Annotated in this window: 418 protein-coding genes, 5 pseudogenes and 1 riboswitch; of the genes and pseudogenes, 197 read left to right on the plus strand and 226 right to left on the minus strand. The window is 65.5% G+C overall.

Annotated elements, in window-relative coordinates; genetic code table 11:
- Positions 1-162: 162 nt before the first annotated feature.
- The 8 genes from ACODS0_RS05045 to ACODS0_RS05080 all read right to left on the minus strand — a co-directional run bounded on the left by ACODS0_RS05045 (position 163) and on the right by ACODS0_RS05080 (position 8,026).
- On the minus strand, positions 163-1,029 hold the full coding sequence (locus ACODS0_RS05045) for a ProQ/FINO family protein (protein WP_431151539.1): 867 nt from the start codon (positions 1,027-1,029) through the stop codon (positions 163-165).
- A 93-nt stretch (positions 1,030-1,122) separates the two neighbouring features.
- Positions 1,123-1,737, minus strand: coding sequence for an excalibur calcium-binding domain-containing protein (locus ACODS0_RS05050; protein ID WP_488833278.1), 615 nt, complete (start codon positions 1,735-1,737; stop codon positions 1,123-1,125).
- A 53-nt stretch (positions 1,738-1,790) separates the two neighbouring features.
- Positions 1,791-3,041, minus strand: coding sequence for a glycolate oxidase subunit GlcF (gene glcF / locus ACODS0_RS05055; protein ID WP_488833280.1), 1,251 nt, complete (start codon positions 3,039-3,041; stop codon positions 1,791-1,793).
- A 42-nt stretch (positions 3,042-3,083) separates the two neighbouring features.
- Positions 3,084-3,884: a YoaK family protein gene (locus ACODS0_RS05060; RefSeq protein ID WP_488833282.1), complete on the minus strand. Its 801-nt coding sequence runs from the start codon at positions 3,882-3,884 to the stop codon at positions 3,084-3,086.
- Positions 3,885-3,931: 47 nt separating this feature from the next.
- On the minus strand, positions 3,932-5,068 hold the full coding sequence (gene glcE, locus ACODS0_RS05065) for a glycolate oxidase subunit GlcE (protein ID WP_228897706.1): 1,137 nt from the start codon (positions 5,066-5,068) through the stop codon (positions 3,932-3,934).
- Positions 5,069-5,329: 261 nt separating this feature from the next.
- Positions 5,330-6,868, minus strand: a complete 1,539-nt coding sequence (gene amt / locus ACODS0_RS05070; protein WP_121421929.1) for an ammonium transporter — start codon at positions 6,866-6,868, stop codon at positions 5,330-5,332.
- A 41-nt stretch (positions 6,869-6,909) separates the two neighbouring features.
- Positions 6,910-7,248: a P-II family nitrogen regulator gene (gene glnK, locus ACODS0_RS05075; protein ID WP_010466918.1), complete on the minus strand. Its 339-nt coding sequence runs from the start codon at positions 7,246-7,248 to the stop codon at positions 6,910-6,912.
- A 46-nt stretch (positions 7,249-7,294) separates the two neighbouring features.
- Positions 7,295-8,026 carry a TorF family putative porin gene (locus ACODS0_RS05080; RefSeq protein ID WP_121421928.1) on the minus strand — a complete coding sequence of 244 codons (732 nt, stop codon included), beginning with the start codon at positions 8,024-8,026 and terminating at the stop codon, positions 7,295-7,297.
- 224 nt (positions 8,027-8,250) lie between these two features.
- Between ACODS0_RS05080 and ACODS0_RS05085 the strand changes: the two genes are divergently transcribed.
- Both ACODS0_RS05085 and ACODS0_RS05090 read left to right on the plus strand, forming a co-directional pair.
- Complete coding sequence (locus ACODS0_RS05085; protein ID WP_488833286.1) at positions 8,251-9,795, plus strand: YifB family Mg chelatase-like AAA ATPase; 1,545 nt, start codon at positions 8,251-8,253, stop codon at positions 9,793-9,795.
- A gap of 166 nt (positions 9,796-9,961) precedes the next feature.
- Positions 9,962-10,468: a MarR family winged helix-turn-helix transcriptional regulator gene (locus ACODS0_RS05090; RefSeq protein ID WP_121421926.1), complete on the plus strand. Its 507-nt coding sequence runs from the start codon at positions 9,962-9,964 to the stop codon at positions 10,466-10,468.
- A 77-nt stretch (positions 10,469-10,545) separates the two neighbouring features.
- Here the strand turns inward: ACODS0_RS05090 and ACODS0_RS05095 are convergent, their stop codons facing one another.
- The 3 genes from ACODS0_RS05095 to ACODS0_RS05105 are packed head-to-tail and all read right to left on the minus strand — an operon-like array spanning position 10,546 to position 14,639.
- Positions 10,546-12,138: an acyl CoA:acetate/3-ketoacid CoA transferase gene (locus ACODS0_RS05095; RefSeq protein WP_488833288.1), complete on the minus strand. Its 1,593-nt coding sequence runs from the start codon at positions 12,136-12,138 to the stop codon at positions 10,546-10,548.
- 30 nt (positions 12,139-12,168) lie between these two features.
- Positions 12,169-13,422, minus strand: a complete 1,254-nt coding sequence (locus ACODS0_RS05100) for a thiolase family protein (protein ID WP_488833290.1) — start codon at positions 13,420-13,422, stop codon at positions 12,169-12,171.
- A 2-nt stretch (positions 13,423-13,424) separates the two neighbouring features.
- Positions 13,425-14,639 (minus strand): thiolase family protein, encoded by a 1,215-nt coding sequence (locus tag ACODS0_RS05105; RefSeq protein WP_488833292.1) that lies wholly within the window; start codon positions 14,637-14,639, stop codon positions 13,425-13,427.
- 159 nt (positions 14,640-14,798) lie between these two features.
- Between ACODS0_RS05105 and ACODS0_RS05110 the strand changes: the two genes are divergently transcribed.
- The 7 genes from ACODS0_RS05110 (at position 14,799) to ACODS0_RS05140 (ending at position 25,165) form a co-directional block, all read left to right on the plus strand.
- Complete coding sequence (locus tag ACODS0_RS05110) at positions 14,799-15,584, plus strand: crotonase/enoyl-CoA hydratase family protein (protein ID WP_055399790.1); 786 nt, start codon at positions 14,799-14,801, stop codon at positions 15,582-15,584.
- Positions 15,585-15,628: 44 nt separating this feature from the next.
- Complete coding sequence (locus ACODS0_RS05115; RefSeq protein ID WP_488833295.1) at positions 15,629-17,497, plus strand: feruloyl-CoA synthase; 1,869 nt, start codon at positions 15,629-15,631, stop codon at positions 17,495-17,497.
- A 37-nt stretch (positions 17,498-17,534) separates the two neighbouring features.
- On the plus strand, positions 17,535-18,299 hold the full coding sequence (locus ACODS0_RS05120) for an SDR family NAD(P)-dependent oxidoreductase (protein ID WP_055399781.1): 765 nt from the start codon (positions 17,535-17,537) through the stop codon (positions 18,297-18,299).
- 208 nt (positions 18,300-18,507) lie between these two features.
- Positions 18,508-19,497 (plus strand): Bug family tripartite tricarboxylate transporter substrate binding protein, encoded by a 990-nt coding sequence (locus ACODS0_RS05125; protein ID WP_055399779.1) that lies wholly within the window; start codon positions 18,508-18,510, stop codon positions 19,495-19,497.
- A 290-nt stretch (positions 19,498-19,787) separates the two neighbouring features.
- Entirely contained in the window at positions 19,788-21,488 is a 1,701-nt protein-coding gene (locus tag ACODS0_RS05130; RefSeq protein ID WP_488833298.1) for an acyl-CoA dehydrogenase family protein, read from the plus strand.
- A 124-nt stretch (positions 21,489-21,612) separates the two neighbouring features.
- The gene (locus ACODS0_RS05135) at positions 21,613-23,346 is read left to right on the plus strand and encodes a tannase/feruloyl esterase family alpha/beta hydrolase (protein ID WP_488833300.1); all 1,734 of its coding nucleotides are present in this window, start codon (positions 21,613-21,615) and stop codon (positions 23,344-23,346) included.
- Between the two features lie 73 nt (positions 23,347-23,419).
- Positions 23,420-25,165 carry a tannase/feruloyl esterase family alpha/beta hydrolase gene (locus tag ACODS0_RS05140; protein WP_488833303.1) on the plus strand — a complete coding sequence of 582 codons (1,746 nt, stop codon included), beginning with the start codon at positions 23,420-23,422 and terminating at the stop codon, positions 25,163-25,165.
- A gap of 54 nt (positions 25,166-25,219) precedes the next feature.
- On the opposite strand, the gene ACODS0_RS05145 is transcribed toward ACODS0_RS05140, so the two are convergent.
- Complete coding sequence (locus ACODS0_RS05145; RefSeq protein WP_488833306.1) at positions 25,220-25,669, minus strand: carboxymuconolactone decarboxylase family protein; 450 nt, start codon at positions 25,667-25,669, stop codon at positions 25,220-25,222.
- Positions 25,670-25,990: 321 nt separating this feature from the next.
- Between ACODS0_RS05145 and ACODS0_RS05150 the strand changes: the two genes are divergently transcribed.
- The gene (locus ACODS0_RS05150; RefSeq protein WP_488833308.1) at positions 25,991-28,129 is read left to right on the plus strand and encodes an ATP-dependent nuclease; all 2,139 of its coding nucleotides are present in this window, start codon (positions 25,991-25,993) and stop codon (positions 28,127-28,129) included.
- 782 nt (positions 28,130-28,911) lie between these two features.
- Here ACODS0_RS05150 and pobA read toward each other — a convergent pair.
- On the minus strand, positions 28,912-30,084 hold the full coding sequence (pobA, locus tag ACODS0_RS05155; protein WP_488833310.1) for a 4-hydroxybenzoate 3-monooxygenase: 1,173 nt from the start codon (positions 30,082-30,084) through the stop codon (positions 28,912-28,914).
- A gap of 103 nt (positions 30,085-30,187) precedes the next feature.
- On the opposite strand from pobA, the gene ACODS0_RS05160 reads away from it, so the two are divergent.
- From ACODS0_RS05160 to ACODS0_RS05170, 3 genes are all read left to right on the plus strand, one after another.
- The gene (locus ACODS0_RS05160; RefSeq protein ID WP_488833312.1) at positions 30,188-31,069 is read left to right on the plus strand and encodes a helix-turn-helix domain-containing protein; all 882 of its coding nucleotides are present in this window, start codon (positions 30,188-30,190) and stop codon (positions 31,067-31,069) included.
- A 93-nt stretch (positions 31,070-31,162) separates the two neighbouring features.
- Positions 31,163-31,540: a VOC family protein gene (locus tag ACODS0_RS05165; protein ID WP_488833314.1), complete on the plus strand. Its 378-nt coding sequence runs from the start codon at positions 31,163-31,165 to the stop codon at positions 31,538-31,540.
- A 15-nt stretch (positions 31,541-31,555) separates the two neighbouring features.
- The gene (locus ACODS0_RS05170; RefSeq protein ID WP_488833317.1) at positions 31,556-31,984 is read left to right on the plus strand and encodes a VOC family protein; all 429 of its coding nucleotides are present in this window, start codon (positions 31,556-31,558) and stop codon (positions 31,982-31,984) included.
- Positions 31,985-31,992: 8 nt separating this feature from the next.
- Here ACODS0_RS05170 and ACODS0_RS05175 read toward each other — a convergent pair whose 3' ends face one another.
- The gene (locus ACODS0_RS05175; protein ID WP_488833319.1) at positions 31,993-32,442 is read right to left on the minus strand and encodes an Lrp/AsnC family transcriptional regulator; all 450 of its coding nucleotides are present in this window, start codon (positions 32,440-32,442) and stop codon (positions 31,993-31,995) included.
- Positions 32,443-32,543: 101 nt separating this feature from the next.
- Between ACODS0_RS05175 and ACODS0_RS05180 the strand changes: the two genes are divergently transcribed.
- Entirely contained in the window at positions 32,544-33,164 is a 621-nt protein-coding gene (locus tag ACODS0_RS05180) for a LysE family translocator (RefSeq protein WP_488833322.1), read from the plus strand.
- A 102-nt stretch (positions 33,165-33,266) separates the two neighbouring features.
- On the plus strand, positions 33,267-33,809 hold the full coding sequence (locus ACODS0_RS05185) for an EVE domain-containing protein (RefSeq protein WP_488833326.1): 543 nt from the start codon (positions 33,267-33,269) through the stop codon (positions 33,807-33,809).
- 509 nt (positions 33,810-34,318) lie between these two features.
- On the opposite strand, the gene ACODS0_RS05190 is transcribed toward ACODS0_RS05185, so the two are convergent.
- From ACODS0_RS05190 to ACODS0_RS05240, 11 genes are all read right to left on the minus strand, one after another.
- Positions 34,319-38,074 (minus strand): molybdopterin cofactor-binding domain-containing protein, encoded by a 3,756-nt coding sequence (locus tag ACODS0_RS05190; RefSeq protein ID WP_488833328.1) that lies wholly within the window; start codon positions 38,072-38,074, stop codon positions 34,319-34,321.
- Positions 38,071-38,577, minus strand: coding sequence for a (2Fe-2S)-binding protein (locus ACODS0_RS05195; RefSeq protein ID WP_487261622.1), 507 nt, complete (start codon positions 38,575-38,577; stop codon positions 38,071-38,073). Before ACODS0_RS05195 ends, ACODS0_RS05190 begins: the two co-directional genes overlap by 4 nt.
- A gap of 17 nt (positions 38,578-38,594) precedes the next feature.
- Positions 38,595-39,770, minus strand: a complete 1,176-nt coding sequence (locus ACODS0_RS05200) for an ABC transporter substrate-binding protein (protein WP_176887866.1) — start codon at positions 39,768-39,770, stop codon at positions 38,595-38,597.
- Positions 39,771-39,901: 131 nt separating this feature from the next.
- Complete coding sequence (locus ACODS0_RS05205) at positions 39,902-40,645, minus strand: ABC transporter ATP-binding protein (RefSeq protein ID WP_488833892.1); 744 nt, start codon at positions 40,643-40,645, stop codon at positions 39,902-39,904.
- A gap of 2 nt (positions 40,646-40,647) precedes the next feature.
- Positions 40,648-41,433, minus strand: coding sequence for an ABC transporter ATP-binding protein (locus tag ACODS0_RS05210; protein ID WP_176887865.1), 786 nt, complete (start codon positions 41,431-41,433; stop codon positions 40,648-40,650).
- Positions 41,430-43,337 carry an ABC transporter permease gene (locus ACODS0_RS05215; RefSeq protein WP_487261620.1) on the minus strand — a complete coding sequence of 636 codons (1,908 nt, stop codon included), beginning with the start codon at positions 43,335-43,337 and terminating at the stop codon, positions 41,430-41,432. Before ACODS0_RS05215 ends, ACODS0_RS05210 begins: the two co-directional genes overlap by 4 nt.
- Positions 43,338-43,452: 115 nt before the next feature.
- Positions 43,453-44,661, minus strand: a complete 1,209-nt coding sequence (locus ACODS0_RS05220) for an ABC transporter substrate-binding protein (protein WP_055398805.1) — start codon at positions 44,659-44,661, stop codon at positions 43,453-43,455.
- Between the two features lie 73 nt (positions 44,662-44,734).
- Positions 44,735-45,319 (minus strand): amino acid synthesis family protein, encoded by a 585-nt coding sequence (locus ACODS0_RS05225; RefSeq protein ID WP_274106096.1) that lies wholly within the window; start codon positions 45,317-45,319, stop codon positions 44,735-44,737.
- A gap of 35 nt (positions 45,320-45,354) precedes the next feature.
- The gene (locus tag ACODS0_RS05230; RefSeq protein WP_121507904.1) at positions 45,355-45,996 is read right to left on the minus strand and encodes an amino acid synthesis family protein; all 642 of its coding nucleotides are present in this window, start codon (positions 45,994-45,996) and stop codon (positions 45,355-45,357) included.
- 21 nt (positions 45,997-46,017) lie between these two features.
- Entirely contained in the window at positions 46,018-46,938 is a 921-nt protein-coding gene (locus tag ACODS0_RS05235; RefSeq protein ID WP_488833337.1) for a UPF0280 family protein, read from the minus strand.
- A 12-nt stretch (positions 46,939-46,950) separates the two neighbouring features.
- Entirely contained in the window at positions 46,951-48,570 is a 1,620-nt protein-coding gene (locus ACODS0_RS05240; protein WP_488833338.1) for a 6-hydroxynicotinate reductase, read from the minus strand.
- Between the two features lie 175 nt (positions 48,571-48,745).
- On the opposite strand from ACODS0_RS05240, the gene fdxA reads away from it, so the two are divergent.
- The 4 genes from fdxA (at position 48,746) to ACODS0_RS05260 (ending at position 51,956) form a co-directional block, all read left to right on the plus strand.
- Entirely contained in the window at positions 48,746-49,075 is a 330-nt protein-coding gene (gene fdxA, locus ACODS0_RS05245; protein WP_488833341.1) for a ferredoxin FdxA, read from the plus strand.
- A 76-nt stretch (positions 49,076-49,151) separates the two neighbouring features.
- A complete protein-coding gene (locus ACODS0_RS05250) occupies positions 49,152-49,928 on the plus strand; it encodes a ferredoxin--NADP reductase (RefSeq protein ID WP_055398734.1) in 777 nt (258 codons plus the stop codon).
- 52 nt (positions 49,929-49,980) lie between these two features.
- Positions 49,981-50,700, plus strand: coding sequence for a TetR/AcrR family transcriptional regulator (locus tag ACODS0_RS05255; protein WP_121421900.1), 720 nt, complete (start codon positions 49,981-49,983; stop codon positions 50,698-50,700).
- Between the two features lie 68 nt (positions 50,701-50,768).
- On the plus strand, positions 50,769-51,956 hold the full coding sequence (locus tag ACODS0_RS05260) for an amidohydrolase family protein (protein ID WP_488833345.1): 1,188 nt from the start codon (positions 50,769-50,771) through the stop codon (positions 51,954-51,956).
- Between the two features lie 65 nt (positions 51,957-52,021).
- On the opposite strand, the gene ACODS0_RS05265 is transcribed toward ACODS0_RS05260, so the two are convergent.
- A complete protein-coding gene (locus ACODS0_RS05265; RefSeq protein WP_488833346.1) occupies positions 52,022-52,831 on the minus strand; it encodes an outer membrane lipoprotein in 810 nt (269 codons plus the stop codon).
- Positions 52,832-52,948: 117 nt separating this feature from the next.
- A complete protein-coding gene (locus tag ACODS0_RS05270) occupies positions 52,949-53,875 on the minus strand; it encodes a YihY/virulence factor BrkB family protein (protein WP_121421897.1) in 927 nt (308 codons plus the stop codon).
- A gap of 191 nt (positions 53,876-54,066) precedes the next feature.
- On the opposite strand from ACODS0_RS05270, the gene ACODS0_RS05275 reads away from it, so the two are divergent.
- Positions 54,067-55,212 (plus strand): serine hydrolase domain-containing protein, encoded by a 1,146-nt coding sequence (locus ACODS0_RS05275; protein WP_488833349.1) that lies wholly within the window; start codon positions 54,067-54,069, stop codon positions 55,210-55,212.
- Positions 55,213-55,379: 167 nt separating this feature from the next.
- Positions 55,380-55,976 carry a shikimate kinase gene (locus ACODS0_RS05280; protein ID WP_121421895.1) on the plus strand — a complete coding sequence of 199 codons (597 nt, stop codon included), beginning with the start codon at positions 55,380-55,382 and terminating at the stop codon, positions 55,974-55,976.
- 90 nt (positions 55,977-56,066) lie between these two features.
- Here the strand turns inward: ACODS0_RS05280 and ACODS0_RS05285 are convergent, their stop codons facing one another.
- The 13 genes from ACODS0_RS05285 to urtA all read right to left on the minus strand — a co-directional run bounded on the left by ACODS0_RS05285 (position 56,067) and on the right by urtA (position 71,653).
- Positions 56,067-56,567: a hypothetical protein gene (locus tag ACODS0_RS05285; protein ID WP_488833351.1), complete on the minus strand. Its 501-nt coding sequence runs from the start codon at positions 56,565-56,567 to the stop codon at positions 56,067-56,069.
- Between the two features lie 17 nt (positions 56,568-56,584).
- Entirely contained in the window at positions 56,585-57,652 is a 1,068-nt protein-coding gene (locus ACODS0_RS05290; protein ID WP_488833353.1) for a hypothetical protein, read from the minus strand.
- 505 nt (positions 57,653-58,157) lie between these two features.
- Positions 58,158-60,896, minus strand: a complete 2,739-nt coding sequence (metH, locus tag ACODS0_RS05295) for a methionine synthase (RefSeq protein ID WP_488833355.1) — start codon at positions 60,894-60,896, stop codon at positions 58,158-58,160.
- A gap of 33 nt (positions 60,897-60,929) precedes the next feature.
- A riboswitch (S-adenosyl-L-homocysteine riboswitch) is annotated at positions 60,930-61,038 on the minus strand.
- Between the two features lie 29 nt (positions 61,039-61,067).
- Positions 61,068-62,774 carry an IPTL-CTERM sorting domain-containing protein gene (locus ACODS0_RS05300; RefSeq protein WP_488833357.1) on the minus strand — a complete coding sequence of 569 codons (1,707 nt, stop codon included), beginning with the start codon at positions 62,772-62,774 and terminating at the stop codon, positions 61,068-61,070.
- A 123-nt stretch (positions 62,775-62,897) separates the two neighbouring features.
- Positions 62,898-63,641: a hypothetical protein gene (locus tag ACODS0_RS05305; protein ID WP_488833359.1), complete on the minus strand. Its 744-nt coding sequence runs from the start codon at positions 63,639-63,641 to the stop codon at positions 62,898-62,900.
- 89 nt (positions 63,642-63,730) lie between these two features.
- Positions 63,731-64,771, minus strand: a complete 1,041-nt coding sequence (locus tag ACODS0_RS05310) for an aliphatic amidase (protein ID WP_487255828.1) — start codon at positions 64,769-64,771, stop codon at positions 63,731-63,733.
- A gap of 15 nt (positions 64,772-64,786) precedes the next feature.
- Positions 64,787-65,131 carry an FmdB family zinc ribbon protein gene (locus ACODS0_RS05315; RefSeq protein WP_057228095.1) on the minus strand — a complete coding sequence of 115 codons (345 nt, stop codon included), beginning with the start codon at positions 65,129-65,131 and terminating at the stop codon, positions 64,787-64,789.
- A 33-nt stretch (positions 65,132-65,164) separates the two neighbouring features.
- On the minus strand, positions 65,165-66,391 hold the full coding sequence (gene fmdA / locus ACODS0_RS05320; protein ID WP_121507917.1) for a formamidase: 1,227 nt from the start codon (positions 66,389-66,391) through the stop codon (positions 65,165-65,167).
- Positions 66,392-66,574: 183 nt separating this feature from the next.
- Positions 66,575-67,264, minus strand: a complete 690-nt coding sequence (gene urtE, locus ACODS0_RS05325; protein ID WP_057228091.1) for an urea ABC transporter ATP-binding subunit UrtE — start codon at positions 67,262-67,264, stop codon at positions 66,575-66,577.
- 28 nt (positions 67,265-67,292) lie between these two features.
- Positions 67,293-68,036, minus strand: a complete 744-nt coding sequence (urtD, locus tag ACODS0_RS05330) for an urea ABC transporter ATP-binding protein UrtD (protein ID WP_121507918.1) — start codon at positions 68,034-68,036, stop codon at positions 67,293-67,295.
- A gap of 19 nt (positions 68,037-68,055) precedes the next feature.
- A complete protein-coding gene (gene urtC / locus ACODS0_RS05335; RefSeq protein WP_488833365.1) occupies positions 68,056-69,267 on the minus strand; it encodes an urea ABC transporter permease subunit UrtC in 1,212 nt (403 codons plus the stop codon).
- 46 nt (positions 69,268-69,313) lie between these two features.
- Positions 69,314-70,228, minus strand: a complete 915-nt coding sequence (gene urtB / locus ACODS0_RS05340) for an urea ABC transporter permease subunit UrtB (RefSeq protein WP_218301304.1) — start codon at positions 70,226-70,228, stop codon at positions 69,314-69,316.
- Positions 70,229-70,387: 159 nt separating this feature from the next.
- Positions 70,388-71,653 carry an urea ABC transporter substrate-binding protein gene (gene urtA / locus ACODS0_RS05345; protein ID WP_121421885.1) on the minus strand — a complete coding sequence of 422 codons (1,266 nt, stop codon included), beginning with the start codon at positions 71,651-71,653 and terminating at the stop codon, positions 70,388-70,390.
- 233 nt (positions 71,654-71,886) lie between these two features.
- Here urtA and ACODS0_RS05350 point away from each other — a divergent pair, with 233 nt between their 5' ends.
- Both ACODS0_RS05350 and ACODS0_RS05355 read left to right on the plus strand, forming a co-directional pair.
- Complete coding sequence (locus ACODS0_RS05350) at positions 71,887-75,327, plus strand: hybrid sensor histidine kinase/response regulator (protein ID WP_488833367.1); 3,441 nt, start codon at positions 71,887-71,889, stop codon at positions 75,325-75,327.
- Positions 75,324-76,235 carry a response regulator transcription factor gene (locus ACODS0_RS05355; protein WP_121507922.1) on the plus strand — a complete coding sequence of 304 codons (912 nt, stop codon included), beginning with the start codon at positions 75,324-75,326 and terminating at the stop codon, positions 76,233-76,235. Before ACODS0_RS05350 ends, ACODS0_RS05355 begins: the two co-directional genes overlap by 4 nt.
- 209 nt (positions 76,236-76,444) lie before the next feature.
- Here ACODS0_RS05355 and ACODS0_RS05360 read toward each other — a convergent pair whose 3' ends face one another.
- On the minus strand, positions 76,445-76,906 hold the full coding sequence (locus ACODS0_RS05360) for a PACE efflux transporter (RefSeq protein WP_199727052.1): 462 nt from the start codon (positions 76,904-76,906) through the stop codon (positions 76,445-76,447).
- A 72-nt stretch (positions 76,907-76,978) separates the two neighbouring features.
- Between ACODS0_RS05360 and ACODS0_RS05365 the strand changes: the two genes are divergently transcribed.
- Positions 76,979-77,914, plus strand: coding sequence for a LysR family transcriptional regulator (locus ACODS0_RS05365; protein ID WP_121421883.1), 936 nt, complete (start codon positions 76,979-76,981; stop codon positions 77,912-77,914).
- A 220-nt stretch (positions 77,915-78,134) separates the two neighbouring features.
- Positions 78,135-80,297, plus strand: coding sequence for a TonB-dependent siderophore receptor (locus ACODS0_RS05370; RefSeq protein ID WP_488833371.1), 2,163 nt, complete (start codon positions 78,135-78,137; stop codon positions 80,295-80,297).
- 49 nt (positions 80,298-80,346) lie between these two features.
- Here the strand turns inward: ACODS0_RS05370 and ACODS0_RS05375 are convergent, their stop codons facing one another.
- A complete protein-coding gene (locus ACODS0_RS05375) occupies positions 80,347-81,159 on the minus strand; it encodes an MBL fold metallo-hydrolase (RefSeq protein ID WP_488833373.1) in 813 nt (270 codons plus the stop codon).
- Between the two features lie 114 nt (positions 81,160-81,273).
- Between ACODS0_RS05375 and ACODS0_RS05380 the strand changes: the two genes are divergently transcribed.
- From ACODS0_RS05380 to ACODS0_RS05405, 6 genes are all read left to right on the plus strand, one after another.
- Complete coding sequence (locus tag ACODS0_RS05380) at positions 81,274-82,263, plus strand: GlxA family transcriptional regulator (RefSeq protein ID WP_488833374.1); 990 nt, start codon at positions 81,274-81,276, stop codon at positions 82,261-82,263.
- A 127-nt stretch (positions 82,264-82,390) separates the two neighbouring features.
- Positions 82,391-82,795 carry a GFA family protein gene (locus ACODS0_RS05385; RefSeq protein WP_121507926.1) on the plus strand — a complete coding sequence of 135 codons (405 nt, stop codon included), beginning with the start codon at positions 82,391-82,393 and terminating at the stop codon, positions 82,793-82,795.
- Positions 82,796-82,848: 53 nt separating this feature from the next.
- On the plus strand, positions 82,849-83,736 hold the full coding sequence (locus ACODS0_RS05390; RefSeq protein WP_487261599.1) for a PPK2 family polyphosphate kinase: 888 nt from the start codon (positions 82,849-82,851) through the stop codon (positions 83,734-83,736).
- A 194-nt stretch (positions 83,737-83,930) separates the two neighbouring features.
- Complete coding sequence (locus ACODS0_RS05395; RefSeq protein WP_055398770.1) at positions 83,931-85,238, plus strand: Glu/Leu/Phe/Val family dehydrogenase; 1,308 nt, start codon at positions 83,931-83,933, stop codon at positions 85,236-85,238.
- A gap of 378 nt (positions 85,239-85,616) precedes the next feature.
- On the plus strand, positions 85,617-87,272 hold the full coding sequence (locus ACODS0_RS05400) for a class I adenylate-forming enzyme family protein (protein WP_488833378.1): 1,656 nt from the start codon (positions 85,617-85,619) through the stop codon (positions 87,270-87,272).
- Positions 87,269-88,645: an MFS transporter gene (locus ACODS0_RS05405; RefSeq protein ID WP_488833379.1), complete on the plus strand. Its 1,377-nt coding sequence runs from the start codon at positions 87,269-87,271 to the stop codon at positions 88,643-88,645. The genes ACODS0_RS05400 and ACODS0_RS05405 overlap by 4 nt, the downstream gene beginning before the upstream one ends.
- 54 nt (positions 88,646-88,699) lie before the next feature.
- Here the strand turns inward: ACODS0_RS05405 and ACODS0_RS05410 are convergent, their stop codons facing one another.
- Complete coding sequence (locus tag ACODS0_RS05410) at positions 88,700-89,119, minus strand: BLUF domain-containing protein (RefSeq protein WP_055398776.1); 420 nt, start codon at positions 89,117-89,119, stop codon at positions 88,700-88,702.
- A 223-nt stretch (positions 89,120-89,342) separates the two neighbouring features.
- Here ACODS0_RS05410 and ACODS0_RS05415 point away from each other — a divergent pair, with 223 nt between their 5' ends.
- Positions 89,343-90,431 carry a sensor domain-containing diguanylate cyclase gene (locus tag ACODS0_RS05415; protein ID WP_218301314.1) on the plus strand — a complete coding sequence of 363 codons (1,089 nt, stop codon included), beginning with the start codon at positions 89,343-89,345 and terminating at the stop codon, positions 90,429-90,431.
- 15 nt (positions 90,432-90,446) lie between these two features.
- Here ACODS0_RS05415 and ACODS0_RS05420 read toward each other — a convergent pair whose 3' ends face one another.
- Positions 90,447-91,271, minus strand: coding sequence for an EAL domain-containing protein (locus ACODS0_RS05420; protein ID WP_218301315.1), 825 nt, complete (start codon positions 91,269-91,271; stop codon positions 90,447-90,449).
- A 118-nt stretch (positions 91,272-91,389) separates the two neighbouring features.
- Complete coding sequence (locus tag ACODS0_RS05425; protein ID WP_488833384.1) at positions 91,390-92,532, minus strand: hypothetical protein; 1,143 nt, start codon at positions 92,530-92,532, stop codon at positions 91,390-91,392.
- 208 nt (positions 92,533-92,740) lie between these two features.
- Between ACODS0_RS05425 and ACODS0_RS05430 the strand changes: the two genes are divergently transcribed.
- Together ACODS0_RS05430 and ACODS0_RS05435 are read left to right on the plus strand one after the other, a co-directional pair.
- A complete protein-coding gene (locus ACODS0_RS05430; protein ID WP_488833388.1) occupies positions 92,741-93,418 on the plus strand; it encodes a hypothetical protein in 678 nt (225 codons plus the stop codon).
- A gap of 149 nt (positions 93,419-93,567) precedes the next feature.
- Positions 93,568-93,999, plus strand: a complete 432-nt coding sequence (locus ACODS0_RS05435; RefSeq protein ID WP_147433787.1) for a hypothetical protein — start codon at positions 93,568-93,570, stop codon at positions 93,997-93,999.
- Positions 94,000-94,029: 30 nt separating this feature from the next.
- Here the strand turns inward: ACODS0_RS05435 and ACODS0_RS05440 are convergent, their stop codons facing one another.
- Positions 94,030-95,424 (minus strand): SH3 domain-containing protein, encoded by a 1,395-nt coding sequence (locus ACODS0_RS05440; protein ID WP_488833391.1) that lies wholly within the window; start codon positions 95,422-95,424, stop codon positions 94,030-94,032.
- Between the two features lie 105 nt (positions 95,425-95,529).
- Positions 95,530-97,170, minus strand: coding sequence for an argininosuccinate lyase (locus ACODS0_RS05445; protein WP_488833392.1), 1,641 nt, complete (start codon positions 97,168-97,170; stop codon positions 95,530-95,532).
- Between the two features lie 176 nt (positions 97,171-97,346).
- On the opposite strand from ACODS0_RS05445, the gene ACODS0_RS05450 reads away from it, so the two are divergent.
- Positions 97,347-98,339 carry a LysR family transcriptional regulator gene (locus ACODS0_RS05450; protein WP_488833393.1) on the plus strand — a complete coding sequence of 331 codons (993 nt, stop codon included), beginning with the start codon at positions 97,347-97,349 and terminating at the stop codon, positions 98,337-98,339.
- 153 nt (positions 98,340-98,492) lie between these two features.
- The gene (locus tag ACODS0_RS05455) at positions 98,493-98,804 is read left to right on the plus strand and encodes a hypothetical protein (RefSeq protein WP_176887834.1); all 312 of its coding nucleotides are present in this window, start codon (positions 98,493-98,495) and stop codon (positions 98,802-98,804) included.
- Positions 98,805-98,868: 64 nt separating this feature from the next.
- Here ACODS0_RS05455 and trhP read toward each other — a convergent pair whose 3' ends face one another.
- On the minus strand, positions 98,869-100,308 hold the full coding sequence (trhP, locus tag ACODS0_RS05460) for a prephenate-dependent tRNA uridine(34) hydroxylase TrhP (protein WP_488833396.1): 1,440 nt from the start codon (positions 100,306-100,308) through the stop codon (positions 98,869-98,871).
- Between the two features lie 36 nt (positions 100,309-100,344).
- The gene (gene ttcA / locus ACODS0_RS05465) at positions 100,345-101,238 is read right to left on the minus strand and encodes a tRNA 2-thiocytidine(32) synthetase TtcA (protein ID WP_409860674.1); all 894 of its coding nucleotides are present in this window, start codon (positions 101,236-101,238) and stop codon (positions 100,345-100,347) included.
- Between the two features lie 346 nt (positions 101,239-101,584).
- Here ttcA and ACODS0_RS05470 point away from each other — a divergent pair, with 346 nt between their 5' ends.
- The 3 genes from ACODS0_RS05470 to ACODS0_RS05480 are packed head-to-tail and all read left to right on the plus strand — an operon-like array spanning position 101,585 to position 103,689.
- A complete protein-coding gene (locus ACODS0_RS05470; protein WP_409860668.1) occupies positions 101,585-101,752 on the plus strand; it encodes a hypothetical protein in 168 nt (55 codons plus the stop codon).
- Between the two features lie 50 nt (positions 101,753-101,802).
- A complete protein-coding gene (locus ACODS0_RS05475; protein ID WP_488833399.1) occupies positions 101,803-102,717 on the plus strand; it encodes a hypothetical protein in 915 nt (304 codons plus the stop codon).
- Positions 102,718-102,759: 42 nt separating this feature from the next.
- The gene (locus ACODS0_RS05480; RefSeq protein ID WP_488833401.1) at positions 102,760-103,689 is read left to right on the plus strand and encodes a helix-turn-helix transcriptional regulator; all 930 of its coding nucleotides are present in this window, start codon (positions 102,760-102,762) and stop codon (positions 103,687-103,689) included.
- Here ACODS0_RS05480 and ACODS0_RS05485 read toward each other — a convergent pair.
- Genes ACODS0_RS05485 through ACODS0_RS05495 form a run of 3 tightly spaced genes read right to left on the minus strand, consistent with a single transcriptional unit; the run spans position 103,664 to position 105,725 of the window.
- A complete protein-coding gene (locus ACODS0_RS05485) occupies positions 103,664-104,749 on the minus strand; it encodes a homocysteine S-methyltransferase family protein (protein ID WP_488833404.1) in 1,086 nt (361 codons plus the stop codon). The two genes, ACODS0_RS05480 and ACODS0_RS05485, sit on opposite strands and share 26 nt — an antisense overlap.
- 50 nt (positions 104,750-104,799) lie before the next feature.
- Positions 104,800-105,270: a GNAT family N-acetyltransferase gene (locus tag ACODS0_RS05490; RefSeq protein WP_488833406.1), complete on the minus strand. Its 471-nt coding sequence runs from the start codon at positions 105,268-105,270 to the stop codon at positions 104,800-104,802.
- On the minus strand, positions 105,264-105,725 hold the full coding sequence (locus ACODS0_RS05495; RefSeq protein ID WP_488833407.1) for a rhodanese-like domain-containing protein: 462 nt from the start codon (positions 105,723-105,725) through the stop codon (positions 105,264-105,266). Before ACODS0_RS05495 ends, ACODS0_RS05490 begins: the two co-directional genes overlap by 7 nt.
- A 108-nt stretch (positions 105,726-105,833) precedes the next feature.
- Between ACODS0_RS05495 and pdxR (ACODS0_RS05500) the strand changes: the two genes are divergently transcribed.
- A complete protein-coding gene (gene pdxR, locus ACODS0_RS05500; protein ID WP_488833409.1) occupies positions 105,834-107,264 on the plus strand; it encodes a MocR-like pyridoxine biosynthesis transcription factor PdxR in 1,431 nt (476 codons plus the stop codon).
- 173 nt (positions 107,265-107,437) lie between these two features.
- Positions 107,438-109,309: a DNA helicase RecQ gene (gene recQ / locus ACODS0_RS05505; RefSeq protein WP_121507943.1), complete on the plus strand. Its 1,872-nt coding sequence runs from the start codon at positions 107,438-107,440 to the stop codon at positions 109,307-109,309.
- 73 nt (positions 109,310-109,382) lie between these two features.
- On the opposite strand, the gene ipdC is transcribed toward recQ, so the two are convergent.
- The 6 genes from ipdC to ACODS0_RS05535 all read right to left on the minus strand — a co-directional run bounded on the left by ipdC (position 109,383) and on the right by ACODS0_RS05535 (position 117,245).
- Positions 109,383-111,041: an indolepyruvate/phenylpyruvate decarboxylase gene (ipdC, locus tag ACODS0_RS05510; RefSeq protein ID WP_488833411.1), complete on the minus strand. Its 1,659-nt coding sequence runs from the start codon at positions 111,039-111,041 to the stop codon at positions 109,383-109,385.
- Positions 111,042-111,229: 188 nt separating this feature from the next.
- Positions 111,230-111,877 (minus strand): anaerobic ribonucleoside-triphosphate reductase activating protein, encoded by a 648-nt coding sequence (locus ACODS0_RS05515; protein ID WP_488833894.1) that lies wholly within the window; start codon positions 111,875-111,877, stop codon positions 111,230-111,232.
- Positions 111,878-111,914: 37 nt separating this feature from the next.
- Positions 111,915-112,127, minus strand: a complete 213-nt coding sequence (gene nrdD, locus ACODS0_RS05520; RefSeq protein ID WP_488833412.1) for an anaerobic ribonucleoside-triphosphate reductase — start codon at positions 112,125-112,127, stop codon at positions 111,915-111,917.
- Positions 112,128-112,225: 98 nt separating this feature from the next.
- Positions 112,226-114,244, minus strand: coding sequence for a ribonucleoside triphosphate reductase (locus tag ACODS0_RS05525; RefSeq protein WP_488833414.1), 2,019 nt, complete (start codon positions 114,242-114,244; stop codon positions 112,226-112,228).
- A 218-nt stretch (positions 114,245-114,462) separates the two neighbouring features.
- Positions 114,463-114,891, minus strand: coding sequence for a hemerythrin domain-containing protein (locus ACODS0_RS05530; RefSeq protein ID WP_488833415.1), 429 nt, complete (start codon positions 114,889-114,891; stop codon positions 114,463-114,465).
- 71 nt (positions 114,892-114,962) lie between these two features.
- Positions 114,963-117,245, minus strand: a complete 2,283-nt coding sequence (locus ACODS0_RS05535; protein ID WP_488833417.1) for a nitric-oxide reductase large subunit — start codon at positions 117,243-117,245, stop codon at positions 114,963-114,965.
- Positions 117,246-117,483: 238 nt separating this feature from the next.
- On the opposite strand from ACODS0_RS05535, the gene norR reads away from it, so the two are divergent.
- The 5 genes from norR (at position 117,484) to ACODS0_RS05560 (ending at position 123,668) form a co-directional block, all read left to right on the plus strand.
- Positions 117,484-119,049, plus strand: a complete 1,566-nt coding sequence (norR, locus tag ACODS0_RS05540; RefSeq protein ID WP_488833418.1) for a nitric oxide reductase transcriptional regulator NorR — start codon at positions 117,484-117,486, stop codon at positions 119,047-119,049.
- 228 nt (positions 119,050-119,277) lie between these two features.
- Positions 119,278-120,477 carry a threonine ammonia-lyase gene (locus ACODS0_RS05545; protein WP_121507949.1) on the plus strand — a complete coding sequence of 400 codons (1,200 nt, stop codon included), beginning with the start codon at positions 119,278-119,280 and terminating at the stop codon, positions 120,475-120,477.
- A 76-nt stretch (positions 120,478-120,553) separates the two neighbouring features.
- Positions 120,554-120,700 carry a hypothetical protein gene (locus tag ACODS0_RS05550; protein ID WP_199727054.1) on the plus strand — a complete coding sequence of 49 codons (147 nt, stop codon included), beginning with the start codon at positions 120,554-120,556 and terminating at the stop codon, positions 120,698-120,700.
- 91 nt (positions 120,701-120,791) lie between these two features.
- Complete coding sequence (gene queC, locus ACODS0_RS05555) at positions 120,792-121,502, plus strand: 7-cyano-7-deazaguanine synthase QueC (RefSeq protein ID WP_218301331.1); 711 nt, start codon at positions 120,792-120,794, stop codon at positions 121,500-121,502.
- Between the two features lie 294 nt (positions 121,503-121,796).
- Entirely contained in the window at positions 121,797-123,668 is a 1,872-nt protein-coding gene (locus ACODS0_RS05560) for a phosphoenolpyruvate carboxykinase (GTP) (RefSeq protein WP_488833421.1), read from the plus strand.
- Positions 123,669-123,851: 183 nt separating this feature from the next.
- Here the strand turns inward: ACODS0_RS05560 and ACODS0_RS05565 are convergent, their stop codons facing one another.
- Complete coding sequence (locus tag ACODS0_RS05565; protein WP_055397233.1) at positions 123,852-124,292, minus strand: hypothetical protein; 441 nt, start codon at positions 124,290-124,292, stop codon at positions 123,852-123,854.
- 126 nt (positions 124,293-124,418) lie between these two features.
- Between ACODS0_RS05565 and ACODS0_RS05570 the strand changes: the two genes are divergently transcribed.
- The 3 genes from ACODS0_RS05570 (at position 124,419) to ACODS0_RS05580 (ending at position 126,792) form a co-directional block, all read left to right on the plus strand.
- Positions 124,419-125,378 (plus strand): LysR family transcriptional regulator, encoded by a 960-nt coding sequence (locus ACODS0_RS05570; RefSeq protein WP_055397236.1) that lies wholly within the window; start codon positions 124,419-124,421, stop codon positions 125,376-125,378.
- Between the two features lie 34 nt (positions 125,379-125,412).
- Positions 125,413-126,258 (plus strand): metallophosphoesterase, encoded by an 846-nt coding sequence (locus ACODS0_RS05575; protein WP_488833427.1) that lies wholly within the window; start codon positions 125,413-125,415, stop codon positions 126,256-126,258.
- Between the two features lie 111 nt (positions 126,259-126,369).
- Positions 126,370-126,792: a universal stress protein gene (locus ACODS0_RS05580; protein ID WP_055397239.1), complete on the plus strand. Its 423-nt coding sequence runs from the start codon at positions 126,370-126,372 to the stop codon at positions 126,790-126,792.
- A gap of 460 nt (positions 126,793-127,252) precedes the next feature.
- Here ACODS0_RS05580 and ACODS0_RS05585 read toward each other — a convergent pair whose 3' ends face one another.
- From ACODS0_RS05585 to ACODS0_RS05670, 18 genes are all read right to left on the minus strand, one after another.
- Entirely contained in the window at positions 127,253-127,498 is a 246-nt protein-coding gene (locus tag ACODS0_RS05585; RefSeq protein ID WP_012436242.1) for a DUF2274 domain-containing protein, read from the minus strand.
- Positions 127,495-128,766 carry a TraB/TrbI/VirB10 family type IV secretion system protein gene (locus tag ACODS0_RS05590; RefSeq protein ID WP_012436241.1) on the minus strand — a complete coding sequence of 424 codons (1,272 nt, stop codon included), beginning with the start codon at positions 128,764-128,766 and terminating at the stop codon, positions 127,495-127,497. Before ACODS0_RS05590 ends, ACODS0_RS05585 begins: the two co-directional genes overlap by 4 nt.
- A 2-nt stretch (positions 128,767-128,768) precedes the next feature.
- Positions 128,769-129,764: a P-type conjugative transfer protein TrbG gene (gene trbG, locus ACODS0_RS05595; protein ID WP_012436240.1), complete on the minus strand. Its 996-nt coding sequence runs from the start codon at positions 129,762-129,764 to the stop codon at positions 128,769-128,771.
- Entirely contained in the window at positions 129,761-130,465 is a 705-nt protein-coding gene (gene trbF, locus ACODS0_RS05600) for a conjugal transfer protein TrbF (protein ID WP_012436239.1), read from the minus strand. The genes trbG and trbF overlap by 4 nt, the downstream gene beginning before the upstream one ends.
- A gap of 18 nt (positions 130,466-130,483) precedes the next feature.
- Entirely contained in the window at positions 130,484-131,836 is a 1,353-nt protein-coding gene (trbL, locus tag ACODS0_RS05605) for a P-type conjugative transfer protein TrbL (protein ID WP_012436238.1), read from the minus strand.
- Between the two features lie 12 nt (positions 131,837-131,848).
- The gene (trbJ, locus tag ACODS0_RS05610) at positions 131,849-132,604 is read right to left on the minus strand and encodes a P-type conjugative transfer protein TrbJ (RefSeq protein WP_012436237.1); all 756 of its coding nucleotides are present in this window, start codon (positions 132,602-132,604) and stop codon (positions 131,849-131,851) included.
- A complete protein-coding gene (gene trbE / locus ACODS0_RS05615) occupies positions 132,601-135,078 on the minus strand; it encodes a conjugal transfer protein TrbE (protein WP_012436236.1) in 2,478 nt (825 codons plus the stop codon). The genes trbJ and trbE overlap by 4 nt, the downstream gene beginning before the upstream one ends.
- Before the next feature lie 19 nt (positions 135,079-135,097).
- Entirely contained in the window at positions 135,098-135,382 is a 285-nt protein-coding gene (locus ACODS0_RS05620) for a VirB3 family type IV secretion system protein (RefSeq protein WP_012436235.1), read from the minus strand.
- Entirely contained in the window at positions 135,379-135,771 is a 393-nt protein-coding gene (locus tag ACODS0_RS05625; RefSeq protein ID WP_012436234.1) for a TrbC/VirB2 family type IV secretion system protein, read from the minus strand. Before ACODS0_RS05625 ends, ACODS0_RS05620 begins: the two co-directional genes overlap by 4 nt.
- A complete protein-coding gene (gene trbB / locus ACODS0_RS05630; protein ID WP_012436233.1) occupies positions 135,768-136,805 on the minus strand; it encodes a P-type conjugative transfer ATPase TrbB in 1,038 nt (345 codons plus the stop codon). Before trbB ends, ACODS0_RS05625 begins: the two co-directional genes overlap by 4 nt.
- Entirely contained in the window at positions 136,802-137,266 is a 465-nt protein-coding gene (locus ACODS0_RS05635) for a CopG family transcriptional regulator (RefSeq protein WP_012436232.1), read from the minus strand. Before ACODS0_RS05635 ends, trbB begins: the two co-directional genes overlap by 4 nt.
- Complete coding sequence (locus ACODS0_RS05640) at positions 137,263-139,281, minus strand: conjugal transfer protein TraG (protein WP_012436231.1); 2,019 nt, start codon at positions 139,279-139,281, stop codon at positions 137,263-137,265. The genes ACODS0_RS05635 and ACODS0_RS05640 overlap by 4 nt, the downstream gene beginning before the upstream one ends.
- 217 nt (positions 139,282-139,498) lie before the next feature.
- Entirely contained in the window at positions 139,499-139,729 is a 231-nt protein-coding gene (locus ACODS0_RS05645; RefSeq protein WP_012436230.1) for an EexN family lipoprotein, read from the minus strand.
- Between the two features lie 25 nt (positions 139,730-139,754).
- Positions 139,755-140,669, minus strand: coding sequence for a LysR family transcriptional regulator (locus ACODS0_RS05650; RefSeq protein WP_488833443.1), 915 nt, complete (start codon positions 140,667-140,669; stop codon positions 139,755-139,757).
- Between the two features lie 17 nt (positions 140,670-140,686).
- Positions 140,687-141,619 carry an electron transfer flavoprotein subunit alpha/FixB family protein gene (locus tag ACODS0_RS05655; protein WP_012436228.1) on the minus strand — a complete coding sequence of 311 codons (933 nt, stop codon included), beginning with the start codon at positions 141,617-141,619 and terminating at the stop codon, positions 140,687-140,689.
- Positions 141,620-142,369, minus strand: a complete 750-nt coding sequence (locus tag ACODS0_RS05660) for an electron transfer flavoprotein subunit beta/FixA family protein (protein WP_012436227.1) — start codon at positions 142,367-142,369, stop codon at positions 141,620-141,622.
- Between the two features lie 24 nt (positions 142,370-142,393).
- The gene (locus tag ACODS0_RS05665) at positions 142,394-144,175 is read right to left on the minus strand and encodes an acyl-CoA dehydrogenase (protein ID WP_012436226.1); all 1,782 of its coding nucleotides are present in this window, start codon (positions 144,173-144,175) and stop codon (positions 142,394-142,396) included.
- Positions 144,176-144,199: 24 nt separating this feature from the next.
- Positions 144,200-145,567, minus strand: a complete 1,368-nt coding sequence (locus tag ACODS0_RS05670) for an MFS transporter (protein ID WP_012436225.1) — start codon at positions 145,565-145,567, stop codon at positions 144,200-144,202.
- Between the two features lie 267 nt (positions 145,568-145,834).
- On the opposite strand from ACODS0_RS05670, the gene ACODS0_RS05675 reads away from it, so the two are divergent.
- Entirely contained in the window at positions 145,835-146,113 is a 279-nt protein-coding gene (locus ACODS0_RS05675) for a transposase (RefSeq protein WP_012436224.1), read from the plus strand.
- Positions 146,114-146,301: 188 nt separating this feature from the next.
- On the opposite strand, the gene ACODS0_RS05680 is transcribed toward ACODS0_RS05675, so the two are convergent.
- On the minus strand, positions 146,302-147,351 hold the full coding sequence (locus ACODS0_RS05680; protein WP_012436223.1) for an MBL fold metallo-hydrolase: 1,050 nt from the start codon (positions 147,349-147,351) through the stop codon (positions 146,302-146,304).
- 347 nt (positions 147,352-147,698) lie between these two features.
- Positions 147,699-148,727, minus strand: coding sequence for an AraC family transcriptional regulator (locus tag ACODS0_RS05685; RefSeq protein ID WP_012436221.1), 1,029 nt, complete (start codon positions 148,725-148,727; stop codon positions 147,699-147,701).
- A 194-nt stretch (positions 148,728-148,921) separates the two neighbouring features.
- On the opposite strand from ACODS0_RS05685, the gene ACODS0_RS05690 reads away from it, so the two are divergent.
- The 8 genes from ACODS0_RS05690 to ACODS0_RS05725 are packed head-to-tail and all read left to right on the plus strand — an operon-like array spanning position 148,922 to position 156,460.
- Positions 148,922-150,067 (plus strand): acyl-CoA dehydrogenase family protein, encoded by a 1,146-nt coding sequence (locus ACODS0_RS05690; RefSeq protein ID WP_012436220.1) that lies wholly within the window; start codon positions 148,922-148,924, stop codon positions 150,065-150,067.
- A gap of 2 nt (positions 150,068-150,069) precedes the next feature.
- Positions 150,070-151,119: a CaiB/BaiF CoA transferase family protein gene (locus tag ACODS0_RS05695; protein WP_012436219.1), complete on the plus strand. Its 1,050-nt coding sequence runs from the start codon at positions 150,070-150,072 to the stop codon at positions 151,117-151,119.
- 11 nt (positions 151,120-151,130) lie between these two features.
- Complete coding sequence (locus ACODS0_RS05700; protein ID WP_012436218.1) at positions 151,131-152,807, plus strand: long-chain fatty acid--CoA ligase; 1,677 nt, start codon at positions 151,131-151,133, stop codon at positions 152,805-152,807.
- A gap of 28 nt (positions 152,808-152,835) precedes the next feature.
- Positions 152,836-154,017 carry a thiolase family protein gene (locus tag ACODS0_RS05705; protein WP_012436217.1) on the plus strand — a complete coding sequence of 394 codons (1,182 nt, stop codon included), beginning with the start codon at positions 152,836-152,838 and terminating at the stop codon, positions 154,015-154,017.
- Positions 154,018-154,028: 11 nt separating this feature from the next.
- On the plus strand, positions 154,029-154,814 hold the full coding sequence (locus tag ACODS0_RS05710) for an enoyl-CoA hydratase/isomerase family protein (RefSeq protein ID WP_012436216.1): 786 nt from the start codon (positions 154,029-154,031) through the stop codon (positions 154,812-154,814).
- Between the two features lie 34 nt (positions 154,815-154,848).
- A complete protein-coding gene (locus ACODS0_RS05715; RefSeq protein ID WP_012436215.1) occupies positions 154,849-155,631 on the plus strand; it encodes an SDR family NAD(P)-dependent oxidoreductase in 783 nt (260 codons plus the stop codon).
- A 33-nt stretch (positions 155,632-155,664) separates the two neighbouring features.
- Positions 155,665-156,036, plus strand: a complete 372-nt coding sequence (locus ACODS0_RS05720; RefSeq protein WP_230965136.1) for an enoyl-CoA hydratase/isomerase family protein — start codon at positions 155,665-155,667, stop codon at positions 156,034-156,036.
- On the plus strand, positions 156,026-156,460 hold the full coding sequence (locus ACODS0_RS05725; RefSeq protein ID WP_230965135.1) for an enoyl-CoA hydratase/isomerase family protein: 435 nt from the start codon (positions 156,026-156,028) through the stop codon (positions 156,458-156,460). Before ACODS0_RS05720 ends, ACODS0_RS05725 begins: the two co-directional genes overlap by 11 nt.
- A 47-nt stretch (positions 156,461-156,507) precedes the next feature.
- Here the strand turns inward: ACODS0_RS05725 and ACODS0_RS05730 are convergent, their stop codons facing one another.
- The 9 genes from ACODS0_RS05730 to ACODS0_RS05770 all read right to left on the minus strand — a co-directional run bounded on the left by ACODS0_RS05730 (position 156,508) and on the right by ACODS0_RS05770 (position 163,871).
- The gene (locus ACODS0_RS05730; protein ID WP_012436214.1) at positions 156,508-158,490 is read right to left on the minus strand and encodes a relaxase/mobilization nuclease domain-containing protein; all 1,983 of its coding nucleotides are present in this window, start codon (positions 158,488-158,490) and stop codon (positions 156,508-156,510) included.
- A gap of 436 nt (positions 158,491-158,926) precedes the next feature.
- A complete protein-coding gene (locus tag ACODS0_RS05735) occupies positions 158,927-159,514 on the minus strand; it encodes a S26 family signal peptidase (RefSeq protein ID WP_012436213.1) in 588 nt (195 codons plus the stop codon).
- Positions 159,511-160,044 carry a DUF2840 domain-containing protein gene (locus ACODS0_RS05740; RefSeq protein ID WP_012436212.1) on the minus strand — a complete coding sequence of 178 codons (534 nt, stop codon included), beginning with the start codon at positions 160,042-160,044 and terminating at the stop codon, positions 159,511-159,513. Before ACODS0_RS05740 ends, ACODS0_RS05735 begins: the two co-directional genes overlap by 4 nt.
- Positions 160,041-160,304, minus strand: a complete 264-nt coding sequence (locus ACODS0_RS05745; RefSeq protein WP_012436211.1) for a hypothetical protein — start codon at positions 160,302-160,304, stop codon at positions 160,041-160,043. The genes ACODS0_RS05740 and ACODS0_RS05745 overlap by 4 nt, the downstream gene beginning before the upstream one ends.
- Complete coding sequence (gene parA, locus ACODS0_RS05750; protein WP_012436210.1) at positions 160,301-160,939, minus strand: ParA family partition ATPase; 639 nt, start codon at positions 160,937-160,939, stop codon at positions 160,301-160,303. The genes ACODS0_RS05745 and parA overlap by 4 nt, the downstream gene beginning before the upstream one ends.
- 253 nt (positions 160,940-161,192) lie before the next feature.
- Positions 161,193-162,041 (minus strand): replication initiator protein A, encoded by an 849-nt coding sequence (locus ACODS0_RS05755; protein WP_012436209.1) that lies wholly within the window; start codon positions 162,039-162,041, stop codon positions 161,193-161,195.
- Between the two features lie 26 nt (positions 162,042-162,067).
- Positions 162,068-162,349: a helix-turn-helix transcriptional regulator gene (locus ACODS0_RS05760; RefSeq protein ID WP_012436208.1), complete on the minus strand. Its 282-nt coding sequence runs from the start codon at positions 162,347-162,349 to the stop codon at positions 162,068-162,070.
- A gap of 83 nt (positions 162,350-162,432) precedes the next feature.
- Positions 162,433-163,182, minus strand: a complete 750-nt coding sequence (locus tag ACODS0_RS05765) for a DUF2285 domain-containing protein (protein ID WP_012436207.1) — start codon at positions 163,180-163,182, stop codon at positions 162,433-162,435.
- Between the two features lie 341 nt (positions 163,183-163,523).
- Positions 163,524-163,871 (minus strand): DUF2958 domain-containing protein, encoded by a 348-nt coding sequence (locus ACODS0_RS05770; RefSeq protein ID WP_012436206.1) that lies wholly within the window; start codon positions 163,869-163,871, stop codon positions 163,524-163,526.
- A 223-nt stretch (positions 163,872-164,094) separates the two neighbouring features.
- Between ACODS0_RS05770 and ACODS0_RS05775 the strand changes: the two genes are divergently transcribed.
- Positions 164,095-164,388, plus strand: a complete 294-nt coding sequence (locus ACODS0_RS05775) for a helix-turn-helix domain-containing protein (protein ID WP_012436205.1) — start codon at positions 164,095-164,097, stop codon at positions 164,386-164,388.
- A 365-nt stretch (positions 164,389-164,753) separates the two neighbouring features.
- Here ACODS0_RS05775 and ACODS0_RS05780 read toward each other — a convergent pair whose 3' ends face one another.
- From ACODS0_RS05780 to ACODS0_RS05800, 5 genes are all read right to left on the minus strand, one after another.
- Positions 164,754-165,068 carry a DUF736 domain-containing protein gene (locus ACODS0_RS05780; protein WP_003056203.1) on the minus strand — a complete coding sequence of 105 codons (315 nt, stop codon included), beginning with the start codon at positions 165,066-165,068 and terminating at the stop codon, positions 164,754-164,756.
- Positions 165,069-165,855: 787 nt separating this feature from the next.
- Positions 165,856-166,317, minus strand: a complete 462-nt coding sequence (locus tag ACODS0_RS05785; RefSeq protein WP_012436204.1) for a DUF6367 family protein — start codon at positions 166,315-166,317, stop codon at positions 165,856-165,858.
- Positions 166,318-166,533: 216 nt separating this feature from the next.
- Positions 166,534-166,743 carry a hypothetical protein gene (locus ACODS0_RS05790; RefSeq protein WP_012436203.1) on the minus strand — a complete coding sequence of 70 codons (210 nt, stop codon included), beginning with the start codon at positions 166,741-166,743 and terminating at the stop codon, positions 166,534-166,536.
- A 62-nt stretch (positions 166,744-166,805) separates the two neighbouring features.
- Entirely contained in the window at positions 166,806-168,845 is a 2,040-nt protein-coding gene (locus ACODS0_RS05795) for a ParB/RepB/Spo0J family partition protein (protein ID WP_012436202.1), read from the minus strand.
- 65 nt (positions 168,846-168,910) lie between these two features.
- A complete protein-coding gene (locus ACODS0_RS05800) occupies positions 168,911-169,735 on the minus strand; it encodes a DUF932 domain-containing protein (RefSeq protein ID WP_012436201.1) in 825 nt (274 codons plus the stop codon).
- Positions 169,736-170,301: 566 nt separating this feature from the next.
- Here ACODS0_RS05800 and ACODS0_RS05805 point away from each other — a divergent pair.
- Both ACODS0_RS05805 and ACODS0_RS05810 read left to right on the plus strand, forming a co-directional pair.
- The gene (locus tag ACODS0_RS05805; RefSeq protein ID WP_049799789.1) at positions 170,302-170,523 is read left to right on the plus strand and encodes a hypothetical protein; all 222 of its coding nucleotides are present in this window, start codon (positions 170,302-170,304) and stop codon (positions 170,521-170,523) included.
- 147 nt (positions 170,524-170,670) lie between these two features.
- Positions 170,671-170,970, plus strand: coding sequence for a hypothetical protein (locus ACODS0_RS05810; RefSeq protein ID WP_003056213.1), 300 nt, complete (start codon positions 170,671-170,673; stop codon positions 170,968-170,970).
- A gap of 142 nt (positions 170,971-171,112) precedes the next feature.
- Here ACODS0_RS05810 and ACODS0_RS05815 read toward each other — a convergent pair whose 3' ends face one another.
- From ACODS0_RS05815 to mblB, 5 genes are all read right to left on the minus strand, one after another.
- Positions 171,113-171,391, minus strand: coding sequence for a hypothetical protein (locus ACODS0_RS05815; protein WP_003056215.1), 279 nt, complete (start codon positions 171,389-171,391; stop codon positions 171,113-171,115).
- Between the two features lie 63 nt (positions 171,392-171,454).
- Positions 171,455-171,805 carry a DUF2958 domain-containing protein gene (locus ACODS0_RS05820; RefSeq protein WP_003056217.1) on the minus strand — a complete coding sequence of 117 codons (351 nt, stop codon included), beginning with the start codon at positions 171,803-171,805 and terminating at the stop codon, positions 171,455-171,457.
- Between the two features lie 376 nt (positions 171,806-172,181).
- The gene (locus tag ACODS0_RS05825) at positions 172,182-173,252 is read right to left on the minus strand and encodes a ComEC/Rec2 family competence protein (RefSeq protein ID WP_003056219.1); all 1,071 of its coding nucleotides are present in this window, start codon (positions 173,250-173,252) and stop codon (positions 172,182-172,184) included.
- Positions 173,253-173,297: 45 nt separating this feature from the next.
- Positions 173,298-175,553, minus strand: coding sequence for an anti-phage 6A-MBL system cap2_3 protein (gene cap2-3, locus ACODS0_RS05830; RefSeq protein WP_003056220.1), 2,256 nt, complete (start codon positions 175,551-175,553; stop codon positions 173,298-173,300).
- Positions 175,550-176,743 carry an anti-phage 6A-MBL system MBL-fold protein gene (mblB, locus tag ACODS0_RS05835; RefSeq protein WP_012436200.1) on the minus strand — a complete coding sequence of 398 codons (1,194 nt, stop codon included), beginning with the start codon at positions 176,741-176,743 and terminating at the stop codon, positions 175,550-175,552. The genes cap2-3 and mblB overlap by 4 nt, the downstream gene beginning before the upstream one ends.
- Positions 176,744-176,832: 89 nt before the next feature.
- On the opposite strand from mblB, the gene ACODS0_RS05840 reads away from it, so the two are divergent.
- Both ACODS0_RS05840 and ACODS0_RS05845 read left to right on the plus strand, forming a co-directional pair.
- Positions 176,833-177,735: a WYL domain-containing transcriptional regulator gene (locus tag ACODS0_RS05840; RefSeq protein ID WP_012204593.1), complete on the plus strand. Its 903-nt coding sequence runs from the start codon at positions 176,833-176,835 to the stop codon at positions 177,733-177,735.
- 6 nt (positions 177,736-177,741) lie between these two features.
- Positions 177,742-178,530: a hypothetical protein gene (locus tag ACODS0_RS05845; RefSeq protein ID WP_003056223.1), complete on the plus strand. Its 789-nt coding sequence runs from the start codon at positions 177,742-177,744 to the stop codon at positions 178,528-178,530.
- Positions 178,531-178,575: 45 nt separating this feature from the next.
- On the opposite strand, the gene ACODS0_RS05850 is transcribed toward ACODS0_RS05845, so the two are convergent.
- Together ACODS0_RS05850 and ACODS0_RS05855 are read right to left on the minus strand one after the other, a co-directional pair.
- A complete protein-coding gene (locus ACODS0_RS05850) occupies positions 178,576-179,712 on the minus strand; it encodes a PDDEXK nuclease domain-containing protein (protein ID WP_012436199.1) in 1,137 nt (378 codons plus the stop codon).
- A complete protein-coding gene (locus ACODS0_RS05855; RefSeq protein ID WP_003056225.1) occupies positions 179,709-180,908 on the minus strand; it encodes a tyrosine-type recombinase/integrase in 1,200 nt (399 codons plus the stop codon). The genes ACODS0_RS05850 and ACODS0_RS05855 overlap by 4 nt, the downstream gene beginning before the upstream one ends.
- Positions 180,909-181,083: 175 nt before the next feature.
- Between ACODS0_RS05855 and ACODS0_RS05860 the strand changes: the two genes are divergently transcribed.
- Together ACODS0_RS05860 and ACODS0_RS05865 are read left to right on the plus strand one after the other, a co-directional pair.
- Positions 181,084-181,539: a fasciclin domain-containing protein gene (locus ACODS0_RS05860; protein WP_488833477.1), complete on the plus strand. Its 456-nt coding sequence runs from the start codon at positions 181,084-181,086 to the stop codon at positions 181,537-181,539.
- 57 nt (positions 181,540-181,596) lie between these two features.
- Positions 181,597-182,535 carry a fasciclin domain-containing protein gene (locus tag ACODS0_RS05865; protein ID WP_488833480.1) on the plus strand — a complete coding sequence of 313 codons (939 nt, stop codon included), beginning with the start codon at positions 181,597-181,599 and terminating at the stop codon, positions 182,533-182,535.
- 97 nt (positions 182,536-182,632) lie between these two features.
- Here ACODS0_RS05865 and ACODS0_RS05870 read toward each other — a convergent pair whose 3' ends face one another.
- The gene (locus tag ACODS0_RS05870; RefSeq protein WP_055397245.1) at positions 182,633-183,247 is read right to left on the minus strand and encodes a TetR/AcrR family transcriptional regulator; all 615 of its coding nucleotides are present in this window, start codon (positions 183,245-183,247) and stop codon (positions 182,633-182,635) included.
- 84 nt (positions 183,248-183,331) lie between these two features.
- On the minus strand, positions 183,332-184,252 hold the full coding sequence (locus tag ACODS0_RS05875; protein WP_055397292.1) for a LysR family transcriptional regulator ArgP: 921 nt from the start codon (positions 184,250-184,252) through the stop codon (positions 183,332-183,334).
- Positions 184,253-184,428: 176 nt separating this feature from the next.
- Here ACODS0_RS05875 and ACODS0_RS05880 point away from each other — a divergent pair, with 176 nt between their 5' ends.
- Positions 184,429-185,772, plus strand: a complete 1,344-nt coding sequence (locus tag ACODS0_RS05880; RefSeq protein WP_426305919.1) for a D-amino acid dehydrogenase — start codon at positions 184,429-184,431, stop codon at positions 185,770-185,772.
- Positions 185,773-185,839: 67 nt separating this feature from the next.
- Here the strand turns inward: ACODS0_RS05880 and ACODS0_RS05885 are convergent, their stop codons facing one another.
- Positions 185,840-186,544: an SDR family oxidoreductase gene (locus ACODS0_RS05885; RefSeq protein ID WP_488833484.1), complete on the minus strand. Its 705-nt coding sequence runs from the start codon at positions 186,542-186,544 to the stop codon at positions 185,840-185,842.
- 113 nt (positions 186,545-186,657) lie between these two features.
- On the opposite strand from ACODS0_RS05885, the gene ACODS0_RS05890 reads away from it, so the two are divergent.
- A complete protein-coding gene (locus tag ACODS0_RS05890; protein ID WP_488833486.1) occupies positions 186,658-187,557 on the plus strand; it encodes a LysR substrate-binding domain-containing protein in 900 nt (299 codons plus the stop codon).
- Positions 187,558-187,597: 40 nt separating this feature from the next.
- On the opposite strand, the gene ACODS0_RS05895 is transcribed toward ACODS0_RS05890, so the two are convergent.
- Positions 187,598-188,290, minus strand: coding sequence for a hypothetical protein (locus ACODS0_RS05895; RefSeq protein ID WP_436129549.1), 693 nt, complete (start codon positions 188,288-188,290; stop codon positions 187,598-187,600).
- An 88-nt stretch (positions 188,291-188,378) separates the two neighbouring features.
- Here ACODS0_RS05895 and ACODS0_RS05900 point away from each other — a divergent pair, with 88 nt between their 5' ends.
- Both ACODS0_RS05900 and ACODS0_RS05905 read left to right on the plus strand, forming a co-directional pair.
- The gene (locus ACODS0_RS05900) at positions 188,379-189,038 is read left to right on the plus strand and encodes a TetR/AcrR family transcriptional regulator (RefSeq protein ID WP_488833489.1); all 660 of its coding nucleotides are present in this window, start codon (positions 188,379-188,381) and stop codon (positions 189,036-189,038) included.
- On the plus strand, positions 189,035-189,610 hold the full coding sequence (locus ACODS0_RS05905) for a flavodoxin family protein (protein ID WP_121421841.1): 576 nt from the start codon (positions 189,035-189,037) through the stop codon (positions 189,608-189,610). The genes ACODS0_RS05900 and ACODS0_RS05905 overlap by 4 nt, the downstream gene beginning before the upstream one ends.
- Positions 189,611-189,614: 4 nt before the next feature.
- Here the strand turns inward: ACODS0_RS05905 and ACODS0_RS05910 are convergent, their stop codons facing one another.
- Both ACODS0_RS05910 and ACODS0_RS05915 read right to left on the minus strand, forming a co-directional pair.
- A complete protein-coding gene (locus tag ACODS0_RS05910; RefSeq protein WP_055397259.1) occupies positions 189,615-190,373 on the minus strand; it encodes a YdcF family protein in 759 nt (252 codons plus the stop codon).
- A gap of 113 nt (positions 190,374-190,486) precedes the next feature.
- The gene (locus ACODS0_RS05915; RefSeq protein WP_431151468.1) at positions 190,487-191,275 is read right to left on the minus strand and encodes an alpha/beta fold hydrolase; all 789 of its coding nucleotides are present in this window, start codon (positions 191,273-191,275) and stop codon (positions 190,487-190,489) included.
- Between the two features lie 94 nt (positions 191,276-191,369).
- Here ACODS0_RS05915 and ACODS0_RS05920 point away from each other — a divergent pair, with 94 nt between their 5' ends.
- Together ACODS0_RS05920 and ACODS0_RS05925 are read left to right on the plus strand one after the other, a co-directional pair.
- Positions 191,370-191,891, plus strand: coding sequence for a flavin reductase family protein (locus ACODS0_RS05920; RefSeq protein ID WP_055397294.1), 522 nt, complete (start codon positions 191,370-191,372; stop codon positions 191,889-191,891).
- A complete protein-coding gene (locus tag ACODS0_RS05925) occupies positions 191,888-192,478 on the plus strand; it encodes an MOSC domain-containing protein (protein ID WP_488833494.1) in 591 nt (196 codons plus the stop codon). The genes ACODS0_RS05920 and ACODS0_RS05925 overlap by 4 nt, the downstream gene beginning before the upstream one ends.
- Positions 192,479-192,565: 87 nt before the next feature.
- Here ACODS0_RS05925 and minE read toward each other — a convergent pair whose 3' ends face one another.
- From minE to ACODS0_RS05950, 5 genes are all read right to left on the minus strand, one after another.
- Positions 192,566-192,832, minus strand: a complete 267-nt coding sequence (gene minE / locus ACODS0_RS05930; protein WP_010465263.1) for a cell division topological specificity factor MinE — start codon at positions 192,830-192,832, stop codon at positions 192,566-192,568.
- A gap of 3 nt (positions 192,833-192,835) precedes the next feature.
- Positions 192,836-193,654 carry a septum site-determining protein MinD gene (minD, locus tag ACODS0_RS05935; protein WP_055397265.1) on the minus strand — a complete coding sequence of 273 codons (819 nt, stop codon included), beginning with the start codon at positions 193,652-193,654 and terminating at the stop codon, positions 192,836-192,838.
- A 44-nt stretch (positions 193,655-193,698) separates the two neighbouring features.
- Positions 193,699-194,460 (minus strand): septum site-determining protein MinC, encoded by a 762-nt coding sequence (gene minC / locus ACODS0_RS05940; protein WP_488833497.1) that lies wholly within the window; start codon positions 194,458-194,460, stop codon positions 193,699-193,701.
- A 208-nt stretch (positions 194,461-194,668) separates the two neighbouring features.
- Positions 194,669-194,971 (minus strand): proteophosphoglycan ppg4, encoded by a 303-nt coding sequence (locus tag ACODS0_RS05945; RefSeq protein WP_488833499.1) that lies wholly within the window; start codon positions 194,969-194,971, stop codon positions 194,669-194,671.
- Positions 194,972-195,178: 207 nt separating this feature from the next.
- On the minus strand, positions 195,179-196,012 hold the full coding sequence (locus ACODS0_RS05950; RefSeq protein WP_488833501.1) for a hypothetical protein: 834 nt from the start codon (positions 196,010-196,012) through the stop codon (positions 195,179-195,181).
- Between the two features lie 242 nt (positions 196,013-196,254).
- On the opposite strand from ACODS0_RS05950, the gene ACODS0_RS05955 reads away from it, so the two are divergent.
- The 5 genes and pseudogenes from ACODS0_RS05955 to ACODS0_RS05975 all read left to right on the plus strand — a co-directional run.
- Positions 196,255-197,196 (plus strand): DMT family transporter, encoded by a 942-nt coding sequence (locus ACODS0_RS05955; protein ID WP_488833503.1) that lies wholly within the window; start codon positions 196,255-196,257, stop codon positions 197,194-197,196.
- A gap of 231 nt (positions 197,197-197,427) precedes the next feature.
- Positions 197,428-198,918, plus strand: coding sequence for a hypothetical protein (locus tag ACODS0_RS05960; RefSeq protein ID WP_488833505.1), 1,491 nt, complete (start codon positions 197,428-197,430; stop codon positions 198,916-198,918).
- A gap of 396 nt (positions 198,919-199,314) precedes the next feature.
- Positions 199,315-199,682: pseudogene (locus ACODS0_RS05965) on the plus strand (EamA family transporter); the annotation flags it as partial.
- A 189-nt stretch (positions 199,683-199,871) separates the two neighbouring features.
- Complete coding sequence (locus tag ACODS0_RS05970; protein WP_488833507.1) at positions 199,872-201,329, plus strand: hypothetical protein; 1,458 nt, start codon at positions 199,872-199,874, stop codon at positions 201,327-201,329.
- Between the two features lie 290 nt (positions 201,330-201,619).
- Positions 201,620-202,011, plus strand: a pseudogene (locus ACODS0_RS05975) (EamA family transporter); the annotation flags it as partial.
- 33 nt (positions 202,012-202,044) lie between these two features.
- Here ACODS0_RS05975 and ACODS0_RS05980 read toward each other — a convergent pair.
- A complete protein-coding gene (locus ACODS0_RS05980) occupies positions 202,045-202,611 on the minus strand; it encodes a hypothetical protein (protein WP_488833511.1) in 567 nt (188 codons plus the stop codon).
- Between the two features lie 55 nt (positions 202,612-202,666).
- Positions 202,667-203,812, minus strand: a complete 1,146-nt coding sequence (locus tag ACODS0_RS05985) for an MFS transporter (RefSeq protein ID WP_488833514.1) — start codon at positions 203,810-203,812, stop codon at positions 202,667-202,669.
- A 66-nt stretch (positions 203,813-203,878) separates the two neighbouring features.
- On the opposite strand from ACODS0_RS05985, the gene ACODS0_RS05990 reads away from it, so the two are divergent.
- Positions 203,879-204,826 (plus strand): LysR substrate-binding domain-containing protein, encoded by a 948-nt coding sequence (locus ACODS0_RS05990; protein WP_488833517.1) that lies wholly within the window; start codon positions 203,879-203,881, stop codon positions 204,824-204,826.
- Between the two features lie 48 nt (positions 204,827-204,874).
- Here ACODS0_RS05990 and ACODS0_RS05995 read toward each other — a convergent pair whose 3' ends face one another.
- Together ACODS0_RS05995 and pssA are read right to left on the minus strand one after the other, a co-directional pair.
- Positions 204,875-205,717 (minus strand): PhzF family phenazine biosynthesis protein, encoded by an 843-nt coding sequence (locus tag ACODS0_RS05995; RefSeq protein WP_488833519.1) that lies wholly within the window; start codon positions 205,715-205,717, stop codon positions 204,875-204,877.
- Between the two features lie 52 nt (positions 205,718-205,769).
- Positions 205,770-206,396: a CDP-diacylglycerol--serine O-phosphatidyltransferase gene (pssA, locus tag ACODS0_RS06000; protein ID WP_055397283.1), complete on the minus strand. Its 627-nt coding sequence runs from the start codon at positions 206,394-206,396 to the stop codon at positions 205,770-205,772.
- 258 nt (positions 206,397-206,654) lie between these two features.
- Here pssA and ACODS0_RS06005 point away from each other — a divergent pair, with 258 nt between their 5' ends.
- Both ACODS0_RS06005 and ACODS0_RS06010 read left to right on the plus strand, forming a co-directional pair.
- Positions 206,655-208,607, plus strand: a complete 1,953-nt coding sequence (locus ACODS0_RS06005; RefSeq protein ID WP_488833523.1) for an acyl-CoA synthetase — start codon at positions 206,655-206,657, stop codon at positions 208,605-208,607.
- Between the two features lie 90 nt (positions 208,608-208,697).
- Positions 208,698-209,693 (plus strand): Bug family tripartite tricarboxylate transporter substrate binding protein, encoded by a 996-nt coding sequence (locus ACODS0_RS06010; RefSeq protein WP_108498225.1) that lies wholly within the window; start codon positions 208,698-208,700, stop codon positions 209,691-209,693.
- Between the two features lie 212 nt (positions 209,694-209,905).
- Here ACODS0_RS06010 and ACODS0_RS06015 read toward each other — a convergent pair whose 3' ends face one another.
- Complete coding sequence (locus ACODS0_RS06015; protein WP_488833527.1) at positions 209,906-211,981, minus strand: acetoacetate--CoA ligase; 2,076 nt, start codon at positions 211,979-211,981, stop codon at positions 209,906-209,908.
- Positions 211,982-212,295: 314 nt separating this feature from the next.
- Between ACODS0_RS06015 and ACODS0_RS06020 the strand changes: the two genes are divergently transcribed.
- From ACODS0_RS06020 to ACODS0_RS06030, 3 genes are all read left to right on the plus strand, one after another.
- Complete coding sequence (locus tag ACODS0_RS06020; RefSeq protein WP_488833530.1) at positions 212,296-214,680, plus strand: LamG-like jellyroll fold domain-containing protein; 2,385 nt, start codon at positions 212,296-212,298, stop codon at positions 214,678-214,680.
- A 111-nt stretch (positions 214,681-214,791) separates the two neighbouring features.
- Positions 214,792-215,403: a TetR/AcrR family transcriptional regulator gene (locus ACODS0_RS06025; RefSeq protein WP_228896975.1), complete on the plus strand. Its 612-nt coding sequence runs from the start codon at positions 214,792-214,794 to the stop codon at positions 215,401-215,403.
- A 236-nt stretch (positions 215,404-215,639) separates the two neighbouring features.
- Positions 215,640-216,539 (plus strand): alpha/beta fold hydrolase, encoded by a 900-nt coding sequence (locus ACODS0_RS06030; protein WP_488833534.1) that lies wholly within the window; start codon positions 215,640-215,642, stop codon positions 216,537-216,539.
- Between the two features lie 169 nt (positions 216,540-216,708).
- Here the strand turns inward: ACODS0_RS06030 and metC are convergent, their stop codons facing one another.
- Positions 216,709-217,863 (minus strand): cystathionine beta-lyase, encoded by a 1,155-nt coding sequence (gene metC, locus ACODS0_RS06035; protein WP_488833536.1) that lies wholly within the window; start codon positions 217,861-217,863, stop codon positions 216,709-216,711.
- Between the two features lie 59 nt (positions 217,864-217,922).
- Here metC and ACODS0_RS06040 point away from each other — a divergent pair, with 59 nt between their 5' ends.
- The 3 genes from ACODS0_RS06040 (at position 217,923) to ubiM (ending at position 220,751) form a co-directional block, all read left to right on the plus strand.
- The gene (locus ACODS0_RS06040) at positions 217,923-218,726 is read left to right on the plus strand and encodes an AraC family transcriptional regulator (protein ID WP_121421827.1); all 804 of its coding nucleotides are present in this window, start codon (positions 217,923-217,925) and stop codon (positions 218,724-218,726) included.
- Positions 218,727-218,858: 132 nt separating this feature from the next.
- The gene (locus tag ACODS0_RS06045; protein WP_487255876.1) at positions 218,859-219,275 is read left to right on the plus strand and encodes a hypothetical protein; all 417 of its coding nucleotides are present in this window, start codon (positions 218,859-218,861) and stop codon (positions 219,273-219,275) included.
- 192 nt (positions 219,276-219,467) lie between these two features.
- A complete protein-coding gene (gene ubiM, locus ACODS0_RS06050; RefSeq protein WP_488833541.1) occupies positions 219,468-220,751 on the plus strand; it encodes a 5-demethoxyubiquinol-8 5-hydroxylase UbiM in 1,284 nt (427 codons plus the stop codon).
- Positions 220,752-220,852: 101 nt separating this feature from the next.
- Here ubiM and ACODS0_RS06055 read toward each other — a convergent pair whose 3' ends face one another.
- On the minus strand, positions 220,853-221,818 hold the full coding sequence (locus ACODS0_RS06055) for a class I SAM-dependent methyltransferase (protein WP_488833543.1): 966 nt from the start codon (positions 221,816-221,818) through the stop codon (positions 220,853-220,855).
- Between the two features lie 346 nt (positions 221,819-222,164).
- Between ACODS0_RS06055 and ACODS0_RS06060 the strand changes: the two genes are divergently transcribed.
- Positions 222,165-222,500, plus strand: coding sequence for a DMT family transporter (locus tag ACODS0_RS06060; RefSeq protein WP_121421825.1), 336 nt, complete (start codon positions 222,165-222,167; stop codon positions 222,498-222,500).
- On the opposite strand, the gene ACODS0_RS06065 is transcribed toward ACODS0_RS06060, so the two are convergent.
- Positions 222,494-223,249, minus strand: a complete 756-nt coding sequence (locus ACODS0_RS06065) for a zf-TFIIB domain-containing protein (RefSeq protein ID WP_121508887.1) — start codon at positions 223,247-223,249, stop codon at positions 222,494-222,496. The two genes, ACODS0_RS06060 and ACODS0_RS06065, sit on opposite strands and share 7 nt — an antisense overlap.
- Before the next feature lie 151 nt (positions 223,250-223,400).
- Between ACODS0_RS06065 and ACODS0_RS06070 the strand changes: the two genes are divergently transcribed.
- The 3 genes from ACODS0_RS06070 to ACODS0_RS06080 all read left to right on the plus strand — a co-directional run bounded on the left by ACODS0_RS06070 (position 223,401) and on the right by ACODS0_RS06080 (position 227,269).
- Positions 223,401-224,690 carry a solute carrier family 23 protein gene (locus ACODS0_RS06070; protein WP_055396189.1) on the plus strand — a complete coding sequence of 430 codons (1,290 nt, stop codon included), beginning with the start codon at positions 223,401-223,403 and terminating at the stop codon, positions 224,688-224,690.
- 142 nt (positions 224,691-224,832) lie between these two features.
- Positions 224,833-226,374, plus strand: a complete 1,542-nt coding sequence (gene scpC / locus ACODS0_RS06075) for a succinyl-CoA:acetate CoA-transferase ScpC (protein WP_488833547.1) — start codon at positions 224,833-224,835, stop codon at positions 226,372-226,374.
- 157 nt (positions 226,375-226,531) lie between these two features.
- Positions 226,532-227,269, plus strand: a complete 738-nt coding sequence (locus ACODS0_RS06080) for an ABC transporter substrate-binding protein (protein WP_488833550.1) — start codon at positions 226,532-226,534, stop codon at positions 227,267-227,269.
- A gap of 91 nt (positions 227,270-227,360) precedes the next feature.
- On the opposite strand, the gene ACODS0_RS06085 is transcribed toward ACODS0_RS06080, so the two are convergent.
- The 16 genes from ACODS0_RS06085 to ACODS0_RS06160 all read right to left on the minus strand — a co-directional run bounded on the left by ACODS0_RS06085 (position 227,361) and on the right by ACODS0_RS06160 (position 237,825).
- Positions 227,361-227,687: a phage protein Gp27 family protein gene (locus tag ACODS0_RS06085; RefSeq protein WP_488833552.1), complete on the minus strand. Its 327-nt coding sequence runs from the start codon at positions 227,685-227,687 to the stop codon at positions 227,361-227,363.
- A 259-nt stretch (positions 227,688-227,946) separates the two neighbouring features.
- Positions 227,947-228,138, minus strand: coding sequence for a hypothetical protein (locus ACODS0_RS06090; protein ID WP_488833553.1), 192 nt, complete (start codon positions 228,136-228,138; stop codon positions 227,947-227,949).
- Positions 228,139-228,141: 3 nt separating this feature from the next.
- Positions 228,142-228,687: a phage virion morphogenesis protein gene (locus ACODS0_RS06095; protein ID WP_488833555.1), complete on the minus strand. Its 546-nt coding sequence runs from the start codon at positions 228,685-228,687 to the stop codon at positions 228,142-228,144.
- Positions 228,688-228,793: 106 nt separating this feature from the next.
- Positions 228,794-229,996: a phage minor head protein gene (locus tag ACODS0_RS06100; RefSeq protein ID WP_488833557.1), complete on the minus strand. Its 1,203-nt coding sequence runs from the start codon at positions 229,994-229,996 to the stop codon at positions 228,794-228,796.
- Complete coding sequence (locus ACODS0_RS06105) at positions 229,989-231,566, minus strand: DUF935 domain-containing protein (RefSeq protein ID WP_488833559.1); 1,578 nt, start codon at positions 231,564-231,566, stop codon at positions 229,989-229,991. Before ACODS0_RS06105 ends, ACODS0_RS06100 begins: the two co-directional genes overlap by 8 nt.
- On the minus strand, positions 231,559-232,986 hold the full coding sequence (locus tag ACODS0_RS06110; protein ID WP_488833561.1) for a phage terminase large subunit family protein: 1,428 nt from the start codon (positions 232,984-232,986) through the stop codon (positions 231,559-231,561). Before ACODS0_RS06110 ends, ACODS0_RS06105 begins: the two co-directional genes overlap by 8 nt.
- Positions 232,986-233,528 carry a phage protein Gp27 family protein gene (locus ACODS0_RS06115; RefSeq protein ID WP_488833564.1) on the minus strand — a complete coding sequence of 181 codons (543 nt, stop codon included), beginning with the start codon at positions 233,526-233,528 and terminating at the stop codon, positions 232,986-232,988. The genes ACODS0_RS06110 and ACODS0_RS06115 overlap by 1 nt, the downstream gene beginning before the upstream one ends.
- A 3-nt stretch (positions 233,529-233,531) precedes the next feature.
- Positions 233,532-233,855 (minus strand): hypothetical protein, encoded by a 324-nt coding sequence (locus ACODS0_RS06120; RefSeq protein WP_488833566.1) that lies wholly within the window; start codon positions 233,853-233,855, stop codon positions 233,532-233,534.
- A complete protein-coding gene (locus ACODS0_RS06125) occupies positions 233,852-234,205 on the minus strand; it encodes a hypothetical protein (RefSeq protein WP_488833568.1) in 354 nt (117 codons plus the stop codon). Before ACODS0_RS06125 ends, ACODS0_RS06120 begins: the two co-directional genes overlap by 4 nt.
- A complete protein-coding gene (locus ACODS0_RS06130) occupies positions 234,202-234,738 on the minus strand; it encodes a hypothetical protein (protein WP_488833571.1) in 537 nt (178 codons plus the stop codon). Before ACODS0_RS06130 ends, ACODS0_RS06125 begins: the two co-directional genes overlap by 4 nt.
- Positions 234,735-235,358 carry a transglycosylase SLT domain-containing protein gene (locus ACODS0_RS06135; protein WP_488833573.1) on the minus strand — a complete coding sequence of 208 codons (624 nt, stop codon included), beginning with the start codon at positions 235,356-235,358 and terminating at the stop codon, positions 234,735-234,737. Before ACODS0_RS06135 ends, ACODS0_RS06130 begins: the two co-directional genes overlap by 4 nt.
- Positions 235,358-235,726, minus strand: a complete 369-nt coding sequence (locus ACODS0_RS06140) for a putative holin (protein WP_488833575.1) — start codon at positions 235,724-235,726, stop codon at positions 235,358-235,360. The genes ACODS0_RS06135 and ACODS0_RS06140 overlap by 1 nt, the downstream gene beginning before the upstream one ends.
- A 77-nt stretch (positions 235,727-235,803) precedes the next feature.
- On the minus strand, positions 235,804-236,250 hold the full coding sequence (locus tag ACODS0_RS06145; protein ID WP_488833577.1) for a DUF4124 domain-containing protein: 447 nt from the start codon (positions 236,248-236,250) through the stop codon (positions 235,804-235,806).
- Entirely contained in the window at positions 236,250-236,789 is a 540-nt protein-coding gene (locus tag ACODS0_RS06150) for a DUF4124 domain-containing protein (RefSeq protein WP_488833580.1), read from the minus strand. The genes ACODS0_RS06145 and ACODS0_RS06150 overlap by 1 nt, the downstream gene beginning before the upstream one ends.
- Positions 236,789-237,151 (minus strand): hypothetical protein, encoded by a 363-nt coding sequence (locus tag ACODS0_RS06155; RefSeq protein ID WP_488833581.1) that lies wholly within the window; start codon positions 237,149-237,151, stop codon positions 236,789-236,791. The genes ACODS0_RS06150 and ACODS0_RS06155 overlap by 1 nt, the downstream gene beginning before the upstream one ends.
- Before the next feature lie 32 nt (positions 237,152-237,183).
- Positions 237,184-237,825 carry a hypothetical protein gene (locus ACODS0_RS06160; protein WP_488833584.1) on the minus strand — a complete coding sequence of 214 codons (642 nt, stop codon included), beginning with the start codon at positions 237,823-237,825 and terminating at the stop codon, positions 237,184-237,186.
- A gap of 49 nt (positions 237,826-237,874) precedes the next feature.
- Here ACODS0_RS06160 and ACODS0_RS06165 point away from each other — a divergent pair, with 49 nt between their 5' ends.
- On the plus strand, positions 237,875-238,075 hold the full coding sequence (locus ACODS0_RS06165) for a helix-turn-helix domain-containing protein (RefSeq protein ID WP_488833587.1): 201 nt from the start codon (positions 237,875-237,877) through the stop codon (positions 238,073-238,075).
- Between the two features lie 218 nt (positions 238,076-238,293).
- Here ACODS0_RS06165 and ACODS0_RS06170 read toward each other — a convergent pair whose 3' ends face one another.
- Positions 238,294-238,572: a hypothetical protein gene (locus ACODS0_RS06170; protein ID WP_488833589.1), complete on the minus strand. Its 279-nt coding sequence runs from the start codon at positions 238,570-238,572 to the stop codon at positions 238,294-238,296.
- Positions 238,573-238,686: 114 nt separating this feature from the next.
- Between ACODS0_RS06170 and ACODS0_RS06175 the strand changes: the two genes are divergently transcribed.
- The 39 genes from ACODS0_RS06175 to ACODS0_RS06365 all read left to right on the plus strand — a co-directional run bounded on the left by ACODS0_RS06175 (position 238,687) and on the right by ACODS0_RS06365 (position 268,894).
- A complete protein-coding gene (locus ACODS0_RS06175; RefSeq protein WP_488833590.1) occupies positions 238,687-239,157 on the plus strand; it encodes a hypothetical protein in 471 nt (156 codons plus the stop codon).
- 2 nt (positions 239,158-239,159) lie between these two features.
- Positions 239,160-239,453 (plus strand): hypothetical protein, encoded by a 294-nt coding sequence (locus ACODS0_RS06180; protein WP_488833592.1) that lies wholly within the window; start codon positions 239,160-239,162, stop codon positions 239,451-239,453.
- Entirely contained in the window at positions 239,450-239,764 is a 315-nt protein-coding gene (locus tag ACODS0_RS06185; protein WP_488833593.1) for an IclR family transcriptional regulator, read from the plus strand. The genes ACODS0_RS06180 and ACODS0_RS06185 overlap by 4 nt, the downstream gene beginning before the upstream one ends.
- Before the next feature lie 9 nt (positions 239,765-239,773).
- A complete protein-coding gene (locus tag ACODS0_RS06190) occupies positions 239,774-240,772 on the plus strand; it encodes a hypothetical protein (RefSeq protein ID WP_488833595.1) in 999 nt (332 codons plus the stop codon).
- A gap of 15 nt (positions 240,773-240,787) precedes the next feature.
- Positions 240,788-242,572, plus strand: a complete 1,785-nt coding sequence (locus tag ACODS0_RS06195; RefSeq protein ID WP_488833596.1) for a transposase family protein — start codon at positions 240,788-240,790, stop codon at positions 242,570-242,572.
- Positions 242,569-243,792 carry an ExeA family protein gene (locus tag ACODS0_RS06200; protein ID WP_488833598.1) on the plus strand — a complete coding sequence of 408 codons (1,224 nt, stop codon included), beginning with the start codon at positions 242,569-242,571 and terminating at the stop codon, positions 243,790-243,792. The genes ACODS0_RS06195 and ACODS0_RS06200 overlap by 4 nt, the downstream gene beginning before the upstream one ends.
- A gap of 3 nt (positions 243,793-243,795) precedes the next feature.
- On the plus strand, positions 243,796-243,954 hold the full coding sequence (locus ACODS0_RS06205) for a hypothetical protein (protein ID WP_488833599.1): 159 nt from the start codon (positions 243,796-243,798) through the stop codon (positions 243,952-243,954).
- Positions 243,951-244,166, plus strand: a complete 216-nt coding sequence (locus ACODS0_RS06210; protein ID WP_488833601.1) for a hypothetical protein — start codon at positions 243,951-243,953, stop codon at positions 244,164-244,166. The genes ACODS0_RS06205 and ACODS0_RS06210 overlap by 4 nt, the downstream gene beginning before the upstream one ends.
- Positions 244,163-244,765 carry a hypothetical protein gene (locus ACODS0_RS06215; protein ID WP_488833603.1) on the plus strand — a complete coding sequence of 201 codons (603 nt, stop codon included), beginning with the start codon at positions 244,163-244,165 and terminating at the stop codon, positions 244,763-244,765. The genes ACODS0_RS06210 and ACODS0_RS06215 overlap by 4 nt, the downstream gene beginning before the upstream one ends.
- Positions 244,762-245,172, plus strand: a complete 411-nt coding sequence (locus tag ACODS0_RS06220; RefSeq protein ID WP_488833606.1) for a hypothetical protein — start codon at positions 244,762-244,764, stop codon at positions 245,170-245,172. The genes ACODS0_RS06215 and ACODS0_RS06220 overlap by 4 nt, the downstream gene beginning before the upstream one ends.
- 12 nt (positions 245,173-245,184) lie before the next feature.
- Complete coding sequence (locus tag ACODS0_RS06225; protein ID WP_488833609.1) at positions 245,185-245,427, plus strand: hypothetical protein; 243 nt, start codon at positions 245,185-245,187, stop codon at positions 245,425-245,427.
- A gap of 11 nt (positions 245,428-245,438) precedes the next feature.
- The gene (locus ACODS0_RS06230; protein ID WP_488833611.1) at positions 245,439-245,966 is read left to right on the plus strand and encodes a host-nuclease inhibitor Gam family protein; all 528 of its coding nucleotides are present in this window, start codon (positions 245,439-245,441) and stop codon (positions 245,964-245,966) included.
- Positions 245,967-245,968: 2 nt separating this feature from the next.
- Positions 245,969-246,178 (plus strand): hypothetical protein, encoded by a 210-nt coding sequence (locus tag ACODS0_RS06235; RefSeq protein WP_488833613.1) that lies wholly within the window; start codon positions 245,969-245,971, stop codon positions 246,176-246,178.
- Positions 246,175-246,561: a DUF2528 family protein gene (locus tag ACODS0_RS06240; RefSeq protein ID WP_488833617.1), complete on the plus strand. Its 387-nt coding sequence runs from the start codon at positions 246,175-246,177 to the stop codon at positions 246,559-246,561. Before ACODS0_RS06235 ends, ACODS0_RS06240 begins: the two co-directional genes overlap by 4 nt.
- Positions 246,558-246,755 carry a hypothetical protein gene (locus tag ACODS0_RS06245; protein ID WP_488833619.1) on the plus strand — a complete coding sequence of 66 codons (198 nt, stop codon included), beginning with the start codon at positions 246,558-246,560 and terminating at the stop codon, positions 246,753-246,755. The genes ACODS0_RS06240 and ACODS0_RS06245 overlap by 4 nt, the downstream gene beginning before the upstream one ends.
- Before the next feature lie 220 nt (positions 246,756-246,975).
- Positions 246,976-247,869: a recombination-associated protein RdgC gene (locus tag ACODS0_RS06250; RefSeq protein ID WP_488833621.1), complete on the plus strand. Its 894-nt coding sequence runs from the start codon at positions 246,976-246,978 to the stop codon at positions 247,867-247,869.
- 137 nt (positions 247,870-248,006) lie between these two features.
- Positions 248,007-248,396 (plus strand): hypothetical protein, encoded by a 390-nt coding sequence (locus ACODS0_RS06255; RefSeq protein WP_488833623.1) that lies wholly within the window; start codon positions 248,007-248,009, stop codon positions 248,394-248,396.
- Positions 248,393-248,659: a hypothetical protein gene (locus tag ACODS0_RS06260; protein WP_488833626.1), complete on the plus strand. Its 267-nt coding sequence runs from the start codon at positions 248,393-248,395 to the stop codon at positions 248,657-248,659. The genes ACODS0_RS06255 and ACODS0_RS06260 overlap by 4 nt, the downstream gene beginning before the upstream one ends.
- Positions 248,656-248,943 (plus strand): hypothetical protein, encoded by a 288-nt coding sequence (locus ACODS0_RS06265; RefSeq protein ID WP_488833628.1) that lies wholly within the window; start codon positions 248,656-248,658, stop codon positions 248,941-248,943. Before ACODS0_RS06260 ends, ACODS0_RS06265 begins: the two co-directional genes overlap by 4 nt.
- Positions 248,940-249,377 carry a phage protein GemA/Gp16 family protein gene (locus ACODS0_RS06270; protein WP_488833629.1) on the plus strand — a complete coding sequence of 146 codons (438 nt, stop codon included), beginning with the start codon at positions 248,940-248,942 and terminating at the stop codon, positions 249,375-249,377. Before ACODS0_RS06265 ends, ACODS0_RS06270 begins: the two co-directional genes overlap by 4 nt.
- 3 nt (positions 249,378-249,380) lie before the next feature.
- On the plus strand, positions 249,381-249,806 hold the full coding sequence (locus ACODS0_RS06275) for a helix-turn-helix domain-containing protein (RefSeq protein WP_488833631.1): 426 nt from the start codon (positions 249,381-249,383) through the stop codon (positions 249,804-249,806).
- Between the two features lie 123 nt (positions 249,807-249,929).
- A complete protein-coding gene (locus ACODS0_RS06280; protein WP_488833633.1) occupies positions 249,930-250,985 on the plus strand; it encodes a hypothetical protein in 1,056 nt (351 codons plus the stop codon).
- A gap of 64 nt (positions 250,986-251,049) precedes the next feature.
- Positions 251,050-252,015, plus strand: coding sequence for a hypothetical protein (locus ACODS0_RS06285; protein WP_488833635.1), 966 nt, complete (start codon positions 251,050-251,052; stop codon positions 252,013-252,015).
- A gap of 102 nt (positions 252,016-252,117) precedes the next feature.
- The gene (locus tag ACODS0_RS06290) at positions 252,118-252,576 is read left to right on the plus strand and encodes a hypothetical protein (protein ID WP_488833637.1); all 459 of its coding nucleotides are present in this window, start codon (positions 252,118-252,120) and stop codon (positions 252,574-252,576) included.
- A gap of 42 nt (positions 252,577-252,618) precedes the next feature.
- Positions 252,619-252,993 carry a capsid cement protein gene (locus tag ACODS0_RS06295; protein ID WP_488833639.1) on the plus strand — a complete coding sequence of 125 codons (375 nt, stop codon included), beginning with the start codon at positions 252,619-252,621 and terminating at the stop codon, positions 252,991-252,993.
- 21 nt (positions 252,994-253,014) lie between these two features.
- Complete coding sequence (locus tag ACODS0_RS06300) at positions 253,015-253,509, plus strand: gp436 family protein (protein ID WP_488833641.1); 495 nt, start codon at positions 253,015-253,017, stop codon at positions 253,507-253,509.
- Positions 253,506-253,982: a phage tail terminator protein gene (locus ACODS0_RS06305; RefSeq protein WP_488833642.1), complete on the plus strand. Its 477-nt coding sequence runs from the start codon at positions 253,506-253,508 to the stop codon at positions 253,980-253,982. Before ACODS0_RS06300 ends, ACODS0_RS06305 begins: the two co-directional genes overlap by 4 nt.
- An 8-nt stretch (positions 253,983-253,990) precedes the next feature.
- Positions 253,991-254,743: a phage tail tube protein gene (locus tag ACODS0_RS06310; protein WP_488833644.1), complete on the plus strand. Its 753-nt coding sequence runs from the start codon at positions 253,991-253,993 to the stop codon at positions 254,741-254,743.
- 74 nt (positions 254,744-254,817) lie between these two features.
- Positions 254,818-258,342, plus strand: a complete 3,525-nt coding sequence (locus tag ACODS0_RS06315) for a tape measure protein (RefSeq protein ID WP_488833646.1) — start codon at positions 254,818-254,820, stop codon at positions 258,340-258,342.
- 5 nt (positions 258,343-258,347) lie between these two features.
- The gene (locus ACODS0_RS06320) at positions 258,348-258,749 is read left to right on the plus strand and encodes a hypothetical protein (protein ID WP_488833648.1); all 402 of its coding nucleotides are present in this window, start codon (positions 258,348-258,350) and stop codon (positions 258,747-258,749) included.
- A 2-nt stretch (positions 258,750-258,751) separates the two neighbouring features.
- The gene (locus ACODS0_RS06325) at positions 258,752-262,378 is read left to right on the plus strand and encodes a hypothetical protein (protein ID WP_488833649.1); all 3,627 of its coding nucleotides are present in this window, start codon (positions 258,752-258,754) and stop codon (positions 262,376-262,378) included.
- A gap of 15 nt (positions 262,379-262,393) precedes the next feature.
- On the plus strand, positions 262,394-263,557 hold the full coding sequence (locus ACODS0_RS06330) for a hypothetical protein (RefSeq protein WP_488833651.1): 1,164 nt from the start codon (positions 262,394-262,396) through the stop codon (positions 263,555-263,557).
- A gap of 3 nt (positions 263,558-263,560) precedes the next feature.
- Complete coding sequence (locus ACODS0_RS06335) at positions 263,561-264,307, plus strand: hypothetical protein (RefSeq protein ID WP_488833653.1); 747 nt, start codon at positions 263,561-263,563, stop codon at positions 264,305-264,307.
- Between the two features lie 11 nt (positions 264,308-264,318).
- Positions 264,319-264,690 (plus strand): hypothetical protein, encoded by a 372-nt coding sequence (locus ACODS0_RS06340; RefSeq protein ID WP_488833656.1) that lies wholly within the window; start codon positions 264,319-264,321, stop codon positions 264,688-264,690.
- A gap of 2 nt (positions 264,691-264,692) precedes the next feature.
- Positions 264,693-266,531 (plus strand): hypothetical protein, encoded by a 1,839-nt coding sequence (locus ACODS0_RS06345; protein ID WP_488833657.1) that lies wholly within the window; start codon positions 264,693-264,695, stop codon positions 266,529-266,531.
- Entirely contained in the window at positions 266,524-266,745 is a 222-nt protein-coding gene (locus ACODS0_RS06350) for a hypothetical protein (RefSeq protein WP_488833659.1), read from the plus strand. Before ACODS0_RS06345 ends, ACODS0_RS06350 begins: the two co-directional genes overlap by 8 nt.
- 39 nt (positions 266,746-266,784) lie before the next feature.
- Positions 266,785-267,321, plus strand: a complete 537-nt coding sequence (locus tag ACODS0_RS06355) for an ABC transporter substrate-binding protein (RefSeq protein ID WP_488833661.1) — start codon at positions 266,785-266,787, stop codon at positions 267,319-267,321.
- 231 nt (positions 267,322-267,552) lie between these two features.
- Positions 267,553-268,332 carry a hypothetical protein gene (locus ACODS0_RS06360; RefSeq protein WP_488833663.1) on the plus strand — a complete coding sequence of 260 codons (780 nt, stop codon included), beginning with the start codon at positions 267,553-267,555 and terminating at the stop codon, positions 268,330-268,332.
- Positions 268,333-268,471: 139 nt separating this feature from the next.
- Positions 268,472-268,894 (plus strand): hotdog fold thioesterase, encoded by a 423-nt coding sequence (locus ACODS0_RS06365; RefSeq protein ID WP_055396185.1) that lies wholly within the window; start codon positions 268,472-268,474, stop codon positions 268,892-268,894.
- Between the two features lie 197 nt (positions 268,895-269,091).
- Here the strand turns inward: ACODS0_RS06365 and ACODS0_RS06370 are convergent, their stop codons facing one another.
- Together ACODS0_RS06370 and ACODS0_RS06375 are read right to left on the minus strand one after the other, a co-directional pair.
- Positions 269,092-269,661: a cob(I)yrinic acid a,c-diamide adenosyltransferase gene (locus ACODS0_RS06370; protein WP_488833666.1), complete on the minus strand. Its 570-nt coding sequence runs from the start codon at positions 269,659-269,661 to the stop codon at positions 269,092-269,094.
- Between the two features lie 238 nt (positions 269,662-269,899).
- Entirely contained in the window at positions 269,900-270,340 is a 441-nt protein-coding gene (locus ACODS0_RS06375) for a hypothetical protein (RefSeq protein WP_121421820.1), read from the minus strand.
- 345 nt (positions 270,341-270,685) lie between these two features.
- Here ACODS0_RS06375 and ACODS0_RS06380 point away from each other — a divergent pair, with 345 nt between their 5' ends.
- Complete coding sequence (locus tag ACODS0_RS06380) at positions 270,686-271,048, plus strand: PLC family EF-hand domain-containing protein (RefSeq protein WP_055396178.1); 363 nt, start codon at positions 270,686-270,688, stop codon at positions 271,046-271,048.
- A gap of 132 nt (positions 271,049-271,180) precedes the next feature.
- Here the strand turns inward: ACODS0_RS06380 and ACODS0_RS06385 are convergent, their stop codons facing one another.
- The 10 genes from ACODS0_RS06385 to ACODS0_RS06430 all read right to left on the minus strand — a co-directional run bounded on the left by ACODS0_RS06385 (position 271,181) and on the right by ACODS0_RS06430 (position 279,621).
- A complete protein-coding gene (locus ACODS0_RS06385) occupies positions 271,181-271,984 on the minus strand; it encodes an amino acid ABC transporter ATP-binding protein (protein WP_426305886.1) in 804 nt (267 codons plus the stop codon).
- Positions 271,968-272,621: an amino acid ABC transporter permease gene (locus ACODS0_RS06390; protein ID WP_487261554.1), complete on the minus strand. Its 654-nt coding sequence runs from the start codon at positions 272,619-272,621 to the stop codon at positions 271,968-271,970. The genes ACODS0_RS06385 and ACODS0_RS06390 overlap by 17 nt, the downstream gene beginning before the upstream one ends.
- Positions 272,622-272,624: 3 nt before the next feature.
- Positions 272,625-273,299: an amino acid ABC transporter permease gene (locus ACODS0_RS06395; RefSeq protein WP_487255882.1), complete on the minus strand. Its 675-nt coding sequence runs from the start codon at positions 273,297-273,299 to the stop codon at positions 272,625-272,627.
- A 72-nt stretch (positions 273,300-273,371) separates the two neighbouring features.
- Positions 273,372-274,193 carry a transporter substrate-binding domain-containing protein gene (locus tag ACODS0_RS06400; RefSeq protein WP_488833673.1) on the minus strand — a complete coding sequence of 274 codons (822 nt, stop codon included), beginning with the start codon at positions 274,191-274,193 and terminating at the stop codon, positions 273,372-273,374.
- Positions 274,190-274,987, minus strand: coding sequence for a GntR family transcriptional regulator (locus ACODS0_RS06405; protein ID WP_228896988.1), 798 nt, complete (start codon positions 274,985-274,987; stop codon positions 274,190-274,192). The genes ACODS0_RS06400 and ACODS0_RS06405 overlap by 4 nt, the downstream gene beginning before the upstream one ends.
- A gap of 214 nt (positions 274,988-275,201) precedes the next feature.
- On the minus strand, positions 275,202-275,615 hold the full coding sequence (locus ACODS0_RS06410; RefSeq protein ID WP_242421937.1) for a DUF2752 domain-containing protein: 414 nt from the start codon (positions 275,613-275,615) through the stop codon (positions 275,202-275,204).
- 22 nt (positions 275,616-275,637) lie between these two features.
- Positions 275,638-276,210 carry a hypothetical protein gene (locus tag ACODS0_RS06415; RefSeq protein ID WP_488833677.1) on the minus strand — a complete coding sequence of 191 codons (573 nt, stop codon included), beginning with the start codon at positions 276,208-276,210 and terminating at the stop codon, positions 275,638-275,640.
- A 100-nt stretch (positions 276,211-276,310) separates the two neighbouring features.
- The gene (locus tag ACODS0_RS06420) at positions 276,311-277,834 is read right to left on the minus strand and encodes a carboxylesterase/lipase family protein (protein ID WP_488833679.1); all 1,524 of its coding nucleotides are present in this window, start codon (positions 277,832-277,834) and stop codon (positions 276,311-276,313) included.
- A complete protein-coding gene (locus ACODS0_RS06425) occupies positions 277,831-278,838 on the minus strand; it encodes a Bug family tripartite tricarboxylate transporter substrate binding protein (protein WP_488833681.1) in 1,008 nt (335 codons plus the stop codon). The genes ACODS0_RS06420 and ACODS0_RS06425 overlap by 4 nt, the downstream gene beginning before the upstream one ends.
- A gap of 96 nt (positions 278,839-278,934) precedes the next feature.
- Positions 278,935-279,621, minus strand: coding sequence for a TetR/AcrR family transcriptional regulator (locus ACODS0_RS06430; RefSeq protein WP_488833683.1), 687 nt, complete (start codon positions 279,619-279,621; stop codon positions 278,935-278,937).
- A 170-nt stretch (positions 279,622-279,791) separates the two neighbouring features.
- Between ACODS0_RS06430 and ACODS0_RS06435 the strand changes: the two genes are divergently transcribed.
- The 4 genes from ACODS0_RS06435 (at position 279,792) to ACODS0_RS06450 (ending at position 284,136) form a co-directional block, all read left to right on the plus strand.
- The gene (locus ACODS0_RS06435; protein ID WP_488833685.1) at positions 279,792-281,216 is read left to right on the plus strand and encodes an FAD-binding oxidoreductase; all 1,425 of its coding nucleotides are present in this window, start codon (positions 279,792-279,794) and stop codon (positions 281,214-281,216) included.
- Positions 281,217-281,956: 740 nt separating this feature from the next.
- Positions 281,957-282,616, plus strand: a complete 660-nt coding sequence (locus ACODS0_RS06440) for a class I SAM-dependent methyltransferase (protein ID WP_055396210.1) — start codon at positions 281,957-281,959, stop codon at positions 282,614-282,616.
- A 184-nt stretch (positions 282,617-282,800) separates the two neighbouring features.
- Positions 282,801-283,358 carry a GNAT family N-acetyltransferase gene (locus tag ACODS0_RS06445; RefSeq protein WP_488833688.1) on the plus strand — a complete coding sequence of 186 codons (558 nt, stop codon included), beginning with the start codon at positions 282,801-282,803 and terminating at the stop codon, positions 283,356-283,358.
- A gap of 28 nt (positions 283,359-283,386) precedes the next feature.
- Positions 283,387-284,136: a hypothetical protein gene (locus ACODS0_RS06450; protein WP_488833691.1), complete on the plus strand. Its 750-nt coding sequence runs from the start codon at positions 283,387-283,389 to the stop codon at positions 284,134-284,136.
- 185 nt (positions 284,137-284,321) lie between these two features.
- Here the strand turns inward: ACODS0_RS06450 and ACODS0_RS06455 are convergent, their stop codons facing one another.
- Together ACODS0_RS06455 and ACODS0_RS06460 are read right to left on the minus strand one after the other, a co-directional pair.
- A complete protein-coding gene (locus ACODS0_RS06455; protein ID WP_055396150.1) occupies positions 284,322-284,666 on the minus strand; it encodes an antibiotic biosynthesis monooxygenase family protein in 345 nt (114 codons plus the stop codon).
- The gene (locus ACODS0_RS06460; protein ID WP_010465174.1) at positions 284,663-285,007 is read right to left on the minus strand and encodes an NIPSNAP family protein; all 345 of its coding nucleotides are present in this window, start codon (positions 285,005-285,007) and stop codon (positions 284,663-284,665) included. Before ACODS0_RS06460 ends, ACODS0_RS06455 begins: the two co-directional genes overlap by 4 nt.
- Positions 285,008-285,085: 78 nt before the next feature.
- Between ACODS0_RS06460 and ACODS0_RS06465 the strand changes: the two genes are divergently transcribed.
- The 4 genes from ACODS0_RS06465 (at position 285,086) to ACODS0_RS06480 (ending at position 290,577) form a co-directional block, all read left to right on the plus strand.
- Positions 285,086-285,811 (plus strand): ArsR/SmtB family transcription factor, encoded by a 726-nt coding sequence (locus ACODS0_RS06465; RefSeq protein ID WP_488833694.1) that lies wholly within the window; start codon positions 285,086-285,088, stop codon positions 285,809-285,811.
- The gene (locus ACODS0_RS06470; RefSeq protein ID WP_488833696.1) at positions 285,811-286,134 is read left to right on the plus strand and encodes a YnfA family protein; all 324 of its coding nucleotides are present in this window, start codon (positions 285,811-285,813) and stop codon (positions 286,132-286,134) included. Before ACODS0_RS06465 ends, ACODS0_RS06470 begins: the two co-directional genes overlap by 1 nt.
- Positions 286,135-286,273: 139 nt before the next feature.
- Positions 286,274-288,391 carry a hypothetical protein gene (locus tag ACODS0_RS06475; protein ID WP_488833698.1) on the plus strand — a complete coding sequence of 706 codons (2,118 nt, stop codon included), beginning with the start codon at positions 286,274-286,276 and terminating at the stop codon, positions 288,389-288,391.
- Positions 288,392-288,456: 65 nt separating this feature from the next.
- Positions 288,457-290,577 carry a hypothetical protein gene (locus tag ACODS0_RS06480; protein WP_488833700.1) on the plus strand — a complete coding sequence of 707 codons (2,121 nt, stop codon included), beginning with the start codon at positions 288,457-288,459 and terminating at the stop codon, positions 290,575-290,577.
- 52 nt (positions 290,578-290,629) lie between these two features.
- Here ACODS0_RS06480 and ACODS0_RS06485 read toward each other — a convergent pair whose 3' ends face one another.
- The 3 genes from ACODS0_RS06485 to ACODS0_RS06495 all read right to left on the minus strand — a co-directional run bounded on the left by ACODS0_RS06485 (position 290,630) and on the right by ACODS0_RS06495 (position 293,433).
- Entirely contained in the window at positions 290,630-292,216 is a 1,587-nt protein-coding gene (locus ACODS0_RS06485; protein ID WP_488833701.1) for an ABC transporter substrate-binding protein, read from the minus strand.
- Between the two features lie 169 nt (positions 292,217-292,385).
- A complete protein-coding gene (locus tag ACODS0_RS06490; RefSeq protein ID WP_488833703.1) occupies positions 292,386-292,916 on the minus strand; it encodes a BON domain-containing protein in 531 nt (176 codons plus the stop codon).
- Positions 292,917-292,950: 34 nt separating this feature from the next.
- On the minus strand, positions 292,951-293,433 hold the full coding sequence (locus tag ACODS0_RS06495; RefSeq protein WP_176887722.1) for a GNAT family N-acetyltransferase: 483 nt from the start codon (positions 293,431-293,433) through the stop codon (positions 292,951-292,953).
- A 236-nt stretch (positions 293,434-293,669) separates the two neighbouring features.
- Here ACODS0_RS06495 and ACODS0_RS06500 point away from each other — a divergent pair, with 236 nt between their 5' ends.
- The 5 genes from ACODS0_RS06500 to ACODS0_RS06520 all read left to right on the plus strand — a co-directional run bounded on the left by ACODS0_RS06500 (position 293,670) and on the right by ACODS0_RS06520 (position 302,328).
- Positions 293,670-294,734: a ligase-associated DNA damage response exonuclease gene (locus tag ACODS0_RS06500; RefSeq protein WP_488833704.1), complete on the plus strand. Its 1,065-nt coding sequence runs from the start codon at positions 293,670-293,672 to the stop codon at positions 294,732-294,734.
- The gene (locus ACODS0_RS06505; protein ID WP_488833706.1) at positions 294,731-296,428 is read left to right on the plus strand and encodes an ATP-dependent DNA ligase; all 1,698 of its coding nucleotides are present in this window, start codon (positions 294,731-294,733) and stop codon (positions 296,426-296,428) included. Before ACODS0_RS06500 ends, ACODS0_RS06505 begins: the two co-directional genes overlap by 4 nt.
- Positions 296,425-299,139: a ligase-associated DNA damage response DEXH box helicase gene (locus tag ACODS0_RS06510; RefSeq protein WP_488833708.1), complete on the plus strand. Its 2,715-nt coding sequence runs from the start codon at positions 296,425-296,427 to the stop codon at positions 299,137-299,139. The genes ACODS0_RS06505 and ACODS0_RS06510 overlap by 4 nt, the downstream gene beginning before the upstream one ends.
- Positions 299,140-299,144: 5 nt before the next feature.
- On the plus strand, positions 299,145-299,849 hold the full coding sequence (pdeM, locus tag ACODS0_RS06515; protein WP_488833710.1) for a ligase-associated DNA damage response endonuclease PdeM: 705 nt from the start codon (positions 299,145-299,147) through the stop codon (positions 299,847-299,849).
- A 244-nt stretch (positions 299,850-300,093) separates the two neighbouring features.
- On the plus strand, positions 300,094-302,328 hold the full coding sequence (locus ACODS0_RS06520; protein WP_055395789.1) for an NADP-dependent isocitrate dehydrogenase: 2,235 nt from the start codon (positions 300,094-300,096) through the stop codon (positions 302,326-302,328).
- Between the two features lie 193 nt (positions 302,329-302,521).
- Here ACODS0_RS06520 and ACODS0_RS06525 read toward each other — a convergent pair whose 3' ends face one another.
- On the minus strand, positions 302,522-303,817 hold the full coding sequence (locus ACODS0_RS06525; RefSeq protein ID WP_488833712.1) for a hypothetical protein: 1,296 nt from the start codon (positions 303,815-303,817) through the stop codon (positions 302,522-302,524).
- A gap of 260 nt (positions 303,818-304,077) precedes the next feature.
- Here ACODS0_RS06525 and ACODS0_RS06530 point away from each other — a divergent pair, with 260 nt between their 5' ends.
- On the plus strand, positions 304,078-305,037 hold the full coding sequence (locus ACODS0_RS06530; RefSeq protein WP_488833714.1) for a LysR family transcriptional regulator: 960 nt from the start codon (positions 304,078-304,080) through the stop codon (positions 305,035-305,037).
- Positions 305,038-305,108: 71 nt separating this feature from the next.
- Here ACODS0_RS06530 and ggt read toward each other — a convergent pair whose 3' ends face one another.
- Positions 305,109-306,986 carry a gamma-glutamyltransferase gene (ggt, locus tag ACODS0_RS06535; protein ID WP_121421796.1) on the minus strand — a complete coding sequence of 626 codons (1,878 nt, stop codon included), beginning with the start codon at positions 306,984-306,986 and terminating at the stop codon, positions 305,109-305,111.
- A gap of 235 nt (positions 306,987-307,221) precedes the next feature.
- On the opposite strand from ggt, the gene ACODS0_RS06540 reads away from it, so the two are divergent.
- Positions 307,222-307,683 (plus strand): Lrp/AsnC family transcriptional regulator, encoded by a 462-nt coding sequence (locus ACODS0_RS06540; RefSeq protein WP_055395804.1) that lies wholly within the window; start codon positions 307,222-307,224, stop codon positions 307,681-307,683.
- Between the two features lie 36 nt (positions 307,684-307,719).
- Here the strand turns inward: ACODS0_RS06540 and ACODS0_RS06545 are convergent, their stop codons facing one another.
- From ACODS0_RS06545 to ACODS0_RS06555, 3 genes are all read right to left on the minus strand, one after another.
- A complete protein-coding gene (locus tag ACODS0_RS06545) occupies positions 307,720-308,232 on the minus strand; it encodes a DUF1993 domain-containing protein (RefSeq protein WP_055395783.1) in 513 nt (170 codons plus the stop codon).
- Positions 308,233-308,333: 101 nt separating this feature from the next.
- Positions 308,334-308,573 carry a hypothetical protein gene (locus ACODS0_RS06550; RefSeq protein WP_055395781.1) on the minus strand — a complete coding sequence of 80 codons (240 nt, stop codon included), beginning with the start codon at positions 308,571-308,573 and terminating at the stop codon, positions 308,334-308,336.
- 62 nt (positions 308,574-308,635) lie between these two features.
- Positions 308,636-309,904, minus strand: a complete 1,269-nt coding sequence (locus ACODS0_RS06555; protein ID WP_487261535.1) for an MFS transporter — start codon at positions 309,902-309,904, stop codon at positions 308,636-308,638.
- Positions 309,905-309,969: 65 nt separating this feature from the next.
- Here ACODS0_RS06555 and ACODS0_RS06560 point away from each other — a divergent pair, with 65 nt between their 5' ends.
- The 3 genes from ACODS0_RS06560 (at position 309,970) to ACODS0_RS06570 (ending at position 313,457) form a co-directional block, all read left to right on the plus strand.
- Positions 309,970-310,959, plus strand: a complete 990-nt coding sequence (locus ACODS0_RS06560; RefSeq protein WP_488833719.1) for an AraC family transcriptional regulator — start codon at positions 309,970-309,972, stop codon at positions 310,957-310,959.
- A gap of 171 nt (positions 310,960-311,130) precedes the next feature.
- Complete coding sequence (locus ACODS0_RS06565) at positions 311,131-312,450, plus strand: hypothetical protein (RefSeq protein ID WP_488833721.1); 1,320 nt, start codon at positions 311,131-311,133, stop codon at positions 312,448-312,450.
- Between the two features lie 368 nt (positions 312,451-312,818).
- Positions 312,819-313,457 (plus strand): flavin reductase family protein, encoded by a 639-nt coding sequence (locus tag ACODS0_RS06570; RefSeq protein ID WP_488833724.1) that lies wholly within the window; start codon positions 312,819-312,821, stop codon positions 313,455-313,457.
- A gap of 13 nt (positions 313,458-313,470) precedes the next feature.
- Here the strand turns inward: ACODS0_RS06570 and ACODS0_RS06575 are convergent, their stop codons facing one another.
- Positions 313,471-313,875, minus strand: a complete 405-nt coding sequence (locus tag ACODS0_RS06575; RefSeq protein WP_488833726.1) for a tautomerase family protein — start codon at positions 313,873-313,875, stop codon at positions 313,471-313,473.
- 167 nt (positions 313,876-314,042) lie between these two features.
- Here ACODS0_RS06575 and ACODS0_RS06580 point away from each other — a divergent pair, with 167 nt between their 5' ends.
- The gene (locus tag ACODS0_RS06580) at positions 314,043-314,984 is read left to right on the plus strand and encodes a LysR substrate-binding domain-containing protein (RefSeq protein WP_487255906.1); all 942 of its coding nucleotides are present in this window, start codon (positions 314,043-314,045) and stop codon (positions 314,982-314,984) included.
- A gap of 57 nt (positions 314,985-315,041) precedes the next feature.
- On the opposite strand, the gene ACODS0_RS06585 is transcribed toward ACODS0_RS06580, so the two are convergent.
- From ACODS0_RS06585 to mnmG, 14 genes are all read right to left on the minus strand, one after another.
- Positions 315,042-316,205, minus strand: coding sequence for an alpha/beta fold hydrolase (locus ACODS0_RS06585; protein ID WP_488833730.1), 1,164 nt, complete (start codon positions 316,203-316,205; stop codon positions 315,042-315,044).
- 142 nt (positions 316,206-316,347) lie between these two features.
- Positions 316,348-317,310, minus strand: a complete 963-nt coding sequence (locus tag ACODS0_RS06590; protein ID WP_121508009.1) for a hypothetical protein — start codon at positions 317,308-317,310, stop codon at positions 316,348-316,350.
- A gap of 192 nt (positions 317,311-317,502) precedes the next feature.
- A complete protein-coding gene (gene lpoB / locus ACODS0_RS06595; RefSeq protein WP_218135467.1) occupies positions 317,503-318,120 on the minus strand; it encodes a penicillin-binding protein activator LpoB in 618 nt (205 codons plus the stop codon).
- 42 nt (positions 318,121-318,162) lie between these two features.
- Entirely contained in the window at positions 318,163-318,576 is a 414-nt protein-coding gene (locus ACODS0_RS06600; protein WP_488833733.1) for a YcfL family putative periplasmic lipoprotein, read from the minus strand.
- Between the two features lie 35 nt (positions 318,577-318,611).
- The gene (locus ACODS0_RS06605; RefSeq protein ID WP_055395761.1) at positions 318,612-320,138 is read right to left on the minus strand and encodes a COG3014 family protein; all 1,527 of its coding nucleotides are present in this window, start codon (positions 320,136-320,138) and stop codon (positions 318,612-318,614) included.
- A gap of 327 nt (positions 320,139-320,465) precedes the next feature.
- Positions 320,466-321,209, minus strand: a complete 744-nt coding sequence (locus tag ACODS0_RS06610) for a class I SAM-dependent methyltransferase (protein WP_488833736.1) — start codon at positions 321,207-321,209, stop codon at positions 320,466-320,468.
- 6 nt (positions 321,210-321,215) lie between these two features.
- Complete coding sequence (locus ACODS0_RS06615; RefSeq protein WP_488833739.1) at positions 321,216-322,571, minus strand: hypothetical protein; 1,356 nt, start codon at positions 322,569-322,571, stop codon at positions 321,216-321,218.
- Positions 322,572-322,808: 237 nt separating this feature from the next.
- Positions 322,809-323,726, minus strand: a complete 918-nt coding sequence (locus ACODS0_RS06620) for a ParB/RepB/Spo0J family partition protein (protein ID WP_010465109.1) — start codon at positions 323,724-323,726, stop codon at positions 322,809-322,811.
- 38 nt (positions 323,727-323,764) lie between these two features.
- Positions 323,765-324,061: a cupin domain-containing protein gene (locus ACODS0_RS06625; protein WP_488833741.1), complete on the minus strand. Its 297-nt coding sequence runs from the start codon at positions 324,059-324,061 to the stop codon at positions 323,765-323,767.
- A 70-nt stretch (positions 324,062-324,131) separates the two neighbouring features.
- Positions 324,132-324,674, minus strand: a complete 543-nt coding sequence (locus ACODS0_RS06630; RefSeq protein ID WP_431151414.1) for an RBBP9/YdeN family alpha/beta hydrolase — start codon at positions 324,672-324,674, stop codon at positions 324,132-324,134.
- Positions 324,675-324,708: 34 nt separating this feature from the next.
- A complete protein-coding gene (locus ACODS0_RS06635; protein ID WP_121421778.1) occupies positions 324,709-325,521 on the minus strand; it encodes a ParA family protein in 813 nt (270 codons plus the stop codon).
- A gap of 42 nt (positions 325,522-325,563) precedes the next feature.
- A complete protein-coding gene (locus tag ACODS0_RS06640) occupies positions 325,564-326,178 on the minus strand; it encodes a LysE family transporter (RefSeq protein WP_488833745.1) in 615 nt (204 codons plus the stop codon).
- Between the two features lie 108 nt (positions 326,179-326,286).
- Entirely contained in the window at positions 326,287-326,964 is a 678-nt protein-coding gene (gene rsmG / locus ACODS0_RS06645) for a 16S rRNA (guanine(527)-N(7))-methyltransferase RsmG (protein ID WP_488833747.1), read from the minus strand.
- Complete coding sequence (gene mnmG / locus ACODS0_RS06650; protein WP_488833749.1) at positions 326,961-328,940, minus strand: tRNA uridine-5-carboxymethylaminomethyl(34) synthesis enzyme MnmG; 1,980 nt, start codon at positions 328,938-328,940, stop codon at positions 326,961-326,963. Before mnmG ends, rsmG begins: the two co-directional genes overlap by 4 nt.
- Before the next feature lie 150 nt (positions 328,941-329,090).
- Between mnmG and ACODS0_RS06655 the strand changes: the two genes are divergently transcribed.
- The 4 genes from ACODS0_RS06655 to ACODS0_RS06670 all read left to right on the plus strand — a co-directional run bounded on the left by ACODS0_RS06655 (position 329,091) and on the right by ACODS0_RS06670 (position 331,351).
- Positions 329,091-329,690 (plus strand): Crp/Fnr family transcriptional regulator, encoded by a 600-nt coding sequence (locus tag ACODS0_RS06655; protein ID WP_488833751.1) that lies wholly within the window; start codon positions 329,091-329,093, stop codon positions 329,688-329,690.
- Between the two features lie 53 nt (positions 329,691-329,743).
- A complete protein-coding gene (locus ACODS0_RS06660; RefSeq protein WP_488833753.1) occupies positions 329,744-330,271 on the plus strand; it encodes an anthrone oxygenase family protein in 528 nt (175 codons plus the stop codon).
- A gap of 110 nt (positions 330,272-330,381) precedes the next feature.
- Entirely contained in the window at positions 330,382-330,993 is a 612-nt protein-coding gene (locus ACODS0_RS06665; protein ID WP_218301391.1) for an NADPH-dependent FMN reductase, read from the plus strand.
- A gap of 79 nt (positions 330,994-331,072) precedes the next feature.
- Positions 331,073-331,351: a YkgJ family cysteine cluster protein gene (locus ACODS0_RS06670; protein ID WP_488833755.1), complete on the plus strand. Its 279-nt coding sequence runs from the start codon at positions 331,073-331,075 to the stop codon at positions 331,349-331,351.
- Between the two features lie 32 nt (positions 331,352-331,383).
- Here the strand turns inward: ACODS0_RS06670 and ACODS0_RS06675 are convergent, their stop codons facing one another.
- From ACODS0_RS06675 to ACODS0_RS06720, 10 genes are all read right to left on the minus strand, one after another.
- Complete coding sequence (locus tag ACODS0_RS06675; RefSeq protein ID WP_488833757.1) at positions 331,384-331,752, minus strand: VOC family protein; 369 nt, start codon at positions 331,750-331,752, stop codon at positions 331,384-331,386.
- 187 nt (positions 331,753-331,939) lie between these two features.
- Positions 331,940-332,347, minus strand: a complete 408-nt coding sequence (locus tag ACODS0_RS06680) for a VOC family protein (RefSeq protein WP_488833759.1) — start codon at positions 332,345-332,347, stop codon at positions 331,940-331,942.
- 139 nt (positions 332,348-332,486) lie between these two features.
- A complete protein-coding gene (locus ACODS0_RS06685; protein WP_488833761.1) occupies positions 332,487-332,861 on the minus strand; it encodes a DUF4087 domain-containing protein in 375 nt (124 codons plus the stop codon).
- Between the two features lie 348 nt (positions 332,862-333,209).
- Entirely contained in the window at positions 333,210-334,430 is a 1,221-nt protein-coding gene (locus tag ACODS0_RS06690) for an FAD-dependent oxidoreductase (protein WP_488833763.1), read from the minus strand.
- Entirely contained in the window at positions 334,427-335,374 is a 948-nt protein-coding gene (locus ACODS0_RS06695) for an ornithine cyclodeaminase family protein (protein WP_488833765.1), read from the minus strand. Before ACODS0_RS06695 ends, ACODS0_RS06690 begins: the two co-directional genes overlap by 4 nt.
- A 64-nt stretch (positions 335,375-335,438) precedes the next feature.
- On the minus strand, positions 335,439-336,326 hold the full coding sequence (locus ACODS0_RS06700; protein ID WP_488833767.1) for an amino acid ABC transporter substrate-binding protein: 888 nt from the start codon (positions 336,324-336,326) through the stop codon (positions 335,439-335,441).
- A gap of 107 nt (positions 336,327-336,433) precedes the next feature.
- On the minus strand, positions 336,434-337,840 hold the full coding sequence (locus ACODS0_RS06705; RefSeq protein ID WP_488833768.1) for an amidase: 1,407 nt from the start codon (positions 337,838-337,840) through the stop codon (positions 336,434-336,436).
- A gap of 17 nt (positions 337,841-337,857) precedes the next feature.
- Entirely contained in the window at positions 337,858-338,544 is a 687-nt protein-coding gene (locus ACODS0_RS06710) for an amino acid ABC transporter permease (protein ID WP_488833770.1), read from the minus strand.
- Complete coding sequence (locus ACODS0_RS06715; RefSeq protein ID WP_488833772.1) at positions 338,541-339,200, minus strand: amino acid ABC transporter permease; 660 nt, start codon at positions 339,198-339,200, stop codon at positions 338,541-338,543. Before ACODS0_RS06715 ends, ACODS0_RS06710 begins: the two co-directional genes overlap by 4 nt.
- Positions 339,201-339,202: 2 nt before the next feature.
- Entirely contained in the window at positions 339,203-339,991 is a 789-nt protein-coding gene (locus tag ACODS0_RS06720; RefSeq protein WP_057227878.1) for an amino acid ABC transporter ATP-binding protein, read from the minus strand.
- A gap of 153 nt (positions 339,992-340,144) precedes the next feature.
- Between ACODS0_RS06720 and ACODS0_RS06725 the strand changes: the two genes are divergently transcribed.
- Positions 340,145-341,290 carry a GlxA family transcriptional regulator gene (locus tag ACODS0_RS06725; protein WP_488833774.1) on the plus strand — a complete coding sequence of 382 codons (1,146 nt, stop codon included), beginning with the start codon at positions 340,145-340,147 and terminating at the stop codon, positions 341,288-341,290.
- Here ACODS0_RS06725 and ACODS0_RS06730 read toward each other — a convergent pair.
- Both ACODS0_RS06730 and ACODS0_RS06735 read right to left on the minus strand, forming a co-directional pair.
- The gene (locus tag ACODS0_RS06730) at positions 341,266-342,888 is read right to left on the minus strand and encodes a methyl-accepting chemotaxis protein (RefSeq protein WP_488833776.1); all 1,623 of its coding nucleotides are present in this window, start codon (positions 342,886-342,888) and stop codon (positions 341,266-341,268) included. The genes ACODS0_RS06725 and ACODS0_RS06730 overlap by 25 nt on opposite strands.
- A 133-nt stretch (positions 342,889-343,021) precedes the next feature.
- Positions 343,022-343,897: an ABC transporter substrate-binding protein gene (locus ACODS0_RS06735; RefSeq protein ID WP_431151397.1), complete on the minus strand. Its 876-nt coding sequence runs from the start codon at positions 343,895-343,897 to the stop codon at positions 343,022-343,024.
- 385 nt (positions 343,898-344,282) lie between these two features.
- Here ACODS0_RS06735 and ACODS0_RS06740 point away from each other — a divergent pair, with 385 nt between their 5' ends.
- From ACODS0_RS06740 to ACODS0_RS06765, 6 genes are all read left to right on the plus strand, one after another.
- Entirely contained in the window at positions 344,283-345,197 is a 915-nt protein-coding gene (locus ACODS0_RS06740) for an RNA polymerase sigma-70 factor (protein ID WP_488833779.1), read from the plus strand.
- A 146-nt stretch (positions 345,198-345,343) separates the two neighbouring features.
- Positions 345,344-345,808 carry a carboxymuconolactone decarboxylase family protein gene (locus ACODS0_RS06745; RefSeq protein WP_488833782.1) on the plus strand — a complete coding sequence of 155 codons (465 nt, stop codon included), beginning with the start codon at positions 345,344-345,346 and terminating at the stop codon, positions 345,806-345,808.
- A 181-nt stretch (positions 345,809-345,989) separates the two neighbouring features.
- On the plus strand, positions 345,990-347,609 hold the full coding sequence (locus ACODS0_RS06750) for a tail fiber domain-containing protein (RefSeq protein ID WP_488833785.1): 1,620 nt from the start codon (positions 345,990-345,992) through the stop codon (positions 347,607-347,609).
- A 29-nt stretch (positions 347,610-347,638) separates the two neighbouring features.
- On the plus strand, positions 347,639-349,339 hold the full coding sequence (locus ACODS0_RS06755; RefSeq protein ID WP_488833787.1) for a tail fiber domain-containing protein: 1,701 nt from the start codon (positions 347,639-347,641) through the stop codon (positions 349,337-349,339).
- Positions 349,336-350,061: an Ig domain-containing protein gene (locus ACODS0_RS06760; RefSeq protein WP_488833789.1), complete on the plus strand. Its 726-nt coding sequence runs from the start codon at positions 349,336-349,338 to the stop codon at positions 350,059-350,061. The genes ACODS0_RS06755 and ACODS0_RS06760 overlap by 4 nt, the downstream gene beginning before the upstream one ends.
- Positions 350,062-350,250: 189 nt before the next feature.
- Positions 350,251-351,021: a class II aldolase/adducin family protein gene (locus tag ACODS0_RS06765; RefSeq protein ID WP_426305838.1), complete on the plus strand. Its 771-nt coding sequence runs from the start codon at positions 350,251-350,253 to the stop codon at positions 351,019-351,021.
- Positions 351,022-351,443: 422 nt separating this feature from the next.
- Here ACODS0_RS06765 and ACODS0_RS06770 read toward each other — a convergent pair whose 3' ends face one another.
- Together ACODS0_RS06770 and ACODS0_RS06775 are read right to left on the minus strand one after the other, a co-directional pair.
- Positions 351,444-351,872, minus strand: coding sequence for a hypothetical protein (locus ACODS0_RS06770; protein ID WP_147433278.1), 429 nt, complete (start codon positions 351,870-351,872; stop codon positions 351,444-351,446).
- A 4-nt stretch (positions 351,873-351,876) separates the two neighbouring features.
- Positions 351,877-354,774 (minus strand): hypothetical protein, encoded by a 2,898-nt coding sequence (locus ACODS0_RS06775; protein WP_488833791.1) that lies wholly within the window; start codon positions 354,772-354,774, stop codon positions 351,877-351,879.
- A 355-nt stretch (positions 354,775-355,129) separates the two neighbouring features.
- On the opposite strand from ACODS0_RS06775, the gene gstA reads away from it, so the two are divergent.
- Entirely contained in the window at positions 355,130-355,738 is a 609-nt protein-coding gene (gstA, locus tag ACODS0_RS06780) for a glutathione transferase GstA (RefSeq protein WP_488833793.1), read from the plus strand.
- A gap of 165 nt (positions 355,739-355,903) precedes the next feature.
- On the opposite strand, the gene ACODS0_RS06785 is transcribed toward gstA, so the two are convergent.
- Positions 355,904-357,130, minus strand: coding sequence for a YbfB/YjiJ family MFS transporter (locus ACODS0_RS06785; RefSeq protein WP_488833795.1), 1,227 nt, complete (start codon positions 357,128-357,130; stop codon positions 355,904-355,906).
- A gap of 170 nt (positions 357,131-357,300) precedes the next feature.
- On the opposite strand from ACODS0_RS06785, the gene ACODS0_RS06790 reads away from it, so the two are divergent.
- Positions 357,301-358,404, plus strand: coding sequence for an alkene reductase (locus ACODS0_RS06790; protein ID WP_488833798.1), 1,104 nt, complete (start codon positions 357,301-357,303; stop codon positions 358,402-358,404).
- 108 nt (positions 358,405-358,512) lie between these two features.
- Here ACODS0_RS06790 and ACODS0_RS06795 read toward each other — a convergent pair whose 3' ends face one another.
- The 4 genes and pseudogenes from ACODS0_RS06795 to ACODS0_RS06810 all read right to left on the minus strand — a co-directional run bounded on the left by ACODS0_RS06795 (position 358,513) and on the right by ACODS0_RS06810 (position 363,646).
- A complete protein-coding gene (locus ACODS0_RS06795) occupies positions 358,513-359,100 on the minus strand; it encodes a hemerythrin domain-containing protein (protein WP_488833800.1) in 588 nt (195 codons plus the stop codon).
- Between the two features lie 169 nt (positions 359,101-359,269).
- Positions 359,270-359,647 carry a CZB domain-containing protein gene (locus ACODS0_RS06800; RefSeq protein WP_228897296.1) on the minus strand — a complete coding sequence of 126 codons (378 nt, stop codon included), beginning with the start codon at positions 359,645-359,647 and terminating at the stop codon, positions 359,270-359,272.
- A 54-nt stretch (positions 359,648-359,701) separates the two neighbouring features.
- Positions 359,702-361,264, minus strand: a pseudogene (locus ACODS0_RS06805) (methyl-accepting chemotaxis protein); the annotation flags it as partial.
- 120 nt (positions 361,265-361,384) lie between these two features.
- A complete protein-coding gene (locus tag ACODS0_RS06810) occupies positions 361,385-363,646 on the minus strand; it encodes a heavy metal translocating P-type ATPase (protein WP_488833802.1) in 2,262 nt (753 codons plus the stop codon).
- Positions 363,647-363,815: 169 nt separating this feature from the next.
- On the opposite strand from ACODS0_RS06810, the gene ACODS0_RS06815 reads away from it, so the two are divergent.
- On the plus strand, positions 363,816-364,019 hold the full coding sequence (locus ACODS0_RS06815) for a heavy-metal-associated domain-containing protein (protein ID WP_121421756.1): 204 nt from the start codon (positions 363,816-363,818) through the stop codon (positions 364,017-364,019).
- 36 nt (positions 364,020-364,055) lie between these two features.
- Positions 364,056-364,574 carry a Cu(I)-responsive transcriptional regulator gene (gene cueR / locus ACODS0_RS06820; RefSeq protein WP_488833804.1) on the plus strand — a complete coding sequence of 173 codons (519 nt, stop codon included), beginning with the start codon at positions 364,056-364,058 and terminating at the stop codon, positions 364,572-364,574.
- A gap of 66 nt (positions 364,575-364,640) precedes the next feature.
- On the opposite strand, the gene ACODS0_RS06825 is transcribed toward cueR, so the two are convergent.
- A complete protein-coding gene (locus ACODS0_RS06825; RefSeq protein WP_488833806.1) occupies positions 364,641-365,480 on the minus strand; it encodes a TetR/AcrR family transcriptional regulator in 840 nt (279 codons plus the stop codon).
- 156 nt (positions 365,481-365,636) lie between these two features.
- On the opposite strand from ACODS0_RS06825, the gene ACODS0_RS06830 reads away from it, so the two are divergent.
- The 9 genes from ACODS0_RS06830 (at position 365,637) to ACODS0_RS06870 (ending at position 376,288) form a co-directional block, all read left to right on the plus strand.
- Positions 365,637-366,500: an ABC transporter ATP-binding protein gene (locus tag ACODS0_RS06830; RefSeq protein ID WP_488833808.1), complete on the plus strand. Its 864-nt coding sequence runs from the start codon at positions 365,637-365,639 to the stop codon at positions 366,498-366,500.
- The gene (locus ACODS0_RS06835) at positions 366,497-367,378 is read left to right on the plus strand and encodes a branched-chain amino acid ABC transporter permease (RefSeq protein WP_462386536.1); all 882 of its coding nucleotides are present in this window, start codon (positions 366,497-366,499) and stop codon (positions 367,376-367,378) included. Before ACODS0_RS06830 ends, ACODS0_RS06835 begins: the two co-directional genes overlap by 4 nt.
- A 176-nt stretch (positions 367,379-367,554) precedes the next feature.
- Positions 367,555-368,592 carry a branched-chain amino acid ABC transporter permease gene (locus ACODS0_RS06840; RefSeq protein ID WP_488833810.1) on the plus strand — a complete coding sequence of 346 codons (1,038 nt, stop codon included), beginning with the start codon at positions 367,555-367,557 and terminating at the stop codon, positions 368,590-368,592.
- Between the two features lie 17 nt (positions 368,593-368,609).
- Positions 368,610-369,791, plus strand: a complete 1,182-nt coding sequence (locus tag ACODS0_RS06845; RefSeq protein ID WP_488833812.1) for an ABC transporter substrate-binding protein — start codon at positions 368,610-368,612, stop codon at positions 369,789-369,791.
- 13 nt (positions 369,792-369,804) lie between these two features.
- Positions 369,805-370,623: an ABC transporter ATP-binding protein gene (locus tag ACODS0_RS06850; protein ID WP_488833814.1), complete on the plus strand. Its 819-nt coding sequence runs from the start codon at positions 369,805-369,807 to the stop codon at positions 370,621-370,623.
- Positions 370,620-372,422 carry an AMP-dependent synthetase/ligase gene (locus tag ACODS0_RS06855; protein WP_488833817.1) on the plus strand — a complete coding sequence of 601 codons (1,803 nt, stop codon included), beginning with the start codon at positions 370,620-370,622 and terminating at the stop codon, positions 372,420-372,422. Before ACODS0_RS06850 ends, ACODS0_RS06855 begins: the two co-directional genes overlap by 4 nt.
- 86 nt (positions 372,423-372,508) lie before the next feature.
- A complete protein-coding gene (locus ACODS0_RS06860) occupies positions 372,509-373,306 on the plus strand; it encodes an enoyl-CoA hydratase/isomerase family protein (protein ID WP_488833818.1) in 798 nt (265 codons plus the stop codon).
- A gap of 181 nt (positions 373,307-373,487) precedes the next feature.
- A complete protein-coding gene (locus ACODS0_RS06865) occupies positions 373,488-374,222 on the plus strand; it encodes a gamma-glutamylcyclotransferase (RefSeq protein WP_488833820.1) in 735 nt (244 codons plus the stop codon).
- Between the two features lie 200 nt (positions 374,223-374,422).
- Positions 374,423-376,288: a beta-galactosidase gene (locus ACODS0_RS06870; protein WP_488833822.1), complete on the plus strand. Its 1,866-nt coding sequence runs from the start codon at positions 374,423-374,425 to the stop codon at positions 376,286-376,288.
- 22 nt (positions 376,289-376,310) lie between these two features.
- Here the strand turns inward: ACODS0_RS06870 and ACODS0_RS06875 are convergent, their stop codons facing one another.
- Both ACODS0_RS06875 and ACODS0_RS06880 read right to left on the minus strand, forming a co-directional pair.
- Positions 376,311-377,348, minus strand: coding sequence for an acyltransferase family protein (locus tag ACODS0_RS06875; protein WP_488833824.1), 1,038 nt, complete (start codon positions 377,346-377,348; stop codon positions 376,311-376,313).
- 69 nt (positions 377,349-377,417) lie between these two features.
- On the minus strand, positions 377,418-378,482 hold the full coding sequence (locus ACODS0_RS06880) for a recombination-associated protein RdgC (RefSeq protein WP_488833826.1): 1,065 nt from the start codon (positions 378,480-378,482) through the stop codon (positions 377,418-377,420).
- A 417-nt stretch (positions 378,483-378,899) separates the two neighbouring features.
- Between ACODS0_RS06880 and ACODS0_RS06885 the strand changes: the two genes are divergently transcribed.
- A complete protein-coding gene (locus ACODS0_RS06885) occupies positions 378,900-379,496 on the plus strand; it encodes a Spy/CpxP family protein refolding chaperone (protein WP_488833827.1) in 597 nt (198 codons plus the stop codon).
- Positions 379,497-380,506: 1,010 nt separating this feature from the next.
- On the opposite strand, the gene ACODS0_RS06890 is transcribed toward ACODS0_RS06885, so the two are convergent.
- A complete protein-coding gene (locus ACODS0_RS06890; protein ID WP_488833829.1) occupies positions 380,507-385,393 on the minus strand; it encodes an EAL domain-containing protein in 4,887 nt (1,628 codons plus the stop codon).
- A gap of 333 nt (positions 385,394-385,726) precedes the next feature.
- Between ACODS0_RS06890 and ACODS0_RS06895 the strand changes: the two genes are divergently transcribed.
- On the plus strand, positions 385,727-386,170 hold the full coding sequence (locus tag ACODS0_RS06895) for a MerR family DNA-binding transcriptional regulator (protein WP_488833831.1): 444 nt from the start codon (positions 385,727-385,729) through the stop codon (positions 386,168-386,170).
- Positions 386,167-386,625, plus strand: a complete 459-nt coding sequence (locus ACODS0_RS06900) for a PaaI family thioesterase (protein ID WP_176887660.1) — start codon at positions 386,167-386,169, stop codon at positions 386,623-386,625. Before ACODS0_RS06895 ends, ACODS0_RS06900 begins: the two co-directional genes overlap by 4 nt.
- A 29-nt stretch (positions 386,626-386,654) precedes the next feature.
- On the opposite strand, the gene ACODS0_RS06905 is transcribed toward ACODS0_RS06900, so the two are convergent.
- The 3 genes from ACODS0_RS06905 to leuA form a co-directional block, all read right to left on the minus strand.
- Positions 386,655-387,755, minus strand: coding sequence for a 3-deoxy-7-phosphoheptulonate synthase (locus ACODS0_RS06905; RefSeq protein ID WP_488833832.1), 1,101 nt, complete (start codon positions 387,753-387,755; stop codon positions 386,655-386,657).
- A 167-nt stretch (positions 387,756-387,922) separates the two neighbouring features.
- Positions 387,923-388,429, minus strand: coding sequence for a C40 family peptidase (locus ACODS0_RS06910; RefSeq protein ID WP_176887658.1), 507 nt, complete (start codon positions 388,427-388,429; stop codon positions 387,923-387,925).
- Positions 388,430-388,561: 132 nt separating this feature from the next.
- Positions 388,562-390,241 (minus strand): 2-isopropylmalate synthase, encoded by a 1,680-nt coding sequence (leuA, locus tag ACODS0_RS06915; RefSeq protein WP_488833834.1) that lies wholly within the window; start codon positions 390,239-390,241, stop codon positions 388,562-388,564.
- A 412-nt stretch (positions 390,242-390,653) separates the two neighbouring features.
- Here leuA and ACODS0_RS06920 point away from each other — a divergent pair, with 412 nt between their 5' ends.
- Entirely contained in the window at positions 390,654-391,016 is a 363-nt protein-coding gene (locus tag ACODS0_RS06920) for a YciI family protein (protein ID WP_055393669.1), read from the plus strand.
- Positions 391,017-391,035: 19 nt separating this feature from the next.
- Here ACODS0_RS06920 and ACODS0_RS06925 read toward each other — a convergent pair whose 3' ends face one another.
- From ACODS0_RS06925 to ACODS0_RS06940, 4 genes are all read right to left on the minus strand, one after another.
- Positions 391,036-392,961, minus strand: a complete 1,926-nt coding sequence (locus ACODS0_RS06925; RefSeq protein ID WP_488833836.1) for a putative bifunctional diguanylate cyclase/phosphodiesterase — start codon at positions 392,959-392,961, stop codon at positions 391,036-391,038.
- The gene (locus ACODS0_RS06930) at positions 392,958-393,503 is read right to left on the minus strand and encodes a YfiR family protein (RefSeq protein WP_218300712.1); all 546 of its coding nucleotides are present in this window, start codon (positions 393,501-393,503) and stop codon (positions 392,958-392,960) included. Before ACODS0_RS06930 ends, ACODS0_RS06925 begins: the two co-directional genes overlap by 4 nt.
- A gap of 3 nt (positions 393,504-393,506) precedes the next feature.
- Entirely contained in the window at positions 393,507-395,531 is a 2,025-nt protein-coding gene (locus ACODS0_RS06935) for a TonB-dependent receptor plug domain-containing protein (RefSeq protein ID WP_488833837.1), read from the minus strand.
- 190 nt (positions 395,532-395,721) lie between these two features.
- Positions 395,722-398,529: a WG repeat-containing protein gene (locus ACODS0_RS06940; protein ID WP_488833840.1), complete on the minus strand. Its 2,808-nt coding sequence runs from the start codon at positions 398,527-398,529 to the stop codon at positions 395,722-395,724.
- A 236-nt stretch (positions 398,530-398,765) separates the two neighbouring features.
- On the opposite strand from ACODS0_RS06940, the gene ACODS0_RS06945 reads away from it, so the two are divergent.
- From ACODS0_RS06945 to ACODS0_RS06960, 4 genes are all read left to right on the plus strand, one after another.
- On the plus strand, positions 398,766-399,179 hold the full coding sequence (locus ACODS0_RS06945) for a YciI family protein (protein WP_121508052.1): 414 nt from the start codon (positions 398,766-398,768) through the stop codon (positions 399,177-399,179).
- Between the two features lie 24 nt (positions 399,180-399,203).
- Positions 399,204-399,740, plus strand: coding sequence for an SRPBCC family protein (locus ACODS0_RS06950; RefSeq protein WP_436129466.1), 537 nt, complete (start codon positions 399,204-399,206; stop codon positions 399,738-399,740).
- Positions 399,741-399,811: 71 nt separating this feature from the next.
- Entirely contained in the window at positions 399,812-400,219 is a 408-nt protein-coding gene (locus ACODS0_RS06955) for a VOC family protein (RefSeq protein ID WP_121421735.1), read from the plus strand.
- Positions 400,220-400,265: 46 nt separating this feature from the next.
- Positions 400,266-401,564 (plus strand): RNA polymerase sigma factor, encoded by a 1,299-nt coding sequence (locus tag ACODS0_RS06960; RefSeq protein WP_488833844.1) that lies wholly within the window; start codon positions 400,266-400,268, stop codon positions 401,562-401,564.
- A 54-nt stretch (positions 401,565-401,618) separates the two neighbouring features.
- On the opposite strand, the gene ACODS0_RS06965 is transcribed toward ACODS0_RS06960, so the two are convergent.
- From ACODS0_RS06965 to ACODS0_RS06980, 4 genes are all read right to left on the minus strand, one after another.
- On the minus strand, positions 401,619-402,089 hold the full coding sequence (locus ACODS0_RS06965; protein WP_255424244.1) for a ribonuclease HI family protein: 471 nt from the start codon (positions 402,087-402,089) through the stop codon (positions 401,619-401,621).
- A 3-nt stretch (positions 402,090-402,092) separates the two neighbouring features.
- The gene (locus tag ACODS0_RS06970; protein ID WP_010464995.1) at positions 402,093-402,350 is read right to left on the minus strand and encodes a DUF3297 family protein; all 258 of its coding nucleotides are present in this window, start codon (positions 402,348-402,350) and stop codon (positions 402,093-402,095) included.
- Between the two features lie 103 nt (positions 402,351-402,453).
- The gene (locus ACODS0_RS06975; RefSeq protein WP_121421732.1) at positions 402,454-403,035 is read right to left on the minus strand and encodes an NnrU family protein; all 582 of its coding nucleotides are present in this window, start codon (positions 403,033-403,035) and stop codon (positions 402,454-402,456) included.
- A gap of 177 nt (positions 403,036-403,212) precedes the next feature.
- A complete protein-coding gene (locus ACODS0_RS06980; protein ID WP_121421731.1) occupies positions 403,213-403,824 on the minus strand; it encodes a 3'-5' exonuclease in 612 nt (203 codons plus the stop codon).
- Between the two features lie 124 nt (positions 403,825-403,948).
- Between ACODS0_RS06980 and ACODS0_RS06985 the strand changes: the two genes are divergently transcribed.
- Positions 403,949-404,242: a M28 family peptidase gene (locus ACODS0_RS06985; protein WP_199731287.1), complete on the plus strand. Its 294-nt coding sequence runs from the start codon at positions 403,949-403,951 to the stop codon at positions 404,240-404,242.
- Between the two features lie 357 nt (positions 404,243-404,599).
- Positions 404,600-404,884 (plus strand): hypothetical protein, encoded by a 285-nt coding sequence (locus ACODS0_RS06990; protein ID WP_488833851.1) that lies wholly within the window; start codon positions 404,600-404,602, stop codon positions 404,882-404,884.
- Between the two features lie 30 nt (positions 404,885-404,914).
- Here the strand turns inward: ACODS0_RS06990 and ACODS0_RS06995 are convergent, their stop codons facing one another.
- The 5 genes from ACODS0_RS06995 to dinG all read right to left on the minus strand — a co-directional run bounded on the left by ACODS0_RS06995 (position 404,915) and on the right by dinG (position 410,303).
- Positions 404,915-406,186, minus strand: a complete 1,272-nt coding sequence (locus tag ACODS0_RS06995; protein WP_488833853.1) for an extracellular catalytic domain type 1 short-chain-length polyhydroxyalkanoate depolymerase — start codon at positions 406,184-406,186, stop codon at positions 404,915-404,917.
- A 59-nt stretch (positions 406,187-406,245) separates the two neighbouring features.
- Positions 406,246-406,671, minus strand: coding sequence for a CopG family transcriptional regulator (locus tag ACODS0_RS07000; protein WP_228897069.1), 426 nt, complete (start codon positions 406,669-406,671; stop codon positions 406,246-406,248).
- Between the two features lie 297 nt (positions 406,672-406,968).
- Positions 406,969-407,472: a pyridoxamine 5'-phosphate oxidase family protein gene (locus ACODS0_RS07005; protein WP_121421727.1), complete on the minus strand. Its 504-nt coding sequence runs from the start codon at positions 407,470-407,472 to the stop codon at positions 406,969-406,971.
- Positions 407,473-407,718: 246 nt separating this feature from the next.
- Positions 407,719-408,078: a zinc ribbon domain-containing protein YjdM gene (locus tag ACODS0_RS07010; RefSeq protein ID WP_488833855.1), complete on the minus strand. Its 360-nt coding sequence runs from the start codon at positions 408,076-408,078 to the stop codon at positions 407,719-407,721.
- A gap of 62 nt (positions 408,079-408,140) precedes the next feature.
- Positions 408,141-410,303 carry an ATP-dependent DNA helicase DinG gene (gene dinG, locus ACODS0_RS07015; protein WP_488833857.1) on the minus strand — a complete coding sequence of 721 codons (2,163 nt, stop codon included), beginning with the start codon at positions 410,301-410,303 and terminating at the stop codon, positions 408,141-408,143.
- A 228-nt stretch (positions 410,304-410,531) separates the two neighbouring features.
- Here dinG and ACODS0_RS07020 point away from each other — a divergent pair, with 228 nt between their 5' ends.
- Positions 410,532-411,902 (plus strand): hypothetical protein, encoded by a 1,371-nt coding sequence (locus ACODS0_RS07020; RefSeq protein ID WP_488833858.1) that lies wholly within the window; start codon positions 410,532-410,534, stop codon positions 411,900-411,902.
- A gap of 105 nt (positions 411,903-412,007) precedes the next feature.
- Positions 412,008-412,307, plus strand: coding sequence for a hypothetical protein (locus ACODS0_RS07025; RefSeq protein ID WP_488833860.1), 300 nt, complete (start codon positions 412,008-412,010; stop codon positions 412,305-412,307).
- A 64-nt stretch (positions 412,308-412,371) separates the two neighbouring features.
- On the opposite strand, the gene ACODS0_RS07030 is transcribed toward ACODS0_RS07025, so the two are convergent.
- Positions 412,372-413,061, minus strand: a complete 690-nt coding sequence (locus ACODS0_RS07030) for an HAD family hydrolase (RefSeq protein ID WP_488833862.1) — start codon at positions 413,059-413,061, stop codon at positions 412,372-412,374.
- Positions 413,062-413,110: 49 nt separating this feature from the next.
- On the opposite strand from ACODS0_RS07030, the gene ACODS0_RS07035 reads away from it, so the two are divergent.
- Entirely contained in the window at positions 413,111-414,190 is a 1,080-nt protein-coding gene (locus tag ACODS0_RS07035) for an ankyrin repeat domain-containing protein (RefSeq protein WP_488833864.1), read from the plus strand.
- A 15-nt stretch (positions 414,191-414,205) separates the two neighbouring features.
- Here the strand turns inward: ACODS0_RS07035 and ACODS0_RS07040 are convergent, their stop codons facing one another.
- The 3 genes and pseudogenes from ACODS0_RS07040 to ACODS0_RS07050 form a co-directional block, all read right to left on the minus strand.
- Complete coding sequence (locus tag ACODS0_RS07040; RefSeq protein ID WP_488833899.1) at positions 414,206-416,086, minus strand: B12-binding domain-containing radical SAM protein; 1,881 nt, start codon at positions 416,084-416,086, stop codon at positions 414,206-414,208.
- Positions 416,087-416,216: 130 nt separating this feature from the next.
- Complete coding sequence (locus ACODS0_RS07045; RefSeq protein WP_488833865.1) at positions 416,217-416,795, minus strand: gamma carbonic anhydrase family protein; 579 nt, start codon at positions 416,793-416,795, stop codon at positions 416,217-416,219.
- A gap of 210 nt (positions 416,796-417,005) precedes the next feature.
- Positions 417,006-417,620, minus strand: a pseudogene (locus ACODS0_RS07050) (TetR/AcrR family transcriptional regulator); the annotation flags it as partial.
- Between the two features lie 152 nt (positions 417,621-417,772).
- On the opposite strand from ACODS0_RS07050, the gene ACODS0_RS07055 reads away from it, so the two are divergent.
- Complete coding sequence (locus tag ACODS0_RS07055) at positions 417,773-418,882, plus strand: MBL fold metallo-hydrolase (RefSeq protein WP_055401195.1); 1,110 nt, start codon at positions 417,773-417,775, stop codon at positions 418,880-418,882.
- A gap of 1 nt (position 418,883) precedes the next feature.
- On the opposite strand, the gene pdxR (ACODS0_RS07060) is transcribed toward ACODS0_RS07055, so the two are convergent.
- Positions 418,884-420,344, minus strand: a complete 1,461-nt coding sequence (gene pdxR / locus ACODS0_RS07060; protein ID WP_055401197.1) for a MocR-like pyridoxine biosynthesis transcription factor PdxR — start codon at positions 420,342-420,344, stop codon at positions 418,884-418,886.
- A 108-nt stretch (positions 420,345-420,452) separates the two neighbouring features.
- On the opposite strand from pdxR (ACODS0_RS07060), the gene ACODS0_RS07065 reads away from it, so the two are divergent.
- Both ACODS0_RS07065 and ACODS0_RS07070 read left to right on the plus strand, forming a co-directional pair.
- On the plus strand, positions 420,453-420,932 hold the full coding sequence (locus ACODS0_RS07065; protein ID WP_218300732.1) for an OsmC family protein: 480 nt from the start codon (positions 420,453-420,455) through the stop codon (positions 420,930-420,932).
- Between the two features lies 1 nt (position 420,933).
- On the plus strand, positions 420,934-421,560 hold the full coding sequence (locus ACODS0_RS07070) for an FMN-binding negative transcriptional regulator (RefSeq protein ID WP_142149742.1): 627 nt from the start codon (positions 420,934-420,936) through the stop codon (positions 421,558-421,560).
- Positions 421,561-421,739: 179 nt separating this feature from the next.
- On the opposite strand, the gene ACODS0_RS07075 is transcribed toward ACODS0_RS07070, so the two are convergent.
- The 3 genes from ACODS0_RS07075 to ACODS0_RS07085 form a co-directional block, all read right to left on the minus strand.
- Positions 421,740-423,131, minus strand: a complete 1,392-nt coding sequence (locus tag ACODS0_RS07075; RefSeq protein WP_488833870.1) for a homoserine dehydrogenase — start codon at positions 423,129-423,131, stop codon at positions 421,740-421,742.
- A gap of 126 nt (positions 423,132-423,257) precedes the next feature.
- Positions 423,258-423,404 (minus strand): hypothetical protein, encoded by a 147-nt coding sequence (locus ACODS0_RS07080; RefSeq protein WP_158603283.1) that lies wholly within the window; start codon positions 423,402-423,404, stop codon positions 423,258-423,260.
- A gap of 71 nt (positions 423,405-423,475) precedes the next feature.
- Complete coding sequence (locus tag ACODS0_RS07085; RefSeq protein ID WP_121421715.1) at positions 423,476-423,721, minus strand: ATP-binding protein; 246 nt, start codon at positions 423,719-423,721, stop codon at positions 423,476-423,478.
- A 70-nt stretch (positions 423,722-423,791) separates the two neighbouring features.
- On the opposite strand from ACODS0_RS07085, the gene ACODS0_RS07090 reads away from it, so the two are divergent.
- Positions 423,792-424,094, plus strand: coding sequence for an acylphosphatase (locus ACODS0_RS07090; protein WP_228897081.1), 303 nt, complete (start codon positions 423,792-423,794; stop codon positions 424,092-424,094).
- Positions 424,095-424,105: 11 nt separating this feature from the next.
- Here ACODS0_RS07090 and ACODS0_RS07095 read toward each other — a convergent pair whose 3' ends face one another.
- The 3 genes from ACODS0_RS07095 to ACODS0_RS07105 form a co-directional block, all read right to left on the minus strand.
- Entirely contained in the window at positions 424,106-424,903 is a 798-nt protein-coding gene (locus tag ACODS0_RS07095; protein WP_488833874.1) for a DUF72 domain-containing protein, read from the minus strand.
- Between the two features lie 76 nt (positions 424,904-424,979).
- A complete protein-coding gene (locus ACODS0_RS07100) occupies positions 424,980-426,293 on the minus strand; it encodes an ATP-binding protein (RefSeq protein ID WP_488833875.1) in 1,314 nt (437 codons plus the stop codon).
- A complete protein-coding gene (locus tag ACODS0_RS07105) occupies positions 426,290-427,063 on the minus strand; it encodes a response regulator (RefSeq protein WP_488833877.1) in 774 nt (257 codons plus the stop codon). The genes ACODS0_RS07100 and ACODS0_RS07105 overlap by 4 nt, the downstream gene beginning before the upstream one ends.
- A gap of 178 nt (positions 427,064-427,241) precedes the next feature.
- On the opposite strand from ACODS0_RS07105, the gene ACODS0_RS07110 reads away from it, so the two are divergent.
- The 4 genes from ACODS0_RS07110 (at position 427,242) to ACODS0_RS07125 (ending at position 430,498) form a co-directional block, all read left to right on the plus strand.
- Positions 427,242-427,769 carry a DUF2147 domain-containing protein gene (locus ACODS0_RS07110; RefSeq protein WP_218300738.1) on the plus strand — a complete coding sequence of 176 codons (528 nt, stop codon included), beginning with the start codon at positions 427,242-427,244 and terminating at the stop codon, positions 427,767-427,769.
- 2 nt (positions 427,770-427,771) lie between these two features.
- Positions 427,772-428,485 (plus strand): cytochrome c biogenesis CcdA family protein, encoded by a 714-nt coding sequence (locus tag ACODS0_RS07115; RefSeq protein ID WP_255577809.1) that lies wholly within the window; start codon positions 427,772-427,774, stop codon positions 428,483-428,485.
- Between the two features lie 25 nt (positions 428,486-428,510).
- Positions 428,511-429,092, plus strand: coding sequence for a thioredoxin family protein (locus ACODS0_RS07120; RefSeq protein ID WP_488833881.1), 582 nt, complete (start codon positions 428,511-428,513; stop codon positions 429,090-429,092).
- 83 nt (positions 429,093-429,175) lie between these two features.
- Positions 429,176-430,498 (plus strand): serine hydrolase domain-containing protein, encoded by a 1,323-nt coding sequence (locus ACODS0_RS07125; protein ID WP_488833883.1) that lies wholly within the window; start codon positions 429,176-429,178, stop codon positions 430,496-430,498.
- Positions 430,499-430,553: 55 nt separating this feature from the next.
- On the opposite strand, the gene ACODS0_RS07130 is transcribed toward ACODS0_RS07125, so the two are convergent.
- The 3 genes and pseudogenes from ACODS0_RS07130 to ACODS0_RS07140 all read right to left on the minus strand — a co-directional run bounded on the left by ACODS0_RS07130 (position 430,554) and on the right by ACODS0_RS07140 (position 432,199).
- Positions 430,554-430,991: an OsmC family protein gene (locus ACODS0_RS07130; protein ID WP_055401254.1), complete on the minus strand. Its 438-nt coding sequence runs from the start codon at positions 430,989-430,991 to the stop codon at positions 430,554-430,556.
- A 296-nt stretch (positions 430,992-431,287) separates the two neighbouring features.
- Positions 431,288-431,374 (minus strand): annotated as a pseudogene (locus ACODS0_RS07135) (4Fe-4S binding protein); the annotation flags it as partial.
- 411 nt (positions 431,375-431,785) lie between these two features.
- On the minus strand, positions 431,786-432,199 hold the full coding sequence (locus tag ACODS0_RS07140; protein WP_488833886.1) for a YkgJ family cysteine cluster protein: 414 nt from the start codon (positions 432,197-432,199) through the stop codon (positions 431,786-431,788).
- Positions 432,200-432,314: 115 nt separating this feature from the next.
- Between ACODS0_RS07140 and hsdR the strand changes: the two genes are divergently transcribed.
- From hsdR to ACODS0_RS07155, 3 genes are all read left to right on the plus strand, one after another.
- Positions 432,315-434,783, plus strand: coding sequence for an EcoAI/FtnUII family type I restriction enzme subunit R (gene hsdR, locus ACODS0_RS07145; RefSeq protein ID WP_488833887.1), 2,469 nt, complete (start codon positions 432,315-432,317; stop codon positions 434,781-434,783).
- A 100-nt stretch (positions 434,784-434,883) separates the two neighbouring features.
- Positions 434,884-436,365, plus strand: coding sequence for a type I restriction-modification system subunit M (locus ACODS0_RS07150; RefSeq protein ID WP_488833889.1), 1,482 nt, complete (start codon positions 434,884-434,886; stop codon positions 436,363-436,365).
- An 11-nt stretch (positions 436,366-436,376) separates the two neighbouring features.
- Positions 436,377-437,885 carry a restriction endonuclease subunit S gene (locus tag ACODS0_RS07155; protein WP_488833890.1) on the plus strand — a complete coding sequence of 503 codons (1,509 nt, stop codon included), beginning with the start codon at positions 436,377-436,379 and terminating at the stop codon, positions 437,883-437,885.
- Positions 437,886-437,902 lie beyond the last annotated feature (17 nt).

The following is a 437,902-nucleotide window of genomic DNA, read 5'->3' on the forward strand; positions in this document are numbered from 1 at the left end:
GGATAGCCGGGCTATCCACTGCGCACCGCGCCTGGCAACCCATCCCGGCAAGGCACTTGCGCGGCCCCGAAAAGACCGCAAACACGTTCTAGACGCTTACGGCAACCCATGAACCGGGTCGCGGGGAGATTCTAGGCCCCCTCGGCCCGGGCCGCGCTGGCCTTAGCTGCTTTGGCCCTCAGGCGCCGCAGCCACGGTGGCCTGGGCCCGCGCGGCGGCCAAGCGGCGCGCGCGTTCGACCTGCTGGGCCGCAGTGCGAGGCACCATGCCGTACATGTCGGCAAAGGCCTCCAGCGTCTGGCCGCTGGCTTCAAAGGCGCGCAGCAGGGCTTCGTCCTTGGCATTGCGGGCTGCCCATTCGGCAAAGGCTTCTTCGAGGATGGCGTTGGCGGCCTCGTCGCGGCTTTGCACCAGCTCGGTATACGCCTCGCGCGTGAGGCCCGAGGCCTCGAACGCGGCAATCATGCGGTTGCGCAGCTTGGGCAGCAGGTCTTCGGTGGCGCGGGCCTTCTTGCGGCGGTAGACCTCCAGCAGCGCGTGGTGCACATGCTCGGGCGCCATGTCTTCCACAGGCTGGCCTTGCAGGTCATGGCGCTTGTCGCCCGCCGCCACGCTTTGCAGATACCGTGTGGAGCGGGTGTGGATGCCCAGCGCCACCTTGAGCGCTTCACGCTCGAACAGCTCGGGGTGGGCGGCCAGCAGGTCCTGGAAGATGCCGCGCTTGAGCGGGCGGAACACGGCGCCAAACAGATGGGGATAGAGCCCCGCCAGTTGTTCCAGCGCGGGGTGAACACGCTGGGGCGCACGCGGGCCCGGGGCGCCTGCTGGCACGGTGGCGCCCTCTGCTCCCTCCGCGCTCCGGGGCGCCTGGCGCCCGTCAGCATTGCGGCGGTTGCGGCCACCACGGCGCGAGCCCCCTGTACGCTGGGGGGGAGCCCCAGCCTCCGTGGGCGCGGCTGCCACAGGCGCTGCCAAGGGTTCGACAGGGGCTGTGTGGGGTTGTTCTTGTGCGGACACGGAGTCGGTCATGGCGGTGCAGTTCCGGGGCAAAAATGGGGGCGACAAAACCCTCGATCATGCCAGCGTTGGGGATACGGGTGCCAAACAGCCTTGGCTGGCGGGCTACTTTGCCAGCGGATGGGTGCACCACTGTTGCTCGCAAGGAACTCCATCGCCGTTCCCGTCCATCTTTGCACCGGGGCAGTTCTGCAGGAAGAACTTGGCCTCCGAACACGAAGTCATTTGCGAACAGTGTTGGCGGCCGTCACAGCGGTACAGCGATGTCAACGGCTGCGCCGGGACGACGGGGGCACGCTGCTGCCGCGCTTCCAGAGACTCTGCCTCAGCCTCCGCCCGCGCAGCAGTGGCCCGCTGTGTGCGCCGGTCAAAGTGCCAGTAGGCGGCCGCCAAAATCGCGCAGGCAATCACGAAGACAACGACGCGGGTGGGCAGCCCCTTGGGCTCCGAGCGCGCCGCCCCTGCACGACGGCGCGCAGTCGCAGGAGCGGTAGAGGGCACCGCTGAGACAGCGCGGTCACGGCGCACCATGACCGCCTGCTTCTTGCCATCTTTGTTCAGCGTGATTTCGAAACTCAGCGTCTCGCTCAACTGGGGTCGCAGACCGTCGCGCGGGAACCCGGAGATGTGCACGAACACGTCCTGGCCGGCAGGAACGGGCGTGATGAAGCCAAAACCACGGTCGTCATTCCACTGCGTGAGTTTCCCCTCGAATCGCATGGCCTCCCCCTTCTAAAAATGCAGGGTGCCATCGTAGCGGCTGGACAACAAAGTCACTGCCCGCGCAGCGCCTCGTCCAGCACCTCCACCCAGTGCCGCACGGGTGTGCCCGTGCCACTTTGCAGGTGCGTGATGCAGCCGATATTGGCCGACAGGATCATGTCCGGAGGCTGGTCGCCAAAGGCTTCGCCGAGCACGCCGAGCTTGCGGTCGCGCAGCTGGTACGACAGCTCGGGGTTGAGCACGGAATAGGTGCCCGCCGAGCCGCAGCACAGGTGGGCATCGTTGCGCGCCGCGCGCAGCTTGAAGCCCAGCTGGTTCAGGTGCATCTCCACCCCGCCCCGCAGCTTCTGGCCGTGCTGCAGCGTGCAGGGCGGGTGGTAGGCGAACAGCGTGTCGGGCTTTTGCACGCGACCGGCGAGCTTATGCGCCAGCTCGGGCAACAGGTCAGGCAGCAGCTCCGACAGGTCGCGCGTGAGGGCGCTGATGCGCTCGGCCTTGGCCGCGTACATCGTGTCGTCTTTGAGGATGTGGCCGTATTCCTTGACCGTCACGCCACAGCCGGATGCGTTCATGACGATGGACTCCACCCCCTGCTCCACCAGCGGCCACCAGGCGTCGATGTTGGCGCGCATCTCGGCCTTGCCGCCTTCCTGGTCGTTGAGGTGGAACTTGACGGCGCCGCAGCAGCCGGCCTTGGGTGCGATCACGGTCTGGATGCCCACGGCGTCCAGCACGCGGGCGGTGGCGGTGTTGATGTTGGGCATCATGGCCGGTTGCACGCAGCCCGCCAGCATGAGCACCTTGCGGGCATGCTCGCGTGTGGGCCAGGCGCCGGCATTTTGGGGCGCGGGCACCTTGGCCTTGAGGGATGCGGGCAGCAGGCCGCGCACCAGTTGCCCGGCCTTCATGGCAGGGGCAAACAGGGGCGAGGGCAACCCCTCCTTCAGCGCCCATCGCAGGGCTTTTTCGCCCACGGGGCGAGGCACTTTTTCATCAACGATCTTGCGGCCGATGTCCACCAGGTGGCCGTATTGCACGCCGCTCGGGCAGGTACTTTCGCAGTTGCGGCAGGTCAGGCACCGGTCCAGGTGCATCTGGGTCTTGCGCGTGGGGGTCTCGCCTTCGAGCACCTGCTTGATGAGGTAGATACGACCGCGCGGACCATCCAGCTCGTCGCCCAGCAGCTGGTAGGTGGGGCAGGTGGCGGTGCAAAAGCCGCAGTGCACGCATTTGCGCAGGATGGATTCGGCCTCCAAGCCATCGGCGCGGGCGCGGTATTCAGGGGAGAGCTGGGTTTGCATGGTGCATGCCTGGGCGAAGAGACAAAAAAGATCAGGGCCGATTCAGCGCGGCGCGGTCGGTGGGTCCAAGGGCGCTTCCAGCGCCAGCGGCTTGCGCAAGGGGTTGCGCAGCCTTGCGCGGTCGGCCCACAGCGGGGGCAGCGACAGGGCCAGCAGCACCAGCGCCAGCGGCACCACAAACACAAAGCCCACATGCTTGAAGCCCGCCGCGCCTGCAATACCGCCCACCAAAAACATGGCGACGAGCCCGGCAAACAGCCGCAGCCGGGCCTGGTTGGAGCGCACTTGTGATTCGGGCGCGGTACCGGTGCGGTTCCAGTAGAGCATCTTGCCCATCTCGATGCCCAGGTCGGTCACCACGCCCGTCATGTGGGTGGTGCGGATCTGCGACGACGACATCTTGGTCACCGTGGCGTTCTGCAGGCCCATGATGAAGGAGAGCAGCAACACCGCCAGCGGCACGGCAAACGGTGTGGGCCAGGTGAGCGTGATGGCCCCCACCAGGCCGAACAGCAGCATGAGCACGGACTCCAGCACCAGCGGCAGCGCAAAGGTGCTGCGCAGCTTGCGCTGGCGCGCCCAGTTGATCATGATGGCCGTGGTGCCTGCGCCCGACATGAAGGCCCACAGCGCACCGATGGCACCCAGCACGATCTTCATCTGGCCCAGTACCAGGTTGTCGGCCAGCGAGGACAAAAAGCCGGTCATGTGCGAGGTGTACAGGTGCACCACCAGAAAGCCCCCTGCATTGACGGCCCCCGCATTGAACGCCAGCAGCAGGCCCAGCACCCGGTTGCTGGCGACCGTGCGGCGGTTTCCGGTGAGGTGGCGAAGGCGTCGCATGGCCAAGGTGACGGTGAAAACGGTGGTGGTGATGGAACTGACCCCGCCTACCAGGCCCGCGCCATGCGGCCGGGGTTGAAGATGCCAGCCGGGTCAAAGCTGTGTTTGAGCCGGGCGTGGATGTGTTCCAGCGCCTTGGACTGAAGGTCAAATGTGCCACTGGCGCTTGTCCCACCTGCGCTAGCAGCTACAAAAATAGAAGCATTTCCACCCACAGCCCGAGCGGCTTCGCGCAGGGCGTCGCCTGCGGATTCGGGCGCTTGCACCCAGCGCAGCGCGCCATGCCACTCGACCAGCGGCTGCGCGCCGCCCGGCAAGCTCAGCACCGGGGCCGTGGCGGGCACGGACAGGCGCCACAGGGCGTGGCCGGGCTGTGCAGCACGTGCGGTGAACCAGGGCAGGGTCTGCTCGCGGCAGGCCGTCCAGTCGGCGGCCACCGTGGCGTTGTCCATGCGCGTGCCACCCATCGTTTTGCAGGCGGCCTCGACCGCCGCCACGGCGCCGCGCAGGCGCACATAGAGCGTGCCCACGCCACCGTCTTGCACCCAGCAGCTGGCGTTCAGGGGCAGCGGCTGGCCGCCCCAGGCGTGCAGCTTGCGCAATGCGTCGGCCTGGTTGATGTCGTCAAACCGCAGCGTGGCCTCGCCGGGCGCCACGGGCAGCACCTTGAGGCTGACCTCGGTCAGCAAACCCAGCGTGCCCCAGGCACCGGCCATGAGGCGGGACACGTCATACCCCGCCACGTTTTTCATGACCTGGCCGCCAAAAGTCAGCAGCTCGGCTTTGCCGTTGAGCAGGGTCACGCCCAGAAGATAGTCGCGCACAGCCCCTACGCTGGCGCGGGCGGGGCCTGAGAGGCCTGCCGCGACCATGCCGCCCACGGTGGCGGCATCCGAGGAGGCCTTGGCGAAATGCGGGGGCTCAAAAGGCAGGCATTGGCCTTGTTCGGCCAGCGCGGCCTCCAACTCGGCCAACGGGGTGCCCGCCCGCACGGTGACAACCAGCTCGCTCGGCTCGTAGCTCACGATGCCGCGCAGCACCCGCGTGTCGAGCACTTCACCATGCAGTGCCAGGCCATGAAAATCCTTGGTGCCCCCGCCTCGGATGCGCAAGGGAGTCTGGTCGGCGGCGGCGGTGCGCACACGTTCGGTGATCTGGGCAAGGGCGAGGTCCATGCCTTGCATCGTAGCGGCAGCCATGTCCGGTGCTACACCCGCAGTGCGTGAATTTTTTGAACAGGGCGCGTGCAAAGGACTCGGTCCTGCGGACAAGTTGTCTGGGGGAACATGCCTTGGCTACCCTGCCAAAGCCAACAGCGAGCCCCCCACCGGTACGAAAAAAACCCGCCGTTGCCGGCGGGCTCAACAACCAGAGGAGTGACTCGCTTGTTCTTGTTGCGACGCTGCGGTGCCACCAGACACCGCAGCGCGTGGGGTGCAGGCAGATCAGCGGTTGTACGCCGTCTCGCCGTGCGAAGTGATGTCCAGGCCTTCGCGTTCGTCTTCTTCCGTGACACGCAGGCCCACCGTGAGGTCAACGATCTTGTAGGCGACGAAGGAGACCACACCCGACCACACGATGGTCAGCAGCACAGCCTTGGCTTGTGTCCAGACTTGCGCGGCGATGGAGTAGTCGGCCGATGTCACCATCGTTGCCGTCACCCAGTCGGCCACATAGCCAGGGCCACCCAGGCCAGGGGCGTTGAACACGCCGGTCAGCAGGGCACCCACGATACCGCCGATGCCGTGCACGCCGAACACGTCGAGCGAGTCGTCCGCGCCCAGCAGCTTCTTGAGACCGTTGACACCCCACAGGCAGGCAAAACCGCCCACCAGGCCGATCACCAGGGCGCCGCCGATACCGACGTTGCCAGCGGCAGGCGTGATGGCCACGAGGCCGGCCACGGCACCCGAAGCTGCACCCAGCATCGAAGCCTTGCCACGCATCAGCGCTTCGCCGATGCACCATGCCAGCACGGCAGCGGCGGTGGCCACCAGCGTGTTGATGAAGGCCAGGGCGGCAAAGCCGTTGGCTTCCAGGGCAGAGCCGGCGTTGAAACCGAACCAGCCCACCCACAGCAGCGAGGCACCGACCATGGTCAGCGTCAGGCTGTGAGGCGCCATGGCTTCCTTGCCGTAACCGATGCGCTTGCCCACCATGAACGCGCCCACCAGGCCCGCCACAGCGGCGTTGATGTGCACCACGGTACCGCCAGCGAAGTCCAGAGCACCCCACTGCCAGATCTGGCCAGCCTTGCCGGTCATGGCGTCGGCCACTTCCTTGGAGGCGTAGGCGTCAGGGCCCATCCAGAACCACACCATGTGGGCAATGGGCAGGTAGCTGAAGGTGAACCACAGAACCATGAACATCATGACGGCGCTGAACTTGATGCGCTCTGCGAACGCACCGACGATCAGGGCGCAGGTGATGCCGGCGAACGTGGCCTGGAAGGCGGCGAACACCACTTCAGGAATCACGACACCCTTGCTGAACGTGGCCGCGTTGGCAAACGTGCCTGCGGCGTTGTCCCAGATGCCTTTCATGAACAGGCGGTCGAAGCCACCGATGAACGCGCCGCCTTCGGTGAAGGCCAGGCTGTAGCCGTAGATGAACCACAGCACCACGATCATCGAGAACGTGACCATCACCTGCATGAGCACGGACAGCATGTTCTTGCTGCGCACCAGGCCACCGTAGAACAGCGCCAGGCCGGGCAAGACCATCAGGATCACGAGGATGGTGGAGGTCATCATCCAGGCGGTGTCACCCTTGTTGGGGACAGGAGCGGGTGCCTCGGCGGCAGCTGCGGGAGCGGCGGCCGCTGCCGCTGCGGGGGCTGCGGCAGCAGCAGGAGCCGGGGCTTCTGCGGCAGCAGCGGGCGCGGCAGCAGCCGGCTCGGAGGCGGCGGGCGCCTGTGCCAGGGACAAGTTGCCCATGGTCAGCAGACCCAGCCCCAGAATGAAGGAAGCAAGCAGTTTTTTCATGGCGTTTCGTTTCTCTTCTTGGATGTAGTACGGCCGCGCCCTTACAGCGCTTCCTTGCCGGTTTCGCCAGTGCGGATGCGCACCACCTGCTCCAGGTGGGTCACGAAGATCTTGCCGTCGCCGATCTTGCCGGTGCGGGCGGCGCTCTCGATGGACTCGATCACGCGGTCCACGAGGTCGTCCGCCACAGCGGCTTCGATCTTGACCTTGGGCAGGAAGTCAACCACGTATTCCGCGCCGCGGTATAGCTCGGTGTGGCCCTTCTGGCGGCCAAAGCCCTTGACCTCAGTGACCGTGATGCCTTGCACGCCGATGTCCGAAAGCGCTTCACGCACCTCGTCCAGCTTGAAGGGCTTGATGATGGCTGTCACCATTTTCATTTTGGTTCCTCCGACATGGGCGCAGCAAGCGCCCATTGAGACTTGCTTACAGGGTTTTGGTGAGCGTGACGATCACGCGCGACTTGTTGACGTGGCCGAAGAAGGCCTTCTTGTTGGCGCCGACCACGGCCGCGCCCAGCGACAGGCCACCGCCGAAGTCGTAGGCACCGCCCACGCTGTAGTCCATGTAGTTGGGCACGCCCAGGTCCTTGATGTCGCTGGCAAAGCGCGTGAAGCCGACCGAGGCCTTCACCGTCACGCTGGGGGCAACTTCCTGCGCAAACGCGAAGTTCAGGTAGCCGGTGTTGCGGCCCTTCAGGCCCGAGCCAGCCTTGGCGCCGGCAAAGCCGAAGTAGTCCTTGGAGATGGTGTGCGAATACTTGGCAGTGAAGGGGCCCATGGTGGCCGCGCCATACAGCTCGGTGGTGTTGCCGTTGCTGTTGCCAGGGTAGATGTAGGTCAGGGCGCCCACGTCCAGGTCAGCGCCGCCAGCCTTGAACTTGTAGCCGCCGTACAGGTCGGATTCGAGCGAGTTGTTGGCAAGCCAGTCCACGCTGGAGTTCCAGTTACCCACGTACCAGCCGGTGTCGCCGAAGGCGTAGTCAAAACCGCCTTGCAGTGCAGGCTTGACCGCTTTGGACTTGGAAACGTCCTGGTCCTGGCCACGGAACTTGTAGTTGGTGGTCAGGCTGACATTGCCGGTGAGCTGGGCACTGGCCAGCATGGGAAGGGTTGCAACAAGGGCAACGCCCAGGGTCTTGATGATGGCGCGGGTCATGTTTCCTCCGGTTGGACAAAGTAGGGACAAGCGTTTTAAGCACGGACCGTGCCACGCCAGTGCAACCATTGCATCGCCTTCACATCGCCGTTGCGTTGCGTTACACCGATCCCCAAGTACAGTGACGGTGTGCGCGCGGACCATGTTGCACCTTGTTGGTGCACTACACAACAGGGCCGCGCTAAAAAACCATAAAACGCACCCATCTGGGGAGAAACCGCTTCATGAGTCTTGCTTTGGTGCAAAGCCGCGCCCTTCTGGGGCTGCAGGCGCCTTCTGTCACCGTCGAAGTGCATCTGGCCAATGGTTTGCCCAGCTTCACGCTGGTGGGCCTGGCCGAGGTGGAGGTCAAGGAGGCCCGCGAACGGGTGCGCTCGGCGCTGCAGAACGCGGGGCTGGAGTTCCCGCATAACAAGCGCATCACGGTAAACCTGGCACCAGCCGATCTGCCCAAGGACTCAGGGCGCTTCGATCTGCCGATTGCACTGGGCATCCTGGCCGCCAGCGGGCAGGTGGACGCAAGCCGTCTGGCGGGCTATGAGTTTGCGGGCGAGCTGTCGCTGTCGGGCGAACTGCGCCCCGTGCGCGGCGCGCTGGCCACCAGCCTGGCGCTGCAGACCCAGCAGATCACCGCGCAACTGGTGCTGCCCCCCGGCAGCGCTGAAGAGGCCGCCCTGGTGCCCGCCGCGCGGGTGGTGCGCGCACGGCATCTTCTGGATGTGGTGCGCGCCTTCCTGCCGCCGGGCAGCGTGGCTGCGGGCGATGCCGACGTGGCCAACGACGGCTGGACCCGCCTGCAGGCCACCCCCATGGCGGCGAGCACAGCAGGCCCCGACATGTGCGACGTGAAAGGCCAGGCCAGCGCCAAACGCGCGCTCGAGATTGCTGCCGCTGGCGGGCACAGCGTGCTCATGGCCGGGCCGCCGGGGTCGGGCAAGTCGATGCTGGCGCTGCGGTTTGCGGGGCTGCTGCCCGCGATGACCGTGGACGAGGCGCTGGAGAGCGCCGCCATTGCCAGCCTAGCCGGGCGCTTTCGCACCGACCAGTGGGGCCACAGGCCCACAGCCGCGCCACACCACACCGCCAGCGCAGTGGCCCTGGTGGGCGGCGGATCACCCCCCAGGCCCGGCGAAATTTCGTTGGCGCACAACGGAATCTTGTTTCTGGACGAACTGCCCGAGTTTCCGCGTGCTGCCCTGGAGGCCCTGCGCGAACCGCTGGAGACAGGACACATCACCATCTCCAGAGCGGCGCAGCGTGCGGATTTCCCTGCCCGGTTCCAGATGATCGCGGCCATGAACCCCTGCCCATGCGGCTACCTGGGCTCCACCCAGCGCGCGTGCCGCTGCACGCCCGACCAGGTGAACCGCTACCAGGCCAAGCTCAGCGGCCCGCTGCTGGACCGCATTGACCTGCATGTGGAGGTGCCCGCCCTGCCCGCCGACCAGCTGGTGCAGGCACCCGCGGGCGAAGCCAGCGAGGCGATCCGCGAACGCGTGGCGCAGGCCCGCGCCGTGGCACTGACGCGGCAAGGCAAGACCAACCAGGCGCTGCAGGGCCAGGAGATCGACACCCACCTGCACCTGCAGGATGCCGCCGCCAAATTCCTCAACACCGCCGCCGCCCGCCTGGGCTGGTCGGCCCGCAGCACGCACCGTGCGCTGAAGGTGGCGCGCACCATTGCCGACTTGGCGGGTGCACCCTCGACCGAAGTGGGCCATGTGGCCGAGGCCGTGCAATACCGGCGCGTGCTGCGCAGCCCCGTCTGAGAGCCACAGGCGCCAATGCTGCACCGTGTGTGTCGCCTGCCACACATCAATTACTATAATTTTTATAGCAATATATATCCGTCAAATAAGCGCTAGCGGCTGATTTGAATCAAATTTCCGCGCAACCTGCTGCCAACCCCCGCCCACCCCCCGCCACAATCACCCCATGTCCAGCGTTCGCCCCACCAAAAAGACCACCGCCTCCATGGTTCCAGCCAACCCGGCGCCCGCACCCGAATCGGTGGATACCGGCTTTCTGCGCACCCTGGTGGGCTACAACGCGCGGCGCGCATCGCTGGCCGTGATCGAGGTGTTCATGGAGCGCATGGCGGTGTACCGCCTCAAGGTGGTGGATTTTTCGGTGCTGTCGCTGGTGGCGCACAACCCGGGCGTGACCTCGCGCCAGCTGTGCGTGACGCTGGGCGTGTTGCCGCCCAACCTGGTGGGCCTGGTGGCTGCGCTGGAGCGGCGCGGCCTGATCGAGCGCCGCCCCCACCCCAGCGACGGCCGCGCCATGGGCCTGCACCTGACGCCCGCCGGTGTGGAGCTGACGGCCCAGGCCGAGCAGACCGCCGCGCAGCTGGAGGTGGACGCCACCGCAGGCCTCACGGCCGCCGAGCGCAAGACGCTGATCCGCCTGCTGCAAAAGGTCTACGCCCGCGACGGGGCCTGACAAAAAAAGGGGCGCTGCAGCCAGCGCCCCTTGGTCTTTGGTTTTGTGCCCGGCTTCGGGCCGCTCCTGCGCCCCGTTTATTGGCCTGCGGCCGCCGGTGCCACCGCGTCAGACTTCGCGGCCATGGCCGCAGCCAGTCCGCCCCACTTTTCGTGGAACAGGCCCGCATCCATGGTCTTCACATTGCGCATGATCGGCTTGAAGCCCATGTGCGCCAGCACGTCGCGCTCCAGGTCAATGCCGGGCGCAATCTCGGTCAGCTCCAGCCCTTCGGTGGTCAGGTGGAACACGGCGCGTTCGGTCACGAAGAGCACGTTCTGCTCCCGCTGGGCAGCATCCAGCCCGTTGAAGGTGATCTGCTCGACCTTCTCGATGAACTTGCGCGAGCGGCCCTCCTTCACGATGGTGAGCTGGCCGTCGGCCACCTTCACCTCCAGGCCCCCCGCCGTGAAGGTGCCGCAGAACACCAGGTTCTTGGTCGACCGCGTGATGTTCACAAAGCCGCCACAGCCCACGGGCCGACCGTTGAACTTGCTCACGTTCACGTTGCCGTGGTTGTCGGCCTGCGCCAGGCCCAGGAAGCTCGCGTCCAGCCCGCCGCCGTCGTAAAAGTCGAACTGCAGTGACTGCTCAATGATCGCGTCGGCGTTGTAGGCCGTGCCAAAGTCGCCCAGCTGCGCCGGAATGCCGCCGGTGATGCCGCTTTCCACGCTCAGCGTGAACTGGTCCGCCACGCCCTCTTCCGCCGCCACCGACGGCACACCGGCCGGAATACCGATGCCCAGGTTGGTGATGGCACCCGGCTTCAGCTCCAGCGCGGTGCGGCGTGCGATGACCTTGCGTTCGTCCAGTGCCATGGGCGCCAGCGAGTTCACCGGCACGCGCACATCGCCACACAGCGCGGCGTTGAACTGCGTGGTGATGGTCTGCATGTGGTTCTCGGGCTGGCTGACCACCACGTAGTCCACCGACACGCCCGGCACCTTGACCGACTTGGGGTGCAGGCTGCCCGCCTTCACGATGCGCTCCACCTGCGCGATCACGATGCCGCCGCAGGCCTTGGCCGCGTGGGCGATGTTGATCTGCTCCAGCAGCACACCTTCCTTGTCCAGCGTGATGTTGCCGTTCTCATCGGCCAGCGTGCCGCGGATGATGGCCACATCGACCTTGGGTGAGGGGTAGAACAGCCACTCCTCGCCGTTGAATTCGACGAGCTTGACCAGGTCTTCGGTGGACTTGCTGTTGAGCTTGCCGCCTTCGATGCGCGGGTCCACAAAGGTGCCCAGTCCCACCTTGGTGAGCAGCCCCGGGCTGCGGCTGGCAATGTGGCGCGTGAGGTGCGACAGGCTGCCCTGCGGGAAGTTGTAGGCCTCCACCTCGCCATCAAACACCATCTTCATCATCTCAGCGCCGGTCTGGCCAAAGTGGCCGGCCACCGTGCGCTTGATCATGCCGGGGTGGGCAAAGTGCACCATGCCTGCGTCCTTGCTGTTGCCAATGGCACCGCAGGCCCAGGTGGTCACGTTGCGCGGGTGGCCGGTCTCCAGAAAGTTCTTTTCCACGCCCTTGAGCACTTCCTCGGGCAGGCTGGAGACGGCCAAGCCGCCCAGGAAGATGGTGGCGTTGTCGGGGATGAGTGCCCCGGCCTGGGCTGCGGTGATGATTTTCATGGTGTGCTTTGCAAAATGTGGGTTCAGGGTTCAGGCGTCGGGGTTCTCGATCAGCAGAGCAATGCCCTGACCGCCGCCCACGCAGGCGCTGGAGATGCCGTAGCGCAGCCCACGGCGGCGCAGTTCGCGCGCCAGCGTCACGGTCAGGCGCACGCCGGTGGCGGCCAGCGGGTGGCCCAGGGCAATCGCACCGCCGTTCACGTTGAGCTTGTTCAGGTCGAGCCCCAGCTCGCGCCCCACGGCCAGGGTCTGTGCGCCCTGGGCTTCGTTGATTTCGAACAGGCCGATGTCATCCAGCGTGAGGCCGGTGCGTGCCAGCAGCGCGCGAATGGCCGGGGCCGGGCCGATGCCCATGTACTCGGGCGCCACACCCACAGCGGCCACACCGCGCAGGCGCGCCAGGGGCTTGAGGCCACGCTGCTGCACATAGGCATCGCTGGCCACCACGGCGCCCACGGCGCCGTCCACCAGGGCCGAGCTGTTGCCGGCCGTTTGCACGCCACCGGGGTAGACCGTGCGCAGCGCGGCCAGGGCTTCAACCGGCGAGGGGCGCGGATGGGTGTCGCGGTCCAGCTGGGCCACCTTGCGAGGCAGCGTGATGCCGCGCGTGGCGTAGCCTTCCAGTTCAAACTTTTCGCTGGTCACTGGCACGATCTCGCCCGCCAGAAAGCCATCCTCCTGCGCCTTGAGCGCGCGGGCAAAGGACTGCGAGGCGTAGGCGTCCACGTCCTCGCGGGTGATGTCGTATTTTTTGGCCAGATTCTCGGCTGTCTCGATCATCGTGACGGGGCCGGCGGTGTCGATCAGCGCCTCCATCAGGAAGTCCTTGAACTCCACGGGCGCGCCCAGCTTGAAGCCAGTGCGGTGTGTGTAGGCCGCAATCGGGTTGCGCGTCATGGACTCGGTGCCCACCACCAGCGCCACGTCGGTGTAGCCCAGCGCGATCTGGTCGGCAGCTTGGCGGAACAGCTCAAAGCCCGTGCCGCAGATGCGTTGCACCAGGATGGCGGGCACGGCCTGCGGCACGCCTGCATACAGGCCAATGTGGCGCGGCAGCACAAAGGCGTCGAAATCGGCCTGCGCCATGGAGCCGGTGATGACCGAGCCCACATCGGCTGCGGGCACGCCGCTGCGCTCCAGCACGGCGCGCGCCACCTTGATACCCATGTCGGTGGGCGACACATGGCCCAGCGGGCCGCAGTAATCGACCATGGGCGTTCGCACGCCGTCCACCAGCCAGGCGTTCAGGGGCGCGGAGAAAGAGCTTGTCGAAGTGGTAGTCATGGTCAGGCCTTGGAAGTGGTTTTGCTGTCGGTCACCCGCAGCACGGTGGCATAGCCGGTGTCGCCCGCAGCGCAGCCGGTGAACAGGCCCACGCCGCCGCCGCGCAGCACCAGCTCTTCGATCAGCTCGATGATGGCGCGCATGCCGGTGGGTGCCTGGGGGTGGCCCCAGATGATGGAGCTGCCGTAGTTGTTCATGCGCTCCCAGGCAAAGCCGGTGTCGCGCGCCAGGGCGATGTCGTTCACGGCAAAGGGGTTGTGCGTCTTGATGGCCGCCACATCGCTGATGGAAAGGCCCGCGTTCTTGAGCGCGTTGAACGCGGCAGGCGACGGTGCCATGGGCATGTAACCCGCCTCCACGCGCGCCATGCCAAAGCCCAGGATCTCGACCTCGATGCCGGGGTCGGTCGCCACGGCACGGGCCCGTTCGCGCGTGGTGACGATGGCGCCCGCGTTGCCGTCGGCCGGATGCGTCTGGCCGCCGAAGGTCACCGTGCCACCCTCTTTGACGGGCTTGAGCTTGGCCAGGCCTTCGGCGGTGGTCGGGAAGATGCCTTCATCGGTGCTCAGCGTGCCGGTCTGCTTGCGGAACTTGGAGTCGGTGACGGGCACATCGGCCATGTAGCGCTTTTGGAAGGCGCGGTCGTCGGCCAGCGCCTCCTGGTACTGGTGGTAGCGGTGCAGCTTGAGCGCGTGCTGCTCTTCGGTGCTGATGCCATAGCGCGCGGCCACGTTCTCGCCCGTCTGCAGCATGGGGTTCTTGGCATACGGGTCGTGGCCCATGTTGTCGGGTACCCAGTGCTCGGTAATGCCGTAGCCGCCGGTGCCGCTGGAGTCGGGGTAGTACACCACCGGCCCGTTGGACTGGCGGTCGGCCATCACCAGCAGCGCGCTGGTGGCCGTGCCGCACGCCACTTCTTGCGCGGCCATCTGCAGCGCGCGCACACTGGTGGCGCAGGCCTGCTGCACCGTGGGCCCGGCCACACGGTCGATACCCATCATGCCGGTAACCCAGGGCAGGCCGTAGAAGCTGCCCTTTTGCGGGTTGGTGATGCCGAGGATCGCCAGGTCCACCGCGGCCAGGTCGTACCCGCGCGCGGTGAGCGCCTGCTTGCCCACCGCAGCGGCCAGCGGCAGCGCGTTGAGGTTGGCCAGCGTGCCCTGCCACTTGGCAAACGGGGACGACCAGTAGATACCGTAGGGGATGAAGGCGTTCATGACAGGGTCCTTGCTTGGATTGCGCACCAATTTTAGTTATTTATCATAACCATATGAGTCACTTGAAAAGCTAGGGAAACCCCCTAGCAAAGAGCGGCCTTGCGGCCTTGTTTTAGTTATTTTTGATAACCATAATTTCCCTAACTCACTCACACCACCATGACCAAGAACTCCGACATCTCCCTTGAAATCCGTGGCGAACGCGAGGAAATCGCGGTCATCCGCCTCACCCGCCCCGCCAAGCGCAATGCCTTGAACGACGGCCTGATCCTGGCGCTGCGCGACGTGATGGACAACCTGCCCGCAAGCGTGGGCGCCGCCGTGATCGATGGCGATGGCGAACACTTCTGCTCGGGCCTCGACCTCTCGGAGCTGAAAGAGCGCGACGCGGGCCAGGGCCTGCACCACTCGCGCATGTGGCATGCAGCGCTGGACCGCGTGCAGTTCGGCCCCGTGCCCGTGGTGGCCGCGCTGCACGGTGCGGTGGTGGGCGGCGGGCTGGAGCTGGCCAGCGCCTGCCACATCCGCGTGGCCGATGAATCCACCTTCTACGCACTGCCCGAAGGCTCGCGCGGCATCTTTGTGGGCGGCGGCGGTGCGGTGCGCATCCCGCGCCTGATCGGCACGGCCCGCATGACCGACATGATGATGACCGGCCGCGTCTACAACGCCGTGGACGGCGAGCGTGTGGGTTTTGCCCAATACCTCGTGCCCACCGGCACCGCATTCGATAAGGCCTTTGAGCTGGCCCAGCGCATTGCGCAGAACGCACCGCTGACCAACTACGCACTCATGCACGCGCTGCCCCGCATTGCCGAGCAGCCGTCCGACCAGGGCCTGATGACCGAAGCCATGATGGCCGCCATTGCCCAGAGCGCGCCCGAAGCCAAGGCCCGCGTGCGCGCCTTCCTCGACGGCAAGGCAGCCAAGGTCCAGAAGGCCTGAAGATGCGAGCCCCCGCCCGCGCCAGTGAGTTCTTGAAAGCACCCATGATGGCAATCGCCCCCACCCCCCGCTACCGGCCGCTGCGCTTTGGCGTGACCGAGGTCACCACCCGCCAGGGCGACAACGGCGTGGTCTATGTGCGCGCCACGCAAGACCTGCAGCCCCACCCCGTGCGCCTGACCGACCGCCTGGCGCACTGGGCGCAGACGACGCCCGACCGCACCTGGATGGCGCAGCGTGTGAAGAACGCCGACGGCAGCCTGGGCGACTGGCGGCACATCAGCTACCGCAAGGCATGGGACAGTGCGTGCCGCATTGCACAGGCGCTGCTGGACCGCAACCTGAGCGCCGACCGCCCCGTGGTCATGCTCAGCGAAAACGACCTGGAGCACGCCCTGCTGTCGCTGGGCTGCCTGGTGGCGGGCGTGCCGCAATGCACCGTGTCGGCCGCCTACTCCACTGTGAGCAAGGACTACGACAAGCTGCGCCACGCCATCGACACCCTCACGCCCGGCCTGGTGTTTGCGAGCAGCGGCGAGCGCTTTGCCGCCGCCATCAACGCCACGGTGGGCGCCGACGTAGAGGTGGCGCTGATCGAGGGCACCCTGCCCGGCCGCAGTACCACCCCATTCAGCGCGCTGCTGGCCACCGAGGCGACACCCGCCGTGGACGCCGCGCACGCCGCCATCACGGGCGACAGCATCGCCAAATTCATGTTCACCTCGGGCTCCACCAAGGCGCCCAAGGCCGTGATCATCACGCACGGCATGTGGGCCGCCAACCTGCAGCAGATGAACCAGTCCATGCCCGTGCTGGCCGAGGAAGACCTGGTGCTGGTGGACTGGCTGCCGTGGAACCACACCTTCGGCGGCAACCACAACTTCGGCATCGTCATCTACAACGGCGGCACGCTGTACCTGGACGAAGGCCGCCCCACGCCCGCGGGCATGGCCGAGACCATCCGCAACCTGCGCGAGATCGCGCCCACGGTGTACTTCAACGTGCCCACGGGCTTTGAGGTGCTGGCGCACACCATGAAGACCGACGCGCAGCTGCGCAAGAACCTGCTCAGCCGCGTGAAAATGTTCTTCTTTGCCGCTGCCGCACTCTCGCAACCCATCTGGGATGCCCTCTTTGAAGTGGCCGAGCAGGAGGTGGGCGAGCGCATCGTGATGAACACCGGCCTGGGCATGACCGAGGGCTGCCCCTTCTGCGTGGCCGTGAACAGCCCCAACGTGCAGGCGGGCGACATCGGTGTGCCCACGCCGGGGCTGGAGTTGAAGCTGGTGCCGATTGATGGCAAGGTCGAGGTGCGTTATCGCGGCCCCAACATCACGCAGGGCTACTGGCGCAACGCCGAGGCCACGCAAGAGGCGTTCGACGAAGAAGGTTTCTACTGCTCCGGCGACGCCGTGAAGTGGATCGACGAGGCCGACCACAACAAGGGCCTGAAGTTTGACGGCCGCATTGCCGAGGACTTCAAGCTCAGCACCGGCACCTTCGTGAGCGTGGGCCCCATGCGCGCCAAGATCATCGCGGCCTGCGCACCCTATGTGCAGGACGCCGTCATCACCGGCATCAACCTCAAGGAAGTGGGCGCGCTGCTGATCCCCACGCCCCATATCCGCACATTGGCGGGGCTGCCCAGCGACGCCAGCCTGCCACAGGTGCTGGAGAGCGCGCCCGTGCAGCAGCACTTTCAGCAGGTGATCAACCAGCTGGCCGCACAAGCCACTGGCAGTGCCACGCGTGTGGCCCGCATGCACCTGATGGCCGAGCCGCCCTCGCTCGACAAGGGCGAGATCACCGACAAGGGCTCCATCAACCAGCGCGCCGTGCTCAAACACCGCGCCAACCTGGTGGAAGCCATGCACGAAGGCAAGTTGCCATTCACCCTCGTGCCCCAGAAATGAATTGACCTGAACTGAACGACTACCCAAGGACACCACCATGCAGATTCAAGGACAAGCCGCCCTCGTGACCGGCGGCGCATCGGGCCTCGGTGAAGCCACCGCACGCGCACTGGCCGCCCAGGGCGCCAAGGTCGCGGTGCTGGACCGCAATGCCGAACTGGCTGAAAAAGTCGCCGCAGACATTGGTGGCGTAGCCTGCCCCTGCGACATCACCGACGCCGCCAGCGTGCAGGCCGCCATCGACAAGGCCGCCGCCGCCCACGGCCCCGCGCGCATTCTCATGAATGTTGCAGGCATCGGCAGCGCCAAACGCGTGGTGCAGCGCGATGGCAGTGCCGCGCCGCTGGAAGACTTTGTGCGCGTGGTCAACATCAACCTGATCGGCACCTACAACGTGAGCCGTCTGTTTGCCGCCGCCTGCAGCAAGCTCGACGTGCTGGACAACGGCGAGCGCGGCGTGATGATGTTCACCGCCTCCGTCGCCGCCTTTGACGGCCAGGTGGGCCAGCAGGCCTACAGCGCCTCCAAGGCGGGCCTGGCGGGCATGACGCTGCCCATGGCGCGCGACCTGGCACAGCACGCGATCCGCGTGTGCACCGTGGCGCCCGGCCTGTTTGCCACGCCGCTGATGAAGGAGCTGCCCGAGGCCGTGCAGCAATCGCTTGCCGCCAGCATCCCTTTCCCGCCACGCCTGGGCAAGCCCGAGGAGTTTGCCGAGCTGGCCTGCCACATCGTGACCAACGGCCATCTCAACGGCGAAGTCATCCGCCTCGATGGCGCACTGCGCATGGCGCCGAGATGAGAAGCCCCCCTGAGTCGCTTCGCGCCATCCCCCCCTGGGGGACGCCACCCGTGGCCTGGCAAAGCCAGTTCCACGGTGGCGCTGGCTTATGCAGCGCCCGTTTGGAGCGCCTCAGGAAATGCGTCGCCATTTGCCAGATAACGAGAGGGCGTGAAAAGCCCCGTTCAAATTTTTTGAGTTTTACCCCGTCATACCAGGAGACAACACCATGACCATCACCCGCCGACAACTCGTCCAGGCCTTTGGCGCCAGCGCCGCGCTGGGCGCCCTGCATCCCTTTGCTGCCCACGCCCAGGTAGACCAGGTGAAGGTGTACTTCGGCTTCCCCGCTGGCAGCTCGGGCGACACCGTGGCCCGCCGCGTGGCAGAAAAATGGGGCGGCAGCGCCTTCAGCAAGAACGCGGGTGTGGTGGAAAACAAGCCCGGCGCGGGCGGCCGCATTGCGCTGGAGACGCTGAAGGCAGCACCCGCCGACGGCTCGGTGCTGGCGCTGGCGCAGGTCTCGGCCATTGCCAACTACCCGCACATCTACAGCAAGATGAACTACACCGACAAGGACTTCGCGCCCGTGTCGATTGCCGCCGTGATGCACCACGGCCTGGCCGTGGGCCCCATGGTGCCCGCCAGCGTGAAGAACGTGAAGGACTTCCTGGCCTGGGCCAAGGCCAACCCCAAGGACGCCAGCTACGGCTCGCCCGGCGCGGGCTCCACACCGCACTTCCTGGGTGCGCTGCTGGGCATCAACAGCGGCGTGGACCTGCGCCACGTGCCCTACCGTGGCTCCATCCCGGGCGTGACGGACGTGGTGGGCGGCCAGGTGGCTGCCATGGTCACGCCGCACGGTGACTTCATCGCCAACTACAAGGCGGGCAAGCTGCGCATCCTGGCCACCTCGGGCCCCAAGCGCTCGCAGTACGTTCCTGATGTGCCCACGTTCGCCGAGCAGGGCTTCCCCGAGCTGACCACCGAAGAATGGTTTGGCTTCTACGCCCCCGCCGCCACGCCCAAGCCCGTGATTGCCGCCGCCAACGCTGCCATCAACGCCGCCCTGAAGGAAAAGTCGGTCATCGACAGCCTGGCCATCGTGGGTCTGATGCCCCACGGCTCCACGCCTGAGGAACAAGCGCGCTGGCAGAAGGCCGAGTACGACACCTGGGGTCCGCTGATCAAGAAGATTGGTTTCACCGCAGATTCTTGATTCCCCCCTGAGGCGCTGACGCGCCTTCCCCCCTGAGGGGGGACGCCACCCGTGGCCTGGCAAAGCCAGTTCCACGGTGGCGCTGGCCTCGGCCGCGACAGTGTTTGCGGCTTGGGTCACTACACAGGGCACTGCGCCATCACTGCAGCGACCCACCTCACACGTTCGGGCTGAGCCTGTCGAAGCCAGCGCGCAAGCAGCCACCAGGCTTGTGCAGACGAAATTCAGAAGAAAACGGCCTCCAGCGCTTATCCATCAAGCGCCAATAGCTATCAAATAGTGAGCATTTAATGCGAGCACGCCAAGCCCTTGCCGACATCCAGCATCTGCTGACCCACGTGTTGCAGGCGCCCAGCCGCTGGCAGGCGCTGGCGCCGTTTGCCGACACCGATGGCGAGCTGGCTGCGCAGGTGTTGGACGAGGCCGCCAAGTTTGTGGACAGCGCCATCGCCCCGTTGCAGCGCACGGGCGATGAGGAAGGCTGCCGGTTTGACGCAGGCAAAGTGCACACGCCCGCAGGATTTCGCGATGCCTACCAGGCCTTTTGGCAGGCGGGCTGGCCGTCGCTGTCGTGCGCGCCCGAGGACGGCGGCCAGGGCCTGCCTGCGGTGCTCGAATGTGTGCTGTTTGAATGGCTGGCCGGTGCCAACCACGGTTGGACCATGGCGCCCGGCCTGCTGCATGGCGCGTACGAATGCATCAAGCACCACGCCAGCGATGCCCTGAAGGCCCAGCACCTGGAAAAGGTCGCCACCGGCGAATGGCTGGCCACCATGTGCCTGACCGAAGCCCACGCGGGCAGCGACCTGGGCCTGGTACGCACACGCGCCGTGCTGCAGCCCGACGGCAGCGCGCGGGTGAACGGCAGCAAGATTTTTATCTCGGGCGGTGAACACGACCTCACCGACAACATCGTGCACCTGGTGCTGGCACGTTTGCCCGATGCACCGGCGGGCCCCAAGGGGTTGTCGCTGTTCCTGGTGCCCAAGGTCTTGCCGGACGGAAAGCGCAACGCCGTGGTGTGCGAGCGCATCGAAGAAAAGATGGGCCTGCACGGCAGCCCCACCTGCGTGATGCGCTTTGACGACGCCACCGGCTGGCTGGTGGGCGAGCCGAACAAGGGCCTGAACGCCATGTTCGTGATGATGAACGCCGCGCGCCTGCATGTGGGCCTGCAAGGTATTGGCCTGCTGGAGGCCGCGTGGCAAAAGGCCAGCGCCTATGCGGCAGAGCGCCGCCAGATGCGCGCGCCCGGCGCCAAAGACACCAGCCTCATCCAGGACCACCCCGCCATCCGCCGCACGCTGCAAACCCAGCGCGCCTGGATCGACGGCGGCCGTGTGCTGGCCTACCACACGGCACTGCAGCTCGATGTGGCCAAACACAGCACCGACGCGGGCGAGCGCGCCGCCGCCCAGCGCTGGTGTGCACTGGTCACGCCCGTGCTCAAGGCCGCGCTCACAGAACAGGGCTTCCACGGCGCCAGCGCCTGCCTGCAGGTGTTTGGCGGCCACGGCTATGTGCGCGAATGGGGCATCGAGCAGATCGTGCGCGATGCGCGCGTGGCGATGATCTACGAGGGCACCAACGAGATCCAGGCGATTGACCTGCTGGTGCGCAAGGTGCTGGCCGATGGCGGCCAGGGCCTGGCAACGCTGCTGACCACACTGCCCGGCACAGCGCCCAGCCCTGCGGCCAGCGCACGCCGCCATGCGCTGGTGGAGATCACACAGACGCTGGCGATTGCCGCCCAGTCCGACGCCGAACTGCCCTACTGGGTGGCCGACGACTACCTGCGCGCCGTGGCGCTGGTGCTGCTGGACTGGGCCTGGTGCCAGATCGGCGCGGCCAGCCACGGCGAGCGCTGGAACGCCCCTGCCCAGGCACTCACCCAGTGGGTGCTGCCCGAATTCGACATGCGCGCCGCCATCCTGCGCCAACGCATTGCACAGTCTCTGGAAATCAAAAACAAATTGGCCGCCAGCGCTTGATGGACAAGCGCTAACAGCTACAACATTAGTAGCAATCGCTGGTAGGGCTGCACCAACTCCTGCAGTGCATTGAGGCCGCGCTGCGGGTTTCCCTGGGCCTCAGATAACAAACGGAGACAACAGCATGACCATTACGAAAAGAAGAATGCGCATCCACCCCCTCGCCCTGTCGGCCCTGCCGGCAGCCCTGCTGATCGGGTGCGGAGGGGGATCGTCAGATGCAGGGCTGCCGCAGCTGGCAGCCGCCAACCCGGGCAGCTTGAAATCGTGCAGCGACCTGGCCGCACGCATCAACTTTCCCAACACCACCATCACGGCGGCCAGCCCCGTAGCGGCAGGTACGCTGACCGTGGCGGGCACCCCCGTGGCAGCGCACTGCCAGATCACCGGCACCATGCACTCGCGCGTCAGCGCTGTGGATGGCAAGAACTACGCCATCGGTTTCGAGATGCGCCTGCCCAACGCCTGGAACGGCCGCTTCTACTACCAGGCCAACGGCGGGCTGGACGGCAGCGTGGTGCCCGCCACCGGCAGCTACAGCTCGGGCGTGCAGGTGACCAGCGCCTTGCTCCAAGGCTTTGCGGTCATCAGTTCGGATGCCGGCCACACCGGCGCACAGAACAACACCTTCGGTTTCGATCCGCAAGCCCGCCTGGACTACGGCTACCAGGCGCCCCAGAAGCTCACACCCATGGCCAAGAACGCCATCGAGTTGGCCTATGGCCGCGCGCCAGACCGCTCGTACTTCGGCGGCTGCTCCAACGGCGGGCGCCACACCATGGTGGCCATGTCGCGGCTGGCCAATGAATACGACGGCTTCCTCGCGGGCGACCCAGGCTTCAACCTGCCCAAGGCAGCAGTCAGCCAGGTGTGGGGCGCCAAGAAGTACGCGGCCCTGGCCACGCCCGGCGCCATGACCACCGCGCCCGCCTGGCTGGGCGGCTTTCCGGTGCCCGACATCGGCACCGCATTCAACCCCGCCGAGCGCACGCTGGTATCGAACCGCATCCTGGCCAAGTGCGATGCGCTGGACGGCGTGACCGACGGCATCGTGGGCGATGTGGCGGCCTGCCAGACCCAGTTCAAGCTGAACGACGACGTGCCCACCTGCACCGGCGCGCGCGATGGCAGTTGCCTCACTGCCGAACAAAAGACGATGGTGGCCGAGATCCACACCGGGGCCAAGACATCGGCAGGCGCCGCCATCTACAGCACCTTCCCGCTGGACCCCGGCATCGCCAACCAGGACTGGGCGACCTGGGAGTTCGTGATCGGCCAGGTGCTGGACCCATTGTCCTCGGGCACCGTGTTCAGCACGCCCCCCGTGCAGCAGACGCTGGCCACGGCCAACATTGACCAGTTGGCCGCCTCCATCTTTGCCACCAACGCCACGTTCACCGAATCGTCCATGTCGTTCATGACGCCGCCCAACCCCACCGACCTGGCCAAGCTGAAAGGCCGTGGCGCCAAGGTCATGGTGTTCCACGGCACGGGCGATGCCGTGTTCTCATACGACGACACCGTGAACTGGTACAAGGGCGTGGCCGCTGCCAACCAGGGCGATGCGAGCAACTTTGCGCGCCTGTTCCCCGTGCCCGCCATGGGCCACTGCGGCAGCGGCATCACCACCGACCAGTTCGACATGCTGACCCCGCTGGTCAACTGGGTCGAAAAGGGCCAGGCCCCCGACAAGGTGATCGCCCAGGCGCGCGGCGCTGGCAATGCCGCCGGTGCCAACCTGGAGCTGCCCGCCAGCTGGTCTGCCAACCGCACCCGCCCGCTGTGCGCCTACCCCAAGGTGGCGCGCTACAACGGCACGGGTGATATCGAAAACGCCAGCAGCTTCAGCTGCAAGTAGTGCCCCGGCCCTGGCCACTGCGGCCAGGGCCTTTTTTGACTGCGCCCTTCCCCCGCCCACCTGGAGACATCGCATGCCTCACCTCCTCCCGCGCTCCCTCCCCCTGTCGGCACTGGCCACGGCCCTTGGCACCGCCACGCTGCTGGCGGGCTGCGCCAGCGTGCCGCGCACCACGCCCCCACCGCAACTCGGCGCCGCCACACCCGCCACGCTGAAAAACTGCACCACGCTGGCCCAGAGCCTTGCGCTGCCCGACACGCGCATCACCTCGGCAGAGATGGTGGCCGAGGGCCCGATCACCCTGCAGGGCAACACCACACAGGCGCCCGCGCACTGCCTGGTCAAGGGCAAGATGAAAGAGCGCACCGGCCCCGTGGATGGCGCCAGCTACGCCATCGGCTTTGAGATCCGCCTGCCCGTCCACTGGAACGGCCGCTTTCTGCACCAGGCCAACGGCGGGCTGGACGGCAGCGTGGTGACCGCGCTCGGCGCGGTGAGCGGCGCTGCGCCCGTGGCCCCCGGCCTGGTGCAAGGCTTTGCGGTGCTCAGCTCCGACGCGGGCCACGGCGCGCCCACGCCCTTCTTCGGGCTGGACCCGCAGGCCCGCCGCGACTACGGCTACCAGGCCGTGGGCACCCTCACGCCCATGGCCAAGGACCTGATCAAAAACGCCTACGGCAAAGGCCCCGACCGCTCGTACATCGCCGGCTGCTCCAACGGCGGGCGCCACGCCATGGTGGCCGCATCGCGCTATGCCGACCAGTACGACGGCATCCTGGCGGGCAACCCCGGCTTCAGCCTGCCCAAGGCTGCCACGGCCCAGCTGTGGAAGGCCCAGCAGTACGCCAAGGTGGCCACCAAGGACGCCAACGGCCAGCCCGACCTGACCAAGGCCGTGAGCCCCGCCGAATTCCAGCTCATCGGCCGCAAGATCGTGGAGCGCTGCGACGCGCTGGACGGCGCCACCGACGGCCAGGTGAACGACGTGCAAGCCTGCCAGGCCGCCTTCAACCTGCAGCGCGACGTGCCCACCTGCACTGCGGCCAACAATGCTCGGGATGGATCTTGCATCTCTGCTGAGCAAAAGAACGTGCTGGCCAGCATCTTTGCCGGGCCCCAAAACGGCAAGGGCGAAGCCCTGTACACCGGCACCTGGTTCGACCCCGGCGTGGCGGGTAGCAATTTTGCGTTCTGGCACTTCAACGCCCCCACCACGCGCGACGCGGGCGCCGTGGCCTTCCTGTTCACCACACCGCCCTCCACCCTGGACGCCTTCAAGGCCACCACCGGCCTGCAGTACGCGCTGAACTACAGCCTGGAGACGGACTACCCCAAGATGTTCGCCACCACGCCTGTTTACACCGAGTCATCCTGGTCGTACATGACGCCGCCCAACGCGGCCGACCTGGGCGCCCTGCGCAACCGGGGCGCCAAGATGATGGTCTACCACGGCGTGGCCGACGGCGTGTTCTCGCCCATCGACACCGCGAACTGGATGGACCGCGTGCAGGCAACCCAAGGCGGCAAGGCCGACGACTTTGCCCGCCTGTACCTGGTGCCCGGCATGAACCACTGCTCCGGCGGCCCCGCCACCGACCAGTTCGACATGCTGGCCCCGCTGGTGGCGTGGGTGGAACAGGGCAAGGCGCCCGACAGCGTGACGGCGAACGCGCGCGGTGCGGGGGCGAAGGTGGTTAACAACGAGCTGCCTGCCAGCTGGTCTGCCAACCGCACCCGGCCGCTGTGTGCGTACCCGAAGGTGGCGCGTTACAACGGGACGGGGGATGTGGAGAGTGCGAGCAGTTTTAGCTGTAAGTGATCAGCGCTTGAAATGTGGGAAGCCCGGCGCAAGCCGGGCTTCCCTTTTTTCTTTTTACGCCTTGGCGCGAGGCTTCATGCGAAAGCTGACGCCCATGCGGTTGATCGCATTCATGGCGGCAATTGTGAGCGTCAGGTCCACCAGGTCCTTCTCGCCAAACACGGCCAGCGCGGCCGCATAGGCCTCATCAGAGGCATGGGTCTCGCTCACGCGGGTCACCTCCTCGGCCCACGCCAGCGCGGCGCGCTCCTGCTCGGAGAACAGGTACGCCGCCTCATGCCACACAGGGACCAGCACCACCTTCTCCACCGACATGCCTTCCGCCAACAGGTCACGCGTGTGGATGTCGATGCAGTGCGCGCACGCGTTGATCTGCGACACGCGCAGGAAGACCAGGTGCGTCAGCAAGCTGGGCAGGCCTGTGCCCTGGGTGACAAAGTGGTGCAGCGTCCCGATGGCCTTGGCACCCTCGGGCGATACATTGAACCAGACAGCGCGATTCATACAGCAGTTCCTTTACGTTGAATGTTGGGCGGAGGGCGATATTGGCCTCCTGCTACCAAGACGTTTAGCGTGAGGGCGCTGTGACAGAGGCTGGAGAAATGGCAGCGGACATCGCCGTGGTCACCAGGATGAAATAAGGCAATGTGCCCAACACCGTGACGGCCAAGGCAGACGGAGCAGGCGCCAATGCGGTCAACACCGGGGCTGCTCGCGAGCTTGTCAGCCAACCGCACTCTGTGCCGTACGTTCACACCGAGGTGGACACGTGTTGGCCCAGCGCAGCTGTGCTAAAAGCAACGCAAAAGAATACATGGAGAAAACATGAAGCTTGAGCGCATCTCAATCAGCAACTTCAAGGGCATACGCGCTCAGAGCTTTGAGCCCAGTAAGTTCAGCTGCTTGGTGGGTGAAAACAACGCCGGCAAATCCACGGTGATGCAGGCAATCGTCTATGCACTCAATAGACCACCGCAGCTGCCTACATCCCACTTCTACGACTCAGCCTCTCCTGTCACTTTTGAACTCCGATTCTCGGGCGTGAATGGTGCTCACATCGCGCGCCTTGCTGAAGAAGCACGACAGAAAATCGCGGCCTTGGTGATCGAGGGCACTTTCTGCTTGCGAGTGCAGTACGCGCCTGGCGATAAGGTCGCGGTGACAGTTCTAAGGCGCGTGCCGTTGGAAGCTCGATATCAAAGCGACGCAATCGACGAAGCCTTTACCGGGAAGAGGGGACAGGGTGCTATCGAACAGGTGATTGCAGATTTCTTCCCGGAGTTCAGGGCTGCGCAGGTGGAACCCTTGAAGACGATCAGTACTGCCAAAACGTTCATTAGCGCGCAGATTGAAGCCCTACCTAACGATCAGTTCACTCTTGCGTACGCGCCACTTCCTACAGGCATCGCATCATCGATAGCGCCCCTGCTGCCAGAACCCATCTACATCCCAGCGGTCAAGAACTTAAACGATGACTTGAAGACCACTCAGACCACATCGTTCGGGCGCCTTCTCGGGCTTCTGCTTGAGGACATGACAACTGACCTCGCAGACATCAATCAATCTCTGCAAAATCTCAATGCACTTTTCAACCGCGTCAAAGAGGCTGAAGAAGAGTTCGACAACAGACACGAAAAGGTAAGGCAGCTTGAGGGCGAGGTTGAAGGCCTGCTTGGAGAGAACTTTCCGAACGTAAAAGTGCAGTTGCACATCCCGCCGCCTGAGTTGAAGACAATCCTAAATACCGCCCAAATCTTCGTCGATGACGGCTCACATGACCTGATAGAAAATAAGGGAGATGGCATCAAACGTTCATTGACATTCGCCCTACTACAGGCTTACGTCAAACGTTTAGAGCGGGCCACACAAGCGCTCGCCGAGCAAGGTATAGCAACTCGCCCCCTCCTGTTTCTGTTCGAAGAACCCGAGCTCTACTTGCATCCTCGCTCTCAGCGCGTGCTTTTCGGTACCCTGGCTCGTATCTCCAACACGCATCAGGTCGTGGTGACGACCCACTCGCCAATGTTCTTCGAGCCTGGGGTCACCGCCTCATTCGTGCGCGTTGCAAAGCGGCCTGACTTCCCAAAGCCCGCAGCTACCCTATACCCAGTCAACTTCGAGCTCAACGCTGTGGACGCCGAGACATTTCGGCTCGCTCGCTTCGAACACGCTGATGCCGCGTTCTTCAGCCAAAGCGTTGTGCTCTTCGAGGGCGAATCGGATGACGCGTACTGCAGGCACGTGGCAAAGATGCTCGACGCAGCATGGGACTTCGACAAAAAGAACATCGCGCTAGTTAAAGTCTCTGGGAAAGGTAACTTTCACAAATTCCGAAAGTTCTTCGAAAGTTTTGGCATCACGGTAAAAATCGTCGCGGACCTTGATGCACTGTTTGAAGGATTCCAGCACCTTGGTGCAACCGAAGCGGAAGTGGCACTTAAGAGCGCAGTAGTCCAGAAACTAGATGCCCGGATTGCAGCACTGGGAATAGTGGCAGAACCAAGCGCGCGTCAGATTAAGAAACGCGTCGTAAAGGACAGTTGGAGAGATCAATACGTCGCTGCGCGAGAGGCATTGCGTAGAGTTCAGCGGGGAGGCGCTGTAGATGGCGAGACCATAGATCTTCTTGACAGCCTTTTCGCGTGGGAGAAGGACACCACGAGGCTTCAGGTGTGTACGCAGGATAAGCAAGCGGCTGAAGAGCTTGTCCCGCTGTTGGATGCCCTTCGAGAATTGGGAATCTGTGTACTCGCGCGAGGCGCCATCGAGGACTACTACCCGGAACATATCGCTCAAGGTGGCAGCAAGCCTGACCGCGCGTTGGCTGCCTGCGCCGCCGTAACGACGAGGGAACTGGCTGTCGGACTGGCCGGACCTCTAGCAGCTGGGCGATCTTCTGAGCTAGAAGAAATTTTCAGTTGCTTGTTCGCCGAAATCCCTACTGTTAAGCAGGCCGCAGTGTGAGAAACGCGGCCGCCGATCGCAACTCAACTATTGCTTTAAGTGATTGCTTTTCGCGGCAAAAGGTTGTCAGCCTCATCTGTCTACATACAGCCTGAAGCAAGCGGCCGCGGAAGTACCTATTTTGTAGCCCGTCTCTTCTTGCTTATGAACTGGCGAAATTCACGCCATCGACAACGAGCAAGCTCGCAATGCGGAGGGCCCGACAAACAATCACGTTGTCAGGGTTGAAATCAAGGATTGGGATGATTCGAACGTTGTTGGACTGATACGGCCCAGCCCGCGCCAGACATCAGCTACCCCTCCGACGTCTCCTGCGCCCGTTCAGTCACACCTTGACGCCTGCTGGCTTCTGCTCTGGCCTTTTTCCCTTGGTCGTAATGCCACTTGATGGCGAAGAACATGCCGGTGCCGAACACAGCCACCTTGAACACAATGAAGACTATCGGGACCCAATCCATCTTTGAGATTTTCCTGGCTGTTGATTGGCACCATAGGGCGTGAAGTGCACTGCCTCAAAACGCTGCATCGGCAGCTTCATCGTGTTCAAGCCATCGTCGAATGGCACATCGACACCACGGGGCAAATGATCTGAAAACTTGGTGCGATGCTATCGGGCCTGCTGTGATGGCGTAAGCATCAGTTCTGCCTAAATTTTGCGTAGCAGATGGGGACCGCTGCCCAAAGCGACTGCCTGCACTGAGCGCCTATCAGGGCGCAAAAAAGGCTTGCAGGAGACCCCCCATGCAAGCCTTTAACTGGGGAGCAGCGCTACCGCAGGGTGCTCAGAACGGCAACCCCACATAGTTCTCTGCCAGCGACCCCAGCGCCTTCTCTGACGAGAACAGATACGCCAGGTCCGTGTCCTGCAGCTTCTGGTCGTACGCGATGGAATCCGGGAAGGTGTGCAGCATCGTCGTCATCCACCACGAGAAGCGCTGGGCCTTCCACACGCGGGCCAGGGCCTTTTCGGAGTATTTGTCGAGGCCGGTGCTGTCGCCATTTTGGTAGTGCGCCACCATGGCGTGGTACAGGTAGTAGATGTCCGACGCGGCGCTGTTTAGGCCCCGTGCGCCGGTGGGCGGCACGATGTGGGCGGCGTCGCCGGCCAGGAACAGGTTGCCGTAGCGCATCGGCTCGGCCACGAAGGAGCGCAGGGGGGCGATGGACTTTTCGATGGATGCGCCGGTGATGAGCTGCGCGGCCACTTCGGCGGGCAGGCGGCGTTTGAGCTCGGTCCAGAAGGCTTCGTCGGACCAGTCTTCCACGGTGTCGGTCAGCGGCACCTGGATGTAGTAGCGGCTCAGAACCTGCGAGCGCAGCGAGCACAGCGCAAAGCCGCGCTCGTGCTTGGCGTAGATCAGCTCGGGCGAGACGGGCTTGGTGCGCGAGAGCACGCCCAGCCAGCCGAAGGGGTAGAGCTTTTCATACTCCTTGAGCACATCGCGCGGGATAGACTTGCGGCTCACGCCGTGGAAGCCGTCGGCACCGATGACGAAGTCGCAGTCGATGCGCACCACCTCGTCGCCACTGCGGTAGGTGACATACGGGTTGGCGCTTTTCAGGTCGTGCGGCTGCACGTCTTCGGCGTTGTGGATGACGGTGCCCTTCATGCGGTCGCGCGCTTCGTAGAGGTCGCGTGTCAGCTCGGTCTGGCCGTAGACGACCACCGAGCTGCCGCCGCTGTACTTGTGCAAATCGACCCGGTCCATCTTGCCGTCGTGGGCGATGATGAAGCCGTCGTGGATCTCGCCTTCGCGGTCCATGCGCTCGCCGCACTGGGCCTCGCGCATCAGTGCGGCAAAGCCGTGCTCGAGCACGCCGGCGCGGATGCGGCCCAGCACGTATTCGCGGCTTTGGCGCTCCAGCACGATGGTGTCGATGCCCTTGAGGTGCAAGAGCTGCGAGAGCATGAGGCCCGAGGGGCCTCCGCCAATGATGCAAACCTGGGTTTTCATGGTGTCTCCTGGTGTGGTTGGTGTGTTCATGACATGGGTCAAACGGACCACCCAAAGATACGTGGCACAGTCGCCGCGTTGAATGGACGGATGGAGCCAGAACATGCACTTTTCGAACATCGATGGCATCCGCTCGTACAGCCTGTTTGGCGAGTCGCAGCACCTGCCCGATGTGCTGCACTGCGAGACGATTGCTGAGCGCTCGGTGCTGCACGACTGGGAGCTGGCCCCGCACCGGCACACGCGGCTGCACCAGGTGCTGCTGATCGAATCGGGCAGCGGCGTGGCACATTTGGATGGCGAGCAGCACACCCTGGCGGCCGGTGCGCTCATCAACGTGCCGCAGGGGCATGTGCACGCATTCCGCTTTACGCAGCACACGCAGGGCTGGGTGGCCACGCTGGCCGATGAATTGATGGACGAGATTTTTGTGCGCGTGGGCGATGTGCGGCGCGACCTGGCGCGGCCCGCTGTGGCGCCTGCGCAGCCGGAACTGCACCAGGCCATGAGCCAGGTTTGGCAGGAGTTCTCGGGCCGCGCCAAGGCGCGTGCGCTGGTGCTGCGGGGCCTGAGCGCCACGCTGCTGGGCTGGGTGGCGCGGGCCATTGAAGACCACAGCCCGAGCGACACCGCTGCACCAGAGTCCAGCCTGGTGCAGCGGCTGGAGGCGCTGATCGAGGCGCACTTTCTGGAGCACTGGCAGGTGGCGGACTATGCGCGTGCGCTGGCCGTGTCGCCCACGCACCTGAGCCGCGTGGCACGGGCTACCACGGGCGTATCGGCCCAGCGGCTGATTGAAGCGCGGCTGATGCGCGAGGCGCGGCGCAACCTGGCCTACACCCACCTGGGCGTGGCCACAATTGCCTACACGCTGGGCTATGCCGACCCGGCGTACTTCACCCGCGCCTTCACGCGCGATGCAGGCTTGTCGCCGCGCAGCTTTCGCGCACAGGTGGCAGCATCGAGCCCGGGCCGCATCACGTGAGCCCGGTGACACGCTGCTGACACTGCGCTGTCAGCAGGCCGCCGCGACCATCAAGGCTTCTTTTTTGACTTTGCACACACAAGGAGCCTTTGCATGAAAAACGCCATCACCTGGTTTGAAATCCCCACCACCCAACTCGACCGCGCCCAGACTTTTTATGAAGCCGTGCTGGGCCAGCCCCTGCGCCGCGAGAACATGGGGCCCAGCGAAGGTGCTGTGTTTCCCTACGACGGCGCAGCAGACGGCGTGGGCGGCGCGCTGATGATGGGCCCAACGGCACCGCAGGTATCGGGCAGCGGCACACTGGTGTACCTGGACGCATCGCCATCGCTCGACGCCGCGCTGGACCGCGCGGTGGCCCAGGGCGGCCGCGTGGCCCTGCCGCGCCAGGCGCTGCCACCGGGCATGGGGTTCTTTGCGCACATCCACGACCTGGATGGCAACCGCGTGGGTTTGCACGCACTTTCTTGAAGAAGGGACAACCGCATGGAAACACAGGAACTGCACCGGGGCCGGCTGATTGACCACATCCAGCTCGTTGTGCGCGATCTGGCGGCCAGCCAGGCGTTTTACACAGCCGCTCTGGGGGCGCTGAAGGTGCCGATGGGTGGCGCGGACGAGGGCTATTTCTGGGCGGACGAGCTGTTTGTGTCGTCAGCCGACAGCCTTGCTGCGCAAGGCCACCTGACCGGCCGCACTCACCTGGCCTTTCAGGCGCAGGACCGGGCGATGGTGGATGCCTTCTACCGAGCAGCACTGGCCCACGGCGGCACCGACAACGGCGCACCGGGCGAACGCCCCTACCACCCGGGCTACTACGCCGCGTTTGTGCTGGACCCGGATGGGAACAACATCGAGGCCGTGTTCCACGGCGACGCGCAGCGCAGTGCGGCGTCGGTGAAGATCACGTTCTGAGGGGTGGATCAGCCCGCCTCCGGGCGGGCCAGGCCGCGCAGCGGGATGGGCGTGGAGAACACGATGGACGTGCGCGTTTCGCCATAGCCGTTGATGTCGCCCAGAAAGCGCTCCAGATCGGGCAGGTCGCGCGCCACGACCTGCATCACGTACGAGTCGTTGCCGCTGACATGGTGGCATTCGAGCACCTGGGGCGACTTGAGCAGCTTGTCGATCAGCGCCTTTTTGCCGGGCTGCGGCACGTTGATGCCCACCACGGCGCGCACGCCGTAGCCAACCTTGGCGGGGTCGATGTCGGCATGCACGCCGCGCACCACGCCCGCCTCTTGCAGGCGGCGCAGGCGCTCGAGCGTGGCGGGCACCGACAGGCCCACGGCCTCGGCCAGCTCCTTGAGCGAGGCGCGGCCATCGGCCTGCAACGCGGTGATCAAGCGCCAGGCTTTGTCATCCACTTCCATAAAAGCCTTTATCGATTGGCACAGAAAAAACCGAAACCAATTTCTGGATTCGCCGAATTTTCTGCATTCTCCACCGCCCGCCGCCGACCTAGCATCGGTGCATGGACTTGACCTCAATCACCGTGTTTCTGCAAGCCGCCGTCATCGGCGTGCTCATCGCGGCCCCCGTGGGCCCCATTGGCCTGTTGACCATGCAACGCACCCTGGAGCGGGGCCTGGCGGCCGGGCTGGCCACCGGCCTGGGCGCGGCTACGGCCGATGCGGTGTATGGCGCCGTGGGCGCCTTCAGCGTGCGCTGGCTCATCGATGGGCTGACCCAGGCCAAGACGCCGCTGGCGCTGGGCGGCGGCGCACTGCTGCTGGTGCTGGCCTGGCGCACCTGGCACGCGCCGGTGGCCCACACCGCCGCCCCGGCCCGCGATGCACGGGGCCTGCTGGGCCTGGCGGCGGGCACGTTTGCGCTGACGCTGGCCAACCCGGCCACCATCGTGTCGTTCATTGCGGTGTTTGGCTCGCTGGGGGCGGGTCGGCCCAGCCTGCCGTCGCCGCTGTGGATGGTGGCGGGCGTGCTGGCGGGCTCTGCCGCGTGGTGGCTGCTGCTGACCGGCGCGATTGCCTACCAGCGGCAGCGCTTTACGCCCGCCTGGCGTCTGCGCATCAACCGAGCGTCGGCCCTGCTGCTGGGCGGGTTTGCGTTGTGGCAGTGGGGGCAGCTGATCTAAGTACCCCTGCGCTGCTGACTGAGATGCTGCAAAGGTACTGACACTGCGGTGTCAGCAGCACGCCCGCACCATCGGTGGCTTCTTTGACCCGGAGCTTTTCTCATGACCGACGCCGTGCTGCAACACCCCCTTTGGCCGGATGCCGAGCCTGCGCGCAGCGACATGCCTGTGTCGGCAGCGCCCCCCGCAGCCACCGCGCGCCGCAACTGGATTGCCGTGGCATGCGCCCAGCACGCCCGCCGGGGCTGCGCCACGCCTGGCGCGGGCTACATGCAGGTGTGCCATGGCAAGGTTGCGCCGCTGCAGCGCATACGGCCCGGCGACCGCGTGGCGTACTACGCGCCCACCATCACGATGGGTGGCAAGGACCGGCTGCAGGCGTTTGTTTCCATCGGCATCGTGTTGCCGGGCGCGCCGTATGCGTTTGACATGGGCGGCGGGTTTGTGCCGTCGCGGCGGGACGTGGCCTATGTGCCTGCGCGTGAGGCGGCGATTGCGCCGCTGCTGGACGCGCTGGAGTTTGTGGACGACCGCCAGCGCTGGGGCAGCAAGTTTCGGTTTGGGTTGTTTGCCGTGAGCGACCGCGACATGCGCCTCATTGCACAAGCGATGGAGGCAGATGCTGCCTTGCTGCATTGGGCATAGCGGCACGCCAACGGACGGCAAACACTGACCGCCCTCCAGAAGGTGCGACGTGGGGCTGGCAGCTGCCGACGCAGCCCCTCAACACACGGCCATCAACGCATCCACAACCCTTCGTTGGGCCGCGCTCAGTGCGGCATAGCCTTCGCGCATCATGCGCAGCACGATCACGTGGATTTCCATTTCGGCATTGGGCATGGTGTTCTCCTTGGAGGAAGTCTTCTTCGGCCACCGAGCAGGCGGGCCGAGGGATCACGGTGCATGTTGCAGGCCCGCAGACCCACTAGCACCCTGGCCTGCCCCACCATGGACCAGGCCCCATGCCACTGTGCCAACGTGGCACGGGGGCAATGCGGCGATGTGAGGGGAAATGGCGGCGCTGTTTATGTCCCACGGGGCCATCGATGGCCCACAGGCGCGGCAGTGCCAGGCTGCCTTCAGCTTCAATCACTCCTGTTTTTATAGCTGTCAGCGCTTATTCATCAAGCGCTAGCGGCCAAAAACACTAAAAATCAAGGATGCGCAGGCCCTGCCCGCACACGCGCCAGCGCCTCGGGCACATCGCGCCACGCCGGGCGTCCGGGGGCGTAGCGCTGGCGCATGTAGCCCGCCAGCTCGGTGATCTGCGCGTCGCTGAGCGCGTGGCCAAAGCCGGGCATGAAGCCGATGTCGCGCGCGGCGGGCTCGCGGATGCCGTGCACGATGACCTGCAGCAGGTTGTCGGGCCGGTCGCTGTGCAGGTTGCTGTTGAGCGCCAGAGGCACGTTCACGCCCAGCAGGCGCGGGCCGTCGCCGTCGTGGTGGCAGGCGGCGCAGGCGCCGTCGAACAGGCGCTGGGCCTGGCCGGGTTGCGGCGCCAGCGCAGCGGCCTGGGCCACGGCGGTTTGGGCGCGCTGCAGCGGGTCAGGCACAGTCAGGGTGGCTGGCTGGGTAGCCGCTTCCGCAGCGGTGAACGAGGCCAGGTAGCCCGCCATGGCGCGGATGTCGTCGTCGGGCAAATGCGCCAGCTCGCGCACCACGGGCGCCATGGGGCCGGAGGCGCTGCCGTGTTGCGGGCTGTGGCCGTGGCGCAGGTAGCCATACAGTGCATCGGCCGTCCAGGGCACAGGCGCCTTCGACAGGCCGGTGAGCGCGGGCGCCTCCCAGCCATCCACCATGGTGCCCGAGAGGAATGCAGCCCCTCCCAGCTCGGCCCCCAGCGCATTGCGCGGCGTGTGGCAGGCGCCGCAGTGGCCCACGCCTTGCACCAGGTAGGCTCCCCGGTTCCATTCGGGCGGGCGGGTCGGGTCAGGTTGGAAAGGGGTGGCGTCGTGGAACAGCGCGTTCCAGCCCGCCATGAGGGGGCGCACGCTGAACGGGAAGGCCAGCTGGGTCTTGGGCACCTCGGCCCGCACCGCGGGCTGTGCCATCAGGTAGGCGTACAGCGCGGTCAGGTCGTCGTCGCTCATCTTGGCGAACGATGTGTAGGGGAACGCGGGGTACAGGTGCTTGCCGTCACGCGAGATGCCTTCGCGCATGGCGCGCTGGAAAGCGCTGAAGGACCACTGGCCGATGCCGGTCTCGGCGTCGGGCGTGAGGTTGGTGGTGTAGACCTTGCCGAATGGCGTTTCCATGGCCCGGCCGCCCGTGTTGAGCGTGCCGCCTGGAGCGGTGTGGCACACCACACAGTCGCCCGCAGCGGCCAGCAGGCGGCCCCGCTCGATGGTGGCGGCGTTGTAGACCGACGCGCCCGCCGTCTGCACCACGGGCGCGATGGAGGGGCGCCAGCCCAGCAGCGCTGCGCCCATGGCGATGCCACCAGCGGCCAGTGCAAGGGCACGCGCCCAGGGGCTGCGTTTTGCGGGCCACGTGGCGCTGGCAGGTACGGCGGGTGCAGGAAGTTCCAGCGTGGGCAGCACCTCGGCTTGCTCGGGCGATGGAGTGCTGCCCGCAGCCGCTTGACCTGCGCCGCCGGGCAGTGGGTTGAGCCCGGCGCGCACCACCTCGGGCGTGAAGGGCGGTGCACGGAATCGCACACCCGTCGCATCAAAAATCGCGTTGGCAATCGCCGCCGTGCCCGGCACGGACGACGACTCGCCGGAGCCCAGCGGCGCCTCGTCCTGCCGGGGCATGTGCATGACCTCGATGACCGGCACCTCGCGGAAGCTCAGGATGGGGTAGCTGCCCCATTCGCGGTTGTCCACGGCCTGCTTGACGGGCTCGAACGTCACCTGCTCCTTGAGCGCACGGCTGGTGGTCTGCAGCACGTTGCCGTGCACCTGCTGCTCCACACCGGCGGGGTTCACCATCAGGCCCGCGTCGTGCCCCACGACCACGCGGCGCACATGCACCTCGCCGGTCTTTTTGTTGACCTCTACATCGGCCACCCAGGCGGCCCAGGCAGCGCCAAAGCCGGGCCATTTGCTGTGGATGTAGCGGGCATAGGCAAAGCCCTGGCCCTGCACCCAGTCACCATCCAGCTCGCGCTGCTGCGGGCCGGTGCGGCGAATCCAGCCCGCCTTTTCGGCCGTGGCCTGCACCAGCTCGGCGGCGCGCGGGTCGTTCAGCAACTGCAAGCGGAACTGCACCGGGTCCACCCCCGCCGCCGTGGCCAGCTCATCCACATACGACTCGTGCGCAAACGAATTGGGCAGCGCCGACACGCCGCGCAACCACGATGCGCGCACGATGGGCGGCATGTCGTTGACGGCCACGCGCAGGTTGTCGTACTGGTAGGGCGGGCGCGCGGTGCGGTCGCCCATCTCGTAGGCCTGGGCCACGGGCTCGATGGTGCGGGTGAGCAGCAGGGCCAGCGTGGGCGCGCCGTTGGAGGGGTAGGACGTTTCAAAGTCATACGCCGCCACGGTGCCATCGGCCTTGAGCCCGCCGCGCACCTGCATGAGCTGCGCCGTGCCCTTGGGCTCCCACAGGTGCTCCTGCTCGCGCGTGAGCTGCACGCGCACCGGGGCGCCCACGGCGCGCGAGAGCAGCGCGGCATCGGCCGCCACATCGTCGGCACCGTTGCGGCCGTAGCAGCCTGCGGCCTCCATGCGGATGAGGTCGATGTCCACATCGGCCAGGCCCACCAGGCGGGCCAGGTCGGCGCGCAGCACATGAGGGTTCTGCGTGCCAGCCCACACCGTCATTCGCGGGCGGCCCGTGCTGTCATCACTGCGCCATTCGGCCACCGCGCACGATGGGCCGATGGAGCCATGCATCTGGTACGGCCACACATAGGTGCGCGGCATGGGCTGGCCGTCGGCAGACAGCGCGGCCAGGGCGCCCTCCACATCGCCCTCGTCCACCAGGCGGCGCTGGGTGGCGGGGTTGGCGCGGATGGCTTGTTCCAGCGCCTCGGCGCTGTCCTGGCGCGGAAAGCCGGGCCAGTCCTTCCAGCGCACTTTCAAATCGCGCAGCGCCTGCTCGGCCTGTTCCTCGCGCTCGGCGACGATGCCCACGAAGTCGCGGATCACCACCACGGCGCGGATGCCGGGGACGTGCGCGATGGACTGCTGGTCCACCGATTCGAGCGTGTTGCCGATGAAGTCGCCGTGGTCGGCCCCCGCATAAGGCGGGCGCACCACGCGGCCGTGCAGCATGCCGGGCACGCGCATGTCGTGCACAAACACCAGCTCGCCGCTGACTTTAGCGGGGATGTCCACGCGCGGCACGGATTGGCCGACCAAGGTGTAATCGGCGGCGGCCTTGGTGGGCGTGCCATCCACCAGCTCCAGCGTGGTGTGTGCGCCCACCAGCAGCGCGCCGTAGGCCACTTGGTGCGATGGGTCTGCAGTGACCTGCACCATCCCCGCACGCACCTGCAATTGATCCACCGGCACGCCCAGCCGCTCTGCGGCCTGCGCCACCAGCCAGTGGCGCGCCTGCGCGGCGGCGGTGCGCAGGGGCATGGCGTGGATCTGGATGGAAGCACTGGCGATGGTGGCGCCCTGGTTGGGCGCGCGGGTGGTGTCGCCCAGCACCATGTTCACCTGGGCCAAAGGCACATCCAGCTCTTCGGCCACGATCTGCGCGAGTGCGGTGCGGATGCCGGTGCCCAGGTCCACATGGCCGTTGAGTGCGGTCACGCTGCCGTCGTCCCACACGGCGATCAGTATCTCCACGCCCTCGGCCGGGTTGCCCGCCACCACGGCGGGCTGGCCCTTGACGGGCGGTGGCGCGGGCGGTGGGTTGCGCACCACCAGCAGCACGCCCTGGGCGGCATGGAAGTCGGCGCGGGTGAGCGGGCTGTGGGAGCGCAGGGGCGCGGCGTTGTCAGGTGTGGCGCTCATGCCTGGGCCTCGCGCATCAGCTGGGCCGCGCGCAGCACGGCGCGGATGATCTCGACATGCGTGCCGCAGCGGCACAGGTTGCCCGACAGCTCGCGGCGCACGGCGGCTTCGTCGGGGTCTGGGTCGCGCTCCAGCAAGGCCACGGCCATCATCACCATGCCGTTGAGGCAATAGCCGCACTGCGCGGCCTGCTCATCCACAAAGGCCTGCTGCACCGGGTGAAGACCTTCGGTGCGGCTGCAGCGGCCGGGCAGGCCTTCCAGCGTGGTCACCTCGCGGCCTGCCACGCCCTGCGCCGGGATCACGCAGGCCCGCGCGGCAATGCCGTCCACCAGCACCGTGCACGCCCCGCACTGCCCCAGGCCACAGCCGTATTTGGGGCCGTTGAGCGACAAGTCATTGCGCAGCACGTGCAGCAGCGTGGCGTGGGTGGAGGTACTTGCTGGCAAGGCACAAGGCTGGCCGTTGACGACCATGGTGTGAAGCGAAGCGGGCGCGTGCATGTCTCTTTGGGGTGCCCTCAGCGCCGCAAACTGCCGGTGCGCGTGTACATCTCCAGATCCACAAAGTTGGAGCCATTGTGGTTGCCCGGGCCATACTGCAGCGGAAAGTCACCGATCTTGGTGGTGCCCATGTCTTCCATGGCCTTGATGAAGCCTTCACGCGTGAGCGCTTTGCCCGCGCGCTTGAGACCCTCCACAAACACGCGGGCGGCAATGTAGCCCTCCAGCATGGTGTAGCTGTCGATCTTCTCGCCCGCGTCGACGCGGTCCTTGCGGTAGTCCGCCACGATGGGCAGGCGGCTGGCCTGCGGCGAGGGCACGATGCTGGCCGTGACCAGCCCTTCGATGCCGCCGTTCAAGCGCTGCGCAGAGCCCGGCGCATCGGTGATGCCCACCGATATCGTGTACAGCGGCGAGGCGCCGCCCCCGGCACGGTAGTCGCGCAGGAACACCTCCACCATCTTGCCCGCCATGATCATCACCACCGCACCAGGCTGCGCCTTGGTGAGCGAGGCCACCTGGGCCTTGGCGTCGGTGGCGGCGATCTCCATGGGCACGGACTCCACCACCTTGACCTTGAGCCCCTGTGCAATCTGCAGGCAGGTGTCGAGGTTGGATTTGCCAAATGCGCTGTTCTGGTAGATGACCGCAATGTTGTGGATGCCCAGCGTGGCCAGGTGCCCCACGATCTTGCGAAGTTCGGCCTCGTAGCTGGCGCGCACGTGGAACAGGTAGCGGTTGTGGTTGGTGCGAAACGATGTGGTGCCGACCAGCGGGGCAAACATGGGCACACCGGCCTTCTCGGCAATGGGCATGGCAGCAATCAGGTTGCCCGTGGCGACATAGCCGATGAGAGCAAACACCTTGTCTTCGTCGATGAGGCGCGTGGTGTTTTCTGCGGTCTTCTTGGGGTCGTAGGCGTCGTCATGGGAGACAAGCTCCAGCGTGCGCCCCAACACTCCACCGGTCTTGTTGACCTTGTCGAAGTAGAGCGCAATGCCCGCCTTGTAGTCCACCCCAAAATCCTTGGCAGGGCCGGTGAACACGGCCGACTGCCCCACCTTGATGCGGGTGTCCGTCACTCCGGTCTCGGCAGCGGCCGGCCCCGCCCAGGCCCATCCCGCTGTTGCCACCAGCCCCGCCATGGCAGTCCGGCGGTCGATGCATCCATCCTCCACTCCTCGACACTTCATGTAGTGCTCCTTACATCAAAGGCGCCAGTTTCGGGGCTTGTGCTCGCATCGCGCAAGTGTTTGAAGAGGTGTTTTTTGTAACCAACAGCACCCGTGTGCGGCGCACCACATCGCACGGCTGCGCAGGTGCATCACACGCTCAGGTAAGCGCGCCGCACCTCTTCGTTGGCGGCCAGCTCTTCCATGCTGGCTTGGTAGCGGATCTGGCCCTTTTCGAGCACATAGGCGCGGTCGGACACCAGCTCGGCAAAGTGCATGTTCTGCTCGGACAGCAGAATGCTGACGCCCTGCTCCTTCAGCTCCAGGATCATGTGCGCCATCTGCTCCACGATCACGGGGGCCACGCCTTCGGAGGGCTCATCCAGCAGCACCAGGTAGGGGTTGCCCATGAGCGTGCGCGCCACGGTGAGCATCTGCTGCTCGCCACCACTCATGCGGCCGCCGGGGCGCTGGGGCATCTCGCCCAGGTTGGGGAAGAGCTTGAACAGGCGCTCGGGCGTCCACACCGGGGCGGCCGTGCCGTCGGGCCAGGTGCGGGCGGGCTGGCGGCCTACCTCCAGGTTCTCCATCACCGTGAGGTCGGTGAACACGCGGCGGTCTTCGGGCACAAAGCCCAGGCCCAGGCGCGCGGCTTCGTGCGGGTCGCTTTTGGAGATGTCCTTGCCCATGAACTGGATCTGGCCCTTGCGTTTGGCCAGCATGCCCATCAGCGTCTTGAGCGTGGTGGACTTGCCGGCGCCGTTGCGGCCCATGAGGGCCACGACTTCGCCCCGGCGCACGTCCAGGTCCACGTCATACAGGATTTGCGCCGCACCATACCAGGCCTGCAGCCCTTTGGCCTGCAGCAGCAGCTCTTTGGGTTCGTTGGTCGTCATGCTCATGCGGCCTCTGCAGCAGCGGCTGCCGTTTTTTTCTCGAAGGTCTTGCCGGTGCCGAAGTACACCTCCTGCACCTTGGGGTGGTCACGCAGCTCCAGCGGCTTGCCCTCGGCAATGAGGCGCCCGCGCGCCAGCACGATCATGCGGTCGGCATAGGCAAACACCACGTCCATGCTGTGCTCGGTGAAGAGCACGGCCATGTTGCGGTCGATCACCAGTTGCTTGGTGAGCGCCATGAGTTCGTTGCGCTCCTTGGGCGCCATGCCGGCGGTGGGCTCGTCCATGAGCAGCAGCTTGGGGCTGTTGGCCATCGCGATGGCCAGCTCCACGCGCTTCACATCGCCATAGGCCAGCACGCTGCAGGGGCGGTCGGCCTGCGACTTCATACCCACCTGGTCCAGCAGCGCCAGGGCCTCGTCGCGCTTGTGGTCTGCCGCCTTGCGCCACATCGCAAACAGGCGGTTGTCGTTGGAGATCAGTGCCATCTGCACGTTCTCCACCACCGTGAGCGATGCAAAGGTTTCAGCGATCTGAAAAGTGCGGCCCACGCCCATGCGCCAGATGTCGCGCGGCTTGCGGCCCACCAGCTCCTGGCCATTGAGCTGGATGGAGCCTGCATCGGCAGGCAGCTGGCCGTTGACCATGTTGAAGGTGGTGGACTTGCCCGCGCCGTTGGGGCCGATCAGCGCCAGCAGCTCGCCGGCAGCCAGCTCGAAGTGGATGCCATCCACCGCCTTGACGCCGCCAAAGGACTTGCCCAGGCCAGAGACTTTGAGCAGGCTCATGCCGTGCCCTCCTTCGTGTTCTTGGCTTCGCGCTTGTTGTCAAAGATTTGCTTGATGGCGCCCGCAATGCCCTGCGGGAACAGCAGCACCAGGATCAGGATGATGGCGCCCAGCATGGCGCGCCAGTAGTCGGTGTTGCGCGCCACGGTGTCGTGCAGCCAGGTGAAGGTGACGGCGCCCACCACAGGGCCCGCCAGCGTCTGGATCCCGCCGAGCAGCACCATGACGAGGCCATCGACCGAGCGGCCCACATGCAGCGTCTCGGGCGAGATGCTGCCTTTGGAGAACGCGAACAGCGCGCCACCCAGGCCCGCAAACAGCCCTGCGATCACGAAAGCCGTCCACTGCATGCGCTTGACGTCAATGCCGATCGCATCGGCCCGGAGCACGGAATCCCGCCCTGCCCGCAGCGCATAACCAAACGGCGAGAACAGCACCCGGCGCAACAGCAGCACACCACCCACCACCAGGGCCAGCGTGAGGTAGTAGTAGTTGCGCTTGTCTGACAGCCACTCGGCAGGCCATACGCCCGTGAGGCCATTGCTGCCGCCTGTGAAGCCGTCCCACTGGTAGCAGATGGCCCAGGTGATCTGGGCAAACGCCAGCGTCAGCATGGCCAGGTAGACGCCCGACAGGCGCACGCAGAACCAGCCATAGAGCAGGGCGCCCGCCGCCGCCGCCAGCGGCGCCAGCACCAGCGCCAGCTCCATGGGGATACCCGCCGAGCGCACCAGCAGCGCTGCGGCATAGGCGCCCAGGCCAAAGTACGCAGCGTGGCCGAACGAATGCATGCCCGCCGGGCCCATGATGAAGTGCAGGCTGGCCGCAAACAGCGCGGCAATCAGCAGGTCGATCATCAGCACCGTGAGGTATGGCGAGCCCGTGGTCAGCAACGGCAACAGCACCAGAGCAACCACCAACGCCGCGCCACCGAGCTTGAACCAGCGCTCGGGCTGGCGCAGAGGCGCCTCGGGCAGGCCGGTGTTGCGGCTCACGCCCTGCGGCTTGCCCATGAGGCCCCAGGGGCGCCAGACCAGCACCACGGCCATCACCAGAAACTCCACCACCAGCGTGAGCTTGGAGAACGACACGCTGAAACCGAAGATGTCCACCACGCCCAGCCAGATGCAGATGGCCTTGATTTCGGCGATCAACAGGGCCGCGACATAGGCGCCCGGAATGGAGCCCATGCCCCCCACCACGACCACCACAAACGCTGCGCCGATGGTGTTGAGGTCCATCTCCAGCGTGGCGGGTTCGCGCGGCAACTGCAACGCACCGCCCAGGCCCGCCAGCAGCGCGCCCAGGGCAAACACCGCCGTGAACAGCCAGGCCTGGTTCACGCCCAGGGCGCTGACCATTTCGCGGTCTTGCGTAGCAGCGCGCACCAGCGTGCCCCAGCGTGTGCGGGTGAGCAGCAGCCACAACAGGCCCAGCACCACCGGGCCTACGACGATCAGAAACAGGTCATACGAAGGGAACTGCCGCCCCAGGATGTTGACCGAGCCCGACAGCCCCGGCGCGCGCGGGCCCAGCAGTTCTTCCGGCCCCCAGAACCACAGCGCTGCGTCCTTGATGACCAGCACCAGTGCAAACGTGGCCAGCAGCTGGAACAGCTCGGGCGCCTTGTAGATGCGGCGCAGCAGCACCACCTCCACCAAAGCGCCCAGCGCCCCCACCACCACCGCCGCCAGCAGCAGCGCGGGCCAGAAGCCCAGGCCGGTGCCCAGCTTGGCCACCAGCGAATAGGCCACGTAGATGCCGACCATGAAGAACGAGCCATGCGCAAAGTTGACGATGCGCGTGACACCGAAGATCAGCGACAGCCCGGCGCCCACCAGGAACAGCGAGGAGGCCCCCGCCAGTCCGTTGAGCAGCTGAACGATAAAACTCGAAAAACTCATTCCACATCCTTCGGGGTCACGGCAAGGTCCATCCCTGCAGGTCGGCGCCTGCGCTATGGTTCAGAGATCAGGGGCAGTTGGCAGGGAGGGAGCCCTCCCCGGCCTTGCGCGGCCGTCAGTCGGCGGGGCGCATTTTCTTGACTTCGTCGTTCGAGGGCTGGACTTTGCTGCCATCCACATAGCGGTAGTCCACCATCACACCCTTGCCGCCTTCGTTCTTGGTGCGGCCCACATAGCCGCCCATCGTGGACTGGTTGTCCTCGGGGCGGTAGGTGATGCGGCCAAACGGCGTGGGCACCTGCAAGCCCTTGAAAGCTGCCACGAGTTTTTCAGTGTCGGTGGAGCCGGCCTTCTTCATGCCTTCGGCCAGCGACTTGATGGCGCTGTAGCCCACGATGGAGCCCAGGCGCGGGTAGTCATTGAACTTGGCCTGGTAGGCAGTCTGAAAGGCCTTGTGCTCAGGCGTCTGGATGCCGTACCAGGGGTAGCCGGTGACGATCCAGCCGTTCGGCGCTTCGTCCTTGAGCGGGTCCATGTATTCGGGCTCGCCCGTCAGCAGGCTGACCACTTCACGGCCCTGGAACAGGCCACGCGTGTTGCCTTCGCGCACAAACTTGGACAGATCGGCACCGAACAGCACGTTGAAGATCGCATCCGGCTTGGCGTCGGCCAGGGCCTGCACCACGCTACCCGAATCGACCTTGCCCAACGGGGGCGCCTGCTCGGCCACAAACTCCACATCGGGCTGGGCCGCCTTGAGCAGCTGCTTGAACGTGGCCACGGCCGACTGACCATACTCGTAGTTGGGGTACACCAGCGCCCAGCGCTTTTTCTTGAGGGCCGCTGCCTCGGGCACCATCATCGACACCTGCATGTACGTGGAGGGACGCAGGCGGTAGGTATAGCGGTTGCCGTTTTGCCAGACGATCTTGTCGGTCAGTGGCTCACCGGCCAGGAAGAAGAATTTCTTTTGCTTGGCAAAGTCGGTCAGCGCCAGCCCGATGTGCGAGAGGAACGAGCCCGTGAGCACATCGACCTTTTCGCGCGACACCAGTTCTTCGGCAGCGCGCACGGCGTCGCCAGGGTTGGCGTTGTCGTCGCGGATGATGAGCTGGACCTTCTTGCCCAGCACCCCACCCGATGCGTTGATCTCATCGACCGCCAGCTCCATGCCTTTCTTGTAGGGCTCCAGGAAGGCGGGTTGCGCCTTGTAGCTGTTGATCTCGCCAATCTTGATGACATCCTGGGCGTGCACCACAGGGGCCAGCGTGAATGCCAGCGCGGCTGCGGCCGTGGCACGCATGAGGTTTCGTCGCATCGTCATGGGGAAACTCCTGAAAGGTGGGTTGGGGAAGGGGAACTGGTGAGACTGCTCGGGATGGTAGTGCGCGCTCAGATCAGCGCAGTCCATCCTCGCCTTTGATTTCGGAGGCCTGAAGACCGCCAATGCGCGCCAGCGGACGGCCGCTGTCGGTCACGACGATGGCGACCACGATTTCGTTGGCGCGGGGGGCGTCGGCCACGCGGGCCTCCATGGCGTCGAAGTGGCTGCGCACATAGGCGGCATCCTTGTGGCCCAGGGGCACGTCGATGGCGGTGCCCAGGCCGCCGATCTTCTTGCTGGACGGCACCAGGGCAGCGCCTTTCTCGACCGCCACACGCAGTGGCGCCCCCAGCTTGGGGTGCAGGATGGCGGCGGCATGCTCCAGCTCGCCCGCCTCGCCCACGATGGCGGCCTTGCCGTAGCTCTGTGCCTGGCCAGGTTCAATGCCCAGGGCTGCGACGCAACGGGCACCCAGCAGTGCGCCCAGCTCTTCACCGATGGCCACGAGTTCGTCGAGGTTCTCGACATAGCGGCCCGCGCAGGGGTTCTCGATGACGGCCATGGCCAGGGCTTTGCGCACAGGCGGCTGTACGTCGCGCCCCATCTCCACGCGGACTTCGTCGGTTTGAACAATGATCTTCCGGATCTTGGCGGGCATGTGTGGGTCTCCTCGGGTCTTGGGTTGGCAGTGGATCAGCGCAGGCCGTTCCACTGGCTGATGTCTGCGGCCTTGAGGCCTCCAACGCGTGCATGGATGCGAGCGCCGGTGGACATGGCCAGGATGAAGACGATTTCATCCGATGTGGGTGCGCCGGGCACCCGCACTTCGATGGCATCGAAATGGCTGCGCACGTAGCTCGCGTTGATGTGGGTGAGCGGCACATCGAGCGCCGCGCCGGGGCCGCCCACCTTCTTGGTGGAAGGCACGATAGACAGTGCATTGGCGGGTTGCCCGGTCTTCTCTTCTGCAAGGCCTTTGGCGTAGGCGTTGCGGTCGCCCTTCCAGCCCAGCAGCTCGCGCATGGCATAACCACCGGGCACATGCCACAGCGCACCGTGCTCCAGCTCGCCAGCCGCCCCCACGATGGCGCCCTTGCCGTAAGTCTCGATGCGCTCGGCGGGCACAGCCATGGCCTTGAGCAGGCGCTGGGCCATGTCCAGCCCCACGTCCTGCAGGGCATCCATCATGGGGAGGATGTCGGGTTCGTACCGGCCCGCAAACGGGTTGGTCAGCACCGCGCCGATGGCACCACGCAGCAGCGGCACCTCAGCCACCGGCCCGAATTCGTGCCGGATTTCCTCAAGATGGGTGAAAACGCGTCGTATCTGGATCATTTTGGAGACCTGTGCAATTCGTTAAGCAAATACTGAACCAACTTCCGATTTCATCACCGCTTGTGGGGACCACACAGCACCGGCCAGGGCTTGCGGTGCTGCGGTCGCCAGAAACTGCCCCTGGCACGCCAGCAGCGCAAACCACAGCAGGCCGCTGGACTGCAATTCTTGCGCTTTTTGCAACCCCTGCTGCAAAGCCCGGCGAACCTGCTCTTCGGGCAAGTCAGGCACATCCACGGTGACAGGAATGGCACCCAGGTCACTGTCGTCCCGCACCAGCCACGCAGGCATGCGACCAATGCGCGCGTCCTGCACATTGACCGCATTGGCCACAATGGTCGCTGCCGCATCGGCCTGCGCGGCCGTGCGCGCCAGCACCGTGACGCTGTCCGCAATGCCCAGCGACTGGCTGCGCCCGCGCCACCCACTGGTGGCCACACCGCGCACCGGCATGGCGCTGTCGATGCAGATCTGCCCATCCAGCACCAGACCGTTGCGCAACTGTGCAGCATTCAGTGCGGCGATGTCAGCGTACACCCCCACCGTGACCGACTGGCCGGGCGCCAGGTGCAGCGCAATGTCGCCCCCATTGTTGACCCAGGCGCGGTCTATGCCCTGCTGGTCGTAGCACGCCAGAATTTCCTGGGCCACCGCACCCGCCACCGCAGCCATCGACGTGATGAAGCCTGCGCGGTAGGGGCTGCAGGCCGCCCACATGCGACGCGCCACCACGCCCTGCAACGCGCAGCGCTCACCCACCGGCGCCCGCAGGCCTGGGAGTTCACTCACCAGCTCCTGCAGCAGCCCTTCAAAACGTTGCCAGGCGCGCTCGTGCGCGTGGGTCACGGCGTCGTGCGCCCCTTCGGCCTGAAGGATGAGGTCCATCGGGCCATGCTGGAAGTGCCAGCGGCCGTCGGAAAGGAGTTTGCGGCAAGCGTTCACAGCGCGGCTCACTCAGCCTAGCAGGGGTGGGCGGCCCAGCGGCCACGGATTGGCCGCAGGCAAGGTCTGCCACACGCGCGCCTGCGGCGCACCGTCGTTGTGCCACGCACCGCGCTCCAGCACTTCGCGCAGGCTGCGAATTTGTTCGGTGTGCCCGCCCAGCGCTTCGTAGTCCGCGCGGCGCATGCTGAACTCGATGGGCGCCACGATGGCGGGGGTGGGCACGGTGCCAAAGCTGTTGTCCGGCATGCGCAGCACGTCGGCCATCACGGTGATACCGCCGCCCGGCCACACATAGGCGGGGGCACCGCCACAGGTCACATTGACCAGCGCGTTCTTGATGGAGCGCGTGAGCAGCACCGGGTTCTCGGTGACCCCTGCGCGCAGGCTGCCGCCCGCACCACCGAGGAACAGCACAGACGCCAGCGAGGGCTCGCAGTTTTCGCCGATGCGGTCCACGATGCGGCGCACCTCGACAGGCATCTCGGCTTCCACCGGATTCAGTTGCTCGTCCAGCACGTACCAGGATGCGTGCTCCCCCGTGGTGGAGGTCATCAAGAGGCGCAACCCCGGCCAGGCGACGGATTCGTCCCAGCCCTCGATGATGGACAGCGGGTCGGCAATGTCGGTGCCACCCCAGCCGGTGCCCGGATTCGCCACCTGAAAATAGCGGCCCGGCGTGGACTTGCGCCCGCGCATCTGGATGCCCGAGGGTTTCATGTCCAGACAGCGACCCGCCTGATGCTCGGTGAGCACGCCGGTGATGTGGTCGTCCACCACCACCACCTCGTCGGCATGGCCGAAGAACTGGCGCGCAAAGATACCAATGGCCGCAGAGCCGCAGCCCACGCGCATGCGCTGTTCAGCCACACCGTTGACGATGGGTGCGCGCCCGGCCTGGATCACGAGCTGCGAGCCGCCGTCGATGGTGAACTCCACGGCCTGCTTGTTGCCCAGCGCCTGCATCATCTCAGCGGTGATGCGGCCCTCCTTCTTGGTGCCACCCGTGAGGTGGTGCACGCCGCCGAGCGACAGCATCTGCGAGCCGTATTCCGCCGTGGTCACGTGGCCCACCACCTCGCCCTTGCAACGCACGTTGGCCTGCTCGGAGCCGAGGAATCGATCGGTGTCGATCTTCACCTTGAAGCTGCAGTAGCTGAAGATGCCCTCAGTGACCACCGTGACCATGTCCACCCCATCGGTTTTGGAGCCCACGATGAAGGGCGCCGGCTTGTAGTCGGGGTAGGTGGTGGATGAGCCCACGCCCGTCACGAACACCTCTTCAGACAGCAGCAGATCGCCGTTCCATGCGGGTTCTGGAGTCACCTCGGTCTCAGCGCCTTCTGCAGCGGGGGCGCGGCCCGCAAACGGCACCAGTGTGGCCTCGCCCGTTTCCAGCGTCTTGCGCAGCAACACCACCGGGTCAAGCCGCACAAGCACACCCGCCTGGTTGGCGTAACGGTCGCAAGCACCTGCGCGGCCTTCGGAGATCTGGCACAGCACCGGGCACGCATTGCACTCGACCTTGGCAGCGTTCATGCGCTCGTTGCGGGGCCGGGCGCGCTCGAGCACCTGCGGCAGATCTGGCGCATCCATGCCCGGCAGCCCATCGGTCTTGGTGTGTTCAGTCATCGTGGCAACCCATTCATTGCTTTGTTGCAAGTGCTTGTACGCGCTCTGCATTTTGTGTAGCATTCACTTAACTTAAATGTTGTGAACACTACATTTGATGTCAATGTAGCGGAATCAACCAGACTCTGCAATGGTGTTTTCGCACCCCCAAAAACGGTGCACGAGGAGCCCCAAAATGACGCACGTTGTGACGGACGCATGCATTCGGTGCAAGTACACCGACTGCGTCGATGTGTGCCCGGTCGATTGCTTCAAGGAAGGGCCGGAATACCTGGTCATTGACCCGGACGAATGCATCGATTGCGCGGTGTGCATTCCCGAGTGCCCGGCCAATGCGATCTATGCCGAAAACGACCTGCCCGAGGGCATGGAAATCTTCCTGCAGTTCAACAAAAAGCTGGCGCCCACGCTGCCCACAATCACCAAAAGAAAAGCGGCTTTGCCAGATGCGGAACAATGGAGGGTTGTGAGCCACAAGCTTTCAGGCCTGAACATTGCGCTGTAGAGCGCTTGGGGCCCTGAATCTGAGCCAGCTTCAGCCAGATTTCTTATTTGTTTCCAACTTTTCCATCTAACGCACCATGAGCGCCTTTCTTGACGAACGCGTCCTGACGGTCCACCACTGGACGGACCGACTTTTCTCCTTCACCACCACGCGCGACACCGCGCTGCGCTTTTCCAACGGGCATTTCACGATGATTGGCCTGCGTGGCGAAAACGGCAAACCCCTGCTGCGCGCCTACAGCATCGTGAGCCCCAACTACGAAGAGCATCTGGAGTTCCTGTCCATCAAGGTGCCCGACGGCCCATTGACCTCCCGCCTGCAGCACATCAAGGTGGGTGACACCATCGTGGTCGGCAAGAAGCCCACTGGCACCCTGCTGATCGACTACCTGCTGCCCGCCAAGCGCCTGTACATGCTGTCCACCGGCACGGGCGTGGCCCCGTTCCTGAGCCTGATCCGCGACCCGGAGACTTATGAGAAATTCGAGGAAGTCATCCTGGTGCACGGCGTGCGCGAGGTGAAGGAGCTGGCCTACCACGACTACATCACGCAGGAGCTGCCGCAGCATGAGTTCCTGGGCGAGATGGTCACCAAGCAGCTCAAGTACTACCCCACCGTGACGCGCGAGCCCTTCAAGCACCAGGGCCGTGTGACCACCGTGATCGAAAACGGCCAGCTGGCGCGCGACCTGGGCCTGCCCGCGCTCAACCCCGTGGAAGACCGCGTGATGATCTGCGGCAGCCCCGAGATGCTGCGCGACCTCAAGCACATGATGGAAGAGCGTGGCTTCAAGGAAGGCAACACCACGAAGCCTGGCGACTTCGTGATCGAACGCGCGTTCGCAGAGCAGTGATCCCCCGGCGGCCCCCCGCACCGGGGGACCGCCTCATCCACCAGGACCCGCCATGTCTGCCACTCCCACCAAGACCCGGACCGCGTCCCCCCGCGCAGCCTCTGCCCGCAAGACGGGCGTGCGCGAGCAGGCCGCACAGACCACGCGCGACAACATCCTGAAGGCGGCGACCAAGGTGTTCGCCCGCTACGGCTACGAAGGCGGCAGCGTGGAGAAGATCTCCAAGGCGGCCAAGTCCTTCGACCGGATGATCTATTACTACTTCGGCAGCAAGGAAGGCCTGTTCATCGAGGTGCTGGAGGAAACCTACCGGCGCATGAACGACGCGGAATCCAAACTGGACCTGGACACCGCCAAACCGGTGGAGGCGCTGCAGGCGGTAATCCGCTTTGTGGTGGGCTACTACCGCAAGAACCCCGAGTTCATCACGCTGCTCAACACTGAGAACCTGCACAAGGGCAAGCACATCTCCAAGTCGATGCGCGCCCGTGAATACTCGTCGCCCGCCATCGAGGTGATCCGCCGCGTGCTCGAAAGCGGCCAGACGCAGGGGCTGTTCCGCAAGGATGTGTCGGCGCGCGATGTATACCTGCTGATTGCCGCCACGGGCTACTTCTACATGTCCAACCGGCACACGCTGTCGGCCTTTCTGGGCGAAGACCTGGAGACGCCCGACGCGCTGGCGCACTGGGAATCGTTTGTCATCGACAGCGTGCTGCGCACTGTGGCGCCCGGCCCCAGTCTGCCCAAGGGCAGGGTCGCAGCGGCCTGAATCAACAAGAGATTTTTCCCTGCGGGGTGCCGCGTGGTGCCCCGCCCACCACCCCACGAGGAGAATCCATGGCAGAAGCAGCAGCAGGCGGCAAATCGGGCAAGGTCGTCATCCAGAACATCGGTCTTTTGTTGTCGGGCGACCTGGACCGGCCCATCCTCGACGCCGACACCATCGTGGTGAATGATGGCCTTATCGTGGCCGTGGGCCGCTACAAGGACTGCGACACCGACCACGCCAACACCGTGATCGACGCACGCCAGACCTGCGTGGCGCCGGGCCTGATCGACAGCCATGTACACCCCGTGTTCGGAGACTGGACGCCGCGCCAGAACCAGATCGGTTGGATCGACTCGACCATGAACGGCGGCGTGACCACCATGGTGTCGGCCGGTGAAGTGCACCTGCCCGGCCGCCCCAAGGACATCGTGGGCCTGAAGGCCCTGGCCATCACCGCGCAGCGCTCGTTCGACAACTTCCGCCCCGGGGGCGTGAAGGTGATTGCAGGCGCCCCGATCATCGAGAAAGGCATGACCGAACAGGACTTCAAGGACCTGGCCGATGCCGGCGTGACGCTGCTGGGCGAGGTGGGCCTGGGCTCCGTCAAGGCGGGCTACGAGGCCAAGCAGATGGTGGCGTGGGCACGCAAGCACGGCATCCAAAGCACCATCCACACGGGCGGGCCGTCCATCCCAGGCTCGGGCCTGATCGACAAGGACGTGGTGCTGGAGGCCGATGCCGACGTGATCGGCCACATCAACGGCGGCCACACTTCCCTGCCCTGGAAGCACGTGTGCGAGCTGTGCGAAAAGTCGTCCCGCGCGATCGAACTGGTGCACAACGGCAACGAGAAGATCGCCATCCAGGCCGCGCGGGCGGCCATCGAGCTCAAGTGCCCGCACCGCGTGATCCTGGGCACCGACGGCCCGGCGGGCTCGGGCGTGCAGCCCCTGGGCATGCTGCGCATGATTGCGCTGATATCGAGCTTTGCCGACATCCCCGCCGAACTGGTGTTCTGCTTTGCCACGGGCAACACGGCGCGCATCCGCAACCTGAACTGCGGCCTCATCGAGGTAGGCCGCGCGGCCGACTTCGTCTTCATGGACCGCGCCCAGCACACGGCTGGCGCCACGCTGCTGGAAAGCGTACAGCTGGGCGACATCCCGGGCATCGGCATGGTGATGATCGACGGCCTGGTGCGCTGCGGGCGCAGCCGCAATACACCACCCGCGACCGAGATCCCGGTGGTGCTGTAGCCCACGCTTATCCCACAAAAAAGCCCGCAATCAGCGGGCTTTCTGTTGGGAGAGGTGCGGTCGAATCAATACGTGTCCGCCACTCGCACCGCGCCGGGCTGTGCACGCGGGTAAGGTTCTTCAGCGCGCATGGCGGCGCCATCGTCCACGCGGAAGCCCTTGCCCTGCAGCACGACGGGCGTGCCCACGGCGGTGGGCTGTGCGCGGGTGAAGCGGCGCACCGAGCCGTCTTCCATGCGCACCGCGATCTGGTAGACCGTCTGCGTGCGCGTACGCTCTTCCACCTTGTGGCCCACGTAGCCGCCACCCACGGCGCCCAGCACAGTGGCGGCCGTACGGCCCGAGCCCTTGCCCACCTGGTTGCCCACCACGGCCCCCAACACACCGCCCGCCACCGCCCCCACGCCTGTGGCCGGGGCCGCCTGCTGCACTGCTTGCACCGACTCGACGCGGCCGCAGGTAGCACACAGGGGGGCCTGTGCGGCAGTGCGCAGCGGTGGCTGCTGCTGTGGCTGGTATTGCTGCGGGGGATGCCCGGCATAACCTTGCGAAGCTGCGGGCGGTTGATTAGCTACTCTATTAGTAGCAATATTTCTATTATCAACAAGCGCTGGTGCCGGTTTTTGTTGCAAATTCTCAGCTCTTGGCGCTCCTGACGCAGGCTGCGCCGTCATGGCCAAGGGTTGCGCGTCGGCGGCGGACTTGCCCGCGTTCTGCACCACCAGGGTCGTGCCCAGCGCCACCACACTCACGCCCAGCACGCCGATAGCGACCCACAGCCACTTGAGGGAAGGGCTGGCCGCGCCGCCAAGGGCGCCAGCCTGTGCCACAGGAACGGCGGAAGTGTGGGTGGAAGGCGAAACGATAAGACTCATGATTTTTCTCCGAAAGATCCAGAAAGCTCTGGATGAATGGCCGCCAGCGTAACCAGCCAGCCCGGAAATCCGGGCGTAGCGTCTGTAAAGGACGTAAGAACCTGTTTAAGAACCAGCCTATTGCGGCACATGCAGACGCCCCCGCGCTGCAGGTAGCGCACCCAGCTCCTGGAAAGCCCGGGCGCAGCTGGCTGAAAACAACAGCACCGCCGACGAGAAATAGATCCACATCAGCAATACAACCAGCGACCCGGCTGCGCCATAGGCCGACACCACAGCCGCCGTGGCCAGGTACCAGGCCAGCAGCTGCTTGCCCACCGTGAACAGCGTGGCGCCCACCACGGCCCCAGCCATGATGCAGCGCGGCGGCGGCTTGGCCCCGGCGCCAATGCGCATCAGGCCCACAAACAGTGCCACGGCAAATCCAAAGGCCACCACTTCATTGACCAGCTGCATGGCCGGTGCCAGCGGCGCCAGCGCCAGGCGCGAGCCCGCCCAGCCCGCCAGCAGGTGGATCAGCGTGGACAGCGCCAGCGACACCAGCAGCAAAAAACCCAGCGCCAGCACATAGGCCAGCCCCCGCAGGCGCAGCGACGCCATGCGCCACCAGGCGGCCCGCTGCGGCACAGGGCCTTCGCCGCGCCACAGGTGCTCCAGTGCCGACTGCAACTCGACAAACACCCCGGTGGCGCCTGATACCAGCACCACAAACCCCACCAGCGATGCCAGCCGCCCCTCGGCCGGGGCCTGCGCACTGGCCATCGCCTGCCGCACCACGTCGGCCACCTGCTGCCCCATCACAGCCTGCACCTGCGCGATGAGATTGCTTTCCAGATAGCTGCGGTCCATCCACCAGCCCAGCACCCCCACCAGCAACAGCAACAGGGGCGCCAGGCTGAGCATGCCGTAGAACGACATGGCGGCGCTCATGCGCAGCCCGTCGGCGTCCAGCCAGAGTGTGGTGGCGCGCCAGAAAGGCTGGAGCAGGGTCCACACGGGTTTGACAAGGCGCAGTGCGCGGCGCTTCAAGGAGGGTGCTGCCATATGCGGCTAGCCTACGGCGGCAGCCTCCTCGCGTCCACCCGCGTTTCGCTGCAACTGCGGTAGGCCCGATCCCACATCGATCCCATAGCCCCTTGCAACAGTGGCCCTGCCTGTTGCCCAGGTGACCCGCCAACCTCCACGCGCGCGGATATTCTCAGTGCCGACACCCATCCACCCGGAGACACCGCCCCATGCACCCCCACGCCTTTACCCACCTGCGCGCCGCACTCCAGACCCACGTCGACCAGGGTCTGCTGCCCGGCGCAGTGGCCCTGGTGCACCACCAAGGGCGCACGGTGCTGCACGAAGCCGTGGGCGCCCAGCGGCCCGGGGCAGGCGCGCCCGCCATGGCGCCCGACACCGTGTTCCGCATCTATTCCATGACCAAACCCATCGCCTCGCTGGCGGCGCTGATGCTCATGGAAGAAGGCCACCTGCTGCTGTCGCACCCTGTCTCGCACTACCTGCCGGCTTTTGCAGGCCAGCGGGTGTACGACGAAGCCACCGGCACCACCGCCCCCCTGCAGCGCGAAGCCACGGTGCACGACCTGCTGCGCCACACCGCAGGGCTGAGCTATGCGTGGGAGGCCGGCACGGTGCCCGACCAATACCGGGCGGCCCGCGTCGGCTCGCGGCGCCACAGCAATGCCGAGCTGGTGGCCGCGCTCGGCCCGCTGCCGCTGGTGCACCAGCCTGGCAGCCGCTGGGAATACAGCCGCGCCACCGATGTGCTGGGTGCGGTACTGGAGGTGGTCGAAGGCGAGAGCCTGGGCACCCTCCTGAAACGCCGTATTCTGGAACCCCTGGGCATGCACGACACCGGGTTTTCGGTACTGCCCCACCGCTTGGCCGACCTGGCCGAGCCGTTCGCGCGCGACCCGCAGACCGGGGCCGAGGTGGCGTTGATCGATGTCTCGGCCCCGCCCGCGTTTGAATCCGCTGGCGGCGGGCTGGTGTCCACCGCCAGCGACTACGCACGCTTTTTGCAGCTGATGCTGGGCCAGGGCACCGTACAAGGCCCGGACGGCCACACCATCCGCCTGGCCAGCCGCGCCACCGTCGGTTTCATGACCGCCGACCATCTGGGCGGCATCCCCACAGCGGGCGACATCCTGCCCGCAGGCTACGGCTTTGGCCTGGGCGTGGCCGTTCGCAAGGCCACCGGCCTGGCATCCAGCCCCGGTTCGGCAGGCACCTACAGCTGGAGCGGACTGGGCGGCACCTTCTTTTTGGTAGACCCTGCCGAAGACCTGTTCGCCATCCTGCTCACCCAGGCGCCGGGCCAACTGCGCACCCTGTGCGAGCTGTATCCGGCGCTGGTGTACGCGGCGCTTTGATGAGCACACCTCCTTGAGGAGCTGCGTCCCAGGCCGGGGCAGCGCCAGCTGCAACCGCTGCGCATGGCAACGGAGGCCACGGCTTACACTCAACGCCCAATCACGGCACGCGACGCAGCTCCACCCGCAGCACGCATACCCGTCTCCCAGACCTCTTTTTTGAACCTATGCAGATCCGCTGCGCACTGGTCGGCATGCCCGGCTCCGGCAAATCCACCATCGGCCGCCAGCTGGCCCACCGGGCGGGGGTGCCCTTCATCGACCTGGATCACCGGCTGGAACAGACCATCGGCACCACCATCCGCAGCTTCTTCGAGGCCGAGGGCGAAGCCCGCTTTCGCGATCTGGAGTCGCAGGCCCTGGCCGACGTGGCCGGGCAAGCTGGTGGCATGGTCCTGTCCACCGGCGGCGGCGCCGTGCTGCGCCCCGAAAACCGCGAAACCCTGCGTCAGTTTGGCAACGTGCTGTACCTGCGCGCCTCGCCCGAAGAAATCTACCGGCGCGTCAAACACGACCGGACCCGCCCCCTGCTGCAAGGCGGCAACCCCATGGACAAGCTGCGCGACCTGTACGCCCAGCGCGATGGCCTGTACCGCGAAACCGCCCACTACGTCATCGAAACCGGCCGCCCCACTGTGCACACGCTGGTCAACATGATCATGATGCAGCTGGAGATGGCGGCGGGGGCACAGGGGGAGCAAGTGCCGCACGGCGCGTCCGATGCCCCAACCTCTGCGGGCACGCCGCACGCCGACCGCTCTTGAATCAATTGCTATTAAATCAATAGCTTTTTGCGCTTTACTGGCAAGCGCTAGCCGCCATTTTCATGCCCCCTGCAGCAGCGAGCAGCCCCCCTACCGCGCCTGCAACTGCCCCTCAAACACACAGGCAGCGCCCCGATAGGCACCGCAACCCGTCTCGGACACCCAGGCCCGGCGCCCGTCGGGATCCACCCGCACCTGGACCTCGCAAGCAGCAGCGTCGGGCTCGGGCCGGTAGGGCTTGAGCACCAAGGTGCCTCGTTGCCACTGCCCCAGGCTGTCCAGACCGCCGCTGCACTGCGGCGATCCAACCGTGAGCGCTGCCGCCACCGCGCCGCGTTCAGCATCCAACACGATGAGTCGTAACTGCAACTGCCCCACCAAGGCCGGGCCTTCCCAATGCGCCGCGAGGCGGCTGGCTGGCAAGGTCGAACTGGCGGCAAGAGCAGGCGCCTGGGCCTGGGCCCAGCAGACGGGCTGGGCCAGTGCCAGCGCGGTCCACAGCGCTTTTCGCGCTCCAGCACACGCCACGCTGCGCGCCACGGCACCAAAACGTACAAGGGAGCGAAGTCGAGCGGACAAGGAACAAGTCATGGCAGAAGTCGGGCGTTTCAACGGAAGTTGGCGGGCACTATGCGCTGCTCAATGTACTGCCACAGGTACGCCGTGTAAGCCTTGGCTGCACTGCCGTCGTGGGCGTCGATCATCGCCTGGCGCTTGTCGGCATCAGCCACGTGGTTTTTCAGCAGGCCTTCAGCGCGCGCATCGGTCAGCGTGCCTTTGAGGATTTGCGCGGCACCATTCGCCCCCTCGTGGTGGACCAGATAGATGTACTGCGCTTTCTTGTCTGCGGACAGATCGGCAGGCACCAGAGGGGTGCCATCGTCGTTGGTGCGGGCGCTCAGTTGGGTGAAGTAACCCTTGTCCAGCTCAGCCGCAGCCACGATGGAGGTGGTGGCGTCAAAGCGCAAGTCCAGCAGCGCAGCCCGGTCCACCACCTGGTTGGCATCGTTCACCTGCCCCAGGGACTTGGCCTGTTCATTGACGTAGCTGCCCGGCTTGGTGGCCGATTCGATCCAGGTGCTTTCCAGAAATTGCGTCAAGCCCCCAGCCTTGCTGGTGGTGTTGTAGCTCTGCGGGTCCCAGGTGGCCGAGAGTTCACGGCGCAGGGCCTTCCACTCGGCGGCCCCCGCCTTGTCCAGCTTGGCTTTGGGGTCCAGCTGCGGATGCAGCTCGCCAAAAAAGCGCTGGTTGGTGGCATCGTCCAGACGCTTGCCGCGCAGCGGGCCCGCTTCTGCAGATATCACGGCCGCAATCGTGGCGCGTGGGTAGCCCGTGCGATCCGCAGCCAGGGTAATGGCGTCGCGATAAATCTCGTTCACGCCCAGTCGCAATGGATCGGTCCGGTCGCGCTCGGCATTCCGCAACGCTGTCAGGGCATTGGGCGCAGGCACGGTGCCAGCCCCCCAGAACGGCGTGGAGTTGGCGCTTTGCGCGGTGTTGCTGCTGACGATGGGGTTGAGGGTATCGGCCTGCGCCAGTATCAAGCCAGATTGCAAAGACGTCGCGGTGCTTTCGTTGGCAAAGCCCGTCCCCTGAGACAAACTGGGGTCCGTGGGTGCTGTAGCAGCGCCACTGCCGGACAGTGCCCAAGTACTGGTGTTGGTAGTGATTTGCATGGTGAAGAGCTGTCGGTATTGATCCATCCCTGGGCACGATGGGCACTGGGCCTCGGGCCATCCCTTGGGGCATCTGCCACTTGATGCAGCCATGGGGGATGAACGTGATTGAACCGGTTTTACCTTCGTATAGCTATACAGGCGATTCCTAGCTAGGAATCTCCCTAGCTGGGAAGAACACCTACCCACAGAGAGAAGAACCGCCCGGCCACACCAAGGGCTCGGAACGGAGCCCTGCGCTCGATCTAGCGGAAAGTCTGGCCAGGAGCCTTGATCGGGCAGCCCGAGCTTTCGCCCTGCCTGTCGAGGGACTGTTCAGCGGAGACGCCCTGGCTTGGACAGGGCCAGCCCGAACGGGCGGGGGGAAACGGGCGGGACAAAGGACGAGGGCAACGGGTGCGACATGTTGTCACAAGGTCCTCAAAATCAAGCCGAATCAGCCTCCAGCGCTTTATCCGTAAGCGTAAATTGCTACACAATTAATAGCAATATGCATCCAACGGCATCACAGATTAGGCGCCAGCAACCGCTCCAACACCTTCTCATCCATGCCCCGGCGCTGGGCCATGTCGTGCAGTTGGTCTTCGCCGATCTTGCCGACGTTGAAGTACACGGCATCAGGGTGGCCGATGTAGAAGCCGCTCACGCTGGCGGCGGGCATCATGGCCAGGCTTTCGGTGAGCGACATGCCGATCTCGCCAGCCTGCAGCACGCGGAACAGGTCGGTCTTGGCGCTGTGGTCAGGGCAGGCGGGGTAGCCGGGCGCGGGGCGGATGCCCTGGTATTTCTCGGCAATCATGTCGTCGTTGCTAAGCTGCTCACCCGCTGCGTAGCCCCACAGGTCGGTGCGCACACGGTGGTGCAAGGCTTCGGCAAAGGCTTCGGCAAGGCGGTCGGCCAGGCTCTTGAACAGGATGGCCGAGTAGTCGTCCAGCGCGTCGATGAAGGCCTTTTCCTTCTTCTCGATCCCGAGGCCCGCCGTCACGGCGAACATGCCTGCGTAGTCGGCAATGCCGCTGCTCTTGGGCGCTACAAAGTCGGCCAGGCAGCGGCTGGGGCGGGTCACGCCGTCGATGGTGTGTTTTTCGGCCTGCTGGCGCAGGCCGTACCAGGTCATGGCCACTTCGGTGCGGGTGTCGTCGGTATAGAACTCGATGTCGTCATCGTTCACGCTGTTGGCGGGCAGCAGGGCCATCACGCCGCTGGCCGTGAGCCACCGGCCTTCGATGATCTTCTTGAGCATGGCCTGCCCATCGGCAAACACACGCGTGGCTTCCACGCCCACGATCTCGTCGGTGAGGATGGCGGGGTACGGGCCGGCCAGGTCCCAGGTCTGGAAGAACGGACCCCAGTCGATGTACTTGGCCAGCTCGCCCAGGTCGAAGTTCTTGAACACGCGGCGGCCCAGCGCGCGCGGCACGGTGGGCTGGTAGGCAGCCCAATCAACCGGCGTCTTGTTGGCGCGGATCTTGGCCAGAGGCCACAGGGGCGTGGCCTTTTTGTTGGCGTGCTGGGTGCGGACCTTGTCGTAGTCCGCGTTGAGCTCGTCCACGTAGTTCTGCACGCCGTCGCCCAGCAGGCTCTGCGCCACGCTCACGCTGCGCGAGGCGTCGGGCACATAGACCACGGGACCTTCGTAGTGCGGCGCGATCTTGACGGCGGTGTGCACGCGGCTGGTGGTGGCGCCGCCGATCAGCAGCGGGATCTTCTTGATGCGGAAGTGCTCGTCCTTCTGCATCTCGCCCGCCACGTACTGCATTTCTTCGAGGCTGGGGGTGATCAGGCCCGATAGGCCCACGATGTCGGCCCCCTCCACCTTGGCGCGCGCCAAAATCTCGTGGCAGGGCACCATCACGCCCATGTTCACCACCTCGAAGTTGTTGCACTGAAGCACCACGGTGACGATGTTCTTGCCGATGTCGTGCACGTCGCCCTTCACGGTGGCGATGACGATCTTGCCCTTGCTGCGCACGTCGCGCCCGGCCAGTTCGTCCTGGCGCTTTTCTTCCTCGATGTAGGGGATGAGATGGGCCACGGCCTGCTTCATCACGCGTGCGCTTTTCACCACCTGGGGCAAAAACATCTTGCCCGCACCAAACAGATCGCCCACCACGTTCATGCCGTCCATGAGCGGGCCTTCGATCACGTGCAGCGGGCGGCCGCCCTTGGCCAGGATCTCGCGGTAGGCCTCTTCGGTGTCTTCGGTGATGAAGTCGGTAATGCCATGCACCAGCGCGTGCGACAGGCGTTCGCCCACGGTCTTGGGGTGCTCGGGCGTGCCGCGCCATTCGAGCTTCTTGCTTTCGTCCTTGGCGCCGCTCTTGGCGGTTTCGGCGATCTCGACCAGGCGCTCACCAGCATCCGGGCGGCGGTTAAGCACCACGTCTTCCACGCGCTCGCGCAGCACGGGCTCCAGGTCGTCGTACACGCCCACCATGCCCGCGTTGACGATGCCCATGTCCATGCCGGCCTTGATGGCGTGGTACAGAAACACGGTGTGGATGGCTTCGCGCACCGGATCGTTGCCACGGAAGCTGAACGACACGTTCGATACCCCACCCGACACCTTGGCGCCGGGCAGGTTCTGCTTGATCCAGCGCGTAGCCTCGATGAAATCGACGGCGTAGTTGTTGTGCTCTTCAATGCCGGTGGCCACGGCAAAGATGTTGGGGTCGAAGATGATGTCCTCGGGCGGGAAGCCCACTTCATCGACCAGGATGCGGTAGGCGCGTTCGCAGATTTCGATCTTGCGCTCGTAGGTGTCGGCCTGGCCTTTTTCGTCGAAGGCCATCACCACCGCTGCGGCGCCGTAGCGGCGCACCAGGCGCGCCTCGTGCTTGAACTTGTCCACGCCCTCCTTCATGGAGATGGAGTTGACGATGCCCTTGCCCTGCACGCAGCGCAGACCGGCCTCGATCACCTCCCACTTGGAGCTGTCCACCATGATGGGCACGCGCGCGATGTCGGGCTCGGACGCGATGAGCTGCAGAAAGCGCACCATGGCGGCCTTGCTGTCGAGCATGGCCTCGTCCATGTTGATGTCGATGACCTGGGCGCCGTTCTCCACCTGCTGGCGCGCCACGGCCAGGGCTTCTTCGTACTGGCCGTTCAAAATCATGCGCGCGAACGCCTTGGAGCCGGTGACGTTGGTGCGCTCACCGATGTTGACGAACAAGGTGCCCTCGCCAATGGAGACGGGCTCCAGACCGGACAGCTTCATGGGGGGCAGGGATACAGCAGACATAGGACTCACTCACCTGTGCAGGGGCAGCAGAAAAACAGGTGAGCGTCGTTGCGGTGTACGGTGGGGTGCGCGGGGCCCAAGCCTGACGAATCGCCATGCACCAAGCCGGGCATGGCAAGTCGCTGCAACGCTCCTTGGGCCGAGGGGCGATTGTAAGTTGCCCGCGCGGGATCAGCGCACTGGGCGGCGGCCCCGGAGTGCGGCCAGCAGCATCAAGCCCGCCATCAGCCACAAAGCCCACTCGGACAACGACGGAATCGCGCTCGCGGCCACTGCCGTGATGGTGTCGGTATCGGTGGCGCTGTTGTTGCCGGGGTTAGGGTCGGTCACGCCACCCGGGGCCGCGACCGTCGCGGTGTTGACCAGTGTCCCCGTTGCCGACGCGCTCACCGTGGCGGTGACGGTGTAGGTCACCGATCCGCCCGCAGGCAGATTGACCACGTCGTTGATGTTGCCGCTGCCCGCCGCCGTGCAGGTGCCGCCGCCGGAGCCCACGCAGGTCCAGGTGCCGGTCAGCACGGCGGGCAGGGTGTCTGCCACCGTCGCGCCAGGGGCGTTGGACGGTCCGGCATTGCTGGCGGTGATGGTGTAGGTCACCGAGCCGCCAGCGTTGGCCGTAGTCACGCCATCGGTCTTGGTGATGGTCAGGTCGGCTTGCGATGCGATGGTGTCGGAATCCGTGGCGCTGTTGTTGCCCGGATTGGGGTCGGTCACCCCGCCCGGCGCTGTCACCGTCGCGGTGTTCACCAGCGTTCCGCTGGCCGCAGCACTCACTGTTGCGCTCACCGTATAGGTCACCGATCCACCGGCGGGCAGGTTGACGCTATCGTTGATGTTGCCGCTGCCCGCTGCCGTGCAGGTGCCGCCACCCGCGCCTACGCAGGTCCAGGTGCCGGTGAGCGCTGCGGGGAAGGTATCCGCCACCGTGGCCCCCGACGCATTGGACGGCCCCGCGTTGCTGGCGGTGATGGTGTATGTGACTGAGCCGCCAGGTATGGCCGTGGTCACGCCGTCCGTTTTGGTAATGGACAGATCGGCCTGCGGCGTGATGGTGTCGGAGTCCGTGGCGCTGTTGTTGCCCGGGTTGGGGTCGGTTACACCGCCCGGAGCCGCGACCGTCGCGGTGTTGACCAGCGTCCCTGTGGCCGCTGCACTCACCGTGGCGCTGACGGTGTAGGTAACCGATCCTCCGGCGGGCAGATTGACGGTGTCGTTGATGTTGCCGCTGCCTGCTGCCGTGCAGGTGCCGCCGCCCGCGCCCACGCAGGTCCAGGTGCCGGTAAGTGATGCGGGGAAGGTGTCCGCCACCGTGGCCCCCGGCGCATTGGATGGCCCCGCGTTGCTGGCGGTGATGGTGTAGGTGACCGATCCGCCCGGCGTGGCCGTGGTCACCCCGTCGGTCTTGGTGATGGCCAGATCGGCCTGTGGCGTGAGCGTGTCGGAATCGGTGGCACTGTTGTTGGCGGGAACCGGGTCGTTCACGGCGGACGTCACTGTCGCGGTGTTGGTCAGTGTTCCGGTCGCAGAAGCGTTGATCGTGGCGCTCACCGTGTAGGTGACCGATCCCCCCGCTGGCAGGTTGACGCTGTCGTTGATGTTGCCACTGCCTGCGGCGGTGCAGGTACCACCGCCCGCGCCCACGCAGGTCCAGGTGCCGGTGAGCACGGCGGGAAGGGTGTCCGCAACCGTTGCACCGACGACGGGGTCCGGCCCCGCGTTGCTGGCGGTGATGGTGTAGGTCACCGACCCGCCCGGGACGGCCGTGGCCACACCATCGGTCTTCGTGATGGACAGGTCCGCATCTTGGGCATGCGCTGCGGTCGCAGCCACCATGGCCAACAAGAGCGCAGTGAGCCACAGCAAAACACGTTGGAGCATGGCGAAGTCCCGATTCGAAGTAGAGGGGTGACCAAAGTGTAACGCCACGTTTCCACCCGGAATCTTCGTGCATGGCGGCACGCGCTGACCGCGCGTCCCGCGCTTGAAGCGGTTGAATAGCTCTCAACGCACCGGCAGGAACTGCAGGAACGTGCCGCCCACAATGCCCTGCACATAGCTGATGGCGGCGCGGCGGTACTTTTCGGTGGTCAGGGCAGCCAGCAGGTCGAGACGCGCGATGATCTTGCCAAACTCGCGCTCAAAGCTCAGGTTGCGGCCTTGGGGGCCGATCTCGTCCGCCAGCAGCAGTGGCTGGCCCTGGGCGTTGCGGCGCTGGGCCAGCAGCCACACGGCGCTTTCCACATTGCGGGCGGCGTTGTAGAGGTGCTGGGCATCCATGCCGTCGAGCAAGAAGAATTCGATCTTTCCGCCATGGGCCGTGATGATCATGTCGGCCGTGGCATGGATGAAGGCTGCCACGCGGTCCCCGGTGAACTCCGGCGCGAACGCAAAGCCCATCGCGGCAATGTCGCGCCGCCCCTGCAGTGGTGCCCAGGGCTGGCGCTGCAGTATGGCTGTGCGCACCTGCTCGGCCGCGTGCTCGCGGCTGGTGGCGCTGGTTTTGCGCCATTCGGCGGGGTTGCGGCGGTAGAGCTTGTCCATGAGGCGGAACAAGCCCTCCAGGTTCTCGTGCATGGCCAGCGTGGCCACGCGGTTCATGTCGGACTGGGCCAGCTCGGCGGGCGTTGTGGCGGCCCCCTTGACCTCGCCGCGTGGCGTGGGCGCATTCGCCGCGCAGCCAGCGAGCACGGTGCACAGCAGTGCACACGATGACATCCACAGGAGAGAAAGGAACGGCCCACGCATGGGGGCCGATTATCGGGCGCAGTGTGGGCGCCTCACAGCCGGTTAACACTGTTTGAAGATCTCAGGCCACGGCCCTGAATCCCGTTGCCTCAGCAGCGGTCTGCGCTGTCGGGGTTGGGGATACCCTCGATCGGGCACTCCTCGGTGCCCACCATGGGCCGCGTGATGGCCTCCACGGCCTTGCGCGTGCCTTCGGGGTCAGTCACCCAGCGGGTGTAAAAGTCATACGGGCAGGCGGCCACACCCTGGTCTCCACCGCCGGAGTTGATCAGCCCTGTGTATCCCCGGTGCAGCAGCTTGAAGAGGTGGTTCTCGGACTGCCCGTTCTTGCGGAAGTCGCGGATCAGGCTCTTTGACAACGCGGCGTACTGCACGCCGTATTCCTCCTCGCCGCATTCACCGAGCGTTCGGCCATCAAAGCCAATCAGGGCGCTGTGGCCGAAGTAGCTGTATACGCCGTCAAACCCGGCGGCATTGGCCACGGCCACATACGTGTTGTTGGCAAAGGCCATGGCCTTGCTCATCAGAATCTGCTGCTCCTTGGCGGGGTACATGTAGCCCTGGCACCGCACGATCAACTCGGCACCCTTCATGGCGCAGTCGCGCCAGATCTCGGGGTAGTTGCCGTCGTCGCAGATGATGAGGCTGATCTTCAGGCCCTTGGGGCCTTCGCTGACGTAGGTGGTGTCCCCGGGGTACCAGCCTTCGATGGGGGTCCAGGGCATGATCTTGCGGTACTTCTGCACGATCTCGCCCTGGTCGTTCATGAGGATCAGGGTGTTGTACGGCACCTTGTGCGGGTGCTCCTCATGGCGCTCGCCGGTGAGTGAGAAGACGCCCCACACCTTGGCCTTGCGGCAGGCGGCGGCGAAGATTTCGGTCTCTTCACCCGGTACGGTGGCCGCCGTGTCCATCATCTCCTGGGCGTCGTACATGATGCCGTGGGTGCTGTACTCCGGAAAGATCACCAGGTCCATGCCGGGCAAGCCGGTCTTCATGCCCACCAGCATGTCTGCGATCTTGCGCGCGTTGTCCAGCACCTCGGCCTTGGTATGCAGGCGCGGCATCTTGTAGTTGACCACCGCCACGCCGACGGTGTCCTTGCTGCTTGAAATATCGCCGTGAATCATGGTGAAGCATCCCTATCAATGAGAAATCATCCAGGGCCGTTTGCTCGGAAACGCCTTGGCGCCGCTGGGCGCCGTCACCGTGGCCTTGCGGCTTTGCGATGACGAACAGCAGCCACAGCCTGCAGGGTGTTTGAGGCGGGCGTAGTCGCCCGAGCGCTGCGGCTCGTGCCGCGCTCGCTCGTTGGTGGCGATGGCGCTGCGCGCGGACGCGCTCATGAGTGCCAGGCGCGGCGCGGTGGCAAACACGCGCGGCGATGCCGCGCCGCAGTCTGGGCAGGCAGCGGGTTCGTTGCGATCGGCCAGCAGGCGGAAGGCATCAAAGCCGCCACACTGGGCACAGGCGTAGTCGTAGGTGGGCATGGCGGGTCCTTCTGCAGCAATGGTGTTTGACTGTCAGACCAGGTCGGGCGACAGCGGCATGGCCACCGAGCCATCCAGGTGCTTGATCGGCCCCGCCGCACTCGGGTTGATGTCAAAGTCAAAGATCTGCGTGGGCAGCCACAGCGTGGCGCAGGCGTTGGGCACATCCACCACGCCGCTGATGTGGCCCTGCACCGGGGCTGTGCCCAGGATGGAATACGCCTGCGCGCCCGAATAGCCAAACTTCTTGAGGTACTCGATGGCGTTCAGGCAGGCCTGGCGGTAGGCCACGTTCACGTCCAGGTAGTACTGCTTGCCACTCTCGTCCACGCTGATGCCCTCGAAGATCAGGTAATCGTTGTAGGTGGGCGTGATGGGACTGGGCTTGAAGATGGGGTTCTTGATCCCGTACTTGGCCATGCCGCCCTTGATGAGCGTGACCTTCATGTGCACCCAGCCTGCCATCTCGATGGCGCCGCAAAAGGTGATCTCGCCGTCGCCCTGGCTGAAATGCAGGTCGCCCACCGACAGGCCGGCGCCGTCCACATACACCGGGAAGAACACCTTGGCGCCGCGCGACAAATCCTTGATGTCGCAGTTGCCACCATGCTCGCGCGGGGGCACCGTGCGGGCGCCTTCAGCAGCCGCTTTGGCCTTGGCATCGCCCGTGAGGCGGCCCATGTGGGCCGTGCCCGCCGAGGGTGGGTTGGCCAGCCCGGCCGTGGGGTCTGAGTCGATGAGCGCCTGCTCGCGCGCATTCCACTGCTCCAGCATCTTGCGGTCGGGCAGGCAGCCAATCAGGCCGGGATGGATGAGCCCGGCGTACTTCACACCAGGCACATGGCGCGAGCTGGTGAACATGCCATGAAAGTCCCAGATGGACTTTTGCGCCTGCGGGAAATGCTCGGTCAAAAAACCGCCGCCGTTGTTCTTGCTGAAAAAGCCGTTGAAACCCCACAGGCTGTCCTGCTTGGCACCAATGTCCAGCAGGTCCACCACCAGCAGGTCGCCCGGCTCGGCGCCCTTCACGCCCACGGGGCCGCTGAGGTAGTGCACCGTGGTCAGGTCGATGTCGCGCACATCATCGGCGCTGTCGTTGTTCTTGATGAAGCCGCCCGTCCAGTCAAACGTCTCCAGCACGAACTCATCGCCAGGATTGACCCAGCAGGCCATGGGAATGTCTGGGTGCCAGCGGTTGTGGATGTTCTCGTTCTCGGTGGGCGACTTGCTTAGATCGACCTTGATCAGGGTTTCAGCCATGGCGTGCTCCTTGGAAGGGTTGGGTGGAAGAAGGAAAAAGCGAGAAAAAATCCCGGCCTTACATGGCGCATTGCCGCCGAGACCGCCACGGCCGAGGCCAGGGACGCCAAGCAAGGGCCGCCCCGCAGCGAGGGCGTCGTCCCCCTTGAGGGGGAAGGCGCCGAAGGCGACTCAGGGGGTGTTTCATACCGACAGATAGGCTTTGATGCGCTGCTGGTCGGTGTCGGCGCGGGCGGTCTCGTGCACCAGGCGGCCGCCCTCAATGACGAACAGCCGGTCGGCCACGTCCATGGCGAACGAGAGCACCTGCTCGCTCACCACGATGGTGATTTGGCGCAGCTTGCGAATCTCGTTGAGCGCCTTGGCGATGTCCTTGATGATGGAAGGCTGGATGCCCTCGGTGGGCTCGTCGAGCAGCAGCACCTTGGGGTCGGTGACGAGCGCTCGCGCAATGGCCAGTTGCTGCTGCTGCCCGCCCGAGAGGTTGCCGCCCTTGCGCCGGCGCATGTCCCACAGCACGGGAAACAGTGCGTAGATATCTTCGGGAATCTGTCGCGTCTTGGAGTTTTCCAGCCCGGTCTCGATGTTCTCTTCGACCGTGAGGGTCGGGAAGATCATGCGGCCTTGAGGCACATAGGCGATGCCCTTGGCCACGCGGCGAAAGCTCTCGTCCTTCGTCACGTCCTGGCCTGCCACGGTGATCTGGCCGCTCTTGACGGGCATCACGCCCATGAGGCTTTTGAACAGCGTGGTTTTGCCCATGCCATTGCGGCCCATGATGGCCACGGTCTCGTTGGCACGGCCGTCAAACGAGATGCCGTGCAGCGCCTCGCTCTGGCCGTAGGCCACAAACAGATCTTTGACTTCCAGCATGCGATGCTCCTGTGAAGGAATGGGTTGCTCAGTGGCCCAGGTACACGTCGATGACCTTGGGGTCCGCCTGCACCTTCTCCATGGGGCCTTCGGCCAAGATCTTTCCCTGGTGCATCACCGTGACCTTGTGGGCAATGCGCTTGACGAACTCCATGTCGTGCTCAATGACGATCACCGCGCGGTTCTTGCAGATGCGCTGCAGCAGCTCGGCCGTCAGTTCACGCTCGCGCGCGCTCATGCCGGCAATCGGCTCGTCCAGCATCAGCAGCTCGGGCTCCTGCATCAGCAGCATGCCAATCTCCAGCCACTGTTTTTGCCCGTGGCTCAGCAAGCCAGCCTCGGTATCGAGCTTGTCGCCCAGGCCAATGTCTTCGGCCACCACCTGCACACGCGCCTTGACCTCATCGGTGCACTTGAACGCCAGCGCGCCCAGCACCGAGCGGCCTGCGGGGTAAGACACCTCCAGGTTCTGGAAGACCGACAGGTTCTCGTAGATGGAGGGCGTCTGGAACTTGCGCCCGATGCCCAGCCGCACACGCTTGTGCTCGGCCATGCGGGTGAGTTCTTCGTTCTTGAACTTGATGCTGCCACCCGTGGCGCGGGTCTTGCCGCAGATGAGGTCCAGCAGCGTGGTCTTGCCCGCACCGTTGGGGCCGATGATCACGCGCAGCTCGTTCTTGTCGATGTACAGCGTGAGGTCGTCGATGGCCTTAAAGCCGTCGAACGAAACGGTCAGGTCTTCAATGGCCAGCGCGAAGTCGGTGTTGCTCATGAGGAGTGCTCCGGTGGGTTCAGACGCCCTGGCGGCTCACGCCGTCAGGCAGCGCAGCGGACGGTGCGGGCGACGATGCCGTCGCTGGCCCAGCATCCGCAGGCGGGCGGACTGCGGGCGGCCGGTTTTGCGCGGACGCCTGGCGCAAGGCCTCGCGGCGGCCCTTCCACCAGGGCACCACATGGCTCTCCCACAGGCCCGCCAGGCCCATGGGGAAGGCCATGGTCACGCCGATGAAAAGCCCGGCCATGAGGAACAGCCACAGCTCGGGAAAGCTCTCCGAGAAATACGTCTTGCCCGCGTTCACCAGCAAGGTGCCATACACCGCGCCCACCAGGCTCATGCGCCCGCCCACGGCGGCATAGATCACCATCTCGATGGATGGCACGATGCCTACGAAGCTGGGTGACATGAAGCCCACCTGCAGCGAGAACATGGCGCCCCCGATGCCCGACAGCGCGGCGGCCAGGCAGAAGGTGAAGACCTTGAAATTGGCCACGTCGTAGCCCGAAAAGCGCACGCGGTCTTCTTTGTCGCGCATGGCCAGCAGCAGCGTGCCCACCTTGCCGGTCTGTATCCAGCGGCACAGGATGATGGAGCCTATGAGCAGCGCCACGCACACGTAATACAGGATGTATTTGGCGCTGTCGGTGCGCGTGTCCCAGCCCCACAGGGTCTTCAGATCCGTCATACCGTTCACGCCACCGGTGTAGCCCTGCTGGCCGATGATGAGCACCGTCAGAATCAGTGCCACGGCCTGCGTGATGATGGCAAAGTACACACCGCCCACACGGCGCTTGAACATCGCAAAGCTGATGATCCAGGCCAGCAGCGTGGGCACGACGATCACGGCCGCCAGCGCAAACGGCAGGCTCTTGAACGGAATCCAGAAGCTGGGCAGCTCGGTGATCTGGTTCCAGTCCATGAAGTCGGGGATGCCGGGCGTGGACTGGATCTTGGTGCTGATGGGGTCAGACGCTTCGAGCTTGAGGAACATGGCCATGGCATAGCCCCCCAGGCCAAAAAACACGCCCTGCCCCAGGCTGAGCACGCCGCCGTAGCCCCACACCATCACGAGGCCGATAGCGACGAACGCATAGGTGAGGTACTTGCCGACCAGGTTCAGCCGAAAGATGTCGAGTGCCAGCGGCAGCACCACGGCCAGCAGCACGGTGAGCAGTACCAGGCTGGCGAGCTGGTAGCGCAGGATCCAGGCTTTGAAGGCGTTCATGCGGAGACTCCGGTGGGCTCGAAGGAAATGGACAGATGAGCGAATTTCATCGACGAACTTTTGACGCAAACAGGCCCTGCGGCCGCACCATCAGGATCAGCACGATCAGCGACAGCGTGATCATCTTGGCCATGGAGCCCGCCATGAAGAACTCGGTGATGGACTGCGTCTGCGCAATGCCGAAGGCAGACACCACGGTGCCCAGAAGGCTGGCCGCGCCGCCAAAGGTCACCACCAGGAAGGCGTCCACGATGTAGAGCGATCCCGATGTGGGGCCGGTGGAGCCGATGGTGGTAAACGCCGCGCCCGCCACGCCGGCAATGCCGCAGCCAATGGCAAAGGTCAGGCGGTCGGTCTTCTGGGTGTCGATGCCAATGGCGTTGGCCATGATGCGGTTGCTCACCGTGGCGCGCACCCGCAGGCCCCAGCGGCTTCTGTGCAGGGCCAGCAGCACGCCCCCCGTGACCACGGCAGTCAACGCCAGCACAAACAGGCCATTGATCGGGATGTCCAACCCCTCGGCTGGCGCCCACGAACCCAGCAGCCAGTCGGGCAAGGTCGGGCTGACCTCCTTGGGGCCGATGAAAGTGCGAAAGCATTGCTGCAGGGCCAGGCTGATGCCCCAGGTGGCCAGCAGCGTGTCCAGCGGGCGCTTGTACAGATGGCGGATCAGCCCCCATTCCACCAGCCAGCCCGCTACAAACGCAAACCCAAACGCCGCCACGATGGCCAGCGGAAAGTAATACGGAATCATTTGCGGCGCATGGTTGGCCGCGAGGGTCGAGCCCAGGTAGATCGTATAGGCGCCAATGGTCATGAACTCGCCATGGGCCATGTTGATCACGCCCATCTGCCCAAAGATGATGGCCAGGCCCAGCCCCATGAGCAGCAACACGGCAAACAGACTCAGGCCCGCAAAGCCCTGCATCAGGCCGATGTTCATCATTTCGGAAAAGGTCATGTTGCAGCTCCTGCGTGGGCAGCGTTGGAAAACGAACAGCGGTGCCATGGGGCGGCCTCTTGCGAGGGACACCGAGGAAGGGCCGCCCCGCACCGAGGGTGTCGGCCCCCTCCCGCGCAGCGAGAGAGGGGGGAAGACGCGAAGCGCCTCAGGGGGTGTTTATTGATAACCTTTGGGAAATGGATCCGGCTTGATCAGCGCAGGCGACTCGGACACCACCTTGAACGAAGCATCCGGCATGCCCATGGCGATGCGCGACTTGCTCCACAGGTGGTGGTTGGCGTCCACCTTCACATAGCCCTCGGGTGCGGTGGTCAGCTCGATGCCGGGCGATGCGGCCACCACCTTGTCCACGTCAAAGCTCTTGGCTTTTTCGACCGCCGCCTTCCACAGCCAGGGGCCCAGGTAGCCCGCCTGCGTCACGTCGCCGATCACGGCGTCCTTGCCGTACTTGGCCTTGAAGGCGGCCACAAACTTCTTGTTGTTCTCGTTGTCGAGGGACTGGAAGTACTTCATCGACGAGTAGAAACCGTTGAAGTTCTCGCCACCCACGCCGGTCATCTCGTCTTCGGTGACCGACAGCGTGACCAGCAGTTGCTTGTCGCCCGTGATGCCCGCGGCCTTGAGCGCCTTGTAGAACGCCACGTTGGAGCCGCCCACCACCGCCACAAACAGGCAGTCGGGCTTTTGCACCTTGATCTTGTTCATCAGCGAGCCGAAGTTGGTGCTGCCCAGCGGGTAGTACTCCTCGCCCACGACCTTTCCCTTCTGGAAGTTCTCGATGTGCTTGCGCGCAATCTTCATCGAGGTGCGGGGCCAGATGTAGTCGGAGCCGATGAGGAAGAAGGTCTTGGCCTTCTTCTCGGTCTTGGCCCATTCCAGGCTGTACAGAATCTGCTGGGTAGCTTCCTGGCCCGTGTAGATCACGTTCTTGGATTGCTCCAGGCCTTCGTAGAAGGTGGGGTAGTAGAGCAGGCCGTTTTCTTTCTCGAACACCGGCAGCACGGCCTTGCGCGAGGCGCTTGTCCAGCAGCCAAACACAGCGGCGCAGCGGTCGTTGATGAGCAGCTTCTTGGACTTTTCGGCAAACGTGGGCCAGTCCGACGCACCGTCTTCCTTGATCACCTTGATTTTGCGGCCCAGCACACCGCCCATGGCGTTGATCTGGTCAATGGCCAGCTGTTCGGCCTGGATGGAGCCGGTTTCGGAAATCGCCATGGTGCCCGTGGCCGAGTGCAACTGGCCCACGGTGACTTCGGTGTCGGTGATGGCGAGCTTGGTGGTGTTGACCTGCGCCGTGGGCTGGCCAAACGACCAGGCAGGCAGGCCCGCCACGGATGCGGCGCCCAGCGCCTGCAGGATGCGACGGCGGCCGGGTTCGGCCTGGGCGGAGTCACTAAAGCGGGGGTCGGAAGGGTGGCTCATGAAGACGCTCCTTGCAGGATCGGTGTGAATGAAGGGACGGGACCAAAGCGGGTTGTTTGCGCTGTGGAATGAAGGTTAGGGACAACCCTTGAATGCGCCCATACGTCAATTAACGTAGGGCTGCGTACGCCCCTCGGTGCACGCACTGCAAATAGACCTACGCACGGCAATGCGAGCACCTGCAACGCCCCAACGCGGTGCGCGCCTAGAACGCTTCTTGCTTTGTGCTGGGCATGGCCTCACCACAAGCACCCGATGCCCAGAGCGCACCACAAACGATTTTTCGTTTCCGGCGCGAGTACAACGCCTGGGTGGCCGACGAGACCATGGAGGACTACGCACTGCGCTACACGCCCAAGAGCTTTCGGCGCTGGAGCGAATTCCGCGTGGCCAACACGGCGTTCGGTTCGCTGTCATTCCTGGCACTGGAGGCCATTGGTGGCGCGATTGCGCTGAACTACGGCTTCAGCAACGCCATGTGGGCCATCCTCACCGTGGGCTTGCTGATCTTTCTGACCGGCCTGCCCATTGCCTACTACGCAGCGCGCTATGGGCTGGACATGGACCTGCTCACGCGCGGCGCAGGTTTTGGCTACCTGGGCTCCACCATCACGTCGCTGATCTACGCAGTGTTCACGTTCATCTTCTTTGCGCTGGAGGCTGCCATCATGGCGCTGGCGCTGCAGATGGTGGTGGACTGGCCGCTGGAGTGGTGCTACATCGCGTCGTCGCTGGTGATCCTGCCGCTGGCCATGCGTGGCATCACGCTGATCTCGCGCCTGCAGGCGTGGACGCAGCCGCTGTGGCTGTTCTTGCTGCTGCTGCCCTTTGTGTGGATTGCGCTGGCCCAGCCGCAGCTGTACCGCGACTTTGCGGGACTGTCGGGCCTCAAGAGCGGCAGCAGCCAGTTTGACCCGCTCATGTTTGGTGCAGCCGCGGCGGTGATCTTTTCACTGGTGGTGCAGATTGGCGAGCAAGTGGACTTTTTGCGCTTTCTGCCCGAGCGCACTGCCGCCAACCGCCTGCGCTGGTGGGGCGCGGTGCTGGTGGCGGGACCGGGCTGGGTGGTGATGGGCATGCTCAAGATGGCGGGTGGGGCCTTTCTGGCGTTTGCCGCGCTGCAGTTCGAGGTGGGCGCCCAGCGCGCGGCCGAGCCCACGCAGATGTTCCTCGCAGGCTTTCACCAGGTCATGCAGGCGCTGGGCCTGCCGGGCCTGGCGGTGGCCGTGACGGTGGTGTTTGTGGTGGTCTCTCAGATCAAGATCAACCTCACCAACGCCTACGCGGGCTCGCTGGCGTGGTCCAACTTTTTTGCGCGCGTCACCCGCAGCCACCCGGGGCGCGTGGTGTGGCTGGTGTTCAACGTGTTGATCGCCACCTTGCTGATGACGCTGGGTGTGTTTGGCGCGCTGGAGAAAGTGCTGGCCGTGTACAGCAACGTGGCCATTGCCTGGGTGGGTGCGCTGGTGGCAGACCTGGTCATCAACAAGCCACTGGGCCTGTCGCCCAAAGGCATCGAGTTTCGGCGCGCGCACCTGTATGACTTCAACCCCGTGGGCCTGGGCGCCATGGTGCTGGCGGCCACGGTGGCCTGCTGTGCCTATGCAGGGCTGCTGGGCGAAGAGGCGGCCGCGTTTTCGCCCTTCATTGCGCTGGTGCTGTCGATGGCGCTGGCGCCGCTGCTGGCCTGGCTGACGCAGGGCCGCTACTACCTGGCGCGCGCGCCGGGCAACGAGTGGCGGCCCGGCGAGATCGTGCGCTGCACCGTGTGCGAGAACCAGTTCGAGTCCGAAGACATGGCGCGCTGTCCGGCCTATGCCGCGCCCATCTGCTCGCTGTGCTGCTCGCTCGAATCGCGCTGCCACGACCGCTGCAAGACCGGCTCGCGCGCGGCCGATCAGTTGCGCAGCGTGGTGGAAGCCTTGCTGCCGCAGCGCTGGGCCATCAAGGTGAACTTTCGCCTGGGGCAGTACCTGATGGTGATGGTGTCGCTGTGCGCGGTGATGGCGTTTCTGGTGGGCGTGGTGTATGTGCAGGAAAGCCTGCAGGCGCCGGTGCCCGGCCAAATGCTACAGATGCCGTTTCTCAAGGTGTTTGCGCTGCTGGCGCTGCTGGCCGCCGTGTGCGCGTGGTGGGTGGTGCTGAGCACCGACAGCCGGCGCATGGCGCAGGACGAGTCGGAACGGCAGACGCAGCTGCTGCTGCAGGAAATCGAAGCCCACAAGCGCACCGACGCCGAACTGCAGGCGGCCAAGGACCAGGCCGAGTCCGCCAATCAGGCCAAGACGCGCTACGTGGCAGGCATGACGCACGAGCTGCGTTCGCCGCTCAACAGCATCCTGGGCTACACACAGATCCTGCTCAAGAACCCGCACACCGAGGGCTGGATGCGCGAGACGTTGTCGACCATGCAGCACAGCGGCCAGCACATGCATGCGCTCATCGACGGCTCGCTGGAGCTGGCGCGCATCGAGGCGGGGCGCTTGCGGCTGGACATGGCCCCGCTGCCGCTGCCCGAGCTGATCGAGAACATCGAAGCCATGCTGCGCCCGCAGGCCGAGGCCAAGGGCCTGCACTTTGTGGTGGAGACACTGGGCACCATGCCGGGCTGGATACGGGCCGACGCCAAGCGGCTGCGGCAGATTCTGATCAACCTGCTGTCCAACGCCGTGCGGTTTACCGAGCGCGGCGAGGTGCGGCTGCGCATGGACTTTCGCCAGCATGTCTCGCGCATCGAGGTGATCGACACCGGCATCGGCATCGAGCCGCAAGACCTGGAGCGCATCTTTGTGCCGTTTGAGCGCGGCAGCGCCGGGCGCCGCGCCAGCGAGGCGGGCACGGGCCTGGGCCTGACCATCACGCACCTGCTTGCCGAACTGATGGGTGGCCAGCTCACGCTAACCAGCACCCCCGGCCAGGGCAGCACCTTTACCGTGCGGCTGTACCTGCCCAGCATTGCGGTAGACCCGGCCTGGACCACGCCCAGCCGCGCAACACTGCGCCCCGTCATCGGGTACCTGGCGCCCCAGCGCACGCTGCTGGTGGTGGACGACCAGCCCCTGCAGCGCCAGCTGCTGGCCGGCCTGCTGGTGCCCCTGGGTTTTGAGGTGCGCGAGGCCGCCAGCGGGCGCGAATGCATCGAGATCGTGCGCCAGACACCGCCCGACCTGGTGCTGCTCGATATCACCATGGATGACCTGGACGGCTGGCAGACCGCCGCCCTGCTGCGCGAGTTGCGGCCTGCGTCGGAGCTGCCCATCGTGTTCGTATCGGCCAATCTGTTCGAGCACGAGGCCTCACGATTGGCGGCGCAGCAGTGCCAGGCTTTTGTGGGCAAGCCGGTGATCGAATCCGAACTGCTCCAGGCGCTGGAGCACGCGCTGCAGCTGGAATGGGTGCGCGACAACACGCCGCTTGCGCCCAGCCCCGAGCCCGCCGCGGGCCCCTCCAACCCGAACGACACCCCGGCCACGCTGCCCGACGAACTGCGCGAAGACCTGACCCGCCTGGCGCGGTCTGGCCAGGCCGCCGCGCTGCGCGAGCGGCTGCGGCGCGCACGCGGCGACCTGCCCGGCCATGCCGCCACGCTGGCGCTGCTGCAGGCCAGTGCCGACCGCTTCGACTTTGAGACCCTGGCCCACCACCTGCGCGAGCCCGAAGAGGGAACCCTATGAACGACGAATCCCATCCAGGCCAGCAGGTCAGCCAGCGCGTGATTCTGGTGGTGGACGACGCACTCGACACCCTGCGCATGCTGTGCGACGCCCTGGCCGCCGAGGGCTACGCCGTGCTGGCCGCGCGCGACGCCGAAGAAGCCCTGCAGCGCTTTGACCTGACCGTGCCGGACGGCGTGCTGCTGGACGCCGTGATGCCCGGCATGGACGGCTTTGCGCTGTGCCGCCGGTTGAAAGCCACGCCGCCCTGGTCGCACGTGCCGGTGGTGTTCATGACGGGCTTGTCGGACACCGAGCAGATCCTGCGGGGCTTTGCCAGTGGCGGGGTGGACTATGTGGTCAAGCCCCTGCGCATCCCCGAGGTGCTGGCCCGGCTCGCCACCCATGTGCGCAACGCCCAGGCCACGCGGCTGGCGCGCGAGGCGGTCGACGTGGCCGGGCTGGGCGTGGTGGTGCTGGACGGCCAGGGCCGCGTGGCCTGGCGCTCCCCGCAGGCATTGCGCTGGCTGGAAGCCGCCTTTGCCGCCGACCCCGCCCCCGCAGATGCCGCCGCTGCCTGGCTGGTGCGCGCGCAAGCCACCGGCGACCAGACCCTGGCGCTGGCCGACGGCCGCCAGTTGCTGGCCCGCCACCTGGGCGCGAGCGGCCTGGCGGAGTCGATGCTGCTGCTCAGCCGCACCACGCCCGAGGCCACCGCCCCGCGCCACCTGCAGCAGGTCGCGCTGACCCCACGCGAGACCGAGGTGCTGTCCTGGCTGAGCAAGGGCAAGACCAACCGCGACATCGCCGACATCCTGGGCATGAGCCCGCGCACGGTGAACAAACACCTGGAGCACATTTTTGAAAAGCTGGGGGTGGAGACACGCACCGCCGCTGCGGCCATTGCGGGGCAGCTACTGCAGGCCTGAGTTCGGATTTTCCGGATGGGCCACACCTGCCCCGTCCCTGCGAGCTGAGCCTGCCAAAGCCAGGGCCCTTCGACGGGCTCAGGGCGAACGATTCGTCCGATATTCCTGAGCCAGCGCCACATCAGGTGGTTTATGGGGCAAATTGGCATCTGACGCTTGTCTGAAGAGCACTCAAAGCTATTAAATCAATAGCAAAACATCTTGCAACCTCAAACAGACACTGGCTCCATGGCCGACGCCGGCAGGCCGAACAGGTGGTCGAACACCCAGTTGAAAACAAAGGTGTAGCAAAGGAAGAACACGATCAGCCCCAGGTCCATCACAAACGCGTGCCACAGGGTGATGTCAAACCACCAGGCAAACAGCGGCACGAGGGTGAAGACCAGCCCGCCTTCAAAACCGATGGCATGCGCCACGCGCCGCGCAACGCTGCGACCGCGCACGGGCTGGCGAGCTTCCCAGCGCTCAAACGCCCAGTTGAAGACGATGTTCCAGACGATGGCAATCACCGAGGCTGCCACGGCCACCACGCTCGAATGGCCCGCACCCTGGCCCGAGAGCAAGGCCAGCCCGGCCGTGGCCGCCGCGATGGCGATCAGCTCGTACAGGCTCACATAGATCAGTCGACGCTTGAGGCCCTGCAGGCCGAAAAGGGTGGGTTGCTTGTCCATGGCGGTGACTTTATGTGCCTGCAGCTGATATATAAAGTCAGCTTGTTTCAGTTTATTTGATAGATCACACCCATGGCCTTCTCTTCAGACAGCGTGCAGGTGTTCCTGGCAGCGCTGGACCACGGCTCATTTTCGGCGGCGGCGCGGGCGCTGTCGCGGGTGCCGTCGGCCGTGAGCATGACCATTGCCCACCTGGAAGCCGAGCTGGATGTGCAGCTGTTTGACCGCAGCGGCCGCGAGCCCCGGCCCACCGCCGCCGCACGCGCGCTGGAACCGCAGGCCCGGTTGCTCGCCGGGCAGCTGCAGCAGCTCAACGCCCAGGCGCTGGCGCTGACGCAGGGGCTGGAAGAGCGGCTGACGCTGGCCATCGCGCCCGAGCTGCTGGCCGCCCGCTGGACAGGCCCCCTGGCCACGCTGGCGTCGGAATACCCGCTGCTGCAGGTGGAGGTGCTGACCGCCCCGCAGGTGGATGCGCTGGCCCTGCTGCACAGCGGCCGCGCACAGCTGGCGCTGGTGTTCGAGCGGCCCAGCATCGACGGGCGCGAGGGTTTTCAGGAGGTGGGCACCGAAACCCTGGTGGCGGTGATGGCGCCGGACCATGCGGTATTGCAGGGCGCGCGCGCCTCGGCCCTGGCCCGGGGCGAGCCGCCCGAGCGCGCCATGCTGCGCGAAGAACACCTGACCACCACGCGCCAGATCGTGGTGGCCAGCCGTGACCTGGGGCAAACCGACCCCCGTTTTGTATTTGCCCGCCACCACTGGCGCACCGACAACCACCTGGCCGCGCTGGGCATGATCGAAGCAGGCCTGGGCTGGGGCTGGCAGCCCCGGGCGTTGGTGCAGCCGCGCATCGAGGCGGGGCGGCTGGTGGAGATGCCGTTTGAGAACCTGAGCAACGGCACCGCACTGTGGGTGGATGTGGTGTGGTCCAAGGAACGGCCGCTGGGCCTGGGCGCGGCGCGGTTTGTGGCGCTGATGGCCACGGCGGCCAAGGCAGCACCCCGCTGAGCGCTCCTGCAAGGCAGGCGCTGCCCGCCCCCATGCGCACCCAGAAGGCAAGGGAGCGTTGCTGCAAAGGCAAATGCGAATTGTTTGCATTTGCATGGATAATGACGACCTTTCATTTGCACCCCGCCCGTGCCCCGTTCAACACGACCTCTCTCCCGTGCGGCGGTTTGCACGGCGCGCGGGAGCAAGCCCCGCCGTTTTCTCTCTACCGATCTGCACCATGCATCCCTCGATTCCCCGGCCCGCCCGGCAGACTGCTACGGCCCGCGCCACCCTGGCGCTGTGCGCCTTTACCGCCAGCGCCGCCATGGCCCAGACGGCACCCCCTGTTTCATCGGCTCCACCGACCGACGCCGTCCCCACCAGCCCCGCCCTGTCGGAAGTGCAGGTGCGTGACAGCAGCGCCACCACCGGCTACCAGGGCGCGCAGCGCAACACCGCAGCCACACGCACCGACACGCCGCTGATCGAAACCCCGCAGTCCGTGCGCGTGGTGCCCCAGCAGCTGATGGAAGACCTGGGCGCCACGCGCCTGGCCGACACCGTGGACTATGTGAGCGGCATCACCCGCCTGAACGACTTTGGCGGCACCTGGGACAACTATGCGATCCGTGGCTTCAGCAACACCGACGGCGGCCAGCTGCTCAACGGCTTTGCCTCCAACCGGGGCTATGGCCCGCAGCGCGACGTGAGCTCGGTCGAGCGCATTGAATTTCTCAAAGGCCCGGCGGCCGCGTTGTATGGCAGCAGCGAGCCGGGCGGCACGCTCAACATCGTCACCAAAAAGCCGCAGTTCACTCCCGCGCACAAGGCGGGTGTGCAGGTGGGCGGGCATGGCTACCGCCGTGCCACGCTCGACACCACAGGCCCGCTGGGCACGGACGTTGCCTACCGCCTGAACGTGGCGGCCGAGGACGGCGCGAGCCGTACCGCGCTGGTGGACAACCGCAAGATGGTGGTGGCCCCGTCCCTCACCTGGAACCTGGGCGCCAACACGGTGCTGAACTACGAGGCGGAGTTCATCCGCATCCGCACCCCGCTGGACCGGGGCATCGTGCAGGTGCGGGGCAACGTGGGCGCGCTGCCGTCCGACCGGTATCTGGGCGACCCCAGCCGCGAGAACCTGCATGTCAACGGCGACACGCACCAGCTGACGCTGGACCACGACCTGGGCCAGGGCTGGCGCACGCGCCTGGGCGCGTCGTACCGCGAGACGGACCTGTATGGCCCAGCCATCGACCTCACGGGCGCGCTGGCTGCTGACGGCCGCACTCTGACCCGCCGCGACAGCTGGCGCAGCCTGCCAGCGCGCGATGCATCGCTGCAGGGCGAAGTCGAAGGCAAGCTGCAAGCGGGCGGCTTCAGCCACACCGTGCTGGCAGGTGTGGAGACCTGGCGGCTCACTGCGGCGCAGGACATCCGCTACTCCAGCCTGGCCAGCCAGCCGTTTGCCATCGACATCTACAACCCGGTCTACAACCAGCCCGTGGGCAACCTCACGCCGGGTTTTGACCTGGTGGACCGCACCCGCGCCACGGGCGTATTTGTGCAGGACCAGATCGACCTGAGCGCGAAGTGGAAGCTGCTGGCGGGCGTGCGCTTTGACCGCTTTCACCAGGACAGCGAAAACCGCCTGGCCGCCACCCGCCAAGTGCAGGAGCATTCGGCCACCACGCCGCGCATCGGGCTGACCTACCTGATCAACCCCAACACCTCGGTCTATGCCTCGGCCGGACGCTCGTTCCGCCCCAACGCAGGCACGGATGAAAGCGGCAAGGCGTTCGACCCGCAAAAGGGCCAAGCCCTGGAACTGGGCGCCAAGTGGCAGTCGGCCGACCAGCGCCTGAACGCGAGCGTGGCGCTGTTCGATATCCGCAAGACCAATGTGCTCACGCGCAGCCCCACCAACGCCAACTTCAGCATTGCGGCGGGCGAGGTGCAAAGCCGGGGCCTGGAGCTGGATGTGGCCGGGCAGATAGACACCCACTGGCGCATGACGGCCAACATGGCCTACACCGACACCGAGGTGACCCGCGACAACAACCCCGCCCTGCTGGGCAAGCGCCTGCTGAACGTGCCCCGCGTGAGCGCCGGCCTGTTCGCCATCCGCGAAGACCAGGCGCCCTGGGGCGGCCGCTACGGCATCGGCGGCGGCCTGGTGCATGTGGGCGAGCGCACAGGCACCGCTACCGACACCTACCGCCTGCCCGCCTACACCACGGCGCGCATCACAGGCTACTGGCAGATCGACAAGCGCACGCGCCTGACGCTGGATGTGCGCAACCTGTTCGACAAGGCGTACTACACGGCCTCGTGGGGCGCACTCACCGTGATCCCGGGCCTGGGGCGCCAGGTGGTGGCGGGGGTGCAGGTGGTTTTTTGAGCCAAACAGGGCTCTAGCGCTTGTTTATCAAGCGCTGATAGCTATACATTTAATAGCAATCAACTGCTGCACGACAAGGAAAACTTCTGCTTTCACCATCCTCCGGCACCCAGAGGCGGTCTGCCCAGCCACCGTCTACCGCCAATTGGCGCACCGCTGCGCGCGTGGTGGGGCAGTGGTCCAGCGCCTGCAGGTGGTTCACCACCAGCGTGCCGTGGGCCAGCTGCGCGGCTTCGGCCATGTCGGCGGCGTCCATGAGGATTTCTGCCCCCACATCGAACCGGGCCCCGCCCGCAGGCAACACCGACACCGTAGGCTGAAGGCGCGCCAGGCAGTCGCGCACCGTGGGCGTGAGCATGGTGTCGCCCGCCAGGTAGACGCTGGGCTCGCCCGGCAGCTCCAGCAGGTAGCCGTGGCCGTGCTCCATGAAGCGGCCCACCCAGCCGGTACCGTGCACACACGGGATCGGCGTGACATGGCCGCCCAGCGCCCACGGCTGGCGCGCTGGCCCCGCCAGCGGCCACACCAGCAGGCCGCGCTGCGCCAGGTAGTCGGCATCGCGTGGCATGCAGATCACCGGAATCTGCCGTTCGCGCAGAAAGCGCTTGCCAGCGCGGTCCAGGTGGTCGAAATGGCCGCGTTGGCAGTGCGTGATGAGGGCGTGGGTCACGCGCTCCAGCAGCGCATCGGTGCCCCCGGGCAGCTCCACAATGGGATTGCGCTGGCGGCCCGTGCCCAGATAGCGCAGCGCGGGCAGGCTGCCCCTGGGGGCGAGCATGGGGTCCACCAGCAGGCCCACGGGGCGGCCCTGGGATTGGAATTCAAGAAGCACGGTGGCGTTGCGCAATTGGGTGATCTGCATGGTGTGGGCTCCGAAGCCAGTGGGTATGCAGTGGATTGTTGGGAATCGAACGCCCGGCGAGAATGGCCTGGTTTGACAATTTCTTTCCATTTCTAGCCAAACTACCCCGCCACCATGCGCCGCACCACCGCACCACCTGCACCACCCTTGCGCCTGGCACTGTTGCTGTACCCCGGTTGCATGCCCGCAGGCCTCTTTGCCACCGCCGACCTGGCCCGCGCCGCCAACCTGCGCGCGCAGCGGCCGGTGATCACCACCTGCTGGGCCGGTGCAGACCTGCAGCCTGTGCCCACCTGGCAAGGCCCCGCCCTCACGCCCAGCGTCAGCCTGGTGCAGGCCGAGGTGGACGCGGTGCTGGTGCCAGGCCTGTGGCTGTCTTCGCCCGACGGACTGCAGGCGCCGCAGCAGCAACAGCACATCGCGCCCGCCATCGCGGCACTGCGCGCCCTGCCCCGCCGCACCCAGGTGTGGAGCTATTGCGCGGGCGTAGCGCTGGCTGCGGCCAGCGGCCGGACGCGCGGGCGCGGCGCCACGGCCACCTGGTGGCTGCGGGCCCCGCTGCAACAGCAGTTTGGCGCGGTGCACTGGCGCTTTGACGAACCTTTGGTGGAAGACGGCCCCATCACCACCGCGGCAGGCGCCAACGGCTACCTGCCGCTGATGCTGCACGCGCTGGCAACGCGGCTGGACGCAGAAGCCCTGGCAGATCTGCAGTCGCTGCTGATGCTGCCCCGCCCGCGCACCACCCACCCGGCGTTTGCGGGGCACGACCTCATGGCAGTGACCGACGCCGAACTGCGGCGCGCGATGCTGTGGGTGCAGCGTTGCCCCGCCACCGCACTGCGCCTGCCCGCGCTGGCCGAGGCGCTGGGCCTGTCGCCCCGCACGCTGGCGCGGCGGGTGCAGGCGCACACGGGGCTTTCTGCCGCGCACTGGATGCGGCGCATCAAGCTGCGGCAGGTGAGCGAGGCCCTGTGCGACACACCCCTGCCGCTCAAGCGCATTGCCGAGGACCTGGGGTTTGCCAGCGAGGCGGGCCTGCACCGCGCCTTTCAGCAGGCCACAGGGCAGACGCCGCTGGCCTACCGCATGGCGCACGGGTGAAGGCGCAGGGGGGGGGCAGCCAGCGCACGGGATCGTTCACAAGGAGGATGCCGCCGAGCGCAAAGTTTGCGATCATGCACCCGCTCCCTCTGCATCAACTCTCAGCACCACGACAGGACGAACACCCATGCCTGCTTCCACCTACACCGCTACCTGCCACTGCGGCGCCGTCGAAGTCGAGGCCACGCTGGACCTGGCCCAGCCCACCTACCGCTGCAACTGCAGCATCTGCCGCCGCACGCGCTTCTGGCCTGCCGTGGCACTGCCCGGGGGCTTTCGCATCACCCGGGGCGAAGGCGACCTCACGCGATACACCTTCGGCACCCACAAGAACCACCACTACTTCTGCCGCCACTGCGGCGTGCGCGTGTTCGGCCACGGCACCGACACACCGATGGGCGAGATGTACGGCGTGAACGTGGGCTGTATCAATGGCCTGACCGACGAAGACCTTGCGCGCCTGGCCATCGTGCGGGTGGACGGGCTGCACGACCAGTGGCAGCAGGCACCGGCGCACAGCGGATATCTTTGAGGGCCCCGCAGTGTTCCAATAGCGCCACTGCCGCTGCCCTGCCTGGAGTCTCCATGCCTTTTCCGCTTGATCCGAGCAAGTCCTCTTTGATGCAGCGCCTGCTGCCCTGGCAGCCTGCGCCTGCAGAGCCTGCGACCGACGAACGGCGCCGCGAGCCCCCCCGGCACACCGTGTCACTGGAAGACTTCGATCCCGGCGCCAAACCCTTCTCGCTGGGCGACAAGGCCCAGGACAAGGCAGCCGTCGAAGACCTGGCGGTGGAACTGGACGGGCTGCAGAACCTGTTCTACGCCGACAAGCGCTACAAGCTGCTCGTGGTGCTGCAGGGTACCGACACCTCGGGCAAGGACGGCACCATCCGTGGCGTGTTTGGCCGCATGAGCGCCTTGGGCGTACACGCTGTGGGCTGGAAGGCCCCCACCGAAACCGAGCGCGCACACGACTACCTCTGGCGCATCCACCAGCAGGTGCCGCAGGCAGGCGACATCACCGTGTTCAACCGCAGCCACTACGAGGACGTGCTGGTGCCCGTGGTCAACGGTTGGATCACGCCGGAGCAGCACCAGCAGCGTCTGGCACACATCAACGACTTTGAACGCATGCTCAGCGAGACGGGCACCATCGTGCTCAAGTTTCTGCTGCACATCGGGTTTGACGAGCAGCGCGAGCGGCTGCAAGAGCGCCTGGACGACCCGGCCAAACACTGGAAGTTCAGCATGGGCGACATTGAAGTGCGCAAGCAGTGGGCGCAGTACCAAGATGCCTATGGCACCCTGCTCGCTGCCACCCACACGCCCTGGGCGCCCTGGACCATCGTGCCCGCCAACTCCAAGACGCACCGCAACCTGATGATCGCCACGGTGCTGCGCGAGGTGCTGCAGAAGCTGGACCTCCGCTACCCGGCAGGCGACCCCGCGCTGGCCGGCTTCACGGTGAAATGACCGCTCGTGCGGCAGTGCAGCACGCTGCCTTCTCGGCGTTTTCACTGGCCACATTTTTGTTGCAGTGCCGCATTGGGCGGTGTTTTCCCGTGGTTATGCATTAATTGCATAGCACCAAAACACTACGGCCTTAGACAGGGTGCAGCGGCAGGCATAAGCTTCGCAGCCTGAACTGATCCCACAAGGAATTCACCATGTCGCAACCCGTCGGCGCCCCTGCCGCACAATCCCACCCCCTGCCCTCGTACCTGCAGGCCGACCACCTCGGCCCCTGGGGCAACTACCTGCAGCAGGTAGACCGCGTCACCCCCTACCTGGGCAGCCTGGCGCGTTGGGTGGAAACCCTCAAGCGTCCCAAGCGCATCCTGATCGTGGACGTGCCGATCGAGCTGGACAACGGCACCATCGCCCACTACGAAGGCTACCGCGTGCAGCACAACCTGAGCCGGGGCCCCGGCAAGGGCGGCGTGCGTTTTCACCAGGACGTGACGCTGTCGGAAGTGATGGCCCTGTCGGCCTGGATGTCGGTGAAGAACGCTGCGGTGAACGTGCCCTACGGCGGCGCCAAGGGCGGTATCCGCGTGGACCCCAAGAAGCTCTCGATGGGTGAGCTGGAGCGCCTGACGCGCCGCTACACCAGCGAGATCGGCCTGCTGATCGGCCCGTCCAAGGACATCCCTGCGCCTGATGTGAACACCAACGGCCAGATCATGGCCTGGATGATGGACACGTATTCGATGAACACCGGCGCCACCGCCACCGGCGTGGTGACCGGCAAGCCCGTGGACCTGGGCGGCTCGCTGGGCCGCGTCGAGGCCACCGGCCGCGGCGTGTACACCGTGGGCGTGGAAGCCGCCAAGCTGACCGGCCTGGCGCTGGAAGGTGCCCGCATCGCAGTCCAAGGCTTTGGCAACGTGGGCGGCATTGCGGCCAAGCTGTTCGCCGAAGCAGGCGCCAAGGTGGTGGCTGTGCAAGATCACACCGGCACCATCTTCAACAGCAAGGGCCTCGATGTGCCCGCGCTGCTGGCGCATGTGAAGACCCGTGGCGGCGTGGGCGGCTTTGCGGGTGCCGATGTGATGAAGGCCGAGGAGTTCTGGGGCGTGGATTGCGAGATCCTGATCCCTGCCGCGCTGGAAGGCCAGATCACCAAGGACAACGCAGGCCAGATCAAGGCCAAGCTCGTGATTGAAGGCGCCAACGGCCCCACGACCACCGAGGCCGATGACATCCTGCACGACAAGGGCGTGCTGGTGCTGCCCGACGTGATCGCCAACGCGGGCGGTGTGACGGTGAGCTACTTTGAATGGGTGCAGGATTTTTCCAGTTTCTTCTGGAGCGAGGACGAGATCAACGCCCGCCTGGTGCGCATCATGCAGGAGGCCTTTGCGGGCATCTGGCAAGTGGCGCAAGAGCACAAGGTGAGCCTGCGCACCGCCACTTTCATCGTGGCCTGCCAGCGCATTCTCCATGCGCGCGAAATGCGCGGCCTGTATCCGTAAGCCCCCCTGAGCGGCTGCGCCGCTTCCCCCGAGGGGGACGCACCCGGTGGCCTGGCGGAGTCAGTTCCACGGGTGCACTGGTGTGAGGGCCGCGCGCCCCGCAAAGGCCACGCCCATCCAGGCGGCAAGTCCCTTTCAAAACCGCCAGCGCCGCGATCCGGTCCTGGCGGTTTTTTGCTTTTCTCCGTGTTGGCACACATGCGCTGTGGCGCTGTGGCGCCGCAGCGACGGTGCCGGGATGCCGTGTGCCGTTGGCTGGTCCAAACCGACCGCACAGCCGCGCCAGCAACAACAAGATACGTGTACATACAAATTGTGGCGGTTTGCAACCTGCGCACATGAAAGACTGGCTGGCCATGCCTTCTCTCGGAGACTTCCGTGGCCTTTCCATCCCTGCGCAGCCTGGTGGTGCGCTTTCTGCTCAGCCGCCTGCGCACGGCGCGGTCGGTGGCGCGCCTGGCGTACCGACGCCATGCCCACAAACCCGCGCTCATCGACCGGCGTGGCACCCTCAGCTACGCACAGCTGCAAGAGCGCGTGCAGCGGCTGCAGGCCTGGATGCAGGCGCAGGGCGTGAAGAAGGGCGACGTTGTGTTCACCCTGCTGCCCGAGACCGGTGAACAGTACGAAGCCCGGCTCGCCACGTTCGAGAACGGCACCATCTTCGCGAGCTTTCACAAACACCTGCCGGCCGATGCGGCGCTGACCACCATGGTCCGCGTCCGGCCGGCGGTGCTCATCCACGACCCGCTGCTGAGCGCGCCCATCCTCCAGGCCGTGCGCGAACAACTGCCAGGGATACACCTGCTGGCGCTGGGCGAAGACTACGAGCAGGCACTGGCGCAGCATGCGCCTGCCCCCGGCACGGCCGCGCTGCACGAAGACGATATCTTTGCGCTGCACATGACCTCGGGCACCACGGGGCTGCCCAAGTCCATCGGCTACAGCAACCGCAAGTACCTCGACAGCGTGCGGCTGATCTCCAAGTCCATCGATTTCCGCCCCCCCGCCAGCCGCCAGGATGTGAACATGCTGGGCCTGCCCCTCACCGGCCCTGGCTCGGGCCTGGTGCTGCCCACCCTGCTGGCGGGCGCCACGCTCGTGATGCCCGAAGACTTCAGCGCCGCCACGCTGGCCGCGTTGATCCAGAAGCACCGCGTCTCGCGCGCCTTTCTGTCGCCCTCGGCCATCATCGACCTGCTCGACGAGCCCACGCTGGGCCAGTACGACCTCTCGTCCCTTACGCATGTGCCCTATGGCTCCGAGATGATGCCGGCGCCCAAGATTGCCGAGGCCATCCGCCGTTTCGGGCCGATCTTCCAGCAAGGTTATGGCTGCCTGGAGGCGCTGCCGCCCATCACCTGGCTGCTGCCTCACCAGCATGTGGACGCGCAGGGCCAGCCACTGGGCAATGACATCCTCTCCACCGTGGGCCGGGTGATGCCCGGGGTGCAGGTGGTCATCCGCGACGAACAGTTTGCGCCCCTGCCGTTGGGCCAGATGGGCCTCATCACCGTGTTGACGCCGGTGCGTTTTGACGGCTATTGGCTCGACCCCGAAAAAACCCAGGAGACGCTGCGCGACGGCTGGGTGGTGATGGGCGATGTGGGCTATTTCGATGCGGCTGGCTACCTGCATGTGCTGGGCCGCAGCGCCGACCGCGTATTGCGCCACGGGCAGTGGCTCAACCCCCGCGAGGTGGAAGAGGTGGCGCACACCCACCCCGCCGTCAAGGAGGCCTGCCTGGTACAGCACGGTGCCCGTGCTGTGCTGGTGCTGAGCCTGCGCCAGAGCTGGCGCACCGGGCATGACTGGCAAGCGCTGGAGCACGACATTGCCCAGTATCTGGCACACAAGCTGCCCGCCGACCACCAGCCGGACGATGTACGCATCGTCGAAGAGATCCCGCGCAGCTTCCTCAACAAGATGCTGCGCCGCGAGGTGCGCCTGATGCTGGAGGCCGCCCCACCCCGCGTGGCCCATGCTCCCACCACGGGGAGCCCGACGGCGTCTCTTTCGGCCGCACATCCATGACGGGCCCCGCCACCCGGCTCTCGCTGGGCACCAAGCTGGGCTATGCCACCGGCAATGTCGGCCTGCAGATGCAGATTGCCGCCATGAACTTCATGCTCATGATCTTCTACACCGACGTGGCCCTGGTGGCGCCTGCCGTGGCTGGCGCGGCGCTGCTGGTGGGCAAGGTGTGGGACACCATCAACGACCCGCTGTTTGGCTGGATGACCGACCGCACCCGCTCGCGCCTTGGCCGCCACCGGGTCTATCTGATCTATGGTGCGGCTCCGCTCGCCATCGCAGCAGCAGCGGTGTGGATGGTGCCCCCGGGCCTCAGCCCGTGGGCCGCGTTCCTGTGGATCGCCCTGACCTACACCGTGTTCGACACGCTCATGACCCTGGTGCAGCTGCCCTACCAGGCCATGGCTGCCAACATGACCCGTGACTACGACGAGCGCACCAGCCTCACGGCCTATGCATCGATGGGCGCCCTGCTGGGTTTTTTTGCGGGCAGCGTTTTCATGCCCATGCTGGTGCGCGCAGCCCCGGACGCACGCACGGGCTATGCGCTGGCGGGCTCGTGTTTCGGGCTGGTCGCGGGCGTAGCCGTCGCTGTGGTGGCCTGGCGCGTGCGCGAACCGGCAGAAAGTGTGGCGGACCAGGGGGTGCGGCCTGTGGATGCCGATACCCCCGCAATGTGGGAGTCGGTGCGCGAGACCTTGCGGACCACGCTGCACAACCGCCCCTTCCTGATGCTGATGGGCGCTGCAACGCTGGTGCGCCTGGGCCTCACGCTCGTGCAGGCCTCGCTCGCGTATTTCGTGATCTACCAGCTGCAGGGCGACAAGGGCGACCTGCCGCGCTTCATGGGCACCCTGCTGGGCGTGGTGGGCCTCTCGTTGTTCATGTGGAAGCGCGTGGTCGACCGCTGGGAAAAGAACCTGGCCTACATCCTGGGCCTGGTGTTCTGCGCGGCCGGGCTGGTGGCGCTGTACTGGGTGGGCCCGGGTGACCAGCGCCTGGTCACCGCCATTTTGGTGGTGGTCGGTATCGGCATGGGAGCCCACTGGATCGTGCCTTTTGCCATGGTGCCCGACACCATCGACCACGGCCACATGCAAACGGGCGAACGCAAGACCGGCATGTACTACGGCCTGTACGGCCTGATGGACAAGCTGGCACGCACGCTGGCCACCGTGCTGGTGGCTGGCATGCTGGACGTGACGGGCTATGTGCCCAACGTGGCGCAGTCCGCCACGGCGCTGCAGGGCATCACGCTGATGACGGGCATCCTGCCGGCGGTGTGCCTGGTGCTGGCCATTCCGCTGCTGGTGGCCTATCCGATCACCCGTTCACGCCACGCAGACATACTGGAGCGCAGTGGCAGGCACTGAGCCCCGGCAATCGCCCCGCCCTACACGGCCTGTTGCGGGCAGTGGGTCGCCAGGTCATTCCAGCCAGCGTACGTTCTGCAGAATCTCGTCGAAGAAACTGCGCAAGGTGACTGCAGACATGCTGTAGGGATCGAAATCTGCAGTCCCTGAGTATTTCAGGAACAGCTGGCGATTGGATTCGAGTGACGCAATCAGCCCCATCGACCAGCCGGTGAAGCGCCGGCAAGGAATTTCGCTCATGTCCAGGACCGCCGTGTCGCGGTGGCGGCCGTCTTTCAGCAAGCGGTGGTACAGCGCGTTGACGGCAGCCCGGTCACCTTCGAGCAGTTGCAGAAAGATGCCGTTGTTCAGGCACAGGGCGCCCGTGATCCCGGCGCGGGTGTTGTTGCGCTGCGAGGCCCCCAAAATGTCCTTGACGTCTGCAGGCCCCAGCACACGCGAAGACCGGCTCGCGTAGATCAGTTGTATCAACATGTGTGTCTCCAAAACGCCGAGTGTGTCAGCGCTGGCCTTGCCCGGTGGCCCGCTCGGAAAAAACCCCTCAAAACCCATCGCCGAATCCGCCCGAAGGGACTTCAAACGGACTTCGAATACCCAGGATGGGGCATGGGTGGAGGGTCTTTGCGCGCAAGAGCACCGCAGCCAGAGGGGATCGTGTAACTTTCGGTAGCTCAACTCGGTACCCGGTACGACACCCATGACGGAATTGCCGCCTCCCCTGCCTGCCGACGACGCCCTGATACAGGCGGCGCTCACCGCCCCTCTGCGGTTGGCTGCGGTGCGCGAAACCGGCTTGCTCGACAGCATCGCCGAAGAGAGCTTTGACCGATTGACCCGGCTGGCCTCCACGATCACTGGCGCTCCCGTCACCTTCATCTCGTTGCTCGACGCGCACCGCGACTTCTACAAAAGCACATTTGGCATGGGCGAGCCGTTGAGCACACTGCGACAGCTCACCGGGCGGACGTTCTGCCACTACTCCATGGTGTCTGACGGGCCCCTGGTGCTGGAAGATGCCACGCAGTTGCCCGTGTTCCGCGATGTGCCCACCGTGGCGTCGCTCGGGGTGCGCGCCTACGCAGGCATCCCCCTGAAAACCGAAGCGGGCGAGGTTCTGGGCAGCTTTTGTGCGGTTGATTTCAAGGCCAAGCAGTGGACGGAAAAGGACATCGAAATCCTGGTCGAACTGGCCCACTCCACGATGCGCGAGATCCGGCTGCGCCGGGCATTGCGCGACGCCGAGGTGCTCAACCAGCAGCTGGTCGAACAAATCCAGAAGGTGGACGCACTGAACCTGGCGCTCAACGAGCTGGCCCGGACCGACCCGCTCACCGGCCTGCGCAACCGGCGCGCATTTGACGACAGCCTGGAGCTGGAACTGGCCGTGGTGGAGCGCACGCAGTCGCCCCTGAGCCTGCTCATGCTGGACGTGGACCATTTCAAGCAGATCAACGACAACTTCGGCCACGAGGCTGGCGACAAGGTGCTGCGGTCCATCGCGCAGGTGCTCAGCGGCTGCGTCAGGATCATCGACATCGTGGCCCGGGTGGGCGGCGAGGAATTTGCCGTGATCCTGCCCCACACGGATGCACAGGGCGCCCACGAAGTCGCCCAGCGCATGCGTGTTGCGGTGGCCCAGGCCGGCTGGCTGAGCCAGCCCACCACCATCAGCATTGGTGCGGCCAGCTTGCGGGATGCAGAGAGCGCGTGCAGCCTCTTTGCACGGGCGGACGCAGCGCTGTACGCCGCCAAGAAATCCGGGCGAAACCGCGTGGTGACGGCGTGAACCGCCTGAGGGCGTTCAGCGCGATGCGCTGCCGTACGCCGAAGCGTCCACCGTGGCCACCGAACGAAAAGCCGGCTTGGCAAACAGATAGCCCTGCATCAGGTGTATCCCCACATCGAACAGAAAGTCACGCTCGGCAGGTGTCTCGATGCCTTCGGCGACGACCTTGATGTTCATTTCCTCGCACAGCCGCACAAGACTGCGCACGATGGCCTGGCGGGCGCGGTTGGCATCCACGTTGCGGATCAGGTCCATGTCGATCTTGATGATGTCGGGCTGAAAATCCGACAGCAGCTTCATGCCCGCATAGCCTGCACCGAAGTCGTCAATGGCGGTCTGGAAACCGCAGCGCTTGTACTCGCGCAGGATCTGGGCAAACCAGGGGCCGTCTTCAATGCGCTCGCCCTCGGTCACCTCAAAGATGATCTGAGAGAGCGGAAAACCGTTCGCCTTGGCAGCCTCCAGGGTCGTGCGGATGCACACCTCAGGTTTGTAGATCGCATTGGGCAGAAAGTTGATCGACACCGGCTGCGCCATCCCCAGCTCTGCTGCGCCTTTGATGGCTTTGACCCGGCAGGCCTGGTCAAAGCGGTAGCGGTTGTGGTCGTTCACCTGCGCCAGCACGGTCATCGCGCCCTCGCCACCCGGCCCCCTCACCAGTGCTTCGTGCGCAAAGACCACACGGCGCTCCACGTCCACGATGGGCTGGTACGCGTAGTCAAACTGAAACCCCAGCCCCACGGCCTTGCCGCAATCCTCGCAGTCCTTCGGAGTGCCGTCCAACGGGACGAAACCGGCGGGGAAAGAGGCATTGGACGGGGAGAGGGGAAGCACGCGCATGGCCAGGATTCTCCGTTCGATTCACCAAACAAGGGGGTTGGGCTGGATTTGACCTCACACAGGCCACTGCTTGCAAATGACCGGTGTGCAAAGAGCTTGATTGGCACCCGGATTGCTATCAAGCGCTGGACGCCGGGCCCACCGGTTCGGGCGGCAGCACGCCGCGCATTGCCAGGCAAAACGGCTGCACACATTCAGCCCGCGCGGCATAGGGGCAGCCCACCGTTTCGCACAGGCCGGATGCGCCATTGCGCGCACGCTCATCCTCACGCGGCACCTGGCCGCTGGCCTGCAGCACGGCCATCTGCGTCCACGGGTCCAGACGGCCCGTGGCCTGCTGGAGCATGTCGCGGCCGTACACCGTGGCGGCCAATTGCGGCTGCAAGTCCAGCACCAGCAGCGCACTGGTGCGCGGTGCGGCGGCGTCCATGCCCTGCAACACCAAAGCCATCACGCCCGACTGCAGCGGCTGGCCGCCCCCGGCAAACGGCACCTGCAGCGCGCCGCCTGCAGCACTGGCGTTTGCGCTGGCCTGTGCTGCGGCTGCACCGGTCGCTGGCGACGCCTGCGTCGCCAGCCATGGCACCGGTGCACGCAAGGTCAGCGCCAGCCCGCGCGGCCCCTCGGGTGTCAACACCACCCCCTGACGTACCAGCCAGGTCTGCAGCGGCGGCTGGTCGGCATCCAGCGCCCCACTCTCCAGCGCCTGCGCCATGCCGATGGGCCAGGGCTGCGCGGCCACTACGCGCTGCGGCACCCCGGCCTGGGCCGTGACCTGCGCCACGAGCGCGCTCACCAAACGCAGCAGCGGCGCACCCAGCCCCGTGGCAGGCCAGTCAACGCCTGACAACGATGCCGCCGAAGGGGCGGACACGGCGGGTGCCGACGTTGGCGCCCCCACGGGAAGTGGGGGCGGCGCCAGCGGCAGTAACGGCCCACGCGGCGCAGGTCCCGCCTTCACCCCTGAAGCGGCAGCATGGCCCGCTACTTCGCGCCGCGGGTCAAAACCCGCGCCCAACTGCTCGCGCGCCTGGGCTGAAATGCTGGCCTTGTCGGCAGGTGCGGGCAAAGGCCCAGCGGGGGGGCTGGGCGAGGTGGTTGTGGGCGGCGGCGCGCTCGGGTCGGCGGTGGGCAGCGGTGCGGGCGCAGGCGTGGGTTTGTCCAGCCCCAGCAGTGCGCTCTGCCGCTGCAGCGCCGCCTCGGCCAGAAACTGGGCCACGGGCGGAAGCGCGTTGCGGGAGGGGTCGATAGGGAGGGACATACCGTACGTGCAAAGGGATGCCCGATTCTGTAGCGATTCCGCCAGTGTGAACAGGGCGCGCTGCCCACAGCGCGGCAGCTCATTAATGAGCTATTAAATAGATAGCATAAAATACAATACAGTAAAGCGCCAGCGGCCTATTTGATTCAAAATCTTATCGACCCGCCTGCCTGCCCGACGCCAGCACCCCGTGGTTCCAAACCCCGCCATGCCCCAGCACCCCACCCTCCCGTTGTCCGACAACACGCCAGGCCCCAGACCAGCGCCTCACCGCTGGGTCGCACCCGCCCTGCTGGGCGCGGTGGCGGGCTTTCTGCTGTTCAGCGCGTGGATCTTTTCACCGGGCTGGGAGCGCGCATTCCGCTCCGACAACTCGCCCGCATCGTGGCTATCGAGCGCGCTGCTGCTCACGCTGTGCGTCACCGCGCTGCGCCTCACGGCCGAACGCTGTCTGCCCTGGCGGCTGGGTGTGTGGCTGGTGCTGGCCTTCGGCGCGCTGGCGCTGGACGAACAGTTCATGCTGCACGAGCTGTGGAAGTTCCGCTGCCACGAATGGATGGATGCATGCCGCTGGAGCGCCGTGCGCGAGGTGCCGATGCTGGCGGTGGCCTTGGTGGGTTTGGTCACGCTGGCCCGGCTGCACCGGGCACTGAGCCACCGCAGCACCCGCTGCCTGCTGTGGGCAGGGTTTGCCGTGGGGCTAGTGGCCATTGCGGTGGACCAATGGCCCGAGGTGCGGCCGTATTGGCCCTGGTTACCAGAGGTTCCGGAGTTGCTGGCTACGCTGGAAGAAGCGTTGGAGGTGATGGCGGAGGCACTGGTGCTGGGAGCGTTGTTGCGGCAACCGGCGGTCACCAGGACAAGCCAAACGACGGCAGCTGTCTAACCGGAATCTGTATGCGAATTTCCACCTTCCCGTACGCGCATCGGATACTTTGCATGCGAGCGGTTCGTGCCAACGCAAAGGTCGCTCTGCCACGTTGTCGGCCGCACATAGCTGCATTGCGTACGATTATTTTCAACACAGGAACGTCGATGGCACGTGCTCTTTTCCTATCTATCGCTGCTTTATTTCTCGTAGCAGGGTGCGAAAACGCTGATAGTTTGCGCATTGAGGAAACACGAAGCAAATTAGTCGGTACTTGGCTGAGGGACGATGGTACGGACGGGGAAAAGTCGCTCCGGTTGCTCTATCTAGGCGCCGATGGCAAATTCGTCGACAGCATTTCAATGTCAAATTCAGAGGGCCGCATAGAGCGCACTGAGCTTTCTGGCGAATGGTCTTATGACGGGAAAAGCCTCAAACGCCGATTTCTGCAGGAGAACGGACGTCAATTTTCTGGCGGACGAATGCGGTACGCCACTTTTACGCTCGTCTCTGCGGAAACATCGGAGTTCGTGGTGAACGACAACATCGTTGGCCGCGAAGTCAGATATCGCAGGACTTTCGAGGGAGCGCAAAAGTGAGTCGAGGCACCCACACACCTCGCTCAGCTATCAAGTGCACTCCTCATCCACCCAGTGCCCCGCCCGGAACCACTGGCCACCGATATTGAGGTACCAGCGCCATTCAAAGATCGGCTCGAAGCTCATGCCGCCGGGCGAAGGGGTGTCGATGCGCAGGATGTCTGCGATGCCATCGCGGTCCAGGTCGATCTCGTGCACCAGCACGGCAGTGTTCTTGCGCTGGGGCTTGTCCCGGATGGGGGGGGCGGCGGGCTGCATCCAGCTCGTGGCGTATCGCCGGGTCTTCACCTTCACCGCATCAGGCGGCAGCTTTCCGGGCAGCACCAGGTGGGTCAGCACCTCGGCACTGTCGGACAGCTTGGCATAGCCGCGTACGGGCTGGGCTTCTTCGCCAGGGTCGTTGAACCCGCGGCCGGGGTAGTGGCCGCCGCAGTAATGGTCTTCGTTGCTGATGTCCCAATAGCGCTGGCGCACGGTGTGGGCCCCCACCAGGCCCTGGTGGGTAATGGCATAGAGGGTCAGCGCAGGGGCAAAGGCCTGGTCGGCAGAGCCCACGTCCCAGAAGCCGGTGATGTATTCGATTTCAGGCCCATTGTGGCGGTTGAACCGGCCCACGGGCGCCCCGGTAGGAATGACGCTGATGCGGGCGCCCGCCACGGCAGCCAGGCCGTCGGCATCGGTCTCATGCAGCAGGGCCACGCTGGTGTGGCTGCGAAAGTACGACGGGGCAATCGTCGGCAAGGTCGGCTTGGCGGCCAAAGGGGTCACGGCGGGAATGTGGTCCACGGCACGGGTGGCCAGCTTCAGGTCGTCCAGCGGGTTGACGGGGCGGCCCCGGTCGATCTCCTGCTCGGGCCGCAGCACCACGCCAGCGCGCATGAGCTTTTTGGCGGCCTCCCATTCAGGACGCATGGGGTACTGCACCGGCATTTCATGCGCGTGGCTCTTGACCAGCGCGGGCAGCTGCAGGGCTGGCGGACGCGGCAGAGCGTTGCCGTATGCGCGCAGGCGGTTGGGTGACGGTGCCACCCAAAAGGCGCGGGCCGCATCCTTGCCCGCCTGGGCCAGGGTGAGGGGCTGGTCGGCCAGCAAATTGCAGGCGATGTGAGCCTGGAGCGGCTCTGCCAGCGGGGGACCCAGGCGGGCATCGCCCGCATAGAGCACGGCGCACCAGCCATCGCGCTCGGTGAGCTGTTGCAGCACGGTGTTGGCGGGTACTTGGGCGACGATGCGGGCCTGGGATTGAGCCGACTCGCGCAGGTTGACCCACGAGCCTTGCACATAGCGCTGCTTGGCGGGTGCTACAGCCGGGGCCTGGGCCCACGCGCTGGCGCCCGTCAGCGCGGCAACCGCCGCAGCCGCCATGGCGACCGCTAACGCGGCGGGAACTCGGAAGCGTTGCTGGGCTTTCGATGTCGTGCTCATGTGTGTTGACTCCCTTCGCGATGGGCGTGAGTATCGCCCGCCCGGGAGACCCACTCCGGTCGGGCCCTTCGGCCTGTCTGAAGAACACAGCCCGCGAGCCCACACTCAAGGCAACGACTTCACACCCTCAAAAGCCGCATTCAAGGCAGCCTCAGCCGCCAGCAGCCGCTGCCGCGCTTCGCCCGACCACACGCGGTCTTTGGCCAGGGTGTCCTTGGCAACGGTCGCCATGCGCGTGACCTCCTGCGGCTGCGGCCCGCCTGTGCCGGTGCGTGTGGTCACCATGTCTGCGGGCGACAAAGCGCGGCGGAACGCGGCTTCACCCAGCGGCAGGCGCTGGTCCTTGAGGTCGTATTTCTTGCCCGCTTCGCGGTAGATGCGCACGGCTTCGGCGTACGGAAAGTCTTTCGGCCGGATGTTGCGCTCCTTGGCATACACCACCACATCCGACGCAAAGTGGTGACCCACGCGGAACGGCACGCCATGGCTGCGCTGCAGCGCCTCGGCCAATTCCATCGAGGTGGTCCATTCGGATTCGAGTTCGTCCAACGCGCGTGCGGGGTCGATGCGCAGCGAGTCCAGCACATCGGCAAACTGCTGGAGCATCTCCACGCCCTGCACAAAGGTCTTGGCGCTGGCCGGGCTCCAGGTGTTCTTGTAGTCGATCATGCCGGGCGTGACGTTATGCGCCCGCCACAACGACGCCTGCGCCGAGGCCACCACATCGCTGGCCTTGGCCCGCGTGTTCTGGATGATGCCGGGGTTGGCCTTTTGCGGCATGGCGCTGCTGGTGTAGGTCTTGCCGCTGGCCAGCAGCAGCCAGGGCCGCGTCTGGTGGTACTGGGTGTGCACATCCTGCATGAAGGCCCCCACACGGATGGCGGTGGAGCTGGCGATGGACGTGGCCTCGATGGGAATGTCGTAGGTGCTGATCTGCCCTGCATCCAGCGAATTCACGATGAGCCCATCGAACCCCAGCAACTGCGCCAGGCGCTCGCGGTTGATGCCCCAGCTGGAGTTGGACAGCACCGCCGTGCCCATGGGGCTGAGGTTGATGCGGGCATAGGCCTCGCGAATGCGCACCGAGTCGCGCGCGAACGAATCGGCCCAGGCCATGAGGTAGTGCCCGTAGCTGATGGGCATGGCCTGCACGCCGTTGGTGTATGCGGGCACATAGGTGGCGGTGTGGGCCTGCGCCGTGGTGATGAGCCGTGCGCGCACCTGGTCCAGCGCATCGGCAAAGTCCAGCATTTCCAGACGCAACTGCGCGGCATTCAGGGTGGAGTGGATGTCCTGGCGGCTGCGCCCGGTGTGGATCAGCGTTGCCTCGGGGCCCACGGCATCCGTGATGATCTTCTCGACCTGCAGCACATCGGTGGGGCGCTTGCCACTAGGCGTAGTGGCCTGGGCGATCGAATGCTCCACACCGCGCGCGATGCGACCGGCCTGGGCCTTGGGGATGATGCCTTGCTCCACATTCACCACGGTCGATGCCATGTTGATGCGGCCGAACCAGTAGAACGTGTCTTGCGACTTTGCCAAGGCGCTGGTGGCGTCCCCTTTGACCACCCCCTGAATCTTGGCCACCTGCGCCTGGCATTCGGCCGTGGTCTTGCACGCGGTGTCGAGGGTATCGGCGGCGTTGGCCTGGCCCATGGCGAAGATGGCCGCCATCACCGGGGCGATGAGGAAACGGGACGGGCGCGAAGTGATCTCGCCCAAGGTGGGGCGCTGCAATGACGGCATGAAGTTTTGTCTCCTGAGTTCCTGCGCACTGGCTTGCACACGGTGCGGGAATAAGATTCGTTAGTTGAATGACCCCAGGGCAGGCTCGCGCCCAACCGAAGGCAAGCGATGGTTGCACAGCAGGCAACACAGGGCCAATGCTTCTTTTTCAACATGATTCAAATTTTGAATACCCCATGCCAGACCTGACGCCCTCCGTCCTGTTCAATCGCATCCTGGGCCGTGTGCGCCTCAAGCACCTGCAGTTGGCGATTGCGATTGCCGATTTGCAAAGCCTGCACCGCGCGGCCTCTGCCATTGGCCTGAGCCAGCCGGCAGCGACGCATGCGCTGGCGGAGTTGGAGAGTTCTATGGGCGGCGCCCTCTTTGAAAGGCACGCCAAGGGCATGCGCCTGACCCGCCTGGGGGAGGCGGTTCTGCCACTGCTGCGCGCTTCGCTGGTGCCCCTGCAAGCGGCTGCTGGCAACGCGGCGCTGATGCAGCAAGGGGCCGCGTCCGCGCTGATCCGCATCGGCAGCATCGCGGCGGGCATCAACGGGTTGCTGACGGCCGCCATTCCGGCCTACTGCGCCCTGCACCCGAGCGCCGCCATCGATGTTCACGAAGTCACCATCGACAACCTGCTGGAGAGCATCCAGGAAGGAACCCTGGACCTGGCGATCTGCCGCGAACCGACCCCGCTGCCGCAGGGGTTCGAGTTTCACGCCGCACTGCCGGATGAATTCGTCATCGCTTGCCGCCCTGAGCACCCTTTGGCGCAACAGGCAATCGTCACGTCCGCCGAGCTGCTGTCACAACGCTGGCTGAGCCCACCACTCACAGGGCTGGGCCCACAACAGGTGGATAGCCTGTTCGACGATTTAGGCGGGGTGCCGGAACTGTGTCGCGTGTCGAGCCGCTCGACGGAAATCATCTACGCCATGCTGGCGGACAGCGACATGCTCGTCTGCGTGCCAGCGAGCCTTGTGCGGCCCTTGGTGCGGCGCAAAAATCTGGCCGTCTTGTCGTGGAAACCCCAGGACGTGGGCCCTCTGGGTGTGTTGGTGAAAGCGGCGGTGTGGGCGGATAGCTCACATCCCTGTCGTGCATTCATCGAGCATGTGCTCGGTGTGCTTGACGTGTTGGCCATCGGCAAAGAGCCCGAGCCTGGCGCGATGTGCCCCGGCTGAACACGGGCAGGCGATTGCACGCCAGGGCAATTACTTCTATTTTGATAGCAACACATCCAATACAGTAAAGCGCTAGCAGGCAATTTACAAAAACCCCGCCCCCCCCCCCCGAAGCCCGACCCCACCACCGCGCCACCTTGTGGCGCCCTCACCATGCCAGCGCCTACCCCGTTGAACCTACCCGCCAAGATTTCGATCGCCGCGCTCGCGGTGCTGGGTCTGCTGGGCGGATCGCTGATCGTGGCCCACGCAGGCTTTGCGACATCACCACGGCGCGGCGGGCCGTCCACCTTCGTACCGGCGCCCGAGGCCTACATCCTGTCTGCGGTGATGTATGCGATGTCTTTCCTTGCGCTCTGGGTCTTGCTGCGAGACCGCCAAGCATCCAAGGCCACCACCCTGGCGGCAATGGGCGCCTACGGTGTCATGGCCTGGGCCACGGTGCATGTGATAGCCGCCTGGTAGGCCGTCCAATCTGCTCACACAACGGCAGCAGCCAACGGACAGCAAACAGGAGCGCCCTGGCAGGCTATGCAGCCAGGGCAGGCTCGGCAGCCGCTGGTGCAAGCGGTTGCGCTTCGATCACGCGCGCCAGCAAGGCCCCGCTGTAGCGCGCAGGCAGCGCAATCCACACACGCACGGGGCTGCCCTGGGCTACGTTGACCGGCTGGCCTTCGACATTGCGCATCTCCTGCAGCCGTACGGTGATATTCCCACTCGGGTGGACCACCTCAATCAGGTCTCCCACCGCAAAGTGGTTCTTCGTCTCCACCTGCACCCAGTCCCCTTGCAAGCCCACATCGGCCTGACCCTCTGCACCCAGCACCTCGCCCACATACTGGCTGCGCTGCGTGGCCGAGTGGCCGTTGATGTAGTTCTGGTAGTCGTTGCTAGGGCGGCGCTCCAGCAGGCCGCCGGTGTAGCCGCGGTTGGACAGGCCTTCCAGCTCGATCAGCAGCTCGGGGTTGAAGGGGCGGCCCGCCACGGCGTCGTCAATGGCGCGGCGGTAGACCTGGGCGGTGCGGGCCACGTAGTACAGGCTCTTGGTGCGGCCTTCGATCTTGAGCGAGTCCACGCCGATCTGCGCCAGGCGCGCCACGTGCTCCACCGCGCGCAGGTCCTTGCTGTTCATGATGTACGTGCCGTGCTCGTCTTCCATGATGGGCATCATCTGCCCGGGGCGGCCAGCCTCTTCGATCAGGTAGACCTTGTCGGCCTTGGGGTGGCGCTGGCCGTTGCCGGTGGTGGAGAACGACTGCTCGGCCTTTTGCTGCGCGGCCTCGAAGTTGAAGTCGCCTTCCATCTTCTGCGCAATGGCTTCGCCGGTGGTGGGGTCGATGTCGGCGTCGTGCGTGGCGTAGTTCCAGCGGCAGGCGTTGGTGCAAGTGCCCTGGTTGGGGTCGCGGTGGTTGAAGTAGCCGCTGAGCAAACACCGGCCTGAATAAGCAATGCACAGCGCGCCGTGCACGAAGACCTCCAGCTCCATGTCGGGGCATTCCTGGCGGATTTTTTCGATCTCGTCCAGGCTGAGTTCACGCGAGAGGATGATGCGCTCCACGCCCATCTTTTGCCAGAACCTCACGGCCGCCCAGTTGGTGGTGTTGGCCTGCACCGAGAGGTGCACCACCTGCTCGGGCCACTTTTCCTTGACCATCATGATCAGGCCCGCGTCGGCCATGATGAGGGCGTCGGGCTTGCAGTCGATCACGGGCTCGATGTCGCGCAGGTAGGTGCGGATCTTGTCGTTGTGCGCAATGAGGTTGCTGGTCACAAAGAACTTCTTCCCGCGTGCATGCGCCTCGTCAATGCCTTGCCTGATCTGCTCCAGGCGGAACTCGTTGTTGCGCGCGCGCAAGGAGTAGCGCGGCTGGCCTGCGTACACGGCGTCGGCGCCAAAGTCGTAGGCGGCGCGCATCTTGTCGAGTGAGCCGGCGGGCAGGAGCAGTTCGGGGGCTTTGAGGGTGGTCATGGGGTGGCCCAATCTAAAAATCGTCGGGGGTCGGGTTCAGCGGGGCATCAGGGGCAGGCCCGCGAGCATGCCCACGGCCTGCGCAGGCAGTTCTTCGGCGTCAAAGGCCTTGTCACCATCGGCGTCGGCCACGCCGTTGGGTACCAACCCCTTGAAGTCGAACTGGCGCGGGTCCATGAAGTGCGAGGGCACCAGGTTGCGCAGCGCCACGGCCATGTTCTCGATGCGGCCGGGGTACAGCTGCTGCCAGTCGCGCAGCATCTGGCCGATCTGCTTGCGCTGCAGGTTCTCCTGGCTACCGCACAGCGTGCAGGGGATGATCGGGAATTTGCGGTGCTCGGCCCAGCGGGTGAGGTCGTCCTCGGCCACATAGGCCAGCGGGCGGATGATGAGGTGGTCGCCCCGGTCGCTCTGCACCTTGGGCGGCATGCCCTTGAGCTTGCCGCCGAAGAACATGTTGAGGAAGAACGTCTGCAGCATGTCGTCGCGGTGGTGGCCCAGCGCTATTTTTGTGCAGCCCAGCTCGTCGGCCACACGGTAGAGGATGCCCCGGCGCAGGCGGCTGCAGAGGCTGCACATGGTCTTGCCCTCGGGGATGTGCTCCTTGACGACGCTGTAGGTGTCCTGCGTTTCGATGTGGAAGGGAACGCCCACCTGGGTCAGGTATTCAGGCAGCACATGGGCCGGGAAGCCGGGCTGCTTCTGGTCGAGGTTGACGGCGATCAGCTCGAACTTGTGGCCGTTGCGGTGCTGCAGCATACGCAGCACGTCGAGCAGGCCGTAGCTGTCCTTGCCGCCCGACACGCACACCATCACCTTGTCACCGTCTTCGATGAGGCCGAAGTCGGTGATGGCCTGGGCCACCTGGCGCACCAGGCGCTTTTCGAGCTTGAGCGCGGCGTGGCTGCGTCCCTCATCGGCTTGCGCCATGACTGGCTCTTTGTCGCCGCGCAGGGCGGAAGGTGGGTCTATGGTCATGAGAAGCAAGGCAGGTAAAGCCGCCTCGAAGCTGCAAGCAGTGCGTCGCCGGACGCCTCGCTCGCCTGCCTCAATGGTGGTGCGAGCGGGTTGATATGACGGCTACTCGGGGAGGAGCACGATTTTCCTATATTTCGTTTTCAAGCCACCTCGCGCCGCACAGGCTTTCGCTTCAGATGGCAGCGACATCTTTCGCTCCGCACCGCTGGTCCCTGCTTTTTTGGGCACCCCCTCTCGCAAAACGACATGCCCTGTCGCGGTGGATACCGACACTGGTTCCTCACCACCGGAGGAACACATGATTTGGATCTTCATCGCGCTCGTGCTAATTGCATTTGCTTTCAAGATTGCTTCGCTGATGGCTGCAGCGTCACTCTGGGCCTTGTGTGCCAAGGCGAGCTTTCTGGTCGCCCTTATCGCCTTCGGAATTTGGTCGGTGCGTCGGCTTGGTCGGAGGGGTGGCTGAAACAATTTGTGTCGCGATAATGCTCAGACTTTTCAAGGGGAGGGACCGTCATGCTGTCTGTTTTGCGATTGAGCCCCATGGCCGCCGCGCTCGCAGGAATATATGGTGTGGTGAGCGCCGTGGATCAGGTGAACTCGTTTTTCAACGAGCACATCGAACGTCTCAAGGCGTCCGACAACAAAATCATCGCCTCCACAGGACGCGTCTTGGAGGGCGCTAAATTCGGCTTCGGCTTGGGGTACGCGGGCTCGATAGCCATCCTGGCCGCCGGCCAGTTGCTGCTGGGCAATACGCTGGCTGCCGTGGCTGTTGTCGGAGGGGCCGTGGCCATGACCAATCCCATCGCCATGACCTGCGCCGCCGTGGGCGCTGTCTATTACGGCTGGGCTGCGCTGACGGAACATGAGCGTAGTGCCATTGTGGACCGGCTGGCCGAGGGGCTAGAGATGGGCACGGAGCTGATCCGCTCGCTGATCAGCTTCGCCATCCGCACGACCAACGAGCTGCTGAGTTCCAAGCAGCTGCAGGAATTTAAAACGTTCATTGCGAACCAGACGGCGCAGTTTGGAAAATCGCTGTACGACGTTACCCATCAGATGGCGGATTTCGTCAAAGGTACGGCGATCAAAGCCGGAGATTTGACCGGCCAAGCTTTAACGAGCGCATCGTCGGCCGTGAAGGGTGCCGCGCGGTTGGCAGGCCAGGCTGCTGGAGACACGGCGACAAAGGTGGGGCAGTTGACGGGCAAAGCCGTAGAGAGCACGTCGTCTGCGATGAAGACAGCCGCGTCTTCGGTAAGTCAGGTCGCAGAGAAGACAGCGAGCACGGCAAAAGGCACCGCCAAAGCGGTGGGCCGAGCTGCAACGCTGGTGTCAAAGCGTTCTGGCCCCGCGCTCCCCGGCTTGCCGCTCATGTCCACGGTGGAGTTCAAGGATGTGGACGGCAGCCCAGAAAAGACGCCCTGACTACCGCTCAACCCGTGCTGGCACGCCAGCATGCTACTTGCCATGCCTACACACGAGACCCTCGCGAGCCGGATCGCCTCCCTGCTGACGAAGCTAAACCAAGGGGAAGCGCTCCGGCCGGCAGAGCTGGCTGAAGAGTTCGGCGTGAGTCTTCGCACCATCCAGCGCGACATCCATGTAAGACTTTCGCACCTCGCATTGGAGAAGAAAAACGGCGCCTACGTGGGCTCGCCCCAGCAGTTCGGAAAGCTGTCGCTGACCGATGTAATGCGCTTTGCCGAAAAGGTCGGCCTCGCGCAGCTCCACGCCGATCTCCCCAGGCTGATCCAGGATGCGGTGAATGAATCTGATACGGGAGCGGTCTGGCGCATCCAAGGCCCGGAGTATGAAGAGCCTAGGCTGGCGACACGCCACTTTGAAGCGCTGCAGTTGGCGATCAAAGAACAGCGGCTGGTGCAGCTGAGCTACGCCGGGCCCACGGCCGTGGGCAGCGCCGTTGTCGAACCGTATCGGCTGTTGAACAAGGGCGGCATTTGGTATTTGGCCGCTCGCTCTCGGAGCCGGCCGCGGACATTCAGCTTGGCCCGCATCGGCACGCTCAGCGTGCTGGACCAAACATTCCAGCCCGACGCTGACTTTGTGCAGCGACTGGATACCGACGAAGGCATCTGGATCACCGACGCCCCCATGGAGGTCATCCTGCTTGTGGACGCTGCAGCCGCGCCCTACTTTCGACGGCGCAAGCTGGTTCCACACCAGCAGATTGAGCGGGAGATGCCGGATGGCACTCTCACCGTGCGCTCGCGCGTCCATCATGTTAACGAGATCGTTCCCATCGTCCGGTACTGGATCCCGCACGTGGCCATCGTGGAACCTGCGTCCCTGCAGGCGGCCATGGTGCGTGAACTGTGGGCCTACGCCAGTCTGTATCCGGAACTGGCCTCTTTCACGCCTGCGCAGCCAACGCCGTGAACCGCCCTCCGCCAGCCACATAGCGCGCTGGGACATCGCGAACCTTCGCACTGATGGCGCCGATGTGGTCCGGTGTGGTGCCACAGCAGCCGCCCAGAATATTGACCAGCCCCTCGGCCGCGAACTCATGCACCAGGCGGCTGGTGATTTCTGGCGTTTCGTCAAACCCGGTGTCGCTCATCGGGTTGGGCAGGCCGGCGTTGGGGTAGCAGCTGATGAAGGTGTCCTCGGCCACGCGGTTCAGCTCCTGGATGTAAGGGCGCATCAGCGTGGCGCCCAGGGCGCAGTTCAGGCCAATGGCCAGCGGGCGCGAATGCCGCACGCTGTGCCAGAAGGCGGTCACGGTCTGGCCACTCAGGATGCGGCCCGATGCGTCGGTGACGGTGCCGCTGATGATGAGCGGCAGGCGCTGGCCGCTGTTCTCGAAGTACTCGTCGATGGCGAACAGCGCGGCCTTGGCGTTGAGCGTGTCGAAGATCGTCTCGACCAGCAGCACGTCGGAGCCGCCCTCGACCAGCGCTTCCACCTGCTCGTAGTAAGCGGCGCGCAGCTGCTCGAAGTCCACATTGCGCGCGCCGGGGTCGTTCACGTCGGGGCTGATGCTGGCCGTCTTGGGCGTGGGGCCGAGGGCGCCTGCGACAAAGCGGGGCTTATCGGGCGTGCTGTACTTGTCACAGGCGGCGCGGGCCAGCTGGGCGGACTTGAGATTCATCTCGCGCGCCAGGTGGGCCATCTTGTAGTCCTCCTGCGCGATGGTTGTCGCGCCGAAGGTGTTGGTCTCGATCAGGTCGGCGCCTGCAGCCAGGTAGCGCTCGTGGATGTCGCGGATCACATCGGGCCGGGTGATGCTGAGCAGCTCGTTGTTGCCCTTCACGTCACGCGGGAAGTCCTTGAACCGGTCGCCCGCCCCATCCGGGCCGTTGTAGCCTTCGCCCCGGTACTGCGCCTCGCCCAGCTTGAAGCGCTGGATCATGGTGCCCATGGCGCCGTCGAGGATGACGATGCGTTGGGCAAGGATGTCGGGCAGTTGCGCGGCGCGCGTGTAGGCAAGCGTTTTCATCCCCCGATTGTAGAAAGCCCCCTGGGGCTGCCGGTGGCCCAGGGGCTTTCTCACCCACACACGAGCGTGTAGCGTTGCTTGGCAAGTCGCGTTGCCCCCAGGCGGTCATAGAAATGGATGGCGCCCTCGTTCCACACGGGCGTCTGCCACTGCATCGTCTCGCAGCCCAGCATTTGGGCGCGGTGCCGCACAGCGGCCATCATCTCGGCGCCCCGGCCGCAGCCACGCGCTTCAGGCTCCAGGTACAGGCAGTCCAGATGCAGGTAAGAGCGCGCGGCGAGAGTCGAATAGTCCAGCGTGGCGCTGGCATATCCCACTACCTGCTCACCCCAATAGCCCAGCCAGGCGAACAACCGCCCCGCCTCCAGCCCCTGGGCCAGCCGGTGGGCATGGCCGTCGGCGCTGTACGGGATGCGCTCGTACGCCGCGTGGGCGGCGCACAGGTCGGCCAGCGCGGGCGCGTCAGCGGCGCCTGCGGCGCGCAGGGTCCAGCCGGTGCGATGCGGCGGATGGCTCAGCACGCGCACTCGATGGCGGGGCGGGCCGACGGCATGGCGCCGCGCTCCGGGCCGGTGGCCACAGGCTGGCCGTCGCGGATCCAGAAGTCCAGCCCGCCCAGCATCTCCTTGACCGTGAAGCCCAGCCGCGCCAGCTTGTACGCGCCCCGGGTCGAGCCATTGCAGCCGATGCCGTCGCAGTACGTGACGTAGACCTTGCTGCGGTCGAGGTGCGCCGTGCTTTGCTCGTCCATGGTGCGGTGGGGAAAGCTGATGGCGCCCGGCACATGGCCCTGTTCGTAATGCGCCGTGGAGCGGGTGTCGACCACCACGATGGCATCGATGCCGTTGCGCAGGTCTTCGGCCACGTCCCAGGCATCGGCGTGGTAGCTGAGCTTGGCGGCCATGAAGTCCCGCGACTGCTCAGGGCTGGGCGCGGGGAACGGCAGGACGGCGGAGGCGGGGGCGGCGTGGGTCATGGAAAAGTCCTCTCGTGTGGATGTGTGGTGTTGCGATGGGATGAAGTGTCCGACGATTTGGCCTGATTGATAATGCCAATCCTCCGTCACAAATAAGACCAATTACCGATGAAACCACGGCTGTTGCTCACGCTGCTGGAGGACGCCCACGGAGGCGGCCGCCGCGAGCGCCTGTGCGCGGCGCTGCGCGAGGCCGTGCGCACCGGCCAGGCCGTATTGGGCGAACGCCTGCCCTCCACCCGCGATCTGGCGCGCGACCTGGGTCTTTCACGGGTCACGGTGGAGGCGGCCTACGCCCAGCTGGAAACCGAGGGCTACCTGCACCGGCATGTCGGCCAGGGCAGCTTCGTGGCCATCGACATGCAGCGTGCCGGGGCGGCGCGGTCCCGGGCGGGCCGTATGGCCCCGGCGGCGGCACTGCCCGCGCTGTCGCGGCGCGGGCAGCGCATGGTCGATACCGGCGGTTGCGCCGAGCCCGACCGCGCCCGCGCGTTCGTGGCGGGCAGCCCAGACCTGCGAGCGTTTCCGGTGGACCTGTGGCGCCAGCTGATGCAGCGCCGCCTGCGCCAGGACGCCGGGCCCCTGCTGTTCTACGGTGACCCCCAAGGCCTGCCTGCACTGCGCGAGGCCATCGCGCGCTACCTCGCGCAGTCGCGCGGCGTGCGTTGCCATGCGGGCCAGGTGCTGGTGCTGACCAGCTCGCAACAGGCCCTGCAGCTGCTGGCCGCGACGCTGCTGGACGAAGGCGATACCGTCTGGATGGAGGACCCGGGCTACGCAGGCGCGCGCACCGCGTTCCACGCCAGCGGGGCCCAGGTGGTGGACATGCCGCTGGACGGCGAAGGCGCCCAGCTGGTGCCCACCCAGACGCCGCCACGCCTGATCTACCTCACGCCATCGCACCAGTTCCCCACCGGGCGCGCCATGTCCCTGCAGCGCCGCCTGGCCTTCATCGACCACGCACAGGCCACGGGGGCCTGGCTGATCGAGGACGACTACGACAGCGAATTCCTCTACGACCACCAGCCCACGCCCGCCTTGCAGGGCCTCGACGCGCACGGCCGCGTGCTCTACATCGGCACGTTCTCGAAGTCCTTGTTTCCTTCGGTGCGGCTGGCCTACATGGTGCTGCCCGAACCGCTGGTAAAGCCCCTGGTGACCGCACGCACCATCTACGACGGCCACCCCTCGCAACCCATGCAGGCCGTGGCGGCTGACTTCATGGACCAGGGCCACTTTGCGGCCCACCTGCGGCTGATGCGCCAGCTCTACCGCAGCCGGCGCGACGCCTTGCTGCAGGCGCTGCACACCCACCTGCCCTGGACCGAGCCCCTGGACAGCCGGGGCGGGCTGCAGATGGCTGTGCGGCTGACCGAGGGCAGCGAGCAGCAGCAAACGCGCCGCGCGCTGGCGCGTGGCATTGCAACCCCCAGCCTCGGCGAGCTCTACCATGCAGCGCCTCCCATCGCGGGATGGCGGCTGGGCTTTGCCGCCATCCCGCCTGAGGTGATCGAAAGCGCTGTCCGCGTGCTGCGCTGACCCCCAACCAGCGGCGCAGGCCCGCAGCGCACAATACGGGCCTTGCATCGCACGGTTCGTAGCACGGGCCCGCACACAAATTTTTGGCTTTATTGGCGTCCAGCGCAGGTGGGTTCAGCGTAGGGCGCTCTCATTTTCAGAGTATTCGCTTGGTGTCTCGCCCGTTTTCCGTGTTGTCCCCTGCCCAGTCTGTCTTGCAGGATGTCTTCGGCTACGAACAGTTCCGCGGCCCGCAGCAAGCCATCGTCGAGCATGTGATTGGCGGCGGCGACGCGCTGGTGCTGATGCCCACGGGCGGAGGCAAGTCGCTGTGCTACCAGGTGCCGGCCATCGTGCGCCAGCAGCAGGGGCGCGGGGTGACCATCGTGATTTCGCCGCTGATCGCGCTGATGCACGACCAGGTGGGCGCGCTGCACGAGGCGGGGGTGGATGCGGCGTTCCTGAACTCGACGCTGAGCTACGACGAGACCCAGGACGTGGAGCTGCGCCTGCAGACCGGCGACCTCACGCTGCTGTATGCCGCGCCCGAGCGGCTGAACACGCCCCGTTTCCTGGGCCTGCTCGACAGCCTGTACAGCGGCGGCCACCTGAGCCTGTTCGCCATCGACGAAGCACACTGCGTCAGCCAGTGGGGCCACGATTTCCGCCCCGAATACCGCGCGCTCACGCTGCTGCACGAGCGTTACCCGCAAGTACCGCGCATTGCGCTCACCGCCACGGCCGATGCGCTCACGCGCGAGGACATCGTCGAGCGGCTGCAGCTGCAGGATGCACGGCTGTTCATCAGCAGCTTTGACCGGCCCAACATCCGCTACCGCATCGAAGAGAAGAAGGACGTCACCACGCAGCTGCTGCGCTTCATCGAGCGCGAGCATGCGGGCGAGGCGGGCGTGGTGTATTGCCAGTCGCGCAAGCGCGTGGAAGAGCTGGCCACCACGCTGAGCGACGCGGGCATCACTGCCCTGCCCTACCACGCGGGTCTGGACACGAAAGTGCGTCAGAAGAACCAGGATCGCTTCCTGCGCGAGGAAGGCATCGTGATGGTGGCCACCATCGCATTCGGCATGGGCATCGACAAGCCTGATGTGCGTTTTGTGGCCCATGTGGACATGCCCAAGAACATCGAAGGCTACTACCAGGAAACGGGCCGCGCGGGCCGCGACGGACTGAACGCCGATGCCTGGATGGCCTACGGCCTGAACGACGTGGTCAACCAGCGCCGCATGATCGACGAAAGCCCGGCGGGCGAGGAGTTCAAGCAGGCGCTGCGCGGCAAGCTGGATGCGCTGCTGGCGCTGGCCGAGGCCACCGACTGCCGCCGCGTGCGGCTGCTGGCGTACTTTGGGGAGCAGTCCACGCCCTGCGGCAACTGCGACAACTGCCTGAACCCACCGGCGGTGTGGGACGCCACGGATGCGGCACGCAAGCTGCTCTCCACCATCTACCGCGTGAACCAGGCCAGCGGCATCAGCTTTGGCACGGGGCACATCATGGACATCCTGCGCGGCAAGAAGACCGAGAAGGTCGCGCAGTTCGGGCACGAAAAAATCTCCACCTTCGGCATCGGCGCGGACCTGACCGAGCCCCAGCTACGCGGCGTGCTGCGCCAGCTGATCGCCACCGGCGCGTTAGGCCTGCAGAAGGTGATGCTGGACAGCGGCCACAGCTTTGACACGCTGTGCCTCACCGAGGGTTCGCGCGCGGTGCTCAAGGGCGAGGTGCCGGTGCAGCTGCGCGAGTCGGTGTCGTCCGCACCGGCCAAACGCACGCGCACCCGCAAGGGCACGGGCAGCGCGCCGCCCGCCGCGGCCGCCAATCTTGGCCCCGATGCGCAGGTGCGTTTCATCAACCTCAAGGCCTGGCGCGCCGAGGTGGCACGCGAGCACAACCTGCCTGCGTATGTGATCTTTCACGATGCCACTTTGGCCGCGATTGCCGAGCGCAACCCCGGCACGCTCGACGACCTGCAGGGCATCAGCGGGATGGGGGCGAAAAAGCTGGAGGCGTACGGGGCGGACGTCCTGCGCGTGGTGCGCGCGGGGTAGCCCCGCTGCCGCGCTTTGCTGCCCCGCGATGCGATGCGATGCGTGCGGGCCTACGTGAACAGATCCTTCGCGCTCACGCGCCCGACGCTGCACGCGCCCGCAACGCCCGGATGCCTTGCGAAAACCGCCGCAGCGTGGGCGTGCTGTCGCCTGGCGGCACCATCAACTCGATGAGCTGAAAGCGACCGCGCTCGGCAAACGCGGCATCGAGCGCCGCCTTGAACTGCGCCCGCGTGTGCACCCGGTGGCCGCGCCCGCCCAGCGCATCGGCGGCCTGGGCCAGGTGCCAGTCGCCCAGGGCGGCGCAGCGCGATTCGGTCTGGAAGGCGCGGATCATTTCCCAGGTCTGGTTGTTGAGCACGATGGCGATGGGGTCCAGCCCCAGGCGCGGGCAGTTGCCCAGCTCCCAGCCCGTCATTTGAAAGGCGCCGTCGCCCACCAGGATCAGGCTGCGCTGGCCCGTGGCCACCTGCGCACCGATGCCGGCCGGCACGCCGAAGCCCATGGACGCGTAGTAGCCCGGCGCCACCAGCGGGGTGGGCAGCAGCTCCATCGCAGCAAACAGGCAGTCGCCAATGTCCGCGACGATGTTCATGGGGCCGTGCGCGCGGATGCGGTCGTTGAGCGCGCGGGAGAGGTCGGCCGCACACACGGGCGCATCGTCGGCCACCAGGCCTTCGGGGCAAGTGGGCGGGGGCGGCAGGGCGCGCGGCGGCTTGGCGCCTGCGGCCGGGGCGCGGGCCAGCAGCGCTTCCACCAGCGCGGCCAGCGGGATGTTCGGGTACAGGTGGTGGCCCACGCGCGCCTCGCGGTGCGCGGCGATGAGCGCGCGGCGGAAGTCCATGCGCTGGGCGCTCACGCCAAAGTTGCTGTCCGACAGGATGGCGCCCAGCATCACGGGCAGGTCGGAGTCGTCGAGCAGCGCGCTGGTCTCGGGCGCGCCCGCCACGCCCAGGTAGGTGCCGTGCAGCTGTACGCCGGAGTGCACGCCCTCCTCCGCCAGCAGGCCCCGGCCCATGAAGGTGGTGAGCACCGGCAGCTGCAGGCGCCGCGCCAGCTCGGCCACGCGGGCTTCCAGGCCAAAGCGGCGCACCTCCACGTCCACCACCAGCACGGGGCGCTGGGCTGCCTGGATGCGGGCCATCCATTCGTCCGCGCACTCGGCCACGGCGGCTTCATTGAAGGGGCTGGGCGGCAGCAGGGGCACCTCGGCCATGGGGAGCAGCGTCATGTCGCGCGGCACCTCGATGAGCACGGGCTGCGAGTATTCGCGGCAGCTGCGCAGGACGCGGGCCAGCTCGGCGGGCGCGGTGGCCGGGTCGGACAGGCGCACCTGGTCGCAGGTGATCTCGCGGAAGATGCGCCATTGCGAATCGACATGGCGCACCTGGTGGTGCAGCACCAGGCCCGAGTGCGCCTCGACCTCGCCGGGGCAGCCGGCCAGCACCACCAGCGGCGAGCGCTCGGCATACGCCCCCGCCACCGCGTTGACCACGTTGAGCGCGCCCGCGCCGTAGGTGACAGCCACCACGCCCAGGCCGCAGTGCATGCGCGCGGCGGCATCGGCGGCAAAGCCCAGCGAGGGCTCGTGGCTGAGCGTGACCAGCGGCAGGATGCCGCTCTCCTCGATCTGCTTGAACAGGGGGAGGATGAAGTCACCGGGGATGCCGAAGATCTCGCGCGCGCCGTGGTGCTTGAGCGCGTGCAGCAGTTGAAGGCCGAGGGGGGTCATGGGCGTGTTCCTTGCAGGTGGTGCCGTTGTGCGGCAGTGGCGGATGATCCACGCGGCGTGACCAAGGCGGCTCTGATGCGCATCAAACCCAGCGACTCCTAGCGCGAGTTCGCAGATTCGTTCTGTTTTCGACCTAGAAGCGCAACAAATCTGCGCGAAGCACCGACCAAACCCGGAGCCCCGCCCGCTCAGGCCCGGCGCAGCGTGAAGGAGGGGAACCACGCGGCCAGTTGCTGCTGGTGCGCCGTGGTCAGCGCCCAGGCCGGTGCGCCAGGTGCGCGGCATTCCTGCAGCGCCCAGCGGCGCACGCCGCGCGCGGCCAGGGCCTGGGCCAGGTCCAGCAACTCATCCACACCAAACAGGCCCGCGTGCCAGGTGGTGCGGCATTCGTGGTCGGTGCCATAGGCCAGCAGCACCTCCAGCCCGGCCCAGGCGCGCGCGCCGCTGCCGGGTGTGGCGGTGATGGCGTTGTAGCGCTGCGGCAGGGCCTTGATGTCCAGACCCACCCAATCGAGTTGCGGCAGCAGTGCCGCCAGCCGCTCGGGGTACATGCCGCCGGTGTGCAGGGCGGTCTGCAGGCCCAGGCTGCGCACTGCGTTCAGCGCCGCGCCCATGCCCGCCTGCAGCGTGGGCTCGCCGCCCGAGAAAACCACGCCGTCCAGCAGGCCACGTCGGCTTTCCAAAAAGGCCAGCGCCTGCGCCCAGGGCAGCGCCCCCGCAGCAGTGGCGTCCAGCAGTTCGGGGTTGTGGCAATAGCCGCAGCGCCAGGGGCAGCCCTGGCAATACAAAACGGCCGCGAGGCGGCCGGGGAAGTCGATGGTGGTGAGCGGTGTCATGCCGCCCAGCCGCAGCGCGGACGCGGGTGCCCGTGCCTCAGCAGGCGTTGCTGCTGCAGCCACGGCCCTGCTCGGCGAAGAAGCGGCGCTCGGCATGTTCGCCCTGCTTGCCGGTATTGAAGCTGGCCACAGGGCGGTGATAGCCCATCACGCGGGTCCAGACCTCGCAGGGCTGGCGCTCGTCGTCGGTGAGCTGCACGGCGGCGGCGCTGGAGATGGCGGTGTGTTCGGTGGTGGAGAAATGGCTCATGTCGGATTCCTTTCGGAGGTGGTTGAATTGGTTTGCTTCTGTTTTGATAGCTGCTTGCGCTTGACCATCCAGCGCCAGGGCCACTTTTCGCTCGAAATCTAGGCGACCAGACGCCGCCGCTTGGCGTCCAGCCGCTCTTCGTCGCAGCGCGGGCAGAACGGGTGTTCGCCCGCCAGGTAGCCGTGCGTGGGGCAAATGGAGAACGTGGGCGTGACGGTGATGTAGGGCAGGCGGAAGTTCGTCAGCGCGCGCCGCACCAGCTCGCGGCAGGCCGCGCCGCTGGAAACGCGCTCGCCCATGTACAGGTGCAGCACGGTGCCGCCGGTGTATTTGCCCTGCAGTGCCTCCTGCCGCATCAGCGCCTCGAACGGGTCGTCGGTGAAGCTCACGGGCAGCTGCGACGAGTTGGTGTAGTAAGGCTGCTCGGATGTGCCCGCCTGCAGGATGGCGGGCCAGCGCTTCTTGTCTTCCTTGGCGAAGCGGTAGGTGGTGCCTTCGGCGGGTGTGGCCTCCAGGTTGTAGAGATGGCCGGTTTCTTCCTGGAAGGCGGTCATGCGCTCGCGCACGTGGTCGAGCAGGCGCACGGCAAACGCGTGGCCCCACTCGCTGGTGATGTCGTGCTGGTCCGCCGTGAAGTTGCGCACCATCTCGTTGATGCCATTCACACCCAGCGTGGAAAAGTGGTTGCGCAAGGTGCCCAGGTAGCGCTTGGTGTAGGGGAACAAGCCCTGGTCCATGAGGCGCTGGATGAGCTTGCGCTTGGTCTCCAGGCTTTGTTTGCCCAGTTCCATCAAGCGGTCGAGTGCGGCGAGCAGCCCCGCCTCATCGCCCGCATGCAAGTACCCCAGCCGCGCGCAGTTGATGGTGACCACGCCCAGGCTGCCCGTCTGCTCGGCGCTGCCGAACAGGCCGTTGCCGCGCTTCAAGAGCTCGCGCAGATCGAGCTGCAGGCGGCAGCACATGGAGCGCACCATGTTGGGCTCCAGCTCGGAGTTGATGAAGTTCTGGAAGTACGGCAGACCGTACTTGGCTGTCATATCGAACAGCAGCTGCGCGTTCTCGCTCTCCCAGGGGAAGTCCTTGGTGATGTTGTAGGTGGGGATGGGAAAGGTGAACACGCGGCCCTTGGCATCGCCCGTGGTCATCACGTCGATGTAGGCGCGGTTGATGAGGTCCATCTCGGCCTGCAGGTCACCATACGCGAAGGGCATCTCCTGGCCCGCGATCACGGGCACCTGCTCGCGCAGGTCCTCGGGACAGGTCCAGTCGAAGGTGAGGTTGGTGAACGGCGTTTGCGTGCCCCAGCGCGAGGGCACGTTGAGGTTGTAAACCAGCTCCTGGATGCACTGGCGCACCTGCGCGTAGTCCATGCCGTCCTTGCGCACGAAGGGTGCCATGTAGGTGTCGAACGACGAGAACGCCTGCGCGCCCGCCCACTCGTTCTGCAGCGTGCCCAGGAAGTTCACGATCTGCCCCACGGCGGAACTCATGTGTTTGGGCGGCCCCGCCTCCACCTTGCCCGGCACCCCGTTGAGCCCCTCGTGCAGCAGCGTGCGCAGCGACCAGCCCGCGCAGTAGCCGCTGAGCATGTCGAGGTCGTGGATGTGGATATCGCCATTGCGGTGCGCCTCGCCGATCTCGGGCGTGTAGACGTGCGACAGCCAGTAGTTGGCCGTGACCTTGCCCGCCACGTTCAGGATCAGCCCGCCCAGCGAATAGCCCTGGTTGGCGTTGGCGTTCACGCGCCAGTCGGCGCGCGTGAGGTATTCGTTGATGGAGCTTTCCACATCGACCAGCGTCTGCTTGTCGGCGCGCAGCGTGGCGTGCTGCTCGCGGTAGACGATGTAGGCGCGTGCGGTGGCCAGGTGGTTGGCGGCGATCAGCGTCTGCTCGGCCACGTCCTGGATCTGCTCGATGGTGGGGGCCTCGCCCTGGAAGCGGTGGATGAGCACCTTGGTGACCTGGGCGGTGAGCAATGCCGCTTCGTCGGCGCCGTATTCACCCGAGGCCTGCCCGGCGCTGGCCAGCGCGGCGCGGATGCGTTCGGCATCAAACGGAACGCGCTGGCCGCTGCGCAAAACGACTTCGCGTGGCAAGGTGGCAAGGGTGGACGCCATGGGTTCGACCAATCTGTGGAACGGGTTAAAAACACTACCTATGGTGTCCACGATACCCACCAAACACTATAGGTAGTTTGATTCAACACAATCGAGGCGGTAAGCAGGGGTAAAAAAATGCCGGCACAGAGGCCGGCGGAAAGGAAGGTGCCGTCAGGCCCTACCGATGGATCAGAGGTGCATGCGCAGGCATGCAGTGGGGTGCAGGAGGGTGCTGCTCAATGGCAGGCGGCGGTTTCTTCCTCCTCGATGCGGGGATAAAAGTCGTGGTCTTCGCGCTGCATGCGCTCGAACACCCGGCGCAGCACCACATTGGCCTCGTCCCGAAAGCCCTGCGCATCGCGGCGCACGTTCTCGGCCGTGTTCCAGCGGCGCGCGAAGGCGTCGTAGGCGCTGGCAATCGAGGCCATCTCGCTCTGGTACTGGCGGCCCAGGCGCGCCAGTTCGGGGTTGCCACCGCGCTGCAGCGCGGGGTACAGCACCTGGTCTTCCACGGCCAGGTGCAGCTTGATGGTGCCGCTCATGGCCACGATGCCCTGCGCGATGGCGCGGGCATTGCCTTCCACGCCCGCCTGGGCCAGGGCGCGCAAGGTGGCGATGCTGCGCAGGATGTCGGTGTGCTGGTGCTTGAATTTTTCGAGGTTCATGCTCACTCCTTGTGGGCAAACGGTGTGTGAGCGCGGTGGCCGCTTGTGGCAGCCGCCGCGCACAGTCCATTTCAGCGACGGGCCTGTGCTAGGTAGGGGCCCGCTTGCGCCGGGGCGCGCGAGCCGAACAGCCCGCTCACCACCTGCCAGGCCATGGCCAGCGCGCCGACGATGAAGACCACGTCGCCAACGGTGCGCACCCAGCGCAGGGTCTGCATGAAGGGCTGCTGCATGAAGGCTTCGCCCCGTGCGTACCACAGGCCTTCGCTCACGCTGGCGTGGAACTGGAACAGTCCGATGGGCAGCAGGCTGGTGGCAATCATCAGCACCAGGCCCGCGTTGAGCCACCAGAAGCCCGTCTTCATGAGCCGCTCGCTGAACACCAGCTGCGGGCGGATGTAGCGCAGCACCAGCAGCGTGAAGCCCAGCGCCAGGAAGCCATACACACCGAACAGCGCAGCGTGGGCATGCACCGGCGTGGTGTTGAGTCCCTGCAGGTAATACAGCGCAATCGGCGGGTTGATCATGAAGCCGAAGACGCCCGCGCCCAGCATGTTCCAGAAGGCCACGGCCACGAAGCACATGAGGGGCCACTTGAGGTTGGCCATCCACTTCGCGCGGTGCTGCAGGCGCCAGTGTTCCCAGGCCTCATGGCCCAGCACCACCAGGGGCACCACTTCCAGCGCGCTGAACGATGCGCCCACGGCCATCACCGGCGTGGTGGTGCCGCTGAAGTACAGGTGGTGGAAAGTGCCGGGCACGCCGCCCAGCATGAAGAGCGAGGCCGAGGCCAGGCTGGCGGCCGTGGCCATGCGTGGCGACACGAGGCCGAGCGTCGAGAAGATGAAGGCCAGCGCCGTGGTGGCGAACACTTCAAAGAAGCCCTCGACCCACAGGTGCACCACCCACCAGCGCCAGTACTCCATCACCGATAGGTGGGTACGCTCGCCGTAGAAGAAGCCCGCACCGTAGAACAGGCCGATGGCCACCACCGACGCTGTCAGCAGCGCCAGCAGGTTCTTGTCGCTGCCGGGGGTGCGCAGCGCCGGCACGATGCCGCGCAGCATGAGCACCAGCCAGAAGGCGATGCCGGTGAACTTGCCGATCTGCCACAGGCGGCCCAGGTCCACGTATTCATAGCCCTGGTGGCCCAGCCAGAAGTTCCACTCGGGTGGCATGATCTGCGCGATGGCCAGGTAGTTGCCGACGAACGAGCCCACCACCACCACGACCAGCGCCCAGAACAGGATGTCCACACCGAGCTTCTGCCAGGCCGGGTCCTTGCCGCCGTTGATGAGCGGCGCGAGGAACAGGCCGGCTGCCAGGAAGCCCGTGGCGATCCAGAACAGCGCGCTCTGGATGTGCCAGGTGCGCACCAGCGAATACGGGAACCACTGTGACACGTTGATGCCGTAGAACTGCTGGCCTTCCACCGTGTAGTGGGCCGTGAAGCCGCCTAGCAGCACCTGGAAGCTGAACAGCGCCACGATGAGGAACAGGTATTTGCCCAGCCCGCGCTGGGAGGGCGTGAGCGGCACGCGCGAGAGCGGGTCGTGCTGGGGTGGCGTGGGTTCCACCTCGTCGTGCTTGCGCAGGAAGGACCAGCCCCACACGAGGAAGCCCACGCCCGCCATCATCACGACCACGCTCATCACCGACCAGACCATGTTCTCGGCCGTGGGCTTGTTGCCGATCAACGGCTCGTGGGGCCAGTTGTTGGTGTACGTCGCCGTGGTGCCGGGGCGCTCGGTGGCGGCGGCCCAGGCCGTCCAGAAGAAGAAACCCGTCATCTGCGCGCGCCGCTCGGCGCTGGGCAGGGTGTTCTCCTTCATGGCGAAGTGCTCGCGGGTCTTGTGCAGCGCGGGCACGTCGCTGAAAAGCTGGTCGTAGTACAGCGCGGTCATCGCGATCGCGTCAGCACGCACCGAGGACACCGTGGCCACGCCCGTCTCGGGGTTGTAGGTGTTGGTGCGGTACTCGGTCTTCATGCGGTCGCGCAGCACAGCCTGGGCGGCGGCGTCGAGCTCGGCAAAGGGCTTGCCGTGCGCACGCTCGGCGGCGATGTCAAGCCAGTTGAGCAGCTCGCGGTGCAGCCAGTCGGCCGTCCAGTCAGGTGCCTGGTACGCGCCGTGGCCCCAGATGGAACCCAGCTGCATGCCGCCCACCGACTGCCAGGCGGTCTGTCCGTCGAGGATGCTGTCGTGGGTGAAAAGCACTTCACCCCCTGCCGTGGCGATCTTCGCGGGGATGGGCGGCGCGGTGCGGTAGACCTCGGCACCGTAGTAGCCCAGCAGGCTGAAGGTGACGATGAGCACGCCGATCAGCGTGAACCAGAGCTTGCGGTAGTTACCCATGGCGGGCCTCCTGCTTCAACAGAACAACAACGAAGGGGCGGCGCCAGCGTGCGCTGGCGGCGTGGGGTCGGGGTCTTGTGGTCATGGCTTTTTGGAACGAGTGAATCGGTGTCACTGCCCACATCGCAAGCGCCGGGCCAGGGCTGCAGGCCTATCAAATCAACCACTTACACCGGTCATGGTTTTTTTGACCCTTCTCAAATGGGGTTTAATTCACCCATTGAAGGTAAATATCACCATGGACCATAGCCCCCTGCTGGCCGACCTGGCCACCGACCTGCCCCAGGCTGTGCGCCTGCAGCGGCTGGCCGACCACCTGCGCACCCGCTTTCACTGCGGCGCCGTGGCCCTGCTGCAGCTGGAAGAAGACCACCTTCGCCCCGTGGCCGTGGAGGGTCTGGTGCGCGAGGCGCTGGGCCGGCGCTTTGTGGTCAGCCAGCACCCCCGGCTCGCGGCCATCCTGGCGCGGCGCGAGGTGACCTGCTTCGACCACGACAGCACCCTGCCCGACCCCTACGACGGCCTGCTCGACACCCTGGTGGGCGAGCCCCTGCCCGTGCACGACTGCATGGGCGTGAGCCTGTTGGTGGACGGCCAGCCCTGGGGCGTGCTGACGCTCGACGCGCTGCAAACCGGCACCTTCGGCGACGCCGCACGCGCCGCGCTGGCCGACTGCAAGGTGCTGGTGGAGGCGGCCGTGCGCATCTCGCGGCTGGAGCGCGAGGTGCAGGCGCTGCGCAGCGCCCCACACACCCGCAGCGCCGACGACGAGCGCACCACCCGCGCGGGCGATGGCGACATGGAGATCGTCGGCCAGAGCGAGCCCCTGCTGCGCCTGCTGCACGAGCTCACGGTGGTGGCGGGCTCGGACCTGCCCGTGTTGTTGCTGGGTGAGACCGGTGTGGGCAAGGAGCTGTTCGCGCGCCTGCTGCACCGCCAGTCCACGCGCGCTACCCGCCCGCTGGTGCACGTGAACTGCGCGGCGCTGCCGGAGTCGCTGGCCGAGAGCGAGCTGTTTGGCCATGTGCGCGGCGCGTTCTCGGGCGCGGTGGCCGACCGGCCAGGGCGCTTCGAGGCGGCCGAGGGCGGCACGCTGTTCCTCGACGAGGTGGGCGAGCTGCCACTGGCCGTGCAGGCCAAGCTGCTGCGCACGCTGCAGAACGGCGAGATCCAGCGCCTGGGCGCCGACCGCCCGCGCCGCGTGGACGTGCGCGTGATCGCCGCCACCAACCGCAACCTGCGCGAGCAGGTGCGCGACGGCGCGTTCCGCGCCGACCTGTACCACCGGCTGTCGGTGTACCCCGTGCCCATCCCGCCGCTGCGCGAACGGGGCAACGATGTGCTGCTGCTGGCAGGCCGCTTTCTGGAACTGAACCGTGCCCGCCTGGGCCTGCGCAGCCTGCGGCTGTCTGCCAGCGCACAGGACGCACTGCGCCGCTACCCCTGGCCCGGCAACATCCGCGAGCTGGAGCATGTGGTCAGCCGCGCCGCCCTCAAGGCCCTGAGTCGGGGCGTGAGTCGCGCCGACATCGTGACGCTGGAGCCCGCGCTGCTCGACCTGGACGCCGACGCCGCCAGCGTGGCCCCCGCCCCCCTGGATGCCGGTGCCCCCGCTGTGGCCACCACGCAGCCCACCCCCACCACCGCCGAAGGCCCGCTGCGCGACGCCGTGGATGCCTGCCAGCGGCTCGCCATCACGCAGGCCCTGGCCCGCCACCAGGGCAACTGGGCCCAGGCCGCGCGTGCGCTGGAGGTGGACGCGAGCAACCTGCACAAGCTGGCGCGCAGGCTGGGCATCAAATAAGAGCGATTCACAAACTCCCCTGGCGTCGTTGTTCCGTCTTGTCGAACCGCCGATGCTGCCTGCGACGGAAGGCCTGGTCAGGGCCGCTGCGCTGAGTTTTGTGAGCCGCCCCAAGCGAATTCAAAAATGATAGCGCCCAGCGCTTTCCAGATAAGCGCTAGCGGCCTATTTGGTGCCAAATCACACATCGTCGGGCCCCTGCGAACGCCGCTGCGCCACAATCGGCCCATGCTGACCCTTCAAGACATCCGTGATGCCGCCACCCGCCTACAAGGCCACGTGCTGGACACTCCGTGCGTTGAATCCAAAACGCTTTCGCAAATCGTGGGCGCGCAGGTGTTTCTCAAGTTCGAGAACCTGCAATTCACCGCCTCGTTCAAGGAACGCGGCGCCTGCAACCGGCTCACGCTGCTGACGGACGCTGAGCGTGCACGCGGCGTGGTGGCCATGAGCGCGGGCAACCATGCGCAGGGCGTGGCCTACCACGCGCAGCGACTGGGCCTGCGCGCCGTGATCGTGATGCCGCGTTTTACCCCCGGCGTGAAAGTGGAGCGCACGCGCGGTTTTGGCGCCGAGGTGGTGCTGCATGGCGATACCCTGGAAGAGGCACGCGCCCACGCCTACGCGCTGGCCGATGCGCAGGGCTTGACCTTTGTGCACCCGTATGACGACGAAGGCGTGGCCGCCGGCCAGGGCACGCTGGGCCTGGAGATGCTGCAGGCCGTGCCCGACCTGGACACCCTGGTGATCGCCGTGGGCGGCGGGGGGCTGATCTCGGGCGTGGCCACGGCGGCCAAGGCCCTCAAGCCCGGCATCGAGGTCATCGGCGTGCAGACCATGCGCTTCCCGGCCATGGTGAATGCCGTCAAAGGAACAAGCCATCCACAGGGCACATCCACCATCGCCGAAGGCATTGCCGTGGGCACGCCAGGCAAGATCACACAGGAGATCGTGAAGCGCCTGGTGGACGACCTGGTGCTGGTGGACGAGGGCGACATCGAGCAGGCTGTGCTGATGCTGCTGGAGATCGAAAAGACCCTGGTCGAGGGCGCTGGTGCTGCGGGCCTGGCTGCGCTGGTGCGCTACCCCGAGCGCTTCAAGGGCAAGCGCGTGGGGCTGGTGCTGTGCGGCGGCAACATCGACCCGCTGCTGCTGGCGGCGATCATCGAACGCGGCATGGTGCGCTCGGGGCGCCTGGCGCGCATCAAGGTCAGCGCGCGCGATGTGCCCGGCGTGCTGGCGCGTATCACCGCCACCGTGGCCGACGCGGGTGCCAACATCGAGGAGGTGCACCACCAGCGCGCCTTCACCATGCTGGCCGCGCAGAACGTGGAGATCGAACTGGTGCTGCAAACCCGGGGCAAGACCCATGTGGATGAGGTGCTGGGGCAGTTGCGCACGGCGGGCATGCAGGCCGATCTGATCTGAGCGACAGCAGGGTTTTGCGCCCTGAAGGGACAGTCGCAGCTAGAATTGCGCAAGTTTTAAGCATCTGGAGCCCACCATGTCCGACCACAACACCTCGCACGCCCCCGCAACACCATCGAACGACCCCGTGGAAAACGTGGTTCACCTGGTCCCCGTGGTGCTGCCTGTGGTGGGTGGCATCATGATGTTCCTGCTGGCCTTTATTGCCGTGACGATGGCCTGAACGCTTCTGCGGCCGTCACCCACAGCCCCGCAGCGCGGGGCTTTTTTTCGTCCCGCACCACCCCCTTATCCCGTCTGAACTGGAGAACCCCATGAGACCCGGACACGCACTCGTTTTATTTTCCGGCGGTCAGGACTCCACGACCTGCCTGGCCTGGGCGCTGGAAAACTTTGCCCACGTGGAAACCATCGGCTTTGACTACGGCCAGCGCCACCACATCGAGCTGCAAGCACGGCAGACGGTGCTGTCATCGTTGCGTGCACAGTTCCCGCACTGGGCGGCCAAGCTGGGGGACGACCACATGCTCGACCTGGCGGTGCTGGGCCACATCAGTGACACGGCGCTGACCAGCGACACCGAAATCCAGATGACCGCTGCCGGCCTGCCCAACACCTTTGTGCCGGGGCGCAACCTGCTGTTCTTCCAGCTGGCGGCTGCCGTGGGCTACCGCCGGGGCCTGCACACCCTGGTGGGCGGCATGTGCGAGACCGATTTTTCGGGCTACCCCGACTGCCGTGACGACACGCTCAAGGCCCTTCAGGTGGCCGTGTCCCTGGGCATGGGCCAGCGTTTCACCTTCGACACCCCGCTGATGTGGCTGGACAAGGCCGAGACCTGGGAACTGGCCCGGTCCCTGGGCGGACAAGCGCTGGTCGATCTGATCGTGAACGACTCGCACACCTGCTACCACGGCGTGCGCGACACGCTGCATGCCTGGGGATACGGCTGTGGCACGTGCCCGGCCTGCGCGCTGCGCAGGAGCGGCTACGAACGGTGGAAGGGCGGTTCGGCCAGCGTTTGATGCGAGGGAGCGGGCAAAGTCATGCATAACCTCATGTTTTTTTTGCATGGTTTTGACCCCTGTCTGACAGACAAAAGGGCGGCAGGTTCATAAAATTGACACCCCAGCCGACCCGCGGAATCCGTGGAACTAGCCTCCACCCGTGGGGCTGACACACGCTCCCGCCCGCCGACTGAGCACGAAAGCCGTTTTTTCAAAGGCAGCGCTCAGCACCGCAACTGCGCCAGGCCTCGCCGTGACCCGCCCGGTCCGCTTCCTTTGAAAAAACGTTTTTTCAACTTAGGAAGCTCCCCGATGAACGCACCCACGATGCAGGGCCTGAACCTCAACGCCCCCGCTTACGTCAAAAACGCCCGGCTGCTTGCCTGGGTGGCCGACATGGCCGCCCTGTGCAAACCCGACACCATTTACTGGTGCGATGGCTCCAAGGAAGAGTACGACCGCCTGTGCCAGCAGCTGGTCGATGCCGGCACCTTCAAGAAGCTCAACCCCGCCAAGCGCCCTGGCAGCTTCCTGGCCTGGTCCGATCCATCGGACGTGGCCCGCGTGGAAGACCGCACCTACATCTGCTCGGCCGCCAAGGAAGACGCTGGCCCCACCAACAACTGGATGGCTCCCGCCGAAATGCGCGCCACGCTGCAGCCCCTGTTTGACGGCTGCATGAAGGGCCGCACCATGTACGTGGTGCCCTTCAGCATGGGCCCGCTGGGCAGCCACATCGCCCACATCGGCGTGGAACTCACAGACAGCGCCTATGTGGCCGTGAACCAGCGCCTGATGACCCGCATGGGCAAGGCCGTGTACGACGTGCTGGGCGTGGAAGGCGAGTTCGTGCCTTGCATGCACACGGTGGGCGCACCCCTGGCCGAAGGTGAGAAGGACACGACGAGCTGGCCTTGCAACCCCAAGGTCAAGTACATCGTCCACTACCCAGAAACGCGCGAAATCTGGTCCTACGGCTCGGGCTACGGCGGCAACGCGCTCCTGGGCAAGAAGTGCCTGGCCCTGCGCATCGCGTCCACCATGGGCCGCGACCAAGGCTGGTTGGCCGAACACATGCTCATCCTGGGCGTGACCAACCCCCAAGGCAAGAAGTACCACGTGGCAGCGGCCTTCCCTAGCGCCTGCGGCAAGACCAACTTCTCGATGCTGGTGCCGCCAGAGGCGGGTTTTGCCGGTTGGAAGGTCACCACCATCGGTGACGATATCGCCTGGATCAAGCCCCATGCCGACGGCAAGATGTACGCCATCAACCCCGAGGCGGGTTACTTTGGTGTGGCCCCCGGCACCAACATGCACACCAACCCCAACTGCATGCGCAGCCTGGACAAGGACGTGATCTTCACCAACGTGGCCCTGACGGACGACGGCGACGTGTGGTGGGAAGGCATGGAAAAGGACACCGGCAAGCTGCCCGACCACCTGATCGACTGGCAAGGCAAGGACTGGACGCCCCAGATCGCCAAGGAAACCGGCGCCAAGGCTGCCCACCCCAACTCGCGCTTCACGGTGGCTGCCACCAACAACCCTGCGCTCGACCCCCAGTGGGACGATGCCAATGGCGTGGCGATTGATGCCTTCATCTTCGGCGGCCGCCGCTCCACCACCGTGCCGCTGGTGACCGAAGCCCGCACCTGGACGGAAGGCGTGTACATGGCTGCCACCATGGGCTCTGAAACCACCGCTGCAGCCTTTGGCGCCCAAGGCGTGGTGCGCCGCGACCCCTTCGCCATGCTGCCGTTCTGCGGCTACAACATGAGCGACTACTTCCAGCACTGGCTGAACATGGAAGGCCAAATCGCCGCCACCGGCAAGGCGCTGCCCAAGGTGTTCTGCGTGAACTGGTTCCGCAAGGACGAAGCCGGCAAGTTCGTCTGGCCGGGTTATGGCGACAACATGCGCGTGCTCAAGTGGATGATCGACCGCATCGAAGGCCAGGCCGCCGGCCAGGAAACCATGTTCGGCGTGGCTCCGCAGTACGCCGAAATCAACTGGACGGGGCTGGATTTCAATGCCCAGCAGTTTGCTGCCGTGACCAGCATCGACAAGGCAGCCTGGGCCGATGAGTTCAAGCTGCACGATGCCCACTTTGAGCAGCTGGCTTACCACCTGCCCCCGGCTTTGCTCGCCACCAAGGCTGCGCTCGAAAAGCGCCTGGCAAGCTGATTCCCGGATCTTCTCAGTCCTGACAACCGCCCCTTCTGAAAAGGAGGGGCGGTTTTTTTGCGCTTGTGGATGCGGATACTGGATCAGCGCGATCTGTCCCGCGGCCATGAAAAAAGCCGTGGCGAACACTCGCCACGGCTTCAAAAAATCCGATCACTGCACGGCGAACCGTGCATCATCTTCTCAGTAGTACTTGCGGATGTCTTCCACGGTGGCAATGCCCATGGCGTGGTTCAGTTCGGCCATGATGCGGGGGTCCTTCACAGCCACTTGCCAGGTACGCTCGTCATCCGCAGCGCGGCGGCGGGCTTCGGCCCAGCCGAGGGCGGCCACACGCAGGGCAGCACCGGCACGGCGTGCGGGGGCGGTCAGCAAAGCCAGGGCCGCAAAGGCGACCAGCCACAGCACCATCCAAGCCGCGAGCAGGTGGCCTTCGCTCCAGGTGTCGATGACCTGGTTGGCCACTACCAGCAAGGCCGATACCACGGCCGCGAGCAGAAGCGTGGCAGCGCCACGGGCGCCATCAAAGTTGGCGGCTACGCTCTTGAGGGCGGCAGCGGCGTTTTCGGCGCGGACAACGCCGGGGTGTTCGGTGGGGTACTCAACGTGTGCAAAGCTGGTCATTTCGGTTTCCCTTTTCTAACGCTTGTGGCGAGATTGCCGGGCGATGGGGTGATATTAGGGTTTACCCTTTGCATGTTCAAGTTTATATTTTGAATCATTGATATTCATATTGATGATGAATTGACCATGACCCCCTTGAACTTCCGCTCCTTGGACCTGAACCTGCTGCGTGTTTTCGACGAGGTCATGGCCGAGCGCAGCCTCACACGCGCAGCGCACAAACTGTCCGTCACCCAGCCTGCCGTGAGCAACGCCATGCGGCGCCTGCGCGATGTGCTGGGGGATGAGTTGGTGGTGCGCAGCGGCCAGGGCGTGGAGCCCACTGCGCGTGCGCTGGCCCTGTGGCCCCCTGTGCGCGAGGCCCTGGCCCACCTGCAAGAATCCCTGGCGCCGGGACACTTTGAGCCCGCCACGGCCGAATCCACCTTTGTGCTCGCCATGGCCGATGCCACGGCCGCCACCCTGGTACCGGCCTTGGTCGAAATCATCGAGCGGGAGGCGCCCGGTATTTCGATCCGGGTATTGCCCCTGACCACGCGCGACCCCCGCCGCCTGCTGGACGAAGAGGCGGCCGACATGGCGGTGGGCTACTTCCCTGCGGTGCTGGCAGACCTGACCGCCCGCGCGCAATCCGGGGGCGCAGTGGCCTTTGAGAGCCGCCGCCTGTACGACGGCGAATACGTGTGCGTGATGCGGCAAGGCCACCCTCTGGCCGATGCGCCCCTGACGCTGGACACCTATTGCGCCGCACGCCACATGCTCGTGAGCTTCTCAGGGCGCCCCTTCGGCTTTATCGACGAGGCCCTGGCGTCCCTGGGCCGCGAGCGCAAGGTGGTGATCACGGTCAACCAGTTCTTCACTGCCGGCCGGGTAGTCTCGGGCTCGGACCTGTTGACGGTGCTGCCCCGCCACTTTGTTCCCGTGACCGGCATTGCCGACGCGCTGGTGCAGCGGGCCCTGCCGTTGGACGTCCCGCCCGTGCATGTGGACGCACTCTGGCGCCGGCGTGGGCCTCAGCAGGCCGCGATGACCTGGCTGCTGCACGCCCTGGCGCGCTCGGCGCGCCGGACTTTCCCCGAGGAGTGAGGCGCCCAGCCTGAACCCGTAGACTGCGCCCAGCATGAACATCCAGCTTTTGTCCGATCTGCACCTTGAGGCGCATCCCCACTTCGTCCCCGAACCGGCTCGCGGCGCCGATGTGCTGGTGCTTGCTGGCGACGTGGGCTCCTACCAGGAAGGCTCGCAGCTGGGCGACGAAGACTTTGGCCTGGCCCGGTTTTCACCATTGCCCGGGGGCGCAGGCTGGCCCACCCCCGTGCTTTTTGTGCCCGGCAACCACGAATACGATGCACAGGATTTCGACGCTGCCCACGAGCGGCTGCGCCGCACCTGTGACCGCCTGGGAATCACCTGGCTGGAGCGCGAGACCGTCGAGCTTCAAGGTGTGCGCTTCGTGGGTACCACACTCTGGAGCGATTTCGATGCACTCGCAGACCATGAAGGCAGCAACGACCTTGGCAGGCGGCTGAAACTGCGCGACAAGGCCTTTCGTGCAGCGAACTTCTACCTGCGCAAGACGGGCGGGACCCGCCACGCAGAGCCTTTTCTGGCCGAAGCCATGCGCGACCACGCACTGGTCTGCCAGCAGTGGCTGGCGCAAGCACTGGCGGTGCCTTTTGAAGGCCCCACGGTGGCCGTCACCCACTTTGCACCCAGCCTGCGCAGTGCCGATCCGCGCTACGGACTGGTGCCCGGCACTGCGGGGTTCTGCAACGCCCTGGACAGCTTGTTGTCCCACGCGCAGCTGTGGCTGCACGGCCATCTGCACGCCCCGAGCGACTACACGGTGCAAGGTTTTCACGGCGACGGCACCCCCTGGCAGTGCCGCGTGGTGGCCAACCCCCTGGGCTATGCGCGCAAAGGCGAACAGGCGGCTTTCAAGGCGCAATGCTGCATCCCCGTATGATCAAGAGACGGGGCTCTGCAGCCCCGCAGCGCAGAAGAAAAACATGACCCAGGTCAAGACAACAGAAGTCCGCGCACGGTAGTCTGACCCAACCCTATTCCGGAGAACACCATGAACATCCTGCTTGCTGTCGATGGCAGCGCCTACACCAAAAAAATGCTGGCCTACCTGGCTACCCATGAGGAGCTGCTCGGTGGCAACCACCAGTACACCGCGCTCACCGTGCAGGCCCCGCTGCCGACACGCGCGCGCGCCGCTCTGGGCAAGGAAGTGGTGGACAGCTACCACGCCGAAGAGGCAGAAAAAATCCTGTCGCCCGTTTGCAAATTCCTGGCGCGCCATGGTGTGGACGCCAAGCGTGTCGTCAAGGTGGGCGCCGTGGGTGAGAACATCGCCAAGGTGGCTGACAGCGGCAAGTTCGACCTGCTGGTGATGGGCTCCCACGGCCATGGAGCCTTGGCCACCCTGGTCATGGGCTCGGTCACCACACAGGTGCTGGCCCATTGCAAGGTGCCGTTGCTGATCGTTCGCTAAGCCGAACCACAAACAGCCTGGCCCACCACCAAAGCCCTGCTCCGGCAGGGCTTTTTTTTGCCCAAATGAAACCAATCGGTTACAACATAACTTGTTGGTTTACTTAACGACCAATTGGTTATACATTCTCGCTGCGCCCATCCTGGCGTGTCATTTCCATCGAAACCGAGGAACGACCCATGAAAAATGTCCGCTGTCAAGTCTTCCATGCAGACATGCAGCGGGGCAAAAGGTCTTATGGGGTAGTAGGTTAGGCTAGATTTCAGCCGTTGTGTGCTCTTGCTGCTTTTCGAGCTAGGTGTCGCATAGGCGCTTCGCGGTGGTAAGCGCAAGGGCACCGCAGCAGGCAAGGTCGCATCGGTCGTCATAGTCCTGCACTCCCAGAAAGCTCCTCAAAAGCGAAAGCGCAGCCAGTGGGCTGCGCCTTCTTGGTGAGTGGATGGCGGATACGCCCGCATCGTCAACCCGACTTCGGCGGTGCGGCCTTGCTCCCGCTTCCCTTCCTGAATCCCCGATCCCCCGCCATGAACGCCTCCAGCATGTGCGGAATCAACGTCGTCGCATCGACCGCTTTGCCGTATGCCTGCGCGTGCAACGCGGCGTAGCGGTCGAGGTCGGCTTTCAGGCTGGCCGGGCAAGCGAAGGTCAGCTTCACATTCTCGGTCTTGGGCAGCGGCCCGAGCCGCAGCCTCTTGGTCGCGCTCATCGCATTGCACCCCGATTGAAGAACAGTGGCTGGTACGGCCGCAACACCAGATCGCGATTGACGATGATCCGCACCGGCAGGCCCGGCCGTTCGGTCAGCGTCGGCTGGATGTTCATGTTGCGCCGGATCATCTCCTGGCCGACCTGGTTGATGCTGTCCTGCGCGCTGTCGCGTCCGGCGATCACGATCCGGTTGCCGTTCTGCCGGTTCTCCGGCGCGGCCAACTCGGCACCCACGCCCAGCAACGTGGTCAACGCCGCACCCGCGAAGACGCGATCCCAGTGCCAATCGACGCCATCCTCCAGGCCGGCGTAACCGGCCGGGTCGGTGCCCGCGAGGTTGTCGAGCTTCAGCGAAGACGTGTCCGGCAGGATGACGCGGTTCCACACCACCTGCACGCGGCTCTGCCCGTAGCTCACCTGGCTGTTGTATTTGCCCAGGATGCGCGAGCCTTGGGGGATCAGCAGAAACTTGCCCGTGGCCGTGTCGTAGACCGGCTCCGTCACCGTGACGATCACGTCGCCCGGCAAGTCCGACTTGATGCCCGTCACCAGCGCCCCGGCGATCACCGTTCCCGCCATGACCTGATACGGCGAGACCGGCATTTGCAGATTGCCGGAGTTGCGGGTTTCCGTAGAACCGCCTTTCAGGAACGCCTCTTTCTGGTCTTGCCGGTTCTGCACCGCGGTGGGGTCGGCAGGCTGGGCCGCCGTCGAGGCTGGCCCGGCGGCCAGCGGGTCGAAGCCGGCCAAGGCGCTGCCAGGCGCAACCGCAGCGGCTTGCGCTGTTCCCGGTGCGGCGGCCTTGCCCTGGTTGCCCGAGCGGAAGAACACCGACGAACCCGCCGCCGCATCAGCCTCCTTGCGCCGTGCATCCTCCGGGTCGTGCCCCGGTGGCGCATACGTCGGCGTCACCGGCTGCTGCGACTTCACGATGGCCGGGCCGAGATCGCCCGGCAGCGGCGGCCCCAGCTCGGGCACCTTCGGCGGCAGCTTCGAGTAGTCGGCCGGCAGGCCATCCAGCCCTTCGGACTTCGACACGCGATCGACGTTGTACAGCTCGGTCTGCTCGCCCGCGCCACGCCGATGCGGCTGCAATGACCAGATCGTGGCCCCCAGCACGGCGACCGACAGGCCGCCGACGAGGATGGCCAGCGTGCGCCGGTTCAAGCGTGTGACCGGACGCGGCTGGGCGCGCAGCGCCACCGCCTCGGGTGCTACCTTGCCCGCCTGCGGCGCGGCGAGGTCAGGAGTGTCGTCCTGGCTCATGGTCAGTTCCTCCGCGCCACGCCATCCGTGCGCTCGATCCGCACCACGTCACCGCCATCACCGCCCAGGCGCAGTTCGGCCGCGCCGAACAGCCGATCCACGATGTAGTACGGCGGGCGGAAACGGTAGTTCACCAGTTGCCCGTCGCCCTGCGCGCCGATCACGAACAAGGGCGGCAACTCGCCTTGCGCGATGCCCGGCGGGAACTGGATATAGACCTTCTCGCCGTCATCGAAGGCGCGCAGCGGCTTCCACGGCGGATTGCTGCCCGACACGGCGTAGCGGAAGCGGATCTTCTCCAGCGACAGGCCGGTATCGACCGGCGCGGCGGCGCTGGCCGCCTGCGACTGGCGCTGCAAGGCCAGCATCTTGTCCTTGGGATATTCCCAGGACACCGACGCCATCCACGTCTTCTCTGTCGATGTCAGTTCCAGCAGGTAGGTGCGCCGGCTGGTGGTGATGACCAGATTCGTCTTCAACCCCGAGCGGATCGGCTTGACCATCACATTGACGCGCAGCGCATCACCGCTGCCGCTCGATGTGTCCCCGACGATCCAGCGTACCGTGTCGCCCGCCGCCACCGTCACCAGCTCCTCACCGGGCTGGAGCGCGATTACCGTCACGCGGCCTACGGCCGCATAGACCTGATACAGCGCGCCGTCCGTGAAGGGCCAGACTTGAATTGCGTTGACGTAGCCCTCGCGCGTCGGTGCAATGCGCGCTTCGGCATTGGCGCGGGACACGCGCACGGTTTCATCGGCGGGTTCCGGCGTGGGCTTGGCATCCGGCACACTTTTCATCTGCGCCGGCATCGGCAGCACCTGCGGCACGGTCACCACCTCCACAGGCGCAGGCGGCTCTGGCAGCGGCTGGGCCTGTACCGGCTCATCAAGCGAAATGGTCGGCGGCGGCTTGCCCTGCGTGGCGCAGCCAGAGAACAGCACGGTCGAAGCCAGAAGCATCACCGGCAAGACGGATTTACGGAAAAGATCATTCATGGTTTTGCTCCTTCGTTTCCTTCCAGTTCGCGGCTCCACGACAGGCCGTTGACGTAGATGCCCAGGGGGTTCTTGCGCAGGCGCTGCTCGGTGCGCGGCGTCTGCTGCACGATGGAAACCACGGCGTTCCAGCGTTCGGTGCGATCCAGCGCGCCATTGACGAAGCGCGTCTCCGTCCAGCGCACGTTGAAAGACGTGTCACTGGCGCGGGTCACGCTGGTGATCTGCACCGTCACTGACTCCTTGCCGATGCGCGCGAACGGATCGTTCACGCGGGCGTACTCGTTGAGCACAACAGCGCCCTTGTCGGTCGTGTAGTCGTAGGCATCGAGCCAGTTCTGCCGCACCACGATGGGGTCGATGGACAGGCTGCGCACCAGGCCGATGAAGCGGCCCAGGTGGTAGGCGATCTGCGCATCGCTGGGCCGGTACGGCGTGGCGGCCTCGCCGACCGCGCGCACCTGGCCCGCGTTATCCACCTCGATGACGTAGGGCGTGACGATGGATTGCGCGGAGCGCCAGACCAGACCACCGGCCATCAGCACGGCCAAGGTGAGGCAGCCAAAGGCCATGAAACGCCAGTTTCTAGCCTGCACGCGGGCCGAGCCGATGCGCTCGTCCCAGACTTGCGCGGCGGATTGGTACGGGGTGGCAGGCTGCGGCGTGTCGGCGTAGCGCACCTGCGGTCGTTTGAATCGCATGGGAGTTCTCCTTGAAGATCAGGATTCGGAATCGCGCAGGCTTGGCCCCTGGCTGGAGCTGCCGCCATCGCCGCCGCGCAGCGTGTGGGCGGCGGTCGTAGCGGCATGGGTGAGTTGCTGCCTGCGGTGCAGGCGCTTGGCCCAGGCGGGTTGTTCGGTGGATGGGGTTGGCTCGTTTGCCGCCTGGGCGGCACCGGCCCCAGACGCCGATCCGGCGTCGTCGGGTCGAAAGGCCGCCGCCATGCGCTCCTTCATCGAACGCGCGCCATAGGCCACCTTCTGCCCGGCCGCCTGCGCGCCGGTCTTGGCGACATTGCCCACGCCGGCGGCAGCGCCCTTGAGGCCACCGCCGGCGGATGCAGAACCTGCCTGAAACGCTGACCGGGCGCTGCTCGCGGCTCCGGTGGCGGCACGCGCTCCGCTACCGGCCAGCTTGGCGGCTGCGGGCGCCATGCGCGCCCCGGCGGCGACTGCGCCGCCGACGCCCGTGGCCGCAGCGCCCACGGCAACGGCAGCGCCGGCCGCGCCCAGCGCCGCACCGGCCATCGCACCCGCGCCGAGTTGCGGCCCGCCGGACACCAGCCCGGTCGCAATGCCCGGCCCGAAAATGCCCAAGGCCAGCAGCGTCAGCGAGGCCAGCATCACGACCACGGAGTGGTCGATGGATGGCTCGGCGGGCTGTACCTGAAACTCCGCGAACAGCCCCGAACCAATGCCCACGATCACCGCCAGCACCAGCACCTTGATGCCGGACGACACCACATTGCCCAACACCTTCTCGACTAGGAACGCCGTCTTGTTCCAGAGGGCGAACGGCACGAGCACGAAGCCCGCGAGCGTGGTCAGCTTGAACTCGATCAGCGTGACGAAGAGCTGCACCGCCAGCACGAAGAAGCTGACGATGACCACCAGCCACGCGAGGAACAGCACGACGATGGGCGCGATATTGATGAACACCTCGGGGAAGCCCGCCATCTCCCGGATCTGGTCGAGGATGGGCGCCGCCGCGTCGATGCCGGCCTTGGCCAGCCGTCCCGGCTGCAGGAAGTTGCCCATGCTCAAGGTCGAGCCGCTGGCCGTCAGGCCCAGCCCGGCGAAGGAACGGAACAGGATGCCCGCCAGGGTGTTGAAGTTGCCGATGATGTAGGCGAAAGCACCCACGTATAGCACCTTGCGGATCAGCTTGGCGATCACGTCCTCGCCCTGGCCGGTGGCATGCCCCATCGCCCAGAACAGCCCGGCCAACGTCATGTCGATGACGATCAACGTTGCGGTCAGGAACGCCACCTCGCCCTGCACCAGGCCGAATCCCGAGTCGATGTAGCGCGAGAAAACGTCGAGGAAGCGGTCGATGACCGAAACGTCGTTCATGGCCCGGCTCCGTCAGCGGCTGTAGAAGTTCACGGGCTGCGGCGTGTACGGCGTGCCAGTGCCCACGAAGCGCCGATTCACCTCGCGGCCACGCTCCACTGCGGCGGCCTGCCGCGCCAGCTCCAGCGAGGCCGCGCGGTCCTGCGTGATCTGCAAGCGCTGGGTCTGAATGGACTGCTTGGCCTGCAGGGCCAGCAACTGGTTCATGGCCTGCATCGCCTGGAGAGCGCCCACGGCGGACTGGCTCTTGCCCACGAGGTCGGCCAGCACGCCCTCGTCATCGCTCAGGTTCTGCGAAGCCTGGGCCTGCATCTGCATGGTGGTCTGAAGGCCAGTGAGCGTGTTCTTCCAGCGCTCCTGCGCATCGCGGTACATCTGATTGCCGCTGACGGTGGCGGAGTACTGTTCGGGGTACAGACGCTGGAACATCTGGTCCATGTTCGCCACGTCGTAGGCCATGCCCTTGGCCTGGGCGATGAGCCGCTGGGTGGTCGCCAGGTTGGCGCGCAGCTGGCCCACCACGCTGGACGGCAGGCTGGCCAGGTTGCGCGCCTGGTTGATGAGCATCTGCGCTTCGTTTTGGAGCTGGCGGATCTGGTTGTTGATCTGCTCCAGCGTGCGAACGGCGGTGAGCGTGTTCTGCACCAAATTGGTCGGATCGAACACGATGTCGCCAACGCCGAACAGTGCATGCGCGGGCTGCGCAATGCCGAAGGCGAGCACGCAGGCGGTGGTCAGCGCGGCGAGATTGTGGGCATGGGGTTTCATGGCAGGTTCTCCTGGGAATGGCTGGGGATGGGGGCGGCACCCGGCGCGGGGCCGGGGAAATCGCGCAGCAGATCGGCCGCCCAATCGAGGCTGCGGTGGCGCAGCCATGCGGCTGCGAACGGGGTGGAAGCGGAAGGTGTGGAGGTGCTGGCGGCAGCGAGCACCGCGTCGATGTCGCGCTGGTCCTGCGCCGTGGATGCGCCCGCGAAGGCCAGCGTCGCCGGTCCCAGGTCGAGGTCGAACAGGCGATTGCCGAGGCGGGATTGGTAGTAGTAGTCGCGCTTGGGCTGCGCGGTGGCGACGATCTCGATCTGGCGCAAGTTCAGCCCAAAGCCTTCGTAGATCGTGCGAATCTGCGGCTCGGTCGCCTGCGGGTTCGGCAGGAAGATGCGGCTCGCGCAGCTTTCGATGATCGCGGGCGCGATGCTCGAATCCTTGATGTCGGCCAGGCTCTGCGTGGCGAAGATGACCGACACGTTCTTCTTGCGCAACGTCTTGAGCCACTGGCGAATGCGCGCGGCAAACACCGGGTCATCGAGGAACAGCCAGGCTTCATCGAGGATCAGCAGCGTGGGCGCACCGTCAAAGCGCTCATCGAAGCGCGCAAAGAGGTAGTGCAGCACGGCCATGACGGCGGCCTTGCTGTGCATCAATTCCTCCATCTCGAAGCACTGCACGGAGCCAGCGCCCAGGCGATCCGAATCCGCATCCAGCAGCTTGCCGTGGGCGCCGCCCAGCACGTACGGCGCAAGCGCCTGGCGCAGCGCATTCGATTGCAGCAGTACCGACAGGCCCGTCATCGTGCGCTGTTCCATCGGCGCACCGGCGAGACTGCCGAGCGCCGACCAGATAGCGGCCTTCTCTTCGGGGCCGACGGCCACGCTCTCATGCCGCAAGCGCCCTTCGATCCATTCGGCGGCCCAGGTGCGGTAGCCCTCGCGGTCGATGCGGGCGAGAGGCTGAAACGCGATCTCGCCATCCATCCCGAGGTCGTAGTGCTCACCACCCAGCCCGAGGATGGTGGCGCGCATCGAGCGCCCCATGTCGAAGGCAAAGATGCGCGAGCCGCGATAGCGCCGAAACTGCATCGCCAAGGTGGCGAGCAGCACCGACTTGCCCATGCCCGTAGGGCCAGCCACCAGCGTGTGGCCCACGTCGCCGATGTGCGTCACCAGCCGGAACGGCGTCGCGCCCTCAGTGCGCGTGACGATCAGCGGCGGGCCGTCGAGGTGCGCGTTCTTCTCCGGCCCGGCCCATACCGCCGACACCGGCATCAGGTGCGCCAGGTTCAACGTGGAGACGATGGGCTGGCGGACGTTGGCGTAGGCATGGCCCGGAATGGACGACAGCCACGCATCCACGGCGTTGAGCGTTTCGGGGATGGTGACGAAGCCACGCCCCTGGATGACGCGCTCCACCCTGCGCAGCTTCTCGTTGGCCACGGCGGCATCCGCGTCCATGACGGTGACGGTCGCTGTCACGTAGCCGAAGGCCACTTGATCGCTGCCCAGCTCCTGCAAGGCGGCATCGGCATCGGTGGCCTTGTTGCTGGCGTCGGTATCGACCAGCGGGCTTTCCTGCTGGAAGATCGTCTCGCGCAGCAGCGCGATGACGTTCTTGCGTTTGGCGAACCACTGACGGCGCAGGCGGGCGAGTTCTTTTTCCGCCTCGGCTTTGTCCAGGCAGAGAAAGCGCGTACTCCAGCGATACGCGAAGCCCAGACGGTTGAGGTCGTCCAGAATCCCCGGCCAAGTCGAGATCGGAAAACCGCGCACCGACACCACGCGCAGGTGCTGGTCGCCCAGCATCGGCGCCAAGCCACCGATCAGCGGCGCGTCGGCCAGCAGCGCATCGAGGTGGAATGGCACCTCGGGCACGCCCACGCGGTAACGCCGTGTAGACACGGTGGCGTGCAGGTAGGTCAGCGTCTGGCTATCGTCGAGCCAGGCGATCTCCGGCATCACGCCGTCGAGCAGGTCAAAGATGCGTTCCGTCTCCGCGATGAAGGCAGTCAGGCGCTCGCGCCAATCGACGCCTTCGGTCAGCCGGTTCTCGTACAGCAGGCCCGCGGCACGGGCACGGGCCTCCTCGGGCGGCAGGTACACCAGCGTGAGGTGGTAGCCGCTCTCGAAGTGATTGCCCAAGTCCTCAAAGGCGGCCCGTCGCTCCTCGTCCACCAGCCACGACAGCGGCTCGGGAAACTCCGAGTGCGGGTAGTTGGCGGCGGGCCGGCGCTCGGCTTCGATGAACAAGGCCCAGCCCGAACCCAGCCTGCGCAGCGCGTTGTTCAACCGTGCTGACGTAGAGATCAGCTCGCCCTGCGTGGCACTGTCGAGGTCTGGCCCCCGAAAGCGCGCCGTGCGCTGGAAGGAGCCATCCTTATTCAGCACGACGCCCGGAGCGATCAGCCCGGCCCAAGGCAGCCAGTCAGCCAGCAAGGCCGGGCGCTGGCGGTATTCGGCAAGGTTCAGCATGCGATATCTCCCTTTGCCCCTACACGTCCAGCAGCGGCCGGTGCTTGATATGGCGCGCGAAGACTTGCATGAACCGCGGATCGACACGCGCGCCCCAGACCGCCAACGCATGGCCGGCGATCCAGAGCACCAGGCCCGGAATCCACAGTTGCAGGCCCAAGCCCACGGCCGCGGCCAAGGTGCCATTGGCAATCGCCACCGTGCGCGGCGCGCCGCCCAGCAGGATCGGCTCGGTCAGCGAGCGGTGCAGTGGCACTTCGAACCCCGGAGCGAACCCCTGCACGCCATCGTGGGCCGCGCTCATACGACAGCCCCGCCCGAGAAGCTGAAGAACGACAGGAAGAACGAGGACGCGGCAAACGCGATCGACAGACCGAAGACGATCTGGATCAGCTTGCGAAAACCGCCCGAGGTATCGCCGAAGGCCAGCGCCAGGCCCGTGGCGATGATGATGATGACCGCGATGATCCGGGCCACCGGACCCTGGATCGACTCCAGGATGGATTGCAGCGGCCCCTCCCAAGGCATCGAGGAACCGGCGGCCTGCGCGGTGCCTGCGAGCAGCAGCATCAGCGCCGCGAGCATCAGGCCCTGCAGGGCTGGGCGTGCCAAGCCATCCAGCCGCGCGGGACGGCAGCGCAGGGCAAGCGGGTTTGCAGAAATACGGAAAGCAGGAACGATCATCTGCGTCATGGCAGTTCTCCAGGTTGGTCAGGGGACAGGGAAGAAAGGTCGGACTGCGACAGCAGCTCCGGGAATGGAGCCTCCAGCGCATCCGCCAGTTGGTAGCCCGCGCCATCGAAGCCGACGACGCGGGCGATGCTCTCGATGCGGCGCTTGCGTCCGCGCCCGGCGATGTGGATGACCACGTTGACCGCTTCCGCGATCAGCGCACGGGGCGGGTTCTCCGCCACTTCGAGAATCAGTTGCTCCAGGCGCAGCAGCGCGCCCAGCGCGGAGCCGGCGTGGATGGTGGCGATGCCGCCGGGGTGGCCCGTGCCCCATACCTTGATGAGATCCAGCGCCTCGGCACCACGCACTTCGCCAACGATCACGCGATCCGGGCGCAGGCGCATGGAAGAGCGCACCAGCTCGGTCATCGACACCACGCCCTGGCGCGTGCGCAGCGGTACGTGATCGCGCGCCGCGCATTGCAGCTCCACCGTGTCTTCAAGCACCAGCACGCGGTCACCGGTAGCGGCAATCTCGGCGAGCAAGGCATTGGCGAGCGTGGTCTTGCCCGTGCTGGTGCCGCCTGCGATCAGGATGTTCTGGCGCTCGCGCACGGCGCGCACCAGCAGGCCCGCCTGCGCGGCGGTCATCATTCCGTCCTCGATGTAGCGCGACAGTGGGATCACGCCAAAGGCGCGCTTGCGCAAGGCGAAGGCCGGCCCCGGCGCGGCGGGCGGCAGGATGCCCTCGAAGCGTTCGCCCGTCTCGGGCAGCTCTGCCGTCAACAACGGCTGGCCCCGATGAACTTCCGTGCCAACGTGAGCTGCAACGAGGCGGATGATGCGTTCGCCATCGGCCTCGGACAGTTCCACGCCCATCGGCGCGCGGCCCGTGGACAGACGATCCACCCAGAGCGTGCGATCGGGGTTGAGCATGATTTCCACCACGTCCGGGTCTTCGAGCGCGGCAGCGATCAGCGGCCCCATGGCCGTGCGCAGCATCTGGATGCGGCGATCCAGCGAGGTGGCCGTGAAGGAGGAAGGAACGGCGCTCATAAGGCACGCTCCTGGGCATCCGCGACGGCCGCAGCGCCCTCCGGTCGCGTCGGATCGGTGTGCAGTTCCTCCACCACATCCCGCACCAGGCTGCGCCCGCGCAGCAAATGGCGACCGAGCTGCTCGACGAACTGCTCGAAGCGGGCCTTGCCCTGGGCGCGAGCGGCATCCTGATGGGCCTCGGGCACGGGTGTGCTCACCGTGAGGAAATAGCGGATGAACAGCGCCAATGTTTCGATGGCAATGTTCTGGTCGCGCTCCAGGCGCTCGGCGTGGCGCGACAGGCGGTCCAGCCGCTTGGCAATTGCCGCCTCGCGCTGGTCGGCCGCATCGGGCGACAGCCAGGAGGCCAGGGCCGCCGCGACGATGCTGGACTTGGACACGCCCTTCTTGGCGGCCAGTTCATCGAGCCGCTTGCTGTGCTCCGGCTGGATGAACACATTGAGGCGGTGTTGGGTCATAGGTCGATTCCGTCGTCAGGGTCGAGGGAAGCCAGCCGGGCCGTGCGCTGCAGGGCCGGATCGAGCTGGCGAGGAAGGGGATGCGGCATGTCGTCGTCATCGAGCAGCCCGAGGTCGGCTGCGGGCGCAACCAGGTCGGGGTCGTAGGTGACGGCTTCGGAAAGTTCGGGCTGGCGGCGTGGGCCGCTGTCGTCGGCCGAACCCAGGTTCTCCAGCCCATCGGCGGCGTCGGCCGTCGGTGCGACCGGCATGGCGGGAATCGCCAGCCCGCTCCAGTCGTCGGCGCGTTCCGGTGGCACATCGGCATAGCGCCCCTGCATGGACAGGGTTGCAAGCACCGGCGGCGGAAGCACGCGCCGCTTGAAATTGCTGTCCGCGTAGTAGCGCAGCTTCTTGGCCTTGATGGGCGCCACGCTGGACACCATCACCACGGCCTCGTCGGGCGGAAGCTGCATTACCTCGCCCGGCGTGAGCAGCGGACGTGCCGTCTCCTGGCGCGACACCATCAGATGCCCGAGCCATGGCGCGAGCCGGTGGCCGGCGTAGTTGCGCTGCGCGCGCAGCTCGGTCGCGGTGCCCAGCGTTTCGGAGATGCGCTTGGCGGTGCGCTCGTCGTTGGTGGCGAACGTCACCCGGACATGGCAGTTGTCCAGGATCGAATGGTTCTGGCCGTAGGCTTTGTCAATCTGGTTGAGCGACTGGGCGATGAGGAAGCTGCGGATACCGTAGCCGGCCATGAAGGCCAGGGCCGTCTCGAAGAAGTCGAGCCGTCCGAGCGCGGGGAACTCGTCGAGCATCAATAGCAGCTTGTGGCGGCGCGCGATGCCGTCGCTGCCGTCGAGCGATTCCGTCAGCCGTCGCCCGATCTGGTTGAGGATCAGGCGAATGAGCGGTTTCGTCCGCGAAATGTCCGAAGGCGGCACCACCAGGTACAGCGACACCGGATGCTCGGCCGCGATCAGGTCGGCAATGCGCCAGTCGCAGCGCGAGGTGACTTCGGCCACCGTGGGGTCGCGGTACAGGCCGAGGAATGACATGGCGGTGCTCAACACGCCGGAACGCTCGTTGTCCGATTTGTTCAGGACTTCGCGCGCTGCCGATGCCACCACCAGATGCGGCCCACCACCGATGTGCGGCGTGGTCATCATCCGATGCAGGGTCAGCTCGAAGGGACAGGCCGGGTCGCTGAGGAAGTTGGCGACTCCGCGCAGCGTCTTGTCTTCGCCTGCGTAGAGCACGTGCAGGATGGCCCCAACCAGCAGCGCATGCGAGGTCTTCTCCCAATGGTTGCGCCGCTCCAGTGCTCCTTCGGGATCGACCAGAATGTCTGCGATGTTCTGCACGTCGCGCACTTCGTGCGCGCCGCGCCTCACCTCCAGCAGTGGGTTGTAGGCCGACGACTTCGCATCGGTCGGGTTGAACAGCAGGCAATGCGAGAAGCGCGAGCGCCAGCCGGCGGTGATGCTCCAGTTCTCGCCCTTGATGTCGTGAATGACGGCCGATGCAGGCCAGCTCAACAAGGTGGGAACCACCAGGCCCACGCCTTTGCCCGAGCGGGTGGGCGCGAATGTCAGGACGTGTTCCGGGCCTTCATGGCGCAGGTACTGCTGGCGATGCAGGCCGAGGAACACGCCCGCAGGCTGGTCAAGGCCCGCCTTGTGGATGTCCTCCGCATTGGCCCAGCGGGCCGAGCCGTAGGTCGTGACCAGCTTGGACTGGCGCGAGCGCCAGATCGACATGCCGATGGCAACTACCATCGCGATCAGGCCGCTGCCTGCGGCAATGGCACCGCCCGCGTCGAAGATATGCGGCGCGTAGGCGTCGAAGAAGAACCACCACTCGAACAGGCCCCAGGGGTGGTAGACCGGCGTACCGAAGAAGTCGAACCACGGCGAGCCCAGGCGTAGCTGGTAGCCCAGGGCCGCTGCTGTCCATTGCGTGGCGCTCCATACGCCAGCGATCACGATGCCGAAGACGACGGCAATCTGACCGAACAGCACGTTCGTTCCTTGCATTGGTCAACCTCCCACTACGGCACAGGAACGTGCCGTAGTGCCGAGGATCAAGGCGAGCGTGCAGGCCGGTCAAAGACCGTTATGGCGGGGATTCAGGCCAAAAGAGCCAGACTTCTTGCGGTGGCGAAGACAATAAAAATGCCGCATGCGCGAGCGCGCTGCGGCGTGATGAGGTAACTGCGAGAACTTTGTCGCGGCGCCGCGACGGAAGGTTACCTTATTGGGACTTCTGCTCCGGCCGGTCACCAAAGAAGCGGCGATTCGCGGCCTCGGCGGCACGTCGGCAGAGTTCTTCGCCGGCCTTCGCGCGCTCTTCCTTGCACAGGCGCTGGACTTCCTTGAGACGCTCAGGATGGGCCACGAGGAAGTCCACGGTTTCCGTCGGTTGGGATGGCCCACAGGAGGCTGTCAGTGCAGCGGCCATCAGCAGCGACAGGAATCGGGGCATGGCTTGGGTCCTTTCAGCAGGTGGATCAGGAGTCCTCGGCGGCGCTGGAGCCATCCGCCGAATCAATGGAGTCCACTCGTGCGATGAACCGAGCCAGCATTTCGGAGGGCTCCACGTCACGGTGCAGCAGATACGTGGCCAGCATCTGCGACTTGCCCGCCAAGCGCCGGGCCAAAACACCTGGCCCACGGCCGGATGCAATGTGCGCGGCGCCCGCCAAACCAAGTGCCAATCCGGCGGAGACTAAGGTCATCATCACCTCATAGGACGCCACGCGCTGGGCGATCAGTGGCTGTTGCTCGTAGCGCTGCAAAACGCGATCAACTTGGCGTGCATGGCCTTCGCATATCGCCGGATCGCATAGCGCCAGCGGATAGCGCAGCACTTCTTCCAACGGAACGTGCTTGTGGGCCAGCACAGGATGGCGAGCTGGGACCGCCACCATCAGCTCGTCTTCCCACGCAGGCCTGACCACAATGCCGTCGCCCACCTCTTCGGCCATCGAAAAGCCGACGTCATACAGGTCATCGTGCAGACCCTTGATCTGTTGGTCCAACGGCATCTCAAATAACCGAATGTCAATCTCTGGATCTTCCTCTCGGCACCGTGCCAGCAGCGTCGGCATTCGCGAGGGCGTGATGCCATCGGACAAAGCGATGCGCAACTGTCCCTGAAACCCACTGGCGGCGGACTTGACGCCGTCACACGCCTGTTTCAGAGCTTCGAAGATTCGCGGCACCCGCTCCAGGAATGCCATTCCGGCAAAGGTCAGGCGGGTGCTTCGCGTGGTTCGCGTGAACAGTTGCGCCCCGAGCTCTTCCTCTATCTCCTTGATGGTGCGCGACAAAGGGGACTGATCGATGTGCAGCTTTTCCGCTGCGCGGCCAAAGTGAAGTTCTTCGGCCACCGCTATAAAGCAACGCAAATGCCGAAGCTCCATGGTGTATCTCATCCAAGTTAAAAGGCCTTGACGAGTTCCGGCACAGCCGCGAACAGGTCCGCCTCCAGCCCGTAGTCGGCCACGCTGAAGATCGGCGCCTCCGGGTCCTTGTTGATCGCCACGATCACCTTGGAGTCCTTCATGCCCGCCAGGTGCTGGATCGCCCCCGAGATGCCCGCCGCCACGTACAGCTGCGGCGCCACGATCTTGCCGGTCTGGCCCACCTGCAGGTCATTGGGCGCGTAGCCCGCATCCACCGCCGCGCGGCTCGCGCCGATGGCCGCGCCCAGCTTGTCGGCCAGCGGGGTGATGACTTCGTCGAATTTTTCCTTGCTGCCCAGCGCACGGCCGCCGGAGACGATGATCTTGGCCGCCGTCAGTTCGGGCCGGTCGCTCTTGGCGATTTCGCTGCCCACGTAGCTGCTCTTGCCGGTGTCTGCCGCTGCGGTTGCCGTTTCCACTGCTGCGTTGCCTCCGGTCGCCGCTGTGGCGTCGAAGCCGGTGGTGCGCACGGTGATGACTTTGGTGGCGTCGCTGCTTTGCACGGTGGCGATGGCATTGCCGGCGTAGATGGGGCGTTCGAAGGTGTCGGCGCTCACCACCTTGGTGATGTCGCTGATCTGGGCGACGTCGAGCTTGGCGGCCACGCGGGGGGCCACGTTCTTGCCGCCGGCCGTGGCCGGGAACAGGATGTGGCTATAGTTGCCGGCGATGGCCAGCACCTGGGCGGCCACGTTCTCGGCCAGGCCGTGGGCCAAGCCTGCGGCGTCGGCGTGGATGACCTTGGCGACACCGGCGATCTGGGCGGCGGCTTGTGCGGCAGCGCCGGCATTGTGGCCGGCCACCAGCACGTGCACGTCGCCACCGCAAGCGGCTGCAGCCGTCACGGTGTTCAGGGTTGCGCCCTTGATGGATGCGTTGTCGTGTTCAGCAATAACGAGTACCGACATTTAGATCACCTTCGCTTCGTTCTTGAGTTTTTCGACCAGGGCGGCCACGTCAGCCACCTTCACGCCGGCGCCGCGCTTGGCGGGTTCGGTCACCTTCAGGGTCTTCAGGCGCGGGGCGACTTGAACGCCGAGGTCTTCGGGCTTGATGGTGTCCAGCGGCTTTTTCTTGGCCTTCATGATGTTGGGCAAGGTGACGTAGCGCGGTTCGTTCAGACGCAGGTCGGCGGTGATGACCGCGGGCAGCGTGAGGCTAAGGGTTTCCAGGCCGCCGTCCACTTCGCGGGTCACGGCTGCCTTGTCGCTGGCGAGCTCGACCTTGGAGGCGAAGGTGGCTTGCGGCAGACCGGCCAGCGCCGCCAGCATCTGGCCGGTCTGGTTGCAGTCGTCGTCGATGGCCTGCTTGCCCAGGATCACGAGGCCGGGCTGTTCCTTGTCGATCAGGGCCTTAAGCAGCTTAGCCACGGCCAGCGGCTGCAGTTCTTCATTGGTCTCGACTAGGATGCCGCGGTCGGCACCGATGGCCATGGCGGTGCGCAGCGTCTCCTGGCATTGAGACACGCCGCACGAGACGGCGACGATCTCCGTTGCCGCGCCTTTCTCCCTGAGCCGCACAGCCTCTTCGACGGCAATCTCGTCGAAGGGGTTCATGCTCATCTTGACATTGGCGATGTCCACGCCGCTGCCATCGCTCTTGACGCGGACCTTGACGTTGTAGTCAACCACCCGCTTGACGGGAACCAGGATTTTCATGGGAGGGTTTCCTTTCAGGATCATTCAGAGTTGATCGTCCGCCAGGGCCAGCGTGCTGGCGGCGCCGCCCGTGACGATGTCGCGCAGCATCGGCGCCTGCACCAGGACATGCGCCGCGTAATGGCTGGCTGTGGCGCGCTTGGTACCGAGAAAGCCCGCATCGCCCGCGCCCGCCGCGAGTTGCGCGGTAGCGGCTTCGGCCATGCGCGCCGACAGCCAGCCGCCGATCACGGTGCCCGCCAGCCGCAGGAAGGGCACGGCGCCCGCCGCGCACTGCGCGGGTTGACCGTCGTGGGCCAGCAGCCAGTCGACCGCTTCGTCCAGCGCCTGGGCAGCGGCTGCCAACGCGCGGCCGATCTGCGCCAGCACTGCATCGGGCGATTCGACCAACCGGCGCGCATCGCCGTCGATGCGGCCCAGCAGCGCCTTCAGCGTGCGCCCGCCCTCGCGTGCCAGCTTGCGGCCGATCAGGTCGTTGGCCTGGATGCCCGTGGTGCCTTCGTAGATGGTCGTGATGCGCGCGTCGCGCATGTGCTGGGAGGCGCCGGTTTCCTCGACGTAGCCCATGCCGCCATGCACCTGCACGCCGTCGGACGTGATGCCCTGCGCGCTGTCGGTACACCAGCCTTTGACCACCGGTATCAGCAGGCCGACCAGGGCCTGCGCCTGCGCGCGCTCCTGCGCATCGGCGTGGCCCGCGGCGCGGTCCATCTGACCGGCGCAGAAGTAGGCCAGCGCGCGCATGGCCTCGGTGCGGGCCTTCATGTCCATCAGCATGCGCCGCACGTCCGGGTGGCCTGCGATGGCGGTGCTGCCGCTGATCAGCGGCTTGCCCTGCACCCGCTCCAGCGCATAGGCGCGTGCGCGCTGGTAGGCGCGCTCGGAAATGCCCACGCCTTCCAGGCCAACGTTCAGCCGCGCGTGGTTCATCATGGTGAACATGCAGGCCAGCCCCTGGTGCGGCTCGCCGACCAGGTAGCCGATAGCGCCGCCGCTGTCGCCAAAACTCATCGACGCCGTGGGGCTGCCGTGGATGCCCATCTTGTGCTCAATCGACGTGCAGGCCAAGTCGTTGCGTTCGCCCAGGGTGCCATCGTCGTTGACCAGGTACTTCGGGCACAGGAACAGCGAGATGCCTTTCACCCCCGGTGGCGCATCGGGTAGGCGCGCCAGCACCAGGTGCACGATGTTCTCGGCCATGTCGTGCTCGCCCCAGGTGATGAAGATCTTGTTGCCGCTGACGTGGTAGTGGTCGCCCTCGTGTACGGCACGGCTGCGCAGCGCGGCCAGGTCAGAGCCGGCCTGGGGCTCGGTGAGGTTCATGGTGCCCGTCCAGCGGCCCTCGACCATGGGTGCCAGGAAGCGGCGCTGGAGTGCGTCGCTGCCATGGTGCGCAATGGCCTCCACCGCGCCCAGCGTGAGCATCTGGCACAGGCTGAACGCGAGGTTGGACGACTTCCACATCTCCAGCACGGCGGTGGAGACCAGCGTGGGCAGGCCCTGGCCGCCCCATTCGGTGGCAGCGGGCATGCCGTTCCAGCCGTTCTCGCAGAAGCTGGCCCAGGCTTCGCGAAAGCCGTCGGCGGGCGTGACCCGACCATCGTGCCAGCGCGCGCCCTGCACGTCGCCGGGGCGGTTGAGCGGATCCAGCACGCCAGCGGCGTAATTAGCCGCCTCCTGCAGGATGGCCTCGACCAGGTCGGGCGTGGTTTCTTCATGGTCGGGCTGGGCGCAGATCGCGTCCAGGCCGCCGACCTCTTTCATGGCGAACAGCATTTCGCGCAGGGGGGCTATGTAGACAGACACAGCGAATTTCCTTGATGGCTACGATCAGGCGTTTTGCGGCGTCTGTTGCGACGGGCGCAACTCGCGTGCAGCCTCTTGCGGGCCCACCGACGCCGGGCCGCCATGCCTGATGAACGCCAGGGCGATCGAGCCGATGATTCCGAAAGCCCCGATCACCAGGAAGTTCTGCTCCAGCGGCAGCTCAAGCGCAACGATCTGGCCGATTAGCAGCGGCGCCGCGATCGCGCCCAGGCGCCCCACGCCGGAGGCCATGCCGATGCCGGTCGAGCGGATGGACATCGGGTAAAACTGCCCGCAGTAGGCATAGGCCACCAATTGCGCGCCGGTGGTGCAGGCGCCGACCGCGCCGATGATCAGATAACGCAGCTCGGTCGAGGTCTGGAACGTCATCAGGTACAGCAGCACGCCGCCCAGCGCATACATCCCCACCAGCACCCACTTGATGTTGAACTTGTCGGCGAGCCACCCGCCTCCCACGGCACCGATGATGGCGCCAACGTTCAGCGCGATCACGAAGCTGAGGGCAGACCCCAGGCTGTAGCCAGCCATAGCCATCAGCTTGGTCAGCCAGCTGCTGAGCGCATAGACCATGAACAGGCCCGAGAAGAAGGCGATCCAGAACAGCACCGTGCTCGGGCCTCGCCCGTCCTGGAACAGCCGGGAGACCGGCGCACCCGCCACGCGGTCGGCGGTGGGCACGACGAACTGGGCGTCCGCCGGGTGCTTGACTCCCGGCTGGAGATTACGGGCCACTTCGGCCAGTTCGCCGTTGCGGCTGCGCGAGATCAGGTAGGTCATTGATTCCGGCACCAGCTTCAAGATGAACGGAATCAGCAGGACCGGCACACCCGCTGCGATGAAAACGACCTGCCAGCCGTACTCGCCGATCAGCTGCTTGCCGAGCACCGCGGCCAGGATGCCGCCCAGTGCGTAGCCCGAAGTCATCAGCGCCGTCATCAGGCTGCGGATCTTCTTGGGCGAGTACTCGACCATCTGTGCCACGATGACCGGCAGCACACCGCCAATCCCCAGGCCCGCGATGAAGCGCACCACGCTGAAGCTGATGGGATCCTTGGTGAATCCGGCGGCCGCGGTGAACACGCTGAACAGCATGACGCCAATGGAGAGGGCCCAGCGCCGACCAATCCGGTCGGACAGCGTGCCCAGAACCATGGCGCCGAACATCATGCCGAACAGGGCCGAACTGGCCATGAAACCGGCAGTCGATGCGTTCACGCCCATCTGCTGCATGATGGACGGCAGGGCGATGCCCACCACGGCGATGTCATAGCCGTCGATGATGAGAATCAACAGGCACCACAGAAGCACCTTGGCATGAAAGCGGTTGAAGCGAGCGTCGTCGGCGAGCTTCTGCATGTCGATTTGGCACACGTGTTTGTCTCCTTTGAGTTAGGCTCTGGATCGTGGGGCGGCGGTCATCGCCGCTCCGCTACATGTCGTCCAGCGCACACAAGGAATCCTAGGTGCCGGTGCTGCGAGCCGCGATGACGAAGCGCCCCGATCGAATGACAAACGGCCCCTTTCTGAGAGCACTGTTCAAGTGCGCCAAGAGGTCAGGCGTCAAGCTGAATATGGTCGCCGCGTGCGGCTGATATTCCAGCACGAAGGGCGCTTCTGCCTGCTGGGAACACCCCGGCAGTGTTGGGTGCCCAGGGGCTCACGCCCCATCGTCGGCGCACGCCTCAACGCCAGACCCTGTACGCCTTCGCCGCCGTCAGCACGCACGATGGCGTGATTGACTCTCTGGTGCTGCCCTGGGCCAACGCTGAGACGATGCAGGTGTTCCTGGCCGAGATGGCGCGACGCCATGCCGTCGAGTTCATCATGATGGTCATGGATCAGGCGGGTTGGCACATCGCGGGTCACTTGGATGTGCCACAGAATATGCGCCTAGAGTTTCTGCCAGCCTTGAGCTGAACCCGGTCGAGCATCTGTGGAAGGTGCCGTGCCAGGATTGGTTTGCCAACACGGTGTTCAAAGAACTGGAGGCCGTACACGACGCGCTGGTGCAAGGACTCATTGCTCTCGAAACACATCAGCAAAGAACCCAGTCAATGACAGGCTTGATTGGGTTACTTCTATATCCTTGAGGGCAAATTAGTGCATCAGGCGAGCCGATAGCGCATTGCGCCGTCTTCGTCTTCTGCAGACACGATTTCCCCACGCTGGTCGAGATAGTTTAGGTGGGCGAGCGTCTCTCCGGTCGCGAGGTTGAGGTGCATTTGCTCCGCAACAATGGACGAACGGTACAGGGCGCGAACCAGGTCGATGACCCTCAGAGGCTGCGCAAGTTGTTGCCTGACGCGGTCGGTGCCTCTGACGGTGCTCGCACGCAGTTGCTCCAACCGTAGGTGCAGGCCATGGAAAGGTTCGTTGTGGGCAGGCAGAATCAGGGCGCTCCCAGGTACGCGTTGCATCAACCGGTCGATGGAATCGAGCCAACCCTGCAGAGGATTCGCATGCGGCTCGGTGGCGTACACGGAGGTATTGGAACTGATCCTGGGAAGAACCTGATCCCCCGATATCAGCAAATCCAGTTCGCGCGAGTAGAAGCACGCGTGCTCGGGGGAATGTCCTGTGCCGACGATGACTTCCCATTCCTGGTCCCCGATCCGCAACATCTGGCCATCCGTGAGCCGCACAAAGCTGTCAGGCAATGGATGGATCATTTTACCGAAGTCACCGAACCGGGTGCGGTACTCATCCACCTCGGTGTCGCTCCATCCGGCCCTCCGATAGAAGCGAACGCCATCGACTGGCGCTTCCCGCCCCGTATCGGCAAGCATCACCCGACAGCTCAAATACTCGTCTCGTGTCATCCAAAGCGCGCATTCGAAGCGACGTGTCAACCATCCCGCCATGCCCACATGATCCGGGTGCATGTGCGTCGCTATCACACGGGAGATGGGTCGGCCGGCTAGCGGCCCCTGCGGAGCGAGCAAGGCGAGCCACGCGTTCCTGACGTCCACGCTGCGAATGCCCGTGTCCACGACCGCCCAACCAGGACCGTCGCTCAATGCCCAGAGGTTGATGTGATCCAGGGAAAACGGCAGCGGCATGCGCAGCCACAGCACACCAGGCTTGATTTCCGTGGCTTGGCCAGGGAGTGGGAGATCCGAGAACGGATACGAGAGTGCCGGGGCTGCGTCGGTCATGATGCTTGATTTACATTCTGGCAGTGCTGCTCCTAATGGCGCAGAGCCATCACTCCTATGCAGTGCGAGCTCAGTTTTAGCTTAGGAAGCTTAGAAGTCAGCCTCAACGGTGGCAATGACGAATGACCTCGATAGGCTGATGGAAAACGTCTGCTTCCTGGCACAGCCTGTCGCTGCGCTGCCGTCGGTGCAACTGCCCCAACGGCGGCAAACAGTCTCTTGAGCGCACGAGAGCCTCGCTCGAGGTAGGCCAGGGCCCCGGCAGCTATGAAGGCACCGATCTTCTCGGTGGCCGGCTACAGCCTCGTGGCCGAGCCGGAATCCGTCGAATGCCTCTATGTAGGGTTCTACCTGCTGCGCGAGCGGGCACGGTAGGCTCCCGGCGCGCTGCCGGTCCAGACCTTGAAGGCGCGCTGGAAGGCGGTGCTGTCGGTGAAGCCCAGGTCGGCGGCGATGGCGACGAGCGAGGCTTCGCTGCTGGTCAGGCGCACGATCGCCATGTCGCGCCGCAACTGGTCCTTTAGCGCCTGGAAGGAAGTGCCCTCGGAGGCCAGGTGCCGTTGCAACGCGCTCACCGACAAGTGCAGGCGCTGCGCGGTGACGACCAGGTCGGGCCATTCCGGGCTGGCCCGCTGCAGCACCATGCGGACCCGCGCGCTGGCGCTGCGCTCGTTCAGGTAAGGCCCCACCACGTTGCCCGGCGTGGCGCGCAGGAAGGACTGCAGCGCGTCCCGATCGCGCCGCACCGGCTGTTTAAAGGCATCGGCGTCGAACCAGGCGGCCGTGCGCGGCTGCCCGAAGCACAGCGTGCCGGAAAAGATGCGCCCGTAGCTCATCGCATGGAGCGGCAGCGCAAAATTGAAGTCGAATCGCTGCGGCACCAGCCGGCCGCCGTGCAGCCACAGCAACAAGCGCCAGAACACGCGCAGCAGATGTGCATGAAGGAATTCGGCATGTGCGCCCGGGCCGCCGCGCATCTCCAGCGCGAAGCCCCCCAGCGCGCCCTCGGTCACGGGCACCAGCGTCACGTCGTCCTGCAGCAGGGCGAAGGATTCGCTCAGGCGACGCAGGGCGCATGACAACGAATGGGCAGTGAACGCGCTGCGCACCATTAGCGCGAAGCTGCCCGGGCGCATGGGTCGCTCATGTAGGTAGCCCAGGCACTCGTCGTTCAGGCTGTCCTTGACAGCGATAAATAGCGCGTTGAACTGCTCCACGGTTACGCGCGAATCCTTGAGCTCCAGCAGCGATTCGCTGATGCCGGCGCGCCCCAGCACGCCCTTCAGCCATTCTTGCGTGGCCAGCCCCTTGCCGCGCGCGCCGTCCAGCAGGCCATGCACGGCAAAGATAGGAGCGGTGAAGACGGGTTGCAGCATTGCGTGTGATCGAAGGAGCCAACGCCGGTCGCGCGGGCCAAAAGAAGTTATTTGTCAGTTGATTGAGGCAATCCGCTATCGCCCTCGCAGGGGCCAATTACTACGATTGTCGCATCCCCAAAAACACTTCGGCAGTGGCGCTGTGCGGAACGCCCGGTGCGGGGTCAGAAGCCAACATACAAGGAGACATGCCCATGCTGCCACAGCTGTATCGCCACGCCTGGATGGACCACGAGATCGACGCTTTTCGCGAGCAGGTGCGTCGCTACGTTGCCGCCGAATTCACTCCCCGGCTCGACGAATGGCGCCGCCAGGGCTACATCCCGCGCGAGGTCTGGCGTCCGTTCGGCGGGATGAGCTTTCTGCTGCCCGAGATGCCCGAGACCTATGGTGGTGCCGGCGCCAGCCTCGCCTACCAGCTGGTGGTGCAGGACGAACTGGCCAAGGCCGAGATGCCGGTCAATATCGCGGTGCACACCATCGCTTCGCATTACATCCTGGACTTTGGCACCGAAGCGCAAAAGCAGCGCTGGCTGCCCAAGGTGACGAACGGCGAGATGCTGGCCGCCATCGCGATGACCGAGCCGGGCTGCGGCTCGGATCTGAAGGCCATCTCCACCCGGGCCCGGCGCGACGGCGACTACTACGTGATCGACGGCGCCAAGACCTTCATCACCAACGGCTTCACCGGAAACCTGCTGATCGTCGCGGCGCGCACCAGTGGCGCGGGCAGCAAAGGGGTGTCGCTGTTCGTACTGGAGACCGAGAACCTGCCAGGCTTTCGTGTGGGCCGCCTGCTTGAAAAGATCGGCATGCAGGCCTCGGACACGGCGGAGCTCTTCTTCGACAGCGTGCGCGTTCCAGCCGACCAACTGCTGGGGAGCGTTGAAGGCCAAGGCTTTGGGCAACTGATGGGCGCGCTGCCCTACGAGCGCATGGTCATTGCAGTGCCGGCGGCGGCCGTCATCGACCGGGCGTTGGAGCTCACCATCGAATACACGAAGCAGCGCAAGATATTCGGTGCGCCTCTGTTCGACATGCAGACAACGCGCCAAAAGCTGGCCGAGATGGCGACCATCGCGCATGTGGTGCGCAGCTTCGTCAACGACTGTACACAGAGACTGCTGGACGGCACACTCGACAACGAGGCCGCCTACATGGCCAAGTGGTGGTGCACCGAACAGCAGTGCCGCGTGGTGGACGAGTGTCTCCAATTGTTCGGCGGCTACGGCTACATGGCCGAGTATCCGATCGCGCGGATGTATGCCGCTTCGCGAGTGCAGAAGATCTACGGCGGCGCCAACGAGGTCCTGAAAGACCTGGTTTCGAGGAAGCTGTGAACATGCCGCACACGCTGCAGTTGCCTCTGCACGGCGTCCGTGTGGTGGAGTTTGAGGGCATCGGTCCAGGCCCTCTGGCCGCCAGGATGCTGGTCGACATGGGCGCCGAGGTGATCGCGCTGGCACGGGCCGAGCAGGCTGCTGGGGCGCAGCGGCTGGGCGGGGCGGTGGAGAACCCGCTGCACCGCGGCAAGAAGGTCGAGGTCATCGACCTGAAGTCGCCCGGTGGCAAGGCGCGCGCACTGGAACTGATTGCCCAGGCCGACGCTCTGATCGAAGGCTTTCGCCCAAGGGTGATGGAGCGGCTGGGCTTCGGCCCCGCAGATTGCGCGGCGCTCAATCCCCGGCTGGTCTATGGCCGGATGACGGGCTGGGGCCAGGACGGGCCACTTGCCCAGGCCGCGGGCCACGACCTGAACTACGTCGCGCTGACAGGCCTGCTGTCGCTGTCGGCGCACAGGGGGCAGGCGCCCATCGTGCCGCCCTCGGTACTCGGGGATGGGGCCGGGGCGCTGGGCATGGCCTTCGGCGTCGCCTGCGCGCTGGTCGATGCGCGCGCCACCGGCCACGGCCGGGTCGTGGACGCCGCGATCATTGACATCGTGGCCATGCTGGGCACGCTGGTGCATTGGATTCGCGCCAATGGGCAAATTGACGGCGCGCAGCCGAGCCCGTTTCACGATTCGCCGTTCTATGACGTATACGCTTGCGCTGACGGCGGCTTCATCAGCCTCGCAGCAGTGGAGCCAGCGTTCCACGCGCTTCTGCTGTCGAAGCTGGGCCTTGCTGACGTGAACCCCGCCGAGCAGTACGACGCGGCGACGTGGCCAGCGCTGAAAGAGCGGATCGCAGCCTTTATCCGCAGCCAACCCAGGGCGCACTGGTGCGCGCTGCTCGAAGGCAGCGACGCCTGCTTTGCGCCCGTGCTCAGCCTCGCCGAGGCGGTGCGGCATCCGCATAACGCAGCACGGGGCATTTACCAGATCACCCCATCCGGCGCCATCGAAGCGGCCCCGGCCCCACGGTTCCAGGCACTCGACACAACTACCTAGGAGACAAGCACATGACCGACACCATCCAGCCCACCAAGCCTGTCCGCGGCTGCCCGTCCACCACGGGCAACGAGCGCCAACTGAACACCACAACGCTGATCCGGCACGCTGCGCGCACCCACGGGGACCAGGAGATCGTCTACCGCACACCCGATGGCGGCTGGGATCGCTACACCTATGCCGATTGCTACGCGCGCGTCTGCCGCAGCGCCAATGCACTGCGCGCTCTCGGCGTCGAGCCGGGCGACCGGGTCGGCATCCTGGACTGGAACAGCCGACGCCACTTCGAGCTGTACTGGTCCATTCCCGGCCTGGGTGCTGTCATGTTGCAGATGAATCTGCGCCTGGGCCCAGAGGACCTGGGCTACGTGGTCGACCACAGCAAGGTGTCCTACGTTTGCGTAGACGAGTCATTGCTACCCCTTGCCGAATCCGTCGCAGCGAATTCGCCCCAGATCAAGGGCTGGATTGTCATGACCGACAAGCCGCTGGACCAGATCAAGACCACGCTGAAACCGCTGCTGCACTACGAAGACCTGCTGGCCGCCGCCGACACGAAGATCGACTGGCCCGAGATCGACGAAACCTCGGCCTACAGCGCCTGCTACACCACCGGCACCACGGGCAAGCCCAAGGGCGTGTACTACTCGCACCGCGGCATCTACCTGCACTCCACGGCCATGGCCACCAATCTGGGCATGACGCTGGACGACTGCGTCATGCTCATCACGCCCATGTTCCACGGGCAATGCTGGGGCCTGCCGCAGGCCGCCACGCTGCTCGCCGACAAGATCGTGCTGCCGGGCCGCTACGTTGCCGAAGACACCAAGCCGCTGGTCGATGCCATGATCGCCGAGGGCGTGACCATCGCCAATGGCGCACCGGCCATCTTCCAGCCCATGCTGCAGTACATCGAGACGATGCCGGTCAAGCCGGACTTCAGCCGCATGCGCATGCTGTCTGGCGCCACGGAGCCGCCGCTGTCGATGATGATCGGTTTCTACGACCTCACGGGTGCTGAGGTGGTGCACGCCTACGGCGCCACCGAAGCCACGACGCTGGTGACGATGAACCGCCTCAAGTCCACGCTCAAGAAGCGCTTGACCGAGGAAGAGAAGTGGAACCTCAAGCGCAAGCAGGGTCTGGTGCTGACCGGGGTGGATATTCGCATCCTCGATGCCGACGACAAGGACTTGCCGCACGACGGAAAGTCAGCGGGCGAGATTTGCCTGCGCGGCCCCTGGATAACGGCCAGATACCACGACATGCCTGATTCCGCAGACCGTTTCCTGGAAGGCGGATGGTGGCGCTCGGGCGATGTCGGCACGGTGGACGAGAACGGCTACCTCAAAGTCACCGACCGCATCAAGGACGTGATCAAGAGCGGTGGTGAATGGATTTCTTCCATCGACATGGAAAACCTGCTCATGGGCCACCCGGCCGTGCGCGACGCCGCGGTGGTCGGCATTCCCCATGCGAAGTGGCAGGAACGGCCGCTGGCCCTGGTGGTGCTGAGGCCCGGCCAGCAGGCGACTCAGGAGCAATTGCAGGAACACCTGACCAGCGCCTTCGCCAAGTGGCAGTTGCCAGATCAGGTCCTGTTCGTCGAAGCCATCCCCAAGACCAGCGTCGGCAAGCTCGACAAGAAGCGCATCCGCGCCGAGCATGCGGGCCGCTACGCCGAGTGAGCCAACCTTTTTGCACCAGGAGAAGAACATGAATGACCATGAACCCGTCATCGTCGGTGCGTTGCGCACCCCCGTGGGCAAGCGCGGCGGGCGCCTGCAGAAATGGCACCCCGTCGATCTGCTGGGCGAGACGCTGCGCCAGCTGGTCGAGCGCTCCGGCATCAACCCCGCCGATCTGGACGATGTGATCGTCGGCTGCGTGCTGCAATGGGACCAACAGCACGGCAACCTGGGCCGTCATGCCGTATTGGCGGCGGGGCTGCCCGAATCCGTCCCGGCGGTGACGGTTGACCGGCAATGCGGCTCCGGCCAGCAGGCGGTGAGCTTTGCCGTGCATGGCATCCAGGCGGGCGCTTACCAACTGGTCATCGGCGCCGGGGTGGAATCGATGTCGCAGGCCCCCATGCCGCCGTCATTCAAACCCGGCGCGCCGCTGGGCTCGCAATACAGCCCGCGCGAACTGGCGCGCTACCAGGACAACCCGCTGCTGGCGCAAGGCGCTTCGTCGGAGTTGATGAACAAGCGCTTCGGCCTCACGCGCGAGGCCCTGGACGCTTTCGCCGTGCGCAGCCATCGGCGCGCCACCGAGGCTTTGCAGGCTGGCCGAGTCCAAGACCAACTGGTGCGACTGAACGAAGACCCAGCCGACCCAGACAGCCCGCTCGTCACTGCCGACGAAGGCGTGCGTGCCGACCCGAACCCCGAGAAGATGGCCACGCTCAAGCCCGTGTTTGCCGCCGACGGTGCCACCACGGCCGCCAACTCGTCGCAGATCAGCGATGGCGCCGCCGCGCTGCTGATCGCCAGCCGCGCCTATGCCAAGCAGCATGGCCTGAAGCCGCGCGCGCGCTTCGTCAGCACCGCCGTGGCGGCAGCCGACCCGGTGATCCAGTTCACCGCTGTTCTCGATGCCACCCGCAAGGCGCTGACGGAATCGGGTCTGACCCCGGCCGACATTGACCTGTTTGAAGTCAACGAGGCCTTTGGCGGCGTGCCGCTGATGTTCCAGCAGGAATTCGGCATTCCGGACGATCGCCTCAACGTCAACGGCGGCTCGGTGGCCATCGGCCATCCGCTGGGTTCCACCGGCGCGCGCATGCTCACCGACCTGCTGTGCGAGCTGGAGCGGCGGGGCGGCCGCTATGGCCTGCAGACCATCTGCGAGGCTTCGGGCACGGCCAATACCACCATCATCGAGCGGCTTGGATGAGCGGAGCCACCATGAGCGAAGCCAGCGAAGTGCTCGTCAGCCGCGATGGCGCCATCGCCACCTTGACCATCAACCGCCCGCGCGCGAAGAACAGCTTGAACCGCGCGGTATTCGATGGCCTGCGTGCGCAGCTTGTGCAACTGCGCGACGACGATACCGTGCGCGCGGTCATCATCACCGGCGCCGAGGGCGTGTTCTGCGCCGGGGCCGACATCACGGCCTTCGATGCGCTGCGCGCCGAGCCACTGCTGGGCGATCGTGCGGCAGCAGGCGGCCACTTTTGGTCGGAACTGGAGCGCTTCCCCAAGCCCGTCATCGCAGCGGTGGAAAAGCTCGCGCTGGGCGGCGGCACAGAATTAGCGCTGGCCTGCGACATCGCGATCGCTGGCGAGTCTGCCAATTTTGGTGTGCCGGAAGTCAAGCTGGGCGCCATTCCGGGTGCCGGGGGCACGCAGCGCCTGATCCACGCTATCGGTAAGTCCAAGGCCATGGCCCTGTTGCTGACCGGCGATTTCATCGACGCCCGCAAGGCTTGCGATGCAGGCATGGTCGCCGAAGTGACGGCTGATGGCCAGGCCCTGCCGACGGCGTTGGCGATGGCCAACCGGATTGCAGCCAATTCGCCGCTGGCCGTGGCGCTGGCGAAAGATGCGGCACTGGCCAGCTTTGAGACTCCGCTCGCGCAAGGCCTGGAGCATGAGAAGCGTAATTTCCTCGTCGCTTTGCGTTCGGCCGACAACCTGGAAGGGCAAGCGGCATTCCTGGGCAAGCGCACCCCCCACTTCACGGGCCAATAACGCCTGTCTATCTGTCATCCATCGAGGAAAAACCATGCAACTGAACTCCGACATCTCGGCCATCATCACCGGGGGCGCTTCCGGCCTGGGAGCCGCCACGACCCGGCGTTTGGCCAGCCGTGGCGTCAAAGTCGCCATCTTCGACATGAACGAAACCGTCGGCCAGGCGTTGGCCAGCGAACTCGGCGGCGTTTACTGCAATGTGGACGTGACATCTGAGGAGCAGGTGGACACCGCCTTCGCCAAGGCCCGTGCGGCCATCGGGCAGGAGCGCATTCTGGTCAACTGCGCCGGTACTGCCGATGCCGTCAAGACTGTCAGCCGCGACAAGAAAACCGGCGAAATCCGCCCATGCGCGGCAGATCGCTTCAATCGCATCATTCAGATCAACCTGGTGGGCACCTTCCGTTGCATCGCCAAGTCAGCCGCGGGTATGTTGACGCTCGCGCCGCTGACCGATGGCGAGCGCGGCGTCATCGTCAACACCGCTTCGGCCGCCGCGCAGGACGGCCAGGTCGGCCAGGCCAGCTATGCGGCCAGCAAGGCAGCCATCGTGGGCATGACCCTGCCAATCGCGCGCGACATGATGGACGAAGGGATCCGGATCAACACCATCATGCCGGGGATCTTCGGTACACCGTTGCTGCTGGGTCTGCCGGACAACGTCAAACAGGCGCTGGCGGCCAGCGTGCCCTTCCCCAAGCGTTTAGGCGACCCCGATGAATTCGCGCAGGCCGTCGAGTTTCTCGTTACTTGCGGCTACATGAATGCCGAGTCCATTCGTGTGGATGGTGCCATTCGCATGGCGCCGCGCTGACGCTGAAATTTTGATCAATCAGGGAACGTCAGCATGCCTGGAAATCCGGTAATTCTCGAAAAGAATGGTGCCGTCGCGACCATAACACTCAACTCGCCAAAAAAAATGAATGCGTTGAGCACGTCGGTCGTAAACGTGCTCGCTGGTGTCATTGCAGATGTCGAACGCGATGGCTCGATTCGAGCTTTGCTGCTGCGCGGCGAGGGCCGGATGTTCAGTTGCGGAGGCGACATCGAAGAAATGGTGGCCGCAGGCGATGCGTTGTCTACCTTGGTCGATGACGAACTGAGAGTGGCCGAAAGCATGATTCCTCAATTCGCCAGCCTGCCGTTCCCGGTAGTCTGCGCCGTACAAGGCGCGGTAGCCGGAGGCCGGAGGCGGTCTCGGGCTTGCCTTGGCCTCTGACTACCTGATTGCCGCAAGTGGGACGAAGTTTGTGGCGGCCCATACCGGCCTCGGATACGCGGGGGATTTCGGCATCAGCTGGCTACTTCCACGCGCAGTGGGTGGACGACGCGCACGAGACATGATCTTGACCAATCGCGTAGTCAGTTCGGACGAGGCCTTGGCCTGGGGATTGGTCGAGAAAGTGGTTCCTGGCGAGAGCCTGCTGGGCGAAGCGCGGCGTATGGCGGTGCAATTTTCGGTCGGACCAACGCAAGGTTATGCGGGCGCCAAGCGCCTGCAACTCGCTGCCTTCGAGAGTGATCTGGCGACCTCATTGAGGCTGGAGGCGGCCGAAATGAATCGAGCCTCGAAAACCACAGATTCGCTGGAAGCGGTTCACGCGTTCGTCGCAAAGCGAGTCCCGCAGTTTGCCGGACGCTGAACGGCTGTAGACGCATCCGGTCGGTAGGTGCTCAATCGCTGCTGGCGTCAGGTAACGGATAAACCCTGCTGCCGTCGGATTTGCCAGGATAGGGTGCCACCATGTACCTGCCCAGAAATCAGCATGCCGAGTCGTTGTTCGATGACCGGCGTCCATGGCACCAAGCTGAACCCCATACCATCATCGAGCATGGCAAAGCGGCCACTGGCGAGCATGAGGCTGCGCCGGTAGATGCCGGTCACGCGCTGGCCATCGGCCGCCAGACGGTGTTCCAGCCCGGTTTCGGTGGCAATATCCTTGGCAGCCCGAATCACATCCCGATCGCGTAGTGTCGCCAATAGATTGCGCGCGAGGATTACGCGCTGCCCGCGCCGCTCTGCCAGCCCCTGTTCGGCCAGGAATTCGGCGCGCTGCTGCATCGCCTGGTTGACCTCGCTGCCAAAGCCCAGGTTGCCCAGGCCCGAGCCGCCGCCGATCAACTGCTGGTCGAGCCAGGTGGCTCCGATCACGCGGGCCTGCCGCTCGATGGGCAGGTGCGATTTCAGCTCCACCGCCACGCCGCCCAGGCGCTGCGCATCGTAGCGACGGCCCTGCTCGGGCAAGTCGTCCGGCACCTTCCATAGCCCCTCGGCCACCCGTTCCACGATACCGGCACGGCGCAAGGCTTCCAGCCGGCGGACGTGGGACGCGACCACTTCCTGCGGATCGCGGCCGGGCACGGCCTGACCCTGCGCGATGGCAAGGTGGTGGTCGGTGCGGTACAGGCCATCGCTCGCCAACGCGGCGATGTTCTTGTCGGCCGCGCGCACGTCAGCCGATCTCCTTGCCTCCACCACGGCGCCGGTCGGATAGTTCGCCAGCTCGTCGCGGGCGTTGAGCGCAACGTAGTGGGCCTTGCCGTCCACGCCGTCGATGACCAGATAGCCCCGGTCGTGCAGTTCGTCGGCCAGCCCCTTCGCGGCCACGCGGCCGAGGATGGTTCGGCCATCGTCCCCAGGCTCGAACACCGCCAGTTCGCGTGGCTCGCCGCGCATGGCCCGCTGCATGGTGCGGATGATGTCGCCGCGCTCGCCCAGGGCGCGCAGGGTCTTTTCCGCATCGTTGTGGACGGTCCACGTGCCGGGCTGGGCCTCGTCGGCCAGGCCCAGGCGCTGCAAACGCTGCAACCTGCCGATCAGCAGCAGACGCTGGCGTTGCAGTCGGGGTTCGTTGAGCCGTTCGACATGCACCATGCCATCGTCGCCGGCCTCGCGCTTCAAGGTGCGATCCAGGCTCGTCCACCGCTCCTGATCCACCTCGCGCCGCAAGGTCTGCTGGATCTCCAGCTCGGTGCGCGGCCCCAGCCATTCGGTCGCCAGTTCGGCGGCGCGATGGCGGAACCCATCGGCGATGTAGTCGCCCGCGATGATGAGGTCTTTGCCGGTGTCGTCGCGCCCGCGCACGACGATGTGCGTGTGCGGGTTGTCGGTGTTCCAGTGATTGACGGCCACCCAATCGAGGCCCGTGCCAAGGTCGGCCTCCATGCGACCCATGAGGTGCCGGGTATAGGTGCGCAGGTCTTCCAGCTCCGCGCCATCTTCGGGCGAAAGGATAAAGCGGAAGTGATGCCGGTCGTCGGCGCAGCGTTCCTTGAACGCATCGAGGTCGGCGGCATCGGTCTGCGGCCCGTAGGCTTGGCCCGACTCGCCATCGCGGCCCACACCATCGCGCTCGATATAGCGCAGGTGCTTGGCAAGCGACTGCGGGCTGGCTCGGTGCTGATTGAGCAGCAGCGTCTTGATGGTCACACGCCGCGACATGGACGTGAGCTTCGCCCCCGCGAAGCGCGCCGCCGTGTGGCCGCGTCCCAAGCGTGAGCCGGGCCGCTGGCCGGAGCCGGCACTCTTGCTACTGCCACCAGGACGGCGCACCGAGGACTTACCGCCGCTGGCCTTGCCCGCCTGCTTGAGTACCTTGGAGACGAAGCTCTGGCCCCGGTTCTTCGGGGCGCTGGGACGGATGCGGAAATCGTCGTCGCGGCGGTCGGTCATGGCTGTGCTCCTTGCAAGTTCTGGCGTGTCCGGGCGTGCGAAGCACGCGGACATGCCCGCATCGGCGCGGGCTTCGCGCCCCACGCGGCACGGTGGCGAAGCCGCTGCGTGTCGCGCCACCCCCATGTGCAGACTGGCTTTGCGGGCCGACAGGTGCCGCACCCTTTTGTCTTGCCTTCCGCATTTGCCTCTCGCATCCGCTCCCGGCAACTGCGGCCCGGTGGCAAGGCTGCACCAGCAGCCAGCGCACCGGCGAACACGGCGATGGCCGCAGGCCAGCCGTGTTCGAGGCAAGACGCCTGCACGTGGGACGGCTGCGCCGGAGGCAGCGCGAAGTGCCGCGCGGATGCGCTCGCACTGCACGCACGACGACACCGCGACAGCAGCCCGAACGACACGCCCAATAGCACGACGATGCGCAGCGAATCGGCGGCCGTCATGGGCGCGACTCCAACCAGACCGGACGCGCAACGCCGATCACGGCGGCTGCGCTGACCGGCCCGAAATACCGGCTGTCGAACGACGCCGGATTGGTGACACTGAGCAGGAACAGCTCGCCAGGCCGAAGGCGGTGGCACTGCTGCCAGGATGGCAGCGGCCGGCCCCAGCGATCGGCAGACAGCACGGCGGCCGAAGGCACGCCGTCGATAAGGACTCTGCCGTCGGCGATACACACCTCCTGCGGCGCCACCGCGCCCACGCGCTTGAGCAACGGGATGCGCGTCGGCAGGTAGCCGCGCTGCGCAGCGAGCGCGGCAGCCTCGGCAGGCAGCGGCACCAGCACGATGCTGCCCACGGACAAAGGATGTGGCGGCGAGCTGGTGCGATGGTCGAGCGGATCGACGCGATACCAACCGACCGCCACGCTGTCGGACGGGTTGTAGGTCAGGCGCGGCAGTGGATGCACGAAGGACGCCCAGGCCAGCGCAGCGAGGCCGCAGACGGACAGGCCCGCCAGCACGATGCGAGCGCGCAGGCGCGAGCGAGGATGCGTGACAGCAGTGGAAACAGAAATCGTGGTCATGACAGCGCTCTCCCGGCCAGCCAGGCGGCGTGCCGCTCGGCGCTGTATTCGGGCAACTGCAGGCGCGCCGCGAGCCGGTTGCCCAGCGTGCGCCAGTACGCGGGCGAAGCGCCAGCAGGCACGATGCCCAGCGCCTCGATGGCGTCGATGCGTGCCAGCACCGCACGCACCGACTGCTCACCCTCGGCGTGCAGCAACAGGCGCGCGCCTGGCTGCACGCCGGGGATGCGCTGCGCGCCATCCATCGACATGCACGCCTGCATCACCATGAGCTGCCAGCGGATCGTGCCGTAGTCGTTGGCCTGCCAACGGATGCGGCAGAGAACCGCATTCGGAGTGAACACCGCGCAGCGGCGCCAGCGATCCAACCGGATGATGTGAGCAGGATCACCGAAGCGCAGGTAGAGGTCGAAGCGTTGGTCGATGTATGCGAGCGCAACGCGCGTCAGCGGCACGCCGTCGGCCACGCCGACAGGCGGGATGGACGGCGGTGCCGATGCAGTCGAAGTCGTTGAGGCGGACGTGTTCATGAGGACTTCTCCGGGAATTCGCGCTCCAGCAGCGCGCGCAGCAGATCGGCCACCGTCACGCCTAGCGTGAAGGCCGATACCTTGATGCGCGCCCGCATGGCGGGCGTGATGTCGAGGGTCAGGCGAGCTGTGTAGAGGTCGCCTTTCTGGAGGTCATCGGCGCTGCCCTGGCGAATCCACGCCTCAGCGTGCGGATTCGCGGGCGGACGCGCGCCGATACCGACGCGCTTTGCCGTGCGCTTGCTGGCGGGACTGCTCATGACGGCCACCGCAGCAGTTCATCGACCAGCGCAGCGATTTCGCGCGCGGCGGCGCTGTCCGGCGCCGTCTCGCGTGCAAGCCGGCCAGCGGCCACGCTGTCGGCGAACACGATGCGCTGATGCATTTCCGCGCGCAGCGCAGGCAGCGGCTGCTCGGCCAGCGCGCCACGTGCCTCGCGTCCGATTACGGTGGTGCTGACGCGCCGATTGATGACGAAGGCCGCGCGCAGCGCTGGCCGGAACACCTGCGCCTCGCGGATCAGCGCCACCATCTCGGCAGAAGCCCACAGGTCGTAGGGGCTGGGCTGAACCGGGATCAGCACGCGCTCGGCCGCCAGCAGCGCGGAGCGCGCCAAGGCGGCGATGCGCGGCGGGCCGTCGATGACGACATGATCGGCCCGCCTGGCGAGTTCTGGTGCTTCCTGATGCAGCGTTTCGCGTGCGAGGCCCACGGCGCTGAACAGCCTTGGCAAACCTTGCTGGCTGCGGCGCTGTGTCCAGTCCAGCGCGGAGCCCTGTGGATCGGCATCCAGCAGGATGACCGACTGCCCGCGCATCGCCAGCTCGCCGGCGATGTGGGTGGCGAGCGTGGTCTTGCCCACGCCGCCTTTTTGGTTCAGCAGCGCGACGATCATGGCCTGGCCCTCCGCGTTGGAAAGCCTGGCTGTTGCAGCTGGATTTCGGGCAGCGTGGTGGTTGTCCACCGTGGCGCGGCGCTTCTACTATCAGTTAGATGTTTTAAGTTAGGGAAGTTAAGGGAGGCCGAAACCCGCGCCAGCATTGGCTTTGCGGCCGATGGACACGCCTGATAGCACGATAGTCCCACGCCTGATAGCACGACACCGGGCACGCCTGATAGCACGAGTCCGTCCACAGGGCGCGCACCGTTTATCCCCGTGCCGCGGACGGCACGGGACGCCCTGGCCGGAACGTCAGCAGCTCGGCGCCATCCAGCCGCTCGATGCCCAGGACGTAGCCCGGTAGCGACTGCCGCGCCACCAGGGCGCGCAGGTCGCAGGCGAAGTCGTAGGGCTTGGCCGTGCTGCCCGACTTGCGGTGCAGGTGCCGGAAGTCGAATTGCCAGCCGCCCGGCTGTCGCCCGCCGTGCTTGCGCACCAGACGGTACAGCCACCGCTCGATCCCGCCCGTCAGCTGGAAATACGCCGGATCGATGGTCAGCACCAGCGCGGCATCGAGCACGCCCGCATAGAACCAGTCCGGCAGGATCAGCTCCAGCCCCAAGGGCGTGCCCTTGGCATCGGCCAGCTCCTTCCACTCGTTGATCCACGAGAAGCGATGCAGGCGCCGCCCAGTCGTCTCGCGGATCGACGTGGCCACCGTCGTGGATTGCAGGCGATCCAGCGCCGCCTTGAGGCGCTGGTAGTCTCGCAGCGACGTACCGCGCCCGATGAAGCGCAGGATCTCGTAGGGCGTGGCCTGCATCAGCCGCGACGGGCGCAAGCCCGCGTCGCGGGCTTCCACGATCTGCGAAGCCGCCCAGATCAGCACGTCCGCGTCCCAAATCGTGGCGATGCCGTGCTCCTGCGTGCCCTCCACGCGGATCGTCACGCCGCTGGCCTGGAAGTCGATGGGCGCCGTGCGCCGCGACTTTGCCAGCGAGAAGAACGGAAAGGCCATCAGGTCCTGGCTGTCGCGCGGCGCCATGTTGCCCGGCAAGGCGCGGAACAGATCGAGCTGTTCGCGCTCCTGCCTGACTGCCCCGGATGGGCTGGACATGGCGAAGGCCACCCGCACTCCAGCGATCAGCGCGCACGGCTGTCCGCCGAGTGCTGCTCGGCGTATTCGGGATCGGACGTGCTCTCGAAGCTGCGATCCGCAGCCCAGGCATCGAGGTCGGCCACGGCGTACATGACGCGGCGGCCGAACTTGCGAAACTTGGGGCCGCCACCCAGCACGCGCTGCTTTTCCAGCGTGCGCGGCGACAGCCGCAGGTAATCGGCAGCCTCGTCGTTGGTGAGATAACGCTGCGGTTGCGCGGCAGCGGTCGAGACAGTAGCGGCAGGCCGCAAGGGAGCAGGACGCATGGTGAGAACCTCCATCGGTTGCAGGGCTCCGGCCACACAGCGCAACCGGATGGAGGCAGTCTCAGAAAACGAAGCCCTCGTGCTCAGGGTCGTTTTGCGCTCTCTTCAAAACGACCCTTCTCAAGCGGCGGCAGTTGTGCTAGGCGGCGATAGCCGCCGCGCATCAGCGCATCGCCGCGCCGCACCAGGCGGCGCACCTTGGAGCGCAGGCCGCCGTCGCTGTACCAACCAGCTGCGGCATCCGCGCCGAACAAGCCTTCAGCTACGTCGCGTAAGGACGCACCCGCCAGGGTCGCATCGAGCGCCTGCAGGGTGTGCAGCTCCAGCAGCGCCGCAGGCGGTGGCCTGGGCCGCGCCATTGGCGCAGGCGTGTCGGGCACATGCGTGGTGCCGTGACCGCGGTGGGCGTAAGCCACGGCCATGCCGTCCTCCAGGCCAGGCGCCAGCGCATAGCGCAGGCAATGGCCTGAACTGCGCGCGATCAGCGCCAGGCCCTTGCCGTCATGCAGCAGCTGCTTGTGACCGGGGATGCACCAGAAGGCGAAGGCCGCAGCGTCAGGCGGCGGATCGGCATCCGGGTGGAGCTGCACCACGGCTTCATGGCCAGGCAGCCAGGCCGGATGCGCGTCACGCGCATCCAGGGCCGGGTCTTCCAGCAGACGCAAGCCCCAGCGATGCGCAGCATCGAGGCGGCGCGCACGGTGGAGCCAGTCAAGCCGGTAATCGGGATGGCGGCGCAGATACTCCCAGGCCAGTGCCAGCGTATCCAGGCACAGCACGTAGAGGTAGGCGGCAGTCGGATACCAGTGCGCGAGGTGGTGCGGTTCGGCCATGACGCAAACTCCCGTAGAGCAGGACGGCCGTCACCGGTTTCACACGCAAACGTCACCGCATCGAACTAGCATCCAATCGTGAATAAGCTGGTAGATTAGTAACTTGCGTGTCAAGACGAAAAGCATCCGATGGATTGCGTGGATCGTCTGAATGCGACGGTGGCGCGCGAGGAAATGCGGCCTCCTGCGATACCCACCGTGCCCGATGGCACGGCCGGCATCATGACTGTTTGCGTCAGGATGGCACCGGTTTGGTGCAACAGTGCGAACTAAGACCTGACAGGTCTGAAGCAAGACCGAAATAGTCTCAATGCGCCCGGCTAGACCGTGGCGCGAACGGCTCAATCGAGGACGGAACCGTTCTCCTTAGCCAGCCGCAGGTACTCCGACAACGGGCGCACCGCCCGGAAATACCGATCCCGCATGACGGGTTGCTGGCGTGGCCCGACGATGGAAGCCAGGTCGGAAAGTTTCACCGTCCCCAACTCGGGCATGCTGATTCCCAGGTCGATCAGGCCGTAGGCCGTGTCGCCATCGACGGGATCGAGCGAAGTCAGCAGCCAGGTGGCGTGCGCATCTGGCGTGAACAACCGCACCACGGGCAACGGGTCATTGGCCAAGCCAGCGGCCCGGACCCGGCCGTGTTCCAGCAGTTGCTTGCGCTCGTCCTCGGTGATGAGCCGGTTCATAGATACCCCCTCATTCGTACAAAACCGCCGAAGAGTGAAAGCGCAGAACCGTATCGGCGGGTTTGAGGAAAGGCACGCAAGCGGCTTTGCGCTTCCGTCCAAAACCGCAGATACGGATTTCCGTAAAAGCACAAAAGCGGTAGGTTTACATGAATGAACACTATAGGTTGTAGTCCTATAGGGCGCAATCGACTGTCATCTTGGATTTTGGGGAGATCCAAGGTTGGCAGCGAAACATACATTGTCGGAGGCACTAAAGACCATCAGGAAAGCGCGTGGATTGAGCCAGGAGGCGTTCTCCGACGTGTCCAGCCGCACCTACATGAGTACGCTGGAGCGCGACCTCAAAAGTCCGACCCTGAACAAGCTCGCCGAGCTGTGCGAGGTCATGGAGATCCACCCGCTCACGCTGCTGACGCTGGCCTATGCCGGCGACGACCTGCAGCAGGTCGATCAACTGCTGGCGCAGGTGCGCCAGCAGTTGGAGACTGTGACGAAGAAGAGTGACACGCCATAGCGTGCGACGTCGCTGGCGTGGCCGATCCGGCGCCGCCGGTTCGGGGACTGCAGGGGCGCCAAGCATCGCGCGGCGGGGATAGGCCGCAGGGCTTTCCCCGGGAAGCAAGCGAAGCGCGCAGCGCCGTAGGCGCGAAGGCGTGAGGGATTGAAGCCGGATGGCCGTGACGGCGAAGTCGGCACGGGGCGCAGCCCGCAAAGCCCGGCGGTGCAAGGCACCGACACGCCCGGCCATTCTTGCAACCGAAGGCTGCAACGCCCAGGAAGCAACTCGACACGGCGCAACCCAGGCGATGGTGTCGCCTCCTTGAAGTGCCGCGAAGGCAGCACTGCGCCCCGCCGCGGTGGACGGGGCGCTGGCGGCCGTCAGGCCGCCTGGGGCTTGCTGCGCGACCAGATCAAGTCGTGCGTGCCGTTCTCGCCTTCGATTAGCCGGGCATAGACCGTTGCCGGAAACGAAGGATCATCCAGGGTCACAGAGATGTACTCCCGCCCAGCTTCGCTGGTCTTCTTCCACGCCGCGCCGATGTCGTGACTGGCCGCCTGCAGGCGGAAGTCCGGGGCCTTCTCGTTGTCGCCCTTGTCGTTGGGCACCAGCTTGACCTTGACGTTGAGCGTCAGGGTGCGAAGCGTGCCGGTGAAGCCGTCTTTGTCTGCGGTGAAGGTGCCGATGTTGGCCATGATGGATCTCCTTTTGGTGGAACAAGGTTCGCGCCCATCGCGTCCTTGTTGTGATCCGGCCGGCGGGGGACGGGCGGGCTGCACCGCTTGCGGGCGCAACGCAGTGGAGCACCGGGAGGAGAAAACAATTTGGCCCGCGAGGAATCTGCGCAGCAGAGGGGAAATTGTTTTCGCTGGACGGTTGCAGCCATGAAGCCCGAGGCGCAGCCGCGCCACCGCCAGGATTCACAACAACACAAGGACGCCTTGGGCCGAACCGCACCGAACGGAGGCAGGGCCGGCTCGGCATCCCCGCACAAAGGCTGCACCGGCTCGCCCACTGACGCGGGCCAGGTCAACCACCCGACGACAAGCGAAAACGCCCCGGCCGCACCGAGCGGCGCCGGTCTTGAGGCGTGGCGTGGAAGCTCCATAGCGAGGCCGGGCGGGCTGTCCGTGAACCGTCCTTCGTGACGTGATGGGTGAGAACCTCCAGCGTTGAGGACGGCACCGATTCGCACAACCTGCCGCAGCAAGCTCCAGCGTGTTCGCCAACCCGTCCATTGCGGCGAGGCACTGGCCGGCCCGATCCGGCACAGCCGGTTCGGTGGTATCGAGGGGCGCCAAGCCTGCGCGGCGGGGATGGGCCTTGCGCCCATCCCCTGGAGGCAAGCGCAGCGCGCAGCGCCGCAGGCGCGAAGGCGTGAGGGATTGAAGCCGGATGGCCGTGACGCCGGAGTCGGCACGGGGCGCAGCCCGAAAGCCCGGCGGCGCAACTCGCCGACACGCTCACCTCACGCTGTCATTCTTAAAGCGCGCGAATGGAAACGTAGGCAACCTTCCCATCCGTGGAAAACCGCACTTCGTCAACCCAAGATCCAGCAACTCCGGGATGGTCAGCGCTTTCGAGCGTGACATTTGGCGGGAGACTCAGAACGCTTCTCGCAATCTCCCTAACGCGCGCCGTGTCACCGACAGAGGTGTTGAAAGACCCCCTGTCGTGACGAGAACCATCGTCATTCCATGAGGCCTGCATACCTTTTGAGCTGGTGTGCTTGCTCCTTGCAATGTGGATGTGACGTTTCAAGGGAATGCTTGGATTTTCCGGGTCAACACGGTACATCCAGTCTTTATGCCCAGAATGTTCCCATCGGCTTTCCAATGTGATTTGCAGGCCGCAGCGCTTCAAAATTTCCGACGTGACTTCAATCAAAATTTCGTCCGGATCTTTCTCTGCGTCAAGGTCCTTCAAAATATCAGCAAGCTTCATCTAGATTCCCTCCTGAAGACACTGTTTTACAAACATGAAGCAAGCAATATGAGGGGGCCAGCCGAAATCTCAATGCCGCACTGAGCCATTGCGAAGGCTGCGGCGTTCTGATTGGGCTATTGGCCTTCAACACCGGGCGCGGCCACCGCCGCGCCCGGATTTTTTGAAGTTCACCGCGCCCAGGGCGGAACGGCCTGGGCGCGGTGTTGACGACGGTTATTCCTTCGTCTCGATGATCCACCACATGGCGCGCACCAAAGCGCGGCCCGTGATGGGGTGAATATCGGTGAGGTCTGCGCGGGCCGTCCAGCCCGAGGGCGGGCGGTAGCCGCGCACGTCGCCATCGCCGTGCCAGCGGCGAGCGCGTACCGTGCCGGGGGAGTAGATCGCCGCCATGCGCGGGCGGCTGGTGGTGGTGCGGGTCATGGGGGGTGCTCCTGACAGCGAAGCGCCCCGGTCGAGGCCGGGGCGCGCGCCTTCAGCGCGGGTCAAGCGGCCAACACTTCAGTGGGTTCATCCGCCTCGGTGGCGACTTCCTCCGCACCGTCCTGCGGGCCTTTCTCGGGCCCGTCTTCCGTCTTGAAGATGGCAGGCATCCAACCCTTGCCGTTCACCAGCCGCTCGGCCTCGCTGGCAATGTCGGCCTTCTTGAGCTTCGCCAGCCGATTGACGCTCTCGGGCGCAAATTCGCCCACGGCTTGCAGAACCACCACCTTCGGAACGTGCTTGAAATACCCTTCGGCGGTCGGCTTCCACCATGCGGCCATATCGAGGCCCACGGCCTGCGCCAGTTCCGCACCGGGTTGCTGCGCCGTGGCGCGCGGTGTCACCACATCAACCGTCGAGGCCACGCACACCGCCAGCAACTTGACCAACTCGCCTTGCTCCATCGCCAGCAGCGCGGCGAACAGTTCGGCACTGTCCTCGGGTAGCTTGCCGCTCCATGCCTCTTGCAATTCGCGCAGTGCCACGGCGGCAGGCGATTCCGGCCAGTCCGGGGCCATGCCTTCCAGCCGGTCCTGCACCGTGAGGCGCACGCCCAGCGGTAGATCGTGGCCGTAGTAGCGGCCTCGCAAGACGGTCTGCACCATGCCATGCATCAGCGCGGCCAGTGCGACTTGCGGATGCTGGGCCACTTCGATTTGCAGCGCAGCGGTGCGATGGGCGCTCAGGCGCTGGGCCAGCCGGTCGGAAATCGCTGCGGCCTTGGGCGCTTCGTCTTCCTCGCCTTCGTCATCGCTGGCAGCATCCGCGCCACTGAACCCTAGGCGCAGCTTTTCGAGCGTGCGCAGCGCCTTGGCCTCGGCCTCGCGCAGCAGCCCGCGATGAATCACGGCCTCGCCGTTGCGGTCAATGGTGACGATGGCCCCGGCTGCGGCCTTCACGTTCGCGGCATATCCCTGCAAGCCATCCTCCAGCGCCTGCAACTGCTCGCCCAGCCGCTCGCCTTCCTCTTGCAGCGCGTCGGCCTTGTCCTCGTCCTCGGCGTCCACCGCGGCATCCACCGCTTCGGCGACCTCCTGCATCTTGGCTTGCAGCTTCTCGATGCGCTGCGCTTCGCGCTTGTTGGGTTCGCGCCGCTCTCTCGGAGCACGCTGGAAGGCGTGCAGGTCAGCGTGGGTCACGCCCGGCGTGGCATCGGCCCAAGCCCAGCCCTCGGCCTTCACTTCGGCGGCGATGCCCGCCAGCTTGTCTTGTGCCAGCCGTTCCAGCAGCGCGGCGTCGGTCAGGTACACGCCCGTATCACCTTCCGCGAACAGGTCGCGGCGGATGCCGCCGCCTGCGGCTTCGTAGCTGTCCAGTCCGACGAAGCGCACCAGAGGATGGTGGTAAGCGTCAATCTCGCGCTCGGTGAGGCGTTCGCGCAGCGCGGACGGCTGACGTTGCCATTGCGGCGCATCGTAAAACGCGCTTTCCTGCGCGGCGTGGTCGTCGGTGATGGAAAGGGCCATCAGTTGGTCAAGGCTCACGGCGTCGGCCCGGTAGTCCGCCATCAGGCGCGGCGAGACGTTCGCCAGCTTCAAACGGCGCTGCACCACCAGCGGCGTGACGGAGAAATCCGCTGCAATGTCCTCAATCGGTCGGCCTTCGGCCACCAGCGCCGCGAAGGCTTCAAACTGGTCGGCCGGGTGCATGGCTTCGCGCTGCACGTTCTCGGTGAGGCTCGCCGTGCGTGCGGTGCCATCGGCCACCTGCAGGCAAGGCACGTCCCAATCCTTGGCGATGCGGTGCTTTTTCGCCAGCAACTTCAATGCGGCCAGCCTGCGCCCACCGGCCACCACCTCGTAATGCAGGCCATCGGCGGCGGGAATCACGATCAGGTTTTGCAGCAGGCCCACGCGCTGAATGGACGCGGCCAGTTCAGGGATGGACATGCGCGGGACAGCCTTGCGCACGTTGCGGCCCGTGGGACGCAGCACCAACCGCGAGAGCGGAACCAGAATCATGTGCTTGCTCGGGTCGGCGGCTTGCAGCACATTGGCGCGGGTGTCGAGGGCTTGGGTTTCGATGTAGGTAACGGCGTTCATGGTGAATCTCCAATCGAGTGAAGCAAGGGAATGGAGGGGAAACCGCCCCTCCGGCGGGGGAACGGCTAAGCTTTGAGGGCGCGCATGCCATCGGCCAGCAGCCACAGGGCGCGGTTCAGTCGAATGTCGGAATCAATGCCCTGCACGGGCCGGGTGCTCTGGCGGCGTCCATTGCTGCTGCGGCCATGCAATCCGCCCTTGGTCAAGTTCTCCTGCGTGCGGTTGAACACACTCCACAGGTCGGGGCGGCGGTCTTCAAACCGGCGCGGCATCAGGATTTGCGATTCCGTGACGGGCGCGGGCTTGTTCGGGTCGTCGTACTTGAGTGCCAGCGCGGCGCGGGCGAACACTTCGGATTCACCATCGTCCAAGGTGATTGCGCGCATGGCATCGCGGGAATCGCGCACGCGGTCAAAGCCGCTCAGTACCTGATACGCGCCTTCGATCACCAGTCCGGCCACGTCGCCTTTGTGGGGCACGCGCACATCGGCCACCGTGTCACCACAAACAAGGCCATTGCTGCAAACGAACCTGAACTGGCCCGCCAGCATCTGATAGCTGCTCGTGCCATCGTGCGAGTTCAGCAGCACAATCTCGTTAGCTTCCGCGCCGTTGATCTGGCTGGCGTGGCGCAGACGCAGCATGTGTTTGGTGTGCTCGCGCTTGCCTTCATCGCGCACGCGGGTCTGCGTCACCATGAAGGGCTGAAACCCCTCCTTGCGCAGTTCGGTCAGAACCGCAGCCGTGGGGATGTAGGCGTACCGCTCGGAACGGCTCTCATGCGGGGCATCCGCGAAGATGGACGGGGCCACCCTGCGAATCTGGTCATCCGACAGCGGGTAGTCGCTGCGCAGCGTCGGGGAGTGGGAGGCGAAACGGGTTGCAAGCATGTCGTTCTCCTGAACAAAAAGGCTGTTGAAGAAAACCGCACACCGGATTCCAAGATTCGGAGCCCAGCCTTTCGGCTGTTCGGTGCGGTCGGCGCGAGGAACCCGGTTGGCCCTGTTGCCACCGTCTTTCCTGAGTTCATCGCCCGCGACGAAAGGGAGCGCGCGGACGGGGGCCGTCAAGGAAACAAGCGCAGGGTGGGGGCGGCCCGCAGGCGCAGCCGAGGACACGGCCCTGCGCGCCTTGACGGCACACGGCCGCGGGCTACAGTCGCGGACAAGGTGATGAAGTCAGGGAAGAGGACTGGACATGGCAACGGCCATCCCACAAGCCGACCGCACGGCAAGCGAAGCGCGCAGGCTCGAAGCTGGAAGCCGGGCCGGAGGCGTCAGCCGAACGGAGTGAGGGAACGATCGAAGCCCGAAGGGGGCGAGACGCCGCAGGCGGCTCGATGCGCTAGCACGAGAGCGCGACCGGCCATCTCCCAGGTGGCCGGGGACGCCCACATGACTTCAATGAAATCCCCGTGGACAGCTACCCACCCAGCCATCGGCAAAATGGCAATGGCATGGACATACGAGCCCTACAAGACGATGAACTGATGGCCCAGGCCCGAGACTGGCGGCAACGGGCACTGCGCGGCGAGAAGGACGCACGCGGCCTCGCGCACGAACTGGAATGCGAAGTGCGCCGGCGCTTCCCCAGGAACAATGCGCCCCATGCACTGCCGCCGATCCAATTGCTCGGCGCCGTGCCGCAAACACCCCAGCGGCGCTGGAAGCCCTGGTAAGCACCGGCTCAAAGGCAGCCCGCCCGCATGACTGCGCCACGGCCGATCGGCGCTGATCCCGAAATCCCCCCGAAATAGCGCGAATTTCGAGTGGCCCGGTCACGGGCCAATGCCTACCGTGGAATCTCCACCTTCTGGAGAACCACCATGAGCGATCCCATGCAACCCGGAACGCCTGCGCCTGGAGCAGAAGGGCCTGGCATCTTTCTGCCGACCCTCATCTGGACCACCGACCGCAAGACGGTAGGCAACGAGATGCAGCGCCTGCTGGGACGGCGCGCACAGCTCAACGTCCTGCTGTCCGCCTCCGAAGAAACGGACGACGGCACCACCTGGTACGCAATGGCCCAGGCCACGCTGAACCAGCTGGACTGCGATATCGAACGTCTCTTCGAGTGGCTGGGCGACTACGAACCCGACACACCCACGCCCGAAGTGCCATCGTAATGTCCGGCATGAAGGGAGCGATCCGGCACCAGCCGGTTCGCTGCGCGAGAGGGGCGCCAAGCCTGCGCGGCGGGGATAGCCCGCAGGGCTTTCCCCTGGAGGCAAGCGCAGCGCGCAGCGCCCCGCCAGGGGCGCGAAGGCATCAGGCCGGGTCGTCGGGGCGCAGGCTGGCTTCCGACACCGGCATCCACGGCGATGACGAGTCCAGCAGGTAGCGCGCACCGCGCGCGTACAGGCCCGAAAGTCCGCTGGGACGATAAAACCCGGTGACGCGGCACCGGAACTGTGCGCCAAACTCGTTGGTATAGATCACCGCGTCGCCGAGCGCAAAGCGCAAGGGCTGGCCGTTCTCCGGTGGGAACGGCTTGAACGCATCATGCTCTGCCGTGATTTCGAGGATGTAGTCGTGGTGGCTGCTCATGGCCTTGACCTCCTGAAATGATTGAGAACGCTCAGGAGCGCCTTGCGGCGCCCCAGAACCAGGTCAGACAACGACACGCCCCGCCAGCCGCGCATCGCGCGCATAGGCGCTCAGCCGCTTCTCGGCACGAAAGTGCAGATCCCGCTCTACCGGCAAGCCCAGCCGCCCGCGCACGGTCGCCAGTTCGGAAAGACTGACCCAGCCGATTTCCGGCATCCCTAGGCCCAGGTCGCAAAGACCGAAGGCGTGATCGTGGTCATCGGGATCAATCTCGGTCAGCAGCCAGGTCGCGCCGGCATCCGGCGTGAACAGCTTGACCACTGGGGCCGGATCGAAGTCCGGGTTCTCCAAGGATTCGCGGCCGTTGGCCAGCAGCACGATGCGCTGCTCGTCCGTGATGAATGCGTGGTTCATGGTGAACTCCTGTAAGGTTACCGGGCGGAATTGCCCAGCCCTTGCAGGGCACGGCGCAGCGCAAGCAGTCAAAGATCGAAGACGGCCGCCAGGCCGCAAGCGCCGAAGGTGCGCAGTCATTGACGGCGAGCACGCCGTGGCACGATGAAGGGAACAGCAAGCCGCCACACCTCACCACGCAGCCACCCCGGTATTGACAAGCGTAGCGCGCAGGTCCGAAGCGTCAGTCCAGATCAGAGCGTCCGGGCTTGAAGCCGGATGACTGCGATTCGGCACGAAGCTCGGGGCGCAGCCCATGAGCCCGACGAAGGAACGTCGGGATGCAGGCCAAGTTGCCAGCAGGCAGTTGAAAAGTGGTGCTGGCCTTCAGGCGCTGTCAATTTTCTTGATCTTCCGGATACGCCGCCTGGGGAATCGGCACCCAGCCATCGCGGGTGATGCCTGCCCCGATGCGTATGTTCTGGCTTTCAGTTGCCGCCCAGTGCCCACCCCGGTGCAATACGGCGCGAATCACCGACTTCCGCGGATGATCCTCATCCGCCTTGGCAGAACTGCATATGGCATTCCAATGGTGCTTGTCCGGCATACTGTTCAACCGTGGGCCGAGCAGTTGATCCAAGACTTCGGTCGAAACGTTGTGTCGCCCGCCGTGATGGGGCACTTGGAAATACCGAATACCTGGCAGCGCGAGTCCCACGAAAGGTGCGTAGTCGATCACCTCCTGCAGTGCTTCACGCCCGGCATCGCCAGTAAGCATGACGCGATGACCGTTCAAGACAGCCGACTGCACCACACTCATTTCATTCTCACGACTGGTCGGCTCAGGCGGGAAATATTCCTCGCCCCACAGGGACTTGATGTAGGCGGTCGCGGCCTTCACTGCCCGGAATATGCTGCTCAGCGCGCTATCAAAAGCACTTTCTTCGACAGCTTCCGGTGTCTTCGCGGAGTCCACGATCAGGTCCAAGTAGCGCCCCAGGGTAGGTGCCATGACCGCGAACGGACCGATGCTCTGCCCCTGAAGGGGGGCATGGATTGGAATTCCCTTCTCCACCGCAATATCCTCAAGAATTGCCGTGGCATCGTAGATTGAGCGCAACTTCCGTCGCAGGGCTTCAACCGATTCATAGGTCTCAAAGCGATCGATCAACTGGTCCGCGTATATCCACGGCCGGTTGATCCAAAGATTCCTGACCGTGCATTGCTCCAGGACTTTTCGTAGTCCGTTGGCGTGATCGCGATCTGGGTGCGTGAGGATCACATGGTCGATGACTGTTGTTCCATAGTACGTCTTCAGATGCTCGACTATCTGATCACCCGTATCCAGATACCCACCGTCAACAACGTGCACGCCCTCGGTGCCATTCACCGAGTAGCGCAGCGTGATCGCGTCCCCGCTTTTCGCTGTTTCGACGCCAAGAAAGTCGATCTCGAAGTAGTCAGCCATACATCCCTCTTGTTTTATGCCAACAAAGTGCCGGTGGCTTTGCACCTACCAGCGATCCACCGCACACGTGAGTCCTGTCGGAGTCCATACCAACGACACGGCCGGAAGGCCGCCAGCATCCTCGGCGATGCCGCGCAATGTATTTCGGTCGATACCCGAATGTGCGCCGCCTTTCGGGTGGCTGTGCCACGTTCCTATAAAGGCGAGATACCCCAAAGAGGCCGCGTTTGCGGCGCGCAAATTTTGAACAAGCCCGTTGGTTCCGAGGACGAAGCGGGCGGCCTCTCGAACACTGTCAGGCGGTGCCTCAACAAGGCCTGCAATGGTGATGGTTCGATTTTCAAACGAGATGCGGCCGATCAAGGCGCCGCCTGTTTCCAGAGCACCCCAGCGCAGCGCATCAGCATGGATTGCTTGCGCAACTGGGGACAGGACCCGAATGTTCCAGCCACCATCGTCTGCGACTTCAAGCGCAGTGGTCGGGCCAAGGCTGGCGCGGGTCCATGCCATTCCAAGGCCTTCGGCATCTGAGATTCCGGCGCAAAGCGTCGCTTCCTTCGGAAGCCCATCAACGAGCCATCGTTCCAGTTGCAGGCCGGCCAGTGACGTCGACCGCGAAACAACGGCGTCAGACATAGGCATCGTCAGCGAACGACAGTTGTCACCCACGAAAATCCGAGTCGGCTCAGACGTCTCGCCGGCAATCGACGCACGCAGTTCCGGTGCAAACCGGCAGCACTCGAACAAGAACGCCGTGAGGTCGTCAACTCGGCCGGCACGGCCAGCTCCTTCGAGCAATACCGCCACACAGCGCCCCTGACCATACATCGCGATCCGTGCCAATCGGGCTGGGGATTGATCCAACGCTGCCGATTGTGTTTCTGCAGCCAGCACCTGAAGTGACGCCGTCGCATCCACGATGAGGGCCGCATCCTGCGGAACGGTTGCCGCAAACTGTTCCGGATCGACCAAAAGAGTCACTGCGTCGGTGTCGAACGCTCGCGATTGAAGATGCGACAGCGATTCAAAGGCTGTCTTCATCAGCGCCGACTTCCGAGGCGGAACCAGAACTGATGCCCGCTCAATGAGTGCATGCCGCGCGGCGTTGTGAGGCGACATGGGTTCGTTGTCGACGAAAGTCATCGAACCAAAGCCCGCTCGCCCCAGTTGCATCGCGACTTTCGATCCCACGCTTCCGCAGCCGAGCACGACCAGCGGCTGTGATGTGGCTGCGTATGGAATGCCGGACGTCCTTGCCAGCAGTTCAGGAGACAACGCATGCGCGTGAAAGGCCGGGTGAACCGTGGCGTTACGCTCCAGGAGCGATTGAGCGTTGAGTTCATAGCGCACCACATAGGGCAATACCTCGACACTCCTCCCTGGCGAGCCCACAAGCGACGCTGGCCTTTGCACAGCCAGAATCACAATCGCGTACAAACCATGCACCCAGCCATGCGAGTCCTGTCGCATATCCAGGATTGAGCGTCCGAAATAACCGTCCACTTCCTGGGCCAAAGCGTCGCGATCAATACCAAGCTCCGCTGCTCGATCGAGCAGCGTCGCGAGATCGACAACTGTCTCTGGTTGATAGCGTCCGATCACATGCGGGAGGCCGTCGGTCATCGGAGCGCGCGCGATGAAGGCCGCGGCATGGCCGTTCCCCCATTTGCCCAGCTTGTCGTTGTGAACATCCTGATAAAACACAGGATCGACTTGTGCGGTCAGTTCGGCGTTGATGATGGCGTACAGACCGCCATCGATCGTCACGTAGCCTGCGGGAACCACCAGAATCGTGCCGTCAGCGGGAGCGGCGGCCGCGACCTTCTCGGCACTGAATACAACGGTCGAAGGACAGCTGTCTCGGCGCGTTGGTTCCCACCCCTGCTCCAGGTCCAGGAGTGTTCCGGCCGCGGCCTTGTGCAGCCAGTCGATCAACTGATCGACAACGGCGTCCAGGCCAAACCGATGCAGCAGCTCGTTCAACGACCCTTCGAATAGGCACGGCGAGACTAACTCGCCTTGGCGATGGGGGTTGATGTGCGGCAAGTTGAGCGGGAAGTCCGCACGTAAGAAGGGCTCGGGTGCAGACAGGGGCCAGTCACTACCGAATACCAGCACGCACGTCTCGACGGTGCGCACTCCGGTCTCAGAGATACCATTGCGCCGAGACCTGTTCGGCAGTTGGACCGCAACATCGACTTCAATCTCCGTCGATGCACCAGTTGTCCTTGGCTCGCCAACGCGGATAAGGCCTCGATGCCGCTGAAGTTGATGCAGTGCGTCTGCGATGGTGCCCGTCATGATGCTCCGTGCGGCATGGGGGTGCGCGCAGAGGTCACCACGGCAGCGGCCTTCGATCCGGACTCCTTCTTCGCGGGAGGTTGCACACCCTGAGCGGTTACGGTGAAAACGAGCGGTTCCACGGACTTTTCGCTGGGGTACTCGCCTGTGCAGTAGAACTCGCCTTTTGCTTCGTCCACGATCGTCACGTACTCACGCTTCGCACGGATGCAGGGCGGATCGCTGTCATCATCTGCAATCGGCTTGCAGCTGGCGACGATGACGGCGCCGTCACGGGTCTGCGAAAGCGCCTTGCGAGCATCAGCATCGAGCTTGGCTTTTTCACGGTAGTCGGACCAGCTGTCATAGGACAGCGAATGCCAGGAACAATGATGAGGCGCCTGCATGATGTCGTACTCAAGCACATCTGCTTCAGCCTTGTGGCGTTGCCACTGGCGGTTCCAGATGAACACCTCAGCATCGCCACCAGTAAGGAATTTCGCACCATCCGGCGTCTGCGCGTCAGCCGCCAACGTGATGTTCAGAATAACGCTGGACTGGTTCTTGACCAGGCACTCTTCCTCTTCCTCGTCATCCTGGGCGTCCAGTGGAGCCAAAAGAAACGCAGAAAAGAATGCGGAACTCTTGCCATTGATCGTTGAAAAGCGCGTGTCCACCTTCCGCACAATCGAAGTGAGATCATCGGTTTTTCCGTCGATGTCCTCGCCCATGATCTGAATGCGGTCACCGTTCCCGACGGCGAAATTCTTGTCACGGTTCAGTTGCACGCGCCGACGCGCCTCCGTGTTGAATGCCTTGGCGTCGTCGCTCAAGGTGTGCGTCTTGCTGGCGCGTCGAAACACGATCGGGGACGACCACATCTCGCGGATCACGATTTTCTTGTCCTTGTCGTCCTTCTTGTCGTCCGGGTACTTGTCGAGTGGCCCTAGGTAGAAGTGTCGCTTCAACCCTCGGCAATGGTCTTGATCCGGGTGGCTCAGCAGGAACGCATCGACATACGGCCTGCCGTTCTCATCCTTCTTCAGTCGTTCGCGCAAATCCTTGGCGACATCGCGCGCCTCCCCGTCAGGGTCGTCGGCGTCTTGCCTGATGTTTACGTCGATCAGCAGAGTCGTCGCGTCGAGATCGCCGAACTTGATGAGGGTCATGTCCCCGTTGTCGACGGGAAAAAACGTGATGGTTGTAGGCACTGGGGTCTCCGGGTAGACGACCGAAGGATGATCGCGTATAGTTAATGTACGACGATTTTTTATATCCGTCTACTTTTTAGGCGTGACTGATGCAAAAACCTTCCTTTCCTGCCGCCGAACCTGCTGAGCCTAAGGGGCTAAGTTGGGGGCTGGAGAGCAGACTTCAATTCATCGATTTCCGTCTGCGCTGGGAGCGGCGCATCAACCGGATGGATCTCACCGAGCACTTTGGTATTTCGGTCCCGCAGGCATCGCTGGACATTTCCAAGTACATGGAGTTGGCGCCGAGCAACCTGACTTACGACCGCAGCTCCAAGACCTACACGGCAGCGCAGAGTTTTCACCCGCTTTACCAACGAAGCTCGGCGCAACGCTATCTAGCAGAACTGCTAGCGACAAAGATGGGAATTGTCGAGCCGACGGCCAGCTTCATCGGCTCCGCGCCGGAGACAGATTGGGCCCCGTCCCCTTGGCGCACGATCAATGAGCAGACCGTCGAAGCAGTGGTGCGCGCAATCCGCCAGCAGGAATCCATTCTGGTGAGCTACCAGTCCATGACGTCGTTGGATGAATCGGTTCGCTTGCTGTCTCCCCACGCCCTTGGCAATGACGGTTTTCGCTGGCACATGCGCGCGTTTTGCCACAAGCGCCAGCGCTTCAGCGATTTCGTCCTTGCTCGAATCCTGCGCATCGATGGCTTCGAGGCGACCCAAGTGGACTCCAACCAAGATTCGCATTGGCAAACTGTATTGACGCTGGTACTTGCACCGCATCCCGATTTGCCTGCAGCCAAGAAACGAGTCTTAGAGTTGGACTACGGCATGGAAGATGGAGAGGTCAAACTTCCATGCCGCCAAGCGTTTCTGTACTACACGCTGAGACGTTTGGGTTTGCATACCAAGGAAGCACCAGACCCCCTCGCACAGCAGATCACGCTGAAAAACCGCGATGAAATCCAACCCTATATCGACGCCTTGGCGGCACAGGCCTGACTTCACATGACAACAATTTTTGAACTGGTCAAAGACCCCTACGAGCGCAAGGCACGTGTTATCCCTGGCCTTCTTGTGGCCTTACCCGTGCTGGTGCCGCTGTTGTGCGTCTACGGGGCTCGGCACCCTGTGCTTACAGGTGTGATCGGCCTGCTGGGCGGCTGCGGCGCTATCTATGCACTCGCGAGCGTAGCGCGCGGACGTGGTAAAAAACTTGAAGAGATGCTGGTCTCAAAATGGGGTGGCATGCCCACGACCATCGCACTACGCCACCGCGACAAGTTCCTTGATGGTGTCAGCAAGCAGCGTTATCACACGGCGATCACTGCCAAGTTGGGTATCGCCATGCCAACGGCAGAAGAAGAATCAGCAAACCCAGACAAGGCAGACGACATCTACATCGGTGCCACTAAGCGGCTTCGCGAACTCACGCGTTCCAACAAGCAGCTCTTGCTGAAAGAGAACATCGCCTATGGATTTCATCGCAACATGCTGGCGATGAAGCCTGTCGGTATCCTGTCGTGCCTCATGGGCGTCGTCTACGGATTGTTGATTGCAAAGATTTTGCAGGTAGCACCTCTCCAATTTGACTTGGTGCACCTTGCCGATCCAGGGCTTGCCGCAGGCTTGACATTGCTCATTTCGCTGGCGCTACTTGCCGCATGGCTACTGTATTTCGATCAGGACGCAGTAAGGCGGATGGGATTCGTCTATGCGGAACGTTTGTTTGAATGTTTGCCGTCGTTGCCTTCTTCCTCCTCACGGAAGAAAGCCGTAAAACCGACTACAGACTGAGGTTCTGCCCAATCTCCAAACAGGCGTATAGCTCCGCAGGTGTGTCTACCGCTTCCACGTCTTGGGACGAATCGTTCCGCGAGACTCTAGCAAGAGCCGCGTGCTTTCCAGTTCCTTTTGCAGCACATCGGTATCCGGCAGAACCATCCGGTAGTTCGCCGCCATGACCTTGGTGGGTAAGCCCTCCAGCGCATACCGCGCCAGGGCGAGCCCCTTGTCGGCACAAAGAATCAGCCCCACCGGCGGGTTCTCCTCGGGATAGGCCCAGTGTTCCTTGGCATAGTTGCAGTACATGTGCATCTGGCCTACGTCCGCATGCGTCAGACTCCCCAGCTTCAGGTCGATGATGACCAGGCAGCGTAACTTGCGATGGAACAGCAGCAAGTCCACCCGATACCAGGTCTGGTCGATGCGCAAGCGCCGCTGCCGTCCAATGAAGGTGAACCCTTCACCCAATTCGAGCAGGAAGTCTTCCAGCCGCCGGATCAAGGCGGCCTCCAGATCGGACTCCGAATACTCGTCCTTGAGGTCGAGGAACTCCAGCACATAGGGGTCTTTGATGGCATCGCCGGGCGCGACGGCATCTTCGGGCTTGGCCACCGCGCCCTTGGCCAGCATCGCCGCCTTGTTTTTCGACAGCGCCGTGCGCTCGTAGAACTGGCTGCCGATCTGCCGATCCAACTGGCGCACGCTCCAGCCGCCGCGCAAGGCCTCGGCTTCATAGAACTGGCGCGCATGCTCGTCCTTGACCGACAACAGCCGCACATAGGCCGACCACGGCAGCGTGAAGACCTGCGCCAGCTCGTCCAGCCGCCAAGGCCGCACTGGCTCCGGGGAAGATTCGCCAGACACTGTCTGGCGAATTGGCCGGGTCAGAAAAAACGACCGCATCTGCTGCAGGTTCTGACGGCTGAAGCCACGGCCGAACTGCTGGGTGAGGTCGCTTGCCAGCCGCTCGATCAACTGCTCGCCATAACCCGCGCGCCGCTTGCCCTGTTGCTCGGCCTCCACGATGCGGCGGCCAATCTCCCAGTAGCTGGCCGTCATCAGCGCATTGACGCTGCGCGCTGCCGTCTGGCGCGCGGCATCGAGCAGATCCACGATGCCGCCGTGGATGCTGGCGTAGCCGGCAGGCACGGCGGCGGGTGCGACTCCCGCCATCGCAGGCGCCTTCTTGGTCATGCAGCCACCTCCGCAGGCCGCTGCGCCTCGGTGATCGTCTTGCGCCGGTTCGCCACCAGCTCGGCCGCCTTGCGCACCGGATCGTCCTCGGTGTGGACGTAGCGCATGAACATCGCCACGGTCTTGTGCGCCGTCAGCGCCATGCCGACCTTGACCGGGATGCCCGAGTTGGCAATGTCGGTCGCGGAGCGGTGGCGGATGCCATGCGTGCCGACGTGCGTGGCGCCCGCCGCCTTGAGGGCGCGGCTCCAGCCGCCGTAATACTCGCCCGTGGTCAGGTGCTTGCCGGGATGGCTTGGAGACGGCAGCACATAGGGAGTGCCTTCCTGCCGTGGCGCCGTCGAGAGCAGTCGATAGGCTTCCTCGCTCATGGGCTTGGACATGCCGCCCGTCTTGCTGTCCGGCCAGACCACGCGGCGGTTGTCCAGGTCCACCCAATCCCATCGGAGCGTCACGATTTCGGAGCGGCGGCCGGCGAACTCGAATTGAAGGCGGATCGCCAGCGGGATGACGTAGTTCTCCAGACCCTCGGCTTCGATGTGCTCCAGTCGCCGAAACAGCTTGCCCATGTCCTCGTCGCTGATGAGGTGGGTGGCCTTGCCGTTGGGGTACATCGGGACGTGGCGGCAGGGGTTGGTGCCGTCAGGCCGGTGGCCCCACACCTCGGCCAGGTTGAACATCTTGCGCATCACGCTGAAAGCACGGTTGGCCTCGGCCGGCTTGTGCGCCATCTTCTTCATCGCCGTGGCCACGTCCGGGCGCTTCACGTCCTGGACCTTCAAACGGCCCAGCATCGGAACGATGCAGCGGTCGATGACGGCCTGATACCCGCGCTGGGTGCTGGGCTTGTTGCGCTGCTTGGAGTAATCCTCCATGAACTTGGTACACAGCTCCTTGACCGTGGGGGCTGAACGGGCGGCGGCCTTGGCCGCGCTGGGGTCGCCGCCCCGGCGCACCTCGGCCAGCCATTCCTGGGCCAGCGAGCGGGCCTGCTCGACGGTCAGTTCCCCGTACAGGCCCAGGGCGGGCTTGCGCCGCTCGCCAGCGTTCGTGCGGTACTGGAGCATGAACACCTTGCGGCCCGCTGGTGTAACCTTGCACAGGAAGCCGGGCACCAGCGTGTCCCGGAGTTCGACGGCCTGCGCCTGGGGTTGTGCCGCATCGACTGCGGACTTGGTGAGCTTGAGTTTTGCCACGATGACTCCTCGGAAAGACCCGATTCCCAAGAGCCATGTAGGGGCCATCAGAGGGGAAGCCGGGTCAGGTTTCGGAAAGCACCGGCATATGTTGGACTCGCCTAAGTTATTGATAAACCTGCTGTATCGGGCTTCGGCGTAGTCCAGCAAAGTTCGGTGCTGGAGTCATGGTGAAATGAAAAAAACCCTGATCGCATTGGCCCTGACCGCAGGCGCCACCTTCACCGTGATGGCCCAGGACATCGTCGATACCGCCGTGAAGGCGGGTAATTTCAAGACCCTGGTGGCGGCCGTGCAGGCTGCGGGCCTGGTGGACACCCTCAAGGGCCCCGGCCCCTTCACGGTGTTTGCGCCCACCGACGAGGCTTTCGCCAAGATCCCCAAGGCCACCCTGGACGGCCTGCTGGCTGACAAGGCCGCACTGACCAAGGTGCTGACCTACCACGTGGTCCCCGGCAAGGTGATGGCCAAGGACGTCAAGGCCGGAAAGGTCAAGACCGTGCAGGGCCAGGAGATCATCGTGTCCACCAGCATGGGCGTGATGGTGGACCAGTCCAAGGTCATCGCGACCGATGTGGCTGCCAGCAATGGCGTGATCCACGCCATCGACACCGTTCTGATGCCCAAGTAAGCCCGCGGACTAACCGCTCGTCCTTTCCACCACCATCCACTAGCGAGGAGAAGCCCCATGAACACCGCATTCAACCGCCGTACCGTCTTGCTGGCCGCCGCCGTGGGCGCCAGCGCCACCTTGTTGCAGGCCTGTGGCGGCGGCGACGATGAGCCCCAGCGCAACATCGTCGAAGTCGCCCAGAACAATCCTGACCTCAGCATCCTCGTCGAAGCAGTGGTCGCCGCTGGTCTGGCGCCCACTCTGAGCACCGGCATGCTCACGGTTTTCGCCCCGACCAACGCCGCCTTTGCAGCGTTGCTCAGCGAGCTGGGCGTGACCAAGGAGGCCCTGCTGGCCGACAAGCCCCTGCTGACAGCGGTACTGACCTACCACGTGCTCGGCAGCAGGGTCCCGCGTGCAGACGTCCCCCTGGGCAAGGCCATCACGCCCGTGTCAGGCGGCTTCTTCAAGATCGAGTCGGCCAACGGCCTGAAGATCACCGATGGTCGCAACCGCGTTTCCACCATCACGGCCACGGACATCCAGGCCAGCAACGGCGTGGTGCATCTGGTGGACCGCGTGCTGCTGCCGGCCAACAAGGACATCGTCGCCACCGCCTCGGCGCTGCCGGACTTCAGCATCCTGGTGGAAGCCGTGGTGGCGGCCGGCTTGGCCACCACCTTGCAGGGAGCCGGCCCGTTCACGGTGTTTGCGCCGACCAACGCCGCGTTTGCAGCGCTGCTGGCCGAGCTGGGGGTGACCAAGGAAGCCCTGCTGGCGGACACTGCGCTGCTGACCACGGTACTGACCTACCACGTGGTACCCGCGCGCGTGCTCAAGGCCGAGGTCCCAATCAATACCGCCATTGGCACCGTCCAGGGACAAACCTTCACGGTGAACGCAAGCCTCGTGATCACCGACCAGAACCTGCGCACCAGCAACATCACCATGGCCGACGTGTTCACCAGCAACGGTGTGATCCACGTCGTGGACAAGGTGATCCTGCCCAAGTAAGCCGGTGGCTGTGAGCCCCGTGAGCCCCACGCAAGAAAGCCCGGCATGCCGGGCTTTCTTTTTTGGGTGCGTACGAAACGCTGGAAAGGAGACGCGACTACCGCGCTGCCAGCCCGTCGAAACAGGTGCGCACCACCAGATCCACGATTTCCGCATCGGAATACTGGCCGCCTTCCTTGAGAAAACTCACCACCGGGTCGCAGGCGCGCGCATACAACGTGTAGAGCACCACCAGCGGCGGCAAGGTGGGGCTGATCACGCCCTGTGCCTGGGCCTGGGTGATCCATTCACCAATCTGGTCGCTCACGGCCACGAGGCCGTTGAGGTAGTCCTTGTTGGCCATTAGCACCGCGCGCAGCGTGGAGTTGCGGCTGGGCAGCAGCGGCATTTCGTTGCTCAGCAGCCGCTCCAGCGACCAGCGCACCAGCGCATGGAGCTTTTCAAGCGGAGGCATTTCAGTGGGCAGATCTGCCAGATAGGCCTGCACACGGCCAAGAATCTGCACCATGGCGGCGCTGCACAGCTCTTCCTTGCTGCAGAAGTGCTTGTACAGACTGGCTTTGGCAATGCCCACGGCATTGGCCACGTCGTCCATGGTCATGGCATCGAAGGCCTTTTCGCCCAGGAGCTGGCAGGTGGACTGGAGGATGGCATCCTCGCGCGCCTGGTGCATCTGCTCTTTGAACGAAACTTTGGGTTGCGGCGTTTGCATGGCTTGTATTTTATACATTGCAGTAAAAAAATAAATGACTAAGTTGCAATACAACTACGTCGTTCACGTTTTACCCTGCAGGAATCATGCCGCAGGCGCTTCCAGCGTCCGCGCGGCGGTGGCGGTCAGGGCCGCCGTCAGGGCGTCCAGCACGGCCGACTCCAGGTTCCAGCAGTGCCAGTACAGCTGGATGGGCAGAGAGCGGCCCGGTGCCAGATTCACCATGCTGCCGTCCGCCAGCGCCTCGCGCGCCATCAGCTCGGGCATCACACCCACGGCCCAGCCTGCGGCCACGGCGCGCATCTGCGCCTCGGAACCCGGCACGAACAGGTGATTGAGCGCCACGCGCTTGAGCCCGAATGCACGCGCCACAAACTCGGCAGCCATGTCGTCCTTGCGGTTGAACGACAGGAACGACACCTCGCGAAAGTTGTGCGGCGTGAGCCCCTGGGGCAGGTACTGCTCCGCATAGCTGGCCGACGCTACGGCCACATAGTGCATGGCGCCCAGCGGCACCATCTTGCACCCACGCAGTGCCTGCTTGAGCGTGGTCACGCAGCCCAGCACCTGGCCAGAGCGCAGCCATTCCTGCGTGAAATCCTGGTCGTCCACGATGATTTCCAGCGGCAGGCGCTGGCGCACCAGCTCGTGCAGCGCGCCCATCGCCCAAGTGGCGATGCTGTCTGCGTTGATGGCAATCGAGATGCGCTCATCCTCGCGCGTGCCGCCCGGGGCGCTGGGCGCCAGCTCGTGCAGGTCGCGCTCCAGGTCTGCGCGCAGCAGGCGCATCTGCTTGGTGTGCTTGAGCAGCAACTGCCCCGCCGAGGTCGGCCGCAGGGGTCGGCTGCGCACGATGAGCACCGAGCCCACCTGCGCCTCCAGCGCGCGCAGGCGCTGTGAGACGGCCGACTGTGTGACGTTCAGGCGCTGCGCAGCGCGCTCGAAGCCGCCTTCTTCAACGATGGCGGCAAGGCATTCCAGGGCGGCGGGATCGTAGGTGCTCATGGTCTCGGGCTCGAACAAAAGAGGGTTGTCTCTACCGCACCGTTTATTAGGTGCGCTGATGTTTTTGGAGTAAGTTTAATTTTGCTTTTAGTTGAATGCAATGTCGCGCACACTGCGCCCCATCGTGTCCCGCACTGGGGCGGGTGGCACGCAAAGGCTCACAAGGCATTCCGCATATGAAAACCATTGTTCTCGGCGCCGGCATCATCGGCATCAGCACGGCGTGGCACCTGCTTGAACGCGGTCACGAGGTCATCGTGGTCGACCGCCAGCCCGATGCTGCGCTCGAAACCAGTTTTGCCAATGCAGCACAGATCTCGGTGAGCTACTGCGAGCCCTGGGCCAACCGCGAGGCGCCGCTCAAGGCGCTCAAGTGGATGTTCGACAAGGAAGCCCCGCTGCTGTTTCGCCCGCAGATGGACTGGCAGCAGTGGCGCTGGGGCCTACAGTTCCTGGCGCAGTGCAACGACGCCGCGTTCGAGCGCAATGTGCAGCAGATCGTGGCGCTGGGCGCCTACAGCCATGCCGCGCTCAAGGACCTGGTCAGCACCACGGGCATCGAATACAACCGGCTCGAACGCGGCATTGCCCACTTCTACACAGACCAGAAGTCCTTTGACGCCGCCGGCCACGCGGTGGAGCTCATGCGCAAGCACGGCGTGCAGCGCCGCCTGGTCAGCCGCGACGAACTGCTCAAGATCGAGCCCGCCTTCAAGGCCTACGGCGACAAGATCACCGGCGGCACCTACACCAGCACCGACGAAAGCGGCGACGCCCGCGTGTTCACCCAGGAGCTGGCCCGCCGCTGCATGGCACGCGGGGCGCAGTTCCTCTACGGCCACGATGTGCTGCGCCTGAACAAAATCGGCAATGCTATTGATTCAGTAGCTGTCATGCCAAAACAGACAAGCGCTGGCGGCAAAAAAGACTTCATATTGAAGGCCGACGCCGTCGTCGTCGCCTGCGGCTCGTACAGCGCACCGTTGCTGCGCAGCGTGGGCGTGGACCTGCCGATCTACCCTGGCAAGGGCTACAGCGCCACGTTCCCGCTGCTCAAGCCCGAGGGCGCGCCCATGGTCTCCACCATCGACGACGGCAAGAAGATCGCCATGAGCCGCCTGGGCAACTACCTGCGCGTGGCGGGCACCATCGAACTCAATGGCTGGGACCTGACGCTCGACAGCTCCCTGGCGCGCGCACGCTGCCACATGCTGTCGCGCCGCATCGAGGCCATCCTGCCCGGCGTGTGCGACACCCGCACGCCCGAACAAGGCGGCGACCCGCAGTACTGGACCGGCCTGCGCCCGGCCACCCCCACCAACATCCCGTTCATCGGGCAGACCCGCGTGGGCAAGCTCTGGGTGAACGCGGGCCACGGCACGCTGGGCTGGACACACGGTGCAGGTTCGGGCAAGGCGCTGGCCGAGCTGATCAGCGGCGAACAGCCCGCGATGAACTTCGGCTTCCTGGGCCACCACGGCTCTGCACGGCGCGCATCGGCCACGGCGCTGGCCGCCTGAGAGCACCCACACAGCCTGCCCGGGTTGGGGTGGGTCCATCCCACCAACCCGCTCATCGCGCGGGCACTCAGGTGGCCAGCGCGAGTCCGCCGTCCACCCGCAGGTTCTGCCCGTTGATATAGCCCGCCCCTTCCGAGGCCAGGAACGCGATGGTCGCGGCCACTTCGGCGGCCTGCCCATACCGCTGCAGCGGCACTGCGGCGCGGCGCTCTTCCCACACGGGCAAGGTGTCGATCCAGCCCGGCAACACGTTGTTCATGCGGATGTTGTGCCGCGAATGGCTGTCGACAAAGATCCTCGTGAACGAAGCCAGCCCGGCGCGCACCAGCGCCGATGTCGGAAACAGCGCGCTCGGGTCCACCGCCCAGGCTGACGACAGATTCACGATCACGCCACCACGCTGCGCCTGCATCAAGGGGGCCACCAGCCGCGTGGGCCGGATCACGCTCTGCAGATAGGTGTCCGTCCCCTGCAGCCACCGCTCGTCCGCCAGAGACAACAAAGGCGCGCGCGGTTCATGGCCGGTGCTGTTGATGAGCACATCGACCCGGCCCCAGCGGGCTTGCGCCAGATCCACCAGGCGGCCCAGATCCGCCAGGCACTGGCTGGACCCCGTGACGCCAACGCCTCCGAGTTCCTGGGCCAAGGCCTCGCCTTTGCCCGACGACGAAAGAATGCCGACCTGAAAACCATCCTCTGTCAACCGGCGGGCGGTGGCAGCAGCAACGCCGGTGCCGCCCGCAGTGATGAGCGCTACTTTTTCTACTGCCATGATCGTCCTTGGATGCCACACACCGGCATCTGGCAATTGTTTCGTATCCTTTGTGTTTTGGACGACCTGACGGAGCAGCCGCCGTGCTTCGATCCAGTAGAAAATCTACATCCATGACCTCCCCGTTGGGCCCCACGCCCTCTCTCAATGCGCTGCGAGCGTTCGAGGCCGCCAGCCGCCATCTCAACTTTCGGCTGGCCGGGCTGGAGCTGGGCGTAACCCAGGGCGCCGTGGCGCAGCAGATTCGTGCGCTGGAGGCGGAGCTGGGCCTCAAGCTGTTCGAGCGGCACCCGCGCACCCTGGTGTTGACCCACAACGGCCAGCGCTACGCCACCGGGGTGCGGCGCGCGTTCGAGATGCTGGCCGATGCCACGCAGGGCCTGCGGCCCGAGCCCCTGCATGTGACGGTCAGCGTCACTCCGACCTTCGCCACCAAGTGGCTCATCCCACGGCTGGCGGACTACACGCGCCTGCACCCCGGGGTGGATCTGCGGATCCTGGCGACCGAGCGCCTGTCGCACTTTCAGACCGAGGCGGTGGACCTGGCGGTGCGGTACGGCCGCCCTCCATTCGGCCCGGGGCTCACGGCCGATCTCCTGTTCGAAGAGTGCCTGGTGGCGGTGGGCAGCCCGCTGTTGCTGCGCCGCTCGGGGCCACCCGGCACCGCGGGTGACATCGGCCGCTACGTGCTGCTGCACGACTCCCAGTCTCCATGGGCCGACTACCTTGCGCAGCACACGCCGCCCGCTCCCGGGGCTTCAGATCCCACACCGCAGGCCATCTGGTTCAACCAGACGACACTCGCGATCGACGCGGCCCTGACCGGCCAGGGGCTCGCGCTGGTGCAGAAAGATTTTGTGGCGCAGGACCTGTCCACCGGTCGGCTGGCCAAGGTGTTTGAGGAAGAAGCACACACGGGCGCCGGCTACTACCTGGTGGCTCCGCGCAAGCAACGCGCACCGGAGGTCGTTGCGGGCGTGAGAGCTTGGCTGCGAGGCCAGGCCGGCGCATAAACCGCAAAGACCGCACGCAGCGCGGATGCTCTGGCCCCCTTCAACCCCGACCTGCGAGCCCGGCCGGGGGGGCCAGGTAACGGGCCGGAATCTCCAGCACATGGAATCCGCCCGCCAGCAGCACCACCAAACACACGGCCAGCAGCCAGCCCGCCAGCATGGCCCCCACCAACGCTCGCGCCCGCAGAGGCTCTGGCAGGTTCCAGTACAAAGCGCAACCCACGTGCGTGCCCAGCGCGAATACTGCGAAAAAGTAGTACGGGCCAAAGAACCACTGCCAGGGCGGTGTGTGCATGCCCGCCGCTGCAAACTGCAGGTTCGTGTCCACGCCCTGAAACCGGCCCGCCAAGACGGCCGTCACATGGATCAACAGGAACAGCGCCAGGTAGCCCCCCGAGATGGCCTGCATCCACGCCACGCCCCCACGGCGCCGGCCCCGCCCGCGCCACAGCAAGGTAAGGCCGCTGCCCATCTGGAACAGCAGGCAGCCAAGCAGCACGCCTTCGACCAACGGCTGGCGATAGATCAGGCGCAGGGCTTGCAGCACGGATTGGTGCGCTGCCGCTCCGGCCAGCCCCGCCAGGTGGCCCAGCAAGTGGGCCGCCAGGAACGATGCCAGCGCGATGGCACTGGCGCGGTGCACGGCCCGCAGCGCAAGGCGCTGGCGCCATGCCCAGGTGCCAGCCAGGCCGATGGCGGCGGCTCCCAGGGCGAGTTGGCTGGTTGCGTGCATGAAGGTTTCCTCCGGATGTTGCAAGGGACTGGCGGCAGAATAGGCAGCAGCGCCGTCTCCGCCTACTCGCATTGCGCTCAGGTTTTCCATGCCCCCTGCCTCCTCCGCCCCCCGCCGTTCGCCCCGCCAGGAACGCTCGCAGTTCACAGTCGATGCCATCTTCGGAGCCGTCGCACGCATCGTGGCCACCCAGGGCGAGGACGCGCTCACCACCAACCGCATCGCCGAGGTTGCGGGTGTTTCCGTGGGCTCGCTCTACCAGTACTTTCCCAGCAAGGAAGCCATCCTCCTGGCCATGCTCGACCAGCACTGCGACCGGGTGATGCTGGAGCTGGACGCCCTGCTCGCCCAGGCCCGCACCGAAGGCTGGACGCCCGAGCAGCAGGTGCGCGGGTATGTGCGCCACTACCTGCAGGCCTTTGGCGGCGGCCCCCAGGAAGGGCGCGCACTTGCCCGCCTGTCGTGGAAGCTCGACTACCGCGCGTCCGTGCTGATCTCGGTGCGCGGCGCCAGCGAGCGGCTGGCCCTGCACCTGCAGCGTGTGGCGCAAGAGCAGCAGATGCCCGCACCCTCGGCAACCCAGCTGTTTGTGCTCACCCGCGCCTTCATGGGCGCGGTGCGGGCGGCATCGCTGGAACAGTCGCCCCTGCTGGACAGCCCCGAATTCGAGCAGGCGCTGGTGGAGCTCTGCATCGCAACCCTGGCACCCGGCACGGGTCTGGGGGGCGGCGCTACGATGGCACCATGACCACGCCCACCGCACCGCACTACCTCTTCCTCACCACCTCCACCCGCGAACCAGGCCACACCGGCAATACCGAATGGCTGGCGCGCCAAGCCGCCGCCGCACTCCCTGCCGGTACTGCGCAAACCTGGCACCACCTGGCCCGCATGAACCTGCCGCCCTTCGTGGACCAGCGCCACACCTCGGGTACCTATGCACCGCCCGAAGGCGACATGAAGACCTTGCTCGACGCCACGCTGGCAGCCACGCACATCGTCTTTGTGGCGCCGGTTTACTGGTACAGCATTCCCTCGCCGCTCAAGACCTACCTGGACCACTGGAGCGCGTGGATGCGCGTCCCCGGCCTGGCCTTCAAGGAGCCGATGGCCTCCAAGACGCTGGCGCTTGTCACCACCAGCGGCGACCGCACCAAGGCCCAGCCGATGATCGACTCGGTGGCGCTGTGCGCACAGTTCCTGTCGATGACCTGGGGCGGCGCCCTGTGGGGCAAAGGCGGGCCGCCCGGAGCGGTGCAGGCCGATGCGCAGGCGATGGAGGCAGCCAGCCGTTTTCTGCTGACACCGGCCGCAGATTGACGGCTTAGCGATCCAGCGACCCGTGCTGGGCCAGGATGCCCAGCCATTCGTGCAGCGCCAGGCTGCTGTCGGCCAGCGCGGAGGCGCGCGGCAACACCCGGTACAGCTTGCGCGCCTGGCCGCCCTTGAAGCCCATGGGCGCGGGCAGCACCTGCAGACCGGCGCGCTCGAAGGTCTTGGCCGCGCGCACCATGTGCCAGCCGTGGGTGACGAGCGCAATGCGCTCGATGCCAGCGGCCTTGAGCAACACGGCAGATCTTTCGGCGTTGCTGCGGGTGTCAAGGGATTCCACCTCGGTCCACCGCACCCGGCCCCTGAACTCACGCTCCACCACATCTTTCATCACCAGCGCTTCGGCCCGCGTGCCGCCAGTGGAGCCCCCCGTGGCCAGGATGGGAAGCCCGGTCTGCTGCTGCAGGTACACGGCGTAGCGCACCCGCTCACGCGCGCCCCGGCTGAGCACGTCCACGCCGTATTCAGGCGCCACCGTGTCGGCGCCGCCGCCCAGCACGACGATGGCCTGCACCTTTGACGAAGGCAAGTCCTTGGGGACGACCGCCGGATAGCGCTCCAGGCTGCGCACCAGCGCGTCCGACACCGGCGGCCAGGACAGCACCAGCACCGACAGCAATGACAGTACCACCACCGTGATGCCCGTGCGGCGGTGGTAGCGCGCGATCCACAGCCCCACCAGCGCCAGCAGGATGCTGGACACCGGGGGCAGCAGCAGCGCAGACAGTATTTTTTTCAGGGCAAACCACATAAAACAAGAGGAGCAATCAGACCCGCGCGAACCCGCCCGGTGGCGCCAGGGCATGGCAGGGAAAAAGAATCGTTTGAAGGGCCGAAAAATCGGCTGCGCCGGGTGGGGCGAACTCAGTGCAGCACCCGCCGCTGCGCCAGAAAGTCCAGCAGCGCGGCATCGAAACCCTCCGGGTCCTCCAGTTGCGGCCAGTGCCCGATGTGGGGCAACAACACCGTCTGCGCATCGGGCATCACCTGGGCCAGGGCCTCCAGGGCAGCCGGCGGTGTGCAGCGGTCGAGCTCGCCCCCCACCAGCAGCGCGGGTATGGCCAGCTGCGCCAAGGCAGAGGCTCCGCGATCAAACGTGGACAAGGCCTCCAGCGCACGCCGGTAGGCCCCTGGATACACCTGGCCCAGCGCGTGGCTGGCCAGCCGCACCCCTTCGGGCAACGCACCGGTGCCGATGAACTGGGGCACCAGCGTCTGCGCCAGCTGCTCCATACTGCCACCGGCGTCCAGCGCCTTCAAAGCACCCAAGCGGGGCGCCACCCAGTCATCCATGGCCTGCGCATCCAGCGCCGGCCCACCTGCACAGAGCAGCAGGCGGCGCACCTGCGACGGGCTGCGCACGGCGGCCTCCAGCGCCACCATGGCGCCCATGCCATGCCCCACCAGGGTCACGGGGCCTCCCTGCAGGGCATCGATCAAGGCCAGGCAGCTCTGCGCCAGCGCCTTGAAGGTGTACGGCTCCACGGGCGCGCTGCGGCCATAGCCCGGCATGTTCCAGGCCACGGCGCGGTAACCGACCGTGGCCAGCGTTTCCACCTGGGGGGCAAAGGTGAGGTGGTCGCCATCGGCGTCGTGCAGCAGGAGCACGGTGGGGCCGGAGCCCAGGGTGGTGAAGGTAGGTAGGACGGCCATGCGGTGGAAAACCAGTAAACCCCGCAACAGCGCGGTGGTGGGTGGCGCCTGATAATAGTTGCTCCCCCATGCTGCCACCGCTGGCACCGCTTTTGTGAACCCTTCGCTCCCCCGCCCCACCCTCGCCCTGCCACCGAGCTTCTCCACGCGCGAGTTTCGCGATGCGCTGGGCATGTTTGCCACGGGCGTGACCATCGTCACGGCCCGCACGGCTGCGGGCGACCTGGTGGGGCTCACGGCAAGCTCCTTCAATTCGGTGTCGCTGGCACCCCCGCTGGTACTGTGGAGCCTGTCGCACGGCGCCAGCACCTTGCCCACCTTTGCCGATGGCTCGCACTACGCCATCCACGTGCTGGCCGCAGACCAGAAGGCACTGGCCGAGCGTTTTGCCACGCGCGGCATCGACCGCTGGGCGGGCCTGGAACATCGGCCCGGCATCAGCGGCGCCCCGCTTCTGGCAGGGGCAGCCGCCACGTTCGAGTGCTTCAACCGCAGCCAGTACAAGGAGGGCGACCACACCATCTTTGTGGGCGAGGTCGAGCGCTGCGAGCACCGCGAAGGCATCTCGCCCCTGCTGTACCACGGTGGCAAGTTCTACACCGAGCACCCGCTGTGACGACCCCCACCGTGGTCGTGCGCCACGTGAACATCGGCCTGGCCCGGCGCCTGAAGGTGGGCGAGCGCTCGGTGCTCACTGCCATCGGCAAGGCCCCCGTCACCGGCCCCGTGGCTGTGGGCCCGCTAGGGCTGGCAGGCGACGAGCAGGCCGACCCGAGCGTGCATGGCGGCCTGGGCAAGGCCGTATACGCCTACCCCGCCGCCCACTACGCGTTCTGGCAGACCCAACGCCGCGAACGGGGCGTGAGCCTGTTCGATGAAACGCTGCCGCCGGGTTTCATGGGCGAGAACCTCACCATCGACGGGCCGCTGGAAGCGGATGTGTTTGTGGGCGATGAATGGCATTTCCCCCACTGCGTGCTGCGGGTGAGTGCACCGCGCGAGCCATGCTTCAAGTTCAACGCCGTCATGGGTTTTGCGCAGGCGGGCCGCACCATGGCCCTGGCCGGGTGCTGCGGCTACTACCTTGCGGTGGACCAGCCTGGCACCATCGCCGCCGGAGAGACCGCCACGCTGGTGCCCGGGCAGCGCGGGCTGAGCATCGCCCAGGCGCTGGCGGGCAAGTGGGCAAAGCACGCGCGCTAGCCAGGCCCCACTGGATCCATCAATTTTGATAGCTACTGGCGCTTACCAGATAAGCGCCAGAGCCCAATTTGGCTCGAACCCGAGCCTTCAACGCACCGTGTCGGGCAACTCGATCTTGACTTCCAGAACTTCCAGGTTGTCCTGGCGCTCCAGGTGCACCTTGAGGTCTTCGGGGTTGATCTTGACGTACTTGGAGATCACGGCCACCAGCTCGCGCTGCAGCGCAGGCAGGTAGTCGGGCTCGGCGGCGTTGCGGCCATTGCGCTCGTGCGCCAGGATGATCTGCAGGCGCTCTTTGGCGACGCTGGCGGTTTTCTTCTTCTCGCCGAGCAGGAAGGACAGGAAAGAAGCCATGGCTTATTTGCTCCCGAACAGGCGTTTGAAGAAGCCTGGCTTTTCCGCATCGATGAAACGCAGCGGCTTGTCGGTGGCACCCAGGAAGCGGTCGATCACATCCTTGTAGGCCTCGGACACATCAGTGCCCTGGGCATGGATGGCGGGCGTGCCCTGGTTGGACGACTGCAGCACCACTTCCGACTCGGGGATCACGCCGATCAGCTTGATGCGCAGGATGTCCTGGATGTCTTCCAGGCTCAGCATCTGGCCGTCCTGCACGCGGCTGGGGTTGTAGCGCGTGATGAGCAGGTGCTCCTTGATGGGCTCACCGCCTTCAATCGCACGCTTGGTCTTGCTGCCCAGCATGCCCAGGATGCGGTCGGAGTCGCGCACCGACGAGACTTCGGGGTTGGTCACCAGCAGCGCCTCATCGGCAAAGTGCATGGCCATGAGCGCGCCGCTTTCGATGCCGGCAGGCGAATCGCAGACGATGTACTCAAAGCCCATCTCGGCCAGGTCCTTGAGCACCTTTTCCACGCCGTCTTGCGTGAGCGCATCCTTGTCGCGCGTCTGGCTGGCGGCCAGCACGAACAGGTTGTCGCACTGCTTGTCCTTGATGAGCGCCTGGTTCAGGTTGGCCTCGCCGTGGATCACGTTGATGAGGTCGTACACCACGCGGCGTTCGCAGCCCATGATGAGATCGAGGTTGCGCAGGCCGACGTCAAAGTCGATCACGGCAGTCTTGTGGCCGCGCAGGGCGAGGCCGGTGGCAAAGCTGGCACTGGTGGTGGTCTTGCCCACGCCACCCTTGCCGGAGGTCACGACGACGATTTTGGCCATGTGTTGCTGATTCTCTGTGGGGTTGGTACGAATGAAATGGGAACTCAGGCAAGCGGCTCGATGATGAGCTTCTCGCCGTCGAGCCGCACCTGGGCGGGCTTGCCACGCACATCGGCGGGCAACTCGGTCTCGGTGGTGCGGTAGATGCCCGCGATGGAGACCAGCTGCGGCTCCAGGCAGGTCGAAAAAATACGTGCTTCGGTGTTGCCCCGCGCGCCGGCAATCGCACGGCCGCGCAGCGGGGCATAGACGTGGATATTGCCGTCGGCAATCACCTCGGCGCCAAAACTCACCACGGCCATCACGACCAGGTCGGCGCCGCGCGCATACACCTGCTGGCCGGAGCGCAGGGGCTTGTCCACCACCACGGTGCCGGGGCCTGGCAGGGGCACTTCGCGAACGACCTCCACCTCGCGCACGACTTCGCGAATGACCTCGCGCACCTCGGGGGCTGGGGCCTCCGCACGGGCAGGCGGCGCATCGGGCGCTACCGCCAGCCCTGCGGCGCGCGCAGCGTCCATCTGGGCGGGGTTGCCGCCGCGCACGGCCACGGGCAGGGTGCTGCGGCTGCGCAGCTCGGCCACGATGGCGGCAAAGTCGATGGGCGCCTCGGCCTCGCGCACGGCGGCCAGGTCGATCAGCACGGGGTCGTTGTCAAAAAAGCCCGGGGCGTCGGCCACGCGCTCGGCCAGGTCGGCGGCGAACTGCGCGGCGTCGGTGGTCTTGAGCACCACGGCCACCACGGGCAGCGAGGCGCTCTTGAGGTCAAAGCTGGTGCGGGACTGCGCCGCCGTCGTAAGGGCCATGAATGGGGTGTGGAAAGGAGCGCGGGAACCGTTTCAGAAGGCGCAAAGTGTACCGTGGGGCCACGTAAGCGCTTGTTCACGACCTCTTGGCTGGCTTGCCATCCCCTCTGGCGTGAATCAGGGGGCGCGAAGGCGCTGGCACTCGCCCTTGCGCACCCACAAAAAAACCGGGCGTACCCGGCATTCTTGTTACCGCCAGCTTCCTGGCTTAGTTGCGGTCAGCGCGCATGGGGCGGGTCGTTGCACCGCCCGTACGAGACATGGTCGTGTCTGTGGTTACGGGGGCTGCAGCGGCAGGTGCTGGAGCGGCTTGCGTGGTCGCCGTCGCGGCGCCCCCACCGCCAACGCCCGTGGTGCCCATCGGCGTGCCTTGCGAGCTTTGCTGGCCGGCGCCCGTGGCAGCATTGGGGCTTGCGGTGGTGGGTGGCGTGCCCTGCGCCATAGCGGTGCCCACAACGGCGACGGTAGCCAGGCCCGCGAGCAATGTCTTGAGTGTGTTCGATGCAGTCATGTGGAGACTCCTTGGTGTGTGGTGAATTTGGAAATCGCCAGCAACATCGCCAGCTGTACCCAGGCTAGTTGTTTGCGGCTGGCGCTACGTCAGCTTGAGACCGGAGCGCGTGTCGGACAGGGACGGGCCTGCACGGTGTGGGTCTTGCCATCGCACTCCGAAAACACCCTGTTCAACAAGCCCGCACACACCGTGGGTCAATGGGCATCACTGCGCAGGCAGGTCATAGGCGCCAAAAAATGCGGCTGCCGGTTGTGTCTCGGGCAGCACGTACACCACAGCGCCCGTGCCACGCACCAGGGGGCTCAGCACTTTTTCGTAGAAAGAGACGGGAAGGTTGATGCAACCGAAGGAGATACGGTTGTCTGCGGCGGTGCTGGAGGCCAGCCGCTCCAACCGACGCTCGGCTTTGACGTTGGCCCGCACTCGGTGCATGGACACCGCCGCGTCGTAGTCCACCCAAACCACGTCTTCGCCATTGGCGTTCAAACCGGTTTCGGCAACGAACCGGCCTGCGGGGGTGGTGCGTTCTTCGGGCAGTACCTGGCCGACGGGCTTGTCCCCCACGCCGGGAACGGTGTGGTCGCCGATGGCCGACCCCATCAGCGCCGGGGCCGCGCCCTGGAGCGCACCGTCGCGGTCAAACACATAGACCTTTGCGTGCATTTTGTCGACCACCACGACCGCGCGGTTCTGGTTGTCACCCGAGTGCAAGGCCCACGCCGCGATCTGGCGGGCTTCGGCCGAGGCGGGCTCCTTACCGAACTGTGCCCTGCGCGGTACCTGGGTTGGCTGCGGCGCTGGCGACGCGACCTTCGCGGGTGATGTGTCTACAGGGTTCGCCAAGCCGGCGCCCAAGGACAGCGCTCCGGTGGTCTGCGATGGCTGCTGCATCGCTGGCCACAGCCGCATAAACCCCAGCAGCAGGACGACCAAAACCAGCAGTGCAGCGCCGGACAGCAGCCGGACCTTGCGCCGTCCATGCCTTTGCCCTGCGCTCCTTGGCGCGGCGCGGTCCGGATCTGTGTGGGATACGTTCATGTTGGATCTTGGAAGGGCAAAGGCAAGGGCTTTCGCCGCAGGGTGGTGCAGAGTTGGTGCGTACCCGAAAGCCACACACTAACCAGATCACCCGCCTGGCAGCGTCCGCCAAAAGCGCAACCGCTGTAGGACCAGCGACCCACGCTTGGCGTTGCCTGTCGTCGCCGCGGCGCTGCGCAGGGCCAGAAGGTCACGGCACACAGGCGACCTGAAGCGCAAGGCTTGCCTTTCATAATCGACCGATGTCCCTGTCTACCCGCAAAACCCATATCGACGCCCTCGCCATCTCCCTGCTGCTCGCGTGCTGCATGTTCTGGGGCTTCCAGCAGGTGCTGGTCAAGGCCACAGTGGCCGAGGTGGCGCCCGTGTTCCAGGCCTTTGTGCGCTTTGCGCTGGCCACGGTCGCGGTAGCGGCCTGGTGCTTGTGGCGTGGTGTAGGCCTTTCCGGCGCGGGCGAGCCCGCCGGGGCCACGCGTGCCGGGCTGTTGGCGGGGGCGCTGTTTGCAGGCGAGTTCGCGTGCATCTATCTGGGCCTGCAGTACACCACCGCCTCGCGGCTCACGGTGTTTTTGTATGCGTCGCCCTTCTGGGTGGCATTGCTGCTGCCGCGTTTCATCCCCGGTGAGCGCCTGCAGGGCTGGCAGTGGCTGGGCCTGGCGGCTGCGTTTGTGGGCGTGGGGCTGGCGCTGGGCGACGGGCTGCTGGGCCATGCCAGCACGGCGCTGCCCAAAGGCTGGCTGGGAGATTTGCTAGGACTAGCCGCAGGCCTGATGTGGGCGCTGACCACGGTAGTTATCCGCACCACGCCCCTGGCACGCGTGGCGCCTGCCAAGCAGCTTTTCTATCAAGTGGCGGTGAGCACGGCGGTATTGCCAGTGCTGTCGCTGGGCCTGGGTGAGGCCTGGGTCTGGCAGTTCAGCGGCTTTGCCTGGGGTTCGCTACTGGTGCAGGCGCTGGTGGGTGCGTTTGTGAGCTACCTCGCCTGGATGTGGATGCTGGCGCACTACCCTGCCACCAAGATCTCGGTGTTTGTGTTCCTCACGCCGGTGTTTGCGCTGCTATTTGGTGCGCTGTGGCTGGGTGAGCCCGTGACGCCCGGGCTGGTGGCGGCACTGGTGCTGGTGGCGGCGGGCATTGTGCTGGTGAACCGGCGGCCTGCGTCAGGCATAGGGGTGCAACATTGACGCATAGAGCAATTGAGTCCTAGTCAATGATCAAAACGTTGTCAGCTGCATTTTGCATAGTAGCCAGCACCAAGGCGTGGTAGAGCGCTATCAAGTCTCTGAGATAGAGCAACGCAAAGGCGGAAAGTAACAAGACATTGCGCTGGTGGTGATTTCTCTCTATCTCGCTAGAGTACGCGGCATGCGGCCACAAATCCCGCGTTCTTTTTATGACCTTAAGAAAGAGCATGCATGACTGACAACGTTTTCTTCCGCCCCTCCCTTCAACGCTCTCCAATTGAATCACAACAAGGCTGGCGCCGCGCGCTGGTCTTGGGAGTCGCGGCGCTGGTCCTCACGGGCTGCGGAGGGGGTTCTGACTCTGAATCAACACCTCCCGCACCAACTCCCTCCGCGCCTGCAGCACCCGAAAACTTCACCGTCGGTTCGTCCCTTGATTTCTCCTGGACACCTACTGCGACTGCGACACGTTACGAGCTTTTCGTAGACCCGGACGGCTCGGGCCCTCTTGCGGAAACACAGCGTGATCCCCAAAGGTTCAGCTACTCACTCGCTTCCGACGGCAGTCGAGTCACCGGTTCGTTCGGCGCCTATGTCAATTTTCCTGAAGCCCTCAACGCCAGCTACCGCCTGCGAGCATGCAATGCGGCCGGTTGCGGGAGCTTCTCGGACACCAAGGCATTCGACATCACGAAGGGCATAAGCCACGAATTTCCCTCGGGCTCTGTTCCCCTCGTTCAATATGCAAGTGCATATCTCTCCAAGGGCATGCTGTCCAAGGATGCTCTCACTCTAGTGCTCACCGCAGCAAGCTATGGCTCGAATACCACAATGCTCGTTTTCGCACGCAGCGGCAAAAATCAGCCGTGGCTGCAGCAAGCGTCACTGCAATCGGGTGCCTACTACGTCGGTGGGGCCGTGCTGTCGGCCGACGGGAATACCTTGGCAGTGCGATCCATGAAACAAATCTCGACCAGCACAGGCACCCGCGTCGTGACAGACGCGGTGTATATGTACCGGCGCAACGGCAGCACATGGAACGAGCAGGCCCGGCTAGACACCAGCACCGCACCGTCAACTTGCGCCCAACCCTGCCAAGCTGAGATCGCCGATCACATGGCGCTTTCAGCGGACGGCAACCTGCTGACTGTTTCTGCTGTCATCTCCTCGGGCACCACATCCTCCAGCGCCGTTTTCACATACACCCGCACTGGAACCTCCTGGGCACCCCAGACCTCGTTGAATACCGAAGGCACCTTCATCGCGAGCATGGCCCTGTCGGCCGACGGCAGCACCTTGGCCGTGACCGACCGTGATCTGTTGCAGACAGCCACCACTCCTGTAGTCATCGTCTTCGCGCACGATGGCAACGGTGCTTGGTCCCAGCAAAGTCGGATTCCAGCCACGCTCTACACCTACACGCCTCCGCTCTCTGGCGGAAGGGCGTACGGCTCCATGGTGTTCTCAAGCGACGGCAATACCCTCGCCGTGAATACCGCCAAAGTGCCCGGACAGGTGGCATGCGACGCCCCGGCGACCTACTCTGGCGAGACGCAGCGCATTGCACTTTATTCACGCAGCAGTGACACATGGACTCTTCAAGGGCAGGCCGTGAGCGCTGCTCAGCCGCTGACCCCGTGGGCCTTTGCCAACGACGGGAGTGCGTTGATCTATGGAAACACGCTGTTCACACGAAGCAATGGCACATGGGCCTGTAACTGACCTAGCAAAGGCGAGTAATTGACACGGTGGCTGTGGGAATCTTGCGGTTGAACGTCACCCCGCAGCCACCCCAAACGGGCACGCGTGCAGACATGCCTGAAACTAACGCATTGCACGAACCATCACAGCTCCGGTAGCTTGATCCGACTGATAGTCAACGCCCCGAGATCGCAAACAGCGGCGTCAGGAGGCGATCGAGGTGTGTAACCGCTGACGGGCGGCTTGTCTAGCAATCATTTCTCGCCGGACGATTTTGACGGCGTCGCATGCGTGTGAACCTCACCCGCATGTTGTAGCACCCGCCCCTGCTGGACGCGGTCCGGGCCTTTGTTGCGACGCTATGGCACCAGAGCTTTACCCACGCCGCGCTGGAGCTGCACATCCAGCCACATCGCCCTCGTGTGGGCGCTGACCAGAGTGGTCATCCGCACGACGCCTCTGGCGAGCGTGGCCCCTGCCAAGCAGTTGTGTACTAGATGGGCGTGAGCACGGCGGTGCTGTCGCTGGATCTGGGCGAGTCCTGGGTCTGGCAGTTCAGCGCGTTTGCCTGGGGCTCGCTGCTGGTGCAGGCCCTGGTGGGCGCATTTGTAAGCTACCTGGCCTGGATGTGGATGCTGGCGCACTACCCGGCGACCAAGATTTCGGTGTTTGTGTTCCTCACGCCCGTGTTTGCGCTGCTGTTTGGCGCGCTGTGGCTGGGCGAACCGGTCACGCCGGGGCTGGTGGCGGCGGGGATTGTGCTGGTGAACCGACGGGCGGGTTGAGCATTTGTATCAAATAGTGCCATAGGCTACCTGCGTAGTGATGGCAGCTATCATTTTCATGACACTCGCTGTCGAAGATTCCTGGTCCAGGTGTGTGGGAAGAACACACTGGGACGGTCTGAATCACCGCTGCGAAGTACCGCCACCGGTACCCGGGCACCATTTCACGCTTTCTTCAAAAAGGTATCCATGCGTCACGTCACACTGACCTTTGCACCCGAAGCCGTTCACCAGTGGGCCCCCCGGGCCTTGCCGACCTTGCGAGCCACGCTGGCCCTGGGCTGTGCCGCACTGGCCTTGGCAGGCTGCGGCGGCGGCTCAGGCTCCGCAGAGCCTGGCCAGCCCCCCGTCACCAGCACGCTGCCCGCCCCCGAGAACTTTGAGAACAGCGGGGCCCTGAGTTTTGCGTGGAGCGCCACACCGGGCGCCACGCGCTATGAGCTCTTTGCCGACATGGATGGCCCAGGGCCTCAGACGGAAGTACAGATGGGCGCGGCGCAAGGCCTCAGTTTCTACTCCACGACGCAACGACAGTTCGGCCACCTGAATCTCGCCCGAATCCCTGATTTCATCAACGCAACCTTCCGCCTGCGGGCTTGTAACAGCGATGGATGTGGAGCCTTCACCGCAGCAAAGGCGCTGGAACTTCCCAGCCGCATCAGCTACGAATTCTCCTCGGGACGTGCCCCCCTCAAATCCTCATCAAGCAATTTCGACCCCATATCCCAAGACGGCCTGACCCTGGTCCTTCGCAGCTACAACGGCTCGACGAGCACCTTGTTGGTGTTCGCGCGCACGGCCGATGGCCAGCCATGGCAGCAGCAGGCGGAGATCCCCACCAGTGCGTACTGGATCGCGCTTTCAGCGGACGGCAACACGCTGGCCGCCAGCGAAGAGTCCAAGGTACAGATTTACCAGCGCAGCAGCGGCACCTGGAGCCAGCCAACCACGATTGCCTCGACCCAGACGCCCGCTGCCTGCCCCCAGCCCTGCCAGATAGTCCCCGACCGGCTGGCACTGTCGGCCAACGGCAACCTGCTGGCGGTCACGGGGCGCTTTGGGGCGGCAACCAACGACTCCAACGCCGTTTTCACCTATGTGCGCACGGGCACCACGTGGGCCGCGCAAAGCCATTTCGCGCCAGGCGACAGCATCGTGGGCTCAGCCCTCGCCCTGTCGGGCGACGGCAGTACGCTGGCACTGAACAGCGGCGCCATCACCCGCGGCGTGAACTTCACGCCACCGCACGTGCATATCTACGCGCAGAACGGGGTCGATGGATGGACCGAACAAGCGCGGCTGCCTGTGGGCATCGTGAATTTCCTGGACATTGCCGCATCGCGGTACAGCGCCATGACGCTCTCCCACGACGGCAACACCATGGCGGTGGAAGCCCGGAACGCGCCCAACGCGCTACCGGCGGAATACCACATCACGGCCGCAGACCTCACGTGCGCAAGCCCGGGCACCGGAAGCACAGCACCGGGGTGGCACATCGCCCTGTTTGCGCGCGACGGCGCAGCATGGCAGCGGCAGGCTGTCATTGCACGTGAGACTGCCGCCTCATGGGCACTAGCCAACAATGGCAATGCTCTTTTTTACGGCGAGCTTTTCAACCGCCGCAACGGGGTCTGGGCCTGCCCCTGACCCCTGTGCACCCGGCCTATACAGCCCGTTGGCCGGGTTCACCGCCTCAGAATCAGATTCCGGGGATTGCCGACAACGGAACCTAAAGGCGCAGCATGCAGCCTCTGACAAACGACTTGCCAAACGACCGTTTCACGCCAGACGATTTCGCGACGTCCCACGCGTTTGAAAATCGCCAGCATGCCACCCAGCGTGCCCCTCGCTGAACGCGGTCCGCGCCATTGTGGTGGCGGCGCGGCAGCGGAGCTTTGCCCGCGCCACACTGGAGCTGCACATCCAGCCACATCGCCCTCGTGTGGGCGCTGACCAGAGTGGTCATCCGCACGACGCCTCTGGCGAGCGTGGCCCCTGCCAAGCAGTTGTGTACTAGATGGGCGTGAGCACGGCGGTGCTGTCGCTGGATCTGGGCGAGTCCTGGGTCTGGCAGTTCAGCGCGTTTGCCTGGGGCTCGCTGCTGGTGCAGGCCCTGGTGGGCGCGTGTGTGAGCTACCTGGCCTGGATGTGGATGCTGGCGCACTACCCTGCCACCAAGATCTCGGTGTTTGTGTTTCTCACACCCGTGTTTGCGCTGCTGTTTGGCGCGCTGTGGCTGGGCGAACCGGTAACGCCGGGGCTGGTGGCGGCGCTGGTGCTAGTGGCGGCGGGCATTGTGCTGGTGAACCGGCGGCCAGCGGCGGGGTGACCACCGTGCAAGAAATATCAGCGAAAAAGGCACTTACCGCTTTATCAGTAAGCGTTTTAACCTATTTATTTGATAGCAAAACGCTGCACAGCTCAGCAAACCCAGCGCGTACCGCTTGCCCAGCAACACCTGAATGCGCGCACCCAGCGCGGCGCCTTCATCGTCCTCCAGCCGCGTGAACTGCTGGGTCCAAGCCTCAGACTGCGCAAAATTCGGGAACCGGGGTGGTTCGCCCCACAGCCAGTCCGGGTGCGTGGCCCGGGGGCTTCGTCCAAACACATGCAGGTGCATCTTGCGGTGCAGCGCGGGGGTTTTCGGCCCCTGGGGATGGGCCAGTGGGTTCAGCGCGTTGTTGCCCGCCTCCCAGTAGTTCAGGCAGCCACCGGCAAGCTGCGGCAAGGTGTCGAGCATGGCCCGGCCCGTTGCGGCCACCAGGCACGACCAATGCGCCAGCTCTTCGGGCGTCAGCTCGCTGCGTTCCCAGACGGGACGCGGCGGGTGGACCAGCACATGCCCGCCATCGCCGCGGTGGTTCATGGGCCGCGCGGGGAGGTCGACCGTGCCACCGGCACAGCGGATCAGGGTGGTGTGAATGTTCAAGGGCAATTCTCCAAAGCAGAGGTTTGTGAAAAGGGGGCGGTGGCCGCTGCGTGCCTTATCCATCGCCGCGAGGCGCCCAGCAGGCGATGGCCGTGGCCGACAGCAGCAAGGCTGCGACGCCATACACCCAGGCGGACGGCGCAATGGGCAGCAGCACTCCCGCCAGCACCGGGCCCGCACCGGCGCCCAGGTCCCGCCAGACCGACCGCGTCGCCAGGGCCTGGATGCGCCCCGGCCCCGGCGTGCGGCGCGCGACCAGCGGCGGCAACAGCGGCAGCAGCAGGGCCCGCAAAATCACGATGGCCAGTGCGCTGGTCCACAGCCACCCCAGGCCAAAACCCACCAGGGCCAGCGACGTGAGCACCGCGAAACCCACGAGCAGCACTTCGGCGCCATAGCGCTCGGCCAGGTCGCCACCCACCACACTCAGCGCGATCTCGGCCAGATAGCGGACCGACAGCAGCATCCCTGCCACAACCACCGGATGGCCTGGCAGCACATCGCGGCCCAGGTACGACAGGCCGATGATGAACAGGCCGTCCAGCACCAGCCCCTCAACGAACGAAAAGCGGTCCAGGCGACCCGGCAACCTGTCCCAGCGCTTGGGCGGTGGCGGCAGAGCATGCGGCTGGGCGGGCAAATGCCGCGTGGCCAGCAAGGCGCACAACGCGACGGCGGCAAACACCCAGAAGATCGCCCGGGGCTCCCACCACAGCGCGCAGACACCCCCCGCAGGCAGGGCCAGCATGGGCCCCAGCGCTGCAAAGGCGCGCGACTGCCCGGCGCGTCGCGCTGCGCCCAGAGGCTCGGCCGTGGCCAGCGCCTGCGTCGCGAGGTTCAGCGCCGCAAAGGCCAGGCCCCACAGCAGCCGCAGGCCCAACAAGGCGATGAAGCCGCTGAGGGTGGCGTACCCCAGCGCACACGTGGCGGCGGCCAGCACGGCCAGCGAGCAGGTGAGACGCTCGCCATGGCGGGCATAGAACCGCGCCACCGCCCCGTAGCCCGCAATGCGCACGAGGCGGTTTGCGGCCAGCAGAATGCCCGCTTCAAACAGGGTGACGCCAAACGCCGGGGCAAACATCGGCAGCAGCAGGTAGAGCACCGTGTCCCCGGGGAGTGACAGGCCCAGCGCCAAGGCGGCGCGGCGCGAGTCGAGGTCTGAGGCCAAGGTGTTGTCTGAAGGCTGTGGCATGGCCCGCATGGTGCGCGGCGGTGCCCGGCGCGACAAACGATATTGCTGCGCGCCATGCGTGACAAAATTGCACGCATGTCACTCCGCCTGCCTCCGCTGAATGCCGTCCGCGCCTTTGCAGCAGCGGCGCGCCACCAGAGCTTTACCCGCGCCGCGCTGGAGCTGCACGTCACCCACAGCGCCATCAGCCGCCAGATCAAGGCGCTGGAATCCCACCTGGGCGTGGAGCTGTTCGAGCGCAAGACGCGGCAGGTGCTGCTCACGGCGGCAGGGCATCAGTTTCACGCGCAGGTCGGGCCTGCACTCGCGCAGATCGGCGCCGCCGCCCAGTCGCTGCGGGGCGATGCCGGGCTGCGCAGAGTCAAGATCAATGTGCGGCCCAGCTTTGCGGTGCGCTGGCTGATCCCCAGGCTGCCGGGTTTTGTGGCCCAGCACCCGGACATCGAGCCCCAGGTCATCACCAGCACGCTGGCACCCGACCACGCGGCCGAGGCCTTCGACCTGGCCCTGCGGCGCGGCCCGCGCGGGTGGCCGCCAGGCATGCAGATCCACCCGTTTCTGGAAGACGAAGCGCTGGTGGTGGGGTCGCCGACGCTGTTCGCCCAGCGCCCGGTCACGCGGCCCGAGGCGTTGTCGTCCCACGTGCTGCTGCTGTCCAAGTCGCGCAGCAAGGACTGGGAAAGCTGGAAGAAGCAGGTGGACCTGCCAACACTCCAGCCCGCCAGCTGCCTGCAGTTTGACCATCTGCACTTTGTGCTGCAGGCCGCCGTGGATGGGCTGGGCTTTGCGATGGCCCCGGTGTCGCTGATTGCCCACGACCTGGCCTCGGGGCGGCTGGTGTCGCCCCTGCCCAGCTTGCGGCTGCCGCTGACCCGGCACTACTTCGGCACGGCCCCGGACCCGTCGCCGGAGACGCTGTGTCTGGTGCAATGGCTTCGGCAAGAGATGGACGCGCTGCCAGGTGCGCTGCCGCCGTCAGGGCCGGGGCGCACAGCGCAACATTCAAGTCAAAACAAGCCCTAGCGCTTTACCATCAAGCGCTAAAAGCTATATTATTTGTAGCAAGAAACGTTATTCGCCGTCGCTCATCCACCGTGCCGTGCCCGACACGCGGATGGAGCTGCCCGCCACCGGCCCGATCTCGGCGCGCAGGCGCGAGCGCATGCCCATGTCCTCGCCCTGTACCACATCGATGGCGCCGCCATGCGGCCAGCCCAGGTCGCGCAGGTAGCCCGCCAGTGCGGCCGTGGCGGCGCCCGTGGCCGGGTCTTCCAGCACGCCGCCCGAGGCAAAGGCATTGCGGGTGTGCAGCAGCCGGTCCGACTCCACCCACACCAGCACGATGGTCACCAGCTTGGCGTTCACCATCAGCGTGCGGCCGGCGTCCAGCGCGTAGTGCATGGCCGCCAGCGCCGCACGGCTGCGCAGGGCCAGCACCAGGTGGTCCGCACCGCCATGGATGAGCGCGGGCGGGATGCGCGGGTCCAGATCGGCCGCGCTGAGGCCAAACAGGGCGAGCGCGTCGGCCAGCAACGTGGCAGGCACAGGCCCGCTGCGTGTGGGGGGCGACTGCAGCGCCGCCTGCACCAGATCGCCCTGGCGGCGGCCTTCGACCGTGATCTCGGCCTGGCTCAGCGACAGCGCAAACACGCCGTCGCCCTCGCGCTGCGCAAGCGCGGCGCCCAAGGCAATGGTGGCGTGGCCACAAAAGGGCACCTCGCTCTCGGGCGAAAAGTAGCGCACCTTCCAGTGGCCATCGCCCAGTGGGGCGGCAAACGCGGTTTCAGAAAAGCCGACCTCGGCAGCGATGCGCTGCATATCAGCGGGGGCGGGCAGCTCGTCACCGATCCACACACCGGCGGGGTTGCCCCCCACAGGTCCATCGGAGAAAGCTGCGATTTTTTGAAGTGCCATGGTGTTCAACATCCAGAACGACAGGACAGGAGATGGCAGGGCAGCCAGTGGCTCAGAGCTTGGGAATGCGAATCCGGCTGATCATCAACGAGCCCGACACCGCAAACAGCAGCACCAGCGGGTGCAGCGTAAAGCCGCCAATGAGCACCTTGCCAAACCACAGGCTCTCGCGCACAGCGCCCAGGTAGGCGGCCAGGGCCATCAACGCCACCAGCATGATGGAGGTGGGAATCGGCGTGCCTTCAAAGTACTTGACCTTGCCGTCGTCGCCCGACAGGGTTTCGGCCGTGACGTTGTAGCGCGCCAGGCGCGACACGCCGCAGGCCACGAAGTAGGCCAGCACGATGCGGTCATACAGGCCCTGCATGCCGCAGCCGTAGGCAATGATGGCGGGCGCTACGCCGAAGGAGATCACGTCGGCCAATGAATCCAGCTCGCGGCCCATGGCCGAACTCTTCTGGCGCCAGCGCGCGATGCGGCCGTCCAGCACATCAAAGATCAGTGCGGCCAGCACGAGGGCGCACGCAAAGTACACATGCAGCACGTCGTTCGTTTCCAGGTACGACATGACCGAGAACAGCGCGCCCACGCCGCAGACCGCATTGCCCAGCGTGAACCAGTCGGCGAGGTGGAACTCACGGATCATCGAAAAACGTTTGGGCGGCTGCGGAGTGTTCATGGAGGGAAGGCGCGCGGCGGGGCGCGCAGTGGCAATCAACAAGGTCCATTATGGGTGTGCCGCAGCACCACCCGGCGCTGAGAGCTTGCGGACGGTCTCGCAGGGGGGTCCTGAACCCTCTCTGACATCTGCGTGACTGCTTTTGCGCCGGCACACAGACAGACTGTGGCCACGCGGCGGGCGCAGGCGGGTAGGACGATGCCGCATCCGCCCCCCGCCGGTGACCGACCCGCAGCCCCATCAGACCCGAGACCCGCCATGCGCCTCCCACAGATGCCCCCGCTCCACACGCCTTTCTCCCCCGGTGCCCCGGTGCGCAGCTTGCAGGATGTAGAACGGATTGAAGCCCGCCCCCTGGCCGAAGCGCTGCCAGTGCAAAGCACCTACGAAATCTTTGTGAATTCGGCAGCGGCGTTTGGCGACAAAACGGCGCTGAGCTTTTTGCCCACAGCCGACCCGGCGCACGAACCCATCCGCTGGTCGTATGCGCAGCTGCTCACCAGCATCCACCAGACGGCCAACCTGCTGCACCACCTGGGCGTGGGCCCACAAGACGCGGTGGCCGTGCTGCTGCCCGGCTGCCTGGAATACCACCTGGCCGTGTGGGGCGGTGAGGCGGCGGGCATCGTGCAACCGCTCAACCCCATGCTCACCGACGAGAAGATCGCGGCCATGATGACCCTGGCGCGCGCCAAGGTGCTGATTGCCTATGGCGGCGAAGGTGATGTGGGCTACTGGAGCAAGGCGGTGCGCCTGCGCGCCCTGGTGCCCACGCTCACCACCGTGCTGCGCGTGGCCCCCCACGATGAAGCCCCTGGTTCCGCAGGCCCGCTGCCCGACGGCGTGGTGGACCTGGCCGAGCGCCAACAGCACCCCGGCGACCACCTGGTGAGCGGTCGCCACATTGCCGCCACCGACATCGCCGCCTACTTTCACACCGGTGGCACCACCGGCGCGCCCAAGCTGGCGCGCCACAGCCACGGCGCGCAGGTTTTCACCGCCTGGGGCAGCGTGCAGATGCAGGGCATACGGCCCGAGGACGTGGGCATCAACGGCTACCCACTGTTCCATGTGGCGGGGGTGTTGCCGGGCTCGCTCGCGGCGCTGTCTGCGGGGGTGGAGACCATCATCCCCACCACCGGCCTGTTCCGCAACCGCGAGGTGATCGCCAACTACTGGCGGCTGGTGGAGCGCTACCGCTGCACCTACCTGTCCGCCGTGCCCACGGTGCTGGCGGCACTGGCCAATGTGCCGCTGGGCGGCGTCGATATCTCCACGCTGCGCTACTGCCGCACGGGTGCTGCCATCCTGGCGCCCGAGCTGGCGGCGCGGTTTGAGCGCCTGTTTGGCCTGCACATCCACGAAAGTCTGGGCATGACGGAGATGGCGGGCATCTCCACCATCACCCCGCCGGGCGTGCGCGCGCCCGCAGGCTGCGTGGGCTGGCGGTTGCCCTACACGCAGCTGCGCGTGGTGGCGCTGGATGCGCAGGGCAATGCGTCCGACCAGAACCTGCCACCCGGCCAGCCGGGCATGGTGCTTTTCCAGTCGCCCAACCTGTTCTCGGGTTTTCTCGACGCGGCCGACACGGCCAAGGCGTTTACCCACGATGGCTGGCTGGCCACCGGCGACCTCGGCTTTGTGGACGACCAGGGTCGCCTGCACCTGAGCGGTCGTTCCAAGGACCTCATCATCCGCAGCGGCCACAACATCGACCCCAAGGTGATCGAAGACGCGCTGGGCGCCCACCCCGCCGTGCAGCTGTGCGCCGCCGTGGGTGCGCCCGACGCCTATGCGGGCGAGCTGCCCGTGGTCTACGCCACGTTGGTGCCCGGTGCACAGGCGACCGAGGCCGAACTGCTGGCCTTCACCGCCGAACGCGTGGACGAGGCCGTGGCCCGCCCGCGCTGGGTGCAGGTGATCGAGACCATGCCCGTGACGAATGTGGGCAAGATCTACAAGCCCGAGCTGCGTCAGCGCGCCGCCTGCCACACGGTGCAGGCGCTGGTGGATGGTGTGTGCGCCGCCGAAGCGCCAGGCCAGCCCCGCCCTCAGGTGCAGCCCGAAGGCGACAACGCGGTGCGTGTGGCTGTGGCCCCCTGCGCACAGGCAGACGCACTGGCCGCCCGCCTGCGCGAGGTGCTCGCGCCCCTGCCAATCACCGTGCGCATCACCACCGCCCCCGCCGCAGGGAGCCCCCAGACCCCATAAGCCCATGGCGTGACAGCCAGGCCCCGGCCCGCCACCATGCACGCGGAGCCCGCTGAGTGAATTTTTATAACCATGACAGGAGACAAACCCATGCCCTTCCACCCCCTGATGTCCCGCCGCACCTGGCTCGGTGCCGCTGCGCTGGCCGCCGCCTGCACTGGCACGACCGCCTTCGCGCAGGCCTACCCCAACAAGCCCATCAAGATCGTGGTGCCCTTTGCCGCAGGCGGCGCCACCGACGTGCTGGCGCGTGTGCTGGCCGAAAAGATGGCCGTGGGCCTGGGCCAGCCCATGGTCATCGACAACAAACCCGGTGCGGCCGGCATCATCGGGACCGACGCGGTGGCCAAGGCGGCGCCCGATGGCTACACGCTGCTGCTGGGCCTGAGCAACTCCATGCTCACCAACCAGTTCCTCTATACCAAGCTGCCCTACAGCCCCGAAAAGGACATCGCGCCCATTTACCAGATCGCCATCGCGCCGCTGGTGCTGGTGGCGCACCCGAGCGTGACCGCATCCACGGGGCCCGAACTGCTCAAATACGTGGTGGCCAACAAGGGCAAGGTGGCCTATGGCTCGTACGGCACGGGCGCGTATCCGCACCTGGCCGGGGCCTACATGAGCCTCACGCAAAACGCCGACATGAGCCACGTGGCCTACCGGGGCGAGGCGCCCATGGTGCAGGACCTGCTCGGCGGCCAGATCCAGATCGCGTTTGCGAGCGCGCTGCAGGTCAAGCCCCACATCGAGGCGGGCAAGCTCAAAGCCATTGGCGTGAGCGGCGAGCGCCGCATGGGCACCCTGCCCAATGTGCCCAGCCTGGCCGAACAGGGCCTGAACGACGAGGCCTACCGCGTGGCGGGCTGGCTGGCGTTTGGTGCCCCCGCAGGCACGCCGCCCGCCATCTTGGAGCGCATTGCCGACGAGGTGCGCAAGGCCACGCAGCTGCCCGACGTGGCGCAGCGCATTGCGGCCATGGGCTTTGATGTGCAGAACAGCTCGCCCGCGCTGTTTTCCGCCGCGATTGCGAAGGAACGGCCGGTGTGGGAGCGCTTGATCAAGGCGTCCGGCGCGAAACTTGACTAACCCCCTGAGGCGCTGCGCGCCTTCCCCCTGTAGGGGGACGCCGCCAGCGCGGCGGGGCGGCCCTTGCGCGGCGGCACTGGCATGGCGTCACGCCCTGAGGCGAGCAGTCAGGAGAAACAGGGCGGCTGGAACCAAGGACGGCCAGGCACCCCACGGATAGGACAATTTCAAATAAAAACAGGCTCCTGCGCTTTTCCCCAAAGCGCAGGTAGCTATGTTTTTTGCATCGACTTCGCCCGCTGCGCCGCAAACGCCACATACCAGTCCAGACACTCCGGATTCGCCATCGCGTCCTTGTTCACCACCTTTTCGATCGGCTGGCCCAGCAGCAGCTTCTTGATGGGCAGCTCCTGCTTCTTGCCGCTCAGCGTGCGCGGCACCTCGGCCACGGCAAAGATGTCGTCGGGCACAAAACGCGGGCTCAAGGCGGTGCGCACGGCGCCGTTGATGCGCGCGCGCAATGCGTCGTCGAGCGCGTAGCCAGGGCGCAGCACCACAAACAGCGGCATGTAACTCTCGCGGCCCAGGTACTCCAGGTCCACCACCAGGCTGTCGAGCACCTCGGGCAGCGATTCGACCGCGCTGTAGATCTCGCTCGTGCCCATGCGCAGGCCGTGGCGGTTGATGGTGGCGTCAGAGCGGCCATAGATCACGCAGCCGCCGTTGGCGCCGATCTTGAGCCAGTCGCCATGTCGCCAGACTGCTCCCATGCTCGCAGGGCCATCGCCACCGCCGGGCCGACGGCCGTGGCCTGCGGGGTACATGTCGAAGTAGCTCGACAGGTAGCGGCTGCCGTCCTTGTCGCCCCACAGAAACAAAGGCATCGACGGGATGGGCTGCGCGCAGACCAGCTCGCCCACGGCGTCCTGCACGGGGCGGCCTTCGGCGTCCCAGGACTCCACCGCCGCACCCAGCATGCGGCATTGCATCTCGCCGGGCACCTGCGGCATCTCGCGGTTGCCGCCGATGAAGGCGCCGCAAAAATCCGTACCGCCCGAGATGTTGTTCCACCAGATATCGTGCGTACCAATGGCCTCGAACTGCGCCGTGCCCCACTCCTGCACCTCGGGCGACAGCGGCGAGCCGGTCGTGCCCAAAGCGCGGATGCGCGTCAGGTCGCCAAAGTCGGCCAGCGTGATGCCCGCCTTCATGCAGTTGGCAAAAAACGCCGCGCCCGCGCCGAAGAAGGTCACCCCCGTCTCGGCCGCAAAGCGCCACAGCACGCCCCAGTCGGGGTTCTCCTTGCTGCCGCCGGGGTTGCCGTCGTAGATCACGCAGGTGGTGCCCGAGAGCAGGCCGCTGAGCTGCGCGTTCCACATCACCCAGCCGGTGGAGCTGTACCAGTGGTAGCGCTCGCCCAAACTGTTGGGTTCGTAGCTGCAGCCGATGTCGTTGTGCAACACCTTGAGCTGCAGCGCCACCAGCACCGTGCCGCCATGGCCGTGCACGATGGGCTTCGGGAGCCCCGTGGTGCCGCTGGAATAGACGATCCATAGCGGGTGGTCAAACGGCAGCCACATCGGTTCAAACGCTGCGGTTTCCGCATCATTTTGTGCCGTAGCGCTTGTCCAGTCTATACAACCAGCTATCGAAACAGAAGCATTCAGATTACCCAGCAACACCACATGCTGCACGCTGGGCAGGTCGGCGCGCAGCTCGGCCAGCACGCCAGTGCGGTCGTGGTCACGCCCGCCGTAGGTCACGCCGTCCACGGCGATCAGCACCTTGGGCTCGATCTGGCGGAAGCGGTCGAGCACTGCGTGCGTGCCCATGTCGGGCGCGCAGATGCTCCACACGCCGCCGATGCTCACCGTGGCCAGAAAGGCGATCATGGCCTCGGGCACGTTGGGCAGGTAGGCGGCCACGCGGTCGCCGGGCTGGATGCCCTGGGCCTTGAGATGCAGCGCCAGCGATGCGACCTGGCGGCGCAGCTCGGGCCAGCTCAGCTCGCGGTGGTTGCCTTTTTCGTTGCGGCTGATGATGGCGGGCAGACCCGCTGCGTGCGCCGCATCGACATGGCGCAGCGCCTGGCGCGCGTAGTTGACCTGAGCGCCAGGAAACCACAACGCACCGGGCATGGTGTTCTTGCCCAGCACGGCGGTGTGGGGCGTGGGCGATTCGATTTGGAAGTAGTCCCACACGCTTTGCCAGAACGCATCCAGCTCGGTGGTGGACCAGCGCCACAGCGCGTCGTAGCTGTCGAACTGCAGGCCGCGCTGGTCGCGCAGCCAGTTCTGGTACAGGCGGATCTGGGGAACGTAGGGCGGGGATTTGGTATTTGTCTCCATGGCGACGCAGCGTAGCAGCGCATCCGGGCGCGGACCAGCCGTATCCGTCCCCGGCTTGACACTTGCAGTCAACGGCGCAAAGGCGTTCGATCCCAGCCCAGGGCAAGCAATCTGCGCGTTATTAATTACTTTAATGACAATATTGGACTAACCAAATTGTTCATTTCCCCGTTCTTGCCTGTGGGCGCTGGGCATAGAACCCGGCACACCGCCCATTTTTCGCAGGGCGCCCTGCCTGGCACAACGATTGCCTGGAATCGCCGATGGAACGACCAAAAGGCACGGCACTCCGCCCACCCCAACCCCCCAAAGCAATGGACCAAGAACTGAACAACGGCACGATTTTCACGGCCCGGCGCCGGGTACTCAAGGGAATGGCCGCCATGCCGCTGGCCGGCACGCTGGTGGCCTGTGGTGGCAACCCGGCCGATGCCACCAACACACCGCCCATCACCTCCGCGCCCAGTGGCGGGGACACCCCGCCCCCCGCGCCAACGCCAGGTACCACGCCCCCCCCAGCACCACCGGCGCCGGCAGTGCCCCCCACCGTGCCGCCTTCCCCCGCGACGCCTCCCTCCACACCGCCTGGCAACCCGCCTCCGCCTTCGGCCCCCCCACCCCCTGCAGCGCCGCCGCCGCCCCCCGCAGCGCCACCACCACCACCACCACCACCACCACCACCTCCTCCTCCTCCTCCACCACCGGCCCCCAGCGCCTTTGTGCACCCTGGCGGGCTGCACACGGACGCTGACTTTGCGCGCATGCGTGCCAAGATTGCCGAGAACGCATCGCCTTGGGTGATTGGCTGGAACGCGCTTCAGTTTTCGGGACATTCCTCACTGAACAGCGATATGTGGCCCCACGCGCTCACCGTGGTGATCCGTGGCGGCGATGGGCAGAACTTCGGCACCATGATCAAGGACATGCAGCGGGCCTACCAGCTGGCGCTGCGCTGGAAGGTGTCCCAGGACAACGCCTATGCCGACCGTGCCGTGGCGTTCCTGGATGCGTGGTCGAGCACCATGACCACGCTCACCGGCAATGCGGACCGCTACCTCGCCGCTGGCATCTACGGCTACCAGTGGGCCAATACGGTGGAACTCCTGCGCAGCTACCCCGGCTGGTCGCCCGAGGGCCTGGCCCGGTTCCAGAAACTGCTGCTGGAAGTGTTTTACCCGCTGAGCCACCGCTTTCTAGAGGAACACAACGGCGCCAACATCACCAACTACTGGGCCAACTGGGACCTGTGCAACATCAACGCCATCATGGCCATCGGCATCTGCTGTGACCGGCGCGACCTGTACAACGAGGCGATCAGTTATTACAAGAACGGCCGGGGCAACGGCGCAGCCGCGCACAACGTCTACGTCATCCACCCCGGGCACCTGGGGCAATGGCAGGAGAGCGGGCGCGACCAGGGGCATGCCACGCTGGGCATGTCGCTGTGCGGCGCGCTGTGCGAAATGGCCTGGTCGCAGGGCGACGATCTGTACGGCTACTGGAACAACCGGCTGCTCTCAGCGGCCGAATACGTGGCGGCCAGCAACCTGGCCGATGCGGGTGGCGCGTATCCGGCGCTGCCGTTCTCACGCTATGCCAACCGCCAGGGTATCTTCACCGGCGTCTCTCCTGCGGGGCGGCCACACCTGCGCCAGTGCTGGGAGCTGCTGTACAACCACTACGTCAACCGCAAGGGGCTCTCTGCGCCCTACACAACGGCCATGGCGGCCAAACTGCGGCCCGAGCAGCGCGGCACCGGGGACGACCCCGGCATGGGCACCTTGACCTTCTCGCGCGAGCCGATTGCAGCCGGGGCCGCGCCCAGCGGCCTCACGGCCTACCTCGTCAACGGCCAGGTGCTGCTGTCGTGGTGGGGCAGCGCCTACGCCACGGCCTATGAGGTGCAGCGCGCACCCGCAGCGTCGGGCCCGTTCACCACACTCACCACCGTGGGCGAGGAACGCACCCATACCGACACACCCGGCACGGGCACCTGGCACTACCGCATCGTGGCAGTCACCCCAACGGGCCGGCTCACGGGCGCCGAGGTCCGCAGTGTTGCCACCACGCCGCAGCTGAGGCTGCATCTGCCCTTGAACGAGGGCAGCGGAACGTCGGCCACCGACCAGAGCGGCAATGCGCTGCATGGCCGACTGGTGGGCGGCACGTCCTGGGGCGCTGGCCGCACGGCGGGCAGCAGCGCCGTAGCACTCGACGGCGCCAGCGGCCACGTGGCCCTGCCCACGGGCATCATGAAAGACTTGGCCGACTTCACGATCGCAGTCTGGGTCTACCGGCAAAGCGCCAGCGCCGGGAACGCCCGCGTGTTTGACATCGGCTCCAGCGACATCGCCTACCTGGCCCTGCTGGCCAACACCAGTACGCTGCGCTTTGCCTCCACCGGCACCACCTATTTCGGAGAGGAAAACGTCACGTCTTCGGTGGCGCTGGGCACAGGCCGGTGGGTGCACCTGGCGGTGACCCGCCGGGGCAACACCGTGACCCTGTTTGTGGACGGGCAGGCCACCGGCACCTTGGCCGACGCGCCCTTTGCGCCCCACCAGCTGGGCGCCACCACGCAGAACTGGCTGGGCCGCGCGCAGTACGGGGCCGACCCGTACTTTGCGGGCCGCATGCAGGATTTCCGCCTCTACAGTGGGGCGCTGACTTCCGTGCAGATCACGGCCCTGGCCCAGTGACGCGCTGCACAGCCCCGGCGGCACACCGGGGCTGTGCCCAATACCGGCTTTCAAAACACTGTTGGCAACACGGGTAGATTTATTTCGCACAGTTGTGCTAAATTTCGCCCCATGGATGCCAAGACCCAGAAATCAGAACTCACCCGCGCGGCCATTGTGGGCGCAGCGCTGGACCTGGCTGCGGCCGAAGGGCTGGAGTCGATCACGCTGCAGGCCGTGGCCGACCGCGTGGGTCTGTCCAAGAGCGGCGTGTTCTCGCGCGCCGGCTCGCGCGAGGCGCTGCAGAAGGCGGTGATCGAGGAGTTTGGCCGCCGCTTCCTGGCCGATGTGTTTGTGCCCGCCATGCAGCACCCCAAGGGCCTGCCGCGCCTCAACGAGATCGTGCGCCGCTGGATTGCCCGCACGCGCGATGTGGAGGCTTTCACCGGCTGCATCTACACCGCAGGGGCCTTCGAGCTGGACGACCGCGAAGGCGAGCTGCGCGACCTGCTGCATTCAGAGATCACACGCTGGCGCGCGGCACTGCGCCGCACGGTGATCCAGTCCATCGAGGCCGGGCACCTGCCAGCCGACACCCCGCCCGACCAGCTGGTGGGCGAGATCTATTCCATGATCATGGGCTTGTTGCACGACGTCCGCTTCCTGCGCGATCCGCAGGCAGTGTCACGCACCGAGGCGTCCTGGGCGCGCCTCGTCAAGAGCTACCTCCCTTCCCCCGCCTGAGACGCGGTGGTGTGCCAAGGAGACCTCTTGTTTTTTTATGCCCCAATTTCGCACAACCGTGCGAAGAAAGGAACCACCATGTTGATCATCCTGGGCATTGCCGCCATTGCGGCCGCAGTGGGCGCCATCCGGTCGCTGCGCAGCACCCTCACCAGCCTCCCGCGCAGCAACCGGGACTGGGTCTTTTTCTGAGGTGCGCGCCGCGCGCCCCACTCCATCCCTTCAGGAACCCCACCATGAACACCTCCTCTTCATCCACCGCCCTGCGGGCCACGTCCAGCTTCTACGGCGAGCACCCCGCCATGCGCCTTGTGCGCCTGACCCTGGGCACCACCGAGCGACTGTGGCCCGCACTGGCCGTGCGCGTGGCTGCGCGCCTGTTTGGCACGCCCCTGCCCCTGCGCAAACCCGGCCGCCAAGCCGTGCCGCCCGGCCACTGGCGCACAGAGCGCTGGCCGTTTGAAGACGCCGAGATCACGCTTTACCTGCCCCAGGCCCAGCCGCACGGCCCCACGGTGCTCCTGCTGCACGGCTGGGGCGGGCATGCGCGCCAGATGCTGCCGCTGGCCGACGCCCTGACCGACCGCGGCCTGCGCCCGGTGCTGGTGGACCTGCCTGCGCACGGTGGCAGCCGGGGCCGCGTGAGCAACCTGCCCCAGTTCGCCCGCGCCATCGAATACGCCACCGCCCGCCTGCACGCGCAGGACTCGGCGCCCCATGCCGTGGTGGCCCATTCGCTGGCCGCCAACGCAGCGGCGCACGCCGCCAGCCGGGGCCTGGCCACCCAGCGGCTGGTGCTGCTGGCACCGCCCGCGTCGCCGCACGAATACACGCGCCTGTTCGCCCAGGTGTTCGGCCTTTCGGAGCGCACGCGTGCCGCTCTGCAGCGGCGCATCGAAGCCCGAGAAGGCATCCTGATGCGCCAGTTCGAGCCCCCGGCTGTGGGCCCACGCATCGCGCTGCCCACGCTGGTGGTGCACGACCGGGGCGACCGCATCAACCGCTTTGCCGATGGCGAGGCCTACCGCGACCACATCCCGGGCGCCACGCTGCTGGCCACCGAGGGGCTGGGGCACCGCAAGATCCTGCAGCAGGCAGAGGTGCTGCAGTCGGTGGTGGACTTCGTGGCGAGCTAGTGTCCCGAATTGGAAATTCGTTTCATAAAGACGTCGAGAATCGCCGCCATGCTGCGTTGCAAATCCTCGCGATAGCACCGGCTATCGCTGTGGTTTGCGCCTTGCCTGACGACGATTTCGACCTCTTTATTTCATCAACGAACTTCCAACTCGGGACACTTGGTGCCGGTCAGCCCAGACTGCTGAGCGCCTGTGCCAGGTCCGCGCGCAGGTCGCGGGCGTCTTCCAGCCCCACATGCAGGCGGACAAGGCGCCCCTCGTCCGGCAGCGTTGCCAGGTGTCGCTGGTCATAGGGCACGGCGGGCAGCACCAGGCTTTCGTACCCGCCCCAGCTGGTGCCCAGGCCAAAGAGCGCAAGCGCGTCGATGAACGCCGCAAATGCGGCTTCACCGCAGGGCGCCAGCTCAAAGGTGAACGGACCCGCGGCGCCCGAAAACTGCGCGCGCCAGAGCGCATGGCCCGGGTCGGAGGGGAGCGCCGGGAACAGCACGCGCCGGACCTGCGGCTGCTCTTGCAGCCACTGGGCCGTCGCCAGCGCGGTCTGCTGGTGCCGTTCGAGTCGCACGGCCAGGGTGCGCAGGCCGCGCAGCGCGAGCCAACACACATCGGGCGCCGCGTGGGCACCGCTGCGGTCGCAAAAGCGCCGGGTGCTGGCCAGGTCTGCGTGCGAACCCGTGATGAGCCCCAGCATGAGGTCGGAGTGCCCGTTGATGTATTTGGTGGCCGAATGGATGGCGATGTGCACACCCAGGGCGTGGGCGTCAAAAAACACCGGAGTGCCCCAGGTGGCATCCACCGCCACCGGGATGTGGCGCTGGCGTGCCGCCGCGCACACGGCGCGCACGTCCAGCATCTCCATGGTCAGCGACGCGGGGGTCTCGATGTAGACCAGGCTGGTGTTGTCCCGCAGGTAGGGCGCGATGTCGGCGCCTTCCGGAAAGTACTCGACGGTGGTGCCCTGCGGCACCAGTTCCTGGTCGCAGAAGATGCGCGTGGGCCCGTACACACCCTGGTTCAGCAGCAGGTGGCGGCCCGGCCCCGCATGGGCACTGAGCACGGCCACGATGGCCGCCAGTCCGCTGGCTGTGGCCAGGCAGGTTTCTGCGCCCGACAACGCGGCCATGCAGCGCTGCAGCTCAAACGTGGTGGAGGTGCCCGAGCGGCCGTAGCGCGGCGAGTCGAACACGGTCTGGTGGTGCGCGTGTTTGTAGGCAGCCAGCGTGTCGAACACGACGGTCGAGGCCCGCACCAGCGGCGGGTTGATGGCCTGGGCGGCGCGGGCCGTCTGGCGGCCCGAATGGACAAGGAAGGTGGCGGTGTGCATGGGCTGGGGGCGGGTTTTGGGGAAGGAGTGGGGAGGAGGTGGTTTCATAATAGGACGGCATGTCAGCACCAGAACGCCAACAAACATCGCCAGGGCGCCAAGATGCCGGCCTGTGGGCCACGCTGGCAAAAACGCACGCGGCCGGCACGCTTTTGCCAGCGCACCAGCACCGCAGCGGCCAGCTGGTGTTTGCCACGCGGGGCGTGATGCTGGTGGAGACGCCCCACGCGCGCTGGACCGTGCCGCCGCAGCGGGCGCTGTGGGTGCCCCCGCACCACGCCCATGCGATCGAAATCCTCTCTGCCACCGACCTGCGCACGGTGTACTGCCAGCCGGCGCTGGTGGCGCAGTGCGCATCGTTTGCGCGCCGGGACGAGGTGCACGCGGTGGTCGCATCGCCGCTGATCCAGCAGCTGGTGCTGGGGCTCTTCAACGGCGGGTTCGACCACCCCACACGGCAGTTGATGGTGTCCCTGCTGCTGCATACGCTGCAGCACACGCCCTGCCTGCCCACCCACCTGCCTATGCCTGCCAGCGAAGGGCTGCGGCGCGCGCTCGCGCTGTTGCTGCAGGCCCACCAGTGGCAGCTCTCGCTGCACGAACTCGCGGCCGAGGCCGCGATGTCCGACCGCACCTTCACCCGGCGCTTCACGGCGGAAGCGGGCCTGAGCTTTCGCGCCTGGCGCCAGCGTGCGCGCATCATTGCCTCGCTCGATCTGCTGGCCTCGGGCCGCCCGGTCAAGGGCATCGCACACGCCCTGCAGTTCGAGAGCCCCGCCGCGTACATCGCCTCGTTCCGCACGCTGCTGGGCTGCACACCGAACACCTTCCGCCAGGGACAGCACGGCGACACGCACCCATAGCCACCGTACGGGCAGACCCTGCCCTGGGGCCGCTGGGTGCCGGGAGCCTCCTCTATCATTCGCAGTCCGCAGCCCTGGCGCTGCCCGACACACTCTCCGATCCGCCCCCACATTCTTCCGATGCATCTCCTCATGTCCGCCTGGCCTGTCCTGGCCCTGCTGCTGCCCGCCCTGGTGCTGGTGTCGGCCATCTACTTCCTGGCCAAGGGCGACCGCAGGGCGTTTGCGCAGCTCCTGGCCCTGCTGGCCTGCTGGGTCATCGGTGCGTTGCTGATGGAGTTCTTCATCTTCATGGCGGCACGCATGGCACGTTCGGGCAGCGCGGCCATGCCGGTGCTGGGCACGGGCACACGCCAGCTGCTGGAGACCATGGCCAGCCCGCGCTCCATCGCCGCACCACCGCTGTCGCTGGCCGCCATGGCGGCCTACAGCGTGCTGGCAGCGTACCTGTGGGTGCTGGTCACCTGGGGGCTGCACCTGCGCGGCAAGCCAGCGGGTGGCGCCCGCAAGAAGCCCGCCAAGGGCGCGCGCAAACCGGCACGCTCGTAACGCACCATAATTTTTGATGTTTTAAGGCCCTAGCGCTCATCCCGTATCATTTTTTAGCTATTTAATTTATAGCATTCAGGCACACTGCCTTGATGCAGGGCAAACCGCCGCGTGGAGTGCCCGCCCACAATGGCAAGCCCCACCCCACGGTTGCAGGGTGGATGCCGGGCTGCTTCGCCCGGTCTTCTTGCCATGACCTCCTCCTCACACAGCGACGTTCTCATCGTCGGCGCGGGCCCTGCGGGCCTGTCGCTGGCCATTTCCCTGGCGCAGGCCGGGTTCACCACCACCGTGGTCGAACAGCAGTCTGAGGCCACGTTGGCCCACCCCGCGCCCGATGGCCGCGAGATCGCGCTCACCCACCCCAGCGTGGCCACACTGCAGCGGCTGGGCACCTGGGCCGGCCTGGCGCCACACGAGGTGGGCACCATCCGCGAAGCGCAGGTGCACGACGGCCCGCTGGGCCAGCGCAGCGCCCTGCAGCTGGGCTCCCAAGGTACGGGGCTGGAGGCTCTGGGCTTCATCGTGCCCAACCACGCACTGCGCCGCACGGCCTATGCCGTAGCGGCACGCACACCGGGTGTCCGCATCGTGACCGGCGCCCAGGTGGTGCGCGTGGCCACGCAGTCCACCCATGCCGAGCTGGAGTACTTGCCCCAGGCTTCCGCCGGTGCCCCCAGCGATGGCCCTGCGCCATCGCCACAGCGTCTGCAGGCCCCGCTGCTGGTGGCGGCGGACAGTCGCTTCTCGGCCACGCGGCGGCAGCTGGGCATTGGCGCACGCATGACGGACTTTGGCCGCACCGTGATCGTTTGCCGCATGCGCCATGCCCAACCCCATGGCGGCGTGGCGCACGAGTGTTTTGGCTACGAACGCACGCTGGCGGTGCTGCCCTTGCCCAACGACCCCCAAGAGGGGCATGCGCTGTGCTCGGTGGTGGTCACGGCGGGCACTGCCGACGCAGGTGCGCTGATGGCCCAGAGCCCGCAGGCCTTCGCCGCTACGGTGCAGGCCCAGCTGGGCGACCGCCTGGGGCCTTTGCAGCTGGAGGGCGAACGCCACGCCTACCCGCTGGTGGCCGTGTATGCACAGCGTTTTGCAGACCACCGCTGCGCGCTGCTGGGCGACGCCGCCGTGGGCATGCACCCCGTGACGGCGCATGGCTACAACCTGGGTCTGGCCGGTGTGGAACGCCTGACAGCCGCCGTGGTGGCGGCCCGCAGCCAGGGCCACGACATCGGCAATGGCGAAGCCCTGGCCACCTATGCACGGGCGCACCACCGCCACGCATGGCCGATGTACGAGGGCACCAATGCCATCGTGCGGCTGTATACCGACACGCGCCCCGTGCCGCGCCTGCTGCGGCAGCTGGTGCTGCAGGGCGCGCGGCGGCTGCCACCACTGCAGGCCGCCATCGTGGGCCAGCTGACGGGCAAGGCGCCACGATGGATGCCAGCACTGGCGCCCAGGCACTAGCACAACCTTTGCAACCGGCGCGCCCAACGCCAGCGCCACCATGGAACTGGTTTTGCCAGGCCACCGGTGGCGTCCCCCTCCGGGAGAAGGCGCGAAGCGGCTCAGGGGGAGCCGTCTCCCACGCCGAGGGTCGCCATGCCATACAGCGGCGCCCCCAGCCACGGCCACCACAGGGTCTCCAGCACCACACCCGGCCAGCCATAACACTCCGACACGCTCTGCTGGCGCTGCAGCGCCAGGCGCGGGTGTGCGGCGGTCAGCTCGTCCATGCTGCCCACGCCCCAGTGGAACTCCGCCCCCGTGGGTCCCACGCTGGCGTGCTGCGCCGCGCGGCCCACGGCACGGTGCGTCATGACATCAATCACCAGGCGCGAGCCTTCCGGCGCGCACTGCGCAAACTCGCGCAGCACGGCCTGCACCTGCGCGGGCTGCAGGTACATGAGCACCCCTTCGCAGACGATGAACACCGGCTGCACGCCCGCGCCATCGCCCTCCCCTTCCTCCTTTGGCAGCCCCAGCCGCTGCCACCAGCCAGGCTGCGTGATGTCCACCGTGGCATGGCGCGTGCGCGGGCAGCGCACCGGCAGCAGCTCGCGGCGCAGGTCCATGACCTCGGGCAGATCAGCATCGAGCCACTGGTTGGCGCCCGTATCGAGCCACTGGAAGTGGTGCGACAGGCCACAGCCCAGGCTCACGCCGCCAGCCTTCGGGTGCGCAAGGAAGAAACTGCGGCCCGCATCCTTGATGGCGCGCGTGCGCCACAGTACGTTGAGCACCGTGGGCAAGTCGTCCAGGCACGGTTCCACATCGGCACCCAGGCGCTCCACCAGGCTGGTGGCCACCACGTCGTTGCAGGCGAGCCAGGGAAAGTAACGGCTCCCGCGCGCGCGCGCGGCCAGCGGGATCAGGAGGGTGCTGGGCACGGCCCGCAGGTGGGCGCGCTGCAGCAGGCAGGGGGTAGCGGAGTCGGAGGCGGCGGCGCCATCCCCCGCGTTCTCAGGGTTGCGCTGCGCCGGGGCGGCGGCGGTGCGGGCACGGCGTCGGGTTGGGGGCGGATGCGGCTGCAAGGTCCTCTCCTCCTGTGGCCACCGGGTGCCACGGCTGGTTGGTTGTTTGCGACGGGGCCCACCAGAACACAGGCCTGCGCCATTGTGAACGGGTTGGAGTGTGGTGCGGGGGATGGGCTGGGTGCGTGAAGGGACACCATCACGCCCTCCATCCGGCGCTGCCGCTGTGTCAACGCTCCATGATCCGCGCAAACGCAAGTGGCCGCCAGAGCCTGCGTGGGGTGTTCTTGATGGATCGCAAGGGCGTGGCTACACTGCGGCCCTTCACCATCTGGGTACCGCTTCATCGTACTGCCCGTGTCACTCGGTACAAGTGACAAACGGGCATGTTCGGCCAAGGTGCCCCATGAATCCAAACCTATCGGCCTGGCTGCTCGTCGCAGCCAGCGTCATTGCAGAAGTTGCCGGAACCGTCGCGCTCAAGTACTCCGATGGCTTCTCCAGACTCCTCCCGTCCGGTATGGCAGCTGCGTGCTACGCACTCGCCATCTGGCTCATGGCCGTGGCCATGCGCCAGCTCGACATGGGCCTCACCTATGCAGTCTGGGCGGCCAGCGGCACGGCGGCCGCAGCCGTGGTGGGGATGGCGCTGTTTGGCGAGCCAGTGGGTGTCATCAAAGTAGTGGGTCTGGTGTGCGTGGTGGGAGGCGTTGTCATGCTCCACCTCGGAAGCCCTCAGTGATGGCTTCTGGTGTTGATCAAGGCCCACACCAACTCCACCCCGGCCGTCAGCAGATCGCCCGTGAATGAGCTGTCGCTCGCATCACTGGCGCTGGTGAACGCGCGCTTTTGCCGCTCGCGTTCGGCGCGGCTGCGGTCGCGCTCCAGGGCCACCAGGGCGTCGCCGATGTCCACCGAGGGGGTGGCGTGGGTGGTGCGCTCGCTGCTGGCCTTGGCGTAGCCCTCCATGGCGCGCACCACGGCGTCGGGGTCGATGAGGGAGAACGCGGCGCGGCAGTAGGGGCAGGCGTGGTCCTTGCGGATGTCCACGGGGGCGCCACAGCTGGTGCAGTAGATGGCGCCCACGCGTTTGGCCAGGTCGTCGATCTCGGGGCGCGTCATGTGGCGCACAAAGCCTTTTTCGACCATGAAGGACGAGAAGGTGCTGAAGCGGCCATGCAGGCGGGCGCAGCGGTAGATCATGTAGCGGCCGCTGCGCACCACGTCGAAGCCTTTGGCCAGGCTTGTGTTGCAGCGCGGGCAGGCCATGCGTTCTGCCAGGGGCTGGTGCTGGTCGGTGCGGTGTTCGTGCAGCAGGCGGAACAGCTCGACCACCGACTGGGGCGCGAGCTTGAGGTTTTCGTGCCGGTCAAACCACAGGCCCTGGCAGGCAAAACAGATGTCCAGCTCCAGCGAGTGCCCCTGGTTGCTGGTGAACCGGTGGGCCTGCATGGGCTGGCGGCAGTTGGGGCAGGACGGCTGAGAGTGCATGGCGGCGGTGCCTGTAGGAGGCAGAGCGGGGGTTGGCCCAAATGCTAACCCGGCGCAAGGCGGGCGGGCGCATGGCGAATGACGCGCAGGTTTACGGCAACGCCATGCCCATCCACTAGCATTCGCGCCTCAACAACAAGGAACCGACAAGATGGGATTCATGAACTGGCGCACAAAAAGCGCTGAGGTGCTGCAACAAGGTGGGGTGATTGGGCCCGATGAGCGGCTGCCCTGGCCGCAGACGGCGGTGATGGGGGTGCAGCACGTGATTGCGATGTTTGGGGCCACGGTGCTGGCGCCCATCCTGATGGGCTTTGACCCGAACGTGGCGATCTTGATGAGCGGCGTGGGCACGCTGATCTTCTTCCTGGTCACGGGCGGCAAGGTGCCCAGCTACCTGGGGTCGAGCTTTGCGTTCATTGGCGTGGTGATTGCGGCCACGGGCTACGCGGGCAAAGGTGCCAACGCCAACATTGCCGTGGCGCTGGGCGGCATCATTGCGTGTGGCCTGGTCTACACGCTCATCGGCGCGCTGGTGCAGGCCATTGGCACGGGCTGGATCGAGCGCTTCATGCCGCCCGTGGTCACGGGCTCGGTGGTGGCGGTGATCGGGCTGAACCTCGCGGGCATTCCCATCAAGAACATGGCGGCCAGCAACTTTGACAGCTGGATGCAGGTGGTGACCTTTGTGAGCGTGGGCCTGGTGGCCGTGCTCACGCGCGGCATGGTGCAGCGCCTGCTGATTCTGGTGGGCTTGATCGTGGCGAGCATCATCTACGCGGTGCTGACCAACGGCCTGGGGCTGGGCAAGCCCATGGACCTGTCCGCACTGGCCAACGCTGCATGGTTTGGTTTGCCCAACTTTGCTGCGCCGGTGTTCGAAGCCAATGCCATGCTGCTGATTGCGCCCGTGGCCATCATCCTGGTGGCCGAGAACCTGGGCCACATCAAGGCCGTGACGGCCATGACGGGCCAGGACCTGGACCGCTACATGGGCCGCGCGTTCATTGGCGACGGCGTAGCCACCATGGTGAGCGGCGCTGCAGGCGGCACAGGCGTGACCACCTACGCCGAAAACATTGGTGTGATGGCCGCCACCAAGATCTATTCCACCGCCGTGTTCTTGCTGGCGGGCGTGTTTGCGCTGGTGCTGGGCTTTTCCCCCAAGTTCGGCGCGCTGATCCAGACCATTCCGCTGCCGGTGATGGGCGGCGTGTCCATCGTGGTGTTTGGCCTGATCGCGGTGGCGGGCGCCAAGATCTGGGTGGACAACAAGGTGGACTTTTCGCAGAACAAGAACCTCATCGTGGCGGCCATCACCCTCATCCTGGGCACGGGCGACTTCACGCTCAAGTTCGGCCAGTTTGCGCTGGGCGGCATCGGCACCGCCACGTTCGGGGCGATCCTGCTGTACGCGCTGCTCAACCGCAAAGCGGCGTAATCTGCGGGTATGGGGACGTCGGACCGCATTTGTAAGGGTTAACCCTTAATTTGTAAGGAACGAAGGCTAGCATGCTGGGTTTTGTCCACAGGGCCATCCGCTCACCGGGCGGGTGGCCTTTTTCTTTTTGCGGAGTTTGTTCATGTCCCTGGCCGATCGGGTGCTGTACCCCGACTTTCTCTCCCGCACGATGTCTGCCGACGAGGCGGCCGCCCTGATTCCTGCCGGCGCCCATGTGGGCATGAGCGGATTCACCGGCGCGGGCTACCCCAAGGCTGTGCCGGGCGCGCTGGCCCGCCGCATCGAGAGCCTGAACGCGCAGGGCCATGGCTTCAAGATCGGTCTGTGGACGGGCGCCAGCACCGCACCCGAGCTGGACGGCGCGCTGGCCCAGGTGGACGGCATCGAGATGCGCCTGCCCTACCAGTCCGACCCCACGGTGCGCCGCCAGATCAATGCGGGACACATGCAGTATGTGGACATCCACCTGTCGCACGTGGCGCAGTTTGTGTGGTTTGGCTTTCTGGGCAAGCTGGATGTGGCGGTGGTCGAGGTGGCGGGCGTGTTGCCCGACGGGCGGCTGATCCCCTCGTCGTCGGTTGGCAACAACAAGACCTGGCTGGACCAGGCCGACAAAATCATTCTGGAGGTGAATGCCTGGCACCACCCGGGGTTGGAGGGCATGCACGACATCTACTACGGCACCGACCTGCCGCCGCACCGCAAACCGATCCCGATGACGCGGCCCGATGAGCGCATTGGCGAGCCCTACCTGCGGTGCGATCCGTCCAAGGTGATTGCTGTCGTGATGACCGACCAGCCCGATCGCAACAGCGTGTACGCCGCGCCCGATGACACCTCGAACCGCATCGCGGGCCACATCATCGAGTTCCTGCAGCACGAGGTGAAAAAGGACCGTCTTCCCCCGGACCTGCTGCCGCTGCAGTCGGGCGTGGGCAACATTGCCAATGCGGTACTGGCAGGCCTGAACAACGGCCCGTTCGAGAACCTCACGGCCTACACCGAGGTGCTGCAGGACGGCATGCTGGACATGCTGCGCTCGGGCAAGCTCGCCAGCGCCTCGGCCACGGCGCTGTCGCTGAGCCCTGAGGCCATGCAGGACTTCAATGACCGCATCGATTTCTACAAAGAGCGCATCGTGCTGCGCCCGCAGGAGATCAGCAACCACCCCGAGCTGATCCGGCGCATGGGCCTGATCGCGATGAACGGCATGATCGAGGCCGACATCTACGGCAACGTGAACTCGACCCACATCATGGGCTCGGCCATCATGAACGGCATCGGCGGCTCGGGCGACTTTGCGCGCAATGCCTACCTGTCGATCTTCATGACGCCGTCGCTGGCCAAGAACGGCAGCATCTCCTGCATCGTGCCCATGGCCTCGCATGTGGACCACACCGAGCACGATGTGCAGATCCTTGTGACCGAGCAGGGTTTGGCCGACCTGCGTGGGCACTCGCCCTCGCAACGGGCGCAGATCATCATCGACCGCTGCGCGCACCCCGACTTCCGCCCTGCGCTGCACGACTACGTGGCCCGCGCCAAGCGGGGCGCCGTGGGCCAGCACACACCGCACCTGCTGAACGAGGCGCTGTCGTGGCACCAGCGGTATGTGGAGACGGGCAGCATGCGCGCGCCAGCGGGCCCTGGCAGCACGGTGTAAAGAGGACACCCCCAGGCCTGCCAGGCCTTTGACAGCCAATTGCCAGCCTGGGCAGATAAAATCAGGGTTAACCCTAGGTCTATCGACCTCCCCCAGTCCACCCTCCACCAGCCCCATCCGGGGCTGGTGGCTTTTTTGCCTGCGAGTTTTTTTGACCATGCAACGCCGTCAGTTCACCCAATCCCTTGTGGCCGCCAGCACCGGCCTGCTGCTTGCCACCTCTTCGCGCGCCGTGGGCGTGCAGGACCCCATGGACGCCAAGAGCGTGACCATTGGCTGCTCGCTGGGCACCACCGGCGCACTGGCCAGCCTGGGCAAGGAATTGAAGCAAGGGCTGGACGCAGGCATTGCGCAGGCCAACGCCAAGGGCATCCATGGCCGCGAGATCAAGCTGCTGGCACTGGACGACGGCTACGACGCCGCGCGCTCCGAAGACAACGTGCGAAAGCTGATTGCCGACGCCAACGTGGTCTCGCTGATCTCCTGCATGGGCACGGCCAACAACCAGCGCATCCTGCCGCTGGTGGACGAGGCGCAGATCCCCTATGTGGCCCCACAGAGCGGTGCCACGTCGCTGCGCAAGGCCGAGTACCGCTCGGTGTTCCACGTGCGCGCCAGCTACGCCGACGAAGCCCAGCGCCTCACACAAAAGCTGGTGTCCATGGGCATGAACGACCTGGCCATCGTGTACCAAGACACGGCGTTTGGCCGCGAGTTTCTGGCGGACGTGAACAAGGCCATGGCCGCCGCCAAGCAACCAGCACCCAAGGCTTTCAAGCTGGATGCACAGGGCGCGCAGGTGCCCGATGTGGTGGGCAAGGCCGTGGCCGCCAAGGCCGCCGCTGTGCTTCTCGTGAACGGGAGTGAGATAAAGAAAGAGTGGGCGGCGCGATAAATGGGTAGAACCGGGTTCATCCGGGTAGGCATGGGTCGGCCATTTTTGAAAAGTCTTTTCGCCACGGGAAACAGGCGGGCAGTCCTTCTGTTTACTGGTCGTACACCCACTTTAAGAGCTCCCCCGCATCGCGAACCAATTCAGAAGTACTTGAGGGCTTCAAAGAGCTAGCGATCTCCAGGCACCGAAGACGCGCCTCCACCAGTGATGGCGAATAACCCGCCTGCTGTTGGGCCTTGATCGTTGTCGCGTGCGCGGATGCATATCGATGGATAGCGGACTTGGAAACGGAATATCCTTGTTCTCGCAGCCATTCTGAATGCTCTTCGAATTGCCCAAAACCCGTTGTGAGCAAGCGCTGTCGCAGTGCGTCCTGTACTTCGGTGGGCAGAGAGTTGATGGTGGTGGCTCGTGGCATATGGGGCTTAAGAATAAGGCAGGATCAGGATCAGCGAGACGCAAGGCCGCCCACCATCGGCTCTATCGGTAGCGAGGCCCCTTGGCCTTGGGTGGGTGCCCAAAATGAAACCCGCCGCAAAAGCTGCAGTGGTACGCCTGCATGTAGCCTTGATCGCCCTTTCGGCGGTTGAGCCCGTGGATAGCCGTCCGGGCTTCATTGGCGTTCGCATAGCGGTGTTTGCCTTCGCAGGACCTGCGGCGGATGCGTCGTTTGCTGCTCATAGAAGCCACCACGCCAGCCCAACGAGCGCCACCGGCCCAGCCAGTGCAACCAACAGCGCCAAGACGAACCAGAAGCCCTGCACCGCGACGTTGCGCCACTCCCGGCGCCGCCAGGCGCCGCGCAGCAGCCGCCACCGCTCCCAGAGCAGGAACAGGACGGCCGCGCAGAGCTGAAAGAAGCCATTCATGCTTCAGCCCTCCATCAGGTAGGAATTCACCAGGTCCACGATGTTGGCCTTGTCTTCCTCGGACGCGCCTAAGAACGGCCGCGCCGGAATATCCCCCCAAGGCAGCGGAAAACTGCCCTCTCGGGTTGCATAGAACCCAAAACCGAACTCCCCGGACTTCGCCCCGTAGTGGAAGGTCCCCGCGTAGATCATTGGGCTGCCGATAGCCACGGCGTCATCGCCCTGCAGCTGGTAGTTGATCGTGGTGGCCAGCGCCCGCGTCTCGCCCGTGCCCGGCTTCTTGGCCGCCAGCTTTGCCGCGCTGCGCTTGGTCAGCTCGCCGTCCTTCTTGCGGGCAAACATGGAGCTGTAGCGTGCCAAAGTCACCGCACTGTTGGGCGCCCAGGCACTGCCGTCTGGCGCGGTGGCCGTTTCAAAGCGCCGTTTGCTGGACTCGGTCATGTCCTCGCCGATCTCCAGCAGCACGGGCTTCAAGTTCTTTGCGCGGTCCAGGAACTCATGCGTGTAGTCCAGGGCGCTGCGGTCTATCAACTCGATCAATTGCGCCACGTTGACCTCCTGGCTAAAATCAAAGGGCCTTGCACAGCATCAACCCCCCAGTGTTTAAACCGGGACTCGTCAGCAGACGTTTTAGGTTGAGGGGTGCAAGGCTTTTTCATTTGGCGGTCTTGATCACCAAGCTGGTCAGAGAAAGCGAGCGATTGCGCTTGCCCGACAACACCTCCCACACCGCCCGAAACGTCTCGCCGCCAATGACTTTCGTGGCCACCAGTGTGGGGTTGCCCTGCCGCGACTTCTCGCCCGCGCGCAACGAATCCGGGTCATTCAGCACCGACTCCAGCAGAGCAAAGTCTTCAGGCTGCGCGGGCCGCTGGCCACCACCATCAAACCCGTGTGAAGCCTGCACATGGCGAGGGGCATCGGCTGGCAGCAGCACGGTGTAGCCCTTTGTGTCCACGTCGAGGGTCTCGGCAATCCAGTCAGGGCGCTCGGCAAAGCCCAGCCAGAGCGGATCACGCCGCTGGCGGTCGACCAGCACGTCGCGCACAAAGTCGGGCACCTTGCCATCTGCATTGATGTAGCGATTCACGTCGGCCGACAGAGCCTTGCTGATCGCCGGGGGGTAGTCGATCAACTTCTCCTGGACGAAAGTGCGCAGATCGTCATCAGCTCGGGCGCCTGGCGCATAGTCCCAGCCCTCGTCGATGCCCACTGGCGCGCCCGTGGCCGGGTCAGCCTCTGCCCAGCCCTCAGGTGGCACCGTTGCATCCCCATCGCTGGGCGCTGCCACAGCAACAACGCGGCATTTGCAGCCCCAGCCGTTGGGGGGAAAGTGGGTGTTCCAAAACGGGTCGTCATGGCGCAGGGTCAGCCGCATGTCGCCCCAGCGCTTGTGGTGCGGCCGGGGGTGCGTCACGCTGTCGTTGTGCACATAGCGCCAGAACGGCCTGCGCTTGACCAGGTCAGGGTCAAGCAGCTGGGCCCGGCGCCCGGCCGCGTATGAAGTCATCAGGTTGGTTTGATAGATCACCCGCGTGCGCCAGGCCTCGCCCGCCTTGGTGCCTTCGCCAGTCCAGCCCGTCCAACCGTGCTTTGCCACGATTTCCGCAAAGCTCTTGCGAAACTCCCCAATAGAGCCGCCCTGAACGGCCTTGTCCACCGCTTTGCGCAAGTCGTGCAACAGGTCGGCCTTGGTCGCGCCCGCCACCACAAAGGCGCGGTCATGGGCGGCGCGCTGGATGTCGCGCCAGGTCTCGCTCGGCAGGTTGAGCTTTCGGCGCAGGAACTCGATCTGCTCCAGGAACTCTTGGCGAGCACCCTCCACGGTGGAGCGGGCGGCATCCCCAATCTCAGCCACCGCTACTCTCCAGCGCAGCGCGCTCGCGCCCCTGCAGGTGGGCCAGCTCGAAAGCAAGCGCCATCACCTCGACAAGCTCTGCCGTTGGCAAGCCGCCGTATGCCTCAGCCAACGCATCCTGCAGAGCCTGCGGTTCAGAGTGAGCCGCGACAATTGCGCGCAAATCACGCACCCACGCCGTCACTACAGCTGTGGCAGCTGGCACCAGCGCAGCAGCTGCAGCAGCAACCGGCGCCGGTTGCCCGGGCTCCGCAAAGCTCGCGGCCTCGGCCTCACGCTCCTCGGGCTCTCCATCCGGCTTGGCTGGCCCTGGTGGCGCCGTCTCTGTGGCCGTGGTTTGAGGTGGCATTGGCGGCGGGGGCGGCGCTGTCTTCTTGCTCCAGCCTTCACCATACTTGGCGCGGATGGTGTTTTCGTCCAGTTCAAAGCCCATGTCGTAGATGAGCTTGTCGCCCTCGGCCTGCGTCTTGGTGTCCTCTTCCTCCTGGATGTTGCGGTACACATGGCAGGGCTCCAACCCGTTGTACTCGCAGATCCAGGCCACCAGCGTTTCGTTAATGGTTTCCGAGAGCAAGTCACTGTCCGCCTGTGTCAGGTCTTGGCGCACATCCTTGCGCTCCTTGCTAGCGGCGGCGAGAGCACCACCGCCAGAGCGCGCGGGCTCTTGGCCGGTCAGTACCTCGCTGATCCAATCGTCCATGTACTCACACAACTGCTGCTGCGTGGTCACATTGCCCGACAGCTTGCTCTCCAGTAGCGCAATCTCCATGCCCTCCGGCGTCATCAGGTAGCCGTCGTTTGACATGGCGCGCAGCGCATCGGCCAGAGTGCCTTTTTCCTTCGGGCTCGCGTTGCGCGGGTATTTGCCGTGGGGTGTGGGCGAACCAAAGCGGTCACACAGCTTGTTCCAGGCCACGATCCCCTTGCGCTTGAAGAACACCGGCCAAAAGAGCTGCAGGCCCAGGCCCGTGCCATAGGGGTTGTCATCCTCTGGGTTCACCCGGTGCACGATGAACTTGCGTTCCGGTACCGGCACACCCTTCAGCATGTTTTCCCGGGTCAGCAGATGCAACCTGGCGGGGCTGTTCTCATCATCCTGCACATACACAAATCGGCGCTGTGCCCGTTTGATAACGCGCGCCGGTACCACTAGGCCATAGCGCACCGTCCAAACGATCTCGGACACCGCAAAGCCAGCCAGCAGGGCCTCCAACAGCTCCCCGCACATCCGGTCAAACGCAATGCCCTTCAGGATCTCCGTCAAGGTCTCCGCATCCTTGGTGCCTTTCGCGCTTTCTTTCACGCGCGGCTCCACCTGCCAGGGCTTGCCCACCAGCGCAAGCTGACGCTTTTGCAGGCCCGAGAACACCTTGCCATCCCGACGCAGGTCGCGGTACAGCTCCACGCCCCCATTGCCGCGCTCCAGCAACAGCGGGTCATTGGTGCGCAGCACCCCCATGTAGTGCTGCTCGAACGGGTCGCGCAGCCGGTTGGCAAATTCAGCGTCCAGCTCGGGCTTTGCCGGTGCTGCAGGCGTGGTGGAGCGGTCAGCCCGCACAGGTTTAACCATGGATGAAATCTCCCAGCGGCTGGCTGCTCTCGCGTGGGCCGCCGCTTTCATATTCGATTGGGGCAGACGGGTCGGAACCCGCGTGCAATGCCAGCGCCAGCGCCCAGAACCGGTCGGCGTGGCCATTGACCTTGGTGCTGTCGTCGCCGTCCGCAACGAAGCGAATGTTTCCCGCCGCCGTGGTGGTCTTTTGCACCTTGCGCAGGTCGGCGCGGATCTTGGGGTCCTCGGGGATACGCACCTGGCGGTCCTCCATGGCGCCTTTCAACGGATAGGCCAGCGCTTCCTTCACCTGCGCGGTGAAATTCACGGCCTCCACCCGCTGCTCGCCAAACTGGTCTTGCGCGTCATCCGCCCAGCCAATGCCCAGCCCGGTGGAGTCGATACAGATGCGGTCGCAGATCTCGAACCACGGCCACAAGATGGCTTCCTGCGCGCTCTTGCGCATCTTCTCCATCGTTTCCACGTGGCGTGTATAGAAGACATCGCCCAGCTGCTCCACCACCCACAGCACGGTCAAATCCTTCTTGCGGCCAATGTCCACCCCCGCGAACAAACGCCCCTGAAAAGGCCCTTCCAGCCCGCGCTGCCAGTCCGTGCCCCCGGAATACTCGCAGGCCGTGATCAGGTTGTATTCCAGAAACTTGGCATCGTCATCCGCCGGGATGCACATGTACTCCTGGTCGAAAGACTCCTCATCGGCCGCGCCCGACCTTACAAAGTCGAAGTACGCGGCCTCGTCCATGGCCTGCTGCTCCGCATCGGCGGGCAAAGCCTGCTGCAACTTGAACAGAAATCCCTGGTCCAGAGCATCCTGCAGCGTGACACGGTGCAGGCTGATCTTCTTAGGGTTGCCGCCGTGGCGCGCCTCACGCACGAGCTGGTTGAAGAAGCTGTGAGAGCCGCGATGCGTGCTCACCAGCTCCATGTTGCCGCCCCAGGTGATACCGGGGTAGGCAATGGCCCACATCTTGCGCTGGTCGCGGTGCAGAGCAAACTCATCCAGAACACGGCTACCCCGTTTGCCAGCCTGGGCATCTGGGTTGCTGCTCATGCTGTGGATGCGCCTTCCGCTAGCGAACTGCAGCACATATGCGCTGAGTTTTTTTTCCTGGTCGAGCACCACCTCGCCCAGGTCCTTGGCTGCCAGGCCCATGATGCCGGCCCAGAGCTTGCAGTCCTCAATGAACAAACGCGCTTGGATGTCGTCGCGGCTGCTGACCCACTCGTCGAAGCGGGCGCCCTGTGCGGCGGCGCGTTCGTCGGCTCCGTATGCTGTAGACCAGCTGATACCTATCTGCCGCGACTTCTCCATCAGTTTCAAGCGCGACTCGTCCTTGATCCATTGGGATTGAAAGGGCAGAAAGATCGCGTCGCGGTCCTTTGGAATGCACTTGGCGCGGCCTTTAAGCGGGGCCATCACTCAATCCCTAGGGTTTTGCGGATCTCCGCTTTGGTCGCCGCAGTTACGCCGCCCTTATTGGGCATGGCCGCCAGCTTGGCCCGCTGCTCTTCCAGCAGCTCCCGGCGCGCCTCTTCTTTGGCAGCGGCGCGGGCCTCCATGCTGAAGCGCTTGTGCGTCACGCTGGCTTTGCCAATCTCCGCCGCGTTCTTGAACAGCTTGTTCACGTCAACATCCTTGGCGTCGATCTCCAAGTCCATGAGCAGCGTGAAAATCTTCTCCTGAGTCATCCGCACCACAGCCGAGCCGAGCTTGTCCTCGTCATCTGGTGCAGCATCCACCAGGGCGCGGGCCTGCTCGCTGGCCATCTTGAGTTGCGCCATGCGCTGCTCAAAGGGCGAGCCGTAGCGCTGCAGAGCTGACTTGGAAACATCAGCACCGCGCGCCTTCAGATCGGCGGCGAGCTGCACATAGTCTCCAAAACCGCGCTTCACCAACTCAGCGTCAAGCCACTCCTTCAGCTCAGGCGGCAGCGAATGGACCTTGCTACGTGGAGCCATGGATCACCCCTGAGTCAGGCGTGGCCGGGCAATGCCTGGCTGGGCGTCAATCGTGTATTCCACGAACTCAATCCCCGTGCGGGTCAGGTCCACGAACCAACGTTCAAGGGGGTCACGCGTGATGCGTACCATCTCGCGCTCTTCCAGGTAATCCAGCTCGCGGCGGATCTCCTGGTGGGTGGCGTCGGGATATACCGACTGAACGATGGGCAGCAGGGCCTCGGTATAGATGCCCACTGGGCGAGACAAATCGACGGCCGACAGCAGGTGCCAACGGATGGCCTCGCGGCGGGCCTTGAGCGCAGCAGCGGAATAGTTAAGAGTCATTGCAGGTTCCCGTTGCGGTTGTCTATGGCGCGCTCCACGCGCAACGCAAAGTTGTCGATGCGCGTGTTGATGGTCCCCAGGGTGTGCACGAAGTCATCCCGGCGAACGTAGTCGCGGGGCAACTCAGCCTGGAATCGCAAGAATGAGATTTCGAGCTGCCGGGTAGATGCTGCCTCGCTCTTGAGCTCGTCGCTCATCCGGCCGATGGTCGAAGCCAGATCGGCAAACTTCTCATTGATCCGGCGCTCCTGTTGGGTGCCGATGTACTTGAGCAACCCCCACAAAATGCCAAGAAACGTGCCCGCAATCGTGATGATTGCAACGATGCTGGAGAGGTCAAAATTGGTCATTGGTGCTGGGCGTCTTGCGCCTCTTGGTGGGCAGAAGACGACCCGGCCCGGCAGACGCTGATTGCAAAGTCCTGCAGGCCGATCACTTGGTCTCTGAGTCCGTCAGCCTCTGCCGCCAGCTCTTGATACGCGCCAGCGCTTTCTCCGAATAGCTCTCGGGCTGTACGGGCTTCGCCAGCACAGGCGATAAGCCCGGCATCTCCTGCCGGGTAGAGATCGGGGCGGCTGTTGAGGCGGGCAATCTCGGTGTGCAGGCTGCGCACAGCAGCAAGGGCATCAGCATCACGAGCGCGGCGCGCAGCCTCGCGTTTGGCGTCTTCATGGGCGGTCCTTTCGGCGTTGCGAAACTTGATGGCGTTGTCGCGGGCAGTGGCCGCGTTGCGGGCGTTCTCTTGTGTGTCCCAGGCATGCTGCACACGGGCCGCGCCCTGGGCATCGCCTTTGCTCACCAGGTGGGACTGCCAGAACTTCACGCCCGCAATGGCAGCGGCAATGGCGAGCGCGATTGCGATGGAGCGGATGCTGAAACTCATAGCCCAGGCCCCCATTGCGCATAACGCGGTTGGATAACGATGAGGATGCGGTGCGGGTAGCCCAGGTTTTCTTTGCAGTGCACGGCAGCGCGGCGGGCTTTGCCGCAAGCTGCATCCACCTGGGCGCGCGAAGGCTGAGCGAGCCCGGTACTTGCTGCCTCGCGTTGCCAGTGGCCAAGCCCGCCGTTGTAAGAGCGCAGCGCGACCCACATGCGATCACGCGGCGAGTAGTGAGCCGGGGCACGGTCGTACAGCCAGCGGTCGTAGGTGACCAAGGCGCGAAGCGCCCAGGACGGGTTGAAGGGCTGCTGTGAGGCAAGCTCAGGGTCCAGGCCCGCAATCCACCGCGTGGTGGCTGGCATGAACTGGGCCAATCCCTGCGCCCCCACGTGGGAGACGGCGCCGGGCCGCCAGGCGCTCTCTTGGTGGACCTGAGCAGCGAACACCGCCACAGGGGCATTGATGCCCCATGCGTAGCGCGCAGTGCGGATCAGCAGCGAGCGATGCTGCAGAGCCTCACGCGGCACCTGAGCCTGGGCTTGCGCGCAGCTTGCGGCCACGGTGGCCACCACTGCAACCACCAGCCAGGCCAGCGCTGGGATGCGGGACCGCCAACGCATCACAGCCCCGCAGCCACACCCAACACGACACAGCCCACCACAATTGCGCGGCGCAGCTGCGCAGTGCAATAGGCCGCCAGGTACTCGGTATTGGCAATGGGATAGTCCACATCACCCTCGGGCTCGTCCGTGCCCTTGCGCCAGTCGCGCCACAGGAACGAGTCCGGCCGTGCGTAGGGAAACAGAGCACGGTCAAGCCAGTAGCCGATCACGGCGGCCAGAGCGATCAGCGCTGCTTTGTAGAGGACCACCGGGAGGTTGTCCGGTTTGATCACTGCGATGGCCGCAAGGAGCAGCACCGCGAGCACGAGGAACAGGCTATTGCGCGGGGCGCGAAGCCATACGGGGATGTGGTCTTTGAGCGTCATGCACGGCAGGATGCCGTGCGCGCGCGGGGTGTACTAAATGGCGCGCGCCATTGTTTGGCGAGCGATAGGGCCGATGGTCACTCCTGAATAGCAGTGAGCTTGCCGTTCTCAAAATAGAGGTACTTACGGGGGGAATCCAAGCGGCCAAAGCCACCATACACCACTTGCTCGCGCACACCACTTGCGGTCGAAGTGGTGTTCGTACTTTTGGGGAATCGCCATCCCGGAGCGCAGAGCGCATCGTCCTTCGACATGCCAATAGAAAGCGCCGTGATGCCGCGCGCGTTGCACGTGTCATTCACGGCTTGATACGCCTTTTTGATCTCCTCTGTTGATGCATCCAAACTACGTTGAAAGTCCGACCTTCCGTCTCCACTCGCTGGACGGACCTCGATCTGCCCTCCCTTGCCCACGCAAGGCGCGTCCTGGAACACGGTCTTTCCATCAGGCCCAGTGCACTTGTAGACAGCCCACGCCGGGGCGGCTGCGGACAGCGCTGCAGATAGGAAGATGGCTGATTTCATCATTGCTTCGCCTGCAACTGTCGCAGCTCTTTCTCTAGTCCTTCCAGGTTACCCTGGAGCTCACGAGTCTTGGCTTCGCAAATAGTGGCGGCGGCCTGCATCTCTGTTGAGATGGATTGCAACCAGGTGGCGCCTGCGAGATTGTTGTTCGCGCGGCTCTTTTGAGATGAGAGCTCGCGCTGTTTGGAGTCGCAAGCGTTGCGGTGTGCCTGCAGTGCAGCGCGGGCGTCGGGAATGCCTCGGTTCTCAAGGAACGTTCTGCGCTGCCAGCTCTCGCCAAATGCGCCTTCCTTCTTCTGAGGCGCCGCCGCTGTAGCACCGGCAGGCGCTACCGCCGCCGTGCCTGCAGGTGCCGCAGCAGTGGGAGTTGGGGCAACCGGTGCGTGTCCGCTTGCCGGCCTCACCACAATCTCCTCTCCCTTTCCAGCGCAAGGCGCATCCTGAAACACTGCTTTGCCATCCGGCCCAGTGCACTTGTTGATGGCCCATGCCGGGGCGGCCGCGATCAGCGCTGCAGATAGAAAAATAGCTGGTTTCATCACTGCGATTTCTCCCTGTTCCGGATGGTTTTTGCTAGGTAGGACTGTACCCGGTGCAGGTCCGAATGAGGTATGGCCTTCACCAGCTGTGTCTTGAATTCCCGCTCCATAAACCTCTTGAACCCTGCGAGTTCTCTGTCTGTGAGCTGGCTGCGCGCCTTCAGAATTTGAGACACAACCTGCTTGTGCTGATCTGCAGCCATGGTGCCAACGGGCTGCGGTTGTTTCATCGGCGGATGTGTGGCGGTGGCCGGGTAGAAATGCTGGTGCACCACTTGCATTCCGCCCTCCACCTTGCCCACCTGAATCGCGCCGTCCCCCTGTACTTTTTGTTTTGGCAGCAGCTTGGCGATCCACGCCAAGAGCTGCTTCGGTAGCTCACCCAAGTTTCACCTCATCTGTTTTTGATACGGGCCTTGCCTGTCACGCTACCAATCTGGATAGCGTTGTCGCCCACAATTTTCTGGCCGCCGTCCCTCTTCCCTTCGGCCTTCTTTCCGTTCCCTGCGCGAAACCCTGCGGATAGAACCGCAGCCTCTTGAAGCAGCCTCACCTTGGCTTCTTCGCTGCAGTTTCGATAGCTGGCAAGCAGCGCCATTTCGTCGGTCTGCAGCTGGTTGAGCGCCTTGCGCAGCGCATCGGCGTCCCCCAGGTCAGCGTAGAAAAGTATCTCCATCAGCAACCGGCTGTAGTGCGGTTCCAGCCCGTCGATCTGGGCCTTGCCGGTGGCCAGCTTCAGCAGATCCATGCGTCTGCCCATCTCGCGCTCGCCCTCGCTCTGCAGCATGGGACCTTCCCCGGTAGCGAGCCAGTCCCCACGGATGTGGAGCTTCGTGATCAGGGCCTCGCTCTCCTCACGGGTGAGGTTCTTCACACGGCCCGAGGTCATCGCTTTAACGCGGCTCAGCGACACCCCCAGCAATTCGACCAAATCGGATTGCTTGAGACCGCACTCGCGCATCACTTGTTTTAAAAGTTCAGAAAGCAAACCAAACCCCTTGCAAGGTTTGAAAATCAAACCTACAATCACATTCATCAACAGCACCACGCGCAAATCAACAGCGACTTACACGCCGGAGAAAGCCATGAGCCAAACCACCTCTCACCCCACTGCCAACCAGATCAAGCACCGGCTGCGCCAGCAGGGCATGACCCTCAAAGAGTTCGCCAAAGCCAACGGCTTCAAGTACCGCACCGTCAGCGACGCCGTGCGCGGTGTGCGCATCGGCAACTACGGCGAAGGCCGCGACGTACGCCTGAAGCTGGGCCTGCCGGTCAACGACTGATCACAACGCGAGGTTCAAAGTGGTGCATTCGCCCAATGTAACAAATCGCCGAGACGGTCTTGGCTGTCCGATGAGCACGCCCATCTTGGGGTGTGTGGCCAGCAACGTGCGCCGCCTCACGCCCGAAGTCCAGCGCGACGCACGCGGCAGCTACTTATCGGGTGACCGTTCGGTAGCCATGGCACACGCCATCGCGGCCGACATTCGCCGGCGTGCGCTCACTGAACCAGGCTATCTGGATCACTGGAAGGCTGGCGCAGCATCTGCGCCGCCTCTGTCAGCCCAAAGAACCAACCGGGCAAATGCTCCGCACGCACGGCATGTTCTTCCAGGCGCTGCGCCAACACGTCGACGTTCAGCACGCCTTGCGCAGCCAGCGCGCGCGCCAGCTCCAGCCACATCTGCTCGATCACGGCAAGTTGCATGCCTTGTGTTTCGAGCTGCTGCGCAGCGAATTGCTGGCGCATCGCTTTCATATCGTCTTCGCTCGGGGTCATGGCCCATGTCCTTTCAAGGGGTGAAGTGATGGCCGTACTTTGCCAGCACGAAAGCCTTTTGCAGCGTTTCCAGCCGGGCATTTGTTCGGAAGCGGCAGCACGGGGGGGCTTCTGATGAGCCGCGCCCCTTTGAAACGCCAGCGTGCCAACAGCCTCGTGCACGCACTGCGCCTGTGCAAGGAATACGCACAAGCCAAGCGCCACCTCAGTGTGGAGCGCATTGCCGACCGCATGGGCACCACGCACGACAGCCTCTACAAGTGGCTGGCCACCGGCCGCATGCCCGCCATCCTGATTCCGGCCTACGAGCTGGCCTGCGGCTGCCACTACGTGAGCGAGTGGTTGGCCGCCAGCAGCGGCGCCCTGGTGGTGCCCATGCCCACCGGCCGCAAGGCCGAGGGCACCGAGCTGCTCGACATGAACAGCAGCTGCGCCGCTGCCCTGCAGCTGCTCACCCAGTTCTATGCCGCCCCCCAGGCGGCAGACACCGAAGCCACCCTGGCCGCCCTGCGCCTGCACCTGGAGCAGGTGGCCTACCACCACCACAACGTGGCGCAGTACGCCACGCCAGAACTGGAGTTTTGAGCATGAACACCCCACACGACCCATTTGACGCCATCGCCCTGGGCTTGCCCAGGCCCGGCCCCCAACTAGCCACCCGCGCCCAGGTTGACGGGCTGATGCTCAGCGCCTTTTTCCCTGGCCGCCCCGCCCGCAGCAGTGCCTACCAGCTGGGCGTATTGGCGAAGTTGCGTCTGGTTCTGCAGCGCGAGCGCCTGGTCTGCCCCTACGCGCAGGGCAGCGCTGAGTTCGACGCATATTTTGCAGGCGCCGAAGAGGGCTCGCTGATTGCGAACGGCTACATGGAGAGCCTGGCATGAGCCGCGCCACAGACTACACCAACGCCGCGCAACAACGCATCCTGCAACTGCAGTTCGCCCTGTGTGGCGACGTGGTGCATGGCTACCCGCCCAGCAAGCTGGCCCAGTTGCTCAACGCCACGGGCAGCACCATAACCCGTGATTTGGACAACCTGCGCACCGCAGGCGTTGCCGAGCGCGATGAGGCCACAGGCAACTGGCGCCTTACCCCCCGCCTGCCGCAGCAGGCCATCAAAGTTTTAAACGCCATCGACGCAGCCCAGCGCCGCGTGGATGAAGCACGCAACCGATTCACCCGCAACCCTGATTGAGAGAAACCCATGGCACGCCAGAAAAACGCTACGGAAGTACACGACGTGGAAGAAAAAAACATCGACAAGGACAAGCTGAGCAGCGCCATGGTTGCCATGCGTGAGCAGGAAGTGATGCAACGCGAGCAGGAAGATATCCAGCTGGCCCAGGCCTCGCAGGCCGTGGGTGGCGCACTCATGGCCCGGCTGCACAAGAGCTTCTCGCACGCTGCCGAGGTGCAGATGTTCAACCAGGTGCGTGACTTGCCCCTCAGTGTGCTTCGGCGGATCCCGCTCCCGGAATTGCCCGCAGCGGCGGGTAATTTGGGAACCGCTACAGAGGGGAGTGCTGAAAAATTACCCGCCACGGCGGGTAATTTGGATGACTTCTGCCGCCGCGTCTTCGGCCGCTCATACAACACGATGTTGGAGGAAACGCAGAACCTCAACCTGTTGGGCGAACAAGCCTACGAGGCTGCTGCTCAGCTGCGCATAGGCCGCAACACTTTGCGCCTGACCCGCGCCATGCCGCCCGAGAAACTCGAAATCGTGCGTGCCGCAATTGCCGAAGGCAGCACCAAGGCCGAGGTGCTTTCCGTCATTGAAGACCTCGCCGAAAAGGTGCAGCAGGCCGAGGCCGCAACCGCCGAAGCAAAGGCCGAGCTGAAGGCCAGCGAGGACGTGCTGGCCACGAAGAACAAGACCATCGACAAGCTGCAGCGCGACCTCACCCGCATCGAGAAGCTGCCAAAGGACGAGCAACTTACAGCCATCAAGAAGGAAGCCACGGCCATCGCCAATGACGCAGAAGGATTCATGCTGGGCAACTTGCGCCAGGCGCTGCTCAAGATCAGAAGCCACGCCAGCACTAGCGACAACGACGCAGAACACGGCGTGTTCATGGCCGGACTGGTAGGCCAGGTACAGGCAAAAATCACGGCTCTTCGTCAGGAGTTCAACCTCCCCGACGTGAGCAATGCGAACGAACAGCGCCTCGCCGCTGAAATGTCCGAGTGGGACAAGGCGTAAGGCTCGCATCTCACCATGGCGGCAAACGTCACTCCCCCAATCAACGAAGCGCTGGTGCACGCCCGCTTGGGCGATGTGGAGCACGGTAACAAGGGTGCACTCATCGACGAGCTGTGCGCTGCCACGGGCCGATCACGTTCAACGATCTACCGGGCGCTGCAGGAAACCACATTGCGCCCACCGCGCCGCCAGCGTAGCGATGCTGGCGAGGTGACCCTCACCCGCGAAGAGGCCAAACTGATCTGCACCATGGTCATGGAGGGCATGCGCAAAAACGGAAAGCGCCTCTACACCATTGATCACGCAGTTACCGTGTTGCGCGCCAATGGGGCGATCCGCGCTGAGCGCGTCGATCCGAGCACGGGCGAATGCAAAGCGCTCTCGACAAGCGCCATAGCCCGCGCGATGCGCATCTACGGTCTGCATCCTGACCAGCTGCTGCAGCCTGCCCCAGCGCGGGAGCTGCGCAGCCTGCACCCCAACCACGTATGGCAGATCGACGCCAGCCTGTGCGTCCTGTACTACCTGGAGACAACCAACCCGGCCGAGATGGGCCTGCAGGTGATGGAGGCCAAGAAGTTCAACAAGAACAAGCCCAAGAACCTCAAGCGCATTGAGGACCGGCGCGTGTGGAGCTACGAGGTTACCGACCACAACAGCGGCTGCATCTTCGCCATGTATGTGTTTGACGGCGAGAGCGCAGCCAACATCGCTGCATGCTTCATCGCCGCGATTCAGCAGCGCGGGGACGATCCGTTCTATGGTGTTCCCTTCATCTTGATGATGGACATGGGCAGTGCCAACACCAGCGGCATGTTCAAGAACCTGCTGCGCCGCCTGGATGTGCAGCAAATTGCCCATGCACCCGAGAACGCCCGTGCAACCGGCAGCGTGGAGAAGGCCCGCGACATTCTGGAGCGCGAATTCGAGGCCGGTTTGCGCCTCAAGCCAGTCAACAACCTGGAAGAGCTCAACGCTCGGGTCGCGCGGTGGATGCGCTGGTTCAACGCCACCAAGGTTCACAGCCGCCACAACAAAACGCGAACGCTGCAATGGATGACCATCCAGCCCGAGCAACTGCGGATTGCCCCCAGTCCCGAGCTGTGCAGGGAACTGCTCACCCATGCACCTGTGGAGCGCAAGGTGAGCGACAAGCTGCGGGTGGAGTTCGACCGCGCCGAATACGACGTGAGCGGTGTTCCCAACGTCATGGTGGGCGAGAAGGTCCTTGTCACCTACAGCCCCTACCAGGCCGACGCCGTACTGATTGTGGACACCGATGCTGATGGCAAAGAACTGCTGCATATCTCGCCGCTGGTGGCAAAGGGCGACGACGGCTTCAGCCTGGGCCAGCACAGCAACGTGATTGGTGAGGACTACCGCCGACACGCCGACACGCGGGCAGACGCGAACCGCAAGGAGGTCGAGCTGCTCGCCATGGAGGCTCAAACGCTTGAAGAAGCCGCCGCCAAGCGCAAGGCAAAGGCCACCGCGTTCGGCGGCCGATATGACCCAGAAAAGCACATTGTGGAGGCCACATTGCCTACTTTCATTCCGCGCCGAGGAACCGAGCTGCAGACCACCACCCGCGTGGCCCAGGCCCCTGCCGATGTTGTCGAGCTGCTCACCCACTTTGAAGCCGCCAAGGCCCTGGTCGCCAAGGGCGTGGCCATGTCGCCCGAGCTGGTGGGCACCCTCAAGGGCTTGCACCCAGACGGCGTACCCGAAACGGAGCTGGACGCCCTGGTGGCCCGCCTCACGGTGCGTGCTGGCCTGCGCGTAGTGGGAGGTGGCCAATGAACACCGCCGCCACCATCACCAACCTGCCACCGCTGCAGCCCATGCTGGCCGAGCTGGGCATACCCGCCCGCGACCTGGCCCGCGCCGCCGACCTTTCGCGCAGCGCCGCCAGCCGCCTGGTGGCCCATGGGCAACTGCCCGCCCGCCGCGCCAGCGAAGTGCGCCAGCGGGTGGTGAGCTTTCTCAAGTCGCGTGGCGCCTCCATGGCCCACCTGTGCGACATCGTTTTGCCCCCCGCAAAGAAGTTGGCCCCGGCGTGCTTGCAACACGCCGAGGCCGCCCCCGTGAACCCAGAACCAACCGAACCCAAGGAGGAAGAGCCAATGTTACTGAAGAACGAAACCCTCACCCCGGCAGCGCGCAAAGCGTTTGGCCTTACGCGCAGCCCCTTCGTCGATGACATTGCCAGCCGCGAAGACGTATTCGCCACGCAGCACGGCCGCTATGTGCGCGCCGCCATGCTGGACGCTGCCACCAACCACGGCTTCATTGCGATCATCGGCCAAAGCGGCTCCGGCAAGTCCACCCTGCGCGAGGAGCTGGAGGAGCGCATCCGCGAGGAGCACCGCCCCATCGTCCTGATCAAGCCCTACGTGCAAGGTATGGAGGCCAGCGAGGCACGCGGCAAGCCCCTGCGCAGCGGCCACATCGCCGAAGCCATCGTGGACGCCCTGGCGCCCGGCGTGTCCCTCAAGAGCAGCCCGCAGGCCCGCTACAAGCAGGTGCACGAGCTGCTCAAGGGCAGCCGCAGCGCGGGCTATACCCACCTGCTGGTGATTGAGGAGGCCCACCGCTTGCCCATCCCCACCCTCAAGCACCTCAAGAACTTCATGGAGCTGAAAGATGGCCTGCGCCGCCTGCTGGGCGTGTGCCTCATCGGTCAAAACGAGCTGTTCGACATCCTGAGCGAACGCAACCCCGAGGTGCGTGAGATTGTGCAGCGCTGCGAGCAGATCACCATGGAGCCGCTGGACAACGACGTCGAGGCGTACCTGCAGCTCAAGTTTCAGCGCATGGGTCTCTCGCTGGACAAGGTGTTTGAGCCGGATGCGATGGACGCGATCCGGGCACGTTTGATCCACACGGCCCACGGCCGCAGCCACGAGGTGGTGAGCATCTGCTACCCCCAGGTGGTCAACAACCTGGTGTGCCGGGCGCTGAACGCTGCGGCTGCCGTGGGCTTCCCCAAGGTGGATGCCCAGGTGATTGCGGGGTGCTGAGCCATGGCCATCTACTGCATCAAGATCACCATGGCTGACGGCTCTCGGGGCCGCTGCACCGGCATCTTTGCCGATGGCTTCGAAGCCGTGCTGCAGACCCTGGCGGACTTCCCGGAGGCGCGCAGCGTGGCGGCCATGTTCATTCGGAGGGCTGCAGCATGAACCGCGCCCCACGCACCTGCCATCACGACACCGAGTCGCTGCCGCCTGGTGGCTACTACTTCGCCCCCGGGGCGGTGGAGCACGGCCCACGCCGCGCACGCCGCATCACGGGTTGGCGCCGCCTGGTGCTGGACGTCATCGCCTTGCTGGCGGTGTCTGGCCTTATCGGCTTTGCAGCCGGTGTGCTGCAGGCGAAAGGCTGGCCTCTGTGAGCGCAGACCTGTCTTGCCCCGTCTGCGGCACCGAGTTGGACCTGGCCGTGCTGTTTGCCCACGAGGGCGACCAGCGCGCCCTGGCCCGCCTGGCAGCCGTCAGCATCCCGCTGGGCGGCCGTGTGCTGCAGTACCTCGGCCTGTTCACCCCGCCGAAGCAGCGACTGACGGCGGCAAAGAAGATCAAGCTGATCCTGCAACTGCTGCCCGACTTGGAGCGCGAAGCCATCACCTGGAAGGGCCGCGACTGGCCTGCGCCGCGCACTGCCTGGGCCATGGCCATCGACCAGATGCTTGCCGCCCGCGATGCCCAGCGCCTAGAGCTGCCCATGAAGGGCCACGGCTACCTCTTCGCCATCTTGGCGGGCATGGCCGATAAGCACGAAGACCAGGCCGAGCGCCAGCGCGAGCAAGACCTGCGCACCGGCCCCCGCGCCGCCACCGTCAACGGCCCCAAGAGCGTGGCCGACCTGGTGCAGCCACCTGCACCCGCCGCCTCCCCACGGCCAGCACCTGCCGCACCGGCACCCGCTGGCATGTCCCCCACCGTCCGCGCCATGCGTCAACAAATCGAAGCCAAGAAAGGCACCCAGCAATGACCGCAGCCACTACCTCCCAGCTCAGCCGCGCTGCGCTGAACGACTACATCGAGAACCATCTGGCGAACGCGGCGCGCCCGCTCAGCCTGGCTGAAGTGTTCCGCGACGTGTACCCCGGCAAGCCAGCCAAGGATTGCGCGCTGCTGGCCCTGCGCAAACGCCTGCAATACCTGGCCGCCGAAGGGCGCCTGCAGAGCGACGGATATGGGGAAGGCCGGACATGGAGCGGCATCACCGAGGCGCAACGCGCAGAGCAAGCCGCCCAAGAGGCCGCCCAGGCCGCGCCCGTGGCGCTGCCGCGCCGCGTCAACGTGATGGCTGGAACCTACGAGCCCGCACGCAGCCCCGCGCTGCGCGCTGGCGCCATGGACTTTCGCAGCTGCCCAAGCGTGGGCTACCGCTGCTGATTGGGGACGGCCATGCCAGAGAACCGCGCACAGCACGCATCCGAAGTAGCCGCCATGGCGCACCGCCTGGTTGACATCGCCAGCGAGCAGCCGACGCACCGCGTAGCACTGGAGGCGCTGATCAGCGCCTACGTGTCGGTGGCCGTGTGCCACCCCTGCTGCGCCAGATCGGCCGCAGCCACGGCCCGCAAGGTCGCAGACCTCATTGAAAACACCGTTGCGTCTTTGCCCCCAGGCGCGAACCACATCCACTGAACGGAGCCAACATGGCAACAACACTCGAAACCATCTCCAAGAATGCCGAAGTGCACGCCCAAGCCCGCAACCTGCTGGCCGAGCGCGTGACAGCACTCACCGACGCCCAGGCCGCGCTGCGCCGCGAACACCTGCCGGGCATCAAGCGTGCCCTGGCCCGCGCTGCCGAAACCGAAGCAGCCCTGCGCGCCTTGGTAGAGGCCAACCCCGGTTGCTTTGTGAAGCCGCGCACCCAGGTGTTTGCAGGCATCAAGGTGGGCTACGCCAAGGGCAAGGGCGCCCTGAGCTTTGATGACGCGGATTCCGTTGTCGCCCGCATCAAGAAGCACCTGCCCGAGCAAGCCGACGTGCTGATCCGCACCAAAGAGACGCCTGTAAAGGAAGCCCTGGCCCAGCTCTCGGCGGCCGAGCTGAAGAAGATCGGCGTCACGCTGTCCGAGGCGGGCGACCAGACCGTGGTACGGCCCGTGGACAGCGAGGTGGACAAGATGGTGGACGCGCTCCTCAAGGCCGCAATGGGCGAAGAAGGCGAGGCCTGACCATGGGCAGCATCCAATCCTGCAAGCTGGCCATCGGCTACCGCTCACCGCTTGAGCGCGACGGGTGCCACAACTGCGCGAACGGCCGCAACGTGCCCAGTGGCTTTCACAAAGGCGGGTATCGAGAGTGCGGCCTGCACGGCTTCATGGTTGCGGCCATGGCTATCTGCAACAAGCATGCTCCCGGCGGGCAGAAAGGCGGGGCGGCATGAGCAACGTGAAAACCTACATCGTGACTGCAAGCTGGTTCGAAGACTCGGGCGTCAAACTCCGCGTCGATCACGACGTCCTCACGCCTGAGCTTGCAACGCTGATCAACGACTTTTGGTCGGAAAACGATAGCCGCCTTATGGAAGAGGACGGCGATGTGGTGCGCGCGGTCATCCGCCTGTTCGGGCAGGTTGCCATTCGTTTCTTCATGGCCGATGGCGGCGCGAGCTTCGACCCGTATGAGAACGGGGACCGGCACTGGACGAAGAGGGTGCTTGAAGAGCAGCGTGAAGGATGGCCAGACATCGATAGCTTGGGCATCTTGATCCTGTCGGCGGATGTGTATGCCGTGGACTACGACGATGTGACTCTGGAGGCTGTATGAGCACCCCAACCAAGAAGCAATTGGCCGCCAGGCATGTACGGCGCCTGCGCACGATGCGCGAGCAGCTGCAGCTGATGTCCCGGCAGTGGGAAGAGCTTGACCAGTTCTGCGTGAACGAACTGGAAGGCCTCGCAGATTCGGTTGAAGGCGTCGCGTCTGGTCTGCTGGACGAAGGCACGGTACCGGAACCCTGAACCACACGCGCAACCGGCCGCCTTGGGGCGCGACAGGCCGGTGTGGCAAGCGGTGTGCGCCACGGCCTATCCACGGGCCGCAACTGCCGCAGGTATCGAGTGCCACCGTGCTGATGTCCATCCCCATCACCACGGCACCTCCTCCCCGCAAGGGGCTGGCGCGGCGATACCCGGTTTCCGGTGTCCGACAACACCGGTTCTTTTTCACCTGGAGCAAGACATGTTTGCAAACCTCATCATCTATCGCATCGCCCCCCAGTGGTCAGCAACCCTTGACCAGGTCGAGCAGGCGCTTGCAAAGGCGCCCTTTGCCGAGTGCGGCGCCACACAAGAGAAGTCCCTGGGCTGGGTGCCCCCGCGCGGTGATGCACACGGTCCGCTGGCCGAGTCGGTCGGGGGCCAGTGGATCCTGCGGTTCATGGCCGAAACCAAGGTGCTGCCAGGCAGCGCCCTGGCCCGCAAGGTCAAGGAGAAGGCCGCCCGCATTGAGCAGGAAACCGGCCGCAAGCCAGGCAAGAAGGAAACCAAGGAGCTGAAGGAAGAAGCCCGCTTGGACCTGCTGCCCAAGGCCCTGACCAAGCAGGCCTCTATGTGGGTGTGGATCGACCCGGCCGCGCGCCTGCTGGTGCTGGACACTTCCAGCCAGGGCCGTGCGGACGAGGTGGTCACCCTGCTGGTCGAAGCTCTGCCCGGTTTGTCGGTGTCATTGCTCCACACCCAGACCAGCCCCCAGGCAGCCATGGCGCACTGGCTCAAGGAACAAGAGCCGCCCGTCGGCTTCACGGTGGACCGCGAGTGCGAGCTCAAGAGTGCCGACGAGTCCAAGGCCGTGGTGCGCTATGCCCGCCACCCGCTGGACATTGAGGAGGTGCAAGCACACATCGACGCGGGCAAGCTGCCCACACGCCTGGCGCTGACCTGGGATGACCGCGTGTCGTTTGTGCTCACCAGTGAGCTGCAGTTGCGCAAGGTGCAGTTCCTCGACACCGTTTTCGAGGGCACGAAGGCCGACGACGGTGGGTTTGATGCTGATGTGGCCATTGCCACGGGCGAGCTGGTGAAGCTGATCCCTGACGTGGCCGAAGCGCTTGGCGGCGAAACGGGGGGGCAATGATGGATTGCCTTGCCTCTGTGGATCGATTGGGAGCGGGTTGCAGCCCCTCAAACATGCCGGTTGGTACCAGCGCTAGTGCTGAGGGTTCCAAGCGCTTGTATGGGCCGGATTGCGCTCCGCCCGATTTGCTGCATTTTTTGCGTGAGAGCCCACTGGGCGCCGCAACGCGCGCCCTGGGTATGGCGCATGGCACCGTGCACCGGCTTCGCCATGGGTACTGGCCCAGCGACCCCCGCAAGATCATGCAGGCCTGGAGCCGCTACAAGGGCCGCCGCAGCATCGTTGCGTCGTCGTGGTTCATCCGTAGGGTGCGGCCAGGCGGCACGGTGCGGCACGCGGGCCAGGACTACACAGCCCCCAGGCTGGCAGCGCGCACCGGGCAAATGCTGGCCGTGGCGCGGTCCAGCGACGGGGGGTTGATTGCGCAGACGCTGGAGCTGCCAGCAGAACGCATCCCGCTTGTGCCACTCGCAGAGATGCAACCAGCCGCCGCCCGCACCAACCAGCCCGCAGAAGCCCAATCATGAAAATCCCCGCCTTGACCCCAGCCCTCATCCTCTCTTGCCTGGCTGCGCTGTTCGGCGTTGCCGGAACCCTGTTGCTCGCCATGCCCGCATATCCCGGCTGGGGTTTCGGCGCGTTCCTGGTCAGCAACCTGGGCTGGCTCACCGTGAGCGCCTGGCAGCGCCAGTGGCCCCTGCATGTGCAGCACTGGGTCTTTTTGCTGTGCAGTCTGTTCGGGCTGTGGAACTGGTGGCTTGGGCCGCTGGTGTTGGGGGGCGCGAAGTGAACCGCACCGAATACCTCCTGGCGTGCCTTGCCGAAGAGGCCGTTGAAGTTGCGCAACGGGCGACCAAAGCCATGCGGTTTGGTTGCGACGAAGTGCAGCCAGGTCAAGAGCTGTCCAACACACAACGCATCCGCCAGGAGCTGAGCGATTTGATCGCGGTTGCCGAGATGCTCGAAGAGGCAGGCGTGCCGGTGCTGCCGCTGGACGTTGGTGCTGTTGATCGCAAAAAGGCAAAAGTCTTGGCGTTCATGGAGTATTCGCGCAAGTGCGGGGCGCTGTCATGAGCAACCACACCGCCGCCATCCACGTCCTCAAGTCCAAGCTGCGGCTCTCGGACGATGACTACCGCGCGCTGCTCAAGAACCTGACCCAGAAGAGCAGCAGCAAAGGCCTGACGGACAAGGAGCGCCAGGCCGTGCGCGACCACATGCAGAACCTGGCCGAACGTTCGGGCGTGGCAAAGCCGCTGCGCCGCCGCACGACCGGCCGCACGTTCGCTCAGGCCAAAGCCGAAGCAAGCCCCCGAGAGCGCAAGGTGTGGGCGCTGTGGCACCAGCTGCACCGTGACGGCCTTGTCCATGACACCAGCCCGAAAGCCCTCAACGCCTGGGTGGCCCGCACGGTGCATGTGAGTGCGCTGGCGTTCGCCAATGCGGCCCAGCTGGATACCTGCATTGAAGCGCTGAAGTCCTGGCAGCAACGCAAAGAAGAGAGGTAACCCATGCATGACATGTTTGACCGCCTCAACCTGACCGAGCTGACGCAAGAGCAGCTGCAACCGCTGGAGGCGCTGATGCCCGCCAGTTGGCCCGATGTGTGGCGCAGCTTTGCCACCAGCTACTACATCACGCTGCTGTCTGCGCCAGGCTCTGGCACGGTATCTGCGGCTGCGCTCGCCAGTCTGGCCGTGGCGTTGATGCTGGGGCTGGCGCAGGACGAAGGCGGTACTCAGCCCTACATTCCGGTGGGGGCCGATGTCATGAGCAGCGCCCGCGCGCGCCGGGTGGTCGAGCTGCTTGAGCAAGGGCAGTCGTACAAGCAGGTGGCCGACGAAACCGGCATCACGGTCAGCCGGGTGCGCAACATTGAGCGCGCTTGGCGCCGTGAGCAAATCGCGCTGCGGCAAGGCACACTGCCGCTAGACTGACCCTGTAACCCGCCCCCGCATATCTGCCCCGCCTGCCTCGCGCGCGCGGGGCTTTTTCTTTGCTGCAAATCTGTGGTGCGCGGCATTTGGGCTTGCACATCAATGGCCGCGACAGTAGCGGCCATGCCCTCCAAGAAGCCCGCCACCACTGCCGCATCCGCCGTCACGCTGCCTGCTGGCATCGAGATTTTCCGGCCCGGTCGTCACATTGATGACCAGGGCGTGGCGCATGACTTCAGCGAAGCCGATGTGGACGGCATGGCCGCCAGCTACAACCCCGCGCTGCGCGAAGCGCCCCTCACGGTGGGCCACCCCAAAGACAACCTCCCGGCATACGGCTGGGTCAAGGCCGTGAGCCGCAACGCTGACGGCGTGCTGGCCATCACCCCCCACAACGTAGAGCCGCAGTTCGCCGAGATGGTGGCGGCCAAGCGCTTTCCAAAGCGCAGCGCGTCCTTCTACCCGCCCCAGGCCCCCAACAACCCAACGCCCGGCAAGTGGTACTTGCGGCATGTGGCGTTCCTGGGCGCGCAGCCCCCGGCCATTGCTGGCCTGAAAGACATCCAGTTTTCTGAAGACGACGCAGGCGGCGCCGTCTCGTTTTCCGAACCCGTATCCGCCGACCCGTCAACACAGGAGCCCGACGACATGAGCAAAGAACTGCAAGCCCAGCTGGACGAAGCCAACAAACAAATCGCCGCTGAAAAATCTGCCCGCGAGAAGGTCGAGGCCACTGCGGCCGAAGCCACAAAGAAGGCCGAAACCGCCCAGGCCGAGGCCGCATCGTTTGCCGAAAAGGCCCGCGCAGATCGCAAGGCCGGTTTCGTGTCCTTCGCTGAAACCCAGGTGGAAGCTGGCCGCGTGCTGCCCAAGGACAAGGCCATGGTCGTGGCCACGCTGGAAGTGCTGGCAGATGCCCAGCCTGTGGAGTTTGCCGAGGGCGACACCACCCGCAAGGTCAGCCCGGCCCAGTGGCTGCAAGACCTGATCGCCAAAGCAGAGCCTGCCGTGAGCTTCGGCGAGTTCGCGGGCGGCCGTGTCGCCAGCCAATCCCAGCCAGGCGCGGCCAAGGGCAAGAGCGACGCCGAGATCGACAAGGCAGCGCAGGACTACATGCGCCAGCACAAGGTGAACTACTCCGAGGCACTGACTGCCGTCACTGCGTCGTTCACGAGCTGACCCGCCCCGGTAGCACCACGGCACCCAACCCACCACATCTTCACCTCACCAGGAACAGGCCACCATGACCATGACCCTTGCCGAGATCCGGCTCAAGCAAAACCCCATCCTGACCAACCTGCTGCTGGGCATGGGTCAGGGCAACTACGTCGCCGAGCAGCTATTCCCCCGACTGCCCCAGGCACTGTCCAGCGTGCAACTTGCGCAACTGGGTGACGAGCGCCTGCGCCGATACAACCTGCGCCGCGCGCCAGGCGGGCCAACGAAGCGCGTCAACATCAAGTTCGAGGGCAAGACCTACTCCGTAGAGCAATACGCGGTGGATGTGCCCATGCCGCGCGAGCTGCTGCGTGAGGCTGATGAAAGCCGCAAGCTGAACGTGGGCAACTACCTGGACGTGAGCCGCATCGCGATGACCACGGCCAGCGACATCCTTGCGTTGGACTACGAGATCGACGTGGCCACCCTGGCGACCACGGCGGGCACCTATGCAGCGGGCCATGTTTTGGCACTGGCGGGCGCCACAAAGTGGAGCGCGGCAACCGGCACGCCAGTTACAGACATCCGCGCGGCCAGCGACGTGATCCGCAAGAAGATCGGTCAGCGCCCCAACAAGCTGACTCTTTCGGCAGATGCAGAGAGTGCACTGGTGACCAACCCAGAAGTGCGCTCTTACCTGCCATCTACGCAGATGGGCCCCGCTACCCATGAGCAGCTCAAGACCATCCTCAAAGTGGATGAGATCGTGGTGGGCGATGCGGTGTGGATCGACGAAAACGACACCGGCCGTGACGTGTGGGGCAACAACGCCATCCTGGCCTACGTGCCCAAGATCGGTGGCAACGGCAGTGCAGACATCAGCCTTGCGCAGCCAGCCTTTGGCTTTACCAACGTGATCGAAGGCCACCCGTTTGCGGAGACGCCGGACTACGACCGTGGCACCAAGAGCTGGATCTACGGCGCCACCTATGAGCGCAAGCCCAACGTGGCCTACAACACCGCCGCGTTCCTGTTCACCAACCCGAAGTAACCGCACAACCCTGAAGCGCTGGGCCGGAAACGGCCTTGGGACAACCCGCAGGACGCATGTGCCTGCGGGTTCCCCAGAACCCTTCAATTCAAGGAAAAAGACATGAGCAAATTGATCGCACTGGTGGCCACGGCCGTCGTCCTGGGCGGTGTTCGCACTGTCATCCAGCCGGGCGAAGAGCTCCCCGAACTGAGCAAACACGACGAACGCGAGCTGCTGCAATCGGGGGCTGCAGAGAACCCCTCCGACACGGCCGCACTTGCCAAGGCAGACGCCCGCGCCACCGCAGAGACACAGGCGGAGTTCCAGGCCGCGCGAGAGCGCGCATTGCAAGAGCGCGCATCCACCAATGTGGGCGACGGCAGCGACGTGGGGCAGGTATCGGTCAGCGCCGCACCGTCTGCCACGGTGGCTGATACCACCACGGCATCACCAGCATCGGCGCCTGCTGCCCCAGTGGCCGGGCCCGCCACAGCCTCACCCGCCCCGGCACCCGCCCCGGTGGCCAAGCCGCCCGCAGCGCCTCCGAAAGCCGCCGCAAAGACCGCCGCGCGCAAGTAAGCGCAGGGCACCGCACCCCCATAACTTCAGGAGCCAAACACAATGGCATCGCAAAACAACACTGGCCGCCAGTTCGACAAGCAGCACTCAGTGACCATCGTGGCCACGGCCGTGCTGGCTGCCCATCGCTTCGCTGCCTATGACGGCGGCTATCCCACCATCGCGGGTGGCGCCAAGGACTGCCAGGGCGTTACCGAAAACGCCGCCGAGATCGGCGAGGCCGTCAGCCTGACCACGGGCTACAGCGCGCTCGTCGAGGCAGAGGCGGCCATTGCCTTCGGCGCATACGTGAAGGTGGGCACCGATGGCAAGGCTGTTACAGGCACTGCGGCCGACCACTGTGGGCGCGCCTTGGGCGCAGCCACCCAGGCCGGGCAGCTGATCGAAGTGCAGCTCTACAAGCACGTTCACGCCTGATAGCCACGGGCGCAGCCTTCAATGATCTACGCCACTGTGCAGGACATGGTCAACCGCTTCGGCGAGCAGGAACTCATCCAGCTCACCGACCCGGAACTGCAGGCCGTGAACGCAACCAAGGCCGAGCGTGCTCTGGAGGATGCCCAGGCATTTGCCGACAGCTTTGTGGCCCGCGTGTACCGCCTGCCGCTGACCGGTTGCAGTAAGCCCGCCCCTGTGCCCAGCAACCCTGGCGCCGTGGAGCTGGTGGCGCCACCCCAAATCACCCGCGTGGTGTGTGATGTGGCGCGCTACTACCTGTACAGCGACCTGGCGCCGGAGCACGAGGTTTACCTGCGCTACAAGGCCGCCGAGCGCGAGCTGCTGCAAATCTCCGAGGGCAAGGCGGTTCTGTCTTGCCCTTGGGGCGGAACCCCCGGCACCTTGGTGGCGGGCGATGCGCCCGGCGATGCCGAGGTGCACTACGGCTTCAGCCCCCGCCAGATCACCGACGACACGCTGCGGGGCTTCGCATGAGCACCAGCGGCCAAACCGTTGAACAGGGCAACAACTTCATGGCGCTGGAGCCGCGCCTGGTGGAGCTGGTGCGCAGCGCCGTCCAGGGCATGAGCCCGGCCGTGCATGTGCTGACTGCGGCAGACCTGGCTGGTGTGGCAGAAAGCGCCCAGCACACGCCAGCGGTGCACATCGTCTACGGCGGCTATCGGGTTGCCCAGGACTTGGGTCTCACGGTGCGCCTGGAGCACACCTGGCTGGCTGTAGCGGCCGTGCGCAACGTGGCGAAGGCCCGCAGCGGTGCCGCCGCCCGCCAGGACGCTGGCCTGCTGCTCGCCCGAGTTACCGGTGCGCTGGTAGGCGCGCAGGTGCAGGGCGCAACGAAGCCCCTCGCATTGGTAACCCCGCCAGGGGCCAAGTACTCCGCAGGGTTTCAGTACATCCCCTCGGCCTTCTTGGCCGAGACCGTTTTCCACAAGAGTCAACCGCAATAGGAGCCACCATGGCAGCAGTCGAAATCACCAAGCGCACCTACGCCCCCAGCGGCCTCGTGGGCAAGTTCTACATGGCGCCGTTCTCGGCGTCCGGCTTGCTCGAACCCATTGGCAACGTGCTGGAAGCCAGCACGGAGCAGACCGAGGAAGTAGAAAAGCAGCCAGACATGACGGTTCTCGGCGGCGGCACCCACGCCGAAATCCGCCGCGTGACGGGCGTGAAGTTCAAGGCCAAGCTGGCTGATCTGAATATCGTGAACTACGCCCGCGCGCTGCTGGGCACGGTGAGTCCAGAGGATGCGGGCACAGTGACAGATGTGCCAGGCGTTGTGCGCCGTGGCGCGCTGATCCCTCTGCCACACATCAACATCACCAATCTGGTGGTCAAGAAGGGTACGGACGTTATCGCGGCTGTGGGCAACTTCGACTTGCTGCCGGAGGGCATTTGGGTGCGGGCCGATGCCGTAGGCCTGGCTGATGCTGACGCCATCACCTACAGCTACAGCTACGCCGACCAGGTGGTGATCGAAGCCTTGACCGCTAAGGCCCCAGAGCTGCGGATTCGCTTTGCGGGCCTGAACGAAGCCGATAGCGGCCGTCCCGTGGTGATGGACATGTGGCGCGTGAGCCAGGGTGTGACCAAGCAGCTCTCCATCGTTCAGAAGGGCTTTGGTGCGCTCGACATTGAGGGCGAGCTGCTGCAGGACCCCTCCAAGGTGGGCATCGGCATCAGCCGGTACATGCGCACGATCCACGTTTAAGCCTTACCCCAAGTACAGGGCCGCCAGCCGCTTGGGCGGTGCGCGGCCCTTTCTACGTCCAACCCCAACACAGCATGGCCAACGAAAACCAGCTCGACTACACAGTCCGCGTCAAGGACGAAGGGCTGGAAAAACTCGGCAAGACGCTGGGCACTGCCGAGGACGCTACCAAGGATCTGGGAGCGGCCTCTACGACAGCGGGCGCCAACGTGGAGAAACTGGGCGCCTCGGCCAGCGGTGCCGGGGATCAGGTGGCGAATTTGTCGAAGGCGGTAGACGACAAGACTCGCGCCATCAAAGCCGGGCTGCAGGTTGAACAGTCCGAGATCGAGCTGCAGCGCCAGCACCTGGCGGCCAGCCAGGCAGAGCAGCAGGCACGCCTGCAAGTTGCCCAGGCCAAGGGCGATGAAGCAGCGGCAACGCGCGCCCAGAATGCACTGGCCCAAATCGAGGCCGACCAGCTCAACCTGATCGCCCGCCTCAAACGGGCCGAGGCAACCGCCATTCAGCAAGCCACGGCCGCCCGCCGTGAGGAGCTGGCCACCATCGGCCCGCTGACCGCCGCCCAGGCCAAGGAGCTACAGGCTGCAGAAAACCACGCCCAAGCCCTGCGGGTAGAGGCGGCAGCAGCAGACCAGGCCGCGCAACGCGCCGGGGCACTGGGTACCGCCAAACGCAACAGCGCGGGCGCTACAGACCAGCTCAGCGCGCGCGTCACCAACCTGACCGGCCTATTGGGTCAGATGGCGGGCGCATTGGGCGTCGCGTTTTCGTTCCGCGAACTGGTCACTGCAGCCGCCCAGATGGAGCAGTTGCGCAGCGGATTGACCGCTGTCACTGGCGACGCCACCAAGGCGGGCAAGGAGCTGGAATACGTCCGCACCGTGGCCTCGCGCATCGGCGCTGACGTCAACGAGGTGGGGCGTGCGTTCCTGAGCCTCTCGGCGGCTACAAAGGGCACCGCCGTAGAAGGCGAGCCAACCCGCCAGGTGTTCGAAGCCGTGGCCACGGCCATGGGCAAGGCTGGCAAGAGCAGCGCCGAAACCGCGAACGCGTTGCAGGCCTTGTCGCAGATGGCCTCCAAGGGCGTAGTCCAGAGTGAAGAGCTTCGGGGCCAGCTCGGTGAGGCGCTGCCGGGCGCCTTGAACGCTGCGGCCAAGGGAATGGGCATCACGACCGCCGAACTCATGAAGCTGGTCGAAGAAGGGAAGATCGCCGCAAGCGACATCTTCCCAGCGCTTGCCAAGGGCCTGAATGAACTTTACGGTGCTGCCGATGGCGCCCAGACGCTGAGCCAGGAGCTCACCAATGTCAAGAACGCCGTCACCGATATGGCGGCGAATATTGGGGATGCGGGCGGCTTGTCTGCCCTCAAGGTGGCAGCTGAGATTGCGCAAGGCGCCATCGTGGGCCTGGATGCGGGCTTGGTAGCGGCAGGCAAGAGCATTGGTGTTGTCCTCGCTGCCCTCGCAAATTGGGACTTCTCGGGCCTGAAACAGGCCTTCGCGGACATTGAGAAGGAAGCAAAAGACAAGGTTCTGAAGGCGGCGCAGCACAACGAAACCCTGCGCAACTCGCTGAAGAACAGCGGAGACCAAGCGGTAATCACCGCCCTGGCCCAGCAAGAGCTGGCCACCAAGACCGGTGCGGTCAGCGCCGCTGCCCTGGCCGGTGCCAGCGACTTCGTGAAGCTGCAAAACGGCTACCGCATCGTCCGCGAGTCCATCGTGGAACAAATGGCCGCCCAGGAAAAGAGCGTGATCGCGCGGGATGCCGAAGGCAAAGCCGCCGTGGCGCTGGCCGCCGCCTTTGGCACCGAGACCGAGCAGCGCCAGGCCCAGGCGGCAGCGGCTGCTGCCAGTGCGGCCGAGCTGGAGCGGCTCGCCGCCCTAAAGCTGCAAGAGCTGGCCACCATGCAGGCAGAGCTGAAAGCGCTGCAGGAAGAAGTCGCGCAGCGCGGGCTGGCGGACGAAGCCAAGTCCAAGCAAATGGCCGAGCTGGAAAAGGCGATCGCACTGCGCCAGCAGGAAACCGACAAGGCCGTGGCCCAGGCGGGCGCCAGCCGCATGGTGGCAGTGCAGGCACGCGCCGAGGCCGAGGCCGTGCAGGACAACAGCGGCCGGGTTGATGAGCTGCGGGAAGCCTATGAAAAGGCCCAGGCTGCCCTGGAGCGCGTGAGAGCAGCGAAAGAGGCAGGCCTGGCAACCACCGCAGCGCTCAAAGACGCAGAAAACGAAGCGGGCCGCGCCGCGCTGCTCTACCGTGATGCCGTCTCGGACCAAGTGAAGGCTATCCAGTCCAAGGCCAGCGCACAGCAAGCCGCCCTTAGCCTGGAGCAAGCCGGGGTACAGCTTGCCATCGCGCAGCAACGGGCCATCTTTGAGGTGGCAAGGGCCAAGGGCGATGAAGTGGGGGCGATGCGTGCCGCAAATGAGATTCGCAAACTGGAGATCCAGCTACTGCAGCTCACAGCCCAGGCCAAGCGCGCGGAGGCCCAGTCGGCACTGGCAACCGTGGCGGCGAAGCGAGCAGAGCTCGAAGCCAATGGCCAGTTGGTGGGCGCCAAGCGCCTTGAGATGGATGCTGCGCAAAAGTCCGCTGAGGTCAAGGTCAAAGAGGCCGAGATCGCGGAAGTGACGGCCAAGAAAATGAAAGACCTGGCCGATGTGCACATCCAACTGGGTAGGGATGCTGGGAGCGCGGTGAAGGGCATTGACGACGTCACCAAGGCGCTGGGAAGGCAATCAGGCGCGGCAGACGATGCAGGCCGCTCCATGCAGCGGCTGCGAAACACTCCCAGCGGTGGCGGTGGCGGGGGTAGCGGTGGCGGTGGTTTGGGTGAAGGGGCACCTGGCAACCCACAGAGCGACGAGTACGAAAGAAAGGCCCAAGAGGCAGAGAGAGCCGGGCAGCACTTGGCAGCCGCGAACTTCCGGCGCATGGCTGAGCGCGAACGCCATATTGCCGAAGGTCAGCAGAAATCCCGCGACATCCGGTATGCAGCCATCAACGAAACGGACATCAATCAACAGATCGTCCAGCGGTACGGGGAAGAGGCACTAAACGACCCAGAAACACGCAAGGCATGGGAGTTGCGCTTGCAGTTGCAGGCCTACCAGAAGAACTACGGGGGGCCTCGATCCGCTCAAAGTCTTCTGGAGCAAAGAAACATCGCAGCTGAGCTGGAACGTGTTGAGCGCGAAATTGAGGCCAAGCGTGTGGCCAGGGAGAAGGAACGCGAGCGCGAGCGCAAGGCCAAAGAAAAGGGCGAATCCAGCTCAGACAGCCCGTCTGGCTCCCCAAGTGATAGTGACTCTGACAGAGGACCCCGCTCTTCAGGCATTCGTTCTCCAGGTGGCAATAGCGACAACGCGGGGATCGCGCCAGGCTATCAGGGCCTGGGATCCAGCAGCGGATCGGGCTCCGGGGGCGGCGGCAACGGTGTCGGCGTCAGCCCAGATGGCCCGACCTTCATCAGCAACGTCACGATTCCCGGCCTTGGCAGCGCCCAGTTCGAGTTCCCCGACTCGGCGAGCCAGCAAAGGGGCACGGACCTGCTCAAGCGGCTGGCCGCAGCCAAGCGCACGGCAAACCGGTAGACCCCATGAGCACTATCACCCTTACCTACAACGGCGTCACCGAGACGCTCAGTGATCGCCTTCAGTGGACCGATGAATACGACTGGAGCCCCATCGATCAAGCCACGGGCTACAGCACCGAGGGCGCGCTGATGGTTGACCAGGCCGAGAAGCTGGCAGGCCAGCCCATCACCCTTGATGGCGAGTCCAGCCAGGCCTGGACCGAGCGCGCGCAGTGCGACCGCCTCAAAGCGTGGGCGGCTCTTAAAAACATTGAGCTGGTCTTGGTGCTTCGAGGTGTCGCGCACCAGGTCATCTTTGACCACGCCCAGGGCGGCTTCACGGCCCGCCCCATTTGGAAGCTGATCGACGGCGAGATCACCGGCGAGCTGCTCTACCTCCCCACCTTCCGTTTCCTGAAAGTCTGACCATGTCCATCGCATCCGGCGACGTTAAATTCTTCGCATCCAGAAACATGAGCGACGCACCCGAAGGGGCCGGTGGTCCCTCTGGTGTTGTCATTCCTGACGCGGCCAAGCACGCCGTCTTTCCCGGCATCAGCGAACTGGACCGCACTCTCGGGCGGGTGAACATCCGCCAGACGGTGCTCGGCGTCACGACGCCTGACACCGCCGTCTTTCTTGGCACGAACGTGATCATTGCGGAGCCGCCGAACGATCCGCGCGTGTCCATCGTGATGGTGGAAGTCGATGACCTTTTTGCGAAGCGCGACGACATCAAGAAGCGCATCGAGAGCTACCTGGCGGGCGGCTCCAGCTACCCCGCCTACCTCTTCGGCGACATGCTGCAGGGGCAAACCAATATCTCGATCTGCCAGAGAGAAGGCGTTCCGCTGCCAAACATCGGCGACCGTCTTGTCCTGCGAAAGCTATTCGGCCAGCCAGGCGAGGTGGAACAGTTCGTGGCGATCACCTCGGTGTCGAACCTGGTGCGCGTCTTCACCGACGGCCAGGGCGACTTCGTCCGCAACATCGTTGCCCTTGGCATCAGTGAGCGCCTGGAAGCCGACTTTCCCGGCTTTGATGCACAGCGCATCGACCCTTCGGTGGATGATCTGCGTGCACGCACTGGGCTGAACGAAGCGGTGGTGGCGGACGCGGCCCGCTTCTATGGCACCGTGCCCCTGGCGGAGCCCGCAAGCATTGGTGAATACACCGTGCGCGCGACCACCATCCACCAGCCCATAGTGCCCAGCGCACAGGTGGAGACCCCGATTGCCGATGCCTCGACCAATGGGATGGCCTATGCCTTGGTCGCAGCCGGTGGGCCGGTGGTGCAGACGATCACGACGATCTGGACCCCCACCCAGTCGCTTTACATCGGTGGCAGCCAACTGCCCGGCAGCGTCACGATTGAACGCGATGGTGTAGTGATCACCGACAAGGGCGGGCGCTTGCTGCAGTCCGGCGCCGAGGTGGGGGCCATCGACTACGACAACGGGATCGCCAGCCTTTCGGTCGACGTGTTCGGCTCGGGTGGCGGGGTGCACACCATCACTGCGACGCCAGCGGCGATGCCCCAAGCGGCGCAGCGCTCCATTGGCACCCCCGTCACGATGGCGAACCGCTCGCTGAACTACGTGGTGACGCTGATACCTCCCGCTCGGCGCAGCCTGGTGCTGCATTACATGCACTCGGGCCGGTGGTACATGCTGCGCGAGGACGGATCGGGCGCGCTGCGCGGCCTGGACTCTTCCTATGGCGTGGGTAACCTCAACCGGACCACGGGCACGCTGCTGGCATCCCTGGGCTTTCTGCCCGATGTCGGCAGCGCCATCATCCTGCAGTGGGCCGAGGAAACGGCTGCACCCCCTGTGCCCAATACGGCGCTGCGCATGGCTGGAAAGCTCTATGTGCCGATCAACACCAGCGGCCAGGTGTCGGAGGCACCGGGTAGCCGGGTGCTGTCTCCTGGCCTCACGACGCTGACGTGGAAACACACCCCAAGCGGCCCCACCTATACGGCATCTGATGATGGCAATGGGTTTCTGACGGGCGATGCATCTGGCGCCGTGGACTATCAGCGCGGCCTGATCCTGTTGGCTCCTAACGTACTGCCCCCGGTGGGGGCCGTGGTGTCCATCAATCAGAGTTCGGCAGCGGCGAGCACCCTGGCCGATGTGGCGTGGACCGGCAGCAGCGCGTCCATCTCCTGCGCGATCACTCCCAACACCGTGCCTGGCAGTGTGCACTTCTCGTTATGGATATCGGTGACGGCTTCGCTTTCCGGCCTGCCGGGCGATATGTTTCTCATGTCTGAACCGACCCGCCACTACCGCGCGAGCGTGCGCGACAACGGCGCGGGCGGCCTGGTGCTGCAGGATGGCCAGGCTTGCGGCACGATCAACAACAGCACCGGTGCAGTGACGGTCAACATGGCGGGCGTCGATGCCAATCAGCTCGCGGCTTCGGTCGGGGCACGGGCACAGCTGATGCAGAACCACGAGAACTCCGGGCCGTATGCCGTGGGCGGAGGGTATGCGGTCAGCTGGGTGGGTGCGAGTGTCTATTCTCCGCAGCCGCTAGGAGTTTTCACGTTCACGGTGGGGACGCCGGCTGCCGAGCCCATGAGCGTCACCATCGACCGCTTCATGACCCGCGTGTCGAACCTGGCCGAGGGATTCAACCTGCAGGGCGTTTCGTTCGCACTCAATGGGCAGCGCTATATCGGGGCCAATACGGGCGTGCTGCTCACCGACATCAACCCCGCGACTGGCGCCGGTGTGCCAGTGGGTGCCGTGAGTGCTGCGCTGGGTGTGGTGCAGCTCAACACTTGGGCCACAGCCGCCGCCAACGTGGTGACCGACTGGCGCGCTATCCAGGCGCCGCCGTCCTCGGGCAATGGCGACCTGTCCGCGAACATGCGGGTGCTGTTTCGGACGACCACGGCGCCGATACGGCCTGGCAGCTTCTCCATCGTGGGAACCATGGAGGATGGAACGCCTATCAATGTCACTGCCGGAGTCAATGGAAAAATCGACGGGGCGCGGGTCAAGGGCACCATCAATTTTGAATACGGCGTCTGCGAGCTGGTGTTCTGCAGTCCCGTGCCGAATGCACTGGGCACTGTGGATCTTTCGCACATGCAGATTCCGGGTGTGGGTGTGGTGAACCTGGATGTGGTGCAGGCAAGCACGCTGCGCTACAACGCGGTGGCGTACACCTATATTCCTCTTGACGCGGGCATCGTGGGGATCAACTCGGTGCGCCTGCCAAGCGACGGCCGGGTGCCCGTGCATGCTCCGGGTCGCGTGGCAGTGATCGGCAACACCAAAAAGGTGCCCCCGGCCGTCGTCTCCAACGGCACCGTGATTGACTGCGGCCGGGTCCGCCTGTCTCGCGCTCGCGTGCTGGGGCATGACGGTGTGGCGATCCATACCGGTTTCACCGCAGACCTTGAGACTGGCCTGGTGGAGTTCAACGATGTGACGGGCTACAGCCAGCCTGTCACCGTGGAGCATCGCATTGAGGACGCCGGTGTGGTCGCCGACGCCCAGGTGAGCGGGCATATCCGGTTTCAGCAGCAGCTTACCCATGATTACCCCGTGGAGGGCACCTACATCAGCAGCGCGCTGTTGATCGGCGACATGTACGCCCGCGTCTCGCTGCTGTTTGACCAGTTCACCTGGGACGGGGTGACCTGGAAGGATGAACCCGAGGGACCGCCCGCCACAGGCACTTACAACGACCGGGACTTCCCTATTGTGGTCACCAATGCCGGGGCATCGACCCAGCGGCTGGCTTTTTGGTTCACATCCAGCACCTCGTTTCGGATCATCAGCGAGGAGTTCGGCGAGATCGGCACGGGGAGCACCGCCGTCGATTGCTCGCCCATCAACCCGAACACGGGTGTGCCATACCTGACGATCCCCGCAGCGGGCTGGGGGGCAGGCTGGGTGGCAGGCAACGTGCTGCGGCCCAACACCGAAGGCGCTTTGGCATCAGTGCCCTTCGTGCGGGTCATTCAACAAGGCCCGGACTCGGGCATTGACTATGAGTTTTCTGTCCACGCGCGCGGCGACACGCAGCGCCCCTGATCGAGGCATAGCACCATGGCATCACCTGTAGATACATCTGTCAAATGGGCGCGCAGCAGCATGCCCGGCGCGCCCACGCTGCCCCGCACGGCCGGTGCGTTGATTGCCCTGCTGGACGCCCTGCTGGTCAATGGCTGGGGCCTGCAAACCGCCTCCAGCGTTGTCGTAGCGGGTGGCGTGGCCACAGCGACGTTTCCGACCGACCACGCAGCCGCAAAACACGCGGTAGTGCTGGTGGATGGCGTAACAGGCGCTCTCACGGCTTTAAACGGTGAGCAGAAAGTGACAGCCGTGGCGCCCAACGTCATCAAGTGGGCCACGGCGGCAGCGGACGGCACCGCCACGGGCACCATCACGGTCAAGATGGCACCGGCCGGGTTCAACAAGCCTTTCTCGGGCACGAACCTCGCCGCCTACAAGTCGGCCCACCCGGCCGCGCACGGCCAGTACCTTCGCATCAATGACACCACCGCGAACTATGCGCGGGCGGTGGGCTACGAAAACATGACGGCGATCTCCACAGGCACGGGACTGTTTCCTTCGGCCGCGCAGCTCAACGGCGGCTATTACTGGGGCAAGGACGAAGACCCGGCAGGCACCGGCAATGCGCCGTACCTGTTTGCATCGGACGGCCGCACGTTCTACCTCTGTGTGCAGTCGTCTTTCAACTACTACAGCGGGAACGCGCGGGCTCATCAGGCATTGGTCTTCGGTGACTTGGTTCCCGAGAGCCCGGGCGGTGACCCGTTTGCAACTGTGATTGCTGGCGGTGTAGACAGCAACTGGGCGGCTGCCGGAGGCACCTACGTCTGGGACTACTGGTCTTCTGACTATCTTGTCGCAGTTCCACGCGGCGTGTCGGGCGCCGGAACCGCCGTGCGTGGTGCTACCCATTGCGACCTCAACATGGGCTTCCTCACAGACCTCCCGAACCCCATCACTGGCGCGATACCCACGGGCCGTGTGCTGTACCACGACACCACCGCATCGTTTCCCCGAGCATCGTTCCCTGGTGTGCAATTTGGGCCATGCCCCAGCGCTGAAAAGCTTATCGATGTGCATGCAATTCTGGACATGCCGGATGGGCGGTCGTTTGTCTCGACGTTCTGCTTGTCGACGGTGAACGCAAACTCAGGTCTGAAGGCGGTGCTTATTGATATCACCGGCCCCTGGAGATAAGCCATGGCCGCCCACAAGTATTGGCGCGCTCTGGCGTTGACTGCCGCCACTCCAGCTACCTTGGAGATCTCGGAGTTCCATCTCTACAACGGCACGACCCGCGTCGATGCCGCCGCCACACTGACTGCCAGTGCCGCGCCCAGCGGGGCGCTGGCGAATCTGAAAGACGACAACACCGGCACCGGCTGCTACTGGGCGTCGGGCGGTGAGTCGGTAGTCCTGACCTGGACCTTCCCAACGCCACAAAACGTGGATGGCATCGTCGTGGGGGCAAGGACCACCATTGCGCGCTGGCCCACTGCGCTGCAACTCCATGGCGGGGATGTGACCACGGGTACCGGCCCAAGCCCTGAGTACATCGAGCACCAGTGCTATGGCCTTGGGCGATTCGTCTCGGCCACCAAGACCGGCATTCTTCGCCCCTTGCCAGGCAACGCTCACAAGCCGTTGAAGACCAAGGATTTGCTGATCTGCCCCGGCATAGGCCGCATACCGTTTGAGGTGGTGAGGGAAGTGCTGCCGCGCACCGACCCAAAGACCTACCTGCCGCAAGCCGCAACGGTCCGGCTCGAGCGCGACATTGACGGCAAGGTGATCCGCCAGGTTTGGAGCCCAACTGGGGTGGGCGTGTTTGAGTTTGTCGACGAGAACTTCACGTACACGGCGACGGCCATCTACCCAGAAACTGGCATGCGGGCAGTGATCGCCGACCGCATCAAGCCGCAGGGCCACCCGGAGTTTGTTGAATGAGAGTTTGTTGAATGAGCGAGCTGGTGATGGCGCCGGATGGGGCCGTGGCAATGTTGGAAGGCTTGCTGGCGCGAGGTGCCGCGTCGCGCCTGCATTACTTGAGCGCGAGCAACGTCACGCTGGCCGTGCTGGTGCTGGCGTCGCCCTGTGGTGAGATCGTGGACGACCAGCTCGTGCTGGCCCAAGCGGACCCGCTGGGTGATTTGATCTTGGCCACCGGCTTTGCGGTATCGGCTGTCTGGTACAGCTATGAGAACAAGCTGCTGGGTAGCGGAGCGGTCACCGACGAAGCGGGCACGGGGCCTTTCAAGGTTCCCGGGTTGACTGGAACTCGCCTTTTGGCTGGTGGCCGTCTCAAACTGGGCACCACGGCCCTGAGCTGACGATGGAGCCGATTCGCCTCATCTTCTCAGCGCCATCGCTGGCGGACGGATTCCCGCTGCGCCTGGTGTTCGGGGAAGTGGACGACGACGTCCCGCCGCCGCCCGATGTCACGGTCACCCTGCAGGCGCATATCACCCGCCTGGGCGGCACCGTCAATGCCCACTATGAGAGCAACACACCGCGCCCCATCGTGGCCTCGCTGAGCAGCGGCTGGTCGGAGGGTGACCCGGTGGCATCGGAATTGATCGTAGCTTGGCAAAGCGCTGTGCCGCTGCGCGTGAGCTGCAGGGCGCGCTGGCAAGAGGCCGAGGCGGTGGTGCGCAGCCTGGCGGTCGCTTGGTCCAGCGCGGACCGCTCAGTGCGTGCGTGGTTGGCCGTGAACTACCAGGAGGCCATCGCTTCGGACACCTGGCCGCTGCGAATGGCGTGGCAGCAGGCTGAGCGCTTGAGCACCAGGGTTCGGGCCCAGTACCAGGAGGCCGAGCGTGTTCGCACTTGGCCCGTTGCCATTCGGTATCAACAGGCCTCACGCGCCCCGAGGGCCTGGCTCCAGTCCCGGTATCAGCAGGGCGTGCCGGTCCGCGCCGGGTTCACCGAGGCGGAGTCCGATGGCGACCCTGTCCGCATGTACCTGCGGGTCCGGTATCAGCAGGCAATGCGTCCGCCGACCGGCCGCTGGGTGCGCCCAGTGGACCCACCGGCGCCAGATCCTTGTTATGTGCCTTCGCTACCCGTGCGGCTGGTCTTTACGGAAGAGGCGGGCATTGGGATGCCGCTGGTTTTTGTTTGTGAACGGCACCAGCCACCGCCTGAGCCAGGCCCGGTGGTCGTCCAACGCAGGAGGGTTTACATGGCTTTCAACACTGTCACGCTGCACCGGGTAGATACCGGCGCGGTCTTGCACGCCTTGGGGTTCACGATGTCGCTGGACGAAGGCTCCTGGACGTGGAACTGGGAGGCCTCTTTGCATGAGAGCGCACGCAACCACCTCGGCCGCGACAGCTCCGGGCGCCCGGCCGAGCTGGCGGTTGTGGTCAATGGCGTGGCGTTCAGGCTGCTGCTGGAGAACCGGGCCAAGGACGAGCGGTTTCTGCCCGAGCTGCGCTTCACTGTCTCAGGCCGGGGCAAGGCGGCGATCCTGGATGAGCCCTATGCGCCCGTCATGAACTTTGGGAACGAGGCCAATCGGACCGCCCAGCAGCTCGCGGCCGAGGTGCTCACGATCAACGGTGTGCCCATGGGCTGGGATGTGGATTGGGGCCTGACGGATTGGTTCGTGCCAGGTGGCGCCTGGACCTTCCAGGGCACCTACATCAACGCGATCAATGACATCGCCACCGCTGCTGGTGGGTATGTGCAGCCGCACAACAGCGACGCGGTGCTGCGCATCCTGCCGCGCTACCCGTCCGCGCCCTGGGACTGGGGCAGCGTCACACCGGATTTTGTGATCCCGCGCACGGCCGCCGAGGTGGTCTCCACGGACTACGTCGACAAGCCCGTCTACAACCAGGTGCACGTGGGCGGCATCGCAGCGGGCGTGTTCGGCCCCTGGAAGCGGGCAGGGACGGCGGGCGACAAGGAGGCTCCACAGGTCACCCATGCGCTCATCACCCATGCGGAAGCCCAGCGCCAGCGCGCGCGGGCCGTGCTGAGCGACACCGGGAGCCAAGCGCTGATCTCCCTGAGCATGCAGGTGCGGCCGGAGACGGGCGTGATCATGCCGGGCAAGTTCATCCGCTACCAGGGCGATGAGGAGGTGATGGGCATCGTCCGAGGGGTTGGCCTGAACTGGAATCGGCCGACCCTGCGCCAGGTCATTCGGGTGGAAACCCATGAGTAATGCGTATCTCGACTTCCTGGGGCTGCTGCCGCCCAGGCTCTTGCTAGTGGGAACTGTGACGTCCATCAGCTCGGGCGTGGCCACCGTCACGCTGCCAGGTGGAGGGCGCCTGCAGGTGCGTGGGGAAACAACGTTGGGGGCACGGGTGTTTGTGCGCGACGGCGCCATTGAAGGCCCAGCCCCGACCCTCGCCAACTCTTCGGGGGAGGTGTAGCGGAAGACTTAACCGGTCGGGCTGTTCTAAACTGCAATTTTGTTTCGTGCTGCGAAAGCGGAATGGAAGTGCATTTATCGCGCTTCAAGCACCGCATTTATCGCGGCGCGCTTCATTCTCGGAACCGCAGGTGACGTTACCGCCACACTGGTCAACGAGTTCAAGAAGGTGTCGTCCAGCACGCCGCTGGCCGCCACCAGCGTGGCGCTGTCGGGCGACAACCTGCGCCAGCTGGGCGGCAAGGCCTCGGGCATTGCGCTGTCGATGGTGCTGCCCGACGCGGCCCGCACGAGTGTGGCCGTGGTGCGCGACTACCAGAAGGCCATGCGCGCGCTGGGCTACCAGGAGTTTTCGGCCCGCAGCTTTGAAGGCTATGTGAATGCCCGCGTGCTCACCGAAGGCCTGGAACGCGCCGGACGTGAGCTCACCCGCGCCAAGTTGCGCAGCGCACTGGCCGGTATCCGCAGCAGCGACCTGGGTGGCCTGTCCATCGACTACGCCGGCGGCGCGCCGTATGTGGGCTCGCGCTTTCTGGACCTGGGGGTGATGGGCGCCAACGGCAAGTTTGTGGGCTGAGGATTGATCGTCCGAACCATGCCGTGTCAGCTGTGTTAGGCGTCTGTAACGCCCTTTCCTTGGACCGACTATAGAGGGTTGTTGTCTGGCAATTGCTTCTGCATGCACAGCATCTATCCGCTGCGCATACTGCACAATGCCCCGGCCGAAGAGAGGGAGAAACTTCGGCTCCACACAAGCCTCTGTGGTGTGTCACCGCCGAGGCCACGACCATCTTCAGTGATCGATTGCATGAAAAATCTCGCATTGTTGACCTTGCCTCGGATGATTGGGGCCGCCCTGGTGGCGTGCAGCTTTCAGGTGTATGCGCAGGCCCCCATTGACGTAAAAATCCTGGGCGTGACTTTTATCGAGGCCCCTCCTGGCAGAGACAAAAATCTGGTTCCGTTTGCTGCCACCGGCGACATGGAAAAGGTGGAGGTCAACGCTATTGCCACCACGCGCTCCGGTCTTTTCACCCAGTGGACGAACTCGTTCTTTGACAAAGGCGACGTGCGAGTGACGGCGGTGTTCCCCGACAAAACCACCCAGAGCCTGGGTCAGGCGGACATCGCCAGCTTTCCGAAATTTTCAACCGACGCTCGCTCACGCAGCTTCGCACTGACCCTCAACCGGCTGCCCGACAAGGCGGTGACCGGACTGATCTTCGAAGGGACGGTCCCCCTCAGCGTGGCCAAGCGGACCACAAAAGCGGCCCAGGTTTTCGACCCGGACCGCCCAGGCCCCATCAAGCTGGGCGGGGTAGACATCAAGCAGTTCAAGGTGGAGGGAAAGAGCGTCCAGTTCCAGGGCAATGACACGCTGCTGCGCATCAAGACACTGTCCTTCAAGCTCTCCTCCGGCCAAGTGGTGCAAGCCGAGCGCGGCGCGTGGGCGCGTATGAACAACGAACACCAGCAAACGTGGAATATCGACACAGCCTTCACCCGCGGCGAACTGCAGGCCGAGCTGTACGAAGACATGGAGACCGTGCGCCAACCCGTGCGTTTTGTCATCGGCCGCCCCTGGTAACGCCGCTTGCGTAGTGAGCGCACTGACAGAGGGCATACAGCAAAGCTGAGAGCGTACGCAGGAAGCTCCACCTGCTCACCGCGGGCCATAGGCACAATCGCGGCTCGTACTGACCCGGCTCTGACGCCCGTTGAACACCATGCCCATCTGGAAAAAACCCATCGACCTGGCCCTGCTGGAGGCCGCCAACCGCAACACCGCCGTAGAGCACCTGGGCATTGAATTTGTCGAGGTGGGTGACGATTTTCTGCGTGCACGGGTGCCCGTGGACCACCGCACCGTGCAACCCTTTCGCCTGCTGCACGGCGGGGTCAGCGTGGTGCTGGCCGAGTCGCTGGGCTCCACCGGCGCCTACTACACCCTGCCCGAGGGCTACCGCGCCGTGGGCCTGGACATCAACGCCAACCACCTGCGCTCTGCCACCAGCGGCTGGGTGACCGGTACGGCACGGCCCGTGCACATTGGCCGCACCACGCATGTGTGGCACATCGATATGCACAACGAAGCGGGTGAGCTGACCTGCGTGTCGCGGCTGACGATGGCGATCCTCGCGCCCCGGTAGAGATCATCCCCCTGAGGCGCTGTGCGCCTTCCCCCTTCTCTCGAATCGCTTGCGCGATTCGGGAAGGGGGACACCGCCAGCGCGGCGGGGCGGCCCTTGCGCGGCGGTCCTGGCCTGGGGCGCGCCAGTTGCAAAAGGCAGTGGAAATATAAGGGAAATTGGCCGCTACCGCACGACCATCAAGCGCTAACAGCTATCTATTCAGTAGCATTCTGCTGCGCCAGGCGCTCGCTTTTCCAGTACACGTCATCGCCACCGTCCATGCGGTTGAGCACGCGGGCGACCACGAACATCAGGTCGGACAGGCGGTTGAGGTACTGCCGAGGTGCGTCGTTGATGGCCTCTTCGTTGCCCAGCGCCACCACCACACGCTCTGCGCGGCGCGCCACGGTGCGGCAGACGTGAGCTTGCGCGGCGGCGCGGGTGCCTGCGGGAAGGATGAACTCCTGCAGCCGGGGCAGCGCCGCGTTGTGGTGGGCCAGCGCCTCGTCGAGCGCCAGCACCGCCTCGGCCTTGAGCAGTTCGTAGCCGGGAATCGACAACTCGCCCCCCAGGTTGAACAGCTGGTGCTGTACCTCGACAAGCAGCTCGCGCACATCGGCGGGAACGCGTTCGCACAGCAGCAGGCCGATGTGGGAGTTGAGTTCGTCCACGTCGCCCAGAGCATGGATGCGCAGGCTGTTTTTGGAAACGCGTTGGTTGTTGCCCAGTCCGGTGGTACCGGCGTCGCCGGTGCGCGTGGCGATCTGTGTGAGTCGGTTGCCCATGGGGTGCCTCGGTAAGGTGGAGCGCAGGTGGCAGGGGCGCCGCATGCGGTGGAAGAATTCGCAGATTCTCCGCCACCCAGGTCCACTGCGGTGGGAGGGGACCTATCACCCTGCTCTCCGCACAAGAAGCCACATTGCGATATGGCTTCACCGTGCTCCGCGCTGCCCAGACAGACCAACGCCCCTGCCATCACATGCAGGGGCGTTGGTTCGAACCCGTTGGCTACGCACGGCCCGATCAGTGGGTCATGGGGGTGCGGTTGAGCTTGTCAATGTCAGCGGTGGATACGCCCGTGTTCGTGGGCTGCAGGGTGTTCCAGGCGTTCGCATGGTAGGTGTCCCACTCCTTGCGCGACACCATCCCGTCGCCATTGCTGTCCATCAAGCGTGCATTGACACGCGTCTGTGCGGTGGCTGCGGCCTTCCCGCCTGCTGCACTGGGGTTGATCTCGGCCACAGGGGCGGCACGGCCGTCACCCGCGGTGGGGTTGGCGGGTGCAGCGCTGCTCTGGCTGCTGCGCATGTCCACCTTGTTCTGGGCATTGGCAGCCGCAGCGCCGCCCGATGCGGTGGGGTTGACTTCTGCAGGCGGACGCGCGGTGACATTGGCGGGGGCTTGTGCCAAGGCGGCGGTGCACGCCAGTGTGGCCAAAGCGGCGAGGATGGTTTGCTTTTGCATGAAAGGCTCCTTCGATAAAACACCAGAACAAGCGAATTGCTTGGATTCATTGTTTTGGCGCGCACGTCCGTCGCTTGTAGGACGTACACGGGCCTGCCGGTCATCCTGCACACAAGCGCCACCGTGGGCATGCCGCCTTAGCCTTTCTCACCGATGCCAGGGCTGCAGGCAACCTGCGAGCTACTTCTGGCTACATCCACCCGCAAAAACTACATGTGCCGGTACTGCCGGGTTACACCACGCTGGGAAATGTTGACCTGGGCAACAGCAGGCAAGAGTGCTGGCCTTCACCACCGTGCTGCGGTGCAATGCAACCCTGTTCAACTTCGAAGGAGCTTAGCTTCCATGAAAGCACTGCAACGACGCACCTATTCGTTCGACACGCGCAGCGTGATGCTTTTCGCCGCCATCTCCCTGGGCGGCGCGGGCGCATTGCAAGCACAGACCACTTCGGCATCCCCCCAGCCCGCCCCAGCCAGTAAAACGGCACCCCAGGCGGACTCCAAATATTCGTATGGCCCCGGCACCGGCAACCCATCGAGGGCGGCCACCACGGCATTCAACCGCGCAGACCTCGACAAGGACGGCCAGCTGACCGAGAAGGAAGCGACCCAGCTGCCGGCCATCAGCCAGCGCTTCAAGGAACTGGACAAGGACCAGAGCGGCGCACTGTCACCCTCAGAATTCGAGAAAGGCCTTCTGTCCTGATTTTTTTGTGAGGCGCCTGGACCTGGCATGGGTACCAGCCTCCGGGTGGCCTCTGGGATGTAGCGGGCCATTGGGGCCTGCGGGCCCGCCTGCCCTGGAACTCTCCAGACCGCAGGCGGGCTTTGTTTTGGGTCAGTCGTGCAGCGACGACAGGAACTGCTGCAGCTCCGGCGTCTGCGGGTTGCCAAACAGCTCGGCGGGCGCACCTGTTTCATGCACACGGCCCTGGTGCATGAAGATCACGCGGTCACTCACCTTGCGGGCAAACGCCATCTCGTGCGTGACCATCATCAGTGTCATGCCTTCCAGTGCCAGCGACTCCACCACGCGCAGCACCTCGCCCACCAGTTCGGGGTCCAGCGCCGAGGTGATTTCGTCGCACAGCAGCACCTGCGGCTCCATGGCCAGCGCGCGCGCAATGGCCACGCGCTGCTGCTGCCCGCCCGAGAGCTGGTCGGGCATGGCGTCAAACTTTTCGGCCAGACCCACACGTTCGAGCAGCTTGCGCGCCTGCGCTTCTGCCGTCTTGGCATCACGCGCCTTCACCAGCGTGGGCGCCAGCATGATGTTGCGGCCCACGCTCAGGTGGGGAAACAGGTTGAAGCTCTGGAAGATCATGCCCACCTGCTGGCGCAACTCCCGCATGGCAGTGGGGCTGTCGTGCATGAGTTTCTTGCCGTTGACGCTCAGAGCGCCTTCCTGAAAAACCTCCAGCCCGTTCACGCAGCGCAGCAGCGTGCTCTTGCCCGAGCCGCTTTTTCCGATGATGGCAATCACCTCGCCTTTTTGCACTTTGAGATCGATGCCCTTGAGCACTTCGTTGGTGTCGTAAGACTTGCGCAGGGCCGTGATGTCCACGATGGGTGGATCGCTCACCACGATGCCATCGTGGGCGGGAGTGGGGGTAGCCGTGGTGGCTTCAGCGGCGGTTGCCATGGAGTTTCCTTTCAAGCGATTGCGCCACCAGGCTTACCGGGAAGCACAAAACAAAGTACAGCAGGGCCACACAGGCGTAGACCAGAAACGGCTGGTAGGTGGCGTTGGAGATCATGCTGCCCGCCTTGGTCAGCTCGACAAACCCAATGACCGACGCCAGCGCCGTGCCCTTGATCACCTGCACCAGAAAACCCACCGTGGGCGGCACCGCGATGCGCAGCGCCTGGGGCAGCACCACATGGCGCAGCTGCTCGCCAAAGTTGAGTGCCAGGCTCTGCGCGGCCTCCCACTGGCCCTTGGGGATGGAGGCCACACAGCCGCGCCAGATCTCGGTGAGGTAGGCGCTGGTGTAGAGCGTCAGCGCCAGGGCCGCGGCCGTCCATGGTGAGGTCTTGATGCCAAAAAGCGCAATGCCGAAATACGCCAGGAACAGCTGCATGAGCAGCGGCGTGCCCTGGAACACCTGCACATAGGCACCGATCAAACGCTCGGTGCCACGCACCTTGGACAAGCGCAGCACCAGCAGCAGCAGGCCTACCAGGCCGCCACCGATGAAGGCGATGAGGGACAGGGATACCGTCCAGCGCGCCGCCAGCAGCAGGTTGCGCAGGATGTCCCACAAGGAAAAGTCCACCATGGCTTATCTCCCCACCAGAAAACGTGCGCCGATCCACGTCAGCAATCGGCGCGTGGCCATGGACAGCAACAGGTACACGGCAGTGGCCAGGATGAAGGCCTCGAACGCGCGGAAGGTGTTGCTGGAGATCAGGTTGGCGGCATAGCTCAGTTCGGGCGTGGATATCTGCCCGCACACGGCCGATCCCAGCATCACGATGATGATCTGACTGACCATGGCAGGCCACACCTTTTGCAGCGCAGGCGGCAGCACCACGCGCCGGAAGGTCTGGCCCGGCGTCAGCGCCAGACTGTGCGCGGCTTCGATCTGGCCGCGTGGCGTGGCCTCGATGCCCGCGCGGATGATCTCGGCCGAGTACGCGCCCAGGTTGATCACCATGGCCAGCACGGAGGCGAACTCGGGCGAGAGCTTGAGCCCCAGCGCGGGCAGCCCGAAGAACAGGAAAAACAGCTGCACGATGAAGGGCGTGTTGCGCACCAGCTCCACATAGCTGGCCACCGCCCAGCGCAGTGGCAGTGCACGCGGCCCGAGGTTGCGGGCGCGTGCCCAGGCACAGGCCGTGCCCAGCAGCAGGCCCAGCACGGTGCCCACGATGGTCAGGCCAATGGTCCAGAGCACGCCGCGCACCAGCAACGGCCACGAGGACAGCACGGCAGAAAAGTCAAGCGCAATCAGCATGGTGCGAATGCCCTGTGGCGCTTGTCACGCCACGGTCCTGTTCGGTTCTTTCAGCAGGGGCGACAACAGCGATTACAGGGGCAGATCGCCCGCAGGGCGGCCCAGCCACTTGCTGGACATCTTGTCGATGTCGCCGGATTTGCGCGCCTCGGCAATGATTTCGTTCACACGCAGACGCAGCTTGTCCTCGCCCTTGGCCACGCCGATGAAGTTGGGGCTGTCTTTCAGTAGCAGCTTGTATTCGGTCTGCAGGTTGGGGTTCTTGACCATGATGGTCCCGGCCGTTGATGCGCTGGTGGCAATCGCCTGCGTCTGGCCCGACACGAACGCCGAGATGCTGGCCGCGTGGTCCTCAAAACGCTTCACGTCCACGCCGGGGGGCGCGACCTTGGCCAGCTCCTGGTCTTCCATGGCGCCACGCGTCACGGCCACGCTCTTGCCGGAGAGGTCGGCAAAACTCTTGATGTTCAGGCTCTTGCTCGCAAACACGGCCTGGAAGAACGGTGCGTAGGCCGCAGTGAAGTCGATCACCTTTTCGCGCTCGGGGTTCTTGCCCAGCGTGGAGATGACGAGGTCGGCCTTCTGCGTCTGCAGGTAGGGGATGCGGTTGGCGCTGGTCACGGGGATCAGCTCGACCTTCACGCCCAGCTTGGTGGCGATGTAATTGGCCATCTCGACATCCAGGCCCTGGGGCTTGAGGTCCGTGCCGACAAAGCCGTAGGGCGGGTAGTCGGTGGGAATGGCAATCTTGATTTCCTTGGCCTTGAGGATGTTGTCCAGCGCGTTCTGCGCGTGGGCGGCAGGCGCCATCAGGGCGGCAGACAGGCCTGCGGCGGCGAACACGCCCAGGGTCAGGCGGCGGGTGGACGAGGTGACGGTGCGGACGGTGGTCATAGCAGGGCTCCTAGGTAGGTGGATGCGTCGACAGGGGCGTCTGGGTCAGACGCTGGGGGGGTGGAACTCTTGGGGGCAGCGCGGGGCTTGCGCGCGCGGGCTGGTGGGGTGGCTTGTGCAGGGCTCTTGCGCACCGGTGCCAGCGCATCGCGCAGCCCGGCCAGCGGGTCGCTGCTGGCCTGCAGGCGCAGGGCCGACTGCACCGTGCCGATGTGCTCGGACATCAGTGCTTCGGCGCGGGCAATGTCGCCTGCCTCCAGCGCCTCGACGATGCGCACGTGGTCGGCGCAGCTCTGCGCCGCATCGTGCGACGACTGGTAGAGCATGGCGATGAGCGTGGTGCGCGCCGTGAAGTCGCGCAGCGTGTCGGCCAGCAGGCTGTTGCCCAGGCATTCAGCCAGGCATACGTGGAAGTCGCCCAATAGAAAACTGCGCATGCCCACGTCGGTGCCCGCCAGCGCGGCCTTTTCGCGCTGCAGATGGCTTTTGAGCTGGCGCAACGCGGCCTTGTCCACCACCTTGAGCTGGTGCAGCAGGCCCAGTTCGATCACGCGGCGCGCCTCGAAGGCCTCGCGCGCTTCGTCCTGCGAGGGTTCGATCACATACCAGCCGCGCCGGGCGCTGACGGTGACGATGCCCCGCGTGGCCAGCCGCGTGAGCGCCTCGCGCACGATGGTGCGGCTGCAGTCGAACAGCATGGCCAGTTGCTGCTCGCCCAGGCGGGAGCCGGGCGCGAGTTTTTGCGCCATCACGGCTTCGATGATGCGGTTGCTGATCTCGGTGGCGGTGGTCATTGCCTGCGGTTACGCAGGTTCCGTGCCAACTGGTATACAAGCCGAATGCACCAGTCTGGCGCACGGAGGCTGTGCACCGGGCGGTTCCCTGGCACCACGGACACGCTGCTTTGCATGCAAGTGGTGCGCGCACATCACAAGCGGTGCACGCGCGTGCCCGAAAAGTTGGAAAGGAATAGAGAAAGAAGAACGAAAAAGAAGGCTGGGCACCCGGCTACGCGAGCCCCGCGAGGCGCAGCAGCCAGGGCAGCAGCAATCCGCCGCCCACCGCCACCAGCACTGCCGGATGCCACCACGGCCAGCGCACCGTGCGGCGGTGGCCCAGCGTGCCTTCCACCACCGCCTGGCCCGCCAGCAGCACCAGCCACACCAGCAACAGCACCGCGCCCGGGTTGGCGGCCCAGGCGGCCGCCCAGTCGCCCTGCACCAGCGCCGCACACGCATGTGTGCCGCCACACAGCGGGCAGGGCATGCCCGTCAGCGCGCGGAACCCGCAGCCCAGGCCCAGCCCGCCCTGCCCCAGCCACCAGGGCGTGGCGGCCATGGCCAGTGGCCAGCCCAGGCCGAACGCCAGCCGCAGCCGCCGAGCGTTCCCGTCCAGCGGCTGCCAGGCGGGCGATCTGCTCACCGGCACCACTACAGGCCCGGGGTCAGAGGGGAGGGAGCGCCACCGGTTCATCGCCCACCAGCTGGCGCGCCATGTAGTAAGAGCCGATGGTTGACAGCGGCAGCGTCAGCAGCGCGCCCACGCCGCAGAGCAAAAAGCCCAGCGAACCCACGATGCCCAGCACCAGTGAACAGAAAAACGCCGAGCCCAGGTTCTTCGTCACGATGCTCCAGGCCTGGTTGAAGGCGGCCACACCATCGCGCTCGCCGCGCGCCACGAGGAACAGCGCCACCGGGGGCAGCGCCATGACCAGCAGGCCAGGGATGAAACACAGCATGAAGCCCAGCGACACCACCAGCGAGCTGATGAGCCCGGCCACAAACGCGGGCACAAAGTCGTCAAAGCCCCGGAAGATGTCGCCGATCTGCACCGATTCGCCGCGCGCCTCGCGCTCGATCATGCGCATATAGCCCACCACCATGGGCCCGGCCAGCAGGCCCGCGCTGATGCTGGCCACCACCATCACCAGCAAGGTGCACACCACATGGGTGATGGCGTTGTTCTTGAAGATGCCCCAGGCACCCGACAGGCAATCCCCCACATTGGCTGAAGCCATGGCAACCCCCTCTGTTTGAAGTAGTCAACAAGACGCCGGATCAGTGTAGCGAGCCACCGCTCCGGCATCTACCTCTGCAGCTACCTCGGCGGCTACTTTGTCAGAGAAGACCGTCCCACAGCGAGAGCCGCACAGGCTCCGGGTGGGGCGCATACGCAGGCGACGCCACATCGAACCGCTGAACCAGCGGTTGCACGCCCGCGTACGGCGCCCATCCGGGGTCGCCCCTTTGTGCAAACGCCACCCAGCCCTGGTGCATGGTCGCAGCCAGCGCGGTGGGTGGCCTGGGCCCTGTCAGTTCCTGCCCCGTGGCGGTGTGGAGGTTGCCGAAAACAAACGGCAGCTCTACCCCATGCGCCGCCCCCAGGCGCCCCCGCCACTGCGGCGAAGGCCAGGCGAATTCATAGGCATGGGCACTGCGGGCCCAGCGGCTGGCCAGCGCTGCAATGCGCTGGGCGGGCACGCGGTAGTAAAAGTCGGACTGCAGGGCACACAGCAGCTCGCCGGGCGTTGGGTGTGTGGGCGGCAATGTGGCGCGCAGGGCCTGCACCGCGTCCGCGCCCAAACCCACCTCCTGCGCAAAAGCCAGCACCTGCGCCTCGGTCACGCGGTCCATCGCGCCGCCCGGCACGTGGTACAGGCGCATCTCCTCGGCATTGCAACCCACCAGCACCTGCAAGTCTGGCGGGTGCGCCGCCCACTGCTGCGCCAGCGCCTGCAGCGGCGGCGCAACAAGCACCTGCCCGTCCACCACGGGCCGCAGGGGAAAGAAGTTGCGGATGCCCAGGCCGTGTTGCTGCCGCAGGGCCGGGTCTGCCGCGAGGCGGTGCACCGCGTGCAGCACGGCAGGCGGGGCTGCCACACCCAGCGCAGCCAGGGAGGGCGCCACCCCCGCCAGCGCAGCCACGGCGCGGCGTGCAGCGGCGGCCTCTTGCAGCGTCTGGCAGGCCACGCTCGGGCTCTGCAAGATGGCGCGCTGCAACAGCCCACGCGATGCGGGCATGCCCAGCACACAGGCCAGTGCGCCCGCACCGGCCGACTGGCCGAACGCCATGACCTGCGCCGGGTCGCCGCCCCAGGCGGAGATGTGCTCGCGCACCCATTGCAGCGCGGCCAACAGGTCCAGCAGGCCGCGATTGGCGGGCGCTGCGCCGCCCCGCGAACCAGCCTCGTCCTCGAAATGCAGGAAACCGTCGATGCCCAAACGGTACTGCAGCGACACAAACACCACGCCCTGGCGCGCAAACGACGCCCCGTCGTACAACGGCTCGCTGGCCGACCCGCGAAAGAACCCGCCGCCATGCACCCACACCATCACGGGCAGGCGGGCGCCGGGCTCGGCAGGCGGGGCCCACACGTTGACGGCCAGGCAGTCTTCGCCCCCCAGCATGGGTGCATCCGCACGCGCCGTGCGGGGCAGCTGCGGTGCCATCGGCGCAAACCCGGTGGCATCGCGCACGCCAGGCCACGGTAGCGCTGGCACCGGCGCCGCAAATCGCAAAGTGCCGCGCGGCGCCTGGGCATACCGCACACCCCGGAACACGCGCACGCCCTGCTCCCACAGGCCGCGCAGCTGCCCGCCGTGGGGCAGCGTGACCAGCGGCGCCGCTGTGCCCGCCGTCATTCCGTGGCCAGGCCCAGCTTGTCGATCAGCGGGCGCCACACGGCCGCATCGCGGGCCGCCCAGGTGCGGGCATCGCCGGGTGTGGAAGTGGTCAGTGTGACGTTCATGGCTTCCAGGCGGGACTTGTACTGCGCATCACCACCACGGCATTTTTCGGTGACGGCATTGAGCCGGTTCAACAGCTCGGGCGGCGTGCCCGCCTTGGCCACCACCGCAATCCACGCAGGCCGCGCCAGATCGCTGGCGGCGGGCAGGGCCTCGGCGATGGTAGGCACATCGGGCAGCAGCGCCGAGCGCTGGGCACCGAACAGCGCCAGCGGCACCAGCTTGCCCGCCTTGACCTGCGCCGCCGCCGTGCCAATCACCAACGTCATCGCATGGATCTGCTGGCCCATGAGCGCAGTCAGGCCCGCACCCTCGCCCACAAAAGGCACATGGGTGCCGGGCACACCCAGCTTGTCCAACAGCGCCGAGGTGAGCAGGTGCGCAGGGCTGCCTTTGCCCGGTGAGCCAAAGTTGATCCCGCCGGGCGTGGACCGCGCCAGCTTCTGCAGGTCAGCCAGGCTGGCGATGCCCATGCCGGGCGGCACGGCCAACACCAGGGGCGACGTGCCCAGCACGGCCACACCATCAAAGTCGTGTTGCGGGTCATACGGCGGCTGCTTGTAGACATACGGCGTGATCGTCATCTGCGACATGCCGATGCTCAGCAGGCTGTAGCCGTCGGCAGGCTGGGACTTGAGGTAGTTGATGGCCAGGATGCCATTAGCCCCGGGCTTGTTCTGCACCACCACGGCCTGGCCCAACTCGCGCGCGGCGCAGTCGGCCCACACGCGCGTCATCGCGTCCGAGCCGCTGCCGGGCGGTTGCTGGGCGATGAGCTGGATGGGCTTGGCTGGGTAGCCGCCCGGCTGCTGCGCCAGGGCGCCACCGGCCAGGCTGGCCAATCCGGCAAGCACGCTGAGCGCGAGGGTGCGCGGGGCGCGCAAAGAAGCAGAGGTCATGGTGTGTCTCCTGGTGGTGTTGGGTGTGGGTGCGTGCACTTGGCGTGCAGGCCAGATGCGCCCCGCGCACGGCGGGGCATCTGATATCTGATGGGGTCAACGGCGGCGCGTGCGCACCTTCCCGGGCGTGCCCGCGGAGGCTGCTGCGGCCTCGCACCGGTTGGCGATCCAGTCGGCCAGGCAGGCCAGCTGCGCCTGATGGACGGCATCGGGCGCTGATGGCTGTGCAGGCGCAAACAGTTGCAGCATCCCCAGCCCGCGCAGCGACGACAGCACCAGGCCCAACAGGCCATCGCGGTCGGGTTCTGCCGCCAGCTCGGGGAAGGCCGTGAAAAAGCCTTCGTGCATGCGCGCCTGCACACTCTGGCGCAGCTCGGCAATGTGGCCCAGCACCTCGGGCTGGTTGCGGCAGCCCAGGTAGATGTTCCAGGCCACGACGAAGCGCGGCTGCGCATAGACCAGGCTCCACACCGCCTGCACAAACTTCGCGGCCCGTTCGCGCGCGGGCAGCGCGGGGCTGGGCCAGAGTTCGCCCGAACGCACGGTGGACTCGATCAGCTCGCTCAGCACATTCATCATCAGCACCGCCTTCGACTCGAAGTGGTGCTGCACTGCGCCCGATGTCATGCCCGCCGACTTGGCCAGCTCGTGGATGGACATCTCCTCCAGGCTGCGGTGCTGGATCACGTCGATGGCCGTGGCGATCAGGTGCAGGCGGGTGGCGGCGCTGCGCTCGGCATGGGTGCGGCGCACCCCGGCCTTGGGGGAAACACGGTGGTTCATGGCGTTTTCACAATATACATTTCGAACGTAATGTATTTATTCAGGCGCCGACCAACAAGCCCGTGAATACCCGCATCCCCGCACAGGCCCAAGTTGGATCAACCAGGGCCCGGCCGCGGTGCCGAACCTAGAATGCTTCTCACTGACCGCACCCACCGGAGACACACACCATGAACGCCCCCACCGCTGCCGCCCACCTGCTGCCCGAAATCAAGCTGCGCGACGTGCCCCAGGCCCTCATCGATGCGCTGCAGGCCCGCTTTGGCGCGCAGTGCTCGCTGGCCCAGGCCGTGCGCGAGCAGCACGGGCGTGACGAAGGCTCGTTGCAGGCCCCGCCGCCCAGCGCCGTGGTGTTTGCCGAAAGCACGCAGGATGTGGCCGACGCGGTGAAGCTGGCCAGCCAGTACGAAGTGCCCGTCATCCCTTACGGCGCGGGCTCGTCGCTTGAAGGCCACCTGCTGGCCGTGCAGGGCGGCATCAGCATCGACGTGAGCCGCATGAACCAGGTGCTGAGCATCAATGCCGAAGACCTCACGGTGACGGTACAACCCGGCATCACGCGCAAGGCGCTGAACGACGCCATCAAGGACACGGGCCTGTTCTTCCCCATCGACCCCGGTGCCGACGCCAGCATTGGCGGCATGTGCGCCACGCGCGCCAGCGGCACCAACGCCGTGCGCTACGGCACCATGCGCGAGAACGTGCTGGCGCTGGAGGTGGTGACCGCCAGCGGCGAAGTCATCCACACCGGCACCCGCGCCAAAAAGAGCAGCGCGGGCTACGACCTCACGCGCCTGATGGTGGGCAGCGAAGGCACGCTGGGCGTCATGACACAGATCACCGTGCGCCTGTACCCGCTGCCCGAGGCCGTGAGCGCGGCCATCTGCTCGTTCCCGAGCATCGAGGCTGCCGTGCGCACCACCATCCAGACCATCCAGCTGGGTGTGCCCATCGCCCGCGTGGAACTGATCGACCACCACACCGTGCGCATGGTGAACGCGCACAGCAAGCTCAATCTGCGCGAAGAACCCATGCTGCTCATGGAGTTCCACGGCTCGCCCGCCAGCGTGAAAGAACAGGCCGAGATGGTGCAGGACATCGCCAGCGAATTCGGCGGCCAGGCCTTCGAATGGGCCAGCACGCCCGAAGAACGCACCCGCCTGTGGACCGCCCGGCACAACGCCTACTTCGCGGCCGTGCAAAGCCGCCCCGGCTGCCGCGCCATCAGCACCGACACCTGCGTGCCCATCAGCCGCCTGGCCGACTGCCTGCTCGAATCGGTGGACGAGGTCGAAGCCAGCGGCATCCCCTACTTCCTCGTCGGCCACGTGGGCGACGGCAACTTCCATTTCGGCTACCTCATCGACCCCAACAGCGCCGAAGAACGCACCAAGGCCGAAGCCATGAACCACACGCTAGTGGCCCGCGCCCTCAGCATGGGCGGCACCTGCACCGGTGAGCATGGCGTGGGCATCCACAAGATGGGCTTTTTGCTGGACGAGACCGGCACGGGCGCGGTGGACATGATGCGCGCCATCAAGCGGGCACTGGACCCGAAGAACATCCTGAACCCGGGGAAAATTTTTGCGCTGTGAGTGGGCCGCCTCGTGAACGGGCTCGCTGACTGGCGCGGCTCGGATTGGAGGTTTTTTGGCACCTGGCGCTTGTCTGACAAGCGCGAAATGCTATTGTTTTTATAGCATATGTGGTGCACGGCTCGCTTTCACGCCGCTCGATCTGTCCCAGCGCTCCGCCCCGCTCCCATCGGTTGCTGGAAGCGGCACGCTGGAACCGTGCAGCGTTGGTTGGCCGCATGAAGGGCTTGCGCGCCGCTGTGCTGGTCGTGCTGGTCGGTATCGGTTTCTCGGCGGCTGTCGGCGCGTTGGCACTGAGGGGTCCTGCCGCCTGGATGGGCTTCGACCACCTACCTGTGGCCCGGCATCCAAACGGCTGCACTCCTTGTCCACATCACTCCCACTGCGGTGGTGTACTGGCTCGTGCCCGAGGGCGGGGCCTCGGCCTACCTTCTGCACGTACTGACCGGAGCTTTCGTCTCGTGGGCCGTGCTCTTTGCGCTTGCGGCGTTTGCATTTCGGCGTGACGCCAGGGCGCTCCTCATGCGCAGATCACAGGCTCCTAGAATGAGGCAATGATCAAGTACTCCTTCCCAGCTGCGCCGGTGACTTACAGGCCTCCAGCAAACACCCCCGCAGTCCTGGCCAATGAGTTGATCGACTACCAGGCATGCCCGTTGTGCGAGAGCAAAGCCTTTCGTCCGCTGCGCAGTGCGGACTGTTCCCACCACCCTCGCTACAGCCAAGAACTCTCTCGCACCATGCATTGGAGCCAATGCGCGGCGTGCCAGCATGTTTTTCGCAGCGGCTACTACACCGAAGCAGCGCTGAATATCGTTTTCCGTGGCACCAACGAATCCCAGGTGGTGGGCTATGACCTGGAGCGGCAGCGCTATGTGTCTGCGCAGATGATTGAGAAAGTGCTGCCCTACCAGACCGGCGGCACGTGGCTGGACGTGGGGTTTGGCAATGCATCGCTTCTGTTCACGGCGCACGAGTACGGCTTCGAGCCTGTGGGCCTGGACCTGCGTCCGCAATCGGTGGAAGAGTTGCGCCGATGGGGCGTGGCAGCCCATTGCCAGGATGTCAAAGGGTTCGAGCTGTCTCGCCCCGCCAGTGTGATCAGCATGGCAGATGTGCTGGAGCACATGCCGTATCCCAAGGTAGGCCTGCATGCCGCCCACCGACTGTTGCAACCGGGGGGCGTGCTGCTGATCTCCATGCCCAACTCGGGCTCCATGGTCTGGAAGGCACTGGATGCCGGCAATGCGAACCCGTACTGGGGTGAAATCGAGCACTATCACAACTTCGACCGCGACCGCCTGTATGCATTGCTGGCCGAATGTGGCTTCAAGCCCGTGCGCTATGGCATCAGCCAGCGGTACCGCGTCTGTATGGAAGTGATTGCGGTGAAAGCCTAGGCAGGCGGTACACACAACACGCGCCCACCGTCGGCATGCCCCACGGAAGTCCTGACCAACTTTCCCCTGCGCGAAGCACGCCGCAGGGCGTGTACCGACTGTGATGCGATGGCCATTGGACACGCAGGAGGGGCCAGAATGCGCGGCTCGTCCTGTTGCAGACGCTTCCTGGTGAGAAAACCATATGCAGGCCCCCCATCCCACAAAACACCGCTTTCGTATTGAGCTGGTCGCCGAACACCAGCATGCATCACTGGTCGACCTGCTGTGCGAACTGCACGCCTTCTACAACCAAGGCGCCACACCCCCTCGGCAGGTGGTGATGGAGCATCTCCGCCAGAACCTCTTGGCGCCCGGCTCCGCCCAGCGTTTGCTGGTGGCTTCGCGCAGCGATGGCGTTGTGGTGGGCCTGGCGGCGTTCTCGCTGGTGTATTCGTTGGTCGAATTTGCAGAGGACCAGCGCAGACACTGCCAGCTCAAAGAGTTGTATGTAAGTTCGGCCGCAAGAAGCCAGGGTGCGGGCCGGGCGCTCATGCACGGGCTCGCCCGATATGCCATGGAACACGGCTGCCGCCGCATCGACTGGCCTGTGAAGGCTTCAAACGCCCGGGGGATCCTGTTCTACGAAAGCCTGGGTGCCGAGCGCGTGGCCGAACGGCTGAGCTACCGGCTCATGGAGCCCGCACTGGGCCGGCTGGTACTCGAAAGTGGATGTGCCGACGTGCGGTCTGCGCAGAGCTAAGCTGCACTGAACATCGGAGATCTCCACCTTGTTTCGCTCTTTCGTACTCCTGCTGTCCCTGCTGGGCAGCGCCGCCTTCGGCGGGTTGCTCATGGTATCGCTGCTGCAACCTACCTGGATTGAACACGGTGCGCGCGAGCTGATCCGCCAGCAGATCGAGCACAAGACGGGCGAAAAGCTCCGTGCCCTGGACGAACGCTTTCTGAGCGCCCAGGCGCGGGTCTTCTTGCGCGGCAAGGAGCAGGAGATCGACGCCGCGCGTCAGGCGCTGTCTGCGGGCCTGCCCGCCCGGGTCGCGGCCATTGCGGCCGAGATGGGGATTCCGGCGTGCGAGTGCCGCAAACGGCGGCAACAACGGCTGGAACTGCAAATTGGCACCGCGCAGCAGATGCAGGCCCAGCTCGATGCGCTGATCCGCAGCGCCTACATGGACACGGCCGAAAAGCTGTTGCGCGAATTGCGCATCTTCAGCGGTGCCAATGCCCTGGCATTCGCCCTGCTGGGCCTGGCCGCATGGCGGCGACCCCACGGTGCCGGTGGGGTATCGCTGGTGCCGGCCACCGCCACCCTCCTTCTGGCCACACTGGCAAGCAGCGCCATCTACCTTTGGGGCCAGAACTGGCTGCACACCGTCGTGTTCGGCAGCTACGTGGGCTGGGCGCAGCTGGCATACATCGCGCTGGTGTACGCGTGGCTGTGCGATCTGCTATTGAACCGGGCGCGGATCAGCCTGCACCTGTGCCAGGGCAGCATGAGCGGCGCTGTGTCACCTTGCTGAAGGCTTGCCCCTCCTGCGGATCTCTCCCGTCTCCGCATCCGCCGCCGGTGGGCGCTGACCCAGCAGCACATCTGGGTGGCAGCCCCCTTTCTCCTGCGCTTGCGCAGACCACCACAGTTCGAAACGCGGCCATGGCGAGGCTTGCCCGGCAGCACGGCCGTCGTAGCCGGGAGCGCAGGCTCCCGTCAGGTGTGCACTGATCGTGAATCTGCGGGAGCCTGATTGCGGTCGTGCATGCCGTAGTCGCGCACCACGGCGGCGACGCGCAGGCGGTAGTTGTCGAAGATCCGCTCGCGGCCTGCTTTCTGCGTAGCGCGGTGGGCTTCCATCTGGCGCCATTGCGCCACCGCTTCCTCGTCACGCCAGAACGAAAGCGACAGCAGTTTGCCGGGAGCACTGAGGCTCTCGAACCGTTCGATGGAGATAAACCCGTCGATCTGCTCCAGCAAAGGCCGCAACGCAGCGGCAGCGCCCAGATAAGCGTCCTGCTGGCCCGGAGCGGGCTGTACCTCGAAAATGACGGCCATCATGCGCTGATCTCCAGTGGGTGTGCGGGCAGGTCCAGCGTGCCTTCCACGCCCTGCGTGAACGTGCGCTCCTCGCGCAGGATGAAGCGCTTTTCCTGCGCCATGGCGAAGTTGGCACGGCCTTCGGGGTCGGAGCGCAGGCGGGCGCGGTAGGCCTCGTAGGCAGCCAGCGACTCAAAGCCGATGAGCCCCCAGGCCTCGTAGTTGCTGCCCTCGTGCGGCAAAAAATAGCCGATCAGGTGGCCCCCGCAGCGCGGGATGATCTGGCCCCAGCGGCGCGCGTATTCGGCAAACAGCTCGCGCTGGAAGGGGTCGATGTCGTAGCGGATAAAGCAGGTGATCATGGTGTTCAAAAGTCGTTGGTGGACAGGGCTTCACGATAGGCGGTTGACGTCCTTCGATGGTTCGCCCAAGATCGAACCATGAAAGATGGCCCCCACATCGCGCGCATTGCCGCGCTCATTGGCGACAGCGCGCGCGCCGAAGTCCTCACGGCCCTGATGGCCGACCGCGCACTCACGGCCACCGAACTGGCGGCGGTGGCAGGCGTGACCAAGCAGACCATCAGTGCCCACCTGGCCAAGCTGCTCGATGCGGGCCTGCTGACCGTCGAGCACCAGGGCCGCCACCGCTACTTCCGGCTGGCTGATCGCGATGTGGCGCACCTGCTGGAATCGCTCATGAACGTGGCCTTCCGCGCCGGTGCCGTGCGCCTGCGCGCAAGCCCGCGCGAGCCCGCGTTGCGCCGCGCGCGCATGTGCTACGACCACCTGGCCGGTGAAGTGGGCGTGCAGTTCTACGAAGCCCTGGTGCGCCAGGGGCTGCTGGACGCCACGCCCCAGGGTGCAGCGGTGACGCCCGCAGGCGCGCAGTGGTTTGCCCAGGTGGACATTGACACCACGGCACTGGCGCAACAGCGGCGCATGCTGTGCCGCCCTTGCCTGGACTGGAGCGAGCGCCGCCACCATCTGGGCGGCGCGCTGGGCGCTGCGTTGCTGCAGCGCCTGTTCGACGGCGGATGGGCGCACCGGGCACAGGGCTCGCGCGTCGTGCACTTCACCGCCAAGGGCGAACTGGCGCTGCGCCAGTGGCTGGCAACCAGCCCAGAAGCACCACCATCCACCGCCCTTCGCGGCCCCGAACAATGATGAAGACCTTGCTGCTCTTCATCGCCACCGCCCTGGCTGAAATCGTGGGTTGCTACCTGCCCTGGCTGTGGCTCAAACAGGGCAAGCCGATGTGGCTGCTGCTCCCTGCAGCGCTGAGCCTCGCCCTGTTCGCGTGGCTGCTCACGCTGCATGACACCACAGGCGCGGGGCGCGTGTATGCGGCCTATGGCGGGGTCTATATCGGCGCGGCGCTGGCCTGGCTGTGGGTGGTCGATGGCATCCGGCCCACACTCTGGGATGTGGTGGGGGTGCTGGTGGCGCTGGCGGGCATGGCGATCATCATGCTGCAGCCCGCGCGCTAACGCCCGCGCACTCTGCGTGCCCGCAGTGCTCGGCGCTCACAGCTGGCACGCGCGTCACTGCAACTCCTGGTAACAACCTCCACATTTGCAACCGGGGTGTTTTATAAGCAGTGATTTCTCAACTTTCACAAGACTGTCCATGCGCATTTCGACCGAGAAGGTTTCCTCTGCCCTCACTCGCCGCCACTTTGCCCTGTGGATGACGGCCTCTGGTTTGTCGGCCTGCGGCGGTGGCGGGGGAGAGGTCGCCCCCGCGCCAGCCCCACCGCCCGGTCCCGCGCCGGGGCCAGCCTCGCTCAGTTTGATGGCGGGCGCATTGGGCGGCTCAGGATTTTTGCCAGGCGTGTTGACCGATGCACGTTTGCCCCCAGTGATGGCCGGGCATGCCTTCAACAGCAAGGGCGATCTTTGGTTCGTTGGCAGGTACGGCCGTGAACAAAAAGTAGGAAGGATCACCGCAGAAGGTACGCTATCGTACTTTGCGTTCAACCAACAGATGCCCGTCACTCTCGGGGTCGTTGATGCGCGAGACCGGTACGTGATCGCCCATGCTGCGTTGGACGATTCCGGCACTGTGGTTTCGTTCTTCGACAATGAAACGCTGGTGACGCTGGCAGGCCAACCCAACGCCACCACCATGCAGGATGGCAAAGGCCCTGCGGCGCAGATCCTCTGGTTCGGGAACCCGCTGCTGGCGGGCGATGGGCTGGTGTACTTTCTGGACCGCGATGCTGGCGCCGCCAACTACACGCTGCGAACTTTGGCCCCCGATGGAACCGTGGTTTCCTTGCTGCCGGTGCCCAATAACAGCCGCTTGATCGCCTCCCCCACTGGGGCAGTGCGCAGGTTTACCGATGATTTTCAGAACAACCGCGTGCAATGGGCGGAACTGGCGAGGGCCTCGTCAGGGCAATACTTCTGGGAAGTCCTGCCGAACAACTGGCGAAGTGTGGCCCACGCCGAACCCTTCGCGCCCGTCAAAGGCAGCATCGACATGTACTGGGGCTTTGACGCTGCGTTCAACACGATGGCCCACTACGCGCTGGATGGCACGCGTACGGACGTCTGGCAGCTGCCAGGGCGGGTGGATGCGGCGGTGTCCAACCCCCTCACCGGACACTTGGTGGCGCATGCGTGGCGGGGCCCTCTGGACCAATCCTCCCTCGAGAGCCCCGGCGTACTCTTGGTGCTGGACAGGGTGAAAACACCGACCGCTGTGCCGCAGCCCTGGGTCGGCCTGGCCGATCAGCGCGGGCACACGGACGGCCAGGGCGATGCAGCACGGTTTGATTTTGAACGCGGAGCTCGCGCCACCTCGGAAGCATCGGGCCCGCTGTATGTGGCAGTGGGGGCTCAGATCCCACTGCCCGGTACGCCGCCGCAGTCGGTCCCTACGCCGCTGCGTACCGTCACACCGGCAGGCCAGGTGACTTCGATGCCTGTCACATACCCATGGGGATACCAGCTGCTGTCCAGCGCGTACGGCTACCTCTTGGCCTACGACAAGGAAAACCAAACCCTGCTGCGCGCACCCAAGGCGGGGAGCACTGCCTGGGAGCCTTGGGTAAGGAGCGAATACTTTGGCGCAAACCCGGGGTTCTCAGGCATGTGCGTTCTGCGCGCCGACACCACAGGCCTGCTATGGTTTGCGACACGGACGCTGCCCATCACCCTGGATTGGCTACCTCCCGGTTCAGGAACTTCCCTGATCGGCACGATATCCGCCACGGGGCAAGTGCAGGTGGTGGTAGGCGATCCACAGCTCGTCCATACTGCCGCCAACTATCCCCCGCTGGATCAGCGCCCCTGGTACATGGATGTGACAGATATGGCGTTCGAAGGAGGAAGCTCCCCAATCTCCTGGGTGCTGTGCAACCGGGCCATCTTGAGCCCCGACAGGAAGCTCTTGGGCTATGCACCAGAGCTGGTGCGCCTCGAAGGTGCCACGCGCCAGTCCTTCGCCCTGCCCTCCGCGAACGAGACCGACTACGCCTCCATGCACTACAACCAGCTGTGCGTTGTATCCGGCCGCCCGGGGGAGGTCTTCCTGTGCAGCGCATGCGGCGTGTACCGATGGACGGTAGCCAAGGGCCTGGAGTTGCTGGCTGGGCAGAACCAACCCACGCCAGCTGGCGTGCGCCTGGGCGCCCTGCCCACCAGCCTGAACGTGGTGAAGTTCATCAGCCCCGGCCCCGATGCCAACAGCCTGTACGTAGGCAGCGAAAACAGCGTACTGCGATTGGGTCTTCCCGGTTGAGACGGCATGCGCGCGCATCCGCCGCTGACTGACCGCACCCCCTGTTCACACTTCGGAGATTCTTCATGAACCCACCTGACGAGACAGCCGCTTCCGCGCTCACACGACGTCACTTTGCCTTGTGGATGACTGCTTCCGGGCTTACCGCCTGCGGCGGTGGCGGGGGCAGCGAAGTACCCGCCCCACCCCCTGCACCGCCCCCTCCGGCGCCAGGCCCTGCTTCACTCAGCCTTGTGGCGGGCGCGTTGGGCGGGGCGGGATCAATGGCGGGAACCTCCACCGACGCCCGCTTGCCAGTAACGGCAGCAGGGCATTCGTTCAATAGCCAGGGGGAACTTTGGTTCACTGGGTATTCCGGCAACGAACCTGACGCAGGAAATATGGTGGGGCGGGTGTCCGCGCAGGGCACCCTGTCGTACTTTCCCCTCGCACTTGCGGCTAGCTCAGGGGTCTTTGACGCGCAGGACCGCTACCTCGTTGCGCAGTTCCGCTCTGGTGACAGCGGATACGTGGTCTCGTTCCTGCAAGACGGAACACCAGTGCCCCTGGCCGGTGGATTCGGCGCCACCGTGCCGCAGGACGGCAAGGGCTCGGCCGCCCGGATCGCTTCTTTCGGAAGTCCCGTGCTCGCGGGTGATGGCCTGGTGTACTTCCTGGACAGGGTGGTATCTGATCCGAAAGGGATGGACACCCTGCGTACCCTGGCCCCCGATGGAACTGTTACCTCACTACTATCCACGCCCCGAAACAGCCTTTTGGTCGTCTCCCACGCCGGGGCCATTCGGCGGTTCACGACCGAATCACCGAGCAACTTCGTGGAATGGGCGGAACTTGCCAGGTCGCCCTCGGGGGAATACACATGGAACATCCTGCCCCACAGCTGGCCAGCCAATGTCACGCCCGTTGCTCCGGTCAAGAATGACAGCAACAGGTACTGGGGGGTGAACGCTACGTCCGGCACAGCGGCACATTACGCGCTGGACGGAACACGCCAACTGGAATGGCAATTGCCAGGGCGCGTGAAAACAGCCATAGCCCACCCCCTCAACGGCAACCTGATCGTCAGCGTTTCGAGCGTGAACAGTGCATACGGTGATGCGCTCTACCGCCTGGACCTTGTCAAGTTCCTCAAATCCGTACCTGAGCTGTGGGTGGGCCTGGAGGACCACCGTGGGCATAGCGACGGCACTGGCGATTCAGCCCGTTTCGACTTCGAAAGCGGTGTTGATGCGTGTACGGATACCTCGGGGCTCTTGTATCTGGTCACGGCCGAAGCTACCGGGTACGGTGCGCCCGCGCCCATCCGTACCGTAAGCCCTACCGGGCAAGTGGCCTCGCTATTGCTCAAACGCCCACCAGCCTACCGACACCTGGCAGAAGCATACGGCTACTTTCTGACCTACGACCCCGCTACCGACACGGTTCTGCGTTCGCCCAAAGGCGGCGCCAGCAATGCCTGGGAACCCTGGGTCCAGAGTACCTATTTCCATCACTTCCCACCCGTACCACGCTCTCCCCTACCGACGTCCGGCCCGCAGGTTCTTCGCACCGACACCACGGGCCTGCTGTGGTTTGCGACGCGGGTGGTGCCGCTCTCCGGCATTGCCGAACTACCTCCGGCCTCGGGCGTCTCCGTGATCGGCACCATCAGCGCCACCGGGCAGGTTCAGGTGGTCGCTGGCGATCCGCAGCTGGTTCATTCCGCCGCCAACTACCCACCGCTGGAGCAGCGCCCGTGGTACATGGACGTGACGGATCTCGCGTTCGAAGGCGGCAGCTCACCTGTCTCGTGGGTGTTGTGCAACCGCACCGTGGCCACCGCAGAAGGCAAGCTGGTGCGTTACGTGCCGGAGCTGGTGCGACTGGAAGGCGCTACGCGCCAGTCCTTTGCCCTGCCGGCAGCCAATGTCACCCATCCGTTCTCTCTGCACTACCTGCAGTTGTGCGTGCTGCCCAGCCGCCCTGGCGAGGTCTTCCTGTCCAGCGCATGCGGCGTCTACCGCTTTACCGTGGCCAAAGGCCTGGAATTGCTGGCAGGGCAAAACCAGCCCACACCGGTCGGCGTGCGCCTGGGTGCGCTGCCCGCCAGCCTGAACCTGGTGAAGTTCATCAGCCCAGGCCCGGATGCCAACAGCCTGTACGTGGGCAGTGAAAACAGCGTGCTTCGGCTGAATCTGCCAGCGTAAGAGCGCCGCGAAAGGCCGTCCGTCAACGGACGGCCTTTCGCCCCTCTGCCCGTCAGTTCACCTTGATCAAACGCCAGTCAATCCGGTTGTCCGGCCGCTGTACCAGCTCCACGTTTTTCTTCATCGCCCAGGCCAGCATCTGGTTGTGCAGGGGGATGTGTGCCACGGTGTCGTTCTGCAGCTGCAGGCCTTCGGTGAGCAGGCGGTTTCGCACGGGCAGGTCGGTTTCGGTCTTCACACGGTCCACGATGTAGTCCATGCGTTCATTGGTGTAGCGGCCCAGGTTGTAGTTGCCGTCGCCGCCCGTGGTCTTGGTGCGGACGAGTGACTGCAGGGTGTACAGCGCATCGAATGTAGGCACACCCCAGCTGAGCAGCGCAATGCTGGCCTCGTGCCGCTGTGCCATGGGGTAGTAGGTGACTGCTGGCAGCGTGCGCAGCTTGGCCTTCACGCCAATGCGCGACCACATGGAGGTGATCGCCTGGCACAGCTCTTCGTCCTGCACGATGGCGTTGTTGCTGCAGGCAAAGTCCACCTCGAAGCCGTCTTTGTAGCCTGCCTCGGCCAGCGAGGCCTTCGCGGCATTGGGGTCAAAGGGCAGGCGCTTGTCCACCGCTTCCGTCCAGCCATTGACCAGCGGCGACACGATGGCCCCGGTGGGTTTGGACATGCCGCGCATGGTCACGCGCTGCAGCGTGGCGCTGTCGATGGCCTGGTAGAGCGCCTTGCGCACGCGCAGGTCCTTGAGCGGGTTCTTGCCCTTGATGTTGCTGCCCACCAGCTCTTCGCGGAACTGGTCCATGGCGAGGTACACGGTGCGGTTCTCCACCATCTCCATGACCTTGAGGGCGGGGTTGGCCTTGATGCGGGCGAGATCCTGAATGCTGGTGTCGCGCACCATGTCCACCTCGCCCGACAGCAGCGCGGCGATGCGCGTGGCTTCGGACTTGATGGGGGTGTAGGTGATCTCCGTGACGTTGCCTTCGGCCTTGCCTGCATTCCACCAGTGGGGGTTGGAAGCAAACACGATCTTCTGGTCGGGCACCCATTCCTTGAGCACGAAGGGGCCGGTGCCCATGGCATTGCGGTGCGAATAGGTTTCGTCCTTGGCCTTGATGTCCTTGGGCTCGACCGAGTTGTTCTTCTCGGCCCAGGCCTTGCTCATCACGCGCAGCTCGGTGAGCTGGTTCAGTATCACCGGGTTGGGGTTCTTCAGGAAGATGTCGATGGTCTCGCCGTCCACCTTGGCGATGCGGTCCATGCCCTGGGTGTAGATGGAGTACGTGGAGGTCTTGCTCATCGCGCGCTGCAGCGAATAGACCACGTCATCGGCCGTCATGGCCGAGCCGTCGCTGAACTTCACCCCCTGTCGCAGCTTCACGCGCAGCTGCGTGGGGCTGACCTGCTGCCACGAGGTGGCCAGCAGCGGCTCGACCTTGAGCGTGCGGCTGTTGAACATCACCAGCGATTCATACACCGCCGCATGGATGCCATTGCCCAGGGCGCTGTTTTGCGAATGGATGTCCATGGTCTGGATGTCGCTGGAGCCTGCCCACTTGAACGGTTTTGCCGACACGGTGGGAGCAACGGTTGCCAGGGCCAGGGTGGCAGCCGCAAGCAGGGAAAGCTTGAATTGCATGGCGAAATTTCCTTGATGAAATAGGAGAAACGGCAATATGCAGCAGGAAACAGGCCAGCCCAAGCCCCCACGCGCCATGTGTGGCACCGGCGATGCAAGCCCCATGTCGGGACCGATTGCGCGCCGGGTGCGGCTGGGATAAAAGGGCCGCGGCAGGCCGGTGCACCGGCTACGGCACTGACCGCACCGGGTAGCGCACGCCATCGCGCTCAACGCCCACCTGCAGCAGGTTGATCACCCCCATCACGTCGTCCACCAGCCACACGGCTTTCTCCAGCGCCTCGGCCTGCGCCTGCGACCGCACACAACCCATCAGTGTCACCAGCCGCCGCTCGCCCAACACCCACACGCTGGTGTCGTCAAAACGGCCATCCTGCTGGATGTAGCGCTGCACGCGCGGGATGATCTCGGCGTCGTACAGGTACGAGTTGGGCAGGCGGCAGCGCCCCACGCGGTGGCAGCTGCCGCCGTGCTGCGAGCGCACATGCGCCAGCTCGCGCACCTCGGCCTCGGTGTAGAGCGGGCCTTCGGGCACGGGACATTGCGGGATAGCGCTCGTGACCTGTACGAAAGGGTCATTGAAGGCGTTGGTGCGCGGGGCGGGGTTGCCAGCCACCTGGGCAGTGGTCAGGAATGGGGCCATGGCGACGGCCACCAACAACGCCATGACGAACCGGCGGAACACACAAACACGGCGCATGAATCGTTCCTTCCTGAAGATGGTCACAGCGCGGCTACAGCACGATCTGGTACCGCGCAAACTCTCTGCTGCCTTTGCGCACACAGTCGTTCAGGGTAAAACCAAAGCCCTCATACAGCCTTCGCAGCGGTTGCCGGTCGGCCACGCAGTCCAGCCGCAGATAGCGCAGGCCCAGGCTGCCTGCGTGCTGGCACCCAAATGCCAGCAGTGCCGTAGATACCCCCTGCCCCGCCCAAGCACGCCGTACGGCCAGCTTGTGCAAGAACGCGGAGGTGCCCGGTTCAGCGTCCGGCCAGAAGACTGGGTCTTCGCGCTGGAAGCGCACCACCCCCACTACCGCTTCGCTCGCTTTGGCGACCACATACAACCCGCCATCCACATCACGCTGCACGCTGTCATCTGTGAAATCAGACACGAGCCAGAGCGGAATTTTTTGATCGACCAACCACTGCGCGGCCTCGCGCAACACGGCAGCAATGGCAACGGCGTCTGACGGGCGGGCGATTTCGGTGCGCATACAAAAGCGGTGTTGGCCTGCAGACAGGGTGAAGCTGCACAAGATGATGGGACGAGGCGTTGACAGCGCTGACGGAATGAATCACGCCCAGCGCGATTGCTCACATATTTATAGCTGCCAGCACTCATCATATAAGCGCTAGCAGCCATTTTTATTCAAATTTTAGTCATGAAGCGTCGTCACGCAATCCCCAGCCCGCGCCCCGGCTTTGGCCCGCCGCCTACGATGTCCTGACCATGCAAGCAAGCGACCTGATCGTCCACCGCCCCGAAGGCCTGTACTGCCCGTCCGGCGACTTCTACATCGACCCCTGGCGGCCGGTGGAGCGGGCTGTGATCACGCACGCCCATTCAGACCACGCACGCATGGGCTCGGCCCACTACCTGGCGCATACCGACAGCGCGGGCACGCTACGCAACCGGCTGGGTGCGCACATCACGCTGCAGACGCTGGCCTACGGCGAGGTCATCGACCACCATGGCATGCGCGTTTCGCTGCACCCGGCCGGGCACGTGCTGGGCTCGGCCCAGGTGCGCGTCGAACATGGCGGCCAGGTGTGGGTGGCCTCGGGCGACTACAAGCTCGAAGACGACGGCACCTGCACGCCGTTCGAACCCGTGCGCTGCCACACCTTCATCACCGAATCGACCTTTGGCCTGCCGATCTACCGCTGGCCCTCGCAGCCCACGCTGTTTGCCGACATTAATGCCTGGTGGGCGGCGAACGCAGCGGCGGGCAAGGCCAGCGTGCTGTATGCCTATGCCTTCGGCAAAGCGCAGCGGCTGCTGCATGGGGTGGACGCCAGCATCGGGCCCATCGTGGTGCATGGCGCGGTGGAGCCGCTCAACGCCGTGTACCGCGCGGCGGGAGTGGACCTGCCGCCCACGCTGCGCGTGACGGACCCGGGCCTCACCAAGGCCGACCTGAAACGCGCGCTGGTGCTGGCGCCGCCCTCGGCCGCTGGCACCCCTTGGCTCAAGCGCTTTGGTGATTTTTCTGACGCGTTTGCCAGCGGCTGGATGCTGGTGCGCGGCGCACGCCGACGCCGGGGCGTGGACCGGGGCTTTGTGATGAGTGACCACGCCGACTGGCCCAGCTTGCAAAAAGCCATTTGCGCCACGGGCGCGGAGCGCGTCATCGTGACGCACGGCAGCACGGCCGTGATGGTGCGCTGGCTGCGCGAGCAGGGGCTGCACGCCCAGGTGTTCGCCACCGAATACGGCGCCGATGACAACGAGGACGATGCAGGGGAGGCGCCTGAGGTGACAGGTAGCACACCCACACCTGAGGCAGCCGCATGAAGGCCTTTGCCCAGCTGTTCCAGGCGCTCGACGCCACCACCGCGCAGTCGGCCAAACTCGCGGCACTGGTGGCTTACCTGCGCGTGGCACCGCCCGCCGATGCAGCCTGGGCCACGTACTTTCTCGCAGGCGGCAAACCCCGCCAGATGGTGCCCACCAAGCGCCTGAAAGCGCTGGCACAAGAGGCTGCGGGCCTGCCCGAGTGGCTGTTTGAAGAAAGCTACCAGGCCGTGGGCGACCTGGCCGAAACGTTGGCGCTGCTGCTACCCCCGCCTGCCCAGCCCACCGAACTGACACTGGCCGAATGGATGGCCCAGCTGCTGCCCCTGCGCACCCTGCCGCCCGATGAGGCCGATACCCGTCTGCGCACGCAATGGGACATGCTGGCACCTGAGCAGCGCTTTGTGTACTTCAAGCTCATCACCGGCAACTTCCGCGTGGGGGTGTCGCGCCTGCAGGTGACGCAGGCGCTGGCCACGGTGAGCGCGCTGGACCCCAAGCGCATCGCCCACCGGCTGATGGGCTACACGCAGATCGGCCGGCAGCCCCAGGCCAGCGACTACCAGGCGCTGATCGCGCCGGTGGACGACGATGCCAGTACGCAGGATGCTGCCGATGCAGGCCAGCCCTACCCCTTCTTTTTGGCCCACCCGTTCAACCAGCCCGTGGCCGACATGCCCGCACTGCTGGGCACGCCCGGCGACTGGCTGGTGGAATGGAAGTGGGACGGCATCCGTGCGCAGATCGTGCGGCGTGCGGGCGCGGTGTGGATCTGGTCGCGCGGGGAGGAGCTGGTGACCGACCGCTTCCCCGAACTGGCCGAGGCCGCGATGGCGCAGCTGCCCGATGGCACGGTGGCCGATGGCGAGATTCTGGTGTGGCTGCCCGATGAGCCCCAGCCCCGCCCCTTTGCCGACCTGCAAAAGCGCCTGGGTCGCAAGACGCTGACCCCCAAGCTGCTGCGCGAGCTGCCTGTGGCGCTGGTGGCCTACGACCTGCTCGAACACGCCGGGCAGGACCTGCGCCAAGAGCCGCAGCAGGCCCGCCGCGCGCGGCTGGAGGCCACGATGCAGCAACCCGATGACACCACCATCGCTCCCCCGCCCCACAAGGCCCTGCGCCTCAGCGAGTTGCTGCATGGCGCCGACTGGCAAGACCTGGCACGCCAGCGCGAGGCCGCGCGCAGCATGGGCACCGAGGGCTTCATGCTCAAGCACCGCAGCGCGCAGTACGGCGTGGGCCGCACCAAGGATGTGGGCGTGTGGTGGAAGTGGAAGATCGACCCCATGAGCGTGGACGCGGTGCTCATCTACGCCCAGCGCGGCCACGGCCGCCGCGCAAGCCTCTACACCGACTACACCTTTGCCGTATGGACCGGGCCGCAGGACGACCCGGAGCGGCAACTGGTGCCCTTTGCCAAGGCCTATTCGGGCCTGACGGATGCCGAGATTGCACAGGTGGACGCCATCATCCGCAAGACCACGCGCGAGAGCTTTGGGCCCGTGCGCAGCGTGGACGCGACGCTGGTGTTTGAGCTGGGCTTCGAAGGCATTGCGCGCAGCCCGCGCCACAAGAGCGGCATTGCCGTGCGCTTTCCGCGCATGCTGCGCTGGCGGCAAGACAAGCCCGTGGCAGAGGCCGATACCTTGCAAACGCTGATGGCACTGCTGCCGGGGCAGGACGCGGCCGCATGAGCACGACGCGCCGCCCGCGCAAGCCCCTGCCCCCGGTGGCACCGAGTGCCGCAGCCGCCTGGATGGCGGCGCGCGGGTGGCAGCCCTTCGGCTTCCAGCAAGACGTGTGGCGCGCGATGGGCGAGGGCCGCTCGGGCCTGCTGCACGCCACCACGGGCGCGGGCAAGACCTATGCGGTGTGGCTGGGCGCGCTGCAGCATCTGGCGCGGGCCGATGCAGCACCAGCGCCCGAAGAAGCCCCCAACGCCCGCACCGCACTGCGCACGCGCCGCGCTGCGGCACCACCCCTCTCCGTGCTGTGGATCACGCCCATGCGCGCATTGGCTGCTGATTCGCTGCGCGCCCTGCAGGCACCGCTGCCCGATCTGGCCCCCACCTGGACCAGCGGCCTGCGCACGGGCGACACGGCCAGCGGCGAGCGCGCTGCGCAAGACCGCCGTCTGCCCACGCTGCTGGTGACCACACCCGAAAGCGTGTCGCTGCTGCTGGCCCGCGCCGATGCGCGTGAGCGCCTGGCCAGCGTGCGCCTGGTGGTGGTGGACGAATGGCACGAACTGGTGGGCAACAAGCGCGGCGTGCAGGTGCAACTGGCGCTGGCGCGCCTGTCGGGCTGGAACCCGGCGCTGCAGGTGTGGGGCATGTCGGCCACGCTGGGCAACCTGGAGGAGGCTCTGCACACCTTGCTGCCGCAGCCCGTGCCGGACACGCCGCAGCCACCGCCCGCCGTGCTGGTGCAAGGCCGCATCGACAAGCGGCTGGAGGTGCAGGTGATGCTGCCCGCGCGTGCCGACCGCTTTGCATGGGCGGGCCACATGGGGCTGAGCCTGCTGCCGCAGGTGGTGCAGTCGATCGAAGCGGCAGCGTCCACCTTGGTGTTCACCAACACCCGGTCTCAGGCGGAGCGCTGGTACCAGGCGCTGCTGGAGGCACGGCCCGACTGGGCCGGCACCATCGCACTGCACCATGGGTCGCTGGGGCATGAGGTGCGCGACTGGGTGGAGCGAGGCCTGAAGGCCGGGCAGCTCAAGGCCGTGGTGTGCACATCGAGCCTGGACCTGGGCGTGGACTTTTTGCCGGTGGAGCAGGTGCTGCAAATCGGTTCGGCCAAGGGCGTGGCGCGGCTGGTGCAGCGTGCAGGCCGCTCGGGCCATGCGCCGGGGCGCAGCTCCAGCATCACGCTGGTGCCGACGCACAGCCTGGAGCTGGTGGAGGCTGCCGCCGCACGCCACGCGCTGGCGCAGGGCCGCATTGAAGACCGGCACACGCCGCGTGCCCCGCTTGACGTGCTGGTGCAGCACCTGGTCACCGTGGCGCTGGGCGGCGGCTTTGTGCCCGATGCGCTGCTGGCCGAAGTGCGGCGCGCACCGGCCTATGCTGCATTGGCCGACAACGACTGGCAGTGGGCGCTGCAGTTCGTGCGCCAGGGCGGCGCATCGCTGGCCACCTACCCGGACTTTCACCGCGTGGTGCCCGACGACGAGGGTATCTGGCGCGTGCCCGATGCGCGCCTGGCGCGCCGCCACCGCAGCAACATCGGCACCATCGTGAGCGATGCCAGCATGCAGGTGCAGTTTGTGAGCGGCGGGCGCCTGGGCTCGGTCGAAGAGAGCTTCATTGCCCGGCTGCGCAAGGGTGATGTGTTCATGTTTGCAGGCCGCCTGCTGGAGCTGGTGCGCACCCAGCAGATGACAGCCTATGTGCGCATCGCCCCCAGGGGCAGCGCTGCGCTGCCGCGCTGGAGCGGCGGGCGCATGCCGCTGTCGAACACGCTGGCCGATGCGATGCTGGAACAGCTGGCGCAAGCCGAGCGCGGCCAGTTCACCACGCCCGAGATGCGCTGCGCCCAGCCGCTGCTGGAGCTGCAGCAGGCCTGGTCGGCCCTGCCCACACCCAGCCGCCTGGTGGCCGAGACCCTGCACACGCGCGAGGGCTGGCACCTGTACCTGTACCCACTGGCGGGCCGCCTGGTGCACCTGGGCCTGGCCGGGCTGCTGGGCTGGCGCGCGTCGCAGCAGGTGCCCAACACCTTCTCCATCGCGGTCAATGACTACGGGCTGGAGCTGCTGTCGGCCAAGCCCGTGGACTGGCCCGCGCTGCTGCCGCGCCTGATTGGCGAAGGCACACACACCACCATCGGTAGCGGGCTCGAAGATGAAGTGATGGCCAGCCTGAACGCCACCGAAATGGCGCGCAGGCGCTTTCGCGAGATCGCGCGCATTGCGGGCCTGATCTTCCAGAGCCACCCGGGCGAGCAGCGCAGCAGCCGCCAGCTGCAGGCCTCGTCGTCGCTGTACTACGACGTGTTTGCGCAGTACGACCCGGGCAACCTGCTGCTGGCCCAGGCGCGCGCCGAGCTGCTGGCGAACGAGCTGGACATGGAGCGACTGGCCCGCACGCTGCGCGGCATGCAGGCGCAGTCCCTGTCCATCCACGCGCTGGAGCGCCCCACCCCGTTTGCCCTGCCGCTGATGGTGGAGCGCTTTCGCGAGCGCCTGAGCACCGAGACCCTGGCCGACCGGCTGGCGCGCATGGTGCAGGCGCTGGAGCAGGCGGCCGACGACACCACGGGTACGCACCTTGCGCAGCACCCTGTGCAATCCACGAACATGGCGTGGGACCTCCCTGAAGGCTCCGCGACCTCGGCACGGCGCACGCGCCGAGACCCGGCCGGGGACAGCCCTCGTCGCGCCCGCAGACGCCAGGGATTCTGAGCACCATGACCTCGCTGGCCCCCCCCACGCACACCATCGGTGCGCACGCCATCACCCTGCCCTGCGGCACCGCGCTGCAGCTGCTGCCCCAGCGCGCCCTGTGGTGGCCCGCTGCCCGCATGGTGCTGGTGGCGGATGTGCATTTCGGCAAGGCAGCCACCTTCCGCCGCGCGGGCCAGCCGGTGCCGCATGGCACCACGGCCGACAACCTGGCGCGGCTGGATGCGGTGCTCGCTGCCACCGGCGCCGACCACCTGGTGTTTCTGGGCGACTTTCTGCACGCACGCAGCGGCGCGGCCGATGCGCTGTGGCAGCAGTTGCTGCCCTGGCGCCAGCGCCATGCCCGTGTGGCGATGACCCTGGTGCGCGGCAACCACGACCTGCATGCGGGCGACCCACCGGCCACGCTGGCTCTGGCGCTGGTCAACGAGCCCTGGTTGCCTTGGGCCGACGCGCCGGTGCTTGCCTGCCACCACCCGCAGGCCGTTGCTGGCCACACGGTGATTGCCGGGCACCTGCACCCCACGCTGCGGCTGCGCGGCCCGGCGCGGGATGCGCTGCGGGCGCCTTGCTTTGGGTGGGGCGATGGACAGTTGATCCTGCCCGCCTTCGGGGCCTTCACCGGTACGGCACCCGACACCCTGCCGGGGCACCGGGCGCTGTTTGCCGTCCTCCCTGGCCGCGTGGTGGCCGTTCCAGGGGGCCTTTGATAGGGTGTACAGGGGGTGGCGCGCAGCCGTCAACGCGGTCAAACTGCATAGCGCCGCAGGGTGATTACCACCTATTTGGTGAAAAAAAGTGCCCCGGGCTTATGATAATTTTGCATTGTGAGATTCGATTGCAAAAACAGCGGGCTGTGACAGCCCCGAGCAAGGAGAATCAGAGAGCATCCGCGTTTGGCCCCGCTGCGACGCAGCCGGGGGCACCTACCTACTCTGTTTCGTGAGACAAGCCATGACGACCCAGCAACCGACCATCATCTACACCCTGACCGACGAAGCACCCCGTCTGGCCACGGCCTCCTTCCTGCCCATCGTCCGCACGTTCGCGGCGCCCGCAGGCATCAATGTGACGGAGAGCGACATCTCCGTGGCCGCCCGCGTGCTGGGCGAGTTTCCCGAGTTTTTGAAGGAAGACCAGCGCGCTCCCAACACCCTGGCCGAGCTGGGCAAGAAAACGCTGCAGCCCGACGCCAACATCATCAAGCTGCCCAACATCAGTGCGTCCGTCTCGCAGCTCAAGGCCGCCATCGCCGAGCTGCAGGCCAAGGGCTACGCCCTGCCCGACTACCCGGACCAGCCCAAGGACGACAAGGAAAAAGAGATCAAGGCCCGCTACGGCAAGTGCATCGGCTCGGCCGTGAACCCCGTGCTGCGCGAAGGCAACTCTGACCGCCGCGCGCCCAAGGCCGTGAAGGAATACGCACGCAAGAACCCGCACAGCATGGCCGAGTGGAGCCAGGCATCGCGCTCGCATGTTTCGCACATGCACGCTGGCGACTTCTACCACGGCGAAAAGTCCATGACGCTGGACCGCGCCCGTGACGTGAAGATGGAGCTGATCACCAAGAGCGGCAAGGCCATCATCCTCAAGCCCAAGGTCAGCCTGCTCGACCGCGAAGTGATCGACAGCATGTTCATGAGCAAGAAGGCGCTGCTGGAGTTCTACGAAAAGGAAATCGAAGACGCGCGCAAGACCGGCGTGATGTTCTCGCTGCACGTGAAGGCCACGATGATGAAGGTGTCGCACCCCATCGTGTTCGGCCACTGCGTGAAGATCTTCTACAAGGATGCGTTCGAGAAACACGCCAAGACCTTTGAAGAACTCGGCGTGAACGTGAACAACGGCATGGTCGACCTGTACACCAAGATCGAGACGCTGCCACAAAGCCAGCGCGACGAGATCAAGCGCGACCTGCACGCCTGCCACGAGCACCGCCCCGAGCTGGCCATGGTGGATTCGGCCAAGGGCATCACCAACTTCCACTCGCCCAACGACATCATCGTGGACGCCTCCATGCCCGCGATGATCCGCAACGGCGGCAAAATGTGGGACGCCAACGGCCGCCTGAAGGATGTGAAGGCCGTGATGCCTGAATCGACCTTCGCCCGCATCTACCAGGAGATCATCAACTTCTGCAAGTGGCACGGCGCGTTCGACCCCAAGACCATGGGCACCGTGCCCAACGTGGGCCTGATGGCCCAGCAGGCCGAGGAATACGGCAGCCACGACAAGACCTTCGAGATCGCTGAAGACGGCGTGGCCAACATCACCGACCTGGCCACCGGCGAAGTGCTGCTGAGCCAGAACGTGGAAGCTGGCGACATCTGGCGCATGTGCCAGGTCAAGGACGCCGCGATCCGCGACTGGGTGAAGCTGGCCGTCAACCGCGCCCGCAACTCCGGCATGCCCGTGGTGTTCTGGCTCGACTCGTACCGCCCGCACGAAAAGGAACTCATCACCAAGGTGAAGATGTACCTGCACGAGCACAACACCGTCGGCCTCGATATCCAGATCATGAGCCAGGTGCGTGCGATGCGCTACACGCTGGAGCGCGTGATCCGTGGCCTGGACACCATCAGCGCCACCGGCAACATCCTGCGCGACTACCTCACCGACCTGTTCCCCATCATGGAACTGGGCACCTCGGCCAAGATGCTGTCCATCGTGCCGCTGATGGCCGGTGGCGGCATGTACGAAACGGGCGCGGGCGGCTCGGCTCCGAAGCACGTGCAGCAGCTGGTGGAAGAAAACCACCTGCGCTGGGATTCGCTGGGTGAGTTCCTGGCGCTGGCCGTGTCGCTGGAAGACCTGGGCCTGAAGACCGGCAACGGCAAGGCCAAGGTGCTGGCCCAGACGCTGGACGCTGCCACGGGCAAGCTGCTGGACAACAACAAGAACCCAAGCCCCAAGACCGGCCAGCTGGACAACCGTGGCAGCCAGTTCTACCTGGCGCTGTACTGGGCGCAGGAACTGGCCGCACAGACCGAAGACGCCGAGCTGGCCGCCAAGTTTGCGCCCCTGGCCAAGCAGTTGACCGACAACGAGCAGACCATCGTGGCCGAGCTGGCGGCCGTGCAGGGCGCACCTGCCGACATCGGCGGCTACTACCTGCCCGACGTGGCCAAGCTGGACGCCGTGATGCGCCCGAGCGCCACGCTGAACAAGGCGCTTGCCTCCGTCAAGTAAGCAGAGGCGGCGGGGCGGCCCCGGCCGGGGCTGCACCCGGTGCGACAAGACAGGTGCTCTGACTGTGATTTTTTGGCGATATTGGCACCTGGCGCTTATCTAGCAAGCGCAATCAGCTATAAATTTTGTAGCGTCTTGACACAAGGCCCCGCTGTTTCAGCGGGGCCTTTGTTTTTTTGCGCTGGCGGCTGGTTTACGGCCGCTCGCGCTCAGCCACCCGGCTTGCCAGCGGCGCAGGCACATAGCCGGGCAGGAAGGCGCAGCCCTTGCCAAATGGGGTCTCCATGCCTGCGCACTGCCGCGCAATGCCCTCGGGCGTGGGCTTGTCGCCCGTGTCCACCCAGCGCAGCAGCGCCGCCAAAAGCGTGGGGTAGGTCGGGTCGCTCAGGTAGCTGTGGGTGTTGTGCTGGGTGAAGGTCTGCACCAAGCGCGCGCCGCTGCCCGCCTTGTCCATCGTGGTCTTGAACTGCGCGTCCAGCTCGACAAAGGCCGTGGGGTCGTCCACGCCTTTCACGGTGAGCACGGGCACGGGGATCTGGCCCGTCGGGTCCGTGTCTGCGGCAAAACGCGCCACGGCCTGCGGGTCGGCGCGGTAGCGCAGCACACCCGCATTGAGCGCCGCATCGTCCGGCGAGCCCTTGTAGATCGCCCCCACATTGCCAAACGGACTCGCGCCCCCAGTGCGGTGCTGCACCACGTCGCGGTAATGGAAGGTCGCCCAGTTCATGTGGCCCGGGATGGAGCTGGCCGGGATGCGGAGCACATCGACGAGGGTCTGCACCTTGCGCTGCTGCTCGGGCGTGCGCTCGGCCACGGGCTTGTTCAGCGCCAGGCATTCGTTGATGCGCGCCGCCAGGTCAGCCTGGGTCATTGCGGCATCGCGCGGCAGGCCGGTGTTCAGCGGGTACTGCGCCTCGGTGGGCCGCGGGTGGTTGTTGCAGAGGTACTGGTAGACCACGCGCAGGTCGGTGCGGAAGTCGTACGAGCGCGTGCCGCCCGCAAGCACGCCGCTGGTCAGCAGCACGGCGTCGTAGGGGCGTTTTCCATCGGCCGTGCGCTGGAACATCTCGGCCCCTTTGGCCGCCACACTGGCGCCCCACGACTGGCCGTGCAAAACGGTGCGCTGCGGCTTGGCCACATGCTGCACAAAGATCTGGCGCAGGCGCTCGGTGTCCTCGGCAGCGGCACGCACTTCCACCCCGCCCTGGCGGAAGGTGCTGCCCGCCCAGGCATACCCCGCGCGGACCATGATGGACCAACGCTCCAGGTCTTCCACCGCACGCTCGGCCTTGGGCGCGCCCAGCGTGGGCCCGCCGTGCGCGTGCAGCACCAGGTGGCCGTTCCACTTCTGCGGAATGGCGATGAGGTAGTAGGCCCCGGCCGAGTCCCGGCCCGCCAGGCAGCGGGCGATGGCAGCCACATCCTTGGGGCAGGCCGCCGCCAAGGGCGCTGCCTCGGCTGTGGTGGCAGGCGGGGGGGGGGTGGCCATGGGTGCGCAGGCCGCCATCGCCAGGCAGGCCAGGCCCGCGAGGGCCCAGCGGGGCCCTCGGGGCAAAAGAGGCAAAAGGGGTGGCAGGGAATGGGGCTGCAGTGCAGTCATGGCGGGGGTGTCTCCTGAAAAGTTCTTGGGGTGCGAGCCGGATGCCGCTGCATCGTAGAAACCGGCTTCCAATACGTCAAATAGGCAAAAATGGCCCTGGCGATACGATTCGCATATGACTACCCTCCCAGCCACCCGCAGGCACTGACATGGACATCCGCCAGTTGCGCTACTTTCTGGCCGTGGCCGAGGCCGGGCACATGACCCGTGCGGCCGAGCTGCTGGGCATGGCCCAGCCGCCGCTGAGCCAACAAATCAAGGCCCTGGAAAACACGGTGGGCCTGGTGCTGTTCAAGCGCCACGCCAAGGGCGTCACCCTGACCGAGGCCGGGCATGCCCTCCAGGCCGATGCCGCCCGACTGGTGCATGACTTCGACGCACTGCAAAGCCGCATGCAGCTGCTGGCCGAGGGCAAGACCGGGCGGCTCGTGATCGCCTTCACCAGCTCGGCCGCCGCCCATGAATTCACCCCGTTTGCCTTGCGGGAGTGCCGCGCCCGCCACCCCGGCCTGGTGCTGGAGATTGGCGAGAACAACGCCGCCGAGATCACCGAGGCCGTGGCCGATGGCCGCCTGCACTGCGGCCTGCTGCGCGTACCCGTGGCGCGGCCTGCGGGCCTGGTGTTCGATACGCTGCAGCACGAGCCCGCCATGGTGGCCCTGCCCATCGACCACCCACTGGCACAACGCCAGCGGCGCGGCAAGCCGCTGCCCATCCAGATTGCCGACCTGGAGGGCGAGCCCATGATCCTGGTGCGCCGCCCGGGCGCGCCCGGCCTGTATGCCAACCTGCTGGCGCTGTGTGCCGAGCAGGGCGTGCGCCCCCGTGTGGTGGCCGAGGTGGCGCGCATGCTGACCAACCTCAACCTGGTGGCTGCGGGCACGGGCATTTCCGTGGTGCCTTCATCGATGCTGGGCGTGCACCGCCACGCCATTGCCTACCGGCCGTTGGTGGATGGCGGGCGGCTGGATGTGCCCCTGACGCTGGTCTATCGCGCCGAGGACAACGTGGGCCCTACAGCGACCTTCACCCGCTTGCTCCAGACGCTGGCGGGCGAAAAGCATCCGGCGGTCACCACGGAGCACCCCCAAAAAAAGGCTGCCCGGTAGTCCACCCGGCAGCCTTCATCAGTATCAGCGCAGCCCCTGCTCTGGAGCCGCCACCGATCACATTGCGCAGCTCAGTTGTTGCCCAGCGCAATCCCCTCCCGGCGGGGATCGGCGCCGCCGGCATAGGTGCCCGCACCTGGGTTGCGCGACAGCAGGCCCGCATTGCCGTTGGACCGCACACCGTTGAACACCGCTCCATGCAGGCCGCTGGTGAAGGAGTCGGTCTGCGCCACGGTGTGGCCACGCGCCTTGAGTCCGTCGCGGATGGCAGCGGTGTCGATGAGCGAGCCCTTTTCGATGGACGTGGTGGCGTTGGTCTGCGCACCGAAGTTCGGCAGGTTGATGGCCTGCTGGACGTTCAGACCCCAGTCCGTCATGCCCAGGATGGTCTTGGCGGTGTACTGGATGATGGCACTGCCTCCTGGCGAGCCGACCACACCTTCGAGGTCGCCCGTGGCGGCGTTGAAGATGATGGTGGGTGCCATGGAACTGCGGGGGCGCTTACCGGCCTGCACGCTGTTGGCAATGGGGTTGCCTGCCGCGTCGGTGGCCGTGAACGAGAAGTCGGTGAGCTGGTTGTTCAGCAAGAAGCCGCGCACCATCTGCAGGCTGCCGAAGCCGTTCTCGATGGTGGTCGTCATGGACACGGCGTTGCCTGCGTTGTCGATGATGGACATGTGCGTGGTCGATGGCAGGGCCAGTGAGCTGTCCTTGCCCGTGGCGCCCGTGACACCAGGCGGGATGCCGGCCACCGGCACGCCCATGCTCTTTTGCAGGCTGATGAGCTTGGCGCGCTCCTTGAGGTAGTCGGCATTGATCAGCCCGGCCTGGGGCACGTTGACGAAGTCAGGGTCGGCCACATACAGCGCGCGGTCAGCATAGGCCAGGCGGTAGGCCTCGGACACCACGTGCACGGAGTCGAGCGTGTTGGGCTTCATGGCCGCCAGGTCAAAGCCCTGCAGCAGGCCCAGCGTCTGCAGCACCGCGATGCCGCCGGAGCTGGGCGCGGGCATGCCACACACGCGGTACTGCACACGGTAGACGCCGCACACGGGCTCGCGCACCTTGTGGGTGTAATCACTCAGGTCATCGAGCGCGAGCTTGCCGGGGTTGGTGGGATGGCTGACCACCTTGGCCACGATGTCCTTGGCGATGTCCCCCTTGTAGAACGCATCGGCACCGCCCGCTGCAATGGCCTTGAGCGTGGCTGCAAATTCAGGGTTCTTGAGCAGCGTGCCAGCCGCCTTTGCCGTGCCGTCGGCGTTGAGGAAATAGCTGGATCCGGGCTCACCCTGGGCCTTGATGCGCGCGGCCGATCCGGCAATGGACACACTCATGCGCTGCGAGATCGCAAAGCCGTCTTCGCTGAGCTTGATGGCGGGCTCGAACAGGTCCTTCCAGGGCAGCTTGCCGTGGGCCTTGTGCGCGGCTTCGAGCATGCGCAGCACGCCCGGCGTGCCCACCGACAGGCCGCCGTCCACCGCCGCCAGAAAGGCCAGCGGCTTGCCATCGGCGCCGATGAAGAGGTTGGGCGTGGCGGCCTTGGGCGCGGTCTCGCGGCCGTCGTAGGCCAGCAGCTTGTTGGCGCCCTTGTCGTAGTGCAGCATGAAGGCGCCACCGCCAATGCCCGACGACTGCGGCTCCACTAGGTTCAGCACCATCTGCACCGCAATGGCGGCATCTGTGGCCGTGCCGCCCTTGGCCAGGATGTCGACACCTGCCTTTACCGCCAGCGGGTTGGCCGCCGCCACCATGTCCTTGTTGGCATAGCTGATGGTTTTGGGCGTGTAGCCCGAGGGCGGCTCGGGCGGCACGTACTGCTCGGCGGGCTCAGGCGTGGCCACCGGGGTGGTGGGGCCGTCACTGCCGCCACAGGCGGCCAGCACGGCCAATGCGGCAATGCTCAGTCCCAGGGCGTAGGGGTTGCGTCGAAAAACAGAAAGCGACATGGATGAGATCCTTGAAAAAAGGGCGACGGGAGGGGCCAGGAACGGCGTGCCATGGGGAGACAGCGCACCACGCACCGGGTGGATGCACGGTGCGAAATTACGGGGACTTGACGCAGATTCCGTGCCAACGATGCCTTGACAGTATGTAACGACAGCCCTGAAAAAACTTTGCTTTTATGCCCTGATTAACGCCCAATAAGGGAAACGATTTCTCACATATCCCTTGAAACAGAATCTGGATTCCATTGACCGCCAGCTGCTGGCGATGCTGCAACACAACGCCGAGACGCCGCTGGCCGAGCTGGCCGAGGCCGTGCACCTGTCCAACACGCCCTGCTGGCGGCGCATTCAGTGGTTGCGCGAGAAGGGCTACATCACCCGCCATGTCGCCCTGGTGGACCCGCGCAAGGTGAATGTGGGTGTGACGGTGTTCGTGGCCGTGAAGACCAACCAGCACCACCAGCAATGGTTTGACACCCTGCGGGATGCCGTGATGGGCATCCCTGAGATCGTCGAGTTCTACCGCATGAGCGGGGATGTGGACTACCTGTTGCGCGTGGTGGTGCCCGACATCCGCGCCTACGATTCGGTCTACAAGCGGCTCACGCAGGCCGTGGCGCTGTCAGACGTGAGTTCGAGCTTTGCGATGGAAGAAATCAAGTTCACCACGGCGCTGCCGCTGAACTATGCGCAGTAGCGGCCACCGAGGTGACCGTCTGCGCACAGGCCCTGATCAGTACTTGCCCATGTAGTCGCGTTTGCCCAGCTCCACGCCGTTGTGCCGCGCAATGGCGTAGGTTGCGTTCACATGGAAGAAGAACTGCGGCAGGCCGTAGTGCAGCAGGTAGTGCTCGCCGACGAACTGTTTTTCGCGCGGCGTGCCGGGCTGGATGGTGATCTGGCGCGTGGCGGCATCGGCAAACGCAGCCTCTGGCAGGCCTTCGACAAACGTGAGCACGGTGTCGATGCGTTCATTCAGATCGGCGAAACCGGGACGCTCGGCGTCGGGGAAGGACGGCACCTCCACCCCGGCCAAGCGTGCGGCCACGCCCTTGGCAAAGTCGCAGGCAATCAGCACCTGGCGCGCCATGGGGAACATGTCGGGGAACAGCCGGGCCTGCAGCAGTGCATCCGGCTCGATCTTGCGCGCCGTGGCATGGGCCTCGGTCTTGGCCAGCACGTCTTTCAGGGAGCCCAGCATCTGGCGAAAGACGGGGATGCTGGCGTTGTAGATGGGGTGGGTCATGGGGTGTCCTGGAAATGGTGTGAGGCAGCAGCAGGGGCCACTTGTTGCCCCATCGCCGGGCCGCATTGCAACACACCCCACCCAGGCTTGCAGCTGAAAGGTCAAGCAGGCCGCGACTGGGCCAGTGCAATGGCCGCCTGGATCGCTGCGCGGGCCTGGGGGCTGTTCTTCCAGCAGGTGGAGCCCACCATGGCCGAGGCCGTGGAAACAATGTCCAGGGCATTGGCCTTGCCCAGATGCGCCAGCGATTCAAAGCCCATCTGTTCAAGCCGGGCGACGACGGTCGGCCCCACGCCCTTCACGTTGAGCAAGGCGCGGCGTTCTTCGAGGGGAAATGGCATGGTCTGAGTATGCAGGAGACAGGCCAACCCGGCGGGCGTGCCCGTCAAACGTCCGGCGTCCTTCAGACCGCCGTCGCCAGGGGCCTGGCAGCCCGTGCCGCAACCCCCACCCCCACCAGCGCCGCCGACACCACACTCAGCGCAAGCGTGAAGGCCGAGCCGTAGAAGATGCCCGAGGTCATGCCGTGGTCCAGCATCGCACCAAACACCGGGGCGGCCAGGCAAAAGCCCAGGTCCAGGCCCGAATACACGGTGCCATACACCCGGCCCGTGGCTCCGGGCGGCGCAGCGCGCTTGATGAGCATGTCGCGCGAGGGGCCCGCCAGGCCCGTACCCAGGCCAGCGACCGAAGCCACGGCCACCGCCGCCATGCCGGGCAGGAAGCCCATGCCCACCACCACCAGCAGCGCCGCCGAACCCAGCAGGCACACCGAGATGATCTTCTCCAGCCGCTGCACACGCCCCACCAGGAACCCACCCACCAGCATGCCTGCCGCGCCACACAGCATGTAGCCGGTGACCACCATGGCCGTGATGCTCAGCGGCAGGCCGTACATGGACTGCAGCGCGGGGCTGGCGAAACTCTGGATGGCGCTCAGCGCGCAGGTGCTCCAGAAGAAGAACGAGAAACACAGCCACACCGAGGGCAGCTTGAGGAAGGCCATGGGGTGCTCGGGCTTCGCCGCCCCTGCCCCGCCCTTGGCCTGGTGCGCCCAGGCGCCCTGGCGGTCGTCCAGCGCATCGCGGTTCCAGACCATGATGGCCAGCACCACCAGGGCGAACAGCCCACCGCACAGGCAGGCCGTGCGCCACGAGCCCGTGGCCGTGGCAATGCCCGCCATGAACACGGGCGCCGTGGCCCAGCCCAGGTTGCCGCTGATGCCGTGCACCGAAAAGCCATGCCCCAGGCGCTGCGGCGACACGCGTTTGTTCAGGATCGTGAAGTCCACCGGGTGGAACGGCGCATTGCCCAGACCGGCCAGCGCGGCCGCCAGCAACAGGCCCCAGTAGCCCTGCGCCGTGCCCGCCGCCAGGCCCGCTGCTGCAAAACTCGACAGCGCAAAAAACATCACCGGCCGCGCGCCCACGCGGTCCACGATGAAGCCCGACAGCGCCTGGCCCACGCCCGAGATCACAAAAAACACCGACACCAGCAGGCCGAGCTCGGAATAGCTGAAGCCAAACTCGCCGATCAGCCACGGGAACAGCGGCGGCAGCAGCATGTGGAAGAAATGCGAGCTGCCATGGGCCAGGCCAACGAGGCCGATGGTGCGGGCGTCCTGCCGCAAGGGCACGGGGTTGGCGGTGGCGCCAGAGGATGAAGCGGTCATGGGCTTGATCTTAGGCACGCAGGCTTCGGCAGGTTTACGATAGGCGGCCAACTTCTATCGCAAACATGCCAAACCCCGCCGCCGCACCCGCCCCATCCCCCGAGCCGGTGGTGGAGCACTTTGCCGCCCAGGTTGTGCCCCGTCCAAAAAGCGGGAGCTCGCGCGGAGCGGGGCGCGGGATGTCGTACGTGGGCTCGCTCACGCCCGAGCTGTTTGTGCCTACCCCCGCCCGCCCGGTGCGCGCCAAGCTGCGCTGGCTGGCAGCCGACACCCAGGTGATGCCCCACAGCCACCCCTGGGCGCAGGTGGCGATCTCCACCACGGGCGTGATCCGGCTCACGGTGAACCACGGCACCTACATCGTTCCGCCGTCGCGCGCGCTCTGGATTCCACCCGGCGTGGAACATGCCGTGACCATGGTGGAAGACGCCGACCTGCGCACGCTGTATTTCCACCAGCCGCGCGGCCGGTGCGGCCCGGGCGCCCTGGGAGCCGATGGCGCGGCCCCTGGCCCGGGCGGCGAAGACGATTCGGCCGCCTGGCGCCAATGCCGCGTGCTGGAGGTGTCCGACCTGCTGCGCTCGCTGGTGCGCGAGATGCCCACCACGCCCGACGGCGGCCCCGCCCTCACGCCCGCCCAGCGGCTGCGCGAGCAGCACCTGAGCGCCCTCATCCGCGATGAACTGGCCCGCGCCGCCGCCGTGAAGCTGGGCGTGGACCTGCCCCAGGACAAGCGTCTGCGCCACCTGTGCGAGGCCGTGCTGGCCGACCCCACGCGCCATGAAACACTGGCCGACTGGGCGCAGGACACCGGCGCCAGCCCGCGCACCGTGGCACGGCTGTTCCGTTCCGAACTGGGCAGCACCTTCACCCAGTGGCGCCAGCAGGTCATCCTGGCCAAGGCCGTGTCGCTGGCTGCCGGGCGCATGCCCATGGGCCAGATCGCCGCCGAGCTGGGCTACAGCCCCAGCGCGTTCAGCGCGATGGTGCGCAAGTCGGTGGGGCAGCCACCGGGGCGGTTTCTGGGGCAGCAACACCCGGCGCCCATGCAATAGGGGCTGTGCAAGGCTGCACCACCGGCCTACGCGCGCGTGAAAGGGCTCAAAACGGCGCGCTCCTGACGCGCCAACGGCGTCTTGTCCTTCGAACTTGTCGCTGCCCGCCTACGTTTGGAAACATGTGTTGCGCCCACAGTGAGTTCATCCCTAGCACCAGGTTTGAACCCCATGACAAAACAGATTCGCCACCATGTGGCAGCCCTTTTCCTGCTTCTTCCCATCGCCAGCGCACTGATGGTCGTTCCAGGTACGGTCATGGCGCAGCCCGCCGCCCCTGAATTGCGATCACTGCAGGTTGCGACAGACGACGGTCTGCGGGCCGGCGCCGACCTGCAGTTCACGGTAGAAGGCACACCGCGGGGCAAGGTTCAGCTCCGTGTGGCTGGCGTGCCTCGCGCCATCGTGCTGCAGGAAACCGAACGGGGCGTATACACCGGCAGCTACACAGTCCGCCGCCAGGACCGGCTCAACGAAGGCAGCTCCGTGCGCGCCACGCTGAAGGTGCGCAACCGCACCATCACCAGCAATTACTCGCTTCCGGCCAACATTGGTGACCGGAACGTGGTGGCCGCACCGCCACCCGGACTGAAGATCGACCGTTTCTCGGTCGCCCCCATTGACAAGATGGAGCCCGGCGCCGAATTGCGCTTTACGCTGAACGGCGCGCCCGGAGGCCGGGCGGATTTCGACATTCCCGGTGTCATCGACAACGTGCCGATGCGTGAGGTATCGCCCGGCGTGTATGAGGGCGCGTACACCATCCGCCGCATGGACAACCTGGCGCCGTCGCGCCCCACGGTCGCCACCTTGCGTGTCGGGGACCGCACGGTTTCGTCGACCCTGACCCAGCCTTTGATCGCCGATGCCAAGCCGCCGGTGATTCGCCACGTGTCGCCGCGCGACGGGGAAACGGTCCCGCGCAGTGCGGCCACTTCGGTGTCCGGCACGTTTGATGACGTCGGTGGTGTGGGTGTAGACCCCAAGAGCGTTCGCATCGTGATCGCGGGTCGCGATGTCACGTCCGCCTCGCAGGTCACGCCGCAGTTTTTCACCTACCGCGCTGACCTGCCCACCGGCCGGTATCCGGTCGAAGTGACCGCCCGGGACCTGGTGGGCAACGGCATGCGCCAGAACTGGACCTTCAACATCGCTTCGCAAGTGAACGCCGCGCCCACCACGGTGCAGCTGCAGGTGACCAGCCACGCCAACCATGCCACAGTGGACAGAGGCGCCGTGGTCGTGCGCGCCCGCACCGTGCCTGGCGCGGTGGTGGATGTCAAGGTGAATGCGGTCGGCACGCTCGTCGGTGCGTTTGGCCTGAACCAGGAATTGCTGTCGCAGCGTGTGCAGGCAGATGGCAACGGTGACTTCTCGTTCAGCTTCACATCGCAAATACCGCTACCCGGCACCCGCTATGAAGTGACGATGAACGCCGAAAGGGGCGGCATGGCCCCGACAGAGACTCAGCTGGTGCTGTTCCAGAAATAAGACGCTGCCGGCACCTCGGCGGTGACCCGAAATCGCCGACTACCCATGGACCCCTCGCGGGTCCATTTTTTTGGGCGGAGCCTTTGCGGCCTGCCACCCGGGCATGGGGGCGGCTGATAGCCCTGGCCTTCGGTCTTACGTGTTGATCACCGCCAAAGCCACTGCGCCAGTGGGCGCCACCCCTTTTGATAGAAATAGCCCCCTAACGCTTGACCATAAGGCGCTTTTAGCTATTACTTCAGTAGCATCTTTGAAATCCCGGTGACTGCCTCCCGCAGAAGCCGGAGGTAATGTACGACCCGGAGACTGCGCGGTGAAAGGAACACCCGCTGCAGCGTGCACATCCCCATCCACCTCACTGCACCCCCATGACCACCGCCCCACCCCGCCGCGATGACATCCACAGCTACGAGCCCCGCCTGGGCCACGGGCTGCCACACGACCCGTTCAATGCCATCGTGGGGCCGCGCCCCATTGGCTGGATCTCCACGCAGAACGCGCAGGGCGCCACCAACCTGGCGCCCTACAGCTTTTTCAACGCCTTCAACTACGTGCCGCCCATCGTGGGCTTTGCCAGCATCGGCTTCAAAGACACGGTGCGCAACGTGCAGGAGGCGGGCGAATTCGTGTGGAACCTGGCCACGCGCGGTTTGGCCGACGTGATGAACCAAAGCTGCGCCGCTGTGCCGCCCGAGGTCAGCGAGTTCGCGCTGACGGGCCTCACCCCCCTTCCCTCCACTTTGGTCGCACCGCCGCGCGTGGCCGAAAGTCCGGTCACCTTTGAATGCCGCAGCACGCAGATCCTGCAGCTGCAAGGCGTGGACGGCGCCCCGGTGGACACCTGGCTGGTGCTGGGCGAGGTGGTGGCCGTGCACATCGACAAGACGCTGCTCAAGGACGGGGTGTACGACACGGCGAACGCAGGCCATATCCTGCGCGGCGGGGGCCCGGCCGATTACTTCACCGTGGGGCCGGAGCAGCTATTCAGGATGTTCCGGCCCCGGTAGCGGGCGCCACAGCTCAGGCTGCGGCCTTGTTCTGCACCAGGTCCATCGCAAACCGGCCATGGCCCACGGACCAGTCCGAATAGTCGTTCTCGTGCATGAAGATGAACACGTCGGCCGGGGCCACGCCCGCCGCGGCCTGCAGGTTGCGCGCGATGGCGGCATAGAGGGCACGCTTCATCGCGTCGCTGCGCCCGCGCCGCAGCGTGATCTCGACCACCACCACGCGGTCGGAGCGCGCCACGCCGTTGAAGGTGGGGCTGCAGGCAAATTCGCCGGGGGCGTAGCCAGCCACCAGGTTGAACAGCTCGTCCGGCGGCATGCCGATGGCGCCCACCAGGGCCTGGTGAATGCCTTGCACGATGGCATCGCGCGTGGCGGCGGGGGTGTCCTGCGGAACGTTGGTGCGGATAAAGGGCATCGGTTTTCCTATGTTCATTCAAATCAAATAAAGACATTCAAACCAGCGCTTGCCAATTTGCAAGCATTTCAAGCAGCCATCGCTTGAAATTCCATCCATTTTTGCTATCAATTTCTTGACTGAAAAGCGATGATTTGGCTGAATTTATGTGCTCTAAAATCACATAGATGAGCCACCGCCTGCCCCCACTGAGTGCCCTGCGAGCGTTCGAGGCCGCCGCCCGGCTGGGCCGCATGACGGCGGCCGCGGACGAGTTGGCAGTCACGCCCGGCGCCATCAGCCGCCAGGTGCGCCAGCTGGAGCAGCACCTGGGCGTGGCCCTGTTTGACGGCACCAAGGCCCGCCCTACCCTCACCCCGGCAGCGCATGTGCTGCAGCCGGTGCTGACCACCGCCTTTGCCCACATCGCCGATGCGGTGCGCGAGGTCAGCGACACCCGCCGGGGGCCGCTGGACGTGGCCTGCTTCAGCACCTTCACCGTGAAGTGGCTGATCCCCCGGCTGTTCGACTTCCAGGCCCGGCACCCGGGCATCGAGGTGCGCCTGCGCACCACCGACGCTGGCACCGATGCCAAGCGCCAACACGGCGATCTGGTCATCACCGCCGAGGAGGCCACCGGAGCGCTGGATGCCAGCAGGGAGCAACGGCTGTTTGCCGAACACCTGGGCCCGGTGCTGAGCCCCGAACTGGCGCAGCGGGTGGCGCTGCAGCAACCCACCGACCTGGCGGACCTTGCCCTGGCGCCCCTGCGCCTGCACACCCGCACGCGGCGCAATGCCTGGGCCATGTGGGGGGCAGCGGCGGGCGCTACCGTGCCGCTGCCCACGCCTTCACAGGCGGGGCCCGAGTTCGAGCACTACTACTTCACGCTGGAGGCCGCCGTGCGCGGGCTGGGCATTGCCGTCGCCCCCTGGCATCTGGTGATGGACGACGTGTTGGCGGGGCGGCTGGTGGCCCCGCTGGGTTTTGTGGCCTCCGGCTATGACTACGTGGTGCGCCGCCGCACCAGCGGCCCCCTGCCCCGGCTGGATGTGTTCTGTGCCTGGCTGCAGGCGCAGGCCCTTGCCAATCCCGTCCCTCCCGGGCCGCAAGGGCCACCGTCGGGCTGAGGGTCGTTTTTTTTACCGCATCGGCAGCAGCGGAGCTGGCTGCGGTGCGATCCTGGCTCAGGGAACGCCCACTGATGGCAACAGCATCAGGGGCCGGTCCAGCAGCGGCGCGCACAGCCCTGAGGCCGGGTTGCGCGCCCATTGCTCGATCCAGGCCCAGACCAGCTGCACGCCGTCTGTGAGCGGCCCCGCACCGCGCTGCAAGCCGTGGTTGGCGCCGTCCAGGCGGCGCGCGCAATAGGGCACGGTGCGCAAGGAGGCCAGCTCTGCAAAACGCTCATAGGCCGCAAGGGGCACCAGCGCATCGTCGCCACCCCACACCTGCAGCAACGGCCAGGGGCTTCGCACCAGCGGCAGGGTCAAGGACCAGTTCCACAGGTCGCGCCAGTAGCCCATGCTGCGGCCCTGCGCTACGGCGCTGTCGGGGCGGCGTCCAGCCACCATGCGGCCCAGTTCCTCCCAGTCGGCTTGCGCCCCCAGGCGCTGGGCTTGCAGGGCTCCTGCCTCCTGCGGATCAAGGCCACTGGAAGCCAGCACCACCAGGCCCGCGAGTTGCGGAACCTCGGGTGCCAGGGCGGGCAGCAGTTCGGCGCCTTCGGAGATGCCCACCAGCAGTTGCGGCAGCGCGGGTGCGCCTTCGCGCGCGCGTTGCTGCGCATCTGCCACCAACGCCGCACGGGCGTGGGCCAGCCAGCTGGAGAGGCGGTCTTGCTGCACGAAATCGCGTGCGCAGTCTGCGGGCGCCGTGCGCGCCTGCGGGTCCACGCCGGGCTTGTGCAACACCAGCACCTGGGCATGCAGCAGGCCGGCAAAGTAGCGGTCGGCAATCGGCCCCATGCCCGCGCAGCCGGAGCCGGGGATGACGATCACGCGGTAGCGCAGCGAGGCGGTGCGCTCGCTGCGCGTAAGGGCCAGGAGCGTGGCGCCATCAGCGCCTGGCAAGGGCCGCAGTACAAAGCGCTCCGCAGGGGGTGGCGTCTGGGTGGCTGCAGGAGCCTCCTGTGCATTGGCCTGTGCAGGCGCCGTGGGCGTCTCTGTGGAAGCCTCTGGCCCGTACACATTCACCAGCGATTCAGACGCTGCCGCCGCATAGAACGGCGGGGGCGAGGCGCAGCCACCCAGCACCACGGCAATGGCCGTGGCGACGAAAAACGCCAGCACCGGGTTGGCCAGGGGCCGCAAAGGTGCAGTAGAAGCAGAAAGGTGTTTTACGTTGAGCACAGGCCACAGTCTGGCATGACTGCGACCACCCCGGGCGCTGCACCTGCTACGGGTGGCCGCCCAGCGCGAGATGCCGAGCAAGGGGCTGCAGCCCCCGGCGGTCGGTACCGAGCGGCAGCGCCTCTGGGGGTTGCCGCCCCTGCTACTTCAAGATGAGGACTTGCTCAGGCTGCTGGGGCTGCGGCATGGGCATGGGCTGGCCGCCCTGTTGGTAGACCACGGGCGGGCGCACGCCGCGCGACAGGTTGGCGTCGGTGTAGCCCAGCTGCATGGCGAGCTGCTGGTACACGTCCTGCGCGAGCGACAGCGAGGTTTCGCGCATCACCTTGGCGCGGTTGGGGGGGGCGATGTCACCACGGATCGACAAAATCTTGGTGTCGTTGCCTTCGCCCTGGGCAGAGAACGCGGCCTTGATCTCGTAGGTCTTGGTGTTGATGAGCGAGAAGTCGGCCAGGAGCTGCAGGCCGTACTGGCGCGTGGCGCTGGTGGTGCCTTGCAGGGGCGAGAGCGCGTCGGTGAAGTCGATGCTGGAGACCACGCCGAACAGCACGTAGTCGGCGCCGTTGAACTCGCCCTTCTTGATGCGGCTGATCACGTCGTTGACCTGGGGCTGAACCTGCGGCGTGGCCATCTTGCCGCCCTGCACCTGGTTGAGCACCTGCTCGGCCTTGCTCGGCTGGGGCTTGCCTGCGTCAAAGCCCTTGCCCTGGATCAGGCGGAAGTACGTGCCCTGCAGGATGGCGCCCTTGATGTCGTTGGTGTAGCCGCCCAGCTCGCGCTGCTCGATGTAGCTGTAGCGCCCGGCCACGTAGGTGCCGCTGGCCTGCTCGGACGCCTGCATCGAGTGGCTGCCCGAGTGCGAGCCGCCACCGCCATAGGGGCCGTGGCTGTAACCACCGCTGTGGCTGCCGCCTGCGCTCATCTGGCTGCTGCGCTGGTAGGTACCGGCCACAAAGTATTCGGACACGCGCTGGGCATAGGCCAGGTCGGTCACGGCGATCTTGGGGGCCGCGCCCGGCTGCTGCGCCTGGGCGCCCGTGCCCCAGGCCATGGTGGTGGCGGCGATCACGGCCAGGGCCGTGTGCAAAGTGGTTCTGCGTTGCATGGTGTGCTCCTTGTGAGCTAACGGGAATTCATGAATCCATCGAGCGATGTGGCCTTAGCGCCCACATCCTTCGAAACTGGCGCGGCCCAGGCCAGCGGCCGCCGCGCAAGGGCCGCCCCGCCGCGCTGGCGGCGTCCCCCTTCCCGCGCGCAGCGCGAGAGAAAGGGGAAAGCGGCGCAGCCGCTCAGGGGGTTACCTCTTACTCGTCTTCCGGATTTCCTTTTCGTCCTGCCACTCGATCGTGCCTTCCTGCACATCAAACAGCTTGAGCGTGAACTTGTAGTACACGTCCTTGGTCGCGTTGTTCTGCTTGACGATGCTGGTCAGCTCGCCTTCCATGCTGTACTTGGCGGCCGTCATCTGGCCGACCTTGGCGGTGGTGCCTTGCTTGTACAGGCCGCTCTGGTTCTGGCGCTGCAGCTCGTCCACACCGGCCTGCATCTCGTTGATGGAGCGCACAAAACGCACCTTGCCCGACTTGACCAGCGAGGTCTGGATCGAGTTCATCACGTTGGTGGTGTCGATGTATTCGCTGGTCTTGTTCTTCACGGTGGAGATCGTCACCGTGGGGCGGCCCTGGAAGATGCCGGTTTCGAGCAAACCGCCGGTCATCTTCTCGGCAATCATCTGCAGGTCGGTGGAGCCGAATTCGTTGGTCACCAGCTCGACGGCCTTGGCATCGCCGTAGTTGACCTGGCGGTCAAAACGCACGGTGGGCGACGACAGGTTCTGGCAGGCCGACAGGGCCAGGGTGCTGGCCGCAAAGGCCAGGACCAGCGCGCTGCGCTGGATGCGGTTCTTGGTGTTCATGTTGGTTTACTCCTCACTCAAACAGGGATTGGCGCGGCGCGATCAGCGCGGCTCCACATTCATTTCCAGGCGCAGGTCCACGGCAGCGCTGGTGGGCGCCACGCTCTTGACGGTCTGCTGGCCCAGGCCCAGCACGCTCATCTGCTTCCAGGACTCGCCATCGCCCACCTGGTTGCCCACGTTGTCCAGCCACTTGAAGCGGTAGAACACGGTGCGGTCGGTGCGGCCCATGTTGGCCATGTCGGCCTGCACCACCAGGATGTCGTTCTTGCGCACGATGCGCATCTCGCGCACGGCGATGTTGTTGGCTTCGCCACGCAGGGCGACCTTGGACGCCACGGCCAGCGGGGTGGCCGGGTCGTGCAGCTGGGCGCGGGCAGCGGTGGCCAGGGTCATCGCGAGGACCGCGCACGCAACGGCGGGTGCGGCGGCGGCAAGGGCAAAACGGGTTCTCATGCCAGAGGCTCCTTGAAAATGGGACATGTTCGGTTTCAGTTCTTGGCGGCAGGCGTGGCCGAGGTGGACTTGACCGCCGACTTGGGCACCGAGCGCGTGCGGGTGGTGGTGGTCGTCGTCGTGCGCACGGTGGTGGCAGGCTCTGCGGCGGGCTGCGGTGCCGCCGCCACTGTGGGCAGCTGCCCCAGCATGGCCACGTCGCCGGTCAGCACGCTGTTTTCATACATGCGCAGGGGCACCAGGGCGTACTGGCCGTCGATCTTGATGGGCTGGGGCAGCTGGCGGCCGTTCACGCTCACCACATGCTCGCCGGGCGGCAGGTAGCCACGGGCCACATACACGCGGCCGGGCAGCATGCGCCACATGCGGTCGTCGGCCTGCTCGGTGGCCACCGAGGCGGCCGCGCCGATGATGCCGCCGATGAGGCCGCCGCGCTTTTGCAGTTCGTTCTGCAGCACGCCCTTGGCCACGGCGCGGGTGAAGCCACGCAGCACCATGCCGGGCATTTCGTCCTTGAGCGCGCGGCGCGCCATCACGTTCACGTCCACCACTTTTTCCAGTTTGAGGTCGGTGCCAGCAGCGGAGATGGTGGTCAGCAGTGGATCGGAAGACGGCTCGATCACGGGGTAGGAGATGCTGGCCGTGACCAAACCACGGCCCGTGGGCACGGGAATGGTGAAGGCCTTGGGCTTGCGCGCCGGGGCGTCACCGGCTTCGACGATGAAGAGCACGTCGGTCATGCGCTGGCGGCGCTTCCAGGTGAAGCCCGTGCGCGTGTCCAGGCCGCGCAGGCCTTCTTCGAGCACGCCGGTTTCGGGCTTGAGCTCGATGGCCTTGCGGTAGCCGGGCGCGGCCAGGCCGGGCTCGTTGAGCATTTCGTACAGAAAACCGGCCAGGTAGTGCGAAAGCGCGTTCTGGTAGCCGTTCTTGAGCGCCAGCACTTCGGGATCGTTCAGCGTCTCGACGGGGTAGCCGTTGAGTTCCTTGCCGCCAGAGGTGGCGCCCTTGGACTTTGCTTCTTCTTCAGCGGCCAGGGTTTCCTTGGCGCGGAACTCGGCAATGATGGCTTCGCGTTCGTGCGTGCGCTTGATGTCCACACGGGCGTTTTCAAAGTCGCCCACGGCCATGCGGTTGAGCGCCAGGCGCGTGGTCACCCACACCTTTTCATAGTCCTGGCCCTCGTAGACCTTCAGGCGTTCGCTGATCAGCGCAGCGCCCACGGTGCCCATGAGTTTGCTGGGGTTGGTCTTGGCGGTTTCTTCCCATTCCTTGACCTTGTTGTCGGCCAGCAGGAAGGCGTTGGTGCTGTCGGGGTAGCGGCGGTCCATGCGCAGCAACTCGCCGCGTTCCATGTTGTAGAGCAGCGCGGTTTTTTCTTCTTCGGTCTTGGCCGTGCTTTCGAGCTGGGCGATGGCTGCGGGAATGCCGCCGCTGCGGCCGGCATTCTGCATGTCGGTCGCCAGCTTGTCATGGCTCTGCATGGTGGCGCAGCCCGTGAGGGCGGCGCTCAGGGCCAGCACCCACAGAAGGCGCGGGCGGAAACGGGATGGATGGGCGGTCATGAATGCTCCTTGCAGATCGGTCGGTGGTGCACCAGAAAACCCCGGCCATGTCCACGCGCAAGACGGCACCGCACTACAGGCACACCCGTCAGAGTGGTGCGCCGTAGAGGCTGGTGGGGCCTGCAGGATGGGAGGTCCGGACAAGGAAGGTGCTGGCGGCCGGTGCGCCCCCTCCCGGCGCGTTCACGTGCTGCTGGCAGCCCCCTCTGGCTGTGAGTTTCTTGGTAGTTTTGTATGGGGTTGTAGCCAGGGACGCAATGTAGCAAAAGCTTGTATCTTTTCTGTAACCGTGGCGAACGGCTCAAATCGCAATCCAACAGTGCCATTTCATGCCTCGACACGGTTCAGGGGCATGCGGTACAGCCACACCACGCGGCCACCGGGCGCACGCAGCTGTGCACAGGGCAGAACGCCGGGTACCGCAAATTCCAGGCTCACCAGCCATGCCCCGGTTGCCAGCTCGGCCTGGGCCTTGGCGGCGGCGCGGGCCATGCTTTCGGGCCGTTGGAACAGATAGACCATGCGGTAGGGGCTCCAGTCCTCGGCCCACATGTCGGCGCGCCGCACCTTGGCCCAGGGGCACCGCAGGGCGCACAGCAGGCGCAGGGGCCAGCTCCATTCGATGCCCTCCAGCTGTGCGGCCGGGTAGGCGTGGCGCAGCGCCTTGAGGCCATCGCCCACGCCGCTGCCCGCATCCAGCACGCGGGCACCCAGCGGCAGCGGAGCCTGCGAGGCCAGCGACTGCAGCGCATGGTGGGGCGTGGGAAACAGCGGCGCATCGCGCCAAGCGTTCAGGGGGTATACCAGCAGCAGCAGCGCCAGCGGCACCAGCCACGCCCAGGTCGGCAGGCTGGCCGCACCCAGCAGCGCCAGCGACAGCGGAAAGCCCGCCGCAATCAGCCCGCGTCGCCACCAGCTGTCGCCCAGGACACTGGCCGCCGTCCCCAGCAGGCAGGCGACCAGCAAGGCAGCCACGGGGGGAACCGCGCGCTGGAGTGCCACAAAAATCAGCCACGCGCACGCCCACGCGACCAGCGCGGGCAGCGGCCAGGGCATGCGCAGGGCCAACATGGATTCTTAACGGCCCAAAATGCCGCGCAGCAGGTTGACGGGGTTCACCACGTTGCCCGCGTTGCCGGATTCCGCACCGCCGTCGCCAGCGGGCTGCTGGCCGGTCGGCGCACCGCCCATGCCGCTCGAATAGGCACCGCCCGAAGCGGCCGGCGGAGCAGCCCCCATGCCCCCGCGCCGCCCCTGCATCTCTTCGCCCAGCATGGCCATGGTGTGTGATTTCACACGCACGCGCACGGCCCACTCGGGCTCCCACGCGGCCTTGGGGTCCGCCGGGCGCGGGGGGTGCACGATGTGGCTTTCGCCGCCATAGGCCATCATGCGCAGCATGGGCGTGGCGTCACGCCCGCCGCCCGCAAAGATGCCCTGCGGAATGGCGCACTGCGTGGTTTCTGGCTGCAGCAGCACACGCTCCTTGAGCCAGCGGTCGATGGTGGCGGGCGACAGGTAGTCGAACAGGCCCATGCCCGTGTCGGGCGTCTCGGCGCTGGACCACATGATGAGGTCGTCCCCGCTCTGCGACATGGCGTGCAGGTAGTAGGCGCGCGCATTGCGCACGGGCTGCCAGCTGGTGCCCATGCTGTCCTGCGGCTTGCCGGTGGTGCGCAGGTCGATGGCGGGCATGAGGTCTTGTGCCGCACCCAGCGTGAACTTCATGGACGCAGGCACACCGTCGCCGCGCACCTGGTGTTCGCCCACCAGCGAGCTGTCCCGCGACAGGCTCACCTGGTTGCGTTCGTTGGGGTACAGCGCATAGGCCGGGCCCACGCGCGGCCCCCGGTCGGGCACGGCGCGGCCGGCAAAGGCCTGTGCGTAGTCGGTCGGCTTGGCGCGCGCCAGATCGATGACGCGCGGCTGGCCCGCACGCACCGTGGCGCCGCAGCCCCAGTACAGCAGGATGCGGCCCTTGGGCTGGTGCTGCTGGTATTCCTGCGGCACCTCGCCCGGCTCGGTCTGGGTGGGCTGGGCACGGGGCGGGATCAGCGGAAGGGATTCGCCCATGCGCATACCAGGCGGTATGGCCTGGCTGGCTTCGACGCCGGGGCGCAGGGTGTTGTGCAAGGCGATGTCGATCACACGCGGCGGCATGATGGACATGGCGCGGGCGTGGCCATAGGACGTGTTACCACCACCCGCCCTGCCCTGCGCGCCACCGCCCATCCCCCCCATCAGGCCGCCGAGCATGCCGCCGCCACCGGGCAGGCTGTCCATCTCAGGCATGCCCGCCATGGTGCCGGTGGAGACATCCATCCACAGCTGGACTTTGGGGGCTTTGGTGGTTTGGGCCTGGGCGGCCAGGCTGGCGATGCACAGGCCAACGGCCAGGCAGGCGGGGGTCAGGATGAAGCGCAAAGAGGTCATGGGGGTCTGCTCCAGGAGATACATGGATCACCCGGCAAACCATCGTGGGCCACAGGGCGGCACTTTCGCCGCCCTGTGAAGAGGCCTTGCGGTCAACCCGGGTGTGTTGAACGCAGCGCAGTGTAGGCCCCGCACAGACGCATTTTGCCTGCGCAAGTTACCTGTGGAAACCGTTTGTGTGCGCTATTTCACGCATGTTTGCGCGGCGGCAGCGCCGCGCCCCGGACCAGCGGTCGATCAGCCGCGCAGGCGGTCGATCAAGCCATTCAAAGCTTCGAGCGAGCCGAACTGAATCGCCAGCTCGCCCATGTCCTCCACCCGGCCATGGCGCTTCACGCGCTTTTTCACGCGCACCTCGACCTCGGCCATGAGCAGGTCCGAGAGTTCTTCTTCCACGCGCTTCAAGTCGCGCGACTTTTCCTTCTGGGGCTTTTGCGGCACCAGGCTGAACTCGGCACCGATCTTCTTGACCAGCGCTTCGGCCTCGCGCACGGACAGCTTCTTGGCCGCGATCTGGTTGCCCGCGGTGATCTGGGCTGCGCGGTCCAGCGACAGCAGCGCGCGCGCATGGCCCATGTCGATGTCGCCCGCCATCAGCATGGTCTGCACGGGCTCGGCCAGGTTCAACAGGCGCAGCAGGTTGCTGGCCGCGCTGCGCGAGCGGCCCACGGCCTGCGCGGCCAGTTCGTGCGTGAGGCCAAACTCCTTGACCAGTCGCTGCAGGCCATGGGCTTCTTCCAGCGGGTTGAGGTCTTCGCGCTGGATGTTCTCGATGAGCGCCATGGCCGCCGCCGACTCGTCGGGCACGTCGCGCACCAGCACCGGCACCTCGGCCAGGCCCGCCAGGCGAGAGGCGCGGAACCGCCGCTCGCCCGCGATGATTTCGTACTTGCCGGCGTTGTCGCCACCCGTGAGGCGCCGCACCAGGATGGGCTGCATGATGCCCTGGGCCTTGATGCTTTCGGCCAGCTCGTACAACGCACCCTCGTCCATGCGCGTGCGGGGCTGGTACACGCCGGGCACCAGTTCGGAGAGCGGCAGGCTGCTGGGCAGCCCGGCTTCGGCCGCCTGGGCCTGCTCCACTTTTTCTTCGACCTTGGGGCCCAGCAGGGCTTCCAGGCCACGGCCGAGGCCCTTGGGTTTTTTGGTGACCATGAAATGCTTCTCGCGAAAAGGAATGGGGGAAAGAGTCTTCAGCGGTCGATGATGACCAGCGTGCCATGGCTGCCGGGCGCGACGGCGTGGGGCACCCCCGCGGGCACGATGAACACCTCGCCCGCATTCACCTCGGTGACCTGCCCTTGCAGGGCGAGGCGCATGCAGCCGTCGAGCACCAGCAGCGCCTCGTCAAAGTCGTGCGACTCGTCGGGGTAGGCGGCGTCGTCCATGCGCAGCACCTTGACGTTGGCGCCTGCCGCCTGGCCCACGACCGTGGAGTTCCAGGCGCGGGGCAGTTGGTCGGCGATGGCGGACATGTTGATTTTGGTCATGGATCGGTTCACTGAGAAATTCGGTAGCTGACGGCTACACGGCGCACCACGCGCCACAAGGCCCAGCGGCTCATGCCGGGTTGGCCAGCTGCATCAGCCAGCCGTGCCCCTCGTCCCAATCGCCCAGGCCCGATTCGGCATTGATGTGGCCGCGCTCGCCGTAGTCGATGAAGCGAGCGCCCCAAGCCTGCGCCAAACCCTCAGCACGCTCCAGGCTGCAATACGGATCATTGCGGCTGCCCACCAGCAGCGCCGGGAACGGCAGGGGCTTGCGTGCAATGGGCGCCCAGCCGTGGATCTGCGCGGCCAGATCGGGCCGCTCCACATCGCCCGGTGCCACCAGCAACGCACCCAATACGCGGTGCGCGTTGGCCGAATGCGCAGCCCACCACGCGGTGAGAACGCAGCCCAGGCTGTGCGCCACCAGCACCACGGGGCCGTCGGCATCGACCACGGTCTCTTCCAGGCGCGCCGACCAGTCACCGCGCAGCGGGCGCATCCAGTCGTGCTGCTCCACGCGCTGGTAGCCGTGCACAGCCTCCCAGCGGCTTTGCCAGTGGTCGGGGCCAGAGTTCTGCCAGCCGGGCAGCAACAGGATGTTGGACGCCTTCATTACTATCAATTTAATAGCTGTTAGCGCTTTTCCATCAAGCGCCAGGTGCCATTTTTGCCATGGAAGATGCAGCAGCAGGCATGTTTTTCACGCGGTCCACCATCTCTTGCGCAAACTCGACGAAGGCCTGGCTGCCCTTGGCCGCCGGGTCAAACACCACGCCGGGCAAGCCGTAGCTGGGTGCTTCGGCCAGGCGCACGTTGCGCGGGATCACGCTGTTGAACACCTTCTCGCCAAAGTGGCCCTTGAGCTGGTCGCTGACCTGCTGCTGCAGGGTGATGCGCGGGTCGAACATCACGCGCAGCAGGCCGATGATCTGCAGGTCGGCATTGAGGTTGGCGTGCACCTGCTTGATGGTGTTGACCAGGTCGGTCAGCCCTTCGAGCGCGAAGTACTCGCACTGCATGGGCACAATCACGCCATGGGCGCTGCACAGGCCGTTGAGCGTGAGCATGGAGAGCGACGGCGGGCAGTCGATGAGCACGAAATCGAAGTCGGTATCGGCCTCGGCCAGCGCGGCCTTGAGGCGCTTTTCGCGGTGCTCCAGCGCCACCAGCTCCACCTCGGCGCCCGCCAGTTCGCGGTTGGCGCCCAGCACCCAGTAACCACATTTTTCCGACAGCACGGCTGCCTCTTTGACCGAGGCGGATTCGAGCAGCACGTCGTACACCGTGAGGTCGAGGCTGCGCTTGTCCACGCCCGAGCCCATGGTGGCGTTGCCCTGCGGGTCCAGGTCCACCATCAACACGCGCTGGCCGATCTTGGCCAGACCCGCAGCAAGGTTGACGGTGGTGGTGGTCTTGCCAACGCCACCCTTTTGGTTGGCAACGCAGAAAATTTTGGCCATGTGGGTGTTGCAGTCCGAGTTGTTGTTGTCGTTGTCGTTGTTTTATTTGGAGATGGCGAGCTTGATGCCAAAGCCGATCAGAAAGACGCCCGCCACCTTCTCCAGCACGCGGCCGATGCGCGGGTTGGCGCGCATGCGCTCGGCCAGGTGGTGCGTGAGCAGCACGGCGACCAGCCCGTAGATAAACGTCAGCACCGCCACCGTCGCCGCCATCACGCCAAAGGTCAGCAAGCCCTGGTGCCGGGCCGGGTCCACAAACAGAGGGAAGAACGCCATGTAAAACACGATGGCCTTGGGGTTGAGCAAGGTGATCAGGCCGGCCTGTTTGAAGTAGTGGCGCGGCTGGATGTTGAGGATGGGTTGTGCGCCGCGTTTGGCCGTCAGCATCTTGAAGCCCAGCCAAGCAAGGTAGGCCGCGCCCAACCACTGCACTGCATTGAACGCTGTGGGGTACGTGGCCAGCAGCGCCGCCACACCGGCCACCGCGGCCCACATCAACACCTGGTCACCCGCGATCACCCCCATCGTGGCCGCCAGGCCGCCCCGCACGCCCCCCTTGCTGGTGGAGGTGATGAGCGCCAGATTGCCGGGACCCGGAATGAGCAGGAACAACACAATGGCGGCGACAAAGGCGCCGTAGTCTGCGATGCCGAACATGATCTCTCCCGGTGTGCTGAACGGGTGCGCAGATGGATGCACCCGAAGTGAGGTGCCGAGTTTACGCGACCACCCCGCCCCGGCCGCTGACAAGATAGCGGCCGACGGTCAGACCGGCTTCATCCAGATGATGCAGCGCTCGGCGTCGAGGCCTGGGACAGTGAGCTGTTCCACGTGAAACACCGACACATCGGTGGGCAGGGCCGTAATTTCATCCTCGGGGTGCTTGCCCTTCATGGCCAGCCAGACCCCGTGCGGCGCTACCAATGCAGCCCGCGACCAGGTCACAAAATCGGGTAGCGAGGCAAAGGCGCGGCAGCTGATGATGTCAAAGGGGGTCGTCAGCGTCTCGACCCGTGCGTGCACGCCATGCAGGTTGCGCAGCTTGAGGGCCACCGCCGCCTGCTGGATGAACGCAGCCTTTTTGCCCACGGTGTCTACGCAGCTCACATCCACATCCGGGCAGCAGATGGCAAACACCACACCGGGCAAACCTCCGCCCGAGCCGACGTCTAGCAAGCGCACAGCGTGGTGGCCCTCCCCTGCAAGCACAGCAACATGGCGGAGCAGCGGCGGCACAGCGGCCAAGCTGTCCAGCAGATGGTGCGTCATCATCTCCTGCGGATCGCGCACCGAGGTCAGGTTGTAGACCTTGTTCCACTTCTGCAGCAGGGCCAGAAAATCCATCAACAGGGTAATCTGGGCGTCGGTCAGACCCAGGGCCAAGGCATCGGCCCCTGCCTGCAGCTGTTGGCGCAAGCTGTCGTTTGTCACTGCCATCGTCATGCCGCCACTTCCCCTTCTGCCTTGGCAGCCGCAGCCACCGCAAACTCCTTGAACCCGCCCTTCTTGAGATGCACCATCAGCAGCGAGATCGCCGCCGGTGTGATGCCCGTGATGCGCGAGGCGTGGCCCAGGGTTTCGGGCCGGTGGCGGCTGAGCACCTGGCGGGCTTCGATGCTCAGGGCGGTGACTTGCATGTAGTCCAGCTCGGCAGGCAGGCGCAGCTTTTCAAAGTGCGCGGCGCGCCCCACCTCATCTCGCTGCCGGTCGATGTAGCCCGAATACTTGGCGGCAATCTCTACCTGCTCCACCACGGGTTCGCTCAAATCGCCTAGCGTTTCACGTGAAACATCGTTGGTCGCGTATTTGCCACCATCCATGGACATCAGGTCGGTGTAGTTCACATCTGGGCGGCGCAGCAGTTCGAACAGGTTGTATTCATGCTCGATGCTCTTGCCCAGCACCCGCTCGGATTCGGCCGCAGGCAGGCTGCGCGGATTCACCCACGTGGCCTTTAGGCGTTCTGTTTCACGTGAAACAGCATCGCGCTTGCGGCTGAACGCATCCCAGCGGGCGTCATCCACCAGGCCCATTTTGCGACCGGCTTCCGTCAGGCGCATGTCCGCGTTGTCCTCGCGCAGTTGCAGGCGGAACTCGGCCCGGCTGGTGAACATGCGGTAGGGCTCGGTCACGCCCTTGGTGATCAGGTCGTCCACCAGCACGCCCAGATAGGCCTCGTCGCGGCCTGGCAGCCAGGGTGCGTCGCCCCGGCACTGCAGGGCGGCGTTGATGCCAGCGAACAGGCCCTGGGCCGCCGCCTCTTCATAACCCGTGGTGCCGTTGATCTGCCCTGCAAAGAACAGGCCCTGGATCTGCCGCGTCTCGAAGCTGCTCTTGAGCGAGCGTGGGTCAAAGTAGTCGTACTCAATGGCGTAGCCGGGGCGCAGGATGTGCGCGTTCTCCAGCCCCTTCATGCTGCGCACCAGCTCGTACTGGATGTCGAATGGCAGGCTGGTGCTGATACCGTTGGGGTAGAACTCGTGCGTGGTCAGCCCCTCGGGCTCCAGGAAGATCTGGTGGCTGTCCTTGTCGGCAAAGCGGTTGATCTTGTCTTCCACGCTCGGGCAGTAGCGCGGGCCCACGCCCTCGATCTTGCCGGTGAACATGGGGCTGCGGTCAAATCCGCTGCGGATGATCTCGTGCGTGCGTTCGTTGGTGTGCGTCACCCAGCAAGGCATCTGGCGCGGGTGCATTTCTGCGTTGCCCATGAAGCTGAACACGGGCACCGTGCCCTCGTTCACACCACCGGGCATGCCGTCGCCGGGCTGCTCGGTGCACTTCGAGAAGTCGATGCTGCGCCCATCCAGCCGGGGCGGCGTGCCGGTCTTCAGGCGACCCTGGGGCAGCTTCAGCTCCTTGAGGCGTGCCGACAGCGACACGGCAGGCGGGTCACCCGCCCTGCCCGCCGCGTAGTTGTTCAGCCCCACGTGGATCTTGCCGTCCAGGAACGTCCCGGCGGTGAGCACCACCGTGCGCGAGCGGAACCGGATACCCACCTGCGTGACGGCGCCCACCACGCGGTCGCCCTCCACCATCAAGTCGTCCACCGCCTGCTGGAACAACCATAGGTTGGGCTGGTTCTCCAGCATGCGGCGAATGGCCGCCTTGTACAGAATGCGGTCTGCCTGCGCCCGCGTGGCCCGCACCGCGGGGCCTTTGGAGCTGTTGAGGATGCGGAACTGGATGCCGCCCTCGTCCGTGGCCAAGGCCATCGCACCGCCCAGCGCATCCACCTCTTTCACCAGGTGGCCCTTGCCAATGCCGCCAATGCTGGGGTTGCAGCTCATCTGGCCCAGCGTCTCGATGTTGTGGGTCAGCAGCAGGGTTTTGCTGCCCATGCGCGCAGCGGCCAGCGCGGCCTCGGTGCCTGCATGGCCACCGCCGACAACGATCACATCAAATTCCTGGGGGTACAACATGGGGACACTCCGGGGCCCGGCGGGCCCGATAATCAAAACACCCGGTGCGCTAGGGTTCCCTGTCAAAGGCGCCGCATACCGGCCCTGCTGGTGGTGGGCGCACTTGGCGCCCCAGCAGGCAACCCGCGATTTTCCCACTTTGCGCAGACCGTGTCTGTTTCTACGCCCCTCACCCTCTTCCTGACCCAGGTGCTCGGCTCGCCACCGACAGCCGTAGAGACATGGTGGACCAGCGCTCAGTGCCTGCAACTGCAACGCGGCCAGCCCCTGCTGCGAGCCGGCGAGCAATGGCGGCACCTGTGGTGGGTGGAGCGCGGCGCCCTGCGGCTGTACTACCTGGACCGCGACGGGGCCGAGTCCAACAAAAACTTCTTTCTGGACGGCGCCCTGTGCTGGCCCATCACCCCCACACTGCGCCAGCAGCCGGTGATGTTTCACGTGGAACCGATGGAAGACAGCGCGGTGTGGGCGCTGCCCTTGCCCACCCATCCCAGTGACCCTCTGCCAAGCGTGGGCTGGGCACCGTGGACTGCGCTGGAGCACCGGGTGCTCTGCGCCCTGCTCGACGGCAAGATGCAGCGCGAGCAGGAGTTCTTGCAGCTCAGCGCCCGCCAGCGCTACGCCAGTTTGCTGGAGCAACACCCGCAATGGGCGGATCGCATCGCCCTCAAACACCTGGCCTCGTACCTGGGCGTGACCGATGTCTCTCTGTCGCGCCTGCGCAGCGAGATGGGGCTTATCAAAGGATAAGGCGCGGGGTGCGGGGCATCGGCAGACTGCGTGCATCGTTATACATGCCCGCCATGACCACCATCCCACGCCCCCACCACCCGCCGCCTGCCCTGCTCGTCCTCATCCCGCACGCCCTCGCCGTGTTGTGGCTCGGCCTCATGGCCGGGTTCTTCGGCACCTACAGCGCCAACGTCAACCTGGCCATGCTGCAAATGGACGGCGCCACCTACGCCACCGTGCAGTCCGCCTTCAACCACAACGTCCGACACGCCCTGTTCTTTGTGCTGTTCTTTGGCCCCCCGCTGTGGTGCGCGCTGGCCGTGGCTACGGCCTGGCGTGAACACCGCACGCTGTGGTGGCGTCTGCTGGCCGTGGTCGGCGTGGCCTACCTGCTGGGCATCGTGTTCTTCACCCAGCAGGTCAACCTGCCCCTGAACTACACCACCGAAGCCTGGAACCCCCAGGCCCTGCCCGCCGACTGGGCCAAAGTGCGTGACCAGTGGAATGCCGCCAACCTGTGGCGTGCGCTGCTCAGCCTGGGTTGCTTTGCCACAGCGCTGGGGACGCTGGTGGGGCGGCTTGCCGGTCGCGGCACATAGATCGCTACATCCGCCCCAAACACCGTGCAGCCACACCACGGAATAACCCTGCCCGGCCTGCCTCGCTTGCAGGATTCCTGCCGCACGCCTGTGATTCAATCGCAGGCACCATGCCACACACCACTCCCTCCCTCCTCATCTTTGCCGGCAGCACGCGCCAGCAATCCTTCAACCGCAAACTGGCCCACGCCACCGCCGCCATCGCACGCGACGCGGGCGCCACCGTCACGCTGCTGGAGCTGTCCGAGTTCGACATCCCGCTGTACAACGCCGACCTCGAAGCCCAGGGCACGCCCGCCGACGTGATCCGGCTCAAAGAAATTTTGTGGCAGCACCCCGCCTGGGTCATCTGCTCGCCCGAGTACAACGGCAGCTACACCGCCCTGCTCAAGAACACCATCGACTGGGCCTCCAGCCCCGTCAAAGGCAACCCCGACTGGCAAGACGGCGGCAAGAGCTTTCGCGGCAAGGTGGTGGGCATGCTCAGCGCGTCGCCAGGGGCACTGGGCGGCCTGCGCTCGCAAAGCCACCTGGCGCCCCTGCTCATCAACGCCGAATGCTGGCTGGCGCCCAAGGCGTTTGCGCTGGGCTCGGCCGGTAGCGCGTTTGACGACAGCGGCGCCCTCATCCAGCAAGCCCACCGCGACCGCGTGCGCGCCGTGGTCGACCAGGTGCTGTGGGCATCCAGCCGCCTGCACGGCGATGCTGCCGCTGGCCAGTGAACGCCAAAATTTGAGTCAAATTGGCCTCTAGCGCTTGCCCGACAAGCGCTAGCAGCTACGCAAACAATAGCAACCACCCATGAACTGCCGCCCTGGCTGCGGCGCCTGCTGCACCGCCCCCTCCATCAGCTCGCCCATCCCGGGCATGCCGCAGGGCAAACCTGCGGGGGTGCGGTGCGTTCAACTGGGGGACGATGCGCGCTGCCGCATTTTTGGGCAGCCTGAGCGACCGGCGGTGTGCGGCGGGTTGATGCCACAGGTGGAAATGTGCGGAACCAGCAATGGGCAGGCCCTGGCGTATCTAACGCGGCTGGAGGGCCTCACGCAGCCGGGAAGTGTTGGCGAACGGGTGGCGTAGGCGGTCCTGTTTCCATCGGGCGGGGGTACCCACTACTTCATCGAGTGCAGCCCAACCTTGTTGCCCTCGGTGTCCACAAAATGGGCAAAAAAGCCAAAGTCGTTGCCAATCTCCGTCTTGGGCACCACCACCGCCCCACCCGCCTGCGCTACGCGCGCCAGCATCGGGGCCAGGTCATCACCGCCGTTCAGGTACACCATCGTCCCGTTCTGCGACGGCACGCTGCCCTCGCCCTGCACGAGGGCGCCGCCGATGGCAGTGGGGTCGGTGGACAACATGCCCATCGTCGTCGGGCCCATTTCCATGGGCGCAATGGTGATGCCCAACACCGTCTCGTAGAAAGCCTTGGCGCGGGTGAAGTCGGTCACGGGGATCTCAAACCAGTTCAACGCGTGGGGCATGGTGCTCTCCTTGGAGTGGGTGAAATAGGAACCAGCACTGTGAACTCTTGCTCACGGCGAAGCAATGATGGGCTGCCAATTTGCGACATTGGCTTTTGGTTTCAGTCTTGGGTAACGGCTCCTGCAGCCATCAGATTCGCAATACATTGCGAATCTGATTGATAGTTGGTCCCATAGCCTACGCAAGCTAACTCTGAGGAGTCAGCGGACTGCGCCATGCAGCGCGCTGAATCACCTCCCGGTACCCGTCCGCATCCTCAAACGTGCAGCCCTGCTGGCTCCAGTACGGATTGAACGATTCGACCTCCTTGAAGCCAGCACCACGCATCGCCTGGCAACGTTCCGTCCACGCCTGATGATCGGGCACATAGAAGACAAACAGATCTTCGGGCGTTGGCTGCGGCGTCACTGGGTGCCTACGGCAGACGGTGAACTCAAAGTGGAAATCCGCGTCGCGGAAACCCAGCATGGTTCCATCGAAGCCATCGTGGTCCGCAAAGTGGGCGAGTTCTTCAAAGCCCAGGCCTTGCTTGTACTGGGCGACAGTGCGACAAAGATCCAGCACGGGGCGCGCGATTCGCAGACGAATGCTCATAACTGGGGTGGTTGGTGGGAGCGGCCTCACTATAGCCACCGCAACAAGAAGACCCACGTGGAAGGACCGTGTTTTTTGGCCTGGAGTTTGGCTTGATGGCAATGCCACACCCACCGCCACCTGCCACTCCCTTCCTTCTTCAAGGCTTCGGCAGCGCCCGGTCCTCCCGGCACGCCTTCAACGGCTTCGCCGCCGCCGACGCAATGCGCAACACCCGCCTTTCGCTGCGGTCCACCACCACCTTCATGCACGCACACCCGTAGCCATAGTGGCCATTGGTCTTCTTCCACTGCGCGTCGGTGAACACAGGCCAGTCGCCTTCGGCACTGTCTCCACCCTGGGTGGAGACCACCCACTCGCCATCACGGTCGGTCAGGGTGGCGTTGTTGGGGGTGGGGTTGTGAAACCAGCCGCAGCGGTTTTCCAGCGGCTGGGCAACTCCGGCAGCAGCTTGCTGTGCTTGCGCCTGGGCTTGGGCCACCCACGACAGCAGCGCGAACAATAGCGTTGACACCACCGCGGCCCGGCTCTGTATCCCTACTCCACGCCGGGTTCCCTGCATGTCGGTGGTTGCGCACAAAACTGCCATTTCTCGGTCCTTCGATTTAAGCTTCAAAACGGGCCTCCCGCTTTACTGACCAACATCTATAGCTATACAAACAATAGCACAACCTCAAAGACGACTACCCCTGCTGCAGTGACTGTTGCATCGGGCTCGCAGGAGCCCTTGGTACCCGTCTTTCTTGGCGGTCTGCTGCAGCAAGGGGGCGGGCAGCGTCCACGTCCGTTTGTTGCGCCCACTGCCCATTGCTCTCGCCCGGCCTGTGTTTGCGAAGGCTGGGCGCCCTGAAGTTGTTCGAACTCACGCACCATCAACGCGACCCATGTGCCGGCTCAGCGCCACCGCACTGCCCGCCGCCAGCGTCAACCCCAACGCGCCGTGCCCCACGTTGAGGTACACATTGCTGGACCGCCAGCGCCCCACGATGGGCACCGACGTTGGGGTAGCAGGCCTCAGTCCTGCCCAAGACTCTGGCGCACCGACGTCGCAAAGTCCCGGGTAGGTTTGGTCAACAGCCTCCACCATGGCCTGGACCCTGGCGGGCGCGATGTCCAGGCCCTGGGCACCCACTTCTGCCATGGCTGCAACACGCAGGTTGTTGTGCAGCGGTGCAAACACGGTCTTGCGCGCCAGATCCGTCACGCTCGCGCAGGGGCGCTGTACACCGGGGAGAAACGGCACCGTGATGCTGTAGCCCTTGATGGGGTAGATGGGCAAATAGATGCCCAGCGCAGCGGCAAGCGTGACCGCGCGCGGTCCTGCTGCCAGCACGAAAGCATCGGCTTCGATCTCGCCCTGGTGGGTCATCACGGCGCTGATACGGCTGCGATGCCGCACGAAGCCGCTGGCTTGCACACCCAGCGACACGGTGCCGCCCAGGCGCTGCAGGCTGCCCACCATTTCCTGGCACAAAAGGTGGGGGTCGGCCACGCATTCGCTTTGCGTCCACACGCCGCCGACAAAGCGCAGCGCACGCGCGCGGCGCAGGGCGGGTTCCGCTTCCAGGCATTCCTGCACGTTCAATATCTGCTGGTCACAGCCAAGTGCCGCCTGCAAACGCACTTGCCGCTCTTGCTGCCGCAACGCCTCCGCAGTGGGGCAGAGAACCAGCTTCCCGTTTTGCTCGAAACCGAAATTCCAGTCTTCTGCCTGCATCCAGTCGGCCAGCGTGGCCCGGCTGGCCTGCGCCATCTGCAGCAGCGTCTCGGTGCCACGCACCGACTGCCGCACCGTGCAGGCCCTGAGGAATTGCAGGCCCCAGGCCCACTGCCGCCAGTCCCAGCGCGGATGAAACCGAACCGCCGACTCTCGCGACAGCAGCATCTTGGGCAGCGCCCAGAGCGTGGCGGGCGATGCAAAGGGCTCCACATAGCTGTAGCTCAGCTGCGCTCCGTTGGCGTAACTGGTGGCCAAACCGGGGGCCACTTCCGAGTCCAGCAGATGCACGTCAAAACCCTGCCGCGCCAGCTGGTAGGCCGTGGCACAACCGATCAGCCCCGCGCCGATGACACAGACCTTCATGGCTGCCCTCGACCCGCTGGCGCCCGCCCGGGCAGGATGCGTGACACTGCGAGCTGCGCCACCGCCACATCGGCCAGCCCAACGCCCACCGACTTGAACACGGTGATGGCGGGCTCCACTGGACGCCAGGGCGCCTGGCCCGCGTAGAGTTCCGGCAGATCCACGAAGGGCGATGCGGCGCTGCGCCCTGCCCACAGCACCACCTCGCCTGCCTCGGCCAGGCTCTGCGGCTTCCACTCCACGATGATGCGGCCGGCACGGTCCATGGTGGCGTCGTCCAGTTCGCGCCCCTTGGGCGTGCTGGTTCCGATGGCCGACACAAAAGCGCCCGGCGCGAGCCATGCGCCATCAAACACGGGCGTGGCCGAGCGCGTAGCCGTGACCACGATATCGGCGTCCCGCACGGCCGCCTCTGGCGTGGTGAAGGCCACGCGGCAGCCCGTGCTGCGGGCCAAGGCCTCGGCCCAGGCTGCGTCTCCCGCCGGGTCCACCAAGGCAATCTCCTCGAACTCAAACCATCCACACAGTGCGGCCACCTGCGCCCGGCCCTGCAACCCTGTGCCAAACAGTGCGAGCTTGCGCGGACGCGCCGCAGCCGCCTTGGATGCCACCAGCGTCGTGATGGCCGCCGTGCGCAGCCGCGTAATCTCGTTGCCGTCCAGCACCGCCAGCGGCTGGTTGCTGGCCAGATCGAACAACAGAATGGAGAAAATGAACTGCCCCCGCACCGTGGGATAGACCTTGACACCACCCACGGCGCGGTCTGCCCACACGGCCCCCATGGTGCTCAGGCGCAGGTCATGGCAATCCGTGCGCTGGCGGCAGTGGACGGCGGCGCCACCGGTGGCCAGGCTTGCAAACGCTTCGCCCAGCACCGTGGCGACGGAGGGGAAATCAAGGGTTTCGGAAATCTGCTGATCGCTGATGAAGGGAATGCTGTTCATGTGGATAGGCTGGTACCGCCAGAAAAAGAGGGAAAGAAAGGAACAAGGCGTGCAGGGCGCGCCTTCAGGGAATGCCGTACTTGTTGGGGTAGCGGATGTTTTCGCGCATGTGCGCGCTCATGGGAATGCGCAGCGATGCCGTGTCGAACCATTTGCGGTAGATGGCGGCCAGCTCGCCCGAGTGCATGAGGGAAAGCACCGTACGGTCCACGATCTCGCGCAGCGGCACATCGTCCTTGGGCAACATGAAGGCGTAGGGTTCCACCGTGAGATGTCTTCCCGTCACATGCAGGCGATCCTTTGCGGGTGATGCAGCGATCAGGCCGTACAGCAGAATGTCATCCTGCGCAAACGCGTCCACGCGCCCTTTTTCCACAAGGCGCACACCTTCGGCGTCGGTGGGCACCACCACCACATCCAGCGCCTGCTCCTGGCGCAGGCGCTGCAGCGTGTCCTGCGCCGTGGTGCCGTTGCTCACGGCAATACGCCGCCGCCACAGACTGGATACACCATCAAGCTGCACCGATGGGCGCGCCAGGAACCGCACGCCCGTGGTGAACAGCGTGTGCGAAAAGTCCACATCCCGCTGCCGGCCCACGGTATTGGTGTTGCCACCGCACTCGAGGTCGATGGCACCGGCCTTCAGCAGCGGGATACGCTGCGCCGCCTCCAGCGGCCGAAAATCCACGCGCAGGTCTGGCCGGCCAACGGCCTTGCGAATGCCCTCCACCACCTTCATGCAAACGTCGATCGAGTAACCCACCGTATTGCCACTCGCATCGCGGAACGCAAACGTACCCGGCGTTGGGATGTAGCCCACATTCACCGTACCGCTGCGCACCATGCGTGCCAAGGCGCTGCCTGCCGTCTGGGCATGACAAGCCGCTGTCCCCCACAGCAATGCCGCAACGAGCGGGGTCAGCAGGGATTTCACATCCAGGATTGCAGACATGGACCACTCCTTAACAAATAGACGCTGCAGACGGACCGTGAGGCGCCGGTGAATCGCACGGACCCCGTCAACACACTGAGGGAAGAAAAACAAGGCTGGAAAGAGGCTTAAGCCTCCAGCCCAGGCGGCACAGCCTGGTGCCAGCGCGTCGCGCGCTCGAAGGCATCGCCCACCCGCAAAATGGTCGCCTCGTCAAACGGCCGCCCGATGACCTGCATGGACACCGGCATGCCCGCCCCCGTGAACCCCGCAGGCACCGCCACAGAGCAAAGATCCAGCAGGTTCACGAAGCGGCCAAAGCGCGACAGCGGCGTGGCCAATTCGTCCACCTCAGAGACCGGGATGGCGGCAATCGCGTTGGTGGGGAACGCACAGACATCCACACCCTCCATGGCAATGAGCATGTCGGCCTTGGCCTGCTCCCGCAGCTTGAGCAGGTGGATGTACTGCGCCGAGCCGATATCACGCCCCAGCAGAATGCGCCGGCGCACATGGGGGTCAAATTCAAGCCCATCCTGCTCGAACAAGGGGCCCAGATTGGCGTACCCCTCGGCGCTCATCAGGCTTCCCGCCACGCGCATGGATTCGGAGCTGCTTTGCGGCAGCGCCCGGTTCACCCGCTGCATGCCCAGGGCGTCCAGCACCTGCAGCGCCTGGTCGTACACGGCGAGCACCTCGGCAGCCACATGCTCGCGCTCTGCCTCTGGAAGGGTCCACACCCGCATGCCCGCCACCGAGCGCTGCGCACCGAGCTGCGGCAAGACCTCGCGCACAGGCACCGGCAGGGAGACGCTGTCGCGCGGGTCCGGGCCCGAGAGCACGTCGAGCAGGAGGGCACTGTCGCGCACCGTACGGGTCAGTGGCCCCACGGTGTCGTGCGTGGGGCACAGCTCGATCAGCCCGTGGCGGCTGATCAGGCCGCGCGTGGTCTTGAGCCCCACCACCCCGCACAGCCCCGCCGGAATGCGCACTGAGCCGCCCGTGTCGGTGCCCACACTGGCTGAACACATGCCGGACGCCAGCGCCACGGCCGATCCGCTGCTGCTGCCACCAGGGGTGCGGTGGGTCTGCAGATCCCAGGGGTTCCACGGCGTGCCCATGGCGGCATTGGTGCCCCAGCCGCCAAAGGCGAACTCCACCGTGTGCGTCTTGCCGATCACCACGGCCCCGGCAGCACGCAAGCGCTCCACCACGGCAGCGCTGATCGCCGAAGTGCGCGGCGGGCGCGCTTTCGAGCCTGCCGAGATGGGCTTGTCCTGAACCTCGAACAGGTCTTTCACTGCCACGGTCACACCGTGCAACGGGCCCAGGCGCACACCAGCCCGTGCCATCTGGTCCAGGCCGCGTGCGGTGGCGCGGGCCTCGTCGGCATACACGTCGGTAAAGGCATGCAGCTGGCTGTCATAGCGCGCAATGCGCGCCAGCTGCGCCTCCAGTAGCGCCTCGCTTGAGAGTTCTCCGCGATGGATGGCGGCAGCCAGCCGTTCCAGCGGCGCGTAGGTCATGGATGTCATGGTGTTGTTGTCTCGGTTCATGCCGCACCCACCGTGCGGCGTCCATGGGCCAGGCGCTGTTCCAGCCACCGCGACAACAGGGACAGGGGAAACGCAATCGCGAAATACAGCAGCCCTACCAGGATGAAGATGTGCAGCGGCAGGAAGTACTCGCTGGACATGGCCTTGGCTGTCAGCATCAGTTCGTTGGTGGCGATCAGCGCACACAACGAGCTGTCCTTGAGCAGCGCCACATAGCTGTTGAGCAACGGCGGCAGCATCACCCGCAGGGCCTGCGGCAGCGTGACGTAGAGGAATACCTGCCGTGGTGTCAGGCCCGCAGCCAGGCCCGCCTCGCGCTGCCCACCGTGCACCGATTTGAGCCCGCCGCGCAGAACCTCGGCCACGTAAGCCGCGCCATGTACACCGAGGCCAATAGCGCCAGCCCAGTAGCCTGACAACGTGACCCCCGCTGCTGGCAGCGCGAAATAGATGGCCAAGAGCAGCGCCAGCAGGGGCACCGCGCGCAGCAGCTGAATGAAGCCATTGGCCCCGTGCCGCAGCACGGTCACACCGCTGCGCAGCATCCACACCAGCACGGCGCCCAGCACCAGTGCGATGACGAAGCCGATGGCCGAGAGTTCGGCCGTGACCACCGCCGCCTCCAGCAGCCGAGGCCACCATTCGCCCATGTACTCGGCGTAGGTTGCAAAGAACGTTTTCATCGCGCACCCCCTGCCGTGCTGCGTTCGAGGCGCGCAAAAGCCCAGCTGATAGGCAGCACCATCGCCGCATAGAGCAGCATGGCGGTCAGGTAAATGATCGGCGTCTCGAACGTGGATGTGACCAGATTGCGCGCATAGAACATCACCTCAGGCGCCGCAATGGCCGAGGCAATCGAGGTGTCCTTGACCAGCTGGCTTGCGTAGTTGCCCAGCGAAGGCAAGGTCACGCGCAGCATTTGCGGCAGCAGCACATTGCGCAGCGCCTGGGCCGGTGTCAGGCCCACTGCCAGCGCCGCCTCGCGCTGGCCTGCGTGCAGGCAGCGCAGGCCCGCCGCGAACACCTCGCACAGGATGGCCGCGCCCACCAGGCCCAGGCCAATCACCGCCGCCGTGAGCGGCGACAGCCGCACCCCCACGGACGCCAGCCCAAAGTACAGCACGAACAGATGCGCCAGCGCCGGCACATTGCGCATCCACTCGATGTAGACCGCGATGACAGCCTGCAGCACACGGTTGTGCGCAAAGACCACCAGCAGCGCCAGCAAAAGGCCCAGGCTGGAAGCCAGCAGTCCCGCGCCCAGGGCCACCTGCGCTGCGGTCACCGCGCCACGCGCGAGCGTGAGCACAATGAGGATCAGGGTTTCGATGCCGGGCATGGTCACAGCTCCAGCCCGGCTTCCTTGCCAACCTGGCCAAGAAAGCTGCGTGTGCGCTCCATGCGCGGCTGATTGATCACCTGCGCGGCCGGCCCCTCTTCCACGATGTGCCCGCCGTCCATGAAGATCACGCGATCGGCCACGTCACGCGCAAAGCGGATTTCGTGCGTGACCAGGATCATTGAGCGGCCCTCCTCGGCCAGCTCCCGAATCACGCCCAGCACCTCGCCCACCAGCTCAGGGTCCAACGCCGAAGTGGGCTCGTCGAAAAGAATCAGCTTGGGCTTTTGCGCCAGCGTACGCGCAATCGCCACGCGCTGCTGCTGCCCGCCCGAAAGCTGCTCTGGGTAGGCATCGGCCTTGTGGCGCAGGTGCACCTTGTCGAGCATTTCTTCAGCCAACGCATAGGCCGCATCACGCGGCATGCGCGCAGCCTTGATCGATGCCAGCGCCACGTTGTCGCGCACGGTGAGGTGCGGCCACAGGTAGAACAGCTGAAACACCATGCCGATCTCTCGGCGCTGCGGCGCCATCTCGGTGTCGGTCATAAAGCGCCAGGCGTCCTTCCCTGCAGGCACTTGCCCGATACGCTCGGATTCGAGCAGCACCTCTCCCGCCTGGGGTTTCTCCAGAAAGTTCAGGCAGCGCAGGCAGGTGGACTTGCCCGACCCGCTGGGGCCAATGAGCGAGAGCGTCTCGCCTTTTTGCAGGTTGAACGAAATGCCCTTGAGCACCTCGGCCGGGCCATAGCTCTTCTTGAGGCCGCTCACTTGAAGCAGGGGATGGTTCACATGGTTCTCCAGACAAAACTGCGGGTAGCGCGGCACGGTCTTTGCAACCGCACACGTCGATACCCAGTGCCTCCATGCTAGAAATTTCGTCCATCTGTTCATTGCAGGCCGTCGCCGCTATATTGAACGTATGCGACATACCGGGAAAACCCCATGCCCCCCACCAAAGCCCGTCCCAAAGAGCTTTCTGAAGAGATTGGTGCAAATTTGCACCAGGCCAGTGCACAGAACACAGGCGACATTGGTGCATTGATTGACCGGCTGGACGCCCCACCCCGGGCCACCCCTGCGCGGCGCAGGCCTGCGGCCACCGCGTCGGCGGCGGAGCTGCGCGTGGGCATCCTGCTGTGGCCGCAGTTCCCGCTGCTGTCGCTGGCCGGGCTGTGTGATGGCCTGCGCCATGCTGCCGACGTCGGCGACCAGAGTCGGCAGATCCGCTGCTCGTGGACCATCCTCGGAGTACCGGGGCAATCGGTGCAGGCCAGTTGCGGAGTGGCGGTGCCGGTACAGGAATCGCTTTCTTCCGAGTGCGACTACGACTACATCGCGGTCATTGGAGGCCTTCTGTCCGCCATTCCCACCGCCAGCCCGCGTTACACCACTTTCCTGCATTTCGCGGCATCGCTGGGCAAGCCGCTGATCGGCATCTGCACAGGCTCATTCGCGCTCGCACAGGCGGGGCTCATGGCGGGACGCCGCGCTTGCGTGCATCCTTTTCATGTGGAGGACTGGAAGGCCGCCTTCCCCGCACTGGACTACAGCACTGACTGCCACTATGTGTTCGACGGCGACCGCATCAGCTGCGCAGGTGGCATCTCCATCGTGGAGCTCACGGCCGAGCTGGTGCGCCTGCATTGCGGGCCCGACCGGGCGGCCAAGGTCATCCACCAAATGACGGTGAACCCCGCCGCCAGCAGCACCCATGTGGCGCGCCGCCATGCTCTGGGCTACGGCACCGCCGACCACGACAAGCTGCGCCAGGCCATCGTACTGATGGAAAAGAACATCGGGACACCGCTGGAGATCGCGGTTATCGCACGGCTGGTGGATTCAAGCAGCCGCCAGCTCGAACGTGTCTTCCTGGCCGAGACGCGCACCACGCCGTCCGAGTACTACCGCAACGCACGGCTCAAGTACGCGCGCTGGATGCTCACCAGCACCGACCTGCCCATCATCACCATCGCCTACGAATGCGGCTTCTCGGACGCGTCGCATTTCATCCGACACTTCCAGCAGCTCTACGGCATGCCCCCGGGGCGCATGCGCAAGGCGCTTCAGGCGGCCACAGTGGAGGCCTGAAGCAGGCGGCGCCCGCCATCGCCCGGTTCTTCTTCGATGCAAAAACGCGCCACCACCGACACCAGCCGGCCAGACTGCGCATAGAGCGCTTCCGAGGCCCCGCGCGCTTCCTCCACCAGCGCAGCATTGCGCTGTGTGAACTGGTCGATGCGCGAAAGCACCTCAGTCAACTGGCGCACTCCCACATGCTGCTCGACGCTGGCCGTCTGCACCGCAGCCATCAGTTGGGCAAACGAGTTGACGGCTTCGATCACACTCGCCGTCTGCACATGCGCGCGTTCCACCATGCTCCGGCACGCAGCGATCTGCTCGTTCGATTGCTGAATCAGCTGGCGGATCTCCTTGGCAGAACTCGCGGAGTGCAACGCCAGGCTGCGCACCTCGCTGGCCACCACGGCAAAGCCGCGCCCCTGCTCACCAGCACGGGCTGCTTCCACGGCGGCATTGAGCGCCAGGATGTTGGTCTGGAACGCAATGCCATCGATCACTGCAGTGGTCTCGGCAATGCGTGCACCATGCCCAGCCACCGCCAGCATGCTCTGCATGGCCCCATCGACGATGGACTGGCCCTCGCGCGCCACACTGCAGGCCGATGTGGCAAGCCGGTGCGCATCCAGCACCGATTGTTGCGTGTTGCCCATGGTCGCCGCAAACTGCTCCAGCGCCGCAGCCGCCTGCTGCAGCTCGGCCGACTGCATCTCGGTGCGCTCGGACAGATTCTTGGCCTCGCCAACCAGGCTGCGGCTTTGCGCAGCCACGTCCACCGATGCGCTGCGCACCTGCTGCACCGTGTCACCCAGGCCACCCACCATGGCGCGCAGCGAAGCAATCACCGAACCGGCGGGCGCCACCACGCCCGGTAGCGGTGCAGTCAACAGCCCGTCCGACACCCGGGCCATGGCCTGCGCCACGGCCCGGGGCTCTGCTCCCAGCCGGCGTGTCAGCGTGCGCACCAGGGCCACCGCCACAGCGCAACCCACCAGCAGCACCAGCACGAACGACACGGCCATCTGCACCAGCATGCCCTGCAGCGCCGTGATGGACGCAGCGGCCGCCTGCTCCACCTGGCGCGCCTGGGCCTCTCGCAGTTGCGCCAGGGCCTGCAGATAGGCCGTCTGCGATTGGCGCAAAGCCCCGGTCAGCATGCCGCGTGCAGGGCCGCGCGCACCGCTCTGCAGAAGCGCCAGGAACTGGTCGCGGTCCTGCCGAAAGCGCGTGGCAGCCTGCCCGATCTGTGCCAGCAACTCGCGCTCGGGAGCGAGCACCACCGCTCCCTGCAACGCGGCCATCCGGCTGTCGATGTGCCGCTGCGCCGCATCAATGCGCTCCACCTCGGTGGGCAGGTCTTCCTGCATCTCCACCAGAACCGCATCGCGCAGCGCACGGGATATGGACGACACCTCCAGCGACACCTCGTAGGCCGCACTCCACAGAGGCAGGCTCTCACTGGCAATCGACGCCACCCGCGCGTTTGCTGCCAGCCCTGCCTGCACGGCCAGCCCCAGCGCCAACGCAAGCAGCGCGCCAATGGCCGAAAAACCGAGGATCAGCGACGCGCGTATAGAAAGCCCGCGCCCGGCCCGTTCAAGGAATGCCATGGTGGATAAAAAGAAGAAGAAAGAAGATGAAGGGCCAGCGGGGCTGGCGGACCCGCAATAAAAAAGCCGCATGCTGCGCGTGGCGGGCATGCGGCGTGTCAAGGCCAGGGGGTCATGGCCTACCCAATTGGGCTCACTTGCAGGAAGGCAGCTTCCAGTCGGCGGGGCGGTCAACACCGGCACGGGTGTTCTGGCCCACGGGGATGTACCAGACGTCCTGCACCAGGCCGTAGGTCTTGCCGATCTTGCGCAGATCGCAGCTGCCCCAGAGCTTGGCGATCTCGGTGTTCACGGCCTTGACCAGCTCAGGGTTGTCCTTGTTCAGGCCAAACACCACCTGGCCCAGGCCTGTCAGTAGCGGGTAGTCGGGCGAGGAATCGGTGAAAGCATTGAATTTGACCTTCCACTGCGGGTTCTGCGAGATGGCGTACTGCATCACCGGCGGGTCGCCGATCACCGCGTCGATGCGGCCCGCCAGCAGGTCGCGCACAGCGGCGTCCGAGGTGTCGTACAGCGCCAGCTGCAGGCCGTTGATCTTGCGCAGCTCGGGGATGAACGAGAAGCCGGTGATGGTGCCGACCTTCTTGCCTTCAAGATCCTTGAGCTTGCTCCAGTCCGTCTTGTCCGACTGGGTGATGCCGTTCTTGAAGTAGTGGATGGGATCACTCAACGCCATGATCTTGGAGCGCTGCTCCGTCCATCCCATGGTGCCTGCCATCACATCCACGCGCTTCGATTGCACCGAGGCAATCGTGCCCGACCATTCCATCAGCGCGGGCTTGACCTTCAGCTTGAGTGCATCGGCAATGCGCTGCAGGATCTCGCCGTCGTAGCCGACCATCTTGCCGTCCTGGTAGCCTGTGCCAGGCATGTCGCCAGAGAAGGCGATGGTGAAGGCGCCTTTGTCCACCGTCTCCAGGGCATGGGCAGAAAGCCCCAGCGCCGACAGGCAGGTGACGGCAGCGAACGAGGCCAGAAGCCTCCTGATTTTCAAGCTTGGATTGAACATGGTGATCTCCAAAAATCCGGTTGTTCCCTCCCACCGACTGATGGGATGGAATGACTTTAGAGACGCTTTTCAGGCGGAGATTGGAGGTTCTCACAGCGCAATTGAACGGCCGCGACATCGAGGGAATTCACCAATCCCGCACCACCACCGACGATCTGTGCACCAGAGAGGGGGGCGCCCCACAAGCCCGCCAGCTGGGTCAGGCTCACCATCACAACCACCCAAGAAAATGCATCCAGATGGGCCCCACCGCTTTACCCATATGCATCAATAGCTATTTAATTTATAGCAGACGCAGTGCTGACACCCTTTCATCAACATGGGTGTCACAAACCCAAGCGCCGGGCCGTCTGGAGATCATCCTCGGACTATTCTTGAGCTGGCCATGACCGACCCTGCACCCACCGCCACCGACCCCTTCACCACCCTGCGCCCCCGCCTCTTCGGCATTGCCTACCGCATGCTGGGCGTGCGCGCCGATGCCGAGGATGTGCTGCAGGACACCTGGCTGCGCTGGAGCCGCCAGGACCCCACCGCGCTGCAGTCGGCCGAGGCCTGGCTGGTGACGGTGGTCACGCGGCTGTCCATCGACCGGCTGCGGGCGCTGAAAGCCGAGCGCGAGGCCTATGTGGGCTGGTGGCTGCCCGAGCCGCTGGTGGAGCTGCATGACAACCCCACCGGTGATGCGTCGCACCACAACACGCCGGAGGCAGCCGCCGAGCTGGCGGGCGAGCTGTCGGTGGCCTTTATGTACGTGCTGGAGCGGCTGGGACCGGAGGAGCGCGCGGCCTTTTTGCTGCGCCAGGTGTTCGACTACGACTACCCCGAGATCGCCGCCCAGCTGGGCAAGACCGAGGCCAGCTGCCGCCAGATGGTGCACCGCGCCAGCGAACGTGTGCAGCAGGCGCGCACACGCTTTGAGGTGCCCCACGCCGTGCACCACCAGCTGCTGTTGCGTTTCATGCTGGCCGCCAAAAGCGGCGACCGCAACGCCATCGAGGCGCTGCTGAGCGAAGACGCGCAGCTGATTGGCGACGGCGGCGGCAAGGTACCGTCCTTCCCCAAGCCGCTGGTGGGGCCGTTTCGCATTGCCAACCTGTACTGGGCGCTGTTCCGCCGCCTGGGTGCGCAGGTGGTGTACCGCATGGCGCTCATCAACGGCGAGCCGGGACTGCTGCGCTATGTGGATGGCCACCTTGAGTCGGCGCAGGCATTTGTGACGGACGGGGAGCGGATAGTGGCCATCTACGCCGTGCGCAATCCGGACAAGCTGGCGGGCATTCCGGCCACGCTGGGGTGAAATCTCTTGAGGATTTTTGGCGCCCCGTGTCACAGCGGCAGACCTGGCAACGTCTAACCAGTATGAAAGGCAGCAACACCACCGCCGCCTTCATGCCCAAGGTTTATCTACCCCGGACCATTGCCACCAACATCCAAGGAACCGCCATGTCATCGACCACCCAACACACCGCCCGCCTGCCCTATCACAAGCTGTCTTCCAAAGCCTTCATGGGCCTGGTGAGCCTGTCGGAAACCATCAAGAAGGGCCCGCTGGGCGCGCGCCTGGCCGAGCTGGTGTTTCTGCGCGTGTCGCAGATCAACGGCTGCGCATACTGCATGGACATGCACTGGACCTACCTGGTCAGGGACGGCATGGACCCGCGCCACCTGAACGCCGTGGCAGGGTGGCGCGAGGCGCCGTTCTTCGGCGAGCGCGAACGCGCCGCGTTCCGCTGGGCCGAGATCATCACCGCCACGCCCGACAGCGATGCGAGCGACGAGGAATACGCCAAGCTGCAGGCGGTGTTCAACGAAGCGGAAATCTCCGAACTGGGCTTTGCCATTGGCGTGATCAATGCGTGGAACCTGATCAACGCGGGCATGCGGGCGCCGATTCCGCAAGCGGGCTGAGCACAGGTGCAGGGCTTTTGCGCAGCGCGACCCCTGGCAATTACTCGATTGACGATCTGGCATCGCTCGGCCAGACTCGTCGCCATTGATGGGCCGCTGGTTCTGCGGGCGGCAATGCCGCGATGCAGCAATGGCCATATTGGCGCCCTGGGCAGCCCATGCCCACCTTCGAGAAAGCCCCATGAAACCCCTGCACCGAGCCACCATCGCCCTGATGGCAACCCTCGCGGCTGCCACCTGTGCTGCCCAATCCCCGGCCCAGGCCATCTCCACCACGCGCCAGGCTGACCGCATCACCTGGACGGCTGCGGCCCCCCACGGCGCTGCCAAGCTGCGGCTGGCCCGCCCGGATGGCACGGTCAGCGACCTGCCGTTTGCGCGCGGCCCCGTGGTGCTGGAGCCCCAGCGTGCAGGGCTGGCCGATGGCCGCTATTTTTATGAATTGAGCCTGGAGCCCCCTGCGGCCATGGACCCCGCCCAGGCCCAGGCCACGATGCAGCAGCGCATCACGGCGGGCTCGTTCGTGGTCATTCAGGGCCAGTTGGTGGTGGATGCGACCGAGCCAGGCGCCCCTGTGCTGCGCACCAAGACCGGCAGCACCTTCACCACCAAGGACCAGGTGGTGGCCGACGACCTGATCGTGCAGGGCAGCCTGTGCGCGGGCTTTGATTGCGTCAACAACGAATCCTTTGGCTTTGACACGCTCCGGCTCAAGGAGAACAACCTCGGCATTCATTTCGACGACACCAGCGTTGGCACCTTTCCGGCCAACGACTGGCGGATCCGTGTCAATGACACCGCCTCGGGCGGGGCATCGTATTTCACGGTCGAGGATGCCACGGCCAACCGCCAGGTCTTCACCGTCAGTGCTGGCGCCCCCAGCAACAGCCTGTACGTCAGCTCGACGGGCCGGCTGGGCCTGCGCACTGCCACGCCGGTGCTGGACGTGCACACACTGACCGGCAACACCCCCGCCATTCGGCTGGAGCAGTCGTCGGCAGGCGGCTTCACGGCGCAGACCTGGGACATCGGCGCCAACGAGGCCAACTTCTTCGTGCGCGACGTCACCAACGGCTCGCGCCTGCCCCTGCGCATTCGCCCCGGCGCGCCCACCAGCAGCCTGGACATTGCGGCCTCGGGCGCAGTGGGCATAGGCACCGCTTCGCCCGGCGCGGCGCTGCACGTCCGGCGCACCGATGGCACGGCCCAGGTGCTGGTGCAGGAAACCAGCGGCACAACGGCCCCGCGCACGCTGCTGAACCTGGCCAACAACGGGCCAGCCGTCTTGCGCTTTACCACGGCACCGGCCACGGGCTGGGACATGACGTCAGGCACCGCGCTCACGCTGGCGACCCAGGGCGCTGGCACCCCCCAGTTCACGCTGGCGGCCAACGGCAACCTGGCAATCACCGGCACGCTGAGCACAGGCTCCAGCCGCACGCTCAAGACCGGCATCGAGCCGGTCAATGGCGCCGCCCTGCTGGAGAAGGTGCTGGCCCTGCCGCTCTACCACTGGCGCTACAAATCCAGCCCCACACAAGAGCGCCACGTCGGCCCCATGGCCGAGGACTTCCGCAAGATCTTCCAGCTGGGGCAGGACGACAAAAGCCTGGCCCCCGGCGATCTGGCCGGCGTGACCCTGGGCGCCGTGCAGGCGCTGGCCCGCAAGGTGAACGAGCGCGAGGCAGACATCGCCGCGATCCGGGCCCGCATCTCCCTGCTCGAAGCGCAGATGGCCCCGACGGGTGCTCCGGGCGCTTCGGGCGTGCCCACCAAGAACGCCACGCCCGCAGCACGCTAGGGATTGCCAATATGCCAATCCACCATTGCTTGCCCCTCCTGACCAGGCTGCGGCCGCGCGCTGCCGCCCTGGTTGCCGCCACCCTGGCATCCCTGCTGAGCCCACCCCTCGTGCACGCACAAACCGGCAGCGAAGTGCAGCCCCCCGCCATTGCGGCACGGCTTCAGGCCACCCGGCTGGAGTGGACCCCCACCGCACCCCATGGCCGCGCCGTGCTGCGCATCGCCCGCGAGGGCGATGCGCCCCAGGACCTGGTGCTGTCCGGCCCGTTGGTGTTGTCGCTGCAAGACCATCCCTTGCCCGACGGACGCTACACCTACGAGTTGACGCTGGCCCCCACCACCGCTGCCGTGCGGCCCGACGATGCAACCCCCGTGGCGGCCAACCCCGTGGGTGCCTCCAGCGCTGCCGGGCCCAGGGGCGCCATGCTGGCCGGCAACGTGTCGGTGGCGGGCGGTGCGTTTGTGCTGCCACCCGCACTTTTGCCCCCGGGCGAAGGGGATACAGCCGACGGCCCCGCCGCGCAGTCCGCCCCATCTTCAAAGGCCGCCCGCACCCTCCGCCTTGCCACCAAAGACCAGTTGGTCGCCGACGACCAGATCGTGCAAGGCAGCATCTGCATGGGGTTTGACTGCGTCAACAACGAGAGCTTTGGCTTCGACACCCTGCGCCTGAAGGAAAACAACCTGCGCATCAAGTTTGAAGACACCAGTGCGGGCGCGTTTCCCGGCAACGACTGGCAGATCATCGCCAACGACAGCGCCAGCGGCGGGGCCAGCTACCTCGGCATCGACGATGTCACAGGCAGCTTGACCCCCGTGCGCTGGCTGGCCGGAGCGCCCGCCAACAGCCTGGTTGTGGACCCGCAAGGGCGCGTGGGGGTGGGCACCGGCGTACCCGTGCTTGATCTGCATGTGCTGTCCTCCAACACCCCGGCGCTGCGGCAAGAGCAGAACAACACCGGCGGCTACACAGCCCAGACCTGGGATGTGGCGGGCAACGAAGCCAATTTCTTCGTGCGCGATGTCACCGGCGGCTCCCTCCTTCCCCTGCGCATCCGGCCGGGGGCGCCACATGCCAGCGTTGATATTGCGGGCAACGGCAGCGTGGGCCTGGGCACGCCGCGCCCTGCTGCCCCGTTGCACCTGCGGCGCGCGGACGGCAGCGGAGCCCTGCTGGTGGACAACACCAGCGCCACCGCCCTGCCCCGCGTGCAGATGGAGCTGGAGAACAACGGCGCCATCGCTGCGCGGCTTGCACATGGCGCAGGCACCGCATACTGGACGCAACACGCTACGGCTTCGGCCTTCAGCCTGGCGCCCAGCGGCAGTGGCAGCAATGCGCTGTCGATGCAGACAGGCGGCGGCCTGGTGGTGGCCGGCACGCTCAGCCAGGGCTCCAGCCGCACGCTCAAACACGACATCAGCCCGGCCCCGATCCATGCTGTCCTCGGCGAAGTGTTGAACCTGCCGCTGTATGCCTGGCGCTACCTGAGCGATCTCAACGCCAGCCTGCACCTGGGGCCCATGGCCGAGGATGTACACCAGCGCTTTCAGGTGGGCGCCAGCCCCCGGACGCTTGCGCCCAGCGATGTCGCCGGCCTTGCGGCCGCCACGGTCCAGGCCCTCCACCAGAAGCTGGCCGCCAAGGATGCAGAACTCATGGCTCTGGCCGAACGCCTTTCGGCCCTGGAGCAGCAGCTCGCGCGCAAAAACGGGGGCGCGCGATGACGGCCCGCGCAGCGCAGGCACTGCGCACCGGGTTGCGCCGCCTCACCACATGGATCGGCGTTGCCAGCCTGGTGCTGTGGGCTGCCAGCGTCGCCGCGCAGGACATCACCGTCACCCCGTCCAGCATTCCCACCCCCGCGCTGGGTGTGCCCTACAGCGTGACCTTTGTCGGCAGCGATGGCGTGGCGCCCTACCAGTTCCTCGTCAGCGCAGGGCTTCTTCCGGCGGGCCTGAGCCTGTCGGGCACGGGCGATCTCACGGGCACGCCCACCAGCTCGGCGCCCTACAGCTTCACCATCACGGTGTCCGACGCCCTGGGGCGCGAGCTGGACCTGCTGGGTGCAGGCACCGTGACAGGTGCGCTGACCATCACCCCTCCGCCCGTGCTGGTCGCGAACACCGCATACAGCGGACAGATCCAGGTCACCGGCGGCACCGGCCCCTACACCTTCACCGTGAACTCCGGCCCCCTGCCCCCGGGCATGACCTTGGGGCCCAACGGCCTGCTGAGCGGAACACCGACCACACCGGGGCTCTATGTCCTGGTCATCCATGTCACGGACGCCAACGGCCTGTCCTCCACCATCACACTGAACCTCCAAGTGATGGCCCTCTCCACGGGGATTCCGGTGAACGATCCATGGATGCTGGTGCTGGCGGCGCTGGGACTGGGCTGGCTGGGGCGGCGCCAGATACGGCAGCAGCAAGGACACGGGCGCTGATAGACCGGGCAGGGCCCCAGGGCACAGGAATTTGAACAAAATTCGGCCCTGGCGCTTGATGGATGGACTTAGGAAGCTATTATTTCCATAGCATCCACAAAAAGCGCAACACCTGTAGCCTGCCTGACAGACCCGCCCGCCCTACCGCCCTACAGTGGGGTCTCCTACCCCCACCATCGGAGACACCCCATGCTTAACATCCCTTCGCTGCAAGAAAGCGTCAGCCCCGAAGAATGGCAGCTGCGCTGCGACCTGGCCGCGTGCTACCGGCTCGTTGCGCTGTACGGCTGGAGCGACCTGGTCTTCACCCACATCAGCGCCAAGCTGCCCGAATCGGTGTCGGGGCCCGAGCACCAGTTCCTCATCAACCCCTACGGCCTCATGTTCGACGAGATCACGGCATCGAGCCTGATCAAGGTGGACATGCAATGCAACAAGCTGCACGACTCGCCCTTCCCGGTGAACCCGGCAGGCTTCGTGATCCACAGCGCCGTGCACGAGGCGCGGCCTGAGGCGGGCTGCGTTCTGCACACCCACACGCGTGCCGGTGTGGCCGTCAGCGCCCAGAAGGGCGGCGTGCTGCCCATCAGCCAGCAAAGTACCTTCGTGCTGGGCTCGCTGGCGTACCACGCGTACGAGGGCGTGGCCTTCCGCGACGAAGAAAAGCCGCGCCTGCAGGCCGACCTGGGTGAGGCCAACTTCCTCATGCTGCGCAACCACGGGCTGCTCACCGTGGGCAAGACGATTGCCGACGCGTTCCTGTCGATGTACACCTTCGAGAACACTTGCCGCATTCAGATCGACGCGCAGGCAGGTGGCGAGTTGATCGCCGTAAACCCCCAGATCGTGAGCGGCGTGGCCCAGGCCATGCGCGTGCAGACGGGCGGCCTAGGCGGCGCCTTTGCCTGGCCAGCACTGCTGCGCAAGGTGCAGCGCGACCTGCCAGGCTGGAATACCTGAGACGTCCTACAGCCCCCGACAGCCGGTGCACCAGAAGGCCTTAACGGTGTCTACGCTGATGCCGAGGGTGACCACAAGGCCGATCTGGTTGTGCGCGTTGAGCGGGAGGGTGCCCGGAAAGATGGGCCACCCTTTGCCAGATAGGCCGTTGTGCAGGGGCGCCCGTATGATCGTCCGGGATGCGACACCTAGCTGAGAAACGCTATCTAATTGATAGCTTCTTGCGCTTGATGATTAATCGCTGTAGCCTGATTTGGCTTGAAGTGCATGAATGCCAGGGGGCAAGATGCAAGACTTGACCCCGGCGCCCGCTCTCTCTTCTGCCTGCAAGTGTTCGTATCTCGTTCCCATTTGCGTACATTACCCTCGGTGAGGGTGTTGCACTTCAGATTTGAAACCGCCCTCCAGCACTCCGCACTCATTTACAGAGAGACACCGTCCTGGACAGCTAGCTCTCCTGCTACGCGAATGTAGTCTCCAATATTCAGTTCCAAATTAGACTCAAACTGAGCTTCAATTTGATCATTTTTTTCAATTTCAATTAAATAGGTATCCGAGGATATCTTCCCGATAACTTCACCGATCACAATCGCATGAGGCGACCCATAAGCGTCTTGGCTCATCGCGTTATCAGCCCTGCCTTCAAGCACCCTATGATCGGCGATAAAAAATAATCCAACTTTCAATTGAACAGGCTCATCCATCTTTAAATAAATGGACGACTGCCCTGGCTCTAAATATTCATTTGGTTGGACAAGATTGCACCAAACCAATCGATCGTCCGTCTGAATTGATAAGAGTCGCTCATATCCGTCGACGTCAATGCTCTTAATTTTTCCACTAATTTTCATGACATCACTCCATTTTCATAAAGGTCTTTGGATCGCTTGGCATGATTGTCTGAAATTTCCCATCTTTCACGATAACAAGAACACCTTTATTTAAATTCTCGACACCTTTAACGAAATAAATGGATTTCCCATTATCTAAGTGTCTTGCTTCACCATTTTTAACCACTGATTCGGCGGCATTGGTGAATGCATCAAATCCTTCTTGAGACTTACCAAAAGTCCCGGCTTCCAATCCAAGTCGGGTCTCAAGCGATGGAATACGTTCAGGAAATTTTTCCCAATAGCCAGCAAAATGCTTTACGCCCTGGTTAGTGCCATTTTCAAGAGTCCCCCATTGGTTGCTCGATGGACGTTCTAAGATCAACTCTGACAGCGACCTACTAGCTCCTCTTGCGGCAGCATCCCCTGCGCCTTCGGCCACAACACCGCCAATACCCGACCCCGCCTGAGGCCCTCCATCCGGCGTCTTGTCCACGGCCCCCAGCGCATTGTCAACTCTGTTGCCAAGCCCATTGCCGATACCTCGACCCAGCACACCACCTATCGCCACCCCCGTCTGTGCATGCAGCCCTTCTTCCGTTGCAAAGCCGGTGATGTCATTCATCACCTCTTGCCCCCACCCCCCGCCTGCAGCAGCGTCCAACGCTGCGGCTCGGGTCCACAGGCCGTTGTAGTTGCTGTCCCGCCGGAAGTCCTCTCCCATGCTCGCTCGGTACTGCGCGGCGGCGTCCCGGTACTCCTGGGCACTGTAGCTGTCGACGGGGCTGTGAGACATCTCCACCAGTTCCGTGAAGCTGTACTGTGGTGGTTGTACCTCTGTGCTGTTGCGATACTCGATCTCTTGTCTGCGAAAGTCCTCTGGCAGCATCGGCTGCGCAGTCTCCCGCACCTCGGTCTCTGACAGCATGGGCTCGCCGTCGCTGCTTTGTGCCAGCGTGCTGGTGGTGCCGTTAGGCCAGATCAGTTGGGCGGGCTCTATGTAAGCGCCACTGTCATCAAAGTAACCCGCATCACCCACTGTTCCGATGGGGGCGGACGCGACCTGGATGCCTTGCGACGATGGCAATGTGGCGGGGTTGGCAAATGCCTCAACCCACTGCGCCGTCTGCGCATCCACCTCACTGGCCCCCAAGTTCTTCACCCAGTCGCTGGAGGGCTTGTCTTGCGCTTGTCCCTCATTCCCCACCTGGCTTTGACCTTGCCCCTGCACTGCTCCTTGCCCCTTTCCTTGCGCCCCCTGGAGCCCGTCGCCCAGCACTCCGCTCAGAAACTCGCCCGCAAACCCCGCCGCCGGGTCGTTGGTGCCCGCAATCTTCAATGCGCTGCTGGCAGCTTTGCTCAGGAGCTTGAGCACGCTGGCCTGCTCGGGGCTGATGTCCTTGAGCTCGCCGATCTGCTGATTCAGATGGTCTCCCACCCCTTGCGCGATGCTGGCCAGGGCGCTGTTCATGAAGCCGTCTTTGAATTTGCCGCCCGTGGCTTCTTGCAGTAGGCCTGTGAGGCCCGCCTTGCCCAGGTGTGCCAGGCTGCTCTTGGCCAGGTCGGCGCTGCCCAGCATGTCCTTCAGGCCTGTGTATTGCATGACGCTGCCTGCAATGCCCCCCGTCAGGGCCGATCGCAGCAGGTTGCCGAAGTCGATTCCGCCGGTCATCACCGTCTGGGAGATCGCGCTGCCCATGGCCCCCATGGCAGCGCCTTGAACGAAGGTGCCAGCCCCTGCCTGTGACAGCAGGGTGCCCACAGGCGGCAAGGCCACCATGCACATCAGTGCGCTGAATGCGACGGGCAGGGCTTTGTCCAGAAAGCCCGTCGGGGCCTGGATGTTGTCCGCGCTGGTGCTCCAGCCGTTGACGGGGTCAAACCACAGGTATTCCTTGTTGATAAGGTCTGCGCTGTGTTCTGGGCTGAGTTGGGTGTAGTCCCGCAGCAGGCAGGCGTCGGGCAGGCTGGGGTCGCTGCCGTAGGGCTGGCCCTGGGCGAGCCTGAAGGGGCCTAGTGTGTGGTAGCTGGGTTCGCTGTGGGCGTCACCTTCCCTGCCCTCATGGAACACCAGGGGGTCTTGGCCGTGCATGTCGGCAAAGACCCGTTGGGCCAGGCTGTCGCCTTGGGCGTAGTGGCGCGAGAACGCTGTGGGGTCCAATGTCCAGTGCCCAGGCTCGGCGGTCTCGCCTTGCCCGGTGCCAGGGACCCATTGACTGCCCGGGGTATCGGGGCCGGGGTTCTGGGTGGCTTGGTCGAGTGCGTGCAGGTATTGGTTGCGTACACCATCTTGGGCTTCTTGCAGTTGGGTCAGCCGCGCGCCCAGGTCGGGGCCAAAGCGAGCGAGGATGCCTTGGCCGACGTTGGTGTCGGTGTTCAGCGGGCGCAGGGGCGGGCCGAACTGGGCCACCATCTCCTGGTTGGCGGGCTCGGCCAGCAGCAGTTCCAGGGCAGCGATCTCGGTGGGGCTGGCGTTGGGGGCTGCTGCCTGGGCGCCGGCAGTGCCAGTGGCTGGGTTCTCGGGAGTGATCTGCAGGGGTTTGGTCTGCACCAGGTCGATACCGAGACCTGCTGCGTTCTCCGGGGTGACCGTAAGGGGCTTGGTGTGCGCAAAGTCGATGCCCAGGCCTGCTGCGTTCTCCGGGGTGACCAGCAGAGGCTTGGTCTGTGCCTGCACCATCAGGGCCAGTGTGGTGCTGGGGGTGTGGTCGGTGGGGGCGAAGAGGGAGGTGCTGGCCAGGGCGGGGTCAGCCTGGGGGTTCTGGGGATCGGGCTGGCCATAGCCGCCTGGGCCGCTGTCGGTGAAGGCGCTGGCGTTGTCCTGGGGCTGGTCCGGGAAAAGCCGTGCGCTGCCAGGAGCGGGCAGGCTGGTCAGGTCGCCAGGGGCGGGAGCGTAGGTGGAGGCTGAGGGGGCGACTTGCATGGCGCGCGACTGTGCCTACAGGCATCAGCGCGCGAAACTGGGAAGGCTCCTAGCTAGGAGTGTTCCTAGCTAGGAATGACCCCTACATGGGACAGGCCGGTGGGAGCCGTGGGGAATGAAAGAAATATGGCCGCAGGGGCCGTGGAGAGCGCGCAAGCAGCTATGGAATCAGGAGCGGTCTGCACGCGGGGAATGCAGGAGGTGGGCTGCGCGGGTTACAGACTTTTACCAGGGTGAGGGCTGCAGAGGAATGACCGAGGCCACCACGCACTGTCGGCCGACATAAAAACAGCGAAGCGCATAGCATCGACAGCTTCACCGTTTGTCACTCTTTCACGAATTCAAGGACCGATCCATGAAGCTCTACTACTCCCCCGGCGCCTGCTCCCTGTCTCCCCACATCGCCCTGCAAGAGGCCGGCCTGGCCTACACCCCCGTGCTGGCCAGCACCAAGAGCCACAAGCTGCAGGATGGTACCGACTACTACACCATCAATGCGCTGGGTTACGTGCCCGTGCTGGAGCTGGACAACGGCGAGCGCCTGCGCGAAGGCCCGGCCATCGTGCAATACATCGCCGACCAAGTGCCCGACAAGCAACTGGCCCCCGCCAACGGCACCCTGGCGCGCTACCGCCTGCAGGAGTGGCTGACCTTCATCGGCACCGAGCTGCATAAGGGCTTCAGCCCCCTGTTCAACGCCGCCACTCCCGAGGACTACAAACCCATGGTGCGCGAGCGGCTGCTGCAACGCCTGCAGTGGGTAGATGGCCAGCTGGCGGGCAAGCAATACCTGATGGGCGACCAGTTCACCGTGGCCGACTGTTACCTGTTCACCGTGACCAACTGGACCCAACCCACCAAGCTCGACATCTCCGGCCTGGCGAATCTGGCGGCCTACCGCGAGCGTGTGGGTGCACGGCCTGCGGTGCAGGCGGCCATGAAGGCAGAAGGCCTGCTGAAATAGGGACACCCCCCTGAGGCGCTGCGCGCCTTCCCCCCGCTCTCGCTATGCGGGCAGCGGGACAACACCCTCGCTGCGGGGCGGCCCTTGCTCGGCGTTTCTGGTCTAGGCCGCGCCAGTATCGATTGGGAGCGCATAGCACGACACACGGCCAAAACTCCAGATGCGCTAGAGCGGCTTCTGCCGCCACGCCACCAGCGCCCCCACCCACAACGCGCAGGCCGAGAAGACCAGCCCGCGCGCCAGGCCTCCAGGGCCATCGGCAATCCAGCCCACCACCGTGGGCCCCGCGATCTGCCCCGCCGCAAACACGATGGTGAACGCGCTGATGCCGCTGGCCCACAGCGCCTGCGGCAGGTTGTGCCGCACCAGCGCCGTGGTCGATGCCACCACCGACAGGAACACCCCGCCAAACAGCAGCCCCGAGGCCAGCACCACCGGCCACGCGCCCGTGATGGCGGGCAGGATGGTGGCCACGCCCAGCAGCGCATTGAGCCGCGCCAGTGCCTCTCCGCCCCGGCTGCGGTCCAGCAGCCCGGCCCAGATGCGTGAGGACAGCACCACGGCCAGCCCCAGCAAGGCGTAGAACAGCGTCACCTCGCCCGCACCCCGGCCCTGCTCTCGCAGCAACGCCACCACAAAAGTCATGTAGCCGATGTAGCCCACGCCAAAGAGGCCATAACCCAGCAGCGCAGGAGCCAGCGCCCGCCAGCGCACGCGGTCGGGCACTGCAGCCTCCGGTGTGGTCCCGCGCGCGGCGGCCACGGGTGCAGCCAGCCCGTTCAACGCACGCGCAGGCCACAGCAGCACCGCCGTGGCCGCCATGCAGGCCAGCGCCAGCACCCACCACGCCCAGGTCCAGCTGTGCGGCGCAGGCGCCACGCCCAGCACCGCAGGCACCAGCAAGGCCGACAGGCTGATGCCCCAGCCCGTGCCGCCGTAGTACAGGCCCAGCAGCAAACCGCTGCGCCCCGGCACCTGGGCGCCCAGCCGCGCCGCCAGCAGGCCCCCCGCAATGAACACCAGCGCACTGGCACCACCGGCCAGCAGGCGCTGCACCAGCAGGGGCGCTGCCTGCGTGAAAAACCCGCTCAGGCCCATGAACACCGTGGCCATCACCGCACCTGCCACCAGCACCGTCCCCGGGGCCACGCGCCTCAACAGCAATGGCGTGGCAAGAGCCCCCAGCAGATAGCCCAGCGCGTTCACCGTGTTCATGCCGCCCGCCAGCGTGTACGACCAGCTCAGGTCCTCACGCATGGGCGGCAACAACAAGGCATAGGCAAACCGCGTGATACCCAGCGAGATGGCCGCACCCATCGACAAGGCCACGGCCAACCACAGGCTGCGCAACGGGGAGACGGAAAACGGTGCGGAAGGCGGTGGCAAGGGCATGGCAGTCCATTCTCGTGCAACGGCCCCCGCGCCGCTGGCACGACAGTCTGAGCGACCGGGCTAACACAAAACCTGTGCCCTTGTTGACGCAAGTGTGCTGCACGTTTTGCGCTGCAGCATTAAGCTGGAAGGCTGCTTTTCTTGCACACAGCCCTCAGGACACCCTCACCATGACCTCTTTGTTTGAACCCACCCGCGCGGGCGACCTTCAGCTGGCCAACCGCATTGCCATGGCGCCCCTGACGCGCAACCGCTCGCCCGAGGCCATCCCCACCGACCTGGTTGCCACCTACTACGCGCAGCGCGCCAGTGCCGGCCTCATCATTTCCGAGGCCACGGCCATCAGCCCACAAGCCCAGGGCTATGCCGATGTGCCCGGTCTGTACGGCACCGAGCAGCTGGATGGCTGGAAGAAGGTGACCCGCGCCGTGCATGACGCCGGCGGCAAGATCGTGGTGCAGCTGTGGCACGTGGGCCGTGTGTCGCACACCGACCTGCAACCCGGCAACGCAGCACCCGTGGCGCCCTCGGCCGTGCAGGCCAACACCAAGACCGTGCTCATCAAGGACGGCGTGCCCACCTTCACACCCACCTCCATGCCCCGCGCGCTCGATGCCGAAGAGATCCCCGGCATCGTGCAGGACTACCGCCACGCCGCGCGCAACGCCATTGCGTCGGGCTTTGACGGTGTGGAGATCCACGCGGCCAATGGCTACCTGATCGACCAGTTCCTCAAGACCGGTGCCAACCAGCGCACCGACGACTACGGCGGCAGCATTGCCAACCGCGCCCGTCTGCTGCTGGAAGTGACCCGCGCCATCGTCGAGGAAATCGGCGGTGGCCGCACCGGCATCCGCCTGTCGCCCGTCACCCCCGCCAACGACATCGTGGACGCCGACCCCCAGCCCCTGTTCGACCACGTGGTGCGCCACCTTGGCCCACTGGGCCTGGCCTACATCCACGTCATCGAAGGCGCCACCGGCGGCCCGCGCGAGGTGGAAGGCCGCCCGTTTGACTACGCCGCCCTCAAGGCAGCCTACCGCGCAGCCGGTGGCAAGGGCGCCTGGATGGTCAACAACGCCTACACCCGCGAGCTGGCCGATACCGCCCTGGCCCACGGTGCCGACATCGTGGCCTTTGGCCGCCCCTTCATCGCCAACCCCGACCTGGTGGCGCGCCTGAAAGCCAACGCACCGCTCAACGAGGTGAACCGGGCCACACTCTACGGCGGAGGCGCCGAGGGGTACACGGACTATCCGGCGCTGAGCGCCTGAGTTCACACCGCGAAGGAACGGCCTCGTTGGGCCGCGCTGGTTGCAACTGGCGCTGCGCTTGCGTGCTCTGGAGGGGTGCCCCTTAAGGGGGAAGGCGCCGAAGGCGACTCAGGGGGGGCTTCCAAGCCCTATCGGGTTGGGCGCCCGCATCACGATCCGGGTGAACAACCGGTCATACGCCGCATCGCGCGGCTTGCCCGGGGCCAGCGGGTTGGTGTTGCTGGCAAAGGCCGCATCAATGGCCACCCAGTCACCGGGCTGCAGGCACTCCTGCGCCGCCGGCAGGACCACGGTTTCCTCGGTGCGCATGTGCTCCAGGTAAAAGCGCACATAGCGCTGCAGCGCGTCGGCGAAGGCCTCGCGGCGGCCATCACCCATCAGCTCCCAGCCCAGCAGCAGGTGCTGCAGCTCCCGCACCGCTGCCTCGCCACCTTCGTGGTCGCGCTCCAGCTGCGCAATGGCATCAGCGGCCTGGGGCGCGCGCTCGGCCACTTTGGGGAAAAGCCACTGCGACTCTTTGGGGTGGTGCTGCCTTTCGGGAAACTCGTCGATGTAGAACAGCATGGCCCGCATCACGTCAAAGAACGCGGCAGGCGCATCGCCCGGGCCCTGGTCCAGCATCAGGCGCAAGGAATGGAGCACAGCCGCAAGCGACGCATGCTCTTCGCGAATGGTCCGCAGGCTGATCGACGGCATGGTGCACTCCCCAGGGTGATACGGGGTTCAAGATTGCCACGATGCGCGCCTACACCGCCTGACGCAGATCAAGAGATACCGGGGCTGCCACGCCCGGGGCCCCAAGACGCCTCACCCATCCGAGGCCAGGATCATCCGGTCCGTCAGCTGCGGCCCTGATACCCGATCCTCAAAGGCTGTTGCGCAACTGGATGATGGCGGCACCGACCGCGCTGGAGGCCTGCGAGAACGGGGTATTGCCCGCCAATGCCTGCTCGGCGTCCGCGTAGTTGCCCCGGTTGATGGTTTGGGCAATGGCGCCTGCCACTTCATGGAAATCGCGGTGCTTGTCCACCAATGACTGGAAGGCAGGCAAGGCGCCATAAGACCCCTGTCCTTTGCCATGCAGCCAACGACCCAGCTCGCAGCAGTCATCGCGCCTGATCGTGTCGGCATCAAGCTGCTGATGCTTCTTGGCGGCATCGCGCAACTTGGTGCGCCACTGCGCATGGGCCTTGATGGCCGAATCAAGGTCAACACCCTGGACGGATGGAGCCGCCAGCGCCATGGATGTACCGTGCTGTAGGGCGACGGTCTGCCGCACGCCGACGGAATGCTGGTCGTCGGCCAGATGGAACTGCTGCACCACCTGCGACAGCCGCGCGGCCTGCTCGCGAAGTGATTCGGCGGCAGCAGCGGACTCTTCCACCAACGCCGCGTTCTGCTGCGTCATGCGGTCGATCTCGCCCACCGAGCCATTCACCTGGCCGATGCCGGCCGACTGCTCGGACGCCGCTGCCGTGATCTCGCCAATGATGTCGCCCACGCGCTGCACACTGCTCACGATGTCTTTCATGGCCGTGCCCGCTTCTTCCACGTGGCGCACGCCACCGTCCACGGCCGTCACGCTGTTCTGGATCAACCCCTTGATGTCGCTGGCTGCTGCGGCAGAGCGCTGCGCCAGGCTGCGCACTTCGCTGGCCACCACCGCAAAGCCCCGACCCTGTTCCCCCGCGCGGGCGGCCTCGACGGCAGCGTTCAGCGCGAGGATGTTGGTCTGGAACGCAATCGAGTCGATCAGGCCGATGATGTCGCCGATCTTGCGGCTGGAGGTGGAGATCTCGTGCATGCTGGCCACGGCCTGCTGTACCACGCCACCGCCGTGCGTGGCCATCTGCGAGGCCGAGGCCGCCAACTGGTTCGCCATCTGCGACGACGACGCCGTCTGCTGCACCGTGGCGGTCAACTGCGACAGCGAAGACACGGCCTCCTGGGCGTTGCTGGCCGTCTGCTCGGTGCGCTGCGACAGGTCCTGGTTGCCCGTGGCAATCTCCTGGCTGGCTGTGGCGATGTTGCCGCTGGCATCGCGCACCTGCGCCACCAGCGCGCCCAGGCCCTGCTGCATGTCGCGCAGAGCGCGCTGCAGGTCGGCCACTTCATCCTTGCCCTCGGCCGCAATGTGCTGCGAGAGGTCGCCCCCCGCAATCGCCTGCGCCATCCTGCGTGCGTCTTCCAACGGGCGGCAGATGGAGTTCATGTTCATCAGCGTGGTGGGCACCACCACCACCACGGTGATCAGCACGGCCAGCACAAACAGCCACTTGGTCTGGTCAGACACCTCGCCCTGCTGCTCCACCGACTTGGCCACCTCGGCGCGCAGCACGGAATCAAGCTCCGCCATCAGCTTGTCGGCCTCGGCAAACTCGGCCACGGCCTTGCCGCTCATGCGGTTGGCAATCGTGGCCGTGTCATAGCCGCTGGCCTCCAGCTGGCGCGCCACGTGCGCGAACAGCTCGCGGTAGCTGTCCAGGCGCTTGACGATGTTGCGCACCACAGGGTTGTCAGAGTCTTCCTCGCCTTCCAGGAACTTGTTGGCAATCTTCTTGGCCTTGTCCTGGCTTTCCAGCCATTTGGCGTGCGCCGCTTTCACCGCCTCGGGCTTTTCATAGCCAATGATCATGTCCTTCTCGAACTGGCGAATGGCCCCCATCTCGCCACGCAGCTCGGCCATGTAGCCCACCTCGGCAAACGAGTGGTCCATGAAGTCCTGGCTCATGTTGTGGATGCGGAACATGCCCAACATGCCCGCGCCCCCCAGCAGCCCCAGCAGCCCCAGCACCACGCCAATGGCCCCCAGCATGCGCAAACGTATGGTGAACTGCCGCATGAGCGAGAAGAGATTCATGATCTGTCGTCCTTCATATATTGGTATGCCTGTGCGCCCGTCGCACCTCCCCCGAGGCCACGGATTCGCAACAAATCGTTGCAGTTTGCCAGACATCGATGACCGTGTTGTACGTATTTATCACATGCGCCACCGCTTGAGTAAGAGGGCATTCGCCATCACGCTCACCGAACTCAGCGCCATTGCAGCCCCCGCCACCACCGGGCTCAGAAAGCCCAGGGCCGCCAGCGGGATGCCCGCCACGTTGTATGCAAACGCCCAGAACAGGTTCTGCCGGATCTTCATCACCGTGCGGTGCGAGATATCGAGCGCCGCTGCCACCAGCATCGGGTCGCCCCGCATCAGCGTGATGCCCGCCGCGTGCATGGCCACGTCGGTCCCATTGCCCATGGCCATGCCCACATCCGCAGCCGCGAGGGCCGGGGCATCGTTAACGCCGTCGCCCACCATCGCCACTTGATGGCGCTTGCCATCAGGCCCTTGTTGCAATGCCACCACCTTCGCGGCCTTGTCACCCGGCAGCACCTCGGCCATCACCTCGCCCGCGTCGGGGTCCAGCCCCAGGCGCCGGGCCATGGCCTCGGCCGCGCCGCGGTTGTCACCCGAAATCATCACGGTGCGGATGCCACGCGCCTTCAGTGCCGCCAGCGCCTCGCGCGCACCGGGCTTGGGTTCGTCACCAAAAGCCATCAGGGCCCGAAGCGCTAACCCTTCCGTCACGCGCTGGGCCACAGCCGATACGGTGGCCCCCTCGTTCTGCAGCTGCTGTGCCCGCACCGCGAGCGTACCCAGGTCCACCCCCAGCTCCTGCATCCAGCGGAGGCTGCCCACCAGGTAGCTCTGGCCGTCCACCTCGCCCTCAGTGCCGCGCCCAGGCACGGCGCGCACGTCCTGCCCGGTGGCCACGCTGATCTGCCGCTCGCCCGCAGCCGCCACCACGGCACGCGCCAGCGGGTGTTCGCTGCCGCTTTGCACCGCAGCCACCGCCGCCATCACGGCCGCATCGTCGAAGCCTGGCACCACTTCGAACGCCGTGAGCCTGGGCCGGCCCACGGTCAGCGTGCCGGTCTTGTCAAAAGCCACCACATCCACCTTGTGGGCCAGCTCCAAGGCTTGCACGTCCTTGATCAAAATGCCGTTCTTGGCTGCCACGCCCGTGCCCGCCATGATGGCCGCCGGTGTGGCCAGCCCCAGCGCACAAGGGCAGGCAATCACCATCACGGCCACGGCGTGGATCAGCGCGGCCTCCATGCCCACGCCCATCCACAGCCAGCCCAGCAGCGTGACCACCGCCACCACCAGCACCACGGGCACAAACACGGCCGACACCTGGTCCACCAGCCGCTGAATCGGCGCCTTGGCCGCCTGCGCGTCTTCCACCAGCCGGATGATCTGGGCCAGCACCGTCTCGGCGCCCACGGCCGTCACCGCCATCACGATGCGGCCATCGCCATTGATCGAACCGCCCGTGAGCGCCGCGCCCACATCGCGCGCCACCGGCAAGGGCTCGCCCGTCAGCATGGATTCGTCCACCTGCGTGTGGCCCTCGTGCACCGTGCCGTCCACCGGGATGCGCTCGCCCGGCCGCACCACCAGCTCGTCGCCCACCAGCACCTCGGACACTGGCACATCCACCTCGCCCTGCTTGGTCAGCAAATGCACTACATCCGGCCGCAGCGCATGCAGCGCACGGATGGCCGCCGTGGTCTGGCGCTTGGCGCGCGCCTCCAGCCACTTGCCCAGCAGCACCAGCGTGACCACCACGGCCGACGCCTCGAAGTACAGGTGCGGCGCATGCCCCGGGTGGTCCGTGGGCGCCGTCAGCCACAGCCACATCGACAGGCCCCAGCCCGCGCTGGTGCCCAGCGCCACCAGCAAGTCCATGTTGCCGCTCAGCGCCTTGGCCGCATGCCAGCCCGCCTTGTAAAACCGTGCCCCCAGGATGAACTGCACCGGCGTGGCCAGCACAAACTGCACCCAGGCCGGCAGCATCCAGTGCTGGCCGAACAGGTCGCCGATCATGGGCAGCACCAGCGGCGCCGACAGCAGCAGGCCAATGCCCACGGGTAAAAAGCCGGCCCAGGGCGACAAGTCCTCCGGAGCATCCTCCTGCCCCGCCGCACGCGGCTCGTAGCCCGCATTGCGCACCGCGCGGCGCAGCACCGCCTCCATGGCGGCGGCGTCGGCGCCCACCTGCGTGACAAAGGCAATGCGCGCAGACTCGGTCGCCAGGTTGACCGAGGCCTCCTGCACGCCCGGCACCTTGCGCAGTGCACGCTCCACACGGCCCACGCAGCTTGCGCAGGTCATGCCAGAAATGCCCAGGTCCAGCGAGTGCACAGACCCGGGCGCGGTGTTGGGGGGGGTGGTGATGGTGTTCATGGCGGGGATGCTGATCCTTGACGTGATGGCAAGGTCAAGCATTGATATTGATCAACCCTCACATCATGAGTGTCTTGAGCGGTGTTTGACTCTGCCACGATGTCAAGCTTCAACATTCGCTTCGGTCGCATCCACGGCCACTTTTTTTCCACCCCAACAAGGACACACCATGGCAACCACCACCACATTCCAAGTGCAGGGCATGACCTGCGGACACTGCGAACGCGCCGTCACCCAGGCCGTGCAGCAGGTAGACCCCGACGCCCAGGTCCGCATCGACCGCGCCAGCGGCAAGGTGGACGTGGACAGCACCGCCCCCCGCGAAGCCCTGGCCGCCGCCATTGCCGAAGAAGGCTACACCGTCGCGGCCTGAGCGCCGCGCCACCACGCACCCAGCGAGGGCCACACCATGACCACGCCCCATTCCCCTAATACAGCACAGGCCCCGCGCACCCGGGCCACAGCGCCCCGCCCCATCGCCTGGCCCGTGCCCATCGGCGTCGCTGCCAAGCGCGCAGGCATCTCGGCGCGCATGGTGCGGCACTACGAATCGCTGGGCCTCATCAACGGCGTGGCGCGCACCGACAGCGGCTACCGCCAGTACACAGAGGCCGACGTGCACGCCCTGCACTTCATCCGCCGCAGCCGCGACCTGGGCTTCTCGATAGAAGAAATCGCCGAGCTGCTGGGCCTGTGGCACGACCGCAGCCGCGCCAGCAGCCAGGTCAAGCGAATCGCCCAACAACACATCGACGACCTGAGCGAACGCATCGCCCAGATGCAGGCCATGCAGCGCAGCCTGCAAACACTGGTGTCGTGCTGCAAAGGCAATGACCGGCCGGACTGCCCCATTCTGGACGACCTGGCGGCGGGACAGGCAGAACACCACGCCCCCAGGGCACAGCGCAAAACGCTACCAAATCAATAGCTGTTAGCGCTTATCCATCAAGCGCCAGAGGCCAATTTGGCTTGAACTCCGGCCCCACGAGGCGCATCACCCCCCGCTGGGCCGGGCTGATGCCTTGGCTTTGCCGCTCGCCGCCCTGCGTTGGGGTGCGGGCATGGCAGCAGCGCCCAGCGCAGCGTCGTGCGAAGACCGCCGCAACACCCCATCACACAGCGTCGCAATGCACTGCTGCGCGACCTGCTCGGCCGTGTACTCGCCGCCGGGCTGGTACCAGCGGCCGATCCAGCTGAGCGCACCTGCAATCACAAAGGCCGTGATCTTGGGGTCGCAGGGCTGGATCGAGCCCTCGGCCACGCCCTCAGCCACTAGGCGGCGGAACTCCTGGTCGATGGCGGACTTGAGGCGGCGCAGCTCCTTGCGGCTTTCGGGGGGCACCTGCTCGTCGCCCACGCGGATCAGGCACATGCCGAAGTCCATGGTGACGATGCGCGCATACACCTGCATGCAGGTCATGAGCTGGTCGATGGCCTTGCCGCCTGCGGCGCGGGATGCGTCGATGCCTTCGAGCATCATCGCCAGGCCTTTGCCCACGCACTGCAACAGGATCTCGTCCTTGTTCTTCACGTAGTAGTACAGCGTGGGCTTGGTCACGTTCAGGCGCGCAGCGATGTCGTCGAGCGAGGTGGCGTGAAAGCCGCGCTCGTTGAACAGCTGGGCCGCCGCCTGCAGCACGGCGTTGCGCTTGGCCTCACGCTGTCGTTCGCGGTGCGAGACAGGAGCCCAGGGCGAAGCGGCGTCGGGCGCGTCTTCGGGCCCGGGGGCCGGGGCTGCGGATGAGGGCTTGGGGGCCGCGCGCTGGGGGCTGCTGCCGCTGCTCGTGCTGCTTTTGCTGCTGCGTCGGGTCGATGCCGCTTTGGCCTGGGGCATGGGGGGCGATTCCTCGGGAAAGTACGGATGCTGAACGGGGTGGCGGCTTCCAGAATCTACTCACGAGTAAACAGTTTACGCACAAGTAGGAAATTTCTGCAGGGTTCCAGAGAAATTTCTGTTCAGAAGCTGCGAACAACCCGTATTAGAAAGCCAATGGAGACAACCCCTTCCGGCCCCGCTGCTGCCACGCCCCTGCTGCAGGTGCAGGGCGTGACCCTAGCGTTCGGTGGCGTGAAGGCGCTGACCGGCGTAGGCTTTGACGTGCAGCCCGGCTCCATCACCGCCGTCATCGGCCCCAACGGTGCGGGCAAAACCTCGCTGTTCAACACCATCTCGGGCTTCTACCGGCCCAGCCAGGGGTCCATCCGCTTTCAGGGGCAGGACATCACCCGCGTGACCGCACCGCAGCGCGCCAAGCTGGGCCTGGGCCGCAGCTTTCAGAACATTGCGCTGTTTCGCGGCATGACGGTGCTCGACAACATCAAGCTGGGCCGACACGCGCACCTCAAAACCAACGTGCTCGACGCGCTGCTGTACTTCGGCCGCGCGCGCCGCGAAGAGGCCGAACTGCGCCGCGACATCGAGGAGCGCATCATCGACTTTCTCGAAATCGACCACATCCGCCACGCACCCGTCTCGGCCTTGCCCTACGGCCTGCAAAAGCGCGTGGAGATGGCCCGGGCCCTCGCCATGCAGCCGCAGATCCTGATGCTGGACGAGCCCGTGGCCGGCATGAACCGCGAAGAGACCGAAGACATGGCGCGCTTCATCCTCGACGTGCGCGAGGAGTGGGGCGTGACGGTGCTGATGGTGGAGCACGACATGGGCATGGTGATGGACCTGTCCGATCACGTGGTGGTGCTCAACTTCGGCCAGGTCATCGCGCAGGGCACGCCCGCCGTGGTGCAAGCCGACCCCGAGGTCATCCGCGCTTACCTAGGTGCGGGCGATGTGGGCGACCTGCGCGCCAAGCTGCGGGCCAGCAGCCACCCAGCCACCCCGCAGGGAGCCGCATGATGGACTGGGCCTACCTGTTTGAAATCAGCCTCACGGGCATCGCAGGCGGCGGGCTCTACGCACTGGCGGCCCTGGCCTTCGTCATGGTCTACAAGGCCACGCGCGTAGTGAACATCGCCATTGGCGAGCTGCTCATGGTCGGTGCCTACCTGTTCTTCACCTTTGCCGCCACGTTTGCGCTGCCATTGTGGCTGGCCATTCCGGCCGCCGTGCTGGGCACAGGCCTGCTGGGTGCCGTGATCGAGCGCACCATGATACGCCCGCTGCTGGGCGAACCGCCGATTTCCGTCTTCATGGTCACCGTGGGCCTGGCCTCAGTGCTCGTGGGCCTGGTCGAGATGATCTGGACGGCCGACCAGCGCCGCCTGCCCGACTTCATGCCCACGCAGCCCATCATGGTCGGCGACGCGTTCCTGGCGCCAAAGGTGTTCTGGGGCGCGGTGATTGCCATCGTGTTCATCGCGGCGGTGCTGGTGGTGTTCCGCTTCTGGCGCGGTGGCGTGGCCCTGCGCGCCACGGCCAGCGACCAGGCTGCGGCCTATTCCGTCGGCATCAACGTGCCGCGTGTGTTCTCGCTGGCCTGGGTGGTGTCGGCCATGATCGCAGCGGTCTCCGGGATCATCGTCGGCTCCATTGGCGGCATCTCGTCCAGCATGGGCGTGTTCGGTCTGTCGGTGCTGGTCGTCGTCATCGTGGGCGGGCTCGACAGCGTGCTGGGCGCACTCATCGGGGGCGTGCTCATCGGTTTGATCGAAGCGCTGGCCGGGGCCTACCTGGGCGGCGAATACAAGCTGCTGGCCACGTTCATCGTGCTGGTCGCCGTGTTGCTGGTGCGGCCCTATGGCCTGTTCGGCACCCACGAAATCGAAAGACTATGAAACACCCCCTGCGCCGCTTCGCGTCTTCCCCCTCAAGGGGGACACCGCCGGTGGCCCGGCAAAGCCGGTTCCACGGCGGTCACTCGCATGGCCTGCTCCGCGGCCTTTCGCACAAAGGCTTGGCAAATGTCAGGCCGACGATGCCAAAACACATCTGCGCCTTGGAGGCTTGATCCATGCGCATCGGAACCCTCAAGGAAACCTACATCGCCGACGCGGCGCTGTTCGACTCGCGCACGCAAAAGGTGTGGCTGGCCGTGGGCGCTGCGCTGCTGGTGCTGTTCCCCTTCATGGCCAGCGACTACTGGCTGTACCTGGCCTGCCTGGTCAGCATCAACGTGGCCAGCGCCACGGGGCTCAACATCCTTACGGGCTACACAGGCCTCGTCAGCCTGGGGCAGGCGGCCTTCATGGGCCTGGGGGCCTACACGGTGGCCGTGCTGGAAACCAAGGTGGGCACACCCTTTGTACTGAACCTGCTGGCCGGTGGCTTGGTCGCGATGCTGGGCGGCATCGTGGTGGGCATTCCTTCGCTGCGCGTGAAGGGGCTGTACCTGGCCATTGCCACCATTGCCGCATCGTTCATCGCGCACTTCATCTTTGCCAACTGGAAGTTCACTGGCGGCACTGGGGGCCTGAGCGTGCCGCCCGCCAAGCTGTTTGGCATGGCGCTCGACACCTCGTTCCGCCTGTACTGGCTCATCGTGCCGGTCACCATCCTCATGCTGCTGGGCGCTGCGAACCTGTTTCGCACGCGCGTGGGCCGTGCGTTCATCGCCATCCGCGACCGCGATATTTCTGCCGAGGTGCTGGGCATTCCGCTGCTGCGCTACAAGCTGCTGTCGTTTGGCCTGTCGTCTTTCTACGCGGGCGTGGCTGGCGGGCTGTGGGCGTACTTCTTTCGCGTGGTCACACCCGAGAGTTTTCCACTGCTCATGTCCATCTTCTTCCTGGCGGCCATCATCGTCGGCGGCATGGGCTCCATCCTGGGCGGCATCCTGGGCGCGGTGTTCATGACCATGGTGCCTGAGCTGCTCAAGCTCGTCGTGGGCCTGCTGCCCGGTGGCACAGAACTCACCGTGTTCCTCTCGCCCGTGCGCACCGTGATCTTTGGCCTGCTCATCATCGGTTTTCTCGTCTTCGAGCCCCATGGCCTGGCCGAAGTGTGGCGGCGCATCCGTCGTTTCTTCCATCTCTGGCCTTTCCGCAACTAAACCTATAGGAGACAACCATGGACACACAACGCACTTCCTTCCAGCGCCGCCAACTCTTGCTCGGAGCCGCTGGCGCCGCCGCCCTCACCAGCCCGCTGTCGGTGCTGGCGCAAAGCGCTGAAGAGATCGTGATCGGCGGCTCCATCCCGCTCACCGGCGTGTTCGCGTTTGCGGGCGTGGGCATCAACGCGGGCATGGGCGACTACGTGAAGATGCTCAACGACGCGGGTGGCATCAAGGGCCGCAAGGTCAAGTACGTGCCCGAGGACACGGGCTACAAGGTCGATGTGTCGGTGGCTGCGTTCAAGAAGATCACCAGCCAGAACAAGGTCAACCTGTACTACGGCGACTCCACGGGCTTCTCCAAAACCATCAACCCCGAGCTGGACCGCAACGGCAACATCCTGATGGCGGGCGCATCATTTGCCACCGAACTCAACGACCCCAAGAAGTACCCCAACCAGTTCCTCGTGGGCCCCGACTACACCGAGATGTTCGGCATCCTGCTCAAGCACATCGCCAAGGAAAAGCCTGGTGCCAAGGTGGCCTTCGTGTACTCCGATTCGGAATTCGGCCGCGACCCCATCGAGTCCAGCGAAGCCATGGCCAAGCAGCTGGGCCTGTCAGTGCCCATCAAGATCATGACGCCCGCCGGCAGCGTGGACGTGTCCACCGAGGTCATCAAGCTGCGCCGCGCGGCGCCCGACTACACCATCTTTCACGGCTACATCCTCGCGCCCATCCCTGAGTTCATCACCCAGGGCAAGCAGCAGGGCATGACCAGCAAGTGGATGGGCACCTTCTGGACCATGGACAGCTCCACCGTCATGAAGATGGGCGACGCCGCCGACGGCTTCATGGGTGTGATGCCGTATCGCTACTACTACGACACTGAGAAGGCGCCCATGCTGGAGAAGATCCGCGCCCTGCGGCCCGAGTACCAGAGCACGGCCTACATCCAGGGCTTCCTGGCCGCGATGCTGTTCACCGAGGCAGCCAAGCGCACGCTGGACGCTGGCAAGCCCCTCACCGGCCCCAACCTGAAGGCCGCACTCAATTCCATCAAGGACTTCGACACGGGCGGGCTGATCGGCGTACCGATCACCATCAGCGGGAATTCGATCCCCGTGGGCCGCGTGTACCGCGCCGACATGAAGGCGCAAAAAATGGTGGCCGCATCTGACTGGATCAAGCTCTGACCTCGCCTTTGCCATGACCCAGCCAACCCCGGCCAACGTCCTCGAAGTCAACAACATCGAGGTCATCTACAACAAGGTGGTGCAGGCCCTGCGGGGCCTGTCGCTGGCCGTGCCACGGGGGCAGATCGTGGCGCTGCTGGGCAGCAACGGGGCGGGCAAAAGCACCACCCTCAAAGCGGTGTCGGGGCTGCTGGCGCTCGAAGATGGCACGGTGGAGAGCGGCAGCATCCGCTTCAATGGCCAGCCCACAGCGGCCCTGGCGCCGCAGCAGCTGGTGCGCAATGGCCTGAGCCATGTGATGGAAGGCCGCCGCGTGTTTGAAGACCTCACGGTCGAAGAGAACCTGGTGGCCGCCACCTATGCGCTCACGGGGCGCAGGGATGCAACGCCGGATTTCGACCTGGTCTACAACTACTTCCCGCGCCTGCACGAGCGGCGCAAGGGCCTGGCCGGCTATCTGTCGGGCGGCGAGCAGCAGATGCTGGCCATTGGCCGCGCGCTCATCGCACAGCCCCAGCTCATCCTGCTGGACGAGCCCTCGCTGGGACTTTCTCCGAAGCTGGTCGAAGACATCTTCACCATCATCGCGCGCATCAATGCCGAGCGGGGCACCAGCATGCTGCTGGTGGAGCAGAACGCCACCGTGGCGCTGGCCGTGGCGCACCGGGGCTACATCATGGAGAACGGCAAGATCGTGATCGACGGCACGGCCGAACGCCTAGCCAACGACCCCGATGTGCGCGAGTTCTATCTGGGCATGGGCGGTGGTGGCGAGGCCAAGAGCTTCAAGGACATCAAGCACTACAAGCGTCGCAAACGCTGGCTGTCATGAGCAAACTCCCCGACCTCACCCTGCCGCAGATGCTGCGCGAACGCGCACGCACCGACGCGCAGCGCATCGCCATCCGGCAAAAGGACTTCGGCATCTGGAAGCCCTTCACCTGGGCGCAGTACCACCAGCGCGCCAGCCACTTCGGCCTGGGCCTCAAGGCACTGGGCCTGCCTCCGGGCGGGCATGTGGGCGTGATCTCCGAGAACCGCATCGAATGGGTGCTGGCCCAGATGGGCGCGGGCCTGGTGGGTGCCGTGACCGTGGGTGTGTACCCCACCAGCCCCACCAACGAGGTGGCCTATGTGGTGGGCCATGCCGACATCGAGATCATGGTCTGCGAAGACCAGGAGCAGACCGACAAGCTGCTGGCTGCACTGCCCGAGCTGCCGCGCCTGAAAAAGATCGTGGTCATGGAGACCAAGGGCCTGCGCAGCTTTGCGCCCGAGGTGCGGCAGTTCATCACCACGTTTGACGAGGTGGAACAGCTGGGCGCAGCGTCGGGCCAACAAGCCATCATCGACGAAGCCCTCGCACGCCAGCGGCTCGACGATGTGGGCCTGATGATCTACACCTCGGGCTCCACCGGCAAGCCCAAGGGCGCGATGATTTCGTACCGCAACATCCGGGGCGTGGTGCCCGGCATCGTGGACCGGCTGGAGCTGTCGCGCGAGACCACCCACCTGTCGTACCTGCCGCTGTGCCATGTGGCCGAGCAGATGCTGACCAGCTTTGTGCCGGTGTACATCGGCTCGCAGGTGAACTTTGGCGAGTCCATCCGCACCGTGCAGGAAGACCTGCGCGAGGTCGCTCCCACCATGTTCCTGGGCGTGCCCCGCATCTGGGAAAAGCTGCACGCGGCCATCCACATCAAGCTGCAGGAAACGGGTGGCCTGCGCCGCGCGCTGTTCCACAAGGCCTACAACGCCTGCAAACCGCTGGCCGAGAAGCCGCGCAGTGCCTGGAGCGCTGCCGACAAGCTGACCTTTGCCACGAGCTACTGGCTCGTCTTCCGCGCATTGCAGAACTTCATCGGCCTGCGCAACGCCCATGTGGCGCTCACCGGCGCCGCGCCCATTCCGCCCGACGTGGTGCGCTTCTTCCGCGTGCTCGGCGTGCCGCTCATCGAGGTGTATGGCCTGACCGAATCCACCGGCATGGTCACGGGCCACCGTCTGGACCACGTAGTGGTAGGCACCGTGGGCGTCCCAACGCAAGGTGTCACGCACCGCATTGCCGATAACGGGGAACTCCAGATCCAAGGCGACATGGTGTTTGCGGGCTACTACAAGAACCCCGACGCCACGGCCAGCAGCATCGTGGACGGTTGGCTGCACACCGGCGATGTGGTGCGCGAAGAGCAAGGCCAGATCCAGATCGTGGACCGCCTCAAGGACATCATGATCACGGCCGGCGGCAAGAACCTCACGCCGTCCGAGATCGAGAACACGATGAAGGGCAGCCCCTTCATCAAGGAATGCATCATCGTGGCCGAGGCGCGCAAGTTCGTCGGCGCGCTGGTGATGATCGACTACGAGACCGTGGGCAAGTGGGCCGAGGCGCGGCGCATTCCGTTCACGCACTTTCGCTCGCTGGTGGAGCACCCCGAGGTGCGCAGCCTCATCGATGCAGAAATCAACCAGGGCAACCAGCGCCTCGCGCAGGTATCGCAGATCCGCAAGTTCCACCTGCTCACCAAGGAGCTGGACCACGACGACGGCGAGGTGACCGCAACCATGAAGGTGCGCCGCTCCAGCATCTACAAGACCTATGCGGCCGAGATCGAGGCGCTGTACCACTAGCCCGGAGCTCACCACTTGCCGCGTAGATCACTATCAAAACAGGAGCTATCAACGCTTATCCGTCAAGCGCCAGAGGCCAATTTGACATGAAAACCACCGCCGCCGACCCGACCGCCCCCCTGCTGCTGGAACGAAACGGCGCCATTGCCACGCTGCGCTTTAACCGGCCCGATGCGCTCAACGCCATCGATGTGCCCATGGCCAACGCCTTCCTGGCCGCCGTGCAGACCATTGCCGCCGACCCCAGCGTGCGCGCCGCAGTGCTGTGTGGCAACGGCCGCGGCTTCATGGCCGGGGGCGACCTGACCACCCTGCGCGCCGACCCGGTGCAGGGCGCCATCGACATCCTTACCCCGCTCAACGCAGCGCTGCAGCTGCTCACGCAGATGAACGCGCCGGTCATCGCGCAGGTACATGGCGTGGCGGCGGGCGCGGGCCTGAGCTTGGTGCTCATGGCCGACTACGTGATCGCCGCCGAAGGCACACGCCTGAACCTGGCCTACATCAACCTGGGCACCAGCTGCGACGTGGGCGCCTCGTGGGCGCTGCCGCGCACCGTCGGCCTGCGCAAGGCGCTGGAGATCGCGCTGCTGGGCGAAGCCTTCACCGCCGACGACGCGCTGCGCCTGGGCCTCATCAACCGCATCGTGCCTGCCGCCGAACTGGACAGTGCCACCACCAACCTTGCCCAGCGCCTGGCCGCCGGACCTACCGTGGCCTACGGCGCGATGAAGCGCCTCATGCGCGCATCGATGGACCGCACTCTGCCCGAACAACTGGCGGCCGAAAAAGACGCCTTTGTGCACTGCGCGGGCACCGAGGACTTCCGTGCGGGGGTGGAGGCCTTTCACCAACGCCAAAGCGCGCAATTTGTGGGCCGCTGACGGGCCATCGCCACGGCGGCGCCCCCTTCTTTCATGGCCTCTGCCGTAACACGTCACCGCGCGCCGCCATCAACACCATCGCTGGAACACTGAGTTGTCAGTCGGCCCATTGATCCAACCGTTCTCGGACCACTACAGTAGAGATTGCCCCACGATCTCCTGCATCCTGCAGCCCCAGCACATGACGCCCCCTGCCTTTGTGCACCTTCCCGAACTTCAAGGACGGCTCACCCCCGCCCACGCCTGCGGACTGCGGTTGACCGACGAGGTCCTGGCGGAATGGGACGCGCAGGCGCGCAGCCAGGGCCTGCCCATCGATTGGCGCCTGCCCGACGGTGACGTCGAGCGCTCGCGCCGCCAGGTGCTGGCGGGCGTGTCCGAACGCCGGGACGACCTGTGGGTGTTTGCGTATGGATCGCTGATGTGGAACCCCGGCCTGGAGTTTGCCGAAGTCCGCAGGGCGCACCTGCCGGGATTCGCCCGGCGCTTTGCGCTGAGCACCACCATCGGCCGGGGCACACCGGATTGCCCCGGCCTTGTGCTCACGCTGCAGCGCGACGCAGCGCAGTCTTGCGACGGGCTGGTGTTCCGCATTCCGGCCTGTGCGGTTGAAGAGGAGTCGCGCCTGCTCTGGCGCCGCGAGATGATCACCGGCGCCTACTGCCCCGCCCTGCTGCCATTGCAGACGCCACAGGGTGCTGTCAACCAGGCGCTGGTGCTGACGGCCAATACAGCCCATCCACACTACCGGGGCGACCTGTCCATGCAGGCCACCGCCGCCACCATAGCCAGCGCCTGCGGCCGCATTGGCAGCAACCGCGAATACCTTGATCAGCTGGTCACGCAATTCGGCGTGCTGGGCATCGAGGACCCCTATGTGCATGCGCTGGCGGAGATGGTGCAGACGGCCTGCTGAACGGGCTTCCGAGCGGGTGGTGGCGCACTACCACCCCGCGCCGGTGTAGCGCAGCACAAGATCAAGGAACCCCTGTTGTTCATGGAACAATGGAATGGAAATCCCTCTTGTTACCAGCGCTTCGACCGCCCAGCGAGGGGCGCATTTTGTGAATCCAGGCCGCCCAACGCCTCCTACGGAACCCTTCTTCCAGCGCTTTCATGAAAAAAATTCTCCGCATTGTCGCCCTCCTTGTTTCGCTGGTTGCGCTGGCCAGCCATGCAACTCCACCTCCACCCGCCCCTGTCTCCAGCACCATCGTCATGCCCTGGGAGTTGAATCACAACCAGAACCTGCCCCGCGAACTCAAGGCCCAGGGCTTCAGCCACGCCACCTTCTATCTCAACTGGTCCGATATCGAAAGTCGCAAGGGCCAGTACGAATTTTCCCAGTACCACCGCCATCTGGATGCCATCGTCAACGGCGGCCTGTCGCTGCTGCTGGTCATTGACATGGGTGGACGCCCCTACAAGGACGAGACGGGCCAGCTCGTGCCCAACATGTCCACCGTGCCGCAATGGATCACCACGGCACATCCAGACATGGCCATGCGCAATTTCTCGGGCGACCCCAGCTGGCAGCCCGACTTCACCGATGCGTCGATCAGAAAGTATGCAGACCCATTCATTGCGCAGACGGTCGATCACTTCTCCAAGCGCTACCCCGGCAAGGTCCTGGGCTACGCCATCGGCCTGCAGGAAGAGCACGAAATCAAGTACGGGCAGATGGGCTACCAGTGGCGGGACTACAAGGAGTCCACCCAGGATGCGTTTGCCAAAAAGTACAACGCCAAACAGCCCATCATCAACTACAACAACCACATCGCAGCAGGTGTTCCTAAAGCAGAGCCCCTGCTGCACGCCCACAAGGAATTCCGGGAAACCCGGCTCCAGGAAGCCACCTGTGCCTACGCCAATGTGATCCGGAGCAAGGGGGCAGAGGCGATTGGCTACTTTGCAGAAACCTTTACCTCCCACGACGCCATCTACGCCACGGGTGTCGTCGAAAAGCTGGCCCCGTGCATTGACATCGCAGTCATCGACTTCAATTTCTACGATGGCTATGGGCTGGTGGCAGACCCCGATGTGTTGCCCACGCTGGCCAACTACATGGGTTCACTGGGCTACAAGAAAGTCATGGTGGGCGCATATGGTGAGCGGTGGGAAGCAGCCAAGAAGACGCCAGAGCTGATCCCCGTCATCCAGCAGGCGGTGGCCCAGTCGCTGGCCCAGCCCCATGTGATGGGCTACGAGATCGGAGGCTTCCACCACCAGGCAGGTGGGGGGCCGCTGGCTGGCCTGCAGCTGAACAAGCTTCACGCCCGCATTGCCAAGCCGGGCCCCGCCGTCACAGCGGGCACGGAACGCAGGGTCAGAATTGGCATCCTGGGCTCCACCACCAACTTCCACGTGTGGCACGGTGAGAAAAGCGCGGGCAGAAACACCCACCGCGATGCGCTGTTCGCGTCTTACAAGATCCTGAGCAGCGAGCCCGGCATGCAGGTCCACGTCATCGGCGAAAAGAACCTTCTCGCAGACGAACCCATCATCCAACAGTTGGATGCCATCCTGGTGCCCCACCAGGCCGCCATGCCCCAGAACATCAAGACCAAGCTAGCCACCTACTGGAAAAAAGGCGGGGTACTGATTCAGGACATGCGCCTGGGTGAATTTGACGAAAACGGCAAACCCACATTTGACTGGATGCATGAGGTGTTTGGTATTGCCAATATTGAGTGGAAGAAGAACGGTGGTGTCTTCCTCATTGACGGCAAGGTCTACCGACTCAAGCCTACAAGACGCATGTACACAAGCTATGCATCCATGGCGCCCCGTCCGGGCTACAAGGTGCTGGCCAGGGAACCCCTGAAGCGAGAGGACCGCGGCATCATGGTGCGTGGGGAACGCACCCTGGCCTTCGGTTTTATGCCTCAGCTGGTGGAAGATGAAACCCGAGATGCCTGGCGGAAGTTGTTTGTGCGAGAAATAAGCAACGTGGCAAATTCAAATACTTCTGCATCCAAATAAATATAGATTCAGTGCAACTTGTCTATTGAGAAGCTGGTTTGATGTTTCCACCTTTCTGGACAAACTTTCCAGCATGACGCTTTGCCATCCTGATAAAAGGCTGCTCAATAAATCGATGGCTAATGTAGGCAAGTGCAACGGTAATAACGATAGACAAGATGACTAACATTCCCTTGTTCTCGATCACTCGTGCCACAGAGACTATCACCGGGTAGTGAATCAAATAAAACGAATAAGAAATATCAGACAATACATTGACAAATTTTGGATTTTTGTAATCGGTATCTTTTAATATAAGAAAAAGCGATGCAACACCAAATCCAGTGATAAATATCGGATCTGGAAAGTGTGGTTTCCATGACGTTGATAGAATCACAGCAACCAAGAAAACCGCAAACAATCCTGCCTTATCAAATTTTGGATTTTTAACAGCAATATATGCTCCAAAAAAGAAAAATGGTAATTGACTGATAAAATTGTTGTTAATAAAGAAATATCTTCCATTTGAATCCAAAGACTTGTAGATCGCAGGATTGGACCATCCCCACAAAGTCCACACGTATGCAATAGCCATGAAAACAAACGTTATTTTCAATGGATGTCTTGAAAATTTTGTAGCGCAGAGGAATGCGATTACATACCAGACCAATTCTATGGTCAGCGTCCAACTCACAAACAGAGCATTATATTTGAAGTAATAACCAGGAAATAGATGCTGCAAGAATGTCAGGTGCGCCAACAGAGCCCTTACATCGAGGCTATCCAGCGTCAATTGATTAAAAGCCAATGAAAAAAATAAAAACCAAAATATGTACGCTGGATATATTCTAAAAAATCGATGAATAAAATAATCTCTTGCCGAATATCGAATGGCGCTCAAAATAATCAAATATCCACTGATCACAAAGAATATTTGTACACCGAGCCAGCCACCAATTTGGTAAAAAAAGGGCAGGCCAATATTGGCTCCTGAATGAAGATGGTGCACAAACACCAAGGCAACCGCCAAAGCTCTTAACGTCTCAATAGAAGCATTCTTTTGATTTTGAGAATTTTCCATTTTTTATTTCTTTTTAGGATTTTTTATAGTTCCCAAATTTATCCCTGCGAACCGATCAGTTCCCGCTTTTTAAAACGGTGCCGACTCCGGGTCCGTATCCACCGGGACTTGCGCAGGCCCCGTCACCACGCCACCAGCGCCACTCTTTCGCGCAGGCGCTGAATTCGTGGGGGCGCGTGATTCCACTGAAGGTACCGGCATGCTGTCGCTCTCTGAGGCCACCGCAGCTGCCGCACTGGCCACGCCACTCTCAGCCTCTCCCCCCAGCGCCTCGATCAGGTCCGGGATCAGCTTGACCAACTCGCCGGTGGCAATCGCCACATCGGTATCAAAACCACCGTCATCCGCTTTGGTCCCCTCGAACACGGTGTCCAGGAACGACACTTTTTTGATCTGCAGGCCTTCGGTCAGCATGAAGCTCACGCGGTCGTCCCAGGTCAGTGCCAGCTTGGTGGGCAGCTTGCCGGCGTCGATGTGGGCCTGCACCTCCTCGATATCCAGCGGGTGGCGGGCGTAGCGCACCACGGCTTTTTCCTCGTTGGCGCTTTTGAGTTCGCACTCGCGGTCCACCGTGAAGCCCACGGGCGGCTCCTGTTCCTTGAGCCAGTGGGCCATGGCGGCCTGCGGGCTGGTCTGGGTATTCAGCAGCGACACCGACAGGCCGGGCAGCGCCTCGACCAGCAGGGTGACCACTTCGTCCGCGCGGCCCTGGCTGGAGGTGTCCAGCACCAGCAGGCGCGAGGTGGTGTCGATCCACACCCACATCGAGCCCTGCTTGGTGAAGGCCATGGGTAGCAGGTCCAGCTTGGCCTCGTCTTTCAGCTCCTTGCTTTCCTTCTTGCCGGGCTTGCGGCCGGTTTCCTGCTCGATGCGCTCGGCCTTTTCTTTCACGCGGCGGGCCAGCACGCTGCCGGGCAGCACTTTGGATTCGACCATGAAGCGCAGAATCCACTGGCCCCCGACCGACTCGGCCAGCGGGCCGTGTGCATCACCGCGCGGGGGCACCCAGCCCAGGGACTTTTCCTGGGTGGCACCACATTCCATGAAGGGCGCCTTGGCCAGGGCTTCTTCTACTTGCGTCAATTCAACCTGCCATTGCGGGGCAATGCGGTACACGATCATGTTCTTGAACACAGATAACCTTTTGTTCGGGAGCGTTGGTGGTGAAGCGCTTTCAGCGAGAGCACTTTCTCTATCGGTGAAGCTGTTGCCAACGGATGATCGAGCGATCGAACCCGTGAGCAAAACAGCCCGCCCGACACGGAACATGCCATTGTCGGTGGTCGTCGGCACGCAGCCTGCCGCCGAAGCGCACAAGCAACGATGGTCGCGTGAATTAGCTATAAATATAATAGCTATTAGCGCTTTATGGATAAGCGCTAGCGGCCATTTTTTATCAAAACCTTGATCGCGCAGGCCTGCAGCTTCTTGGCACAACTTTACACAGCGTCATCCAACGCGCACGGCCGCGATACATGTGGGGCGGACACTGACTCTCAATCGCCGGAACGGTCGTTCCAGCGAGCCACCCCCCGTAAAAGGACCCACACCATGGCTTTCCGCTTCCAACACCGCCTTGCCGCCACCGCTGTTCTGGCCGCGCTGGCCCTGCCTGTTCTGGCCCAGCCAGCCCCGGCCACCCCACCCGCTGCTGGCGCCCCCACAAACGAAGCCGCCCCGCGCTACAAGGCCGGAGAACGGCACGAACGCCACCATGGCGACCGTGCAGAAAAACGTGCCGAACACCATGCCAAACGCCTGGCCGCCCTCAAGGGCCAGCTCAAGCTGACCGCCGCGCAAGAACCCGCGTGGACAACGTTCACTGCGGCCATGCAACCGGGCGAACGCCCTGCCCGTCTGGACCGCCAGAACATGGACAAACTGACCACCCCCGAGCGCATCGACCGCATGCGGGCCATGCGCGCCCAGCACGCCGCCGAGGCCGACCGCCGTGGCGAGGCCACCAAGGCCTTCTACGCGGCGCTGACGCCCGAGCAGCAAAAAACCTTTGACGCCCAGGCCCACCACGGCCACCGTATGGGAGGCATGGCAGGCATGAAGGGCGACGGCGAAGGCCGACACGGGCACCACGGCATGCGGGGTGGCGAAGGTCGCCATCAGCAACCGCAGGCAGCGCCCGCGAAGTAAATCCCCTCGTGGGGCCGCCCTGACGCAGGGGGCGGCTCAGAGGTAGGCGGCGGTTCCCCCCTCTTCTTGCCTGACAAAGCCCGGAGTCCTCCACGGACCCCGGGCTTTGTGCTTTGTGGGATGGAAAAGGTTGCCGACGGGCACCCGTTGTGGATAACACTGGGAACAGTTCTGGCACAACTGGACAGTTATCCACACAAAACAGCGATGGCCCGAAGTTGTTGTCTGCGAGCCCCGCCCTTTGTGCAGACCGCCACACAGACTTTGCAGCTGCGCAACCCCGCGCCAGCATTGAACAAATTGGCCTTGTCCACAGAAAGTGGCTTGCTCTACTACTACTGCTATTTATATATAGAACTATAGAAGAATAACCAGAACCCTTCGAAACACCATTCCGCGGCGCACGCGCGTTCTGGTGGGCTGCCCCAAAAGCAGGGGGCATGAACAGACCTGGGTGCGGACCTCCGTTTTGGGTACCGCTTTGCTGAGGTGGAGGTGGAGCGGCACTTGCTGCACGGGTCCTGCAATTCCTGTTTGCTATCAATAAAGTAGCTAATAGCGCTTATTCAGTAAGCGATAGAGCCAATTTTTCGCACAAATTCATGGCGAACCAGGGCCGGTGCGTAAGACTGGGGATAGTTCTGGCACAACCACGTGGTTATCCACAGAAAAAGACAGGCGCTGTGTTTTGTCCCCGTTCCCGTGACAACGGCAAGAGGGATCGGTGCACAGGGTTGGCGCACCTGCAAGTGCGCGCTGCGGTTGGGAAAAAAGCGGTTGTCCACATTCCGTGCCGCCTTCTACTACTATGACTATGTATTTATAGACAACATAAGAAGAAGACAGAGGGACAACTTGGGGCACACCCGAGGGCAGGGGTTGTCATCTGGACGGGGCGATGTTTGGGGGTGCACGGGACACAACCCCAGGGAGAAAACCGCAGCCGACCTCCGTGCACGGGGCCGGTTGTGGCAAGGCGATCGGGGAAAACGCGGGGCCGTGCAGGCCGTCTACGCAGCCGCAGGGCGCAGGAAGGCCCCCAGGAGGTCCGCAGACAGGGGGCGGCTGAAGAGGTAGCCCTGGTAGAGCTGGCAGCCCGCGCGGGCCAGCAGCTCGCGTTGCTCGGGGGTTTCCACGCCTTCGGCGATGACTTCCAGGCCCAGGCTGCGCGACAGGCCGATGATGGTGTCCACAATGGCGGCGTCGTTGGGGTCGGTCAGCAGGTCGCGCACAAAGCTCTGGTCGATCTTGAGCTGATCGAGCGGCATGCGCTTCAAGTAGCTCAGCGACGAGTACCCGGTGCCGAAGTCGTCCAGCGAGAAGCCCACGCCGTGCGAACGCAGCGCGGCCATGGTGGCGATGGTGGTCTCCATGTCTTCCACCAGCAGGCTTTCGGTCAGCTCCAGCTTGAGCAGGTGGGCCGGTGCCCCGGTGATGGCCAGCACCCGGGCCACGTCGTCCACAAAACTGGCGTGGCGGAACTGCCGCGAACTCACGTTCACCGCCATGGTCAGGTGGGCCAGCTGCGGGTCGGCCTGCCAGGTGGCCAGGAGCTTGCACGCCGTGTGCAGCACCCAGCGGCCCAGTGGCAGGATGAGCCCGGTTTCCTCGGCCAGCGGTATGAATACGGCAGGGGGTACCATGCCGCGCTGCGGGTGGGCCCAGCGCACCAGGGCCTCTACGCCCACACAGCGGCCCGACTGGTGCATCTGCGGCTGGAAGTGCAGCAAAAATTCCTCCTGCGCCAGTGCGGCACGCAGGTCGGTTTCCAGACCGGCGCGGGCCGTCACCACGGCCTGCATGTCGGGGTCGAAAAAGCGCAGGGTGTTGCGCCCTGCCGTCTTGGCCTGGTACATGGCCAGGTCGGCCTGCTTGAGCAGCTCGCCCACGCTGGTCAACTCGCCGGTGAAGGGCGCGATGCCGATGCTCGGTGTGCTGCGGTACTGGTAGCCTGCCAGCGCATAGGGCACGGCCAGCATGGCCAGGATCTTCTCGCCCACCCCCCGCGCGTGCAGGGCCAGTTCGTGGGATTTGGGGCTCAGCTCTTCCAGCATCACCACAAACTCGTCGCCGCCCAGCCGGGCCACCGTGTCCACGCTGCGCACGCAGGTGTTCAGGCGCTGCGCCACCTGCTGCAGCAGCAGGTCACCCTGGTCATGGCCCAGGGTGTCGTTCAGGGTCTTGAAGTTGTCGAGGTCGATGAACAGCAGCGCCCCGCCCTGCTGGCGCCGCTGGGCATTGGCCAGCGCATGGGCCATGCGGTCCATGAGCAGCATGCGGTTGGGCAGGCCGGTGAGCGCGTCGTAGAACGCCAGACGCTGGATTTCGCGCTCGCTGGCCTTGCGTTGCCGGATGTCGGTGTTGATGGCGAGGATGGATTGCGGCTGGCCGTCATCACCGCGCACCAGGGTCCAGCGGCCCTCGACCTCGATGGTGCTGCCATCGCGGTGGCGCTGCACGATCTCGCCAGTCCACTCGCCTTGCTCCAGCACCGACTGGGTGGCATGGCGAAAGTGGGCGGGGTCGTCGTAAAGCAGGGTCTCGATGGACTGGCCCAGCGCCTGCAGCTGCGACCAGCCGTACAGGCGCTCGGCGCTTTTGTTCCAGAAGATGATGCGGTGTTCCAGGTCGCGCACCAGGATGGCATCCTGCGCCTTGTCCAGCAGCGAGGCCTGGTGGCGGATGCGGGCGTCGGCCAGTTGTCGGTCGATCTCGGACGAAGCGCGCGCGGCAAAGATCTGCAGCGTGGAGGCGATGAAATCCGTCTCCGCAATGGCCTGGCGGAACAGCACGAACACAATGCCCACCACTTCGCCGTCGGCATTGCACAGCTGTTGTCCTGCGTAGGCCTGCGCGCCCACGTAACGGAGCACGGGCGCATCCGGGTAGCGCTGCTGCACCTTGTCGGTCACCACGTACTCGCGCTGCGTCAGCAGCATGAGGCTGGGCGTGCCCTCCAGGCTGTATTCGTCGTTGGGCAGCATCTGGCCGTCCAGCACCGCCGCCAGCGTGACCACCCGGGGTGGTTGCCCTTGCGCTTGGGGCAGCAACCGCACCACGCAGCCGCCCTGGGCCCCCAGGGCATCGGCCATGTTGCGCACCAGCTGCACAAAAAACTCGGTGCCCGTGCTGGCCGACACGGCCGCCGCCACCTTGAGCACCGAGGCCTGCAGCCGCTGCTGCGCCTTGTGCGCGCGCAGGCTGGTGATGCCAAAGGCCAGGTCGTTGGAGAGTTCCTGCAGCAGGGCGGCCTCTTCAGGGCTGATCTGCAGAATGTCCGGCGCGTAGAGGTACAGCAGGCCAAAGGTACGGTCGCGATTGCGATCACGGTCCTGCAAAGGCAGGCAGATCACACCGTGGAAGCCGTGGTCCAGCATGCGCTCGGTCCAGTCGGCAAAGTCGCCTTCGGTGCGGATGTCCTGCACGATCACGGGCTTGCCCGAACGCACCGCCATGCCCGCCGGCCCCCGGCCGTAGGGGTCATCGGCCGACCAGGAAAGCTGCAGGTTTTCGAGGTAGTTCTGGTTGTAGCCCGCGTGGGCTACAGGCTGGATGGACTTGCGTTCGTCGTCCAGCGCAAACCCCACCCAGCCCATGCGGTAGCCGCCAATGTCCACGGCAATCTGGCAGATGGCCTGCAGCAGCGCGGTTTCGGAGGTGGCGCGCACCAGGGTTTCGTTGCAGGCGCTCAGAAGGCGCTGCGCACGGCCCATGCGGGCCAGTTCGCGCTCGGTGCGCAGGCGTTCGGTCACGTCGGTGGCCAGCACCTGGCGTGCCGGGCGGCCATTGAAGCTGATGCTGCCAGCCGTGATCTCCACATCCATGAAGCTGCCGTCCTTCTTGACGTGGCGGCTGATCACTGGCTTGTTGCGCTGGTCGATCGCAATCGCATGCAGGGCCTCCCGGATGGTTGCGTGCCGCTCGGCGGGCCACAGTTCGGTCATGTCCATGGCCAGCAGCTCGGCCTCGGTGTAGCCGTAGTGGGTTTCCATCGACTGGTTCACAGCCTGCAGGCGCAGCGTTTCCTTGTCGTACACCCACATGGGATGGGGATGCTCGTTGAACAGCATACGGTACTGCTGCTCCGACGCCTTGAGCTGCCCGGCCACATGCCGCAGCTGCACCATGGCCCCCAGGGATTCGGTAAGGATCTCCAGGTGCGCCACGTCGCGCCGCGAGAACGCGTTGGGCTTGTCAGACGTCACCTTGAGCGAGCCCACCACCCCCTGCGCCGTGCGCAGCGGCACCGCCATCACGGAGCGCACGCCATGGCGGTGGGGCAGCGAAGCCATGTCCCAGCCCTCGGCCTCGGTGTCGTTGCACACCACGGTGCGCCCTTCGCGCAGTGCGGGCCAGAGCAGGCTCTGGTCCACGGCCAGCAGGTGCCCCACGGGCCGCACATGGTCGCCTGCCGAGGCCTGCGCCACCAGCTGGTGGCCCTGCAACAGCTCCACCAGCGCGCCCCGGGCCAGCGTCTGGCGCAGCACCGTGTCGGCCACCAGTTGCAGCACGTCGGGCAGGGGCATGTCCAGCGACGAGATGCGCTGCTGCACATGCAGCAGCTCGGCATGGTTCTGCGCATCACGCTGCGCGTCGAGCTCGGTCAGCTTCTGTACGCTGATGTCGGTCATGCCGCCCACCATGCGCACGGCCTTGCCGGAGGAGTCGCGGATCAGGAAGCCTCGGTCCAGCACCCAGGCATACGTGCCGTCCTTCCGAAGAAAGCGGTACTCGGCCGACCAGTGGTTGTCGGTGCCATCAATGGCTGCGTGGATGCTGTGGAGGATTTCCTGGCTGTCGTCGGGGTGCAGCCGCAGGGTCCAGGAAGTGCTGTCGGGGGGCAGCTCGTCCAGCGGTACGCCGAACAGGTTCTGCATGCCCTCGTTCCACCACATGGCATCGGTGTGCAGGTTCCAGTCCCACACAGCATCGGCCGTGGCACGCGAGACCAGGTGAAAGCGTTCTTCGCTTTCGCGGCGTGCCTGCCGCGCCTGGTGCTGGACCGAGATGTCCTGGAAGGCGCCCTGGATGCGGATGATCTGGCCATGGGCATCACGCGCCGCCTGTCCTGCTGTGCGCACCCAGAATCGCCCGCCACCAGGCATGGCCACCTCAGCCTCGACGTCGAAGGGGGTGCCATGGTGCATGCATTCATCAAAGGCCTTTTGCAGGTGCACCCGGTAGGGCGGGGTGTACAGCTGCAGCACCTGGGCCAGGCTGCCTACGCGGTGGGTGAGCCCGTAGGCGGCAGCGATCTCCTGTGACCAGGTCAGTTGGAGGCTGGGGAGCTCTACCGTCCATCCTCCTATGCGCGCAATCTGTCCTGCCACACGCAGCGCATCGCTCTGGGCCAGCATCTCCGCATGCATCTGGTCGCGCTCTTGCACCAGCTGGGCCAGCAGGCGCTTCTGGCGGCGCAGCTCCAGCTGCACCATGGCCTGGCCTGCCAGGATCTTCAGACCGTCGAGCTGCTCGTCCCCCAGCGTGCGGGGCACGGTGTCCAGCACCGCCAGCGTTCCCAGTGCAAAGCCCTCCGGCGTAACAAGGGGCACGCAGGCGTAAAAACGAACACGGGGTTCGCCCACCACCAGCGGATTGCCCGCAAATGCGGGGTGCTGGCGGGCGTCCGGCACCACCACGGCATCGCGGTTGCCATCCAGCGCATGGACGCAAAAGGCAATGGCACGGTCGGTCTGCGCGAAAGGCACGCCCACAGCTGCCTTGAACCACTGGCGCTCGCTGTCTACAAAGTTGACCACGGCCATGGGGCAGCCGCAGACGCGCGCGGCCAGTGTGGCCAACTGGTCAAACGCGTCTTCCGGGGGGGTATCCAGGATGGCGTAGGACTGCAGTGCGTGGAGCCGCGCGGCCTCTTGGGGTGCGTGCGCAGGCGGCATGGTGGTTACGCTGGGGCCAGGCCCAGGGGCACGCATCCGACCTCCAGGCGCCTTGCTGCCTGGGGAGGGTTGTAGGAGGGCCGGAGTTGCGTCAACAAGGAAGTGGAGCGGTAAGGCGGCACATGCCGGACGGCCCAGCCGCTGCAGGAAGTCGCAAACGCCGGGGCCACAACTTGTAATAAAGCAGCAATGCTACACCGCACAGACCCATGTTGACGCACCGCAGCATGCGGGTTTGCCCCAAAGGGGAAACCGGCCCAGCGACCACGGGCAGCGCGGAAACAGTCGCCAAGGCAACCTTCGCGCAGCATCAGGCTTGCTAGCCTGTGTGCCATGCAGATCTCCGAACTTGCCCGCCAGGCCTCTGTGTCCGTCCACGCCCTGCGCCACTATGAACGGCTGGGGCTGATTCGCCCGCACCGCCGGGCCAACGGATACCGGGACTATCCCGCCAGCATCAAGCGCGAGGTGGTGTTCATCGCCATGTCCCGCCAGCTGGGCTTTGCGCTGCCGCAGATTGCCCGGCGGCTTGACGACTACCGCGCCGGCACGCTGGGTATCGACGACATGGTGCTGGCCCTGCAGGAACGCGTGGCCTTGCTGGAGCAGCAGATCGGCCAGTTGCAGGCCCAAAAGCAGGTGGTGCTCGACCACCAGGCGTGGCTGCAGGCGCAACAGACACGCAAGCGAGAGACCCCCCGCGCCTGGCCGCGCGTGCGGCCCAGCACATCCACCAAGTCCCCCTCCCAAACCCCAACCTCCAGGAAAACGCCATGACTTTGTCTTCGCCATCCCCTTTGCCCACGGCCTCCATCGCCGCATTGCAGGCCTTTGTGCTGGCCATGCCCATGGCCCGCACGCTCGGGCTGCGCTTCGTCCACGCCGAACCGGGCCGGGTCGAGATGGAGATTCCGGTGAGTGAGGCCTTCAGTTTTCGCCCCGGCCAGTTGCAGGCCACGGCTGTGTTTGCCGTGGCCGACTTTGCGGCGGTGGCGGCAGCGGGCAGCGTGTTGCCGCCGGGGTGGACCAATGCCACGGTGGACGCGACCGTGAAACTCGTGGCGCCTGCCCGGGGCGTTTGCCTGCGTGCGCGCGGGCGTGTGGTGGATGCGGGGCGGTTACTCACCGTCTGCGCGTCCGACGTTTTTGCGGTGGACGGGAACGGCCAGGAAACCCTGTGCGCCACGCTTCTGGCCACGGCGCGCAATATCGATCCCGCCGCTGCGCGGTAGGTGGCGGGCCGTCCCGTTCTGCGGTGGGATTACGCCCGCGAGCGCCGCGCCCGCACGGCGGCCGCCAACCCTTCAAGCACCGGCACGGTCTGCGCCAGGCTGATGCAGGCGTCAGTCACCGACACGCCGTGTTGCAGCAGCTGGCCGGGCACGATGTCCTGTCGGCCTTCGTTCAGATGGCTTTCGATCATCAGGCCGGTGATGCGCGCATCACCGGCTGCAATCTGCTCGGCCACTTCTGCCGCCACCGTGATCTGACGCTGGTGCTGCTTGCTGCTGTTGGCATGGCTCACGTCGATCATCACCTGCTCGCGCAGGCCCGCCGCCTTGAGCATGGCGCAGGCAGCATCCACATCGGCAGCGCTGTAGTTAGGCTGCTTGCCGCCGCGCAGGATCACATGGCAGTCCTGGTTGCCGCGCGTCTCAAAAATGGCGGCCTGGCCCATCTTGGTCATGCCCATGAACGCGTGCGATGCCTGCGCGGCCTGGATGGCGTCGCTGGCCACCTTCACGCCGCCATCCGTGCCGTTCTTGAAGCCCACGGGGCACGACAGGCCACTGGCCAGCTGGCGGTGGCTCTGGCTCTCGGTGGTGCGCGCGCCTATCGCGCCCCAGCTCACCAGGTCGCTGATGAACTGTGGCGAGAGCAGGTCCAGAAATTCGGTGCCCACCGGCAGGCCCGTGGCCAGCACATCGAGCAGCAGCTGGCGCGCCAGCTCCAGCCCTTCGTTGATGGCAAAACTTCCATCCAGGTGCGGATCGTTGATGTAGCCCTTCCAGCCCACCGTGGTGCGCGGCTTTTCAAAGTACACGCGCATCACGACGAGCAGATCGGCCTGCAGCGCATCCGCCTGTTGCTTGAGCTGGCGCGCGTAGTCCATGGCCTGGTCGTGGTCGTGGATGGAGCAGGGCCCCACCACCACGATGAGCCGGTCGTCCTGCCCGTGCAGGACGCGTGAGATGGCGGCGCGGCTCGATTCGACCAGCGCCTGCGCCGCATCGGGTGCGGGCAGCCACTCCTGCAGCAACGCAGGCGTAATCAGCGGGCGCACGGCCTTGATGCGCGTGTCATCAATGCGGGTGGTGTCGTGGGTGGAAATGGGGTTGGCGGAGCGGTGTGCGTGGGTCATGGTGGCCCCGATTGTCGCGGAGCCGCCGTTGCCTACTGGTCAAGGAGGTGGTCACACGGCTCGGAACTGGCGCGGCCCAGGCCAGTGACGCAGAGCAAGGGCCGCCCCGCAGCGAGTGCGTCTTCCCCCTCAGGGGGAAGGCGCCGAAGGCGACTCAGGGGGAGCCTCTACGGCCTGCGGAACGCCGCATTCTGCCGCGCCCAATGGCGCGACTGCAGGTGATCCAGCCGCACCGTTCCGCCCGTGGAGGGCGCGTGCACAAAACGCCCTTCCCCCACATAGATGCCCGCATGGTTGGGCTGGCGGCCGGTGCCAAACACCACCAGGTCTCCGGCGCGCAACTCGCCACCGTCGATTCGGTATCCCCAGTTGTTGAGCTGCGCCACCGTGCGCGGCGGCGGTGTGCCGACCTGATTGCGGTACACGTAACCAATCAGCCCGCTGCAGTCGAAACCCGAGTCGGGCGTGTTGCCGCCGTAACGGTACGGCGTGCCCACCAGGCCCAGTGCGTGGATGGCGATGTCGTGTGCCTGCTCGGCGGTCAGGGGCGGCGTGGTGCGGATCGGGGCGGACGAAGAAGAAGACGTCGAAGGCGGCCGTGAGGTGCCACAGCCGCCCAGGGCCAGCAGGGCGGCGGTGCAGGCGGCAAAGGCCAGGCTGTGAAAAACGCGCATGGACCGAAGGGTAACGGATGGAGCCCGGCGCATGCGCTGACCCCGTTCCTGCCTTGGGGATATTGGTCAAAAATGCCGCCAGCGCTTGTGCATCAAGCGTTGGCAGCTATCTTTTTTACAACACTTGGGAGCTCATGCCGTCGCAGTGATTTCGGCCGTCTGGCGCCGCAGCAGCAACCGGTTGGCTACGCTCACGATGGCCTGTACCGACGCCGTCACGATGTTGTGGCTCGCGCCCGCGCCGAAGGTGGAGCCCGCCACGCCGTCCATGGCCGCTTCCACAATCGCCAGCGCCTGGGCGTTGGCGCCCGTGCCGGTGGCGCGCTCTTCATAGTGGTCCACGCGCAGCGGCAGGCCGAGGGCATCCACCGTGGCGGCAATCGGCCCGTTGCCCTGGCCGCGCAAATGCTGGCGCGTGCCGTCGATGGTCACGTCCAGCTCGATGCCCTGCCCGTCTTCATCGAGCTTGTGGCTGTGGCAGGTGATGGCGGCGTGCGCAGGCGCTTTCAGGTACGTGGTCTGGAACAAGTCCCACAGCGCCTCGCCGCTCATCTCGCCCTCGCTCGCGTCCGTCTGCCGTTGCACTACCGCGCTGAATTCGACCTGCATGCGGCGCGGCATCACCACGCCGTGTTCGCGTTCGAGCAGGAAAGCAATGCCGCCCTTGCCCGATTGGCTGTTCACGCGGATCACGCTGTCGTAGGTGCGGCCGAGGTCCGCCGGGTCGATGGGCAGGTACGGCACTTCCCACAAGGCGTTCGGGTCCTGCGCGGCAAAGCCCTTTTTGATCGCATCCTGGTGCGAGCCCGAGAATGCGGTGAACACCAGGTCGCCCGCGTAGGGGTGGCGCGGGTGCACGGGCAGCGAGGTGCATTCCTCGGCAATGCGCGCGACCGAGGTGATGTCCGAGAAGTCGAGGTTGGGGTGCACGCCCTGCGTGTACATGTTGAGCGCCAGCGTCACGATGTCCACATTGCCGCAGCGCTCGCCGTTGCCGAAGAGACAGCCTTCCACGCGGTCGGCGCCGGCCATCATCGCAAGTTCTGCCGCCGCCACGCCGGTGCCCCGGTCGTTGTGCGGGTGCACCGAGAGCGTGATGTGCTCGCGCGGGCTGAGGTGCCGGTCCATCCACTCGATCTGGTCGGCGAACACGTTGGGCGTGGCGTTCTCCACCGTGGTGGGCAGGTTGATGATGATGGGACGGCCGGGGCCCGCGTTCCATGCGGCAATCGCGGTCTGGCAGGCCTTGAGGGAAACGCTGAGCTCGGTGGCGCTGAAGGTTTCGGGTGAATACTGCAAGGTCCACTGCGTTTCGGGCTGTGCATCGGTAAGCTGCTTGAGGTAGCCCACGTGGTGCGCGATGAGCTGCATCACCTGCGTCACGTTCATGCCGAACACGATGCGCCGCCATGCGGGGGCCGTGGCGTTGTAGAGGTGCACGATGGCGCGGGGGGCTCCTTTCACGGCCTCCACGGTGCGCGCAATGAGGTCTTCGCGCGACTGGGTCATGACCATGATGGTCACGTCATCGGGGATGAGGTTCTCGTCGATGAGGCGGCGCACAAAGTCGAAGTCCGTCTGCGATGCTGCCGGAAAACCGACCTCGATCTCCTTGAAGCCGATGCGCACCAGCTCTTCAAAGAGCTTCATCTTGCGCTCGCCGTTCATGGGCTCGAACAAGGCCTGGTTGCCGTCGCGCAAATCGGTGGACAGCCACACGGGCGCGTGGGTGATGCTGCGGGTGGGCCACTGGCGGTCGGTCAACGCGACCGGGGCAATGGGCTGGTACTTGGAGGCGGGTTTGGAAATCATGACAAAGGCTCCACGAACGGTGTGTGCGGTGTGAAAGACACGGTGCACAGGTCAATCGAATCTAGAAACGAATGACATCCCCTGCAGCCCTTTGCATGTGCAAAGGCTGGTTCGCGGGCCGGGGTCAGGGGGAGATCAGGTGTTGCGCTGAGCGGATCAGGCAACGGTGGCGAACGCAGGCAGACCCCGGCCAGGCACTAGGCCTAGCGATAGGGTGGATAGGAGCATGCTGCGTTGCATAGGGGGCAAAGATAGCACAGGCTTGCTGCGGTGCGCAATAATTTTGATGAAAATTGCCGCTAGCGCTTGACGGATAAGCGCTGATAGCTATCAAAATAATAGTTAATACTACTGATAGGATGGCGCCTTTCGCTGCGTGCACTCCCCATCTGTTTCGTCAGGAGATCTTTTCATGGCCTACATGCTGCTCATCATGGAACCCCACGGCCAACGGGCCGAGCGGGGGCTGGCGGGGGGCCAGGAGGCCTATGCGCGCATGCTGCGTTTTGGCGAAGGCCTGCAGGCCCGGGGCCTGCTGCGTGCCTCCGAATCGCTGGCCTCCACCGAGCAGGCCGTGCGCCTGCAGGTGCGCGAAGGCCAGGCCCGCATGGTCGATGGACCTTTTGCCGAGACGAAAGAAATGGTGGGTGGTTTTTACCTGCTCGACTGCGCCACGCGCGAGGAGGCTGTGGCCATTGCCCGTGAATGCCCGGCCGCCGAATGGGCCACTGTCGAGGTGCGCGAAGTGGCGCCGTGTTACCACGGGGCTTTGTGATCCGGGGCGCTGACGCTTTTCACACTCCCCGGCGCGCAGTGCCTTCCTGCAGCTGTGCCTGAAACTCCCCCACTGGCATGGGCCGCGCAAACAGGTAGCCCTGCAGCACATCGCAGCCCTGGCGCACCAGGTAGTCGGCCTGCTCGGGCGTTTCCACCCCTTCGGCTGTGATCTGCAGCCCCAGCCCGTGGGCCAGCGCCACGATGGCGGTGACGATGGTGCGGCTGTGTTCCTGGCCGGGCAGGTCCTCGACAAAGCTGCGGTCGATCTTGAGGCGCCGCATCGGCAACTGCCGCAGGTAGGCCAGGGAGGAGTAGCCGGTGCCAAAGTCGTCAATGGCCAGGTGGATGCCCAGCTGGCTCAGGCGGTGCAGGGTGTGCGCACCGGCCTCCATGTTGTCCATCAGCACGGTTTCGGTGAGTTCGATTTCGAGCAGGTGGGCGGGCAGGCCCTCTTCGCGCAGGATGTCCATCACGCGCTCCAGAAACTGCGGGTCGCCCAACTGCCGTGCCGAGATGTTGACCGACACCCGGAGCGGCCCGCCCGCCTGCCACCGGGCGGCATCGCGGCAGGCCGTGCGCATCACCCAGTAGCCCAGCGGCACGATGAGGCCGCAGTCCTCGGCCACCATCACGGCCTCCAGCGGCGAAACGTTGCCCAGCTCCGCATGCGACCAGCGCAGCAGCGCCTCGGCGCCCACCAGGGCGCGGTCGGTGGCGGCAAAAAGCGGCTGGTAGTGCAGCGCGAGGCCCTCGCCCTGCTGGAGCGCGGCGCGCAGTGCATGCTCGATGGCCTGGCGCCGGACCACCGCCTGGTTCATCGACGCGTCAAACCGCACACAGCGGTTCTTGCCCATTTCCTTGGCGCGGTACATGGCCGTATCGGCATTGCTGACCAGGCCGTCCATGTCGGCCGCATCACCCGGAAAGGTGGCGATGCCAGCGCTGCAGGTCATGGTCATCTGCTGGCCTACTTCGGTGAACGAATGGTGGAAGGTGCCGACAATCCGCTGGCCATAGGTGTTGAGCGCTGCGTCGTCCATGTCCAGCGGCAGGATCACGGCGAACTCGTCGCCCCCCAGGCGCGAGATCGCGTCGGTGCTGCGCACCACGGACTGCAGGCGCCGCGCCACCTGGCGCAGCAAACCATCTCCGGCCGCATGCCCGAAGGTGTCGTTGAGCGTCTTGAAATTGTCGAGATCGATGTACACCAGGGCCACGCGGGTGCCTTGGTCCCGGGCGGCTTCGATCGCTGCGGCCAAGCGTTCATTGAAGGCGTGCCGGTTGCCCGTGCCCGTGACGGCATCGGTATGGGCGAGCGCGTGCAGCCGGTTCTCGGCGTTGCGCACGGCCGCCTGGCTGCGCAGCACCATGGCGGCGGCCATGGCCATCACACACCCGGCAATCAGCAACGCGCTGACAAAACGAATGGCCAGGCGCGAGTACACCGCACGCATGGACTTGCGAAAGTACAGGGTTCCCTCTGCCACGCCCGCCGTTTCAACCGGCCGGGCAATCTCCAGCACGCTCACCCCCGCACGCTCGGTCAACCCGCCCATGCCAGCGGCCGCCAGCGTGGCGGGGAAGCTGTCGCCTGGCCCGCGTGTGTAGTGCGCCAGCAGCAGGCCCTGCGCGTCGTACACCCCGGCGCCCAGCACCATGGGCGACGACTTCAGCGCCGCGAGCATCTCGTTGGCCGTGCGCGCATCTCGGAACATGACAGCGGCCGCAATGTTGTCCGCGACGATGGCGGCCTCCACCCGGCTGTCCTGCAGCATGGACTGGCGCGTGCTCCAGTAGTCCAACCCCGTGAGTGCCAGCACCACCGTCAAAAGCGCCAGGCCCGCCGCCAGGATGCCCGTTACCACCAGCCTGGACGACAGCAGCACGGGCGGCAGCGGTGGCGCCGGGATGGCAATCTGGGGTTCGGGGGCCTGGGTTCTCATCGGTACACCTTGGCCAGCCGCAGCAGTCGGGAGCTGATCGTGAGACCCGCCTTGGCGGCGGCGTCGGGGCTGATGCCGAACACGATACGCCCTTCCTGCTGGGTGAGAGCGATGACGATCTCCGGGTTGACGAAGGTCAGCTCATCCGAGACCGTCAGCACGCCATGGCCCTGAGACAGGGTTCGAAGCGCTCGCAATGCCTGCTCTACGTCTGCGTTTTGCAGGATGAGCACCCTGCAGTCGCGCAGGCTGGCCATCTCCAGCAGCCTGATCCGCACGGTACGGCCTTTGGCGGCCTGTTTGCCTTCCAGGGCGGTCAGGGGGCGCTTGAGTGGACTGAAGGGCGAGACGCAGACGGTCAGTTCGCTGCCCATGGCGCTGTCGTTGTCAGGCCATTCGATGAACTGGATGAAGTTGAAGATATAGGCGGCCTTGAGGTCGGGTTCTTCCACGGGGTTGGTGGCATGCGCCAGGCCGACCAACCCGCCCAGCAAACACAGGCCGAACCACAGTATCTTGCCCAGGTGGATGGCGTTGTACATGGCTCAGAACGCGTAGGTGAGCTTGAGCCGGTAGGTCCGTCCATCCTGCCGGATCGATTCTTCGCGGATCTCGTACGAGGCGGGGTCTGCATGCCGGTGGTTGAACAGGTTGTAGACGCCCATCGACACGTCCACATCCGCAAAGCGTTGTGTGTAGACGAGGTTGGTGACGATGGTCCCCGGCAGGCGTGCGCCCGAACGGGTTGCGCGCGCGCCCACGCCAATGGCCTCCACGGCATATTGGCCCGGCCTGCCAGCGCCTGGCGTTGCCCATGCGCCCAGCGCCAGGGTGTCCGACCACTGGACCTTGAGCAAGTGCCGGGGAGAGTTCGTCAGCGGCTGGGGGGTGCTGGTGTTGCGCGCCTTTTGCCAGCCATAGGCCACACGCAGGCGCGAGCCGCCTTGCCAGCGCTGTTCCACCTCGGCTTCCAGCCCGTGAACGCGCACGCTGCCGGTGTTGCCGAAATTCAGTCTTTCCGCTGCGTTCGCATCGCCCAGCGCGATCAGGTCGGTCACCTGCGACCGGAACGCCGTCAGCAGCATGCGGGTGGCGCCGGTGGGGGCATGTTCGAGGGCCAGCTCTGTGGTGCGCACCTTTTCCGACCGAAGCCCCTCCGAGCTGACGATGCCGCCGGGCAGGTCCACGCGGTAGTCGCGTTCGTAGGCATTGGGGGGCCGGTAGGCCGTGCCGTGCAGCAGCTTGAGGGCGGTAGAGGGGGTCCACCAATACACCAGGCCCAGCCGGGGATGGAAGCTGCCCGCACTGCCGGACTGCTTGCCCCAGCGCAGCCCGGTGTGCAGCGTGAGTGTGGGCGCCAGCGCAAATTCATCCTGCATGTAGATGCCCAGCGCATCGCCCGAGCGGCGGGTGTCCAGGTACTGGGCGGGTGGGTCCAGATCGACGTTGAGCTGCTGGATGCGGGTGTCGCGCCGGTAGTCGATGCCCCAGGCGAGCTTGTGGCGTGCAAACGCCGTGCTGACCCACTGCCAGTCGGTGCCCCACCACTGCCCGGTGCCGACGTCGCGGTTGACCGTGAGGGGTGGGTAGTCGTACACATAGTCGCCCACGAAGCGGTAGCGCCCGGCGTGTACGCGGCCGGTGAGCGCCAGTGAGGACGAAATCTGGTGCGTGGTTTCGGCCGCCAGGCGGGTGGTGGTGTCGATGTAGCGCGAGCGTGGGTCGTTGAAGGCCTGCGAGAACGAAGCCGTGGGCGTGCCCTTGGTGCGCTCGCCATGGGCCAGGGTGAGCGTGAGCCCCTCCCGCTGCATGCGGGCAAACAGCTGCGTGTTGCGGTCGAAATCCAGGCGGTGCGCTACACCATGGTGGGTCTCGGGCGCGTCGAACGCCGAAAAGTACTGATCTGCCCCCCGGCTGCTGGAGCGCGTCACCGCGACGAGCCAGTCGCTGCCCTGGGCATCCACCGTGCCCAGCGAGAAGCGTGCCTTGGCGCTGCCTTGGCTGCCCGCCTCCACGCTGATCTGCGGCCCGGCCAGCTGGCGGCCGTTGCGCGTGATGACATTGACCACGCCAAAGAACGCATTGGCGCCATACACCGCAGAGCCCGGCCCGGGAACGAACTCCACGCGGTCCACCAGGTCCAGGTCGAGCGGGAAATCCGTGCCGATGGTGGCCTGGTCGTAGAGGTTGTCGTTAAAGCGCACGCCGTTGACCAGCAGCAGCACCCGGGTGTTGTAGTCGCCCGGTGTGGCAAAGCCGCGTGTGCCAAGGTAGTGGTAAGAGCGGTCGTACGAGACATACAGCCCGCGCATGCTGCCCAGCACTTCCGCCAGCGTGCGATAGCCAAAAAGCCGGATGTCGTCTGCGGTCACCACGCTCACCACGGCGGGCGCTTCCAGGGCGGTTTGCGCATACCGGCTGGCCGTCCGGACCTCCATCTGCATGAGCTGTTCCAGCGGCAGCTGGGCAATGTCCGCCTGCGCGGCAGCGTGGGATGCAAAGCCACACAGCAGCGCCAGCACCAGCTGCTGTGTCCGCTGGGTTGTATTGGGTTCCGATCCTCTTTGCATGGGTGGTGCACCCGCTGTGGTGAGGGCCCGCGCATGCAGGCCAAGGCGTTCTGGAGGTTCGTGAATCAGTGGGGCGAAAGGTTTACAAAGTGTATCCATCGCCGGGACCGAACAGTCTCTCCGGGGATCGGTAATGACCCCTAGAAAACTGTAAAAAGTGCAGCGGCCGCCCGTGAACCCTTGCCGGAGCTCACTCGACGGGCGTGATGCCCTCACGTGCCGCGTAGGCCAGCCCCACGCGGCGGTACAGGCGGCGCCAGCCGAACACGTACACCACCACCAGGGTGGCTGCAAGCGCCAGCCAGGGGCTCCAGGGGCTGGACGCTACAAAACGCCACGCCCAGTACAGCTCCGCAAAGCCCATCAGTGCGAAGGTGCCCAGCCCGATCCACGGGCCCTCGGCCCGCCAGGCCGCGACCGAGACGAATGCATGGCCCACCAAGGCTGCGAGGCCCAGCAGCAGGTGGGCCACCAGCGCCAGCACTGGCCGCTGCTCGAACCACCCCGCCATCCCCCGGAGGGTGGGGGGCGTGTCTGACTTGGCGGTCAGTGCTGCCTGCATCACAAACGCTGCCAAAAATCCCTTGTGCTGGAGCCTGCGTGCCGTGGTGTCCTGGCCTCGCAGGGCCGAGCCCACCACGCGCCGGGACAACCAGTCGCCCAGGTCGCCACCCGCGCGTGGCGGGTCTTCTTCCTGTGCGTCCGGGGGTAGCTGGGCCATCGCTTCGCGCGCCTGTGCACGCAGGGATTCGGGCACGTGTTCCAGCGCACTGGGGCTGCGGCGCAGCGCGTGCGCACAGACAGCGACGGTGCGCAAGGTCTCGGGCACCTGTTCCAGGTGCCAGCCACCGTCCTGCACGCGGGCGATGCAGGCGTCCTCGCTGAGCATCCCGGCCGGTATTTGCGCAAAGCTCTTCACACCCTGCCGCAGCGCGGTGGCATAGCGTGCGGGTGTCATGAGCCGCCTGGGCACAAAGCGCACGGTGTCTTCATCGGCGGCCAGCGCGGCGTCCACCATGGCGTGGGTGATGTGTTCACGCGGCACATCGGCCAGCGTACGTGGGTGCGACTGCAGCTGTGCCATCAGCGTGGTCTCGTCGGCGGCTTGGGCCTGGGGTGCTGGCTGTGCAGAACGCGCACGTTGCGCCAGCTGCAGCGCATCCACGCTGGGCGCTGCCATCAGCCACAGCTCCCACCATGCGTCGCCATCGCCGGAATCCGCGTGTTGGTACAGCGTGAGCCACTGCTCGCGCGATTCGCGCAGCACTCCGCCATCACCGGGCAGGGGTCTGGCCAGCGGCGAGGCCCAGGCCTGGGTGTGGTCGCCGCTGCGGTGCCAGGGGGCGGCGTGTTCGGGGTCCGGGTCGGCCGGGCCAAAGCGCGCTGACAGGCGCTGCACCATGGCCTCGCGGGCTTCGTTCACCGCGCGGTGGAGGTCGGCAGACAGGAATTCATACGGGCCGTTGTGCGAATCGCTCAGGTAGGCGCGCATGACCCGGCGCACGACCACGGTGCGGTCGGCCTGCACCTGGTCTGGGTCGTCCGCATCTTCCTCATCGTCGGTGCCGTCATCGTCCTTTTCCGTGCCCGCGCGGTCAGCTTGCAGCATGTCGCCCGCAGCCAGTTGGTGCAGGCGTGTCTCGGCCTGGGCCAGCAGGCGGCTGGCCAGGGGCACGATGCCGTCGAGCGTGTCCAGGCCTTCCAGGTGGTCGGTCAGGGGGGCATGGAAAAAGGGCCGGGGCGGCCAGCAGTTCTCGCGCACGCCGCTGCGCCACAGGGGCGCACCTTCGGCGCCGAGCAAGGCCACCTGCTGGCCGTCATAGTGCGCGCGCCAGACCACAACCCCTTCGCCGTCGATGTACGCCAGCTGACCATCGCGGGTGAGGAACGGCACCAGCGGGGTATCGGGCGTATTGCCCACCAGCCAGCCATCGCCGTTGGTCAGCGGCTCCAGCAGATGCGCCGGTGCCGGCACGAAACGGCCATCGGGATGCAGCAGGCCCCAGGTGGCGCAGGCCGACGGACCTTGCGCGGCGGTGCGCACCACGGCAAAGCCGCTCTCGGCAGAAAAGTCCGAGCCATAGCTCAGGCGCGGGCCGGGCAAGGGCTTGCCTTCGGCCGTGAGAAAACCCGTGCCGTCGTAGCTGTTGGCCACCACGCCGCAGACCATGCGCCGAGACAGGTGGCGGCCACCCTTGACCACCACCTTGCCCCGGGCGTCGAGATAGCCGTGGCCGTTGTCCCAGGCGTTGGGTTCGTCAAAATAGGCCAGGCCATCGCTGTTGAAAGCGTCGATGCTGGGGTAATGCGGCTTCAGCACCCAATCGCCCCGGGCATTGATCAGCCCGTAGCGTTCTCCATCGAGCGATGCGGCCGTGGTGGGGGACTCGCCAAACGGCTTGGCATCGCGAAAGCGGGGTTCAACCACCCAGCGGCCCGCGCGGTCCACAAAGCCCCGGGTGCGCTGGTTGCTATCCTTTTTCCACAGCGTGGCGCGGGCCAGGCCGTTCGCGCCGAACAGGCCCAGTTCATGAAAAACTTCGTCGCTGGTGGGCTGGCCCTCGCGGTCGATGGGGCGCCATGCATCCTGGCCCACCTGCACGGCACTCACCCCGTTGCGGAATGGGTGGGCGTTGTCGAAGGTCGGGGGGATGACCACCGCACCCGCCAGGTCCACAAAGCCCCAGCGGCCCCCGTCGCAAAAGCGCGCCAGTCCGTCTTCTGAAAAGTTGCGTGCGTTCTGCAGCGCGGGCGGCACGCGCCAGCAGCCTTCACCATCGATATAGCCCCACAGCGAGTTGTCGGCCTGGGCAGCGCTGACCCAGCCGCCGCGCCCGTCGGCGTTGAAGCGCAATACCGCCTTCAAGCCTTCTGGTGGCACCACGGCCCGCCCGGGGTGGACGATGACCAGGGCCGGGGTCTGGCAGCTGGGTTCCAGCGGAATGCTGGCCAGCCAGGGAGGGGCAGGTTCGGTGGTGATGTCGCTGTCTTCGTTCATTGTGCTCGGGGGCTCTCCGCGCGGCATCCTACCGAGGGTGTCTGGCCGGGCGCGTAACCATTTGCACGCCTTGGCAAATGCCCCACACCTTGGGCTGCACCTGACACCTTGGCGACTTTTTTCTACGTAGTTACCCTGATTTTTTGAACCGTCCTGTCGATCTGCCCGGCCTTCGTTCGTCGTGCAGGTGAAGGTCCACCAACGGGCCCTCAACCCATCACTTTCAGGAGAACCCCATGCGATTCATGATCATCGTCAAAGCCACTGCCGAATCCGAACAAGGCTGCATGCCCAGCGCCGCCCTGATGGCCGAGATGGCCCGCTACCACGAAGAACTGGCCCATGCGGGCGTGCTGCTGGACGGCAGCGGCCTCAAGCCCAGCGCGCAGGGCTGGCGTGTGCGCTACACCGCCAGCGGCCGCACCGTGACCGACGGGCCGTTCACCGAAACCAAGGAACTCATCGCCGGCTACACCCTGATCCAGGTGCGCAGCAAGGGCGAGGCGCTGGAATGGACGCGCCGCTTTCCCAATCCGCGGGGTGAGGGGCTCGATGCCGAGATCGAAGTGCGCCAGCTCTTTGAGATGGAGGACTTTGCCGGCGTCGAAGGCGTGGAGAAATTCCACGACCTCGAAGCGATGCGCGGCTGAAACCAACCGGGAGGACCCTCTACCATGATCAAGACCATTGCCCTTGTGCTGCTGGCGGCGCTGGGACTTTTCCTGGCGTTTGCTGCCACCCGCCCCGACACCTTCCGCGTGGAGCGCAGCCGCGTCATCTCCGCCCCGCCCGAGCGTGTGTACGGCCTCATCCACGACCTGCGCCAGTTCAACACCTGGAACCCGTACGAACGCAAGGATCCCGCCGCCAAGGGCGAGTACAGCGCCAACACCATCGGCCCCGGCGCGCGCTATGCGTGGCAGGGCGACAAGGTGGGCACCGGCAGCATGGAGATCGTCGATGCCACGGCCCCGGCGCGCGTGGCAATGAAGCTCGACTTTGTGGCCCCGTTCGAAGCCCACAACCAGGTCGAGTTCACGCTGCAGCCCGAAGGGGCAGGCACCACCCGCGTCACCTGGGCCATGCATGGCCCTGTGCCCTACCTGGCCAAGATTGCGCACCTGGTTTTCAACATGGACCGCATGGTGGGCCAGGACTTTGAAGACGGCCTGGTCAACCTGCAGGCTGTGGTGCAAAAGCCTGCCGGCTGAGCCCCATCCCCTGTTGCGCTTTGCAAAACCTTTCGTTTCGCTTTACCTTCCTTACTCCTCAGGAGCACCTCATGCACCAACAAATCTTCGTGAACCTGCCCATCGAGAACATGGCCCGCTCGCAGGCGTTCTTCCGCGCACTGGGCTATGACTTCAACCCCCAGTTCACCAACGACCAGGGTGCCTGCCTGGTGGTGGGCGAAAACCTCTTCGTGATGCTGCTGGTCAAGGACTTCTACCAGACCTTCACCAGCAAGACGATTGCCGATGCGCGCACCACCTCCGAGGTGCTGGTGTGCTTCTCTTGCCAAAGCCGTGCAGAAGTCGATGCGCTGGTGGACAAGGCCGTGGCTGCGGGCGGCACCACCCCCCGCCCTGCGCAGGACCTGGGCTTCATGTACTCGCGCAGCTTTGACGACCTGGATGGGCACACCTGGGAGTTTGTGCACATGGTGGACGCCAGCAAGGCGCTGGGATGAGAACGTGTGAATGAATGCGCCGGATTCATTCACACCTTTTGATCGCGTGAAACCCTCTACCCTTCCCGACCGCGATGCCCTGCACCGCACCATCGACTCGGTGTGGCGTATCGAGGCCGCGCGCATCATCGCCAGCGTTGCGCGCATGACGCGGGACGTGGGCCGGGCCGAGGAACTGGCGCAGGACGCGCTGGTGGCCGCGCTGGAGCACTGGCCTACCACCGGCCTGCCCGCCAATCCGGCGGCGTGGCTGATGACCACGGCCAAGCGCCGCGCCATCGACCACCTTCGCCAGCAGGCGCTGCACACGCGCGAGAACGAAGCCCTGGGCCACGACCTCGAAGCGCTCGAAGCGCAGTACGCGCCCGACGTGGTGGAGACCCTGATGCACGTACAGCAGGATGACATTGGTGACGACCTGCTGCGCCTCATCTTCACCGCCTGCCACCCCGTGCTGCCCACCGAGGCGCGTGTGGCGCTCACCTTGCGGCTGTTGGGCGGGCTCACCACGGCTGAGATCGCACGCGCGTTTCTCGTGCCCGAGCCCACCGTGGCCCAGCGCATTGTTCGCGCCAAGCGAAGCCTGTCTGCGGCCCACGTTCCGTTTGAAGTGCCCGGCCCTGCGGAGCGCGCGCCGCGACTGGCCTCGGTGCTGGAGGTGATCTACCTCATCTTCAACGAAGGTTATGCCGCCACGGCGGGGGATGACTGGATGCGCCCCGCTTTGTGTGGCGAGGCGCAGCGACTGGTGCGCGTGCTGGCCAGCCTGGTGCCCGATGAGCCCGAGGTGCAGGGGCTGGTGGCACTGCTCGAAATCCAGGCCTCGCGCCTGCCCGCACGCACCAACGCACAGGGCCAGCCCGTGCTGCTGATGGACCAGGACCGTGCGCGCTGGGACCACCTGCTGGTGCGCCGGGGGCTGGCCGCCCTCGACAAGGCCGAGCAGCTGGCATGCGTGGGCCATGCCTGGGGGCCCTATGCGCTGCAGGGTGCGATTGCGGCCTGCCATGCGCGCGCGCACCGCGCCCAAGACACCGACTGGCACCACATCGTGGCGCTGTATGACGCACTGCTGCAGGTGGCGCCCTCGCCTGTGGTCGCTCTCAATCGCGCCGTGTCGGTGGGCATGGCCCTGGGTCCGGCCGCAGCACTGGCCCTGGTGGATGAACTGGCCGCAGAACCCAGCCTGCGCCACTACCACTGGCTGCCCAGTGTGCGGGGCGACCTGCTGGCCAAGCTGGGGCGCCAGACGGAAGCTTGTGCAGAGTTTGAACGGGCCGCCAGCCTGACGCGCAATGCGCAGGAAAAGGCCTTGCTGCTGGCGCGAGCGCGAGCGCGAGCGTGATGGACATGACTTCCAGCCGGCGCGCTGCGTGAAGCAGGCCGGAGCAGGGCAGGATCAGCGCCGCCGCTTTTGGGTGCGGCCGTGTGGCGTGGCCACCTTGGGCGCCAGACCCAGCGCGGCACGCGCCAGCGCATCGGCCGCCCCATTGCGGTGGCGGGGAACCCATTGCAGGTCCACCTGTGCAAACCGCTGCAGCACACGGCGCGCCTCGTCAAACAGCGGTGCCAGCCGCTCGATAGGCGCTACGGCCTGCTTGCCCAGTTGCTCCACCAGCACGCTGCTGTCGCTGAGCACCTGCACGGTGGTTGCCGTCGCCACCACCTGGGGTTCCAGCCACTGCAGCGCCCGCAGCAGCGCGCGCAGTTCGGCCTCGTTGTTGCAACCGGTGAAGGTCGTGGCTTCAGAAATGGTGTGTTGCGTGGCCCCACCGGGCCCCACCAGCACTGCCCCCAGCCCCATGCGCCCGGGGTTGGGCACGGCGCTGCCGTCGCAGTGCACCACCCAGTGGGCGGGTTCGGTGGCCACGGCCTATTTGTAGAACGCTTCTACCTTGCCCTTGAGCTTGATCATCAATGGCTGGCCCTTGCGGTCCACCGTCTTGCCTGCGGGCACTTTCACCCAGCCTTCGCTGACGCAGTATTCCTCGACATCGCTGCGGTCCTTGCCGTTGAAGCGGATGCCGATGTCGTGCTTGAACACCTCCGCCACATGGTGCGGGCTGCGGGGGTCCACCGACAGGTGATCGGGCAAGGGGGGTGGCGTGGTGGAGGTGGTTGCGTCGGTCATGCAGAAGGCTCAGTGTGAAAAGGCAATGGGAAAGAAAACAAAAACGGAAAGCGCGGATTCTCCGGGATTTGGTCCTGCAGTGCTGCGCCAAGCCCCTGCCGCCCTACCGCGCGAGAGGCGCAACGCCGATCAGCCATGCATGCGCCCAGAACGCAAAGCCCACCCAGGCCACAGCGCCCACCACCACGGCCACGCCCGTGCCCGCCGCAGTGCCGGGCGCGTAGCCGGTGTTCATCGCCCGGTCGCGCTGCCGTGCGGCCCGAAAGCTCAGCACGGCCCACAGCAAAAAGCTGCCAAACAGCAATACATCGGCCAGGTTGCCGTTGGACAGCAAATGTGCCAGCGCCCACACCTTCACGCCCAGCACCATGGGGTGGTGCAGCCGGGCCTTTATGGCATTGCGCGGCACGTAGGTGGCGGCCAGCAGGATGAAGGCAATGAGCGTCAGCAGCGACGCAGCATGCCGCATGCCAATGGGCGGCACCCACAGCACCACCGGCTGCTGCCGCGCCAAGCCATAGCCCCACACGATGAGTGCCAGGCCCACGGCGGAGACCAGTGAATACAACCCCTTCCACGGCATCTCACCCATGCGTGCCAGCGTCTGCGTGCGCCAGCCATCGGCCACGATGCGCACCGAATGCACACCCAGAAACAGCACCAGTCCAAGTACCAGAATTTCCATGGCAAGACCTTTCATCGGGGGTTGTTGTGGGCGCAGCCACCTTGTGTGGGATTGTCGCGGCCTCAGTATGCAAGAAATTTGAATAAAAATGGCCTTCTGCGCTCGTCCATCATGCACTGATAGCTATCAAATTGATAGTTAATGGGTGTTGCTTGGCGTGCCCTCAGCGGGCTCTCGCTAGGCCACCGCATGCTGCGCCAGCAGCGCCCCCACCTTGGGCTTGGCGCAGCGCTGCAGCGTTTGCAGCAGCGTGTAGCTGGGCTCGGCCACCCTCCAACGCGTGCGCAGGTCGTGCTGCATGCGCGCCAGCAGCGCAGCAGCCATCTCGGCATCGGCCAGCGCCCGGTGCGCCTGGCCCGTGCGCGGCAGGCCGTGGTAGTCCACCAGCGAGCCCAGCTTGTGGCTGGGCGCCTGCGGGTACAGCCGCCGCGACAGCAGCACCGTGCACGCAAACGGCTGCGGCGCGGGCAGCCCGGCCAGGGCCAGCTCGGCCTGCCAGAACTTGCTGTCAAACGAAGCGTTGTGCGCCACCATGGGCGCATCGCCCACAAAACGCGCCGCGTCCTGCATCACCCCCGCCGCATCGGGCGCGGCGTTCACCATCGCGTTGGTAATGCCGGTGAGCTGGGTGATGAACGACGGTATCCACACCCCCGTTTTCATCAGGCTTTGAAAACGGTCCACCACCTGCCCTTTTTCCAGCAGCACGATCGCCACCTCGGTCGCACGCGCGCCCTGGCCGGGCGAGATGCCGGTGGTTTCAAAGTCGATGACGGCGATGGGGGGCATGGAGTGGAGGTGCAAAAAGAAAGAATTGTGCCGCTGCACTTGGCCATCGTTGTGTGAACCGGACGGGAATGCGCGTTCTACACTGCCCCACGCACTTTTCTGGAAGGGCGATTTCATTGCTTTTTTGGCGACGCCCGGCGACCTGGGCCTGGTGCGCAAGGTGGTGCGGTCTTTTCGGTCCCACGCCGCGTTTGCGTCCGAGGGCATTGCGGCGCCCCGGCGCATCCCCGGCGTGGACTATTCAGACCACGCGGCCTACCTCGACGCAGGCTATCCCGCGTTGATGGTGACCGACACCGCCCCCTACCGCTATCCGCACTATCACACCCGCCAGGACACCCCGGACAAGGTGGATTTCGACCGGCTGGCCCGCGTGGTTCAGGGGCTCGAAGGCGTGGTGCGCGACCTCGCGCATTAGGGCAACGCTGAACAAGTCCCTCGCGCACCGCGCATCCCTGCTTTGGGCGGTCTGCCGCGTTGCAAATCCTCGCGATAGCTACGGCCATCGCTGTGGCTTGCGCCTTGCATCCCATCCCAAACCATGGCGCGCGCCATCGCGGGGACTTGTTCAGCGTCGCCTTAGCCGGGCGCACCAAAGACCGAGGAGTCGCGGTGGGGGGAGTGATGCCATCGCACACGGTGGCGAGACTCTCTGGCACGGAGAGCCTTTTCTTGGCGCCCTGTAATGGCCTGTAATCGTCAGCGCGCATTCGGCTGCCTACATTGACTCCCCCGGCCCGACACATCGTCGAGCTTCATCTTTGAGGAGTTCCACATGGCTACCACCGTCACCATCGCCCAAGACACCACCCGCGAAATCGATCTCGGCAATTCCAACGGCATGAGCATTGCTGCTCCGGGTGCCAAGGCCAGCGTGCACGTCGACTATCAGAAGCCGGCGGGCTCTGGAAACTACAGCAGCGCGATCAAGGGATCGGCCGGCTATGGCAATCCGTTTACGGTGCCCGCCGGTGGCACCAAGGCCGTCCTCAAGACGGATCTTGAATCGGAGCATGTGCGCGTCGGCGCCAGGGATGCCGGCATCACCGTCACCTATTGAATGTTGTGCGCGATCTTGCGCGGGTGCTTGTCAATCCCTCGCAGCGCGCGGATGCTCCAGAAAAAACCTCAGCATCTCCTGCGTGGCAGCCACGCCGCGTGGGTCGGTGTGGCTGCCACCCGCGTGCCCGCCGGCCCACGCGTGGCCTGCGCCGTGCAGCACCCAGTGTTCTGCCACCACGGGGCTGGGCGATGCCCTGCTGGAAGAGGCCGGGCCTGGCCGCGCATACACCCTGCGCGTGTAGCCCTGCCCGCTGGCGGACTGGCCTGTGTGCACGGCCTCCACCGTCTGCGCTGCACCGCCCGGGGCGGTGGCCAGGGCGGTGAGCGTGGCCTGGACCAGTTGCTCGCCGTTGTGGGCGTGCACGGTGGTGTCGGCGTCGCCATGGAACACGATCATCGGCGGAGGCGGCAGTGCAGGGGTCTCGGCGGTGGGGTGGGTGGCGGCGCCGGGTTTGGCGCCGTTTTTCATGGCCGACAGCGCGCCCATCACGTTGTGCGCCGCGCCCGCCTGCAGGCCGGAGTGCACGCCCACGGCGGCAAACAGCTCGGGGTATTCGCGGCCCAGCAGTGCGGCCATGGCGCCGCCAGCCGACAGGCCCGCCACGTAGACGCGTTGCGCATCCACCGGGTGGCGCGCCATCACGTCCTGCAGCATGGCGACGAGCAGCGCGGGCTCGCCGCTGCCTCGGTGCTGGTCGCCGGGGCGAAACCAGTTCCAGCAGCCGTTGGGGTTGGCGCTGTGGGGTTGCTCGGGATACAGCACCAGGGCGTTGGCGGGGGCGGCTGCGTCGTTCATGCCTGTGCCGGTGGCAAAGTCCACGGGGTTCTGCGTGCAGCCGTGCAGCATCAGCACCAGCGGCATGGGGGTGCCTGCCGTGGCGCCCGGGGGCACGTACAGGTGGTAGTGGTGCGGGTGGCGCCGTGCATCGGCGTGGGTGAAGACCACGCGGGTGAAGCTGCCGGGCGGCTCGGCCAGCGGGTGATTGTTGGCGGCGGGGCGTGGTGCTGTGGGGGCCTTTGGCTCGGCGTGGGGGGTGGGGGCGCTGCGGTCGATGACCACGGCGTCTTCCACATCTTGCGCGGCGGCGGCGCTGCGCCAGCGTGGGGCCTCGTCGCCTGCGGGTGATGGCGCTTGCAACGGCGTAGCCCCTGCGCTGGCAGGTGTCGGTTCGTTGCTGTGGCGCGCCACGGCTGCGCCCAGGGTCTGCTGGATGGCCCGCGTAGCGTCGGCCAGCTGGCCACTGCGCACCAGCTGGGTGGCTTCGCCCATCAGGCGCTTGAGATTGAGGTTCCAGTCCATGGGGACTCCTTGTGTGGGTGGGCGCGCCAGCGGTGCGCTGCGGTCCGGGTCGGTGGTGTTCAATGCATGCGCCCGGCCAGGGCGGTCTTGACGGCCGCACTGGCATGGAACGCGCCCAGTACCGTCACCGAGGCAATCGTGGCCTGCGCCAGAGCGGGCGGCACGTCGTCGTCGATGCTGGCCAGGCCCAGCACGCGGATCTCCAGCGTCTCGCCCGCCGCCAACACGGCCTCCAGCTCGGCCCGGCCAAAACGCTGCAGCCCCAGCACAAGCATCTTGCGGGCCACCACCTGGCGCACGGCGTCGTTCTGGGCGGTCAGCTGGTTGCGGATGGCGGTGCGGATGAAGTCGGTGCGGTTGGCGTAAAAGCCTTCGGAGACCAGCAGGTCAATGTGGCCCAGGTCCACGAAGCCCAGGTTGATCGTGACCTTCTCGGACTCGGGCACCTTGCCGCGCGATGGGGCGATGGGAACGATGTTGTTCATCGGGAAAACTCCATAAAACATCCAAGGGGATGGTGAATGGATGGCATGTGGATGCCTTGGCGCCCTGTTTCAAGAGCCGTGGCCCAAAGAAAAAGGAGCCCGTGGGCTCCATGGCTCGGTGGTTTTGCTATGAAATATGTAGCTATTAGCGCTTGATAGAAAAGCGCTGGAGCCCATTTTTTCTTGAATTTCTGTGCGAGACGCTGACGCTCTTCCTGGCATTGCGGCAGGGTGTGGCGTGCCTCCGGCCACTGCCCCACCTTGGGGAAACAGCCGCCCGGGGGCCTGCCGCTCAGCTCAATACAAGGTCAGTTCCTTGTGCTCGCCCAGGCTGCGCGGTGGTTCGCCCGTGATGGCGGCCTTGGCCATCTTGAAGAGCTGCACCATCTTGCTTTCATCCACATCCCAGTATTCGGCATGGCGGATGCGCACGGCCAGCAACGCCAGGTTGGGGTCGGACACGCCACCCGGGAACCACGCCTGGGCCATGGGGGACCACAGGGCTTGTTTTTGCGCATGGTCGTCCACAGCGCGTGCCTGGCCCGACAGCGACACGTAGCTGTCGTCGTCCGGGTTGGCATACGACACGTTGACTTCGCCATCGGTCAGCAGGCGTTCGTACAGCTCGCCCGACTTGGGGATGAAGAAATACAGCTCGCCGTGTTCGTCAAACTGGCGGTTTTGCGTGGTGAGCGGGTGCGCGTGCAGCATGCCCGTGGAGGTGCGGTGCGTGAGCATGCCAAACCGAATGTCCTTGATGAGTTTCCACAAGGTTTCGTGGCCGGGGGTGTCGTGGTGCATGGGGGGCTTCCGTGAAATGGAGGGGGTGCTACGACTCTAGGCCGCCCGCGCCCTGCGCCGCGTCGTCCCCCTGCCCGCCTGTGCGTGGGCGCTTGTCCGACATCCCGTCCGACCCGCCCAGACAGGATGGGTCAGGACCGGGCGTTACCTATGCTGCCCGTGCGGCTGCACCGGTGCCTCCGCCTTGCGCAGCACCTGCCGTGCTGTCACGGTACAGCGTGGTGCGCCAAGTGGAGGGAAGGCGCTTCACGCCTTCTTCAAAAACTCCGACTTCAGCAGCATGCTGCCCAGGTCGGTCTTGCAGTCCACGTTGTGGCCATCGGCGCCGTCGACCAGGCGGATGCTCTTGATCTTGGTGCCCTTCTTGAGGGTGGACGAGGAGCCCTTGACCTTGAGGTCTTTCACCAGGATCACCGCGTCGCCGTCTGCGAGTGGATTGCCGTTGGCATCGCGCACCACGCCGTCGCCTGTTTCTGCGGCATCGGACTCGGCAGTATCGGCCACTTGCGGCCATTCAAAAGCGCAGTCGGGGCACACATAGTTGCTGCCATCCGGGTAGGTGTTCTCCTGGCCGCATTGGGGGCAGGCGGGAATGGTGTGGGGCATGGTGGGGTCCTCTCTGTCGTTGTTGTAGTGGTTGTGAAATCGGTGCGCAAAGTGTCGCCGCTTCACAGCGGCGCGCGTTGCTCCAGCGCAAACGGTGGCAGCCCTTTGAGCAGCCGCTGGCCGTAGCTGGTGCGCGTCAGGCGCTTGTCGTAGCAGTACACATGCGCCATGTCTTCTTCGGTGCGAATCGCGCGGCCCACCCACTGCGCCAAGCGGATGGCGGTGGCGGGCACCACCAGTTCGCTGAAGGGGTCGCGGCCCACGGCGCGCAGCCATTCGGCGCGGGCCTCGCCCACGGGGTCGTCGGGCGGGGCGAAGGGCAGCTTGGTGATAAAGACCGATTCGCACAGGCGCCCGGGCAAATCCAGCCCTTCGCCAAACGACTGCATGCCGAAGATGACCGAGGGCTCGCCGTTTTCCACCCGCTCGCGATGGCGCTTGAGAAGTTGTGTGCGCGGCAGTGCGTTCTGCACCAGCACCACGCTGCGCATGGCGGTGGGCAGCGCGTCCACCGCCTGGCGCATCTGCTCGCGCGAGGTGAACAGCACCAGCGCGCCGTATTCCACGTGGGCAATGTCGTGCAGCAGCGCGTCCACCATCTCGGTGGTGAACTGCGCGGCGTTCTTGGGGTCCGCGCGGGTTTCGGCTGCAATCAGCGTGCCCTGCGCGGCGTAGTTGAAGGGGCTGGGCACCTCCAGCGTGGTGGCCGCCTCGTCGCCATGCAGGCCTGCCTCGCGCAAGAAGAAATCAAAGTGCCCGCAGCTGGTGAGCGTGGCCGAGGTCAGCACCGCACCGCGCACCGCGCTCCACAGGTGGTTGCGCAGCGTGGTGCCAGGCAGGATGGGGCTGGCGTGCGCCTTGACCACGATGAAGTCGCCATCCACCTCCAGCGTGAACCATTTGGCTGCCGGCACCGCGCCTTCGGGCGCATCCTGCAGCAGCAGTTGTGCGGTGGCGTGCAGCTCTTCCAGGCGCGGGGCCAGCATGCCGATTTGTGCATACAGCGTGGACAGGCGCTTGGCCTCGTCGGGCTTGTCGCGCATCTCGGCGCGCAGGGCTTTGCTGATGGCGCGCAGGGCATCGAGGAAGCCTTCGGCACTGGCGGCCAGCAGGCCCAGCGGGGCAATGAGCTGTTCGGGCAATTCGCCCCGTGGCACCCGCACGCGCGCCGGCCCCCAGGCGCTGGGCTGGCTCTTGAGCTGGGCGCCGTACACATCCATCACGATGCGCGCCAGGTCCTGCAGCGTCTGGCGCAACTGGGCCGAATGTTTGGGGATGTCGGCAATCTCTTCGACCTCCAGCAGTGCGCCAATGCGCAGGCCTCGGCTGGCAAGCCGCTCGATCCAGGTGATGTGCGACAGGTCCATGCTGCACGCAAACTGGTCGAGCGCTGTGGCGGGCAGGTGGTGGGCTTCGTCCAGCACTAGGAGGCAGTTGTCCAGCTCGGGCAGCACGCGCGCGCCCAGCGATGACAGCAGCAAATCGTGGTTGGCAACAATCACCTGCGCGCCCACCAGCTCCTTGCGCTTGTCGTAGTAGGTGCACTGGCTGAAGGCCGGGCAGTGTTTGCCGGTGCACGACGCGCCCTCGGCTGCCACGGGGCTCCACACCTCGGGCTCGGGGGGCGTGTCCAGGCTGTCGCGGTCGCCGTCCCAGGCGCCTTTCGACAGCGTCTGCGCCATCGTCGAATAGAACTGGATGCGCGCCTCGGTCTCGTGCCGGGGGCGCTTGGCGCGGGCGGCGGCTTCTTCCTCGGCAAACAGGTCGTCGTCGGCCTCTTCCTCGGCCTCGCCCGTGCCCGCCAGGCGGTCCAGCTTGAGCTTGCACACATAGCGCCCGCGCCCCTTGGCCAGCGCAAATTTGAAGGGCTGGGGCAGCAGCGCGGCCAGCGCGGGCAGGTCTTTGTTGACCAGCTGCTCTTGCAACGCCACGGTGGCGGTAGAGATCAGCACCCGCGTGCCGCGCGACAGCGCCAGGGCGATGGCGGGCGCGCAGTACGCCAGCGACTTGCCCACGCCCGTGCCCGCCTGGATCACGGCGATGGACCGCGTAGGCGCGTCTTCACCGCTTTCTTCATCCACCTTGCCCAGCGTGGCGCTGCTGAACGTGCGCGCCACCTGCTCGGCCATCAGCCGCTGGCCGGCACGGCTGCGAAAACCCTCGGTGGCTGACACCACCGCATCGAAAGATTCAAGGGCCTGCGCGGCCCACACCTGTTGAGACATACAGTAGTGTCGCATGCCGAAGACAGGTTGACGCTGGGCAGTGCCTTGTGGCGGATGGGCGGGCTGTCCCCCCGCAGCTGCCTTGAAAGAAAATCCCCGCACAGCTACAGGAGAGCAAAGATGCGGGGGGGAAATGCGTGGGGATTTGCGCTGAACTGCGGTCCGCTGCTGCGCTGCAGGCCATGGGCAATGGCAAGCGCAAGCTGTGTTCCGGGTGGGGCGAAAAGTGTGCAACGCATCCTGCTGCGGGTGCTGCGGGTGCTGTGGTTTGCGGTGCTGCTATGCATGGTGGGTGCATCGGGCGCATGGGCACAACAACCCGCATCGTCGGCTGCCCCGGCAGGCAGCCCTGCGCGCCAGCGGTTGCTGGCGCAGGAGCTGGTGCCGCAGCAGCCCACCCGGTACGCATGGATGCGTGCGGCAGAGGCCCAGGGACAAGGGGCCGATGCGCTTTATCTGCGGCTTGCATTGCTCGACGAATGGTTGCTCGCCCTGGAAGGGCGGCCGGCGAAGGCCAGTCGCACCATCGAAGTTGCCATCGCTCACGGGCGCGAGGTCGATGCGGACGATCTGCAGCGCCGAGCGCGTGCGGTCTGGCCCTCCCTACTCAAAGCCCAGCTGCGGCCGCTATGGGACATGGACGGCCCCGATGTTCCGCTGCCGTCCGAGCTGGATGCCCTGGGCGCGGACAGCATTGCCCAAGAAGGCCCTGGCCTCTGGGTGCACCGGGCCAAAGATGGCCGGCCTCGGGGCCTTTACCTTTGGCTGGGCGTGCGCAATGGGCTGGGCGAGCCCGTGCCTTTGCCGGAGTTTGCGCTGCGCCTGGGCCGCCCCGGCCAGCAGGCGGCTGCGCCGTTGATGCAATGCTATTTGCCCCGCTACAGCACGCGGCAGCTCATCCCGCCGCAAAGCACGCAGCATTACCTGTGCCGCGCGGGCGAGGGTGGCCTTGGGCTGCCGCCGCCCGGCGTCGGGTGGCTGGCGCAGATGGGTGAGTGGTTCAGCCAGGGGGGGGCCCTGCAGACCGAACTGCCCCAGCACGACCAGGCTTTATCGCGCACGGGCCGGATCCTGGGCCAGGTGGACAACCCGGCGGTGGACGACTTCCTGCGCGGCGCCCGTGAATCTACCGAGAAGCAGCAACAACTGCAAAAAGAACGGGCCCAGGCGGCGGCCGCAGCGGCCAAGAAGGCCCGTGACGCCACGCCAGCGCGCAGCTCTGGCGAGTCGCTGCCGCTCTGGATCAAGCGCCTGCTGTTCTTGGGTGGGGTGGTGGGCTCGTTGGTGCTTTATGGCCTGCTCGCGCACCACGTCAGCGTGGCAGTGGCGTCCGGGGTGCTGTGGGTGGGCCTGGCCATTCCGGGCGCGATCTACTTGCGTTCGATCTGGACCATGGGCGGGATCGACGGCTGGGGCAAGCTCGTGGCCATCGTCCTGTCAGGTGCCGCCATCGCGGCGCCTTTTGTGGGAACGCTCGCCGCGTACACGGTCTACAAGCTGGTGGTGAGCGCGCGGGCGCGCCGCAAGGCGATCCTCTTTTTGCTCGGCGTGATCGTGGTCATCGTGCTCCATGCGCTGGAGCGGTGGCTGTTCTGGTGACAGCAGGCTCCGCACGCCCGCAGCGGCGCAGGGCCTGGGCCTACAGCGCGGCGCGGCCAGCGGCGCTAGGGTGAAGGGACTCCACGTTGCATACCAAGGCCCCGCATGAAAACGACCCCCACAGCCCCCCGCAAGGATGAGGAGATCATCCCCTCCGCTCCTGTGCCCGCCCGCACCGAGCGGCGCGTGAACACCACCCAGCCCCAGCCGCACCCCGGCAGCGGACCCGAAGACCTGAGCGAGCCCGAACCTCTCCTGCCCCATGAGCGCGACGAGGCGGTCAACATGACCGACGGCGAACCCGACGCCAAGATGGAGCAGGCCTACCGTGATGTGAAACGTGGACTGCAGGACACCGACCGGGGGCCACCGGCCGACAAGGCGTACCAGAAGCAGAAACGGTAATGCTGCAAATTTGATAGCTATTTGCGCTTGATGGATAAGCGCTAGAGGCCAATTCTTGTCAGTTTTACGGGATCCGCGCCGCCCTGAACCAGCGCGGCAGGTGGTCATGGGCGTGCACCAGCGATTCGAGCACGCCGTGGCTGCGCTCCACCACCTCGATGCCCGGCGCTCTGAGGTCCGGCACGATCACTACCGCGACCCCTGCGGCTTGCGCTGCGCGTGCGCCGTTCTCGCTGTCTTCAAACGCCAGGCACTGTGCGGGGTCCACGCCCAGGCGCACGGCCGCCAGCTGGTACAGGGCGGGGTCGGGTTTGCCGCGCGGCACCTCGTTGCCGCCAGCCCAGGCGTGAAAGTGCTGCAGCACGCCCACCCTGCCCAGGCGGTGCTCGATCTCGTCGCGCCGCGACGATGAGGCCACCGCGCAGGGCACGCCTGCTTGCCGCAAGGCGTGCAGCAGCGAGGCGGCGCCGGGTTTGAGGGGAAACAGGGGCTCTGGCCCCGCGTCCCACAGGCGCGCAGCCACATCGGAATGCACCTGTTCGAACATCTGCGGACCACCCAGCAAAGCCGTGAGCATGGTGTCGGAGTCGGTGGACGCGCGCCCCACCACCTGCAGGTAGTCGGCCACTGCCAGTGCAATACCCCGCGCCCGTGCGGCGTCCAGCCAGGCGCGCAGGGTCACGCGCTCGGAGTCGACCAGCAGTCCGTCCATGTCGAAGATGGCGGCGGTGAAGGGCGGGCGAGGTGTCTGCATCGAAATATGATGCCTGCAAAAACCACTGCTTCAGTCCATCTGAGAAAACATGGAAACCACGACGCGATTCACGCTGGTCTGCAAGAACGATACCGATGCCGACACACTGCATGCGGTTTTTAGCACTCCCGGTGGTGCCGGGCTTGAAGCGGCGGTCAGGGCCTTCTTCGCGGCCCGCAAGATCAGCATCCACCCCACGGACCACCTGGGCTTCGACCGCTACGAGCGTTCGGGCCTGGTGATCGACGCGGCATTCACCTCGGGCTCTGCCGATGTTGACGATTTCATCAAGCCCTTGTCCAAGGTGTGCCATGCGTTGCACGCCGAGCTGGTGGACGACGAGGTCGCCCACCAGCTTGTATACGGCTTCATCGACGGCAAGAAAAAGCCGCCCGTAGATGTCGTGGCCTTGATGAAGACCCTGGCCCCGACCGCCCAGCTCGGCCGGGTGGGAAAGATCATTGAGGCCGCCGAGCGCGAGCAGAACGACCCGACCTATGCCTTCATCCGCGCCATCGGGTTCTCCAAGAACCAAGCCACCGTGCAGGCCCTGCTGGAGAAGGGGGCCGACCCCAACAGCACATTCTCTTCCGGCTACGCCTGCCTGAACAAGGCCATCACCGACAAGCGCGTGAAGGTCGTGCAGCTCATGCTGGAGCATGGCGCCGACCCCAACCTGCCGCACAAGGGCTATCCCAACCTGTACGAGGCCTGTCGGTTCTCTGCACCCAAGATCGTGGACCTGCTGCTGCAGCACGGTGCCGACCCCGATGGGCGCGCTCAGGGCGCATCGGAAACGAGCTACCCCATCGAGATCGCCATCTACTACCACCAAGCCAAGATCGTGCAGTTGCTGCTGGACAAGGGCGCCACAACCCGCGGCCTGCCCAAGCTGGCCAATTTGCTGGAGCTCACGGCCCGCTCGTTCGACGCCATGTATGAGAACCTGGACGGCAAGCTCGCTATCCTGAAACTGCTGGTGCGCGACCCGGCGTGGAAGGCCGAACTCGTGCAACGCCGTGACCGGCTGACCGGAATGCTCCAGCAGTCGTTCGCTGCCTACAAGTACCAGACGCCCAAGGACCGCAAGGACTTCGACGACATCCTGGATTTCATGGCGGCTGCTTGAAGAAATACTGCGGGCTCAGCCGCGCTGCTGCAGCGCCCGCTCAATCCGGTCGCGCCGCACCGTCGTCTTGGGCACCTTGAACGGGAACCACGTGCGTACGTCTTCTTCGAGCCCGATGCCGTGCATGTAGTTGTAGATGGCCTTCTTGAGCGCGCCGCCCAGCGCGTCGTGGTCCACGCCGGTGGGGTCGATGAAGGCCACGTCGTTCTTGGCAAAGTCACCGGGGGGCAGCGGCGCCAGCGTCACGCCGTATTCCTCGGGGTTCTGGCCGACGGGCGAGTGCACGGTGCAGGCAAAGCGGTGAAAGAACCCGCTCTGGATGCAGCCGTTGGCGAACAGCTGGCGCACGTATTCGAGCGCGTCCACGGTGTCCTGCACGGTCTGCGTGGGAAAGCCGTACATCAGGTACGCATGCACCAGGATGCCCGCGTCGGTGAACGCCCGCGTCACTCGAGCCACTTGGTCGACCGACACGCCTTTTTTCATCAGCGTGAGCAGCCGGTCTGACGCCACTTCGAGCCCGCCCGAGATCGCGATGCAGCCGCTGTCGGCCATCAGCTCGGCCAGGTCGGGCGTGAAGGTTTTTTCAAACCGCACATTGCCCCACCAGCTGATGCCTGCGTTGCGCGCGATCAGCTCGGTGGCCAGTGCCTTGAGCGCCTTGGGCGGTGCGGCCTCGTCCACGAAATGAAAGCCGGTCTGCCCCGTCTCGCGCACGATCTGCTCGATGCGGTCGGCCAGCACGGCGGCGCTGGCGCCCTCGTAGCGGCTGATGTAGTCCAGGCTCACGTCGCAAAAGCTGCACTTCTTCCAGTAGCAGCCATGCGCCACAGTGAGCTTGTTCCAGCGCCCGTCGCTCCACAGGCGGTGCATGGGGTTGAGCATGTCCAGTAGCGACAGATAGCGGTCCAGCGGCAGGCCGTCCCAGGTGGGCGTTCCCACCTCGGCAAAGGCGATGTCGGCTTCCATCATGTTGATGTACTGCACCGCGCCATCGCCGCCTTCTCCATCATTGCGCACAAAGGTCCGTACCAATCGCTGGCGGCCGCGCTCGCCACGCAGGTGCTCGAGCAGCGCCAGCAATGGGCGTTCGCCCGCGTCCAGCGTCACGTAGTCAAAGAAGTCGAACACACGCGGGTCGGCCAGTTCGCGCAGCTCGGTGTTCACAAAGCCGCCGCCCAGCACGGTGGCGATGTGCGGGTGCCGCGCCTTGATGGCCTGGGCAATGCGGAACGCCGCATACACGGACCCCGGGAACGGCACGGACAGCAGCACCACGCTGGGCTGGTGCTTGGCAATCGCCTCGTGCGTGAGCTGCTCCAGCAGCGTGTCCACCAGCGTGGGTGTTGTCGCCAGCGCTTTGGCCAGCGGGTCAAACGTGGGCTGGCTGCCTGCGAGCGATTCGGCATAGCGCACAAACTCAAAGCGCTCGTCCACCGCGTCGCGCAGCACATCGGCCAGGTCGTTCAGGTACAGCGTGGCCAGGTGCTTGGCCTTGTCCGTCAGGCCCAGGGCGCCGAACGCCCAGCCCAGCGGGTCGCCGCCTTCGTCGTCCACATACACGTCGAGCGTGGCAAAGCGTGGCCCCTCGGGCAGGTAGTGCCGCCCGGCAATGCGGTGCGCCAGCGTGCTGTCGCGGCCCTGCAAAAAGGCAATGGCCGGGCCAATGGTGGCGAGGTACCGGTCTTTTTGCGCGGCAAAGCTCTGCACGGCGGGGCTTTGTTTTTTGGTGGGCAGTGCGTCCACCTTCGCCGCCACGGCCTTCAGGCCCTCGGGCGAGAGCAGTTGCAGCACCAGCGCCAGCGCCAGGTCTTCCTGGAACGCCGTGACGCCGCGCGAGCGCAGAAAGCCCGTGAGGTAGGCGGTGGACGGGTACGGCGTGTTCAGCTGCGTCATCGGCGGGATGACGGAGAGGACGCGCAGAGGTTGGGAGGGCAGATCGACGGCAGACATGGTGGGAACAGGCAATGGGCGATGCGGTGCCGCCGCAGGGGATCGTGAAACCCCCGATTATCCCGGCCCCGCTTTATCCCTGATGGTCGGGGGGCACAGGCGACACCACGGCCGCGTCGGGCGTGCCCGCCAGGTAGTTGTTCTTCACCCGCACATAGTGCTCGGCCGAATATTTCAGGTACGCAATCTCTGCATCGGTGAGCGCGCGCTGGCGCACCGCCGGGCGGCCGATGTAGAGGTACCCGCTCTCCAGCACCTTGCCGGGCGAGACCAGGCTGCCTGCGCCCAGCATCACGCGGTCTTCGATGATGGCGTCATCCATCACGATGGAGCCCATGCCGATGAGGCATTCGTTGCCGATGCGGCAGCCGTGCAGGATCACCGAGTGGCCCACCGTGACGTAGTCGCCGATGACCAGCGGCGAGCCTTCGGGCTTGCTGGCGTTGCGGTGCGACACATGGCCCATGGTCAGGTCCTGCACGTTGCTGCACACGCCCACGGTGATGCGGTTCACATCGCCGCGCAGCACGGCGTTGCACCACACCGAGCTGTCGCGGCCCAGCGTGACGTCGCCGATGACCTGGGCAGAGTCGTGGATGAAAACGCCGGTGTCCAGGACCGGGGCGGTGTCGAGGTAGGGAGCGAGGGGCATCTTGGTGTCAGGCTGCGTGGAAAGAACGGGCGAGCGTAGTGCAAATCGCTCCTCACGCCGGTTTGCTGACCAGGGTGGTGGCGTGGGTCAGCGCGCTGGGGCGCGGCGAGGGGCAGCTTTCGCAGAGGTTGCAACAGGGACTGCCGCTGCCTTGCCCGTGCTTCCAACCCGGGCTTTTTTTGCGGGGGCCTTGGCCTCCTGGGTGGGCGCTGCGTAGAACCCCAGAAACATGTCCACCGCATCTCCCACTACTTGCGCTTGCTGTGCGGCGCTCAAGGGTGGCTGGCCCATGGCCAGCTGGGGCCAGAACGCAAATGCCTTGACCATGCCCTGCAGTTGCTGCGCGGCGTAGGGAACATCCATGGTGGCGCGCAGGCGGCCATCCTGCTGGGCCGCGCGCAGCCAGCGCGGCAGGCCCTCTTCCTTGGCCGAGAGCTTGGCGGTGATGCCGCGCGCGCGCTCGGGGGTGTGCATCATGTCGGCCATGGCCACGCGGCTCAGGTCGATGAAGCTCGCGTCGTTGAGCAGGCGCATCTTTTGCGCCAGCAGCTCCAGCAGCTGGTCCCGCAGCGGGCGCGTGGGGGTGTAGGCCAGTTCGTCGGGTGACTGGCTGCGCTCCCACATCAGCAGCAGGATGGCTTCGAACAGTTCTTCCTTGCTTGGGAAGTGGTTGTACACCGTGCGTTTGGACACATCCGCGGCTGCGGCCACGCGGTCCATGCTGGTGCCGTTGAAGCCGTGTTCGCGGAACTCGCCGATGGCGGCCTGCACGATGGCATCGCGCTTGCGGTCGGTCAGGCGAGGGATGGGCTGGGAGGCGATCATGCGCAAATTTTACACCGGGTAGTTTACTTTTCTAAAAAGTGAACTACACTGTGCAGTGTAATTTCTATGTCGCAGATCCGGTGTCACTCTCCATCGCCCGCCGCCGCCGTCTGCTCCCGGCACTTTGTGTCGCCTTCGTTGTACTGATCGTCATGGCCTACAGCCTCTTTTCCCGCGCCGCCCAGCCGGTGGCCGCCTATGAACAGTCGCCGCAGTTTGCGGGTGGCAAATTTCGCAACGTGGCACCCCGCCATGCGCTGGGCGCCCTCAAGACGCTGGAGGTGATGTGGCGCTTTGCCACCGGCAAGCCCGACGACTCGGTTCCGCGCCAGCCCGTGCCGGTGTACGCGGTGATGCGGTCAGACCTGCTGGCAGCGCCCGACCTGAGCCTGTGGCGCCTGGGGCACTCCACCCTGCTCTTCAAGGTCAACGGCCAGTTCTGGCTGACCGACCCGGTGTTTTCCGAGCGCGCCTCGCCGTTCCAGTTCCTGGGCCCCAAGCGTTTTCATGCGCCGCCCATCACGATTGACGAGCTGCCGCCCATTACCGGCGTGATCCTGTCGCACGACCACTACGACCACCTGGACTACGCAGCCATCCAGAAGCTTGCGCCCAAAGTGGAGCACTTCATCACGCCGCTGGGCGTGGGCGACCGGCTGATTGGCTGGGGCGTGCCTGCGGCCAAGGTGCAGCAGTTGGACTGGTGGCAGGGCACCACCATTGGCGGGCTGCAGCTGGTGGCCACGCCTGCGCAGCATTTCTCGGGCCGGGGCTTGTCGGACGGCAACAGCACGCTGTGGGCCTCGTGGGTGCTGATCGCGGGTCAAGGCGCTGACCAAGTCCGCGTCTTCTTCAGCGGCGACACGGGCTATTTCGACGGCTTCAAGGCCATTGGCGAGCGGTTTGGCCCGTTCGATCTGACGCTGATCGAAACCGGCGCCTACAACGCCGACTGGCCCGACATCCACATGCACCCCGAGGAGAGCCTGCAAGCCCATCTGGACGTGAAGGGGCGCCATTTGTTCCCCATCCACAACGGCACGTTCGACCTGTCGCTGCACCCCTGGGTGGAGCCGTTCGAGCGCATCACCGCCCTCGCGGCAGCAGCGCAGGTGCCGCTGGTGGCGCCCATCATGGGCGAGCGGCTGGACATCCGCGCGCCCGCGCTGTCCACCCACTGGTGGCGCAAGGTGGAGCCGCAGGCCGAGGCCACGGCAGTGGACCGAAGCGTGGCCCTGGCCCCGCAGCCCGGCGCGTGGTGATTTACCGCATGCGCGCCAGCCCGCCCACCACGCGCGCGGCGGCCACGATCTCGGCTTCGCTATAGCCTGCATACCCCAACAGCCAGCCACGCCGCGTGGACTGCATCGCATAGCGCGATAGTGGCGCCAGCATCACCCCGGCGGTGAGCGCCTTGCGGCTCAGGGTCTCGTCGTCACTGCCTGGGGCGGCTTCGTACAGCAGGTGCATGCCCCGGTCGCTGGGCGCCAGCTGAAGGGCCCCACCGCTCGTATCGGCCAGCGCGTCAACCAGCACCCGCTGGCGCGCCTGGTACAGCTCGCGCATCTGCCGCAGATGGCGCAGCAGGTGGCCTTCTGCAATGAAGCGCGCCAGCACCGCCTGGGTGTCGCCCGGCGCGTGCCGGTCGGTGATGGCCCGGGCCATGGCAAAGGCCTCCACCAGTGCGGGCGGCACCACCACAAAACCCAGGCGCAGGCCGGGGTGTAGTGTCTTGCTGAAGGTGCCTACATACAGCACGCGCTCCGAGCCCGGCAGGCTGCACAGGGCGGGTACGCGCTGGGCAGCGCCGCCGTACTGAAACTCGCCGTCGTAGTCGTCTTCCACCACCCAGGCGTCGTGCGTGCGCGCCCATTGCAGCAGCGCCTGCCGCCGCGCCAGGCCCATGCACACGCCGGTGGGGAACTGGTGCGTGGGCGTGACCACCGCCATGCGCGCGCCGGGCCACTGGGCCGCACCCTCGTCGATGCGAAGGCCCTGCGCATCCAGCGCCACGGGCCGCGCCAGCACGCCGTGGCCCAGCAGGCTGGCGCGGATGCCTGGGTAGCCAGGGTCTTCCACCAGCACCTCATCGCCCACGTCCAGCAGCAGCCGCGCGATCAGGTCGATGCCCTGCTGCGAGCCCGAGCACACCACCACCTGCGCCGCATCGCAGCGGATGCCGCGCGACGCCCACAGCCACAGTGCCACGGCCTGGCGCAGTTCGGGGTCGCCCGCGGGGTCCAGGTACTGCGCGCGTGCGCTGCGCTGGCCGGGGCGGGCCTGGCGCGCCAGGCGGTCCCACAGCGCAAACGGAAACGTGTCCACCTCGGGCGCGCCGATGCGGAATGCGCGTGCCGCCACATGCGGCGGGCGCCAGCGGGCAGCCGTTTCGGCAATGAGCTGCCCGCGCCGCGAGAGCCCACGCGGCGGCGCCACCAGCCCTTGCGGAGGCGGTGCGCCTGCGGCCTGCGAGACATAGGTGCCGTCGCCCACACGCGCCTCCACATACCCTTCGGCCTGCAGGCGCTGCACGGCCCACAGCACGGTGTTGCGTGACACGCCCAGGCTGGCTGCGTGCTCGCGCGACGGCGGCAGGCGCGTGCCCGCCGGCAGGCGGCCCTGTTCGATGGCGCTGCGCAGCTGTTCGTACACCTGCTGGCGCAACTGGCCCAGGCGCCCGTCCCGGGGGGCTGTGGTCTTGGGATTGGCTCCGGCAACTGGCATGAATTGGCCCCTTGGTTGTGGTGATGCAACCATAAACTGAAGAGCCATTTTAGAAATCCCGGGCTTGTGTTTCCTCCAAGGCCCGGCCACCGCAAGAAAGACCTATCCATGGCCGAGCACACCGCCACTATCACCTGGTCCCGTGGCAACGATGACTTTCTGGACAAGCGCTACCACCGCACCCACACCTGGCAGTTCGATGGCGGCGCCACCGTGGCCGCGTCGTCGTCACCCCATGTCGTGCCGCTGCCGTATTCCGACGCGGCAGCGGTGGACCCGGAAGAAGCCTACGTCGCGGCCCTGTCGAGCTGCCACATGCTGTGGTTCATGGACTTCGCCAGCCGCGCGGGCTATCGGCTCAACAGCTACGCCGACGCCGCCGTGGGCACCATGGCCAAGAACGCGCAGGGGCAGCTTGTCGTCACCCACGTGCAGTTGCGCCCCGTCACGCGCTTTGATGGGGCCCACGCGCCCAGCGCTGCCCAGCTGGACGACCTGCACCACCGCGCCCACACATCGTGCTTTCTGGCCAACTCGGTCAAGACGCAGATCGACTGCGCGCCCGTGCTCGAAGTGGATGGAGCCTGACATGACCATTGCCAACCGCCAGTTTCAAGTCACCGACCCGGCCGCGCAGCAGGGACTGGTGCAGGCCCAGCCCCTGGCCACCCTGGTCGTGTCGCACGAGGGCACGCTGCACGTGAACCATGTGCCTTTGTATCTGGACCCCTCGCGCGGACCGCACGGCACGCTGGTGGGCCATGTGGGGCGCGGCAACGGCGTGTGGCCGCTGCTGCCGCAGCAGGCCGTGGCCGTGTTCCACGGCCCCCAGGCCTATGTGTCGCCCTCGTGGTATCCGTCCAAGGCCATCGACGGCAAGCAGGTGCCCACCTGGAACTACGCCACCGTGCACGCCCACGGCACGCTCAGCGCGGTGGACGATCCAGTGCAGTTGCGCGCCATCCTGCACATTCTGAGCGAGCGGCACGAGGCGCACCGCCCCGACCCTTGGCGCATTGACGATGCCCCGCCCGACTACATCGACAAGCTGCTGGGCGCCATCGTGGGCATCGAGCTGGCCGTGGAGCGTTGGGAAGGCGTCTGGAAGGTGAGCCAGAACCGCACCGACACCGACCGCGCGGGCGTGGTGCAGGGCCTGATGGCCGAGGGCACATCTGCAGCACAAGACATGGCCGCGCTGGTGCGGGCGGCTTGATGCCTTGAGTACACGCCAGCATCAAAAGTGATAGCTTCTGGCGCTTGATAGATAAGCGCTAGAGCCTGTTTTGACCATATTTTTTAGGTGGCTGAAATCGTTCATCACTGTTCGGGCTGAGCCTGGCGAAGCCGCGCGCGGCGCTTCGACCGCCTCAGCGTGAACGGGTTGTGGGCGAATCATCCCTCCAGCAGCTCCACCCGCAGCGCTGCCACTGGCCCGGCCACCGCAGGGTGGGCGGCCAGTGCGTGCACGGCCAGGTCTACCGTGGCTTGGGCCACGGCATCGGTCAGCACCAGCACCTGGGGCTCGCTGCCCGTGGGCAGCGCTTTGTCGCAGGCCAGCTCCACACGCTGCACGGGCACGTGCTGCGCCGCCAGCCAGGCACCCACGGCTTCGATCTGCTGGGCGCTGTGCACAGGCACGCGCAGGTAGTGGCGGGTGTGCACGGCTGCGCGGGGCAGCACGGCCAGTTGCTCGTCCATCGCCTGGGGGTGAAACCCCAGGTGCGGCACGCGCTGCTGTGCACGGGTGCCATCCAGGCGCGCCACGTCCACCAGGTCTGCAATCACGGCCGATGCGGTTTGCTCGGACCCCGCACCCGCGCCGTAGAACATCGTCACGCCCGCCGCATCGCCCTTGACCATCACCGCGTTCATCGAGCCATTCACCTGCGCCAGCAAATGCGCGGCAGGCACCAGCGCTGGTTGCACGCGCAGCTCCACGCCGTCCGCATCGCTCTCTTTGCGCCGCTTGGCCACGCCCAGCAGCTTGATGCGAAAGCCCAGTTGCTCGGCGCAGGCCACGTCCAGCCCCTGCAGGCGGGTGATGCCCTCCACCTGCGCATCGGCAAAGCGCACCGGCATGCCGAACGCATTGGCCGCCAGCAGCGAGATCTTGTGCGCAGCGTCGACGCCCTCGATGTCAAACGTCGGATCGGCCTCGGCATAGCCCAGCGCCTGGGCCTGCGCCAGCGCTTCGGCAAAGCCCACACCCTCATCGCGCATCTTGCTCAGGATGAAGTTGGTGGTGCCGTTGATGATGCCCGCCACCCATTCGATGCGGTTGGCCGTGAGGCCCTCGCGCAGCGCCTTCACGATGGGGATGCTCACCGCCACCGCGCCTTCATAGGCCACGGCCACGCCGTGCTGGCGGGCGGCGGCAAAGATCTCGTTGCCGTGCGTGGCCAGCAGCGCCTTGTTGGCCGTGACCACATGCTTGCCCGCGCGGATGGCGGCCAACACCCAGTCGCGCGCAGGGCCGGTGCCGCCAGCGGCTTCCACCAGCACATCCACATCGGGGTGTGTGGCCACCTGCATGGGGTCGTTGGTCAGGGCCACATCTTTGCCCACCACGCTCATGGCGCGGGCGAGGCTGCGGGCGCATACCACCACCAGCTTGATGTCCCGCCCTGCGCGGCCTGCGATGAGCGCCTGGTTGCGTGCCAGCACGCGAAAGGTGCCCGCGCCCACGGTACCAATGCCGATCATGCCCACACGCAGGGGGCGCATGGCCGCAGTGGGCGACTGCAACGACGGGGCTTCGAGGGACTGGACGGGATCTCGGTACATGGACTTCTCCGGCTAACGAACGAACAAACAAAAAAACCCAGCTGCCAGAGCTGGGTTTCGTGCATTCGTCTTGGGGGAGAAGAGAGCGATCACCAGGTGGCTGCCGAAACGGCCACCTGCGCGTGCTCAGGTGGCCGCGGTGGTAATGGTGGTAATCATTCGTGCATCCAGTGCCCGCTGTTCACCGTTGGCCCGCGTGAGTGCGGGCGGCATCATGCCCATGCCTTGGAAGGCAGCGGCGCGTGCGGTGAAGGGGATGGAGGTGTACGACATGAAGGGCGCAGTGTACCGGATGCGTGCCGGGGCCCGTCAACCCGTTTCTGTGGGCCTGTGGCGCGAAGGACTCACCGGCCTTCGGTGGCTGCCACGCGCACCATGCGGATCGCATCGAACGGGCAGCGCACCGCACACAGCGCGCACCCGGTGCAGCCCGGCGCATCGTGCAGGGTGGAACACTTGGGACCCCAGGGCCCCGTGCCTTGCACCTGCAGCGACAGCACATGCGGCGGGCACACCGCAATGCACCAGCCGCAGCCGGTGCAGCGCTGGGGGTCGATGGTGGGCAGTGCCTTGGGGGGGGTCGTGGTCATGTGGTGCGGTGCTGCTGGCAGTGTGCCCCTGGAGCGGGCTCCCCACAAGGAGCGCGCTACAGTGCCCCTCATGAACGCAGAACCCCACTCCACCATCACCCGCCATCTGTTGATCACCGGCCATGTGCAGGGCGTGGGCTACCGCTGGTCCATGGTGCAGGCCGCCGAACGCCTGGGCGTAAAGGGCTGGGTGCGCAACCGCCAGGATGGCCGCGTGGAGGCCTGCGCATGGGGCACCGAGCAGGCCGTGCTGGCCCTCATCGACTGGGCGCAGCAGGGGCCTGTGCATGCGCGGGTGGAACGTGTGGTGGTGGGCAATGTGCCCGATGGTGGCGAGGCCCCGCAGGGGTTTGTGCAGCGAGAGACGCTGTAGCTGCGCCGCTGCTATGGGCGCAGGCCCAGTTGCCTCAGCAACTCCATCGCCCCCGCAGGCGCCCGCTCCTTCGCCCCGTTGATGAAGTACACGAACACATCGCGCGGCCGCTCGCCGCCCGTCCAGGTGCGCACGCCATCGGCCCACTGTGCAATCGCCTCGGGCGTGTAGCCGGTGGGCACATCGGCCTGGCTGCGCATCAGCCGCAGGTAGGCAAAATCGGCCTCTGCATCTGCGATGGCGGGAAACTTTTCGGAGTCCGTGTAGACAGGCACGCAGCCGTATTGGCGGGCCAGCGCCACGAACTCTGGCGTGGCAAAACTCGGGTGGCGCACATCCAGGGCGTGGCGCAGCCGCAGGCCATCCACCTGTTGTGGCAGCAGGGCCAGAAAGGCCTCAAAGTCCCGTGGCTCAAACACCTTGGTCGGCATGAACTGCCACACGATGGGCCCGAGCTTGTGCTTGAGTTCCGAGATGCCGCTCTCCACAAACCGCGTGATCGACTCGCCTGCCTGCGCCAGCACGCGCCGGTGCGTGGCAAAACGGTTGGCTTTGAGCGAGAACAGGAAACCTTCGGGCGTTTCATCCCGCCACTTGGCGAAGGTGGGCGGCTTGAAGGTGCTGTAGTACGTGCCGTTGACCTCGATGGAGCTGAGCTGGCGGCTGGCGTACTGCAGCTCCTTGCTGTGCGCGAGGCCTGCGGGGTAGAAGTTGTCGCGCCAGGGCTCGAAGGTCCAGCCGCCGATGCCGATGCGGATGTTTTGGCTTCTGCTGCTACTGCCTGCGTTGGTGCTACCAGTGCTGTCCACGGTGTTCCCCTCATGAATCCACGGAAGGGCCACTGTAGCAGCGGCCTGCTGCGCCTGGAGAGCCCACAGAGCGGTGCTATGGCTGCGGGCCGGGCAGCTCGACCCGCGCCTCCAGCCCCGCACCATCCTCACGCTGCCCCAGCACCAGCCGGCCGCCCAGCGCCTGCGCCAGCTCGTTCGCAATGGCCAGGCCTAGCCCCGTGCCGCCTGTGCCGCGGTTGCGCGAGTCTTCCAGCCGCACATAGGGTTGGAGCACGGCGGCCAGGTCAGCTTCCGGTATGCCCGGCCCCCGGTCCAGCACGTGCAGCAGCCACTGGCCGTGATCTCCAGCCTCCAGACTCACTTCAGCCGCGCCCGCGAACTTGAGCGCGTTGTCCACCAGGTTGCACACCAGCCGGCGCAGGGCCTGCGGGCGCGAGTCGCAGGTGCCCGGGTCTGCGTGCAGCAGCGTCACGGGCAGGCCCGCATCGGCGTAGTCGAACGCAATGCTCTGCAGCAGCGCGCGCAGGTCCACGCGCTGTGGGGGCTCCTGGGCAGCCTGGGACGAGCGCGCGTAGGCGATGCCCTCTTCCACCAGCGACTGCATCTCGGCCAGGTCTGCGTGCAGCTTGCCCTGCAGCGCGGTGTCGTCCAGCAGGTCGGCGCGCAGGCGCAAGCGGGTGATGGGCGTTTGCAGATCGTGCGAGACGGCGGCCAGGATGCGCATGCGCTCCTCCAGGTGCGCCTGGATGCGCTGCTGCATGCGGTTGAAGGCCTGGGCAGCGCGCTGCACTTCGCGCGGGCCGTCCTCGGCCAGGGGCACGGCGGCGCGGTCGGCACCCAGCGCATCGGCCGCATCGGCCAGCGTGCGCAAGGGCCGCGTGGCCGCGCGCACGGCCCAGGCGCACAGGCCTACCAGCAGCGCCAGCTGTAGCGCCAGCGCGCCCAGCACCCAGGGCGAGACCTGCAGCCGGGGCTCGTCCATGTCCACGGCCAGCGGCGTGCCGTCGCTCAACTGGAGCTGCAGGCGCAGCTCGGTGCCGGGCACGTGGGGATCGATCACCCGCACCGTCTGGCCGGGGGGCAGCGTGGCGCCCACGGCGCCTGCAATCAGGCGGGCCAGGTCGGACGGGTCTTCGGGTGCGTCCAGCGGCGCGGTCAGCGCAAACCGGTAGTTGCGACGCGCCAGCCGGTCCACCCACTGCGCACGCTCCGCGGCGGGCAGGCGGTCCAGCATGGCCATGGAGCTGGCCACATCGCTCGCCAGGTACGACACCATGGCGCGGCGCATGGTCATGCTGCGCTCGGTGATCGCCAGCACGAAGGTCAGCGCATGCGCCAGCGCCAGGCCCAGTGCCAGCACCAGCAGGATGCGACCGAACAGCGAGCGGGGCCACCAGCGCAGCGTCATGCGGCGGCTCCTCCCGGCGTGGGTGCGGTTGCCGGTGCGGGCAATACGTCGGCGCAGAACACATAGCCCTCGTTGCGCACGGTCTTGATATAGCGTGAGCCGCGTACCCCGTCGCCCAGCCGCTGGCGCACGCGGCTGACCAAGAGGTCGATGGAGCGGTCGAACACATCGGCATCGCGACCCTGCGTGAGCTGCAGCAGCTGGTCGCGTGTGAGGATGCGCTGGGGGTGGTCCAGCAGCACGCGCAGCAGCCGGTATTCGGCGCCCGACAGCGCCACCACCGCGCCCGTGGCATCGAGCAGGTGGCGCGCCGTGGTGTCCAGCCGCCAGTCGCCGAACGCAAGGTGGCGCGCGGGCTCGGCCACCGCCAGGTTGGGCGGCAGCATGCGCGTGCGCCGCAGCACCGCGTGGATGCGCGCCAGCAGCTCGCGCGCGGCAAAGGGTTTGGTCAGGTAGTCGTCCGCGCCCAGCTCCAGGCCCAGGATGCGATCCGCCTCGTCGCTGCGCGCGGTGAGCATGATGATGGGCAGCGGCGGCGTGCCGGGGCTGCGCAGCTCGCGGCACAGCGCGATGCCGTCGGTGCCCGGCAGCATCAAGTCCAGTACCAAGAGGTCGATGCGTTGCGTGGCCAGCACCTCGCGCATCTGCCTGCCGTCGGCTGCCACGCTCACCTGCAGGCCCTGGCGCTGCAGGTACTCGGCCGCCAGCTCGCGGATGCCGGCGTCGTCATCGACGATGAGGATGTGGTCGGGCGGGGTCGTCGTCGTCATGGGCGCTGATTGTCCAGGCTTTGGCGCCTAGCGGTGAGGCCGGTACGGGCCCGCATGTATCTGAACTTGTCTGCCGGTGCCGCCGACACGCGCGCATACCAAAAGGCCTGTGCAGGACAAACCGCCGATACGTACGCTGGCTTCAATGCAGTCTTCCTGAACTTCACGAGGACTTGCCATGAAACCATCCTTCGCCCTGGCCGCCGCTGCGCTGGCCCTGGGCCTGGCGCACAACGCCAGCGCGCAAGAGGCTGCCACCCAGCCCGCCACGGCGCCGCACCCCAAGGCCCCGCTGGGCCGCTGGATCACCGAAAGCGGCAACCTGGAGGTGGAGATTGCTCCCTGCCCCACTAACGCCAATGGCACTGCCAGTGCGAACACCGGTGGCAGCAGCGGCACCAACACCCTCTGCGGCAAGGTGGTGCGCGTGCTGGCCAACCGGTCGATGAGTGCACCCGGCACCGAGATGGCCGCGGCCGACGCGCGGCCCGCGCTGGGCATGACGATGCTGTCCGGCCTGCGCGACAGCGGCAGCGGCGAGTACCAAGGCGAGATTTACAACCGCGAGAACGCCAAGACCTACCGCTCCACCCTCACCCCCGCTGAGCCCGACCAGCTGCTGGTGCGCGCGTATGTCGGTATCCCGCTGTTCGGCAAGACGCAGGTGTGGCGTCGCCCGGCCGCAGAGCGTGGGGGCGTGCAATGAGCATGGCCGCCACCTCCCCCTGGCTGGCCGTGGCCGCTGGCATGCTGACTGTGGGCGCGCCCTGCGTGCTGCCCATGTTGCCGGTGGTGCTGGGGGCGTCGGTGGCGGGCGGCCCAGCGCAGCGCACGCGTCCGCTGTTCATCGCGCTGGGGTTTGCGCTGTCGTTCGCAGCCGTGGCGCTGCTGTTCAGCAGCTTCACGCAGGTGCTGGGCTTGTCGCCCGAGGGCTTGCGCCGGTTCGCCGCCGCAATGCTGCTGGTGTTTGGCGTGCTCACGGTGTGGCCCAGGCCATTCCAGTGGCTGAGCCAACAGGCGGGTGGCGTGCTCAACCGAGCGGCCAGCCTGGGGATGGGCGCATCGGCGGGCAACTGGGGCGGGCTGCTGCTGGGTCTGAGCCTGGGTGCGGTGTGGACGCCCTGCGCCGGGCCGGTGCTGGCCTCCATCCTCGCGCTCATCGCCACGGAGCCGCCGGGGGTCAGCACGGCGGTGCTGTTGCTGGCCTATTCCACCGGCGCCGCGCTGCCCATGCTGGCCATCGCCTACGGCGGTCAGGCCGCGGCCAGTCATGTGCGCCGCATCTCGCGCCATGCCCACCGCGTGCAGCAGGTTTTTGGGGTGGTGGTCATCGCCGTCGCGCTGGCCATGCTGCTGGAGGTGGATGGCCAGGTCACAGCGTGGCTGTCGCAGTTCTATCCCTCAAGTTTTGGAGGGCTGTAAGCGGCCCTCAGCAAGGAGTTTCACCATGACATCTCGCATTTCTTCACCCACCTCGTTTCAGCGCCGCACGTTCCTGGCGTCTGCAGCATCTGTGGCTGCCGCCGTAGCGGCACCCGCCCTCACCCACGCAGCAGGGCCCGCCGTCCAGGCGACCACGCTGCCCGACTTTGGCGCGGCACCCGAGTTCACGGGCATCGAGCGCTGGCTCAACTCCGAGCCGCTCAGCCTGGCCCAGCTGCGCGGCCGCGTGGTGCTGGTGGACTTCTGGACGTATGCCTGCATCAACTGCATCCGCACGCTGCCCCACGTGAACCGCTGGGCCGAGCTGTACACCCCCCAGGGCCTTACGGTGGTGGGCGTGCACACGCCGGAGTTTCCGTTTGAGCGCACTACCCGCAATGTCGAGGTGGCCATGCGCCGCCACGGCGTGAAGCACCCCGTGGCGCAGGACAACCGCTACGGCACCTGGAAGGCCTACAGCAACCAGTACTGGCCCGCGGCCTACCTCATCGATGCGCAGGGCCGCATTCGCTACAAGCACTTTGGCGAAGGCGAATACGAGCGCACCGAGGCCGTGATCCGCGCGCTGCTCGCGGCGCGGAGCTAGGCGTTCTGGCTCCACCGTTCACTCATTTTTATCCCGTCATTTCTCTGCCCGCTCTCCATTCACCTTTGCAGGACTCTTGCACCATGCCGCACCCCCGCCTTCAATTTGCCCTGGTCTCGCTCGCCGCGGCCGCTGCTGCTCTCTGCATGGCCGCTGCCAGCCATGCCCAGGCACCGCAACTGCCACCACCCGACGCCACCCACCCCGCCACACTGCAATTGATGCAGGGCTTTCCGCCACCGCCCGACAAGGTCGTGCGCCTGGCCAACATCCTCAAATACCCCAACGTGCGCTGGGCCGCGCACCACCTGCGCGAGCTGGGCCCTACGGCCGCTGTCTGGCGCGGCGCCGGCGCACCCAGCGCGCTACTCGCCGCAGCCCGCGCGCTGGACGATGCACTGCCCGTGCCCGACGGCAAGGGCGGCACCACCACGCTGGCCGACTGGCAAAAGGCCACCTACACCGATGGCCTGCTGGTGCTGCACCGGGGCCGTGTCGTGTACGAGCGCCACCACGTCGGCATGCAGCCGCACCAGCCCCACGTGCTGTGGTCCATGAGCAAATCGCTCACCGGCCTGCTGGTGACCGAACTCATCCAGGAAGGCGTGATCGACCCCAAAGCGCTGATCCCCCGCTACCTGCCCGAGCTGGCCACCAGCGCCTGGGCCGATGCCACCGTGCAGCAGACCCTGGACATGACGACCGGCGTGCAATATGCAGAGAACTTTGCCGACCCTGCGTCCGGCGTTTTCCAGTACCTGGCCGCCGCAGGCTTGCAGCCCGCACCGCCCGGCAGCAACGCCGCCAAAAGCATGGCCGAGTTCCTGCCCACGTTGAAGAAAGAAGGGGAGCACGGCACCGCGTTTGCGTACAAGTCGGTGGACACGGAAGTACTGGGCTGGCTGCTGCAGCGCGTGACGGGCAAGAGCTACGCCACGCTGCTGTCCGAGCGCATCTGGTCGCGCCTGGGCGCGCAGGATGATGGGTATGTGTTTGCCGATGCGAACGGTGGTCAGTCCACCAGCGTGGGCGTGAACGCCACGCTGCGCGACTTGGGGCGCTTTGGAGAAATGCTCCGTGCCAATGGCAGCTTCAACGGCCAGCAGATCATCTCGGCCGCCACCATTGCCGAGCTGCGCAAGGGTGCCGATCCCACGAAATTCAGCAAGGCCCCCGGCACGGCCATGCGCGCGGGCTACTCGTACCACAACCAGTGGTGGGTGCCGCACGATGCGGACGGTACGCTGGAAGCCAAGGGCCTGATGGGCCAGCACATCCACATCAACCCGGCGGCAGAACTGGTGGTGGTGAAGCTATCAACACACCCGGTGCCCAACACGGCCTTCACCCACGCGCTGGACCGGCAGGCGTTTGCTGCGCTGGCAGCGGCGGTGCGGGCTCGCTGAGGGTGAAGAAGAATCGGCCAAGGCGGCGCCCCCGGCGCTGCGCCTGTACCGTTAGCTACTTCACGAGCGTGGCGGTCAGCGTGATCTCTGGCACCGAGGCCAGCGCCTTCGACAGCGGGCAGTTGGCCTTGGCATCGGCCGCTAGCTTCTGAAAGGCCGCGTCGTCCATGCCCGGCACCTTGGCCGTGAGCGTGAGGGCGATGCGGTCAATCACAAAACCATCGCCTTCCTTGCTGAGCCGCACGCTGGCCGTGGTGTCGACGGTCTCGGTGGCGATGCCAGCCTTCTCGGCGGCAAAAGAAAACGCCATGGTGAAGCAGGCTGCATGGGCAGCGCCCACGATCTCCTCGGGATTGGTGCCCTTGCGGTCGTCGCCGAAGCGGCTGGCAAAGCCGTAGGGGTACTTGTCCAGTGCGCCGGTCTCGGTGCTGATCTGGCCCTGGCCGGACTTGCCGGCACCTTCCCAGTGAACGCTGGCTTTCTTTTCAGACATGGTGTATTCCTTGTGGTGAATGGGGTGAGCCGCTCATGTCACCACGCCCCGCCGCTCGGGCGTGTGGGACACCGTCGCGTCGTGCTGTCCATCTTGAACGTGCATCGTGGCAGGCATGGGTGCCCGTTGCAGTGCTAGTGTGGTGTTGCATGCTTGACGGCATATTGAAAGTCGATGGATTTTTGGTCAGGGCAAGGCGCAAACCACAGCGATACCCGTAGGTATCGCGCGGATTTGCAACGCCGCCCTGGCCGAAAAGACCCGGTTAGAAGTGCCGGATAGCGTCCAACACCACACTAGACGTCTTCAATGAGGGGCTGGGTCCGCACCATGCGGATCGCATCAAACGGACACCGCACCGCGCACAAGGCGCACCCCGTGCAGATCGCAGCAGCAGGATAGAGCCAGGAGCCAGGCGACCACGACAGCATTGCAGCTCAGCGCACGCAGCACCGCTGGTCGAGCGCTGCCGTGGTGGGCGGGCTTGTAAACAACACCGAAGGCGGGTGCGCTGGCGATACCGTGCGTGCACGCCCCCTGCAGCAGCAACAGTGCCTCCACCATCACCCGGCACCTTCTCATCCGTGGACACGTCCAGGGCGTCAGCTACCGCTGGTCCATGATGCATGGCTGCCCAGCAGCGCGGTGTGCAAGTGCCGTGATGGCAGAGCCTGCGGAGCCTTGGGCAGGCCTTGTACAGAGGGGCAGGGTGTAGGAGCAGGGAGGTTGGTCAGCTTGCACTGCGTCGGGTGCCGCCCTGCTGCACCAACCGACGGATTGGCCTTGGTGACCGTTCAGCCCTTGCGCTGCAAGTCCCGAGCCCCATACGCACAGTACCCAGGCTTGGGGCTCTTCTTTTGTGGGTGCAGCCGGCACGTCTCGGGCCGCTTGTCATACACCGTGCACAGCCGCGTCTTGGGGTCCAGAAAGTTGCAGTCCCCACTGGCCCGCCGCGCCATCGTGAAGATGGCGTTCTTGTGGTTGAAGTGGTCAATCAGCCGCGCCTTTTGCAGCCGCTTGGCAATGTGGCGGATTTCCTCGTGCTCGGCCTCGAACGGGTCCACCAGTTCAAGCCGCACCAGGTCCGACAGCTGCACCTCCAGCGGCATCGTGCAGCAGTTGGCCGCGCAGGTGTCGCACAGGCCAGCGCGGTAGCGGGTCCAGGTGTCGAGGCGGTCTACGTCAACGATGGCGATGGGGGAGCGCATGGGGTGGGATTGTGCCTGCGTGCAATACAGGGCGCTGCACTTGGTAACACTTGGGCCATACTCGCAAGGCAGCCAACACCCTGCTGTCCACCCATCCCACCACAAGGTCCGACGAGTGAGCGCATCGCCCAAAAGCCATCTCAGCGAAACCGATATTTGCGACCGTTTCATCACACCCGCCTTGGAGCAAGCGGGCTGGACGCTGGAACAGCACATCCTGCGTGAGTACACCTTGCGCCCCGGCCGCGTGGTGGTGCGCGGCCAGGCATCGCACCGCGACAAAGCCTCCATGCTGCGGGCCGACTACGTGCTGTTCCACAAGCCCAACGTGCCGCTGGCCGTGGTGGAGGCCAAAGACGCCAAGCACTCCGTCGGCGCGGGCATGCCCCAGGCCATTCAATATGCTGAGCTATTGGGCGTGCCCTTCAGCTTTGCCAGCAATGGCGATGGCTTTGTGTTCCGTGATGCCACTTTGTCTGATGGCGTGCTGGAGCGCGACCTCACGCTGGACCAATTCCCCACCCCCGCCGAGCTGTGGGCCAAATACTGTGCCTGGAAGGGCTGGACGCCTGCAGTCGAGCACATTGCCGCCACCGACTACGCCCCCAGCAAAACCCCGCGCTACTACCAGCTCGGGGCCATCAACCGCACCGTCGAGGCCATTGCCGCAGGCCAAAACCGCGTGCTGCTCGTCATGGCCACGGGCACCGGCAAAACCTACACCGCGTTCCAGATCATCTGGAGGCTGTGGAAAAGTGGGGCCAAAAAACGCATCCTCTTCCTGGCCGACCGCAACATCCTCATCGACCAGACGATGGTCAATGACTTCCGCCCCTTCAAGGGCGCCATGGCCAAGCTCAGCCCCCATGCCAAGGGCGTGGAACGGGTGGACGCCCAAGGTCAGATCACCGTGGAAGACGTGGACCTGGCCGTGAACAAGACCACCAAGGTGGTCGATAAAAGCTACGAGATCTACCTCTCGCTCTACCAGGCCGTCACCGGCACGCAAGAAGAGCGCAATATCTACAAGCAGTTCAGCCCGGACTTTTTCGACCTCATCGTCGTGGACGAATGCCACCGGGGCAGCGCGGCAGAAGACTCCGCCTGGCGCGACATCCTGACCTACTTTGCCAGCGCCACACAGATCGGCCTCACGGCCACGCCCAAGGAGACGGAAGACGTCTCCAACATCGACTACTTTGGCGAGCCGCTCTACACCTACAGCTTGAAGCAAGGCATTGAAGACGGCTACCTCGCGCCCTACAAAGTGGTGCGCGTGGACCTGGACAAAGACACCTTCGGCTGGCGCCCCACCGAAGGCCAGCGCGACAAGTTCGGCCACCTCATCGAAGACCGCATCTACACCGGCGCCGACATGAACCGCAAGCTCGTCATGGAGCAGCGCGACGCCGTGGTGGCCGCAAAGGTCACCGAATACTTGAAGGCCACCGACCGCTACGCCAAGACCATCGTCTTTTGCGAAGACATTGAGCACGCCGAGCGCATGCGCAAGGCACTCAGCAACGCCAACGCCGACCTGTGCGCTACCCAGCCCAAATACGTGGTGCAGATCACCGGCGACAACACCGAAGGCAAGCGCGAGCTCGATAACTTCATCGACCCCGAGAAGCCCTACCCCATCATCGCCGTCACCTCCAAGCTCATGAGCACGGGGGTGGATGCCCAAACCTGCAAGCTCATCGTGCTGGACCAGACCATCAAGTCCATGACGCTGTTCAAGCAGATCATTGGCCGGGGCACCCGCCTACGCGAAGACTTGGGCAAAAGCTGGTTCACCATCCTCGACTTCAAGCGCGCCACGGAACTCTTTACCGACAAAGACTTCGACGGCGAACCCGTGCAGGTGTACGAACCCCAGCCCGGCGAGCCCATGGCCCCGCCCCCACCGGTGGAGTTGCCCCCCAGCGCCCAGCCCGGTGGTGCGGGCCCTGATGCCTGGCCGCCTACCACCGCAGGCCCTGGCGAGGGCGACGCAGGCACCGACGAACCCCGCAAATACACCCTGGGTAGCAACGTCACCGTGGCCGTGGCGCGCGAGCGGGTGCAGTACCTCAACGCAGACGGCAAGCTCATCACCGAAAGCCTGCGCGACTACACCCGCATCAACCTGCTCAAAAAATACGACTCGCTCGACCAGTTTCTGCAAACCTGGCAGCAGGCCGACCGCAAGGCCGCCCTGCTGGCCGAGCTCGAGTCCGAGGGGGTTCTGCTGGACGCCCTGGCCGCTGAGGTGGGCAAAGACCTCGACCCGTTCGACCTGCTGCTGCACGTCGCCTACGACCAGCCCCCGCTCACCCGCCGCGAGCGCGCTCAGCGCGTCAAAAAGCGCAACGTCTTCACCCAATACGGCCCCGTGGCCCGCAAGGTGCTCGACGCCCTGCTCGACAAATACGCCGACGAAGGCATTGCCACCATCGAGAGCAACGAAGTCTTCAAGCTCCAGCCCTTCACTGACTTGGGCAGCCCGGTGGAGCTGGTGCGCAGCTTTGGTGGCCGCCCCCAATACCTCAGCGCACTGCAGGCGCTGGAGCAAGCGCTGTACGCTACGCACCCGGCCCACTAACTGTGTGCCGCTGTGTACTGCCAAATACTCCTGATTTGATAGCTGCTAGCGCTTGATAGATAAGCGCTAGAGCCATTTTTTTGCTTAAATCCCGCGTCCCATGTCCAACCTCACCCCCGTCATCAAATCCATCCAAGACATCATGCGCCAGGACTCTGGCGTGGATGGCGACGCCCAGCGCATCAGCCAGCTCACCTGGCTGCTGTTCCTCAAGGTGTTTGACGCGCTGGAAGAAGAACTCGAACTCACCCGCGACGACTACAAAAGCCCCATCGCCGAGCACCTGCGCTGGCGCAATTGGGCGGCCGATGCCGAGGGCATGACCGGCGACGCCCTGCTGGACTTTGTGGACAAGCAGCTCTTCCCCGCCCTCAAGGGCCTGAGCGCCGACCCGCAGCGCAACCCGCGCGGCTACGTGGTGCGCGGCGTGTTTGAAGACGCTTACAACTACATGAAAAGCGGCCACCTGTTGCGCCAGGTGGTCAACAAACTCAACGCCATCGACTTCAACCGCCAGGCCGAGCGCCACCAGTTCAACGACCTGTACGAAAAAATCCTGCGCGACCTGCAAAGCGCAGGCAACGCGGGCGAGTTCTACACCCCCCGCGCCGTCACCCAGTTCATGGTGGACATGACCAACCCCCAGTTGGGCGAAAGCGTGATGGACCCCGCCACCGGCACCGGTGGCTTCCTCGTCTGCGCCATCGAACACCTGCGCAAGCAGGTGCACAACGCAGAGCACGAAGCCGTGCTGCAAAACAGCATCCGCGGTGTCGAGAAAAAGCAGCTGCCGCACATGCTGTGCGTCACCAACCTGCTGCTGCACGGCATTGAAGTGCCCAGCCAGATCGTGCACGACAACACCCTGGCCCGCCCCCTGCGCGACTACACCGCTGCAGACCGCGTCAACGTCATCCTCACCAACCCGCCCTTTGGCGGCATTGAAGAGCCGGGCATCGAGGCGGGCTTTCCCGCCGACGTGCGCACCAAGGAAACCGCCGACCTCTTCCTCGTGCTCATCCAGCACCTGCTCAAACCTGGCGGCCGCGCCGCCGTGGTGCTGCCCGATGGCTTTTTGTTTGGCGAAGGCGCCAAGGCCCGCATCAAAGAGCAACTGCTGCAGCACTGCAACCTGCACACCATCGTGCGCCTGCCTAACGGCGTGTTTGCGCCCTACACCGGCATCAAGACCAACCTGCTGTTCTTCACCAAAGGCCAGCCCACGCAGCACATCTGGTACTACGAACACCCGTATCCACCGGGCGTGAAGAACTACAACAAAACCAAGCCCATCCGCATCGACGAGTTCGACGCCGAGAAAGCCTGGTGGGGCCATGAAGCCGACGGCTTTGCCGCCCGCGTCGAAAACGAACGGGCCTGGAAGGTCAACATCGACCAGATCAAGGCCGCTGGCTACAACCTGGACCAAAAGAACCCCCACATCGGCGAACAGCACAGCCACGACCCCGACGTGCTGCTGGCCGACTACGCCCGCCTGCAGGCCGAGGCCCAGGCGCTGCGCGACGAGCTCAAGGGCATCCTGGCGCAGTCTTTAACAGCCAAAACAGCCGCTAGCGCTTGAGGAATCAGCGCATGCTGCTATCAAATATGGAGCCACTCGCCACCGCCCCCGGTGGTGTCGCCAAACTGCGCGAACTCATCCTCACCCTGGCCGTGCAAGGCAAGCTGGTGCCACAAGACCCGGCCGATGAACCGGCGGGTGTACTGCTGCAGAAGATTCGGGCGGAGAAGGATCGGCTGATCGCCGAGGGCAAGATCAAGCGGGACAAGGCGCTGGCGGAGATTGCGGAAGAAGAAATGCCGTTTGAGTTGCCGCAGGGGTGGGAGTGGGTACGGCTGAGCGCTTTGCTGCAGAAAATCGGTGCCGGAAGTACACCTCTTGGTGGTCGCGAGGTTTATGTCTCGTCTGGTGTGAAATTCCTTCGATCCCAGAACGTGTGGGTCGAAGGATTGCGCCTTGATGGCGTGGTGTTCATCAAGCCAGAAACGCACGCCAAGATGGCTGGCACAGTTGTTGTCGCAAATGACTTGCTATTCAACATCACCGGCGCATCCATCGGGCGCTGCGCGGTAGTTCCAAGCGATTTCGATGAGGCAAACGTTAGCCAGCACGTCACAATCATTCGCGCTGTTTTGCCAGACCTTAATGCCTTCTTGCATAAAGTTCTTGTCTCACGGCATGTCCAACAGACCGTCATGGATGTGCAGGTTGGCGTATCGCGCGAAGGTTTGAGCATTGCCAAGCTCGGTCAGTTCTTAATTCCCCTGCCACCCCTCGCCGAACAATCCCGCATCGTTACCCGCGTCGAAGCCCTCATGCGCCTGTGCGATGCGCTGGAGGCAAAGGGCCAGTTGGAGGCCGCGCAACACGCCCAATTGGTCAGCACCCTGCTGGGCACGCTCACCGCCAGCACCACGCCCGAGGAATTGGCCGACAACTGGCAGCGCGTGGCCCAGCACTTCGACCTGCTACTGGACCGCCCCGAAGCCATCGACGCCCTGGAGCAAACCCTGCTGCAACTGGCCGTGCGCGGCCTGCTCGTGCCCCAAGACCCCACCGACGAACCCGCTTACACGTGTCTTTCTCGGCTGCATGCCTCGGTACTTGATCAGCCTGCTAGAGATACCAAGCATGTGAAGTTTCAGAGTGGCGACCATAACCTTCCAAAGGGTTGGTGTTGGACGAGTGTTGCCGGTATCGCGGAGTGCCTTGACTACATGAGAAGGCCTGTCAAGAAAGACGACAGGGGTACGTCGAATTCAGGCGTGCCTTACTACGGCGCAAATGGTCAGGTGGGTTGGATTGATGACTTCATCTTTGATGAGGATTTGGTGCTGGTGGTTGAGGACGAGACATTTATTGGCCGTACTAAGCCCTTTTCTTATGTGGTTCGCGGCAAGAGTTGGGTAAATAACCACGCGCACGTTTTGAGGCCTCGGGAGGGTATGAACTTGGAGTACTTAAATATGTGTTTGGAGCGCTATGACTTCGTTCCTTTGACATCCGGTACCACCAATCGTAGGAAGTTAACCAAGGCTGGACTGAACCGCCCCGGGTTTCGTGGAGGCCGGTTGGTTTAAGTCAGACCACCACCATG

The sequence above is a fragment of the Acidovorax sp. FG60 genome, assembly GCF_057808995.1.

Bases quoted from the DNA above. Each gene is read 5' to 3' on its own strand.
- ACODS0_RS06060 (WP_121421825.1), top strand. From the start codon at position 222,165: ATGAATCCAAACCTATCGGCCTGGCTGCTCGTCGCAGCCAGCGTCATT.
- ACODS0_RS06575 (WP_488833726.1), bottom strand. From the start codon at position 313,875: ATGCCCTTTATCCGCACCAACGTTCCGCAGGACACCCCCGCCGCCACG.
- ACODS0_RS06480 (WP_488833700.1), top strand. From the start codon at position 288,457: ATGAACCCACCTGACGAGACAGCCGCTTCCGCGCTCACACGACGTCAC.
- ACODS0_RS05350 (WP_488833367.1), top strand. From the start codon at position 71,887: ATGGCCTCACCACAAGCACCCGATGCCCAGAGCGCACCACAAACGATT.
- ACODS0_RS06855 (WP_488833817.1), top strand. From the start codon at position 370,620: ATGAGCAAACTCCCCGACCTCACCCTGCCGCAGATGCTGCGCGAACGC.
- ACODS0_RS06275 (WP_488833631.1), top strand. From the start codon at position 249,381: ATGCATGACATGTTTGACCGCCTCAACCTGACCGAGCTGACGCAAGAG.
- ACODS0_RS07005 (WP_121421727.1), bottom strand. From the start codon at position 407,472: ATGCACCACGACACCCCCGGCCACGAAACCTTGTGGAAACTCATCAAG.
- ACODS0_RS06270 (WP_488833629.1), top strand. From the start codon at position 248,940: ATGAGCAACCACACCGCCGCCATCCACGTCCTCAAGTCCAAGCTGCGG.
- ACODS0_RS06350 (WP_488833659.1), top strand. From the start codon at position 266,524: ATGAGTAATGCGTATCTCGACTTCCTGGGGCTGCTGCCGCCCAGGCTC.
- ACODS0_RS05080 (WP_121421928.1), bottom strand. From the start codon at position 8,026: ATGACCCGCGCCATCATCAAGACCCTGGGCGTTGCCCTTGTTGCAACC.
- glcF (WP_488833280.1), bottom strand. From the start codon at position 3,041: ATGCAAACCCAGCTCTCCCCTGAATACCGCGCCCGCGCCGATGGCTTG.
- ACODS0_RS06300 (WP_488833641.1), top strand. From the start codon at position 253,015: ATGATCTACGCCACTGTGCAGGACATGGTCAACCGCTTCGGCGAGCAG.
- ACODS0_RS07035 (WP_488833864.1), top strand. From the start codon at position 413,111: ATGGAAACCACGACGCGATTCACGCTGGTCTGCAAGAACGATACCGAT.
- ACODS0_RS05565 (WP_055397233.1), bottom strand. From the start codon at position 124,292: ATGACCAGCTTTGCACACGTTGAGTACCCCACCGAACACCCCGGCGTT.
- ACODS0_RS05955 (WP_488833503.1), top strand. From the start codon at position 196,255: ATGTCCCTGTCTACCCGCAAAACCCATATCGACGCCCTCGCCATCTCC.
- ACODS0_RS05720 (WP_230965136.1), top strand. From the start codon at position 155,665: ATGCCTGGAAATCCGGTAATTCTCGAAAAGAATGGTGCCGTCGCGACC.
- ACODS0_RS06700 (WP_488833767.1), bottom strand. From the start codon at position 336,326: ATGTCTGCAATCCTGGATGTGAAATCCCTGCTGACCCCGCTCGTTGCG.
- ACODS0_RS07105 (WP_488833877.1), bottom strand. From the start codon at position 427,063: ATGACGACGACGACCCCGCCCGACCACATCCTCATCGTCGATGACGAC.
- ACODS0_RS06245 (WP_488833619.1), top strand. From the start codon at position 246,558: ATGAGCACCCCAACCAAGAAGCAATTGGCCGCCAGGCATGTACGGCGC.
- ACODS0_RS06210 (WP_488833601.1), top strand. From the start codon at position 243,951: ATGAACCGCGCCCCACGCACCTGCCATCACGACACCGAGTCGCTGCCG.
- ACODS0_RS05680 (WP_012436223.1), bottom strand. From the start codon at position 147,351: ATGACCGACGCAGCCCCGGCACTCTCGTATCCGTTCTCGGATCTCCCA.
- ACODS0_RS06065 (WP_121508887.1), bottom strand. From the start codon at position 223,249: ATGCACTCTCAGCCGTCCTGCCCCAACTGCCGCCAGCCCATGCAGGCC.
- ACODS0_RS05870 (WP_055397245.1), bottom strand. From the start codon at position 183,247: ATGCAAACGCCGCAACCCAAAGTTTCGTTCAAAGAGCAGATGCACCAG.
- trbL (WP_012436238.1), bottom strand. From the start codon at position 131,836: ATGAACGACGTTTCGGTCATCGACCGCTTCCTCGACGTTTTCTCGCGC.
- ACODS0_RS05470 (WP_409860668.1), top strand. From the start codon at position 101,585: ATGATTTGGATCTTCATCGCGCTCGTGCTAATTGCATTTGCTTTCAAG.
- ACODS0_RS05285 (WP_488833351.1), bottom strand. From the start codon at position 56,567: ATGACTTGTTCCTTGTCCGCTCGACTTCGCTCCCTTGTACGTTTTGGT.
- ACODS0_RS07025 (WP_488833860.1), top strand. From the start codon at position 412,008: ATGAAAACGACCCCCACAGCCCCCCGCAAGGATGAGGAGATCATCCCC.
- ACODS0_RS06455 (WP_055396150.1), bottom strand. From the start codon at position 284,666: ATGATGGCCGTCATTTTCGAGGTACAGCCCGCTCCGGGCCAGCAGGAC.
- urtC (WP_488833365.1), bottom strand. From the start codon at position 69,267: ATGAACGCCTTCAAAGCCTGGATCCTGCGCTACCAGCTCGCCAGCCTG.
- minD (WP_055397265.1), bottom strand. From the start codon at position 193,654: ATGGCCAAAATCGTCGTCGTGACCTCCGGCAAGGGTGGCGTGGGCAAG.
- ACODS0_RS06905 (WP_488833832.1), bottom strand. From the start codon at position 387,755: ATGACCCACGCACACCGCTCCGCCAACCCCATTTCCACCCACGACACC.
- ACODS0_RS05150 (WP_488833308.1), top strand. From the start codon at position 25,991: ATGAAGCTTGAGCGCATCTCAATCAGCAACTTCAAGGGCATACGCGCT.
- ACODS0_RS05735 (WP_012436213.1), bottom strand. From the start codon at position 159,514: ATGACCACGATTTCTGTTTCCACTGCTGTCACGCATCCTCGCTCGCGC.
- ACODS0_RS05785 (WP_012436204.1), bottom strand. From the start codon at position 166,317: ATGAAGCTTGCTGATATTTTGAAGGACCTTGACGCAGAGAAAGATCCG.
- ACODS0_RS06120 (WP_488833566.1), bottom strand. From the start codon at position 233,855: ATGACTCTTAACTATTCCGCTGCTGCGCTCAAGGCCCGCCGCGAGGCC.
- ACODS0_RS05170 (WP_488833317.1), top strand. From the start codon at position 31,556: ATGGAAACACAGGAACTGCACCGGGGCCGGCTGATTGACCACATCCAG.
- mnmG (WP_488833749.1), bottom strand. From the start codon at position 328,940: ATGTTGTACCCCCAGGAATTTGATGTGATCGTTGTCGGCGGTGGCCAT.
- ACODS0_RS05795 (WP_012436202.1), bottom strand. From the start codon at position 168,845: ATGAACGCCGTTACCTACATCGAAACCCAAGCCCTCGACACCCGCGCC.
- ACODS0_RS05545 (WP_121507949.1), top strand. From the start codon at position 119,278: ATGCTGACCCTTCAAGACATCCGTGATGCCGCCACCCGCCTACAAGGC.
- ACODS0_RS06025 (WP_228896975.1), top strand. From the start codon at position 214,792: ATGGATGCCAAGACCCAGAAATCAGAACTCACCCGCGCGGCCATTGTG.
- ACODS0_RS05950 (WP_488833501.1), bottom strand. From the start codon at position 196,012: ATGAACGTATCCCACACAGATCCGGACCGCGCCGCGCCAAGGAGCGCA.
- ACODS0_RS05420 (WP_218301315.1), bottom strand. From the start codon at position 91,271: ATGCGCGTGCTTCCCCTCTCCCCGTCCAATGCCTCTTTCCCCGCCGGT.
- ACODS0_RS05270 (WP_121421897.1), bottom strand. From the start codon at position 53,875: ATGGCAGCACCCTCCTTGAAGCGCCGCGCACTGCGCCTTGTCAAACCC.
- ACODS0_RS06090 (WP_488833553.1), bottom strand. From the start codon at position 228,138: ATGAATGGCTTCTTTCAGCTCTGCGCGGCCGTCCTGTTCCTGCTCTGG.
- ACODS0_RS06835 (WP_462386536.1), top strand. From the start codon at position 366,497: ATGATGGACTGGGCCTACCTGTTTGAAATCAGCCTCACGGGCATCGCA.
- ACODS0_RS05515 (WP_488833894.1), bottom strand. From the start codon at position 111,877: ATGACACCGCTCACCACCATCGACTTCCCCGGCCGCCTCGCGGCCGTT.
- ACODS0_RS05370 (WP_488833371.1), top strand. From the start codon at position 78,135: ATGCATCCCTCGATTCCCCGGCCCGCCCGGCAGACTGCTACGGCCCGC.
- ACODS0_RS05410 (WP_055398776.1), bottom strand. From the start codon at position 89,119: ATGTTGATACAACTGATCTACGCGAGCCGGTCTTCGCGTGTGCTGGGG.
- ACODS0_RS05105 (WP_488833292.1), bottom strand. From the start codon at position 14,639: ATGAACGCCTTCATCCCCTACGGTATCTACTGGTCGTCCCCGTTTGCC.
- ACODS0_RS05960 (WP_488833505.1), top strand. From the start codon at position 197,428: ATGACTGACAACGTTTTCTTCCGCCCCTCCCTTCAACGCTCTCCAATT.
- ACODS0_RS06570 (WP_488833724.1), top strand. From the start codon at position 312,819: ATGACCACCGCCCCACCCCGCCGCGATGACATCCACAGCTACGAGCCC.
- ACODS0_RS05050 (WP_488833278.1), bottom strand. From the start codon at position 1,737: ATGCGATTCGAGGGGAAACTCACGCAGTGGAATGACGACCGTGGTTTT.
- ACODS0_RS05365 (WP_121421883.1), top strand. From the start codon at position 76,979: ATGGCCTTCTCTTCAGACAGCGTGCAGGTGTTCCTGGCAGCGCTGGAC.
- ACODS0_RS05085 (WP_488833286.1), top strand. From the start codon at position 8,251: ATGAGTCTTGCTTTGGTGCAAAGCCGCGCCCTTCTGGGGCTGCAGGCG.
- ACODS0_RS06510 (WP_488833708.1), top strand. From the start codon at position 296,425: ATGAGCACGACGCGCCGCCCGCGCAAGCCCCTGCCCCCGGTGGCACCG.
- urtD (WP_121507918.1), bottom strand. From the start codon at position 68,036: ATGAGCAACACCGACTTCGCGCTGGCCATTGAAGACCTGACCGTTTCG.
- ACODS0_RS05840 (WP_012204593.1), top strand. From the start codon at position 176,833: ATGCAAAAACCTTCCTTTCCTGCCGCCGAACCTGCTGAGCCTAAGGGG.
- ACODS0_RS06735 (WP_431151397.1), bottom strand. From the start codon at position 343,897: ATGTTCAATCCAAGCTTGAAAATCAGGAGGCTTCTGGCCTCGTTCGCT.
- ACODS0_RS06615 (WP_488833739.1), bottom strand. From the start codon at position 322,571: ATGACCTCTTTGCGCTTCATCCTGACCCCCGCCTGCCTGGCCGTTGGC.
- ACODS0_RS06435 (WP_488833685.1), top strand. From the start codon at position 279,792: ATGAACGCCCCCACCGCTGCCGCCCACCTGCTGCCCGAAATCAAGCTG.
- ACODS0_RS06740 (WP_488833779.1), top strand. From the start codon at position 344,283: ATGACCGACCCTGCACCCACCGCCACCGACCCCTTCACCACCCTGCGC.
- ACODS0_RS05435 (WP_147433787.1), top strand. From the start codon at position 93,568: ATGGCACGTGCTCTTTTCCTATCTATCGCTGCTTTATTTCTCGTAGCA.
- ACODS0_RS05160 (WP_488833312.1), top strand. From the start codon at position 30,188: ATGCACTTTTCGAACATCGATGGCATCCGCTCGTACAGCCTGTTTGGC.
- ACODS0_RS05780 (WP_003056203.1), bottom strand. From the start codon at position 165,068: ATGGCCAACATCGGCACCTTCACCGCAGACAAAGACGGCTTCACCGGC.
- ACODS0_RS06040 (WP_121421827.1), top strand. From the start codon at position 217,923: ATGTCAGCACCAGAACGCCAACAAACATCGCCAGGGCGCCAAGATGCC.
- ACODS0_RS05765 (WP_012436207.1), bottom strand. From the start codon at position 163,182: ATGGCCGAACCGCACCACCTCGCGCACTGGTATCCGACTGCCGCCTAC.
- ACODS0_RS06420 (WP_488833679.1), bottom strand. From the start codon at position 277,834: ATGACGGCGGGCACAGCGGCGCCGCTGGTCACGCTGCCCCACGGCGGG.
- ACODS0_RS06010 (WP_108498225.1), top strand. From the start codon at position 208,698: ATGCCCTTCCACCCCCTGATGTCCCGCCGCACCTGGCTCGGTGCCGCT.
- ACODS0_RS06930 (WP_218300712.1), bottom strand. From the start codon at position 393,503: ATGTACAACGCCATCCACCTGGGCAAGATACTGTGGTTCGGCCTGTGT.
- ACODS0_RS06790 (WP_488833798.1), top strand. From the start codon at position 357,301: ATGACCTCTTTGTTTGAACCCACCCGCGCGGGCGACCTTCAGCTGGCC.
- ACODS0_RS07000 (WP_228897069.1), bottom strand. From the start codon at position 406,671: ATGAACAACATCGTTCCCATCGCCCCATCGCGCGGCAAGGTGCCCGAG.
- amt (WP_121421929.1), bottom strand. From the start codon at position 6,868: ATGAAAAAACTGCTTGCTTCCTTCATTCTGGGGCTGGGTCTGCTGACC.
- ACODS0_RS06440 (WP_055396210.1), top strand. From the start codon at position 281,957: ATGCATTGGAGCCAATGCGCGGCGTGCCAGCATGTTTTTCGCAGCGGC.
- ACODS0_RS06020 (WP_488833530.1), top strand. From the start codon at position 212,296: ATGGACCAAGAACTGAACAACGGCACGATTTTCACGGCCCGGCGCCGG.
- ACODS0_RS05445 (WP_488833392.1), bottom strand. From the start codon at position 97,170: ATGCCGTCATTGCAGCGCCCCACCTTGGGCGAGATCACTTCGCGCCCG.
- ACODS0_RS05995 (WP_488833519.1), bottom strand. From the start codon at position 205,717: ATGGCACTTCAAAAAATCGCAGCTTTCTCCGATGGACCTGTGGGGGGC.
- ACODS0_RS05205 (WP_488833892.1), bottom strand. From the start codon at position 40,645: ATGACGACCAACGAACCCAAAGAGCTGCTGCTGCAGGCCAAAGGGCTG.
- ACODS0_RS06085 (WP_488833552.1), bottom strand. From the start codon at position 227,687: ATGCCACGAGCCACCACCATCAACTCTCTGCCCACCGAAGTACAGGAC.
- ACODS0_RS06815 (WP_121421756.1), top strand. From the start codon at position 363,816: ATGGCAACCACCACCACATTCCAAGTGCAGGGCATGACCTGCGGACAC.
- pdxR (WP_055401197.1), bottom strand. From the start codon at position 420,344: ATGCCAGTTGCCGGAGCCAATCCCAAGACCACAGCCCCCCGGGACGGG.
- ACODS0_RS05380 (WP_488833374.1), top strand. From the start codon at position 81,274: ATGCGCCGCACCACCGCACCACCTGCACCACCCTTGCGCCTGGCACTG.
- ACODS0_RS05145 (WP_488833306.1), bottom strand. From the start codon at position 25,669: ATGAATCGCGCTGTCTGGTTCAATGTATCGCCCGAGGGTGCCAAGGCC.
- ACODS0_RS05845 (WP_003056223.1), top strand. From the start codon at position 177,742: ATGACAACAATTTTTGAACTGGTCAAAGACCCCTACGAGCGCAAGGCA.
- ACODS0_RS06015 (WP_488833527.1), bottom strand. From the start codon at position 211,981: ATGGAGACAAATACCAAATCCCCGCCCTACGTTCCCCAGATCCGCCTG.
- ACODS0_RS06145 (WP_488833577.1), bottom strand. From the start codon at position 236,250: ATGAAATCAGCCATCTTCCTATCTGCAGCGCTGTCCGCAGCCGCCCCG.
- ACODS0_RS06240 (WP_488833617.1), top strand. From the start codon at position 246,175: ATGAGCAACGTGAAAACCTACATCGTGACTGCAAGCTGGTTCGAAGAC.
- ACODS0_RS06250 (WP_488833621.1), top strand. From the start codon at position 246,976: ATGTTTGCAAACCTCATCATCTATCGCATCGCCCCCCAGTGGTCAGCA.
- ACODS0_RS06070 (WP_055396189.1), top strand. From the start codon at position 223,401: ATGGGATTCATGAACTGGCGCACAAAAAGCGCTGAGGTGCTGCAACAA.
- ACODS0_RS06850 (WP_488833814.1), top strand. From the start codon at position 369,805: ATGACCCAGCCAACCCCGGCCAACGTCCTCGAAGTCAACAACATCGAG.
- ACODS0_RS06290 (WP_488833637.1), top strand. From the start codon at position 252,118: ATGAGCAAATTGATCGCACTGGTGGCCACGGCCGTCGTCCTGGGCGGT.
- ACODS0_RS05385 (WP_121507926.1), top strand. From the start codon at position 82,391: ATGCCTGCTTCCACCTACACCGCTACCTGCCACTGCGGCGCCGTCGAA.
- ACODS0_RS06205 (WP_488833599.1), top strand. From the start codon at position 243,796: ATGGCCATCTACTGCATCAAGATCACCATGGCTGACGGCTCTCGGGGC.
- ACODS0_RS06610 (WP_488833736.1), bottom strand. From the start codon at position 321,209: ATGTTGGCCCTGCGCATGCCCTGGCCGCTGCCCGCGCTGGTCGCGTGG.
- ACODS0_RS06445 (WP_488833688.1), top strand. From the start codon at position 282,801: ATGCAGGCCCCCCATCCCACAAAACACCGCTTTCGTATTGAGCTGGTC.
- ACODS0_RS05190 (WP_488833328.1), bottom strand. From the start codon at position 38,074: ATGAGCGCCACACCTGACAACGCCGCGCCCCTGCGCTCCCACAGCCCG.
- ACODS0_RS05250 (WP_055398734.1), top strand. From the start codon at position 49,152: ATGAGCGCCTTTCTTGACGAACGCGTCCTGACGGTCCACCACTGGACG.
- ACODS0_RS06980 (WP_121421731.1), bottom strand. From the start codon at position 403,824: ATGCCCCCCATCGCCGTCATCGACTTTGAAACCACCGGCATCTCGCCC.
- ACODS0_RS06690 (WP_488833763.1), bottom strand. From the start codon at position 334,430: ATGAAGGTCTGTGTCATCGGCGCGGGGCTGATCGGTTGTGCCACGGCC.
- ACODS0_RS06670 (WP_488833755.1), top strand. From the start codon at position 331,073: ATGAACTGCCGCCCTGGCTGCGGCGCCTGCTGCACCGCCCCCTCCATC.
- ACODS0_RS06975 (WP_121421732.1), bottom strand. From the start codon at position 403,035: ATGGAAATTCTGGTACTTGGACTGGTGCTGTTTCTGGGTGTGCATTCG.
- gstA (WP_488833793.1), top strand. From the start codon at position 355,130: ATGAAGCTCTACTACTCCCCCGGCGCCTGCTCCCTGTCTCCCCACATC.
- scpC (WP_488833547.1), top strand. From the start codon at position 224,833: ATGTCCCTGGCCGATCGGGTGCTGTACCCCGACTTTCTCTCCCGCACG.
- ACODS0_RS06660 (WP_488833753.1), top strand. From the start codon at position 329,744: ATGACCACCATCCCACGCCCCCACCACCCGCCGCCTGCCCTGCTCGTC.
- ACODS0_RS06315 (WP_488833646.1), top strand. From the start codon at position 254,818: ATGGCCAACGAAAACCAGCTCGACTACACAGTCCGCGTCAAGGACGAA.
- ACODS0_RS06990 (WP_488833851.1), top strand. From the start codon at position 404,600: ATGGCTACCACCGTCACCATCGCCCAAGACACCACCCGCGAAATCGAT.
- dinG (WP_488833857.1), bottom strand. From the start codon at position 410,303: ATGTCTCAACAGGTGTGGGCCGCGCAGGCCCTTGAATCTTTCGATGCG.
- ACODS0_RS06340 (WP_488833656.1), top strand. From the start codon at position 264,319: ATGAGCGAGCTGGTGATGGCGCCGGATGGGGCCGTGGCAATGTTGGAA.
- ACODS0_RS07070 (WP_142149742.1), top strand. From the start codon at position 420,934: ATGACCATTGCCAACCGCCAGTTTCAAGTCACCGACCCGGCCGCGCAG.
- ACODS0_RS06940 (WP_488833840.1), bottom strand. From the start codon at position 398,529: ATGAACGAAGACAGCGACATCACCACCGAACCTGCCCCTCCCTGGCTG.
- rsmG (WP_488833747.1), bottom strand. From the start codon at position 326,964: ATGACGATGGCAGTGACAAACGACAGCTTGCGCCAACAGCTGCAGGCA.
- ACODS0_RS05140 (WP_488833303.1), top strand. From the start codon at position 23,420: ATGCCTCACCTCCTCCCGCGCTCCCTCCCCCTGTCGGCACTGGCCACG.
- trbF (WP_012436239.1), bottom strand. From the start codon at position 130,465: ATGCGATTCAAACGACCGCAGGTGCGCTACGCCGACACGCCGCAGCCT.
- ACODS0_RS06115 (WP_488833564.1), bottom strand. From the start codon at position 233,528: ATGGCTCCACGTAGCAAGGTCCATTCGCTGCCGCCTGAGCTGAAGGAG.
- ACODS0_RS06135 (WP_488833573.1), bottom strand. From the start codon at position 235,358: ATGCGTTGGCGGTCCCGCATCCCAGCGCTGGCCTGGCTGGTGGTTGCA.
- ACODS0_RS05130 (WP_488833298.1), top strand. From the start codon at position 19,788: ATGCGAGCACGCCAAGCCCTTGCCGACATCCAGCATCTGCTGACCCAC.
- ACODS0_RS07065 (WP_218300732.1), top strand. From the start codon at position 420,453: ATGGCCGAGCACACCGCCACTATCACCTGGTCCCGTGGCAACGATGAC.
- ACODS0_RS05200 (WP_176887866.1), bottom strand. From the start codon at position 39,770: ATGAAGTGTCGAGGAGTGGAGGATGGATGCATCGACCGCCGGACTGCC.
- ACODS0_RS05305 (WP_488833359.1), bottom strand. From the start codon at position 63,641: ATGCGTGGGCCGTTCCTTTCTCTCCTGTGGATGTCATCGTGTGCACTG.
- ACODS0_RS06745 (WP_488833782.1), top strand. From the start codon at position 345,344: ATGTCATCGACCACCCAACACACCGCCCGCCTGCCCTATCACAAGCTG.
- ACODS0_RS05175 (WP_488833319.1), bottom strand. From the start codon at position 32,442: ATGGAAGTGGATGACAAAGCCTGGCGCTTGATCACCGCGTTGCAGGCC.
- ACODS0_RS06705 (WP_488833768.1), bottom strand. From the start codon at position 337,840: ATGACATCCATGACCTACGCGCCGCTGGAACGGCTGGCTGCCGCCATC.
- ACODS0_RS06235 (WP_488833613.1), top strand. From the start codon at position 245,969: ATGGGCAGCATCCAATCCTGCAAGCTGGCCATCGGCTACCGCTCACCG.
- ACODS0_RS06870 (WP_488833822.1), top strand. From the start codon at position 374,423: ATGAAAAAAATTCTCCGCATTGTCGCCCTCCTTGTTTCGCTGGTTGCG.
- ACODS0_RS07130 (WP_055401254.1), bottom strand. From the start codon at position 430,991: ATGTCTGAAAAGAAAGCCAGCGTTCACTGGGAAGGTGCCGGCAAGTCC.
- ACODS0_RS06800 (WP_228897296.1), bottom strand. From the start codon at position 359,647: ATGGCGCTGGCGGCTCCATCCGTCCAGGGTGTTGACCTTGATTCGGCC.
- ACODS0_RS06620 (WP_010465109.1), bottom strand. From the start codon at position 323,726: ATGGTCACCAAAAAACCCAAGGGCCTCGGCCGTGGCCTGGAAGCCCTG.
- ACODS0_RS06190 (WP_488833595.1), top strand. From the start codon at position 239,774: ATGGCACGCCAGAAAAACGCTACGGAAGTACACGACGTGGAAGAAAAA.
- ACODS0_RS05455 (WP_176887834.1), top strand. From the start codon at position 98,493: ATGCCAGCGCCTACCCCGTTGAACCTACCCGCCAAGATTTCGATCGCC.
- ACODS0_RS05560 (WP_488833421.1), top strand. From the start codon at position 121,797: ATGAACGCACCCACGATGCAGGGCCTGAACCTCAACGCCCCCGCTTAC.
- ACODS0_RS05180 (WP_488833322.1), top strand. From the start codon at position 32,544: ATGGACTTGACCTCAATCACCGTGTTTCTGCAAGCCGCCGTCATCGGC.
- ACODS0_RS05715 (WP_012436215.1), top strand. From the start codon at position 154,849: ATGCAACTGAACTCCGACATCTCGGCCATCATCACCGGGGGCGCTTCC.
- ACODS0_RS05310 (WP_487255828.1), bottom strand. From the start codon at position 64,771: ATGATTCACGGCGATATTTCAAGCAGCAAGGACACCGTCGGCGTGGCG.
- ACODS0_RS06295 (WP_488833639.1), top strand. From the start codon at position 252,619: ATGGCATCGCAAAACAACACTGGCCGCCAGTTCGACAAGCAGCACTCA.
- ACODS0_RS05120 (WP_055399781.1), top strand. From the start codon at position 17,535: ATGCAGATTCAAGGACAAGCCGCCCTCGTGACCGGCGGCGCATCGGGC.
- ACODS0_RS05100 (WP_488833290.1), bottom strand. From the start codon at position 13,422: ATGACTACCACTTCGACAAGCTCTTTCTCCGCGCCCCTGAACGCCTGG.
- fdxA (WP_488833341.1), top strand. From the start codon at position 48,746: ATGACGCACGTTGTGACGGACGCATGCATTCGGTGCAAGTACACCGAC.
- ACODS0_RS06280 (WP_488833633.1), top strand. From the start codon at position 249,930: ATGCCCTCCAAGAAGCCCGCCACCACTGCCGCATCCGCCGTCACGCTG.
- ACODS0_RS06180 (WP_488833592.1), top strand. From the start codon at position 239,160: ATGAACACCCCACACGACCCATTTGACGCCATCGCCCTGGGCTTGCCC.
- ACODS0_RS05705 (WP_012436217.1), top strand. From the start codon at position 152,836: ATGAATGACCATGAACCCGTCATCGTCGGTGCGTTGCGCACCCCCGTG.
- ACODS0_RS06590 (WP_121508009.1), bottom strand. From the start codon at position 317,310: ATGCAACGCAGAACCACTTTGCACACGGCCCTGGCCGTGATCGCCGCC.
- parA (WP_012436210.1), bottom strand. From the start codon at position 160,939: ATGATCGTCGCGCTGCTGAACCAAAAAGGCGGCGTGGGCAAGACCACG.
- ACODS0_RS05275 (WP_488833349.1), top strand. From the start codon at position 54,067: ATGCACCCCCACGCCTTTACCCACCTGCGCGCCGCACTCCAGACCCAC.
- ACODS0_RS06925 (WP_488833836.1), bottom strand. From the start codon at position 392,961: ATGAGAACCCAGGCCCCCGAACCCCAGATTGCCATCCCGGCGCCACCG.
- ACODS0_RS06080 (WP_488833550.1), top strand. From the start codon at position 226,532: ATGCAACGCCGTCAGTTCACCCAATCCCTTGTGGCCGCCAGCACCGGC.
- ACODS0_RS06890 (WP_488833829.1), bottom strand. From the start codon at position 385,393: ATGCCGCCTGCGCACGCACCCCAAGAGGCCGCGCGGCTCCACGCACTG.
- ACODS0_RS05425 (WP_488833384.1), bottom strand. From the start codon at position 92,532: ATGTCCCTCCCTATCGACCCCTCCCGCAACGCGCTTCCGCCCGTGGCC.
- trbJ (WP_012436237.1), bottom strand. From the start codon at position 132,604: ATGAAACCCCATGCCCACAATCTCGCCGCGCTGACCACCGCCTGCGTG.
- ACODS0_RS06405 (WP_228896988.1), bottom strand. From the start codon at position 274,987: ATGACCACCGCCACCGAGATCAGCAACCGCATCATCGAAGCCGTGATG.
- ACODS0_RS06125 (WP_488833568.1), bottom strand. From the start codon at position 234,205: ATGACCAATTTTGACCTCTCCAGCATCGTTGCAATCATCACGATTGCG.
- ACODS0_RS05695 (WP_012436219.1), top strand. From the start codon at position 150,070: ATGCCGCACACGCTGCAGTTGCCTCTGCACGGCGTCCGTGTGGTGGAG.
- ACODS0_RS06370 (WP_488833666.1), bottom strand. From the start codon at position 269,661: ATGGGCAACCGACTCACACAGATCGCCACGCGCACCGGCGACGCCGGT.
- ACODS0_RS06220 (WP_488833606.1), top strand. From the start codon at position 244,762: ATGACCGCAGCCACTACCTCCCAGCTCAGCCGCGCTGCGCTGAACGAC.
- ACODS0_RS05895 (WP_436129549.1), bottom strand. From the start codon at position 188,290: ATGCACGCAACCAGCCAACTCGCCCTGGGAGCCGCCGCCATCGGCCTG.
- ACODS0_RS06375 (WP_121421820.1), bottom strand. From the start codon at position 270,340: ATGCAAAAGCAAACCATCCTCGCCGCTTTGGCCACACTGGCGTGCACC.
- ACODS0_RS06430 (WP_488833683.1), bottom strand. From the start codon at position 279,621: ATGAACCACCGTGTTTCCCCCAAGGCCGGGGTGCGCCGCACCCATGCC.
- ACODS0_RS05635 (WP_012436232.1), bottom strand. From the start codon at position 137,266: ATGACCCAACACCGCCTCAATGTGTTCATCCAGCCGGAGCACAGCAAG.
- cap2-3 (WP_003056220.1), bottom strand. From the start codon at position 175,553: ATGACGGGCACCATCGCAGACGCACTGCATCAACTTCAGCGGCATCGA.
- ACODS0_RS06765 (WP_426305838.1), top strand. From the start codon at position 350,251: ATGCTTAACATCCCTTCGCTGCAAGAAAGCGTCAGCCCCGAAGAATGG.
- ACODS0_RS06580 (WP_487255906.1), top strand. From the start codon at position 314,043: ATGAGCCACCGCCTGCCCCCACTGAGTGCCCTGCGAGCGTTCGAGGCC.
- ACODS0_RS05315 (WP_057228095.1), bottom strand. From the start codon at position 65,131: ATGCCCACCTACGACTACGCCTGTGCCCAGTGTGGCGGCTTTGATGCC.
- fmdA (WP_121507917.1), bottom strand. From the start codon at position 66,391: ATGGCTGAAACCCTGATCAAGGTCGATCTAAGCAAGTCGCCCACCGAG.
- ACODS0_RS05945 (WP_488833499.1), bottom strand. From the start codon at position 194,971: ATGACTGCATCGAACACACTCAAGACATTGCTCGCGGGCCTGGCTACC.
- ACODS0_RS06310 (WP_488833644.1), top strand. From the start codon at position 253,991: ATGGCAGCAGTCGAAATCACCAAGCGCACCTACGCCCCCAGCGGCCTC.
- ACODS0_RS05850 (WP_012436199.1), bottom strand. From the start codon at position 179,712: ATGACCAAGAAGGCGCCTGCGATGGCGGGAGTCGCACCCGCCGCCGTG.
- ACODS0_RS05060 (WP_488833282.1), bottom strand. From the start codon at position 3,884: ATGCGACGCCTTCGCCACCTCACCGGAAACCGCCGCACGGTCGCCAGC.
- ACODS0_RS06400 (WP_488833673.1), bottom strand. From the start codon at position 274,193: ATGACCACCGTCCGCACCGTCACCTCGTCCACCCGCCGCCTGACCCTG.
- ACODS0_RS06935 (WP_488833837.1), bottom strand. From the start codon at position 395,531: ATGCAAAGAGGATCGGAACCCAATACAACCCAGCGGACACAGCAGCTG.
- ACODS0_RS06305 (WP_488833642.1), top strand. From the start codon at position 253,506: ATGAGCACCAGCGGCCAAACCGTTGAACAGGGCAACAACTTCATGGCG.
- ACODS0_RS06470 (WP_488833696.1), top strand. From the start codon at position 285,811: ATGAAGACCTTGCTGCTCTTCATCGCCACCGCCCTGGCTGAAATCGTG.
- ACODS0_RS05690 (WP_012436220.1), top strand. From the start codon at position 148,922: ATGCTGCCACAGCTGTATCGCCACGCCTGGATGGACCACGAGATCGAC.
- ACODS0_RS06465 (WP_488833694.1), top strand. From the start codon at position 285,086: ATGAAAGATGGCCCCCACATCGCGCGCATTGCCGCGCTCATTGGCGAC.
- ACODS0_RS05865 (WP_488833480.1), top strand. From the start codon at position 181,597: ATGAACACCGCATTCAACCGCCGTACCGTCTTGCTGGCCGCCGCCGTG.
- ACODS0_RS05890 (WP_488833486.1), top strand. From the start codon at position 186,658: ATGACCTCCCCGTTGGGCCCCACGCCCTCTCTCAATGCGCTGCGAGCG.
- ACODS0_RS05740 (WP_012436212.1), bottom strand. From the start codon at position 160,044: ATGAACACGTCCGCCTCAACGACTTCGACTGCATCGGCACCGCCGTCC.
- ACODS0_RS05575 (WP_488833427.1), top strand. From the start codon at position 125,413: ATGAACATCCAGCTTTTGTCCGATCTGCACCTTGAGGCGCATCCCCAC.
- ACODS0_RS06695 (WP_488833765.1), bottom strand. From the start codon at position 335,374: ATGAACAGCATTCCCTTCATCAGCGATCAGCAGATTTCCGAAACCCTT.
- ACODS0_RS06490 (WP_488833703.1), bottom strand. From the start codon at position 292,916: ATGCGCCGTGTTTGTGTGTTCCGCCGGTTCGTCATGGCGTTGTTGGTG.
- ACODS0_RS05570 (WP_055397236.1), top strand. From the start codon at position 124,419: ATGACCCCCTTGAACTTCCGCTCCTTGGACCTGAACCTGCTGCGTGTT.
- ACODS0_RS05970 (WP_488833507.1), top strand. From the start codon at position 199,872: ATGCGTCACGTCACACTGACCTTTGCACCCGAAGCCGTTCACCAGTGG.
- ACODS0_RS05580 (WP_055397239.1), top strand. From the start codon at position 126,370: ATGAACATCCTGCTTGCTGTCGATGGCAGCGCCTACACCAAAAAAATG.
- ACODS0_RS07055 (WP_055401195.1), top strand. From the start codon at position 417,773: ATGGCCTACAGCCTCTTTTCCCGCGCCGCCCAGCCGGTGGCCGCCTAT.
- ACODS0_RS05530 (WP_488833415.1), bottom strand. From the start codon at position 114,891: ATGAACCTCGAAAAATTCAAGCACCAGCACACCGACATCCTGCGCAGC.
- ACODS0_RS05620 (WP_012436235.1), bottom strand. From the start codon at position 135,382: ATGAGCGCGGCCCACGATGGCGTGCAGGGGTTCGCTCCGGGGTTCGAA.
- ACODS0_RS05210 (WP_176887865.1), bottom strand. From the start codon at position 41,433: ATGAGCCTGCTCAAAGTCTCTGGCCTGGGCAAGTCCTTTGGCGGCGTC.
- ACODS0_RS06555 (WP_487261535.1), bottom strand. From the start codon at position 309,904: ATGACCGCTTCATCCTCTGGCGCCACCGCCAACCCCGTGCCCTTGCGG.
- metC (WP_488833536.1), bottom strand. From the start codon at position 217,863: ATGCACACCGCCACCTTCCTTGTCCATTCGGGCCGCCAGACGGCCCGC.
- ACODS0_RS06545 (WP_055395783.1), bottom strand. From the start codon at position 308,232: ATGACCCACCCCATCTACAACGCCAGCATCCCCGTCTTTCGCCAGATG.
- ACODS0_RS06785 (WP_488833795.1), bottom strand. From the start codon at position 357,130: ATGCCCTTGCCACCGCCTTCCGCACCGTTTTCCGTCTCCCCGTTGCGC.
- ACODS0_RS06565 (WP_488833721.1), top strand. From the start codon at position 311,131: ATGACAAAACAGATTCGCCACCATGTGGCAGCCCTTTTCCTGCTTCTT.
- ACODS0_RS06865 (WP_488833820.1), top strand. From the start codon at position 373,488: ATGACGCCCCCTGCCTTTGTGCACCTTCCCGAACTTCAAGGACGGCTC.
- pssA (WP_055397283.1), bottom strand. From the start codon at position 206,396: ATGAACACTCCGCAGCCGCCCAAACGTTTTTCGATGATCCGTGAGTTC.
- ACODS0_RS06550 (WP_055395781.1), bottom strand. From the start codon at position 308,573: ATGCCATTTCCCCTCGAAGAACGCCGCGCCTTGCTCAACGTGAAGGGC.
- ACODS0_RS06415 (WP_488833677.1), bottom strand. From the start codon at position 276,210: ATGGCTTCAGCCAATGTGGGGGATTGCCTGTCGGGTGCCTGGGGCATC.
- ACODS0_RS06635 (WP_121421778.1), bottom strand. From the start codon at position 325,521: ATGGCCAAAATTTTCTGCGTTGCCAACCAAAAGGGTGGCGTTGGCAAG.
- ACODS0_RS05440 (WP_488833391.1), bottom strand. From the start codon at position 95,424: ATGAGCACGACATCGAAAGCCCAGCAACGCTTCCGAGTTCCCGCCGCG.
- ACODS0_RS06680 (WP_488833759.1), bottom strand. From the start codon at position 332,347: ATGAGCATTCGTCTGCGAATCGCGCGCCCCGTGCTGGATCTTTGTCGC.
- ACODS0_RS06675 (WP_488833757.1), bottom strand. From the start codon at position 331,752: ATGCCCCACGCGTTGAACTGGTTTGAGATCCCCGTGACCGACTTCACC.
- ACODS0_RS06160 (WP_488833584.1), bottom strand. From the start codon at position 237,825: ATGAATGTGATTGTAGGTTTGATTTTCAAACCTTGCAAGGGGTTTGGT.
- ACODS0_RS07090 (WP_228897081.1), top strand. From the start codon at position 423,792: ATGAACGCAGAACCCCACTCCACCATCACCCGCCATCTGTTGATCACC.
- ACODS0_RS05810 (WP_003056213.1), top strand. From the start codon at position 170,671: ATGAGCGATCCCATGCAACCCGGAACGCCTGCGCCTGGAGCAGAAGGG.
- ACODS0_RS06605 (WP_055395761.1), bottom strand. From the start codon at position 320,138: ATGACCGCCCATCCATCCCGTTTCCGCCCGCGCCTTCTGTGGGTGCTG.
- ACODS0_RS05360 (WP_199727052.1), bottom strand. From the start codon at position 76,906: ATGGACAAGCAACCCACCCTTTTCGGCCTGCAGGGCCTCAAGCGTCGA.
- glcE (WP_228897706.1), bottom strand. From the start codon at position 5,068: ATGCAAGGCATGGACCTCGCCCTTGCCCAGATCACCGAACGTGTGCGC.
- ACODS0_RS06390 (WP_487261554.1), bottom strand. From the start codon at position 272,621: ATGGTGGACTTTTCCTTGTGGGACATCCTGCGCAACCTGCTGCTGGCG.
- ACODS0_RS06130 (WP_488833571.1), bottom strand. From the start codon at position 234,738: ATGAGTTTCAGCATCCGCTCCATCGCAATCGCGCTCGCCATTGCCGCT.
- queC (WP_218301331.1), top strand. From the start codon at position 120,792: ATGAGACCCGGACACGCACTCGTTTTATTTTCCGGCGGTCAGGACTCC.
- ACODS0_RS06365 (WP_055396185.1), top strand. From the start codon at position 268,472: ATGCCCATCTGGAAAAAACCCATCGACCTGGCCCTGCTGGAGGCCGCC.
- ACODS0_RS06955 (WP_121421735.1), top strand. From the start codon at position 399,812: ATGCACCAACAAATCTTCGTGAACCTGCCCATCGAGAACATGGCCCGC.
- ACODS0_RS05045 (WP_431151539.1), bottom strand. From the start codon at position 1,029: ATGACCGACTCCGTGTCCGCACAAGAACAACCCCACACAGCCCCTGTC.
- ACODS0_RS07140 (WP_488833886.1), bottom strand. From the start codon at position 432,199: ATGCGCTCCCCCATCGCCATCGTTGACGTAGACCGCCTCGACACCTGG.
- ACODS0_RS06600 (WP_488833733.1), bottom strand. From the start codon at position 318,576: ATGAGAACCCGTTTTGCCCTTGCCGCCGCCGCACCCGCCGTTGCGTGC.
- ACODS0_RS06335 (WP_488833653.1), top strand. From the start codon at position 263,561: ATGGCCGCCCACAAGTATTGGCGCGCTCTGGCGTTGACTGCCGCCACT.
- ACODS0_RS06500 (WP_488833704.1), top strand. From the start codon at position 293,670: ATGCAAGCAAGCGACCTGATCGTCCACCGCCCCGAAGGCCTGTACTGC.
- ACODS0_RS06165 (WP_488833587.1), top strand. From the start codon at position 237,875: ATGAGCCAAACCACCTCTCACCCCACTGCCAACCAGATCAAGCACCGG.
- ACODS0_RS06770 (WP_147433278.1), bottom strand. From the start codon at position 351,872: ATGAAAATTAGTGGAAAAATTAAGAGCATTGACGTCGACGGATATGAG.
- ACODS0_RS07040 (WP_488833899.1), bottom strand. From the start codon at position 416,086: ATGACGCAGCTGAACACGCCGTACCCGTCCACCGCCTACCTCACGGGC.
- ACODS0_RS06175 (WP_488833590.1), top strand. From the start codon at position 238,687: ATGAGCCGCGCCCCTTTGAAACGCCAGCGTGCCAACAGCCTCGTGCAC.
- ubiM (WP_488833541.1), top strand. From the start codon at position 219,468: ATGACCTCCTCCTCACACAGCGACGTTCTCATCGTCGGCGCGGGCCCT.
- ACODS0_RS07010 (WP_488833855.1), bottom strand. From the start codon at position 408,078: ATGCCCCACACCATTCCCGCCTGCCCCCAATGCGGCCAGGAGAACACC.
- ACODS0_RS06900 (WP_176887660.1), top strand. From the start codon at position 386,167: ATGACTTTGTCTTCGCCATCCCCTTTGCCCACGGCCTCCATCGCCGCA.
- ttcA (WP_409860674.1), bottom strand. From the start codon at position 101,238: ATGGCGCAAGCCGATGAGGGACGCAGCCACGCCGCGCTCAAGCTCGAA.
- ACODS0_RS05915 (WP_431151468.1), bottom strand. From the start codon at position 191,275: ATGGCCGTCCTACCTACCTTCACCACCCTGGGCTCCGGCCCCACCGTG.
- ACODS0_RS05090 (WP_121421926.1), top strand. From the start codon at position 9,962: ATGTCCAGCGTTCGCCCCACCAAAAAGACCACCGCCTCCATGGTTCCA.
- leuA (WP_488833834.1), bottom strand. From the start codon at position 390,241: ATGATTTCCAAACCCGCCTCCAAGTACCAGCCCATTGCCCCGGTCGCG.
- ACODS0_RS06110 (WP_488833561.1), bottom strand. From the start codon at position 232,986: ATGGCCCCGCTTAAAGGCCGCGCCAAGTGCATTCCAAAGGACCGCGAC.
- ACODS0_RS05760 (WP_012436208.1), bottom strand. From the start codon at position 162,349: ATGCGTCCTGCTCCCTTGCGGCCTGCCGCTACTGTCTCGACCGCTGCC.
- ACODS0_RS06775 (WP_488833791.1), bottom strand. From the start codon at position 354,774: ATGCAAGTCGCCCCCTCAGCCTCCACCTACGCTCCCGCCCCTGGCGAC.
- ACODS0_RS06810 (WP_488833802.1), bottom strand. From the start codon at position 363,646: ATGAACACCATCACCACCCCCCCCAACACCGCGCCCGGGTCTGTGCAC.
- ACODS0_RS05585 (WP_012436242.1), bottom strand. From the start codon at position 127,498: ATGAGCGCGACCAAGAGGCTGCGGCTCGGGCCGCTGCCCAAGACCGAG.
- ACODS0_RS06995 (WP_488833853.1), bottom strand. From the start codon at position 406,186: ATGGACTGGAACCTCAATCTCAAGCGCCTGATGGGCGAAGCCACCCAG.
- ACODS0_RS06460 (WP_010465174.1), bottom strand. From the start codon at position 285,007: ATGATCACCTGCTTTATCCGCTACGACATCGACCCCTTCCAGCGCGAG.
- ACODS0_RS06970 (WP_010464995.1), bottom strand. From the start codon at position 402,350: ATGACCGACGCAACCACCTCCACCACGCCACCCCCCTTGCCCGATCAC.
- ACODS0_RS06140 (WP_488833575.1), bottom strand. From the start codon at position 235,726: ATGACGCTCAAAGACCACATCCCCGTATGGCTTCGCGCCCCGCGCAAT.
- ACODS0_RS06530 (WP_488833714.1), top strand. From the start codon at position 304,078: ATGGACATCCGCCAGTTGCGCTACTTTCTGGCCGTGGCCGAGGCCGGG.
- ACODS0_RS06910 (WP_176887658.1), bottom strand. From the start codon at position 388,429: ATGCGCGTTTTTCACAGCCTGGCCTTTGCCGCCTGCACCGCCGCCCTG.
- ACODS0_RS05475 (WP_488833399.1), top strand. From the start codon at position 101,803: ATGCTGTCTGTTTTGCGATTGAGCCCCATGGCCGCCGCGCTCGCAGGA.
- urtB (WP_218301304.1), bottom strand. From the start codon at position 70,228: ATGACCTTTTCCGAAATGATGAACATCGGCCTGATGCAGGGCTTTGCG.
- ACODS0_RS05905 (WP_121421841.1), top strand. From the start codon at position 189,035: ATGACCACGCCCACCGCACCGCACTACCTCTTCCTCACCACCTCCACC.
- ACODS0_RS07150 (WP_488833889.1), top strand. From the start codon at position 434,884: ATGTCCAACCTCACCCCCGTCATCAAATCCATCCAAGACATCATGCGC.
- ACODS0_RS05790 (WP_012436203.1), bottom strand. From the start codon at position 166,743: ATGACCCGCACCACCACCAGCCGCCCGCGCATGGCGGCGATCTACTCC.
- ACODS0_RS06045 (WP_487255876.1), top strand. From the start codon at position 218,859: ATGTCCGCCTGGCCTGTCCTGGCCCTGCTGCTGCCCGCCCTGGTGCTG.
- ipdC (WP_488833411.1), bottom strand. From the start codon at position 111,041: ATGACCCCCCTCGGCCTTCAACTGCTGCACGCGCTCAAGCACCACGGC.
- ACODS0_RS05290 (WP_488833353.1), bottom strand. From the start codon at position 57,652: ATGCAAATCACTACCAACACCAGTACTTGGGCACTGTCCGGCAGTGGC.
- ACODS0_RS06920 (WP_055393669.1), top strand. From the start codon at position 390,654: ATGGCCTACATGCTGCTCATCATGGAACCCCACGGCCAACGGGCCGAG.
- nrdD (WP_488833412.1), bottom strand. From the start codon at position 112,127: ATGAGCCATTTCTCCACCACCGAACACACCGCCATCTCCAGCGCCGCC.
- ACODS0_RS05990 (WP_488833517.1), top strand. From the start codon at position 203,879: ATGTCACTCCGCCTGCCTCCGCTGAATGCCGTCCGCGCCTTTGCAGCA.
- ACODS0_RS05230 (WP_121507904.1), bottom strand. From the start codon at position 45,996: ATGATCCAGATACGACGCGTTTTCACCCATCTTGAGGAAATCCGGCAC.
- trhP (WP_488833396.1), bottom strand. From the start codon at position 100,308: ATGACCACCCTCAAAGCCCCCGAACTGCTCCTGCCCGCCGGCTCACTC.
- ACODS0_RS07080 (WP_158603283.1), bottom strand. From the start codon at position 423,404: ATGTCGTACACCTCCATCCCCTTCACCGCACGCGCCGCTGCCTTCCAA.
- ACODS0_RS06485 (WP_488833701.1), bottom strand. From the start codon at position 292,216: ATGCAATTCAAGCTTTCCCTGCTTGCGGCTGCCACCCTGGCCCTGGCA.
- ACODS0_RS06285 (WP_488833635.1), top strand. From the start codon at position 251,050: ATGACCATGACCCTTGCCGAGATCCGGCTCAAGCAAAACCCCATCCTG.
- ACODS0_RS05125 (WP_055399779.1), top strand. From the start codon at position 18,508: ATGACCATCACCCGCCGACAACTCGTCCAGGCCTTTGGCGCCAGCGCC.
- ACODS0_RS07100 (WP_488833875.1), bottom strand. From the start codon at position 426,293: ATGACGCTGCGCTGGTGGCCCCGCTCGCTGTTCGGTCGCATCCTGCTG.
- ACODS0_RS06395 (WP_487255882.1), bottom strand. From the start codon at position 273,299: ATGCTGATTGCGCTTGACTTTTCTGCCGTGCTGTCCTCGTGGCCGTTG.
- minC (WP_488833497.1), bottom strand. From the start codon at position 194,460: ATGGCCCTTACGACGGCGGCGCAGTCCCGCACCAGCTTTGACCTCAAG.
- pdeM (WP_488833710.1), top strand. From the start codon at position 299,145: ATGACCTCGCTGGCCCCCCCCACGCACACCATCGGTGCGCACGCCATC.
- ACODS0_RS05815 (WP_003056215.1), bottom strand. From the start codon at position 171,391: ATGAGCAGCCACCACGACTACATCCTCGAAATCACGGCAGAGCATGAT.
- ACODS0_RS06830 (WP_488833808.1), top strand. From the start codon at position 365,637: ATGGAGACAACCCCTTCCGGCCCCGCTGCTGCCACGCCCCTGCTGCAG.
- ACODS0_RS05220 (WP_055398805.1), bottom strand. From the start codon at position 44,661: ATGACGATGCGACGAAACCTCATGCGTGCCACGGCCGCAGCCGCGCTG.
- ACODS0_RS05485 (WP_488833404.1), bottom strand. From the start codon at position 104,749: ATGAAAACGCTTGCCTACACGCGCGCCGCGCAACTGCCCGACATCCTT.
- ACODS0_RS06665 (WP_218301391.1), top strand. From the start codon at position 330,382: ATGCCACACACCACTCCCTCCCTCCTCATCTTTGCCGGCAGCACGCGC.
- ACODS0_RS06505 (WP_488833706.1), top strand. From the start codon at position 294,731: ATGAAGGCCTTTGCCCAGCTGTTCCAGGCGCTCGACGCCACCACCGCG.
- ACODS0_RS06560 (WP_488833719.1), top strand. From the start codon at position 309,970: ATGCCAAACCCCGCCGCCGCACCCGCCCCATCCCCCGAGCCGGTGGTG.
- metH (WP_488833355.1), bottom strand. From the start codon at position 60,896: ATGTCTGCTGTATCCCTGCCCCCCATGAAGCTGTCCGGTCTGGAGCCC.
- ACODS0_RS05650 (WP_488833443.1), bottom strand. From the start codon at position 140,669: ATGGAGCTTCGGCATTTGCGTTGCTTTATAGCGGTGGCCGAAGAACTT.
- ACODS0_RS05225 (WP_274106096.1), bottom strand. From the start codon at position 45,319: ATGCCCGCCAAGATCCGGAAGATCATTGTTCAAACCGACGAAGTCCGC.
- ACODS0_RS05430 (WP_488833388.1), top strand. From the start codon at position 92,741: ATGCCCCAGCACCCCACCCTCCCGTTGTCCGACAACACGCCAGGCCCC.
- ACODS0_RS06360 (WP_488833663.1), top strand. From the start codon at position 267,553: ATGAAAAATCTCGCATTGTTGACCTTGCCTCGGATGATTGGGGCCGCC.
- lpoB (WP_218135467.1), bottom strand. From the start codon at position 318,120: ATGAACACCAAGAACCGCATCCAGCGCAGCGCGCTGGTCCTGGCCTTT.
- ACODS0_RS05280 (WP_121421895.1), top strand. From the start codon at position 55,380: ATGCAGATCCGCTGCGCACTGGTCGGCATGCCCGGCTCCGGCAAATCC.
- ACODS0_RS05730 (WP_012436214.1), bottom strand. From the start codon at position 158,490: ATGACCGACCGCCGCGACGACGATTTCCGCATCCGTCCCAGCGCCCCG.
- ACODS0_RS06750 (WP_488833785.1), top strand. From the start codon at position 345,990: ATGAAACCCCTGCACCGAGCCACCATCGCCCTGATGGCAACCCTCGCG.
- ACODS0_RS05660 (WP_012436227.1), bottom strand. From the start codon at position 142,369: ATGAAAATCCTGGTTCCCGTCAAGCGGGTGGTTGACTACAACGTCAAG.
- trbE (WP_012436236.1), bottom strand. From the start codon at position 135,078: ATGCTGAACCTTGCCGAATACCGCCAGCGCCCGGCCTTGCTGGCTGAC.
- ACODS0_RS06345 (WP_488833657.1), top strand. From the start codon at position 264,693: ATGGAGCCGATTCGCCTCATCTTCTCAGCGCCATCGCTGGCGGACGGA.
- ACODS0_RS05395 (WP_055398770.1), top strand. From the start codon at position 83,931: ATGTCGCAACCCGTCGGCGCCCCTGCCGCACAATCCCACCCCCTGCCC.
- ACODS0_RS06170 (WP_488833589.1), bottom strand. From the start codon at position 238,572: ATGACCCCGAGCGAAGACGATATGAAAGCGATGCGCCAGCAATTCGCT.
- ACODS0_RS05745 (WP_012436211.1), bottom strand. From the start codon at position 160,304: ATGAGCAGTCCCGCCAGCAAGCGCACGGCAAAGCGCGTCGGTATCGGC.
- ACODS0_RS06495 (WP_176887722.1), bottom strand. From the start codon at position 293,433: ATGCGCACCGAAATCGCCCGCCCGTCAGACGCCGTTGCCATTGCTGCC.
- ACODS0_RS05110 (WP_055399790.1), top strand. From the start codon at position 14,799: ATGACCAAGAACTCCGACATCTCCCTTGAAATCCGTGGCGAACGCGAG.
- ACODS0_RS06710 (WP_488833770.1), bottom strand. From the start codon at position 338,544: ATGAAAACGTTCTTTGCAACCTACGCCGAGTACATGGGCGAATGGTGG.
- ACODS0_RS05095 (WP_488833288.1), bottom strand. From the start codon at position 12,138: ATGAAAATCATCACCGCAGCCCAGGCCGGGGCACTCATCCCCGACAAC.
- ACODS0_RS05805 (WP_049799789.1), top strand. From the start codon at position 170,302: ATGGACATACGAGCCCTACAAGACGATGAACTGATGGCCCAGGCCCGA.
- ACODS0_RS06105 (WP_488833559.1), bottom strand. From the start codon at position 231,566: ATGGTTAAACCTGTGCGGGCTGACCGCTCCACCACGCCTGCAGCACCG.
- glnK (WP_010466918.1), bottom strand. From the start codon at position 7,248: ATGAAAATGGTGACAGCCATCATCAAGCCCTTCAAGCTGGACGAGGTG.
- ACODS0_RS05165 (WP_488833314.1), top strand. From the start codon at position 31,163: ATGAAAAACGCCATCACCTGGTTTGAAATCCCCACCACCCAACTCGAC.
- ACODS0_RS06385 (WP_426305886.1), bottom strand. From the start codon at position 271,984: ATGGCAACCGCCGCTGAAGCCACCACGGCTACCCCCACTCCCGCCCAC.
- pdxR (WP_488833409.1), top strand. From the start codon at position 105,834: ATGAAACCACGGCTGTTGCTCACGCTGCTGGAGGACGCCCACGGAGGC.
- ACODS0_RS05875 (WP_055397292.1), bottom strand. From the start codon at position 184,252: ATGAGCACCTACGATCCCGCCGCCCTGGAATGCCTTGCCGCCATCGTT.
- ACODS0_RS06325 (WP_488833649.1), top strand. From the start codon at position 258,752: ATGTCCATCGCATCCGGCGACGTTAAATTCTTCGCATCCAGAAACATG.
- ACODS0_RS06895 (WP_488833831.1), top strand. From the start codon at position 385,727: ATGCAGATCTCCGAACTTGCCCGCCAGGCCTCTGTGTCCGTCCACGCC.
- ACODS0_RS05265 (WP_488833346.1), bottom strand. From the start codon at position 52,831: ATGAGTCTTATCGTTTCGCCTTCCACCCACACTTCCGCCGTTCCTGTG.
- ACODS0_RS05115 (WP_488833295.1), top strand. From the start codon at position 15,629: ATGATGGCAATCGCCCCCACCCCCCGCTACCGGCCGCTGCGCTTTGGC.
- minE (WP_010465263.1), bottom strand. From the start codon at position 192,832: ATGGCTTCTTTCCTGTCCTTCCTGCTCGGCGAGAAGAAGAAAACCGCC.
- ACODS0_RS06525 (WP_488833712.1), bottom strand. From the start codon at position 303,817: ATGGCCACCCCCCCCCCGCCTGCCACCACAGCCGAGGCAGCGCCCTTG.
- ACODS0_RS06520 (WP_055395789.1), top strand. From the start codon at position 300,094: ATGACGACCCAGCAACCGACCATCATCTACACCCTGACCGACGAAGCA.
- ACODS0_RS05390 (WP_487261599.1), top strand. From the start codon at position 82,849: ATGCCTTTTCCGCTTGATCCGAGCAAGTCCTCTTTGATGCAGCGCCTG.
- cueR (WP_488833804.1), top strand. From the start codon at position 364,056: ATGACCACGCCCCATTCCCCTAATACAGCACAGGCCCCGCGCACCCGG.
- ACODS0_RS06725 (WP_488833774.1), top strand. From the start codon at position 340,145: ATGCCCCCCACCAAAGCCCGTCCCAAAGAGCTTTCTGAAGAGATTGGT.
- ACODS0_RS05800 (WP_012436201.1), bottom strand. From the start codon at position 169,735: ATGCTTGCAACCCGTTTCGCCTCCCACTCCCCGACGCTGCGCAGCGAC.
- ACODS0_RS06715 (WP_488833772.1), bottom strand. From the start codon at position 339,200: ATGCCCGGCATCGAAACCCTGATCCTCATTGTGCTCACGCTCGCGCGT.
- ACODS0_RS05700 (WP_012436218.1), top strand. From the start codon at position 151,131: ATGACCGACACCATCCAGCCCACCAAGCCTGTCCGCGGCTGCCCGTCC.
- ACODS0_RS06945 (WP_121508052.1), top strand. From the start codon at position 398,766: ATGCGATTCATGATCATCGTCAAAGCCACTGCCGAATCCGAACAAGGC.
- ACODS0_RS05885 (WP_488833484.1), bottom strand. From the start codon at position 186,544: ATGGCAGTAGAAAAAGTAGCGCTCATCACTGCGGGCGGCACCGGCGTT.
- ACODS0_RS06730 (WP_488833776.1), bottom strand. From the start codon at position 342,888: ATGGCATTCCTTGAACGGGCCGGGCGCGGGCTTTCTATACGCGCGTCG.
- ACODS0_RS06150 (WP_488833580.1), bottom strand. From the start codon at position 236,789: ATGAAACCAGCTATTTTTCTATCTGCAGCGCTGATCGCGGCCGCCCCG.
- ACODS0_RS05710 (WP_012436216.1), top strand. From the start codon at position 154,029: ATGAGCGAAGCCAGCGAAGTGCTCGTCAGCCGCGATGGCGCCATCGCC.
- urtA (WP_121421885.1), bottom strand. From the start codon at position 71,653: ATGAGCCACCCTTCCGACCCCCGCTTTAGTGACTCCGCCCAGGCCGAA.
- ACODS0_RS06230 (WP_488833611.1), top strand. From the start codon at position 245,439: ATGGCAACAACACTCGAAACCATCTCCAAGAATGCCGAAGTGCACGCC.
- ACODS0_RS05625 (WP_012436234.1), bottom strand. From the start codon at position 135,771: ATGACGCAGATGATCGTTCCTGCTTTCCGTATTTCTGCAAACCCGCTT.
- ACODS0_RS06640 (WP_488833745.1), bottom strand. From the start codon at position 326,178: ATGTTCGGCATCGCAGACTACGGCGCCTTTGTCGCCGCCATTGTGTTG.
- ACODS0_RS06030 (WP_488833534.1), top strand. From the start codon at position 215,640: ATGAACACCTCCTCTTCATCCACCGCCCTGCGGGCCACGTCCAGCTTC.
- ACODS0_RS07030 (WP_488833862.1), bottom strand. From the start codon at position 413,061: ATGCAGACACCTCGCCCGCCCTTCACCGCCGCCATCTTCGACATGGAC.
- ACODS0_RS05590 (WP_012436241.1), bottom strand. From the start codon at position 128,766: ATGAGCCAGGACGACACTCCTGACCTCGCCGCGCCGCAGGCGGGCAAG.
- ACODS0_RS05860 (WP_488833477.1), top strand. From the start codon at position 181,084: ATGAAAAAAACCCTGATCGCATTGGCCCTGACCGCAGGCGCCACCTTC.
- ACODS0_RS06840 (WP_488833810.1), top strand. From the start codon at position 367,555: ATGCGCATCGGAACCCTCAAGGAAACCTACATCGCCGACGCGGCGCTG.
- ACODS0_RS05240 (WP_488833338.1), bottom strand. From the start codon at position 48,570: ATGACTGAACACACCAAGACCGATGGGCTGCCGGGCATGGATGCGCCA.
- ACODS0_RS05480 (WP_488833401.1), top strand. From the start codon at position 102,760: ATGCCTACACACGAGACCCTCGCGAGCCGGATCGCCTCCCTGCTGACG.
- ACODS0_RS05685 (WP_012436221.1), bottom strand. From the start codon at position 148,727: ATGCTGCAACCCGTCTTCACCGCTCCTATCTTTGCCGTGCATGGCCTG.
- ACODS0_RS06200 (WP_488833598.1), top strand. From the start codon at position 242,569: ATGAACACCGCCGCCACCATCACCAACCTGCCACCGCTGCAGCCCATG.
- ACODS0_RS05255 (WP_121421900.1), top strand. From the start codon at position 49,981: ATGTCTGCCACTCCCACCAAGACCCGGACCGCGTCCCCCCGCGCAGCC.
- ACODS0_RS07075 (WP_488833870.1), bottom strand. From the start codon at position 423,131: ATGTACCGAGATCCCGTCCAGTCCCTCGAAGCCCCGTCGTTGCAGTCG.
- ACODS0_RS05910 (WP_055397259.1), bottom strand. From the start codon at position 190,373: ATGTGGTTTGCCCTGAAAAAAATACTGTCTGCGCTGCTGCTGCCCCCG.
- ACODS0_RS05195 (WP_487261622.1), bottom strand. From the start codon at position 38,577: ATGCACGCGCCCGCTTCGCTTCACACCATGGTCGTCAACGGCCAGCCT.
- ACODS0_RS05645 (WP_012436230.1), bottom strand. From the start codon at position 139,729: ATGCCCCGATTCCTGTCGCTGCTGATGGCCGCTGCACTGACAGCCTCC.
- pobA (WP_488833310.1), bottom strand. From the start codon at position 30,084: ATGAAAACCCAGGTTTGCATCATTGGCGGAGGCCCCTCGGGCCTCATG.
- ACODS0_RS06425 (WP_488833681.1), bottom strand. From the start codon at position 278,838: ATGACCTCTGCTTCTTTGCGCGCCCCGCGCACCCTCGCGCTCAGCGTG.
- ACODS0_RS05535 (WP_488833417.1), bottom strand. From the start codon at position 117,245: ATGGGTAACTACCGCAAGCTCTGGTTCACGCTGATCGGCGTGCTCATC.
- trbG (WP_012436240.1), bottom strand. From the start codon at position 129,764: ATGAATGATCTTTTCCGTAAATCCGTCTTGCCGGTGATGCTTCTGGCT.
- ACODS0_RS05550 (WP_199727054.1), top strand. From the start codon at position 120,554: ATGTCCGACCACAACACCTCGCACGCCCCCGCAACACCATCGAACGAC.
- ACODS0_RS06845 (WP_488833812.1), top strand. From the start codon at position 368,610: ATGGACACACAACGCACTTCCTTCCAGCGCCGCCAACTCTTGCTCGGA.
- ACODS0_RS06475 (WP_488833698.1), top strand. From the start codon at position 286,274: ATGCGCATTTCGACCGAGAAGGTTTCCTCTGCCCTCACTCGCCGCCAC.
- ACODS0_RS05825 (WP_003056219.1), bottom strand. From the start codon at position 173,252: ATGGCTGACTACTTCGAGATCGACTTTCTTGGCGTCGAAACAGCGAAA.
- ACODS0_RS06195 (WP_488833596.1), top strand. From the start codon at position 240,788: ATGGCGGCAAACGTCACTCCCCCAATCAACGAAGCGCTGGTGCACGCC.
- ACODS0_RS05215 (WP_487261620.1), bottom strand. From the start codon at position 43,337: ATGAGTTTTTCGAGTTTTATCGTTCAGCTGCTCAACGGACTGGCGGGG.
- ACODS0_RS05450 (WP_488833393.1), top strand. From the start codon at position 97,347: ATGCCAGACCTGACGCCCTCCGTCCTGTTCAATCGCATCCTGGGCCGT.
- ggt (WP_121421796.1), bottom strand. From the start codon at position 306,986: ATGTCGCTTTCTGTTTTTCGACGCAACCCCTACGCCCTGGGACTGAGC.
- ACODS0_RS05300 (WP_488833357.1), bottom strand. From the start codon at position 62,774: ATGCTCCAACGTGTTTTGCTGTGGCTCACTGCGCTCTTGTTGGCCATG.
- ACODS0_RS06625 (WP_488833741.1), bottom strand. From the start codon at position 324,061: ATGACCAAAATCAACATGTCCGCCATCGCCGACCAACTGCCCCGCGCC.
- ACODS0_RS06320 (WP_488833648.1), top strand. From the start codon at position 258,348: ATGAGCACTATCACCCTTACCTACAACGGCGTCACCGAGACGCTCAGT.
- ACODS0_RS06825 (WP_488833806.1), bottom strand. From the start codon at position 365,480: ATGCCCCAGGCCAAAGCGGCATCGACCCGACGCAGCAGCAAAAGCAGC.
- ACODS0_RS05405 (WP_488833379.1), top strand. From the start codon at position 87,269: ATGACGGGCCCCGCCACCCGGCTCTCGCTGGGCACCAAGCTGGGCTAT.
- ACODS0_RS05135 (WP_488833300.1), top strand. From the start codon at position 21,613: ATGACCATTACGAAAAGAAGAATGCGCATCCACCCCCTCGCCCTGTCG.
- ACODS0_RS06380 (WP_055396178.1), top strand. From the start codon at position 270,686: ATGAAAGCACTGCAACGACGCACCTATTCGTTCGACACGCGCAGCGTG.
- ACODS0_RS05655 (WP_012436228.1), bottom strand. From the start codon at position 141,619: ATGTCGGTACTCGTTATTGCTGAACACGACAACGCATCCATCAAGGGC.
- ACODS0_RS05640 (WP_012436231.1), bottom strand. From the start codon at position 139,281: ATGCAAGGAACGAACGTGCTGTTCGGTCAGATTGCCGTCGTCTTCGGC.
- ACODS0_RS06185 (WP_488833593.1), top strand. From the start codon at position 239,450: ATGAGCCGCGCCACAGACTACACCAACGCCGCGCAACAACGCATCCTG.
- ACODS0_RS06225 (WP_488833609.1), top strand. From the start codon at position 245,185: ATGCCAGAGAACCGCGCACAGCACGCATCCGAAGTAGCCGCCATGGCG.
- trbB (WP_012436233.1), bottom strand. From the start codon at position 136,805: ATGAGCGCCGTTCCTTCCTCCTTCACGGCCACCTCGCTGGATCGCCGC.
- ACODS0_RS06795 (WP_488833800.1), bottom strand. From the start codon at position 359,100: ATGCCGTCGATCAGCCTGCGGACCATTCGCGAAGAGCATGCGTCGCTT.
- ACODS0_RS07115 (WP_255577809.1), top strand. From the start codon at position 427,772: ATGGCCGCCACCTCCCCCTGGCTGGCCGTGGCCGCTGGCATGCTGACT.
- ACODS0_RS06760 (WP_488833789.1), top strand. From the start codon at position 349,336: ATGACGGCCCGCGCAGCGCAGGCACTGCGCACCGGGTTGCGCCGCCTC.
- urtE (WP_057228091.1), bottom strand. From the start codon at position 67,264: ATGCTGGAAGTCAAAGATCTGTTTGTGGCCTACGGCCAGAGCGAGGCG.
- ACODS0_RS05185 (WP_488833326.1), top strand. From the start codon at position 33,267: ATGACCGACGCCGTGCTGCAACACCCCCTTTGGCCGGATGCCGAGCCT.
- ACODS0_RS07120 (WP_488833881.1), top strand. From the start codon at position 428,511: ATGACATCTCGCATTTCTTCACCCACCTCGTTTCAGCGCCGCACGTTC.
- ACODS0_RS05755 (WP_012436209.1), bottom strand. From the start codon at position 162,041: ATGTCCAGCCCATCCGGGGCAGTCAGGCAGGAGCGCGAACAGCTCGAT.
- ACODS0_RS06005 (WP_488833523.1), top strand. From the start codon at position 206,655: ATGCGCCTCCCACAGATGCCCCCGCTCCACACGCCTTTCTCCCCCGGT.
- ACODS0_RS07085 (WP_121421715.1), bottom strand. From the start codon at position 423,721: ATGACCACGACCCCCCCCAAGGCACTGCCCACCATCGACCCCCAGCGC.
- ACODS0_RS06630 (WP_431151414.1), bottom strand. From the start codon at position 324,674: ATGAAGGCGTCCAACATCCTGTTGCTGCCCGGCTGGCAGAACTCTGGC.
- ACODS0_RS05375 (WP_488833373.1), bottom strand. From the start codon at position 81,159: ATGCAGATCACCCAATTGCGCAACGCCACCGTGCTTCTTGAATTCCAA.
- ACODS0_RS05820 (WP_003056217.1), bottom strand. From the start codon at position 171,805: ATGAACCACGCATTCATCACGGACGAGCAGCGCATCGTGCTGCTGGCC.
- ACODS0_RS05770 (WP_012436206.1), bottom strand. From the start codon at position 163,871: ATGAACCGGCTCATCACCGAGGACGAGCGCAAGCAACTGCTGGAACAC.
- ACODS0_RS06885 (WP_488833827.1), top strand. From the start codon at position 378,900: ATGGCTTTCCGCTTCCAACACCGCCTTGCCGCCACCGCTGTTCTGGCC.
- ACODS0_RS07110 (WP_218300738.1), top strand. From the start codon at position 427,242: ATGAAACCATCCTTCGCCCTGGCCGCCGCTGCGCTGGCCCTGGGCCTG.
- ACODS0_RS05525 (WP_488833414.1), bottom strand. From the start codon at position 114,244: ATGGCGTCCACCCTTGCCACCTTGCCACGCGAAGTCGTTTTGCGCAGC.
- ACODS0_RS06330 (WP_488833651.1), top strand. From the start codon at position 262,394: ATGGCATCACCTGTAGATACATCTGTCAAATGGGCGCGCAGCAGCATG.
- ACODS0_RS06860 (WP_488833818.1), top strand. From the start codon at position 372,509: ATGAAAACCACCGCCGCCGACCCGACCGCCCCCCTGCTGCTGGAACGA.
- ACODS0_RS06875 (WP_488833824.1), bottom strand. From the start codon at position 377,348: ATGGAAAATTCTCAAAATCAAAAGAATGCTTCTATTGAGACGTTAAGA.
- ACODS0_RS05260 (WP_488833345.1), top strand. From the start codon at position 50,769: ATGGCAGAAGCAGCAGCAGGCGGCAAATCGGGCAAGGTCGTCATCCAG.
- ACODS0_RS05355 (WP_121507922.1), top strand. From the start codon at position 75,324: ATGAACGACGAATCCCATCCAGGCCAGCAGGTCAGCCAGCGCGTGATT.
- ACODS0_RS06260 (WP_488833626.1), top strand. From the start codon at position 248,393: ATGAAAATCCCCGCCTTGACCCCAGCCCTCATCCTCTCTTGCCTGGCT.
- ACODS0_RS05415 (WP_218301314.1), top strand. From the start codon at position 89,343: ATGACGGAATTGCCGCCTCCCCTGCCTGCCGACGACGCCCTGATACAG.
- ACODS0_RS07045 (WP_488833865.1), bottom strand. From the start codon at position 416,795: ATGCCCCTCGCTCCCTACCTCGACACCGCCCCGGTCCTGGACACCGGC.
- ACODS0_RS05880 (WP_426305919.1), top strand. From the start codon at position 184,429: ATGAAAACCATTGTTCTCGGCGCCGGCATCATCGGCATCAGCACGGCG.
- ACODS0_RS07155 (WP_488833890.1), top strand. From the start codon at position 436,377: ATGCTGCTATCAAATATGGAGCCACTCGCCACCGCCCCCGGTGGTGTC.
- ACODS0_RS07125 (WP_488833883.1), top strand. From the start codon at position 429,176: ATGCCGCACCCCCGCCTTCAATTTGCCCTGGTCTCGCTCGCCGCGGCC.
- ACODS0_RS05900 (WP_488833489.1), top strand. From the start codon at position 188,379: ATGCCCCCTGCCTCCTCCGCCCCCCGCCGTTCGCCCCGCCAGGAACGC.
- ACODS0_RS05495 (WP_488833407.1), bottom strand. From the start codon at position 105,725: ATGACCCACGCCGCCCCCGCCTCCGCCGTCCTGCCGTTCCCCGCGCCC.
- norR (WP_488833418.1), top strand. From the start codon at position 117,484: ATGGACCATAGCCCCCTGCTGGCCGACCTGGCCACCGACCTGCCCCAG.
- ACODS0_RS06950 (WP_436129466.1), top strand. From the start codon at position 399,204: ATGATCAAGACCATTGCCCTTGTGCTGCTGGCGGCGCTGGGACTTTTC.
- ACODS0_RS05985 (WP_488833514.1), bottom strand. From the start codon at position 203,812: ATGCGGGCCATGCCACAGCCTTCAGACAACACCTTGGCCTCAGACCTC.